This window comes from Streptomyces sp. RKAG337, assembly GCF_023701715.1.
Taxonomy (GTDB): domain Bacteria; phylum Actinomycetota; class Actinomycetes; order Streptomycetales; family Streptomycetaceae; genus Actinacidiphila.
Window position 1 is genome coordinate 3153151 of sequence record NZ_JAJOZA010000001.1, and the last position, 461373, is coordinate 3614523.

At 70.7% G+C, this 461373-nt stretch carries 407 protein-coding genes, 3 tRNA genes, 6 rRNA genes and 11 pseudogenes (1 of these 427 only partly in view); 161 read left to right on the top strand and 266 right to left on the bottom strand.

The window, feature by feature from the left end; genetic code table 11:
• The 3 genes from LNW73_RS13795 to LNW73_RS13805 all read left to right on the top strand — a co-directional run.
• Window positions 1-221 carry the end of an HAD family hydrolase gene (locus LNW73_RS13795; protein WP_250990104.1) on the top strand. 688 nt of this gene lie to the left of the window's left edge, so the window shows 221 of its 909 coding nt (coding positions 689-909); its start codon lies beyond the left edge, outside the window; it ends in the stop codon at window positions 219-221.
• Window positions 222-587: 366 nt separating this feature from the next.
• The gene (locus LNW73_RS13800; protein WP_138355125.1) at window positions 588-1382 is read left to right on the top strand and encodes an ECF subfamily RNA polymerase sigma factor, BldN family; all 795 of its coding nucleotides are present in this window, start codon (window positions 588-590) and stop codon (window positions 1380-1382) included.
• A gap of 232 nt (window positions 1383-1614) precedes the next feature.
• The gene (locus tag LNW73_RS13805) at window positions 1615-2847 is read left to right on the top strand and encodes a DUF5667 domain-containing protein (RefSeq protein ID WP_250990105.1); all 1233 of its coding nucleotides are present in this window, start codon (window positions 1615-1617) and stop codon (window positions 2845-2847) included.
• Between the two features lie 85 nt (window positions 2848-2932).
• Here LNW73_RS13805 and LNW73_RS13810 read toward each other — a convergent pair whose 3' ends face one another.
• From LNW73_RS13810 to LNW73_RS13860, 11 genes and pseudogenes are all read right to left on the bottom strand, one after another.
• Window positions 2933-4159: a lysophospholipid acyltransferase family protein gene (locus LNW73_RS13810; RefSeq protein ID WP_250990106.1), complete on the bottom strand. Its 1227-nt coding sequence runs from the start codon at window positions 4157-4159 to the stop codon at window positions 2933-2935.
• A 26-nt stretch (window positions 4160-4185) separates the two neighbouring features.
• The gene (locus tag LNW73_RS13815; RefSeq protein WP_250977131.1) at window positions 4186-5229 is read right to left on the bottom strand and encodes an NAD-dependent epimerase/dehydratase family protein; all 1044 of its coding nucleotides are present in this window, start codon (window positions 5227-5229) and stop codon (window positions 4186-4188) included.
• A gap of 225 nt (window positions 5230-5454) precedes the next feature.
• Window positions 5455-5553, bottom strand: a complete 99-nt coding sequence (locus tag LNW73_RS13820; RefSeq protein WP_003948845.1) for a 30S ribosomal protein bS22 — start codon at window positions 5551-5553, stop codon at window positions 5455-5457.
• 114 nt (window positions 5554-5667) lie between these two features.
• Entirely contained in the window at window positions 5668-5880 is a 213-nt protein-coding gene (locus LNW73_RS13825) for a helix-turn-helix domain-containing protein (RefSeq protein WP_164297503.1), read from the bottom strand.
• Between the two features lie 128 nt (window positions 5881-6008).
• Window positions 6009-6823: pseudogene (locus LNW73_RS13830) on the bottom strand (phosphatase).
• Window positions 6824-6947: 124 nt separating this feature from the next.
• A complete protein-coding gene (locus LNW73_RS13835; RefSeq protein WP_250990107.1) occupies window positions 6948-8123 on the bottom strand; it encodes an acetoin utilization protein AcuC in 1176 nt (391 codons plus the stop codon).
• Window positions 8092-9291 carry an MFS transporter gene (locus LNW73_RS13840; protein WP_250990108.1) on the bottom strand — a complete coding sequence of 400 codons (1200 nt, stop codon included), beginning with the start codon at window positions 9289-9291 and terminating at the stop codon, window positions 8092-8094. Before LNW73_RS13840 ends, LNW73_RS13835 begins: the two co-directional genes overlap by 32 nt.
• A gap of 55 nt (window positions 9292-9346) precedes the next feature.
• On the bottom strand, window positions 9347-9991 hold the full coding sequence (locus LNW73_RS13845) for an HAD family hydrolase (protein ID WP_250977127.1): 645 nt from the start codon (window positions 9989-9991) through the stop codon (window positions 9347-9349).
• Between the two features lie 80 nt (window positions 9992-10071).
• A 5S ribosomal RNA gene (gene rrf / locus LNW73_RS13850) occupies window positions 10072-10188 on the bottom strand.
• Between the two features lie 78 nt (window positions 10189-10266).
• Window positions 10267-13389, bottom strand: a 23S ribosomal RNA gene (locus LNW73_RS13855).
• A 292-nt stretch (window positions 13390-13681) separates the two neighbouring features.
• A 16S ribosomal RNA gene (locus LNW73_RS13860) occupies window positions 13682-15204 on the bottom strand.
• The 16S, 23S and 5S rRNA genes sit together here, the layout of an rRNA operon.
• Window positions 15205-16036: 832 nt before the next feature.
• On the opposite strand from LNW73_RS13860, the gene trpS reads away from it, so the two are divergent.
• Entirely contained in the window at window positions 16037-17026 is a 990-nt protein-coding gene (gene trpS / locus LNW73_RS13865; protein WP_250990109.1) for a tryptophan--tRNA ligase, read from the top strand.
• A gap of 77 nt (window positions 17027-17103) precedes the next feature.
• Here trpS and proC read toward each other — a convergent pair whose 3' ends face one another.
• The 3 genes from proC to LNW73_RS13880 form a co-directional block, all read right to left on the bottom strand.
• Window positions 17104-17913, bottom strand: a complete 810-nt coding sequence (proC, locus tag LNW73_RS13870; RefSeq protein ID WP_250977125.1) for a pyrroline-5-carboxylate reductase — start codon at window positions 17911-17913, stop codon at window positions 17104-17106.
• A gap of 134 nt (window positions 17914-18047) precedes the next feature.
• Window positions 18048-18863 carry an ABC transporter permease gene (locus LNW73_RS13875; protein ID WP_250990110.1) on the bottom strand — a complete coding sequence of 272 codons (816 nt, stop codon included), beginning with the start codon at window positions 18861-18863 and terminating at the stop codon, window positions 18048-18050.
• Window positions 18860-19660, bottom strand: coding sequence for an ABC transporter ATP-binding protein (locus LNW73_RS13880; RefSeq protein WP_250977123.1), 801 nt, complete (start codon window positions 19658-19660; stop codon window positions 18860-18862). Before LNW73_RS13880 ends, LNW73_RS13875 begins: the two co-directional genes overlap by 4 nt.
• A gap of 197 nt (window positions 19661-19857) precedes the next feature.
• Here LNW73_RS13880 and LNW73_RS13885 point away from each other — a divergent pair, with 197 nt between their 5' ends.
• Window positions 19858-20319 carry a hypothetical protein gene (locus tag LNW73_RS13885; protein WP_138354139.1) on the top strand — a complete coding sequence of 154 codons (462 nt, stop codon included), beginning with the start codon at window positions 19858-19860 and terminating at the stop codon, window positions 20317-20319.
• A 16-nt stretch (window positions 20320-20335) separates the two neighbouring features.
• Here LNW73_RS13885 and LNW73_RS13890 read toward each other — a convergent pair whose 3' ends face one another.
• The 6 genes from LNW73_RS13890 to LNW73_RS13915 form a co-directional block, all read right to left on the bottom strand.
• A complete protein-coding gene (locus LNW73_RS13890; RefSeq protein ID WP_250990111.1) occupies window positions 20336-21094 on the bottom strand; it encodes a class I SAM-dependent methyltransferase in 759 nt (252 codons plus the stop codon).
• A 53-nt stretch (window positions 21095-21147) separates the two neighbouring features.
• Window positions 21148-21696 carry a hypothetical protein gene (locus LNW73_RS13895; RefSeq protein WP_250990112.1) on the bottom strand — a complete coding sequence of 183 codons (549 nt, stop codon included), beginning with the start codon at window positions 21694-21696 and terminating at the stop codon, window positions 21148-21150.
• 137 nt (window positions 21697-21833) lie between these two features.
• Window positions 21834-23675: a dihydroxy-acid dehydratase gene (ilvD, locus tag LNW73_RS13900; RefSeq protein WP_250977120.1), complete on the bottom strand. Its 1842-nt coding sequence runs from the start codon at window positions 23673-23675 to the stop codon at window positions 21834-21836.
• Between the two features lie 150 nt (window positions 23676-23825).
• The gene (locus LNW73_RS13905) at window positions 23826-24503 is read right to left on the bottom strand and encodes a TetR/AcrR family transcriptional regulator (RefSeq protein ID WP_250990113.1); all 678 of its coding nucleotides are present in this window, start codon (window positions 24501-24503) and stop codon (window positions 23826-23828) included.
• Window positions 24500-25312 (bottom strand): sugar phosphate isomerase/epimerase family protein, encoded by an 813-nt coding sequence (locus tag LNW73_RS13910; protein ID WP_250992911.1) that lies wholly within the window; start codon window positions 25310-25312, stop codon window positions 24500-24502. The genes LNW73_RS13905 and LNW73_RS13910 overlap by 4 nt, the downstream gene beginning before the upstream one ends.
• Before the next feature lie 109 nt (window positions 25313-25421).
• Window positions 25422-26390, bottom strand: a complete 969-nt coding sequence (locus LNW73_RS13915) for a Ppx/GppA phosphatase family protein (protein WP_250990114.1) — start codon at window positions 26388-26390, stop codon at window positions 25422-25424.
• A 101-nt stretch (window positions 26391-26491) separates the two neighbouring features.
• Here LNW73_RS13915 and LNW73_RS13920 point away from each other — a divergent pair.
• Window positions 26492-27300, top strand: a pseudogene (locus LNW73_RS13920) (hypothetical protein).
• Between the two features lie 132 nt (window positions 27301-27432).
• On the opposite strand, the gene LNW73_RS13925 reads toward LNW73_RS13920, so the two are convergent.
• The gene (locus LNW73_RS13925) at window positions 27433-29130 is read right to left on the bottom strand and encodes a BACON domain-containing protein (RefSeq protein WP_308407668.1); all 1698 of its coding nucleotides are present in this window, start codon (window positions 29128-29130) and stop codon (window positions 27433-27435) included.
• A 192-nt stretch (window positions 29131-29322) separates the two neighbouring features.
• Between LNW73_RS13925 and radA the strand changes: the two genes are divergently transcribed.
• Window positions 29323-30708: a DNA repair protein RadA gene (radA, locus tag LNW73_RS13930; protein ID WP_250977115.1), complete on the top strand. Its 1386-nt coding sequence runs from the start codon at window positions 29323-29325 to the stop codon at window positions 30706-30708.
• A 101-nt stretch (window positions 30709-30809) separates the two neighbouring features.
• On the top strand, window positions 30810-31934 hold the full coding sequence (disA, locus tag LNW73_RS13935) for a DNA integrity scanning diadenylate cyclase DisA (RefSeq protein WP_250977114.1): 1125 nt from the start codon (window positions 30810-30812) through the stop codon (window positions 31932-31934).
• Between the two features lie 71 nt (window positions 31935-32005).
• Here the strand turns inward: disA and LNW73_RS13940 are convergent, their stop codons facing one another.
• Window positions 32006-32827, bottom strand: coding sequence for a hypothetical protein (locus LNW73_RS13940; protein WP_250990115.1), 822 nt, complete (start codon window positions 32825-32827; stop codon window positions 32006-32008).
• A 131-nt stretch (window positions 32828-32958) separates the two neighbouring features.
• Between LNW73_RS13940 and LNW73_RS13945 the strand changes: the two genes are divergently transcribed.
• The 5 genes from LNW73_RS13945 (at window position 32959) to LNW73_RS13965 (ending at window position 37081) form a co-directional block, all read left to right on the top strand.
• The gene (locus LNW73_RS13945) at window positions 32959-33855 is read left to right on the top strand and encodes an A/G-specific adenine glycosylase (RefSeq protein WP_250977112.1); all 897 of its coding nucleotides are present in this window, start codon (window positions 32959-32961) and stop codon (window positions 33853-33855) included.
• Between the two features lie 178 nt (window positions 33856-34033).
• Entirely contained in the window at window positions 34034-34564 is a 531-nt protein-coding gene (locus tag LNW73_RS13950) for a SigE family RNA polymerase sigma factor (protein WP_138354128.1), read from the top strand.
• A complete protein-coding gene (locus LNW73_RS13955) occupies window positions 34552-35160 on the top strand; it encodes a hypothetical protein (protein WP_250977111.1) in 609 nt (202 codons plus the stop codon). The genes LNW73_RS13950 and LNW73_RS13955 overlap by 13 nt, the downstream gene beginning before the upstream one ends.
• On the top strand, window positions 35153-35836 hold the full coding sequence (gene cseB, locus LNW73_RS13960) for a two-component system response regulator CseB (protein WP_138354127.1): 684 nt from the start codon (window positions 35153-35155) through the stop codon (window positions 35834-35836). Before LNW73_RS13955 ends, cseB begins: the two co-directional genes overlap by 8 nt.
• A 6-nt stretch (window positions 35837-35842) precedes the next feature.
• Window positions 35843-37081: a sensor histidine kinase gene (locus LNW73_RS13965; RefSeq protein WP_250977110.1), complete on the top strand. Its 1239-nt coding sequence runs from the start codon at window positions 35843-35845 to the stop codon at window positions 37079-37081.
• A gap of 71 nt (window positions 37082-37152) precedes the next feature.
• Here LNW73_RS13965 and LNW73_RS13970 read toward each other — a convergent pair whose 3' ends face one another.
• On the bottom strand, window positions 37153-38739 hold the full coding sequence (locus LNW73_RS13970) for an MDR family MFS transporter (RefSeq protein ID WP_250990116.1): 1587 nt from the start codon (window positions 38737-38739) through the stop codon (window positions 37153-37155).
• A 178-nt stretch (window positions 38740-38917) separates the two neighbouring features.
• On the opposite strand from LNW73_RS13970, the gene LNW73_RS13975 reads away from it, so the two are divergent.
• The gene (locus tag LNW73_RS13975; RefSeq protein ID WP_250990117.1) at window positions 38918-39493 is read left to right on the top strand and encodes a TetR/AcrR family transcriptional regulator; all 576 of its coding nucleotides are present in this window, start codon (window positions 38918-38920) and stop codon (window positions 39491-39493) included.
• A 39-nt stretch (window positions 39494-39532) separates the two neighbouring features.
• Here LNW73_RS13975 and LNW73_RS13980 read toward each other — a convergent pair whose 3' ends face one another.
• On the bottom strand, window positions 39533-40237 hold the full coding sequence (locus LNW73_RS13980; protein WP_250990118.1) for a M23 family metallopeptidase: 705 nt from the start codon (window positions 40235-40237) through the stop codon (window positions 39533-39535).
• Between the two features lie 480 nt (window positions 40238-40717).
• Between LNW73_RS13980 and LNW73_RS13985 the strand changes: the two genes are divergently transcribed.
• Both LNW73_RS13985 and LNW73_RS13990 read left to right on the top strand, forming a co-directional pair.
• Window positions 40718-41062, top strand: coding sequence for a trypco2 family protein (locus LNW73_RS13985; RefSeq protein WP_250977107.1), 345 nt, complete (start codon window positions 40718-40720; stop codon window positions 41060-41062).
• Between the two features lie 5 nt (window positions 41063-41067).
• Window positions 41068-44355 carry an NACHT domain-containing protein gene (locus LNW73_RS13990; protein WP_250990119.1) on the top strand — a complete coding sequence of 1096 codons (3288 nt, stop codon included), beginning with the start codon at window positions 41068-41070 and terminating at the stop codon, window positions 44353-44355.
• A gap of 85 nt (window positions 44356-44440) precedes the next feature.
• Here LNW73_RS13990 and LNW73_RS13995 read toward each other — a convergent pair whose 3' ends face one another.
• Entirely contained in the window at window positions 44441-46975 is a 2535-nt protein-coding gene (locus LNW73_RS13995; protein ID WP_250977105.1) for an ATP-dependent Clp protease ATP-binding subunit, read from the bottom strand.
• Between the two features lie 429 nt (window positions 46976-47404).
• Between LNW73_RS13995 and LNW73_RS14000 the strand changes: the two genes are divergently transcribed.
• Complete coding sequence (locus tag LNW73_RS14000; RefSeq protein WP_250977104.1) at window positions 47405-47986, top strand: SCO3374 family protein; 582 nt, start codon at window positions 47405-47407, stop codon at window positions 47984-47986.
• Here the strand turns inward: LNW73_RS14000 and LNW73_RS14005 are convergent.
• The 10 genes from LNW73_RS14005 to LNW73_RS14050 form a co-directional block, all read right to left on the bottom strand.
• A complete protein-coding gene (locus tag LNW73_RS14005) occupies window positions 47917-48255 on the bottom strand; it encodes a histone-like nucleoid-structuring protein Lsr2 (protein ID WP_138354121.1) in 339 nt (112 codons plus the stop codon). The genes LNW73_RS14000 and LNW73_RS14005 overlap by 70 nt on opposite strands.
• Window positions 48256-48377: 122 nt before the next feature.
• Window positions 48378-48896: an amino-acid N-acetyltransferase gene (locus tag LNW73_RS14010; protein WP_138354120.1), complete on the bottom strand. Its 519-nt coding sequence runs from the start codon at window positions 48894-48896 to the stop codon at window positions 48378-48380.
• A 9-nt stretch (window positions 48897-48905) separates the two neighbouring features.
• Window positions 48906-49301, bottom strand: coding sequence for a BlaI/MecI/CopY family transcriptional regulator (locus tag LNW73_RS14015; RefSeq protein WP_138354119.1), 396 nt, complete (start codon window positions 49299-49301; stop codon window positions 48906-48908).
• A gap of 39 nt (window positions 49302-49340) precedes the next feature.
• Entirely contained in the window at window positions 49341-49520 is a 180-nt protein-coding gene (locus LNW73_RS14020; protein ID WP_138354118.1) for a hypothetical protein, read from the bottom strand.
• A 14-nt stretch (window positions 49521-49534) separates the two neighbouring features.
• Window positions 49535-50266, bottom strand: coding sequence for a hypothetical protein (locus tag LNW73_RS14025; protein WP_250990120.1), 732 nt, complete (start codon window positions 50264-50266; stop codon window positions 49535-49537).
• Between the two features lie 90 nt (window positions 50267-50356).
• Entirely contained in the window at window positions 50357-51154 is a 798-nt protein-coding gene (locus LNW73_RS14030; protein ID WP_250977102.1) for a type III pantothenate kinase, read from the bottom strand.
• 7 nt (window positions 51155-51161) lie between these two features.
• Window positions 51162-52199, bottom strand: coding sequence for a carboxylating nicotinate-nucleotide diphosphorylase (nadC, locus tag LNW73_RS14035; protein WP_250990121.1), 1038 nt, complete (start codon window positions 52197-52199; stop codon window positions 51162-51164).
• On the bottom strand, window positions 52196-53959 hold the full coding sequence (locus tag LNW73_RS14040) for an L-aspartate oxidase (protein ID WP_250990122.1): 1764 nt from the start codon (window positions 53957-53959) through the stop codon (window positions 52196-52198). The genes nadC and LNW73_RS14040 overlap by 4 nt, the downstream gene beginning before the upstream one ends.
• Window positions 53956-54819, bottom strand: coding sequence for a pantoate--beta-alanine ligase (gene panC, locus LNW73_RS14045; protein ID WP_250990123.1), 864 nt, complete (start codon window positions 54817-54819; stop codon window positions 53956-53958). The genes LNW73_RS14040 and panC overlap by 4 nt, the downstream gene beginning before the upstream one ends.
• Window positions 54816-55715, bottom strand: coding sequence for a Rossmann-like and DUF2520 domain-containing protein (locus LNW73_RS14050; protein WP_250977098.1), 900 nt, complete (start codon window positions 55713-55715; stop codon window positions 54816-54818). Before LNW73_RS14050 ends, panC begins: the two co-directional genes overlap by 4 nt.
• A 78-nt stretch (window positions 55716-55793) precedes the next feature.
• On the opposite strand from LNW73_RS14050, the gene LNW73_RS14055 reads away from it, so the two are divergent.
• Entirely contained in the window at window positions 55794-57035 is a 1242-nt protein-coding gene (locus LNW73_RS14055; RefSeq protein WP_374118096.1) for a threonine aldolase family protein, read from the top strand.
• 177 nt (window positions 57036-57212) lie between these two features.
• Window positions 57213-57410 (top strand): annotated as a pseudogene (locus LNW73_RS14060) (ArsR/SmtB family transcription factor); the annotation flags it as partial.
• Between the two features lie 31 nt (window positions 57411-57441).
• On the opposite strand, the gene LNW73_RS14065 reads toward LNW73_RS14060, so the two are convergent.
• From LNW73_RS14065 to cdgB, 3 genes are all read right to left on the bottom strand, one after another.
• The gene (locus LNW73_RS14065) at window positions 57442-58131 is read right to left on the bottom strand and encodes a response regulator (protein WP_250990125.1); all 690 of its coding nucleotides are present in this window, start codon (window positions 58129-58131) and stop codon (window positions 57442-57444) included.
• Window positions 58132-58221: 90 nt separating this feature from the next.
• Window positions 58222-59424 carry a sensor histidine kinase gene (locus tag LNW73_RS14070; protein WP_250977096.1) on the bottom strand — a complete coding sequence of 401 codons (1203 nt, stop codon included), beginning with the start codon at window positions 59422-59424 and terminating at the stop codon, window positions 58222-58224.
• Window positions 59425-59663: 239 nt separating this feature from the next.
• Window positions 59664-61295 carry a diguanylate cyclase CdgB gene (cdgB, locus tag LNW73_RS14075; RefSeq protein WP_250990126.1) on the bottom strand — a complete coding sequence of 544 codons (1632 nt, stop codon included), beginning with the start codon at window positions 61293-61295 and terminating at the stop codon, window positions 59664-59666.
• 307 nt (window positions 61296-61602) lie between these two features.
• On the opposite strand from cdgB, the gene LNW73_RS14080 reads away from it, so the two are divergent.
• A complete protein-coding gene (locus tag LNW73_RS14080; RefSeq protein ID WP_250990127.1) occupies window positions 61603-62106 on the top strand; it encodes a flavin reductase family protein in 504 nt (167 codons plus the stop codon).
• A gap of 32 nt (window positions 62107-62138) precedes the next feature.
• On the opposite strand, the gene arfB is transcribed toward LNW73_RS14080, so the two are convergent.
• Entirely contained in the window at window positions 62139-62567 is a 429-nt protein-coding gene (gene arfB, locus LNW73_RS14085) for an alternative ribosome rescue aminoacyl-tRNA hydrolase ArfB (RefSeq protein WP_250990128.1), read from the bottom strand.
• 174 nt (window positions 62568-62741) lie between these two features.
• Here arfB and LNW73_RS14090 point away from each other — a divergent pair, with 174 nt between their 5' ends.
• A complete protein-coding gene (locus tag LNW73_RS14090) occupies window positions 62742-63317 on the top strand; it encodes a TerD family protein (RefSeq protein ID WP_138354105.1) in 576 nt (191 codons plus the stop codon).
• Window positions 63318-63387: 70 nt separating this feature from the next.
• Here the strand turns inward: LNW73_RS14090 and LNW73_RS14095 are convergent, their stop codons facing one another.
• Window positions 63388-63924, bottom strand: coding sequence for a GlcG/HbpS family heme-binding protein (locus tag LNW73_RS14095; RefSeq protein WP_250990129.1), 537 nt, complete (start codon window positions 63922-63924; stop codon window positions 63388-63390).
• A 274-nt stretch (window positions 63925-64198) separates the two neighbouring features.
• On the opposite strand from LNW73_RS14095, the gene LNW73_RS14100 reads away from it, so the two are divergent.
• From LNW73_RS14100 to LNW73_RS14125, 6 genes are all read left to right on the top strand, one after another.
• The gene (locus LNW73_RS14100) at window positions 64199-65419 is read left to right on the top strand and encodes a sensor histidine kinase (RefSeq protein WP_250992912.1); all 1221 of its coding nucleotides are present in this window, start codon (window positions 64199-64201) and stop codon (window positions 65417-65419) included.
• Window positions 65420-65430: 11 nt separating this feature from the next.
• Window positions 65431-66090, top strand: coding sequence for a response regulator (locus LNW73_RS14105; protein WP_250980268.1), 660 nt, complete (start codon window positions 65431-65433; stop codon window positions 66088-66090).
• Window positions 66091-66193: 103 nt separating this feature from the next.
• Window positions 66194-66682 (top strand): hypothetical protein, encoded by a 489-nt coding sequence (locus LNW73_RS14110; protein WP_138354102.1) that lies wholly within the window; start codon window positions 66194-66196, stop codon window positions 66680-66682.
• A 55-nt stretch (window positions 66683-66737) separates the two neighbouring features.
• Entirely contained in the window at window positions 66738-67136 is a 399-nt protein-coding gene (locus tag LNW73_RS14115) for an SHOCT domain-containing protein (RefSeq protein WP_250990130.1), read from the top strand.
• 135 nt (window positions 67137-67271) lie between these two features.
• Window positions 67272-68261 carry a zinc-binding dehydrogenase gene (locus tag LNW73_RS14120; protein ID WP_250990131.1) on the top strand — a complete coding sequence of 330 codons (990 nt, stop codon included), beginning with the start codon at window positions 67272-67274 and terminating at the stop codon, window positions 68259-68261.
• A gap of 170 nt (window positions 68262-68431) precedes the next feature.
• Window positions 68432-68887: a tellurite resistance TerB family protein gene (locus LNW73_RS14125; RefSeq protein WP_250977088.1), complete on the top strand. Its 456-nt coding sequence runs from the start codon at window positions 68432-68434 to the stop codon at window positions 68885-68887.
• Between the two features lie 100 nt (window positions 68888-68987).
• On the opposite strand, the gene LNW73_RS14130 is transcribed toward LNW73_RS14125, so the two are convergent.
• Together LNW73_RS14130 and LNW73_RS14135 are read right to left on the bottom strand one after the other, a co-directional pair.
• The gene (locus LNW73_RS14130; protein ID WP_250990132.1) at window positions 68988-70208 is read right to left on the bottom strand and encodes a sensor histidine kinase; all 1221 of its coding nucleotides are present in this window, start codon (window positions 70206-70208) and stop codon (window positions 68988-68990) included.
• Window positions 70209-70354: 146 nt separating this feature from the next.
• Window positions 70355-71017: pseudogene (locus LNW73_RS14135) on the bottom strand (response regulator transcription factor); the annotation flags it as partial.
• 124 nt (window positions 71018-71141) lie between these two features.
• Here LNW73_RS14135 and LNW73_RS14140 point away from each other — a divergent pair.
• From LNW73_RS14140 to LNW73_RS14165, 6 genes are all read left to right on the top strand, one after another.
• A complete protein-coding gene (locus LNW73_RS14140) occupies window positions 71142-71630 on the top strand; it encodes a hypothetical protein (RefSeq protein ID WP_250990133.1) in 489 nt (162 codons plus the stop codon).
• 116 nt (window positions 71631-71746) lie between these two features.
• Complete coding sequence (locus tag LNW73_RS14145; RefSeq protein WP_250990134.1) at window positions 71747-72811, top strand: peptidoglycan-binding protein; 1065 nt, start codon at window positions 71747-71749, stop codon at window positions 72809-72811.
• Complete coding sequence (locus LNW73_RS14150) at window positions 72808-73581, top strand: ABC transporter ATP-binding protein (protein WP_250990135.1); 774 nt, start codon at window positions 72808-72810, stop codon at window positions 73579-73581. Before LNW73_RS14145 ends, LNW73_RS14150 begins: the two co-directional genes overlap by 4 nt.
• Window positions 73578-74777 carry an ABC transporter permease gene (locus LNW73_RS14155; protein WP_250977082.1) on the top strand — a complete coding sequence of 400 codons (1200 nt, stop codon included), beginning with the start codon at window positions 73578-73580 and terminating at the stop codon, window positions 74775-74777. Before LNW73_RS14150 ends, LNW73_RS14155 begins: the two co-directional genes overlap by 4 nt.
• A gap of 68 nt (window positions 74778-74845) precedes the next feature.
• Window positions 74846-75253, top strand: coding sequence for an STAS domain-containing protein (locus LNW73_RS14160; protein ID WP_250990136.1), 408 nt, complete (start codon window positions 74846-74848; stop codon window positions 75251-75253).
• A gap of 102 nt (window positions 75254-75355) precedes the next feature.
• On the top strand, window positions 75356-76198 hold the full coding sequence (locus LNW73_RS14165) for an alpha/beta hydrolase (RefSeq protein ID WP_250990137.1): 843 nt from the start codon (window positions 75356-75358) through the stop codon (window positions 76196-76198).
• A gap of 120 nt (window positions 76199-76318) precedes the next feature.
• Here LNW73_RS14165 and LNW73_RS14170 read toward each other — a convergent pair whose 3' ends face one another.
• Complete coding sequence (locus LNW73_RS14170; protein ID WP_250990138.1) at window positions 76319-77836, bottom strand: LPXTG cell wall anchor domain-containing protein; 1518 nt, start codon at window positions 77834-77836, stop codon at window positions 76319-76321.
• Window positions 77837-78181: 345 nt separating this feature from the next.
• Between LNW73_RS14170 and LNW73_RS14175 the strand changes: the two genes are divergently transcribed.
• Window positions 78182-78532, top strand: a complete 351-nt coding sequence (locus LNW73_RS14175; RefSeq protein ID WP_308407787.1) for an SIMPL domain-containing protein — start codon at window positions 78182-78184, stop codon at window positions 78530-78532.
• A 74-nt stretch (window positions 78533-78606) separates the two neighbouring features.
• Here the strand turns inward: LNW73_RS14175 and LNW73_RS14180 are convergent, their stop codons facing one another.
• The 10 genes from LNW73_RS14180 to LNW73_RS36350 form a co-directional block, all read right to left on the bottom strand.
• Window positions 78607-79674, bottom strand: a complete 1068-nt coding sequence (locus LNW73_RS14180; RefSeq protein WP_250990139.1) for a hypothetical protein — start codon at window positions 79672-79674, stop codon at window positions 78607-78609.
• The gene (locus tag LNW73_RS14185; RefSeq protein WP_250990140.1) at window positions 79662-80303 is read right to left on the bottom strand and encodes a hypothetical protein; all 642 of its coding nucleotides are present in this window, start codon (window positions 80301-80303) and stop codon (window positions 79662-79664) included. Before LNW73_RS14185 ends, LNW73_RS14180 begins: the two co-directional genes overlap by 13 nt.
• 152 nt (window positions 80304-80455) lie before the next feature.
• Window positions 80456-80986: a hypothetical protein gene (locus LNW73_RS14190; protein WP_250990141.1), complete on the bottom strand. Its 531-nt coding sequence runs from the start codon at window positions 80984-80986 to the stop codon at window positions 80456-80458.
• 19 nt (window positions 80987-81005) lie between these two features.
• On the bottom strand, window positions 81006-82298 hold the full coding sequence (locus LNW73_RS14195) for a WXG100 family type VII secretion target (RefSeq protein WP_250990142.1): 1293 nt from the start codon (window positions 82296-82298) through the stop codon (window positions 81006-81008).
• A gap of 5 nt (window positions 82299-82303) precedes the next feature.
• Window positions 82304-82618: a hypothetical protein gene (locus tag LNW73_RS14200; protein WP_250990143.1), complete on the bottom strand. Its 315-nt coding sequence runs from the start codon at window positions 82616-82618 to the stop codon at window positions 82304-82306.
• A gap of 492 nt (window positions 82619-83110) precedes the next feature.
• Complete coding sequence (locus LNW73_RS14205; protein WP_250992914.1) at window positions 83111-83809, bottom strand: 4'-phosphopantetheinyl transferase family protein; 699 nt, start codon at window positions 83807-83809, stop codon at window positions 83111-83113.
• A gap of 175 nt (window positions 83810-83984) precedes the next feature.
• On the bottom strand, window positions 83985-86744 hold the full coding sequence (locus tag LNW73_RS14210) for an amino acid adenylation domain-containing protein (RefSeq protein WP_250990144.1): 2760 nt from the start codon (window positions 86742-86744) through the stop codon (window positions 83985-83987).
• The gene (locus LNW73_RS14215; RefSeq protein WP_250990145.1) at window positions 86728-93501 is read right to left on the bottom strand and encodes a type I polyketide synthase; all 6774 of its coding nucleotides are present in this window, start codon (window positions 93499-93501) and stop codon (window positions 86728-86730) included. The genes LNW73_RS14210 and LNW73_RS14215 overlap by 17 nt, the downstream gene beginning before the upstream one ends.
• A complete protein-coding gene (locus LNW73_RS14220) occupies window positions 93494-95593 on the bottom strand; it encodes a beta-ketoacyl synthase N-terminal-like domain-containing protein (RefSeq protein WP_250990146.1) in 2100 nt (699 codons plus the stop codon). The genes LNW73_RS14215 and LNW73_RS14220 overlap by 8 nt, the downstream gene beginning before the upstream one ends.
• Window positions 95590-98187 (bottom strand): cytochrome P450, encoded by a 2598-nt coding sequence (locus LNW73_RS36350; protein ID WP_308407669.1) that lies wholly within the window; start codon window positions 98185-98187, stop codon window positions 95590-95592. Before LNW73_RS36350 ends, LNW73_RS14220 begins: the two co-directional genes overlap by 4 nt.
• 366 nt (window positions 98188-98553) lie before the next feature.
• Here LNW73_RS36350 and LNW73_RS36355 point away from each other — a divergent pair, with 366 nt between their 5' ends.
• On the top strand, window positions 98554-101061 hold the full coding sequence (locus LNW73_RS36355) for a helix-turn-helix transcriptional regulator (RefSeq protein WP_250990147.1): 2508 nt from the start codon (window positions 98554-98556) through the stop codon (window positions 101059-101061).
• Window positions 101062-101073: 12 nt separating this feature from the next.
• Here the strand turns inward: LNW73_RS36355 and LNW73_RS14240 are convergent, their stop codons facing one another.
• Both LNW73_RS14240 and ccrA read right to left on the bottom strand, forming a co-directional pair.
• Window positions 101074-102816 (bottom strand): 3-hydroxyacyl-CoA dehydrogenase family protein, encoded by a 1743-nt coding sequence (locus LNW73_RS14240; protein WP_250990148.1) that lies wholly within the window; start codon window positions 102814-102816, stop codon window positions 101074-101076.
• A gap of 42 nt (window positions 102817-102858) precedes the next feature.
• Window positions 102859-104208: a crotonyl-CoA carboxylase/reductase gene (gene ccrA / locus LNW73_RS14245; RefSeq protein ID WP_285391070.1), complete on the bottom strand. Its 1350-nt coding sequence runs from the start codon at window positions 104206-104208 to the stop codon at window positions 102859-102861.
• Window positions 104209-104419: 211 nt separating this feature from the next.
• Between ccrA and LNW73_RS14250 the strand changes: the two genes are divergently transcribed.
• Window positions 104420-105184, top strand: coding sequence for a thioesterase II family protein (locus LNW73_RS14250; RefSeq protein ID WP_250990150.1), 765 nt, complete (start codon window positions 104420-104422; stop codon window positions 105182-105184).
• 19 nt (window positions 105185-105203) lie between these two features.
• Here the strand turns inward: LNW73_RS14250 and LNW73_RS14255 are convergent, their stop codons facing one another.
• Window positions 105204-105986, bottom strand: a complete 783-nt coding sequence (locus LNW73_RS14255) for an AfsR/SARP family transcriptional regulator (RefSeq protein WP_250990151.1) — start codon at window positions 105984-105986, stop codon at window positions 105204-105206.
• A 200-nt stretch (window positions 105987-106186) separates the two neighbouring features.
• Window positions 106187-107410, bottom strand: a complete 1224-nt coding sequence (locus tag LNW73_RS14260) for a cytochrome P450 (protein WP_250990152.1) — start codon at window positions 107408-107410, stop codon at window positions 106187-106189.
• Between the two features lie 282 nt (window positions 107411-107692).
• On the opposite strand from LNW73_RS14260, the gene LNW73_RS14265 reads away from it, so the two are divergent.
• The 3 genes from LNW73_RS14265 to LNW73_RS14275 are packed head-to-tail and all read left to right on the top strand — an operon-like array spanning window position 107693 to window position 110905.
• Window positions 107693-108340: a lysophospholipid acyltransferase family protein gene (locus LNW73_RS14265; RefSeq protein ID WP_308407670.1), complete on the top strand. Its 648-nt coding sequence runs from the start codon at window positions 107693-107695 to the stop codon at window positions 108338-108340.
• A 28-nt stretch (window positions 108341-108368) separates the two neighbouring features.
• Window positions 108369-109301, top strand: coding sequence for a sterol desaturase family protein (locus LNW73_RS14270; RefSeq protein WP_250990154.1), 933 nt, complete (start codon window positions 108369-108371; stop codon window positions 109299-109301).
• Between the two features lie 17 nt (window positions 109302-109318).
• Complete coding sequence (locus LNW73_RS14275) at window positions 109319-110905, top strand: MFS transporter (RefSeq protein WP_250990155.1); 1587 nt, start codon at window positions 109319-109321, stop codon at window positions 110903-110905.
• On the opposite strand, the gene LNW73_RS14280 is transcribed toward LNW73_RS14275, so the two are convergent.
• From LNW73_RS14280 to LNW73_RS14300, 5 genes are all read right to left on the bottom strand, one after another.
• Window positions 110899-113082 carry an FAD/NAD(P)-binding protein gene (locus tag LNW73_RS14280; protein ID WP_250992916.1) on the bottom strand — a complete coding sequence of 728 codons (2184 nt, stop codon included), beginning with the start codon at window positions 113080-113082 and terminating at the stop codon, window positions 110899-110901. The two genes, LNW73_RS14275 and LNW73_RS14280, sit on opposite strands and share 7 nt — an antisense overlap.
• Before the next feature lie 5 nt (window positions 113083-113087).
• Window positions 113088-114221 (bottom strand): 2-aminoethylphosphonate aminotransferase, encoded by a 1134-nt coding sequence (locus tag LNW73_RS14285; protein WP_285392833.1) that lies wholly within the window; start codon window positions 114219-114221, stop codon window positions 113088-113090.
• A gap of 8 nt (window positions 114222-114229) precedes the next feature.
• A complete protein-coding gene (gene aepY, locus LNW73_RS14290) occupies window positions 114230-115360 on the bottom strand; it encodes a phosphonopyruvate decarboxylase (RefSeq protein ID WP_250990157.1) in 1131 nt (376 codons plus the stop codon).
• Window positions 115357-116310, bottom strand: a complete 954-nt coding sequence (locus LNW73_RS14295) for an isocitrate lyase/phosphoenolpyruvate mutase family protein (protein ID WP_250990158.1) — start codon at window positions 116308-116310, stop codon at window positions 115357-115359. The genes aepY and LNW73_RS14295 overlap by 4 nt, the downstream gene beginning before the upstream one ends.
• A 342-nt stretch (window positions 116311-116652) precedes the next feature.
• Window positions 116653-116726, bottom strand: a tRNA-Thr gene (locus LNW73_RS14300).
• Window positions 116727-116939: 213 nt separating this feature from the next.
• Here LNW73_RS14300 and LNW73_RS14305 point away from each other — a divergent pair.
• The 3 genes from LNW73_RS14305 (at window position 116940) to LNW73_RS14315 (ending at window position 119574) form a co-directional block, all read left to right on the top strand.
• Window positions 116940-118058: an ABC transporter ATP-binding protein gene (locus LNW73_RS14305; RefSeq protein WP_250977078.1), complete on the top strand. Its 1119-nt coding sequence runs from the start codon at window positions 116940-116942 to the stop codon at window positions 118056-118058.
• 252 nt (window positions 118059-118310) lie between these two features.
• Entirely contained in the window at window positions 118311-118724 is a 414-nt protein-coding gene (locus LNW73_RS14310; RefSeq protein WP_138354090.1) for a hypothetical protein, read from the top strand.
• A gap of 124 nt (window positions 118725-118848) precedes the next feature.
• Complete coding sequence (locus tag LNW73_RS14315; RefSeq protein ID WP_138354089.1) at window positions 118849-119574, top strand: nucleotidyltransferase family protein; 726 nt, start codon at window positions 118849-118851, stop codon at window positions 119572-119574.
• A 253-nt stretch (window positions 119575-119827) separates the two neighbouring features.
• Here LNW73_RS14315 and LNW73_RS14320 read toward each other — a convergent pair whose 3' ends face one another.
• The 6 genes from LNW73_RS14320 to LNW73_RS14345 form a co-directional block, all read right to left on the bottom strand.
• Window positions 119828-121378: a DoxX family membrane protein gene (locus LNW73_RS14320; protein WP_250990159.1), complete on the bottom strand. Its 1551-nt coding sequence runs from the start codon at window positions 121376-121378 to the stop codon at window positions 119828-119830.
• Window positions 121379-121719: 341 nt separating this feature from the next.
• Window positions 121720-122676: a 23S rRNA (guanosine(2251)-2'-O)-methyltransferase RlmB gene (gene rlmB / locus LNW73_RS14325; protein WP_138354087.1), complete on the bottom strand. Its 957-nt coding sequence runs from the start codon at window positions 122674-122676 to the stop codon at window positions 121720-121722.
• Between the two features lie 119 nt (window positions 122677-122795).
• Window positions 122796-124190, bottom strand: a complete 1395-nt coding sequence (gene cysS, locus LNW73_RS14330) for a cysteine--tRNA ligase (protein WP_250990160.1) — start codon at window positions 124188-124190, stop codon at window positions 122796-122798.
• A 192-nt stretch (window positions 124191-124382) separates the two neighbouring features.
• Window positions 124383-124907 carry a 2-C-methyl-D-erythritol 2,4-cyclodiphosphate synthase gene (gene ispF, locus LNW73_RS14335; protein WP_250990161.1) on the bottom strand — a complete coding sequence of 175 codons (525 nt, stop codon included), beginning with the start codon at window positions 124905-124907 and terminating at the stop codon, window positions 124383-124385.
• A complete protein-coding gene (gene ispD / locus LNW73_RS14340) occupies window positions 124897-125610 on the bottom strand; it encodes a 2-C-methyl-D-erythritol 4-phosphate cytidylyltransferase (protein ID WP_250980267.1) in 714 nt (237 codons plus the stop codon). Before ispD ends, ispF begins: the two co-directional genes overlap by 11 nt.
• Before the next feature lie 223 nt (window positions 125611-125833).
• A complete protein-coding gene (locus tag LNW73_RS14345) occupies window positions 125834-126316 on the bottom strand; it encodes a CarD family transcriptional regulator (protein ID WP_033174074.1) in 483 nt (160 codons plus the stop codon).
• 510 nt (window positions 126317-126826) lie between these two features.
• Here LNW73_RS14345 and LNW73_RS14350 point away from each other — a divergent pair.
• The gene (locus tag LNW73_RS14350) at window positions 126827-127471 is read left to right on the top strand and encodes a DUF461 domain-containing protein (protein ID WP_250990162.1); all 645 of its coding nucleotides are present in this window, start codon (window positions 126827-126829) and stop codon (window positions 127469-127471) included.
• Between the two features lie 103 nt (window positions 127472-127574).
• Here the strand turns inward: LNW73_RS14350 and LNW73_RS14355 are convergent.
• Window positions 127575-128254: pseudogene (locus LNW73_RS14355) on the bottom strand (response regulator).
• Window positions 128251-129540 carry a sensor histidine kinase gene (locus LNW73_RS14360; RefSeq protein WP_250990163.1) on the bottom strand — a complete coding sequence of 430 codons (1290 nt, stop codon included), beginning with the start codon at window positions 129538-129540 and terminating at the stop codon, window positions 128251-128253. Before LNW73_RS14360 ends, LNW73_RS14355 begins: the two are co-directional and overlap by 4 nt.
• Before the next feature lie 182 nt (window positions 129541-129722).
• Here LNW73_RS14360 and phoU point away from each other — a divergent pair, with 182 nt between their 5' ends.
• A complete protein-coding gene (gene phoU, locus LNW73_RS14365; RefSeq protein WP_138354080.1) occupies window positions 129723-130403 on the top strand; it encodes a phosphate signaling complex protein PhoU in 681 nt (226 codons plus the stop codon).
• A gap of 437 nt (window positions 130404-130840) precedes the next feature.
• Here the strand turns inward: phoU and LNW73_RS14370 are convergent, their stop codons facing one another.
• Complete coding sequence (locus LNW73_RS14370) at window positions 130841-131599, bottom strand: phosphoglyceromutase (protein WP_250977072.1); 759 nt, start codon at window positions 131597-131599, stop codon at window positions 130841-130843.
• Window positions 131600-131724: 125 nt separating this feature from the next.
• Here LNW73_RS14370 and LNW73_RS14375 point away from each other — a divergent pair, with 125 nt between their 5' ends.
• Window positions 131725-132990, top strand: a complete 1266-nt coding sequence (locus LNW73_RS14375) for an MDR family MFS transporter (RefSeq protein WP_250992917.1) — start codon at window positions 131725-131727, stop codon at window positions 132988-132990.
• Here the strand turns inward: LNW73_RS14375 and LNW73_RS14380 are convergent.
• From LNW73_RS14380 to mshA, 3 genes are all read right to left on the bottom strand, one after another.
• Window positions 132974-134677, bottom strand: coding sequence for a glycoside hydrolase family 55 protein (locus LNW73_RS14380; protein WP_250990164.1), 1704 nt, complete (start codon window positions 134675-134677; stop codon window positions 132974-132976). The genes LNW73_RS14375 and LNW73_RS14380 overlap by 17 nt on opposite strands.
• A gap of 131 nt (window positions 134678-134808) precedes the next feature.
• The gene (locus tag LNW73_RS14385) at window positions 134809-135354 is read right to left on the bottom strand and encodes a YbjN domain-containing protein (protein ID WP_250990165.1); all 546 of its coding nucleotides are present in this window, start codon (window positions 135352-135354) and stop codon (window positions 134809-134811) included.
• A complete protein-coding gene (gene mshA, locus LNW73_RS14390; RefSeq protein WP_441349479.1) occupies window positions 135347-136717 on the bottom strand; it encodes a D-inositol-3-phosphate glycosyltransferase in 1371 nt (456 codons plus the stop codon). Before mshA ends, LNW73_RS14385 begins: the two co-directional genes overlap by 8 nt.
• A gap of 155 nt (window positions 136718-136872) precedes the next feature.
• On the opposite strand from mshA, the gene LNW73_RS14395 reads away from it, so the two are divergent.
• From LNW73_RS14395 to LNW73_RS14405, 3 genes are all read left to right on the top strand, one after another.
• On the top strand, window positions 136873-137697 hold the full coding sequence (locus LNW73_RS14395; RefSeq protein WP_250990166.1) for a class I SAM-dependent methyltransferase: 825 nt from the start codon (window positions 136873-136875) through the stop codon (window positions 137695-137697).
• A 239-nt stretch (window positions 137698-137936) separates the two neighbouring features.
• Window positions 137937-138986, top strand: coding sequence for a C40 family peptidase (locus LNW73_RS14400; protein WP_250990167.1), 1050 nt, complete (start codon window positions 137937-137939; stop codon window positions 138984-138986).
• Between the two features lie 249 nt (window positions 138987-139235).
• A complete protein-coding gene (locus tag LNW73_RS14405; protein WP_250990168.1) occupies window positions 139236-140519 on the top strand; it encodes a PP2C family protein-serine/threonine phosphatase in 1284 nt (427 codons plus the stop codon).
• 18 nt (window positions 140520-140537) lie between these two features.
• On the opposite strand, the gene LNW73_RS14410 is transcribed toward LNW73_RS14405, so the two are convergent.
• From LNW73_RS14410 to LNW73_RS14430, 5 genes are all read right to left on the bottom strand, one after another.
• Window positions 140538-140879: a DUF2516 family protein gene (locus tag LNW73_RS14410; RefSeq protein ID WP_250980263.1), complete on the bottom strand. Its 342-nt coding sequence runs from the start codon at window positions 140877-140879 to the stop codon at window positions 140538-140540.
• Between the two features lie 136 nt (window positions 140880-141015).
• A complete protein-coding gene (locus LNW73_RS14415; protein ID WP_250990169.1) occupies window positions 141016-141576 on the bottom strand; it encodes a hypothetical protein in 561 nt (186 codons plus the stop codon).
• Between the two features lie 75 nt (window positions 141577-141651).
• Window positions 141652-142089: a helix-turn-helix domain-containing protein gene (locus tag LNW73_RS14420; protein ID WP_250990170.1), complete on the bottom strand. Its 438-nt coding sequence runs from the start codon at window positions 142087-142089 to the stop codon at window positions 141652-141654.
• 94 nt (window positions 142090-142183) lie between these two features.
• Window positions 142184-143497, bottom strand: a complete 1314-nt coding sequence (locus LNW73_RS14425; protein ID WP_250990171.1) for an RNA polymerase sigma factor — start codon at window positions 143495-143497, stop codon at window positions 142184-142186.
• Window positions 143498-143573: 76 nt separating this feature from the next.
• Window positions 143574-143927 (bottom strand): YciI family protein, encoded by a 354-nt coding sequence (locus tag LNW73_RS14430; RefSeq protein WP_250990172.1) that lies wholly within the window; start codon window positions 143925-143927, stop codon window positions 143574-143576.
• Window positions 143928-144114: 187 nt separating this feature from the next.
• Between LNW73_RS14430 and soxR the strand changes: the two genes are divergently transcribed.
• On the top strand, window positions 144115-144570 hold the full coding sequence (gene soxR / locus LNW73_RS14435) for a redox-sensitive transcriptional activator SoxR (protein WP_250990173.1): 456 nt from the start codon (window positions 144115-144117) through the stop codon (window positions 144568-144570).
• A gap of 107 nt (window positions 144571-144677) precedes the next feature.
• Complete coding sequence (locus tag LNW73_RS14440) at window positions 144678-145232, top strand: DinB family protein (protein ID WP_250977062.1); 555 nt, start codon at window positions 144678-144680, stop codon at window positions 145230-145232.
• A 43-nt stretch (window positions 145233-145275) separates the two neighbouring features.
• Here the strand turns inward: LNW73_RS14440 and LNW73_RS14445 are convergent, their stop codons facing one another.
• Both LNW73_RS14445 and LNW73_RS14450 read right to left on the bottom strand, forming a co-directional pair.
• Entirely contained in the window at window positions 145276-146310 is a 1035-nt protein-coding gene (locus LNW73_RS14445; RefSeq protein ID WP_250990174.1) for an aspartate-semialdehyde dehydrogenase, read from the bottom strand.
• Window positions 146307-147221 carry a dihydrodipicolinate synthase family protein gene (locus tag LNW73_RS14450; protein WP_250990175.1) on the bottom strand — a complete coding sequence of 305 codons (915 nt, stop codon included), beginning with the start codon at window positions 147219-147221 and terminating at the stop codon, window positions 146307-146309. Before LNW73_RS14450 ends, LNW73_RS14445 begins: the two co-directional genes overlap by 4 nt.
• A gap of 149 nt (window positions 147222-147370) precedes the next feature.
• Here LNW73_RS14450 and LNW73_RS14455 point away from each other — a divergent pair, with 149 nt between their 5' ends.
• Entirely contained in the window at window positions 147371-147793 is a 423-nt protein-coding gene (locus tag LNW73_RS14455; protein ID WP_250990176.1) for a GNAT family N-acetyltransferase, read from the top strand.
• Here the strand turns inward: LNW73_RS14455 and LNW73_RS14460 are convergent.
• The 4 genes from LNW73_RS14460 to LNW73_RS14475 form a co-directional block, all read right to left on the bottom strand.
• The gene (locus LNW73_RS14460; RefSeq protein ID WP_250990177.1) at window positions 147753-148871 is read right to left on the bottom strand and encodes an aminoglycoside phosphotransferase family protein; all 1119 of its coding nucleotides are present in this window, start codon (window positions 148869-148871) and stop codon (window positions 147753-147755) included. The two genes, LNW73_RS14455 and LNW73_RS14460, sit on opposite strands and share 41 nt — an antisense overlap.
• A gap of 382 nt (window positions 148872-149253) precedes the next feature.
• Window positions 149254-150168 carry a GntR family transcriptional regulator gene (locus tag LNW73_RS14465; RefSeq protein ID WP_250990178.1) on the bottom strand — a complete coding sequence of 305 codons (915 nt, stop codon included), beginning with the start codon at window positions 150166-150168 and terminating at the stop codon, window positions 149254-149256.
• Window positions 150165-150887, bottom strand: coding sequence for an HAD family hydrolase (locus LNW73_RS14470; RefSeq protein WP_250990179.1), 723 nt, complete (start codon window positions 150885-150887; stop codon window positions 150165-150167). Before LNW73_RS14470 ends, LNW73_RS14465 begins: the two co-directional genes overlap by 4 nt.
• A 2-nt stretch (window positions 150888-150889) precedes the next feature.
• Window positions 150890-151777, bottom strand: a complete 888-nt coding sequence (locus LNW73_RS14475; RefSeq protein WP_250990180.1) for a GntR family transcriptional regulator — start codon at window positions 151775-151777, stop codon at window positions 150890-150892.
• Between the two features lie 298 nt (window positions 151778-152075).
• Between LNW73_RS14475 and LNW73_RS14480 the strand changes: the two genes are divergently transcribed.
• Window positions 152076-152240, top strand: coding sequence for a hypothetical protein (locus LNW73_RS14480; protein WP_250990181.1), 165 nt, complete (start codon window positions 152076-152078; stop codon window positions 152238-152240).
• 32 nt (window positions 152241-152272) lie between these two features.
• On the opposite strand, the gene LNW73_RS14485 is transcribed toward LNW73_RS14480, so the two are convergent.
• The 3 genes from LNW73_RS14485 to LNW73_RS14495 all read right to left on the bottom strand — a co-directional run bounded on the left by LNW73_RS14485 (window position 152273) and on the right by LNW73_RS14495 (window position 155330).
• Complete coding sequence (locus tag LNW73_RS14485; protein ID WP_250990182.1) at window positions 152273-153517, bottom strand: GNAT family N-acetyltransferase; 1245 nt, start codon at window positions 153515-153517, stop codon at window positions 152273-152275.
• A gap of 117 nt (window positions 153518-153634) precedes the next feature.
• On the bottom strand, window positions 153635-154591 hold the full coding sequence (locus LNW73_RS14490) for an asparaginase (protein ID WP_250990183.1): 957 nt from the start codon (window positions 154589-154591) through the stop codon (window positions 153635-153637).
• Window positions 154592-154697: 106 nt separating this feature from the next.
• Entirely contained in the window at window positions 154698-155330 is a 633-nt protein-coding gene (locus LNW73_RS14495; protein ID WP_374118097.1) for an RsiG family protein, read from the bottom strand.
• Window positions 155331-155528: 198 nt separating this feature from the next.
• Between LNW73_RS14495 and dtd the strand changes: the two genes are divergently transcribed.
• A complete protein-coding gene (gene dtd / locus LNW73_RS14500; protein ID WP_250977053.1) occupies window positions 155529-155954 on the top strand; it encodes a D-aminoacyl-tRNA deacylase in 426 nt (141 codons plus the stop codon).
• A 47-nt stretch (window positions 155955-156001) separates the two neighbouring features.
• On the opposite strand, the gene ygfZ is transcribed toward dtd, so the two are convergent.
• The 7 genes from ygfZ to LNW73_RS14535 form a co-directional block, all read right to left on the bottom strand.
• Entirely contained in the window at window positions 156002-156970 is a 969-nt protein-coding gene (ygfZ, locus tag LNW73_RS14505) for a CAF17-like 4Fe-4S cluster assembly/insertion protein YgfZ (protein WP_250992920.1), read from the bottom strand.
• Window positions 156971-156989: 19 nt separating this feature from the next.
• On the bottom strand, window positions 156990-157427 hold the full coding sequence (locus tag LNW73_RS14510) for a Fur family transcriptional regulator (protein WP_250990184.1): 438 nt from the start codon (window positions 157425-157427) through the stop codon (window positions 156990-156992).
• 107 nt (window positions 157428-157534) lie between these two features.
• A complete protein-coding gene (locus LNW73_RS14515) occupies window positions 157535-158098 on the bottom strand; it encodes an FABP family protein (protein ID WP_250977051.1) in 564 nt (187 codons plus the stop codon).
• A gap of 335 nt (window positions 158099-158433) precedes the next feature.
• Complete coding sequence (locus LNW73_RS14520; protein ID WP_250990185.1) at window positions 158434-159405, bottom strand: hypothetical protein; 972 nt, start codon at window positions 159403-159405, stop codon at window positions 158434-158436.
• On the bottom strand, window positions 159402-160253 hold the full coding sequence (locus LNW73_RS14525; RefSeq protein WP_250990186.1) for a hypothetical protein: 852 nt from the start codon (window positions 160251-160253) through the stop codon (window positions 159402-159404). Before LNW73_RS14525 ends, LNW73_RS14520 begins: the two co-directional genes overlap by 4 nt.
• Complete coding sequence (locus LNW73_RS14530; RefSeq protein ID WP_250990187.1) at window positions 160250-161092, bottom strand: hypothetical protein; 843 nt, start codon at window positions 161090-161092, stop codon at window positions 160250-160252. The genes LNW73_RS14525 and LNW73_RS14530 overlap by 4 nt, the downstream gene beginning before the upstream one ends.
• A 55-nt stretch (window positions 161093-161147) precedes the next feature.
• Window positions 161148-161891 carry a hypothetical protein gene (locus LNW73_RS14535; protein WP_250990188.1) on the bottom strand — a complete coding sequence of 248 codons (744 nt, stop codon included), beginning with the start codon at window positions 161889-161891 and terminating at the stop codon, window positions 161148-161150.
• Window positions 161892-162053: 162 nt separating this feature from the next.
• Between LNW73_RS14535 and LNW73_RS14540 the strand changes: the two genes are divergently transcribed.
• Window positions 162054-162416, top strand: coding sequence for a DsrE family protein (locus tag LNW73_RS14540; RefSeq protein WP_250977046.1), 363 nt, complete (start codon window positions 162054-162056; stop codon window positions 162414-162416).
• A 27-nt stretch (window positions 162417-162443) separates the two neighbouring features.
• Here LNW73_RS14540 and LNW73_RS14545 read toward each other — a convergent pair whose 3' ends face one another.
• From LNW73_RS14545 to LNW73_RS14575, 8 genes are all read right to left on the bottom strand, one after another.
• Window positions 162444-162764 carry a DUF3099 domain-containing protein gene (locus LNW73_RS14545; protein ID WP_250977045.1) on the bottom strand — a complete coding sequence of 107 codons (321 nt, stop codon included), beginning with the start codon at window positions 162762-162764 and terminating at the stop codon, window positions 162444-162446.
• A gap of 153 nt (window positions 162765-162917) precedes the next feature.
• The gene (locus tag LNW73_RS14550) at window positions 162918-163208 is read right to left on the bottom strand and encodes a DUF1416 domain-containing protein (protein ID WP_138354054.1); all 291 of its coding nucleotides are present in this window, start codon (window positions 163206-163208) and stop codon (window positions 162918-162920) included.
• A 45-nt stretch (window positions 163209-163253) separates the two neighbouring features.
• Complete coding sequence (locus tag LNW73_RS14555; RefSeq protein WP_250977044.1) at window positions 163254-164093, bottom strand: sulfurtransferase; 840 nt, start codon at window positions 164091-164093, stop codon at window positions 163254-163256.
• 135 nt (window positions 164094-164228) lie between these two features.
• On the bottom strand, window positions 164229-164309 hold the full coding sequence (locus LNW73_RS36670) for an Ms5788A family Cys-rich leader peptide (protein ID WP_358789501.1): 81 nt from the start codon (window positions 164307-164309) through the stop codon (window positions 164229-164231).
• A gap of 160 nt (window positions 164310-164469) precedes the next feature.
• A complete protein-coding gene (locus LNW73_RS14560) occupies window positions 164470-165183 on the bottom strand; it encodes an LmeA family phospholipid-binding protein (RefSeq protein WP_250990189.1) in 714 nt (237 codons plus the stop codon).
• Between the two features lie 137 nt (window positions 165184-165320).
• On the bottom strand, window positions 165321-166577 hold the full coding sequence (locus tag LNW73_RS14565; protein ID WP_250990190.1) for a hypothetical protein: 1257 nt from the start codon (window positions 166575-166577) through the stop codon (window positions 165321-165323).
• A 1-nt stretch (window position 166578) separates the two neighbouring features.
• The gene (locus LNW73_RS14570; RefSeq protein ID WP_250977041.1) at window positions 166579-166872 is read right to left on the bottom strand and encodes a MoaD/ThiS family protein; all 294 of its coding nucleotides are present in this window, start codon (window positions 166870-166872) and stop codon (window positions 166579-166581) included.
• A gap of 119 nt (window positions 166873-166991) precedes the next feature.
• Window positions 166992-167843 (bottom strand): alpha/beta hydrolase, encoded by an 852-nt coding sequence (locus tag LNW73_RS14575; protein ID WP_250990191.1) that lies wholly within the window; start codon window positions 167841-167843, stop codon window positions 166992-166994.
• 209 nt (window positions 167844-168052) lie between these two features.
• Between LNW73_RS14575 and LNW73_RS14580 the strand changes: the two genes are divergently transcribed.
• The 6 genes from LNW73_RS14580 to LNW73_RS14605 all read left to right on the top strand — a co-directional run bounded on the left by LNW73_RS14580 (window position 168053) and on the right by LNW73_RS14605 (window position 173641).
• Window positions 168053-168832 (top strand): response regulator transcription factor, encoded by a 780-nt coding sequence (locus LNW73_RS14580; RefSeq protein WP_138354048.1) that lies wholly within the window; start codon window positions 168053-168055, stop codon window positions 168830-168832.
• A 32-nt stretch (window positions 168833-168864) separates the two neighbouring features.
• A complete protein-coding gene (locus LNW73_RS14585; RefSeq protein ID WP_138354047.1) occupies window positions 168865-169887 on the top strand; it encodes a LacI family DNA-binding transcriptional regulator in 1023 nt (340 codons plus the stop codon).
• 122 nt (window positions 169888-170009) lie between these two features.
• Window positions 170010-171131, top strand: coding sequence for a S1C family serine protease (locus LNW73_RS14590; RefSeq protein ID WP_250990192.1), 1122 nt, complete (start codon window positions 170010-170012; stop codon window positions 171129-171131).
• A gap of 43 nt (window positions 171132-171174) precedes the next feature.
• Window positions 171175-171423 (top strand): hypothetical protein, encoded by a 249-nt coding sequence (locus tag LNW73_RS14595; protein ID WP_250990193.1) that lies wholly within the window; start codon window positions 171175-171177, stop codon window positions 171421-171423.
• A gap of 44 nt (window positions 171424-171467) precedes the next feature.
• Complete coding sequence (locus tag LNW73_RS14600; RefSeq protein WP_250990194.1) at window positions 171468-172202, top strand: response regulator transcription factor; 735 nt, start codon at window positions 171468-171470, stop codon at window positions 172200-172202.
• Window positions 172199-173641, top strand: coding sequence for a sensor histidine kinase (locus tag LNW73_RS14605; protein ID WP_250990195.1), 1443 nt, complete (start codon window positions 172199-172201; stop codon window positions 173639-173641). Before LNW73_RS14600 ends, LNW73_RS14605 begins: the two co-directional genes overlap by 4 nt.
• Window positions 173642-173767: 126 nt before the next feature.
• Here LNW73_RS14605 and LNW73_RS14610 read toward each other — a convergent pair whose 3' ends face one another.
• Entirely contained in the window at window positions 173768-175579 is a 1812-nt protein-coding gene (locus tag LNW73_RS14610; protein ID WP_250990196.1) for a bifunctional metallophosphatase/5'-nucleotidase, read from the bottom strand.
• Between the two features lie 242 nt (window positions 175580-175821).
• Between LNW73_RS14610 and LNW73_RS14615 the strand changes: the two genes are divergently transcribed.
• The 9 genes from LNW73_RS14615 to pstB all read left to right on the top strand — a co-directional run bounded on the left by LNW73_RS14615 (window position 175822) and on the right by pstB (window position 186741).
• Complete coding sequence (locus LNW73_RS14615) at window positions 175822-177138, top strand: MFS transporter (protein ID WP_250990197.1); 1317 nt, start codon at window positions 175822-175824, stop codon at window positions 177136-177138.
• Between the two features lie 104 nt (window positions 177139-177242).
• A complete protein-coding gene (mshD, locus tag LNW73_RS14620) occupies window positions 177243-178172 on the top strand; it encodes a mycothiol synthase (protein WP_250990198.1) in 930 nt (309 codons plus the stop codon).
• Between the two features lie 353 nt (window positions 178173-178525).
• Entirely contained in the window at window positions 178526-180730 is a 2205-nt protein-coding gene (locus LNW73_RS14625) for an RNA degradosome polyphosphate kinase (RefSeq protein ID WP_250980260.1), read from the top strand.
• Window positions 180711-181928, top strand: coding sequence for a CHAD domain-containing protein (locus tag LNW73_RS14630; protein ID WP_374118098.1), 1218 nt, complete (start codon window positions 180711-180713; stop codon window positions 181926-181928). Before LNW73_RS14625 ends, LNW73_RS14630 begins: the two co-directional genes overlap by 20 nt.
• 6 nt (window positions 181929-181934) lie before the next feature.
• Window positions 181935-182378 (top strand): NUDIX hydrolase, encoded by a 444-nt coding sequence (locus tag LNW73_RS14635; protein ID WP_250990199.1) that lies wholly within the window; start codon window positions 181935-181937, stop codon window positions 182376-182378.
• Between the two features lie 274 nt (window positions 182379-182652).
• A complete protein-coding gene (gene pstS / locus LNW73_RS14640) occupies window positions 182653-183780 on the top strand; it encodes a phosphate ABC transporter substrate-binding protein PstS (RefSeq protein ID WP_250990200.1) in 1128 nt (375 codons plus the stop codon).
• 152 nt (window positions 183781-183932) lie between these two features.
• Entirely contained in the window at window positions 183933-184853 is a 921-nt protein-coding gene (gene pstC / locus LNW73_RS14645) for a phosphate ABC transporter permease subunit PstC (protein WP_250992922.1), read from the top strand.
• Window positions 184850-185923 carry a phosphate ABC transporter permease PstA gene (pstA, locus tag LNW73_RS14650; RefSeq protein WP_250990201.1) on the top strand — a complete coding sequence of 358 codons (1074 nt, stop codon included), beginning with the start codon at window positions 184850-184852 and terminating at the stop codon, window positions 185921-185923. The genes pstC and pstA overlap by 4 nt, the downstream gene beginning before the upstream one ends.
• A gap of 41 nt (window positions 185924-185964) precedes the next feature.
• The gene (pstB, locus tag LNW73_RS14655; RefSeq protein ID WP_250977027.1) at window positions 185965-186741 is read left to right on the top strand and encodes a phosphate ABC transporter ATP-binding protein PstB; all 777 of its coding nucleotides are present in this window, start codon (window positions 185965-185967) and stop codon (window positions 186739-186741) included.
• A gap of 232 nt (window positions 186742-186973) precedes the next feature.
• Here the strand turns inward: pstB and LNW73_RS14660 are convergent, their stop codons facing one another.
• Entirely contained in the window at window positions 186974-187966 is a 993-nt protein-coding gene (locus LNW73_RS14660; protein ID WP_250977026.1) for an inorganic phosphate transporter, read from the bottom strand.
• A gap of 6 nt (window positions 187967-187972) precedes the next feature.
• Window positions 187973-188593, bottom strand: coding sequence for a DUF47 domain-containing protein (locus LNW73_RS14665; protein WP_138358477.1), 621 nt, complete (start codon window positions 188591-188593; stop codon window positions 187973-187975).
• Window positions 188594-188787: 194 nt separating this feature from the next.
• On the opposite strand from LNW73_RS14665, the gene LNW73_RS14670 reads away from it, so the two are divergent.
• Window positions 188788-189150 carry a metal-sensitive transcriptional regulator gene (locus LNW73_RS14670; RefSeq protein ID WP_250990202.1) on the top strand — a complete coding sequence of 121 codons (363 nt, stop codon included), beginning with the start codon at window positions 188788-188790 and terminating at the stop codon, window positions 189148-189150.
• A 193-nt stretch (window positions 189151-189343) separates the two neighbouring features.
• Here LNW73_RS14670 and LNW73_RS14675 read toward each other — a convergent pair whose 3' ends face one another.
• Window positions 189344-189544 carry a hypothetical protein gene (locus LNW73_RS14675; protein ID WP_250977024.1) on the bottom strand — a complete coding sequence of 67 codons (201 nt, stop codon included), beginning with the start codon at window positions 189542-189544 and terminating at the stop codon, window positions 189344-189346.
• 133 nt (window positions 189545-189677) lie between these two features.
• Window positions 189678-190544, bottom strand: coding sequence for a hypothetical protein (locus LNW73_RS14680; protein ID WP_250990203.1), 867 nt, complete (start codon window positions 190542-190544; stop codon window positions 189678-189680).
• Window positions 190545-190740: 196 nt separating this feature from the next.
• Here LNW73_RS14680 and LNW73_RS14685 point away from each other — a divergent pair, with 196 nt between their 5' ends.
• The gene (locus LNW73_RS14685; protein WP_250990204.1) at window positions 190741-190902 is read left to right on the top strand and encodes a hypothetical protein; all 162 of its coding nucleotides are present in this window, start codon (window positions 190741-190743) and stop codon (window positions 190900-190902) included.
• A 209-nt stretch (window positions 190903-191111) separates the two neighbouring features.
• Entirely contained in the window at window positions 191112-192662 is a 1551-nt protein-coding gene (locus LNW73_RS14690) for an FAD-binding oxidoreductase (RefSeq protein WP_250990205.1), read from the top strand.
• 60 nt (window positions 192663-192722) lie between these two features.
• On the opposite strand, the gene LNW73_RS14695 is transcribed toward LNW73_RS14690, so the two are convergent.
• Both LNW73_RS14695 and LNW73_RS14700 read right to left on the bottom strand, forming a co-directional pair.
• Window positions 192723-193397 (bottom strand): phosphatase PAP2 family protein, encoded by a 675-nt coding sequence (locus LNW73_RS14695; RefSeq protein WP_250990206.1) that lies wholly within the window; start codon window positions 193395-193397, stop codon window positions 192723-192725.
• A 186-nt stretch (window positions 193398-193583) separates the two neighbouring features.
• A complete protein-coding gene (locus LNW73_RS14700; protein WP_250992923.1) occupies window positions 193584-194591 on the bottom strand; it encodes a C40 family peptidase in 1008 nt (335 codons plus the stop codon).
• A 321-nt stretch (window positions 194592-194912) separates the two neighbouring features.
• On the opposite strand from LNW73_RS14700, the gene LNW73_RS14705 reads away from it, so the two are divergent.
• From LNW73_RS14705 to LNW73_RS14730, 6 genes are all read left to right on the top strand, one after another.
• Window positions 194913-195221 carry a hypothetical protein gene (locus tag LNW73_RS14705; protein WP_138358463.1) on the top strand — a complete coding sequence of 103 codons (309 nt, stop codon included), beginning with the start codon at window positions 194913-194915 and terminating at the stop codon, window positions 195219-195221.
• Window positions 195222-195301: 80 nt separating this feature from the next.
• Complete coding sequence (locus LNW73_RS14710) at window positions 195302-196126, top strand: hypothetical protein (RefSeq protein WP_250990207.1); 825 nt, start codon at window positions 195302-195304, stop codon at window positions 196124-196126.
• On the top strand, window positions 196116-197456 hold the full coding sequence (locus LNW73_RS14715; protein ID WP_250990208.1) for a hypothetical protein: 1341 nt from the start codon (window positions 196116-196118) through the stop codon (window positions 197454-197456). The genes LNW73_RS14710 and LNW73_RS14715 overlap by 11 nt, the downstream gene beginning before the upstream one ends.
• The gene (locus LNW73_RS14720; RefSeq protein WP_138358457.1) at window positions 197453-198997 is read left to right on the top strand and encodes an SCO6880 family protein; all 1545 of its coding nucleotides are present in this window, start codon (window positions 197453-197455) and stop codon (window positions 198995-198997) included. Before LNW73_RS14715 ends, LNW73_RS14720 begins: the two co-directional genes overlap by 4 nt.
• 19 nt (window positions 198998-199016) lie before the next feature.
• Complete coding sequence (locus tag LNW73_RS14725) at window positions 199017-200420, top strand: ATP-binding protein (RefSeq protein ID WP_164295100.1); 1404 nt, start codon at window positions 199017-199019, stop codon at window positions 200418-200420.
• A 1-nt stretch (window position 200421) separates the two neighbouring features.
• Complete coding sequence (locus LNW73_RS14730; protein ID WP_374118099.1) at window positions 200422-202191, top strand: type IV secretory system conjugative DNA transfer family protein; 1770 nt, start codon at window positions 200422-200424, stop codon at window positions 202189-202191.
• Between the two features lie 35 nt (window positions 202192-202226).
• Here the strand turns inward: LNW73_RS14730 and LNW73_RS14735 are convergent, their stop codons facing one another.
• The 4 genes from LNW73_RS14735 to LNW73_RS14750 all read right to left on the bottom strand — a co-directional run bounded on the left by LNW73_RS14735 (window position 202227) and on the right by LNW73_RS14750 (window position 206923).
• Window positions 202227-203309: a LacI family DNA-binding transcriptional regulator gene (locus LNW73_RS14735; RefSeq protein ID WP_250990209.1), complete on the bottom strand. Its 1083-nt coding sequence runs from the start codon at window positions 203307-203309 to the stop codon at window positions 202227-202229.
• Window positions 203310-203455: 146 nt separating this feature from the next.
• Window positions 203456-205111: an extracellular solute-binding protein gene (locus LNW73_RS14740; protein WP_250990210.1), complete on the bottom strand. Its 1656-nt coding sequence runs from the start codon at window positions 205109-205111 to the stop codon at window positions 203456-203458.
• 73 nt (window positions 205112-205184) lie between these two features.
• The gene (locus LNW73_RS14745; protein WP_250990211.1) at window positions 205185-206072 is read right to left on the bottom strand and encodes a carbohydrate ABC transporter permease; all 888 of its coding nucleotides are present in this window, start codon (window positions 206070-206072) and stop codon (window positions 205185-205187) included.
• Window positions 206069-206923, bottom strand: coding sequence for an ABC transporter permease (locus LNW73_RS14750; RefSeq protein WP_250992925.1), 855 nt, complete (start codon window positions 206921-206923; stop codon window positions 206069-206071). Before LNW73_RS14750 ends, LNW73_RS14745 begins: the two co-directional genes overlap by 4 nt.
• A 309-nt stretch (window positions 206924-207232) precedes the next feature.
• On the opposite strand from LNW73_RS14750, the gene LNW73_RS14755 reads away from it, so the two are divergent.
• Window positions 207233-208237 (top strand): hydroxyacid dehydrogenase, encoded by a 1005-nt coding sequence (locus LNW73_RS14755; RefSeq protein WP_250990212.1) that lies wholly within the window; start codon window positions 207233-207235, stop codon window positions 208235-208237.
• A gap of 21 nt (window positions 208238-208258) precedes the next feature.
• Here LNW73_RS14755 and LNW73_RS14760 read toward each other — a convergent pair whose 3' ends face one another.
• The 5 genes from LNW73_RS14760 to LNW73_RS14780 all read right to left on the bottom strand — a co-directional run bounded on the left by LNW73_RS14760 (window position 208259) and on the right by LNW73_RS14780 (window position 215260).
• Window positions 208259-208768: a GNAT family N-acetyltransferase gene (locus LNW73_RS14760; RefSeq protein WP_250977013.1), complete on the bottom strand. Its 510-nt coding sequence runs from the start codon at window positions 208766-208768 to the stop codon at window positions 208259-208261.
• Between the two features lie 90 nt (window positions 208769-208858).
• Window positions 208859-208975 (bottom strand): 5S ribosomal RNA (rrf, locus tag LNW73_RS14765).
• 78 nt (window positions 208976-209053) lie between these two features.
• Window positions 209054-212177: ribosomal RNA gene (locus LNW73_RS14770) — 23S ribosomal RNA — on the bottom strand.
• 293 nt (window positions 212178-212470) lie between these two features.
• Window positions 212471-213995: ribosomal RNA gene (locus LNW73_RS14775) — 16S ribosomal RNA — on the bottom strand.
• Between the two features lie 704 nt (window positions 213996-214699).
• Window positions 214700-215260 (bottom strand): MarR family winged helix-turn-helix transcriptional regulator, encoded by a 561-nt coding sequence (locus tag LNW73_RS14780; protein WP_138359283.1) that lies wholly within the window; start codon window positions 215258-215260, stop codon window positions 214700-214702.
• Window positions 215261-215374: 114 nt separating this feature from the next.
• Here LNW73_RS14780 and LNW73_RS14785 point away from each other — a divergent pair, with 114 nt between their 5' ends.
• Window positions 215375-216685, top strand: coding sequence for an MFS transporter (locus LNW73_RS14785; RefSeq protein WP_250990213.1), 1311 nt, complete (start codon window positions 215375-215377; stop codon window positions 216683-216685).
• Between the two features lie 126 nt (window positions 216686-216811).
• Here the strand turns inward: LNW73_RS14785 and LNW73_RS14790 are convergent, their stop codons facing one another.
• Entirely contained in the window at window positions 216812-218572 is a 1761-nt protein-coding gene (locus LNW73_RS14790) for an ATP-binding SpoIIE family protein phosphatase (protein ID WP_250977011.1), read from the bottom strand.
• A 192-nt stretch (window positions 218573-218764) separates the two neighbouring features.
• Entirely contained in the window at window positions 218765-220135 is a 1371-nt protein-coding gene (locus LNW73_RS14795; RefSeq protein ID WP_250990214.1) for an NAD(P)/FAD-dependent oxidoreductase, read from the bottom strand.
• A 294-nt stretch (window positions 220136-220429) separates the two neighbouring features.
• Here LNW73_RS14795 and LNW73_RS14800 point away from each other — a divergent pair, with 294 nt between their 5' ends.
• Both LNW73_RS14800 and LNW73_RS14805 read left to right on the top strand, forming a co-directional pair.
• On the top strand, window positions 220430-221395 hold the full coding sequence (locus LNW73_RS14800) for a TetR/AcrR family transcriptional regulator (protein ID WP_250990215.1): 966 nt from the start codon (window positions 220430-220432) through the stop codon (window positions 221393-221395).
• Window positions 221396-221507: 112 nt separating this feature from the next.
• Complete coding sequence (locus LNW73_RS14805; protein WP_374118100.1) at window positions 221508-223334, top strand: sigma-70 family RNA polymerase sigma factor; 1827 nt, start codon at window positions 221508-221510, stop codon at window positions 223332-223334.
• Between the two features lie 52 nt (window positions 223335-223386).
• Here the strand turns inward: LNW73_RS14805 and LNW73_RS14810 are convergent, their stop codons facing one another.
• From LNW73_RS14810 to LNW73_RS14850, 9 genes are all read right to left on the bottom strand, one after another.
• On the bottom strand, window positions 223387-224097 hold the full coding sequence (locus LNW73_RS14810; RefSeq protein WP_250990216.1) for a DsbA family oxidoreductase: 711 nt from the start codon (window positions 224095-224097) through the stop codon (window positions 223387-223389).
• A gap of 56 nt (window positions 224098-224153) precedes the next feature.
• Window positions 224154-227591, bottom strand: a complete 3438-nt coding sequence (locus LNW73_RS14815; RefSeq protein WP_250990217.1) for a BTAD domain-containing putative transcriptional regulator — start codon at window positions 227589-227591, stop codon at window positions 224154-224156.
• Window positions 227570-231088, bottom strand: coding sequence for a dTMP kinase (gene tmk / locus LNW73_RS14820; protein ID WP_441349480.1), 3519 nt, complete (start codon window positions 231086-231088; stop codon window positions 227570-227572). The genes LNW73_RS14815 and tmk overlap by 22 nt, the downstream gene beginning before the upstream one ends.
• 89 nt (window positions 231089-231177) lie before the next feature.
• Complete coding sequence (gene topA / locus LNW73_RS14825) at window positions 231178-234006, bottom strand: type I DNA topoisomerase (protein WP_250990218.1); 2829 nt, start codon at window positions 234004-234006, stop codon at window positions 231178-231180.
• 172 nt (window positions 234007-234178) lie between these two features.
• On the bottom strand, window positions 234179-234373 hold the full coding sequence (locus tag LNW73_RS14830; protein ID WP_250990219.1) for a hypothetical protein: 195 nt from the start codon (window positions 234371-234373) through the stop codon (window positions 234179-234181).
• Window positions 234374-234488: 115 nt separating this feature from the next.
• Complete coding sequence (locus LNW73_RS14835) at window positions 234489-235286, bottom strand: ABC transporter permease (RefSeq protein WP_250990220.1); 798 nt, start codon at window positions 235284-235286, stop codon at window positions 234489-234491.
• Window positions 235287-235296: 10 nt separating this feature from the next.
• Window positions 235297-236088, bottom strand: coding sequence for an ABC transporter permease (locus LNW73_RS14840; RefSeq protein WP_250990221.1), 792 nt, complete (start codon window positions 236086-236088; stop codon window positions 235297-235299).
• Window positions 236088-237170, bottom strand: coding sequence for an ABC transporter ATP-binding protein (locus LNW73_RS14845; RefSeq protein ID WP_250990222.1), 1083 nt, complete (start codon window positions 237168-237170; stop codon window positions 236088-236090). The genes LNW73_RS14840 and LNW73_RS14845 overlap by 1 nt, the downstream gene beginning before the upstream one ends.
• A 100-nt stretch (window positions 237171-237270) precedes the next feature.
• Entirely contained in the window at window positions 237271-238269 is a 999-nt protein-coding gene (locus LNW73_RS14850) for an ArsR/SmtB family transcription factor (protein WP_250990223.1), read from the bottom strand.
• A gap of 117 nt (window positions 238270-238386) precedes the next feature.
• Between LNW73_RS14850 and LNW73_RS14855 the strand changes: the two genes are divergently transcribed.
• From LNW73_RS14855 to LNW73_RS14865, 3 genes are all read left to right on the top strand, one after another.
• Window positions 238387-238839: a TM2 domain-containing protein gene (locus LNW73_RS14855; protein WP_138357098.1), complete on the top strand. Its 453-nt coding sequence runs from the start codon at window positions 238387-238389 to the stop codon at window positions 238837-238839.
• On the top strand, window positions 238832-239242 hold the full coding sequence (locus LNW73_RS14860) for a DUF2752 domain-containing protein (RefSeq protein WP_250990224.1): 411 nt from the start codon (window positions 238832-238834) through the stop codon (window positions 239240-239242). The genes LNW73_RS14855 and LNW73_RS14860 overlap by 8 nt, the downstream gene beginning before the upstream one ends.
• Window positions 239243-239386: 144 nt before the next feature.
• The gene (locus LNW73_RS14865) at window positions 239387-239650 is read left to right on the top strand and encodes a TM2 domain-containing protein (RefSeq protein ID WP_138357097.1); all 264 of its coding nucleotides are present in this window, start codon (window positions 239387-239389) and stop codon (window positions 239648-239650) included.
• A 103-nt stretch (window positions 239651-239753) separates the two neighbouring features.
• Here the strand turns inward: LNW73_RS14865 and LNW73_RS14870 are convergent, their stop codons facing one another.
• From LNW73_RS14870 to bldG, 5 genes are all read right to left on the bottom strand, one after another.
• Window positions 239754-241283, bottom strand: coding sequence for a DUF7059 domain-containing protein (locus tag LNW73_RS14870; RefSeq protein WP_250990225.1), 1530 nt, complete (start codon window positions 241281-241283; stop codon window positions 239754-239756).
• 200 nt (window positions 241284-241483) lie between these two features.
• Window positions 241484-242041, bottom strand: a complete 558-nt coding sequence (locus LNW73_RS14875) for a small secreted protein (RefSeq protein WP_308407672.1) — start codon at window positions 242039-242041, stop codon at window positions 241484-241486.
• A gap of 219 nt (window positions 242042-242260) precedes the next feature.
• The gene (locus tag LNW73_RS14880) at window positions 242261-244660 is read right to left on the bottom strand and encodes a sodium-translocating pyrophosphatase (protein WP_250990227.1); all 2400 of its coding nucleotides are present in this window, start codon (window positions 244658-244660) and stop codon (window positions 242261-242263) included.
• A gap of 445 nt (window positions 244661-245105) precedes the next feature.
• Window positions 245106-245537, bottom strand: coding sequence for an ATP-binding protein (locus LNW73_RS14885; RefSeq protein WP_250976995.1), 432 nt, complete (start codon window positions 245535-245537; stop codon window positions 245106-245108).
• An 88-nt stretch (window positions 245538-245625) separates the two neighbouring features.
• On the bottom strand, window positions 245626-245967 hold the full coding sequence (gene bldG, locus LNW73_RS14890) for an anti-sigma factor antagonist BldG (RefSeq protein ID WP_138357092.1): 342 nt from the start codon (window positions 245965-245967) through the stop codon (window positions 245626-245628).
• A gap of 403 nt (window positions 245968-246370) precedes the next feature.
• On the opposite strand from bldG, the pseudogene LNW73_RS14895 reads away from it, so the two are divergent.
• A pseudogene (locus LNW73_RS14895) lies at window positions 246371-248571 on the top strand (DEAD/DEAH box helicase).
• Between the two features lie 77 nt (window positions 248572-248648).
• Here LNW73_RS14895 and LNW73_RS14900 read toward each other — a convergent pair.
• From LNW73_RS14900 to ssd, 7 genes and pseudogenes are all read right to left on the bottom strand, one after another.
• Window positions 248649-248906, bottom strand: a pseudogene (locus LNW73_RS14900) (Rv3654c family TadE-like protein); the annotation flags it as partial.
• A complete protein-coding gene (locus LNW73_RS14905) occupies window positions 248903-249181 on the bottom strand; it encodes a TadE family type IV pilus minor pilin (RefSeq protein ID WP_250990228.1) in 279 nt (92 codons plus the stop codon). The pseudogene LNW73_RS14900 and the gene LNW73_RS14905, both read right to left, overlap by 4 nt.
• A gap of 145 nt (window positions 249182-249326) precedes the next feature.
• Window positions 249327-249524, bottom strand: a complete 198-nt coding sequence (locus LNW73_RS14910; protein WP_250990229.1) for a DUF4244 domain-containing protein — start codon at window positions 249522-249524, stop codon at window positions 249327-249329.
• A 73-nt stretch (window positions 249525-249597) separates the two neighbouring features.
• Complete coding sequence (locus LNW73_RS14915) at window positions 249598-250383, bottom strand: type II secretion system F family protein (RefSeq protein WP_250990230.1); 786 nt, start codon at window positions 250381-250383, stop codon at window positions 249598-249600.
• Window positions 250380-251306, bottom strand: coding sequence for a type II secretion system F family protein (locus tag LNW73_RS14920; RefSeq protein WP_250990231.1), 927 nt, complete (start codon window positions 251304-251306; stop codon window positions 250380-250382). Before LNW73_RS14920 ends, LNW73_RS14915 begins: the two co-directional genes overlap by 4 nt.
• Window positions 251303-252478 carry a TadA family conjugal transfer-associated ATPase gene (locus LNW73_RS14925; RefSeq protein ID WP_250976989.1) on the bottom strand — a complete coding sequence of 392 codons (1176 nt, stop codon included), beginning with the start codon at window positions 252476-252478 and terminating at the stop codon, window positions 251303-251305. The genes LNW73_RS14920 and LNW73_RS14925 overlap by 4 nt, the downstream gene beginning before the upstream one ends.
• Window positions 252475-253584 carry a septum site-determining protein Ssd gene (gene ssd / locus LNW73_RS14930; protein ID WP_250990232.1) on the bottom strand — a complete coding sequence of 370 codons (1110 nt, stop codon included), beginning with the start codon at window positions 253582-253584 and terminating at the stop codon, window positions 252475-252477. Before ssd ends, LNW73_RS14925 begins: the two co-directional genes overlap by 4 nt.
• 449 nt (window positions 253585-254033) lie before the next feature.
• On the opposite strand from ssd, the gene LNW73_RS14935 reads away from it, so the two are divergent.
• A complete protein-coding gene (locus tag LNW73_RS14935) occupies window positions 254034-254867 on the top strand; it encodes an HAD family hydrolase (protein ID WP_250976987.1) in 834 nt (277 codons plus the stop codon).
• Between the two features lie 305 nt (window positions 254868-255172).
• Here the strand turns inward: LNW73_RS14935 and LNW73_RS14940 are convergent, their stop codons facing one another.
• Window positions 255173-255994 (bottom strand): oxidoreductase, encoded by an 822-nt coding sequence (locus LNW73_RS14940; protein ID WP_250990233.1) that lies wholly within the window; start codon window positions 255992-255994, stop codon window positions 255173-255175.
• 106 nt (window positions 255995-256100) lie between these two features.
• On the opposite strand from LNW73_RS14940, the gene LNW73_RS14945 reads away from it, so the two are divergent.
• Window positions 256101-257105, top strand: a complete 1005-nt coding sequence (locus LNW73_RS14945) for a nucleotide-binding protein (RefSeq protein WP_250976985.1) — start codon at window positions 256101-256103, stop codon at window positions 257103-257105.
• Here LNW73_RS14945 and LNW73_RS14950 read toward each other — a convergent pair.
• Window positions 257098-258441: a hypothetical protein gene (locus LNW73_RS14950; RefSeq protein ID WP_250990234.1), complete on the bottom strand. Its 1344-nt coding sequence runs from the start codon at window positions 258439-258441 to the stop codon at window positions 257098-257100. The genes LNW73_RS14945 and LNW73_RS14950 overlap by 8 nt on opposite strands.
• 246 nt (window positions 258442-258687) lie before the next feature.
• Here LNW73_RS14950 and LNW73_RS14955 point away from each other — a divergent pair, with 246 nt between their 5' ends.
• The 5 genes from LNW73_RS14955 (at window position 258688) to LNW73_RS14975 (ending at window position 266118) form a co-directional block, all read left to right on the top strand.
• A complete protein-coding gene (locus LNW73_RS14955) occupies window positions 258688-260898 on the top strand; it encodes a SulP family inorganic anion transporter (RefSeq protein ID WP_250990235.1) in 2211 nt (736 codons plus the stop codon).
• Window positions 260899-261058: 160 nt separating this feature from the next.
• The gene (acs, locus tag LNW73_RS14960; RefSeq protein WP_250990236.1) at window positions 261059-263017 is read left to right on the top strand and encodes an acetate--CoA ligase; all 1959 of its coding nucleotides are present in this window, start codon (window positions 261059-261061) and stop codon (window positions 263015-263017) included.
• A gap of 226 nt (window positions 263018-263243) precedes the next feature.
• Entirely contained in the window at window positions 263244-264662 is a 1419-nt protein-coding gene (gene nhaA / locus LNW73_RS14965) for a Na+/H+ antiporter NhaA (RefSeq protein ID WP_250990237.1), read from the top strand.
• 69 nt (window positions 264663-264731) lie between these two features.
• Window positions 264732-265181: a phage holin family protein gene (locus LNW73_RS14970; protein WP_250990238.1), complete on the top strand. Its 450-nt coding sequence runs from the start codon at window positions 264732-264734 to the stop codon at window positions 265179-265181.
• 13 nt (window positions 265182-265194) lie between these two features.
• Window positions 265195-266118, top strand: a complete 924-nt coding sequence (locus LNW73_RS14975) for an alpha/beta fold hydrolase (RefSeq protein WP_250976980.1) — start codon at window positions 265195-265197, stop codon at window positions 266116-266118.
• A 439-nt stretch (window positions 266119-266557) separates the two neighbouring features.
• On the opposite strand, the gene LNW73_RS14985 is transcribed toward LNW73_RS14975, so the two are convergent.
• The 3 genes from LNW73_RS14985 to nth form a co-directional block, all read right to left on the bottom strand.
• Window positions 266558-267757, bottom strand: a complete 1200-nt coding sequence (locus tag LNW73_RS14985) for a MarP family serine protease (protein WP_250976978.1) — start codon at window positions 267755-267757, stop codon at window positions 266558-266560.
• Between the two features lie 106 nt (window positions 267758-267863).
• Window positions 267864-268541 carry an NUDIX hydrolase gene (locus tag LNW73_RS14990; RefSeq protein WP_250976977.1) on the bottom strand — a complete coding sequence of 226 codons (678 nt, stop codon included), beginning with the start codon at window positions 268539-268541 and terminating at the stop codon, window positions 267864-267866.
• A complete protein-coding gene (nth, locus tag LNW73_RS14995) occupies window positions 268538-269371 on the bottom strand; it encodes an endonuclease III (protein WP_250976976.1) in 834 nt (277 codons plus the stop codon). The genes LNW73_RS14990 and nth overlap by 4 nt, the downstream gene beginning before the upstream one ends.
• Window positions 269372-269624: 253 nt before the next feature.
• On the opposite strand from nth, the gene LNW73_RS15000 reads away from it, so the two are divergent.
• The gene (locus LNW73_RS15000) at window positions 269625-270299 is read left to right on the top strand and encodes a Crp/Fnr family transcriptional regulator (protein WP_138357072.1); all 675 of its coding nucleotides are present in this window, start codon (window positions 269625-269627) and stop codon (window positions 270297-270299) included.
• Window positions 270300-270415: 116 nt separating this feature from the next.
• On the opposite strand, the gene LNW73_RS15005 is transcribed toward LNW73_RS15000, so the two are convergent.
• From LNW73_RS15005 to LNW73_RS15080, 16 genes are all read right to left on the bottom strand, one after another.
• Window positions 270416-271075 (bottom strand): response regulator, encoded by a 660-nt coding sequence (locus tag LNW73_RS15005; RefSeq protein ID WP_138357071.1) that lies wholly within the window; start codon window positions 271073-271075, stop codon window positions 270416-270418.
• On the bottom strand, window positions 271072-272472 hold the full coding sequence (locus LNW73_RS15010) for a sensor histidine kinase (RefSeq protein WP_250990239.1): 1401 nt from the start codon (window positions 272470-272472) through the stop codon (window positions 271072-271074). The genes LNW73_RS15005 and LNW73_RS15010 overlap by 4 nt, the downstream gene beginning before the upstream one ends.
• Window positions 272473-272593: 121 nt before the next feature.
• The gene (locus LNW73_RS15015; RefSeq protein ID WP_250990240.1) at window positions 272594-273568 is read right to left on the bottom strand and encodes an alpha/beta hydrolase; all 975 of its coding nucleotides are present in this window, start codon (window positions 273566-273568) and stop codon (window positions 272594-272596) included.
• A 3-nt stretch (window positions 273569-273571) separates the two neighbouring features.
• Window positions 273572-274864, bottom strand: a complete 1293-nt coding sequence (gene kynU / locus LNW73_RS15020; RefSeq protein ID WP_250990241.1) for a kynureninase — start codon at window positions 274862-274864, stop codon at window positions 273572-273574.
• Complete coding sequence (locus tag LNW73_RS15025; protein ID WP_250990242.1) at window positions 274857-275735, bottom strand: tryptophan 2,3-dioxygenase family protein; 879 nt, start codon at window positions 275733-275735, stop codon at window positions 274857-274859. The genes kynU and LNW73_RS15025 overlap by 8 nt, the downstream gene beginning before the upstream one ends.
• An 82-nt stretch (window positions 275736-275817) precedes the next feature.
• The gene (locus tag LNW73_RS15030; RefSeq protein ID WP_250990243.1) at window positions 275818-276624 is read right to left on the bottom strand and encodes a DUF3152 domain-containing protein; all 807 of its coding nucleotides are present in this window, start codon (window positions 276622-276624) and stop codon (window positions 275818-275820) included.
• A gap of 405 nt (window positions 276625-277029) precedes the next feature.
• Window positions 277030-277443: a DUF3151 domain-containing protein gene (locus tag LNW73_RS15035; RefSeq protein WP_250990244.1), complete on the bottom strand. Its 414-nt coding sequence runs from the start codon at window positions 277441-277443 to the stop codon at window positions 277030-277032.
• Window positions 277444-277572: 129 nt separating this feature from the next.
• Window positions 277573-278595 (bottom strand): class II fructose-bisphosphate aldolase, encoded by a 1023-nt coding sequence (fbaA, locus tag LNW73_RS15040; protein ID WP_164294589.1) that lies wholly within the window; start codon window positions 278593-278595, stop codon window positions 277573-277575.
• Between the two features lie 204 nt (window positions 278596-278799).
• Complete coding sequence (pyrE, locus tag LNW73_RS15045; RefSeq protein ID WP_138357064.1) at window positions 278800-279339, bottom strand: orotate phosphoribosyltransferase; 540 nt, start codon at window positions 279337-279339, stop codon at window positions 278800-278802.
• Between the two features lie 38 nt (window positions 279340-279377).
• A complete protein-coding gene (locus tag LNW73_RS15050; protein ID WP_250976969.1) occupies window positions 279378-280175 on the bottom strand; it encodes an aldose epimerase family protein in 798 nt (265 codons plus the stop codon).
• 55 nt (window positions 280176-280230) lie between these two features.
• Complete coding sequence (locus tag LNW73_RS15055) at window positions 280231-281031, bottom strand: carbon monoxide dehydrogenase subunit G (protein ID WP_250990245.1); 801 nt, start codon at window positions 281029-281031, stop codon at window positions 280231-280233.
• A 148-nt stretch (window positions 281032-281179) separates the two neighbouring features.
• Complete coding sequence (locus LNW73_RS15060; RefSeq protein WP_250990246.1) at window positions 281180-282769, bottom strand: polyamine aminopropyltransferase; 1590 nt, start codon at window positions 282767-282769, stop codon at window positions 281180-281182.
• A 167-nt stretch (window positions 282770-282936) separates the two neighbouring features.
• Entirely contained in the window at window positions 282937-283458 is a 522-nt protein-coding gene (locus LNW73_RS15065) for a DUF2617 family protein (protein WP_250990247.1), read from the bottom strand.
• A 703-nt stretch (window positions 283459-284161) separates the two neighbouring features.
• A complete protein-coding gene (locus LNW73_RS15070; protein WP_250976965.1) occupies window positions 284162-285328 on the bottom strand; it encodes an aminotransferase class I/II-fold pyridoxal phosphate-dependent enzyme in 1167 nt (388 codons plus the stop codon).
• 155 nt (window positions 285329-285483) lie between these two features.
• On the bottom strand, window positions 285484-286200 hold the full coding sequence (locus tag LNW73_RS15075; RefSeq protein ID WP_250990248.1) for an ANTAR domain-containing protein: 717 nt from the start codon (window positions 286198-286200) through the stop codon (window positions 285484-285486).
• A gap of 150 nt (window positions 286201-286350) precedes the next feature.
• Window positions 286351-287124, bottom strand: coding sequence for an ANTAR domain-containing protein (locus LNW73_RS15080; protein WP_250990249.1), 774 nt, complete (start codon window positions 287122-287124; stop codon window positions 286351-286353).
• A gap of 270 nt (window positions 287125-287394) precedes the next feature.
• Between LNW73_RS15080 and LNW73_RS15085 the strand changes: the two genes are divergently transcribed.
• Window positions 287395-288609 (top strand): hypothetical protein, encoded by a 1215-nt coding sequence (locus LNW73_RS15085; RefSeq protein WP_250990250.1) that lies wholly within the window; start codon window positions 287395-287397, stop codon window positions 288607-288609.
• A gap of 76 nt (window positions 288610-288685) precedes the next feature.
• On the opposite strand, the gene LNW73_RS15090 is transcribed toward LNW73_RS15085, so the two are convergent.
• Together LNW73_RS15090 and clpB are read right to left on the bottom strand one after the other, a co-directional pair.
• Window positions 288686-289237 (bottom strand): YbjN domain-containing protein, encoded by a 552-nt coding sequence (locus LNW73_RS15090; protein ID WP_138358838.1) that lies wholly within the window; start codon window positions 289235-289237, stop codon window positions 288686-288688.
• Window positions 289238-289329: 92 nt separating this feature from the next.
• Window positions 289330-291933: an ATP-dependent chaperone ClpB gene (clpB, locus tag LNW73_RS15095; RefSeq protein ID WP_250992927.1), complete on the bottom strand. Its 2604-nt coding sequence runs from the start codon at window positions 291931-291933 to the stop codon at window positions 289330-289332.
• A gap of 81 nt (window positions 291934-292014) precedes the next feature.
• Between clpB and LNW73_RS15100 the strand changes: the two genes are divergently transcribed.
• From LNW73_RS15100 to grpE (LNW73_RS15115), 4 genes are all read left to right on the top strand, one after another.
• Window positions 292015-292419 (top strand): pyridoxamine 5'-phosphate oxidase family protein, encoded by a 405-nt coding sequence (locus LNW73_RS15100; RefSeq protein ID WP_250976961.1) that lies wholly within the window; start codon window positions 292015-292017, stop codon window positions 292417-292419.
• Between the two features lie 150 nt (window positions 292420-292569).
• Complete coding sequence (locus LNW73_RS15105) at window positions 292570-294165, top strand: Hsp70 family protein (protein WP_250990251.1); 1596 nt, start codon at window positions 292570-292572, stop codon at window positions 294163-294165.
• A gap of 53 nt (window positions 294166-294218) precedes the next feature.
• Complete coding sequence (locus LNW73_RS15110; RefSeq protein WP_250990252.1) at window positions 294219-295394, top strand: tetratricopeptide repeat protein; 1176 nt, start codon at window positions 294219-294221, stop codon at window positions 295392-295394.
• Window positions 295391-295924, top strand: coding sequence for a nucleotide exchange factor GrpE (grpE, locus tag LNW73_RS15115; protein WP_250976958.1), 534 nt, complete (start codon window positions 295391-295393; stop codon window positions 295922-295924). The genes LNW73_RS15110 and grpE (LNW73_RS15115) overlap by 4 nt, the downstream gene beginning before the upstream one ends.
• Before the next feature lie 15 nt (window positions 295925-295939).
• On the opposite strand, the gene LNW73_RS15120 is transcribed toward grpE (LNW73_RS15115), so the two are convergent.
• A complete protein-coding gene (locus tag LNW73_RS15120) occupies window positions 295940-296140 on the bottom strand; it encodes a DUF397 domain-containing protein (protein ID WP_250990253.1) in 201 nt (66 codons plus the stop codon).
• An 11-nt stretch (window positions 296141-296151) separates the two neighbouring features.
• Window positions 296152-297033, bottom strand: a complete 882-nt coding sequence (locus LNW73_RS15125; protein WP_250990254.1) for a helix-turn-helix domain-containing protein — start codon at window positions 297031-297033, stop codon at window positions 296152-296154.
• Window positions 297034-297280: 247 nt separating this feature from the next.
• On the opposite strand from LNW73_RS15125, the gene LNW73_RS15130 reads away from it, so the two are divergent.
• Window positions 297281-297682, top strand: coding sequence for an ATP-binding protein (locus LNW73_RS15130; RefSeq protein WP_250990255.1), 402 nt, complete (start codon window positions 297281-297283; stop codon window positions 297680-297682).
• Window positions 297683-297737: 55 nt separating this feature from the next.
• Window positions 297738-298586: a hypothetical protein gene (locus LNW73_RS15135; protein ID WP_250990256.1), complete on the top strand. Its 849-nt coding sequence runs from the start codon at window positions 297738-297740 to the stop codon at window positions 298584-298586.
• Window positions 298587-298628: 42 nt separating this feature from the next.
• On the opposite strand, the gene LNW73_RS15140 is transcribed toward LNW73_RS15135, so the two are convergent.
• From LNW73_RS15140 to LNW73_RS15165, 6 genes are all read right to left on the bottom strand, one after another.
• The gene (locus LNW73_RS15140) at window positions 298629-299150 is read right to left on the bottom strand and encodes an FBP domain-containing protein (protein WP_250976953.1); all 522 of its coding nucleotides are present in this window, start codon (window positions 299148-299150) and stop codon (window positions 298629-298631) included.
• Between the two features lie 128 nt (window positions 299151-299278).
• Entirely contained in the window at window positions 299279-299731 is a 453-nt protein-coding gene (locus tag LNW73_RS15145) for a heat shock protein transcriptional repressor HspR (RefSeq protein ID WP_164294602.1), read from the bottom strand.
• Window position 299732: 1 nt separating this feature from the next.
• Entirely contained in the window at window positions 299733-300932 is a 1200-nt protein-coding gene (gene dnaJ, locus LNW73_RS15150) for a molecular chaperone DnaJ (protein ID WP_138358858.1), read from the bottom strand.
• A 30-nt stretch (window positions 300933-300962) separates the two neighbouring features.
• Complete coding sequence (grpE, locus tag LNW73_RS15155; protein ID WP_138358860.1) at window positions 300963-301625, bottom strand: nucleotide exchange factor GrpE; 663 nt, start codon at window positions 301623-301625, stop codon at window positions 300963-300965.
• Window positions 301622-303478, bottom strand: coding sequence for a molecular chaperone DnaK (gene dnaK / locus LNW73_RS15160; protein WP_138358862.1), 1857 nt, complete (start codon window positions 303476-303478; stop codon window positions 301622-301624). The genes grpE (LNW73_RS15155) and dnaK overlap by 4 nt, the downstream gene beginning before the upstream one ends.
• A 166-nt stretch (window positions 303479-303644) precedes the next feature.
• The gene (locus LNW73_RS15165; protein ID WP_250990257.1) at window positions 303645-304253 is read right to left on the bottom strand and encodes an LCP family protein; all 609 of its coding nucleotides are present in this window, start codon (window positions 304251-304253) and stop codon (window positions 303645-303647) included.
• 302 nt (window positions 304254-304555) lie between these two features.
• Here LNW73_RS15165 and LNW73_RS15170 point away from each other — a divergent pair, with 302 nt between their 5' ends.
• A complete protein-coding gene (locus LNW73_RS15170) occupies window positions 304556-306820 on the top strand; it encodes a (Fe-S)-binding protein (protein WP_250976951.1) in 2265 nt (754 codons plus the stop codon).
• Window positions 306821-306883: 63 nt separating this feature from the next.
• Here the strand turns inward: LNW73_RS15170 and LNW73_RS15175 are convergent, their stop codons facing one another.
• On the bottom strand, window positions 306884-307684 hold the full coding sequence (locus tag LNW73_RS15175) for a DsbA family protein (RefSeq protein ID WP_250990258.1): 801 nt from the start codon (window positions 307682-307684) through the stop codon (window positions 306884-306886).
• Between the two features lie 229 nt (window positions 307685-307913).
• Between LNW73_RS15175 and LNW73_RS15180 the strand changes: the two genes are divergently transcribed.
• The gene (locus tag LNW73_RS15180; protein ID WP_374118101.1) at window positions 307914-308792 is read left to right on the top strand and encodes a Yip1 family protein; all 879 of its coding nucleotides are present in this window, start codon (window positions 307914-307916) and stop codon (window positions 308790-308792) included.
• 56 nt (window positions 308793-308848) lie between these two features.
• Here the strand turns inward: LNW73_RS15180 and LNW73_RS15185 are convergent, their stop codons facing one another.
• Together LNW73_RS15185 and dcd are read right to left on the bottom strand one after the other, a co-directional pair.
• Entirely contained in the window at window positions 308849-309346 is a 498-nt protein-coding gene (locus tag LNW73_RS15185) for a phosphoribosyltransferase (protein WP_250990260.1), read from the bottom strand.
• Between the two features lies 1 nt (window position 309347).
• A complete protein-coding gene (gene dcd, locus LNW73_RS15190) occupies window positions 309348-309923 on the bottom strand; it encodes a dCTP deaminase (RefSeq protein WP_138351324.1) in 576 nt (191 codons plus the stop codon).
• 465 nt (window positions 309924-310388) lie between these two features.
• Here dcd and LNW73_RS15195 point away from each other — a divergent pair.
• A tRNA-Gly gene (locus LNW73_RS15195) sits at window positions 310389-310462 on the top strand.
• Window positions 310463-310535: 73 nt separating this feature from the next.
• Here LNW73_RS15195 and LNW73_RS15200 read toward each other — a convergent pair.
• The gene (locus LNW73_RS15200; RefSeq protein ID WP_250990261.1) at window positions 310536-312128 is read right to left on the bottom strand and encodes a GMC family oxidoreductase; all 1593 of its coding nucleotides are present in this window, start codon (window positions 312126-312128) and stop codon (window positions 310536-310538) included.
• Window positions 312129-312298: 170 nt separating this feature from the next.
• On the opposite strand from LNW73_RS15200, the gene LNW73_RS15205 reads away from it, so the two are divergent.
• The 6 genes from LNW73_RS15205 to LNW73_RS15230 are packed head-to-tail and all read left to right on the top strand — an operon-like array spanning window position 312299 to window position 316120.
• Window positions 312299-313483, top strand: a complete 1185-nt coding sequence (locus LNW73_RS15205) for a sedoheptulose 7-phosphate cyclase (protein WP_250990262.1) — start codon at window positions 312299-312301, stop codon at window positions 313481-313483.
• Window positions 313483-314019 carry a cupin domain-containing protein gene (locus LNW73_RS15210; protein WP_250990263.1) on the top strand — a complete coding sequence of 179 codons (537 nt, stop codon included), beginning with the start codon at window positions 313483-313485 and terminating at the stop codon, window positions 314017-314019. Before LNW73_RS15205 ends, LNW73_RS15210 begins: the two co-directional genes overlap by 1 nt.
• A 47-nt stretch (window positions 314020-314066) precedes the next feature.
• Complete coding sequence (locus LNW73_RS15215) at window positions 314067-314456, top strand: hypothetical protein (RefSeq protein ID WP_250990264.1); 390 nt, start codon at window positions 314067-314069, stop codon at window positions 314454-314456.
• Window positions 314453-314839, top strand: coding sequence for a cupin domain-containing protein (locus LNW73_RS15220; protein ID WP_250990265.1), 387 nt, complete (start codon window positions 314453-314455; stop codon window positions 314837-314839). The genes LNW73_RS15215 and LNW73_RS15220 overlap by 4 nt, the downstream gene beginning before the upstream one ends.
• A complete protein-coding gene (locus LNW73_RS15225; RefSeq protein ID WP_250990266.1) occupies window positions 314836-315468 on the top strand; it encodes a VOC family protein in 633 nt (210 codons plus the stop codon). Before LNW73_RS15220 ends, LNW73_RS15225 begins: the two co-directional genes overlap by 4 nt.
• The gene (locus LNW73_RS15230; protein ID WP_250990267.1) at window positions 315461-316120 is read left to right on the top strand and encodes an O-methyltransferase; all 660 of its coding nucleotides are present in this window, start codon (window positions 315461-315463) and stop codon (window positions 316118-316120) included. The genes LNW73_RS15225 and LNW73_RS15230 overlap by 8 nt, the downstream gene beginning before the upstream one ends.
• A 180-nt stretch (window positions 316121-316300) precedes the next feature.
• On the opposite strand, the gene LNW73_RS15235 is transcribed toward LNW73_RS15230, so the two are convergent.
• The 3 genes from LNW73_RS15235 to LNW73_RS15245 all read right to left on the bottom strand — a co-directional run bounded on the left by LNW73_RS15235 (window position 316301) and on the right by LNW73_RS15245 (window position 321443).
• Window positions 316301-316690 (bottom strand): hypothetical protein, encoded by a 390-nt coding sequence (locus tag LNW73_RS15235; protein WP_250976908.1) that lies wholly within the window; start codon window positions 316688-316690, stop codon window positions 316301-316303.
• A 340-nt stretch (window positions 316691-317030) separates the two neighbouring features.
• Entirely contained in the window at window positions 317031-317948 is a 918-nt protein-coding gene (locus LNW73_RS15240) for a MurR/RpiR family transcriptional regulator (protein ID WP_250976907.1), read from the bottom strand.
• A gap of 12 nt (window positions 317949-317960) precedes the next feature.
• Window positions 317961-321443: a BTAD domain-containing putative transcriptional regulator gene (locus LNW73_RS15245; protein WP_250990268.1), complete on the bottom strand. Its 3483-nt coding sequence runs from the start codon at window positions 321441-321443 to the stop codon at window positions 317961-317963.
• Window positions 321444-321665: 222 nt separating this feature from the next.
• Between LNW73_RS15245 and LNW73_RS15250 the strand changes: the two genes are divergently transcribed.
• Together LNW73_RS15250 and LNW73_RS15255 are read left to right on the top strand one after the other, a co-directional pair.
• Window positions 321666-322346, top strand: a complete 681-nt coding sequence (locus LNW73_RS15250; protein ID WP_250990269.1) for a hemerythrin domain-containing protein — start codon at window positions 321666-321668, stop codon at window positions 322344-322346.
• A gap of 74 nt (window positions 322347-322420) precedes the next feature.
• Complete coding sequence (locus LNW73_RS15255; RefSeq protein ID WP_250990270.1) at window positions 322421-322882, top strand: DUF4267 domain-containing protein; 462 nt, start codon at window positions 322421-322423, stop codon at window positions 322880-322882.
• A gap of 29 nt (window positions 322883-322911) precedes the next feature.
• Here LNW73_RS15255 and LNW73_RS15260 read toward each other — a convergent pair whose 3' ends face one another.
• The 3 genes from LNW73_RS15260 to LNW73_RS15270 form a co-directional block, all read right to left on the bottom strand.
• A complete protein-coding gene (locus LNW73_RS15260; RefSeq protein WP_250990271.1) occupies window positions 322912-325005 on the bottom strand; it encodes a glycosyl hydrolase family 28-related protein in 2094 nt (697 codons plus the stop codon).
• Between the two features lie 166 nt (window positions 325006-325171).
• Window positions 325172-326146, bottom strand: coding sequence for a DUF389 domain-containing protein (locus LNW73_RS15265; RefSeq protein ID WP_250990272.1), 975 nt, complete (start codon window positions 326144-326146; stop codon window positions 325172-325174).
• 76 nt (window positions 326147-326222) lie between these two features.
• Entirely contained in the window at window positions 326223-327179 is a 957-nt protein-coding gene (locus tag LNW73_RS15270; RefSeq protein WP_250990273.1) for a helix-turn-helix transcriptional regulator, read from the bottom strand.
• A gap of 39 nt (window positions 327180-327218) precedes the next feature.
• Here LNW73_RS15270 and LNW73_RS15275 point away from each other — a divergent pair, with 39 nt between their 5' ends.
• Both LNW73_RS15275 and LNW73_RS15280 read left to right on the top strand, forming a co-directional pair.
• A complete protein-coding gene (locus LNW73_RS15275; protein ID WP_250990274.1) occupies window positions 327219-327698 on the top strand; it encodes a hypothetical protein in 480 nt (159 codons plus the stop codon).
• Window positions 327695-328144: a hypothetical protein gene (locus tag LNW73_RS15280; RefSeq protein WP_250990275.1), complete on the top strand. Its 450-nt coding sequence runs from the start codon at window positions 327695-327697 to the stop codon at window positions 328142-328144. Before LNW73_RS15275 ends, LNW73_RS15280 begins: the two co-directional genes overlap by 4 nt.
• A 117-nt stretch (window positions 328145-328261) precedes the next feature.
• On the opposite strand, the gene LNW73_RS15285 is transcribed toward LNW73_RS15280, so the two are convergent.
• The 6 genes from LNW73_RS15285 to LNW73_RS15310 all read right to left on the bottom strand — a co-directional run bounded on the left by LNW73_RS15285 (window position 328262) and on the right by LNW73_RS15310 (window position 331827).
• Window positions 328262-328675, bottom strand: a complete 414-nt coding sequence (locus LNW73_RS15285; RefSeq protein ID WP_250976900.1) for a rodlin — start codon at window positions 328673-328675, stop codon at window positions 328262-328264.
• Window positions 328676-328792: 117 nt separating this feature from the next.
• Window positions 328793-329128 (bottom strand): hypothetical protein, encoded by a 336-nt coding sequence (locus tag LNW73_RS15290; RefSeq protein WP_250976899.1) that lies wholly within the window; start codon window positions 329126-329128, stop codon window positions 328793-328795.
• A gap of 469 nt (window positions 329129-329597) precedes the next feature.
• Window positions 329598-330389, bottom strand: a complete 792-nt coding sequence (locus LNW73_RS15295) for a chaplin (protein ID WP_250990276.1) — start codon at window positions 330387-330389, stop codon at window positions 329598-329600.
• A 136-nt stretch (window positions 330390-330525) separates the two neighbouring features.
• Window positions 330526-330759, bottom strand: a complete 234-nt coding sequence (locus LNW73_RS15300) for a chaplin (protein ID WP_250990277.1) — start codon at window positions 330757-330759, stop codon at window positions 330526-330528.
• A 292-nt stretch (window positions 330760-331051) separates the two neighbouring features.
• Window positions 331052-331462: a rodlin gene (locus LNW73_RS15305; protein WP_250990278.1), complete on the bottom strand. Its 411-nt coding sequence runs from the start codon at window positions 331460-331462 to the stop codon at window positions 331052-331054.
• Window positions 331463-331587: 125 nt separating this feature from the next.
• Complete coding sequence (locus LNW73_RS15310; RefSeq protein ID WP_250976896.1) at window positions 331588-331827, bottom strand: chaplin; 240 nt, start codon at window positions 331825-331827, stop codon at window positions 331588-331590.
• 509 nt (window positions 331828-332336) lie between these two features.
• Between LNW73_RS15310 and LNW73_RS15315 the strand changes: the two genes are divergently transcribed.
• From LNW73_RS15315 to LNW73_RS15350, 8 genes and pseudogenes are all read left to right on the top strand, one after another.
• Window positions 332337-333521: a glycosyltransferase family 4 protein gene (locus LNW73_RS15315; RefSeq protein WP_250990279.1), complete on the top strand. Its 1185-nt coding sequence runs from the start codon at window positions 332337-332339 to the stop codon at window positions 333519-333521.
• Window positions 333518-334989, top strand: a pseudogene (locus LNW73_RS36675) (sugar transferase). The gene LNW73_RS15315 and the pseudogene LNW73_RS36675 overlap by 4 nt, the downstream one beginning before the upstream one ends.
• A gap of 2 nt (window positions 334990-334991) precedes the next feature.
• Complete coding sequence (locus LNW73_RS15325; protein ID WP_374118102.1) at window positions 334992-336362, top strand: O-antigen ligase family protein; 1371 nt, start codon at window positions 334992-334994, stop codon at window positions 336360-336362.
• The gene (gene murJ / locus LNW73_RS15330; protein ID WP_250990280.1) at window positions 336359-338092 is read left to right on the top strand and encodes a murein biosynthesis integral membrane protein MurJ; all 1734 of its coding nucleotides are present in this window, start codon (window positions 336359-336361) and stop codon (window positions 338090-338092) included. The genes LNW73_RS15325 and murJ overlap by 4 nt, the downstream gene beginning before the upstream one ends.
• The gene (locus LNW73_RS15335; RefSeq protein WP_374118103.1) at window positions 338082-339014 is read left to right on the top strand and encodes a polysaccharide deacetylase family protein; all 933 of its coding nucleotides are present in this window, start codon (window positions 338082-338084) and stop codon (window positions 339012-339014) included. Before murJ ends, LNW73_RS15335 begins: the two co-directional genes overlap by 11 nt.
• Window positions 339011-340126 carry a glycosyltransferase gene (locus LNW73_RS15340; RefSeq protein WP_250990281.1) on the top strand — a complete coding sequence of 372 codons (1116 nt, stop codon included), beginning with the start codon at window positions 339011-339013 and terminating at the stop codon, window positions 340124-340126. The genes LNW73_RS15335 and LNW73_RS15340 overlap by 4 nt, the downstream gene beginning before the upstream one ends.
• A gap of 26 nt (window positions 340127-340152) precedes the next feature.
• On the top strand, window positions 340153-340815 hold the full coding sequence (locus LNW73_RS15345; protein ID WP_250976890.1) for a lipopolysaccharide biosynthesis protein: 663 nt from the start codon (window positions 340153-340155) through the stop codon (window positions 340813-340815).
• Window positions 340815-341969 (top strand): GNAT family N-acetyltransferase, encoded by a 1155-nt coding sequence (locus tag LNW73_RS15350; protein WP_250990282.1) that lies wholly within the window; start codon window positions 340815-340817, stop codon window positions 341967-341969. The genes LNW73_RS15345 and LNW73_RS15350 overlap by 1 nt, the downstream gene beginning before the upstream one ends.
• Window positions 341970-342060: 91 nt before the next feature.
• Here the strand turns inward: LNW73_RS15350 and LNW73_RS15355 are convergent, their stop codons facing one another.
• The 3 genes from LNW73_RS15355 to LNW73_RS36680 all read right to left on the bottom strand — a co-directional run bounded on the left by LNW73_RS15355 (window position 342061) and on the right by LNW73_RS36680 (window position 345572).
• Window positions 342061-342852 carry a hypothetical protein gene (locus LNW73_RS15355; RefSeq protein ID WP_250990283.1) on the bottom strand — a complete coding sequence of 264 codons (792 nt, stop codon included), beginning with the start codon at window positions 342850-342852 and terminating at the stop codon, window positions 342061-342063.
• Between the two features lie 295 nt (window positions 342853-343147).
• The gene (locus tag LNW73_RS15360; RefSeq protein WP_250976887.1) at window positions 343148-343558 is read right to left on the bottom strand and encodes a rodlin; all 411 of its coding nucleotides are present in this window, start codon (window positions 343556-343558) and stop codon (window positions 343148-343150) included.
• Window positions 343559-343709: 151 nt separating this feature from the next.
• Entirely contained in the window at window positions 343710-345572 is a 1863-nt protein-coding gene (locus LNW73_RS36680) for a glycoside hydrolase family 26 protein (RefSeq protein WP_374118104.1), read from the bottom strand.
• A 483-nt stretch (window positions 345573-346055) separates the two neighbouring features.
• On the opposite strand from LNW73_RS36680, the gene LNW73_RS15370 reads away from it, so the two are divergent.
• Both LNW73_RS15370 and LNW73_RS15375 read left to right on the top strand, forming a co-directional pair.
• Window positions 346056-346553, top strand: coding sequence for a tyrosinase cofactor (locus tag LNW73_RS15370; RefSeq protein WP_250990284.1), 498 nt, complete (start codon window positions 346056-346058; stop codon window positions 346551-346553).
• A 19-nt stretch (window positions 346554-346572) separates the two neighbouring features.
• The gene (locus LNW73_RS15375; RefSeq protein ID WP_250990285.1) at window positions 346573-347442 is read left to right on the top strand and encodes a tyrosinase family protein; all 870 of its coding nucleotides are present in this window, start codon (window positions 346573-346575) and stop codon (window positions 347440-347442) included.
• A 202-nt stretch (window positions 347443-347644) separates the two neighbouring features.
• Here the strand turns inward: LNW73_RS15375 and LNW73_RS15380 are convergent, their stop codons facing one another.
• On the bottom strand, window positions 347645-347896 hold the full coding sequence (locus tag LNW73_RS15380; RefSeq protein ID WP_250990286.1) for a chaplin: 252 nt from the start codon (window positions 347894-347896) through the stop codon (window positions 347645-347647).
• A gap of 378 nt (window positions 347897-348274) precedes the next feature.
• On the opposite strand from LNW73_RS15380, the gene LNW73_RS15385 reads away from it, so the two are divergent.
• A complete protein-coding gene (locus LNW73_RS15385) occupies window positions 348275-348778 on the top strand; it encodes a DUF5949 family protein (RefSeq protein WP_250976883.1) in 504 nt (167 codons plus the stop codon).
• Between the two features lie 128 nt (window positions 348779-348906).
• Here the strand turns inward: LNW73_RS15385 and LNW73_RS15390 are convergent, their stop codons facing one another.
• Window positions 348907-349719, bottom strand: coding sequence for a SigB/SigF/SigG family RNA polymerase sigma factor (locus tag LNW73_RS15390; RefSeq protein ID WP_250992929.1), 813 nt, complete (start codon window positions 349717-349719; stop codon window positions 348907-348909).
• Between the two features lie 243 nt (window positions 349720-349962).
• Between LNW73_RS15390 and LNW73_RS15395 the strand changes: the two genes are divergently transcribed.
• Entirely contained in the window at window positions 349963-351075 is a 1113-nt protein-coding gene (locus LNW73_RS15395) for a hypothetical protein (protein ID WP_250990287.1), read from the top strand.
• On the opposite strand, the gene LNW73_RS15400 is transcribed toward LNW73_RS15395, so the two are convergent.
• Together LNW73_RS15400 and LNW73_RS15405 are read right to left on the bottom strand one after the other, a co-directional pair.
• The gene (locus LNW73_RS15400) at window positions 351063-351674 is read right to left on the bottom strand and encodes a hypothetical protein (protein ID WP_250990288.1); all 612 of its coding nucleotides are present in this window, start codon (window positions 351672-351674) and stop codon (window positions 351063-351065) included. The genes LNW73_RS15395 and LNW73_RS15400 overlap by 13 nt on opposite strands.
• A gap of 230 nt (window positions 351675-351904) precedes the next feature.
• A complete protein-coding gene (locus LNW73_RS15405; RefSeq protein WP_250976880.1) occupies window positions 351905-352312 on the bottom strand; it encodes a DUF6344 domain-containing protein in 408 nt (135 codons plus the stop codon).
• Between the two features lie 218 nt (window positions 352313-352530).
• Between LNW73_RS15405 and LNW73_RS15410 the strand changes: the two genes are divergently transcribed.
• Complete coding sequence (locus LNW73_RS15410) at window positions 352531-353685, top strand: magnesium and cobalt transport protein CorA (protein WP_250976879.1); 1155 nt, start codon at window positions 352531-352533, stop codon at window positions 353683-353685.
• A 25-nt stretch (window positions 353686-353710) separates the two neighbouring features.
• Here the strand turns inward: LNW73_RS15410 and crcB (LNW73_RS15415) are convergent, their stop codons facing one another.
• The 17 genes from crcB (LNW73_RS15415) to LNW73_RS35985 all read right to left on the bottom strand — a co-directional run bounded on the left by crcB (LNW73_RS15415) (window position 353711) and on the right by LNW73_RS35985 (window position 369466).
• Entirely contained in the window at window positions 353711-354085 is a 375-nt protein-coding gene (gene crcB, locus LNW73_RS15415; protein WP_250990289.1) for a fluoride efflux transporter CrcB, read from the bottom strand.
• A complete protein-coding gene (gene crcB, locus LNW73_RS15420; protein ID WP_250990290.1) occupies window positions 354082-354564 on the bottom strand; it encodes a fluoride efflux transporter CrcB in 483 nt (160 codons plus the stop codon). The genes crcB (LNW73_RS15415) and crcB (LNW73_RS15420) overlap by 4 nt, the downstream gene beginning before the upstream one ends.
• 74 nt (window positions 354565-354638) lie before the next feature.
• Window positions 354639-355355 carry a hypothetical protein gene (locus LNW73_RS15425; RefSeq protein WP_250990291.1) on the bottom strand — a complete coding sequence of 239 codons (717 nt, stop codon included), beginning with the start codon at window positions 355353-355355 and terminating at the stop codon, window positions 354639-354641.
• Window positions 355356-355378: 23 nt separating this feature from the next.
• Complete coding sequence (locus tag LNW73_RS15430) at window positions 355379-355900, bottom strand: nuclear transport factor 2 family protein (protein WP_250980249.1); 522 nt, start codon at window positions 355898-355900, stop codon at window positions 355379-355381.
• Between the two features lie 41 nt (window positions 355901-355941).
• Window positions 355942-356556, bottom strand: a complete 615-nt coding sequence (locus tag LNW73_RS15435; RefSeq protein ID WP_250990292.1) for a hypothetical protein — start codon at window positions 356554-356556, stop codon at window positions 355942-355944.
• Window positions 356557-356577: 21 nt separating this feature from the next.
• Window positions 356578-357120, bottom strand: a complete 543-nt coding sequence (locus LNW73_RS15440) for a hypothetical protein (protein WP_374118266.1) — start codon at window positions 357118-357120, stop codon at window positions 356578-356580.
• A gap of 11 nt (window positions 357121-357131) precedes the next feature.
• Window positions 357132-358385 carry an MCE family protein gene (locus LNW73_RS15445; protein ID WP_250990294.1) on the bottom strand — a complete coding sequence of 418 codons (1254 nt, stop codon included), beginning with the start codon at window positions 358383-358385 and terminating at the stop codon, window positions 357132-357134.
• Window positions 358382-359656, bottom strand: coding sequence for an MCE family protein (locus LNW73_RS15450; protein WP_250992930.1), 1275 nt, complete (start codon window positions 359654-359656; stop codon window positions 358382-358384). Before LNW73_RS15450 ends, LNW73_RS15445 begins: the two co-directional genes overlap by 4 nt.
• A gap of 26 nt (window positions 359657-359682) precedes the next feature.
• On the bottom strand, window positions 359683-360702 hold the full coding sequence (locus LNW73_RS15455) for an MCE family protein (RefSeq protein WP_250990295.1): 1020 nt from the start codon (window positions 360700-360702) through the stop codon (window positions 359683-359685).
• Window positions 360702-361763 (bottom strand): MCE family protein, encoded by a 1062-nt coding sequence (locus LNW73_RS15460; RefSeq protein WP_250990296.1) that lies wholly within the window; start codon window positions 361761-361763, stop codon window positions 360702-360704. Before LNW73_RS15460 ends, LNW73_RS15455 begins: the two co-directional genes overlap by 1 nt.
• Window positions 361760-362791 carry an MCE family protein gene (locus LNW73_RS15465; RefSeq protein ID WP_250990297.1) on the bottom strand — a complete coding sequence of 344 codons (1032 nt, stop codon included), beginning with the start codon at window positions 362789-362791 and terminating at the stop codon, window positions 361760-361762. Before LNW73_RS15465 ends, LNW73_RS15460 begins: the two co-directional genes overlap by 4 nt.
• Window positions 362788-364104: an MCE family protein gene (locus LNW73_RS15470; protein WP_250990298.1), complete on the bottom strand. Its 1317-nt coding sequence runs from the start codon at window positions 364102-364104 to the stop codon at window positions 362788-362790. Before LNW73_RS15470 ends, LNW73_RS15465 begins: the two co-directional genes overlap by 4 nt.
• Window positions 364101-364994, bottom strand: a complete 894-nt coding sequence (locus LNW73_RS15475) for an MlaE family ABC transporter permease (protein ID WP_250976868.1) — start codon at window positions 364992-364994, stop codon at window positions 364101-364103. Before LNW73_RS15475 ends, LNW73_RS15470 begins: the two co-directional genes overlap by 4 nt.
• A gap of 3 nt (window positions 364995-364997) precedes the next feature.
• On the bottom strand, window positions 364998-365843 hold the full coding sequence (locus tag LNW73_RS15480) for an MlaE family ABC transporter permease (RefSeq protein WP_250976867.1): 846 nt from the start codon (window positions 365841-365843) through the stop codon (window positions 364998-365000).
• The gene (locus tag LNW73_RS15485; protein ID WP_250990299.1) at window positions 365840-366868 is read right to left on the bottom strand and encodes an ABC transporter ATP-binding protein; all 1029 of its coding nucleotides are present in this window, start codon (window positions 366866-366868) and stop codon (window positions 365840-365842) included. The genes LNW73_RS15480 and LNW73_RS15485 overlap by 4 nt, the downstream gene beginning before the upstream one ends.
• Before the next feature lie 54 nt (window positions 366869-366922).
• Complete coding sequence (locus LNW73_RS15490) at window positions 366923-368566, bottom strand: DUF6801 domain-containing protein (protein ID WP_250990300.1); 1644 nt, start codon at window positions 368564-368566, stop codon at window positions 366923-366925.
• 282 nt (window positions 368567-368848) lie between these two features.
• Complete coding sequence (locus tag LNW73_RS35985) at window positions 368849-369466, bottom strand: hypothetical protein (RefSeq protein WP_138351269.1); 618 nt, start codon at window positions 369464-369466, stop codon at window positions 368849-368851.
• 429 nt (window positions 369467-369895) lie between these two features.
• On the opposite strand from LNW73_RS35985, the gene LNW73_RS15500 reads away from it, so the two are divergent.
• Window positions 369896-371143, top strand: a complete 1248-nt coding sequence (locus LNW73_RS15500) for a helix-turn-helix domain-containing protein (RefSeq protein ID WP_250976864.1) — start codon at window positions 369896-369898, stop codon at window positions 371141-371143.
• Window positions 371144-371203: 60 nt separating this feature from the next.
• Here LNW73_RS15500 and LNW73_RS15505 read toward each other — a convergent pair whose 3' ends face one another.
• The 3 genes from LNW73_RS15505 to LNW73_RS15515 form a co-directional block, all read right to left on the bottom strand.
• Window positions 371204-373330, bottom strand: coding sequence for a SpoIIE family protein phosphatase (locus LNW73_RS15505; protein WP_250990301.1), 2127 nt, complete (start codon window positions 373328-373330; stop codon window positions 371204-371206).
• A 34-nt stretch (window positions 373331-373364) separates the two neighbouring features.
• Window positions 373365-373652, bottom strand: a complete 288-nt coding sequence (locus tag LNW73_RS15510) for an SHOCT domain-containing protein (RefSeq protein WP_250990302.1) — start codon at window positions 373650-373652, stop codon at window positions 373365-373367.
• Window positions 373653-373739: 87 nt separating this feature from the next.
• Window positions 373740-374159 carry a DUF6325 family protein gene (locus tag LNW73_RS15515; protein WP_250990303.1) on the bottom strand — a complete coding sequence of 140 codons (420 nt, stop codon included), beginning with the start codon at window positions 374157-374159 and terminating at the stop codon, window positions 373740-373742.
• Between the two features lie 217 nt (window positions 374160-374376).
• On the opposite strand from LNW73_RS15515, the gene LNW73_RS15520 reads away from it, so the two are divergent.
• Together LNW73_RS15520 and LNW73_RS15525 are read left to right on the top strand one after the other, a co-directional pair.
• Window positions 374377-374616 (top strand): hypothetical protein, encoded by a 240-nt coding sequence (locus LNW73_RS15520; protein WP_250976860.1) that lies wholly within the window; start codon window positions 374377-374379, stop codon window positions 374614-374616.
• On the top strand, window positions 374613-375473 hold the full coding sequence (locus tag LNW73_RS15525) for a YhjD/YihY/BrkB family envelope integrity protein (protein WP_250990304.1): 861 nt from the start codon (window positions 374613-374615) through the stop codon (window positions 375471-375473). Before LNW73_RS15520 ends, LNW73_RS15525 begins: the two co-directional genes overlap by 4 nt.
• A 16-nt stretch (window positions 375474-375489) precedes the next feature.
• Here LNW73_RS15525 and LNW73_RS15530 read toward each other — a convergent pair whose 3' ends face one another.
• From LNW73_RS15530 to LNW73_RS15560, 7 genes are all read right to left on the bottom strand, one after another.
• Window positions 375490-376833, bottom strand: coding sequence for a dipeptidase (locus LNW73_RS15530; protein ID WP_250990305.1), 1344 nt, complete (start codon window positions 376831-376833; stop codon window positions 375490-375492).
• A 40-nt stretch (window positions 376834-376873) separates the two neighbouring features.
• Window positions 376874-377332, bottom strand: a complete 459-nt coding sequence (locus LNW73_RS15535; RefSeq protein WP_250990306.1) for a hypothetical protein — start codon at window positions 377330-377332, stop codon at window positions 376874-376876.
• Window positions 377329-378819, bottom strand: coding sequence for an APC family permease (locus LNW73_RS15540; RefSeq protein WP_250990307.1), 1491 nt, complete (start codon window positions 378817-378819; stop codon window positions 377329-377331). The genes LNW73_RS15535 and LNW73_RS15540 overlap by 4 nt, the downstream gene beginning before the upstream one ends.
• 134 nt (window positions 378820-378953) lie before the next feature.
• The gene (locus LNW73_RS15545) at window positions 378954-379127 is read right to left on the bottom strand and encodes a hypothetical protein (RefSeq protein ID WP_250990308.1); all 174 of its coding nucleotides are present in this window, start codon (window positions 379125-379127) and stop codon (window positions 378954-378956) included.
• A gap of 85 nt (window positions 379128-379212) precedes the next feature.
• On the bottom strand, window positions 379213-379608 hold the full coding sequence (locus LNW73_RS15550) for an STAS domain-containing protein (RefSeq protein ID WP_250976854.1): 396 nt from the start codon (window positions 379606-379608) through the stop codon (window positions 379213-379215).
• Between the two features lie 235 nt (window positions 379609-379843).
• Window positions 379844-381301, bottom strand: a complete 1458-nt coding sequence (locus LNW73_RS15555) for an aldehyde dehydrogenase family protein (RefSeq protein ID WP_250976853.1) — start codon at window positions 381299-381301, stop codon at window positions 379844-379846.
• A gap of 64 nt (window positions 381302-381365) precedes the next feature.
• On the bottom strand, window positions 381366-382232 hold the full coding sequence (locus LNW73_RS15560; protein WP_250976852.1) for a helix-turn-helix domain-containing protein: 867 nt from the start codon (window positions 382230-382232) through the stop codon (window positions 381366-381368).
• 181 nt (window positions 382233-382413) lie between these two features.
• On the opposite strand from LNW73_RS15560, the gene LNW73_RS15565 reads away from it, so the two are divergent.
• Window positions 382414-382905 (top strand): ATP-binding protein, encoded by a 492-nt coding sequence (locus LNW73_RS15565; protein WP_250976851.1) that lies wholly within the window; start codon window positions 382414-382416, stop codon window positions 382903-382905.
• Window positions 382906-382917: 12 nt separating this feature from the next.
• On the opposite strand, the gene LNW73_RS15570 is transcribed toward LNW73_RS15565, so the two are convergent.
• Window positions 382918-383151 (bottom strand): DUF397 domain-containing protein, encoded by a 234-nt coding sequence (locus LNW73_RS15570; RefSeq protein WP_250980247.1) that lies wholly within the window; start codon window positions 383149-383151, stop codon window positions 382918-382920.
• Between the two features lie 304 nt (window positions 383152-383455).
• Between LNW73_RS15570 and metG the strand changes: the two genes are divergently transcribed.
• Window positions 383456-385183: a methionine--tRNA ligase gene (metG, locus tag LNW73_RS15575; protein ID WP_250990309.1), complete on the top strand. Its 1728-nt coding sequence runs from the start codon at window positions 383456-383458 to the stop codon at window positions 385181-385183.
• A 291-nt stretch (window positions 385184-385474) separates the two neighbouring features.
• Here metG and LNW73_RS36685 read toward each other — a convergent pair.
• Both LNW73_RS36685 and aspS read right to left on the bottom strand, forming a co-directional pair.
• Window positions 385475-385723: pseudogene (locus LNW73_RS36685) on the bottom strand (sigma factor); the annotation flags it as partial.
• Between the two features lie 76 nt (window positions 385724-385799).
• Window positions 385800-387566, bottom strand: coding sequence for an aspartate--tRNA ligase (gene aspS / locus LNW73_RS15585; RefSeq protein WP_250976846.1), 1767 nt, complete (start codon window positions 387564-387566; stop codon window positions 385800-385802).
• Between the two features lie 120 nt (window positions 387567-387686).
• On the opposite strand from aspS, the gene LNW73_RS15590 reads away from it, so the two are divergent.
• The gene (locus LNW73_RS15590) at window positions 387687-389750 is read left to right on the top strand and encodes an ATP-binding SpoIIE family protein phosphatase (RefSeq protein ID WP_250990310.1); all 2064 of its coding nucleotides are present in this window, start codon (window positions 387687-387689) and stop codon (window positions 389748-389750) included.
• A gap of 70 nt (window positions 389751-389820) precedes the next feature.
• On the opposite strand, the gene LNW73_RS15595 is transcribed toward LNW73_RS15590, so the two are convergent.
• Both LNW73_RS15595 and LNW73_RS15600 read right to left on the bottom strand, forming a co-directional pair.
• Window positions 389821-390771: a pirin family protein gene (locus tag LNW73_RS15595; RefSeq protein WP_250976844.1), complete on the bottom strand. Its 951-nt coding sequence runs from the start codon at window positions 390769-390771 to the stop codon at window positions 389821-389823.
• A 100-nt stretch (window positions 390772-390871) separates the two neighbouring features.
• Complete coding sequence (locus tag LNW73_RS15600; RefSeq protein WP_138351254.1) at window positions 390872-391309, bottom strand: SseB family protein; 438 nt, start codon at window positions 391307-391309, stop codon at window positions 390872-390874.
• 140 nt (window positions 391310-391449) lie between these two features.
• Here LNW73_RS15600 and LNW73_RS15605 point away from each other — a divergent pair, with 140 nt between their 5' ends.
• Complete coding sequence (locus LNW73_RS15605) at window positions 391450-393276, top strand: acyl-CoA dehydrogenase (protein WP_250990311.1); 1827 nt, start codon at window positions 391450-391452, stop codon at window positions 393274-393276.
• Between the two features lie 258 nt (window positions 393277-393534).
• Here the strand turns inward: LNW73_RS15605 and LNW73_RS15610 are convergent, their stop codons facing one another.
• Window positions 393535-393741, bottom strand: coding sequence for a hypothetical protein (locus LNW73_RS15610; RefSeq protein WP_250990312.1), 207 nt, complete (start codon window positions 393739-393741; stop codon window positions 393535-393537).
• Window positions 393738-394127, bottom strand: a complete 390-nt coding sequence (locus tag LNW73_RS15615) for a hypothetical protein (RefSeq protein ID WP_250990313.1) — start codon at window positions 394125-394127, stop codon at window positions 393738-393740. Before LNW73_RS15615 ends, LNW73_RS15610 begins: the two co-directional genes overlap by 4 nt.
• Before the next feature lie 429 nt (window positions 394128-394556).
• Here LNW73_RS15615 and LNW73_RS15620 point away from each other — a divergent pair, with 429 nt between their 5' ends.
• The 3 genes from LNW73_RS15620 (at window position 394557) to LNW73_RS15630 (ending at window position 396869) form a co-directional block, all read left to right on the top strand.
• A complete protein-coding gene (locus LNW73_RS15620) occupies window positions 394557-395084 on the top strand; it encodes a GNAT family N-acetyltransferase (RefSeq protein ID WP_250990314.1) in 528 nt (175 codons plus the stop codon).
• Between the two features lie 140 nt (window positions 395085-395224).
• Window positions 395225-396514 (top strand): M18 family aminopeptidase, encoded by a 1290-nt coding sequence (locus LNW73_RS15625; protein WP_250976840.1) that lies wholly within the window; start codon window positions 395225-395227, stop codon window positions 396512-396514.
• A 130-nt stretch (window positions 396515-396644) separates the two neighbouring features.
• Window positions 396645-396869, top strand: a complete 225-nt coding sequence (locus tag LNW73_RS15630) for a DUF6458 family protein (RefSeq protein ID WP_250990315.1) — start codon at window positions 396645-396647, stop codon at window positions 396867-396869.
• Between the two features lie 39 nt (window positions 396870-396908).
• Here LNW73_RS15630 and LNW73_RS15635 read toward each other — a convergent pair whose 3' ends face one another.
• On the bottom strand, window positions 396909-398732 hold the full coding sequence (locus tag LNW73_RS15635; protein WP_250990316.1) for an NHL domain-containing thioredoxin family protein: 1824 nt from the start codon (window positions 398730-398732) through the stop codon (window positions 396909-396911).
• Window positions 398733-398771: 39 nt separating this feature from the next.
• Between LNW73_RS15635 and LNW73_RS15640 the strand changes: the two genes are divergently transcribed.
• The gene (locus tag LNW73_RS15640; RefSeq protein ID WP_138351247.1) at window positions 398772-399266 is read left to right on the top strand and encodes an LURP-one-related/scramblase family protein; all 495 of its coding nucleotides are present in this window, start codon (window positions 398772-398774) and stop codon (window positions 399264-399266) included.
• A gap of 49 nt (window positions 399267-399315) precedes the next feature.
• On the opposite strand, the gene LNW73_RS15645 is transcribed toward LNW73_RS15640, so the two are convergent.
• Entirely contained in the window at window positions 399316-400158 is an 843-nt protein-coding gene (locus LNW73_RS15645; RefSeq protein WP_250990317.1) for an SGNH/GDSL hydrolase family protein, read from the bottom strand.
• A 113-nt stretch (window positions 400159-400271) separates the two neighbouring features.
• Window positions 400272-401048 (bottom strand): carbon-nitrogen family hydrolase, encoded by a 777-nt coding sequence (locus tag LNW73_RS15650; RefSeq protein WP_250976837.1) that lies wholly within the window; start codon window positions 401046-401048, stop codon window positions 400272-400274.
• 134 nt (window positions 401049-401182) lie between these two features.
• Between LNW73_RS15650 and LNW73_RS15655 the strand changes: the two genes are divergently transcribed.
• Window positions 401183-402007 carry a maleylpyruvate isomerase family mycothiol-dependent enzyme gene (locus LNW73_RS15655; protein ID WP_250976836.1) on the top strand — a complete coding sequence of 275 codons (825 nt, stop codon included), beginning with the start codon at window positions 401183-401185 and terminating at the stop codon, window positions 402005-402007.
• Between the two features lie 17 nt (window positions 402008-402024).
• Here the strand turns inward: LNW73_RS15655 and LNW73_RS15660 are convergent, their stop codons facing one another.
• The 6 genes from LNW73_RS15660 to pdhA (LNW73_RS15685) all read right to left on the bottom strand — a co-directional run bounded on the left by LNW73_RS15660 (window position 402025) and on the right by pdhA (LNW73_RS15685) (window position 407965).
• Window positions 402025-403311, bottom strand: coding sequence for an MFS transporter (locus tag LNW73_RS15660; protein ID WP_250990318.1), 1287 nt, complete (start codon window positions 403309-403311; stop codon window positions 402025-402027).
• Window positions 403308-403976, bottom strand: coding sequence for a GntR family transcriptional regulator (locus tag LNW73_RS15665; RefSeq protein ID WP_250990319.1), 669 nt, complete (start codon window positions 403974-403976; stop codon window positions 403308-403310). The genes LNW73_RS15660 and LNW73_RS15665 overlap by 4 nt, the downstream gene beginning before the upstream one ends.
• Before the next feature lie 80 nt (window positions 403977-404056).
• Window positions 404057-404251 (bottom strand): hypothetical protein, encoded by a 195-nt coding sequence (locus LNW73_RS15670; RefSeq protein ID WP_138351241.1) that lies wholly within the window; start codon window positions 404249-404251, stop codon window positions 404057-404059.
• 140 nt (window positions 404252-404391) lie between these two features.
• Window positions 404392-405789, bottom strand: coding sequence for a dihydrolipoamide acetyltransferase family protein (locus LNW73_RS15675; protein ID WP_250992931.1), 1398 nt, complete (start codon window positions 405787-405789; stop codon window positions 404392-404394).
• A gap of 56 nt (window positions 405790-405845) precedes the next feature.
• On the bottom strand, window positions 405846-406820 hold the full coding sequence (locus LNW73_RS15680; RefSeq protein ID WP_250992932.1) for an alpha-ketoacid dehydrogenase subunit beta: 975 nt from the start codon (window positions 406818-406820) through the stop codon (window positions 405846-405848).
• Between the two features lie 8 nt (window positions 406821-406828).
• Window positions 406829-407965 (bottom strand): pyruvate dehydrogenase (acetyl-transferring) E1 component subunit alpha, encoded by a 1137-nt coding sequence (gene pdhA, locus LNW73_RS15685; RefSeq protein ID WP_250976833.1) that lies wholly within the window; start codon window positions 407963-407965, stop codon window positions 406829-406831.
• Window positions 407966-408273: 308 nt separating this feature from the next.
• On the opposite strand from pdhA (LNW73_RS15685), the gene LNW73_RS15690 reads away from it, so the two are divergent.
• The 3 genes from LNW73_RS15690 to LNW73_RS15700 all read left to right on the top strand — a co-directional run bounded on the left by LNW73_RS15690 (window position 408274) and on the right by LNW73_RS15700 (window position 410537).
• The gene (locus tag LNW73_RS15690; protein ID WP_250990320.1) at window positions 408274-408939 is read left to right on the top strand and encodes a response regulator; all 666 of its coding nucleotides are present in this window, start codon (window positions 408274-408276) and stop codon (window positions 408937-408939) included.
• Between the two features lie 131 nt (window positions 408940-409070).
• Window positions 409071-409487 (top strand): pyridoxamine 5'-phosphate oxidase family protein, encoded by a 417-nt coding sequence (locus tag LNW73_RS15695; RefSeq protein ID WP_250990321.1) that lies wholly within the window; start codon window positions 409071-409073, stop codon window positions 409485-409487.
• Window positions 409488-409502: 15 nt separating this feature from the next.
• Window positions 409503-410537 (top strand): phosphotransferase, encoded by a 1035-nt coding sequence (locus tag LNW73_RS15700; RefSeq protein WP_250990322.1) that lies wholly within the window; start codon window positions 409503-409505, stop codon window positions 410535-410537.
• A 36-nt stretch (window positions 410538-410573) separates the two neighbouring features.
• Here the strand turns inward: LNW73_RS15700 and LNW73_RS15705 are convergent, their stop codons facing one another.
• Entirely contained in the window at window positions 410574-412133 is a 1560-nt protein-coding gene (locus LNW73_RS15705) for a protein kinase domain-containing protein (protein WP_250990323.1), read from the bottom strand.
• Window positions 412134-412343: 210 nt separating this feature from the next.
• On the opposite strand from LNW73_RS15705, the gene LNW73_RS15710 reads away from it, so the two are divergent.
• Window positions 412344-414071, top strand: a complete 1728-nt coding sequence (locus tag LNW73_RS15710) for a protein kinase domain-containing protein (RefSeq protein WP_250990324.1) — start codon at window positions 412344-412346, stop codon at window positions 414069-414071.
• Between the two features lie 144 nt (window positions 414072-414215).
• Here the strand turns inward: LNW73_RS15710 and LNW73_RS15715 are convergent, their stop codons facing one another.
• From LNW73_RS15715 to pdhA (LNW73_RS15770), 12 genes and pseudogenes are all read right to left on the bottom strand, one after another.
• Window positions 414216-414761, bottom strand: coding sequence for a bacterial proteasome activator family protein (locus tag LNW73_RS15715; RefSeq protein WP_138351235.1), 546 nt, complete (start codon window positions 414759-414761; stop codon window positions 414216-414218).
• A gap of 142 nt (window positions 414762-414903) precedes the next feature.
• The gene (locus LNW73_RS15720) at window positions 414904-417756 is read right to left on the bottom strand and encodes an FtsX-like permease family protein (RefSeq protein WP_250976827.1); all 2853 of its coding nucleotides are present in this window, start codon (window positions 417754-417756) and stop codon (window positions 414904-414906) included.
• Complete coding sequence (locus LNW73_RS15725; RefSeq protein WP_138351233.1) at window positions 417753-418490, bottom strand: ABC transporter ATP-binding protein; 738 nt, start codon at window positions 418488-418490, stop codon at window positions 417753-417755. Before LNW73_RS15725 ends, LNW73_RS15720 begins: the two co-directional genes overlap by 4 nt.
• 59 nt (window positions 418491-418549) lie before the next feature.
• Window positions 418550-419251 carry a PadR family transcriptional regulator gene (locus LNW73_RS15730; RefSeq protein WP_250990325.1) on the bottom strand — a complete coding sequence of 234 codons (702 nt, stop codon included), beginning with the start codon at window positions 419249-419251 and terminating at the stop codon, window positions 418550-418552.
• An 86-nt stretch (window positions 419252-419337) separates the two neighbouring features.
• Window positions 419338-419670 carry a hypothetical protein gene (locus LNW73_RS15735; protein ID WP_250990326.1) on the bottom strand — a complete coding sequence of 111 codons (333 nt, stop codon included), beginning with the start codon at window positions 419668-419670 and terminating at the stop codon, window positions 419338-419340.
• A 585-nt stretch (window positions 419671-420255) separates the two neighbouring features.
• Window positions 420256-421212, bottom strand: a complete 957-nt coding sequence (locus tag LNW73_RS15740; RefSeq protein WP_250990327.1) for an NAD(P)H-quinone oxidoreductase — start codon at window positions 421210-421212, stop codon at window positions 420256-420258.
• Between the two features lie 10 nt (window positions 421213-421222).
• Complete coding sequence (locus LNW73_RS15745; RefSeq protein ID WP_250980243.1) at window positions 421223-422227, bottom strand: potassium channel family protein; 1005 nt, start codon at window positions 422225-422227, stop codon at window positions 421223-421225.
• A gap of 269 nt (window positions 422228-422496) precedes the next feature.
• Complete coding sequence (locus LNW73_RS15750) at window positions 422497-424098, bottom strand: molybdopterin molybdotransferase MoeA (protein WP_250990328.1); 1602 nt, start codon at window positions 424096-424098, stop codon at window positions 422497-422499.
• Window positions 424095-425062: pseudogene (locus tag LNW73_RS15755) on the bottom strand (NTP transferase domain-containing protein). The gene LNW73_RS15750 and the pseudogene LNW73_RS15755 overlap by 4 nt, the downstream one beginning before the upstream one ends.
• Window positions 425063-425163: 101 nt before the next feature.
• A complete protein-coding gene (locus LNW73_RS15760) occupies window positions 425164-426504 on the bottom strand; it encodes a dihydrolipoamide acetyltransferase family protein (RefSeq protein ID WP_250990329.1) in 1341 nt (446 codons plus the stop codon).
• Window positions 426504-427526: an alpha-ketoacid dehydrogenase subunit beta gene (locus tag LNW73_RS15765; protein ID WP_250990330.1), complete on the bottom strand. Its 1023-nt coding sequence runs from the start codon at window positions 427524-427526 to the stop codon at window positions 426504-426506. The genes LNW73_RS15760 and LNW73_RS15765 overlap by 1 nt, the downstream gene beginning before the upstream one ends.
• Window positions 427523-428626, bottom strand: coding sequence for a pyruvate dehydrogenase (acetyl-transferring) E1 component subunit alpha (pdhA, locus tag LNW73_RS15770; protein ID WP_250992933.1), 1104 nt, complete (start codon window positions 428624-428626; stop codon window positions 427523-427525). The genes LNW73_RS15765 and pdhA (LNW73_RS15770) overlap by 4 nt, the downstream gene beginning before the upstream one ends.
• A 223-nt stretch (window positions 428627-428849) precedes the next feature.
• On the opposite strand from pdhA (LNW73_RS15770), the gene LNW73_RS15775 reads away from it, so the two are divergent.
• A complete protein-coding gene (locus LNW73_RS15775) occupies window positions 428850-429332 on the top strand; it encodes an Lrp/AsnC family transcriptional regulator (protein WP_250990331.1) in 483 nt (160 codons plus the stop codon).
• Between the two features lie 60 nt (window positions 429333-429392).
• Here LNW73_RS15775 and LNW73_RS15780 read toward each other — a convergent pair whose 3' ends face one another.
• Genes LNW73_RS15780 through LNW73_RS15790 form a run of 3 tightly spaced genes read right to left on the bottom strand, consistent with a single transcriptional unit; the run spans window position 429393 to window position 432329 of the window.
• On the bottom strand, window positions 429393-430157 hold the full coding sequence (locus tag LNW73_RS15780) for an alpha/beta hydrolase family protein (protein ID WP_250990332.1): 765 nt from the start codon (window positions 430155-430157) through the stop codon (window positions 429393-429395).
• A gap of 58 nt (window positions 430158-430215) precedes the next feature.
• A complete protein-coding gene (locus LNW73_RS15785) occupies window positions 430216-430818 on the bottom strand; it encodes a TetR/AcrR family transcriptional regulator (RefSeq protein ID WP_250990333.1) in 603 nt (200 codons plus the stop codon).
• An 8-nt stretch (window positions 430819-430826) separates the two neighbouring features.
• Window positions 430827-432329, bottom strand: a complete 1503-nt coding sequence (locus LNW73_RS15790) for a 3-hydroxyacyl-CoA dehydrogenase (RefSeq protein ID WP_250976816.1) — start codon at window positions 432327-432329, stop codon at window positions 430827-430829.
• A gap of 121 nt (window positions 432330-432450) precedes the next feature.
• On the opposite strand from LNW73_RS15790, the gene paaN reads away from it, so the two are divergent.
• Both paaN and LNW73_RS15800 read left to right on the top strand, forming a co-directional pair.
• On the top strand, window positions 432451-434127 hold the full coding sequence (paaN, locus tag LNW73_RS15795; RefSeq protein ID WP_250992934.1) for a phenylacetic acid degradation protein PaaN: 1677 nt from the start codon (window positions 432451-432453) through the stop codon (window positions 434125-434127).
• 136 nt (window positions 434128-434263) lie between these two features.
• The gene (locus LNW73_RS15800; protein WP_250990334.1) at window positions 434264-435037 is read left to right on the top strand and encodes a TrmH family RNA methyltransferase; all 774 of its coding nucleotides are present in this window, start codon (window positions 434264-434266) and stop codon (window positions 435035-435037) included.
• Window positions 435038-435112: 75 nt separating this feature from the next.
• Here the strand turns inward: LNW73_RS15800 and LNW73_RS15805 are convergent, their stop codons facing one another.
• Together LNW73_RS15805 and LNW73_RS15810 are read right to left on the bottom strand one after the other, a co-directional pair.
• Window positions 435113-436459, bottom strand: a complete 1347-nt coding sequence (locus LNW73_RS15805; RefSeq protein ID WP_374118267.1) for an HTTM domain-containing protein — start codon at window positions 436457-436459, stop codon at window positions 435113-435115.
• Between the two features lie 14 nt (window positions 436460-436473).
• Window positions 436474-437319, bottom strand: coding sequence for a DUF5819 family protein (locus tag LNW73_RS15810; RefSeq protein ID WP_250990335.1), 846 nt, complete (start codon window positions 437317-437319; stop codon window positions 436474-436476).
• 189 nt (window positions 437320-437508) lie between these two features.
• On the opposite strand from LNW73_RS15810, the gene paaA reads away from it, so the two are divergent.
• The 6 genes from paaA to LNW73_RS15840 all read left to right on the top strand — a co-directional run bounded on the left by paaA (window position 437509) and on the right by LNW73_RS15840 (window position 442336).
• On the top strand, window positions 437509-438483 hold the full coding sequence (gene paaA / locus LNW73_RS15815) for a 1,2-phenylacetyl-CoA epoxidase subunit PaaA (protein ID WP_250990336.1): 975 nt from the start codon (window positions 437509-437511) through the stop codon (window positions 438481-438483).
• On the top strand, window positions 438483-438770 hold the full coding sequence (gene paaB / locus LNW73_RS15820) for a 1,2-phenylacetyl-CoA epoxidase subunit PaaB (RefSeq protein ID WP_374117299.1): 288 nt from the start codon (window positions 438483-438485) through the stop codon (window positions 438768-438770). Before paaA ends, paaB begins: the two co-directional genes overlap by 1 nt.
• On the top strand, window positions 438767-439483 hold the full coding sequence (paaC, locus tag LNW73_RS15825; protein ID WP_250976811.1) for a 1,2-phenylacetyl-CoA epoxidase subunit PaaC: 717 nt from the start codon (window positions 438767-438769) through the stop codon (window positions 439481-439483). The genes paaB and paaC overlap by 4 nt, the downstream gene beginning before the upstream one ends.
• Window positions 439484-439536: 53 nt before the next feature.
• Window positions 439537-440040 carry a 1,2-phenylacetyl-CoA epoxidase subunit PaaD gene (paaD, locus tag LNW73_RS15830; protein WP_250992936.1) on the top strand — a complete coding sequence of 168 codons (504 nt, stop codon included), beginning with the start codon at window positions 439537-439539 and terminating at the stop codon, window positions 440038-440040.
• The gene (locus tag LNW73_RS15835; RefSeq protein WP_250990337.1) at window positions 440041-441096 is read left to right on the top strand and encodes a 2Fe-2S iron-sulfur cluster-binding protein; all 1056 of its coding nucleotides are present in this window, start codon (window positions 440041-440043) and stop codon (window positions 441094-441096) included.
• An 85-nt stretch (window positions 441097-441181) separates the two neighbouring features.
• The gene (locus LNW73_RS15840; protein WP_250990338.1) at window positions 441182-442336 is read left to right on the top strand and encodes an acyl-CoA dehydrogenase family protein; all 1155 of its coding nucleotides are present in this window, start codon (window positions 441182-441184) and stop codon (window positions 442334-442336) included.
• Between the two features lie 24 nt (window positions 442337-442360).
• On the opposite strand, the gene LNW73_RS15845 is transcribed toward LNW73_RS15840, so the two are convergent.
• The 3 genes from LNW73_RS15845 to LNW73_RS15855 all read right to left on the bottom strand — a co-directional run bounded on the left by LNW73_RS15845 (window position 442361) and on the right by LNW73_RS15855 (window position 445286).
• Window positions 442361-442693: a rhodanese-like domain-containing protein gene (locus tag LNW73_RS15845; protein ID WP_250976808.1), complete on the bottom strand. Its 333-nt coding sequence runs from the start codon at window positions 442691-442693 to the stop codon at window positions 442361-442363.
• A 122-nt stretch (window positions 442694-442815) separates the two neighbouring features.
• Entirely contained in the window at window positions 442816-443616 is an 801-nt protein-coding gene (locus LNW73_RS15850) for a hypothetical protein (protein ID WP_374118107.1), read from the bottom strand.
• A gap of 221 nt (window positions 443617-443837) precedes the next feature.
• Window positions 443838-445286, bottom strand: a complete 1449-nt coding sequence (locus LNW73_RS15855; protein WP_250990340.1) for a DUF2252 domain-containing protein — start codon at window positions 445284-445286, stop codon at window positions 443838-443840.
• Window positions 445287-445440: 154 nt separating this feature from the next.
• Here LNW73_RS15855 and LNW73_RS15860 point away from each other — a divergent pair, with 154 nt between their 5' ends.
• Complete coding sequence (locus LNW73_RS15860; protein ID WP_250990341.1) at window positions 445441-448170, top strand: ATP-binding SpoIIE family protein phosphatase; 2730 nt, start codon at window positions 445441-445443, stop codon at window positions 448168-448170.
• A gap of 118 nt (window positions 448171-448288) precedes the next feature.
• Here LNW73_RS15860 and LNW73_RS15865 read toward each other — a convergent pair whose 3' ends face one another.
• Window positions 448289-448726 (bottom strand): winged helix-turn-helix transcriptional regulator, encoded by a 438-nt coding sequence (locus LNW73_RS15865; protein WP_250990342.1) that lies wholly within the window; start codon window positions 448724-448726, stop codon window positions 448289-448291.
• 136 nt (window positions 448727-448862) lie between these two features.
• On the opposite strand from LNW73_RS15865, the gene LNW73_RS15870 reads away from it, so the two are divergent.
• Window positions 448863-449510 (top strand): FMN-dependent NADH-azoreductase, encoded by a 648-nt coding sequence (locus tag LNW73_RS15870; protein WP_250990343.1) that lies wholly within the window; start codon window positions 448863-448865, stop codon window positions 449508-449510.
• Window positions 449511-449625: 115 nt separating this feature from the next.
• Here LNW73_RS15870 and LNW73_RS15875 read toward each other — a convergent pair whose 3' ends face one another.
• Window positions 449626-450063 (bottom strand): MarR family winged helix-turn-helix transcriptional regulator, encoded by a 438-nt coding sequence (locus LNW73_RS15875; protein WP_250980240.1) that lies wholly within the window; start codon window positions 450061-450063, stop codon window positions 449626-449628.
• A gap of 143 nt (window positions 450064-450206) precedes the next feature.
• Between LNW73_RS15875 and LNW73_RS15880 the strand changes: the two genes are divergently transcribed.
• On the top strand, window positions 450207-451667 hold the full coding sequence (locus LNW73_RS15880) for an MFS transporter (protein WP_250990344.1): 1461 nt from the start codon (window positions 450207-450209) through the stop codon (window positions 451665-451667).
• A gap of 88 nt (window positions 451668-451755) precedes the next feature.
• Here LNW73_RS15880 and LNW73_RS15885 read toward each other — a convergent pair whose 3' ends face one another.
• Both LNW73_RS15885 and LNW73_RS15890 read right to left on the bottom strand, forming a co-directional pair.
• Window positions 451756-452331, bottom strand: a complete 576-nt coding sequence (locus LNW73_RS15885) for a TerD family protein (protein WP_138351212.1) — start codon at window positions 452329-452331, stop codon at window positions 451756-451758.
• A gap of 175 nt (window positions 452332-452506) precedes the next feature.
• The gene (locus tag LNW73_RS15890) at window positions 452507-453031 is read right to left on the bottom strand and encodes a PadR family transcriptional regulator (RefSeq protein ID WP_250990345.1); all 525 of its coding nucleotides are present in this window, start codon (window positions 453029-453031) and stop codon (window positions 452507-452509) included.
• 148 nt (window positions 453032-453179) lie between these two features.
• Between LNW73_RS15890 and LNW73_RS15895 the strand changes: the two genes are divergently transcribed.
• From LNW73_RS15895 to LNW73_RS15920, 6 genes and pseudogenes are all read left to right on the top strand, one after another.
• A complete protein-coding gene (locus LNW73_RS15895; protein WP_250976801.1) occupies window positions 453180-453746 on the top strand; it encodes a hypothetical protein in 567 nt (188 codons plus the stop codon).
• 6 nt (window positions 453747-453752) lie between these two features.
• On the top strand, window positions 453753-455102 hold the full coding sequence (locus LNW73_RS15900; RefSeq protein ID WP_250990346.1) for a carotenoid oxygenase family protein: 1350 nt from the start codon (window positions 453753-453755) through the stop codon (window positions 455100-455102).
• A gap of 93 nt (window positions 455103-455195) precedes the next feature.
• Entirely contained in the window at window positions 455196-455918 is a 723-nt protein-coding gene (locus LNW73_RS15905; protein ID WP_250990347.1) for an aquaporin, read from the top strand.
• A gap of 88 nt (window positions 455919-456006) precedes the next feature.
• Window positions 456007-456618, top strand: a complete 612-nt coding sequence (locus tag LNW73_RS15910) for a TetR/AcrR family transcriptional regulator (RefSeq protein WP_250990348.1) — start codon at window positions 456007-456009, stop codon at window positions 456616-456618.
• Window positions 456602-458236, top strand: a pseudogene (locus tag LNW73_RS15915) (acyl-CoA dehydrogenase family protein). The gene LNW73_RS15910 and the pseudogene LNW73_RS15915 overlap by 17 nt, the downstream one beginning before the upstream one ends.
• Window positions 458233-459033, top strand: a complete 801-nt coding sequence (locus tag LNW73_RS15920) for a crotonase/enoyl-CoA hydratase family protein (RefSeq protein WP_250990349.1) — start codon at window positions 458233-458235, stop codon at window positions 459031-459033. Before LNW73_RS15915 ends, LNW73_RS15920 begins: the two are co-directional and overlap by 4 nt.
• A 106-nt stretch (window positions 459034-459139) precedes the next feature.
• Here LNW73_RS15920 and LNW73_RS15925 read toward each other — a convergent pair whose 3' ends face one another.
• Together LNW73_RS15925 and LNW73_RS15930 are read right to left on the bottom strand one after the other, a co-directional pair.
• A complete protein-coding gene (locus tag LNW73_RS15925; RefSeq protein WP_250990350.1) occupies window positions 459140-460720 on the bottom strand; it encodes an FG-GAP repeat domain-containing protein in 1581 nt (526 codons plus the stop codon).
• Window positions 460721-460971: 251 nt separating this feature from the next.
• Window positions 460972-461054: transfer RNA gene (locus LNW73_RS15930), tRNA-Leu, on the bottom strand.
• Window positions 461055-461373: the final 319 nt, after the last annotated feature.

A 461373-nucleotide genomic window follows, 5' to 3' on the forward strand; every position in this document is an offset into this window, starting at 1 on the left:
ACTCGGCGAACGACATCCCGATGCTGTCGCTGGTCGGACACCCGTACGCGATCAACCCCGACACGCGGCTGCGCAAGCACGCCCGCGCCCAGGGCTGGCGGCTGCGCGACTACCGCACCGGCCGCAAGGCCGCGAAGATCGGCATCCCGGCCGCGGCCGGAGTGGGCGCCGTCGCCGGCGGCGCGGTCGCCGCGGTCGCGATCCACCGACGCCGCCGCTAGATCCGGGGCGCCGGCACGGTCGGCGCGGGCCGCCGGACCGTCCCGACACGGCCGGCGCGCCACGTTCCGGCGGTCCGTCGTACCCCCTCTGGACCCACCGCAGTCGCAGCACTGTCACACAGCCACAACACGCACTCCCCGCGAGCAATTCACGAACAGATACGGTCAACTTCGTTTCAATGTTCGATAATTGATCGATCACCAATGCACCAAGGAACCGACGTAACCGGCGATTTAGGCAACACGGTGTAGCGCCGCCTGTACGAAGCGTTATTCTCCTCAGACGCAATCGGAACCCACACGTCGACCACGGCGGGTGCACGGTCCCGTACTGCACGTGATGGAAGTTCTGCCTCTGGGAGTCCCGTGTACCCACACGACGGGGTTGACACCTCCGGCCTGGCAACGCTGCGCGCATTGGTGAACGACTGCCTGCGTGTCGTCCCCGCGTTCGCCGAGCCCGCCCTCGCCACGCCCTTTCCCGCCGGCCCCGCGTACGCACTGGCCGAAGTCAGCACCGCCGCAGGCAGACGCACCCGGAACAACCCTCAGAGCGGCTCCGGCAGCAACGCCGCCGGAGGACCCACCGCTCGCCGTCCCGCCGCGGACAGTGACAGCGGCCGGATGATGGACCTCGTCGAGCGGGCCCAGGCCGGCGAGACCGAGGCCTTCGGCCGGCTCTACGACCACTACTCCGACACCGTCTACCGCTACATCTACTACCGCGTCGGCGGCAAGGCGACCGCCGAGGACCTGACCAGTGAGACGTTCCTGCGCGCCCTGCGCCGGATCGGCACCTTCACCTGGCAGGGCCGCGACTTCGGCGCGTGGCTCGTCACCATCGCCCGCAACCTGGTCGCCGACCACTTCAAGTCCAGCCGCTTCCGGCTCGAGGTCACCACCGGCGAGATGCTCGACGCCAACGAGGTCGAGCGCAGCCCCGAGGACTCGGTGCTGGAATCGCTGTCCAACGAGGCGCTGCTCGTCGCCGTCAGGAAACTCAACCCCCAGCAGCAGGAGTGCGTGACGCTGCGCTTCCTGCAGGGCCTGTCGGTCGCCGAGACCGCACGCATCATGGGCAAGAACGAAGGGGCGATCAAGACCCTTCAGTACCGCGCCGTGCGAACCCTGGCCAGACTTCTCCCCGAAGACGCCCGGTGAGACTGAGTTGTCCATTTTTCCCCACCCTCTCCGGCCTTTTTTCCGGCCGCTCCGGTCCGATCATCATGACCGCGTAACCCAACTGGCGCGGCGCTCGTTGCACCACATGCAGACACCTCTCTGCCGCGCTCTGGCCGCTTCCAGTCACTCGATTGGGTGGACAGAAACAAGGAATGCAACCTTCCGGGCGGCTTCGGGAGTCGAGTGTGGATGACGAGAGGAGGTGCCGCCCATGATCGGACAAGCAACGGCACACCGTCGGGCGAACGCCTTCGCCCAGGCCCTTGAGACTGCCGGTTTTCCGGGGGAAGACCCCCGGAACTCCGACAGCACACCCCAGGAGCCCGCCGGCGAACACGGCGCCCATGCCACGGACCGGCACGCCGACCCCGATCAGGGGCAGCTGCTGGCTCTGGTCGGCGCCATCGGCAACCGGCAGCCGCCGGTGCTGAGCGCCGAGGCGAAGACGGTGCAACGTGCCCAACTGATCGCCGCGATGGAGACCGCGCTCGCCGACGGCAGCCTTGAGGTCTCCCCCAAGGTCCCCGAGCAACGCACCGGCGGCGCGCACCGCGCCACCGGGCTCGGGAAACTCAGGCCACGTTCCCGCTGGTCCCGCCGGCTCGCCGCCGGCGGGCTCTCCGTGGGCGTCGCGGCCGGGGCCCTCGGCGGAGTCGCGGCGGCCAGTACGAACGCACTGCCAGGGGACACCCTCTACGGCCTCAAACGGGGCATGGAGGATCTCAAGCTGGACATGGCCAACAACGACGCCTCCCGAGGAAGCGTCTATCTGGACATGGCGGCGACCCGCATGCAGGAGGCCAGGCGCCTCATGGAGCGCGGTCGCTCGGGCGAGCTCGACAGCGAATCGGTCGGCGAGGTCCGCCGGGCGCTCTCCGGTATGCACCAGGAGGCCGCGGAAGGCCACCGGCTGCTCACCGAGGCGTACCAGCGGGACGGCTCGCTGCAGCCGATGGAGCTGCTGAACGAGTTCAACGCCTCGCACCGCGAAGGCTGGAGCCAGCTGCGCGACCGGCTGCCCAGTCAGCTCGGTGATGTGAGCAGTCAGGTCTCATCGGTCTTCGACGCCATAGAGCACGATGTCGCGCCGCTGGCCGGCAAGCTCCCCAAACCCCAGGGCAGCGAAGGCCCCGCGCACCGGCAGGCCGGCAAACCCGGCTCCGTCGGTACGGGTCACAGCGGCACAGCGACGCCGGCGCCGCACGCCCCCGCCACCGCGGAAGGCCACAGCGGCACACCGGGCACCACCGACAGCCCGAGCGCCGGCGCCGACAAGGACCATCTGCTCGGCGGTACGGACGGACTGCTTCCCCCGTCACCGGGCACCGGCGGCGAGAAGCCGTCCGACCCGGCGGCCTCCACCCCGCCGTCCGTCAACCTGCCCCCGCTGCTCCCCGGCCTGCTCCCGGGCCTCGGCCTCGGGGCGGAGGACGCCAAGGAGTAACCGGCGGTCGTGCATCGGAAAGGGGGGTCCGGGCCAATGGCCCGGACCCCCCTTTCCCGTCCGTACGAGCGGGTCTCAGCAGAACTCAGAAGAACACGGACCGCCGCTGCACCAGCAGCTTGTACAACGTGTGCTGGATCGTCTCCCGAACCTGGTCCGTCAGGTTGAAGACCAGCATCGGGTCCTCCGCCGCCTCCGGCGGGTAGTGGTCGGTCCTGATCGGCTCGCCGAACTGGATCGTCCACTTCGTCGGCAGCGGCACCAGGCCCAGCGGCCCCAGCCAGGGGAACGTCGGCGTGACCGGGAAGTACGGCACGCCCAGCAGCCGCGCCAGCGTCTTGGAGTTGCCGACCATGGGGTAGATCTCCTCCGCGCCCACGATCGAGCACGGAATGATCGGCGCCCCGGTCTTCAGCGCCGTCGCGACGAAACCGCCGCGCCCGAAGCGCTGCAGCTTGTAGCGGTCGGCGAAGGGCTTGCCGAGGCCCTTGAAGCCCTCCGGCATCACCCCGACGACCTCACCGCGCTCCAGCAGCAGCTGGGCGTCCTCGGTGCAGGCCAGCGTGTGGCCCGCCTTGCGGGCCAGCTCGTTCACCACCGGCAGCACGAAGACCAGGTCGGCGGCGAGCAGCCGCAGATGGCGGCCGGCCGGGTGGTGGTCGTGGACGGCGACCTGCGCCATCAGCCCGTCCAGCGGCAGCGTCCCGGAATGGTTCGCGACCACCAGGGCCCCGCCCTCGGCCGGGATGTTCTCGATGCCCTTGACCTCGACCCGGAAGTACTGGTCGAAGAACGGCCGCAGCACCGACATGAGCACCTGGTCGGTGAGCTGCTCGTCGTAACCGAACTCGTCGACCTCGTAGTCGCCGGTGATCCGGCGCCGCAGGAACGACAGCCCGTGCGCGACCTTCCGGTCCCAGCGGGCGCCCATCAGCCGCTCGGCCGCACCGCCGAGCACATCACCCAGGGCCTCGGCGACCCCCGACGCCGGCGCCGTGCGGGGCGCGCCACCGCCGTCGGTGACTCCGGTGCCTCCCGTTGCCCCCGGGGCACCCGCGAGGCCGTCCTGGCCCTGCTGCACGCCCTCAGGGGCCGTCGCGGGCGGGCCCGCGGGGTCGGCGTCGTCGCGCGGAGCGCGCGGCTCCGGTGCGCCGGCCGGTTCGTTCGGGAACTCCGCCGGGACGGCGGACAGCGGTGTCGCCGACACGGCCCCTTCGTTCTTCTTGCGGGACCCCGCCCGTCCGCGCGGCCGGCCCGGCCCCCGACGGGCACGGGTGTCCTCGTCGAACGGGATGACCTTGGCGTCCGCCATGCTGCGGCTCCTCCTCGTCGGTGCTCTCACGTCCGGTTGGCGCCCGCGGGAAGTGCGGCGGCGATCGCGTCGACCGTGCGGGCCAGCCGGTCGGGCGGCAGCAGGCCGGGGCCACGGCTGCGGGCGAAGTCGCAGAAGGTCTCGGCCGTCGTGTACCGCGGCACAAAACCGAGCGTCTCACGCATCTGTGTGGTGTCCACCACTCTGCCGTGCGTCAGCAGCCGGATCTGTTCCGGCGAGAAGTCGGTGACCCCCGCCGTGCGCAGCATCTGCCCGACCCAGGTGACGGCGGGCAGCAGCACCGGGACGGTGGGGCGGCCGAGCCGCCTGGCGGTCTGCGACAGCAGCAGGACGCCGTCGCCCGCGATGTTGAACGTGCCGCTGTTGAGCGTTCCGCGGCGGGCGTCGAGGGAGGCGAGGACCAGCACGTCGGTCACATCGTCCTCGTGCACGAACTGCAGCCGCGGGTCGTAGCCGAACACGGTGGGCAGCGCCGGCAGCGAGAAGTACTCCGCGAGCGGGGAGTCGGCCTGCGGGCCGAGGATGTTGGCGAACCGGAGGACGGCGACCGCCACGTCCGGTCGGCGGCGGGCGAAGCCGCGCACATAGCCCTCGACCTCGACCGCGTCCTTGGCGAAGCCACCGCTGGGCAGCGACTTCGGCGGCATGGTCTCGGTGAACACCGCCGGGTCGCGGGGCGCGGAGCCGTAGACGCTGGTCGTCGACTTCACGACGAGGCGGCGCACCGTCGGAGCCTTCTGGCACGCGCCCAGCAGCTGCATCGTGCCGATGACGTTGGTCTCCTTGACCTGCGCCCGGCCGCCGGAGCCCAGCGGGGTGCCGCTGACATCCATGTGGACGACGGTGTCGACGGCGTGCTGGGCCAGCACCTTGGCGATCATCGGGTGCCGGATGTCCGCCCGGACGAATTCCGCGCTGCCCAGCTGGTGCTCGGGCACCTCGGCGTCCACGCCGATCACCCGGTCGACCTCCGGATCATGCTGGATCCGGCGGACGAACCGGCCGCCGAGCTTTCGCGCGACCCCGGTGACGAGCACCACCTTGCCCACGATTCAGCGCCTTCCGTCAGGGATGTACGCACCGTATCGGTTCGATGTTGCGCTGTGATGACGGCCTCCGGGCCGTTGGCCACGGCTGCTGCACCGGAACGCCCCCCGTACGGCGGGCGTCCCCGCCCCTTCGGCTACCCCCGGGTACCCCGGAAACGCAGCTGCCCTCCCACCACCGTGCGGTGCACGGTGGTGGGAGGGCAGGAAGTGCAGCGAGTGGCTCGCTTACTTCTTGTTGCGACGCTGCACACGCGTACGCTTCAGCAGCTTGCGGTGCTTCTTCTTGGCCATACGCTTGCGCCGCTTCTTGATGACAGAGCCCACGACTACCCTCGCTTCGTTTTCACTCGGTGCGGGGCGTCCGAGCCCACACGACCTACGTCGGCCAAGCCTACCCGCCCCGAGGGGCGGGTAGAACCGAGGCGGCCGAGGAGGCCGTCAAGCAGATTCCCCCACCCCCACGTAGGACTCACGCAGATAGTCGTGGACGGCTTGTTCTGGCACCCGGAAGGACCTGCCCACCCGGATCGCCGGCAGATGGCCGCTGTGTACCAGTCGGTACACGGTCATCTTGGACACACGCATCACTGAGGCGACCTCCGCCACAGTCAGGAATACGACCTCGTTGAGAGGCCTGTCGCTAGCAGCCATGACACACCTGAACCTTCCGCACATGACGGCCACCGGCTTCCCCTCCGGTGACTCCAGCAGGCACGTGCGCTCCTCCCCAGATTAGGTGCGGGTGATGCAAGTGGGGAAGAGGAGTTGCGATCGGTTGACTACTGTGACAGACACGCTCGATTGAGTACATAGCGTGTAAGCGGCCGGTAGTAATCAGACCGCACAGCGTCATCAAGCGGAACGGCGACGGAAACCCGCCCCTCCGCCTCGGCCACGAAGACCGCCGGATCGTCGGCGTCCGCCAGCCCGATCGCCTCGATGCCCAGCTGACCAGCCCCGCAGACCCACCCGTGATCACCGACCACGAGCCCCGGCAGCTGTCCCCCACGACCGGCCGCGGCGGCCAGCGCGGTACGAACCGGGAGGGGGAGTGCGTGTGCGCCCCGGGCTCACCCGAGGTGGGGAGCGCATCCACGGTGCGGACCATCGCGACTCCGCCTACGTACCAAAGGTTGTGCCGGCGTAGCCCGAATCGGGTCGGAATGTCGATAGGTCGACCATGCGCGGAGGTGAGGACAGGACATCCCGCCGCCGACAAGGCGGCGGCCAATCCGGCGTAGAAGCCCAGGAGTCGGTGCGGATGACCTGTTCCGATCAGCACCGGAACCCGGTCAACGGCCGCCCGCGCCAATCGTTCCGCAAAAGCGTCGAGCGCCGCCACCGTGCAGTCGGGGTCGATCACATCCTGCCCCGAAGTGTGTCCGGGATCCGGTGAAACCCCGCATCTTTCGGCCATCAGCCGCAACAACTCCGCCGTCCCCCACGCCCCTTCGGGGTCGAGGCCGAGCGTCTGGCGCGGATCCCGCGCCGCGAACAACCGATAACTGAGCAGACTTTTCTCCCGCGGCGTCGCCACGGGACCGGCCAGCCGGGCCGCCAGCAGATGCGCGCGCAGCGCGCCGACACTCAGCACGCCCCCGATACTGCCGTCTATGCCCGCGCCATCCACCCGAAACCGGAAAACGCACCCCTTGCGGGTGATTGGTGCGCAATACCACCCATCCCGCTCGCTCCTCCTGCCCGCACCTGCCGAGGGCTCAGGCCAGCAGGCCGTGCAGCGGGAACACCGCGCGCCGGGTCGCCAGAACCGCCTGGTCGAGGCGGTCCGCCGGGTCGTACCCCGACTCCTCGAAACTCCGCCAGACGACCGGGTGACGGCCGTCCGTCATCCGCGCGGGCGCCACCGCCCGCGTCGCCCGGTACACCTCGTGCCGCCACGGCTCGGGCGTCTCGGTGGCGGGATCGATCGGCTTGCCCGCGGCGATCGCCACCAGATGCGTCCAGGAGCGCGGTACGACGTCCGTCACCGCGTAGCCGCCCCCGCCCAGCGCCACCCAGCGGCCCTCCGCGTGCTCGTGCGCCAGCTCGTGACAGGCCTCGGCGACGGCGCGCTGCGCGTCCAGACTCACCGCGAGATGCGCCAGCGGGTCCTCGAAATGGGTGTCGGCACCGTGCTGCGAGACGACGACCTGCGGCCGGAAAGCCGCGATCAGCTCCGGTACGACGGCGTGGAACGCCCGCAGCCACCCCGCGTCGCCCGTCCCGGCCGGCAGCGCGATGTTCACCGCCCCGCCCTCCGCGCCGGCGCCACCGGTCTCCTCCGGCCAGCCGGTCTGCGGGAACAGCGTCCGCGGGTGCTCGTGCAGCGAGATCGTCAGAACGCGCGGATCGTCCCAGAAGACCGCCTGCACCCCGTCCCCGTGGTGCACATCGACATCCACGTAGACCACGCGCTCCGCACCGAGCTCCAGCAGCCGCGCCACCGCCAGCGCCGCGTCGTTGTAGACGCAGAACCCCGCGGCGGAGCCCGGCATCGCATGGTGCAGGCCGCCGGCGAAGTTCACCGCGTGAGCAACGTCACCGCTCCACACCGCCTCGGCCGCCCCGACGGACTGCCCGGCGATCAGCGCGGAGGCCCGGTGCATCCCCGCGAAGGCCGGGTTGTCCTCGGTACCGAGGCCGTAGTCCAGCTCCACCGAGTGGGGATCGGCGGAGACCCGCCGTACCGCGGCGACGTAGTCGGCGCGGTGCACCAGCCCGAGCGTGGAGTCCCCGGCGGCCGGCGCGGAGGTCACCTTCAGCGCCTGGTCCAGCCCGAAGGCCTCGACCAGCCGCATCGTGAGCGACAGCCGCACCGGGTCCATCGGATGCCCGGGGCCGAAGTCGTAGCCTGTTACCTGCTCATCCCACATCAGCTGTGCGCGGCCGCTCATGGCCGACACGGTATCGGGCCTCACCGGTGTCGAACGACTTGGCATAGAGGAGAGTCGCCAGCACCAGCACCATCGGGATCAGCATCGCGCCCCGGTAGCTCCACGCGTCACCGATCGCACCCACCAGCGGGGCGCCGATCAGGAAACCGACGTAGTTGAAGATGTTCAGCCGCGCGATGGCCGTGTCCGAGGCACCGGGGAACAGCCGCCCCGCCGCCGCGAACGTCGTCGGAACGATGACGCACAGCCCGAACCCCAGCAGCGTGAACCCGAGCATCCCGGCCCACGGGCCCGGCGCCACCGCGACCACCCCGAACCCGACCGCGGCGAGCACCGTCCCGGCCCGCACCACCGCGGCCCCGCCGAAGCGCCGCACGCCGAGGTCCCCGGCCGCCCGGCCGAGCAGCGTCGTCACCATGTAGATGTTGTACGGAACGGTGGACAGCTGCTCCGAGCTGCCGAGCGTGTCCTGCAGGTACTTCGCGCTCCAGTTGGAGACCGTCGAGTCCCCGATGTACGCGAAGGCCATCACCAGGCAGAGCGGCAGCAGCAGCCGCATCACCACGGGTGTCGCCACCGGGGCGGCCACGCCCTCGGCCACCGGCTCCGGCCGCTGGTCGACGTACCAGCGGCTCGCCATGAGGACCAGCGGGATCAGCACGACGGCGACCGGCGCGTAGAGCACCGCGAGGGACAGATGCCAGTGCGCTCCGGCCCAGGCCAGCGAGGCACCGGTGATGCCGCCGAGGCTGTAGGCGGCGTGGAAGCCGAGCATGATGCTCCGGCCGTAGGTGCGCTGCAGGCTCACACCCAGCATGTTCATGGAGGCGTCGAGCCCGCCGACACAGATGCCGAACAGGCCCAGCGCCACGGCTATCTGCCACATCGCGTTCCCGGAACCCGCCGCGACCAGGACCAGCGCCACGAGCGGCTGGACCCACCGCAGTACGACACTGGGCCGCACCCGCTTCACCAGGTGCTCGGTCGCCACGCTGCCCGCCCCGGCCAGGATCGGCACGGCCGCGAGGAAGACCGGCAGCAGCCCGTCACTGATGCCGTAGCGATCCTGGATCGCCGGGATACGGGTCACGAGCAGAGCGAAAACCACGCCCTGGCTGAAGAAGCTGACCGCCAGCGAGGCCCGGCCATGCCGCAGAGATGCGTCCATGAGCGAGCAGCGTAGATCCCGAAGCTACGGATGAGTAGGTGTTGCGGGTCACAAGTTAGACGATCAGATCCAGGAGCTCGTGCATCTCGCTGAACAGGGCATTGGCGTCCCCGAGCTTGGCCGCGGAAGTCATCGCGGTGAACCCGTATACGTCCATCCCGGCCGCCACGGCCGCCTGCACTCCCAGCGGGCTGTCCTCGACGACCGCGCACCGCCCGGGAGCGACTCCCATCACCTGTGCCGCGTGCAGGAAGAGGTCGGGCGCCGGCTTCCCGCGCCCCACGTCCTGCGAACTGAAGATGCGCTCCTCACCGAAGTGCTCGAAGAGCCCGGTCTTGTGCAGTGCCACCCTGATCCGCTCATGGCTCCCCGACGAGGCGAGGCAGTACGGCACCCCCTCCGCCGCCAGCTTCCCCAGGACGTCCGCGACACCGGGCACGGGCTGGAGGTCCCGCCGGAACGCCTCGAAGACCCGCGCGTGGAAGACGTCGTTGAAGTCCTCCGGCAACTTCTGCCCGGACCGCTCCAGCACCAGTTCATGGACCCGGTGCATCGCGGAGCCCATGTAGTCGCGGATCGACTCCTCGTACGACGTGGGGTGGCCGAGTTCCGTGAGACAGCCGGCCAGGATCCGGTTGGAGATCGGCTCACTGTCCACGAGGACGCCGTCGTTGTCGAAGATGATCAGGTCATAGCGCATGGCACCACTGTAGGGAACGCCGGTCCCGACAACGCAAAGAAGCCCCCAGGCAATAGCCTGGGGGCTTCTTCTCAAAAATTGTTCGGCGGCGTCCTACTCTCCCACAGGGTCCCCCCTGCAGTACCATCGGCGCTGAAAGGCTTAGCTTCCGGGTTCGGAATGTAACCGGGCGTTTCCCTAACGCTATGACCACCGAAACACTATGAAGTTAACCAACCGGATACTGGCACGGTTCGTTACTTCAGAACTACACAGTGGACGCGAAGCAAAAATAGTTAGACAAGCCCTCGGCCTATTAGTACCAGTCAGCTACACCCGTTACCGGGCTTCCACATCTGGCCTATCAACCCAGTCGTCTACTGGGAGCCTTAACCCCTCAAAGGGGTGGGAATACTCATCTCGAAGCAGGCTTCCCGCTTAGATGCTTTCAGCGGTTATCCTTTCCGAACGTAGCCAACCAGCCGTGCCCTTGGCAGGACAACTGGCACACCAGAGGTTCGTCCGTCCCGGTCCTCTCGTACTAGGGACAGCCCTTCTCAATATTCCTGCGCGCGCAGCGGATAGGGACCGAACTGTCTCACGACGTTCTAAACCCAGCTCGCGTACCGCTTTAATGGGCGAACAGCCCAACCCTTGGGACCGACTCCAGCCCCAGGATGCGACGAGCCGACATCGAGGTGCCAAACCATCCCGTCGATATGGACTCTTGGGGAAGATCAGCCTGTTATCCCCGGGGTACCTTTTATCCGTTGAGCGACGGCGCTTCCACAAGCCACCGCCGGATCACTAGTCCCGACTTTCGTCCCTGCTCGACCCGTCAGTCTCACAGTCAAGCTCCCTTGTGCACTTACACTCAACACCTGATTGCCAACCAGGCTGAGGGAACCTTTGGGCGCCTCCGTTACTCTTTAGGAGGCAACCGCCCCAGTTAAACTACCCACCAGACACTGTCCCTGATCCGGATCACGGACCGAGGTTAGACATCCAGCACGACCAGAGTGGTATTTCAACGACGACTCCACCATGGCTGGCGCCATGACTTCACAGTCTCCCACCTATCCTACACAAGCCGAACCGAACACCAATATCAAGCTATAGTAAAGGTCCCGGGGTCTTTCCGTCCTGCTGCGCGAAACGAGCATCTTTACTCGTAGTGCAATTTCACCGGGCCTATGGTTGAGACAGTCGAGAAGTCGTTACGCCATTCGTGCAGGTCGGAACTTACCCGACAAGGAATTTCGCTACCTTAGGATGGTTATAGTTACCACCGCCGTTTACTGGCGCTTAAGTTCTCAGCTTCGCCACACCGAAATGTGACTAACCGGTCCCCTTAACGTTCCAGCACCGGGCAGGCGTCAGTCCGTATACATCGCCTTACGGCTTCGCACGGACCTGTGTTTTTAGTAAACAGTCGCTTCTCGCTGGTCTCTGCGGCCACCCCCAGCTCAGGAAGCAAGTTCCCTCACCAGTTGTGGCCCCCCTTCTCCCGAAGTTACGGGGGCATTTTGCCGAGTTCCTTAACCATAGTTCACCCGAACGCCTCGGTATTCTCTACCTGACCACCTGAGTCGGTTTAGGGTACGGGCCGCCATGAAACTCGCTAGAGGCTTTTCTCGACAGCATAGGATCATCCACTTCACCACAATCGGCTCGGCATCAGGTCTCAGACTATGTGTTGCGCGGATTTGCCTACGCAACGTCCTACACCCTTACCCCGGGACTACCACCGCCCGGGCTGGACTACCTTCCTGCGTCACCCCATCGCTTACCTACTACAGAATCGGGTCGCCGGCTCCACCACTCCCCTCAACTCCGAAGAGATCAGGGCGGCTTCACGGGCTTAGCATCCTCTGGTTCGATACTGGGCGTTTCAAAGCGGGTACCGGAATATCAACCGGTTGTCCATCGACTACGCCTGTCGGCCTCGCCTTAGGTCCCGACTTACCCTGGGCAGATCAGCTTGACCCAGGAACCCTTAGTCAATCGGCGCACACGTTTCCCACGTGTGTATCGCTACTCATGCCTGCATTCTCACTCGTGTACCGTCCACGACTGGCTTCCGCCGCCGCTTCACCCGGCACACGACGCTCCCCTACCCATCCCCGCACCCGTTAGGGCTTCGCACGGGAATGACACGACTTCGGCGGTACACTTGAGCCCCGCTACATTGTCGGCGCGGAATCACTTGACCAGTGAGCTATTACGCACTCTTTCAAGGATGGCTGCTTCTAAGCCAACCTCCTGGTTGTCTCTGCGACTCCACATCCTTTCCCACTTAGCGTACGCTTAGGGGCCTTAGTCGATGCTCTGGGCTGTTTCCCTCTCGACCATGGAGCTTATCCCCCACAGTCTCACTGCCGCGCTCTCACTTACCGGCATTCGGAGTTTGGCTAAGGTCAGTAACCCGGTAGGGCCCATCGCCTATCCAGTGCTCTACCTCCGGCAAGAAACACGCGACGCTGCACCTAAATGCATTTCGGGGAGAACCAGCTATCACGGAGTTTGATTGGCCTTTCACCCCTAACCACAGGTCATCCCCCAGGTTTTCAACCCTGGTGGGTTCGGTCCTCCACGAAGTCTTACCTCCGCTTCAACCTGCCCATGGCTAGATCACTCCGCTTCGGGTCTTGGGCGCGCGACTCATTCGCCCTATTCGGACTCGCTTTCGCTACGGCTACCCCACACGGGTTAACCTCGCCACACACCGCAAACTCGCAGGCTCATTCTTCAAAAGGCACGCAGTCACGAGATACCAGCAAGCTGGTATCCGACGCTCCCACGGCTTGTAGGCACACGGTTTCAGGTACTATTTCACTCCGCTCCCGCGGTACTTTTCACCATTCCCTCACGGTACTATCCGCTATCGGTCACCAGGGAATATTTAGGCTTAGCGGGTGGTCCCGCCAGATTCACACGGGATTTCTCGGGCCCCGTGCTACTTGGGTGTCGTACAAGCAAGCCGTACAGATTTCAGCTACGGGGGTCTTACCCTCTACGCCGGACCTTTCGCATGTCCTTCGCCTATCCATACGGTTTCTGACTCGCCCAACAGTCGGCAGACTGCTGAAGTACGATCCCACAACCCCGCATACGCAACCCCTGCCGGGTATCACACGCATACGGTTTGGCCTCATCCGGTTTCGCTCGCCACTACTCCCGGAATCACGGTTGTTTTCTCTTCCTGCGGGTACTGAGATGTTTCACTTCCCCGCGTTCCCTCCACATACCCTATGTGTTCAGGTATGGGTGACAGCCCATGACGACTGCCGGGTTTCCCCATTCGGACACCCCCGGATCACAGCTCAGTTGACAGCTCCCCGGGGCCTATCGCGGCCTCTCGCGTCCTTCATCGGTTCCTGGTGCCAAGGCATCCACCGTGCGCCCTTAAAAACTTGCCTTACAGATGCTCGCGTCCACTATGTAGTTCTCAAGCAACGAACCCTCCCCCACACTGCCCCGAGATAATCCCGAGGAGTAATGAGGCCGGCGTCGAGAAGGAACTTTCGTTCCCTCAGGACCCAACAGCGTGCCCGGTACAGTCCCATCACTCATGTTTTCCACGCCGAAGCAGTACTTACCTGAGCAACCAGACCGTGCCGAATAGTCAACGTTCCACCCATGAGCAACCACCGCCGAACAGATGCCGGCGTAATGGCCCTGGACTACTTTCGCAGCCAGAATGCTCCTTAGAAAGGAGGTGATCCAGCCGCACCTTCCGGTACGGCTACCTTGTTACGACTTCGTCCCAATCGCCAGTCCCACCTTCGACGACTCCCTCCCTTGCGGGTTGGGCCATCGGCTTCGGGTGTTACCGACTTTCGTGACGTGACGGGCGGTGTGTACAAGGCCCGGGAACGTATTCACCGCAGCAATGCTGATCTGCGATTACTAGCAACTCCGACTTCATGGGGTCGAGTTGCAGACCCCAATCCGAACTGAGGCCGGCTTTTTGAGATTCGCTCCACCTTGCGGTATCGCAGCTCATTGTACCGACCATTGTAGCACGTGTGCAGCCCAAGACATAAGGGGCATGATGACTTGACGTCGTCCCCACCTTCCTCCGAGTTGACCCCGGCGGTCTCCTGTGAGTCCCCATCACCCCGAAGGGCATGCTGGCAACACAGAACAGGGGTTGCGCTCGTTGCGGGACTTAACCCAACATCTCACGACACGAGCTGACGACAGCCATGCACCACCTGTACACCGACCACAAGGGGGGCCGTATCTCTACGGCTTTCCGGTGTATGTCAAGCCTTGGTAAGGTTCTTCGCGTTGCGTCGAATTAAGCCACATGCTCCGCTGCTTGTGCGGGCCCCCGTCAATTCCTTTGAGTTTTAGCCTTGCGGCCGTACTCCCCAGGCGGGGAACTTAATGCGTTAGCTGCGGCACCGACGACGTGGAATGTCGCCAACACCTAGTTCCCAACGTTTACGGCGTGGACTACCAGGGTATCTAATCCTGTTCGCTCCCCACGCTTTCGCTCCTCAGCGTCAGTAATGGCCCAGAGATCCGCCTTCGCCACCGGTGTTCCTCCTGATATCTGCGCATTTCACCGCTACACCAGGAATTCCGATCTCCCCTACCACACTCTAGTCTGCCCGTATCGAATGCAGACCCGGGGTTAAGCCCCGGGCTTTCACATCCGACGTGACAGACCGCCTACGAGCTCTTTACGCCCAATAATTCCGGACAACGCTCGCACCCTACGTATTACCGCGGCTGCTGGCACGTAGTTAGCCGGTGCTTCTTCTGCAGGTACCGTCACTTGCGCTTCTTCCCTGCTGAAAGAGGTTTACAACCCGAAGGCCGTCATCCCTCACGCGGCGTCGCTGCATCAGGCTTTCGCCCATTGTGCAATATTCCCCACTGCTGCCTCCCGTAGGAGTCTGGGCCGTGTCTCAGTCCCAGTGTGGCCGGTCGCCCTCTCAGGCCGGCTACCCGTCGTCGCCTTGGTAGGCCATTACCCCACCAACAAGCTGATAGGCCGCGGGCTCATCCTTCACCGCCGGAGCTTTTAACCCACCCCCAGGAGGAGGAGAGTGTTATCCGGTATTAGACCCCGTTTCCAGGGCTTGTCCCAGAGTGAAGGGCAGATTGCCCACGTGTTACTCACCCGTTCGCCACTAATCCACCCGAAGGCTTCATCGTTCGACTTGCATGTGTTAAGCACGCCGCCAGCGTTCGTCCTGAGCCAGGATCAAACTCTCCGTGAATGTCTCCACGCAAGAGCGGCACCACCGGCCGGAATAAGGCCCGTGGTGCACAGCGTCCTCGCTGTGTAATTGCCTCCCACCAGTTCCCGTCCCGAAGGACCGGAGGGCAGAAGGACTTTTTCAAAGGAACCACCAAACGAAACCCGAATGGGTTCCGCCCGGGGTGTTTTAAGTCTGGCGTTGACTTTTGGCACGCTGTTGAGTTCTCAAGGAACGGTCGCTTCCTTTGGTGCCGTTTCACCGGCGCCCTCCGGGCTTCCCTTCGTGTTTCCGACTCTATCAGACGCTTTCGCGTCCGATTCCCAGTCAGCGGGTTTCGCCTTCTGCGCTTTCGCGCTTTCCGGCGATTCCGACTCTATCAGAACCTTTCGGGCCTGACTCCCAGTCAGCGGGGCTTGCCATCCGGGCCGTTGAGCCCTTCCGACGAGTGAAACTTTAGCGGAACTTCGGCATCCGATCCAATCGGCTGCTTTCTGTTCCCATTCCGAAAACGCGCACGAAAACAAAACGACTGAGCGTCGTTCGTTCGAATGGTTGTCATCTGGAGTGGCTGCCTCGGGACCGACTCGCGTCGGCGTTCACCGGCGGGCAACTCGGAGAACACTACGCACGCGACCCACCTTCGTCAACTCCATGCCAGGGACACCACCCGGGGGTACCCTGAGCCCCATGACGACGCATGCGCACACCCAGCTCTGGTGGGCCGCCTGAAGGCGGCCGACCCCTGCAGCGCATGCACCCAACGGCCGCCGCTTCGGCGGCCGTTCGCGTATCTCGACCTTGACGCCCGGCCGGCGACCGCGGCGGCCATGACAAGGAAGAAGTCTCTGAGATGACGCGGATCTTCAGCGGAGTGACACCGTCGGGGCACCTCACCCTGGGGAACTACCTCGGCGCCATCCAGCGGTGGGTCTCGGTCGACCAGCACCAGAGCCCGCACCAGGAAGACGCCCTCTTCAGCATCGTCGATCTGCACGCCCTCACCGTCGAACACGAACCGGCCCGGTTGCGACGGCTGACGCGGCAGACGGCGACCCTCCTGCTGGCAGCCGGGCTCGACCCGAAGGTGTGCACGGTATTCGTGCAGAGCCACGTCGACGAGCACACCCGGCTGTCGTACGTACTGGAGTGCATCGCCACGGACGGCGAACTGCGGCGCATGATCCAGTACAAGGAGAAATCCGCGAAACAGCAGTCGGTGCGGGTCTCCCTGCTCACCTATCCGGTGCTGATGGCGGCGGACATCCTGGCGTACCGGACCGATGAGGTGCCGGTCGGCGACGATCAGGCGCAGCACGTCGAGCTGTCGCGTGATCTGGCGGTCCGTTTCAACCAGCGGTACGGGCACACGTTCACGGTGCCCCGTGCCGTGGTGCCGCCGGTGGCCGCGCGGGTGATGGATCTGCAGGAGCCGGCTTCGAAGATGAGCAAGTCCGCGAGCGCGACGACCGGGATCATCTCCCTGCTCGACGAGCCGGCGGTGATCCGCAAGAAGGTGATGCGGGCGGTGACGGACAGCGCGTCCGATGTGGAGTACGACCGGGTGGAACGGCCGGGGCTCGCGAATCTGCTGGAGATCCTGGCCGCCTGCACCGGTGGCGAGCCGGCGGCGCTCGCCGCGGGGTACGACTCGTACGGCGCGGTGAAGAAGGACGTGGCGGAGGCGGTCGTCGAACTCCTGCGGCCGTTGCAGGAACGCCACGCCGTGCTCTGCGCCGATCCCGGCCTTCTCGACGAGGTGCTGCGGGACGGCGCCGAGCGGGCGTGCGCCCTCGCGCGGCCGACGGTGGACGCCGCGTACCGGGCGATCGGGCTGCTGTGAGAGGAAGGGGCGGGCCCAGGTGGCCCGCCCCTTCGGAACGTCCGGAGTCCGGAGTCCGCTGCCCTCAGCCGTTGCCCTCAGCCGTTGCCGGAAGCCAGCTCGCGGCTGCGGTCGCGGGCCGCTTCGAGGGCGGCGATCAGCGCGGCGCGCACCCCGTGGTTCTCCAGCTCGCGGATGGCGCTGATGGTGGTGCCGGCCGGTGAGGTCACCGCCTCACGCAGCTTCACCGGGTGCTCGCCGCTGTCGCGCAGCATCACGGCCGCGCCGATCGCCGACTGCACGATCAGGTCGTGCGCCTGGGCACGCGGCAGTCCGAGCAGGATGCCGGCATCGGTCATCGCCTCGACCAGGTAGTAGAAGTACGCGGGCCCCGAGCCGGACAGCGCGGTGGCGGCGTCCTGGTGCTTCTCGGGGACGCGCAGCGTCTTGCCGACCGGCTTGAAGATGTCCTCGGTGCGGACGAGATGCGCCTCGGTGGCGTGGCTGCCCGCGGAGATGACGGACATGCCCTCGTCGACCAGCACCGGAGTGTTCGGCATGACGCGGACGACTGCGAGGCCCTCCGTCAGCCGCTCCTCGAAGAACGCGGTCGGGATGCCGGCGGCCGCGCTGATGACGAGGCGGTCGGCGGCGACGTGCGGCGCCAGTTCGTCGAGGAGGGCACCCATGTCCTGCGGCTTCGCCGCGAGGATGAGGGTGTCGGCGGCCTTCGCCGCCTCCGCGTTACTGACGGCCTCGACGCCGTACCGGGCCCGCAGCTCCTCCGCACGCTCCGGGCGCCGCGCGGTGACGAGCAGGTCGTCGGGCGACCAGCCGGCCCGGATCATGCCGGAGAGGAGGGCCTCGCCGATCTTGCCGGTGCCGAGTACGGCGACTTTCTGGGTCATGGCGTCACCTTCGAGCGGTACGGGGGCTTTCACGGCCATCCTCGCACCAGCTGCGCCGCCCGCGGCTTTTCGGTCCAACTGCCGGTACGGACCGCGTGAGGCGGAACGGGCCGCGTCAGGCCGTCCGGCGGGCGTCAGGCCGTGCGGCGGCGGAGGGTGGCCGCTCCCAGGGCCAGGGCCACCAGGGCGCACGCGGCGACGACGGCCAGGTCGCGGACGAAGTCGCCGGTGACTCCGGTGTGCTGGACGACCTGCGTCATGCCGTCGACCGCGTACGACATGGGCAGCACGTCGGAGACGGCGGCGAGCACCGGCTGCATGGTGTCGCGCGGCACGAGGAGCCCGCACATCAGCAGTTGCGGGAGGAGCACGGCCGGCATGAACTGGACGGCCTGGAACTCGCTGGCCGCGAACGCGCTGACGAAGAGGCCGAGGGCGATGCCCAGGAACGCGTCGGCGAGGGCGATGACGAGGAGCAGCCAGGGCGAGCCGACGACGTCGAGGCCCAGCCCCCAGACGGCGAGCCCGGTGGCGAGGCAGGCCTGGACGACGGCGACGCCGCCGAACGCGAGGGCGTAGCCGCCAAGCAGGTCGGCCTTGCCCAGCGGCATGGACAGCAGCCGCTCCAGCGTGCCGGAGGTGCGTTCACGGAGGGTGGCGATCGAGGTGACCAGGAACATCAGGATGAGCGGGAAGATGCCGAGGAGTGACGCTCCGACCTGGTCGAAGGTGTGCTGCTTGCCGTCGTAGACCCAGCTCAGCACCGCGAGCAGCACGCAGGGGACGACCAGCATCAGGGCGATGGTGCGGGGGTCGTGGCCGAGCTGGCGCAGGACCCGGCGGGCGGTGGCGAGGGTGCGCGGGAGGGAGAAGGCGCGGGGAGCGCGCCCGGCCGGAGGCTGGGTGGGGTCCCTCGGAAGAGTGGTGGCGAGTGTCGGGTGGGCGTTCATTTTGCCTGCTCCTGGCGGGTGTCGGGGAGGGTGACGACGTTCGTGCGGTGGCCGGAGCCGGCGTTGGCCGCGTCCACGAGGTGGAGGAAGGCCTCCTCGACGGTTGCGGAGCCGGTGGACTCGCGCAGCCCGTCGGGGGTGTCGTCGGCGAGGATGCCGCCCTCGCGCATGAGGAGCAGGCGGTGGCAGCGTTCGGCCTCGTCCATGACGTGCGAGGAGATCAGGACGGTGGCGCCGCGCTCGTCGGCGAGGCGGTGGAAGAGCTGCCACAGGTCGCGGCGCAGGACGGGGTCGAGGCCGACGGTGGGTTCGTCGAGGACGAGGAGTTCGGGTTCGCCGAGCAGGGCGACCGCGAGGGAGACCCGGCCGCGCTGGCCGCCGGAGAGGTTTCCGGCGAGCGAGTCGGCGTGGGATTCGAGGTCGACGTCGGTGAGGGCGCGGTTCACGTGCTCGCGGCGGGCGGCGCGGGTCAGGCCGAGGACGGACGCGTAGTAGTCGAGGTTCTGGCGGGCGGTGAGGTCGGTGTAGACGGACGGCGCCTGGGTGACGTACCCGACGGCGGAGCGGAGCCGGGGATGGCCGGCGGCGAGGCCCAGGACGTCGAGGGTGCCGGTGACGTGCGCCTGGGTGCCGACGATCGCGCGCATGAGGGTGGATTTGCCGCAGCCGCTGGGACCCAGCAGGCCGGTGACCTGACCGCGCGGGACGGTGAACTCGAGGCCGTTCAGGACGGTGCGGCTGCCACGGACGACGGTGAGTCCGTCGGCCCGTACCGCCGGTTCAAATTTATTCATCATGTGATGAATATCCTCCGCCGACGGGTGCTCGTCAAGCACCCGGCGGGAGATCGTCGACCACCGGACGGGAGCTCGTCGAGCAGCGGTGTCCGGTCGTCGCGCACCGGTGCCCATGGGGGCGGGGGGCCGGGTCGGTCGGGGTCTGCTCAGGGTCATCCCCTATGGCGTTCAAGAGGCGGCCGCAGGACCGTGGCGGTATGAGGCGTTCATCCCGCGACATCGATGTGACCAGGTCCGAGAAGCGGCAGCTGGCCGTGGCCTCGGCGACGCTCGGGCCCTGGCGGCCCGCCGCGGCCGTGGGAGCGCTGGGCGGCGGAGTCTCGCTCGCGCTCCATGCCATCGGGGGTGACTTCGGACTCGGCATGGTCGTCAGTGCGCTGTCCGTCGCCCTGATGCTGTTCTTCCTCGTCGGCGGCGCCGGCGCGGTGCTCGGCACCAGCGCCAAGGCCGACCGCCGGATCCGCCGCTGGGCGCGCGCGCATCCCTGGCAGGTGGCGGTGGTGCCGGCCGGGCTGCTCTTCGTCTCCGACTTCGTGATGCGGCAGATCCTGAGCAGCGAGGGCTTCTTCGGCAGCCTGTGGGACGGCCTGTGGCGCGGCGCGATCGTGGCCGCGGTGGTGGGTTCCGTCGGCGCGGTGGCGGCTTCGCGCCGCAGTTGATCCTGGCGGGGGGGGCTCAGGCCCGGAGGGCCACCGTCACATCCGTGACGTACGGCTCGTCGAGCACGCCGTCGGGGAACAGCGCGAGCAGTTCCTCCCGCTCCGCGCGCAGGACCGGCTCCGCTTCCGCACCCAGCACGGCGAGGAACGAGTGGGTGCCGAGGGTCCGGAGCCGGTCGTCCACGGTGATCCGGCGCGACCACCGGACGGAGCGCGTCCCGGTGCGGACCGCGAAGGGCGCGAGCAGGCCGGAGGCGGTGTGCGAGAAGCCCGGCGCCCGGTAGCCGGGGCAGCGTTCGGCGAGCCGCGCCTCCTGGTCGGCGACCCAGCCGTGGCTCAGGTCGGGCACGTTCCACCACAGGGCCAGCGCGCCGTCCCGGCGCAGTACGCGCAGTGCCTCGGGGACCGAACGGGCCGGCTCCGTCCAGTGCCAGGCCTGGGCGTACGTCACGAAGTCGGCGGCCCCGTCCGCGAAGGGCAGCGCGTTGCCGTCGGCCCTGACGAGCGGGACGGCGGGCAGTGCGGCGCGGAGCTGTGCGGCCATGCCGGCGCCGGGCTCCACCGCGGTGACGCGCGCGCCGCGCTCCCGCAGCAGACGGGTCCCGATGCCGGTGCCCGCGCCCACGTCGATGACCGTGGCACCCGTCAGCGAGCGGCCGGCGAGCTCCTCGACGGCGTCGAACAGCGCGGGCGGATAGCTGGGGCGGGCGGCCGCGTACTCGGCGGCGATCGCGTTGAACGACCTGGCCAGTTCGGTGTGCGACGACGACGTCATACGAACTCCCCCAGCTACCGCTGGGCGGTGCCCCCAGATCGGCCGGACATACCCTAGCCGCGCTTGCGCTTCTTGGCTGCGGCGCGGGCGGCCGGGTTGCCGGTGCGGGTGCCGCGGCGGCGGGTGTGCTGTTCGCGGGCGCGCTCGTACTCGGCGCGGTGGAGTTTCTCGCCGGGGGCCTCGATGAGGGCGCGGACGCAGTAGGCGAGCAGGGTGCCGATGAAACCGATCAGCAGAATGCCCTGCGCGGAGCCGGCCGCCGCGTCGGAACCCCGGCCGCCGGGCTCGGGGCGGCGGATGAAGCCCTCCCAGGTCTTGCGGAAGGCCAGCGCGCTGCAGACGGCGAACGCCACGACGACGAGCAGTCCGACGAAGGTGCCGACCTTCGCGATGCTCAGGCCCTGGAAACCGAAGCGGAGCACGAACGCACCGGCAGCGGCGGCGGCCAGCGCGCCGACGGCGACGCCGGCGCGGCGCAGGGCGTAGCCGCCGTCGTGGTGCACCCAGGTCGTGCCGAAGAACCGCAGGGGCTCGGGCTGGGGGCCGTCGGAGGCCGCGGGTTCCGGCTGGTCGTGCGGCTTGGTCTGGGGGTCGTCGTCCACGGTTCGATTATCGCCGAACGACACGGCCTCCGGAGACCACAAAGGGACGTATCGGAAAAACCGCCCCTGACGCACCGCTGCCCCGGCCGGTCGGGATGATCGACTGGTCGGGGCGGCGGAAGGGCTCCTGCTGCGTTCTAGCCTTCGAGCTTGCTGACGTCGCGGACCGCGCCCTTGTCCGCGCTGGTCACCATCGCGGCGTAGGCGCGCAGGGCCGGCGAGACCTTGCGCACGCGGCCCTTGGGGGCGTAGACGCCGCCCAACGCCTCGCGGCGGGCGGCGAGTTCCTCGTCGGGGACGATGAGGTTGACGCCGCGGTTCGGGATGTCGATGCGGATCAGGTCGCCGTCCTCGACGAGGGCGATGGTGCCGCCGGACGCCGCTTCCGGGGAGCAGTGGCCGATCGACAGCCCCGAGGTGCCGCCGGAGAAGCGGCCGTCGGTGATGAGCGCGCAGGCCTTGCCCAGACCGCGGCCCTTGAGGAACGAGGTCGGGTAGAGCATCTCCTGCATACCGGGGCCGCCCTTGGGGCCCTCGTAGCGGATGACGACGACGTCGCCCTCCTTGACGCGCTTGGTGAGGATCGCGTCGACGGCGGCCTCCTGGGACTCCACCACGACGGCGGGGCCCTCGAAGGTCCAGATCGACTCGTCGACACCGGCGGTCTTCACGACGCAGCCGTCCACGGCGAGGTTGCCGTACAGGATCGCCAGGCCGCCCTCGGTGGAGTAGGCGTGCGCGGCGTCCCGGATGCAGCCGTTGGCGGCGTCCGTGTCGAGGGTGTCCCAGCGCTCGGACTGCGAGAAGGCGGACGCGGAGCGGACGCAGCCGGGGGCGGCGTGGAAGAGCTCGACGGCCTCGGGCGACGGGGAGCCGCCGCGGATGTCCCAGCTCTTGAGCCAGTCGGCGAGCGAGGGCGAGTGCACGGTGTGCACGTCCTCGTTCAGCAGACCCGCGCGGTACAGCTCGCCGAGGATGGCGGGGATGCCGCCGGCCCGGTGCACGTCCTCCATGTAGTAGTCGCCGTTGGGCGCGACCTTCGACAGGCAGGGCAGCCGGCGCGACAGCGCGTCGATGTCCGCCATGTCGAAGTCGACCTCGGCCTCCTGCGCGGCGGCCATCAGGTGCAGGATCGTGTTGGTCGAGCCGCCCATGGCGATGTCGAGCGCCACGGCGTTCTCGAAGGCGGCGCGGGTCGCGATGTTGCGCGGCAGGACGGTCTCGTCGTTCTGCTCGTAGTAGCGCTTGGTGATGTCGACGATCGTGCGGCCGGCGTCCTGGTACAGCGCCTTGCGGGAGGTGTGGGTGGCCAGCACCGAACCGTTGCCGGGCAGCGCCAGACCGATCGCCTCGGCGAGGCAGTTCATCGAGTTGGCGGTGAACATGCCGGAACACGAGCCACAGGTCGGGCAGGCGTTCTCCTCGATGCGGAGGATGTCCTCGTCCGAGACGTTCTCGTTGACCGCGTCGGAGATCGCGTTGACCAGGTCGAGCTTGCGGACGGTGCCGTCGACGAGGGTGGCCTTGCCGGCCTCCATCGGACCGCCGGAGACGAAGACGACCGGGATGTTGAGGCGCAGGGCGGCCATCAGCATGCCGGGCGTGATCTTGTCGCAGTTCGAGATGCAGATCAGCGCGTCCGCGCAGTGCGCCTCGACCATGTACTCGACGGAGTCGGCGATCAGGTCGCGCGAGGGCAGCGAGTAGAGCATGCCGCCGTGGCCCATCGCGATGCCGTCGTCGACCGCGATGGTGTTGAACTCACGCGGAACGGCGCCCGCCGCCAGGATCGCCTCGGAGACGATCCGGCCGACCGGCTGAAGATGGGTGTGACCCGGTACGAACTCGGTGAAGCTGTTGGCGACCGCGATGATCGGCTTGCCGATGTCGGCGCTGGCCACACCGGAAGCGCGCATCAGAGCGCGGGCCCCCGCCATGTTCCTGCCGTGGGTGACCGTTCGTGACCTCAGATCGGGCACGGTAGCTCCACTCCCTCAAGTTCGTCCTCGGATCCTTCCGACACTACGCCGAGGTTCCACGCTCTGGACAGCCTGTCCGGAATGCGGGACGAACGGGTCATATCCCGGTCACGGTGCGGCCGTGGCACGGCCAGGCCCCGCCACCTCCGGTCACGCCTCGGTCAGGTAGCGCTGCAGCGTAGGCGCCACCAGCGCGACGATGTCCTCGACATCGGCCGAGGCCAGCGGCTCCACCTTGATCACGTAGCGCAGGATCGCGATCCCGACCATCTGCGAGGCTGCCAGCTCGGCCCGCAGCTTCGGCTCCGGCACCCGCAGGTCCTCCGCGATGCGCTCCAGCAGCATGCGCAGCAGGAACCCGCGCAGTACGGCCGCCGCCGTCTCGTGCGTCAGCGCGGACCGGACCACGGCCAGCAGCGGACCGCGCGTCGCCGGGTTCTCCCAGACGCCGAGGAAGTAGCGGGCGAGCCGCTCACCGATGCCGTCGGGGCCCGGCCCCACCACGTCGGGCACCTGCAGCGCGGGCTCGAAGGACGTCTCGATCGCCGCCGCGAAGACCTGCTCCTTGGTGCCGAAATAATGGTGCACCAGCGCCGGGTCCACCCCCGCCGCCTTCGCGATCGAACGGACCGACGTCTTGTCGTAGCCGCGCGCGGAGAACTCGGCGCGGGCGGCGGACAGGATGCGGTCCCGCGAGTCGGTCGCCCCGGCCCGCGTCCCGCTGGGACGCCCACGCCGACGCGGCTCGCCCTTCGGTGCGGCCTGCGATCCGGCTTCGGAGGCGTGGTCCGGCCCGGCCGGCGGGTCGCCCTTCGCGCGGGACGTCACGCGCCGGGGACCCTGGCCGCCGTGGCCAGGTGGAGCCGGGTGAAGGCCAGCGCCTCGGCGAGATCGGCCTCACGTTCGGCGGCGGACATCGCCCGCCGTGTGTTGACCTCGACGACCACATGACCGGTGAACCCGCTCAGCGCGAGCCGTTCCAGCAGCTCCGCGCAGGGCTGGCCGCCACGGCCCGGCACCAGGTGCTCGTCCTTGGCCGAGCCGTTGCCGTCGGCGAGATGGACGTGCGCGAGCCGGTCACCCATCCGGTTGACCATGTCCAGGGCCGCGCTGCGGGACGTGGAGGCATGCGACAGGTCCACGGTGAAGTGCCGGTAGTCGTCCTTGGTGACGTCCCAGTCGGGCGCGTACGCGAGCATCTCGCGGTCGCGGTACCGCCACGGGTACATGTTCTCGACGGCGAAGCGGACATCGGTCTCGTCCGCCATCCGCCAGATGCCCCGGACGAAATCGCGCGCGTAGTTGCGCTGCCACCGGAAGGGCGGATGCACGACGACGGTCGACGCGCCCAGCGTCTCGGCCGCCGCGCGCGCCCGCTGGAGCTTGATCCAGGGGTCGGTGGACCACACCCGCTGGGTGATCAGCAGGCACGGCGCGTGCACGGCGAGGATCGGGACGTGGTGATAGTCCGAGAGCCGGCGCAGCGCCTCTATGTCCTGGCTGACCGGATCGGTCCACACCATGACCTCGACGCCGTCGTAGCCGAGCCGGGCCGCGATCTCGAAGGCCGTCGCCGTGGATTCCGGATAGACGGAGGCCGTGGACAGCGCGACCTTCGCGTCCGGCACCCGGACCACATGTCCGGGCGCGGGAACGCCGTACGCCTGCCGGTCCGCGTACGCCTTATGGTCCGCTCGTTCAGCCACGGGAGACAGCGTACGGCGACGGGTCAGCCGAACGGCACTCTCATCTGCGCCGACGTGACACGGTCAACATGGATCCGCGCTCATTCCCCATAAGGTCGAGTTTGCGGAGAATCACCCCTTCACGCAGCGCCCACGGACAGATCTCCAGCTCCGCGACCCCGAAGAGGTCCATCGCCGCCTCCGCCACCAGCGCCCCCGCCAGCAGCTGGCCCGCGCGGCCCTCGGAGACCCCCGGCAGCTGTGCGCGCTCGGCCCGGCGCATGGTCGTCAGCCGGGGCACCCACTCCTCCAGCGACCTGCGGGTCAGCGACCGCTGGGTGTACACGCCGTCGGCGCTGCGGGCGGCGCCCGCGATCCGTGCGAGCTGCTTGAACGTCTTCGACGTGCCCACCGTGTGGTCGGGGCGGCCGAGCCGGGAGAACTCCGCGACCGTGCGGGCGATCTCGGCTCGCACATGCTTGCGCAGCGCGCGCACGTCATCCGTGGCGGGCGGGTCGCCGGGCAGCCAGGTGCTGGTCAGCCGGCCCGCGCCGAGCGGCAGCGAGACCGCCGCGTCCGGGTCCTCGTCCATGCCGTAGCCGACTTCGAGGGAGCCGCCGCCGATGTCCAGAACCAGCAGCCGGCCCGCCGACCAGCCGAACCAGCGGCGCACCGCGAGGAACGTCAGCCGGGCCTCGTCCTCGCCGGACAGCACCGTGAGCGTCACACCGGTCTCGGCGGCGACCCGGGCGAGCACCGCCTCGCCGTTGGCCGCCTCCCGGACCGCCGAGGTGGCGAACGCCAGCACGTCCTCGGCGCCCTTGTCCTCCGCGACCCGCAGCGCCTGCGAGAGGGTCGCCACCAGCCGGTCGACGCCCTCCGGGCTGATCGCACCCCGGTCGTCGAGCAGTTCCGCCAACCGCAGATCCGCCTTGTGGGAGTAGGCGGGCAGCGGGCGCGCGCCCGGGTGCGCGTCCATCACCAGTAGGTGAACGGTGTTGGAACCCACGTCGAGCACTCCGAGTCGCATGGGACAGACGCTAGCGCCCATCCGCGCCGCACATGGTGCGGGGGGCGCCACAGACGTTGTCGGGGCTCCCGGCGATCTACCCTGGCGGCGTGGCGAAGAACGTGGCAAAGAAGCTCAAGCAGTCCAAAAAGTCCCAGCAGCGGTCCGTGCCCGACGAGGTCGGTCCGGACTTCGCCCGCGCCTGGGTCGAGTTCCCCGACCCGGCCGACGACGAACAGCTGTTCCGTTGCGACCTCACCTGGCTCACCTCCCGCTGGACCTGCATCTTCGGCCAGGGCTGCCAGGGCATCGTCGCCGGCCGGGCCGCCGACGGATGCTGCTCGCTGGGCGCGCACTTCTCCGACGAGGAGGACGAGCAGCGCGTCGCCGGCCACGCCGCCCGGCTCACACCCGAGACCTGGCAGTTCCACGACCTCGGCACCAAGAAGGACGGCGCCTGGGCCATGGTCAACGAGGACGGTGAACGCCAGACCCGCGTCGTCGACGGCGCCTGCATCTTCAGCAACCGGGCCGGCTTCGCCGGCGGGCAGGGCTGCGCACTGCACGCCCTCGCGCTGCGGGAGGGCAAGGAACCGCTGGAGACCAAGCCGGACGTGTGCTGGCAGCTGCCGATCCGGCGTACCTACGACTGGGTGGACCGGCCGGACGAGACGCGGGTGCTGGTCGTCTCGATCGCGGAGTACGACCGGAGGGGGTGGGGGCCGGGGGGCATGACCTGCATTGGTGGTGCACGAGTGCTACGTCGGCGCATGGGGCGGGGGATCCGGTGTACGTGTCGTACCGGCCGGAGCTGACGGAGTTGATGGGGGTGGCGGGGTACGGGCGGTTGGTGGAGCTGTGTGAGGAGCGGCTGGCTTCGTTGCTGCCGATGGCTCCGCATCCGGCGGACCCCGTGACCGGGGGGGCGTGAACGGGCGCTTCGTTGTGGGTGCGGGGGCCGGGTCCTCCGGGGTGGGGCTTCGAAATCGACTATTTACGGGCCTGGCGGCCCACAAATAGCTCGGCAGCATTTCGAAACCCCACCCCTGCGGCCCCGGCCCCCTCACGTCACCACCGCGCCGGTTCCGGATTGCCTGTGGTCCTGCCGCTCAGCTCGTTGCCGGCGCCGAGGACGTCTCGCTCGGGGTCGGGGTCGGGGTGGGCTCCTGCGTTGTCGTCGTGGGGGTTGGGGTGGGGGTCTGTGTGTGGCTTGGGGTTGGTGTTGGGGGCTGGGTGTGGGTGGGGGTGTGGGGTTGCCTCGGACCGTGACCACCGCTCCGGAGGGGTTCAGGACGATGCGGGCGGTCCAGGGGGCTGCAGGTTCGGTGGAGTGGTCGACCGTGACGGTGAGGGTGGTCGACTCGCCGGGGCGTAGGTCTCCGGAGGTGGCGCTCAGGGTCAGCCAGTAGGCGGGGGTGGAGGCGGTCCAGTGGACGGGGGCGTCGCCGGTGGCCGTGAGGGTGATGACCGTGGTGCCGCCGTGGGATCCGGCGGTGACGGTGAGGTGGCCGGGGGCGCCTGGGGTGGGGGTGCCGGGTGGGGTGGACGGTGGGGCGGAGGTGTCGACGCTGACCGTTGTTCCCGGCGTTCGGGGGGTCGCCGGGTGGCGGGCGTCGTTGGAGCCGGTGCTGCCTGCCTTCTCGTACGGGTGGCCGTCGATGCCGTCGGCCCCGTCCCGTTCGCTGGCGGAGATGCCGCCGCCCGGCTGGTCGGTGCCGATCGGCGCGCCCCGGTAGGCGGCCCAGAGGGCGAGTACCGGGGCCGCGACGACGGCGGCGACGACCGTGGTGGTGACGGCGCGGTGCCGCAGCTGGGCCCGGCGGGCCGCGCGGTCCTTGTGGTCCAGGGGGAAGCCGCGCCGGTCGAAGCGCGGGGTGCCCTCGCGGCTGCGGCCGGCGCCGTCGCGCATGGAGTGCATGAGGGCGGCGTACGCGGCGGACCGTGGTGCTTCGAGCATGGTGAGCACGGCGGTCGCCGCGGTGGTCGCGGCGCCGGGCCAGGGGCCTCCGACGACGGCCCGCTCGGCGGTGAGCCGGCACTCCGGGCAGTCGTCGACATGGCGGACGAGTTCCCGGCGCAGGGCCGTGCCGAGCAGCACCTGGGTGTCGCCGGCCAGCCGCGCGACGGCCGCGCAGGTGCCGACCTCGACGACGGCGAGCGCGGCGCGGGTGCGTTCGACCTCGCAGGCGGCGCGGGCGAGGAGCGCGCGGGCCGCGTCCGCCTCGATGCCGAGGACGTGGCCGACCTCGTGCGGCGGGAGCTGGTGGCGGACCGCGAGTTCGAGGGCCTCACGCTGCTCGGGGGTGGTGCCGGCGGCCTCCGGCCAGGCGAGGGCGGCGAGCTGGCCACGGCGCTCGGTGGCGACCGCCTCCGACATGCGGGGCAGATCGGGCCGGCCGGCCGCGAGGCGGCGGCGGCAGGACCAGCGGGCGAGGGCGTAGAGCCAGGGGCGGCGCAGCCCGGCGTCGCGGAGCCGGCCGCGCTGCCGTTCGGCGAGGGCCAGCACCTCGCCGAGCGCGGCCGCGGCCGCGTCGTGCTCGCAGAGGACGGCGAGGCAGTAGGTGAACAGCCCGTCCAGATAGGGCTCGTAGTGGGCCGGGGGCTGCATCGGCAGCGTGCCGTGCGGGCGCCGGTCCTTGCGGTCGCGCTGTTCCGGACGCGGTTCGGGGCGCGTCCGGGACGCCGTCGCCCGGTGCTTGCGGTGCGTACCGGTGCGAGGGCCGGTAGCGGCGTCCTGGGGGTGGGTCTCCTGCCTGCTCATCACCTGGCGACGGTAGGGCGGCGGGAGCACAAGTCTCAGGCGTCCCCGTGAGCGTTAACCCGTATGGGTGGTGATGCCGCTCAAAAGGGGACACCCCGTTAACTCGTACGAGTGCCCAGGGGAATGCGAGTGCGGGCGCTGTCGCGGTCCACCGGGAACGCGTTGTCGGACCCTGCCACTACGGTGAACCCCATGCCTCCCCGCAAGACCGCTACGAAGGACCGACCGTCCTACCGCTGCACCGAGTGCGGCTGGACCACCGTGAAGTGGCTCGGCCGCTGCGGGGAGTGCCAGGCCTGGGGCACCGTCGAGGAGTTCGGCGGCGCGCCCGCCGTCAGGACCACCGCGGCAGGACGGGTGACGACGGCGGCCAAGCCGATCGGCCAGGTGGACGTCAGCCAGGCGACGGCCCGCTCGACGGGCGTGCCCGAGCTGGACCGGGTGCTCGGCGGCGGGCTGGTGCCCGGCGCGGTCGTGCTGGTCGCGGGCGAGCCGGGCGTCGGCAAGTCGACGCTGCTGCTGGACGTGGCGGCGAAGGCGGCGACCGCCCAGGGCCCGACGCTCTACATCACCGCCGAGGAGTCGGCGTCCCAGGTCCGGCTGCGCGCCGACCGGATCGGCGCGCTCTCCGACCATCTGTACCTGGCGGCCGAGACGGACCTGTCGGCGGTCCTGGGCCATCTGGACGACATCAAACCGGCGCTGCTGATCCTGGACTCGGTGCAGACCGTGGCGTCCCCGGAGATCGACGGCGCGCCCGGCGGCATGGCGCAGGTCCGCGAGGTCGCGGGCGCGCTGATCCGGGCCTCCAAGGAGCGCGGTATGTCGACGCTCCTGGTCGGCCATGTCACCAAGGACGGTGCCATCGCGGGCCCCCGTCTGCTGGAGCACCTGGTGGACGTGGTGCTGAGCTTCGAGGGCGACCGACACGCCCGGCTGCGGCTGATCCGCGGCGTCAAGAACCGGTACGGAGCAACGGACGAGGTCGGCTGCTTCGAACTGCACGACGAGGGCATCACGGGACTGGCCGATCCCTCCGGGCTCTTCCTGACCCGCCGCGACGAACCGGTTCCCGGCACGTGTCTGACGGTCACGCTGGAGGGCAAGCGCCCGCTGGTGGTCGAGGTCCAGGGACTCACCGTCGACACCCAGATCCCGTCCCCGCGCCGCACGACCTCGGGTCTGGAGACGTCCCGGGTCTCGATGATGCTCGCCGTGCTGGAACAGCGCGGCCGGATTCAGGCGATCGGAAAGCGCGACATCTACACGGCGACGGTGGGCGGTGTGAAGCTCACCGAACCCGCCGCGGACCTGGCCGTGGCGCTCGCGCTGGCCAGCGCGGCGATCGACACACCGCTGCCCAAGAACCTGGTCGCGATCGGCGAGGTCGGCCTCGCGGGCGAGGTCAGACGGGTCACGGGGGTGCAGCGCCGGCTGTCCGAGGCGGCCCGGCTGGGGTTCACCCATGCCCTGGTACCGCCGGATCCCGGGAAAATCCCGCCGGGCATGAAAGTGGTCGAGGTGGCCGACATAGGAGACGCCCTGCGGGTGCTCCCGAAGCGCGGCTCACGGGCCTAGAGAGGGTCCGAACAGCGGTCGCTGGCCCATTGCGGAGCGAACGTCAGTAAACTTTGCCCTGGTCTCGCCCTTTGGGCATCCGTAGCGACCGGAGGATTGCAGTGGCAGCCAACGACCGGGCAGCAGCTCCCGGCAAGTCCGGCGGGAGTTCCGCTGCTGATGCCCTGATGCGCGCCTCGCTCAGCGCGGTCGCTCCCGGCACCGGCCTGCGTGACGGACTCGAACGCATTCTGCGGGGCAATACGGGCGGTCTGCTCGTCCTCGGCATGGACAAGACCGTCGAGTCGCTCTGTACCGGCGGCTTCGTCCTCGACGTCGAATTCACCGCGACCCGGCTGCGCGAACTGTGCAAGCTCGACGGCGCGCTGATCCTCGACAAGGACCTCACGAAGATCCTGCGGGCCGGTGTGCAGCTGGTCCCCGACTCCAACATCCCGACCGAGGAGACCGGCACCCGGCACCGCACCGCGGACCGGGTGAGCAAGCAGGTCAACTTCCCGGTCGTCTCGGTCAGCCAGTCGATGCGGCTGATCGCCCTGTACGTCGACGGGCAGCGCCGGGTCCTGGAGGACTCCGCCGCGATCCTGTCGCGGGCGAACCAGGCGCTGGCCACTCTGGAGCGCTACAAGCTGCGCCTGGACGAGGTGGCGGGCACGCTCTCCGCGCTGGAGATCGAGGACCTGGTCACCGTCCGGGACGTCAGCGCGGTCTCGCAGCGGCTGGAGATGGTCCGCCGGATCGCCACCGAGATCGCCGAGTACGTGGTCGAGCTCGGCACCGACGGCCGGCTGCTGACACTGCAGCTGGACGAGCTGATCGCGGGCGTCGAGCCGGAGCGCGAGCTGGTCGTCAGGGACTACGTGCCGGAGCCGACCGCGAAGCGGAACCGGACCGTGCCGGAGGCGCTCGTCGAACTGGACGCGCTGCCGCACGCCGAGCTCCTCGAACTCACCACCGTCGCCCGCGCCCTGGGCTACACCGGATCCCCCGAGACGCTGGACTCCGCGGTCTCGCCGCGCGGCCACCGGCTGCTGGCGAAGGTGCCGCGGCTGCCGAACACGGTCATCGAGCGGCTGGTCGAGCACTTCGGCGGCCTGCAGAAGCTGCTCGCCGCGAGCGTCGACGACCTGCAGACGGTGGACGGGGTCGGGGAGGCGCGGGCGCGTTCGGTGCGGGAGGGCCTGTCCCGGCTGGCGGAGTCGTCGATCCTGGAGCGGTACGTGTAGGTCTCCGGCCAGGTTCTGAGCTGGGTGAGGGGGCGGGGCCGCGGGCCCCGCCCCCTCATGCGTGCTTCTTCCTAGTCGGCCTTCAGGACGAACGACACCTGCTTCGGTGTGAAGCCCTGGAGCCTTGCCTCGACGAGATAGGTCGTGCCGACGGCTGCCTGCTGGCCCTTGGGGGTGGCGCAGTCGGGGGAGCTGGTCTGGCGGTTCCACTCGATCGTGTACGTCGTCGAGTTGTGCGCCGGAACCTGCAGCAGGTAGGCGCCGCGGCCGGCCGGGCAGTCGTCGGTGGCCCATACGTGCTTGTTGCCGGTGGTGTTGGTGATGGTGACGATGGCCGCCATCGAACCGAAGTCGAGTTTGCAGGCCGTCGCGGCGGAGTTGGCCGCGGTCAGCTCGAACTTCGGCTTCTGGCCGGGCGCATAGAAGTTCTGCGTGCTGCGCAGCGTCAACTGGACGTCGGAGACGGCGCAGTCGGCGAGCGTCGAGCCGGCCGGGAGCTGGCCGCTGGAGCCGCCGGAGGCCGCTCCGCCCGAGGAGGCGCCGTTCGAACCGCCGCCGGACACACCGGAGTCGGTGCCGCCGGAGGGCGAGCCGGAGGAGCCGCCGGACGAAGTGCCGTCGGAGGAACCGCCGCTGCCGCTGCCCCCGCTGGTGTCCCGGCCGCCCGGGCGGCCGGGGAGGTGCGGTCCGCTGGGGGTGGGGCCGGGCGTGATGGAGGTCGCCGGGGTGTGACCGTCGGGTCCCTTCGCGCCGGTGCCGCCGCTGGAGCCGCCGGAGTTGACCACCCACACGGCCAGCACGGCGAGCAGTGCGACCAGGCAGAGCACAACAGCCCGCCGTCGCCAGTAGATGGACGACGGAAGAGGTCCGATCGGATTGCGCACAGAGCCCACACGCGAACTCTAGGGGAGATCGGCCGCGCACCGTCGCAACACCCGCCGCACCGGGCGCGGTCTTTCCCGATCATCACGTTTTCCCGCGCGAGCGGTCACTGTCAGTGGCATGTGCGAGGATCGACGACGCTATGAGCACAGACACCCGCGCCACCGCCCACCACGATCTGCACGCACCCGTCATCGACTGGTTCGACGAGCATGCCCGGGACCTTCCGTGGCGCCGCCCGGAGGCCGGTGCGTGGGGCGTGATGGTCAGCGAGTTCATGCTGCAGCAGACCCCGGTCAGCCGCGTCCTGCCGGTGTACGAGCAGTGGCTGGCGCGCTGGCCGCGGCCCGCCGACCTCGCCACGGAGCCCGCGGGCGAGGCCGTCCGCGCCTGGGGGCGGCTCGGCTATCCGCGCCGCGCGCTGCGGCTGCACGCGGCGGCGACCGCGATAGCGCTGAGCCATGGCGGTGAAGTCCCGCGCGACCACGCCAAGTTGCTGGCCCTGCCCGGGGTCGGCGAGTACACCGCGGCCGCCATCGGCTCGTTCGCGTACGGGCAGCGGCACTCCGTTCTGGACACCAACGTCCGCCGGGTCTTCGCCCGCGCCGTCACCGGCGTCCAGTACCCGCCGACCGCGACGACCGCCGCGGAGCGCCGTACCGCGCTGGCCCTGCTGCCCGACGACAAGGGGACGGCGGCCCGCTGGGCGGCGGCGACGATGGAGCTGGGCGCGCTGGTGTGCACCGCGCGCGGGCCCGAGTGCGTCCGCTGTCCGATCGCGGCGAGCTGCGCCTGGCGGCTGGCCGGCTCCCCCGCGCACACCGGCCCGCCGCGCCGCGGCCAGACGTACGCGGGCACCGACCGCCAGGTACGCGGAAAGCTGCTGGCCGTGCTGCGGGACGCCGTCGATCCCGTGCCGCAGTCCGCGCTCGACGCGGTGTGGGAGGAGCCGGTGCAGCGGGCCCGCGCGCTGGACGGCCTGGTCGCGGACGGTCTGGTCGAGCCGCTGGCCGACGGGGTCTACCGACTGCCGGTTTAAACCCCTTCGGGACGTTGGTCCTGAGGCTGTTACATAACCGACGGCTTCCTGTGAGTCCTCTGTGCGCCCACGGTGGCAAAAGCCCAACATCCCCTCCGTAGCGTCGTCCTCGTCGGAACGGTTGGCACCTCAGCGCAACAGTCGACAGGGCGGGACAGCACGGGACGGAGGGCGACCCATGGCGGCGAACGGCACGGTTCTGGAGTTCGAGGAGTACGTGAGGACCCGGCAGGACGCACTGCTGCGGAGCGCACGGCGGCTCGTCCCCGACCCGATCGACGCCCAGGACCTCGTCCAGACCGCGCTGGTGCGCACCTACCCGCGCTGGGACGGCATCGCCGACAAGACGCTCGCGGACGCCTACATGCGCCGCGTCATGATCAACACGCGGACCGAGTGGTGGCGGAACCGCAAGCTCGACGAGATCCCCACCCAGGAGCTGCCGGACGCCAGCGTCGACGACGGCGCCGACCAGCGCGCCGACCGCGAGATGCTCCGCGACGCACTGCAGGTCCTCGCGCCCAAGCAGCGCCAGGTCGTGATGCTGCGCCACTACGGCCAGCTGTCCACGGAGGAGACCGCCCGCGCACTGGGCATGTCGACGGGTACGGTGAAGAGCACCCTGCACCGGGCACTGGCCCGGCTGCGCCATGAGCTGGAGCACGGCCGCTACGGCTACTCACGGATGGAGGGCGTGTGCGCCGCCTAGCAGCGCTGACCGCGGTCGCAGTGGCTCTGTGCCTGCTGACCGCGCTTGCAGGCTGCAGGACCGGCACCGGGGCACGCCGTGAGGGCCCCGCACCGCTCCAGACGCTGAAGGCGGAGCCCAGCCCGGCGCCGTCCATCGCCGGTGACCCGGCGGCGCTGGCGAAACTGGTGAAGAAGGACACGCGGAACGTCAGCCAGGAGGTGCGCGAGGATCTCGCGCCCTGTGCCGGTGACGAGTACCCGGTGGACACCTCGTCCGGCGATCTGACCAGCGGCGAAGGACCCGATCTGATCGTGAACGTCGCCACCTGCGGCGACGGCATGGGGATCGCGAGTTATGTGTACCGGATGATCGACGGGCAGTATCAGAACGTCTTCGCCGATGAGCAGCCGCCGGTCTACGGCAGTGCGGACAACGGCAAGCTGGAGATCATCCGTCAGGTGTACAAAGGCGACGACCAGGTCTGCTGCCCCACCGGGCAGGAGGCCCTGACGTACGTCTGGAAGGACACCAGGTTCGTCCAGGTGGAGCGCACGTACACCGACTACGGGGACGCGCTCCCCACCCCCAAGCCGGAAAAGAAATCGAATGGCTGAAACACACGTCCTGTTCGTCGAGGACGACGACGTCATCCGCGAGGCGACCACGCTCGCGCTGGAGCGCGACGGCTTCAAGGTGACGGCGGTCGCCGACGGACTGGCCGGGCTGGAGGCGTTCCGCGCCGAGCAGCCCGATCTCGCGCTGCTCGATGTGATGGTGCCGGGCCTGGACGGCGTCAGCCTGTGCCGGCGGATCCGGGACGAGTCGACCGTGCCGGTGATCATGCTGTCCGCGCGCGCCGACTCCATCGACATCGTGCTCGGCCTGGAGGCCGGCGCCGACGACTATGTGACGAAGCCCTTCGACGGGGCGGTGCTGGTCGCCCGGATCCGGGCGGTCCTGCGCCGTTTCGGCCACGCCTCCTCCGGTGACGAACCGGCGGAGGCTGCCCTGCTGTCCTTCGGCGACATCGAGATCGACCCCGAGGGCCTCGAGGTGACCCGCGGCGGCGAGCGGCTCGCCCTGACCCCCACCGAGATGCGGCTGCTGCTGGAGTTCTCCGCTGCGCCCGGCGCCGTGCTCTCCCGTGACCGGCTGCTGGAGCGGGTCTGGGACTATGAGTGGGGTGGCGACACCCGGGTCGTGGACGTCCACGTCCAGCGGCTGCGCGTCAAGATCGGCCAGGACCGGATCGAGACGGTGCGCGGCTTCGGTTACAAGCTCAGGGCCTGACAGACGATGCCGTTGTTCCCCCGCTCCAGTCTGCGCTGGAAGCTCAGTGCCGCCATCGCCTTCGTCTCGGTGCTCGTCGCCGTGGCGCTGAGCCTCGTGGTGCACAACGCCGCCCGCGTCAGCATGATCGACAACTCCCGTGACGTACAGGACGAGCGGGTGCAGTCCGCCCTGCGGATCTACGAGGTCACCGGCAAGAAGGTCTTCTCCGCCCAGCTCGACGACCCGGCGCTGCCCAAGCCGCTGAAGGAGTTCGCGGCCAGGGGCGAACGGGCGACGTACGTCCAGGACAGTGGCGGCGCGCCGATCGTGTGGGCCGAGACGCCGACCAACGACGGCCGCATCCTGTCGCTGCGCACCACCTTCAAGGACCGCTACTCGGTCCTCGTCGACCTCGACCAGGCCCTGATCGTCGGCTCGCTCGCGGTGGTGGTGGGCGGCACCGCGCTCGGTGTGCTGATCGGCGGCCAGATGTCCCGCCGGCTGCGCAAGGCCGCCGTCGCGGCCCGCAAGGTGGCCGACGGCAATCCCGAGGTGCGGGTGCGCGACGCGATCGGCGGCCGGGTCCGCGACGAGACCGACGAGCTGGCGTCCGCCGTCGACGCGATGGCCGACGCGCTGCAGGACCGGCTGGAGGCCGAGCGCCGGGTCACCGCCGACATCGCCCATGAGCTGCGCACCCCGGTGACGGGCCTGGTCACCGCTGCCGAGCTGCTGCCGCCCGGCCGCCCCGCCGAGCTGGTGCGGAACCGAGCCCAGGCGCTGCGCACCCTGGTCGAGGACGTGCTGGAGGTGGCCCGGCTGGACGGGGCCGCGGAGCAGGCCGATCTGCAGGAGGTCGCCCTGGGCGACTTCGTGCGCAGGCGGGTGCTGGCGCTCGATCCCGATGCCGTGGTGACCGTGATCGAGGACGCGGTCGTGCACACCGATCCGCGCCGGCTGGAGCGCATCCTCGGCAATCTGCTGGCCAACGCCGCCCGGCACGGCAAGCCGCGGACCGAGGTGAGCATCAACGGGCCGTTCCTGCGGATCCGCGACCACGGTCCCGGCTTCCCCGACGACCTGCTGCGCGAGGGCCCCAGCCGCTTCCGTACCGGCAGCTCCGACCGGGCGGGCGGCGACCACGGCCTCGGCCTCACCATCGCCACCGGCCAGGCCCGGGTACTGCGCGCCCGGCTCACGTTCCGCAACGCTCCCGCCTCCGACGGCGGCGGCGCGGTCGCGCAGCTGCTGCTGCCCAGGTAGAGGTGCCCGTACGACGACGGCCCCCGGCAGGAGATGCCGGGGGCCGTCGTCGTCGGTGCGCTGCGCGGGGGTCAGATCGCCTCGACCGGGTGCAGCGTCTCGAGGGCCTCGTCCTTGTCGGCCTTGTCGCCGTCGCCGGGGGCCTGCGGAGCACCGCGCAGCGGGATCTCCTTGACGAACCAGGCCGCCACGAAGCCGACGATGCTGATCACCGCGCCCCACAGGAAGACGGTGTGCGTGCCGTTGGAGACCGCGTGCAGATAGGCGTCCCGCACCTCCGCCGGCAGGTGGGCGATGCGCGCGGGGTCGAGCTGCGCGCCGCCGCCGATCGCCTTGCTGCCCGCGGCGCCACCGAGCTCCGTCATCGTGTTCTGCACGTGGTGGGTGAAGAGCGCCCCGAAGAGCGAGACACCGAACGAGCCGCCGATGGTGCGGAAGAGCGTCGCGGACGAGCTGCCGACGCCGATGTCCTTCATCTCGACGCTGTTCTGCGCGACGAGCATGGTGATCTGCATCAGGAAGCCCATGCCCGCGCCGAGCACGGCCATGTAGACGCCGGACATGAAGCGGGTGGTCCCGGTGTCCATGGTGGACAGCAGGTACAGCCCGACGGTGATCAGGCCGCCGCCGATGATCGGGAAGATCTTGTAGCGGCCGCTCTGGGTGGTGACCCGGCCGGCGATCAGCGAGACCACCATCATCGCCAGCAGCATCGGCAGGAGCAGCAGGCCGGAGTTGGTGGCCGAGGCGCCCTGGACGGTCTGCTGGTAGAGCGGCAGGAACGTCATCGCGCCGAACATCACGAAACCGACCAGGAAGCCGATCAGGGAGATCAGCGAGAAGTTGCGGTTGCGGAAGATGTGCAGCGGCATGACGGGCTCTTTGGCGCGGGTCTCGGCCCAGATGAAGGCCGCGATCGCGACCACGCCGAGGACGAGGAGCCCGATGATCTGCGCCGAGGCCCAGCCGTACTGGGTGCCGCCCCAGGTGGTGAGGAGCACCAGCGCGGTGATGCCGACGGTGAGCAGTCCGGCGCCGAGGTAGTCGATACGGGCCTGGACGCGCTTCTTCGGCAGGTGCAGCACGATGTAGATCATCGCGAGCGCCACCGCCCCGAGCGGCAGGTTGATGTAGAAGCTCCAGCGCCAGCCCCAGTTGTCGGTGATGGTGCCGCCGACGAGCGGTCCGCCGATCATCGCCAGCGCCATGACGCCGGCCATCATGCCCTGGTACTTGCCACGTTCCCGTGGCGGTATCAGGTCACCGATGATCGCCATCACGCCGACGATCAGACCGCCGGCGCCGAGGCCCTGGATCGCGCGGAAGGCGATCAGCTGGTCCATCGACTGGGAGAGGCCGGAGAGCGCGGAACCGGCCAGGAAGAGCACGATCGACGTCATGAAGATGCCCTTGCGACCGTACATGTCGCCGAGCTTTCCCCAGATGGGCGTCGAGGCGGCGGTCGCGAGCGTGTACGCGGTGACCACCCAGGAGAGGTGGTTGAGGCCGCCGAGCTCCCCTACGATCGTCGGCATCGCGGTACCGATGATCATGTTGTCGAGCATCGCGAGCAACATCGCGATCATGAGCCCGAGCAGAACCACACGCACACTGCGCTGAGGAGCCGCTTCGGGTGGCGTTTCTGCGGTCTGGGACATGACCGGTGCCTCCCCTGGATGGGGCGGCCCGCTCGCGCTTTTGGTACTTACTTGCCGCCCGGCTAGTTCGCTACGATACTGAAGGTAAGGCGCAGCTAGCCGGTCGTCAAGTAAGTACATTACGTTTGACCAAAGCCATACCGGCCATTCGGGCGGTCAACGCAGGAGAGCGGTAGCCATGGGCACTTCGCAGGCACGTCGCGGTGACACCCGCCACCGCATCCAGGACGTCGCGCTCGAACTCTTCGCCGAGCAGGGGTACGAGAAGACCTCGCTGCGCGAGATCGCCGAGCACCTCGAGGTGACCAAGGCCGCGCTCTACTACCACTTCAAGACCAAGGAAGACATCCTCACCAGCATCGTCGAGGACATCGGCCGGCCGGTCGACGAGCTGATCGCCTGGGCCGAGGCGCAGCCGCGCACCCTGGAGAACAAGCAGGAGATGCTGCGCCGCTACAGCGCCGCCCTGTGGGGCGCCTCCGCGCTCTTCCGCTTCATCCAGGAGAACCAGGCCACGGTCCGCGAGCTGAGCATCGGCGAGCAGTTCAAGAGCAAGATGCTCGCGCTGAACGGCCTGCTGAAGGAGCCCGAGTTCTCGATGGCGAGCCAGGTCCGCTGCATCACCGCGCTCTTCGCGATGCACGCCGGGATGTTCGCCGTGCAGAACATCGAGGGCGACCCCGAGGAGAAGCGCGAAGCCATCCTCGAGGTCGCCCTCGATCTCATCGCCCAGGCTCACCGGAACCTGGACTGATCACCGCTGATGCGGGTGTGGGTCACCTGACGGTGTGGGTCACATGTTGACGCCGTGCTTGTGCAGGAACGACAGCGGCTCCATGCCCGAGCCGTAGACCGGCGTGGTGCGGGCCTCGAAGTGCAGGTGCGGGCCGGTCGAGTTCCCGGTGCTGCCGGACTTGCCGATCTCCTGGCTGGTGCTCACCGTCTGGCCGACCGAGACCTCGATCTTCGACAGGTGGCCGTACTGCGTGTACGTGCCGTTCCCGTGCTTGATCACGATGTTGTTGCCGTAGGCACCGCCCCAGCCGGCGTCGACGACGGTGCCGCCGTGCACGGCCCTGACCTGGGTACCGGTCGGCACCACGAAGTCCTGCCCGGAGTGCTTGTGCGACCAGTGCGAGCCGGCCTGCGCGAAGGACGCGCCGATCGTGTAGCTCGTCACGGGCTTCACCCAGGCGTTCTGGCGCGCGCTGCGGTCCGCGGCGGACTTCACGGCCGCCCGCTTCTTGGCGTCGGCCTTCGCGGCCGCGGCCTTCGCGCTCGCCGCAGCGGCCTTCTTCTGTCCGTCGGCCTGCGTCTTCACCGCGTCCGCGATGCTGTTCGCCGACGCGGTCCCGAAGAGACCCGCGTCCTGCGAGTCGGCGGCCATGGCCGCCGTAGAGCCCAGCGCGAGTGCCACGCACACGCCGCCCGCCACCACGGCCGCACGACCACGCATGACGGACTTCGGGGCGTGGTTCTTCGTCGAGTTCTTAAGCATGCAGGGTTACCTCACTGAATGGGGGGTATGAAGCAAGAGCGACTGTGGGCCGCTCCGGCCATTCAGTGGTAACGCGCTTCGCTGTGCCCGCACAAGGTGCGCTACTACTAACTCCGGCCGTAGCGAAAGCAAGGACGAAACGCCTCTTGCCACGCCGGTTCCGGCTACTGGTGAAGCCCCTCGCACCTCTCCCGACCAGCCAAAACAAGGGATCAGCAGCGTTCTGCGCACGGTTCCGGCGCCCGGTGCGGAACGGCCTTCCGCGCCCTGGAAGCATCGACTATTCCGCCTAGTAAGCTCGGAATGGCGCGTGTGCCATGTCACCACGCAATAAGATCCAATCGCTTTCCCGCGGGACCTTGCGCCATTCACCCGGGCCGAAAGTCCTGTGACCCCCGCCACTCAATTCCCCGGAAAGCATGGCGGCGCCCGCCCCGGCTGCCCTACCGTTGCCCCATCGACAGGGCGGGGGCGCACACGATGGCGGCGGACGAGTACCTGAACGACATCGAGCTGGCGGATGCGGTCGAGGCGGTCCGTGCGGGCCTGGCCACCGCTGCCGCGCGCGGCACCGGGAAGGCCGTCCGCTTCGAGGTCGGCGACATCCACATGGAGTTCACCGTCGAGATCCGCCGCGACGTGACCGGCAAGGGCGGCGTCAAGGCCTGGGTCGTGGACGCCGGCGTGGAGGGCACCCGCTCCCGGGGCCGCACCCACACGGTCTCCTTCACCCTCAAGCCGAAGAACGCCGCCACCGGCGGCCATCTCGACATCCATATGGACGACGAGGGCGACAGCAGCCACTTCACCGACGCCGGCAGCTGACCGCCGTGGCCGCCGGGCCAGGGGGCGACGGGGCAGGGGCCGACGGCCCCCGGCGGAACCGGATCGCGGCGGTCTTCTCGGGCGGCCGGCAGGGCAGCGGCTATCTGCTGAGCCCCCGGGTGGCGCTGACCGCCGCCCACGTCATCGGTGACGGCACGGACGTCCGGATCGCCGTACCCGGCGGCCCGGGCGAAGTGCGGTGCCGCGTCGTGTGGCGGCCGCACGAGATCGAGCGCGAGATCGACGTCGCCCTCATCGAGGCCCCCGTCGACCTGATCCCGGCCACCGCGCCGATCCGGCTGGGAATGGTGGGCTCCCTCTCCCCGGTCCGGGACTGCCAGGCGATCGGTTTCCCGTACGTCCAGCGCGGCGGCCCGGAAGGGAAGTCCCTCGACAGCGAGCAGGTGACCGGCACCCTCAAACCCGGCTCCGGGCTGCTCAAGCGCTGGTACGTACTGGACAGCGACCACACCCCGCCCTCCGTACGGCAGGACGGCGGATCGGCGTGGGCCGGGATGTCCGGCGCGGCCGTCTTCTCGGACGATCTGCTGATGGCGGTGGTCTGCGGTGATCCCTACGGCTGGCCGGGCAGCCGGCTCGTCACCGTCCCCGTGGCCGAGCTCGTGCGAAACCCGGGGTTCATGGGCGCGCTCGATGCCACCGGCTGCGGCTACACCTTCATCACCCGGCCGGCCGACCCCGACGCGGCGTTCACGTCCCCCTACGCGGCGTACGTCGCCAGGCGGTACTCCACCCTCACCATCTTCGGGATCGACCTCAGCGACCGCTCCCGGGCCGTCTGGCCGCTCGACGCGGCCTACCTCAGCCTGGAGGTCACCGAGCCGGACCGCGGCGCACCGGGGAGCCCGCTGCCGGGCGGCGGGGGCTCGGTGCGCGCGGAGCAGACCTTCGCCGGACGCGAGCGCGTCCTGCTGCGTGGTCTCGCCGGATCCGGGAAGACCACGCTGGTGCAGTGGCTCGCGGTCTCCGCCGCCCTGGAGGAGCCGGACGCCGGAAAGCACCATCTGCGGGACCGCGTCCCCTTCGTCCTGCCGCTGCGCACCCTCATCCGCCACGGCGAGCTGCCGCTCCCCGCCGACTTCCTCCGCTCCGCGAACGTCCCGCTGACCGCGCCGGACGGCTGGACCGAGCGGATCCTCCAGGCGGGCCGGGGTCTGCTGCTCGTCGACGGGCTGGACGAGATCGGCGAGCGGGAACGCGACCGCGTCCGCGACTGGCTGCGAAATCTGCTGATCGCCTTCCCCGGCAACCTGTGGCTCGTCACCTCGCGCCCTTCCGCCGTCTCGGACGCGTGGCTGGCGGGCGAGGGCTTCGCGGAACTGGTGCTCTCCCCCATGGGCCGTGACGACGTCGGCGCGTTCATCACCCGCTGGCACGACGCCGCCCGCGCGACGGACGCCGACGCCGAGGAGACCGCCAGGACCGACGGCTACCAGCGCTCCCTGCTCGACGCCGTCCGCACCCAGCAGGACCTCGCCCGCCTCGCCACCAACCCCCTGATGTGCGGACTGATCTGCGCCCTGCACCGCGACCGCCGCGGCTATCTGCCGCACAGCCGCAAGCAGCTGTACGACGCCGCGATGTCCATGCTCCTGGGCCGCCGCGACCGTGAACGCGACATCGACGTCCAGCTCACCGAGGAACCCCAGATCCAGCTCCTCCAGAAGCTCGCCTACTGGATGATCCGCAACGGCCAGGTCGAGATGGACCAGACCGACGCGGTGGACCGCATCGCGGCCGCGCTCCCGGCGATGCCCGCGGTGGCCGCGACGGGTGACGCGACGCAGGTCTTCCACCGTCTGCTGCTCCGCAGCGGACTGCTGCGCGTGCCCGCGGAAGGCACCGTCGACTTCATCCACCGCACCTTCCAGGACTACCTGGGCGCCAAGGCGGCGGTGGAGGAGCGCGACTTCGCGTTCCTCGTCCGCAACGCCCACGACGACCAGTGGGAGGACGTCCTGCGCATGGCGGTGGCCCACGCCCGCCCGGACGAGCGCGCCCGGCTCCTCAACCAGCTCCTCGCGCGGGGCGACCGCACCAAGAGCCACCGCTCACGGCTCCATCTGCTGGCGATGGCCTGCCTGGAGCAGGCGGTGGAACTGGACGCGGTCGTCCGGAGCGCGGTGGAGGAGCGGGCGGCGGCCCTCATTCCGCCGTGCTCGGACGAGGAGGCGGACGCGCTGGCCGCGGTCGGCCCCGTCGTCCTGGAACTGCTGCCAGGACCCGCCGGCCTCTCGGTGCACGAGGCGGCGGCGGTGGTCCGCACCGCCGGGAGACTCGGCACGGATCCGGCCATGGCCTTCATCAGCAGGTTCACCCGGGACGAACGGTCGCAGGTGCAATTCAGCATTGTCGAGGCGTGGGACCACTTCCCCGTCGACGCCTATGCGGAACAGGTACTCCAGCACTCGGTTCTCAACTCATGGGTAACCATCGACAGCGCGGCCAAACTCCGGGCCCTGCCTTCGCTGGCCCACGCCAGGCTCCTCTGGTGTGTGGGAGCGCTGCCTCCCGAAGAGCTATTGCCGCCGTCCCGAAGCGTGAATCTGCAACGCCTCAACATCAAGGACAATCCGCTCCTGGACAGCCTCGGGCGGGTTTCAGCCGCTCCTGAACTGGAGCTGTTCGGTATCGACAACTGTCCGGCCGTCACCGACCTCGAGGATCTGCGGAACAACACGTCCCTCAGGCACCTGAACCTCTGCGCCGCGCCGCATCCTCTGGATCTCGGGCCGCTGGAGAGCATGGGGGCATTACGCGGGCTGGGACTCTCCACGAAAGTGGACTGGTCCAATTTCCATCACGCGCCGGAGCTGTCCCAGCTGACCAGTCTTTGGCTGGGCCCGAACGCGAGCGTCCGCAGCCTTCTCGGAATCGGGAAATGGCGAAACCTGGACACCATGGCGATCGACCATCCGGACACGGTGGACGATTTATCGGATCTCGCCCTGCTTCCGCATCTCAGGCTATTGGAGCTGCGTCATGTCAGGCACCACATCACCGAGGCTCTGGTAACCATGCCGACCGTGCAAACGCTGGAGCTCCTCGACCCGTCACCGGTCGTTGATCTGCTGTCGTTGGTACGCCTCCTGCCCAGCCTGACGACTCTGCGGTTCGGTTACTCCGCCACGTCGGCCGACAGGACACTCGACCTCACCGCACTCCGCGGCGTCGAGGGAATCCGTCTCACCGTGGAGAACGCGGCCCGGGTGATCGGCGCCGAATTGTTCCCCCGGGACCGGTTGCACATCACCCCGCACCGGTGGAACTGATCCGCGCCCCCCGCCCGCGCAAATGGGGCCGGCCCCGAAACCAGAAGGTTTCGGGGCCGGCCCCATGAATGCCGAGCAGCAGGCGTTACGCGTCCTTGGACAGGTTCGGCGCGGCTCCGCCGGAACCCGCGGCCTCGATCGGCGGGGTGTCCGCGACCGTGACCTTCTCCTCGCCGCGGAAGGTGAACTTCTTCTCTTCACCCTCGCCCTCGGTGTCGACGACCACGATGTGACCGGGGCGCAGCTCACCGAAGAGGATCTTCTCGGAGAGGATGTCCTCGATCTCCCGCTGGATGGTCCGGCGCAGCGGCCGGGCACCCAGGACGGGGTCGTAGCCCTTCTTGCCGAGCAGCTTCTTGGCCTCGACGCTGAGCTCCAGGCCCATGTCGCGGTCCTTGAGGCGCTCGTCCACCTTGGCGACCATGAGGTCGACGATCTGCATGATGTCTTCCTCCGTCAGCTGGTGGAAGACCACGACGTCGTCGACACGGTTGAGGAACTCGGGACGGAAGTGCTGCTTGAGCTCCTCGCCGACCTTCGCCTTCATCCGCTCGTACCCGGTCTTGGCGTCACCCGTGGCCGCGAAGCCGAGGTTGAAGCCCTTGGAGATGTCCCGGGTGCCGAGGTTGGTCGTCATGATGATGACCGTGTTCTTGAAGTCCACGACCCGGCCCTGGGAGTCGGTCAGCCGACCGTCCTCCAGGATCTGCAACAGGGAGTTGAAGATGTCGGGGTGGGCCTTCTCGACCTCGTCGAAGAGGACGACGGAGAACGGCTTACGGCGCACCTTCTCTGTGAGCTGGCCGCCCTCTTCGTAGCCGACGTAGCCGGGAGGCGAGCCGAAGAGCCGCGAGACGGTGTGCTTCTCGCTGAACTCCGACATGTCGAGCTGGATGAGCGCGTCCTCGTCGCCGAAGAGGAACTCGGCGAGCGTCTTGGACAGCTCGGTCTTACCGACGCCGGACGGGCCGGCGAAGATGAACGAGCCACCGGGACGCTTCGGGTCCTTGAGGCCGGCACGGGTGCGCCGGATGGCCTGGGAGAGCGCCTTGATGGCGTCCTTCTGGCCGATGACGCGCTTGTGGAGCTCGTCCTCCATGCGCAGCAGGCGCGAGGACTCCTCCTCGGTGAGCTTGAAGACCGGGATGCCGGTGGCCGTGGCCAGGACCTCCGCGATCAGCTCCTCGTCCACCTCGGCGACGACGTCCATGTCGCCGGCCTTCCACTCCTTCTCGCGCTTGCCCTTGGCGGCGAGGAGCTGCTTCTCCTTGTCGCGGAGCGAGGCGGCCTTCTCGAAGTCCTGCGAATCGATCGCGGACTCCTTCTCACGGCGCACATCGGCGATCTTCTCGTCGAACTCGCGGAGGTCCGGCGGTGCGGTCATCCGGCGAATGCGCATCCGGGAGCCGGCTTCGTCGATCAGGTCGATCGCCTTGTCCGGGAGGAAGCGGTCCGAGATGTAGCGGTCGGCCAGGGTGGCGGCGGCGACCAGGGCGGCGTCGGTGATCGACACACGGTGGTGTGCCTCGTACCGGTCGCGCAGACCCTTGAGGATCTCGATGGTGTGGGGCAGCGACGGCTCGGCGACCTGGATGGGCTGGAAGCGGCGCTCAAGGGCCGCGTCCTTCTCCAGGTGCTTGCGGTACTCGTCGAGCGTCGTGGCACCGATGGTCTGCAGCTCACCTCGCGCCAGCATGGGCTTGAGGATGCTCGCGGCGTCGATCGCGCCCTCGGCGGCGCCCGCACCCACCAGGGTGTGGAGCTCGTCGATGAACAGGATGATGTCGCCGCGGGTGCGGATCTCCTTGAGGACCTTCTTCAGGCGCTCCTCGAAGTCACCGCGGTACCGGGAACCGGCGACGAGGGCGCCGAGGTCCAGGGTGTAGAGCTGCTTGTCCTTGAGCGTCTCGGGAACTTCACCCTTGACGATCGCCTGGGCGAGGCCCTCGACGACGGCGGTCTTGCCGACGCCGGGCTCGCCGATGAGGACGGGGTTGTTCTTGGTGCGGCGGGACAGCACCTGCATGACCCGCTCGATCTCCTTCTCGCGCCCGATGACCGGGTCGAGCTTGGTTTCACGGGCGGCCTGCGTCAGGTTGCGGCCGAACTGGTCCAGGACCAGCGAGGTCGAGGGCGTGCCCTCGGCCGGGCCGCCGGCACCCGCCGACTCCTTGCCGCCGCCGGAGTAGCCGGACAGCAGCTGGATGACCTGCTGCCGGACCCGGTTCAGGTCGGCGCCGAGCTTCACGAGGACCTGGGCGGCGACGCCCTCGCCCTCGCGGATGAGGCCGAGCAGGATGTGCTCGGTCCCGATGTAGTTGTGTCCGAGCTGAAGGGCCTCGCGGAGCGACAGCTCCAGGACCTTCTTGGCACGGGGGGTGAAGGGGATGTGCCCGGACGGGGCCTGCTGGCCCTGACCGATGATCTCCTCCACCTGCTGGCGGACCGCCTCGAGCGAAATCCCGAGGCTCTCCAGGGCCTTAGCGGCGACACCCTCACCCTCGTGGATCAGGCCCAGGAGGATGTGCTCGGTGCCGATGTAGTTGTGGTTGAGCATCCGGGCTTCTTCCTGAGCCAGGACGACAACCCGCCGCGCGCGGTCGGTGAACCTCTCGAACATCGTTAATCGCTCCTCAGAGCGGTCGGGCAGTTAGGGGGCGGTCCCCTCCCTGTCCTTCCGCATGCTAGTCCCGACAGCGGGGCAGCTCACTTCAACCGTAGACACCCACCTGGGCCCTTTAGTCCCACGCAGCCGACAACAGCTCCAACCTGATGGTGCGAGACGATGTTCCCGCAGGCCAGGTGAATAGACCTTTATCGAGTACGCCGATGGCGAACGCGCGCCCATCCGCCGCGGCCGCCGTCCCGTCCCACTAGGACTTTCTTACCCGCCGGCACCGACATTCCATGCCGCGCGGGGCCAACGGGTGCGCTAAGGGCGAACAGCCTTGCGCTCATCGGCCGCACCCCGGGCACCTCCGGCCGCCACGGAGCGTATCCGGAGCGCCACCGCTCGTAACCCTTGTGCTCCGCGGGAGTTGCATACGGCATGGGCTGGTACGAGCACGAGCTGGGTTGGCCGATCGCCGGTACGACGCCTCCGCACCTGGTCACCGGTGCGCGCTTCGACGCGCTGGAGGTTCCCGCCAAGGTGGGCTTCGCCGCACTGACACGCTTCCCGCGGCCCGGTGAACTGGGACCCGTCGCGCTGGACGGACGGCGGGTCCTGCTGCTGGTGGCGGCGGGTACGGCGGAGGAACTTCCCGGGCTGCTGGAATGGCTGGAATGGAGCGGAATCCCGCTCGATCTGACCGCCCTGGGTGCGGGCGATCTGATGCGGGCGCCGGCTCACCCCGAATGGGGACGCCGGGAGGCCGCCTACGACCGGACGGCGCCGGTCTGGCTGCGGCCTCCCCAACCGGGCTGCGAGGTGGAACCTACGGTGCCCGCGATGTGTTTCACGGGCCGCTCCGGTACCGATGGTGTGGGGGGACCCATCGGCCTGGTGGCGCTGGTCTCCGCTCTCGCGACGGCCTGCCACCGGGTCCGGCTGCTGGAGAATCAGCCGTGTTCCTTCTCGTACGCCTCGCGAATGGACGCGGGAACACGGCCGCGGTCATTGACCTCGTAGCCCTTGTCCTTGGCCCACGCGCGAATCTTCGCGGTGTCCTGGCTCGCCGAGCCGCCCCGCACGACCTTGGGACCGCGGCCACGGCCGACCCGTCCACCGGTCCTGCGACCGCTGTCCAGGTACGGGGTGAGCAGCCCGCGCAGCTTGTCCGCATTGGCAGTGGTGAGGTCGATCTCGTACGTCACTCCATCGAGTGCGAACGTGACGGTCTCATCCGCCTCGCCGCCGTCGAGGTCGTCAACAAGAAGGACCTGAACCTTCTGTGCCACCGGCTTCCCTTTCATCGAAAACGGATTAACGGTAAAAGCAAAGCGCCTTTTACGGAAAAACACAAACCCCTTGCGCGAAGCTGAGCAAGATGCCGGTGCGCGTACCGGACATACCGGGACCCTCAGAGTTGCAGCAGCATGCGGCTGTTGCCCAAGGTGTTCGGTTTCACTCGCTCGAGGTCGAGGAACTCGGCCACTCCCTCGTCATTGGAACGCAGCAGCTCGCCGAAGACATCACCGTCCACCGGTGTCTCGCCGATCTCGACGAAGCCGTGCTTGGCGAAGAAGTCGACTTCGAAGGTGAGACAGAAAATCCTGCGGACTCCGAGCCAGCGCGCGGTCTGCAAGAGCTTGGCCAGGACTTGATGTCCGACACCCTTCCCGCGCTGTCCCGGATGAACCGCCAGCGTGCGGACCTCTGCCAGGTCCTCCCACATCACATGAAGTGCGCCGCAGGCCACGACGGCGGCGTCCTCGTCGCGTTCGGCGACCCAGAACTCCTGGATGTCCTCATAAAGAGTCACCGTGGGCTTGTCCAGCAGGATGCGGTCGCGGACATATGAGTCCAGCAGGCTGCGGACGGCCGGCACATCACTGGTCCTGGCCCGGCGGATGGTGACGTCATTTGATACGAGGGGCATGGCCGGACGCTATCGTTCGTCGGGCTCGGGAGGCGCAGAGGGGTCCACGGACTGGACTACGCGCATTGCGTCCCTGAGGGCTTCCCGCTGTTCCGGTGACATCATGCCGAAGAAGTGCACGAGGGCCGCGGCCGGGTTGTCGCTCGCCGCCCATGCTTCGTTCATCAGTGCGGCCGAGTAAGCGGCTCTTGTGGATACCGCCTCATAGAGATAGGCGCGGCCTTCCGCCTCACGGCGCAGCCAGCCCTTCTGGTGCAGGTTGTCCATTACGGTCATGACCGTCGTGTACGCGATGGAACGGTCCTGCTGCAGGTCTTCGAGCACTTCGCGAACGGTGACCGGGCGATTCCACTGCCACACCCTGGTCATCACTGCGTCTTCGAGGTCTCCCAATGGACGGGGCACCCTCGAATACTAGTGACATTTGCCGGAAATGCCGGTTATTTAGCGAACCTCGTCGGTTCCGGCCTGCTGGACGGCCTCGGCCTTGGCGAACGCGGCGTCGACCGCCGCGTCCTCCTTGGCCTTGTTGGCCCCGCCCTGGTTCTTGATGATCGTCACGACGAGGCCGATGAAGAAGACCGCCATGACGAACGGCGGCACGAGCGCGGATACGTAGTCCATGCCGTCCAGCGTAGTCAGGCCGAGCGGGCTTCCTCGTCCGGGGGCGTTGCGCGGTGGTGTCCCGGGGGGAACACCTCGGCCGGCGTGGGGACCCGGCGGCCGGGGTCGGGGGCCGCGGGGCCCCTGGACGGCGCCGGGGCCGGAGCGGGCACCTGAGCGGGCCGTGCGGGCTTCTCCGAGGGCTTGCCCGACATGTCCGCCCGGTCGGGCGCGGAGCCGAACAGGAGGGCCGGCACGGGCGATTCCGTGCGGCCGCCGGGCAGCGAGAGCAGCCGTCCGCGGTCGGCGATCGTGGAGCGTCGGCGCGACGTGGGCATATGGGCCTCCAGGCGGGCTCGTAGATCGTTTTCGGCCAGGTCCTCGCAGCGCCGCAGCAACACGGTGCGGCGGCGGTGCTCGACCGTGCCACAGGGGTGACTCCGCAGCCGCCGCAGCGCCGCGAGGTCGTCGGGGCCCGGCAGGTAGCCGGTGTCGAGGGCGTCCCTCAGCCGCGCGAGATAACCGGCGGCGCTGCCCGGGAGTGCCTCGCGGTAGCGGGTCAGCTCGGCGAGGAGGAACGTCCGGAGCCGTCCGGCCTCGCCGACCGCTTCGTCCAGGGCCTCGGCGAGCCGGAGGTACTCCTGGAGGTCGTCGGGGACGGATGTCGTGGTGGCGGGTCGGAGGGCCGCTGCGAGGGCGCGCCGGAACACACGCAGTTCGTCCGCGCTGAACGCCATGCCGCCCCGGGACCCGTGTGGCGTGGGCATGAGACGACTTTAAGTGCTAAACGGACAAAATTCCCGTAACGACATGGCTGGATCTGGAGCCGTACCGCGGATGCACGCCGCCCGTCGGGGTCAGGTCGTCGAGACGTTCCGCTCGTAGACCAGCCGCAGCCCGATCAGCGTCAGCCACGGCTCGTGCACATCGATGATCGACGCCTCGCCGAGGACGAGCGGCGCGAGACCGCCGGTGGCGATCACCGTGACGTCGTCCGGGTCGTCGGCGAGTTCCCGGGCCATCCGCTCCGCGACACCGTCGACCTGGCCGGCGAAGCCGTACAGGATGCCGGACTGCATCGCCTCGATGGTGTTCTTGCCGATGACGCTGCGCGGACGGGCCAGCTCGATCTTGCGCAGCTGGGCGCCGCGCACCCCGAGGGCGTCCACCGAGATCTCGATGCCCGGGGCGATGGCGCCGCCCATGTACTCACCGCGCACGGAGACCGCGTCGAAGGTCGTCGCCGTACCGAAGTCCACGACGATGCACGGGCCGTTGTACAGGTGCATGGCCGCCAGGGAGTTGACGATCCGGTCGGAGCCGACCTCCTTCGGGTGGTCCACCAGGATCGGCACACCCGTCTTGATGCCCGGCTCGACGAGGACCGACGGGACGTCCCCGTAGTAGCGCCGGGTGACCTCCCGCAGCTCGTGCAGGACCGCCGGCACCGTCGAGCAGATCGCGATGCCGTCGATGCCGTCACCCAGCTCCATGCCGAGCAGCGGGTGCATGCCCATCAGGCCCTGCAGCAGGACCGCCCACTCGTCGGCGGTACGGCGCGAATCGGTGGAGATCCGCCAGTGCTCGACGATCTCCTCCGCGTCGAAGAGGCCCAGGACGGTGTGCGTGTTGCCGACGTCGATGGTGAGGAGCATGCGGGTCTCAGACTCCCGAGCGCAGGTCGAGGCCGATGTCGAGGATCGGCGAGGAGTGCGTGAGGGCTCCGACCGCCAGGTAGTCGACGCCGGTCTCCGCGTAGGCGCGGGCGGTGTCGAGGGAGAGCCGGCCCGAGGACTCCAGGACGGCGCGGCCGGCGACGTACGTGACGGCCTCGGCGGTCTGCTCCGGGGTGAAGTTGTCCAGCAGGATCAGGTCGGCGCCCGCCGCGAGGACCTCGCGCACCTGGTCCATGGTGTCGACCTCGACCTCGACGGCCAGGTCGGGGAACTCGTCGCGGACCAGCTTGAACGCCTGCGCGACACCGCCGGCCGCGATCACGTGGTTGTCCTTGACCAGCGCCGCGTCCGACAGCGACATCCGGTGGTTGACGCCGCCGCCGCAGCGCACCGCGTACTTCTCCAGGGCGCGCAGCCCCGGCGTCGTCTTGCGGGTGTCACGGACCTCCGCCTTGGTGCCCTCCAGCACGTCCGACCAGGCGCGGGTCGCGGTGGCGATACCGGACAGCCGGCACAGCAGGTTGAGCGCGCTGCGCTCGCCCGTCAGCAGGTCACGGGTGCGGGTGCGGACCGTCAGCAGCACCTGGCCGGGCTCGACGCGGTCGCCGTCCTCGACATGCCGCTCGACCTCGAACTCGTCGGTGCAGACGACCGACAGCACCGCCTCGGCGATCCGCAGGCCCGCGACGGTGCCCGCCTCGCGGGCGGTGAAGTCACCGGTGGCGAAGGCGTCCTCGGGGACGGTCGCGACGGTGGTGACGTCCACGCCCTGGTCGAGGTCCTCCTCGATCGCCATGTGCGCGACGTCCTCGACCTGGACGGGGTCGAGCCCCGCGTCGACGAGCAGCTGCGCCAGATCGGCGTCCAGACCGCACTCCAGCGGGTCGTGCTCGTACAGCTCCTCGTCGCCGCCGCAGCCGCACGCGTCACCGCAGCCGCCCGGGCCCTCGTCGGGCAGACCGACGGGCAGGCCGAACTGCGGCAGCGGAAGAAGGACGGGCTGAGGACGGTCCGGGGTACTCACGAGGGCTCCTTGAGGGCTGCGCGGGTCGTCCCCCGCGGGGTTTCTGCGGTCACCGGCAGGCTGTCGAGCGGTGCCTCTTCATTGCGCACCGGCGGGAAGTCCGCCGTGTCGGTGGTGTGGACGGCCAGCGTCCCGTTCGGCGTCAGGCGGACGACGAGGTGCCGGCGCCACTGGGCATCGTCCCGGTCCGGCCGGTCCTCGCGCCAGTGGCAGCCACGAGTCTCCTCCCGGCGGCGGGCGGCCGCGACCAGGACCCGGGACACCAGGCTCAGATTGGCCGCCTCCCACGTCTCGACGCACGGCTCGGCGGTCTTGCCGTCGCGCTCCAGATCCTCGACCGAGGCGGTGTGGAGACGCTCCAGCGCGGTGGCCGCGCCCGCCAGGCTGGCGGCGCTGCGCAGCACGCCCGCGCCCGCCGTCATGATCCGCTGGATCTCGTAACGGGCCTCGGAGGCCGGCAGCGGGGTGCGGGCCGGTGCGGGGACGACGGGGGCGCCCGGCGCGGTCGGGTCGGCGATGATGTCGGCCGCGATGCGCTCGGCGAAGACCAGGCCCTCCAGCAGCGAGTTGGAGGCGAGCCGGTTGGCGCCGTGCACACCCGTGCAGGCCACCTCACCGCACGCGTACAGGCCCGGCACGGTCGTCCGGCCCAGCAGGTCCGTCCGGACGCCGCCGCTCGCGTAGTGGGCCGCGGGTGCCACCGGAATCGGCTCGGTGACCGGGTCGATGCCGTGCGAACGGCAGGCGGCGAGGATCGTCGGGAAGCGCTCGGCCCACATCTTCGCGCCGAAGTGCCGGGCGTCCAGGAACATGTGCTCGGCGCCGGTCTCCTGCATGCGCCGGGTGATGCCCTTGGCGACGATGTCGCGCGGCGCCAGCTCGGCCAGCTCGTGCTGACCGGTCATGAACCGGACGCCCTCGGCGTCGACCAGGTACGCGCCCTCGCCGCGGACCGCCTCGGACACCAGCGGCTGCTGGCCCTCGGCGTCCGGGCCCAGCCACAGCACGGTCGGATGGAACTGCACGAACTCCAGGTCGCTGACCTCGGCGCCGGCCCGCAGCGCGAGCGCCACGCCGTCGCCGGTCGAGACGGCCGGGTTGGTCGTCGCGGAGAACACCTGGCCCATGCCGCCGGTCGCGAGCACCACGGCCTTGGCGTGCACGGCGCCGACGCCGTCGCGCTGGCCCTCGCCCATGACGTGCAGCGTGACGCCCGCGGTGCGGCCCGCCGCGTCGGTGAGCAGGTCCAGGACGAGCGCGTTCTCCACGGTCTCGATACCGGCGTCGCGGACCGCCTCCACGAGGGCGCGGGAGATCTCCGCGCCCGTCGCGTCGCCGCCCGCGTGCGCGATCCGGCGGCGGTGGTGGCCGCCCTCACGGGTCAGCAGGATCTCGCCGGTCTCGTCGGACGTGTCGAACTGCGCGCCGGTGGAGATGAGCCGGCGCACCGCGTCCGGGCCCTCGGTGACCAGCGCCCGCACGGCCGGCTCGTCGCACAGCCCGGCGCCCGCGACCAGGGTGTCGTCCAGGTGCTGTTCCGGGGTGTCGCCCTCGCCGAGCGCGGCCGCTATGCCGCCCTGGGCCCAGCGCGTGGAGCCGTTGTCCATCTGCGCCTTCGTCACGACGACGACCTTCGCCCCGGCGGCGGCGCAGCGCAGCGCGGTCGTCAGGCCGGCGACGCCGGACCCGACGACGATCACGTCGGCGGCGATCGCCCAGCCGGGGGCGGGGGCGTGCAACCGTATGCCGGTTCCGTTCATCGGGCGGCTCCGAATTCCAGGGGGATGTTGTCGATCAGACGGGTCGTGCCGACCTTCGCGGCGACGGCGAGGATCGCCGGGCCGGTGTGGCCGGGCGGCGCCTCGGTGAAGTCCGCGGCGTCGACGAGGGCCAGGTAGTCGACGGCCGGGCCGCCGTCCCCCGTCCGCTCCAGTACGGTGCGCGCCGCCGCTCGTACGGCGTCGGGGCCCGCCTGGACCGCGTCCCGGCCGGCGAACAGCGCGCGCGACAGGGCGAGCGCCGCCGGGCGGTCGGCGTCCGAGAGGTAGCGGTTGCGGCTGGACAGCGCCAGCCCGTCGCCCTCGCGGACCGTGGGGACGCCGACGATCTCCGCCGGGAAGTTCAGGTCCGTCGCCATCCGGCGGATCAGCGCGAGCTGCTGGGCGTCCTTCTGCCCGAAGAACGCGACGGCCGGGGCGGTGAGGTGCAGCAGCTTCGCGACGACGGTGAGCATGCCGTCGAAGTGGCCGGGGCGGGAGGCGCCCTCGTAGCGCTCCCCCATCGGGCCGGCCGTGATCCGCACCTGCGGTGCGCCGCCGGGGTAGACCTCGTCGGCCGCGGGTGCGAACACGTAGTCCGCGCCGGCGCCCTCGGCGATCTTCACATCGGCGTCCAGGGTGCGCGGATAGCGGTCCAGGTCCTCGCCGGGGCCGAACTGCAGCGGATTGACGAAGACGGTGACGACGACCTCGCCGGCCGCCCCCACGTGCTCGCGCGCGGTGCGGATCAGCGTCGCGTGCCCCTCGTGCAGCGCGCCCATCGTCATCACCACGGCGCGCGTGCGGCCGTCCAGGGCGGCCGCCCGCAGTTCCGCGGCCGTCTCCAGCAGGTGGGTGGTCATCGGGGTCCCCCGTCCGCGAGGACTTCGAGCAGTGCCTCGGCGAATTCCGGCTTGAGCATTCCGTTGGCGATCGCGCGGTCCGCGGTGGCCCGCGCCATCGCCAGATAGGAGGCGACGGCCTGCGGGGAGTGCTTGCGCAGCTCCGCCAGGTGCGCGGTGACCGTGCCCGCGTCGCCGCGCGCGACCGGGCCGGTGAGGGCGCCGTCGCCGGCCCGCAGGGCGTTGTCGAGCGCGGCGCCGAGCAGCGGGCCGAGCATCCGGCCCGGCTCCTCGACACCCGCCTCGCGCAGCAGCTCCATGGACTGGGCGACCAGGGTGACCAGGTGGTTCGCACCGATCGCGAGACCCGCGTGGTAGAGCGGGCGGGCCGCCTCGTCGATCCACTCGGGCTCGCCGCCCATCTCGATGACGAGGGCCTCGGCGGCCATCCGCAGCTGCTCGGGGGCGGTGACGCCGAAGGAGCAGCCGGCCAGCCGCTGCACGTCCACCGCGGTGCCGGTGAAGGTCATCGCGGGGTGCAGCGCGAGCGGCAGGGCGCCGGCCCGCAGCGCCGGTTCGAGCACGCCCGTGCCGTACCGGCCCGAGGTGTGCACGATCAGCTGGCCGGGGCGGACGGCGCCGGTCTCGGCGAGGCCGGTGACCAGGCCGGGCAGCGCGTCGTCGGGGACGGTCAGCAGGACGAGGTCCGCGCGGGCGAGCACTTCCTTGGGCTCGACCAGCGGCACGTCGGGCAGCAGGGTCGCCGCGCGGCGCCGTGAGAGGTCGGAGACCCCTGACGCGGCCACCGGCCGGTGACCCGCGAGCTTGAGGGCGGCGGCGAGCGCCGGTCCGACCCGGCCCGCGCCGACGACGCCGACGGTGAGACGGGCGGGGCGCGCCTCCGCTTCGGAGGGCATGGGGCCCGGGGTATGCGATGCGTTCACGCTGCGCTGGCCTTCCGTTCCAGTCCTGAGCGGTACCGGACGTTCTCGTCAATGCTACGCGAATGCTTCCCGGCCTCCCCGGGGGTCCATGGGATGGACGCCGGGCAGCCGGGAAATCCCCCTCGGCAGAAGGGGTGCCCGTGGGGCAGGATCGGTGCCATGGGCAATGCGATCGACGACGAGAAGGCAGCGCGACTGGCGGCTGTACGGGCTTGTGACCGGGTGCTGTCGGGCGGCAAGCGGCCGCTGATGCGCGAACGGCTGGAGCGCCTGGTGGCCGAGAGCGCGGCCGCGTACGACCTGGACCTTCCGCTGGACATGTACGGCGACGGCGTCGTCGCCACGCTGGAGCAGCGGGTGGCGGAGCTGCTGGGCCTGGAGGCCGCGGCGTTCTTCCCGACCGGCACGATGGCGCAGCAGGTGGCCCTGCGGTGCTGGGCGGGCCGGACGGGCAATCCGGCGGTCGCGCTGCACCCGCTGGCCCATCCGGAGGTGCATGAGCGCGACGCCCTCTCGGTGGTGGGCGGGCTGCGCACCGTCCATCCGACGACGGCGCCCCGGATGCCGACCGCGGAGGAGATCAGGAACCTCGACGAACCGTTCGGCACGCTGATGCTGGAGCTGCCGCTGCGCGACGCGGGCTTCCAGCTGCCCACCTGGGAGGAGCTGACCGCGACGGTGGCCGCCGCGCGCGACCGGGACGCCGTGGTGCACTTCGACGGCGCCCGGCTGTGGGAGTGCCCACCGCACTTCGGACACTCCCTGGCGGAGATCGCGGACCTCGCGGACAGCGTCTACGTGTCGTTCTACAAGTCGCTCGACGGCATCGCGGGCGCGGTGCTCGCCGGCCCCGCGGACCTGATCGCGGAGGCGAAGGCCTGGCGCCACCGGTACGGCGGGCTGCCGTTCCAGCAGTTCCCGACGGTGCTCGCCGCGCTGGCGGGACTGGACAACGAACTGCCGCGGCTGCCCTCGTACGTGGCGCACGCGAAGAGCGTCGTGGAGGGACTGCGGGACGGCCTCGAGGGCGCGGTGCCGTTCTTCCGGATCAACCCCCCGGTGCCCTTCACCCACCAGTTCCAGGTGTGGCTGCCGTACCCGGCCTCGGTCCTGGACGCGGCCGGGCTGCGGCAGGCCCTGGAGACGAAGTCCGTCGTGTTCGGCAAGTGGTTCGACAGCGAGGTGCCGGGGATGTCGGTGACCGAGGTGACGGTGGCCGCGTCGGCGCTGGAGTGGACGGTGGACGACGTCGCAGAGGCGGTGCGGGCGTTCGTGGAGCGCCTGGACGCCTGACGGCGGCCGATCCCCGCTGCCGCACGCGGCACGCCGCCGGCAGGCCTCCCGCGCGTCATTCCCCCGCGACGCGCAGCAGCAGCTTGCCGGTGGTGGTGCGGGTGTCCATGAGCCGGTGCGCCTCGCCCACCGAGCCGGGCGACCTGCCCGGCGACCGTGCCGACTCCGCCGGCCGGCGACTGGGAGCGGACCTGCGGAACCTTCGACGTGCCCGTCGGCAAGGCCGCGCTCAGCCACCACTTCGCGGTACTGCGCACGGCCGGGCTGATCGAGCAGCGCGACCAGGGACCCAAGCGCGTCAACCGGCTGCGCCGCGCGGAGTTCGACCAGCGCTTCCCGGGGCTGCTGGCGCTGGTCCTGCGCGACGACGGCTGACGACAGAGCTGGGAGCCCCGGCCTACGGGGTCTAGTGGCCGCCCGTGCCGGCGCGCACCAGGCCCGTCTCGTAGGCCAGTACCACCGCCTGGACGCGGTCGCGCAGATTGAGCTTGGTGAGGATCCGGCCGACGTGGGTCTTCACCGTCGCCTCGGACAGCACCAGCTTCCGCGCGATCTCACCGTTCGACAGGCCCTGGGCGACGAGCAGCAGCACCTCGCGCTCGCGCTCGGTCAGCCGGTTCACGGCCGTGTTGTCCGGGGCGCCGGAGCTGGGCAGCATCGGCGTGAAGCGGTCCAGCAGCCGGCGCGTCGTGCTCGGTGCGACGACCGCGTCCCCGCTGTGCACGGAACGGATCGCGCCCAGCAGCTCGTCCGGCGGGACGTCCTTGAGCATGAAGCCGCTGGCGCCGGCCTTGAGCGCCGAGAAGGCGTACTCGTCCAGGTCGAAGGTGGTGAGGATGAGCACCCGCGGGCCGCCGTCGTCCGGCTTGCGGTCCGGGCCGCCGCAGATCTGGCGGGTCGCCTCGACGCCGTCGAGTCGCGGCATGCGGACGTCCATCAGCACCACGTCCACCTTGGTGGAGCGCAGCACCTCGATCGCCTCCGCGCCGTCGCCCGCCTCCGCGACGACCTCCATGTCGGGCTGGGCCTGCAGCACCATGCGGAAACCGGTGCGCAACAGCACCTGGTCGTCGACGAGCATTACGCGGATCGCCATCGTGTTCTGGTCCTCTTCTGCTGGAAATCGGCTTCTGGGAGTCGGCGGGGATGACCCGGTGGGGCGGGACGGCGGGGGGCGCCGGGTGCGTCAGCGTCCCGTCTTGAGGGGCAGCACGGCGCTGATCCGGAAGCCGCCGCCGGGCCGTGGCCCGGCCTCCAGCGTGCCGCCGATCATGCCGATGCGCTCGCGCATCCCGATCAGGCCCTGACCGAGGCCGTCCTGGCCGCCGTCCTCGTACAGCTCGTGCTGGGAACCCCGCCCGTCGTCCTCGATGAGCAGGTCCAGTTCGGCGTCCGCGAAAACGAGCTGGACGGTGGCGGTGGCGTCCATGCCGCCGTGCTTGCGGGTGTTGGTCAGCGCCTCCTGGACGATGCGGTACGCGGTCAGCTCCACGCCGCTGGAGAGCGGGCGGGCCTCGCCGGTCACCTCGAAGCGGACCGGCAGACCGGCGCCGCGCACCTGCTCGACGAGCTCGGCCAGCTGATCGACACCGGGCTGCGGCACGTACTCGCCGCCGCTGTCGTCGCCCGCCCGCAGCAGGCCGAGCAGCCGGCGCATCTCGGCGAGCGCCTGGCGGCCGGTGCTGGAGATCGTCGACAGCGCCTGCTTGGCCTGCTCGGGCGAGGCGTCCAGCACATAGGCGGCGCCGTCCGCCTGCACCACCATCACCGACACGTTGTGCGCCACCACGTCGTGCAGCTCCCGCGCGATCCGGGCCCGCTCGGCGGCGACCGCGGCCTTGGACTGCGCCTCGCGCTCCCGCTGGAGCCGGGCGGCCCGCTCCTCCAGCTGGAGGTAGTAGGCACGGCGGGTGCGGAGGCTGTCGCCGATGACCCAGGCGAGCGCGAACGGGACGGACACGAAGATCACCTGGGCGATGCCGACCCAGGTGCTGGAGTACGGGTTGTCGTCCGGCCAGCGCAGCGTCGAGATCGGCGAGGCGCTCAGACCGCCGACGAGGGCGAGCCGCGAGGCCCAGCGGGCGCCGTTGGCGGCGGCGGTGTAGACGGCGACCAGCATCGCGAAGTCACCGGGATTGACCCGGACGTCCAGCACGATCTGGGCGATGCCGAGGGCGATGACCAGCAGCAGCGTGTTCTCCGGCGACCGGCGGCGCAGCGCGACGACGGCGCTCAGCCCGATCGCGATCGGGACCGCGGCCAGCCGGGAGAACGGCGACAGCTGGCTGTCCTCCATCACGAACAGCGCGCTGATCCCGAGCAGGACGAGAGCCCAGAAGCTGTCGACCCATGTCGGGTGTCTGCGGAGGAAGGAGTAGAGGCGCTGCACATTACCCAGCGTATGCAGGGGAATGGCGGTCCGGGGTCAACCGCCAGATCGATCTCGGGTACTCCGCAAGGTGGAGGGAACCCCCGTGAACCCGGCATTGGTCCCGTTGTGGTCCGGTATTGGTCCCGTTCCGCCCCGGTATCGCCCCTCAACGGACTCAGGGGGTCATCAACCGATCACCGGGGGCCGTCCGATCCCACCCCCGCGGACCTGCGGACCGGTCCCGCCCGGCCCCGGGGTCAGCCCGCGCGGCGGTGGTTGCGCGAGCGGGAGCGCTTCTCGATGTACATGCGCTGGTCCGCGGAGTGCAGGATCTCGTCGGCGGTCATACCGCAGCCGGCCCAGCCGATGCCGAAACTGGCGCCGACGCGCACCGCCCGGCCGTCGACCCGGATCGGCGGGACGATCGCGTTGCGCAGCCGCACCGAGAGGTCCTGCGCGTCGGCCGGACCCAGGCCGTCGGCGAGGACGACGAACTCGTCGCCGCCGAGCCGGGCCACGGTGTCGCCGTCCCGGACCACGCTCGCCAGCCGGCGGGCGACCTCGATCAGGACGGCGTCGCCCGTGTGGTGACCGAACCGGTCGTTGATCGACTTGAAGCCGTCCAGGTCGCAGAAGAGCACGGCCAGGCCCTTGCTGCCCGAGTCCACGCTCTCGTCCGGCGCGGTGGTGTGGGTGTGCAGGTCGTAGCCGCCGACCGCCCCCATGGGGCTGGCCATCTCGTCCGGGCCGAAGCCGTAGCTGAACGCGAACTCGTCGGGTGCGGCGTCGGACACCGCGTCGTCCGGCCGTTGACAGAGCCGGCTGGAGAGCCGGGCGCGCAGCTCCGCGCTGTTCGGCAGCCCCGTCAGCGAGTCGTGGCTGGCGCGGTGGGCGAGCTGCATCTCGCGGCCCTTGCGCTCCTCGATGTCCTCGACGTGGGTCAGCAGGAAGCGCGGCCCGTCCGCCGTGTCCGCGACGACGGAGTTGCGCAGCGAGACCCACACATAGGTGCCGTCGCGGCGGGCCAGCCGCAGCTCGGCCCGGCCGCCCTCGGCGGAGGTCCGCAGCAGCAGGCCGACGTCCTCGGGATGGACGAGGTCGGAGAACGAGTAACGCCGCATCACGGAGGCGGGGCGGCCCAGCAGCCGGCACAGCGCGTCGTTGGCGCGCAGCAGCTTGCCGTGCTGGTCGCCGCCCATCTCGGCGATGGCCATACCGCTGGGCGCGTACTCGAACGCCTGCCGGAAGCTCTCCTCGCTGGCGCGCAGCGCCTGCTGGTCGCGCTCCAGCCGGACCAGCGCCCGCTGCATGTTGGCCCGCAGCCGGGCGTTGCTGATGGCGATGGCGGCCTGGAAGGCGTACATCTGGAGCGCCTCGCACCCCCAGGGGCCCGGGTGCCGGCCGTTGGTGGGCTTGTCGACGGAGATGACGCCGATCAGCTCGCCGCCGATGTTGGCGGAGGCGTACATCGGGGCGTAGAGCCGGTCGTTGGGGTGCCACTCGTCCGGAAAGCGGGGCGGCGGGCCGTCGGTGTGCCACTGCGGGACGTCGTCGTCGACCAGGACCCAGCCCTCGGTGTGCGGTATGAACCGCAACATCCCCCAGCGCTCACCCATGTTCAGTCGGCGCTCCCACGAGGCGCGGGATCCGACGCGGCCGGCGAGCAGTGACTCGGCGGCGGCGCTTCCGGCGAAGGCGGCGACTACCAGGTCGCCGTCCGGGCGCACCAGGTTCACGGCGCAGAGTTCATAGCCCAGCCCGTTGACCACCCCGTCGGCCACGGCCTGCAGAGTGTCGGCGAGACTTCGTGCCGTATTGAGGTCTGCTACGACCTGGTGCAGCTGACGCAGGGTCGCGAGACGGACATACGGCTCCGACTCGGTGTCCATGCCTCTCTCCGAGCCCTCGACAGCAACTCCTGGGATTTCTTGTCGTCCGATTGCCACGGCAACTGAATCACAGCGAGCAGTTCGGCCGGTACACAGGGTCAACAATTCCTGCCCCTTGTGACTCAAGTCACAGGAGTTTGTCCGGGCTTGACCACGGAGCGTATGGCTTTGGGCCTAGGACCCGGCTAGTACCGGCCTAGGCCGGGCCCGGGCCGGTCCTGGTCCTGAAGCCCGATGCGCGGGGCCAGAACGGGGACGTACCGTCCTTGGTGTGCTGCAGACATCCGCTGTCCCCCATCCTGGGATCATGGCCCACCCCGACGACTTCCGCGCCGCGATGGCCCGCCTCGCGGCCGGCGTCGTTCTCGTCACCGCTCACGACCCGGAGGACGGGCCCCGGGGCGAGGACGTCGGTATGACGGCCACCGCGTTCCTGTCCGTCTCGCTCGAACCGCCGATGGTACTGGTGAGCGTTCGCACGGACTCGCGAATGGACGATCTGCTGGAACGGCAGCCGCTGTGGGCGGCGTCCGTGCTCAGCGAGAGCCAGCGGCACATCGCGGGGCGCTTCGCGATGCGCGGCCGGATCAGCGACCGGCTGCTCTTCGAGGACGTCGCCTACTACCGGGGCGCCCGATCGGGCGCGCCGATACTCGGCGGGGCGCTCTCGGTGCTGGAGTGCGAGACGGAACAGCGGATCACGGCCGGGGACCACACCCTCGTCATCGGACGGGTGCTCGCCGCGCAGACCCCGAGCGCCGCCGGCTCACCGCTCGTCTACTTCAAGGGCCGCTACCGGCAGCTCGACTGAGCCGATGGCCCAACAGCCCGGAGTTCCGGGGGTCAGTCCCAGGAACGCTGATCGCGGCCGCGCTTGGTCTCGCCGCGCTGCTTCTTGTGCCGCAGCCGCCGCTCGTTGATGCCACGCGGGATCTTCGTCGGACGGCGCGGTTTGGGCGGCGGAGCGGTGGCCGTCGCCAGCACCGACGCCAGCCGGACGAGCGCCGTCTCCCGGTTGCGCCACTGCGAGCGGTGCTCGGAGGCCTTGACCGTCAGCACGCCGGAGACGAGCTTGCCCGCGAGGCGCTCCAGCGCCCGGTCCTTCCAGACCGGCGGCAGGGATTCCGTACCGGCCAGGTCGAAGCGCAGCTCGACCTGGCTGTCACTGGTGTTCACATGCTGCCCGCCCGGCCCCGACGACCTGGAGAAACGCCACAGGAGCTCGGCCTCCGGGACGGAGACGGAGCCGCGAATGACAAGGGGACCGGACATGCGTCCTATGATCCCGTGTTCCGACGGCTCCCGTCACAGGGTTTTCCACGGTGGTTTCGGCCGCCGTCGCCAATCGTGAATCCTTCGAAGGGAACCAGACAGTCCTCTGACGGCGTTGTGACGGGTGACGGTAGCTTCGTCGGCAACAACCCATCTCCATGGAGGGGACTCCCAATGGCTGTAAGCCTGTCCAAGGGCGGCAACGTCTCGCTGACCAAAGAGGCGCCTGGCCTGACGGCGGTCACGGTCGGTCTCGGCTGGGACGTCCGTACCACTACCGGTACCGACTTCGACCTCGACGCGAGCGCCATCGCTGTGAACACCACCGGCAAGGTCTACTCGGACGGCCACTTCGTCTTCTTCAACAACAAGGCGACGCCGGACCAGTCCATCGTGCACACCGGCGACAACAAGACCGGTGAGGGCGAGGGCGACGACGAGCAGATCAAGGTCAACCTGGCGGCGCTCCCGGCCGACATCGACAAGATCGTCTTCCCGGTCTCGATCTACGACGCCGAGACCCGCAGCCAGAACTTCGGCCAGGTCCGCAACGCCTACATCCGCATCGTCAACCAGGCCGGCGAGGCGGAGATCGCCCGCTACGACCTGAGCGAGGACTCGGCCACCGAGACCGCGATGGTCTTCGGCGAGCTGTACCGCAACGGCGCGGAGTGGAAGTTCCGCGCGGTGGGCCAGGGCTACGCCTCCGGCCTCGTGGGTATCGCCACGGACTTCGGCGTCAACCTCTGACACCGGCCGCACCTCCCGACGGCCTCCGGATCGCACGCCGATCCGGAGGCCGTCGGCGTTCGTCCGGCGGTCACTTCCCGAGAGCCGCCACCCCGGCCCGCGCGAACTGCTCGTCCAGGTCACCGCTGGGCGCCCCGGCGACCCCGATGGCCGCGATCGGCGCACCGCCGTCGGTGACGGGAGCGGCGCCGGCCAGGAAGAGGGTGCCGGGGATGTCCTTGAGGTTCGGGGCCTGGGCCAGCCGCTTGGCCAGCTCCGAGGTGGGGGCGTTCCAGGAGACCGCGGTGTACGCCTTGCGCTCGGCGGACTCGTAGGACTGCGGGCCCGCGCCGTCGCCGCGCAGGGTGACGACGGTGTTCCCGTCGCGGTCGACGACCGCGACGGTGACGTGCTGACCGGCCTTCTCCGCGGCGTCGAGCGCTGCCTGCGCGCCCTTGGCGGCGGCGTCGATCGTCAGATGCGCCGTCCGGACGGTCTGCGACGGCCGGACGTCGGCGGCCTTCGCGGCGGGCGCCGGGGCGGCGGACGCCGACACGCTGCCGAAGACGCCGGCGCCGAGAGCGGCGGCGGCGAGGGACCCGGCCAGAACACGAGCGGAAATCTTCACGGTCACTCCTCATCGGGGGAACTCGGACCCGTTCAGGCCCGCCCTCCGATCCTCATCCCGGCCAGGGCCGCCGAGGGTCGGCGAGCCGGCCCCTCCCCGAGGGCATGATGGATGACGGGGCCGTCAACCGATCGGATGATGCGGGGCCGGCGGGGCCGGGCGATAAAGGGAGACGGGGGCAGGAGCGGCCGACGACGAGGAGATCCACGTGAGCACCACCCCGCGACCGGCGGCGGCGACCGCCGACCCCGATGCGGGCTGGCTCACCCTCGTCATGCACTCCGCGTTCGTCCTGCTGCTGGGCGCCTCGCTGACCCGCTTCGTGGTGCACCATCCGGGCGCCGCCAGGGTGCCGTGGGTGATCGGTCTGAGCGTCGCGCTCGCCGTCCTGTACGCGCTCGGTCCGGCCGCCGGACGGGCCGGGTCCTCGGCCCACCGCCTGTGGCTGGCGGCCGTCGTCGTCGCCTGGGTGGTGATCGTGCTGCTGGCGCCGAGCTTCGCCTGGTGTGCGATCCCGCTCTTCTACACCGGGCTGCGGACCCTGCCGGCACGTGCCGCGATCATCCTCGTGGCCGCCCTCACCGTCCTGGTCGTCATCTCCCAGCTGCGGCTGGCCGACGGCTTCGACCCCAACCTCCTCCTGCTGCCGCCCGCCGTCGCGGGCCTCGCCACCGCCGTCTTCCTGCACATGCAGCGGCAGGCCACCCGTCAGCACGCGCTCATCGACGACCTCGTCAGGACCCAGCGGGAGCTCGCGGCGACCGAGCGGCGCGCGGGCGCGCTGGCCGAGCGGCAGCGGCTGGCGATGGAGATCCACGACAGCCTGGCGCAGGGCCTGTCCAGCCAGCAGATGCTGCTGCAGGCCGCCGCCCGCACCTGGGACACCGACCCGGCGACCGCCAGGACGCACGTCACCACCGCGACGTCGATCGTCGCCCGCAACCTCGCCGAGGCCCGCGCCTTCGTGCACGACCTCGCGCCCGCCGACCTCGCCGACGGCGGCACCCTGCACGACGCGCTGCGGGCGCTGGCCGAACGCGAGTCGGCGGAGAGCGGCCTGCCGGTCCGCTTCCACCTGGACGGAAGCCCTGGCGGGACGGCCTCGGCGGGCTCAGGCGGGACGGGCTCAGGCGGGACGGGCTTGGGCGGGACAGGCTCGGGCGGGCTGCCGGCCGCCGCGCAGGCCGCGCTGATGCGGATCGCGCAGGGCGCGCTGGCCAATGTGCGCGAGCACGCCGGCGCCTCGGCCGCCGTGATCACCCTGTCGTACCTCGGCGACCAGGCCGTCCTGGACATCGCGGACGACGGCCGCGGCTTCGACCCCGCCGACCGCGCGGGCCCCACCTCCGGCACCGCCGCCGAAGGGGCGGGCCGCGGCCACGGCCTGCCGGCGATGCGCGCCCGGCTCCGCCAGTTCGGCGGCACCCTGACCGTCGAGAGCGGCGCGGGCGAAGGCACCGTCGTCACCGCCACGATCCCCCTGGAGCACCAGTGACCGCCGCCGCCCTGCCGGAACCCACCCCCGCGCCCGCCCCCGTGCGGCTGCTGGTCTGCGACGACCACGCCGTCGTACGCGCCGGGCTCCTCGCGCTGCTCGCCAGCGCGGGCGACATCGAGGTGATCGGCGAGGCCGGGACGGGCGAGGAGGCGGTCGTCATGGCCGCCCGGCTGCGCCCGCAGGTCGTGCTGATGGATCTCCAGCTGGGGGCCGGGATCGACGGCGTCGAGGCCACCCGGCGGATCACCTCGGCCGTCGAGGCGCCCGACGCGGCCCCGCACGTCCTGGTGCTGACCACGTACGACACCGACGCCGACATCACCCGCGCCATCGAGGCCGGGGCGACCGGCTATCTGCTGAAGGCGGAGCGCCCCGAGGAGCTGTTCGCCGCGATCCACGCGGCGGCCCAGGGCCGCACCACGCTCTCGCCGCCGGTCGCCAGCCGCGTCATGGCCCGGATGCGCGCCCCGCGCCCGAACCTCACGGAACGCGAGCTGGACATCCTCGCCCAGCTCGCGCAGGGCCTGGGCAACCGCGACATCGCCCGCGCGCTGTTCATCAGCGAGGCGACCGTCAAGACGCACCTGGGCCGGATCTACGACAAGCTCGGCGTCGACACCCGGGCCGGAGCGGTGTCCGTGGCCAAGGAGCAGCGGTTGCTGCGCTGACCCGGAGCGGGCGGCGGCTGCTGCGCCGACCCGGACCGGGCCGCGCCCACGGGTCATTCCGCCGCGTCATTCCGCGGTCGTACCGCGTGCGACGATCGACAGTGTGATCGACCTCGGCTACGCCCTCTCCCGCCGCTTTCCCGACCCCCCGCAGACGGACTACCGCACCGCGACCGTCCACTCCCTGCGTCACGACCTGTTCTGCGGCGATGTGTACCTCGCGAAGGGCGAGCGCGAACTGTCCACAGCCTGGGGATGGGTCCCGGTGCTCGACTTCGCGTGGGCGATGTGCGACATCGTCGAACGGCTGGACCAGGACCCGCGCGGCAGCCGCGCCTCCCGCTCGCAGTACGCAGAGTTCGACTTCACCGAGTCCACGGACCGGCTCCGCTTCGCGCGGCGCTTCGGCTACGTGGACGTCGTCGCCGACTGGGCCGAGGACGAGCCGCCGCTGTCGCTGCACCACACGACGTTCCGCCGCGAGGCACGCGATTTCCTGCACGACCTGATCGCGGATCTGACCGACATGCACGACGGCCTCGGCGACAACCCGGCGATCTGGGACCTGCGGGCCCGCTTCCCGCGCGTGTGACCCATTCGGGTCAACCCCGGGTGCGCCGGCTCTGACCAGGGCTTCTCCTTGAGTCATGGAAAACTACCCGATGCTCGACCTCTTCTGGACGATGCTTCTGCTGTTCTTCTGGGTGCTCTGGTTCTTCCTGCTGTTCCGGATCATCGGCGACCTGTTCCGCGACCGCGAGCTCGGCGGATGGGCCAAGGCGGGCTGGATGATCCTGGTCATCGTGCTGCCGTTCGTCGGCGTGCTGGTCTACGTCATCGTGCGCGGCAAGGGCATGAGCCAGCGCGACGTCAAGCAGGCGGAGGCCCAGCAGACGGCCTTCAAGCAGTACGTGCGCGAGGCGGCGGGTCCTTCGGACGACAGCGTGGACCAGCTCCACAAGCTGTCCGAGCTGAAGAGCCGCGGCGACCTCACCGAGGAGGAGTACGCCCAGGCCAAGCAGAAGCTCCTGGCCAGGTCGTCGTAACGCGGTACGGCAGACCTCCGGGCCTCCCGGCTTCCGCCGGATCTCCGGCCTTGACTTGAACCTAGGTTCAAGTCGAAGGATGAGCGGTGCGGCGCCATCAGGCGCCCGCACCGCCCGAAGATCCGGAGAAACGCCATGCGCGCCGCCCGTCTGCACGCCTTCGGCCCCGCCGAGAACCTGACGTACGAGGAGACGGCGACCCCGGTGCCGGGTCCCGGGCAGGTGCGGATCGCCGTCCGCGCGGCGGGGGTCCACGTGATCGACACCGTCTTCCGCCAGGGCGACCCGAAGAGCCCGTACCCGCTGCCCGAGCTGCCGACGATCCCCGGCCGCGAGGTCGCCGGCACGGTCGACGCACTCGGCGAGGGCGCCGACGCCCGCTGGCTCGGCCGCCGCGTCGCGGCCCACCTCGGCATGGTGCCCGGCGGCTACGCCGAGACCGCGGTCACCGACACCGGCAAGCTGCACGAGCTGCCGGAGAACGTCGACTTCGCCGAGGGCATCGCCATGATCGGCACCGGCCGCACCACGCTCGGCATCCTGCGGTTCGCGGACCTGACCGACCAGGACGTGGTGATCGTCACCGCCGCGGCAGGCGGTATCGGCACCCTCCTCGTCCAGTACGCCAGGAACCTCGGCGCGACCGTCGTCGGAGCGGCGGGCGGCCCGGCCAAGGCCGAACGGGTCCGCGGCCTGGGCGCGGACGTGGCCGTCGACTACAACGCCCCCGGCTGGACCGACCAGGTGCGTACCGCCCTCGGCGGCCGGTCCGCGACCGTCGTCCTCGACGCCGTCAGCGGCCCGCTCGGCCGCGCCGCCGTCGACCTGCTCGGCAAGGGCGGCAGGCACCTCGTCTACGGCTGGTCCGCCGGCGGTCCGCTGGACCTCGGCGAGGAGGAGCTGGCCACCCGCGGGATCACCTCGCGGACCGTGATCGGCCCGGCGATGATGAAGGCGATCGGCGGCCCCGAGGGCCTGCGCGCCCTGGAGGAGGCGGCCCTCGCGGAGGCCGCGGCCGGCCGCCTCGTACCGGCGGTGCAGCGCTTCCCGCTGGCGGAGGCCGCCGCGGCGCACCGGGCGCTGGAGACGCGCGCCACGATGGGCAAGGTCGTGCTGGTCCCGTAGCCGCCGCATCCTTCGCCGCCGCACCCTGGGCCGCAGGTCCCGCGCGCTCCCCGGTGCTCCCCGGTGCTCCCCGGGCGGGGCCCTGCCGGGGGAGCACCGGGGAACTCCATGGGGTCCCCGGGGAGTTCCCTGGGCGAGATCGAAAGCCAATGCGTCGAGGAGACACCACCATGGCCCTGTGGAACCGCTTCAAGGAGTCCGCGCAGACCATGCAGACCCAGCTCACCGCCAAGAAGAACGACCTCAAGAGCGGGGCGTTCCGCGACGCGAGCATGGCGATGTGCGCGCTGGTCGCCGCCGCCGACGGTCAGATCGACCCGTCCGAGCGGCAGCGCGTGGCGTCGCTGATCGCGGGCAACGACGTGCTGCAGAACTTCCCGGCCGAGGACCTGCAGCGCCGGTTCGACGCCTACCTCGGCAAGCTGACCGCCGACTTCGACTTCGGCAAGGTCGGGATCCTGCAGGAGATCGGCAAGGTCCAGAAGAAGCCGACCGAGGCCCGCGCCGTCATCCAGATCGGCATCGTCATCGGCGGCGCCGACGGTGACTTCGACAAGACCGAGCAGGGTGTCGTCCGCGAGGCGTGCTTCGCGGTGGGCATCGACCCCAAGGAGTTCGACCTCTAGGAGCCCCCGGGCGCCAGAGCCTCCGGGACCTCGGGGTCCTCCGGAGTCTCCGGGGCCGCCAGGACCCCGGGTCCTCCGGGTCCTCCCGGTCCTCCAGGCGTCAGGTCGGATTCCAGCCGGCCACGCGGACCGTCAGGCCGCCGCCGGGATTCGCGGCGGCGGTGGCCACGGCGCCGTGCGCGCGGGCGATCGAGGCGACGATGGACAGCCCGAGTCCCGCCCCCTCCCCCGGCCGGTGGCGCCGGGCCTGCATCCGGCGGAAGGGCTCGAAGAGCTCGGGCACCGCCGCGGCCGGCACCTCGGGGCCGGTGTTGGTGACCTCCAGGCCTTCCTCGCCGACCGTGACCCGCACCTGCCCGCCCGGGTGGTTGTAGCGGATCGCGTTGCTCACCAGGTTGTGCACCAGATGCCCGAGCAGCACGGCCTCGCCCTGCACGGTCAGCGGCCGCAGTTCGGTCCCGACGGTGACCCCGTGCTCACTCGCCTGGTCCGCGAGCGCCTTCGCCACGCTCGCCGCGGTCGCGTCGAGCGCGATCGGCCCGACCCGCTCCAGCCCCTGGTCGCTGGCCGAGAGCAGCAGCAGTCCGTCGATCAGCTTCTCGCTGTCATCGGCGACGTCGATGAGTTTGCCGCGCAGGCGCGCGAGCCGTTCCGGATCCAGGTCCGGGTCCGCCAGCCCGATCTCGGCCGCGGCACGCTGCACGGCCAGCGGCGTCCGCAGCTCATGGGCGGCGTTGGCGACGAACCGCTGCTGGGCGGAGACCAGCTGCTCTATCCGGTCGAGCATGGTGTCGAACGTGTCGGCGAGCTGCTTCAGCTCGCCGGGCGGCGCCTTCAGCTTGATGCGCTCGTGCAGGTTCTCCCCGGACAGCCGGCGGGCGGTGGACGTGATGACGCCCACCGGGCGCAGCACCCGTCCCGCCATCCACCAGGCCAGCGCCACCGACAGCACGGCGAAGACGGCGAGCGAGACGAGGGAGACGGTCAGCAGTTTGCTGAGGGCCGCGCTCTCCGCCGCCGTCGTGATCATCTTCGTCGCCGCGTGCACGTTGGCGGGATCGAACGTCACCCCCGGCATCGGCACCGCCGGCTGAGCCTCGGCGAACTGCCTGGTCGGCAGGGCGTACGGGGCGCGCACACCGTTGCTGGGGACGGCCGTGGTGACGGCGAGGCTGATGGTGGAGTAGAGCCCGCTGCGCACCAGCGAGTACACCAGGGCGATCAGCACGCCGCCGGCCAGCACCAGCAGCCCGCCGTACAGACTCGTCAGCCGGGCACGTTCACTGCTCAGCCGCCACAGCCGCAACCGGAGCCGGCTCATGACCGCTCCCCGGAGGCGGTGTTCGGGTTCTGGTCCCCGGAGGCGGGGCTCGGGTTCTGGTCCAGGGAGGCGGGGCTCGGGTGCCGGTCCGGGGAGGCGGGACCCGGGTCATGGCCCCCGGAGGCGGAGTTCGGGTTCTGCTCCCCGGGAACGTCGGCGATCCGGTAGCCGACGCCCGGCACCGTCTCCACCACCTGCGGCTCGCCCAGCTTGGTGCGCAGCTTGCTGAGCGTCACCCGGACCGCGTTCGTCCGGTAACTGGTGTCCTCCTCCCACACCTGCTCGATCAGGTCCTCGCCGCTGACGACCGCGCCGTCCGCGCGCATCAGTACCTCCAGCACCGCGAACTCCTTCCGGGACAGGCTCAGATACCGGCCGTCGCGGCTCGCCTGGCGGCGCGCGCCGTCCATGACGAGGCCGGCGCGTTCGATCACCGGGGGCAGCGCGGGGTGTACACGGCGGCCCAGCGCCAGGACCCGGGCGAGCAACTCGTCGTAGGCGAACGGCTTGGTGAGGTAGTCGTCGGCGCCCAGGCCGAGGCCCGCCACCCGGTCGCGGACGGTGCCCGCGGCGGTGAGCATCAGCACCCGGGTGAGCAGCCGCTGCTCCACCACCCGGCGGCAGACCTCGTCGCCGTGCACCCCGGGCAGATCGCGGTCCAGGACGAGCACGTCGTAGGCGCCGAACCGGAGTTTCCGCAGCCCTTCCGCGCCGTCCGACGCCACGTCCACCGCGATGGCGTCACGGCGCAGCCCGTCGGCCACCATTTCGGCCAGGAATTCCTCGTCCTCCACCAGCAGAACACGCATGTGCCCCTGTTTACCCGATGGGGACCTTTCGGCGTTGTAAAGGACCTCGCTTAGAGAAACGAGAGCTCTGCGGCTGTCAATCTCTTCCCGTCACTATCCGGAACCGTCGCAAAGTGAGAATCCCATGAGAAATCGTCACCGCGTTTCCGCCGGCGCCGCGGCACTGGCCGCTCTCGCCCTGTTCGCCTCCGCCTGTGCTGGCTCCGATTCGGACTCCGACGCGAAGGGATCGCCCGGGAAGAGCTCGGCCGACACCGCCGCCGACAAGGCGCTCAAGTTCCGCAAGTGCCTGCGGGACAACGGCATGGACGTGCAGGAACCCAAGCCGGGCGAGGACCCGCGGGGCATGACGATCGGCAGCAACGGCAGCGAGGCGTCCATGAAGAAGGCGATGGACGCCTGCAAGCAGTTCAGCGCGAATCCGTCGGGAGAGATATCCCAGGCGGACAAGGACAAGGCGCTCAAGTTCGCCCAGTGCATGCGTAAGAACGGTGTCGACATGCCCGATCCGAACTATGGCGGCGGTGGCGGGATGCAGAAGGCCATGCCGATGCCGCAGGGCGCGGAGAAGGAGAAGTTCGACAAGGCCAACAAGCTCTGCTCCGTCGACTGACGACCGGCGGAACCGACGCCATGCGCAAGAACACGCACGGAACGCACGGAACGCACCCGACGCACGGAACACAGAGCACGCCGCAGAGCACGCAGGGGACGGACGGGAATACGTCGATGAAGCGCAAGAGAATCGTTCTGGCCGCCGTGGCGGTGGTCGTGGTCGTCGCCGGGGGCGGCGTGGCGGTCACCGCGCTGGCCGCCCCCGACAAGGGGGTGACCCAGCAGAACTCCGGTCTCCCGCCGGCGACCGCCCCGATCGCGCGCGGCGATCTCAGCGACAGCACCCAGAAGCAGGGCACGCTCGGGTACTCCAAGGAGCGCAAGATCAACGCGGGTGCCATGGGCACCATCACCTGGGTCGCCGGCGCCGGCTCCTCCGTCGCCCGCGACGGCAGGCTGTACGAGGTCGACGGCAAGCCCGTACGGCTGATGTACGGCACGACCCCCATGTACCGGACGCTGAAGACCGGCGACAAGGGCGACGACGTCCGGCAGTTGAAGGAGAACCTGCGCGCCCTCGGCTTCGGCTCCGGTCTGGCCGACGACGACAAGTTCACCGCCGGCACCGCCGATGCCGTGAAGCGCTGGCAGAAGGACCACGACCTGCCGAAGACCGGCACGACCGGCCCCGACCAGATCGCCTTCTCCGCCGGCCCGGTACGGATCAAGTCGGCGGACTCCACCGTCGGCGACCAGGCCGGTCCCGGCAAACCGGTGCTGACCACGACCAGTTCCGAGCGGATCGTCGAGTTCAAGCTGGAGGTCGCCGACGGTCAGCTGGCGCGGACCGGCACCAGGGTCACCGTCGACCTGCCGGGCGGCGGGACCGCGCAGGGCAAGGTCTCCTCCATCGGCAAGACCGTCGAGGAGGGCGAGGACCCGCAGGACAAGACACCCAAGATCTCCGTCACGGTCACCTTCGACGACCCGTCCAAGGTCGGCGGCCTCGACAAGTCCCCGGTGACGGTGAACCTGACCGGGCAGACCCACAAGGGCGTCCTGTCCGTACCCGTCAACGCCCTGCTGGCGCTGCCCAGCGGCGGCTTCGGCGTCCAGGTCGTGGAGAACGGCAAGGCGCGCGACGTCGCCGTCGAGCTCGGCATGTTCGGGCAGGGGCGGGTCGAGGTCAGCGGCGGCGGGCTGCGCGAGGGCATGAAGGTCGGGGTGCCGTCGCTGTGAGTCCCACCCGTACCGCTCCGAACACCGTCGTGGAACTCGTCGGCGTCGGGAAGGAGTACCCGGGCGGCGTCGCGGCGCTGCGCGGCGTGGACCTGACGATCGACGACGGTGAACTGCTCGCCATCGTCGGCCCGTCCGGCTCCGGCAAGTCCACCCTGCTGCACATCGTCGGCACCCTCGACCGGCCGTCCTCCGGCTCGGTCGCCATCGCGGGCCACGACGTCGCCGCGCTCTCCGACCGCAGGCTCTCCGCGCTGCGCGCCCAGCACGTCGGCTTCGTCTTCCAGGCGTTCCATCTCGTGCCCGGCATCAGCGCCCAGGACAACGTGGCCGAGGGGCTGCTCTACTCGGGGCTGCCGCGCGCCGAACGCCGCCGCCGGGCCGCCGCCGCACTGGAGCGCGTCGGCCTCGCGGACCGGATGGACCACAAGCCGCACCAGCTGTCCGGCGGGCAGAAGCAGCGCGTCGCCATCGCGCGCGCCGTCGTCGGTGAACCCGATCTGCTGCTCGCCGACGAGCCCACCGGCGCCCTGGACTCCGCCTCGGGCGAGGCGGTCATGGAGCTGCTGCACGACCTCAACAAGGAAGGCGCGACCATCGCCGTGATCACCCACGACAGCGAGATCGCCGACCGGCTGCCCCGCCAGGTGCGGATCCGCGACGGCCGGGTGGTGGCGGACACCAGGCAGACCCCTACGAGTGGCGGGACGGGCAACCCACCCGACTCCGCGCCCGGCACCGGGACCGACGCCGGAGCGGTCGCCGTATGAGGCGCACCGCACTCTCCCCCGCCCGGCTCAGCGCCCGCGATGTGTTCCACGTCGGATCCGCCGGGCTGCGCGGCCGCCCGCTGCGCGTCGTCCTGTCCGCCCTGGGCATCGCCCTCGGCATCGCGACGATGATCGCGGTGGTCGGCATCTCGTCCTCCAGCAAGGCCCAACTCATGCGGGAGCTCGACCGGTTGGGCACCAACATGCTCGTCGTGACCCCTGGCGACGCGCTGTTCACCGGCCAGGACGCCCGGCTGCCGAAGGAGGCCCCCGGCATGATCGGCCGGATCCCGGGCGTCGAGCAGGTGGGTGCCACCGGCGACATCAAGCAGTCGGTGCGCCGTTCCGAGAAGATCCCCGAGGGCGACACCGGCGGCATCGCCGTCAAGGCGACCACGGAAGAGCTGCTGAAGACCCTGCGCGGCTCGGTGCGCAGCGGCAGCTGGCTCAACAAGGCCACCGGCAGGTACCCGTCCGTCGTGCTCGGCAGCGTCGCCGCCGACCGCCTCGGCATCACCGCCCCCGGGCAGCAGGTGTTCATCGGCGGCCGGTACTTCACCGTCACCGGCATCCTCGACCCGCTGCCGCTCGCCCCCGAGATCGAACGGTCCGCCCTCGTCGGGTGGGACGCGGCAGAACGGCTGCTGGGCTTCGACGGCCATCCCACGTCCGTCTACGAACGGTCCACCGATGCCGCGGTCGCCGCCGTACGCGACCTGGTCCCGCGCACCGCCAACCCGCAGAACCCGCAGGTCGTGAAGGTCACCGATCCTTCGGCGGCGCTGCAGGCGAAGGCCGCCACGGACGGCGCGTTCACCAATCTGCTGCTCGGTCTCGGCGGGGTCGCCCTGCTGGTCGGCGGCGTCGGGGTCGCCAACACCATGATCATCTCGGTGCTGGAACGCCGTTACGAGATCGGCCTGCGCCGCTCCCTGGGCGCGACCAGGGGCCAGATCCGCATCCAGTTCGTCACCGAGTCCCTCATGCTCTCCGGGCTCGGCGGCCTCGCGGGCATCGCCCTCGGCTCGCTCGCCACCTTCGTCTACGCCACCACCGGCGGACTGCCGTGGGTGGTGCCGCCGTGGGCCGTCAGCGGCGGCTTCGGCGCCACGCTCATCATCGGCACCGTCGCCGGCCTCTATCCGGCGGTCCGCGCGGCCCGCCTGTCGCCGACCCTGGCCCTGCACGCCGCGTAGGACCTGTCCGGCCGAGCCCGTACGCCTCCCGTACGCCTCCCGTGGAACCTCACCGGAAGGAAGCCCCCGTGCCCCTCATACCCCCGGATCACCCGAGCCCCGCCTTCGCCGTCCACATCCGCACCGGCACCCGCGGCACCGCGCCCATCGTCGAACTCCACGGCGAGATCGACCTCATGGCCGCGCCGTACATCAGCAGACGGCTGGACGGACTCGCCCGCGGGGAACACGGGGGCGGGGGCGGGGCCGTCCACCCTCCCGACCTCGTCATCGACGTCACCGGCGTCACGTTCATGGACTGCCGTGGGCTATCGGCACTCGTCCGCGCCCACAACCTCATCAGCGCACGGCACGGCCGGCTGCACCTCACCGGCGTCCGCCCGCACCTCCGCAAGCTCCTGCACCTCACGGGCCTGGACCGGACCTTCGCCGTCCAGGACGCTCGCGTCGGCCGCGTATCAGCGCCCTGTCGGTGACGCGGGCCACAGTGGGGTCGTTGCCCGGATCCGCCAGGGCCACCAAGACCTGACGGATCCGGGCGGCGCCGGCCAGGACCCCGGAACGCCCCAGGAGGACCGATGAACGCGCCGTCGACGAACGCGCCCAGGACCGACACGCTCAAAGTGCCCGGAGCCACCCTCCACTACGAGATCCGCGGCTCCGGTCCCGTCCTGCTCATGATCCACGGCGGCTCCGGCGACGCCGGCGTCTTCGAGGGCGTCGCCGGAGCCCTGGCCGACCGCTGCACCGTCGTCACCTACGACCGGCGCGGCAACTCCCGCAGCCCGGTGGACGGCCCGCCGCAGGACATGAGCGTCGCAACCGACAGCGAGGACGCCCGCCTCCTCCTCGCCGCCCTGACCGACGAGCCCGCCGACGTGTTCGGCAGCAGCTCGGGCGCCATCGTCGCCCTCGACCTGCTCGCCCGGCACCCGGACCGCGTCCGCCTCGCCGTCCCCCACGAACCCCCGTTGTTCGGCGTGCTCCCCGACGCCGAGGAGCACGTCGCCTTCCTCAGGAACGTCCACGCCATCTACCTCCGCGACGGCGTCGGCCCCGCGATGGAGGTCTTCGGCGCCCGCATGGGCCTGGACACCGAAGGCCCCCTGCCCCACACGGGGCTCCCCCCACGGATCCGCGACCTCGTCACCCGGATGTCCGCCAACACCGACCACTTCCTGGCCCACGAGCTCCTGCCGGTCACGAACCACCTCCCGGACCTGACCGCCCTGGCCGCCGTGACCCCCCAACTGGCCCTGGCCGGCGGCCGCGACTCCCGCGGCTTCCTCCCCTACCTCCCCAACACCGTCCTGGCCACCCGCCTGGGCATCTCCATCACCGACTTCCCGGGCAACCACGCCGGCTACCTCCCCCACGCCCCGGCCTTCGCCGCCCAACTGGCCACGCTCCTCACCCGCTGACCGCGTTCGCGGCGGCCCGGGCGGCGCCCCGGGTGGCGGCCGTGGTGAACGCGAGAGGGGCCCAGCGCCGAAGCGCTGGACCCCTCGACCCGTTCCCGGATCCGCCTTCAGCGGGATCCGTCAGCTGTGGCGCGCCTTCCGCCGCCGCGCGACGACCAGAGCCGCGGCCCCCGCGGCCAGCAGCGCGGAGCCACCGAGGGCGAATCCGGTGGCGTCACCGGAACCGCCGGTCTCGGCCAACTCCGTGCCGCCCGTGGCCGGGGAAGCGGACGGCTTGACGCCGCCGTTCGGGACCGTGCCCGCGGGACGGGGGTCCACGATCCGGACCATTCCGGTCGACAGGTCCTGCGGGTGCTCGAAGCGCGGATCGACGACCATCGCCGTCAGCACGGCCTGCACCGACCGCGACGCCTTCGCCGTCGCGCGGACCGTGAACGTCAGAGTGCTACGCCCCTTGCGCACCGGGCAGGTGACGTCCGGATCGGCCGGGACCGTCCCGGCCTTGCAACCGGCCGGCAGTGTCACGGTGACCCCGGCCGGAAGGCCATGGGCCGCCGGGTGCTTCTTGTCGGCGCGCTGCCCCAGGTCCAGCAGTACCGATCCGTCCTGGACCGCGTTCACCGTGACGGGGAACGCGGCGCTACCGCCCGCCGGGACGCTGATGTCCCCCACCGAGATCGTGCTCAGCGGCCCGGTCGACAGATCGTGGCCCACAAAGATGTAGTCGTAGCCCGTGGAGGCCTGTGCGGCACCGGGGCCGCTGTACGTCGAGCCGTAGTCGGAGTTCAGGGCGAACCGGGCGCCGACCGGCGCCTTGGCGTCGACGGTCAGCGTCTCCGTCACCGTGACGTCGCCTCCCACCGGAAGTTCGCAGGAGGAGACCAGGGGCGACCCGTTGGCCTCCGCGGGTGTCAGGACCCTGCACGAGGCGCCGGCCGATGACGCGCTCACCTTCAGATGAGCCCAGGAGGGCAGCCCCCACCCTCCTTCGTCGCGACCGATGGAGAAGTTCATGAATTCGTAGACGGAACCGGCCTGGGAGGCCCGCAACTTGGTGGTGTAGACGACGGACTTGCCCGGCTGGACATCACGCAGTCCGCCGTGGGTGAGCGTGGCGGCCGAGTTGCCCGAGAAGAGCCGCACCATGCCGGAGCTGGGGTCGGACTCAACTCCACCCCCGGTACTTCCGTAGCTGGCCTGCGGCAGGACCCAGGTGCTGTCGGGGACGGTGGCCGCGACGTCCAGTCCGAACGCGAACGTCTGGTCGCCGGCCACCGTGACACACGAGAAGGAGTCGGGCTCGGTCCCACTGGCGGCATCCTTCGTGCACCCTGCGGGCACGACCACCTTCACACCCTGGGGCAGTCCGGCCAGCCGATGCTCGGGCTCACCACCGGGCGTCGCCTGACTGAAACTGACCCACGTCGTCCCGGGTCCGGGAGCGTCCTTGACGGAGACCGGCACCGCGATGACGCCGCCGGTGAGTCCGGCGGCCGGCATCCCGTGCTCATCCGGCTGGCCGACGGAAACGACCGGCCCAGGAGCCGCGAGCGCGCCTCCCGCCCAGATCAGCGAACTTGCTGCGAGAGTGCCGCCGGCCACGGCGGCCACCGCCAGGCGGCGTATGGACAAGGACATGAAGGCTTCCTGCCAGGGTGTCAGATGGTGCCCGACGTCTCCCAGCCGACGCCCATGCGATCAACTGTTCGACACGAAGAAATCAATATCTAGCACACGCCACGAATCGCCCGCCCCGATTTCCCCAACAGAGCACCCACGGCACCCCGGCCCCACCACCTCGCACAGCCAGGGCCGGCGGTCGCTCCCGCAAATGGCGCCGGTAGCGCCGATCACCTACGCGGCCTCGGACAGCGTGTTCGACTGCCGCACATACAGACAACGATCAGTACTCCTTGGGGCGTTACCAGCTACGGCGCCGCCAGTGTTCAAGCCGCCCCCGACCTTGCCCGGATCCGGCTCGGCATCGACAGAACCGAAGCCTCACCGCAGGAAGCCTTCGCCGATGCCGTCCAGGCAGGGGCGAACCACCTGGAGAGCGTCGACTTCGACATGCTCAACAAGCCTGAACTCCGCGCCCAAGCACGCTCGGCCGCCGTCCGCACCGCCCGCGCGAAGGCGGAACTCCATGCCGATGCCGCGGGCGTGCAGCTGGGCCCGGTCATCCACATCGACGACGTCGACCCGGAGAGCATCGGCGCCGGCCGCTACCGCGGACACAGCGACCCCGGGACCGTGTCCGAGGCGGATCTCGCACCTGGCGCCGTAGTCGTCTCGGCAGCAGTGGTGCTCGGGTTCTCGATCTCCCACTCCTGAAACTCGACCGGCTGATCGAGGCGCCCCGCGAGGCGAGGTGTTCCGCGTCGCACCCCGGCGGTGGCCGATGAAGGTCAGCGGGTGACGGTCTGAATCTCTCGGACCGTCAGGTCGATGGTGGTGCCGAAGGTTCCGTCGGGCAGGTCGACCGGCTTGGGATTGTCGGTGCCCGTCCAGCTGATCTTCCAGGTGACGGTGGCCTTGAAGTGGTACGGGCTGTTGGCACCGGACGCGTGGCGGTAGGTCACGCCACACGGCGGCGTGCCCTGGGCAGCGGCGGTGTAAGGGGTGCCGATACTGCCGTCCGCACCGATCGGGCAGACCCCGTTGGCGGGGTAGACGTCCGCGTCGGGTGTGCCCGGATCGAGGGCGACGCCCACCGGGGTCGCGGTCGTGGTCGCCGTCATCCCGAGGATGGGGACCGAGGCGGTGACGGAGACCGGGTGAAAGGCGGTTTTGTCCAGCCATGCCCAGGTCGCCAGGTTGACCGTCTGCGGGGCCTTGGCATCGGGATTCAGGCTGATCTTCGTGTCCGGAACGCGGAGTTCGGCGTACGCGAGTTCGGAGAGGATCTTCGGGTTGACGGCGTTCGGCTCTTTGGGGCGCTCTTGTGTGTCGGCCCAGAAGTCCATGGTGTTGAAGCAGGCGGAGACCGTGGCACGGTCGGCGTCGGACATCGGCTTGTTGCCGTCGTCACGGAAGTCGGCGGTCCACCAGTAGCCCTTGCCGGCCTTGCCAAGGTTCCAGTCCGTGTACGGATGGCCCTTTTCGTAGTGGTCGTACATCGAGGCCACCCACGTCTTGTCGTTGGTAATCGACAGGCGGTCCGTCCACAGGGCTTTGAACGATTTCGGGTCGTAGTTGGGCGCGAACCAGCACGGTGGCGGTGTCCAGTTGGTGGTCGGAGTCACCGGTCCGACGGACTTGCCTGTGCCGTTTTTGGTTCGGTCGTACGTCACGGCTCCGGCTTTGGCGCTGATCGTCTGGTCCCCGGTGTTGGAGTCACCCGAGGCGACCGGCGGCGTCACGGTCTCGTTGCCGCCGGGGATGTCGTCGGCGACGGCCACGGTCGGCAGCAGTGCGACGAGCGCGGCTGCCAGGATGCAGCTACCCGTACGGACTGTGGTGATTACGGCTGGCACTGCCCCGCCCCCTTGGTGGAGAGGATGTTGCTGGCCTGCCAGACACCGGCGGAGTTCTTCTGGAACTCGGTGGTGTAGAAGACATAGGAGTTCTTGGTGACGGGGGTCGTGAGGACCTTCCCCGTCACCAGGCTCTTTCCGAAGCCGCGGCTCTCATCAGCGCAGTAGGTGAGCGACGCCGTATCAGGCTTGAGGATCTTGACCGTCTGGTGGTAGTACCGGAAGGTGCCGGTCACGGTGGCCTTGGCGTCTACGTGTGCCTGGACGGACTTGTGCGCGGAGATCTGTGTCATCGGCTTCGAATAGAACGCGACGGCGGGGGACGACAGCTCCCCCTTGGAGATGGCCTCGTCAACGGCCCGGATCCGCTGTTCGCTGTCGGACAGCACCGCATCCTTGATGGGATCGCCCGTCCTGGATCCTTCGAAGACCAGTTTCAAATCTGCGGGAAGCGAGATCGTCGGCCGCCCCGCCACCTCCGCCGTGGAGGGGCTCGCAGAAGCCGTGCCGCCGCTCGGGACGCCAGGAATTTTGTCCGAGCTCTTGTCTGAGCTGCCACCGCAGGCGGTGAGCAACAGTGCAGCCACGGTGGCCAGGGCCGCTCCCGCAGTCAGGGTGCGAATGGTCACGTGTGCCCCTCCAGGCTCGTCAGATATACAGCCACTCACGTTACCCGGCGTCAGTCGGCCGATTTGCGGCAGCGTCCTCACGACGGGGCCTCGTTGAGTTCGGCTCCAGCCGGGCATCGGACCTCGCGACTTGAACTCCATGATCCAGCCCCCTATAGAGCTTCCCGCGCGTCCGGCTTCTGGTCGAAGCCGGCGCGACCGAGCCCGTCGTAATCTCCAAAAGCGGGGATCGCAGTCCAATGGTTCTCCATCGTCTGGCCGGGCTTGAGCGACAAGTCCCAGCCGTCGGCTTCGCCAGCCCCCAACTGATAGACCGTCCTGCGACCGGTCCCGTCTTCGTTGTACGTGTGCTCCGTCATCACACTGGCCTGGTCCACCCTCAACCGCTCTGTGCCATCCGGGTACTCGTAGTCAGTCACCTCTTCCAGAAACATCCGGTCGCCGCGTTTGCTGAAGGAGCGGATCTGCGTGATACGGGCGTGTTCATCGAACTGGTAGACCGCGGCATGGCCGACTTGGAGCCGTACCTCGACAGCGCCCAGGGCCTTGGTCCGACCTTCCGGAATGTAGGCGACGGTGTACAGCTCACCGCGCTCGTGGCGCGCCCGCGCTTCATCTTCGGTGAGTGGCTCGATGGGCTCGTCCAGCCATTCGTTCCAGCGTTCGCCATAAAGGGTGGGCATCTCGGATTCCCTGCTGCTTCTAGGTATAGGTGCGTCCGGTCACGTCCCGGACTACGATCTTGAGCGTGCGGGCATACTCCAGGACCTCCGCCGGCACCACTCCATTTTGGGCCGGGACCTCCAGGATCATCTGCCCCTTGAGCTTCTGACCATAAAGCGCCGGATACTTTCGGGCCCTGATCTCCGTACCCGGCGAGTACTTCTTGACCAGCTCGTCCAGGTATCCCTTAGCCGTTGCCGGGGTGACATCGGCGAGCTGCGACTCCTTACGAGAGACGATCTCCAGGCCGTGCTTGTAGGAATCCAGGCGGGGGCGCCCGACATCGCCCTCGTTGATCGGTTCGACCGCGACCTCGTTGTACGGGAACCGCGAGTGGTTGTCCGTATTGAATTTGTTGCCGCTCTCGAACCTCTCCCGCAGCCAGTCCGGCATGGCCATGAGCAGCCGGTCCAGAAGACCGGCCGGTCCGCCGGCGCCCCCGTCGGCTGTACCCAGGTCCGTGCCGATGTGCGCGAGGTCGAGGCCAAGGGGGCGCAGGGAGCCGACCAGCTTGGAGATGCCCTTGCCCGCCGAGCCGAACAGGACGCCGAGCATCGCCCCGGCCTCGACGTCGTCCTTGATCGTGCCGGGATCCTTGAGCCGCTCGGTGTCGAAGAGCGCGTCCCAGGCGAGCGCGGTGCCGGCGCCGGACAGCGCCATCTTGGCGATCGACTCGAGCGCCTTGAGGGCGCGGGCGAGGCCGCCGACGGATTCGATGAGGGCTTCGAGGATGCGGGCCATGCGGCGGCCGGCTTCTTCGATGCGGGCGATCAGCGCCATGATCTTCATCGCGCGTTCGCCGGACGCGATCGCGGCGGCGGCCTCGGCGATGGGCCCGGTGATCAGGGTGAGCGCCAGCGCCGCGGCCTCGAACTCGATGATCTCAGCGGCGATCACGCCGATCTCGGAGATTAGCTCATGCGCTTCGTCGGCGAAGTGCTGGAGCGCTTCCTCACCCTTGTCGAGGATGCCGCAGACCTTGTCCGCGTGGCCCCGGACCTCGTGAGCGCGGGCCGCGAACGCCTCAGCGGCTTTGCCCTCCCACTGGACGCCGTCCAGGGCGTTCATGGTGTGCCAGGAGGCGTCCGACAGATCCTTGGCTAGGTCTTTCCAGTGCTTGGCTGTCTCGCGAATGCCGTCCGGGTCGACCGCGGGGTCGGTGACACCGATGAACTCCAGCACGTCGGCCGTGGAGTGGCCTATCGCTTCGTTGAGCTTGTGCAGGTAGTGCAGCGGATTGAGGCTGTGGTGCAGGGGATTGAGGTCGACCACGCCGGCTACACCTTGCCCTTGCCGAGTTGCTCGGCAATGAGCTTGTCGACCTCGTCGAGCAGCGTCCCGATGTCACCGATCGCGGTGGCCTCACTACCCCACTCGCTCTGGAGCGCCTCGACGGCATCACCCAGCTGGTCCATCGCGTGCCCAACGGTGTGGGTCGCGGACGTCAGCGAACCGAGCGCCCCGAACGCGGACAGATCACCGGCCGCGGCACGGAAGGCGCTCAGCGCCTTGGGCAGCTTGTGCGTCGCGTTCCGCAGATTGGTCGCGGCGGCCGTCATCGACGCCGCCTCCGTGTGCAGATCCCCCGCCATGCCAGCCCGTCCCCGTGCCCAACACGCCCGCCAGATACGACGAGCTCCAACTACAAGATCATGTCGATCATGCCTTGCGGCACTGACAGCGCCGACGAGAGGCCGGCCGAAGCTCCCTGCGTGCCCGGGCTAACGCCATCCATGTGACCACTGATGCACCTGAGGCGGTAGTACGCATTTCAGCCCCCATGGCGTTCCACCGTCGACAACCTCCCGGCCCGAAGAGCGTGCCGGAAACCACCGCCTGCGGCGGCCGACAGTGCCCCGGCGTCGGACCTGGTTGGTTCACAACGCCGCTTACCGCTCACGCAAATGACCGCCTGCAAGCCATCGACAACCGCATCGTCTCCGCGGCCCTGACCTGAACCCCGGCCGGCAGCGTCGCCCCCGGCAGCCGCACAGCCGCACCCGCCGCACCCGCCCCACCCGCCCCGCCAGCACGAAGAAGTCCCGGTCGGCAAGGAGACCGGGACTTCTCCACCGGGGCGGCGGTCACTGGTCCGGTGGGCCGCCGACGGTCACCGCTGTTCCCACCCAGCCGCCGTCGTCATGCTCCAGGATCCGCCACCGCCCGGTGAAGCGGCCGACACGCACACCGGACACGACAGGGCCCGGGATCCGCAGGGTCGCGGTGAAGGTCTCGCGGTCCGGGTCGGGGGTGACGACGCAGTCGTGGAAGCCCAACCAGCGCCCGGTCAGCGGGTACCACGCCTTGAAGACGCTCTCCTTGGCGCTGAACACCACGCGCTCCCAGGCCACGCCCGGGTGGGCGGCGGCGAGCCGGGTGAGGGTCCGGCGCTCCTCGGGAAGGGTCACCACGTCGTGGAGCCCCTCGGGCAGGGGCGCGTGCGGCTCCGCGTCGATACCGACCGAGGCGACGTCGGCGGCGCCGGCCACCGCGGCCGCGCGGTACCCCTTGCAGTGCGTCATGCTCCCTACCGTGCCGTCGGGCCAGCACGGGGCGTACCTGGCCCAGCCCGGCCCCTCTCCGCGGGGAAGGATCGGCACCGGCGGCATCCCGAGCCGGGCCATGGCGGTCCGCGCGCACCTCCGCACACCGGCGAACTCCCGGCGGCGGGCATCCAGCGCACCGGCCACCACCGCGTGTTCCTCGGGAAAGAGCTCGGTGTGCGGCGGGTCGCCGAACACCTCGGCCACGGCAACCCGCACGGGCAGCAGCCCCTCCAGCAGGCCGCGGCCCACAGCAGTGCGCGCGGCCGCCCCGCCGAAGGCGTCCTTCAGGATGGGAATGGTCCGGCCTTTCTCCTCGGCACAGTCATCACGAAACACGCGCGACGCGCCCGGTCCGACGGGGCGTGAGCCACCGCGGGACCGGGCGCGCCGCACAGCGGGCCGTGGGCCTCCGTCAGCCGTCGAGGCCGACGCCCGCGCCCACGGGCCGCAGGATCCGCTGGATGTGGGAGGCCACGGCATCGACGTACCCCGGCGCGAGCACCGTGTAGTGGTCCCCGGGCACCAGGACCTGCTCGAAGGGCCCGTGGCACACCGGCCGCCAGCCTTCGGCCGCCTCGGCGCCGCCCCCCGCTCCGGCCTGCAGGAAATGGACCGGTCCGTCGAACGGCTTCGGCTGGTACGCGGAGAGCGCCCGCGCGTTCACCTCGAACCGTTCGAAGATCGCTTCGAACTCCATCAGGTCGATGTCCGCGGGCAGGATCTCCTGGGCCCGCAGCAACGCGAACAGGTCGGGCAGCGCGTCGAACGTGACGCCCCCGCCCCCGCCCCCGCCGTCGCCATCGCCATCGCCATCGCCATCGCCATCGCCATCGCCATCGACGGACGGCCACGGACGGCCGGTGAGCCCCGCCAGATCCCGTCCGAGCCAGCCGAACAGCTCCTCCCGGCCGCTCACGGCGCGCCCCAGGTCCCCGGGGGTCTCCAGCACATCCACCGCGATGGCGCAGTCGACCGAGCAGCCGAGCGACTCCAGTTCCCGCGCCAGTTCCATCGCCAGGACCCCGCCCATGGACCAGCCGCCGAGCCGGTACCTGCGCCCGGGCACGTCCCGGAGAATCGCCTGCGCGTAGTCGGCCACCAGCTCCTCGAAGGCGGGTGACTCCCCGTGCCAGGCCCGCGACTGCAGCCCGTAGAACGGCTGGTCCTCGCCCAGCTTCCTGCTCAGTTCCGAATAGCACAGGACATCGCCGCCGACCGGATGGGCGAAGATCAGCGGGACTTCGGTTCCCCCGCTCCGGATCGGAACGACCACCGGGCGGTGCCCGCCGTCCCCCGCCGACCCCCACGCGTCCCGCAGGCGCTGTGCCAGTGCGCGAATGGTCGGCGAACCGAAGAGGGCGGACACCGGCATCGCCACACCGGTCTCCCGGCGCAGCACCGAGACCAGGCGCACCGCGCGCAGTGAATCACCGCCCAGCTCGAAGAAGTTGTCCGTCACCGACAGCACCGGCGCGTCGAAGAAGGTGGTCCAGATCCCCAGGAGCAGCTTCTCCTCGTCGTCGGCCGGGAGTTCGATCACGCTCTCCGTGGCCAGTTGGTCCAGCAGGCCGGCCAGGGCCGAGCGGTCCACCTTGCCGTTGGCCGTCAGCGGGAAATCGTCCCTGACGGAGAGCACCGAGGGCACCATGTATCCCGGAAGCCGCTCCTGGAGAAGCTTCCTGAGCTCCTCGCCGGAACGCTCGGCTCCGGGCTCCAGCAGCACATGCGCGACCAGCCGCTTCGTGCCCCGCTCGCCGTACACGCTCGCGACGGCCCCACGGACACCGGAGCAGCTCAGCAGCGCGGACTCGACGTCGCCCAGCTCGATCCGATGGCCACCGATCTTGACCTGCATGTCCTCGCGGCCGAGGAATTCGATCTCGCCGTCCGGAAGGAGCCGCCCCCAGTCGCCGGTCCGGTACAGCCGCGTCCCGGTGGCAGGGTCGACGACGAAGCTCCTGGCCGTCCGCTCCTCGTCCCCCAGATATCCCCGGGCCAGTCCGGCGCCCGCGATATGGATCTCACCGGGCACCCAGCACGGGCGCGGCCGCATCATCCCATCGGCCACGAAAACGTGCTGGTTCTTCATCGGGACGCCGTACGGAACAGAGTTCAGCGCGCCGTCCGAGGGCGTGACGCGATGCCAGATGGACCAGATGGACGCCTCGGTCGCTCCCCCCAGGCTCCACATCGCGGCCTGGGGGAAGAGCCGCCAGACGTCGGCGGGCAGCGACACCGGAATCCAGTCGCCGCTCAGGAGGACGGCGCGCAGCGGCGGAAGATCCGCCGGTGGGGCTTCGGACCGGGTGTACTCGCAGACCATCGCCATGAGAGCGGGGACGCTGTTCCAGACCGTGACGCCGTGTTCCGCCATCAGCCGCAGCCAGTTCGCCGGCTCCCGCTCGTCGTCCGGCGAGGGGACGACGACCGCGCCGCCCGCCGACAGCGGGCCGAAGATGTCGTACACGGACAGGTCGAAGTTCAGGGCCGACAGCGCCAGAACCCGGTCGTCCGCCGTGAGCGACAGCTCCTCGTTCACGTCCAGCACCGTGTTGACGGCGGGGCCGTGCTCGATCATCACGCCTTTGGGGACGCCGGTGGACCCGGACGTGTAGATCACGTACGCGAGGTCCCCGGGCACGACCGACACCTCCGGCGCGCTCTCGGCGGCGGCGTCGGCGGCGGGCCGGCCGACCTCCGACACCGACACCCCGGCCGGCCAGTCGACCGCGTCCCGCAGCCAGGGCTGCGTCAGCACCTCGGATATCCCAGCCGACTCCAGTACGCCGCCGAGCCTCTCGGCGGGCCACCGCGGGTCGATGGGGACGTAGGCGGCGCCGCTCCTCAACACGCCTAGGCAGGCGACGATCTGTTCCCACCCCTTGTCCATGACCACACCGACCAGGGATCGCGTCCCGATGCCGCCGCGTGTCAGGCGGTTGGCCACCCGGGCCGATTCGACGGCCAGCTCCCGGTAGCTGAGCGAGCGGTCCCTCGCGACGACCGCGACGGCCCCTGGGGCCGCCGCGGCCTGCTCGACGAACCGGTGATGCAGGAGGGCGTTCTCCGCGAAAACCTGATCCGGATCTCCGTCCGCCGGCTGCACCAGGCCGAGCGGTGAATCGTGCGACCAAGCGGGAGCCGCCCAGGCGGACTTAACGACAGAGTTCACAGATCAGCCCTTCATATGCGGCGAGCATGCTGTCCACGACGCCTTCCGGGAAGACTTCTTCCACCACGTCCCAATTCAGGATCAGGCAGCCTTCCTCTTCGAATGCCTGGTGATCGACGATGACCTGGGGGGTCCGCACCCCGCTCCAGACCGGGGTTCCCGACTCGCCCAGCCGGCAGAGAGCACCGACCGGCCCGGCGACCGAGGTGTCCGCGGGCCGGGCCCCGCCGCCGAGCGTGCTGTTGAAGACGACCGGCATACGTGCCTGTCCGGCGTTTCCGTCCAGCCTGCTCAGATCGCGCAGGACATCCAGACCGGTGTACGCGACATGCTCCATGTCGCACATCAGCTGCCGCTGGATCGAGCCCGCGACCTCACGGAACGGCGCGGCCGGGTCGACATGCACCTCAAGCAGGCTGGTGGAGGAGAAGTTCCCCACCACCTTCGACATGTCCTCCTCGGTGAAGCCCGTGCGCTGGGACACCAGAACCGTGACCGTGAAGTCCGGAACCTTGGACCACTTGGCCAGCACGTGGCAGTAAGCGGCGAGGATCGCGCTGGACGCCGTCACTCCCGCCGCCGCGGCGTTGCGCTTGAACCGCTCCCACGCGGGCGCTTCGACCCGCAGGAACCGGTTCCCGAACACCGGCGTCACCACCTCGCTCAGCCGGACGGCGAGCGGAAGGTCCGGAGCGGGCGGCAACAACGCCGCGCGCTCCTGCCAGTACGTCCGGCTCGGCTCGATCTCGGCGGACGAGCAGTACTCGCGCACCTTCCGCACGTAGTGCGCGAACGAAGCCCCCGGTGCCTCCAGCACGGCACCCGGTTCCCGGTACAGCCTGGCCCACTCGTTGAACAGCAGGGTGCTGCTCGCCCCGTCCGAGACCAGTACGTCGATACCGACGTGCAGCCGGGTGACGGCTTCGTCGACGCGGGTGGCCCGCAGCAGGAAGAGCGGCCACTTGGAGGTGTCGAACGTGTGCGCCTTCAGCTCCTCGTGGATGTCCGCCAGCCGCGCCGACCGCTCCTCGTCGGTCAGTCGCCTCAGGTCCTCCACATGGATCCGGTAGTCCGGCACCCGGCCCAGCACCCGCTGGGTCCCGGCCGGGTCGAAGACGGCGCGCAGCATCTCGTGGCGTTCCACGAGAAGGTTGAAGGCCCGCTCGGCCGCCCGTGCATCGAACTCGACGAGATCGACCTCGATGTAGAGGACGGTCGGCACGTTTCCGAGTTCGAAGTCCCCCGCCCGGCCCGCCAGATAGGCCTCCTGCAGCTTGGTCAGCGCGAACGGCTCGGAGTCGGCGCGCACGCTCCGCCGCTCCTCCGCTGCCATGTGGGCGGCGGGGGCCACGGCGGCCGGGGCCAGGACGTCCGCGCCGGGAAGCGGCGCGGACGCTTGGTCATTTCCCGGGCCTGCCTCGTCCGCCCCGGCTTCCGCCGAGGGCAGGCCGAGCAGCTCGGCGATGTGCAGGGCGATGGCTTCCGGTGTCGGATGGTCGAAGACCACGGTGGCCCCCAGACGCGTCTCCAGAACGCGTCCGAGCCGCACCCTGAGTTCCATCGACGTCAGGGAGTCGAAGCCCATCTCGTAGAACGACTTGTGCGCGTCGACGCGTTCGGGCTTGATCCCCAGCAGGTCCGAGACACACTCCTTGACCAGGCCGAGCAGTGCTGCCACCCGCTGGTCGGCCGAGGCGTCAGGAGACGTCAGGAGCGCGAGAACGCCCTCGCCGGTCCGCCGTGCTTCCGTGGGCCCGGGCGCCGGTGCCGCCGATGCCCGTGGGGCGGGAGCGGCTTGGTCCCGGGGTGTCGCGGGCCGCCCGCCGTGGGCCTTCACGCGCCGGCCGGCGAGCTTGGAGAGCAGGAACGGCCCGTCCAGCCCGTCGGAACCCGCCGGCTCGGGGAACGCCAGCCGCGCGCCGACCAGCGAGACGGCACCACTCGTGAGCGCACCGTCGAAGAGGGCCAGGCCCTCCGCCATCTCGAACGGGGCCACACCGTTGCGCCGGAGCCTGAGCAGGTCGCTCTCGTCGAGGTGTCCCGTCATCCCCGTCGCCTCGGCCCACAGGCCCCAGGCCACAGCGGTGGCCGGGCGGCCCTTCGCGCGCCGCCAGGCGGCGAACTGGTCGAGGAAGGTATTGGCACCGGCGTAGTTGGCCTGGCCAGGCCCTCCCAGAACGCCGTAGAGCGACGAGAAGAGCACGAAGAACCGCAGGTCGTCATCGCGCGTCGCGGCATCGAGGGTGAGCGCGGAATCGGCCTTGCTCTTCAGGACCTTGTGCAGCTGAGCGGGCGTCATGTTGGAGACGATCGCGTCGTCGAGGACCCCGGCCGCGTGCACCACTCCGATGACGGGGCTCTCCGCGCGCACCGAGGCGAGCGCCCTTTCCACCTCGTCCGGATCCGCCACGTCGGCGGCGATCACCCGTACCGTGGCGCCGAGCCGCTCCAGTTCGGAGCGGAACTCCGGGATTCCCGGCGCCTGGTCACCGCTCCTGCTCAGCAGGGTCAGGGAGCGGGCTCCCCACCGGGCCACCAGGTGCCGCGACACCTCGCGGCCGAGCGTTCCGGTACCGCCGGTGATCACGACCGTGCCCGCGCTCATGTCGGGCAGGTCGGCACCACGGGCCGGGTACGGAGCGAGCTGTGGGCGCAGGATCCGGTTCGCCCGCAGGGCGAGTTGGGGCTCCGTGCGCTTCAACGCCTTCATCATGGCGGCGGGTTCGCCGAGGGTGGAAGCGGTGACGTCGATCACCCTGAACTGTCCGGGGTGCTCGGTCTGCGCGGACCGCACCACTCCCCAAACCGCGCTGTCGCCGAGGCGGAACGTTTCGTCCCCGGGGACCGCGATCGAGTCCTGCGTGACGAAGGTCAGGAGCGCCCGGCCGTCCAGGTCCCCGGTCCTGAGCCACTTCTGGACCGACTCAAGGGTCCGTTCGGCGGATGCGTGCACCTGCTCGTCGAGGCTGCCCCGTGAGACCGGGGACGGCATCACCACCTGCCAGTCGCCCGGGATGCCCCCCACGACCATGATGGCTTCGTCGAGGGTCGCGACCGAGATGCCGCCGCGGTTCGCGTCCCGCAGGAACGCCGAGAGGTTCCCCTCGTCCCCGCCGACCACGCACAGCCGGACGTCACCGGCCGGGTCACCCGTCAGTTCCTCCCACTCCATCGCGTACAGCGCGGCCTGGTCGAGGTCGGCCGCCGTCTCCGGGGGCAGGCCCAGTCCACGGACCACCATCCGCTCGACGGCCAGCAGTACGGTGCCGCCGTCGTCCGTCAAGGTGAGGGAGATCGCGTCAGGACCCAGCCGCCGCGCGACGGCGTAGCACTCCTCGGCACCGGTGGCTCCACCCGTCGTCACGCCGTTGAAGACGAACGGCACGGCGATGTTCCCGGCATCGGACTCGCCCAGGAGCCCGCACGCGACGGCCGCGTGGAGGGCGGCGTCGGTCAGCGCCGGGTGGACGGCGAACCCAGTGTGGTTGACCAGGGCTCCGGCAGGCAGAACGACCCTCGAGCGGACCCGGTCCCCCTGGTGCTCTCCGGAGCGAACGCCCTGGAACGCCTCGCCGTAGCCGTATCCCATGCCCCGGAGGAGCTTGTACAGCCCGTCGGCTTCCCAAGCGCCTGCCCCGGCCCCGTTCGGGTCCTCGCCGGGGTCCGCGGTCGCCGCCGCGCGGGGCTGGGACAGCAGACCCTCCGCGTTGCGGAGCCAGGAGTCCGCGCCCGCCGTGCGGGAGAAGATCGTCACCGGCCGCGCACCCTGCGCGTCGGCCGGTTCCACGGACACCTGGATGTCCACCGCCGATCCGTCCATCGGCAGCAGCAGCGGATCGCTCAGCAGCATCTCGTCGATGCCCTCGCAGCCGACCTCGCGGCCCGCGGACAGCAGCAGCTCCATGAAGGCGGTGCCGGGAAGCAGCGCCGTGCTCCCGACCCGGTGGTCCATGAGCCACGGATGGCTGCGCAGGCCGAGCCGGCCGCTCATGATGACCGTTCCGTCGGCGGTTTCGACGACGGAGGAGAGCCAGGGGTGCCCGCCGCCCGTGATGTGGGCCGCGGGCCGCTCGGCGCGGACGGTGCGCGTGACGACGGGCGTCTCCGCCGGCAGCCAGAACCGCGTGCGCTCGAAGGGATACGTGGGCAGCTCGACGGATGCCACGTGCTGCGGGGCGTCGTAGGGGCGCAGACCGCTCCAGTCGATCGCGTGACCGCGCACGAACAGCTCGGCCGCCGCCTCCATGAACCGGCCCCGCGTGCCCTGGTCGCGCTTCATGGTCATGCAGACCGGCGCGTTGTTGCCCACGCTCCGCAGGATCGATTCGATCGAGCCGACGAGAACGGGGTGCGGGCTCATCTCGAGGAAGGCGTCGTATCCGTGGGAGGCCATCTCCTCGATGGTCTCCGCGAACTTCACCTGGCCACGGATGTTCCGGTACCAGTACTCGGCGTTCAGTTCGTCGCCGCGCAGCCGGCGGCAGTCGACCGTCGAGAACATCGGTACCGCGGACACCGACGGCACGATGTCCGCCAGGTCGGCCAGCACGTCGTCCCGGAGTTCGGTCATGGCCGGAGAGTGCGACGCGCACTTCGCCGGCACCCTGCGCGCGTATATGCCGCGGCCGTCGCAGAGATCCAGCAGACGCTGGATGCCGGGCTCGTCGTCACCGGACACCACCACGAACTCGGGCCCGTTGGTGGCCGCGATCACCAGATCGGCGCCGACCTCGGCCATCAGGGCCGTCGCGTCCGCCGCCGACACGGCGAGGGCCGCCATGCCGCCCCGGCCCGAGGTCTCAAGAATCCGGCTCCGGCGGGCCACCGTCCTGGCCGCCGCCTCCAGGCTGAGCGCTCCCGACAGGCAGGCGGCCGCCACCTCACCCTGGGAGTGACCGATCACCGCGGCCGGCTCGACGCCGACCGACTGCCACATGGCCGCCAGGCCCATCATCATCGAGAACAGCAGCGGCTGGATGACGTCCGTCCGCTCCAGGTCGACTCCACGGTCCTCGCCGGAGAGAACCGCCGTGACGTCGTAGTCGAGGTACGGCTTGAACGCTTCGGCGCATTCCTCGACGCGGAACCGGAAGACGTCGGATTCCCTCAGGAGTCCGACGGCCATGTCCGGCCACTGCGAGCCCTGGCCGGGGAAGACGAAGACGGGACGCCGGATGCGGCGTGCCTCGCCGTGAACGGCCGGGGAGCCCTCCGGGTCGGCGGCGAACGACCGCAGCGCGCCGACCAGTTCCTCGCGCCCCTCGCCCGTCACGACGGCGCGGTAGTCGTAGTCCTCCCGCTCCGTCATGAGGGAGTGCTCGACGGCCGCTACGGAGTCGGTGCCCGACTCCAGCGCGGCGGCGAGCGCCGTCGCGTAGTCCCGCAGCGCGGAAGGGGTCTTGGCCGAGAACTTCAGCAGGCTGCCGCCCGCCCGGGACCCGGCCTCGTCCGCACCGGCCTCCGGCTCGCCGCCGTCCCAGCTCTCCAGGATGACGTGCGAGTTCGTGCCGCTGACGCCGAAGGAGGACACCGCGCAGCGCCGGACTCCGCCGAGGGCCGGCCAGGGCCGGTTCTCACGGAGCACATCGACGGAACCCGACCAGTCCACATGCGAGTTGAGGGGTCCCTCGACATGCATGGTGCGCGGCATCTCCTGTGCGCGCATCGCGGTCAGACACTTGATGACGCCGCCGACTCCGGCGGCGGCCATGGAGTGGCCGATGTTCGACTTGAGCGAGCCGAGCCAGACCGGGGCCTCGCGGTCCCCCTGGCCGTAGGTGGCGTGAATGGCGTTGACCTCGATGGGGTCCCCGAGCTTGGTGGCGGTGCCGTGCGCCTCCACCAGCTGGATGTCCTGGGGCTCCATACCGGCGTCGGCCAGCGCCTGGTTGATCACCTTGACCTGCGCACGGCCGCTGGGCGCGGTCAGGCCGTTGCTCGCCCCGTCCTGATTGACCGCGGTCCCCTTGATCACCCCGAGGATGCGGCGTCCCAGGCGCTTCGCCTTCGACAGGGGCTCCAGGACCAGGACACCCGCGCCCTCGGCCCACACGGTGCCGTTGGCCGCGTCGGAGAACGTCCGGCACCGCGCGTCGGGCGACAGCGCCTGCTTCCTGGCGTAGTCCACGAACATGCCAGGACCGGCCAGCACGGTGCACCCGCCGGCCAGCGCGAGATCCGTCTCCCCGCTGCGCAGCGACCGCACCGCGGTGTGGATCGCGACACCGGACGACGAGCAGGCCGTGTCGATGGTTATCGCGGGCCCTTCGAGGCCCAGCAGGTACGAGATGCGCCCGGAGGACACGCTCGGCGACGTGCCGGTACCCATGTACCCGGCGGTTTCGTCCTGCCACTTCCACAGCGGCATTCCGTACTCGTTGGGCATGACGCCCACGAAGACACCGGTCCTTGACCCCTTGAGGCTCGACGGAACGATCCCGGACCGCTCGACCGCCTCCCAGGCGACTTCGAGGAGAGTGCGCTGCTGAGGGTCCATCGCCTTGGCCTCGGCGGGCCTGATGCCGAAGAACTCCGCGTCGAAGGAGTCCGCGCCGTGCAGGAACCCGCCCTGCCGCACGTACTCGGGGTCGTACAGGTCGTCGGTGTCCCACCCGCGGTTCGTGGGGAAGTCGCCGACGGCGTCCCGGCCGTCCCGGACGAGTTCCCACAGCGCTTCGGGGGTGTCCGCTCCACCGGGATAGCGACAGGCCATTCCCACTACGGCGATGTCATCTCGCACGATGTCGTTCTCAGCCATTCCTGGAATCCATCTCCTTGTGCACACGCGCCGCCATCTCGTTGATCGTTGGATAGTCGAAGAGGGCGGTTTCCGACATATCGAGGCTGGTCACCTCATTGATCCGGTCCAGGAACTCCAGAAGGGTCATTGAATCTATGCCGATGTCATTGAAGGAAAGCTCGGGATCCAGATTCGGAACCGACCCTCCGAGAACGGCGACGAGCTCGCGCTCCAACATGGCGCGGGTGAGCCACAACCGGTCCGTGTCGGTACGGGCGCCGGACCATTGCTCCGCGAACGACGTACCTGAGGGGTCCGCGGGGGCGGCCTGTGGAGCGGGGGCGGCCTCGTGCGGTATCTCTTGCGGTATCTCCACCGACGTCGGGTGCGGGAGATCGAAAGAAACCCTCTCGAAGGGATATGCCGGCAAAGAGGGAACCTTGTGCAGGTTCTCCCCCATGAGCGCCCTGACGCCCGCGGTGTCGCCCGCGTAGACGTACTCGCCGGCGGCCTGGACATACGCGCCACGGGCCGTCGGAGCACCGTTCAGCCAGTCGCCCGGCACGGCGAAGGCATGTCCGGCGGACACCTTTTCCAGCCCCTGCCGCATCTCCGCCCAGTCAGCCCCCACGACGGCCGCGCGGTGGTCCCACGTCGTCCGGTTGCCCAGCGTCCACGCCACATCGGCGATCGAGGGCGTCCCGGACCGGAACGGGTGGTCGAGGAGAGCCCGTGCCGTCTCCCGGACGGCCTCCGGAGTGCGCCCGGACAAGCACCACACGGCTGCGCCGGACTCCGCGCCGTTCTCCGGTTCCCGTGGCAACGCCCCCAGGACGACATGGACGTTGGTGCCGCCCATGCCGAACGAGCTGACACCGACGACGTCCTGGGGCGTGAAGAGCCGGTCCTCGGTCCGCGTGGCGAGCCGGATGTTCAGCTCGTCCAGCGGGATGCCGGCATTGCTCCGGACGAAGTTGAGGCTGGGGGGCACCTGCCCGTGGTGCAGCATGAGACATGCCTTGATGAGTCCCGCCATCCCCGCCGCGGACTCCAGGTGCCCGATGTTCGTCTTGACGGAGCCCACTCGGACGGGGTCCCCCTGCGGCCGGGCCTGTCCGACGACCGCGCCGATCGCGCGGGCCTCGATCGGATCGCCCACGGGCGTCCCCGTTCCGTGGAGTTCGATGTAGGCGACGTCCGCGGCCGAGACCCCGGCCACCGCCTGGGCCGCCAGCATCACTTCACGCTGAGCCTCCTCCGACGGGACCCCCGGGGCGGACCTCGCCCCGTCATTGGTGGTGGCACTGCCGCGGATGACGCAGTAGACGTGGTCGCCGTCACGGACCGCCGCGTCGAGGGGCTTCAGGACGACGCAGCCGCCGCCCTCCCCTCTGGCGTATCCGTTGGCCCGGTCGTCGAAGGTGTAGCAGCGGCCGTCCGGCGACAGCCCTCCCCACAGTTGCACCTGGTCGGTGACTTCCTGGAGGAGGTTGAGGTTGACGCCTCCGACGACCGCCGCCTCACATTCGCCCAGCCGGAGGCTGGACAGGGCGCGGTGCAGGGCGGCCAGCGCGGACGACTGCCCACTGTCGATCACTTCACTGGGGCCGCGCAGGCCGAAGTGGTGGGAGACCCGGTTGGCCAGCATGCACCGGCTGGTGCCCGTGTGGCCGAACCTGTCCAGGGTGCCCGCCATGAGGTACCGCAGCCGGAAGTCGTCGGCACCGGCGCCGACGAAGACACCCCAGCGCGCGCCCCGGATGTCCTCGGTCCGCACCGCGGCGTCCTCGATGGACTCCCACGCGAGTTCCATGAGGATCCGCTGCTGTGGATCCATGTACTGCGCTTCCCGCCGCGAGACCCCGAAGAAGTCCGCGTCGAACAGTTCGGGGTCCTTGATGAAGCCGCCGAACCGCACCGGCGCGGCGTCCGCCGGGGCATGGGTGCGCCGGTCGGCCCACCGTCCCTCGGGGACGGCGTCCACACTCGCCGTCCCGGCGATCAGGTTCTCCCAGAACCTGACGGTGTTCTCCGCACCGGGAAACCGGCAGGACATGCCGATGACGGCGACCGGCGTCATACGATTGCCCCCGCGATCTTCACTGGTCATGACGCCGACCCGGTCCCCGCGTCCGCCGGGCCCGGCCCGACCACAAGGTTCTTCAGACCCCTGAACGTCGGACTGGCTTTCCACCGGAATTCGTCGGCGGGGGTCAGGATCGACAGGTCGGGGCAGCGCTCGATGAGGGTCTCGAACGCGACCTCCGCCTCCAGCCTCGCGAGATGCTTGCCGATGCAGTTGTGAATGCCTCCGCCGAACGCCAGGTGCTCGCGGCGGGGTTGCCGGATATCGAAGCCATCGGGATTCTCGAAGCGGCACTCGTCGCGGTTGGCCGCCGCGAAGGAAAGGAAGACGATGGCGCCGGCCGGGATCTCCACCCCGTTGACCACGACCGTCTCCGTGACGTAGCGGTAGAGCGAGAGGTTGAACGGCGACTGGTGACGGAGCATCTCGTCGACCGCACCCGGCACCAGCGCGGGGTCCGACCAGAGCGCCTTCTTCTGCGCCGGGTCGGCCTCAAGCGTCAGGAATCCCGTCACGATGAGGTTCGCCGTGGTCTCGTACCCGGCGGCCAGCAGGGCGTACGCCTGCGCCACCGCCTCGGACTCGTCCAGGGACGTCGCGAGTTGGGTCAGCACGTCGTCGCCGGACCCGGCGCGCTTGGTACCGACCAGTTCCCGCAGGTACGCCACCATCGCGGCGGCGTCCCGCTGGAGCACCTCCGGTTCTGCGGCACCGGTGATCGTCTGCACCCAGGAGTGGAATTCCCGACGGTCCGCCTCGGGCACACCCAAGGTGCGACAGATGACCGAAATCGAGAACGGGAACGCGAAATCCTGAACGAGGTCGAAGGTTTCCCTTCCGGCCAGCGCGTCGAGCGTCTCGTGCGCCGCCCGCTGGATGTCCTGCCGCCTGGTGGCGACCGCCCGGGAGGTGAAGGTCCCGTTGAGGGGCTTCCGCAGCCTGGTGTGCTTCGGCGGGTCGTTGTTCGCCATGTTGTCGTACAGCAAGGAACTGCGCGCCCCGCCGCCGTTCCCGCTCGCGGCCGCCTGAGCCGCGAAGAGCGGCATGGCCTCGCTGATGTTCTTGCGGAACCGCGGGTCCCGGAGCACGAACTCGACGTCCTCGTAGGACGTCACGAGCCAGCCCTCAAGCCCGGGCGGAAGATAGGCCATGCCCGTCTTCAGGACAATTTCCGTCGGCTTGTTGCCGTTCTGCTTGATGACCCGATAGGCGGGATGAGGATCCGCATAGAATTCATGGTCAAGTGTTATTGGACACTTGCCGGGTCCTTCGCTGTTCCGACCTGTCATCTCAACCTTCAATTTCTGTACATCAGGGCGCACCGCAACATGGGAATCCGCTGGCTTTTCCCAGCCTGCTGTCACGGCGAAAAAGTCCGGGCGTGCCCGGAGCGGCCGATCAGCGGCGGCCGAACACCAGGGAGACGTTGTGGCCACCGAAGCCGAACGAGTTCGAAAGGGCGCTCTCCCAACGCCCGGAACGCGCGGTCCCGGTGACGACGTCGAGGGCGACCGCCGGGTCCAGGTCGTCCAGGTTCCGGGTGGGGGCACGGTCCCGTCGCGCAGGGCCAGAAGGGCCACCATGGCGCCGAGGGCGCCGGAAGCGCCCAGCATGTGCCCCGTCATGGACTTCGTCGCCGTGACCACGGGGTGGGTGCCCACCGCGGTGGCGATGGCCTCGGCCTCGGCCACGTCGCCCTGCGGGGTGGACGTGGCGTGGGCGTGGACGTGACCGACATCCGCGGCGCCGATATCGGCATCGCGCAGGGACCGCTCCATCGCGCGAATCTGCCCGGTCACGTCGGAAGCGGTGATGTGCGACGCGCTCGACGTGATGCCCGCGCCGAGCACCACACCGTGCGGCGTGGTGACGCCGCGGGCCCGCGCGTGGTCGGCCCGTTCCAGCACGATGATCGCGGCACCCTCGCCCAGGACGAACCCGTTGCGCTTCGCGTCGAACGGCCGGCACGCGTGCTCGGGGTCGTCGTTCGCGGTGGACAGCGCCATCATCTGCGCGAAGGCGGTCAGCGGCAGCGGGTGGACGCTGGCTTCGACTCCGCCGGCTACGACCATGTCCACCCGCCCCGACCGGATGAGGTCGAGACCGAGTGCGATGGCCTCCGCGCCCGAGGCGCAGGCACTCACCGGAGCGTGGGCACCGCCTTGCGCGCCGAGTTCCATGCTCACCCACGCGGCGGGACCGTTGGCCATCAGCATCGGCACGGTGTGCGGCGAGACCTTCCGGGGCCCGGAGGTCTCCAGGATGTGGTTCTGCCCCAGCAGCGACGTCACTCCGCCGATGCCAGTTCCGATGGCCACGGCCAGCCGCTCCGGGTCCACTTGGGGTGTACCGGCGTCCGCCCACGCCTCGCGGGCCGTGACGAGCGCCATCTGCTCGGATCGGTCGAGGCGGCGTGCCTCGGTCCGGCTCATCAAATCGGCGGGATTGGACGTCAGTTGAGCGGCGATACGAACCGGAAGGGATTCGGCCCAGCTCTCGTCCAATGAACGAATGCCGTTCTCCCCGGTCTGCATCGCCGACCAGGTCTCGGTCACGTTGACACCCAGGGGCGTCATGGCCCCAAGGCCGGTCGCCCATACCTCAATCGCGTTCTGCATGTGCCCGCACGCTAGTCAAAACCCCAGTTGGTTGGCAAGCGCCTATTCAGCACGCCCAACCATGAATAGGGGGGTCCCGGCACCCCCCTAAGCCCCACTTCCGGGAAAAGGACTTCGGCCCGCAAGAAGTAGCTCCCAGTCGATTGACGGTCCGGTTATAGCGGGGTTGATTTCACCCCGACGCGATTTCCGCAACGGCGGCAGCGGGACCGGCGGCCGTCCACCCGGTCGTCCCGCACGTGGTCCCGGGCCACCCCACCCCCCTACCCCGGGCGCCTGGGGATGCGAGTGGTTGTCCATGTTTTGATCTACTCGGTACGCGACGCGTCGCTGCCTGAGCATCGGCTGTTTTGAGGGGGAGCGCCCGTGGAGATCGTGGAGCGATGTAGGGCCCGGGACGTCCTGGACGACCTGTTCTCGCGGGCGCGGGAGGGCAACGGCCGGGCCGTCCTCATCACCGGCGTGGCGGGAATGGGCAAGACCTCGCTCATCCACGATCTCCGGACCCGTGCGGAGGCGTCCGGCGCGCTGGTCCTGGACGCGATCGCCTCCGGGTCGGAACGGGACCTCCCGATGGGCGTGATGGGCCAGTTGTTCCCCGGCGCCGGCCTGTCGGCCACCGACCCGGCCGGGGCCGTCGACAGCGTCCACCATCTCGTCCACCGGCTCTCCGAGCGTGCCCCGCTGGTCATCACCGTCGACGACGTCCACGAGATCGACGCGGCCTCCTTGCAGTGCCTGCTCTACCTGATCCGCCGGGTAGGGGGGGCACACGTCCTCGTCGTGCTCGGCGAACGCGCCGAAGCACCGCAGATCGGCTCGGCGCTGACCGCCGAGTTCCTCCGCAACCCCCGGTGCGCGCTGATCCAGCTCACAGCGCTCTCCGCGGAGGGCACCGGGTCCGTACTCGCCGGGCTCCTGGGCCCGGAGGGCGCCGCGGGCACGGCGTCCGGCTGGCAACGGGCGTCGGGAGGCAGCCCGCTGCTGCTGCGGGCGCTGCTGGAGGACCGCGTCGCCGGGCGGTGGACGACGGAATCCGCCGGCCCCACAGCCGGTGAGGCGTTCGGCCTGGCGGTCCGGTACCTGCTCAACCAGCTGAGCGGGGCGGCGCTGTCCACCGCGCGCGGGCTCGCCGTGATGGGATCGGCACCGCCGCCCGGCAGCCTGGACCGACTGCTCGACCTGCCGGGGGGCGCCGCCGCGCGCGCGGTCGGGACGCTGGAGGCCCTCGGACTGACCGAGGCCGGGCAGTACCGCGTCGAGGCCGCCCGGAGCACCGTCCTGGAGGACATGACGCCTGAGGAGCGCGCGCGCCTGCACCACAAGGCGGCCCGGTTCCTGTACGAGGACGGGGCCGCGACCGGAGTGGTGGCCCGGCACCTCGTCGCCGGGGGCACGCTCGAAGAGAGCTGGATCCTGCCCGTGCTGCGGGACGCGGCAGACCAGGCACTGCGGGACAACGATGCGGAGTGGTCCATCACCTGTCTGCGCGTAGCGCACGACGCGTGCACGGACAGCCGGCAGCGGGCGGCCATCCGGGCAGATCTCGCCCAGGCCGAATGGGAGGTGGACCCGGCTGCCGTCCGGCGCCATCTGGCCGGGCTCGTGGACGATCACCGACGCGGTCACATCGACCTGCGGCAGAGCATCCGGCTGATCGCCTATCTGCTGTGGCACGGCAGACCGCAGGAGGCGGACGAGATGTTCGCGGACCTCGACGCCGTGGAGGACCAGCTGGGCGAGGAGTCCCGGGTCCGCCTGGAGACGATGCGCGTCTGGTTCGCCCACTCCTATCCGGTGCTCGGAGCGCGATACCGCCACAACTCCGCGCTCGCCGAGATGGCTCTGGGCAGAAGCGTCGGGGCGGTGGACCCGCAGTCGGACGGTGCTCTCGTGCTCCACGCCCTGATGTCCGAGGGTCCCATCAGCAATGTGCTGGAGACCGCGGAACGGCTGCTGCAGGCAGTGGTGCTGCACAATCCGCCGGTGGCGCCCGCCATCGCCGCACTCGCCTCGTTCGTACACGCCGCCCGGCTGGATCACGCCGCCGAATGGTGCGATCTGCTGTTGCAGGGTGCCGAGCAGCGGGCCCCATCGGCCTGGGCGGTCTTCGCCGCCGCCAGCGCGGCGGTGGAGAGCCGCCTGGGCAACTTCGACGTGGCCCGGCAGCGGGCGGACCAGGCGCTGAGCTTGATGACCCCCGAGGCGTGGGGCATCGCCATCGGGGTTCCACTGGCCGCGAAGGTGCTGGCGTGCACCGCCCAGGGGGACCGTGAGGGCGCGGCCGAGTGCTTCCGGGTCCCGGTGCCCGAGATGATGTTCCAGACCCTTCCCGGGCTGCACTATCTGCAGGCGCGTGGCCGCTACCACCTGTCGGTGCGGCGCTACCACGCGGCGCTCGGGGACTTCCACGCCTGCCGGGATCTGATGGCCGCCTGGAACCTGGACGTCTCCTCGTCCCTGTCCTGGCGGCTGTACGCCGCCGAGGCGCTGATCGAGCTCGACAGCCCCGTCCAGGCCAGGGAACTCCTCGCCGAGGAGCTGACACGGCAGGACTCGGGCAACCGGTGGATGCGGGAGCAGTCGCTGTGCATGCTCGACCGGCTCGGCTCGTCCCGGCTGCCGGACGCCGGGCCGGCGCCGGCCGAAGAACGAGCCGAGGCCGAGGAAGCCGCCGTCGATGGGCTCAGCAGGGCCGAGCACCGGGTCGCCCTGCTGGCGTCCCAGGGGTGCACCAACCGGGAGATCGCCGCGAAGCTCTTCGTGACCTCGAGCACCGTCGAGCAGCATCTCACCCGCATTTACCACAAGTTGGGCGTCCGGGGACGCAGTGACCTTCCCACGATGGAGGACTCCGCGAACGCCGGCCGCTGAGCCGGCGCCGCGTCACAGCGGCGCCCGCCGCGCCGCGACGCGGAAGCCCTGACCGCTCTTACGGCCGAGGCAGCCTCGCAGCAGCAGCTGTTCGAGCAACTGCGGCGGTGCGTAACCCCGACCGGGGAACGCCTCGGACAGGTGCCGCAGTACCGCGAGGGAGACGTCCAGGCCGATGGTGTCCAGCAGGGTGAAGGGCCCCATCGGACAGCCGAACCCCCGCTCCACGGCGGCATCGGTCAGCTCGGCGTCGAAGTCGTGCCGGTCCAGCATCCCGATGGCGTCCACGAGGTAGGGAAAAAGCAGATGGTTGACGATGAACCCGGCCCGGTCCGCGCACTCGACGAACGTCTTGCCGAGCTGCCCGCAGAAGGCCCTCGCCGTCGCCAGGGCGTCCTCACCCGTCGTCGGGGTTCGTACCAGCTCGACCAGCTTCATCACGGGCGCCGGGTTGAAGAAGTGCAGCCCCAGTACGTCCTGGGCCCGGCCCGACGCCTGCGCGCAGGCGGAGACGGACAGGCTGGACGTGGTGGTCGCCAGTACCGCGCCGGGCTTGCACGCGCCGCCGAGCGCCGCGAACACGGAGCGCTTGAGCGCGAGGTCCTCAGCAGTGGCCTCGATGACCAGATCGCAGTCGCCTAACGCCCGGTAACTCGCGGCACCTTCGAGCAGGGCGAGCGCCACCGTTTGCTGGTCGGGGGCGGTCCTGCCGCGCCTCACGGACGTGGCCAGCGACGCCTCGACGGCTTCCATGGCGAGATCCGCCGCCGTCCGGCTGCGCCCCACCAGGACCGTCCGCAGTCCGGCCGCCGCGCTCGCCTCGGCGATTCCCCTGGCCATCGTCCCCGACCCCAGCACGCCGACCCGCCGGACGCGGGGGCCCTCGCCGGGACCGGCGGGGGAACCCGGTGTGCCGTACTGCCTGCCGAGATCGTCGTACGTGTAGAACCCCTGGCCGCTCTTGCGGCCCAGCGCACCGCTCCGGACCGCGGAGGTCAGCAGGGGGGTGGCGCGGAAGACGTCGGCGCCGGTGCGTGCCCGCAGCTCGACGAGCGCCGAGTGGAAGGTGTCCAGGCCCACCTCGTCGAGGAGTTGCAGGGGTCCGGCGGCCAGTCCGCAGCCCAGCCGCAGCGCGGTGTCGATGGAGTCCCGGTCGGCGTAGCCGTCTTCCATCATGGCGACAGCACGGTTGAGGAACGCGTACACCAGGGCCATCGCGTCGTTCCCGGGGCGCACCCCGATGCCGCCGGGAGTCAGCCCGAGCCCCGCCACCAGTTCGTCCAGCGCTGTGACGGCGCTGTCGCAGCTCATCGCGGTCCGCACCTGGTCGACGGCCCTGCCGGAAGCCGGGGGTCTGAGGAGGCGCAGGCCCAGGGTCCTGGCCGGCCTGCCCGACGCGATGGCGAGGCGTGTGAGCGAGAGCGACACGGTGGTACTGACCAGGACGGTGTGGTCCAGAGCGATGCTGTTGAGCCGCCGGAGGACCTCGGTCTTGGTGGCCAGGTCCTCCGGCACGGCCTCGAAGACCACGTCGGCCCGGCACAGCGCGGCCGTCTCGTTGGTCAGCGTGTATCTTCGGCCGCCGCCGTCGGCCGGCCCCGCGGCCCTCACCATCCGGCGGTCCACCCGTGCCAGCACGTCGGGTTCCCGCTCGACACCGACGACCTCGTGGCCGCCCGCGTGCAGCATCTCCAGCAGGGGCGCCCCGACCGACCCCAGCCCCACGACGCCCACCACGGATGGCTTCTGCGCCATATCTTGCGTTCCCCCTCGCTGCGAAGTGCCCCGCCGGCGGGTTCAGCTCCCGGACTGGCGGAAGCGGTTGATGGCCGGCAGGTGCTTCTCGCGCATTTCGTGGTCGGTGACGCCGAGGCCTTCGCCCGGGGCGAGCGCCAGGACGCCGACCTTGCCCTGGTGGAGGTTGCGGTGCACGTCGTAGGCGGCCTGGCCGGTCTCCTCCAGGGTGTACGTCTTGGACAGGGTCGGGTGGATCTTGCCCTTGGCGACCAGCCGGTTGGCCTCCCATGCCTCGCGGTAGTTCGCGAAGTGCGAGCCGACGATCTTCTTGAGCGACATCCACAGGTACCGGTTGTCGTACTCGTGGGTGTAGCCCGAGGTCGAGGCGCAGGTGACGATGGTGCCGCCCTTGCGGGTGACGTACACGCTGGCGCCGAAGGTCTCACGGCCGGGGTGCTCGAAGACGATGTCGACGTCCTCGCCGCCGGTCAGTTCGCGGATCCGCTTGCCCAGCCGCTTCCATTCGCGCGGGTCCTGGGTGTGCTCGTCCTTCCAGAACTTGTAGTCCTCGGCGTTGCGGTCGATGATCGCCTCGGCGCCCATCGCCCGGCAGATGTCGGCCTTCTTGTCGCTGGAGACCACGCAGATCGGGTTGGCGCCGCCGGCCAGCGCGAACTGGGTGGCGTAGGAGCCGAGGCCGCCGGACGCGCCCCAGATCAGGACGTTGTCGCCCTGCTTCATACCGGCGCCGTTGCGGGACACCAGCTGGCGGTAGGCGGTGGAGTTGACCAGGCCGGGAGCTGCGGCCTCCTCCCAGCTGAGGTGCGCGGGCTTGGGCATCAGCTGGTTGGACTTCACCAGCGCGATCTCGGCGAGACCGCCGAAGTTGGTCTCGAAGCCCCAGATCCGCTGCTCGGGGTCGAGCATCGTGTCGTTGTGGCCGTCGGAGGACTCCAGCTCCACGGACAGGCAGTGCGCCACGACCTTGTCGCCGGGCCGCCAGGCGTTGACGCCGGGCCCGGTGCGCAGCACGACGCCCGCGAGGTCGGAACCGATCACGTGGTAGGGCAGGTCATGCCGCTTGGTCAGCGGCGACAGCTTCCCGTACCGCTCCAGGAAGCTGAACGTGGAGACGGGCTCGAAGATCGAGGTCCACACGGAGTTGTAGTTCACCGAACTGGCCATCACCGCGACGAGAGCCTCGCCAGGACCCAACTCGGGAAGCGGCACATCCTCCAGATGCAGCGACTTGCGCGGGTCCTTCTCGGCCGACGCCATGCCGTCGAACATTCCGACGTCCTCTTTGCGAATGACAATTCCCCGGTAGCTCTCCGGGAGCCGGAGGGCCGCAAAGTCCGCTGAGGTGGCATCGCTGGCGAGGACGGCGTTGATTATTTCTTTCACGTGCATTTCCCTCTGAGGACGGCGAGTTCGCGGATGGGAGCGCACCCCCGTGGCAGCTTAGAGAATCACAAGGTCGGACAAAACCCCCTAGTTTTCAGGTCCACCCGGCGCCCGAAAACTAGGGGGTTGCCCATTCCGGGCCATTTCCTGCATCGTCCTAGGGCGGGCGCCGGGGCGAATAGTCGCCGTGCGTCATCAGAACCAGCCAAGGACGGGAATGACCGAGAGTTTCTTCAACGGCGCGCCCTGGGTACGACAGTTCCACCCGGTGCCGGACGCGCAGTCGCGTCTCTTCTGCTTCGCGCACGCGGGGGGTTCGGCCAGTTTCTTCTTCCCCCTGTCGCGGGACCTGTCCCCGGGCGTCGAGGTGCTGTCGGTGCAGTACCCGGGACGGCAGGACCGGCGCACGGAGCCGAACATCCCCGATATGGGCGAGCTGGCCGACCGGGCGGCCGAAGCGCTGCTCCCCTTCGCCGACCGGCCGTTCGCCCTGTTCGGCCACAGCATGGGGGCGACGCTGGCCTACGAGGTCGCCCGCAGGCTGCAGGCGGCGGGCGCGCGGGCGTCCGCACTGTTCGTCTCCGGACGCCGGGCCCCGCACCGGGTCGTCGACGACGGACTGCACCTGCTCTCGGACCGTGAACTGGTCGACGACATTCTGGCCCTGGACGGAACGGGCTCGCGAATGTTCGGCGACCCGGAAATGCTGGAGATGGTCCTGCCGTCGATCCGCAGTGACTATCGTGCCGCCGAGACGTACCGGTATGTCCCAGGACCACTGCTCGACTGCCCCGTTCACGCCCTCACGGGTTTCTCCGACCCCCGGGTCGAGGTTCAGGAACTCCACCACTGGGGCGAGCACACAACGGGCCCGTTCGACCTCCAGGTGTTCTCCGGCGGCCATTTCTATCTCACGGCGAATCAACCGGCGATCACCCAGGCCGTGTCCGACGGCATGGCGCGGGCCACCGCAGCACGCTGAGGAGGTCTCCTTCGGCCTGTCAGCAGGCCAAGGAGAGCTTCCGCTCCTCATCGAGGGCCGGGTCCCTGCCCAGGATCGACTGGTGGAGGCCCCTGATTCCGTCCCCGGGTTCCAGTCCGAGTTCGAGGACCAGCGTATTGCGGATCCTGCGATACGCCTCCAACGACTCCGCGACCCGTCCGCTGCGGTAGAGCGAAATCATCAACTGGGCATGAATGGACTCCCACATCGGGTATTCATCGACGAGTCCGTAGAGTTCGCCGATGATGCGCTTGTGCTGACCGAGGCTCAACTGCATGTCGAACCGTCGCTCCAGCACGTTGATGCGTTTCTCGTCCAGCTGCCGGGCGAGCTTGTCGAACGCCGGCAGGCCGCGGAGGTCCGCCAGTGCGGGACCGCGCCACAGCAGGCAGGCCGCCTGCAGGCTGTCCAGCGCCTCGCCGGGGGAGCCGGCCGTCCCGGCCTCCCCGTCCCAGCGGGAAAGAATGTCGAATTCCCGCAGGTCCAGCTGTTCCGGCTCCAGCTCGAAGACATAGCCATGGGGCTTGGTCATCAGCCGGCCCGCGAGCCCGCCGTGCAGGTCGAGATATTTACGGAGCTTCGACACGTACACCTGAAGCGCGGTACGTGCCGTACGCGGAGTATCGCCCGCCCATAGCGCGTCGATCAGGCATTCCCTGGAAACGACCGTACCCGACTTTACGCAGAGCATTGCCAGGAGCGATCTGATCTTGGCGGGCTGCGGCGTCACCGCACGATCGGCGACGACTACTTCCAGCGGCCCCAAGACTTTGAATTGCATTTCACATTCCCCTGTTGCCCCGACACGCCGTCCATAAATCATTTTCAGTCGAGCATGGCGGCAGACTTCAGGTCAACCCCCTGATTACGAGCCCGGCGGGAGCCGGTTCCCTAGGGGAGCCGGTTCCCTAGGGGGGCCGTGGAGTTGGGCAATGTGCGCAAAGCTCGCAGACCGCTCAGGTGCGATGGCGGTCGGCCGCTTCAGCCGAGCCGCACCGGCAGGGCGGCATGACCGCGCAGGGCCAGCCGGTCGGTCCGCGGCGACCCGCCCGCGCGCGTCATACGGGGAAACCTGGCGCACAACTGCTGGAGGGCGGTCTCGGCCTCCATCCGCGCCAGCGCCGATCCCAGGCAGAAGTGCGGTCCGGCACCGAAGGCGAGGGACTGGTGCGCCGGGCGGTCGGGGTCGAAGGCATCGGGATCGGAGAAGCGGCGCGGGTCCCGATTGGCGGCGCCGAGCAGCAGCAGCACCTGGGTGCCCTCCGTCACGCGGACACCGCCGATCGCCGTGTCCTCGGTCGCCCACCGGTCGGTGGCCTGGGCGGGCGGGTCGTAGCGCAGGATCTCCTGCACATAGGCCGCCGCGGAGGCGGGGTCCCTGGCCAGCCGGTCCTGGTCGGCGGGGCGGTCGAGCAGCACCGACAAGCCGTTCCCGAGCAGGCTCGCGGTGGTCTCGAATCCCGCGGCGAGCATCAACACCAGGTTGACCAGCAGTTCGCGCTCGCTGAGCCGGTCCGCAGCCACGTCGCTCACCCGGACCAGATCGCTGACCAGGTCCTCCTGGGGCCTCGCACGCCGCTCGTCGACGAGCGAGGTGAAGTAGTCCAGCAGCCGGGTCGCAGCTTCGTCGGCCCGGCTGAGGTCGCGCTCCTGGCCCGCGGGTTCGAGTACATACGAAAGGTCGGTGGCCCGGTGCCGGAACCAGGCACGGTCGGCAGCCGGGACGCCCAGCAGGTCGCAGATCAGCGCGATGGGCAGGGGGTAAGCGAAGTGGGCCACGAAGTCCACCGGCTCTCCCCCGGCACCGAGTTCGGCCAGCCGGTCCAGGAGCCCGCGGGTGTGCTCGCTCACGGCCGGATCCAGCCCGGCCGCCCGGCGCGCGGTGAGCGGCCTGCTCAGCAGCTGCCTGACGCGTTCGTGGTGGGGTGAGCGAGCCCGTATGACCGAGTCGGTGATCATCGCGGCGGACGGGTGTCCCGCGGTCCAACCGGGCCGGGTGCGCTCACGGAACGCGCTGTCCTTGACCTGGAAGACGGGACTGCGCAGTGCCTGGTCCACCTCCTCGTATCCGCAGACGACCACCCAGTCGTCGTTCAGCCGGTGGACGGGGCCGTCGTCGTGAAGGGCGCGGTACACGGGGACCGGGTCTTCCCTGGCCTGGGGTGTGAACAGCGCCTCGACAGCGCGGACGGCGTGCTGCGTCATGGTGCGCCTCTCCCTGTTCCGTGGCCGGTTCCCACGGCTCCGACCTGAATCCAGAATGCCCTGTCCGCCGACGCTGCTGAATACCAGCGAAGCTGATTTAACCGGGACACCTCCTCGCGCGGTTAGCCAGGCTTTAGCGGAATGAACAGTTACCGCTGTTAGGCTCGCCCCGCAACTCAGGAGTGCAATTCCTCCGCATGAGGTCGTGAATTAACTCCACACCGAACAGAAGCTAGGTAGGCCATGCTCCGGTCATCACTGAGGGCCGTTCTCGCGACATTGATGCGCGTACTCTTCCGGCCACGGATCAGCGGAATCGAGAACATACCCGCAGCCGGGCCGTGCATCATCGCGGCGAATCATCTGTCGTTCTCCGACCACGTCTTCATCTCGCTCGCCACCCATCGCCCCGTCTGTTTCATCGGCAAAGCCGAACGGCTCACCGGCAAAGGCCTGAAGGGCCGCGTCAGCGCGCTCTTCTTCGGAGCCGTGGGCATCGTTCCCGTGGAACGCGACGGCGGCCCCGGGGGCGTCGCGGCTCTGGGCCAGGCCCGCGGAGTCGTCGAGGACGGCCGCGTCTTCGGCATCCACCCCGAGGGCACGCGCTCGCCGGACGGCCGCGTCTACCGAGGCCGTACCGGTGTCGGCTGGCTGGCCATGGCCACCGGCGTCCCGGTCGTGCCGTGCGGCCTGGCCGGCACGGACAAGGTGCAGCCGCTCGGCCGTCTGCTGCCGCGGCTGACCCGGTTCGACATGCACTTCGGCGCACCGATGCTCTTTCCCGAGCATGTGGGTTCCGAGGGGAATCCCCGGCTGCGCCGCACCGTGACCGACGAGGTCATGCAGCAGGTCCAGAAACTGTCGGGGCTCGAATACGTCGATCGCTTCGCCTCCAAGGACAAGACGACGGCCGGATCCTCCGCCGGCTGACAACTGCCCGGCCGAATTGGGGAATACCTTGTTTTCGCACCTGTCGGAAAGACTCCACGACCCCGTCGTCTACGCGCTTCCGGTCGTCGCGTTGATCGTCCTCGTGGAGTTCGTGGCCCTGCGTTTTGACCACGACGACGTCGAGCGCTACGACGTGAAGGACACCCGGGCCAACATACTCACCGGACTGGGCGCGCTGGTCATCTCCAGCGTGCTGCGCACGGCGGCGCTGGTCTTCTACGCGTGGGTCTACGCCTACGTCGCTCCGTTCCGGCTGCCCGCCGGCTCCTGGCAGACGTGGGTCGTCCTCTTCTTCGGCGTCGACCTCACCATTTACGTCCAGCACCGCATGACCCACCGGATCCGGCTGCTGTGGGCGGGCCACCAGGTGCACCACTCCAGCCGGTACCTCAACGTGTCGGTGGCCCTGCGGCGCAAGTGGGCCCAGTGGTTCGAGAAGTTGATGTGGCTGCCGCTGCCCCTGCTGGGCGTCCCACCGGTCCTGGTCTTCACCATGCATTCGCTGCATCTGCTCTACGGGCTCTTCGCGCACACCGAGAAGATCGGCAGGCTCCCCCGTCCCGTCGAGGCGGTCCTCGTCACGCCGTCCCACCACCGGGTGCACCACGGCAGCGACCCTGAGTACCTGGACAAGAACTACGGCAGCATGCTGATCGTCTGGGACCGGATGTTCGGAACGTTCCAGCCCGAACTGCACCGGCCGACCTACGGCCTGACGAAGCAGATCAGCACGCACAGCATCTGGCGCATCCAGGTCCACGAGTTCGCCCAGATGTTCCAGGACATCCGCCGGACCACGAACTGGCGCCACCGGGCCCGCTACGTGTTCGGGCCCCCGGGATGGCGGCCCGCGCAGGACCAGCAGCCGCCGGCCGCGGAGCACACCCCTGCCGGAGCCCCGCACGGGCCGGACCTCGTGCCGGCCACGCAGACACACTGACAGAGACGAGGACCAGGATGACCACGCCCGGAGCCGCCCCCCGCAGACTGCGTGGTCATCCCTGGCTCACGCTGGGGACACTGGCCGTGGGCGCCATGATGGTCTCGCTGGACAGCACCGTCGTGGCCGTCGCGCAGCCCGCCATGCAGGACGGACTGCGGGCCACCATCGGTGACATCCAATGGGTGACGGCGGGATATCTGCTGTCCCTGGCGGCCCTGCTCGTCGTCGCGGGCAAGTTGGGAGACCGCTTCGGGCACCGCCGGGTCTTCCTCGTCGGCACCGCGGGATTCACCGTCTCGTCCGTGGCCATCGGGCTGTCCACCCACATCAGTTGGGTCATCGCCCTCAGAGTGGTGCAGGGCGTTTTCGGCGCGCTGATGCAACCGCCCACCCTGGCGCTGCTGCGCGTGACCTTCCCGGCGGACCGCCTGCACCTGCCGATCGCCATTCGCAGCAGCGCCCTCGGGATCGCCACGGCGGCCGGCCCGGTCGTCGGCGGACTGCTGGTGGAGCACTTCAGCTGGCAGTCGATCTTCTTCCTCAACGTGCCCATCGGTGTCATGGCCATCGGCCTGGGCACGGTGATCCTGCGCGAGGCCCGGCTGGACTCGGCCGCGAAGTCCTCGGACCCCGTCGCGGTGGTGCTGTTGTCCGCGGCCCTGCTCGCCCTGCTGTGGGGGACGGTCAATGCCCCGGACTACGGCTGGGCGGACATCAGGACGTGGGCCGCTCTCGCCGGTGCGGTCGTTCTGGGTACCGGGTTCTGCCGCTGGGAGGCACGCGCCCGCGAACCGCTCGTGCCCATGTCGCTCTTCCGGTCCCCCCGGTTCTCCGCGGGGGTGATGCTCATGCTCCTGGTGTCCTTCGTCATGTTCGGGGTGCCGTTCGTTCTGACCTTCTTCCTGCAGAACATGCTGGGCATGTCTCCGATGGAGTGCGGGATCCACGTGCTGTGGCTGACCCTCGCCATGGTCGTCGCGGGCACCGCCACCGGGCTGGTGATGCGGCGTACCGGTCCCCGGATCCCTGCGGTCTCCGGCATGGCGGCCACCACTGTGGCCGTGTTCGGCCTGACGCACGCCGTCGGCACCGGCCCCGCCACCGGGGAACTGCGGGTGTGGCTCGTCGTGCTGGGCCTGGGCTTCAGTTCCGTGATCGTGGCGACGACCCACCTCATCGTCGGCAGCGCGCCGCTGCGTCACTCGGGAGTCGCCGGAGGTCTCCAGCAGACCGCCATGCAGGTCGGCGGGAGTCTCGGCACCGCGGTGATGGGAGCCCTTGTCGCGGCCCGGGTCGACCAGCTCCTGCCACGGCGGCTCGAAGGCGCCCAGGTTCGACTGTCCGGGCCGGAACTCGGCGAGGCCGCACGCTCCGTCTCGCTGGGCGGCACGCCGGACACCCTCGCCGGTTCGCCCCGCGTCGCCGCCGAACTGACCCGTATCGGCCGGGACACCTTTGTGGACAGCCTGCACCTGGCCCTGGTCGTCTCGGGCGGACTGGCAGCACTGGGCACCGCTGCCGCTGTCGTCCTGCTCCGCCGCCCGGCCCGGACGGCGGAGCAGGAGAGCCGGATGCCCGCGGTCGCCGGCAACCCTCAGTAGCCGCGGGTGCCCTCCTCCAGCAGCCGCCAGAAATCGTGCAGCCACGTGAGGGACTCCCTCATCACGTAGTGGTCGGAGTCCGGCCGGAGCGCGGAGAGCAGAAACGACCTGCGTCCTTCGGCGGGAGGCCCGAGGACGGTGACGCGCTCCTCGACCGTCCCGTCGTCCCGGAGGGGATGGAAACGGTCCGTCAGGTCGAGCCCACCGGGTTCGAACGTGTCACCCGCCGCGGAGGCGTTGCGCCACAGCCGTACGGTCCCGGCGGCCAGCAGGTTGCGGAACAACGGGGACGAGTCCTGGGCCGGGGCGAAGGGATGGACCCTGGCGTCGACCAGCGTGTCGACCGGCCAGGACGCCCCGGTGGCGGGTCCGTCGACGCGGAATCTCCCGGTGTCCGTGTCCGGCGTGACCATCGCGCCGGGGCCCGCGCCGACATCGAGCAGTCCGTGCCGGACCAGCGCCTGGATCCGGGCCATCACCTCGGGCGCGGCACCGTTGGCGAGGCGGTTGTGCACACGCACATAGCGGGCGAGGAACGTACGGTGAGAGCCCGGAGCCAGCCCGCCGCCGTCCACCACGTAGGAGATCACGGGCCGCAGGTCCCGCCACACACCGTCCGCGGCGGCCTTGTGCGGGTTGTCCAGGTTTCCCTGGAGCGCCCACAGCTGGTCGCGGTCCATGAAATCGAGCACGGCGTCCCGGTAGGCCTCAGGGGTCCGGAAGCCCGCTGCGTCCAGGGGCGCGATGGTGCGCTCCCAGCTGAACCGGTTCCCGCCCGCTCTCCCCTCCAGCCGCCACGGCGACGGCGCCATGGCCCGCACCGGCGCCCCGGTGCCGAAGACCACGCCGGTCCAGCGGAGCAGTGCGGCTTCGACGGACCAGCCGGTCGTCCTGGCCTCCGCCTCCGCCAGCGGCTCGCGGTCGTCCAGGACACCGTCGAGTACGGCGGCGATCTCGTCCACGGCGTCTTCCAGCGGGCCGAGCAGCCTGGCCGGGTCGTCGGGTCGCTCGTGGTGAGGCGGCCCGCCCGCCAGGAAAGCGCGGTGGATCCCGGCCGAGCGGTCGTGCAGAATCCCGGCCACCTGCTGTCCGAACAGCGTCGCGTAGTGGACGTGGGCCATCTCCAGGACCACCAGGGGCAGCACGTCGCGTTCGAAGTCGAGCTGTTTCGCGCCCTCGCCACCGGCGCCCGGCGTGCCAACGGCCGCCCGCAGCCGGTCGACCGCCCCGACCGTCAGGAACACCCCGCGGTGTTCGAGAAGAGCCGGATCGGCCTCCTTCCGGTTGTCCGGGCGGGCGAAGGTGAACAGGCCCGCCCCGCTGAAGGCGAGGAGCTTCGCGGGTTCGGCACCACTGGGCCGGTAGCGCAGTCCGTGCTCCGCGTCGGGTACGAAGACCCCGCCACGCCCCTCGGTCAGATGGAGGACCGCGTCGATCGCCGTCAGCCCCATGCCCGCGATACCGACCACCCGGCCGGGCCCGGTGGCCGCGGGCGGCAGCGCCTTGTCCAGCGGGTAGACGTAGGGGACGTAGCTGCAACCGGTGCGTTCCCGCCGACGGTCGGCGAAGTCCGCCAAGGAACGCGTGCGCGCGGAGCGCCGCGGTTCGTGGTGGGTGTGCCCCGTCACCAACAGCACCTGGTCGGCGGGGAAGCGCTCCCCGTCCGCGGTACGCACCGACAGCCGCGGGCCGTCGTGCTCGATGTCCACCACCGCGGCGTGGTGCGGCAACGCCTCGACGCCCGGTCGCGCGTTCAGGTCGCGGAGATACGCGCCGAACATGTCCTGGAGCGCCATCCCGTGCACATAGCGCCTGGGCCAGTCCTGCGGTCCGAGGTCGAAATCGCGGTGGCTCGTCTCGGCGAAACGCCGTCGGCACCACTCGTGGAGCGTGGGACGCTGTTCCGCCGGCCGCAGCGGGCCGGCGTCCTTCACCGACTCGTCTGCCGCGAAGGCCACTTGGCCGCTGATGCGATTCAGATAGCTGGTCGTCGGCTGCGACGGGCTGTGCGCCTCGCCCGAGCCGAACTCCCCGGACCGCTCGAAGATCCGTACGTCCAGCCGCCGGTCCGGTCCGAGCCTGCCGATGTCGGCCGACAGCCGCTCCAGCGCGTACGTGGCGCGGGGGCCCCCGCCGACGATGACCAGCCGGTGGACTTCCGGCCCGCTGCCGCTCATGGCGCTCACTCGGTCTCCCCGATCTCGTGGGCCGCGGACCTGCCCGGCCCGAGGGAGAGCAGCAGCCCGCCGAGCGCGGCGAGGAACGCGTCGATGTCCTGCTCGTCCATGGCGCCCATGGTGGAAAGGCGGAAGAATCCGCCGGCCAGCTGCTCCTGGGCCGCATAGATGACGAACCCCTCGCGTTTGAGGGCCCGGTGCAGATCCTCGTAGCGGACGCCGTCGGGAAGCCGCACCGCGGTGAGACCAGCGGCTCGGTGCTCCGGGGCGAGCAGGACCCGCAGCCCCAGCTCCGCCAGCCCGGACCGCAGCCGCCCGGCGAGTGCGCGGTAGCGGCCGCCACGTGCGGGGACGCCTTCTGCGAGCGCCAGGTCCAGGGCCGCCTCGAACGCGTAGAACACCGGTACCGACGGGGTGAAGGCCGGTGCCGCCGCCTTTGCTTGTGTCCGGTAGTGCCTGTTCAGGTCCAGGTAATAGCCGCGTGCGGGGTGGGCGGACAGCCCTTCGAAGGCTTGCCGGGAGGAACAGACGAACGCGAGGCCGGGCATTCCCTCCAGACACTTGTTCGCCGTGCCCACCAGCCAGTCGATCCCGTCGCGCGTGATGTCCAGGGACTCCGCGCCCACGCTGCTGATGGCGTCCACGATCGTCCGGCACCGGCGCCCCCGGGCCACCGCGGCGACGGCGGCCACATCGTTGAGCATCCCGGTGCTGGTCTCGTGGTGGACCACGGCGACATGGGTGAGCGACGGGTCGGCGGCGAGCGTCCGGTCGAGAACGTCCGCGTCGACGGGCACGCCCCAGCCCAATTCGAGGCGTCGGCAGCGGATTCCGTGAACGGACGCGATGTCGTACAGCCGTGCCCCGTAGTGGCCGTTGTCCACGACCAGCAGCCCCGCGTCACGGGGAAGGGCCGAGATGACGGTGGCCTCCAGCGCGGACGTGCCCGAGCCGGTCAGAACGACCGAGGTGTGGTCCGGGCCGCCACCGCACACTTCGGTGACCTTCCGGCGGACCCGGCTCATCAGCTCACCGAACTCCGGTTCCCGATGGCACAGGTCAGGCCCGCCAAGAGCTGCCCGAACGGATTCCTGCGTGTTCACCGGTCCGGGGTTCATCAGGACGAGGCGCGGGGACATCACGCTGCTCACGAGGCGACCGCCGTCCGGAACCGGGCGGCCGACGCGGGCGGTGGCAGGGCGGGCCGTCCCAGACCCGGGTCGGAGCGGGACGCGACGCGGACCCGGACCCGGACCAGTGCGTGGCCGGCGTGTGACAACTGCTGCGCCAGGGCCGCCTTCAGCCCCGCGGCGCTGGAGACCTCCGTCGCCGAGTGGTAGCCGCATGCCGCGGCGACCTCGGTGAAGTTCAGCTGCCGGGAGCCCGTCGGCTGTCCGCCCGTCGATTCGTACGACTCGTTGTCCAGAATGACGTGCAGCAGGTTCGGCGGGGCGAGCCGTCCGATGGTCGCCATCGCCTCCAGGCGCATCAACGCCGCGCCGTCCCCGTCCAGTACGACCACCCGCCGTGACGGCGTGTGCAGTGCGATACCGAGGGCCACGCTGGAGGCGCAGCCCATGGAGCCGACGACGTACAGATTCTCGGGCCGGTCCCAGTCCCGCTCCAGCTCCCGGGCCGTCCTGCCCGTCGTGGCGACGACCAGCGCCTTCTCCCCGATGGCGCCCATCACCTGCCCGATCGCCTCGCTGCGCGCCATGAGGCCGGCACCGGGCGCCGGCATCGCGGTCCGGCCGGAGGTCGGCAGGTAGGGGCCGACAGCTCCCTTGGGGACGACGAAGGCGAACGGCAGACCTGTCTCGCGCATGTGATCGTCGGCGGCCCGCAGCCGTTCGCGCAGGCTCAGTTCGTTCTCCGGCAGGATCTCGTTCCGGATCCCCATGGCCGTGAGAAGGCCAGGGGTGATCCGCCCCATCAGCTCGTGCTGGGGCTCGTCCGGAGTCCCGGGCTCGCCACGCCAGGTGACGAGAAGCAGGACGGGCAGCCGCAGCGTGTGGCACAGCGAGGTCAGCGGGTTGACGGCATTGCCGAGCCCTGAATTCTGGAGAATGACGACCGGACGCTGCCCGGCCAGGTACGACCCGGCCGCGATGGCCACCGCCTCACCTTCGTTGGCGGCGATGACGTAACGGTCCGGGTGCTCGCTCTCCAGACAGCTGATCACCGGACCGAGGAACGAACAGGGCACGCCGGTGAACGGCCCGAACCCCGCCCCTTCGAAGATCGCGACGGCCTTCGCGGGATCGAGGACGGCCGTCATGCCGTCACCTGTCCGGCCTCTGGCACGACAGCCGCCCCGGTGGGCGGGGCGTCGTGGCGGACGAAGCGCTTCTCGGCCTCTTTCAGCCGGGCCATCCCCTGGAGTTCGAAGACCGTGGCGAGCGGGGCGATCCGCCCCTCGATCCCGGTACTGCGCCCCTCGTCCAGGATCGCGTCGAAGACCTCGCTGACCGCGTTGATTCCCGCACGCAGGCCATGGTTCGCGTAAATGACCATTTTGGCGCCCGCCCCATGGAGCTCTTCGGCGGTAATCGTGTGATAGGTGGTGGGCACCACGACGACCGGCAGGGTCGGCCGCCACTGCCGCATGAATTCAAGGACCGGCTCGGGAGAATTCCCCTTCGCGTGGATCAGCACAGCGTCCGCACCGGCCTCCGCGTATGCCTCACCCCGGCGCAATGCCTCGTCGATACCGTGCCCGGCGATAAGGGCCTCGATCCGGGCGATCACCATGAGGTCGGTGCCACGCTGGGCACTCTTGGCCGCCTCAATCTTTCCGCAGAACTCATCCATTCCGGCGAGCTGCTGACGCCCCGGGATGAAGCTGTTCACCTTCGGGAACACCTTGTCCTCGATACTCACGGCAGCGAGACCGGCGCTCTCGTAGCGCTGGACCATGCGCATGACGTTGTGGGCGTTCCCGTACCCCGCGTCGCAGTCCGCGACCACGGGAACCTCCACCGCGGCAGCCATCGACCCGGCGACCGACAGCAACTCCGACATCGTGAGCAGGTCCGTGTCGGGCAGCCCCTGGGACGCCGATATCTCCAGACCGCTCGACCAGACACCATCGAATCCAGCCCGCTCGGCAAGGCGTGCCCCCAGCGGATTATGAGCACCGACTATTCGAATCACCCCGGGCCGCGCAAACAGCTCCCGCAATTCAGCGGCGCCTTCCGGTGCATGACTTACCCTATCGACGGACTTCACGGCGCCCCTGCTCCCATATTTTCGGAGGCATCCCAGCCCCACTCCCGGCCTCAGCAACACTAGGACCGTTCACGGACACCGGGCAAACGATTCGGACCGTTTAATTCGCACATTTCAGCGGGCTAATCAAGGGAACGCAAGGCGCATATTAGCGACGCTTTAGCCGCCATGGCCGCGCCGGGCGAACGGGCCGAACGGTGCTCCCCGTCCGAGGTACTCGCGGAGCCGGTTGGGCCGTCCGCTCACGCAGCGCTCACGCAAGCGGCCCCGGACGGGTCGTCCGGGGCCGTTGGTGAAGCTCCGCGGAGACCAGGACCGCAGGTCATCCGGGGTGGTAACGAGAGCCCCCTGTCGGATTCGAACCGACGACCTTCGCTTTACAAGAGCGGTGCTCTGGCCAGCTGAGCTAAGGGGGCACGGGTCCGCGGCCGGTGGTGCGGGTGCGGGGCCAGGAGAAGTGTACTCAAGGCGGGGGGTGCCGGGTGTGGGGAAAGTCGGGGACCGGGGGCTACTGACAAAGGGGCAGGCGGCGGGTAGCGTCACCGTCAGTTCGCATATGGCGGACTAGACCAATCCTTCCTTTACTCGGATCGTCCGGCACGTTCCTGCCGGTGAGGGGTGCAACAGCTATGGCTACTGTCACGTTCGACAAGGCGACCCGTATCTACCCGGGCTCGGAGAAGCCCGCGGTGGACGGCCTGGAGATCGAGGTCGGGGACGGCGAGTTCCTGGTCCTGGTCGGCCCGTCCGGCTGTGGGAAGTCGACCTCCCTGCGCATGCTCGCGGGTCTCGAGGACGTCAACGGCGGAGCGATCCGCATCGGTGACCGCGACGTCACCCACCTGCCGCCGAAGGACCGGGACATCGCGATGGTGTTCCAGAACTACGCGCTGTACCCGCACATGACCGTCGCGGACAACATGGGCTTCGCGCTCAAGATCGCCGGCGTGAACAAGGCGGAGATCCGCAAGCGCGTCGAGGAAGCCGCGAAGATCCTGGACCTCAGCGACTACCTGGCGCGCAAGCCGAAGGCGCTCTCCGGTGGTCAGCGCCAGCGTGTCGCGATGGGCCGCGCGATCGTGCGTGAGCCGCAGGTGTTCCTCATGGACGAGCCGCTGTCGAACCTCGACGCGAAGCTGCGTGTGCAGACCCGTACGCAGATCGCCAGCCTGCAGCGCCGGCTGGGCGTCACGACGGTCTACGTCACCCACGACCAGGTCGAGGCCATGACGATGGGCGACCGCGTGGCCGTCCTCAAGGACGGGCTGCTGCAGCAGGTCGACACCCCCCGCAACATGTACGACCGCCCGGCGAACCTGTTCGTCGCCGGCTTCATCGGCTCGCCGGCCATGAACCTCGTCGAGGTCCCGATCACGGACGGCGGCGTGAAGTTCGGCAACTCGATCGTCGCCGTCGAGCGCGACGCCATCGCGGCCGCCGCCGACAAGGGCGACCGCACGGTCACCGTCGGCGTCCGTCCCGAGCACTTCGACATCGTGAACGGCGAGGCCAAGTCGCTGTCCAAGGACGAGCCGGCCGGTCTGGCCGTCACGGTCAACGTCGTCGAGGAACTGGGCGCGGACGGCTTCGTCTACGGCAGCGCCGAGGTCAGCGGCGAGCACAAGGACCTGGTCATCCGGGTCGGCGGCCGCGAGATCCCGGAGAAGGGCTCCGTGCTGCACGTCGTGCCGCGCGGTGGCGAGGCCCACGTGTTCTCGACCTCCACCGGCGAGCGCCTCAGCGACTGACGCCGGTCCGGGGCACCGATCAGTCCGGGCTTATAAGCAGTACGGAACGGCCGTTCGCGCAACCTGCGGGCGGCCGTTCCGCGTTGCGTCCGCGGCGCGTCCGCGTTGATCATTCCGGTGTCGACAAATACCTGCACACACCGGTCCTTTCGACCCTGTTCGTCAACCGGCCGCACCCGTATCAGCGATTCCCCTCACCCGGCAGGGTGACTAAATGTCGCCAAATCATCACCCATCGCTACGATCGCGAGCGTGAACCAGGTAGCTCGCCGCATCGGCAAGACATTCGCGCTCGTACTCCCGGTCGTCCTCGTGCTGTCCGGGACCCTCGCCGTCACCCGCGTCCCGTGGGCGACCTCGGCCTCCGAGGCCCAGGTGCTCACGGCCTCGCACGACAAACCGGAGATCGTGCCGTCCTCGAAGGAGCCGCAGGAGGTGCTGCGCACCCGACTGCTGGACGAGCTCCAGGACAAGTCCGCGAGCACGGTACTGACCGACCTGCAGGCGGAGATGGCCACCAGGCCGTCACTGGCAAAGTACTGCACCTCGATCGCCCGGTCGCTCGGCCGCGCCGCCGTCGCCAAGTACGGTCCGGTCCGCGCCCAGTCCTTCTCGCGTCCGGTGTGCGACACCTCGTTCGCGACCGGCGTCGCCTCCGTCTACTGACCATGACAGGCGTCCCCTGCCGCCCGGGGACGCCGTCATCACGAGATCGACCGGATCCACTGGATCCACGAGTTCCACGACATCCACAAGATCCACGAGTTCGAGGTCCCGTAGGGTGCCCAGCATGACGAACGGCGCTCCTACCGTGACCCAGGCCGTCCTCCTCGCCGGAGGGCAGGGGTCGCGACTGCGGCCCTACACCGACGACCGTCCCAAGCCGATGGTCGAGATCCCGGGCACCGGGACACCGATCATCGGCCACCAGCTCGACTGGCTGGCCGCCGAGGGCGTCACCGACGCCGTCGTCTCGTGCGGCCACCTCGCCGAAGTGCTCCAGGAGTGGCTGGACGCGGCCCGGTTGCCGCTGAACGTCACCACCGTCGTCGAGAAGGAACCGCTGGGTCGCGGCGGCGGGCTCAAGTACGCCGCCGCGTCGCTCCCGCGCCCCGACGAGCCCTGGTACGCCACCAACGGCGACATCTGGACCCGCTTCTCGCTGCGCGAGATGGCCGCGTTCCACCACGAGCGCGCCGCGGTCGCCACGCTGGCGCTGGCCCGCCCCCGGATCCCGTGGGGCGCCGTGGAGACCAACGAGTTCGGGCAGATCCTGGACTTCATCGAGGCGCCGCCCTCCCCGTTCCTGATCAACGCGGGCGTGTACGTCTTCGACCCGGAGTTCACCGGGCTGCTGCCGGACCTCGGCGACCATGAACGCACCACGTTCCCCCGGCTCGCGCGCGAACGCCGCCTCGCCGGCTTCCCGATCCCGCAGGGCGCGTACTGGCGGGCCATCGACACGGCGAAGGACCTCACCGAGGCCGCCAAGGAGCTGGCCGCCCTCAGCCGTTGAGCGTGGCTCTCAACCGTTGAACGTGTCTCTCACGCCGTTGAGCGTGGCTCTCACGCCGTTGAGCGTGGCTCTCAGCCAGCCGCTGCGGCGCTGAGCGGGCTCCTGCGGACCTCGCGCACGTTCCACCACCTCCGGGCCGTCCTGGCCGCCCGCTTCCCTCCACAGCGCCCACAGGCCCTCCTCCGCACATGGCGGTGGCCCGCACCCCCGAAGGGTGCGGGCCACCGCCATGTCGTCCTGCGAACCCGACCCGTCAGGCCGAACCGCCGGTGCCGCCGCCGTCGCCGACCGGACCGGACCGGCCGAGCAGCAGGCCGGCGGGCGATCCGCTGCCCAGGAGGCCGCCGATCGGGTCGTGGACGGTACCGCTGCTGGTCGTCGGGGACGTCGTCGGACGGTGCGACTGGTGCGGGGAACTGGGCTGCGTCGGCCGCGAGGAGGACTCGCGCGGCTTGCTGCTGCTGCCGCTGCCCGTGCTGCCGCTCTTGTGGGTGCTGCTCGGCGACGCCGAGGGCGACTTGGACGGCTTCTTCTTGTTGGCGCCGGCGGACTTCGACGGCTTCGGGGTGGGCTTGTGCTTCCCGGGGGTGGCCGTCCCCGACACCTCGGGCAGCGGGGTGCCCGGCAGGTTGTTGACGGGGATGCGCGCCGGGGTCGGCACGTCCGTGTGCGTGCTGGACGACCGCACCGCGGCACCCAGCACCGATCCGCACAGCAGCGTCAGGCCGACGAAGATCGTGGCCAGCACCACACCGCGGCGCAGCACCCGCCTGCGCAGGTCCCACAGTTCGGCGCGCGGCCCGAGCCGCCGCCATGCCTCGCCCGCGAGGCGGCCGTCCACGGAGTAGACGGGGGCGCCCGCGATGATCAGCGGGCTCCAGGCGGCGAGGTAGATGAAGTCCGGCGCGTCGTAGACCGGGACCGTGCGCCAGGTCACCGTCACCAGCAGCGCCACGGAGAGCGCGGCGGCGAGGGACGCGGCGACCCGCTGCCACAGCCCGCAGATCGTGAGCACGCCGACGATGACCTGGAGGAAGGCGATGGTCAGCCCGGCGCCCACAGGGTGGGTGAGCGCGAGGTCGCGCAGCGGCGCCGCGGCGGCCCACGGGTGCAGTGACGTGAGCCACTTGACCATCGATCCGCGCTCGCCGCCGTCGAAGTACACGGGGTCGCAGAGCTTGCTCATGCCGGCGTAGACCGAGATGAAGCCGAGGAAGACGCGCAGCGGGAGCAGGACGACGCCGAGGTTCATCCGGTGCCCGGGGTACCAGGCGTGCCGGATCGGTTCGGCATTTCGGCCGCGCCGGATGCCGTCCTTCTCGCCGGGTCCGGCCGCGAGGCCCTTGCCACGGCCGTCACCGCGCCCGTCACCGAACTCGTCGTCGTAGCCGTCGTAGTCGTCGTCGAAGGCGCCACGGGCCGGCCGGACGCCGCGCAGCAGCTCGGGTTCCGGCATGCGCGGGCCGACGACGCCTGGCGTCGCCGCCTCGTCGATGTCGATCCGCGGCAGCAGCTGCGTCGAGCCGGCGGGCTTGTCGGGGCCGGAGCGTCCGGAGCCGGATTCCGCGCCCGCGTGGCCCGCGTGGCGGACCGCCTGCAGGAGCCGGCCGGCAGCCGGGTCGCCGGGCTCGGTCCGGCCGGACCACACCACTGGTGCGGCCCGTCGCCTGACGGAGCTGGGAATGACGGGGATCCGCGCGGTCTCGTCGAGGCTCAGGGCACGGGCCGAGGTCACGCCGAGCCGGACGCGGAAACTCGCGTGGTTGACGATGACCTGGGCCGGGTCGCTCGGGACCTTGAGCATGCTCAGGGCAGGTTCGTCGAACCCGGGCGTCCCACCCCCCGTAGGAGTGCGGGGTGTTCTGGTGTCCACACTCCACTAACCGAGTGACAGACGTTTAGGACACTGCCGACGCACCGATGGATGTCCGAGACCCGTCAAGATCAACAGCATCGGGGCGCTGGCCGGGAAGGATGCGGGGCCGACCCGAAAAGATCGGGACCCGGCCCGGAAGTGATCCGGACCGGGTCCACGTCGGCGTCCACGCGGGTCGGTCACGCACGAACAACCGCGCACGTGACGTCACCCACAAGAAGTCACCGCAAGAAGTCACCCGCAAGGGGTCACGCGCGGCGGCCAGGGGGTCACGCGCGGCGGCGGGCCGCCTCGTACAGCACGATGCCGGCGGCGACGCCCGCGTTGAGGGACTCCGCGCCACCCGGCATCGGGATGCGCACCAGGAAGTCACAGGTCTCGCCGACGAGGCGGGACAGGCCCTTGCCCTCGGAACCGGCGACGATCACGACGGGACCGGCGAGCGCGTCCAGCTCGTGCAGGTCCGTCGCACCGTCGGCCGCGAGGCCGACGACGACCAGACCGGCCTTCTGGTAGGCCTCCAGCGTCCGGGTCAGGTTGGTGGCGCGGGCGACCTGGACGCGGGCGGCGGCGCCCGACGAGGTCTTCCACGCACCGGCGGTCATACCCGCCGCGCGGCGCTCGGGGACGACGACGCCGTGACCGGCGAACGCGGCCATGGAACGGACGACCGCACCGAGGTTGCGCGAGTCGGTGATGCCGTCGAGCGCCATGATCAGCGGGGCCTCGTGGCTGTTGGCGGCGGTCTCCAGCAGGTCTTCCGGGTGCGCGTATTCGTACGGCGGGATCTGCAGGACCATGCCCTGGTGGTTCAGGCCGTTCGTCATCCGGTCCAGCTCGGGGCGCGCGGCCTCCATGAGCGGGACACCGCGGTCGGTCGCGAGCTTGATGGCCTCGCGCACCCGGTCGTCGGTGTCGATGTACTGCTGGACGTAGACCGCGGTCGACGGGATCTCGGCGCGCAGCGCCTCGACCACCGAGTTGCGGCCGACGACCAGCTCGGCCGTGGACTTCGCGCCACGGCCCGACGGGCGGCGCGACTGCGAGGAGACGGTCCGCTTGGCCACGGCCTTCGCGACGCGGTTCTTCTTGTGGCCCTTGCGGTCCGAGGCGGGCGGGGTCGGGCCCTTGCCCTCCAGAGCCTTACGCCGGTGACCGCCGGTGCCGACCTTCATGCCCTTCTTGTTGGAGGTACGGCGGTTCCTGCGCTGGCTGTTCCCGGCCATGGGGCACTCTCACTTCTTCGCTGCTGAAAAGGTACTGACGTATATGGGGACTGGGCTGTTCGGGCGGAGCTGGTACGGCGGACGGGTCTGGTACGCCGGCGGACGGCACGGTGACGCGCTCAGCGCGAGCCGAGCGACCACCGGGGTCCGGACGCGGTGTCCTCGATGTCCAGCCCCGACTGCTGGAGCTGGTCGCGGATGGCGTCGGCGGTCGCGTAGTCCTTACGCTCCCGGGCCGCCTGCCGCTGTTCCAGCACCAGCCGGACGAGTGAGTCCACGACGCCGTGCAGGTCGTCACCGTGCCCGCCGCCGGCCCACTGCTCGTCGAGCGGGTCCAGTCCCAGTACACCGAGCATCGCACGGACCTCGGCCAGACGCGCGATCGCGGTTTCCTTGTCGTCCGCCGTGATGGCCGAATTGCCCTGCCGGACGGAGGTGTGGACGATGGCCAGCGCCTGCGGGACGCCCAGGTCGTCGTCCATCGCCTCGGCGAAGGAGATCGGCACCTCGGAGGCCGGCGCGACCGGGCCGCACTTCTCGACGACCCGCTGCGCGAAGCCCTCGATGCGCGCGAACGCGGACTCCGCCTCGCGCAGTGCTTCCTCGCTGTACTCGATCATCGAGCGGTAGTGCGGGGTGCCGAGGTAGTAGCGCAGCACGATGGGGCGCCAGCGCTGGACCATCTCGGAGACGAGCACCGAGTTGCCGAGCGACTTGCTCATCTTCTCGCCGCTCATGGTGACCCAGGCGTTGTGCACCCAGTAGGCGGCGAAGTCGTCGCCGAAGGCCTTGGCCTGGGCGATCTCGTTCTCGTGGTGCGGGAAGATCAGGTCGATGCCGCCGCCGTGGATGTCGAACGCGGTGCCCAGGTACTTGTGGGCCATCGCGGAGCACTCCAGGTGCCAGCCGGGCCGGCCGCGGCCCCACGGGGTCTCCCAGGAGGGCTCGCCGGGCTTGACCGACTTCCACATGGCGAAGTCGCGCGGGTCGCGCTTGCCGGTCTCGACGACGTCCTGGGCCCCGCGCAGTTGGTCCAGGTCCTGGTTGGACAGCGACAGGTAGTCGGGGAACGAGCGCACGTCGAAGTAGACGTTGCCGTCGGCGACGTAGGCGTGACCCCGGTCGATGAGCTCGCGCATCATCTCGACCATCTCGGGGATGTGGCCGGTCGCCCGCGGCTCGTAGGTGGGCGGCAGGCAGCCCAGCACGTCGTAGCCGCTGCTGAAGGCCCGCTCGTTCTCGTAGCCGATCGCCCACCACGGGCGGCCCTGCTCGGCCGACTTCCAGAGGATCTTGTCGTCGATGTCGGTGACGTTCCGGATGAAGGTGACGTCGTAGCCGCGGTAGGCGAACCAGCGCTGCATGATGTCGAAGTTCAGGCCCGACCGGATGTGCCCGATGTGCGGGGCCGCCTGCACGGTGGCACCGCAGAGGTAGATCGAGACACAGCCCGGCGTGAGCGGGGTGAAATCACGGATCTGCCGAGCGCTGGTGTCGTACAGGCGAATAGTCACGCCAACAAGGGTAGTGGGCGAAACGCCGTGCCAAGTGCGCTCCGCGCGGGTTGCCGGGGGGAGCGGGCCGGACGATCTTCCGGACGTGGCTCCTGCCTGCGGGGGTAGCCCCCTCAAGGCCCGGTCGGACCCGGAATCCGGTCCGGAATCGGCTCCGGACCCAGCACTGAATCAGCCTCGCGGAGGCCCGCTTCAGACCGCCGGGGCCGGGTCCGCCGGCAGCACCAGCGCGGTCGCGATGGCCGCCAGGCCCTCGGCGCGGCCGGTGAGGCCGAGTCCGTCGGTCGTCGTGCCGGAGACCGAGACGCGGGCGCCGATCGCCGCGGAGAGGACCTTCTGCGCCTCGTCGCGGCGCTTGCCGATCTTCGGGCGGACGCCGATCACCTGGATCGCGACGTTGCCGATCTCGAAGCCGGCCTCGCGGACGATGCGGGCCGCCTCGGCGAGCAGCGTGACGCCGGACGCACCGGCCCACTCGGGCCGTCCGGTGCCGAAGTGCGCGCCGAGGTCGCCGACCCCGGCGGCGGAGAAGAGCGCGTCGCAGGCCGCGTGCGCGGCGACGTCGGCGTCCGAGTCGCCGGCCAGGCCGTCACCGGCGTCCGGCCAGTACAGGCCCGCGCACCACAGTTCGCGGCCGGCCTCGAAGGCGTGCACGTCCGTGCCGATGCCGACGAGCGGCAGCAGCGGCGACGGGAGCGGGTTCGGTTCAGAAGCCATCGGTGGCCCTCCTGCGGGCGAGTACGGCCTCGGCGAGCACCAGGTCCAGCGGCCTGGTCACCTTGAAGGCCTCTTCGTGGCCGGGCACGACCACGACCTGGACGCCGGTCCGCTCGACCATGCCCGCGTCGTCGGTGGCGCCCTCGCCGTCGCCCGGCACCGTCGCGTGCGCCGTGGCCAGCACGTCCCGCCGGAAGCCCTGCGGAGTCTGGACGGCGCGCAGCAGGGCGCGCTCGGGCGTGCCGGTGACGACGTTCGTGCCGGGGTCGATCTGCTTGACGGTGTCGGCGAGCGGCAGTCCGGGAACGACGGCCGGGGCCCCGTCCCGTACTGCGGCGACGACCGCGTCGACGATCTCGACGGGCACCAGCGGGCGCGCGGCGTCATGGACGAGGACGATGTCGACGTCCTCGGGGAGCGCGGCCAGGCCGAGCCGGACCGACTCCTGGCGGGTCCCGCCGCCGGCGACGATCCGGATGTCCTTGCCCTCGGGCAGCCCGTGGCTGTCGAGCATGGCCTGGACCTCGGCCACACCGTCGGACGGCGCGACCACGACGACGAGGGAGACGGCGCGGGAGCGGGTCATGGCGCGCACGGCGTGCACCAGCATCGGGATGCCGCCGAGGGAGCGCAGCGCCTTGGGGGTGCCGGGGCCGAGCCGGACGCCTCGTCCGGCGGCGGGGATGACAGCTGCGGTACTCAGAGGTTTGTGTCCTTGGCCGAGGTGGGTATCGGCTCAACGTGTGACGCTGCGGACCCCTTCCGTGAGAAGTCCGCAGGGTTGCGCACGCCGAGACGTCGGAGCAGAACAAAAGCAGAAGACGGTGAACAGCGGTAACAGCGGAACAGAACGATCAACGATCCGCGTCAGGACACAAGCATGCCGCAGCACCCGGCCGGAACCGGGTACCGCGGCAGAACTCGCGTCAGGACGCGAGGACCTCGTCGAGCAGAGCCTCGGCCTTGTCCTCGTTGGTGTTCTCAGCGAGCGCGAGCTCGCTGACCAGGATCTGCCGCGCCTTGGCGAGCATGCGCTTCTCGCCGGCGGACAGCCCGCGCTCACGCTCACGACGCCACAGGTCGCGGACCACCTCTGCGACCTTGATGACATCGCCGGAGGCGAGCTTTTCCAGATTTGCCTTGTAGCGGCGGGACCAGTTGGTCGGCTCTTCGGTGTACGGCGCGCGAAGCACCTCGAAGACCCGGTCCAGCCCCTCCTGACCGACCACGTCGCGCACGCCGACGAACTCCGCATTGTCCGCGGGTACGCGTACCGTCAAGTCGCCCTGGGCGACCTTGAGCACCAAGTAGGTCTTGTCCACGCCTTTGATCTGGCGAATTTCGATAGCCTCGATCAGCGCGGCCCCGTGATGGGGATAGACCACGGTGTCGCCAACCTTGAACGTCATGTGACAGGTACCCCTTCCGTGGCTATCCAGGGTAACACGTGAACGGCCTCTTCTGAATGGCGTTTTCGCAGGTCAGGGCATATCTCGGGGCTTGACAACCCCTACCGGAACGTGCTGGAGGGGCGTACCGAGCAGGGGTATTCGCAGGTCGGAGCCGGTATACGACGGGGGTGAAACGCACCCGTTACACCCAACGGCGCGCCGACGGAAGGGGTGTTACATCCCCATTTGTCGATCTCCGAAGAGTGGATCTTCGCTACTCCGTTCGGACCTCGTTGACGCGATGATCCAATTTTCCGAAGTCGCGGAACGGACGCGATCGGTGCACGATAAATGGATCTTGCCCGGTCCGCCGGAATCCCGTGGCGGAATGCCGTAATGCAATCCCGGCCACCCCGGTCGGGTGAGACCGCCCCGCCGAGGGGCGGCCCGGTGCGGAGGCCGGACGAAGGCTGAGTAATGTAAGCCCGCTGGAAGATCTTCCCTACCTGTCTAGGAGATGCCGCCGCCGTGAGCAGCAGCCTTCGACGCGGTGCCCTCGCCGCCGCCCTCGCGCTCTCGATTGCCCCGCTCGCCGCCTGCGGCGCCGGCAACAACGCGCAGACGCACGAGGTCCGCCCCGACAATGCCGCGACCACCGTCGGCGACATCCAGGTGCAGAACGCCGTGATCCTGACGGAGAAGGCCGGTTCCGGCCCCGCGTCGGTCTCGGCCCGCATCTACAACAACGGAAACGGTGATCAGACGCTCCAGTCGCTGAAGGTCGGCGACGCCCTGACGGCGACCCTGTCCGGCACCGCCGGCAGCAAGACCGTCACCGTCCCGGCGCACGGCTCGGTGCTGCTCGGCGGGGAGGGCAACGCCGCCGCGACGATCCCGAACAGCAACGAAGCGTTCAAGGACGGCGACTTCCAGCGCATCGCGCTGACGTTCAGCGCGACCGGTGAGGTCGCCCTCGATGCGAACGTGCTGCCCGCCGCCGGCTACTACGAGCAGTACGGCCCCAGCAGCGCCCCGTCGCCGGCCGCCGAGCCGTCCGCCAAGACCACTCCGACGTCCACCGGGACCCCGGAGAACAGCGGGAAGGCCACCCCCACGGGCACTCCCACCGGGACGGGCACGCCGACCGGTACGGCCACGCCGACCAAGAGCTGACCGCGCGATCCGCGCACGACGACGGGCCCGGCAGCGTGTGCTGCCGGGCCCGTCGTGATGTGCGGGGAAGCGGGCGGGTCCGCGGAACGGCCCGCCGGCGAGGCTACGGCTCGAACTTGTAGCCCAGGCCCCGGACCGTGACCAGGTAGCGCGGTGCGCCCGGGTCCGGCTCGATCTTGGCGCGCAGCCGCTTGACGTGGACGTCGAGCGTCTTGGTGTCGCCCACGTAGTCGGCGCCCCACACCCGGTCGATGAGCTGCATACGGGTCAGCACACGGCCCGCGTTGCGCAGCAGCATCTCCAGCAGGTCGAACTCCTTGAGCGGGAGGTCGACCTTTCCGCCGGAGACGGTGACCACGTGGCGGTCGACGTCCATCCGTCCGGGCCGGCCTCCAGGGCGGCCGGGGACAGCTCCTCCGGCTCGCCGCGACGGCGCAGGACGGCCCGGATGCGGGCCACCAGCTCGCGGGAGGAGAAGGGCTTCGTCACGTAGTCGTCAGCGCCTATTTCCAGGCCGACGACCTTGTCGATCTCGCTGTCCTTGGCCGTCACCATGATGACCGGGACATTGGACTTGAGCCTGAGCTGGCGGCAGACCTCGGTGCCGGGCAGGCCCGGCAGCATGAGGTCGAGCAGTACCAGGTCGGCGCCGTTGCGTTCGAACTCGTCCAGCGCGTCGGGCCCGGTCGCGGCTATGGCGACCTCGAAGCCCTCCTTGCGGAGCATGTACGACAGCGCGTCGCTGAAGGACTCTTCGTCCTCTACGACGAGTACACGGGTCACGGAAGGACCTCCGGGGCAGGGATGTGATCGGAATAGTTCTCGTAGAACTGCTGGTCTCCGGCGGGGCGGCCCCCGCCACCGGGGGACTCGTCGTCCTCCGGTTCGGTGCCGAGCAGGGCGTGATCGCGTGCCATGCCGGCCTCGGGCAGCCGCAGGGTGAAGGTGGAGCCCTGTCCCTCGGCGCTCCACACGGTGACCTCCCCGCCGTGCGAGGCGGCCACGTGCTTGACGATGGACAGGCCCAGACCCGTTCCGCCGGTGGCGCGGGAGCGCGCCGGGTCGACGCGGTAGAACCGCTCGAAGATCCGGTCCCGGTCCTTCTCCGAGATGCCGATGCCGGCGTCGGTGACCGAGATCTCGATGAGGTCGCCGCCCGGGGAGGGGATCCGGCGGCCGGCTATCCCTACGCGGGTGCGGGCCGGGCTGTAGTTGACGGCGTTCTCGACGAGGTTGCCGAGAGCTGCCGCGAGCTGGCCGCGGTTGCCCCAGATGTGCAGGTCAGGGGCGGATCCGGTGGCCATGGTGATCTGTTTGGCGTTCGCCTGGTGGCGGCAGCGGTCTATGGCCTCGGCGACGAGATCGTCGACGTCGACCGGTTCCGCGTCGTCCAGCGGGTCGTCGTTCTGGACCCGGGAGAGATCAATGATCTCCTGGACGAGGCTGGTGAGGCGGGTCGCCTCGATCTGCATCCGCCCTGCGAAGCGGATGACGGCCTCTGGGTCGTCGGAAGCGTCCATCACGGCTTCGGAGAGCAGTGAGAGCGCGCCGACCGGGGTCTTGAGCTCATGGCTGACGTTCGCGACGAAGTCACGGCGTACGGCCTCGATCTTGCGGGCCTCGGTCAGGTCCTCCACGAGGAGGAGGACCAGCCGGGAGCCGAGCGGTGCGACTCTGGCGGAGACCGCCAGGCCCTCGCCGCGACCGGCTCCTCTTCGTGGCAGATCCAGTTCGACCTGGCGTATCTCGCCGTCCCGCCGGGTCTCACGGGCCATCTGCAGCATCTGGTCGACGGCCAGGCGGCCGCCGCGGACCAGTCCGAGGGCATACGCCGCCGAGCTGGCCTTGACCACCGTGTCGCCCTCATCGAGGACGACCGCCGAGGAACGCAGTACGGAGAGGACGGTGTCCACTCCGGGCGGCAGTACGCCGGCGCCATCGGGTCGCAGGGCCGTGCGGGTGGGGCGGGCTTGTTCCCGCTCACTCCAGCGGAACGCGAGCACAGCGATCACACCGGTACACAGACCGGCTATCGCACTGGCTGCGGCAAGAGCCGCGTTCACGTCCATACCCCCAGGTTAGGCGGCCATAAGGGGTGCTCCACAGCCTTGAGAGCTACCTCTCGAACGCCCGTTGCCAAGAGTTCACCTTGACGTAGGCGCTGATTCACTCGGGATGCTCGAGCGGTACGCGTACGCCCATCAGCGTGGGAGCGTGGAGGAGACGCCTCTGTTTGGACGGAAGGACAGCGATGCGGGACGCATATCACGAGGAGCTCGACTCGATCGGTGAAGGGCTGGTCGAGATGGCCCGGCTCGTCGGATCCGCCATCGGCCGGGCCACCACCGCGTTGCTGGACGCGGACCTGAACATCGCCGAGAGCGTGATCGCGGCCGATGAGAAGGTCGACGCGCTGCAGCGCGACCTGGAAGCACGGGCGATCACCCTGCTGGCCCGGCAGCAGCCGGTCGCCACCGACCTGCGCATCGTCGTCACCAGCCTGCGGATGAGCGCGGACATCGAGCGGTCGGGCGACCTCGCCCGGCACATCGCGAAGGTGGCCCGGCTGCGCTTCCCCGAGTCGGCCGTACCGAACGACCTGCACAGCACCATCCTGGAGATGGGCCAGCTCGCGCAGCGCCTGATGGCGAAGGCCGCCGAGGTCATCGTCACCAAGGACGTCGACGACGCGCTGCAGCTGGAGGCGGACGACGACCGCATGGACGAGCTGCACCGCACGCTCTTCCAGCACCTGCTGGACGACCGCTGGAAGCACGGCATCGAGACGGCGGTCGACGTGACCCTGTGCGGCCGCTACTACGAGCGGTTCGCCGACCACGCCGTGTCGGTCGCCAAGCGCGTCGTCTACCTGGTCACCGGTGAGCACGCCGACGAGCTGACGCCGCCCGCGACGCAGGTCGACGGGGTCTGACGGCCGAACGGATCGAGGTCCGGGGTCCGGGACCGTCGGGCGGGGGCCCGAACGGTCCCGCCCCGCGCCCTGTCGTGCCTCCGCGCGCCGTTGATGCGCCCGCCTCCGGGCGCGTTCAATGGGTGCTGATGCGCCCGCACGTGGCGGCTTCGACTGCGTGCGGTAGCCCAGCCGAGGAGGGTACTTATGCAGGATTCCCCCACCCCGCCGACCATCCGGGACCAGCCGTCACTCGACCGTCCCCCGCAGCTCGTGCGGGTACAGCTGCCGGTGCTCGGAGCGTGCGGCTGCGGTGCGAGCTGCGGGTGCGGGTGCCAGTCCGGCGGCGCCTGCCAATGCGGCGGCTGCACCTCCTGAGACCCTGACGACCACCCCTGGCGGGACGAAGGGCCCCACCCGGATCCGGGTGGGGCCCTTCGCGCGTCCGGCGTCCTTCGCTACTTCTTCTTGCCTTGATTCTTGACGGCCTCGATGGCGGCCTTCGCGGCGTCCGGGTCGAGGTAGGTGCCGCCCGGGTTCAGCGGGCGGAAGTCGGCGTCGAGCTCGTAGGAGAGCGGGATGCCGGTCGGGATGTTCAGACCGGAGATGTCGGCGTCGGAGATGCCGTCGAGGTGCTTGACCAGACCGCGCAGGCTGTTGCCGTGCGCGGCGACCAGGACGGTGCGGCCGGCCAGCAGGTCCGGGACGATGCCGTCGTACCAGTACGGCAGCATGCGCTCGACGACGTCCTTGAGGCACTCGGTGCGGGGACGGATCTCGCTCGGGATCGACGCGTAGCGCGGGTCGTCGCTCTGCGAGAACTCCGTGCCGTCCGCGAGGGGCGGCGGCGGGGTGTCGTAGGACCGGCGCCAGAGCATGAACTGCTCCTCGCCGAACTCGGCGAGGGTCTGCGCCTTGTCCTTGCCCTGGAGCGCACCGTAGTGCCGCTCGTTGAGCCGCCAGGAGCGGTGCACCGGGATCCAGTGCCGGTCCGCGGCTTCGAGGGAGAGCTGCGCGGTGCGGATCGCACGCTTCTGCAGCGAGGTGTGGACGACGTCGGGGAGCAGGCCGGCGTCCTTGAGCAGCTCGCCGCCCCGGACCGCCTCCTTCTCGCCCTTCTCGTTCAGATTGACGTCCACCCAGCCGGTGAACAGGTTCTTAGCGTTCCATTCGCTCTCGCCGTGGCGGAGGAGGATCAGCTTGTACGCAGCAGCCATGGCCCGAGCCTAATGGAAATCCTCTGGCGCCTCCTCACCTGTCCACGGTAATCTCCTCCGGTCGCAAGTGACCATTACACAGGGGGGCCTGAGTGCCGGACGTCGGACGGGCTGTGCGCGAAACCATGTCGGGGCTTCCGCGCCAGTTCTGGTGGCTGTGGACCAGCACGCTGGTCAACCGGCTCGGCGGATTCGTCGTCACCTTCCTCGCCCTCTACCTGACCGTCGACCGGGGCTTCTCCGCCTCCTACGCCGGCCTCGTCGCCTCCCTCTACGGGCTCGGCGGATCGATCGCCTCCGTCGTCGGCGGCGTCCTCGCGGACCGCGTCGGGCGGCGCGCCACCATGCTCGTCGCCCAGCTCGGCACGGCCGCGGTCACCGCTCTGCTCGGCTTCGTCACGCACCCGGTGGCCATCGCGGCGGTCGCCGGGCTCGTGGGCGTCACCAGCAACGCCTCCCGGCCCGCCCTCCAGGCGATGCTGGCCGATCTCGTGCCGCCCAAGGACCGGGTGCGGGCCTTCGCCCTCAACTACTGGGCCATCAACATCGGCTTCGGGGTCTCGGCGGGCGTCGCCGGGCTCATCGCCGCCCAGGGCTACGTCTGGCTCTTCCTGGGCGACGCGCTGATGACCCTGCTGTGCGCGGTCGTCGTCTTCGTGAAGGTCAAGGAGACGCTGCCGGCCGTCGAGGCCTCGGCGACCGTGGACGCGGAGCCGGCCGGGCTCGGCCAGGTGCTGCGCGACCGGCGGTTCATGGCTCTGGTCGGGCTGACCTTCCTGCTCGGGACCGTGGGCCAGCAGGGGGCCACGACCCTGTCGGTCGACATGGGCCGTTCCGGGTTCACCGCGAGCCAGTACGGGCTGGTCATCGGCCTCAACGGACTGCTCGTCGTGCTGCTCCAGATCCCGGTCACCCGCATGATGACCGGCCGCAGCCCGGGGGCGCTGCTCGCGGCGGGCACCCTGCTGATGGGCTGGGGCTTCGGCCTGACCGCCTTCGCCGGCTCCGTCGGCTTCTACGCCCTCACCGTCACGGTCTGGACGCTCGGCGAGATCGTGCACGCCCCCGCCTCGATGTCGGTGGTCGCCGACCTCGCGCCGGCGCGGGCCCGCGGCCGCTACCAGGGCATGTTCTCGCTCTCCTGGTCCGCCGCGTCCTTCGTCGGCCCGCTGGCCGGCGGCTTCGCCCTCGACCACTGGGGCGGCAACGCGGCGTGGGGGGCCTGCGCGGTCGTCGGCACGGTCGCCGCGGCCGGGTACTGGGCGCTGCTGCGGACGCGGGGAACGGTCAAGACCGCGGAGGTACTGGTGGAAGTGGTGGAGGTGGAGGGGCCGGTGCCGGCCTCCGGGCCGGCACCGGCTTCCGCTGCCGCCGTCAGGAGCAGCCGTTGAGGTGGCGCTGGGCCTCGTAGAGGTTCGGCGGGGTGACCGCCGGGGTGCCGTAGGACTCCAGGCGGGAGTGGAGCGGGCCGGTGAAGTCCGGGACGTCGATCTGGCCGAACGGGGTGACCTCGGAGATGCCCACCGTGGCGCTGTACGGGGCGATGTCGTCAATCTTGACGCAGCCCGCGCGGCCGTTGGCGACGGTGACGTTCCAGTGGGTGAAGCGGGCGCCGTAGAGCGGCCCCGCGCTGGCGTCGCCGCCGTGCTGGCCGTCGTTGAAGACGGTGATCTCGGTGCGGAGGTTGGCGAACGGCAGCCCGCGGTGGGTGTCGAACGTCCCCATGTCCATCCGCCCGCGCGACCAGACGTTGTAGCTGGACAGGCCCTCCACGTTGATGCCGTGCAGCTGGGTGCCCGCCGGGGCGGGGATGACGGTGCGCTGGTCGATGGCGAAGTCCTCGATCAGGTTGTCGTGGGAGCCCTCGCGGCAGCAGTACGGGTGGTGGCTGCCGCGCCCGGAGACGCGGGTGCGGCGGAGCGTTGAGCCCTTCGCGGCGACGAGCAGGAAGCCGTTGTCGACGTTGACGGCGTGCACGTCGTCCGCCCAGCAGTCCCAAGCGCACTGCAGGACCAGGCCGTTGTAGCCCGTGTCGAGCAGATGCTGGGCCTGCGGGGTCTCCACCATCTCGATGGTGAGGCCCTCGACACCGGAGTTGACCACGGGGTCGATGAGCGTCGTCAGCTTCGGGGCCCAGCCCAGGCGCGTGTCGAGCGGCAGCGGCCGGTCGAGGGTGACGCGGTGGCCGCGGATGCCGGTGACGCGGGCCGGCCACTCGTAGGGGACGTACGAGAGCACCTTGGTCTTGTCGGACCAGTCGTAGCTGGCGGCGCCGTCCACGTCGCCCGCCATGTGGTCCAGCAGGGTGTGCGCGGCGTCGTCCGCGAGCTGGAGCAGGACGCGGTCGCCGCGCCGGAGGCGGGACGGGTCGTCGACGGTGACGGTGAAGTCGCCCTGCTTCGCGACGGCCGTGATGGTGGCGAGGGTCTGCCATGCGTCGCGCTTGTTGCCGGTCCAGCCCTCGAACGGCCAGGCCTTGGCCTTGATCGCGTCGGTGAGGGTGCGGTAGCGCTCGCGCGGGCAGACCCAGACCAGGCCGCCGGCCCAGGACCAGGACGACTTGTTGCCGCCGTAGCGGCTGCCGTAGGCGCCGATGATCTCGGTGAGCGAGCGCGTCGCGAAGAGCTTGGTGGTGCCGCTGCCTTCGCCGCGCAGGGTGACGTTGCTCCAGCCGAGCTGGATGACGTCGTCGATCCGGTAGGTGCCGCGCGGCAGCAGGACCGTGCCGCCGCCGCGCTCGCCGACGTCGGCGATGGCCCGGTTGATGGCGGGCGCGGCGTCGGCGGAGCCGTCCGGCCTGGCGCCGTAGTGCAGGACGTTGGCGCGGACGGGGCGGCGGGGGAAGTTCCGCTCGCCGCCGTTGTAGCCCGCGCGGGCGACGTTCGGGATCTGCGGGTGGGTGTAGGGCGCGGCCTTGAACTCCGCCCAGAGGGGGGACGGCACGCCGGTCGACGGCGGTGCGGCTGGTGCGTTCGGTGCGGCCGCGAAGGCGGTGCGGCCGCCGAGCGCGGTGGCGGCGACCGCCGCCGTGCTGACCTGAATGGCTCCCGTGAGCAGTCTCCTGCGACTGATCGTCATGACCCCGCCTTTCACGTATCTGAACGCTATTCAGATGTGCGACGGCATGAGGGTGCCATGTCCCTGCGGGCGACGGGAAGGGGTCGGACCGTATTAGGTGGTGGAGCTGCAGCTCGTGCGCCGCCGTGCGGTCAGTCGTCCGTCGCCGGCGGTTTGTCCGCGCCGGTCAGATGTGTGAACGCGTCCAGGTTGCGCGTCGACTCACCGCGCGACACGCGCCAGGCGTACTCCTTGCGGATCGAGGCCGCGAATCCGAGTTCGAGGAGCGTGTTGAACGAGCCGTCCGCATTCTCCAGGACCGCGCCGAGCAGCCGGTCGACCTCGTCGGCGGTCACGGCGGCGAGCGGGATCCGGCCGGTGAGATAGACGTCGCCGAGCCGGTCGATCGCGTAACTCACCCCGTACAGCCGCAGGTTGCGCTCCAGCAGCCAGCGGTAGACCGCTTCCTGGTTCTCGTCGGGGTGCCGGACGACGAACGCGTTGAGGGAGAGCGTGTGCTTGCCGACGATCAGCGAGCAGGTGGTGGACAGCTTGCGGGTGCCGGGGATCTTGGCGACGAAGGTGCCGGGCTGCGGGCTCTCCCACTCCAGCCCGGCCTCCTTGAGCGCCTGCTCGACGGTGTCGCGGGCGGCCTGCTCGGCCTGTCCCGCTCGTGCTGTCTGCCGCTGCTCAGCCATGAGCCGATCGTAGGTGACGGCGGTGTTCCTGCATCGCGTCGGTGTAGACGTCGGCGGTCGACGCCGCCGCCCTCCCCCAGCCGAACGCCTGGGCGTGCCGGGCGGCGGCCTCCCCCAGCTGTTCGCCGAGGTGCGGCTGGTCGATGAAGCGGCGCAGCGCCCGCGCGTAGTCGGCCGGGTCGTGGCCGGGCACCAGGAAGCCGGTCTCGCCGTCCCTGACCGCCACCGACAGCCCGCCGACGGCCGCGGCGATCACCGGGGTGCCGCAGGCCTGCGCCTCGATCGCGACCAGGCCGAAGGACTCGCTGTACGAGGGCATCACCAGCACCGTCGCGGCCCGGTACCAGTCCGCGAGCCGCTGCTGGTCGACCGGCGGCTGGAACCGTACGACGTCGCTCACGCCGAGCCGCGCGGCCAGCTTGTGCAGCCGCTCCGGCTTGCTGAGGCCGCTGCCGCTGGGGCCGCCGACCACCGGGACGACCAGCCGCTCGCGCAGCGAAGGGTCCTCGTCCAGGAGCACCGCGATGGCGCGGAGCAGCACGTCAGGGGCCTTGAGCGGCTGGATACGGCCCGCGAACAGCGGGATCACGGCGTCCTGCGGCAGACCGAGGCGGTCCCGGGCGGCGGCGCGCCCGTCGGCAGGCCGGAACCGGTCCAGGTTCACCCCCGGATGGACGACGGCCACCTTGGTCGGCTGCGCGCCGTAGTGGCGGACCAGCTCGTCCGCCTCTTCGTCGGTGTTCGCGATCAGCCGGTCGGCGGCCTCCACGATCTGGGTCTCGCCGATCACGCGGGCGGCCGGCTCGGGGGTGTCGCCCTCGGCGAGCGCGGCGTTCTTGACCTTCGCCATGGTGTGCATGGCGTGCACGAGGGGGACGCCCCAGCGCTCGGCCGCGAGCCACCCGACATGGCCGGACAGCCAGTAGTGCGAGTGCACGAGGTCGTAATGGCCGGGGCGGTGGCCGGCCTCGGCCTGCATCACACCGTGGGTGAAGGCGCAGAGCTGGGCGGGCAGCTCCTCCTTGGCCAGTCCCTCGTAGGGGCCGGCGTCGATGTGCCGGACGAGGACGCCGGGGGCGAGCTCCACCGTGGGCGGGAGCGCGCCGGTCGTGGCGCGGGTGAAGATCTCGACCTCGATGTTGATCTCGGCGAGGCGCTTCGCGAGCTCCACGATGTAGACGTTCATCCCGCCGGCGTCGCCGGTGCCGGGCTGGTCGAGTGGCGAGGTGTGCACGCTGAGCATCGCCACTCGGCGTGGCGCGTTGCGGCCGTGGGCGGGCCAGCGCAGTCGGCGCGACTGCGCGTGACCACGCGATTGCGCGTAGCCGCGCAGGGCACCGAGCCGTGCCATGTGCTGGGTCACGCCGCTCTCCATTCGGCCGGACGGGTCCGTTCAACCGTGGAACGCCGGAACGGACCGTTCCCATTTCCGCTTTGCCGAACTTTTTCGTGGGGTGCGGGGGCCGGGCCCGATGCACGCGCGCCTGCGCCCATGGTGCCAGCACCTAAAGTCGGACCATGGCGAGACCCGTCGGCACCATCACCCGTGGCACCACCAATCCGAACCGGCTGCGCCGGATGGACCGGTGGATCGCGTTCGCGCTCGGGGCCGAGCTGCGGCGGGCGGCCGATCCGGTGGCGGTGGACCTCGGGTACGGGGCGGCGCCGTGGACGGCGGTCGAGCTGCTGGGGCGGCTGCGTACCGTCCGGCCCGATGCCGAAGTGGTCGGGCTGGAGATCGACCCGGCCCGGGTCGCCGCGGCGGAACCGTACCGGCGGGACGGGCTGACGTTCGCGCACGGCGGCTTCGAGGTGACGCTGCCCGGAGGCACCGCCCGGGGCGGGCCTGGGGGAAGTCGACGGCCGGTGCTGATCCGGGCGGCGAACGTGCTGCGGCAGTACGACGAGACCGAGGTGCCGGCCGTCTGGGACCGGTTGCGGGCCCGGCTGGCGCCCGGCGGGCTGCTCATGGAGGGCACCTGCGACGAGATCGGCCGCCGGCATGTGTGGGTGGCGATCGGGCCCGAGGGGCCGCGCACGGTGACGTTCGCGACCCGGCTGGGCTCGCTGGACCGGCCGTCCGATCTGGCGGAGCGGCTGCCGAAGGCGCTGATCCACCGGAACGTCCCGGGCGAGCCGGTGCACGCGTTCCTGACGGAGTTCGACCGGGCGTGGGCGACGGCGGCGCCGTTCGCGTCCCTCGGCGCGCGACAGCGCTGGATCCGCAGTGTGCGCCTCCTGGCGGAGAGCGGCTGGCCCGTCACGGACCGCGCGGACCGCTGGCGGCAGGGCGAGGTCACGGTGAGGTGGGAGGCGCTGGCGCCGCGCGGAGCGCAGGCCTGACCCGCCCTGGCACCGCGCGGAGCGCAGGTCCGACCCGCCCTGGCACCGCGGGGATCTGACACACCCTGGCGCCGCGCGGAGCGCAGGTCCGACACGCCCTGGCGCGGCACCGGGCGTGGTTCCGGCCCGCACGACCTCGCCGCCAATTCCCTTCTGCCTCTGTCGCATTGCGGCACCCCGTGGCACCATCCCCACCCATGTGCCAATCCTGACGACCCGTCAGATACGAGGTGGTGACGATGGCGGCGAAACCATCGCGCAGCGCGACCGTCCTGTGTACGGCCCTGCTCTGCGCGGCAGCGACGCTGGCGGTGCCCGGGGCGGCGCACGCCGACCGGCCCAGGACGCTCGCCCAGGTTCAGGCCGAGGTGAACACCCTCTACCGCCAGGCGGAAGCCGCCACCGAGTCGTTCAACGCGGCCGAGGAGAAGGTGCTCGCGCAGCAGCAGAACCTGGTCTCCCTCGCCATCTCGCTGGACAGCGCCCAGACGCGGCTCGGCACGCTGAACGACCAGGTGGGGGCGATGGCGCGGGCGCAGTACCGCGGCGGTGGGATGCCGGACGAGATACAGCTCGCGCTGTCCTCCGACCCCGACACGTTCCTGGACGACGCGAGCCTGGCGGAACGCGGGGCGCGGGCCGCGAACACCACCATCAGCGACCTCAAGTCCACCAAGGCGGCGCTGGACGGCTACGCGCACGCGGCCACCGCCGAATGGGAGGCCCTGGTCGAGACCCGGAAGAAGTCCGCGGCCGCCAAGGCCCGGGTCGAGTCGCGGCTCGCGCAGGCGAAGGCGCTGCTGGCCTCGTTGAAGGAGCAGGAGCGTCTGCGGCTGCAGCGGCTGGAGGACGAGACCGCGTACCAGGCGCAGTTGACGTGGACGCGGAGCGACGAGGCGAAGAAGCTGGCACAACTGCCCAAGGCGGCGGGCGACGCGAGCGTGCAGGGCCGGCGGGCGGTGGCGTTCGCGGCGGCGCAGATCGGCAGGCCGTACGAGTGGGGCGCGGACGGGCCGTCCTCGTACGACTGCTCCGGGCTGACCCAGCAGGCGTGGGCGGCGGCGGGCCGGAACATTCCTCGGACGTCACAGGAGCAGTGGCGGCTGCTGCCGCACGTGCCGGTCGACCGGATGCGTCCCGGGGACCTGATCATCTACTTCGACGACGCCAGCCACGTCGGGATGTACGTCGGGGACGGCGCGATCGTGCACGCCCCGCGGCCCGGCAGGAACATCACCATGGCGGGGGCGGGCTCCATGCGGATCCTCGGCGTGGTCCGTCCCGGGTGACCGTCCCGGGTGACCGTCCCGGGTGACCGTCCCGGGTGACCGTCCCGGGTGACCGATGTTGCACATGTTGTGAATGAAGTACGGAGGCCGGGTGACGTTTGTCATGCCCGGATCGTCGTATCGGAGCTGAAATCCCCTCCTGACCGCTGCATATGACACAGGCGGTTTACCTCGTGGCCTCCCGCCACACCGCGCGCTGCCGCTATGGTCGCCTGTCAATGACCCTCGGGGGAGGGAAGGATCAGTCCGATGACCGCAACAGAGGTACCGCGCGCCGGTGAGGCGGACGGCTTCGCCGTGCTGCCCGTGCCCCGGCAGCGCCAGGACGCCTCCGTACCGGCGCTGACGCTGCTGGTCATCGGTGACGATCCGGCGGGCACCTTCACCGCGCCCGAGCTGCTCGACGGCGCCGGGACCCGGGTGCGCATCCGCCGGGCCCGCAATCTCACCGAGGCCGAGCGGCTGCTCACCGACGACGTGCACTGCGTGCTGCTGGTCCTCGACGGCGACGGGCTGGAGAGCCTGCGCCGGCTGCTGCGCCTCGCGCCCAGCACGGCCGTCCTCGTGCTGACCGGCGATGGTGCGGGTGAGGTGGGCGAGCCAGGTGAGGCGGTACGGATCGGCGCGCAGGACCATCTCTCGCGCGACGAGCTCGACGGCTCCCATCTGACCCGGGCGATCCGCTACGCCGTCGAGCGCAAGCGCGCCGACCTCGCGCAGCGCCAGCTCACCGAGACCCGGCTGCTCGCCCAGGAGAACTCCCGGCTGGAACGCGGACTGCTCCCCACCCCCCTGCTGGACGGCGCGGATCTGCGGTTCGCGGCCAGGTACCGGCCGGGGCGCAGCCGCGCACTGCTCGGCGGCGACTTCTACGACACGGTGCGCACCTCGGACGGCACGGTGCACGCGATGATCGGCGATGTCTGCGGGCACGGCCCGGACGCGGCCGCGCTCGGTGTCGAACTGCGGATCGCCTGGCGGGCGTTGACGTTCGCCGGGCTCAGTGGCGACCTGCTGCTGAGCACCCTGCAGAAGGTGCTGGAGAACGAGCGCGCCGACGACGAGATCTTCGCGACGCTCTGCACGCTGGACATCGCGCCGGACGGCGGGCGCGCCGATCTGTATCTGGCCGGCCACCCGGCCCCGCTGCTGACTGGCGCCGACGGAGTGCCGCGGCTGCTGCCGTACGAGGCGGGCGGCCCGGCGCTCGGGCTGCTGCCGCAGGCCGCGTGGAGCCGGATCGAGGTCGAACTGGGCACGTCCTGGAGCCTGATGCTCTACACCGACGGGCTGATCGAGGGCCGGATCGGCCAGGGCACCCAGCGGCTCGGCCAGGACGGGATGGTCGGGATGATCACCCGCCAGCTGGCCGGCGGGCTGCGCGGTGAGGACCTGCTGGACGCGGCCGTCACCGAGGCACGCGAGCTGAACGGCGGGGAGCTGACGGACGATGTGGCCGTCGTGCTGCTCGACCGCGTCGCCCCGGCCCGGATCCTCGGCCTGCCGGCCCAGATCCAGCGGTCCAGCGGCTGAACATGGTCCCCGCGGCCTTCAGCGGCTGAACGGTCCGTACGGGCCGTCGCTGCTGCTGCCGCCACCGCGCCGGCCGCCCCGGCCGCCGCCGGAGACCTGCTTCAGGGCCGGGCGGACGTCGACCATGTAGACGATCACCGCGATCAGGCCGATGACCGGCAGGAACGAGAAGATCGAGAAGAACTTCATCACCACGGCGGCGAGCCCGAGAACGATCAGCCAGAACGGCTTGGTCTTCTTGTCGGCCGCGCGGTAGGCGTCCTCGCGGCGGACCGCGGAGTCGATGAACGCGAAGAGCGCGAAGAGGAACAGCGCCCATGACAACAGGGCCAGAACCCCGAAGAACCCCGTGATCAGCACGCCGTCCACCGCCTTGTCCGTATGGCCGAGCTCGTCCTTACGCCCGGGAAACCGTCGCCGCCACCGTACCGGTACTGCAGGGACAACGGGCCGGGCACGCGCTGCGTGCCCGGCCCGTCCTGCTGTGCGGCGTCCCCTACTCGGCCGGCTTGGCCGCCGGCTTCTTGGCGGGGGCCTTCTTCGCGACGGGCTTCTTCGCCGGGGCGGGCACCGAGGCGGCCGCCTCGGTGGCGGCGGGCTGGGCGGCCGGCCGCGGGTCGGGCTCGACCGCTACGGCGATCTCCTCGATCTCGTCGGCCACCTCGCCGCGCCAGGTCGCCACGGCGCCCTTGCCGCGCTCGGCCAGCGTGCCGTAGGTCTCCTGGACCTTCACGGCCGCCTCAGCGGCCCGGCCGACGCCCTGGAGCGCGAAGTCCTGGACGGACTCGCCGATCTTCTTCAGGTCCAGCTCGACGGAGCCGAAGGCCTCGGTCACCTTCGTCTGGGCGTCCTTGGCCTGCGCGGTGACGCGGTCCTGGATCACCTTCGCGTCGGCGTTACGGATCTTCTCGAACCGCTCAGGGGCCTCGGCGCGGATCTTCTCGATCAGCGCGGGCACCCGCTGCAGCTTCTCGGCGGCGAGGTCGGCGGTGCCGGCCACCGCGTAGAGCGGAGTCGGGTCCTTGAGCGTCTTCACAATGTCATCGGTGATCGCCATGAGGGTCCTCCCGGACGGGGTTGTCGGCGCGTGGTCATGCGTACGGTCTGCTGGGCGCGCTGCCATACGCGCCGGTCAAGCGGTCTTCGGCTGCACCGGGTCCGCCGGCGACGGGGCCGCCGGCATCGAGCCCGCCAGCACCGGTTCCGCGGGCACCGGCTCCTCCACCACGGCGTTCTCCTTGCGGAACGACTCGTAGATCTGGATCAGCACCTGCTTCTGCCGCTCGTTGATCGTCGGATCGGCCAGGATCGCCGCGTGGACCTCCAGCTCGTCCCGGTCGCGCTCCTCGAGCATTCCGGCCTGGACGTACAGAGTCTCCGCGGAGATCCGCAGCGCCTTCGCGAGCTGCTGCAGGATCTCGGCGCTGGGCTTGCGCAGCCCGCGCTCGATCTGGCTCAGGTAGGGGTTCGAGACCCCGGCGGCGTCCGCGAGCTGCCGCAGCGACAGCTGCGCATTGCGCCGCTGCTCCCGCAGGTACTCGCCGACGTTGCCGACGTTCAGTGAAGCCATGTCCCGATGCTGCACCATCGTTGCTAACTATTGCAAGCACATCGCTTGCAAAAGGCTCGATTGCCCTGTGTGAGAGCCGTCACGGCCTAACGCCTCACCCCTTCGGAGCGGTTCCGGACCTGCGGTGTTCGCACTCCGCCACCCGCTGTTCCAGCAGGGTGCGCTCGCGGGCGTTGCGGGTGAGGGCGGCGGCGCGGGTGAACTCCTGACCTGCCTCCTCGTAGCGGCCGAGCCGGGCGAGGAGATCGCCGCGGACGGTCGGCAGCAGGTGGTAGCCGGCCAGGGACGGCTCGGAGGTCAGCGTGTCGACGAGCTCCAGCCCGGTGGCCGGTCCGTACGCCATGGCGAGGGCGACCGCGCGGTTCAGCTCCACGACGGGTGACGGAGCGCGCGCGGCGAGCTGTTCGTAGAGCCCGGCGATCGACTGCCAGTCGGTCTCCTCCGGGGTGCGGGCGCGGGCGTGGCTGGCGGCGATCGCGCCCTGCAGCGCGTACGGGCCCGGCGGCCCGCCGAGCACGGCGGCCCGCTCCAGCGCGGCGAACCCGCGGCGGATGAGCAGCAGGTCCCAGCGCGAACGGTCCTGGTCGAGCAGCAGGACCGGCTCGCCCTCCGGTCCCGTTCTGGCCGCCGACCGGGACGTCTGGATCTCCATGAGCGCGACGAGGCCGTGCACCTCGGGCTCCTTCGGCATGAGCGCGGCCAGCACGCGGCCCAGCCGCAGCGCCTCCGCGCAGAGCGCGGGACGCATCAGGTCGTCGCCTGCGGTCGCCGCGTACCCCTCGTTGAACACCAGGTAGATGACCTCGAGGACGGACGCCAGCCGGTCGCCCAGCTCCGGCCCGGCCGGCACCTCGTAGGGCACGCGGGCCTCGGCGAGCGTCTTCTTGGCCCGCACGATCCGCTGGGCGACCGTCGGCTCCGGGACGAGGAACGCGCGCGCGATCTCCTCGGTCCTCAGCCCGCCCAGCAGCCGCAGCGTGAGGGCGACGCGCGCCTCGGTGGAGAGCACCGGATGGCAGGCGGTGAAGACCAGCCGCAGCAGATCGTCCTCGATGTCCCCGTCGACGACGGCCTCGACGTCGGCCGGCGCACCGTGCCCCGCGGTCGCCATCTCGTGCCCGAGCACGTCGATCTTGCGGGCGAGCCGTTCCTTACGGCGCAGGAGGTCGATCGCGCGGTGCTTCGCGATGGCCATGAGCCAGGCGCCCGGATTGTCCGGGACGCCCGACCCGGGCCACTGCTCCAGCGCCGCGACGAGGGCGTCCTGCGCCAGCTCCTCGGCGAGGCCGATGTCGCGCACCAGCCGTACGAGACCGGCGATGAGCCGCGCCGACTCGATCCTCCATACCGCCTCGATCGCACGGTGGGCGTCGGGGCGGGCGCTGGGGCGGGCGCTGGGTTCCGTCATGGCGACCCATCAGAGCACCCTCGTCAGCGCGACGGCAACCTTCCCCGGGAGGAGTGCGGCGGGCCGCCGGAGGCGGTCAGTCGTTCGACCCCTCGATCTGCCGGATCTCCGACACGATCTCCCATTCGTCACCGTGGATCCGCAGGAAGCGCGAGGCCCATTCCAGCGCCTCCTCCTTGCTCTTCACCTCGATCATCGCGTACCCGCCGATGACTTCCTTCGCTTCGGTGAAGGGCCCGTCGATCACGGTCAGCTTGCCGCCGGAGAGCTGGATGCGGGTGCTTTCCGCGGTCGGCCGCAGACCGCCGGTGTCGAGGAGCACCCCGGCCTTCGTCATCTCCTCGATGAGCTTGCCCATGTCCTCCATCAGCTGCTCGCTGGGGACCATGTCGGTGTTCTCTTCGATCCTCAGCATCATCATGTAGCGCATCGCGATGGCTCCTTCTCGTACGTTTTCCGTCTTCCGAACCCTGCTCCTACTGATGCGTCGAACGGGAGACGCCAGGATCGACACGTCCGCGAAAGTTTTTTCCGGGTGGTGTCGGGAGGGGCCGGCGAACCCTCCCGACAGGCCGATACCTCAACGTTGGTTCATGTCGGGCGCTACTGTGGCGGCCATGACCCAACTCCCCTGGAACGCCAAGGAAGCAACTGTCGGTGAACTCTCCGACCGCAGCGGCGTCCCCCCGTCCGCGCTGCGCTTCTACGAGCGCGAGGGGCTCATCCGCAGCCGGCGCACCTCGGGGAACCAGCGCCGCTACAGCCGCGACACGCTGCGCCGGGTCGCGTTCATCCGGGTCTCGCAGCGGGTCGGCATCCCGCTGGCGCGGATCCGCGAGGTCCTCGGTCTGCTGCCGGAAGGGCGGACGCCGAACCGCGCGGACTGGGCGAACGTCTCGGAGTGCTGGCGCGACGACCTGAACAGCCGCATCGCCCAGCTGGAGCAGCTGCGGGACCACCTCACCGACTGCATCGGCTGCGGCTGTCTGTCGATCGACAAGTGCCAGCTGGCCAATCCGCACGACGCCCTCGGCGAGCAGGGGCCGGGACCGCGCCGGCTGCTCGGCGCCTGACACCTCCCCGCTGCCCGCGTGCAGATGCCGGTGCGTGGATGCGGACAGAACCTGACCGCATGGGCTCCTAGAGTCGAGACATCGAGACCGAACGAGAGGTGGCCGTCATGCCGACACTGGTGCGCACGGGAAAGACCGGCGAACAGGGCGAGCGGGATGCCCTGCTGGCCTTCCTGGAGGCACAGCGCGGCGCCCTGCGCCGGGCCGTCCTCGGCCTGACCGACGAGCAGGCCGCGTCCCGGCCGAGCGCGAGCGAGCTGTCGCTGAGCGGGTTGATCAAACACGCGCTGGGCTGCGAGGACAACTGGGTCCAGACCACGCTGATGGGGCGGCCGCCGGCCCGCAAGCGCGACGAGTCGAACTGGCACGAGGACTTCCAGCTGGTCGGCGACGAGACCGTGGCCGGGGTGCTGGAGGAGTACGAGGCCGTGGCGCGGCAGACCGAGCAGACCATCCTCGGCCTGCCGGACCTGGAGCGAAGCGTCCCGCTGCCGGAGGCGCCGTGGTTCCCGGCCGGCATGCGGGTCAACGCCCGCTGGGTGCTGCTGCACCTCATCGAGGAGGCGGCCCGGCACGCCGGACACGCGGACGTCATCCGCGAGTCGCTGGACGGGAAGACGTCGTACGTGCTGATCGCCGAGGAGAGCGGCAAGGCGTTCTGACGGCGGTCAGCACGTACGCGTCAATGCGTCGGGCGCGCCGGGCTCAGCGCGCGGCGGTCAGTTCCGCCGCGACCAGCTCCGCGACCTGGACGGCGTTGAGAGCCGCGCCCTTGCGGAGGTTGTCGCTGGAGCAGAAGAGGGCGAGGCCGTTCTCCGCGGTCTCGTCCCGGCGGATCCGGCCGACGAAGGTCGGGTCCTGGCCGGCCGCCTGCAGCGGGGTGGGGATCTCGGAGCGCTCGACGCCGGGGGCGGCGGACAGCAGCTCGTAGGCGCGCTCGACGCTGATCGGCCGCTCGAAGCGCACGTTGACCTGCAGCGAGTGCCCGGTGAAGACCGGCACGCGCACACAGGTGCCCGAGACCTTCAGCTCCGGGATCTCCAGGATCTTGCGGCTCTCGTTACGGAGCTTCTGCTCCTCGTCGGTCTCGAAGCTGCCGTCGTCGACGATCGAGCCGGCCAGCGGCAGCACGTTGAACGCGATCGGGCGGGCGTAGACACCCGGCTCCGGCAACTCGACGTTCTCGCCGCCGAAGGCGAGCGCGGCGGCCTGGTCGGCGATCTTGCGGATCTGGCCGTCGAGCTCGGCGACACCGGCCACGCCGGAGCCGGAGACGGCCTGGTACGTGGTGGCGATCAGCGCGGTCAGGCCGGCCTCGTCGTGCAGCGGGCGCAGGACCGGCATGACGGCCATCGTCGTGCAGTTCGGGTTGGCGATGATGCCCTTGGGGCGGTCCGCGATCGCGTGCGGGTTGACCTCGGACACGACCAGCGGGACCTCGGGGTCCAGCCGCCAGGCGGAGGAGTTGTCGATGACGACCGCACCGGCCGCGGCGACCTTGGGCGCCAGCGCCCGGGAAGCAGCGCCGCCCGCCGAGAACAGGACGATGTCCAGCCCCGAGTAGTCGGCCGTGGCGGCGTCCTCGATGACGATCTCGCCGTCCTGCCATGGCAGTGTGCTCCCGGCCGAACGGGCCGAGGCGAACAGCCTCAGCTCCTTCACCGGGAAGGCGCGCTCGGCGAGCACCTTGCGCATGACTCCGCCCACCTGGCCGGTCGCTCCGACGATTCCGATCCTCATGACGCCTCTCCGATCAATGCGTGCGTACGGACCCGAGTATCCCCCGCCGCGTCCCATGCCCGGAGAGCCGTCTCAAGCGATGGGCCGCCGGCCGGCAGCAGCGGCAGCCGTACGCCGGGTCCTGGGATGCGGCCGTGGGCGTGCAGCACGGCCTTGATGACGGTGGGATTCGGCTCGGCGAACACCGCCGCCGCGAGGGCCGCCAGCCGGTGCCCCAGCGCCCGGTCGCCGGTCCTGAACAGCTCCACCCAGCGGTCGGTCAGCAGGTGCGCGGAGGCGAGCACGGCGCCGGCCGCGCCGAGGGCGAGCAGCGCGGGCGCGAAGACGTCGTCGCCCGCGAGGACGGCGAAGCCGGGCAGCTCGGCGCCGAGCAGCGCCACCGTGTCCTGGTCGATCCCGCCGACCGCGTGCTTCACCCCGACGACGCCGGGGACGGCGGCCAGCCGCAGCAGCGCCTCGATGCCGAGGGTCTGCCCGGTGCGGTACGGAATGTTGTAGATGATCAACGGCACCGGGCTGTCCGCCGCCAGCGCCTCGACGTGCGCGATCACCCCGGCCTCGGAGGGCCGGGTGAAATACGGCACAGGAACGAGTGCGGCCGCCGCCCCGGTACCCGCGAGCGCCCGCAGCTCCTCGCCGGAGCGCCGGGTGTCGTTCGATCCGGCGCCCACCGTCAGCCAGGCCCCGCGCTCGCGGCACACCCTGCCGACGATCGCGGTGACCGTGCCGCGCTCCTCCGCGTCGAGCGTCGCGGCCTCGGCGGTGGTGCCGAGCGCGACGAGTCCGGCCGCGCCCCCGTCGAGGGCGCTGTGCGCGAGACCTTCCAGCGCGGCGGCGGCCACCGTCCCGTCGGCGTCGAAGGGCGTGATCAAGGGCACGTGGATGCCGCCGAGCGGCCGGTCTAGGTCCATCCGTCGAGCGTGACGCACATCGACAGTCAAGGTCCAGTTAATAGTTCTCCGCATAACAGGTAAGCAACGCTGCACCGACGTGCGGCACCGACCCGGGCGGCCCCGATATCGGGTCGACGCCGCCGCCCCCGCCTGGCAACCTCGCCGCCATGGACGACGACACCTATGAGATCTCGACGGACCCCGCCCGGCTGGATGCCGCCCGCATCCACCACTGGCTCTCCACCGACGCCTACTGGGCGCTGGGCCGGAGCCGCGAGAAGCAGGACAGCGCGATCGCGAACTCACTCAACTTCGGCCTCTACGAAACCGCCTCCGGCACCCAGCTCGCCTACGCCCGTGTCGTCACCGACCACACCACCTTCGCCTGGCTCTGCGACGTCTACGTCGACCCCGCCACCCGCGGCAAAGGCCTCGGCGTAGCCCTGGTGACCGCCGTCCGCGACCACCTCGCCCCCTCAGGCCTCCGCCGCATCCTCCTCGCCACCGCCGACGCCCACGGCGTCTACGCCAAGCTCGGCTTCGAACCCCTCACCGACCCGTCCAAGTGGATGGCCCTCGGCCTGCAGTGACGGGCGCGGCGTGCCGGTCTGCGTGCCGGCACCAGCCCACCAGGGCGCGTGCCACCTCCGTGAGCGTCGGAACACCGGCGAGCCACAGCGGTTCCGCCGCGACCCGCAGCGCCTCGCGGACCAAGTACGCCCCCGCGCCGACCTGGCCCGATTCCGGATGCGGGCCCAGCGCACGGGCAACGCGCATCGTGTCCGCGAAGAGCGACTGCGCTCTCTCGTAGGCGATGTACGCGGGCAGGTCGTCGTCCAGTCCTCGCACCGCGTCCCGCCGCACCTGCTCCACGGACCGCCGCCACCGCTCGACGACCTCGGACTCTTGGTCCCGGGGATAACCCATCCGGACCAGATGGATGGCCAGGTCGTGCAGCGGATCGCCCCACATGGCGAGTTCCCAGTCGACGAGGCACAGCTCGCCATCCGCCCGGACGATCAGATTGTCCCGGTGTACATCGGCATGGAGCAATGCGAAGGGCCGCCGCTCCATCACGGAGAGCCGGTCGCGCAGCTCCCGCGAGGCGCTCTCCGGTACGCCCAGCGCCGTGAAGAGCGGACCGAACTCCGGCCAGTTCGCCGAGCGCACCTCCCGCTCGGCGAACTGCGCCCGCCCCCGGAGAAAGGCCCTGCAGTCACGGTCGTGCGCCCACTCCTCCGGAAGCGGCGGCAGAGCCGACGCCGGCACCCGGGTAAAGGCGGCCAGTTGCCCGACGATCTGGTCGAGATATCGCGACTCCAACGGCTTCCCCGGCGGGCATAGCTGGGAGAGCGCGGTTCCCTCGACGTACTCGTGGACGGAGAAGCCCTCCCGCCGCACGAAGCACCGCGGGGTGTCCGCGATCCCCCGCAGGCCCGCCAGCGCGTCCAGTACCGCGCCCTCGTCAGGCCAGACGCGCTCGACGACAGTGAGCGAGTCGGAGCGCGGAATACGCAGTTTGACCTTCGTGGCCGGTGGAATCTCCAGCAACTCCGCCAGGTGGAAGGGTATTTCGACCACATGGTTGAGATTGTGGTAGCCGGACATACAGATGCCCTGATCCGTCGCGAGCTGCCGCAGCTCGTCCCACTCACTGGCGGCGGACAACAACCTTTTCCGGCCGGGCGTCAAGCTGGACATGGCACCGCTCCCGCGCAATTGACAGCCACCCAACACCGCCACCCGTCCCGGGGGTTTCCGATGTACGCGGCCGATCGATATTTGGCAGGACCCTAGTCGTGGTTGCACGCGCCTGCATGGACACTCATGGGAAATATCCAAGGATCCAGTACGCCCGCTCCAGGCATATCTGAACCGGCACAGGTGCGTTGTTCATGGTCACCTCGACGAGACTGCTACCGGCCCCGATCCAGGCGAGCTCCTCCGCACACAGCGCAGATGGGCCCGTCGAAGTCGAACAGGACACATCTCGGCCCGGGTGAGGATCGAGCGCAGCCAGCTGATTCCGGGCTGACCGGCTCCAGCGAAATCACTCGAACAGTGTCAGTTCCTCCGCGATCGTTAACCAGATCGAGTCGAACCACGACCGAGACTCCTGGACGTACCGGGAGTCCCGTGAGCCGGGTTCGCCTTCGTCGTACTGGAATAAGAAGAGGACGGCATCGGTGCCCTTGACGTCGTAGATCTCGATGTCCTCGTCGTGGTAGCTCACCCTCCGGTTCAGGACTTTGTAGTAACCCCGCAACACCGTGGTGTTATTGATCACATAGAGCCTCTCCATCGGCGTGATCCGCACCGAGCGCAGAATGATCGACAGTTCGGGGACCATCCTGCGCTCCGCCAGGTCGACGAACGTGCTGCGTAGAGCGGTCGCGTGCGCGCTGGCCAGGCCCCGCAGTCTCCGCAGCGGCCGGGCGTCGGTCGGGTCCGCCACCGCTATCGGGACCGCCAGCCGTATGTCCGGGCTCGGCAGCAGCAGCCGGACCCGGATCGACTCGAGCGACAGCGTGCCCTCCTTGATCCGCGACACCGGCCCTGTCAGTGCTTCGTACAGGGTCTGCGTGGTGAGCGAGAAGACGTCGATGGACACATGCGGGGATTCGAAGGCGGCGGCAATATGAGCCCTGAGGAACGGCTCGTCGCTGTCGGGCTCGATGGTCGCCTCGCTCTCCACGGCTCCGGAGCGCCGGTCGAGCACCTCCGCCGCCCGGCCGCGCCGGCTCCCTAGGTATCCATCGTCACGGAGCTTGTGCAGCGCGCGCTGGATCGTCGGGCGCGAGACGCCGTGCAGGTCCGCGAGAGCGTCCTGGGTGGGGAGCCGGTCTCCCACTCCGTAGAGGCCGCGGCGGATCTCCTCTCTGAGAACGTCAGCGATGTGCAGATACGGAGGTCCCGTGCCGTTCGCCCCGTAGCTCCCATGTCCGGTGGGAGGTGGCGAATTCACAGGTCGGCATCGATGAGACATTTGAACGAATGAACGACATGGCGAGCCCCGGCCTCACGCAAGCGTCGGTCCTTCGCGTCGTCCCTCGCATAGCCGAGAAAGCCGACACCAGCCGCTCGGGCCGCAGCAAAGTCGCTCTCCGAATCACCGATCATCAGGCTGTTCGAGGCGGCACCGCCCGTACTTCGCAATCCCGCCAGCAGGCAGGCTGGATCCGGCTTCATGAGCGCGGGGTCCGAGAGTCGGCCATGGACGTGGGAGCCGAAGAACGGAGCCAAGCCCGCGCGCTCCAGGTAGGCATTCACAGCAGCTGCTGAGTTGTTGGTGGTAACGGCCACCTTCGTACCGCGCTTTACCAGCTGTTCGATCAGCTCGTACGCGTGATCCGTCGGTACGGCTGATCGGGCAGCATGGATCTCCTGCTCACCGAGAAGCCGCTCCAGCTCAGCAACCCGGTAGTGCTCGGGAGATCCTGCGAGGGAGACCGCTGTATCCCTTATGACCTGGATCGGATCATCTGGATCGATGAACAAGGGCGCCAGCCCCCAGCCGCTGAGCCGACGCAGGAGAACACGGGCGACCTCATGTGCCCGGTGATTGCCGAAGAGACTGGCGATGGGGCCGTCGAAGTCGAACAGCACGCACTCGGCGGCGGTAATGATCCCGCGCGGGATTCGGGCGTCGCACGGATGGTCCGGGGAAGAGGATCGGAAGGTCACTCTTAAAGCCTCAACGGCTCGGCAATGGTTGACCAGACGGAGTCGAACCAATCCTGCGACTGCCGGACATACTCGGCGCTGTACGGATCGGGTGTGTCCCCCGCGGAGGAGTAGTGAAAGAGCGTGGCTCCGAGCCCCAGGGTGTCATAGATCTCCATGTCCACACCCCGGTACGACACGGGGTGCTCGACGATCTTGTAATAACCGAACAGCGTCTCCGACCCGTTGATCAGATAGAGCTTGTGGAACGGGGTGACCGAGACGGTCCTGATCTCGATCGAAGCATCCACAACCAGGCCCAGGTCAGCCAGCCTGTGGAACGAGCTCTGCAGTCCACCTACCTGATTCTGCGCCAGTTGCCGTAGCCGCTCCAACGGACGGCCATCCTCCGGATCATTGACCAGACGCGGAACGGCCAGTCGCGCCGCGGGCTCCGGCACGAGCAGACGTATCGCGATCGACTCCGGTGCGATCTCGCCGGCCTGGATGCGCCGGAGGGGGCCTTGGATCGCGGAATTCAGCGTCTCCGCGGTAAGCGAGAAGGAGTCGACGGTGATGCGCGGCTCCTGAAACGCGGCATCGAGATGCTCGGCCAACTCGACCCCCGCAGGTCCAGGTCCCGGGCGCTGTCTCGGCCCCGTCCGGACCCCAGCGCCCTGCACATACGAACCCCGGCCGCGCTGGGAGTCTATGTAGTCGTCCTGGCGGAGATCGTCCAAGGCCCGCTGTACGGTCGCGCGGGACACCTTGAAGCGCCTGCTGAGTGCTTCCTGTGTCGGGATCTGATCGCCCGCGGCAAGTGCACCGCTGTCCATCTCCGCGCGCAGCTCAGCCGCGATGCGCCGGTACGGCGGCATCGACCCGTTGGTCTCCGAGCTCCCCGAACTCACGCAATGGAGGCTACAACCATCCTCCATCTCAGGTGAGTTGACTGAGCCGATCGAGCCAACTCATCAAATTGAGCCCAGTTGACAGACCTCTGCGCCGCAGTGCGGACGACAGTGGGAAACGGACGCCGGGGTTTCTCCGACATGTCGGCGAATGGACCAGGTCAGCACCCTCAAGACGGTCCAGACGCAGCGACGTGGACCAATGGTGAACGGCAGGTGCCGAACCTAAATTCGCAGCAGGTCGGGCAACCGGCCGTCTCCCTCACCGCCCCTGGGCGGCATGTCGAAGGGGTCCGCGATGTTCGCTCTCATCACCGCCATTGCCCAGCACCTCGCCCAGACCGAGTTCGGTACGGCCGGAGCGGTCGCGGTTCCACTGTTCCTCTTCGGCTGGAAGACCCGGAACACCGCCGCCATGCTGGCCGCGCTGGCCGTAGTCGCCATGTCGCTGAGCCAGCGATGACGCCTGCCGGTCGCGGCGCCCGGGCCCGGCGGTCAGAAGCCGTCCGGGGTCCAGGGGCGGCGGGGGGTGCGGAAGAGGGTGTCCGCGCGGGTTGCCGCACCGGGGCGTTCCTCGGTGACGCGGCCCAGGGCGGTCAGCCGCAGGACGGACTCGTCGCCCAGGTACAGCGTTCCCAGCTCCGCGATGTCGAGGGAGAGATCGGCGTCGTCACGGGTCGGGGTGCAGACGGCCTTGCCCTCGGCGTCCGTCTCCAGGCGGAAGCGGCCGCCCGCCAGGTCCGCGGCGTCGTGCAGGTCCAGGACGAGGGAACCGGCGCCGGTGTACGTGCGGGCCTCCAGGGCGCGCGGGGTGTCGAGGACCCGGAGCCACATGAAGTCGGCGTTCGTCTCGGTCCTGGCGGCGCGCGGGTCGCCGAGCAGCAGGGGCAGGATGTCATCGGGGGCGCGGTAGCCGGACTTCAGCTCGGTGACCCAGTCGACGGAGAGCAGGTAGCGCCACAGCGCGAGCTCGGCGGCCGGGGAGGCCGCGATCAGCTTGCCCGTCTCCAGCGTCACGCTGGGGAACTTGTTCGACCACCGGTGTTCCTTGATCGTGTACGTGGCCAGGCCGTCGACCCGGCCGGCGGCGTCCCGGTACACCGCGTAGAAGGGTTCCTTCCAGGGGTTGGACGGGAAGACCAGCTGCCCGGTGTCCAGGTCCCACCACCGGTCGGTGCGGTCGATCGCGCCGGGCGTCAGCCGCCGGACCCGCTCATGGAGTTCGGGGCCGATCTTGCGGACCTCGGCGGGCGTCATCAGATCGACCCGGCCCTCGGCGGGCCCCGCCCAGCGGCGGTCGAGACCGGACCGGGGGACGTCGACGTCCCACTCGTTGATCCACGTCGCGGGGCCGAAACCGTAGCGGCCGTAGATCGGGTACTCGGCGGCGATCAGGATCGCCACCGCCTCGCCGCGCTCCTTGGCGTCCGTCAGGTCGCGCGACATCATGCGGGTCGCCAGCCCGCGCCTGCGGTGCGTCGCGGTGACCGAGACGTTGGTGACGGCGCCGGCGGCGAGCAGCCCGCCGCCCGGCACGGTGAGCTCGCGCGGCATGCTGCGGAAGGTGGCCACGCAGCGGCCCTCGTCGAACACGCCCTGGGTCCGCTCCAGGTCGATCCCCGGCCTGCGGGCCGCGACCTCCTCCGGGGCGACGGTCGGCGGCATCAGGAACGCGTTGTTCAGTGCGCGGAGCCATTCCGGCAGATCGGACTCGGCGAGGGTGCGGAGGTCGGGGCTCATCTCTCGAACGTAGGCGGCCGCAGGGCGACGCGCATCCGGATTTTCGGCGGAGGAGGGGCGGTTGACGTGACCGGTCCACCGGGCGCGGCGGATTGCCCGCCGGCGCCCCGCCGGCCCTCAGAAGACCGCGCGCACCTCGCCGACCCGTTCCCCGCCGCCCAGCAGCGGCGAGTCGGCGATCCGGGCGAGTACCGGAGAGTCCACTCCCATCAGCTCCAACGTCCTTGCCAGCACCGGCCCGAGCGCCCGTCTGCCGCCGTCGTCGATCTTGAAGGCCAGCGCCCGGCCGTCCGGCAGCGCCACCGCCTGGACGGCCTCCGCGCCCACCTTGGCGAGCGCGCCCGGGACCTCCCGCATCAGCCAGGTGTCCGCCCGCCGGGTGCCCGCGACGTACTCGGGGTGGGCCCGCATCGCGTCGGCCACCTTCCGCTCCGGGGTGCCCTCGGGCGCGCCGACGCAGCGGGCGAAGGCGCGCGCCAGCCCGGTGAGGCTCAGCGCCGCGACCGGCGCCCCGCAGCCGTCGACGCCCACCCGCTCGACCGGTTCGCCGCTCAGGTCGGACAACACGTCCAGCACCAGGCGTTGCAGCGGATGGCCGGGGTCCGGATACGTCTCCAGGGGCCAGCCGTTGACCACGCAGGCGGTGAGCATCGCGGCGTGCTTGCCGGAACAGTTCATGAGAATCCGCTCGCGGCCGCCGCCGGCCCGCAGCCACTGCTCCGCCGCCTCGACGTCCACGGGCAGGTCCGGGGGGTTGCGCAGCGCCGACTCGGTCAGGCCCGCGCCCGCCAGGATCTTCCGGACGCCCTCCACATGGAACGGCTCCCCCGAGTGGCTGGCCGCGGCGAGCGCCAGCAGTTCGCCGTCCAGGGCGACACCGGCCCGCAGCATCGCCGCCGCCTGCATCGGCTTGTTGCACGACCGGGGAAAGACCGGCGACGTCACGTCTCCGAGCGTCGGCCCGACGCGGCCGTCCGCGTCCAGCACGACCAGCGAGCCGCGGTGCAGCCCCTCCACGAAGCCCGACCGGACGACCTCCGCCAGCACCGGATGCGGACGCTCCACCGTGCTCAAACCCGCGCCCCGGCCCGAGCTCCGGCCGGCGCCCCGGCCCGCGTCCCGCCTCGCGCCCCGGCTCGGGTCCCGGCCTGCCGCTGCGGGTGTCCGGTCATCATCGCCGTCAGCCCTCGGCGAGCAGGTCGTCCACGCTTGCTTCCCCGTCACGGTATCTGCGGGTGATCTCCGCGCTGCAGCCGTCGACCGTCCGCTGGAGGGTCTGCCGGCGCCGGGAGACCTGCTGCTCATGGCGGACGAGGCGGCCCATCCCCTCGTGCAGGTCCTGGTCCGTGCGGGCGTCGAGGTCCGACAGTTCGACCTCGGCGAGCATCTCCTCGGCGAGCCGCCGCACCCGCTCGGTGAGCGGCGTGCCCAGCGTCACGTGCCGGGCGGAGGAGCGGTGCCGGGACGGCGCGTCGGTGAGGATCTCCGGCAGCCGGTCCAGCAGCGGAGCGTCCGGTGCCGTGCGGCGCCCCAGCTCCGCCCGCAGGATGTCGATCCGGCCGTGCAGCAGCCGGCGCAGATACGACAGATCCGCTTCCTCCTGCTGCGCGTCGCGTCGCAGGGTGCGCAGGGTGCCGAGGCCCAGCGCCCCCATCTCGGACTCCGGGACGTCCGCGGCGAGCGGGCTGCGCGGACCCGGGGGCCGTGGCCCCAGTGCGTCGGCCTTCAGCATGTGATGGCCCTTCTCGATGGGCGCGGTCGGTGCGATCGGTGCGGTGGTACCGGATGTCTCTCCAGCGCCGGGTGTGGTCATGCCTGTCGTCCCCTCGTCGCGGCCGGAGCCGCCCAGGTTCCGATGGTCCCACTGCCTGCGGACACCCCGCAGCGACTCTGCACCCGAACGGCCCCGACGGCGGGCGTGCTTGGCGTCCAACCGGGCGTACGACCTGCGGTCGCGTGCGCCCCCTCACCCGTGCGAGTGGTGTTGGCACATGCACGGGACAATGCCCGTATGCGAGCGGTTGCCCAACGGGTCAGTGAAGCGAGTGTCGTGGTCGGCGGAGAGACGGTCGGGTCGATCACCGGACCGGGATTGTGCGTTCTGGTGGGGGTGACGCACGAGGACACCCCGGAGAAGGCGGCGCAGCTGGCCCGCAAGTTGTGGAGCCTGCGCATCCTGCCGGACGAGAAGTCCTGCTCGGACATCGGCGGCCCGCTGCTCGTCATCAGCCAGTTCACGCTTTACGGTGACGCCCGTAAGGGGCGCCGCCCCACCTGGAACGCCGCCGCGCCGGGCGGGATCGCCGAGCCGCTCGTCGACGAGGTGGTGAAGCAGCTGCGCGCGCTGGGCGCAGACGTGGAAACGGGCCGGTTCGGCGCGGACATGAAGGTCTCGCTGACGAACGACGGCCCGTTCACCCTGGTCATCGACATCTGATCGACATCTGATGACGCGGCGATCACCGCGGCGGTCACCGCGGTGGACTACGGCGCGACGACGATCTCCTGCGACGCGACCGTCGTGTCGGCCAGCAGCGTCGCGTCCGCCGCCGTGTTGCGCTTCACCAGGGCCAGCGCGATCGGGCCCAGCTCCCAGTGCCGGGCGGAGGACGTGATGAAGCCGATCTGCCGGCTCTCCTCGCCCTCGGCGGCGATCCGGACCGGGGACCCGTGCGGCGGGAGCTTCACCTCGCTGCCGTCCAGGTGCAGGAAGACCAGGCGGCGCGGGGGCTTGCCCAGGTTGTGCACCCGGGCGACCGTCTCCTGTCCCCGGTAGCAGCCCTTCTGCAGGTGGACGGCGGTCTCCAGCCAGCCCAGCTCGTGCGGAATGGTGCGGTGGTCGGTCTCCAGGCCCAGCCGCGGCCGGTGCGCCTCGATCCGCAGCGCCTCCAGCGACAGCGACCCGATCGGCCGGCCCGCGCCGGCCGCGAAGGACTCCAGCTCGGCGCGCGGCACGAAGACGTCCCGGCCGTAGGACGTCTCGCGGACGGCCCAGCCCTCCGGGACGGCCGTGATGGCGCCCGCGGGCAGATAGACGATCGCGTACTGCTCCGACGCGTCGGCCGCCTCGACCTTGTAGAAGAACTTCATGCTCTCCAGATAGGCGAGCAGGGCGCCCTGTGTGCCGGGCTCCACGTGGATCCAGGTCGTCGTGCCGTCGTCCACGAGGTAGAGCGCGTGCTCGATGTGACCGTGCGCGGTGAGGACCAGCGCCTCGGTGGCGTGGTGGGCGGGAAGCTGCTCGACGTGCTGGGTGATCAGCAGGTGCAGCCAGGCGAGACGGTCCTCGCCACTGACGGTGAGGACGCCGCGGTGCGACAGGTCCACGAAGCCCGTCCCGTCGGCGAGCGCGCGCTGTTCGCGGAACAGGTCGCCGTAGTGTCCGGCGACACCCTCGTCCGGCCCCTCTGCGGGGACGGCACCGGGAAGCGACAGCAAGGGACTCTTCGACATGGCGGTCATGGCGATAAGCCTACGACCCGTCGGCGGAAGCCTTCGCGGTGCAGGCGGCGCAGCGGCCGAAGATCGCGAAGTGCTTCATGTCCGTCTCGAAGCCGAACGCCTCGCGCAGCCCCTCGGTGAGCGGTGCGGCGAGCGTCACCTCGGCCTCGGTGACGGAGCCGCAGTCCCGGCACACCAGGTGCATGTGGTGGTGCCGGTCCGCGAGGTGGTACGTCGGGGCGCCGTGTCCGAGATGGGCGTGACTGACCAGGCCCAGCTCCTCCAGCAGCTCCAGCGTCCGGTAGACGGTGGAGATGTTGATGCCGGAGGCGGTCCTGCGTACCTCGGTGAGCAGCTCGTCCGGAGTCGCGTGCTCCAGAGCGTCCACGGCCTCCAGGACAAGCTGCCGCTGCGGGGTCAGCCGGTAGCCGCGCTGCCGCAGATCGCTCTTCCAGTCGGTGGTCACCACAGCCCCCAGTGTAGGGCTGTGGATCCCGGCTGCCGCGAGGGCCGAAGCGGGGCTTCGGCGGGGGTCCCGCCTGGCGGGTCCTATCCGGCGGGTCCCACCTGCGGGTCCTACTTGAAGAAGGCGATCCCGTCGTCGGGGAGGTCCTTGAGGTCCTTCGCCCACTCACGCGGGTCCACGACCTTCTTCAGGTGCGCGGACATGTACGGGCGCAGCGTGACGGCCGGGGTGGCCTTCTCGCCGACCCACATCAGGTCGCTGTGGACGTAGCCGTAGAGCCGCTTGCCGCCGGAGTACTCCGGGGCCTCGGGCAGCCGGGCGACGGCGTCCGTGACGATGTCGATCTGCGGCTTCTGGTCGGCCAGCTCGCCGGTCCAGATCTCGATGACGCCCTCGTCACGGGTGATGGTGACATCGACCTTGCGGTCCTTGTCGATCCGCCAGAAGCCGCTCTCGTTCTCCAGCGGGCGCAGCTTCTTGCCCTCGGCGTCCAGCACCCAGGTGTGGGAGGTGTACTCGAGGAAGGAGCGGCCGTCGTGGCTGAACGTCACCTCCTGCCCGAAGTTGCACTTCTCGGCGCCGGGGAAGTCGTACACGCCCGCGCCCTCCCACCTGCCGAGGAGGAAGACGAGCGGGACGAGGTCCGGGTGAAGGTCGGACGGGATCTCGATCATGGTGTGGTGCCCTGTTCCGTTGTCCGTGCGGCCGAGGTCAGCGCTGGCCCTGGTACAGCTTCGCCACCGCGAAGACGGAGAACGCGGCGACGCCGAGGCAGACCAGGACGAGCAAGGCGTCGAAGATGTACTCAATACGCACGAGTGTGCTCCTCGGGCAGGCAAGCGGTAATGGACCGGGGACGAGTCTAGTCGGCGGCCACGGGGACGGCGCTGTGAGGTGCGTCCCCGTGGCCGTGGCGGGCCGGGACGGGCCCGGATGGCCGCTACGTGGGCCTCTTCGGCGGGCTCCGGCCGCTTCGGCCGCTTCGGCCGCTTCAGCCGCTTCGGCCGCTTCAGCCGAGGAGCTGGGCCTGGAGCGTGATCGTCTGCCGGAACGGCGCCACCGGCATCGTGTCCTTGTGGGACAGGACGACGACGCCGATCGTGTCACCCGCGGAGATGAACGCATACCGCACCTGGATCCCGTGCGGGCCCTGCCCTTCGAACGCGTACAGGATCGACGCGCCGGCCTCGCCGGCACCCAGCGCGGAGTCGAGGTCGCTCCGCACGTCGGGCACCTGTGCCAAGTGGGTGGTGTTGAAATCGATGCGGTAGCGATCGCTGTACGCCGCACTGGAGAACTGCAGCAGGTAGGTCTCGGCGCGTGTGCCGTCCGGCATGGTCCAGGCGCGGGCCGCGATGTGGCGCAGCCCCTCCTGGGTGAGGAACCCGCGCTGCGGGGCCTGGGTGTCCTTGCCGAACAACGTGAGGTATTTGTCGGTGGGCAGCCAGCCCTTCGCGCCGGGGAACGCCGGATCGGGCGTGGCGCCCTCCGGGGCGGGCAGCAGGAGCGATCGCAGATCCGCGTAGTGGCGACCGCCGCGGTTGAGCTGGTCCTCACCGACCGCCGGCTTGCCCGCGGGCAGCTTCGGCAGCGCGAGCGGCTGATAGGTCCAGCGGCCGTCGTCAGGCGTCTCCAGCCCTGGGATCCTGGTGCGCTCGGGCTGGGTGATCCCGTAGGCGACGCCGCCGCCGAGCGCGCCGAAGACCAGCACGGCCGACGTCCAGCGCAGCACCGCGCGGAGCACACGGCGCGGCTTCTTCGGTTCTACGGGCGGCACGGGGGCGGCCCAGGCGTCCGCCGGCGGCGGAGCCACCGGGAGGGGCGGCACGGGCGGCACCGGCGGAACGCCTTCGGCAGCGGGCTCAGGCTGCGGCTGCGGCTCGGGCTCCACGGCCTGGGGTTCGGCGTCCTGCGGTTCCGCGTTCTGCGGCTTCTCGTCCTGTGGCTTCTCGTCCTGCGACGCGATCGACTGGTCGGTCATGCCGACACCCCCGGGTCCTGGATGCGGTCGAGCTGCTGCTTGAGCAGGTCCGCCGCTTCGGTCTTGTGCAGCGGAACGGTGCCGGTCAGGGTCATCGTCACCATCAGGTCGCCCTCGGTGGCCTGGCAGGACATCGCGTCGAGCTTCTCGCCCGGCTCGGTCGGCGGCAGCACACAGCGCGCCTTGTCGTGACCCGCGATCTTCGGGCCGTTGCGGAACACCCCGAGCGCCTTGGTGAATTCGTTGAAGTACTCGTTGCGCTCGGCAGCCGCCTGCTTGTTCGTCACCTGGACGATCTGGATCTCGATGACGTAATCACCGCCGTCGGCGCTGTACGTCCGCATGCCGGCACCTTGCAGGTGGAGGTCGTCGATGGACTTCTCGACCGCGCTGCGGTTCTTCTTGGACAGCCTGCTGACGCTGGACTTCATCATCGTCACGGCCTGCTTGCCGTCCAGTTCGACGTCGTTGCCGAACTCTCCGACGTCCGGACCCGGTTGGTAGGTGTCCGGCAGCGGGAGCAGCAGCTTGCCGAGACGTCCGTAGTGGCTGCCGCCCGACTTCGCGCCGAACTCACCGGTCTTGGCCGGGGTGGGGGCCTTCCAGGGAGCGGCGGAGGTCTTGGCGTCCGGCGTGTCGTCGTGCCGGAGTACCGCGTAGCCGATACCGCCACCGGCGGCCACGGCGATGAGTGCCGCCGCGATACCGAGCGCCAGAGCGCGGCGCTTCCTGGGCGCCGGAGTGGCTTCGGTCTCGGGTGCGACCTCGGGTGACGCCTCGGGTGCGGTCTCGGGTGACACCTCAGGCGCGGTCTCGGGTGCGACCTCGGGTGACGCCTCGTCGTTCACAGTCGCTCCAACTGCCGCTTGGAAATGTCCATGATGGTCGCGGTGCTGATCGGGTCCCCCGAATAGATCCAGACGTCCATGAAGATGTCGCCGCGCCGGGCGAGCCCCCGCGCCTTGTACAGCGGCTCGTAGCCCTCCTTGGTCTCGGGCTCGGAGTAGACCCAGACCCGGCCGTCGAGGTCGCCGGGGATCGCCGTCCCCTCATTCTCAGCATGCTTGGCATCCGTCATGTAGCCCTGCTGGCCCTGCAGCATCTGGACGGCGAAGGTCGTCGTCTGGTCGCGGAACTGGACCAGATGGATATCGGTGGTGGTGTGGTTGTCGCTGTCCCAGCCCGTCACCACGGCACGCCGGAATCCGTTCGTGCTCAGCTCCTGGAACATGTGATCCGGATTGGTGTATCCATCCGCATAATCCGCGAGCAACAGCCATCCGTCGCCGGAGACCGGCACTGCCGGGTCCTTCGCGCCCTTCGGCCGCTCCAGGAGCAGCTTGCGCAGGTCGCCGTCGGTCTTCACCAGGTGGTCGTCGGCGACCGTGAGCGGGGCGGCCGGGGCCGCGGCGCCTGCCGGCTGGACGAGCTTGGGCTGGGCGAGCGGCGGGAGCGGGGTTTCCGGGCGGTCCTGCTGGATCTTGTAGCCGGTGCCGGCGCCCGCGAGGACGCCGAGGACGGCCGCGACCGCGATCAGCAGCGTGGTGCGGCCCCGGCGGCGCGGCTTGCGCTCCACCTCGGCCCGCGGCTCCTCCTCCGCCTGCGGCTCGACGGGGAGTTCCGCCTCGGTCGGCGGTTCCGGTGGGGGTTCCGGAGCGGGCTCGGGCGCAGGGGTGTCCTCGGACATGGTGATCTCCACGTGGGTGGTGCGAGAAAAAGGAGGAAGAGAAGGAAGGACGGGCTCAGCGGCCGGTCTTGAGGCGCTGGTACTCCGCGTCCAGCAGGTTCTGCAGCAGCTTCGGATCCGCGGCCTTGCCGCCCGTCACGGTGATGGTGATGTGCACATCGCCCTGGTACGAGATGGCCAGCAGCGAGTCCGTGCTCTCCTCGGAGCCGGACTTCAGGTGGTAGGCGCGGGCCGGATAGCCGCCGGTGAGGGGCAGCTTGTCGCCCTCGTAGTAGTGGGCTTCGTAGTACGTGGCGGCCGAAGCGGCGTCCGCGAAGCGGCTGAGCTTCACGGTGACCTCGGCGCCGCCGCCCGCGGTGAGATACGTGCGGTAGGCGCCGGACTTGAAGCCGTAGCGGTCCAGCGCGCTCTTCATGGCCGCTTCGTCCTCCGCACCGCTCGCGAGGTCGGCCGCGGAGAGCGGGCTGCCCGCCTCGTCGCCGTAGACCTCGGCGTCCTTCGGCGGCGTCAGCAGGAAGAAGCGCAGGTCACCGGTGTGCGTGCCCTGGCTGACCTGGCCCTTGACGGTGGACGTGGCGGCCGGGGCGGGCGTGGCCGAGGCGGACGACGCGGACGGATCGGCGCTCGGGGAGCCCGGCACCGAAACGGTCGGGGCCGGGGACGACGGGGCGGCCTCGTCGGCATGGCCGGGCGAGGAGCCGAGCGCCACCACGACTCCGGCGGTCACGCCGACCAGCGCGAGCATTCCGATCCCGGCGGACACCGCGATGACGGCGCCTCGACGGCGTACAGGTTCCACAGGAAGCCCCCCCGGGCACAAACACAGCACTCGCACGCGTGTCGCATTGTGAGTGGAACCGCATTATGTCCAGCCGACACGTCGGCGCCCCAATCCTTTTGCCGTGACATGGGACACAGGTGGGGCCAACGGGGCTGGTGGGAGAGCCGCTAGCCTGAGCTCATGGCGAAGAAGCTCGTGATCAAGGTGACAGCGGGCGCGGACGCGCCCGAGCGCTGCTCGCAGGCGTTCACGGTGGCTGCGGTCGCGGTGGCCAGCGGTGTGGAGGTCTCGCTGTGGCTCACCGGTGAGTCCGCGTGGTTCGCGCTGCCCGGCCGCGCCGCGGAGTTCGAACTCCCGCACGCCGCACCGCTGCCGGACCTGATCGACGGGATCCTCGCCGGTGGCGGCATCACGCTGTGCACGCAGTGCGCGGCCCGCCGGGACATCGCGGAGAAGGACGTCATCGAGGGCGTACGGATCGCGGGTGCTCAGGTCTTCGTGCAGGAGGTCATGGCCGACGGCGTGCAGGCCCTCGTCTACTAGGCCGGATCGTCCACCGGGCCGGACCGCCTACTGGGCCCTGTCGTCCAAGTCCCCGCCGTCCGGCCGCTTTCCTGCGGCCTTCGCCCGTGCCGCCTCCTCGTCCCGGATCCAGGAGTCGTCCGCCGGTTCGTCCTCCAGCCAGCTGTCGGCGGGGTCGTCCCAGAAGTCGCCGGGCTCGCGCCGGTTCCCCACGATGGCGGCGAACGGCGGGATCACCATCGCGACCACGCACATCGCGACGGCGGCCGGCACCGACCACAGGCGCACCACGGCCCACGCCAGGACGAACAGCAGGATGCAGCTGCCCATCATGGCGAAATACCAGTGGCGACGCCGGCGCGCGTACATACCTCCACGGTACGTCCGAGCAGCACGAACAGGCAGCACGAAGGGCCGCACCCAGAGCGTCCAACCCAGGGGTGCGGCCCTTCGGCCGTTCGATCCGTCAGTCCTTCAGCGCCTCAGCGGTTCAGCCAGTGCCTCAGCCAGTGCCTCAGCGGTTCAGACGGCGATGGCCACATCGGCTGCCGCGCCCTGCTGGGCCACGACCGTACGGTCCACCGTGGCGCCCGGGACGAGGGCGCGCAGCGTCCAGGTGCCGGGTGCGGCGAAGAAGCGGAACTGTCCGGTCGCCGAGGTCGGGACCTCCGCGGTGAACTCGCCGCCGCCGTCGAGCAGCCGGACGTAGCCGCTGATCGGCTCGCCGTCACGGGTTACCGAACCCTGAATGATCGTCTCGCTCGCCACGTCAACTCCTGCCAAGTCCGGGCCGCCGGCCTTTGCTCCACACATGTCTGATCCTTTGAGGGGTGGTCTGGAACGGGTCTGTAACCGGACTCAGGCGTTGGCGCCGAGCTCGATCGGGACGCCGACGAGGGAGCCGTACTCGGTCCACGAGCCGTCGTAGTTCTTGACGTTCGGCTGGTCGAGCAGCTCGTGCAGCACGAACCAGGTGAGCGCGGAGCGCTCACCGATGCGGCAGTACGCGATGGTGTCCTTCGCCAGGTCGACGTTCTCGTCCTGGTAGAGCTTGGTGAGCTCTTCGTCGGACTTGAACGTGCCGTCGTCGTTGGCGTTCTTCGACCACGGGATGTTGCGGGCGCTCGGGATGTGGCCCGGGCGCTGCGACTGCTCCTGCGGGAGGTGGGCCGGGGCGAGCAGCTTGCCCGAGAACTCGTCGGGCGAGCGGACGTCGACCAGGTTCAGCGTGTTGATCGCGGCGACGGCGTCGTCACGGTACGCGCGGATCGAGGTGTCCTGCTCCTTGGCCCGGTACGTGGTCGCGGCCCGCTCGGGGACCTCGACGACCAGGTCGCGGGAGTCGAGCTCCCACTTCTTGCGGCCGCCGTCGAGCAGCTTGACGCTGTCGTGGCCGTAGAGCTTGAAGTACCAGTACGCGTAGGAGGCGAACCAGTTGTTGTTGCCGCCGTAGAGGACCACGGTGTCGTCGTTGCCGATGCCCTTGGCCGACAGCAGGGCCTCGAAGCCGGCCTGGTCGACGAAGTCGCGGCGGACCGGGTCCTGCAGGTCGGACTTCCAGTCGATGCGCACGGCGTTACGGATGTGGTTCTTCTCGTAGGCCGAGGTGTCCTCGTCTACCTCGACGATTACCACCTTGGGGTCGTCGATGTGGCTCTGGACCCAATCGGCGTCCACGAGGACGTCACTGCGGCTCATTTTGTTCTCCTCCGGGGCAGTACGGATGCGCCAGAACGGGGCGCGACATTGCGCAGAATGTGAGAGAAACGCCGGGGAGGCAGGCGCACACGAACGGCCGTCGGGCCTGGTCCGGTACGTAGAAGGCTGCCGCCCCTATGGCATGCGACAGAGACTGGCGGCGACGCGGCACAGGTCGACTGCCCGCCGCTTCGTGAGATCCGCCTGTCGCTTCATGACCCCGATCGTAGGGAAACCTCCCCGAAAGTGTCACCAGCGTGTCATATACCGAGACAAGATTGTCCGGATACTGGGACGCATGACGGGTCGGACCTTACGCGGCAGGGCCGGGAGCCGTTCTGCCGCCGATTTCGACTGAGGCGCGGACGCCGCCGTCTCAGCTCGCGAGAACGACGTTCGTCCCGGACGCGGCCACCGATATGCCGCTCGGGGTCGTCACGACCGACTGCACCTTGATGCCGGTGGGGAGTCCCACCAGGCTCCGCGTGAAGTCGATCTTCTCGCGGATCAGCCTGTCGAGGCCGGGGATGGAGCCGACACCAGGGATCACATCGGCGTGCAGTCGCACCGTGTCGCCGTGCTCGACGCTGATCACGCTGGTGACGCTGCGCTTGACCGTCCCGAGCACCGGCACCCCGGAGACGCTGCCGGTCACCTTCACCCGGCCCTTGCCGTCCTTGCTCTCGCCCCCGTACGCCACCGTCACTCCGGGGGGCGCGGCGGCCGACAGGTCCGCGTAGGTGATGAACGCCGAGCCGTCCGCCGTGTCGGCGACCGCCCGCTGGTAGTTGCCGGAGAGGTTCACCCCGCGCAGGTCGGCGGTGAAGCTGTCGATCCGCAGCCGCTCGGCGCCGGTGCCCGCCTGGATGTCGTGCGCGGTGATCCTGACGTCGTCGAGCTTGTCCGAGGCGACCTGCGTCAGGAACGGGAAGCCCTTGATCGATATCTCGGGCTTCGAGCTCAGGCCCTGGGTCTGCTGGGCGCGCTCGGCGGCCTTGTCCTCGGCCACGGAGACGGCGATGCGGTCGGCCGCGACGAACAGCCCGCCGAGAACGACGAGGACGATCAGGAGTATCCGTGCGGCTCGCATTGCTCTCCCCCGGTTCAGGCTTGATCGATCGACCCTAACCCGCCTTCCCCCGGCGCCCGGGTGGACCGCTGTCGTTTGTCGTGAGGTTGTGACAGCGGCCCTCCCGGGCGCGGGGTCCGGATTCCGGTGGCGTTCCGTCAGCCGGTGAGGACCCGGCCCAGTACGTACACGACCGGGGCCGCGGCCGTCAGGGGGAGCGCGACGCCCGCGGTGAAGTGGACGAAGCGCGACGGGAAGTCGTAGCTGGCGACCCGCAGCCCGATGACGGCGCAGGCACCGGCGGCCAGGCCCAGCAGCGCGCCCTGGGTGCCGAGGTCGGTCAGCCGGCCGGTGACGATGCCGCTGCCCGCGGCGGCGAGCACGGCCACCACGACGGAGGCGGCGCCGGGCAGCGGCAGGGCGCGGGCGAGCGTCGCGACGGCGACCGCCACCGCGCCGACCACCACCGGATCGCTGCCGCCGGGTGTCCAGGCGACCGCGAGGAAACCGGTGGCCAGGACGGTCATCAGCGTCGACGCGGAGGTGGCCGTCAGCGACGACAGCCGCTCGTCCGTCGTCCCGCGGTGGCGCATCTGCAGCACGAGGACCAGCAGCAGCCAGGTCCCCAGCGTGCCGACGACCACGGCGGGCACGTTGTCGCCGTCCGTCGCGAGCAGCGCGATGTCCGCCGTGACGCCCGCGAGGAAGGCCAGCACGATGCCCTGCCGGGCCGGCCACATGCCGTTCAGCCGGAACCACCCGGCGGCGGTGACGCCCTGCAGGACCGCCACCACGAGCGCGAGCCCCGGACGGCCGACCACGGCCCCGCCCGCGATCAGCAGGGCGAGAACGGCGGTCAGCGCGGCCGGCTGCATCCCGGGCGCGATGATCGGCGAACCGGTGCGCTGTCCGGCGGCGGGCGCCGCGGCCCGGCCACGGGCGGCACGCCTGCCACCGGCACGCGGCTCGGCGGCCGCGGGATCCGGGACGGTCTGCGCCGGCTGGGACGGGAAGTCGTCGATGGCCGGCAGCACGGCGGTGTGGTCGCCCTCCCCCGCCGGGTCGTGGGACGGGTACTGCCCGTACTGGTCGTACTGCGCCTGGGGGGCGCCGTGCTGGTCGTGCTGCTGGTCGCCGTACGGCTGCTGCGCGGGAGCGTCGTAGCCGGGCGCCGCGTATCCGCCGCCGTACCGCTGACCCTGCGGCGGGCTCTGCCGGCCGTACTGATCGCCGGGGACCTGGTTCTGCCACACCGGCTCGGCGGGCGGCATCGGCCCGGGGTGCGCCTGCTGCTGCCCGGCCGCGTACGGGTCGTACGGCTCGTACGCGTTCGGATTCTGCTGATGGCCCTGCTGATGATTCTGCTGATGGTTCTGGTTCTGCTGCGGGTTCTGGTCCCAGTCGGAGGAGGTCATGTCACCCACCCGCGAACGGCGGAAGGACCTCGACGGTGCCGCCGTCGGCCAGGGCCACGCCCGCGTGGTCCCGCGTCCCGACGGGGTCGCCGTCGACCAGGAACGAGCACCGCAGCAGCACCCGCGCGAACTCCGGCTGCCGCGCGTGCCGTTCGCGCGCGGCGGCGAGCGCCTCGGCCAGCGTGGCGGCGCGGTACGGCTCCTCGGCCGTGCCGGCCGCTGCCTTGGCCGCGGCCCAGTAGCGGATCGTGCCGGCGCCTGGGGCGGGCGTCACCGGAATGTCGCTTGCCGCCATAGCGGCTCCTTGTCGTTGTCTTTGCGGTCGCACGGGTCCCTGCGGCCCCCGCGAGGTACAGCCGCCGTCCATGATGACACCCGCCCGGGGGCCGGGATGCGAGCCCCGGCGCGAGCCGGTCAGACCGTGCCGAGCCAGGCCCCGACACGGCGCAGCAGAGCGTCGTCGGCCGCGTTCTCCGCGTGGCCGAACCCCGGCTCGATCCACAGCTCGGCCGCGTCCCCGGCGGCGCCCGCCAGCGACCGGGGGTGGTCGAGCGGGAAGTACGCGTCCCGGTCGCCGTGCACGATCAGCAGCGGCGTCGGAGCGATCAGCGCCGCGGACTCGATCGGCGAGAGCGGCACCGGGTCCCACTCGCGCGGGTGGATCCGGGTCCCGAGTCCGAGGCGTGAGACGAGCCGGCCGGTGGGCCGGGTGACCACCCAGTGCAGGCGCCGCATCGGCGCCGTCCCGCGGTAGTACCAGCGGGCCGGTGCGCTCACCGAGACGACCGCGTCGGGCGCGCCGCCCAGCCGTCCGCCGGACGGCGCCGCCGCGGGCCGCGCCGCGTGCCGCAGCACGACGGAGCCGCCCATCGAGAAGCCGACGGTGACCACCCTTCGGTACCCGAGGCGGCGCGCCCACCCCACGGCCGCGTCGAGGTCGAGTACCTCCAGATCGCCGACGGTGGACCGGCCGCCGGAGCCGCCGTGTCCCCGGAAGGAGAAGGTGATCACGCCCGCGAACTCGGCGAACACCTCGGCCGCCCGGCGGATCGCGGGCCGCTCCAGAGCCCCCGTGAAGCCGTGCGCCACCACGATCGCGCAGCCTTCGTACGCCGGGTTCCCCGCGCCGGAAGTTCCGCCGTCCGACGGCCGGTGTTCGGCCTCGATTCGTACGCCGTCCTCCGTCAACAGAACCGCACGCCGACCACCCGAAGTGATCGATGAAACACACAAAGGCCCGTTCAGGGACTCACCGAGGCTCTCCATGTGGGCTATTCTCCTGGGGAAGAGGATCCGGGCAGCGTCGCCCCCGGGTCCTTTCGTGCTTTCTGAACCAGGTTTTCCGACCACATGTTGAGACACCGCTATCTGAAACACCGCTTCACCAGGTACGTCCTCGCAGGGACCGAGGAGGGTTCGCAAATGGGCAAGCAAAGTGTGCAGCAGCAGTACCGGACGACCGACGGGAGCAACACGTGAGCTCTCTCCTGCTCCTGACGAACGCGCTCCAGCCGTCCACCGAAGTACTTCCCGCGCTCGGACTGCTGCTCCACAGCGTCCGCGTGGCACCGGCCGAAGGACCGGCCCTGGTGGACACCCCCGGCGCCGACGTCATCCTGATCGACGGCCGCCGTGACCTGCCCCAGGTCCGCTCGCTGTGCCAGCTGCTCCGCTCCACCGGCCCCGGCTGTCCGCTGGTCCTGGTCGTCACCGAGGGCGGCCTCGCCGCCGTCACCGCCGACTGGGGCATCGACGACGTCCTGCTCGACACCGCGGGTCCCGCCGAGGTCGAGGCACGGCTGCGGCTCGCGATGGGCCGCCAGCAGATCGGCGTCGACGACAGCCCGATGGAGATCCGCAACGGCGACCTGTCGGTCGACGAGGCGACGTACAGCGCGAAGCTCAAGGGCCGGGTCCTGGATCTGACCTTCAAGGAGTTCGAGCTGATCAAATACCTCGCGCAGCACCCGGGCCGGGTCTTCACCCGCGCGCAGCTGCTGCAGGAGGTGTGGGGCTACGACTACTTCGGTGGCACCCGAACGGTCGATGTCCACGTACGGCGACTGCGCGCGAAGCTCGGCCCTGAGCACGAGTCCCTGATCGGTACCGTCCGGAACGTCGGCTACCGCTTCGTCACCCCGGAAAAGGTCGAGCGGGCCGCCGAGGAAGCCGCGAAGGCGCAGGCCCAGGCCCAGGCGCAAGCCGAGGCCCAGGCTCAGGCCCGAGCGCGTGCGAGCGCCGACCGATCCGCGTAACGGACGGGGTGGACCCGCGTAGACTGCGGCCCGTGGCAAAGGTGACGCGTGACGATGTGGCCAGGCTGGCGGGTACGTCCACCGCCGTCGTCAGCTATGTCATCAACAACGGACCCCGGCCGGTCGCCCCGGCCACCCGCGAGCGGGTGCAGGCGGCCATCGCGCAGCTCGGTTATCGCCCGGACCGTGTGGCCCAGGCGATGGCCAGCCGCCGTACGGACCTCATAGGCCTGATCGTCCCCGATGCCCGTCAGCCGTTCTTCGGCGAGATGGCGCACGCGGTCGAGCAGGCGGCGTCCGACCGCGGAAAAATGGTCCTCGTCGGCAACTCCGACTATCTGGACGACCGCGAGATCCACTACCTCCGCGCGTTCCTCGGCATGCGGGTCTCCGGGCTGATCCTGATCAGCCAGGGCCCGAGCGCGAACGCCGCCGCCGAGATAGAGGCGTGGGACGCCCGTATCGTCCTGCTGCACGAGCGGCCGGAGGCGATCGACGAGTACGCGGTCGTCACCGACGACATCGGCGGAGCGCAGCTCGCCACCCGCCACCTGCTGGAACACGGCCACGAGTACGTGGCGTGCCTCGGCGGCACCGAGAAGACCCCGGTCCTGGGCGACCCCGTCACCGACCACGTCGAAGGCTGGCGGCGGGCCATGCGGGAGTCCGGCCGTTCCATCGAGGGCCGGCTCTTCCAGGCCCCCTACAACCGCTACGACGCCTACCAGGTCGCCCTCGGCCTGCTCGCGGGCCCGGACCGGCCGCCCGCCATCTTCTGCGCCACCGACGACCAGGCGATCGGCGTGCTGCGCGCCGCGCGCGAGCTGCGGATCGACGTGCCGGGCGGGCTGGCCGTCGCCGGCTTCGACGACGTGAAGGAAGCGGCCCTCACCGACCCGCCGCTCACCACGGTGGCCTCGGACCGCGAGGCGATGGCCCGCGCCGCGGTGGACCTCGTCCTGGACGACTCGCTGCGCGTCAACGGCACCCGTCGCGACCGGCTGCGGCAGTTCCCGTCCCGGCTCGTCGTACGGGCCTCCTGCGGCTGCCAGTAGGGCCCCGCTAAAGGCCCGTGCCCCTTAGGGCCACTGACCTTTATATCGGGCATACCTACTTCTGTCGGGCTTCTCAGCGGACGCTCAGGAACCTCTCATGTTGCCGCCGCACAGTCAGTGACATGACCGATCACACGCAGCGCAGCAACAGCGACTACGACCCGAACGCGGCCTATCCGCAACCGCCGGCGTACGAGCCGGAGCAGCCCGTGACGACCCCGTCCGGGGTCACCGTGTGGCCCAGCGGACCGCACACCGCACACCAGGCACCCGGCGCGGGCAGCGGTGCCGGCGGGATGTACCCCCCGCCGCCGCCCGGCGCACAGCCCTCGCCCGGTCCCTCCCCCGTCCCGACCTCCCGGCGCAAGGTCCGCAAGCCGATCGCCCTGTTCGCCGCGGTGGCGATCGCTTCTGGCGTCGTCGGCGGCGGAACGGTGGCGCTGATCGGCAACACCACCTCGCACCCCACCGTCAGCACCGCGGCCGCCGCCGTCAACGCCAGCTCCAGCAAGACCGGCGTGGCCGGCGTCGCCTCCGCGGTCAGCCCGAGCATCGTCGAGATCGGCGCAACCTCGAACGCCGGCCGGTCCACCGGTGCCGGCGTGATCATCACCAGCGACGGCGAGATCATCACCAACAACCACGTCATCGCCGGCGCCACCAGCATCAAGGTCACCTACAGCGACGGGAAGACGGCCACCGCGAAGGTCGTCGGCACCGACGCCAAGAAGGACCTCGCCCTCATCAAGGTCGACAACGCCAGCGGCCTCACCGCCGCCAAGCTCGGCAACTCCGACGGCATCGCCGTCGGCGACCAGGTCGTGGCCATCGGTTCGCCCGAGGGCCTGACCGGCACCGTCACCAGCGGCATCGTCTCCGCGCTCAACCGCGACGTGACCGTCTCCACCGACGAGAGCCAGGGCCGGGGCCAGGGCCAGGGCGGCAGCGGCGGCTCCGACCAGTGGCCGTTCAGCTTCGGCGGCAACCAGTACAACGGCGACACCGGCAACTCCACGACCACCTACAAGGCCATCCAGACCGACGCGTCCCTCAACCCCGGCAACTCCGGCGGCGCGCTGATCAACATGAACGGCGAGATCATCGGCATCAACTCCGCGATGTACTCGGCCGCTTCGTCCGGCTCCTCGGGCAGCAGCGCCGGCAGCGTCGGCCTCGGCTTCTCCATCCCGATCAACACCGTGAAGGCCGACCTCGACTCACTGCGCAGCGGCGGCACCAACTGACCTGCGGTCCGCACCCGAGTTCCAACCCTGGGGAGGCAGTCCCATGACCACCAACGCCATCACCGTCAACGTCAACCGCGCCCGGCACGCCCTCGCCGCCGCCATCTCCTGGGGAGCGGGCGGCCCCGCCCCGGACGCCGCCGTCCGCACCGGCCCCACCGACCTCGACCTGCCGCTCGGAATGCCGATGACATCACCCGCCCCGCAGCCGCCCCGCGCCGCCGAAGTCGCCACCCCGGCACCCGTCCGACGCGGCTCCGCACGCCACCGCCCCGCCGCCGTGCGAGGCTGATAACCGTCCCCACCCCCCTTCACCACCACGAGGTCGCGACCCCCATGAGCCCCGGCGAGAACGGCGAGGCCCCCGCCCGCATCCTGATCGTCGACGACGAGCCCGCCGTCCGCGAGGCGCTGCAGCGCAGCCTCGCCTTCGAGGGCTACGACACCGCCATCGCCGCCGACGGCGTGGCGGCCCTCGACCAGGTCGACGGCTATCAGCCGGACGCGATCATCCTCGACGTCCTGATGCCCCGCATGGACGGCCTCACCACCGCCCGCCGGCTCCGCGCCACGGGTGTGACCGTGCCCATCCTGATGCTCACCGCCCGCGACACCGTCGGCGACCGCGTCACCGGCCTCGACGCGGGCGCCGACGACTACCTCGTCAAGCCCTTCGAACTCGACGAACTCCTCGCCCGGCTGCGCGCCCTGCTGCGCCGCAGCGCCTACGCGGCCGCGGCAGCGGCGGCCGACGAGGACAACGCCCTCACCTTCGCCGACCTCCGCATGGACACCTCCACCCGCGAGGTCACCCGCGCCGGCCGCCCCGTCGAACTCACCCGCACCGAATACACCCTGCTGGAAATGTTCCTCGCCCACCCCCGCCAGGTCCTGACCCGCGAGCAGATCCTCAAGTCCGTCTGGGGCTTCGACTTCGAGCCCTCCTCCAACTCCCTCGACGTCTACGTCATGTACCTCCGCCGCAAAACCGAGATCGACGGCCTCCCCCGCCTGGTCCACACCGTTCGAGGCGTCGGCTACGCGCTGCGGGCACCGGACGGAAAGTCATGAAGCGGTTGCCACTCCGTTCGCGGTTGGCGATCCTCACGGCCGCGGCGGTGGCGGTGGCGGTGGCGGCGGTGGCTCTGTCGTGCTGGCTGATCACACGACAGCAGCTCACGGAGCAGCTGGACAGGTCGCTGCGGCAGGCTGACGCGGTTCCTCAGATCTCGCGATCGATCAACCAGAACGGATGCCTGGCCACCCCGCCGGTGCAGGACGTCGGCCCGGGGCGATATCCGTTCATCAACACGAACAACACCTCCGCCCAAGTGGTCCAGCCCAACGGCAAATCGTGCTGGGTCGAGGGCACCGCCGCCTTCCCCGTGACGAAGGTCGACCAGACCATCGCCGCTGATCCCCTCAAGCCCGACGGCACTCCGCGTGCCGTCACCCACAACGTGACGACCGCGGACGGTACCGAGCTGCGGGTCTACACCATGGGCACCAACCTTGCTCTCGGCCGTCAGCCGCTCGCCCTGTCAGTGGCCCGCCCGTTGTCCGAGATCACCGACCCCCTGAACACCCTCGCGTGGGTGCTGCTCGCGGTCGCCGGTATCGGCGTCCTCGGGGCCGGCGCCGCCGGATTGCTGATCGCCCGCGCAGGGCTGAAGCCCGTCGACCGCCTCACCGAGACCGTGGAGCACATCGCGCGGACGGAAGACCTCAGCGTCCGGATCCCCGTCGAGGGGGAGGACGAGATCGCGCGGCTCTCCGAGTCGTTCAACGCGATGACGGCGGCGCTGGCCTCGTCCCGCGACCGGCAGCAGCAGTTGATCGCCGACGCGGGGCACGAGCTCCGCACCCCGCTCACCTCCCTCCGCACCAACATCGAACTGCTGGAACGCAGCGAGGCCACCGGGCGGCCCATCCCCCCGGCGGACCGCAAGGCGCTGCTGGCGAGCGTCAAGGCGCAGATGACGGAGCTGGCCGCGCTCATCGGCGACCTTCAGGAGCTCTCCCGCCCTGACGGGGAGCCCACGCTCCAAGTGGTGGCCCTGCACGAGATCGCGGAAGCCGCGCTGGAACGGGCCAGGCTGCGCGGACCCGATCTGACGATCCGGGCCGAGCTGGCGCCCTGGTACGTCCGCGCGGAGCCGGTCGCGCTGGAACGCGCGGTGGTGAACCTCCTCGACAACGCGGTGAAGTTCAGCCCACCGTCCGGCTCGGTCGAAGTACGCCTCGACCACGGCGTACTGACGGTCCGCGATCACGGTCCCGGCATCCCCGACGACGAACTCCCGCACGTCTTCGAGCGCTTCTGGCGCTCCCCGTCCGCCCGCAGCCTCCCCGGCAGCGGCCTGGGACTGTCCATCGTGGCCCGCACCGTCCAGCAGTCCGGCGGCGAGGTGAGCCTCCGCCCGGCCGGCGGCGGCGGCACCGTAGCCACCGTCCGCCTCCCAGGCGCCCCAACAACCCCACCGGCAGTAGCGGCGCAGGCAGGAACGTAAGGGGGCCGGGGCCGGAGGGGTGGGGTTTCGAAATGCTGCCGAGCTATTTGAGGGCCGCCAGGCCCTAAATAGTCGATTTCGAAGCCCCACCCCGGAGGACCCGGCCCCCGAAGGAACAACCAGCCGTTACTTGACGACCGTGATCCGGTCAGCCGCCGGAGGCGCCAGCGGACTAGCAGCGGACGAATTCGCCGTCAGGTAAGCATTGAGCGCAGCGAGGTCGTCGCCCCCGACCAGCGGGTTCTTCCCCGTGCCAAGCGCAGCGAACCCGTCCCCGCCGCCCGCCAGGAACGAGTTCATGGCGACGCGGTAGACGCCGGCCGGGTCGATCGGAACCCCACCCAGCTTGACCGTGTCCGCGACGACGCGGTCCGCGCCCGTCTTCGTCAGGTCGAGCGTGTACGTCAGTCCCGACGACACCTGAAGGATCTTGGGCGAAGCCTGGTTCGCCCCGCTGACCTGCTGCTGCAGAGCCGCGATGACCTGCGCGCCGGTGAGATCCGCGAGGTTCACCGTGTTGCTGAACGGCTGGACGGCGAAGCCCTCCCCGTAGGTGACGACGCCGGGCCCCTCGGTGCCGGACGGCGCGTAGACGAGGTCGGTGCGGATGCCGCCCGGGTTCATCAGCGCGATCGACGTCTTGGGGTCGAGGGTCTTGCCGTAGGCGAGCTGCGCGTCGGCGATGACGTCGCCGAGCGGCGACTCGTTGCCGTCGGCGTCGTTCGCCTTGATGTCGGCGCTGATGTAGCCGACCGTGCGGTTCGCGACCGGAGCGGCCAGCGCGCGCCAGTGGTCGACGAGCTTGGTGAGGTCCGCCGCCTTCGGCTGGACGCGGTCCACGACGTGGTTCGAGCCCTTGACCGACGTGCGGACGATGTCCTGGGTCCGGCGGTCGTACTTCATGTCCAGCTCGGTGAAGAGCCGGCCGAACGAGGAGGCGCTCGTCACCAGCCGCGGGTTGCCGGCCGGGTCGGGGATGGTGCAGACGTAGGCGTTGTGCGTGTGGCCGGTGACGAGGGCGTCCACGTCGGCCGAGGTCTTCTTGGCGATGTCGGCGATGGGCCCGGACAGCCCGGAACCGGGGCCGCCCGCATCGCAGTTGTAGTTGTACGCGGGCGACGCGGGGAAGCCGCCCTCGTGGATGAGCGCGACGACGGCGTTGACGCCCTTGCGCTTCAGTTCCTTGGTGTACTTGTTGATCGTCTCGGCCTCGTCGAGGAACTTGAGGCCCTTGACGCCGTCGGCGGAGACGATGTTCGGGGTGCCCTTGAGCGTGACGCCGATGAACCCGACGCGCACGCCGTTCACGTTCTGGATCGAGTAGGGCGCGAGCAGCGGCTTGCCGGTCTTCTCGTTGACGACGTTCGCCGACAGGATCGGGTAGTCGGCGCCCTTGAACTTGCGGCCCTTCTCGTAGCAGCCGTCGGTCGGGTGGCAGCCGCCGTTCTGCAGCCGCAGCAGCTCGGCCTTGCCCTCGTCGAACTCGTGGTTGCCGACGCTGGTGACGTCCAGGCCGAGCTTGTTCATCGCCTCGACGGTCGGCTCGTCGTGGAAGAGCCCCGAGATCAGCGGGCTCGCCCCGACGATGTCACCGGCGGCGACGGTGATCGAGCGGTCGTGGCCCTTGCGGGCGGTGCGCAGGCTCGACGCCAGGTACTCGACGCCACCCGCGTCGATGGTCTTCGTGGTGCCGTCGGCCTGGAGTTCGGTGACCCGGCCGGACGAACCGGCGGGCGGCTCCAGGTTGCCGTGGAAGTCGTTCAGCGCGAGCAGCTGGAGGTCCACGGTGCGGCTGTCGTGGCCGCCGCCACCGTGGCCGTTCCCGCCGTGGCCGCCGCCGTAGCCACCGTGGCCGCTGTGCGCGGGCGCGGCGGCGGCGAGCGCGCCGATGGCCGCGAGCCCGGCGGCAGCGGCGGTCAATCTACGTGCCAGAGACATGGGTTCCCTCTGAGTCCTCAAGGTAAAGAGCCGTCCAGGTGTGGCCGATTTGGGGGAGCCTAGGGTCAACGCGCGTAGCGCGACAGGCGTTCGAGGGTTAAAAGCTGATTTCGACTCGCGGAACTCCAGCACCGGGCTGGCCGCCGACCAATCCAGTGTCCCATCATGCGAAACGACCTGTCTCACCATGCAGTACGACGGCATAGTTGTGTCCACCACCGACCGAGGAGGCGCACTCAGCGATGCAGACGCCCAACTCCCCGCAGCCACCCGCCCGGACATCCCCGCCGACGCCGTCGACGCCCCCGATGAAGCCGCAGGCGCAACCGCACGCGAAGCGCTGGCTGATGCTCGCCCTGGGGACCGCCGCGCAGACCTCGGCCTGCGCGTTCGTCTACGCGATCCCGTCCCTCGCCGACGAGCTGCGCTCCGCTGAGCACCTCACCCTCACGCAGGTCGGCCTGCTGGCCGCCTGCCCGACGGCGGGGCTGGTGCTGGCCCTGATCGCCTGGGGCGCCGCCGCCGACCGCTGGGGCGAGCGCGTCGTCATCTCCTCGGGGCTGGGGCTGGCGGCCGCGCTGCTCGGGGTGGCCACGACGATCGGCTCCATGACGGCGTTCGGCCTGGTCCTCGCCCTGGCGGGCGCGGCCTCGGCCTCCGTCTACTCGGCGAGCGGCCGGCTGGTGATGGGCTGGTTCGGCGCCGGGGAGCGCGGGCTGGCCATGGGCATCCGGCAGACCTCCACGCCGCTCGGGATGGCGATGGCGGCGCTGACCATGCCGCCGATCGCCGCCGCGTACGGGGTGCGGGGCGCGATCGCGTTCCTCGCCGTGGTCTGCGGGGTGATCGCGGTCCTGATCGCCGTGTTCGCCGCCGACCCGGCCCGCGCCGCGAGGAGCGCGGGCACCGCCGTCCGTACCGCCAATCCGTACCGCGGTTCGAGGGTGCTGTGGCGCATCCACGGCTCCGGCGCGCTGCTGGTCGTCCCGCAGTTCACGGCGGGCGCCTTCGCGCTGGTGCTGCTGGTCGACGCACGCGGCTGGTCGCCGGTCGCGGCCGGGCAGCTGGTGGCGCTGGGCCAGGGGCTGGGCGCGGTCTCCCGGATCGTCGTGGGCCGCTGGTCGGACCGGGTCGGCAGCCGGATGCGGCCGATGCGGCAGCTCGCCCTGATCACCGCCGCGGTCATCGGGGCCACCGCGCTGACCGCGGCCTTCCCCTCCCCCCTCACCGACGTCGCCCTGGTCCTGGCCATCGGCATCACGGCCAGCACCAACGGGCTGTCCTTCACAGCCACCGCCGAGGGCGCCGGGCCCGCCTGGTCCGGGCGCGCGCTGGGCATCCACAACACCGGCCAGAACCTGACGGCCGCCCTGGTCCCGCCCGTCATCGGCGCCCTGATCACCGACGCCGGCTACTGGCCCGGCTTCGCCGTCGCCGGGGCCGCGGCCTGCGTCGCTGCCGTTCTCGTTCCGTCCCGTGACCCGGTGGCCGGCGGAGCGGACCTGTCCACGGCGAATACCACCGCGTTCGCAGGTGCTGGGGACCCCTCCCAGCGGTAACGGGGGAGCCTGGCAGGCCTTCCCCCGCCTCCGGCGGGGGCACCCGTCCACCAGGCGACGCCTGGGCCCCCACTATCCGCCGGACAGGCTCTACGCTCGGGTTCATGACCGACGCCGCGCAGCCCAGCACGCCCACCCGCCGGATCGAGACCGTGGACGCGCTCGCGCCCGACACCGCGCGGGACGTCCTCGCGCTCCTCGGCGAGGCGGCGGCGAGCGACGGGCAGTGGGCCGTCTCCGAGCAGGGCCGGCTCAACCTGCGCGGCGGCGCGCGCCCCGGTGTGCGGCACCTGCTGCTGTACGTGGGCGACGAGCTGGCCGGCTACGGGCAGCTCGAGGACACCGACCCGGTCGAACCGCCCGCCGCCGAGTTCCTCATCAGCGCCTCCCGCCGCGCGCACGGCCACGGCCAGGCGCTCGGCCGGGCGCTGCTCGACACCAGCGGCAAGCGGCTGCGGGTGTGGGCGCACGGCGGCCACCCGGCCGCCCGGCACCTGGCCGTACAGCTCGGGCTGAGCCTGTTCCGGGAGCTGCGGCAGCTGCGCCGCCCGCTCGACGGCGGCCCCGCGCTGCCGGAGCCGGTGATCCCGGCGGGCATCACCGTGCGGACCTTCGTCCCCGGGCACGACGACGCCGCCTGGCTGGCGGTGAACGCCGCCGCGTTCGCCCATCACCCCGAGCAGGGCTCACTCACCCAGCGTGACCTGGACGACCGCAAGGCCGAGCCGTGGTTCGACCCGGCGGGCTTCTTCCTCGCGGTCCGCGGGGACGACGTCGTCGGCTTCCACTGGACGAAGGTGCACCGCGCCGACCGGCTCGGCGAGGTGTACGTCGTCGGCGTCCACCCGGACGAGCAGGGCAGCGGCCTGGGCAAGGCGCTCACCGCGATCGGCCTGCGGCACCTCGCGGACCAGGAGAAGCTGCCCACCGCGATGCTCTACGTGGACGCGGACAACATCCCGGCCGTCACCGTCTACGAGCGGCTGGGCTTCACGACCCACGAGACGGACCTGATGTACCGCACGGAGAGCTGATCAGCGAAGTACCGCACACCGTCCCCGATGTACCGCACGGCGGGGGACGCGGCCCGCCCGACACCGGACCGGAATCGTTCCGAGCCGGTACTGAGACTTTGTGCACCACGGAGTCGCCCCCCGCTGTCCGGCCCGTCATGTTCTCGTTACCGCTGATTCAGACTGGCTTGCGAGCATCACGGAATGCAGCCCGCTGCCCCTCCCCCCAAGCCGCAGCACCCCCACCGCCCGACCTGCCGCTTTCCCGTTCGGCACGGGACAATGAACGGACGGCGCCAGGGCGCTCCCCGAGGGCACCCGGCAGGCCGTACGACGTGTTCGACGTGCCGGAACCGGAGGAGGGCTCGTACTCCATGGCCTCGATGAATCAACCCGGTGTCCCCGGTCAGCCCAAAGCGGCAGGCACGGTCAGCACCGCATTCCGCCCCCAGGTCGTCCCGGACGTGGAGGCCGCCGTCGGCCCCGCCACCGAGGGCGAAGCCGACGGTGATCTCCCCCAGGGCCGCTTCCTGGACCGGGAGCGCAGCTGGCTCGCGTTCAACGAACGCGTGCTGGAACTCGCCGAGGACCCGGCCACGCCGCTCCTCGAACGGGCTAACTTCCTCGCGATCTTCGCCAGCAACCTCGACGAGTTCTTCATGGTCCGGGTCGCCGGTCTCAAGCGCCGCATGGCGACCGGTGTCGCCACCCGTTCGGCCTCCGGCCTGCAGCCCCGCGACGTACTGGACCTGATCCTCACCCGGTCCCGCGAGCTCATGGCCCGGCACGCCGCCTGCTTCCAGAACGACATCGCACCGCAGCTGGCCGACGAGGGCATACACGTCATCCGCTGGGCGGAGCTCACGGAGAAGGAGCAGGCCCGCCTGTTCACCCTCTTCCGCCAGCAGATCTTCCCCGTGCTGACGCCGCTGGCCGTCGACCCGGCGCACCCGTTCCCGTACATCTCCGGCCTGTCCCTGAACCTGGCCGTCGTCGTCCGCAACCCGGTCTCCGGGCACGAGCACTTCGCCCGGGTGAAGGTGCCGCCGATCCTCTCCCGCTTCCTCGAGGCGAGCCCGCAGCGCTACGTCCCGCTGGAGGACGTCATCGCCGCGCACCTGGAGGAGCTCTTCCCCGGGATGGAGGTCCTGGACCACCACATGTTCCGGGTCACCCGCAACGAGGACCTGGAGGTGGAGGAGGACGACACCGAGAACCTGCTCCAGGCACTGGAGCGGGAACTGATGCGGCGCCGCTTCGGGCCGCCGGTGCGCCTCGAAGTGGAAGAATCGATTGCTCCGCGGGTGCTCGACCTGCTCGTGCACGAGCTGAAGATGAAGCACACCGAGGTCTATCCGCTGCCCGGCCCGCTCGACCTGACCGGGCTGTTCGCGATAGCGGGCCTGGACCGGCCGGAGCTGAAGTACCCCAAGTACATCGCCGGCACCCACCGCGACCTGGCCGAGGTCGAATCGGCGTCGGCGCCCGACATCTTCGCGGCGCTGCGCGAACGCGATGTGCTGCTGCACCACCCGTACGACTCCTTCTCGACCTCCGTCCAGACCTTCCTGGACCAGGCGGCGGCCGACCCGGACGTACTGGCGATCAAGCAGACGCTGTACCGCACCTCCGGCGACTCCCCGATCGTGGACGCGCTCATCGACGCGGCCGAGGCGGGCAAGCAGGTCCTCGTCCTCGTCGAGATCAAGGCCCGCTTCGACGAACAGGCCAACATCAAGTGGGCCCGGAAGCTGGAAGAGGCGGGCTGCCACGTCGTCTACGGCCTGGTGGGGCTGAAGACGCACTGCAAGCTGTCGCTCGTGGTCCGCCAGGAGGGCGACACGCTGCGCCGCTACAGCCACATCGGCACCGGCAACTACCACCCCAAGACCGCACGGCTCTACGAGGACCTGGGGCTGCTCACCGCCGACCCGCAGGTCGGCGCGGACCTCTCGCACCTGTTCAACCGGCTGTCGGGCTACTCGCGCCGCGAGGTCTACAACCGGCTGCTGGTCGCGCCCCGCAACCTCCGTGACGGCCTGGTCTCCCGGATCATGGAGGAGATCACCCACCACCGGGCGGGGCGCCCCGCGTACATCCGCATGAAGCTCAACTCCATCGTCGACGAAGGAATCATCGACGCCCTCTACCGCGCCTCGCAGGCCGGTGTGCCCGTCGACATATGGGTACGCGGCATCTGCGCGGTCCGGCCGGGTGTCGCCGGACTCTCGGAGAACATCCGGGTCCGCAGCACCCTGGGCCGGTTCCTCGAACACTCCAGGGTGTTCATCTTCGGCAACGGTGGCGAACCCGAAGTCTGGTTCGGCAGCGCCGACATGATGCACCGTAACCTCGACCGCCGCATCGAGGCGCTGGTCAGGGTCGCCGACCCGGCCCACCGCGCCACCCTCAACCGCCTGCTGGAGACCGGGACCGCGGACGACACCGCGTCCTGGCACCTCGCGGCGGACGGGAACTGGACCCGGCACGGCACCGGCCCCGACGGCCAGCCGCTGCGCAATGTCCAGGAGATGCTCATCGACGCCCGGAGGCGCCGGCGTGGCCCAGCGACACCGTGACACCGCGTACGCCCAGGCCGGCCAGCCGGCAATCGTCCTCGACGGGAAGCCGGCCGGCGCGGCCGCCCTCGGCGCGCTGAGCGCCGGGGAGGTGGTCTCCGGCTACCTCCATGAGCAGGCGTCCACGTTCCTGCGCGCGCTCAGCCTGCGCGCCGAGGACGAGGAGGCCGCCGGCCTGCTGCTGCGCCGGTCCGCGCGCCGGATCGCCGCGACCCTGCACACGTACGGCACGCTCACCGACCCGGGCTGGGCCGATCCGCTGCGCACCGAGCTCGGCTGGGTCTCGACGTCCCTGGCCCATGAGCACCAGTACGCGGCCCGGCTCGCCCGGCTGCTGTCCGCCCTGCACCGGCTGGCCTCGGAACCCGACCAGCCGGCCCTCGACACGGGCGACCCCGACAACCCCGACGACCCGGCCCTGCCCGCGGAGCCCGCCATCGGCACGCAGGGGCCGCTCGCCGTCGGGGCGGCCCGCGCGGGCGCGCTGCTGGAGCGGCAGCTGACGCTGGCGCGCACCCGGGCGCACTCCGCCGCGCTGCAGGCGCTGGGCTCGTCGCGGTTCCACGCGGTGGCCGACGCCGTCGCCGTACTGGCCTCCGAGGTGCCGCTGACCGCGGCGGCCGACGCGCCCGCCGCCGTGCGGCTGCCCCCGCTCGCGGGGCTGGCGCACCACCGGCTCACCGAGGCGGCGGCCGCGCTGCCGCTGGCGCGCGCCGGTCACCCGTACAACGCCGACGCCGTGCGCGCCGCGCTCGGCCCGGAGCTGACCAGCGATCTGCAGGACGCACCGTGGCACCAGGCCCGCACCCTGCTGCGGCTCAGCCGCTACGCCGCCGAGGTCTGCCCACCGGACGAACCCGCCGCGAACGGCTCCGACGACAACCAGGGCCCGGACGCCGGCGCCGGTACCCGTGCCGGTGAGAGCCTGCACGACCGGCTCAAGACCGCGGCCCGGCTGCTGGAGGGGCACCGGGAGGCCGCCGAGTCCGCCAACGCCGTGGCGACCGCCGCCCGCACCCCGCGGATCGCCCCGGCCACCGCGTACGCGCTGGGCGTGCTCCACGCCGACCAGCGCCAGGAGGTCGAGGCGGCCCGCTTCGCCTTCGCCCGGCTCTGGCAGCGCACCTCGGTGCCGTCCGCCGCCGTCCCAGCTGTCCCAGTTGTCCCCGTTACCCCCGCCGTCCCCGGTTCGAGGTGAGCCACGATGCTGCGTTCCCCGGGGGAACCATCCCCCGTCCTGGCCGCCGGCGCGGTCCTCTGGCGCCGTTCGCCCCATGACGACGGCGTGGAGATCGCGCTGATCCACCGCCCCAAGTACGACGACTGGTCGCACCCGAAGGGCAAGCTCAAGCGCGGTGAGGACCCGGTGGCCGCCGCGCTGCGGGAGGTCCGCGAGGAGACCGGCATGGAGTGCGTGCTCGGCGCGCCGCTGCCGACCGCCCGCTATCTCGCCGACGGACGCCCCAAGGAGGTCCGCTACTGGGCCGCCGAGGCCGTCAGCGGCACCTTCGCCGTCAATGACGAGGTCGACCGGCTCGTCTGGCTCCCCCCGGCGGCGGCGCGCAACCGTCTCACCCACGAACGCGACCGCCCGCTCGTCGACGCCATGCTGCGGGCCATCCGGCCCGGCGCCGCCCGGCGGCGGTAGCCGGCCCGCCCCCCGACCAGCCCTGACCAGGGCTTTCCCGGGTCGACACCATGCGTCACAGGAATCCCTCGGGCCCCGCGGAGCGGCATCGGCGACAGCCCGCCCCGCACTGATAGACGAGGTTCACCTTGCGTTCACCCTCTCCCGTTGGTCGATTCACTTCCCCTGCCTAATTTCGGCCTTACCGGTGAGCATCACGCTGCGCCGGGTGGATGCAGACCTCCATACCTCTGCTTCGCCGTCCACCGGCGGGCTCCTGGAAGGAACACAGAAGGTGAAGCTTTCCCGTAACAGCGGACTGCGCGCCCTGACCGTCGGCGCGGTCGCGGTTTCCAGCGCGTTGGTCCTGACCGCCTGTGGTTCCGACAACAACACTTCGCCCGGCGACGCCAAGACCTCCGACGCCGCGAAGAGCTCCATCGCCTGCGCCAAGGGCGGCCAGCTGCTCGCCTCCGGCTCCAGCGCGCAGAAGAACGCGATGGACGTCTGGGTCAAGAACTACATGGCGGCGTGCCCCGGCACGAACATCAACTACAAGAGCTCGTCCTCGGGCGAGGGCGTCACCCAGTTCAACCAGGGTGCCGTCAGCATCGCGGGCTCCGACTCCCCGCTGAAGCCCGAAGAGGTCACCGCCTCGAAGACGATCTGCAAGGGCGGCCAGGGCATCGACCTCCCGATGGTCGGCGGCCCGATCGCGATCGGCTACCACCTGCCGGGCGTCGACAACCTGGTCCTGGACGCGCCGACCCTCGCGAAGATCTTCAACTCGACGATCACCAAGTGGGACGACGAGGCGATCAAGAAGCTCAACCCGACCGCCAAGCTCCCCAGCAGCAACATCCAGGCGTTCCACCGCTCGACGGACTCGGGCACCACGGACAACCTGACCAAGTACTTCAACGCGACGGCCAAGGCCGAGTGGCCCTACGAGCACGCGAAGGCGTGGAAGGGCAAGGGCGGCCAGTCCGCCCCCGGCTCCGCCGACATCGCCTCGAACGTGAAGCAGGCCGAGGGCACCATCGGCTACTTCGAGCTGTCGTTCGCCACCGCGAACAACCTGCAGACGGTCAAGCTCGCCACCGGCGCCGCTGCCCCCGTCGCGGCCAGCTCGGAGAACGCCTCCAAGGCCATCGCCGAGGCCAAGGTCACCGGCACCGGCACCGACCTGTCGCTGAAGCTCGCCTACGACACGAAGGCCGAGGGCGCCTACCCGCTGGCCCTCGTCACGTACGAGATCGCCTGCGACAAGGGCAACAAGGCCGACACGCTCGAGCTCGCGAAGTCCTTCCTCACCTACATCGCGAGCGAGGAAGGCCAGAAGGGCCTCTCCGGCATCGGCTACGCCCCGCTGCCGACGGAGATCGCCACCAAGGTCCGCGCCCAGATCGCGACCCTCTCCTAGTACGCGCGGCCGGCCCCGTACCGCACGGGGCCGGCCGCACATCCGGTGCACCGCCGCCGGGGGAGCCATCCCCCACCCAGACCGGAGAACCTCATGGACATAACACCGACAGACACGGCACTGCCTCCCCCTCCCACGGTTCCGTCACCCGCATCGGAGACCGCGTGTTCAGCGGTCTCGCCCGCGGGTCCGGCATCTTCCTCCTGGTCGTCATGGCCTCGATCGCGGTATTCCTCACGATCCGCGCGACGCACGCCATCTCCCAGGACCACGCGAACTTCTTCACCAGCTTCGAATGGGACGCCAACGCGACCCCGCCGGTCTTCGGCATCGGCGTCCTGATCTACGGCACGATCGTCAGCTCCGTGATCGCGATGGGCCTCGCGGTCCCGGTCGCGGTCGGCATCGCGCTGTTCATCTCGCACTACGCGCCGCGCCGGCTGGCCACCCCGCTCGCCTACGTCGTCGACCTCCTCGCCGCGATCCCGAGCATCATCTACGGCCTGTGGGGCGCGATCTACCTCGTGCCGCACCTGAAGGGCCTGAACCTCTGGCTCGACGAGTACCTCGGCTGGACCGGAGTCTTCGACAAGACCGACCCCGAGGGCGCGGCCCGTTCGCTCTTCACCGTCGGCATCCTGCTGGCGATCATGATCCTGCCGATCATCACCAACGTCAGCCGTGAAGTCTTCCGGCAGGTGCCGAAGATGCACGAGGAAGCGGCGCTCGCGCTCGGCGCGACCCGCTGGGAAGTCATCCGGATGTCGGTGCTGCCGTTCGCCCGCTCCGGAATCATCAGCGCCTCGATGCTCGGCCTCGGCCGCGCGCTGGGCGAGACGATGGCCGTGGCCACGGTCCTGTCGGCCTCCCCGGTGCTGTCCGCGAAGCTCCTCGACCCGGTCGGCGGGACCTTCGCGCAGAACATCGCCGCCAAGTTCGGCGAGGCGTCACCGTTCGGACGTGACGCGCTGATCGCCTCCGGCCTCGTCCTGTTCGTCATCACGCTGCTGGTGAACGGCGCGGCCCGCCTGATCATCGCCCGCCGCAAGGAGTACTCGGGGGCCAACGCATGAGCCACACCATCGCCGACAAGGCGCCCGTCGCGGTCCCGGCGACCCGCCGGCTGTCGCAGCGCCGGATGCCCCGCTGGGCACCGGCCGCCATCGCCGCCGCCGCGATCCTGCTCGGTATCGGCATCGGCCTCGCGGCCGGGCTGGAGAGCCGGATCCAGTGGGGCATGATCGCGCTGCTGCTCTTCGTGGCCGGCACCTACGCGGTGACCACCGCGGTCGAGGGCCGTCGGCAGGCCAAGGACCGCGTCGTCACCAGCCTCGTCTGGGCCTGCTTCATCGTGGCCATCGTGCCGCTGTACTCGCTGATCGCGACGACGATCTCCAAGGGCCTCAAGGTCCTGGACGGCAACTTCCTGAGCCATTCGATGGGCGGGGTCATCACGATCCAGCCCGGCGGCGGCATCTACCACGCGATCATCGGCACCGTGGAGCAGGTCGGCATCGCGACGCTGATCGCCACCCCGATCGGTCTGCTGACGGCGGTCTACCTGGTCGAGTACGGCAAGGGCAAGCTCGCCAAGGCCGTCACGTTCTTCGTGGACGTCATGACCGGCATCCCGTCGATCGTCGCCGGTCTGTTCATCCTGACCGTGTGGGTCCTGATGCTGGGCAACGGCCCGTCCGGCTTCGCCGGCTCGATGGCCCTGACGATCCTGATGCTGCCGGTCGTGGTCCGCTCGACCGAGGAGATGCTCAAGCTCGTTCCGAACGAGCTGCGTGAGGCGTCCCTCGCGCTGGGCGTCCCGAAGTGGCGCACCATCCTCAAGGTGGTCCTGCCCACGGCCATCGGCGGCATCACGACCGGCGTCATGCTGGCCGTCGCCCGCATCACCGGCGAGACCGCGCCGATCATGCTGCTGGTCTTCGGCAGCCAGATCATCAACAACAACCCCTTCGAGGGTGGTCAGTCCTCCCTGTCGTACTACGTCTTCGAGCAGTTCCAGAACGGCAACGACGCGTCCTACGACCGAGCCTGGGCCGCGGCCCTGGTACTGATCGCCTTCGTCATGATCCTGAACATGGTGGCTCGCGGCATCGCCCGCTGGAAGGCCCCCAAGACCGGTCGCTGACGCGACTACCCCCAGCGACATTTCGGATTGAGAGCCCCACCATGGCCAAGCGCATCGACGTAAGCGGCCTCTCCGCTTACTACGGCAACCACAAAGCGATCGACGACATCTCGATGACCGTCGAGCCGCGTTCCGTGACGGCCTTCATCGGCCCGTCCGGCTGCGGCAAGTCCACCTTCCTGCGGACCTTGAACCGGATGCACGAGGTCACCCCCGGTGGCCGCGTCGAGGGCAAGGTCATGCTGGACGACGAGAACCTCTACGCGTCGGGCGTCGACCCGGTCGCGGTCCGCCGGACCGTCGGCATGGTCTTCCAGCGCCCGAACCCGTTCCCCACCATGTCGATCTTCGACAACGTGGCGGCCGGCCTCAAGCTCAACGGCATGCGCCGCAAGAGCGAGCTGGAGAACGTCGTCGAGAAGTCCCTCAAGGGCGCCAACCTCTGGAACGAGGTCAAGGACCGGCTGAACAAGCCCGGCTCCGGCCTCTCCGGCGGCCAGCAGCAGCGCCTCTGCATCGCCCGCGCCATCGCGGTCGAGCCGCAGGTCCTGCTGATGGACGAGCCCTGCTCGGCGCTCGACCCGATCTCCACCCTCGCGATCGAGGACCTGATCGGCGAGCTGAAGGCGCGCTTCACGATCGTGATCGTGACGCACAACATGCAGCAGGCGGCGCGCGTCTCCGACCGCACGGCCTTCTTCAACCTGTCGGCCATCGGCCAGCCCGGCAAGCTCATCGAGCTGGACGACACCGAGCGGATCTTCTCCAACCCGTCGGTCCAGGCCACGGAGGACTACATCTCCGGCCGCTTCGGCTAGGCCGGCACCTGACCCCTCGCGAGCCGAAGGGCGCGCCGGTGTCGAAAGCGACGAGACCAAGCGAGGTACGAGCGCAGCGTCGAGGAGCGTCGACACCGGGTCAAGCGCCCGGAGGCGAGTGAGGAACAACAGCCCTGCGGTGCTGCATGGCGGTGCCACCGCAAGGCGAAGGGCCCGCCCCCGTGAGGGGGGCGGGCCCATTTCTTTTGTGCCGGTGCGTGCTGCCTGCCGGTCAGAAGATCAGTGCGATGATCCAGTAGCAGACGGCGGCGACGATGGCCGCGGCCGGCATCGTGATGAACCAGCCGGCCACGATGTTCTTGGCGACACCCCAGCGCACGGCCTTGACCCGCTTCGTCGCGCCGACACCCATGATCGCCGAGGTGATCACATGCGTCGTCGAGACCGGGGCCTGGAAGACGTACGAGGTCGTGTACAGAATCGAGGCGGCGGTCGTCTCGGCCGCGAAGCCCTGCGGCGGGTCCAGCTCGATGATGCGGCGCCCCAGCGTCCGCATGATCCGCCAGCCGCCGGCGTACGTGCCGAGCGACAGCATCGCCGCGCACGCGAACTTCACCCAGGTCGGGATCGAGTCGCCGTTCTGCACATCGGCGATGGTCAGGGCCATCACCACGACGCCCATCGTCTTCTGCGCGTCCTGCAGACCGTGGCCCAGCGCCATCGCCGCCGCCGAGACCGTCTGCGCGATCCGGAAACCGCGCTTGGCCTTGTGCGGGTTGGACTTACGGAACATCCACAGGATGGCGAGCATCACCAGATAGCCGACCACCAGGCCGACCACCGGCGACAGGAACATCGGGATGACGACCTTGTCGAGCACCCCCGACCAGATGACGGTGATGCCGCCCGCGAGGGCCGCGCCGACCATCCCGCCGAACAGCGCGTGGCTGGAACTCGACGGTAGTCCGAAGTACCAGGTGACCAGGTTCCACACGATCGCGCCCACCAGGGCCGCGAACAGGACGGCCATTCCGGACCGTCCCTGCGGCGTCTCGATGAGCCCCTTGCTGACCGTCTTGGCCACGCCGCTGCCGAGGAAGGCACCGGCCAGGTTCATGACGGCGGCCATGGCGAGCGCCGCCTTCGGCGTCAGCGCGCGCGTCGACACCGACGTCGCGATGGCGTTCGCCGAGTCGTGGAACCCGTTCGTGTAGGTGAATCCGAGCGCGACGCCAATGGTCACGATCAGTGCAAAGGTGTCCACAGAAGGTCAGGACTCCTTGACCGCGATGGTCTCCACGGTGTTCGCGACATGCTCGAACGCGTCCGCGGCCTCTTCCAGTACGTCCACGATCTGCTTGAGCTTCAGCACGTCCATGGCGTCGTACTTGCCGTTGAACAGGTGTGCGAGCAGCTTGCGGTGGACCTGGTCCGCCTGGTTCTCCAGGCGGTTGATCTCGATCCAGTACTCGGTGAGGTTGGACATCGTCCGCAGGTTCGGCATCGCCTCGGCGGTCAGCACCGCTGCCCGCGCCAGCACCTCGATCTGCTGCTCGACACCCTTCGGCAGCTCGTCCACCTGGTAGAGAACGACGAGGTCGACGGCCTCTTCCATGTAATCCATGATGTCGTCGAGACACGATGCGAGGTTGTAGATGTCCTCACGGTCGAACGGGGTGATGAAGGAGGAGTTCAGCTGGTGGAAGATCGCGTGGGTCGCGTCGTCCCCCGCGTGCTCCGCCGCCCGCATCCGTTCGGCGATCTCGATACGCGTGGCCGAATCGGCCCCGAGCAGTTCCATGAGGAGCTTCGAACCTGTGACGATGTTGTCCGCGGATGCGGCGAACATGTCATAGAAGCTCGTCTCCCTGGGGGTCAGACGAAAGCGCACGTGAGGTCCTCGGGGTGCATCGGATTCGGTCTCGTCAGGTCTCGTTGATGCTAGGCGCATCATCCGGCCACGGCTAACCGGCGTCACCCAGTGTCGCCCATCGGACAGACTGCCCCTCACCGGGGATCCGTCGTACAAGGTACCGATTCGGTAAGATATACCCACCAGGGGTATTTTCGGGCAGGGAGAGCGGGATGACGACCACCGAGACCGACCAGGCCGACGAGGCCGCGGAGACCGTGCCGAGCACCGCGGCACCGCACAGCCCGCCCGGCCCGCACGGCTACAGCAACCACAAGGACGCCCACCTCAAGCGGCTGCGCCGGATCGAGGGTCAGATCCGCGGACTCCAGCGCATGGTGGAGGAGGACGTCTACTGCATCGATGTCCTCACACAGGTTTCGGCCAGTACCAAGGGCCTGCAGTCCTTCGCCCTCCAGTTGCTGGAGGAGCACCTGCGGCACTGCGTCGCCGCGGCCGCCGCCGAGGGCGGGCCCCAGATCGACGACAAGGTCGCCGAAGCGACCGCGGCCATAGCCCGGTTGCTGCGCACCTGAGCCCCGGCCGGCAGCCGGGCCCGTAGCGTTCCCACGGACCCGGCCGGCGACCGAGACGAATATCTCCACGGTGGTCCGGTGCTGCGCTCATGCGGTGCTGCGGTCATACGGCGCTGCGGTTGTTCGGTGATGCGGTTTTCGGTGCTGCGGTTGTTCGGTGATGCGGTTTTCGGTGCTGCGGTCGTTCGGTGGTTCAGCTCGGGCGCCGGGCCGCCTGTGCGGGGATCCGCACCGACTGACGCTCCGTCGTCCGGTCCACTTCGAGCACCTCGTCGATCCGGGCGAAGCTCAACCGCTCCTCACCGGCGGCGGAAGCCGCGATCATCAGCTCGCCGCACAGCTCGATCTCCGCGAGGGCCACGAAGTCCTGACTCGGCCCGTTATGCGTAGACATGTTCGTTTCGCGAGACAAAGCCACGTGCACCACCTCCTCGTCCTCGAGCAGTGGCCGGTTTCATCGGCCACTGGTCAGAGTAGGCACCCGCACACGGTCCGCGCATGGCACGGAAGGACCATTTCGCCCACCGTCATTTCGGAGGTGCAGTAACGATCTTCCCGTTGTAAATATCGGCCGGTTTCGGCAGAACGACGGTCACCGGCGTACCGAACGCGTCGAACAACGTGGTCGACGTCACCGTCACATCGCTCGGCGCGGACGGCCTGGCCGCGCCCGCCGTACCCGCCGCACCGCTGAACGTGAAGCGCTGGCTGACCTTCCGCGGCCGCCCCTCCGCGTCGAGGTACACATCGAACGGCACCTGCGTCACGGAGAATCCCCTGGCCGCCGCCGCGAGCGGCTGCCGGGCGGCCGGCGAGGCGCCACGGGCCGCGCGGGCGATGTCCGTCACTCCCCGGAAGTGCCGCACCTTCACCCCGTGGAACATCTCGTCGCCGACCAGCTCCACCTTCTGCGCCCCGCGCAGGAGTTCGGCCGCCGCCAGCGGATCGGTCGCGCCGCCGGTCACGAGGTTGCCGTCGGACAGCCGCGTGGTGTCCACCCGCACCCACTTGTCGGCGGGCACGCCGGCGCCGCGGTCCTTCATGTACAGCGACCCCGGCGTCAGCAGTTCGGTGACCGGGTGGTGCTCCTCGGCCCCGGCGGCGTCCTTGGGGAGGGTGACCCGCAGCTCGCCCCGGCCCTTGCCGTAGTCGAAGCCGCCGGCCCCGGTGATCACCACCCGGGTCCCGCCGCTCGCCATCTCCATCGACGTGCTGACCTTCGAACTCCCCGCCCGGATCAGGGCGTCGGCCGCCCGGCGCACGGATTCGCCGGAGTCCGCCCCCAGTCCGTCGGCGGCCACGCCGTCCCCGGCACAGCCGGTCAGCACCGTCACCCCGCACACGAACCCCGCCGCGGCGGCGGCCGTCACCATCCGCCTGCGCTGCATCACCATCGCCCGCTACCCCCTGGGAATCCCGCCACCGGCCTCGCCCGACTAACGACGGGCCGCCCGCCCCCGTAACGGCGCCCGCCCCGAAGCGCGGGGGAAGCCCGGGTCGCACGGGAGCGCGCGAGGGAGCGGCCACCGGCCGCGAGCGCGTGGAGTCAACCCCTCCACGACCCGCCGCCGTGTCCCGTACCGTGGTTGTGTGCTCATCCAGACCACTGCCGCCCCGTCCGGAACCCACCACACCACGGTCACCGACCAGGGCTCCTTCGCCAGCGCCCGCTGTTCCTGCGGTTGGAAGGGTCCCGCCCGCCGAGCCCGCGACCGTGCCCGCCGGGACGCCGAGGCCCACACGGGCGGATGACGCCCCCGACGTCCCCTGTCGGTTCTCCCAGCCCCTCCTCCCCGGCCTGAACTCCCCCGGCCCGCGCTACTCGCGCCCTTTCCGGCACCCGCGCCCTTTCCAGCACTCGCACCCTTCCGGCACCCGCGGCCCCTTGCGTACGGCACGCGGCGGGTAGGAGGGTGAGCAGTCGCCCGCCGACGGCGGGCCCCGGGCAGGAGGCTGCGGCCGTGAACCGACGAGATGCGCTCCGCGCCGGATACGGCGTCGCCGCGTCGACGTGGCTGGCCGGCTGCAGCGCGGGCGACAGCGCCGACGCGAAGCCACCGGGTCCGTCCCACACCCCGGCCCCCACCGCCCCGGGCGGGACCGCCACCTCCGCCACCCCCAGCTCACCGCCGGACTGGCCGGCCCTGGCCAAGGGCCTGGGCGGCGCGCTGATCCGCCCCGACGACAGCGCGTACGACACCTCCCGCCGGCTCTACAACACCCGCTTCGACGGGCTGCGCCCCGCCGCCATCGCCTACGCCTCGGGCCCCGACGACATCCGCGAGTGCCTGGACTTCGCACGCCGCTCCCGGTCGGTCCGGCTGTCGGTCAGGAGCGGCGGCCATTCGTACGGGGGCTGGTCCAGCGGCGGCCAGGACCACCTCGTCCTGGACGTGTCCCGGCTCAACGCGATCAGCACCAACGGAACGGCCGCAACCGTCGGCGCCGGCGCGAAACTCATCGATGTGTACTCCCGGCTCGGCGAGCACGGCAGGACCGTCCCCGCCGGCTCCTGCCCCTCGGTCGGCGTCTCCGGTCTCACCCTCGGTGGCGGCCATGGCGTGCTCAGCCGCTCGTACGGTCTGACCTGCGACAGCCTCACCGGCGCCACCATCATCACCGCCGACGGAAAGCAGCTGGACTGCGACGCGACCACGAACTCCGACCTCTTCTGGGCGCTGCGCGGCGCCGGCTGCGGCAACTTCGGGGTCGTCACCGAGCTCCGCTTCGCGACCCACCCCGCGCCGTCCGTCGTGACCGGCTACGCGACCTGGCCGTGGAGCCGGGCGGCGGCCGTCGTCCGCGCCTGGCAGGAGTGGGGACCCGACCAGCCGGACCACATCTGGTCGGCGCTGCACCTGGAGGGGCCGGCGGGCGGCGCTCCGACGGTCTCCCTCGCCACCCTGTCGACGGGCTCGCGGTCCGATCTGGCCAACGCCGTCGACCGGCTCGCCGGGACCGCGGGAGGCGGGTCGCCCTCCTTCTCCACGCATCCGCGCTCCTACATGGAGGCGATGTTCTCGTACGCCGGCTGCTCGGGCCTGACCACCGCCGAGTGCCATCTGCCGCCCAAGGGCCGGCTGCAGCGCGAGACGTACACCGCCCGTTCCGACTTCTACGACCACTCGCTGTCGCCCGCGGGCATCCAGGCCCTGCTCGGCCAGGTCGAGCGGCTCGGCTCGCTCTCCGGCGACGGCGCCGGCAGCGTGGCGCTGACCGCCCTGGGCGGCGCGGTCAACCGGGTCGACCCGGGCGCGACGGCGTTCGTGCACCGCCGTTCCCGTTTCCTGGCGCAGTACATCGCCTCGGACGGCCTCAGCCGGACGACCTGGCTGGACACGCTGTACGGGGCGATGCGCCGTTACGCCTCGGGCGCCGCCTACCAGAACTACGCCGACCCGGCCCTGAAGGACTGGCGCCAGGCCTACTACGGCAGCGCCGCGGCCCGTCTGGCGGACGTGAAGAAGAAGTACGACCCCGACAGACTCTTCGACTACCCGCAGGCCGTGTAGGCCCGCTGCGAGCGCCGGCACGGTTGCATCCGGGCGGGCGGGCTCAGGCGGCCGGCCGGCTCAGGCCGCCAGGTCCTTGTCGTACGCGGTGGGCATCGGGTACGCCTCACCGCGCCGCGCCGGGGACCGGACCAGCCCGCGCACCCGGGACCGGCTCATCGCCGTCGTGACGGGCGTCAGCAGGGCCATGGCGAGCGGTGCCAGCAGCAGCGCCGTGGCCGTGCCGAGGGCGAAGCCGCCGATCACGTCGGTCGGGTAGTGCACGCCCATGAAGACCCGGCAGAAGCCCTCGGCGAGCGCGATCAGTATGGCGACGACCCCCACCTTGCGGCTGACCATGAACAGCCCGACGGCCATGGCCATCGTGAGCGTCGCGTGATCGCTCACGAACGAGAAGTCGGACTTCCCCTTGATCAGGACGTCGAGCCCCTCATGGTCCACGAAGGGCCGGGGACGCTCCACGAGGCCGCGCACCGGGATGTTCAGCAGCAGCGCGATCCCGGCGGCGAGGCCGGACCACACCACCCCGGCGACCGCGGCGGGCGCCTGCTCGCTGCGCCGCGCGATCCGCCACCAGCACCAGCCGGCCAGCAGGAGCATGAGCACGATCAGCCCGTACTCGCCGATGAACTCCACGCAGCGGTCGACCCAGTGCGGGGAGTCCTTGGCAAGGCCGTTGATGTCGCGCAGCAGGCCCACGTCAGGGTTCGAGCCGTCGGTTGCGTGCTCTGCCATGTGGTGGTGCCCCTTACCTGATCCATACTCCGGCCCCGCTGCTGGCCTCCAGGCCATGAACGCCGTTTCTTCGCGCCATTGTCCCTGTGCAACGGCGGACACGGTACGTAGCGTTCCGGTCTCTACCGGATGATCACCAGGAAGTTATCCAAGAGAGATCGGACAGCGCATCCCCAGGCCAAAGCCTCACGCAGAGCCCGTAGTCGGCAGCGCCTGCGCGCCGTCCTTCGTGACGCGGGTCCCGCCGATGAAGTCCGGTGTGTCGATCTTGTCGAAGCGAATGACCGCGCCGGTGTACGGGGCGTTAATCATGTACCCACCCCCGACGTACAGTCCCACGTGGTGGATCGACCGGGGGTCGTTGAGGTCGGTGGCGAAGAAGACCAGGTCGCCCGGGAGCAGTTCGTCCCGCTTCGGGTGCGGGCCCGCGTTCCACTGGTCGTTGGCCACCCGCGGCAGCTCGATGCCGACCGATTCGTAGGCCGCCTTCGTCAGCCCCGAACAGTCGAACCGCCCGTTCTGGTCGGCCGTCCCGTTGCCGCCCCACAGATACGGCGTGCCGAGCTTGCCCTGCGCGTAGTAGATCGCCGCCGCGGCCTGCTGGGAGGGCGCCACGCGGCCCACGGGTGCGGCGAAGCTCTTCTCCAGCGTCCTGATGGTCTTCACGTAGTTCTGCGTCTCGCGGTACGGCGGGATCCCGCCCGCGTGGATCACCGCGTACGCGCCCGCGTTGTACGCCGCGAGCATGTTGTCGCTGTGGTCCCCGGGCACGTCCTTCACGTACTTGGCCAGCTCGCAGTCGTACGAGGCGGCCGACGGGATCGCGTCCTCCGGATCCCACACATCCCGCTTCCCGTCCCCGTTCCCGTCCACCCCGTGGGACGCCCAGGTGCCCGGGATGAACTGCGCGATACCTTGCGCGGCGGCGGCGCTCTGCGCCCGCGGGTCCCAGCCGCTCTCCTGGTACAGCTGTGCGGCCAGCAGCGCCGGATTGATCTCCGGGCAGAGGTTGCCCCACTTCTGCACGATCGACTGGTACATCGCCGGCACCGAGCCCTTGGCGAGGGTGACCGACCCACCGCTCCCGCCCGCCAGCCCGGCGGCGGCCGAGAACGTGCCGATCACCAGCAGCGCCATGAACGAAAGGCACAGCCCGAAGCCGAGAGTGACGGTGAGCCAGACCTTCTTCGCCATCAGCCATGCCCTCTCAGGAGTGATGTACGGGCTGCGGGGCACCGATGGTGACGGTGCGCCAGACTTTCCGCAGCATTCGTCCGCGCCTTCGTTCCAATCGTTGCCCTACGGTGACGCTCGTGATACACAGAGTAGTCGTCTACGTCCCATCGAACACCGGTCCGTGCAACATTCTGGACGCTGCGGTCCGGATCACACGGGGGATCCGTCGAGAAAGTCGCCGAGTCGACAAGAACCGGTTGACACATCGGCCAAGATAGACCCTGGACCCTTGCGCCCCGGCGAGGGCTCCAACTGACCGAGCGGGGTGGTGAGTTCCATATGTTCTTGGCAGCCACAAAGGGCGACATCAACACCATTATCGGTGGCATCGCCCCCAACTGGGGGCCCTTCGGGTCCCTCGGGAACGAAGCACGCGTGATGATCGAAGTGGTCATGGCGGTAGCGATCCTGCTCTGCCTCGCCATCGCGATCTGGGGCGCGGCCAAACAGCGGATCGGCGCGACAGCCCTCCGCGACACCTTCAGCGCCGAACAGGGCAAGGGTCTGATCATCGCCGGCCTGACCGGCGTGTTCATCATCGGATCCCTCGGCACGCTGTTCACCATCGTCTACGGCATGGCCGTGTAGTCGTGTAGCCCAGAGCCAGCCTGTCCCATGTCCCCGGGAGCCCGTCCCAGGCTCCCTCCCCCACCCGAGGCTGCGTGCTGATGCCCACTCACCCCAGCAGCGATACCGGCCAGGACGGCCCACCGACGCGCACCCGCATGCCCGAAGGGCACGGCGGGCACGGCGCCGCGCCACGCCGCACCAAGCCGAGCCGCGCCCTGGTGACGGTCCTCGGCGTCGTCGTCGTCCTCGTCGCCGTGATCGTCCTCGCCAACCGGGGCGGTGGCAACACCGCCTCCGACGGCGCGTCCTCCGGCGGCACCAAGGGCACCAACGCGAACCCCACCGCCCCGACCGGCGACAAACCGGTCACGGGCAACAACGCGGGGATCGCGTCGGGCTTCGCGAAGTCGGAGCAGGGGGCACAGTCCGCGGCGGCGAACTATGCGGTGGCGCTGGGGGGTGACGGGATGTTCACCACGGACCGCCGCCACGCGATCATCGACGCGATCGCGGACAAGAGCACGGTCGGCACGATGCAGGCGGGCTTCGACACCAACTATTCCAAGGCCTTCCTGGCCGGCATCGGGCTGAGCGCCGACGGTGCCGCGCCGGCCGGGATGACCTTCGTCGACCGCACCATCCCGGCCGGCACGAAGATCGACAAGTTCGACGGCGACACGGCGAACGTCTCGGTCTGGTGCGCCGGCATGTTCGGCCTGGCGGGCAACGCCTCGACCAAACCGGTGACGAACAACTGGTTCACCGTCACTTTCACGCTGAAGTGGAACGGTTCGGACTGGAAGGTCCTCGATACCGGACAGAAGAAGGGCCCGACCCCGGTGAGCGGCGACAATCCGGTGTCCGGTGCTGGCGAGATCGCGGACGCGGTCAAGGGTTTCGGAGGGTTCACGTATGCGCGGTAGCCGACGTCTCCGTGCCCTTTCGCTCGCAGGAGTCGTGGCGGGCGTCCAGACCGCCGCCGTTCTCCTGGCGACCCGTGCCGCCGCGGCGCCCACCCCGACTCCGACGCCGTCCCCGACAGCGAGCAGCGACCCCTGCGCGCTCATCTCGGGCCCTGCCAAGGAGTACTGCGAAAAGGGCAAGGGCGGCGGAAGCGGTGTCCCCAACCCCCTCCCCGACACCCTCGACCCCCTCAGCGCCCTCGCGAAGGGCTGTGCCGACGCCGCCTCCTGGGTGATCACCAAGCTCTCCAAGGCGATCACGTCCACCACGCAGGTGGACTTCACCAACACCACCTTCCTACGCCAGTACGCCGTCGTGTTCGCCGCCTCGACGATCCTCACGCTCGTCCTCTGGCTGCTGGCCGTCGCCAAGCGGGCCGTGCGCGGGGTGCCGCTGACGGAGGCGTTGACGGAGGCCGTCGGGTTCCTGTGGCTGACGGTGCTGGCCTCGGCGTTCACCCCGCTGGTCCTCTACACGGTGGTGTCGGCGACGGACGCGGTGACCGATGTGATCGCGGCCGGCACGTCGTCGAACACCAACACGTTCTTCGGCAACTTCTCCGCGGCCCTCGCCAAGGGCCAGGACATCGGCGGCGGCCCGATCATGCTGATCGTCGTGTCCATGGTGTCGGTGCTGGCCGCCGGCGTGCTGTGGCTGGAGCTGGTGATCAGGGCCGCGCTGCTCTACGTCGGCGCGCTGCTCGGCACCGCGGTCTACTCCGGGCTGGTCGACAAGAACATGTGGGGCCATGTCCGCCGCTGGGCGGGCATCATGATCGCGGTCATCCTCGTCAAACCGGTGATCGTGATCGTGCTGGGCCTGGCGGGGGCGCTGAGCGCGTCCGACGGGCCGAACTCGTTCTCCGCCGTCGTCTCGGGACTGGCGATCATCCTGCTGGCGATCTTCGCGAGCTTCATGATCTACCGCTTCGTGCCGGGCTTCGGCGACGACGTCGTGAGCCTGAAGAACAACCGCAAGGAAGCCGGCGGCGCCCAGGCCGCGGCCGTGATCTCCTCGCCCGCCGCTCTGGTGAAGCAGGGCATCAAGACGCACAGCGCGCGCGGCGGTCCGCAGGAGCAGGCAACCAGTGGGGGCGGCCAGCCGTCCAACCCGGTGTCCGGCGGCGTGGCCGCCCACGGCAGCCGCAACGGCAACCCAGGCCCGAGCGGCGGCGGAGGCGGTGGCGGCGGTTCGAACGGCGTCCCCGCGGCGCCCGCGCCCCGCACCACACCGGACCGCGGGAACAACAGCAACGGCAACGGAAACAAGCACGGAGGTGATCGCCGGTGACGTCCCAGCCCTTCACCCAGCCGCGCCGCACATATCTGATCGGCAAGGCCCGCCCGAACGCGATCGTCGGCAAGAACCGGGAGACCGGCGAGATCGCGCTGATCGTCGTCGGCGCGTTCCTGGGCATGATGTGCGGCCTGCTGGTCCCGATACTTCCGTTGCGCATCCTCACCCTCGTCGGGTGGCCGCTGCTGGCCTTCGCCGCCGTCTACATGCCGTACCGGCGGCGGACGTTCTACCGCTGGTTCGAGATCAACCGCACCTACCGCCGTACGCTGCGCCGCTCCCCCGCCTACCGGTCCGCGGTCTCCGAGGCCGGTATCGGGCTCGACGGGCGGGAGGTCGAGGTCGGGCCGCCGCCCGGCATCGGCCGGATCAACTGGCTGTCGGCGCCCTTCGGCCCCGACGAGATCGCCGTGCTGCTGCACATCGACCGCAGGACCGTGACCGCCGCGATCGAGATCGAGGGCCCCGGCGTCGGGCTGCGCGACAGCGAGGACCAGGAAGCCCTGGTGGAACGGTTCGGCACGCTGCTCAAGCACGTGGCGAACGGCGACGGCTACGTCACCCGCCTGCAGATGCTGGCCCGTACGCTGCCCGCCGACCCGGACGCGCACGCGAAGGACGTCTCGCTGCGCGGCGACCCGCAGGCCGAGTCCTGGCTCAAGGACTCCTACGAGCAGCTGCAGTCGATGGTGTCGACCTCCTCCGAGCAGCACCGCGCCTATCTCGTCGCCTGTATGCACTTCACCCGTGAGCTGGCCGCCGAAGGCCACGCGCTGGCCCGCGCGACCGTCACCCGCCGCTCCGAGGTCGACAAGGACGCGGGACTCGCCGCCGTCATGGCCCGCGAGCTCACCGACATCTGCGCCCGGCTCGCCGAGGCGGACATCCGGGTCCGCCAGCCGCTCGGCCAGGCCCGGCTGTCGTCCCTCGTGCACTCGATGTACGACCCGGACCACCCCATCGACCACATCCAGGCGATGACCCGGCGCAACGCCTGGCCGGCCGAGCTGGACGCGACGGAGCCGACGTATCTGCAGGCCAAGACCCGCGAGTCGTCCACCCGCGCGCCCTGGCACCACTCCACGGCCTGGGTGAAGGAATGGCCGATGACGCCCGTCGGCGTCAACTTCCTCGCCCCGCTGCTCGTCCACACCCCGGACGTGATCCGCACGGTCGCGGTCTGCATGGACCTGGAGCCGACCGACGTCGCCATCGAGCGGATGCTCACCGAGAAGACGAACGACGACGCGGACGCCAGCCGCGCCGCCAAGATGAACCGGGTGATCGACCCGCGCGACGTCGCCCACCACGGCCGCGTCGACCAGCGCGGCGAGGACCTCGCCAGCGGGGCCGCCGGAGTGAACCTCGTCGGCTACATCACCGTGTCCTCCCGCTCCCCCGAAGCCCTCGCGCGTGACAAGCGCACGATCCGCGCCTCAGCGGGTAAGTCGTATCTGAAACTGGAGTGGTGCGACCGTGAGCACCACCGTGCGTTCGTGAACACGCTGCCGTTCGCGACCGGAATCCGCCGCTAACAGGAGGCCCATCATGCCCATGCTGGACCCCCTCGCCGCGCTCACCGACGCGTTCACCGGCTTCCTGTTCGGGAAGGTGGAGTCGACGCGGCTGCCCGTCCGCACGTCCACCGGGCAGGCGCAGGCCGTGTACCTGCCCACCGCGGCCCCCGGCCTCGGCGACTCCGGCGTGATCATCGGCCGCGAGGTGTACTCCGGCAAGGGCTACATCTACGACCCGTTCCAGCTCTACGGCCAGCAGCTGCCCGCCCCGCACTGGCTGGTGCTGGGCGAGTCCGGCAACGGCAAGTCCGCGCTGGAGAAGACGTACGTCCTGCGCCAGCTGCGCTTCCGCGACCGCCAGGTCGTCGTGCTGGACGCCCAGGGCGAGGACGGCGTCGGCGAGTGGAACCTGATCGCGAAGGCGCTCGGAATAACTCCCATCCGGCTGGACCCGATGGCCGCCCTCAACGGCGGCATCAAGCTCAACCCGCTGGACCCGGCGATCGCCGCGACCGGGCAGCTCGCGCTGCTCCGCACGATCATCGAGGTCGCGATGGGGCGCGCCCTGGACGAGCGGTCCGGCTTCGCCCTCAAGGTCGCCCACGCGTATGTCACGGAGACCACCACCGAGCGGCAGCCGATCCTCACCGACATCGTCGAGCGGCTCCGACATCCCATGCCGGACTCCGCCGAGGCGATGAACGTCGATGTCGACGACGTCCGGGCGTGGGGCCTGGACGTGGCCCTCGTGCTGGACCGACTGGTCGACGGCGACCTGCGCGGCATGTTCGACGGCCCGACGACCAACGGCATCGACCTGGACGCGCCACTGATCGTCTTCGACCTCTCCCACATCGACCGCAACTCGATCGCCATGCCCATCCTGATGGCCATCGTCGGCGTGTGGCTGGAGCACACCTGGATCCGGCCCGACCGGGTCAAGCGCGTCTTCCTCGTCGAAGAGGCCTGGCACATCATCAACAGCCCGTTCGTGGCCCAGCTCTTCCAGCGGCTGCTGAAGTTCGGCCGCCGCCTCGGCCTGTCCTTCGTCGCCGTCGTCCACCACCTGTCGGACGTCGTGGACGGCGCCGCGGCCAAGGAGGCCGCCGCGATCCTGAAGATGGCCTCGACGCGGACGATCTACGCCCAGAAGGCCGACGAGGCGCGCGCGACGGGCCTGGTCCTCGGTCTGCCCCGGTGGGCGGTGGAGATCATCCCGACACTCACCCCCGGCATCGCGGTCTGGGACGTCAACGGCAACGTCCAGGTCGTCAAGCACCTGATCACCGAGTCCGAGCGCCCGCTGGTCTTCACGGACAGCGCGATGACGCAGTCGTCCGTCGACCACACGGCCCAGGTCGAGGCGGAGGCGGTGGCCGACGCGGCCGCGGCCGCGGAGGTCTCGCTCGCGAAGCAGTTGGCCGACGACGCGGTGGCCTGACGTGGCGGCGGAGCGACGCGGGACCGCCGAGCGGCGGGCCGAGGGCGGTGTCCCGGACGGACTGATCCTCGGGATCCTCGGCTTTCTGCTGGGCATGACCATCATGGTCTGGACGGCCACCGGCATCGCGGGGCTGTTCGCCCACGGCCAGTGGCCCACCGCGGTGCACTTCACCCGCACCCCGCTGGCGATGCGGCACCTCATCGGCGACCCGCACGACATCCCCGGCGCCTGGCCGGAGTCACCGCCGCCCGAGCTCCCGGGCTCCGGGCTCTTCTGGGGCATCTTCATCGGCCAGTTGATGGTCCTCTTCGTCCTGACGGTCTTCCTGATCGGCGTCCTCACCCGGTACCGCGTGGTGCGCGCCAACCGCCGCGAGGCCCGCGCCGCGGCGAAAGCCGCCCAGGACACCGCCGGAGGGGAGCGGTCCGAGGACACCGGCGCCGTTCCCCGCCCCCGGCGACGAGAACCCGACGCCGAGTCCGACGCCTTGTCCGACGCCGAGTCCGACCATGAGCGGGAACCCGAACAGCGGCCGGAACCGGCGCCCGCCGTACCGACGGCGTACGAGGCGCAGCCCCCCGCCGCCGTCCCCGCGCCGCCGCAGGGCCACGGCACCCCCGTCCAGCCGGAGTTCGCCCCTGTACCGGCCGGCCAGGGGGCTCCCGGCCCGCAGATCGCCGCCGTCCCCACGGGACCGGGACACGGGATACCGCCGCTCGCCCCGCCCGCGGCCGATCCACTCGCCGGCGGCGAACTGACCCGTACCTACGCCCTGTTCGCGGCCCCGCGCGGCGACAAGGCCAAGCGGGCCGTGGAGCCCGCGATCCTGAACGCCGCCGGCGCGGTGATCGTCACGACCGCCGACGCCGAGACGTACCGCAGGACCGTCGGCAACCGCAGCAAGCTGGGCCCGGTCACCGTCTACGATCCCGCGCACCTGATCGACCTTCCGGGACGCCTGCGTTGGGCCCCGCACACCGGCTGCGAGGACGCGCCGAAGGCGGCGACCCGCGCCGCGGCGCTCCTCGCGCCGCTGCGGCCCACCAGCAGCCTGGACTCCCTGACGTTCTCTGCTGCCGAGACGCTGCTGCGCTGCTGGCTGCACGCGGCGGCCGTCGACGGTCTGCCGTTCCGTCAGGTGCACCGCTGGGCGGCGGGCGGCGCCGCGGGCGGGGAGGCGGTCCGGATCCTGCGGACCGCACGAACGGCCGCGCCCGGCTGGAGCGGCGAGCTGGAGTCGATACTCCACGCCCACCCGGAGCGCCGGGACGCCGCGCAAGCACTGATACACCGGGGGCTGGAGTGCCTCAACTCCATCCATATCAGGGACGCCTGCAATCCCGGTCGAGCCGGAGCACCGGATTGGGAGTCGTTCGTCTCCGAGAGGGGAACGCTCTACGTGGTGGGTGAAGCGATCGAGGATCCACGAGCCCGCCCGGGTGCGATGCCACTGCTGACCGCACTCGTATCGAGCGTGGTCGAGCACGGCCGGTCCATGGCTGCGAGGTCATCTGCCGGTCGGCTCGACCCACCAATCACGCTGGTCCTCGACGACATCGCGGCGCTGGCTCCGATCCCGGAGCTGCCCGCGCTGCTGGCCACCGGACAGGCCGACGGGCTGCCGGTGCTCGCGGTGTTCCGTTCGCCGGAACAGGCCAGGGACCGCTGGCGGACGGCGCTCTGGCAACAGGCCGACGTACGCCTGTCGTTGGGCGATCCGTTCGGCGCCATCGCCGACGAGATCCCGGACGCGGTCCGGCTCGGCTAGGCCGAACCGTCGACCCCTGCCGGCCGGCAGGACGGTCAGCCCCGCGGCGCCCGCCCCACCGAATCGCGCACCACGATGTGCGTGCCCAGCAGATGGCGGCGCTGCGCCGGCCCGCCCGACACGTCCTCGGACAGCGCGATCCTGACCGCCTCGCGGCCCAGTTCGTACGAGGGGATGTGCACGGTCGTCAGCGGCGGGTTGAGGTCCTGCGCGAAGTGCTCGTCGTTGTAGCCGACGACCGACACGTCCTCGGGCGTCCGCAGTCCGGCGTCGCGCAGCGCGGCCATCGCGCCCGCCGCGACCAGGTCGTCGCCGGCGAAGACCGCCGTGAACTCCGGCCGCCCGCCGGACACCGCGATCATGGACCGGACCGCCGCATAGGCGTTGTCCCGCCCCATGCCCGATCCGGAGACCTGCGCCGGCTCGGGGTCCAGACCGTGGTCGGCGAGCGCCCGCCGGTATCCGGAGAGCCGGGGCTCGAAGGTGCTGTGGCCCGGGATCCGGCCGAGGAACAGGATCCGCCGGTGCCCGGCCGACAGCAGATGGCTGGTGATCGCATAGGCACCCGCCTCGTTGTCGTACTCGACGACGAGCACCGGCATGTCGGGCGTGGGCGCCGGACGGCCGCACAGCACCAGCCGCGACCCGGCCGCCGACAGCGCGTGCGCGTACTCGTTCAGCCGGACCCGGTACGGCTCGTCCTCGACGGCGCCGCCGACCAGCACCACCACCTCGGCACGCTGCTCGCGCATCATCTGCACGAGCGCCAGCTCCCGCGCGATGTCCCCACCGTGGCTGCACACCAGACACAGCCGGCCGCGGGCCGCGGCCTCCTGCTCGACGCCCTGCGCGACCTCGGCGTAGAACGGGCTGTCGACGGCCTGCACGATGACCGCGACGGTCTTCGGACCGGTTCCGGCCAGCGCCCGCGCCCGCGCGTCGATGACGTAGTCCAGGTCCTTCACCGCCCGCAGCACCTTCGCGCGCGCCGCGGCGGACGTCGGATAGTTCCCGGCCAGGACCCGCGAGACCGTCGCGACCGATACGCCCGCCCGCTCGGCGACGTCCCGGATGGTGACCCGACGCTGACCGCCGGCCCGTGATGCTGCTTCCGTCATGCCCGCATGCCCGCCGTCCGATTCCGTGCGCCCCACCCCACGCTCCCACCCAGCGTAGTCGTGCCACGCCCGGCGGCAGCGCCCTCCACACCCGCTGATCCGCGCAGCGGATCCCCGCCCGCCCAGGCGCCCGCCCAGGCGCCCGCTCAGGTGTTGGCGGCGTAGTCCTTCGCCAGCTCGTCGGCCATCTTCGCGCGGCCGTCGTTGCGCATCTTCTTGACCACCGCGTCCCATTCGCCGATCGGTTTCCGCCCGGCCACGATGCTCATCACGCTGTCCCTCAGATACTGGTCGATATTGGCGCCGACCCGGCTCAGCGTCGCCGACTGCAGTCCGAAGCGCGGATTGCGGACCATCAGCGGCATGGCCTTGACCTGCCAGGCGTGGTTGATCCTGGCCGCCTCCGGCCGGCCGGGGATGAAGAGCACCTGCGGCGCGTCGCACAAGTACTTGAACGGCAGGTTGGTGTTGCCCTCCAGCAGCCCCAGGTCGTTGAGCTTCGGCGACCCGTCGGCGCCGCGGCTGAAGTGGGTGCCCTCGATGCCGAAGTGCAGCAGCTCGTACTCCTTGCTGCCGAACGGCGACGCGAGGTAGTCCAGCACCCGCAGCATGAGCGTGATCCGGTCCTTCGACGCCTTCTTCAGCACGGTGTAGCCGAAGATGTTGCGCGCCTGCTGGATCGCCGGCTTCGCGCCGCCCGAGCCGCTCGCGTCGTACGGCAGCGCCACGTCCAGGTCGAACTTCCCCTTGATGCCCTGGACGTTGCTGATCAGCGCGCCGAAGCCGTCCGTCATCGAGCCGACGGTGCCGTTGTAGAACTGCGTCTTGAGGTCCACCTGCGAGGTCGCCGAGGCGTTCGGCTCGAACACCCCCGCCGCCCGCAGCTTCGCCATGTACTCGATGGACGCCCGGAATTCGGGGGTGGCGTACGCGTCGGTGAACGTGCCGCCCGCCACCTTCCACTCGTAGGGCGCGCCGAACGCCAGCGCGTGCACATTGAGCCCGAACACGCTCTGCTGCGAGGCACCCAGCGCGTACGACCTGCCCTTCGTCGCCGCCTTCGACACGGCCAGGAAGTCGTCCGCGGTCCAGCCGTCCTTCATCCCGGCCCCGGCGAACACGTCCCTGTTGATCCACAGCTGGTTGCCGGGCTTGGAGCGCTCCACCGGCACCCCGAAGATCCGGCCGCCGATACGACCCATGTCCTGCCAGGCGTAGGTGGGGATGTTCGCCAGGTTCGGGTACTGCTTGACGGCGTCGCCCGACAGGAAGTCCGACAGGTCGGCGCACTTGGACTGCACGAACTCGGCCTCGCGCGGCAGCACGTACCCGCCACCGATGTTGATGATGTCCGGCAGGTCGTCGCCGGCCATCAGCGTCGCCATCTTGTTGGGGTAGTCCGAGTCCGGGACGACCGTGTACTCGATCTTCACGCCCAGCGCCTCGTTGACGGCCGTCCAGAATGTGTTCTGCGCGGCCGCCTTGGGCGGCGTCCCGTACGTGATCGTCAGCACCTTGATCGTGCTGCCGTCACCCGGCTTGGCAGCCACCGCCTGCACCAGGTTCTTCGGGTACGAGGTGAAGCCGGCCTGCACCCCGTTCGCCGAACCCGGCAGGTCGGGCACCGGGCCCTGGAAGGGCAGATGCGTCGGCCAGGCGGCCAGCTTCTTCCCCGCGTTGGAGACGTCGTGCCCGCCCGAGGCGGACGAACAGGCGGTGAGTACGGAGGGGACGGCGAGGGCGGCGCCACCGGCGGCGATCGAGCGCAGCAGGGTACGCCGCGAGTACGACGAGGAACTCAACGGAGGTGTCCTTTCGGAAGGGACTCGCTAAGGAGGACTCGCAAAGGTGGGCTCGCCGAGGTGGACGAGGAGCTCAGCTCTTGATGGCGCCGGTGAGCACGCCCTTGGTGAAGTACTTCTGCAGGAAGGGATAGACGACGAGGATCGGCACCGTGGCCACGACGAGCACCGCCATCTGGATCGTCTGCGGCGCGGACACCATGCCCGCCTCGCTCACCCCGGTGTCGGCGATCTGCGCGCCGTTGATCACATACGTCCGCAGCACCTGCTGCAGCGGCCAGTGGTCGGAGTTGAGATAGATCGACGCGTAGAACCAGGCGTTCCAGTACGAGACCGCGTAGAAGAGCCCGACGACGGCCAGTGCCGCCTTGGAGAGCGGAAGGACGATCTTCCGCAGCACCGTCCAGTCCCCCGCCCCGTCGAGCCGGGCCGCCTCGTACAGCTCCTCGGGCACCGACTGGAAGAAGCCGCGCAGCACGATCAGATTGAAGACGTTGATCAGCACGGGAGCGACCAGCGAGGAGTAGCTGTCCAGCATTCCCAGCCCCTTGACCAGCAGGAAGCCGGGGATCATGCCGGGCGGGAAGAGAAACGTGAAGAGGATCAGCAGCAGCACCGGACGGCCCCCGAAGACTCCCGGGCGGCTCAGCGCGTAGGCCAGTCCGATGGTGCACGCGAGGCTGACCGCCGTACCGACGATCGTCACGCCGGCGCTCACCATCAGTGCGTGCCCGACGATCCCGCCGTCGAAGATCTGGTGGTAGGCGCGCAGCGTCGGGTGCTGCGGCCACAGCACCCAGCCGCCGTTGTCCACGACCTCCTGGTTGGAGGCCAGACTGGTCGAGACGATGATCAGGAACGGGACGAGGACCAACGCCACGACCGCCGTCAGCGCCACGGCCTTCGCCGCCCGCGTGACCGGCCGCGGCTTCTCCATCCAGCTGGGTCGGACGGCGCTCATCGGTACACCCCCTGCTCCCCGAGACGATGGGCGATCTTGTTCGCCGTGTAGACCAGCGCGGCACCGACCAGGCCCTTGAACAGCCCCGCGGCGGCGGCGAACCCGAAGTCGCCGCCGATGATGCCCTTGTAGTAGACGAAGGTGTCGATGATCTCCGCCGCCTCCGGCCCCACGGCCGGGCGCTGCAGCAGCATCTGCTCGAAGCCGACGGAGAGGACGTCGCCGAGCCGCATGATCAGCAGCAGCACGACGATGGGCCGTACGGCGGGCAGCGTGACGTGCCAGAAGCGCCGCCACGGCCCGGCGCCGTCGATCGCGGCCGCCTCGTACTGCTGCTCGTCGACCTGGGCGAGCGCGGCGAGGAAGATGATCGTTCCCCAGCCGGCGTCCTTCCAGATCACCTGCGCCACCACCAGCGGCTTGAACGCGTCGGGGTTCCCGATGATGTCGACGCTGTGCAGCCCGGCGTCCCCGAGAGCGCTGTTCAGCAGACCGGTGTCGCCGAGCAGTTGCTGGAAGAGCGCGACGACGATCACCCAGGACAGGAAGTGCGGGAGATACGCGACGCTCTGCACGAAGCGCCGGACGCTGACCCTCGTCAGGCTGTGCAGGAGCATGGCGAGCGCGAGCGGGACGGGGAAGTAGAACGTCAGCTGCAGCAGCGCTATCCACAGGGTGTTGACAACGGACGCCCAGAAGTCGGTGTCCTCGAACATCCGCTGGAAGTTCTCCAGCCCGATCCACTGGCTGGCCCACAGCCCGTCGAACGGCACGTAGTCCTTGAACGCGATGACGTTGCCGGCCATCGCGCCGTAGTGGAACAGCAGGAAGTACGCCAGTCCCGGCAGCATCAGCAGCAGCAGGACCAGGTCCTTGCGAAACCGCTTCCCTCGCGAGTCCCGGCGGGGCGGCTCACCCGGCTCCGCCGCCCGCTCCTCCCGTTCCTGCTCCTCGAGGGGCGCTGCGACCGCATGACTGCGGCCCGTGGCGCCCTGGTTGGCTATCGCCATCGCGTCCTCCCTGACGGTCGAGGTGGGAGGAAACTAAACCGGTTACTACGCGAGGTCAAGACCTTGAACCGGTGTCGTTCTTGACCTGAAGGGCTGACAGCTCTAGCCTCCGATCAACATCAAGTAACCGTTTACATCGTGGGGGTTGTCATGCCGGACCGACCGACCGCAGTCCTGGCCATGCGCGCGGACGTGGTCGACCTGGTGCTCCCCGCCGATCTGCGAGCCCGGCTCGAGGGCTGCGTACGACTCCATCCCGATGTCATCACCAGCGGCTTCGACACCCTCGCGGCCCGCACGGCGCTCCGCGCCGCGGATCTGCTCATCACCGGCTGGGGCTGCCCGGTCATCGGCCCGGACACCCTCGCCGCGGCCCCCCGGCTGAGCGCCGTCATCCACGCCGCCGGCACCGTCAAGGACCATGTGCACCCGGCCGTGTGGCAGCGCGGAATCTCGGTCTCTTCCGCGGCCGATGCCAACGCGGGCCCCGTCATCGAGTTCACTCTGGCCACCATCGTGCTGGCCGCCCGCCGCACCCTCGGCGCCGCGGCCCAGTACGCCGGCGGCGACCTGCCCGGCTTCGGCGAACGCCAGGGGGGCGACGGTGCGACCATCGGCGTCATCGGGGCTTCCCGTATCGGCCGGGGCGTCATCGACCGCCTCACGGCCGCGACCGCCGGCTATCGCGTACTGCTCGCCGACCCGTACGTCTCAGCGCAGACGGCCGCCGAACTCGGCGTCCAGCTCGTGGAGTTGGACGAACTGTGCCGGTCCTCGGACATCGTCACCGTGCATGCCCCGGAGCTGCCCGAGACGCACCATCTGCTCGACGCCCGGCGGCTGGCCCTGCTCCGCGACGGCGCCGCACTCATCAACACCGCCCGCGGCCGGCTCATCGACACCGACGCCCTGGTCCGCGAATGCTCCACCGGCCGTTTCGACGCCTACCTCGACGTCTCGGAACCGGAGCCGCTGCCCCACGGCCACCCGCTGTTCGGCCTCCCCAACGTCCTGGTCACGCCGCACATCGCCGGCTGCCAGGGCAACGAGGTCCGCCGGCTCGGCGCCTACGCCGTCGACGAAGTGCGGCGCTGGACCCGGGGTGAGCGCCTGTTGGGCGAGGTCAGTGCGGCCGACCTGGAGCGCATCGCGTAGCCACGTCGTGCGGGCCTCTGCTCAGGAGGGGCGGGGGAGCTCCATCTCGTACTCGGTCTGCGACTCGTCGAGCGGGAACGCCATCGTCTCGCCGGTCCTCGTGAACCCCAGTCGCGCGTAGAAGGCCTGCGCCCGCGCGTTGTCCTCGTGCACCCACAGCCGGACCCGGCCGATCTTCTCGGGCAGCTCCCAGGACCAGTCGATCGCGGCCCGCAGCATCCGCTCGGACAGCCCGTTGCCCCGGCCTTCCGGTGCCATGTAGACGCCGACGATGTGGGTCTGCGGGACCGGGAACGCCGCTCCGACCTCCACCAGCACGGTTGCGGAACCCACCCACTCGCCGGCCTCGTTGACCGCAACGAACCCGGGGGTGGTTCCTCTGCGCTGCCACGTCTCCTCGGGGAAGGCCGCTTCGGTCTCGTAGGTGTTGACGAAAGCCACGCTGCTCGCCGGGTCCAGAAGCGCGGCCAGCCTCAGCTGCTTCCGCTGCTGCCACTCGTGCGGGCGGGTGGCACGTATCTCGTATCCCATACGGCGATCGTGTCAGCCGTCCGGGCAGCATCGCAACGCAAAAAAACCTCAGGCCCGGGATCAGAGATCCCGGGCCTGAGGCCAATGATTGTTCGGCGGCGTCCTACTCTCCCACAGGGTCCCCCCTGCAGTACCATCGGCGCTGAAAGGCTTAGCTTCCGGGTTCGGAATGTAACCGGGCGTTTCCCTAACGCTATGACCACCGAAACACTATGAAGTTAACCAACCGGATACTGACACGGTTCGTTACTTCAGAACTACACAGTGGACGCGAAGCAAAAATAGTTAGACAAGCCCTCGGCCTATTAGTACCAGTCAGCTACACCCGTTACCGGGCTTCCACATCTGGCCTATCAACCCAGTCGTCTACTGGGAGCCTTAACCCCTCAAAGGGGGTGGGAATACTCATCTCGAAGCAGGCTTCCCGCTTAGATGCTTTCAGCGGTTATCCTTTCCGAACGTAGCCAACCAGCCGTGCCCTTGGCAGGACAACTGGCACACCAGAGGTTCGTCCGTCCCGGTCCTCTCGTACTAGGGACAGCCCTTCTCAATATTCCTGCGCGCGCAGCGGATAGGGACCGAACTGTCTCACGACGTTCTAAACCCAGCTCGCGTACCGCTTTAATGGGCGAACAGCCCAACCCTTGGGACCGACTCCAGCCCCAGGATGCGACGAGCCGACATCGAGGTGCCAAACCATCCCGTCGATATGGACTCTTGGGGAAGATCAGCCTGTTATCCCCGGGGTACCTTTTATCCGTTGAGCGACGGCGCTTCCACAAGCCACCGCCGGATCACTAGTCCCGACTTTCGTCCCTGCTCGACCCGTCAGTCTCACAGTCAAGCTCCCTTGTGCACTTACACTCAACACCTGATTGCCAACCAGGCTGAGGGAACCTTTGGGCGCCTCCGTTACTCTTTAGGAGGCAACCGCCCCAGTTAAACTACCCACCAGACACTGTCCCTGATCCGGATCACGGACCGAGGTTAGACATCCAGCACGACCAGAGTGGTATTTCAACGACGACTCCACCATGGCTGGCGCCATGACTTCACAGTCTCCCACCTATCCTACACAAGCCGAACCGAACACCAATATCAAGCTATAGTAAAGGTCCCGGGGTCTTTCCGTCCTGCTGCGCGAAACGAGCATCTTTACTCGTAGTGCAATTTCACCGGGCCTATGGTTGAGACAGTCGAGAAGTCGTTACGCCATTCGTGCAGGTCGGAACTTACCCGACAAGGAATTTCGCTACCTTAGGATGGTTATAGTTACCACCGCCGTTTACTGGCGCTTAAGTTCTCAGCTTCGCCACACCGAAATGTGACTAACCGGTCCCCTTAACGTTCCAGCACCGGGCAGGCGTCAGTCCGTATACATCGCCTTACGGCTTCGCACGGACCTGTGTTTTTAGTAAACAGTCGCTTCTCGCTGGTCTCTGCGGCCACCCCCAGCTCAGGAAGCAAGTTCCCTCACCAGTTGTGGCCCCCCTTCTCCCGAAGTTACGGGGGCATTTTGCCGAGTTCCTTAACCATAGTTCACCCGAACGCCTCGGTATTCTCTACCTGACCACCTGAGTCGGTTTAGGGTACGGGCCGCCATGAAACTCGCTAGAGGCTTTTCTCGACAGCATAGGATCATCCACTTCACCACAATCGGCTCGGCATCAGGTCTCAGACTATGTGTTGCGCGGATTTGCCTACGCAACGTCCTACACCCTTACCCCGGGACTACCACCGCCCGGGCTGGACTACCTTCCTGCGTCACCCCATCGCTTACCTACTACAGAATCGGGTCGCCGGCTCCACCACTCCCCTCAACTCCGAAGAGATCAGGGCGGCTTCACGGGCTTAGCATCCTCTGGTTCGATACTGGGCGTTTCAAAGCGGGTACCGGAATATCAACCGGTTGTCCATCGACTACGCCTGTCGGCCTCGCCTTAGGTCCCGACTTACCCTGGGCAGATCAGCTTGACCCAGGAACCCTTAGTCAATCGGCGCACACGTTTCCCACGTGTGTATCGCTACTCATGCCTGCATTCTCACTCGTGTACCGTCCACGACTGGCTTCCGCCGCCGCTTCACCCGGCACACGACGCTCCCCTACCCATCCCCGCACCCGTTAGGGCTTCACACGGGAATGACACGACTTCGGCGGTACGCTTGAGCCCCGCTACATTGTCGGCGCGGAATCACTTGACCAGTGAGCTATTACGCACTCTTTCAAGGATGGCTGCTTCTAAGCCAACCTCCTGGTTGTCTCTGCGACTCCACATCCTTTCCCACTTAGCGTACGCTTAGGGGCCTTAGTCGATGCTCTGGGCTGTTTCCCTCTCGACCATGGAGCTTATCCCCCACAGTCTCACTGCCGCGCTCTCACTTACCGGCATTCGGAGTTTGGCTAAGGTCAGTAACCCGGTAGGGCCCATCGCCTATCCAGTGCTCTACCTCCGGCAAGAAACACGCGACGCTGCACCTAAATGCATTTCGGGGAGAACCAGCTATCACGGAGTTTGATTGGCCTTTCACCCCTAACCACAGGTCATCCCCCAGGTTTTCAACCCTGGTGGGTTCGGTCCTCCACGAAGTCTTACCTCCGCTTCAACCTGCCCATGGCTAGATCACTCCGCTTCGGGTCTTGGGCGCGCGACTCATTCGCCCTATTCGGACTCGCTTTCGCTACGGCTACCCCACACGGGTTAACCTCGCCACACACCGCAAACTCGCAGGCTCATTCTTCAAAAGGCACGCAGTCACGAGATACCAGCAAGCTGGTATCCGACGCTCCCACGGCTTGTAGGCACACGGTTTCAGGTACTATTTCACTCCGCTCCCGCGGTACTTTTCACCATTCCCTCACGGTACTATCCGCTATCGGTCACCAGGGAATATTTAGGCTTAGCGGGTGGTCCCGCCAGATTCACACGGGATTTCTCGGGCCCCGTGCTACTTGGGTGTCGTACAAGCAAGCCGTACAGATTTCAGCTACGGGGGTCTTACCCTCTACGCCGGACCTTTCGCATGTCCTTCGCCTATCCATACGGTTTCTGACTCGCCCAACAGTCGGCAGACTGCTGAAGTACGATCCCACAACCCCGCATACGCAACCCCTGCCGGGTATCACACGCATACGGTTTGGCCTCATCCGGTTTCGCTCGCCACTACTCCCGGAATCACGGTTGTTTTCTCTTCCTGCGGGTACTGAGATGTTTCACTTCCCCGCGTTCCCTCCACATACCCTATGTGTTCAGGTATGGGTGACAGCCCATGACGACTGCCGGGTTTCCCCATTCGGACACCCCCGGATCACAGCTCAGTTGACAGCTCCCCGGGGCCTATCGCGGCCTCTCGCGTCCTTCATCGGTTCCTGGTGCCAAGGCATCCACCGTGCGCCCTTAAAAACTTGCCTTACAGATGCTCGCGTCCACTATGTAGTTCTCAAGCAACGAACCCTCCCCCACACTGCCCCGAGATAATCCCGAGGAGTAATGAGGCCGGCGTCGAGAAGGAACTTTCGTTCCCTCAGGACCCAACAGCGTGCCCGGTACAGTCCCATCACTCATGTTTTCCACGCCGAAGCAGTACTTACCTGAGCAACCAGACCGTGCCGAATAGTCAACGTTCCACCCATGAGCAACCACCGCCGAACAGATGCCGGCGTAATGGCCCTGGACCGTCAATGACGGTCTAGATGCTCCTTAGAAAGGAGGTGATCCAGCCGCACCTTCCGGTACGGCTACCTTGTTACGACTTCGTCCCAATCGCCAGTCCCACCTTCGACGACTCCCTCCCTTGCGGGTTGGGCCATCGGCTTCGGGTGTTACCGACTTTCGTGACGTGACGGGCGGTGTGTACAAGGCCCGGGAACGTATTCACCGCAGCAATGCTGATCTGCGATTACTAGCAACTCCGACTTCATGGGGTCGAGTTGCAGACCCCAATCCGAACTGAGGCCGGCTTTTTGAGATTCGCTCCACCTTGCGGTATCGCAGCTCATTGTACCGACCATTGTAGCACGTGTGCAGCCCAAGACATAAGGGGCATGATGACTTGACGTCGTCCCCACCTTCCTCCGAGTTGACCCCGGCGGTCTCCTGTGAGTCCCCATCACCCCGAAGGGCATGCTGGCAACACAGAACAGGGGTTGCGCTCGTTGCGGGACTTAACCCAACATCTCACGACACGAGCTGACGACAGCCATGCACCACCTGTACACCGACCACAAGGGGGGCCGTATCTCTACGGCTTTCCGGTGTATGTCAAGCCTTGGTAAGGTTCTTCGCGTTGCGTCGAATTAAGCCACATGCTCCGCTGCTTGTGCGGGCCCCCGTCAATTCCTTTGAGTTTTAGCCTTGCGGCCGTACTCCCCAGGCGGGGAACTTAATGCGTTAGCTGCGGCACCGACGACGTGGAATGTCGCCAACACCTAGTTCCCAACGTTTACGGCGTGGACTACCAGGGTATCTAATCCTGTTCGCTCCCCACGCTTTCGCTCCTCAGCGTCAGTAATGGCCCAGAGATCCGCCTTCGCCACCGGTGTTCCTCCTGATATCTGCGCATTTCACCGCTACACCAGGAATTCCGATCTCCCCTACCACACTCTAGTCTGCCCGTATCGAATGCAGACCCGGGGTTAAGCCCCGGGCTTTCACATCCGACGTGACAGACCGCCTACGAGCTCTTTACGCCCAATAATTCCGGACAACGCTCGCACCCTACGTATTACCGCGGCTGCTGGCACGTAGTTAGCCGGTGCTTCTTCTGCAGGTACCGTCACTTGCGCTTCTTCCCTGCTGAAAGAGGTTTACAACCCGAAGGCCGTCATCCCTCACGCGGCGTCGCTGCATCAGGCTTTCGCCCATTGTGCAATATTCCCCACTGCTGCCTCCCGTAGGAGTCTGGGCCGTGTCTCAGTCCCAGTGTGGCCGGTCGCCCTCTCAGGCCGGCTACCCGTCGTCGCCTTGGTAGGCCATTACCCCACCAACAAGCTGATAGGCCGCGGGCTCATCCTTCACCGCCGGAGCTTTTAACCCACCCCCAGGAGGAGGAGAGTGTTATCCGGTATTAGACCCCGTTTCCAGGGCTTGTCCCAGAGTGAAGGGCAGATTGCCCACGTGTTACTCACCCGTTCGCCACTAATCCACCCCGAAGGGCTTCATCGTTCGACTTGCATGTGTTAAGCACGCCGCCAGCGTTCGTCCTGAGCCAGGATCAAACTCTCCGTGAATGTCTCCACGCAAGAGCGGCACCACCGGCCGGAATAAGGCCCGTGGTGCACAGCGTCCTCGCTGTGTAATTGCCTCCCACCAGTTCCCGTCCCGAAGGACCGGAGGGCAGAAGGACTTTTTCAAAGGAACCACCAAACGAAACCCGAATGGGTTCCGCCCGGGGTGTTTTAAGTCTGGCGTTGACTTTTGGCACGCTGTTGAGTTCTCAAGGAACGGTCGCTTCCTTTGGTGCCGTTTCACCGGCGCCCTCCGGGCTTCCCTTCGTGTTTCCGACTCTACCAGACGCTTTCGCGTCCGATTCCCAGTCAGCAGGTTTCGCCTTCTGCGCTTTCACGCTTTCCGGCGATTCCGACTCTATCAGAACCTTTCGGGCCTGACTCCCAGTCAGCGGGGCTTGCCATCCGGGCCGTTGAGCCCTTCCGACGAGTGAAACTTTAGCGGAACTTCGGCATCCGATCCAATCGGCTGCTTTCTGTTCCCATTCCGAAAACGCGCACGAAAACAAAACGACTGAGCGTCGTTCGTTCGAATGGTTGTCATGTGGAGTGACTGCCTCGGGACCGACTCGCGTCGGCGTTCACCGGCGGGCAACTCGGAGAACACTACGCATCCATCCGCAGGGTGTCAACCCCCGCCCGTCCGCCCGGCGAAGCCCCGTCGAGAGTCCTGCCGGGGCCCTGCCTGGAACCCTGCCTGGACCCCGTCAGTCGAGGTCTTCCAGCCGGCCGCCCGCGTCCGGCTGGGCCACCTCCACGCGGCGCAGCAGGCGCTGGAGCACTTCGCCCAGGACCGCCCGTTCGTCCGTGGAGAGGTCCTGGAGCAGGTCGGCCTCGAAGGCGGCGGCCATGCGCATGGTCTCCAGCCACTTGCCGCGGCCCTCGTCCGTCAGCTCGACGATGACCCGTACGCGGTTGGACTCGTCGCGGTCCCGGGTGACCAGGCCCTCCGTGACCATGCGGTCGATGCGGTGGGTCATGGCGGCCGGGGTGAGGCCGAGTCGCTTGGCGAGGTCGCCGGGGCCGAGACGGTACGGCTTGCCGACGACGACGAGGGCCTTGAGGACCTCCCACTCGGCGTTGCTGATGCCGAGGGCCGAGAGGTGCCGGCCGTAGCCGACGTTCATCCGGCGGTTGAGCCGGCCCAGGGCCGTGACGACCTTCTCGACCTGGGGGTCCACCTCGGGAAATTCGCGCTGGTAGGCCGCGATCTGTTCATCGAGGTCCAGCTCTTGCGGGGGACTGGCGGGGCCGTCTGCTGCTGGCATGGGCCGAGTATCGCACGTAACCGCTTGCCGCTAAAGCCCTTCTCTGTGTACTCTTTAGGTTCTAACTTTAACTTTGAAGTCTTCGAGACTCAACGACAACCGAGGTAGGTGAGTGTGACCACCGAGATGGGCGCGGCTCTGCGCCGGATCCAGCTGGGCAACGCGCTGAGCGCGTTCGGCAACGGCTTCACGGTCCCGTTCCTGTTCATTTACGTGGCACAGGTACGGGATCTTGGTGCGACGACGGCCGGGGTGGTGCTGGCCGCCTACGCCGTGGCCGCGCTCTGCGTGCTGCCGTTCACCGGCCGGGCCATCGACCAGCGGGGCCCGCTGCCCGTGGCCATGACCGGTGCGGTGCTCGCCGCCATCGGCGCGATGGGCTTCGGGCTCGCCTCGACCGCGGTGACCGTGGTCGCGGCGTCGGCCGTCATGGGCGCCGGGGTCGCGATCATCGCGCCGTCGCTCGCGACGCTCATCGTGTGGTGCTCCACCACGAAGACCCGTTCGCGGGCCTTCGCGACGCAGTTCTTCCTCAACAACCTCGGCCTGGGCATCGGCGGCCTCATCGGCGGTCTGATGGTCGACACCTCGCGGCCCGGCAGCTTCACGCTGCTGTTCTCGATCGAGGCCGTGATGTTCCTGGTGCTCGGCGCGGTGGTCTGCACCGTGCGGCTGCCGAGGACGTCGCGGATCGAGTGCGCGCCGTCGGACAAGGCCCCGGGCGGCTGGCGGATGCTGGTCAGGGACCGGGCCATGGTGCAGCTGTGCGTGCTCGGCGGCGTGATGTTCTTCGCCTGCTACGGACAGTTCGAGTCGGGCCTGGCGGCGTTCGCGACCGAGGTCACCCGCATCCAGCCGGCGACGCTCGGCATCGCCCTCGCGGCGAACACGGCCGTCATCGTCGCTGCGCAGTTCCTGATCCTGAAGAAGATCGAGCGGCGGCGGCGCAGCCGGGTGATCGCGGCGGTCGGGCTGATCTGGACGGTCGCCTGGGCCGCGGCGGGTGTCTCGGGTCTGCTGCACGGGAGCCACGCGGTGGCGACGGTGACGCTGATCTCCACGTACGCGCTGTTCGGGCTCGGCGAGGCGATGCTGTCGCCGACCGTCGCTCCGCTCGTCGCCGATCTGGCGCCGGCGCGGATGATCGGGCAGTACAACTCGGCGTTCGCCCTCGTGAAGCAGCTGGCCCTCGCGGTCGGGCCCGCGGTGGGCGGGCTGATGGCCGGGGCCGGGATGTGGGGCGCCTACATCGGCATGCTGATCGCGTTCTCGCTCGGCATCACATGGCTGGCGCTCCGGATGGGCCGTGGGCTCACTCCCGCCCAGGACAACCCGCACGCGGTCGTTCCGGCGCCGCGTGAGCCGCTGGCGGCCGACCGCCCGCTGGTGACCGGCCGGCCGGTCGAGGCCTCCGTCGGGGGCTGAGCCCCGGACGCGCCGCGGAACGCGAAGCACGCAGCACACTGCCCCGGCCGGTCGGCCGGGGCAGCTGTCGTTCTCAGGCCTTGTGCTCAGGCCACGCTCTCAGGGCTCAGGCCAGGCTCTCAGCGCTCAGGCGCGTGGAAGGGCGAACTCGCACCAGACGGCCTTGCCGCCGCCCGGCGTCCGGCGGGAGCCCCAGCTGGAGGCGATCGTGGCGATGATCGAGATGCCGCGGCCGGCCTCGTCCGCGGGCTCCGCGCGGCGGCGGCGCGGCAGGTGGTCGTCGCCGTCGGTGACTTCGATGATGAGCCGGCGGTCGGTGCGGCGGAGCCGGAGCTTCATCGGCGGGGTGCCGTGCTGCAGCGAGTTGGCGACCAGCTCGCTGGCGGCGAGGACGCCGAGGTCGCGCAGCTCGGCGGGGAAGCGCCAGCTGGACAGGACGCCGGTGGCGAAGGCGCGGGCGCGGGGCGCCGCCTCGATACCGCCGAGGAGTTCCAGCGAGGCGTTGCGGAAGAGCTCGGCGTCGGCGCCGGCGTGGTCCGGGTACTGCAGGACCAGGACGGCGACGTCGTCGTCGTGCTCGGAGGTCACGCCCAGGGCGCGCAGCAGCCGGTCGCAGATGACCTGCGGGGTGCCGGTGGCGCCGGCGAAGGCGCTCATCAGGGAGTCGATGCCGACGTCGATGTCCTCGCCGCGCCGCTCGACCAGGCCGTCGGTGTAGAGCACCGCCATGGAGCCGGGGCCGAGCGGGATGGATCCGGAGGTGTGCACCCAGCCGCCGGTGCCCAGTGGCGGGCCGGTCGGCTCGTCGGTGCGGTGCACCTGGCCCTCGGGGTCGCGGACCAGGATCGGCAGATGGCCGGCGGTGGCGTACGAGAGCCGGCCCTCGCTGGGGTCGTGGACCGCGTAGACGCAGGTGGCGATCTGGGTGGCGTCGATCTCGGAGGCGAGGCCGTCGAGCAGCTGGATGACCTCGTGCGGCGGGAGGTCGAGCCGGGCGTAGGCGCGGACCGCGGTACGGAGCTGGCCCATCACGGCGGCGGCGCGGACGCCGCGGCCCATGACGTCGCCGATGACGAGCGCCGTGCGGCCGGCGCCGAGGGTGATCACGTCGTACCAGTCGCCGCCGACGGCGGCGTCGGTGCCGCCGGGCTGGTACGTGGCGGCGACCCGCAGATCGTCGGGCTGCTCCAGCTCCTGCGGGAGCAGGCTGCGCTGGAGGGTGACGGCGGTGGCGTGCAGCCGGCGTTCACTCTCCCGGAGGCGCTCCGCGGCCTGCACCTGGTCCGTGACGTCGGCGGCGAAGACGAGGACGCCGCGCTTGGCCTCGGGGGCCTCCTGGGTGCCGTGGGCGGCGCTGTGGGCGGTGTTGTGCGCGGCGCTGTGGGTGCCCTGCGCGCCGGGGGCGCCCTGGGTGCCGTCGTGGCCCGCGCCGGTGTGCACCGGCGTGCAGGTGAAGGTGAAGTAGCGGTCCCGGTCGGGGAGGGTGACCTTGCGCGCCTTGACGGTGCGCGGCTTGCCGCTGCGGTGCACCTGGTCCATGAGCGGCAGCAGCCCGAGCTCGTCGAGCTCGGGAAGTCCTTCGCGGGCGGGTTCACCCGTTCTGCGCGGGCCGAAGACCTCGGTGTACGCCTCGTTGACGTACGCGATGCGGTGCGCGGCGCCGTAGGTGATGGCGATCAGCGCGGGAACCTGGCTGAGGACGTCGTTGACGGAGAGCGCGTCGACGGCGCACGCCGGCGCTTCCGGGTGCTCGGCGCGGGCCGCGGGCACGGCTCCGCCGGCCGTCGGCGCGCTGGGGGCGGCGGGGGCGGCGTCGGGCGTGCGCCCGGCCGCGGCCGTACGGCGCTGCGTGCCGGGGAGCCGGGCGCTCCAGCGGGTGAGGTTCACCGAGCCCCACCTCGCGGTGTTGTTCGGGGCAGCCCGGACCGCCTGGCTCTGCGCGGGGGTACGGGGGGTCGCTCCCCGGGAGAATTCAGCAAACGTCCGATTCCTCGTATTTGTCACGCTTTGCAGGTGCTGGCGCACACATGGTCACACGCCCAGTGTGGCCGACCCGCGGCCCGGGGGGAATCGCGAGGCTCAGGGCGCGTCCGGCTTGGGGAGCCCTCCCGCGGCCAGTTCGAACTCGGCGCGCGGGTGTTCCAGCGACCCCAGCGAAACGATTTCCCTCTTGAAAAGACCGGACAGTGTCCACTCGGCGAGCACCCGCGCCTTGCGGTTGAAAGTGGGCACCCGGCTGAGGTGGTAGGCGCGGTGCATGAACCACGCGGGATAGCCCTTGAGCTTGCGTCCGTAGACGTGGGCGACGCCCTTGTGCAGCCCGAGGGAGGCGACGGAGCCGACGTACTTGTGCCGGTACTCCTTCATCGGCTGTCCGCGCAGCGACGCGAGGATGTTCTCGGCGAGCACCTTGGTCTGGCGGACGGCGTGCTGCGCGTTGGGGGCGCACTCCTTGCCGGGCTCCTCCGCCGTCAGGTCCGGAACGGCCGCGGCGTCGCCGGCCGCCCAGGCGCCCTCGACACCGTCGATCATGAGGGTGGCGGTGCCCTTGAGCCGGCCGCGCTCGTTCAGCGGCAGGTCGGTGGCGGCGAGGATCGGGTGCGGCTTGACGCCCGCGGTCCAGACGACGGTGCGGGTGGGCAGCCGGGTGCCGTCGGAGAGGACCGCGACCCGGTTCTCGCACGAGTCCAGCCGGGTGCCGAGCCGCAGGTCGATGTTGCGGGCGCGCAGCTCCCGGATGGCGTACCTGCCCATCTCCTCACCGACCTCGGGGAGGATCTTCTCGGTCGCCTCGACGAGCACCCACTTCATGTCCTCGGGGCGCAGGTTGTGGTAGTACCGCGTGGCGTAGCGGGCCATGTCCTCCAGCTCGGCGAGCGCCTCGACGCCCGCGTAGCCGCCGCCGACGAAGACGAACGTGAGCGCGGCGTCCCGTACGTCGACATCACGGGTCGAGGAGGCGATGTCGAGCTGCTCCAGGACGTGGTTGCGCAGGCCGATCGCTTCCTCGACGGTCTTGAAGCCGATGGCGAACTCGGCGAGGCCCGGGATGGGCAGCGTGCGGGAGACGGAACCGGGGGCGAGGACGAGGTGGTCGTACGGGATCTCGATCCCGGAGGTGCCCTCCTCCTCGGTGGCCAGGGTCGCCACGGTCGCGACCCGCTTGGAGTGGTCGATGTGCGTCGCCTCGCCCACCACCAGCTGGCACTTGCTGAGCACCCGCCGCAGCGGCACCACGACATGCCGGGGGGAGATCGACCCGGCGGCCGCTTCGGGGAGGAACGGCTGATAGGTCATATAGGGCTGCGGGTCGACGACGATCACTTCCGCTTCGCCGCGCTTCAGCTTCCGCTGCAGGCGCAGGGCGGTGTACATGCCGACGTATCCCCCGCCGATCACGAGAATGCGCGGGCTGGTCCTGGCTCTTGACTGGGCTGCCGACTCCGTCATTGCTCCATGACGCAATGGATGAAGGACGTTTGTCCACAGGGCGTACCGCAGTGATTCACCGGATACGCGGATCCGGCAGGTCAGGGATGTGTCGTTGACCGGGCAAAGCCGGTGAAAGAAGAACAGCCGGGCCCGCTACTCCGATCGGGGACGCGCCGGGCGGAACGGACCCCCTTCTTTCCTGACCTCGGCTCAACTATGTTCGTACTCCATCGGGGTACGTTCGTCGTGCGCCGATGATCATTACGGGTGGGGAGTCTCCGGGGGGAGACGTCATAACCGGGGGATACACATATGCACATTCAGGACTCTCAATGGACGGTAGCGGCAGGCGCGGAGGGTAACGGCGGCAGCAGCCGCGCGACCCCGCTGCGGGTGGACGCCCAGCGCAATCTGGAACATGTGCTGAGGGCCGCGCGTGAGGTGTTCGGGGAGCTGGGCTACGGGGCGCCGATGGAGGACGTGGCACGCCGTGCGCGCGTCGGCGTCGGCACCGTGTACCGGCGGTTCCCGAGCAAGGACGTACTGGTGCGGCGGATCGCCGAGGAGGAGACCTCCCGGCTGACCGAGCAGGCGAGGACCGCTCTCGGGCAGGAGAACGAGGCGTGGTCGGCGCTGGCGCGCTTCCTGCGGACCTCGGTGGCCTCGGGTGCCGGGCGGCTGCTGCCGCCGCAGGTGCTGCGGGTCAGGACCGGGGTGTCCGGGGCGCCGGCGGCATCGGGCGGCTCCGGCGGATCCGGGTTCGCCGTCGAGTCGGCGGTCTCCGCGCTGTCCGGGCTGCCCGCGCATGCCGGGCTCTCGGAGGAGGCGGCGCGGGTTCCGCAGCAGCGGGCACCGCTGAGCGTGGCGGCGGAACCGGGCGAACCGTCGACAGGACCCGCGGGTCCTGCGTCGGCGGCCGATGCGTCGGCCGATCAGCCGGCCGGTGCGGCTCCGGTGCTCGACGCCGGCGTTCCGGACGGTGCCGGGGAAGGCGACGACGCCGGGATTCCCGCGCTGCTGGAGGTCGTCGGCCAGCTCGTCGACCGGGCGCGGGCGGCGGGCGAACTGCGCGGTGATGTCTCGGTGGCCGACGTGCTGCTGGTGATAGCCACCGCGGCGCCCTCGCTGCCCGATCCGGCACAGCAGGCGGCGGCGTCGGCACGGCTGCTGGAGATCCTGCTGGACGGTCTGCGCTCGCGCCCGGCCACGGCGCACGGTGCCGTGGAGGGCTCTTCGGCGCCGTCCGCGCTGAGTTGGAGCACTGCGCCGGTCGAGTAGACCGGGCGAAAAGGCGATCAATGGTGAAGGACCGGTGAGCGAAAGCTCCCCGGACGAGTGGTTCCCTGTCGCGGCATATCTCGGGATGCACCAGGTGTGACACCCTGGCGCGGTGGACGAGGCAAACGGCGAGTCGAACGCTGCTGCAAGTGCGGAAGCGGGCGGCGGACTGCCATCGCGCCGGGTTCCCGAGCAGCGTGAACCGGAGTCCCACGTACCGCTGTCGGACGCCGATCTGGTCGCCCGGGTACGCGGTGGTGACGACAGCTCGTACGAGGAGCTGTACCGGCGCCACGCCGACTCGGTACGCCGCTATGCCCGCAGCTGCTGCCGGGACGCGCACACCGCGGAGGACCTGACCGGCGAGGTCTTCGCGCGCACGCTCCAGGCGGTGCGCGGCGGCAGCGGTCCCGACTCGGCGGTGCGCGCCTACCTGTTGACGACGGTCCGGCGCGTCGCCGCGTCCTGGGGCAACACCGCCCGGCGCGAGCAACTCGTCGAGGACTTCGCGGTGTTCGCGGTGACGGCGGCGGGCTCGTCCACGAACGAGGACACGCTGGATCTGGGCGCGGACGTCCGCGCCATGCACGACGCCGAGCAGTCGCTGGCCATCCGGGCGTTCCGTACGCTGCCCGAGCGGTGGCAGACGGTGCTGTGGCACACCGCCGTCGAGGAGGAGTCGCCGAGCGAGATCGCACCGCTGCTCGGTCTGACCGCCAACGCCACGGCGGTACTGGCGCACCGGGCCCGCGAGGGCCTGCGGCAGGCCTATCTGCAGGCGCACGTCAGCTCGACGCTGACCACCGGCAGCAGTTGCGCGCGCTACGCCGACCGGCTCGGCGCGCATGCGCGCGGCGGTCTGCGGATGCGTGCGGACCGGGAGTTGAGCAAGCACCTCAAGGAGTGCGAGCGGTGCCGGGCGGCGGCGCTGGAGCTGGCCGACGTCAACTCCGCGCTCAAGGGCCTGCTGCCGGTCGCGGTCATCGGCTGGTTCGCCGCCGCGTACGCGGCGAAGGTGGCCGGCATCGTGGCAGGCGTCGGAGTGGCGAGTGCCGCCGGAGGTGCGGCAGCCGCCGCCTCGGGCGTCGCGTCGGGTGGCGGTGCGGGAGCCGGCGCCGCCGGCGGAGGCGCCGCGGCCGAGGGTCTCGGCGCGCCCGTGAAGGCCGGGATCGTGGCGGCCGTGGTGGTCGCCGCCGCCGGTATCGCGTTCGCCGCGATGAACATCGGGGACGGCGCGCCCGCGCCGAAGCCGCAGGCCAAGCCGGCGGTGGTGGTGCCCGTCACCACACCGCCGCCGACACCGCCCCCGAAGCCGGGGCCGAGCCCCGAACCGCCGAAGGCGGCACCGAAGCCGCCGGCGCCGAAGCCGACGCCCAAGCCCGCCGTTCCCGTCGCTCAGCCGAAGCCGAAGCCGTCGCCGACGCCCGCCCCCACGCCGACCACCCCCGCCCCGGAGCCGACACCCACACCCACGCCCACCCCCAGTCCCGCCCCGCCCCCCGCTCCCACCGTCTTCCAGATCAACCAGCTGGGGTGGAGCGGGGTCGGTGACGACACGAAGCCGACGGTGCGGCTCGGGCGCAGCAGCTGGGTCTGGGACCGCTGGGGCCTGAACATCGGCGGCGAGGAGTACGAGCACGGCATCACCGTGCGCTCCCCGTCGTCCGTGCTCATCGACCTCAACCGCAGCTGCACGACGTACGACGCACTGGCCGGTGTCGACGACATGACGATGGGCCTGGGCGCGGTCCGCTTCTCCGTCTACGGCGACAACGGGCGGCTGTGGCGGTCGCCGGTGGTGCGCGGGGGCGACGCGGCGGTGCCGGTGAGTGTCCGGATCGCCGGGCAGAAGACGATCCGGCTGGTCGTCGAGTCCGCCGAGCGCTACCAGTTCGTGAACGTGGCGGACTGGGCGCAGTCCAGCATCAGCTGCCAGTAGGGCTGTTCCTGATCGGCCGGGGTCAGCCCTAGTGGTCGCTCCAGCGCTCGCTCTAGTGCTCGTGGTCCTTCGCCGGGACCTCGCAGGCTCCGTCGGCACACGCGCCGCCGTCCTGGTCCGTCACGACCGTTCCGGTCTCCTTGGCGACCTGTTCCAGGGCACGGAGGAACGTGGACGTCTCCTGGCCGCCCTGGACCATCCACTTGCCCTCGAAGACGAAGGTCGGGACGGCCGTGATGCCGAGTTGCCGGGCCTCGTCGATCTCCCCGGTCACCTCGTCGACGAGGTCGTCACCGGCGAGGAACGCGGCGACCGGCGCACGGTCCAGGCCGACGGCCACGGCGGCGTCGGCGAGGCGCTCGCGGTCGCCGATGTCCAGGGCCTCACCGAAGTGGGCGTCGAGGAGCCGGCCCTTGAGGCGTGCCTGCGCGGCGTGACCGTAGGTGTCGAGGACGAAGCGCAGCAGGCGGTGGGCGAGCAGCGAGTTGTTCTCGACGACGGTGTCGAAATCGAAGATCAGGCCTTCGGCCGCGCCGAGCTGGGTGATCTTCTCGTCCATGGCGAGGGCCTGCGGCCCGTACTTGGCGGCCAGCACCTCGCGGTGCGGCTGCGGCTTCTCGGGGGCGGCCGGGTCGAGCTGGAACGGCCGGTAGACCACTTCGACGGACGCGGCCCCCGGGAAGGCGGCGAGGGCGCGCTCGAAGCGGGCCTTGCCGACGTGGCACCACGGGCAGGCGATGTCGCTGTAGATCTCGACCTTCACGGACACTCCCAAATTGCTTGAATGATCAATATTCAGCAACGGTGACCGGTGCGGAGCTATTCCCCGGCGGGGGCGGGGGCGGGGGCAGGGGCGGGGGCGGAGGCAGGGGCGGCGACTGCCGCTGCCGCTGCCGCTGCCGCTGCCGCTGCCGCTGCCGCGAGGGTGGCGGCCGTGGCCTCCAGGTCCAGTCCCTCGCCGTCCCTGTACGCGGCCTCGTATCCGGCGTCGCCCAGCGCGGCACGCGCGCCCGCCTCCGCCTCGCGGAAGCTCACCGTCTCGGGCACCGTACGCGGCAGCAGCGGTCCGCGCAGCGCCGACGACGCCCCCTGCAGCCGTGCGGCGGCGGCCGGCTCGCCCAGCTCGACGAGGAGCTCGACCCCGTACTCCAGCAGCCCCGCGATCATCGGCTCCGTACAGCCCGTGTCGATGCCCAGCCGCACCGCGCCGCTCGCCTGGGCCAGCGCGTCCCGCGGATCGCCTTCCGCGGCCGCGATCCGCGCGAAGAGGCCGGCGAGAACCACCGCGAAGACCGGCGGCGGAGTCCCCTGGCTCGCCTCGTCACGGGCCAGCACGCTCAGCTCACGGGCCCGCCGCACATCGCCGCGGCGCAGCGACAGCCCCGCGGACAGGGCGCGGACGTAGTTCCGCGCGTCCATCACCCCGAACTGCTCCGCCCCCTCCTCGGCCCGGCGGCAGAGCTTCTCGGCCTCGGCGTAGTCACCCGAACGGATGGCCAGCTCGGCCATCCGCCCGACGAGGAACGGCCCCTCGGCGCGGGCGCCGAGCTCCTCGCCGAGCCGGAGCGCCGCCTCGAAGTCGGCGCGGGCCGCCGCATACTCGCCCCACATGACCTCCATCTCGGCACGCGCGCCGTGCACCTGCGCGAGCATCCAGCGGTCGCCGACGCGGCCGCTGAGGGCCGTCAGCTCGCTCCAGTCGTCGGTGGCACGGGCCAGTCCGCCGGGCAGGTCGATGGTGACGTGCGTACGGAACATCAGCGCGGCCGCGAGCGCCCAGTCGTCGCCGTACTCACGGCAGTTCGCGACGACCATGTCCGTGCACTCGCGGATCGCCAGCCGGCCGCCGCCGACGTAGCTCGCGATCGGCCACAGCAGGCCGGGGAAACGGGCCGAGGCCGCACCCGCCTCCCCGTACACATCGGCGATCAGCGCGGCCGTCTCCTGCACCGGCGGAGCGTTCAGGAACTCCTCCGAGGCGTGGTCCGTGCTCACGAAGAACAGCAGCAGCCGGGCGTCCATCCGGTCCCAGTAGGACGGGCCGTCGTACTCGCCCGGTTCGCTCATCGCGATGACCCGGCCCAGCCAGCCGGCGCCCTCCTCCCGGTAGTTCCGCAGCCACCAGAACCAGCCCATGTCCACGGCCAGGGGCAGCGCGTCCGCCTCGTCCCGTGCCGTGATCGCCCGTTGCAGTGCCGCGCGGATGTTGTCGAGCTCGGCCTCCACCCGGCGCAGCCACACCAGTTGGCGGGCGGTGCGCAGTTGCGGGTCGGCGGCCCGCACGAAACCGCGGAAGTAGTGGGTGTGGCGGCGGGCGGCCGCGGCCAGCTCCTGCGGGCGCTCCAGGGCGCGTTCGGCCGCGTACTCGTGGATCGTCTCCAGGAAACGGTAGCGGACGCCGTCCTCGGTCCGGATCGCCGTGCCGGTGCCGGTGCCGGTGCCGGTGCCGGTCTCCGGCTCAGTGCCGGTCTCCGTGCCGTCGTCCTCGGTGTTCTTGTCCGGCTGTGCCGCGACCACCAGGGACTTGTCGACCAGCTGGCCGATCAGCTCGATGACGTCGTCCCCGCCGACCACCGCCTCGGCGGCGGCCAGCGTCCAGCCGCCCGCGAAGACGCTCAGACTGCGCAGCGCCGCGTGCTCCTCCTCCGACAGCAGGTCCCAGCTCCAGTCGACGACCGCGCGCAGCGTCTGCTGACGCGGCAGGAGCGTGCGGCTGCCGCTGGTGAGCAGGCGGAACCGGTTGTCCAGGCGGTCGGCGATCTGCCGCGGGGACAGCATGCGCAGCCGGGCCGCGGCCAGTTCGATCGCCAGTGGCAGACCGTCCAGCCGGCGGCAGATCTCGTCCACGGCCGCCACGTCCTGCTCCGGGTCGAACCCCGGCCGCACGGCCGCGGCGCGCTCGGCGAACAGCCGGTGCGCGGTCGTCGGCGACAGCGGCTCCACCGGGCGCACCGTCTCGCCCGGCACTCCCAGCGGCTCCCTGCTCGTCGCCAGCACCGTGACGCCGGGGCACGCGGCGAGCAGTTCGGCCGCCAACTCGGCGGCGGCGCCGATCACATGCTCGCAGTTGTCCAGCACGAGCAGCAGCCGGCGCTGCGCGCAGTGCTCCAGCAGGCGCACGGTCGGATCGCCGGGGTCGGCGCCCGCGCCGCCGACCGAACCCTTGATGCCCTCGCGGGCCACGCCGAAGATCGTCGTGTCCCGGCGGCCGAGAGCGCTCAGGACCGCCTGCGGCACCGCTTCGGGGTGGTCGAGCGGCGCCAGTTCCGCGATCCAGACGCCGTCGGGGTAATCGGATCCGGTCAGCGCCGTGCCCGCCTCTTCCGAGAGACGGGTCTTACCGGAACCGCCGGGTCCGGTGAGCGTCACCAGGCGCGACTGCGCCACGTCGGCCCGGATTTCGAGGAGTTCGAGCTCGCGGCCCACGAAGCTGGTGAGTCTGGGGCGGAGGTTTCCCTGCGGGGCTTTGGGGGGTGTGGGTGCGGGGGTGGTGGGGGTGGGTGTGGTCGGTGCGGGTGCTTCGTCGGTTGCCAGGAGTTGGGCGTGCAGCTTGCGGAGTTCCGGGCCCGGGTCCGCGCCCAACCGGTCCGCCAGCGCTCTGCGGGCCTGTTCGTACGCCACGAGCGCGTCCGCGGAGCGGTGCGCGGCGCGCAGCGCCCTGATCAGCTGTACGTGGAACGGCTCGTCCAGCGGGTGGTCCGCGACCAGCTCCCGCAGCTGGGGCAGCGTCTCGGCCGCGCGTCCACAGGCCAGGTCCGCGTCGATCCTGCGGTGCAGCGCCGTGAGGCGCAGCGCTTCGGGGCGGGCCGCCGCCGACAGCCGGTCCGGCAGATCCGCGAACGCCGGGCCGCGCCACAGGGCGAGTGCCTCGCGCAGTGTGCTCGCGGCGGTCTCCGGGTCGCCCGCGTCGAGGGCGGCGGCGCCTTCTGCGGCGAGCCGCTCGAAGAGGTTGAGGTCCACGTCGCCGGGTCCGGTGCGGAGGCGGTAGCCGCCGGGGCCGGAGGTCACGACGTCCTTGCCGAGGGCGCGGCGCAGACGGGAGACGAGCGCTTGCAGCGCGCCGCTCGCGTCGTGCGGGAGGTCGGTGTCCGGGCCCCAGACCTCCGCGATGAGGGCGTCGGCGGAGACGGGGCGGTCGGCGTGGAGGGCGAGGGCGGCGAGCAGGGCGCGGAGCCGGCTGCCGCCTAGGGGGACGGGGGCGCCGGCGGGGTCACGTGCTTCCGTGGTGCCGAGGATCAGGTACCGCACGTCGTCCATTCTGCCGGGTTGGTGTGCGGGTGGTTCGTGGGTGCGGGGGCCGGGCCCTCCGGGGTGGGGCTTCGAAATCGACTATTTACGGGCGTGGCCGCCCACAAATAGCTCGGCAGCATTTCGAAACCCCACCCCTGCGGCCCCGTCCCCCTCACGTCACAACCCACCTGTTGGCGCGGGACGAGGGTGGAACACCGCCCCGGGTCCCTTGGGCTGCGCCTGCGTCGAGTCTGCGGGCGGATGCCGACGCGCCTGCATCGGTGCCGGCATCGGGCGGATGGGTGGGGAAAGCCCGCCGCAGGCGCAACGGCGGGCCGGGTGGCGACGTGCACGAACGCCGCCGGTACGCGACGGGCGGGTGGGTGGGCGAACAGCCTGCCGCAGGCGTGACGGCGGGGCGGGCGCCGTCGTACCCGCACCCCCCGCCGGAGGCTACCGGCCCGTAGGGCCGTCGTCGTCGTGGGTGCCCAGGAGTTCGTCCGCCAGGGTGGGGAGGTCGTCCAGGGGGGTTTCCTCGGCCCAGTCGGAGCGGGGGCGGCGGGCCGGGGGGCCTTGTCCGGGTTGATCGCGGGGAGTTCGCGGGTGCGCTCGTTGTCGGGGGTCGTCTCCGGGCGGAAGAAGCCGGGCGGGACGCGGTCGGCCGGGCCGCGGTCCGCAGGTTCCGGGCGGACCGGCGGCAGGACGGCCGTCTCGTCGGCGGCCGAAGGCGGGACCGACGGCAGGACGGCGGTCTCGTCGGCGGCGGAGGCCGGAGCCTTCGGGGTCCTCGGAGTCTTCGGGAGGACGGCGGTCTCGTCCGCCGCCGGGGCCTTCGGGGTCTTCGGGACCTGCGGCAGGACGGTGGTCTCCGCCTCCGGGGCCTTGGGGGCCGGCTTCGGGGTCTCCACGGTCTGCGTAGCGTTGCTGGCGGCGGCCGCTGCTGCCGCCGCGGCAGCGGCAGCCGCCGCGCGGGCCTCTTCGGCGCGGCGCAGGGCGTCCTCGGCCTTGCGCTGCTTCTCCAGGCGGCGGGCCTCGGCCTCGGCGCGGAGCCGGGACTCCTCCTCGGCCTGGCGGCGCAGCCGGTCCTGTTCGGCGCTGCGGGCGGCCTCTTCGGCGGCGAGCCGGAGCCGTTCCTCCTCGGCGAGGCGGGCGGCCTCCTCGGCGCGCAGGCGGGCCGCTTCGGCCTCCTGCTCGGCGGCCTCGCGGCGGGCGGCCTCCTCGATCTCCCGCTGGCGCTCGGCCTCCTCCTCACGGAGCCGGGCGAGCTGGGCCTGGCGTTCGGCTTCGAGGCGGGCTTCCTCGGCGAGCCGGGCGGCCTCCTCCTCGGCGCGGATGCGGGCGGCTTCCTCGGCCTGGCGGCGGGCTTCCTCGCGTGCCTCGATCTCCTGCTGGGAGAGCGGCAGGGCCTGGTCGAGGCGGTGCCGGACCACGGTGGTGACCGCTTCGGGCTCCTGGCCGGCGTCGATGACGAGGTAGCGGGAGGGGTCGGCGGCGGCCAGGGTCAGGAAGCCGGCGCGGACCCGGTGGTGGAATTCGGCGGGCTCGGACTCGAGCCGGTCCGGGGCCTCGGTGAAGCGCTCGCGGGCCGCTTCGGGCGAGACGTCGAGGAGGACCGTCAGGTTGGGGACCAGTCCGTCGGTAGCCCAGCGGGAAATGCGGGCGATCTCCGTGGGGGCCAGGTCGCGGCCGGCGCCCTGGTAGGCGACGGAGGAGTCGATGTAGCGGTCGGAGATCACGACGGCGCCGCGCTCCAGGGCGGGACGGACGACGGAGTCGACGTGTTCCGCCCGGTCGGCGGCGTACAGCAGCGCCTCGGCGCGGTGCGACAGGCCGGCGGACGAGACGTCCAGCAGGATCGAGCGGAGCCGCTTGCCGACGGCGGTCGCGCCCGGTTCGCGGGTGACGACGACCTCGTGGCCCTTGGCGCGGATCCATTCGGAGAGCGCCTCGACCTGGGTGGACTTCCCGGCGCCGTCGCCGCCCTCTATGGCGATGAAGAAGCCGGTGGCGGAGGGTGCCGCGGCGGGCTCGCCGCCGCGCAGGGCCTCGCGCAGGTCGCGGCGGAGCGGTACGCCCTGGCGGTCGTCGGTCTTGCCCAGGACGAGTGCGGCGACCGGCAGCAGGAGCGCGCCGATCAGGATGAGCGTGAAGGCGGCGCCGCCGTGCTGGAAGGTGAAGTGCCCGTTGGCGAGGCGGTGCGGGCCGATGAGTCCGGCGAGCACCGGGGCGCCGATGGCGGCGACGGCGACCGCGACGCGGACGACGGCGTGCAGGTGGTCGGTGGTGCGCGCGCGGCGCTGCTCCTCGGCCTCCTGCTCGATGAGGAGGTGGCCGGTGTTGGCGGTGACGCCGGCGGCCGTGCCGGCGAGGGCCGCCAGCAGCAGGACGGTCGTCTGGTCGGGGACCAGACCGGTGAGCAGCAGCGCGAGGCCGGTGACGGCGATGGCGATGGCCAGCAGGCGGCGGCGCGAGAGGGTCGGCAGGGTGCGCGGTCCGACCCGGATGCCGGTGACGGTGCCCGCGGTCAGTGCCAGGACGAGGAGTCCGAAGCCGACCGGGCCGAAGCCGAGGTCCAGTGCGTGCAGCACCGACAGGGCGACGGCGGCGGCGATCGAGCCGGCCACGCCCGCGGTGGCCAGGACGAGGAGCGGGAGGGCGCCCGTGCGGCCGCGCTCGGAGCCGTCGGGTCCCTTGGGGAGCCGGAGGCCTTCGAGCGGGGAGTGCGGGCGGACCGTCGTGGTGTCGGGCAGTTCGAGGAAGTACAGGACCGCGATGGACGCGGAGAACAGCCCGGCGGCGACGTAGGAGGACAGCGCGACCTGGTGGAGGTCGAACCAGTCCACGCCGAGCGCGAGCAGGCTGTTCAGCAGGGTCACGACGACGAGCGCGGCCGCGGCGAGCGGCAGGGCGACGAACCCGGTGCGCAGGTCGAGGCGGTGGAGCGTCGCGAGGTGGTCGGGGGCCGGGCGTACGGCCGTGTCGCCGGGGGTCGGGACGGGGAGCAGCCCGGGAGCCGCGCCGTCCTTGGCGACCGTCCACAGGCGTTCGGCGATACCGGCCACGAAGGCGGTGACGAGCAGCCAGGTGACGGCGGAGGACGGGACCCAGGTGATCCACAGCGGAGCGACGATGAACAGCGCCAGCCGTGCGCCGTCCGCGCCGATCATGGTCCAGCGGCGGTCGAGGGCGCCGGCGGTCGCGGTGAGCGCCGACAGCGGGCCGAGCAGCACGGCGCCGAAGAGCAGGGTGGACACCAGCCGGACGCCGAGCACCGCGGCGACGGCGAAGGCCGCGCCCCGGTAGCCGCCGCCGAAGGACCCGGCGAGGACGGCCGCCTGCACGGTCAGCCAGATCAGCACCAGCATGCCGAGCCGGTCGGCGATGCCTCCGGTGAGCTGGGCGCTCCACAGCTTCCGCAGCGGCGGGATCTTCAGCAGGGCACCTACCGCCCGCTCGCGCGAGTCCGCCGCGAGGTCGCCGGCGAAAGCGTCGGTCACGTCCCTTGGCCGCTCGATTCGCGTCATTCGGACAGCCTATCCGGAGCACGGAAATCCATGACCCCCCGCCCGAACAAACAGGCGGGGGGTCATGGACGGGCCGGCGTTACGGCGGGTTATTCGGTGGTCTGCGCCGCCGAGGTCTTCTTCGCGGTGGTCTTCTTGGCCGTGGTCTTCTTCGCCACGGTCTTCTTGGCCACAGTCGTCTTGGCGGGAGCCTTCTTCGTGGCGGCCTTCTTGGCGGGGGCCTTCTTCGCCGTGGCCTTCTTCTTCGCCGGACCCTTGGCACGCTTCTCGGCGAGCAGCTCGTAGCCGCGCTCCGGCGTGATGGTCTCGACGTCGTCGTCGGTCCGCAGCGTCGCGTTCGTCTCGCCGTCGGTGACGTACGGGCCGAAGCGGCCGTCCTTGACGACGACCGGGCGCTCGCTGACCGGGTCGGTGCCCAGTTCCTTGAGCGGCGGCTTGGCGGCGGCGCGGCCGCGCTGCTTGGGCTGCGCGTAGATCGCCAGTGCCTCGTCGAGGGTGATGTCGAAGAGCTGGTCCTCGGTCTCCAGGGAGCGCGAGTCGGTGCCCTTCTTCAGATACGGGCCGTAGCGGCCGTTCTGCGCGGTGATCTCGACGCCTTCGGCGTCCGTGCCGACGACGCGCGGCAGCGACATCAGCTTGAGGGCGTCGGCGAGCGTCACCGTGTCGAGCTGCATGGACTTGAAGAGCGACGCGGTACGCGGCTTGATCGCGTTCTTGCCGGTCTTCGGAGTGTCCTCGGGCAGCACCTCGGTGACGTACGGGCCGTAGCGGCCGTCACGGGCGATGATCGGGCGGCCGGTCGCCGGGTCGGTGCCCAGCTCGAAGTCGCCGCTCGGCTTGGCGAACAGCTCCTCGGCGTACGCGACGGACAGCTCGTCCGGCGGCAGCTCCTCGTGGACGTCCGCGCGCTGGTGGTTCTCCTCGCCCTTCTCGCCCCGCTCGATGTACGGGCCGTAGCGGCCGACCCGCAGCACGATGCCCTCACCGATGGGGAAGGAGGAGATCTCCCGGGCGTCGATCGCGCCGAGGTCCTCGACGAGCTCCTTGAGGCCGCCGAGGTGGTCGCCGTCGCCGTTGCCGGCGTCGGCCGCGGAGGCCTTGGCGGCGGAGTCGTTGCCACCGAAGTAGAAGTGCCGCAGCCACGGCACGGCCTGGGCCTCACCGCGGGCGATGCGGTCGAGGTCCTCCTCCATGGAGGCGGTGAAGTCGTAGTCCACGAGCCGGCCGAAGTGCTTCTCCAGCAGGTTGACCACGGCGAAGGACAGGAAGGACGGCACGAGGGCCGTGCCCTTCTTGAAGACGTAGCCGCGGTCCAGGATCGTGCCGATGATCGACGCGTACGTCGACGGGCGGCCGATCTCGCGCTCTTCGAGCTCCTTGATCAGCGAGGCCTCGGTGTAGCGGGCCGGCGGCTTGGTGGCGTGGCCGTCGACGGTGAGCTCTTCGGCGGTCAGTCCGTCGCCCTCGCTGACCTGCGGCAGCCGCCGCTCACGGTCGTCGAGCTCGGCGTTCGGGTCGTCCGCGCCCTCGACGTAGGCCTTCATGAAGCCGTGGAACGTGATGATCTTGCCGGAGGCGGAGAACTCCGCCGCGCGGCCGTCGCTCGACGTGCCACCGATCTTCACGGTGACGGAGTTGCCGACCGCGTCCTTCATCTGGGACGCGACGGTCCGCATCCAGATCAGCTCGTAGAGCCGGAACTGGTCGCCGGTCAGGCCGGTCTCAGCGGGGGTGCGGAAGCGGTCGCCGGAGGGGCGGATCGCCTCGTGCGCCTCCTGCGCGTTCTTCACCTTGCCGGTGTAGACGCGCGGCTTCTCCGGGAGGTACTCGGCTCCGTAGAGCTGGGTGACCTGCGCGCGGGCGGCCTTGATCGCGGTCTCCGACAGGGTCGTGGAGTCCGTACGCATATAGGTGATGAAGCCGTTCTCGTACAGCTTCTGCGCTACCTGCATCGTCACCTTGGCGCCGAAGCCCAGCTTGCGCGAGGCCTCCTGCTGCAGGGTCGTGGTGCGGAAGGGAGCGTACGGAGAACGGCGGTAGGGCTTGGACTCGACGCTGCGGACGGCGAAGGCGCTGTCGGCGAGCGAGGCGGCCAGCGCGCGGGCGTTGGCCTCGTCCAGGTGGAGGACGGTCGCGTTGTCCTTGAGCTGCCCGGTCGACGCGTCGAAGTCGCGGCCCTGGGCGACGCGGCGTCCGTCGACGCTGGTCAGCCGGGCGGAGACGGTCGACGGGTCGGAGGCGTCACCCGTGCGGCCGGTGGCGAAGGTGCCGCTCAGGTCCCAGTACTCGGCGGTGCGGAACGCGATGCGCTCACGTTCCCGCTCGACGACGAGCCGGGTGGCGACGGACTGGACACGGCCGGCCGACAGGCGCGGCATGACCTTCTTCCACAGGACCGGCGAGACCTCGTAGCCGTAGAGCCGGTCGAGGATGCGGCGGGTCTCCTGGGCGTCGACGAGCGGCTGGTTCAGCTCGCGCGGGTTCGCCACCGCGGCCTGGATCGCTTCCTTGGTGATCTCGTGGAAGACCATCCGGCGGACCGGGACCTTGGGCTTGAGGACTTCCTGCAGGTGCCAGGCGATGGCCTCGCCCTCGCGGTCCTCATCGGTGGCGAGGAAGAGTTCGTCGGAGTCCTTGAGCAGGTCCTTGAGCTTCTTGACCTGCGCCTTCTTGTCGGCGTTGACGACGTAGATCGGCTCGAAGTCACTGTCTACGTTGACGCCGAGGCGAGCCCACGGCTGGCCCTTGAACTCCGCCGGCACTTCGGCGGCCCCGTTGGGGAGGTCGCGGATGTGCCCGACGCTGGCCTCGACCACGTAGCCCGGGCCGAGGTAGCTCTTGATCGTCTTCGCCTTGGCAGGCGACTCGACGATGACGAGTCGGCGGCCGCTCTTTGCGGTCTCGCGGGTCGGGGACAACTTCGCTCTTCTCTCCGGGTCGAAGGGGGTTCGCTGCGGAGTGTGACCGTACATCCCGGTCCCATGTCAAACGCGAAAAGTCCGCAACGCCACTCGAACGGTAACCCGACAACCGTCATTCCTGCCGCACGGCCCGGCGGCTCCGTCCGTTTCCAGGCGGCGTGACGTGCGCTTATACCTGTGCGAGACACCAGACGCCGGCGAGCAGCGACACCGCTCCGAAAAGAATGGTCAGAGCCGCCCCCACCGGGCCGCCGCCCTGGGTCACCGGCGCTCGACCCGCTGTGCGCGCCCCCGCCCAGACCAGGAGCGCCGCCCCGGACAGCGCGAAGACCATTCCGGCGAACAGTGCGGGTGTGCTCTCCATGCCCGTCCCCCTTCTTCCTGCGGCTCCACGGTCTTTTTACGGCTCGCGCCGGAGACTCGCACCTCCGTACGGCGTCCGGGCGAACCCCGGGTGAATGGCGGCCGACAACCGAGCGCTACATCACATCGAGCGTGGCTCGTTTCCGACTGCCGCGCTCGAAGATCCGCAGCAGGACGACGGCCAGCACGGTGTACCCGGCGGCCACCGCCAGCTCCGCCCCGATCCCGGGCAGCGCGGCCCGCCAGCTGCCCCCGGCGGCGAGCGCCCGGGCGGCACCGGTCGCGTGGGTCAGCGGCAGCAGGTCGCCGGCCGTCCGCATCCAGCCGGGCAGCGTCCCGCGCGGCACGTTCGCGCCGGTGAGCAGGAGCAGGACGGCGCTCGCGACGTTCGACACGAGGAAGACGTCGCGGAACCGCAGCCCGAGCGCGCCCAGGGTGATTCCGAAGGCCGAGCAGGACAGGGCGGCCGCGCCGATCGCGGCGGCCAGCCCGGGCAGGGCGGCGGCCGGGATCCGCAGCCCCAGCAGCAGGGCACCCGCCGCAAGGGTGAAGACGGTGACGAACAGCCCGTTGACGACGTAGGGCAGCGCGCGGCCGGTCCACAGGGCGGTCCTGCTGCGGGGGCTGAGCAGCACCGCGCCGAGCGTGCCGTAGCGGCGCTCGTTCGCGATGGCCATGGTGCCGCCGTACACACAGGCGGTGGACGAGGCCAGCACCGCGTTGCCGAGGATGTGGAACCGGTCGTCGGCGACCCCGAGCTGACGGCCCAGGAAGGTGAAGAAGACCAGCTGGAGCAGCGGCCCGGCGAGCAGGGTGCCGGTGAACATCGCGGGCGAGGTCCAGTTGAACAGCGCCCGGTAGGAGATGGTGCCGCCGACCACGACGAGGCGTGCGGAGCGGGTGAGGTGACGCATGGTCGGCTCCTTACGTGAGGGCGAGGGTGGCGGCCGCGCGGGCGCGGCGTTCGACGCGGGTCAGGGCGAGCAGGGCCAGCAGCAGCCAGAGCGCGCCGACGCCGAGGCCGGTGAGCATCGGCGTGACGACCTCGCCCCCGGCGGTCGCGGCGTGCACGGCGCGGGCGCCCCAGGTGGTGGGCAGCGCCCAGGACAGCGGGCGGGTCCAGGTGGGCAGGACGGTGATCGGCACGAGCATCCCGGAGAGCATCCAGACGGGGTGGTCGAGCGGGTTCGCCAGCGCGTTCGCGTTGCGCAGCAGCACGAACGTCGAGGCCAGCAGCATCCCCATCATGCCGAGCGACAGCACGCACACCGGGACCGCGACAAGGAAGAGCAGCGGGTGCGCGAAGGTCAGCGGCACCCCGTAGAGCACGGTGCCCCAGAGCAGTGTCGCGCCCATCGCGTACGTGCCGACGACCGCGGTCGCCAGCGTGATCGGCAGCAGGATCAGGCCGAGCGGCGCGGGTGCGGCCACCAGGGTCTCCAGCGTGCCGAGCCAGCGCTGGTTCTGCACCGCCCCTCCCGAGCCGAACAGCACCGACGACCAGATCCCCATCAGGCCCGCGCCGACGGACGCTTCGAGCAGCCGCTCGGGGTGGTCCGCGGCGCGGAAGAGATAGACGGCCAGCGTCGCGTAGACGACCGGGACGATGACGGCGAAGGTGATCTCCAGCGGGGAGCGCGACATGTAGGAGACATGCGTGCGGACGCCGACGGCGATGAGGCGCAGGGCTCTGCGCGTCGCGCGCGTCGCGCGCATCACGCGGCCACCTCGGGGAGCGGCGTTTCGTGGGTGCCCGCGGTTTCGTGGGCGGCGGGTTCTTGGGTCACCGCGTCGTGGGCGGCGGGTTCGTAGGCGGCCGCGTCGTGGGCGGCGGCTCCCTCCACGATCGCCACGTAGGCGTCCTCCAGGGTGGGTTCGCGGCTGGTGATCCGGCCGAGGCGGACACCGTCGAGGGCCCCGAGCACCGGCCCGTGCAGATCGGCGTCGCGCTCCGCCTGGACGGTCAGCACCTGGACATGGCCGCGGTCCTCGACGGCGACACCGCGTACGCCCGGCAGCGCCCGGATTCCCGCCAGCTGCTCCTCGGCCGCCCCGTACGCCTCGATCTCGGTGACCGCGCGCTCCTGGACGCGCGCCTTCAGCCGCTCCGGGGTGTCGAGCGCGCGGATCTCACCGCCCGCGATGACGGCGATGCGGTCGCACAACTCGTCGGCCTCGGCCAGGTAATGGGTGGTGAGCAGTACGGTCGTGCCGCCCGCCCGCAGGTCCGCGACGGTGCGGCGCAGTTCGCGGGCGGCGACCGGGTCGACGCCGATCGACGGCTCGTCGAGGAACAGCACCTCGGGCCGGTGCAGCAGCCCGCGGGCGATGTGCAGGCGCTGGCGCATTCCGCGTGAGTACCCCTCGACGCGTTCGCGTTCGCGCCCGGTCAGCCCGGTGAGGTCGAGGAGTTCGGCGATCCGGCGCTTCTGCTCACGGGGTTCGACGCCGTACAGCTCGGCGAAGTAGCGGAGGTTGTCGAGCGCGGACAGCCGCTCGTACAGGCCGCGGTCGCCGCCGAAGACGTAGCCGATCCTGCGGCGTACGGCGACGGGGTCGGTGGCGACGTCATGGCCGAGGACCCGGGCCGCGCCGCCGGTGGGCAGCAGCAGCGTGTTGAGCATCTTGATCGTGGTGGTCTTGCCCGCGCCGTTGGGGCCGAGCAGGCCGAACAGCTCGCCGCGCCGCACCTGGAAGGTGACTCCGCGGACGGCCTCGGTCCCGGTGGTGCGCGGGCGCAGCCATCCGGTGCGGGAACGGTAGGTGCGCCGCAGCTTGTGCGCGTCGATTGCCAGCATGCGGGCGACGCTACGAAGCGGGGGCGGGCGCCGGCGACTGATTCGGTGGCCCCCGAATCGTCACCCGTTCCGCCGGTCACGGCCGGCCGGGGCCCGGTCGTCAGGAGACCGCTTGGAGCACGTTCTCCCCGCTGAGCAGCGCGAGCAGCGCCCGGCCGGTGTCCGTGAGCTGGTAGTAGACGCTGCGGCCGACCCGGTGGCGGCTGACGACGTCGGCCTCGGCGAGCACGGACAGGTGCTCCGAGACCGTCGAGGGCGCCAGCCCCAGCCGGTCGGCGAGGCCGGCCGTGGTGAGCGGCGCGGCCAACTCCCGCAGCACGGCCGCCCGCCCGCGCCCGAGCAGCGCGCCGAGCCGGTCGTCGGTGCGCTCCTCGGGCTCGTCGCGCAGCGCGCCCGCGCCGCGGGCCTGGAAGGAGACGGCCATGACGCCCGGGTCGTCGGTGGAGTACAGCCGGCAGCCCTCGGCGAAGACCAGCGGCACCAGCAGCAGACTGCGCTCCCCCGCCCGGTAGTCGGCCTCGATGTGCTTGGTCAGTTCCAGGACCGGCGGGTTCCAGCGGGCGCGGGCCTCCAGGCCGGCGAAGAGCGCGTCGACGCCCTCGGTGGCGAACGTCCGGGCCCGGATGAGGACCTCGTCCTCGACCAGCCGGCGCATGACCGGCCAGTGCGGTTCGAGGACGGCGTACCAGTAGGCGGCGTAGGCGTCGGCGAGCTCGCCGCAGGCGCGGCGCGGATCGTCGAGGTAGGGGCGGTACAGCTCGGGCAGCCCGTCGGGGAAGTGCTCGGCGATCTGCAGCCGCACCGTTTCGCCCGTGGTGGCCCGCAGCACGTCCAGTTCCGCCTCGACCGAGCTGGTGCCGAGCGGCCGCGGCAGCATGAAGTCGGGGAAGCCGAGCGGGCCGTCCAGCAGGGCGCGCAGCGGTTCCGTCCGGTCGTCGGACGCCAGGACGTGCCGGGCCCGGCCGACCCATTTCCGGTACGGCCACGACGGCTCCCGGCCCGGCTTCGCCAGGTGGAGGCTGCAGAACGCGTCCCACAGGGGACTCATGGCGATGCGTGTGCGGCCCAGCGACGCCTCGTCGAGTTCTATGCGGATCACCCTCGCATTCTGCCCCGGGCGGGACGTGCACTCGGGCGAGCTGGAAAGATGTGCGGCGTCGACCGAAAAACGATGTGTCCGACGCCCGACGTTTCTCAGCAGGGGGAGCCACCCGCCATGTCCGACCAGAACCCGTACGGCCAGCCGCAGGACCCGCAGCAGCAGCCGGGCGCGGCATACGGCTACCCGCAGTACGGCCAGCCGCAGCAGCCCCCGCAGAACCCGTACGGCCAGCCGGCCGGCGGCCAGCCCGGTTACGGCTACCCGCAGCAGCCGGGCATGCAGCCCGGCTACGCGCAGCCCGGCGCGTACACCGGCGACCCGGCCGCCCCGTACGGCTACGACCCCTACGGCCGCCCGTACTCCGACAAGTCGAAGGTGACGGCGGGGCTGCTCTCGCTGTTCCTGGGCGGCTTCGGCGTGGGCCGGTTCTACACCGGCCACATCGGCATGGCGCTCGGCCAGCTCTTCACGCTCGGCGGCTGCGGCATCTGGTCGCTGATCGACGGCATCATCCTGCTGACCGGCAACAACAACACCGACTCGCAGGGTCGCGTCCTGCGTGGCTGAAACCCGACTGCGGCCGACCGCCGGCCGGGTGCGGCGTCTCGTCTCGCACCCGGCCTCGGTCCCGCTCGCGCTCCTCGCGGGCGCCGGGTACCTCTGGACGACCAACCCGCACGAACCGGGGCACCTGTTGCCCCGCTGCCCGTTCAACTGGGCGACCGGGCTGCTCTGTCCCGGGTGCGGTGCGACGCGCATGGTCTATGACCTGATGCATGGTGATGTGCCCGGCGCATTCCATGACAACGCCGCCCTGTTCGTACTCGCGCCGGTGGGCCTGTTCCTCTACGGCCGCTGGCTCGCGGAGGGGCTGCGCGGCCGGACGTACCGGCCGGTGATCCCGGGCCGGTACCAGGCGGTCCTCATCGCGGGGGCGCTGGTCTGGGGTGTACTGCGGAACATCAACTAGCACACCTCTGATCACGTTTTCATGAAGTCAGGTCAAATGATGTGACTCCCGACAGGCGTTGCTGCCAGGATCAAGCCACGCATCGGGGGCGGGGCACCTACGCACGTCCCTTTGGTGTTTCGTCCCCAACGCAAGGAGCCATCCATGGCCACGCCCACGCCCGACGCCCCGTTCGGTTACGACCCGCAGGGTCGTCCGCTGTCGGACAAGTCCAAGATCACCGCGGGTCTGCTGCAGCTCTTCCTCGGCACCCTCGGCATCGGGCGCTTCTACACCGGCCACACGGGCATGGCCCTCGGCCAGCTGTTCACCCTCGGCGGCTGCGGCATCTGGTCGTTCATCGACGCCATCATCTTCTTCACCAGCAAGGACCGCACCGATTCCAACGGTCGTGTGCTGCAGGGCTAATCCCCGGCCCCGCTGATCGCCCCGCCTCGGCCCGCTCTCCGTACTCCGCTCGGGAGCGGGCCGAGGTGTGTTCCGGCGCGCACCAGTGCCCGATGGGCTCCGGTCAGTTGTCCACCGGGTCCAGGAACCCCTGCTCGACGAGGAGCCGGATCGAGTCCGGCGTCCGGTCGCGCAGTATCACCGGGTCCTCCCCCAGCAGCTGCGCGATGGCGTCGAGGATCCGGCCGGCCGGCAGCGTCCCGTCGCACACGCCCGCGAAGCCCGCGCCCACCGTGTCGACCTTGGTGGCGCGCCGCATCCCGCGGTTGGCGCGCAGCACCACGTGCTCCGGGTCCTCGGCGCCCGGCAGGCCCACCTGCTCCTGCACCACCTCGTCGGCGAGCCGGAAGCGCGCCTCCAGCAGCGCCGCGTCGTCGTGCGTGCGCAGGAAGTCCTGGCGGACGAACCAGTCCTTGATGTGCGCGCCGAGCGGCTGCTCCACCGGGTGCGGCCATTCCTCGGCGGTGATCGCCGGCCGGTCGGAGCCGGACTTGCGGAGGGTGATCCAGCCGAAGCCGATGCCCTTGACCTTGCGCTGCTCGAATTCGTCCAGCCAGGCGTCGTAGCGGGCCGCGTACCGCTCGGGATCGTCGCGGTGGTCACCGCCGTCGCGCAGCCACAGCTCGGCGTACTGGGTGATGTCCTGGACCTCGCGCTGCACGATCCAGGCGTCGCAGCCGCGCGGCACCCAGCCGGCCAGCCGCTCCCGCCAGTCCTCGCCCTCGGTGTGCTGCCAGTTGGCGAGGAGCTGGCAGTAGCCGCCGTCGTTGAGGTGCGCGGCGGACTGCTGGACGAGGGTGCGGCAGAGGTCGTCGCCCCGCATCCCGCCGTCGCGGTACGTGAAGCGGCCCGCCGGGGAGATGACGAACGGCGGGTTGGACACGATCAGGTCGAAGCGGTCCTCGCCGACCGGCTCGAAGAGGCTGCCCTGCCGCAGATCGGCCTCCGGCGCGCCGGAGAGCGCGAGGGTGAGCCGCGCGAAGTGCAGGGCGCGGGCGTTCACATCGGTCGCGGTGACGCGGGTGGCGTGCCGGGAGGCGTGCAGTGCCTGGACGCCTGAGCCGGTGCCGAGGTCGAGCGCGGAGCCCGCCGCGTCGCGGACGGTGAGGCCCGCGAGCGTCGTGGAGGCCCCTCCGACGCCCAGCACCAGATCGGCCCGGTCCACGCCGGGCGCCGTGCCGATGCCGCCGGCCCCGCCGACGGCGCAGCCGAGGTCGGAGACGATCCACCAGTCCTCGCCGCCGTCCCCGGCGTACGGGCGTACGTCCACGGTGGCGCGCAGCTCGTCGCCCTCCCTGACCAGCCAGCCGTCGGCGAGGCACACGTCGACGGGCAGGGCGGCGCGCAGCCGCTCGTGGGTCACCGGCCGCTGCAGCAGGAAGAGCCGCACCAGCGACTCCAGCGGGCTGCCGCCGCGCGTGGCGCGCAGCGCGGGCACGGTCTCGGCCCGGGACAGGGCCGCGTAGGCGGTGGCGCCGAGCAGATCGAGGCAGCCGTCGGCGGTGAAGGCGGCGGCCCGCAGGGCGTCACGCAGCTGTTCCGCGTGGTCCGGGGCGGGGAGGGGCGGGGCTTTGGAGAGGGGCGGGGTACTCACGCCCCCATTGTCGCGGACCGAGCGCGGCCCGGCGCCCCTCGGAGGGGTGCCGGGCCGTGTCGGGTCCTCGGATCGGGTCAGGGACGCGCCGGGCGCGTCATGTCGCCGGTCGGGGTCGCCGGTCCGGTCAACGCGTCATGTCGCCGGTCCGGTCGGGTCGCCGGTCCGGTGAGGTGGCCGGTCCCGGTCGCCGGTCCCGGTCAGGTGGCCGACGGTGAGGCTCCGGTCTTGCAGCCGGGCTGGTTGGCCATCGCCTTGCCGACCTCACCCTCGCGCAGGGTGTTGAGTGCCGTCTCCGCGGTCTTGTTGGCCTTGTCGGCCGCGGCCGAGGCCACGGTGAGGCCGTCGGCGAACTTCGCCTGGTCCGCCGTGTCGAGCTTGTCGACCGTGGTCTTCACCGCCGCGTAGGCGACCGACGCCTTGGTGAGGTCGGCGACCGCGTTCTTCTGCTGTTCCGTGCCGTTGTCGACGGGTGGCGCCCCGGCCTTGCCCACGATGACGGCGAGGGACGCGTATGCCTGGGAGATCTGCTGGAAGGCCGCGGAGTCCGCCGCCTTCACATCCGCCGGCTTGCCGTTCTTGTCGACCTTCGTGATGGCCGTGTTCGCGTCGTTGATCTTCTTGGTCTGTGCCGAGGCCTGGTCGCAGACGGTCTTCGCCCAGGCGTCCAGCTTGTCGTTCGAGTCGTCGCTGCTGCATCCCGTCAACGCCAGGAGCAGAGCGGCACCGGACAGCACGCCCACGAGCTTCTTCTTCACCGGTTGTGTCCCTTCCATGGCTCTACGGCCCCGGAACTTACACGCCAAATGGGTGTCGACCACGAGTCCGAAGGAAGATTCATCCCCTATTGAAGCCATTTGCACCAAGGATCGGCCGGTGTCGGTACACTCGCGCACGGCGGCGGGCGGCACCCAAAAGGTGCCGCCCGCCGCCGTTCTGACGTGCCGTCGGTCCTGATCCGGATCAGTGGATCCCGGTCAGGAGACCGACGCCGGATCGGCCGAGCGTTCCGGCGTCGGCGCGTTGTTGTTGTCGTCCCCCATCGCGATGCCACGTCGCTTGGAGTTGTAGACCGCGCCGACGATGACGGCGATCGAGACCACCGCCACCGTGATGCGGACCCCGAGGTTCGCGTCGTCGCCGTACGAGAACTTCACCACCGCCGGGGCGATCAGCAGCGCCACCAGGTTCATGACCTTGAGCAGCGGGTTGATCGCCGGTCCTGCGGTGTCCTTGAACGGGTCGCCGACGGTGTCACCGATGACGGTCGCGGCATGCGCCTCGCTGCCCTTGCCGCCGTGGTTACCGTCCTCGACCAGCTTCTTGGCGTTGTCCCAGGCGCCACCGGAGTTGGCGAGGAACACCGCCATCAGGGTGCCGGTGCCGATCGCGCCCGCCAGGTACGAGGCGAGCGAGCCGACGCCGAGCGAGAAGCCGACCGCGATGGGCGCGAGGACGGCGAGCAGACCCGGGGTGGTCAGCTCGCGCAGCGCGTCCTTGGTGCAGATGTCGACGACCTTGCCGTACTCCGGCAGCTCGGTGCCGTCCATGATCCCGGGGTGTTCGCGGAACTGCCGCCGCACCTCGTAGACCACCGAACCCGCGGAACGCGAGACGGCGTTGATGGCGAGGCCGGAGAACAGGAACACCACGGCCGCCCCGAGCAGCAGCCCGAACAGGTTGTTCGGCTGCGAGATGTCGAGGCTGAGCCATCGCAGGTCCGACGTGGAGATGTGGGCGCCCGCGACAGCGGTGTCGATCGCCTCCTTGAACGCGCCGAAGAGCGCGGTCGCGGCGAGCACCGCCGTGGCGATGGCGATGCCCTTCGTGATCGCCTTGGTGGTGTTGCCGACCGCGTCCAGGTCGGTGAGCACCTGGGCGCCCTCGCCGTGCACGTCCCCGGACATCTCCGCGATGCCCTGGGCGTTGTCGGAGACCGGGCCGAAGGTGTCCATGGCCACGATCACGCCGACGGTGGTGAGCAGGCCGGTGCCGGCCAGCGCGACGGCGAACAGCGCGAGCCACACCGAGGTGCCGCCGAGCAGGAACGCCCCGTAGACCGACAGCCCGATCAGCACCGCCGAGTAGACCGCCGACTCCAGGCCGATGGCGATGCCGGCGAGGACCACGGTGGCCGCGCCGGTCAGCGAGGACTTGCCGATGTCCTGGACGGGACGCCGGCTGGTCTCGGTGAAGTAGCCGGTGAGCTGCTGGATGAGCGCGGCCAGCACGATGCCGATGGCGACGGCGACGAGCGCGAGGACGCGCGGGTCGCCCGGGTGGCCGGCGATGTCGGCCGGGACGCCCTTCAGCTCCGCGTAGGTGGCCGGCAGATAGAGGTAGACCGCCACGGCGACGAGCACCAGGGAGATGACGGCGGAGATGAAGAAGCCGCGGTTGATGGCGGTCATCCCGCTGCGGTCGGAGCGGCGCGGCGCGACCGCGAAGATGCCGACCATCGCGGTGAGCACGCCGATCGCGGGGATGAGCAGCGGGAAGGCGAGCCCGGCGTCGCCGAACGTCACTTTGCCCAGGATGAGTGCGGCCACCAGGGTGACGGCGTAGGACTCGAAGAGGTCGGCGGCCATACCGGCGCAGTCACCGACGTTGTCGCCCACGTTGTCCGCGATGGTCGCGGCATTGCGCGGGTCGTCCTCGGGGATGCCCTTCTCGACCTTGCCGACCAGGTCGGCGCCCACGTCGGCGGCCTTGGTGAAGATGCCGCCGCCGACACGCATGAACATCGCGAGCAGGGCCGCGCCGAATCCGAATCCCTCCAGCACCTTGGGCGCGTCGGCCTTGTAAAGGAGCACGACGACCGAGGCACCCAGCAGACCGAGGCCCACCGTGAACATGCCGACCACACCACCGGTGCGGAAGGCGATCTTCATCGCGCGGTGCGAGACATCGGTCAGATCCGCTTTCGGCTCCCCCGGCGCGGGGGTGGCCGACCGCGCGGCGGCCGCCACGCGCACATTGGCGCGCACCGCCAGCCACATGCCGACATAACCGGTGACCGCCGAGAAGACGGCACCCACGAGGAAGAACACCGAACGGCCGATTCGCTGCGAAGTGTTGTCCGAAGGCAACAGCATGAGCAGGAAGAACGCCACCACGGCGAAGATCCCCAACGTACGGAACTGCCGTGCGAGGTAGGCGTTCGCGCCTTCCTGCACGGCGGCCGCGATGCGCTTCATGCCGTCGGTGCCCTCGTCCGCCGAGAGCACTTGACGTACCAGCACTCCGGCGAGCGCCAGTGCCGCCAGTGCGACGACCACGATGATCAGTACGAGATTCCGATTGCCGTCGGTCAGTACCGGCCCGGCGGCCAGTGCCTGAGCGATGTCGTGCGTGTGAGGGGTAAGTGGCCCCGCCATTCGTCCTCCTTGACGTTTGGCGCATGGGCGCGCGGCTCCTGCGACTCCCACAGCCGCGACGCTCAGCGAGCTGAGCAAAGATGGACGGATTGTAGGGAGCGGGACTAGATCAAAACAGTGCGCGGGATCAGAATTCGCCTGTGTCGGGGAAGCCGGAATTCCCCTCGGGCGCGTAAACCACCGAATGCGGTGAAGAATCGGGCACGGGGGAAGGCGGCGCCCAAGGCCGCATCACGGCGCGCGAAGGCGGCATCAGGGCAGCGCGGAGGCAGCGGGGGCCGGCGCGGCGGGCGGCGTCATGGAGACGGCGCCGGGCAGCGCTAGGAGGGCCGCCGCGGGGGCCCGTTCCGCCCGTCGCGGATGAGCGATACGGGTGAGGCGCGTGCTGCCGGTGCTGCGGTTGGGTCGGTTGGGCCGTCCGGTTCAGGGACGGCCAGGGCGGGGCCTAGGGGAGCACGGCAGCGGACGCCGTCGGCCAGCTCATGCGGATGATGCCGCCGTGCTCGCCGACAGTGACCTCGACGTCGTCGACCAGACCGCTGATGACGGCCAGGCCCATCTCGCCCTCGTCGTCGGAGTCATCGGCGCCGGACCCGCGCGCCGACGGGACGGAGCCCGCCGGTGAGCCCGGTGCCTCGTCGCCGACCTCGATGGAGAACTTCTTCTCCTCCTCGGTCAGCAACACCCGCACGGGCCGGTCCACGCCGTTGCTCAGGTGCAGGCCGACGGCTCGGCTGCACGCCTCGCCCACGGCAAGCCGCACCTCGTCAAGGACTGCCTCGTCCACCCCCGCCCGGCGCGCTACCGCAGCCGCTACGAGCCGTGCGGTGCGCACGTGCTCGGGCTGAGCGCTGAAGAGCAGTTCTACGGTGGGCATGGCCTCCCCCTCGCTCCTATGGGTGGGCATCACAGGGGTCCGGGCGACGAAACCGCCCGGTACCCCCGTCCTGCGACGATCGGGATGATCAGTCGTTCGCCGCGACAGCCTCGTCGACCGAGGTGTGGATCGGGAACACCTTGGTCAGGCCAGTAATCCGGAAAATCTTAAGAATGCGCTCCTGATTGCATACCAGGCGCAGCGAGCCTTCGTGAGCACGCACCCGCTTGAGACCGCCGACCAGTACACCCAGACCGGTGGAGTCGAGGAAATCGACTCCCTCCATGTCCACAACCAGGTGATAGCTGCCGTCGTTCACCAGCTCTACCAGCTGCTCACGCAGCTTGGGCGCGGTGTACACATCAATCTCGCCGCCGACCTCGACGACCGTACGGTCGCCAACGGTTCGAGTCGACAGGGACAGGTCCACGGATCCTCCAGCACCTTGCATCGAGCGGCGCCGCCCCCGGGGACCTCCCCGCCGAAGGGGAGGGGACGGATCGGCAGCCGCGATGGCATTCAATCACTTCACAGCGGGCCAGCACGACGCCTTCCTGCGATTGTCCGTCACGCCGGTGACACACTGAGTGCCGATGGCTAAGGATCAACTTCCGCAGTCGGCGCACGGCCGGCCGTCCCCCCGCACCGTTCTCGAGCGGCTCGCCACGGGGGCAGGCCGAGCCGCACGCATCACCCATACGGAGCACTTGCCCCCGCGGGTCGGTCGCCATGCCGATTGGCCTGATCAGATCCGTCCGGAGGTGCTGGAGGCCATCCGGACGGCCGGTATCGCCCGTCCCTGGGAGCACCAGGCCCTCACCGCCGGACACGCCATGCGGGGTCAGTCGGTGGTCGTCGCCACCGGAACCGCCTCCGGCAAGTCCCTCGCCTACCTCGCCCCGGTCCTCAGCGCCCTCCTGGACGGCTCCGAGGCTCCGAACGGCCGTGGGGCCACCGCGCTCTATCTGGCGCCCACCAAGGCCCTCGCAGCGGATCAGCGGCGGGCGGTCGCCGCGCTCGCGAAACCGCTCGGTTCTGCGATCCGTCCCGCGCTCTACGACGGCGATACTCCGTTCGAGGAACGCGAGTGGGTCCGCCAGTACGCCACGTACGTCCTCACCAACCCCGACATGCTGCACCGCGGCATCCTTCCCGCCCACGCCCGCTGGGCCTCCTACCTGCGCCGGCTGCGGTACGTCGTCATCGACGAGTGCCACACCTACCGGGGTGTCTTCGGCTCGCACGTCGCCCAGGTGCTGCGGCGGCTGCGGCGGCTGTGTGCCCACTACGGCGCCGATCCGGTCTTCGTACTCGCCTCCGCCACCGCCGCCGACCCCGCGGCCGCCGCCGGCCGTCTCACCGGCGTCCAGGTCGTGGAGGTCACCGACGACGCCTCCCCCGCGGCGAACTGGCCTTCGCCCTCTGGGAACCGCCGCTGACCGAGATGAGCGGCGAGCACGGCGCGCCCGTCCGCCGCACCGCCACCGCCGAGTGCGCCGACCTCCTCACCGACCTCGTCGTCCAGGGCACCCGCACCGTCGCCTTCGTCCGCTCCCGGCGTGCCGCCGAGCTGATCGCCCTGATCGCCCAGGAGAAACTGGCCGCCGTCGACCCCTCGCTGCCCTCCCGGGTCGCCGCCTACCGCGGCGGCTACCTCGCCGAGGAGCGCCGCGCCCTCGAACGCGACCTGCACTCGGGCCGGCTCCTCGGCCTGGCCTCCACCACCGCCCTGGAACTGGGCGTCGACGTCTCCGGGCTCGACGCCGTCCTGCTGGCCGGCTATCCCGGCACCCGCGCCTCGATGTGGCAGCAGGCGGGCCGCGCCGGGCGCGCCGGGCAGGGCGCGCTCGCGATCCTCGTGGGCCGCGACGACCCGCTCGACACGTATCTCGTCCACCACCCCGAGGCGATCTTCCAACGCCCGGTGGAATCCACCGTCCTGGACCCCGACAACCCCTACGTCCTCGCCCCCCATCTGTGCGCCGCCGCCGCCGAGCTCCCGCTCACCGACGACGATCTGACGCTCTTCGGCCCCGAAACCGCCGCCCTGCTCCCCCAGCTGGTGCGCCGCGGCCTGCTGCGGCGCCGGGCCGGCGGCTACTTCTGGACCCGCCGGGAGCACGCCGCCGACCTCACCGACATCCGGGGTGCCGGCGGAAAGGCCGTCCAGGTCGTCGAGTCCGCCACCGGGCGGCTGCTCGGCACCGTCGACGACGCCGCCGCCCACACGTCGGTCCACGACGGCGCGGTCCACCTCCACCAGGGCCGGACGTATCTGGTCGAGCACCTGGACCTCGAGGACGCCGTGGCCCTGGTCGGCGAGGCCGACCCCGACTACTCGACGATGGCCCGTGAGACCACCTCCGTCTCCGTTCTCTCCACCGATCTGGAGGAGTCCTGGGGCGCCGCCAGCGTCCACTTCGGCTCGGTCGAAGTCACCCATCAGGTCGTCTCCTTCCTGCGCCGCCGGCTGATCACCGGTGAAGTGCTCGGCGAGACCAAACTCGACCTCCCGCCACGCTCGCTGCGTACCCGCGCGGTGTGGTGGACCGTCACCGACGACCAGTTGGACGCCGCGCGGATCCACCCCGAGGAGCTCCCCGGCGCCCTGCACGCCGCCGAACACGCCTCCATCGGCCTCCTCCCGCTCTTCGCCACCTGCGACCGCTGGGACATCGGCGGCGTCTCGATCCCGCTGCACGCCGACACCGGCCTGCCCACCGTCTTCGTCTACGACGGCCACCCCGGCGGCGCGGGATTCGCCGAGCGCGCCTTCCACACCGCCCGCGGCTGGCTCACCGCCACCCGCGAGGCCATCGCCTCCTGCGAGTGCGAGTTCGGCTGCCCCTCCTGCGTCCAGTCCCCCAAGTGCGGCAACGGCAACGAGCCCCTGGACAAACCGGCCGCCGTCCGCCTCCTGGACTGCCTGCTGGCCCGGGAGACGCCCCCGGAGTCAGGTGCGGATCCAGCGGCCGATGCGGCCACTGGCCCCGGCGGGGATCCGGAAGCGGGCCCGGCCCCGGTCGGGGAGTGAGAGCCCGGGGAGGCGGGCCCGGCACGGGAGCGGACCCGCGCCCGGCCCACGGCGGCGGTGACGTCGGCGATCTCACCCGTCACCGCACACCGCACGAGCCGCGCGCCCTGCGCCTCCGCCGTCCGCGCGGCCCGCGCGCAGGCGGCGACCGGGCCGTCCAGCGCGTGGCCGGCCGCGGCCAGGGCCGCCAGATCCGCCGCGCCGCCCGCCCGATGGCGGGCGGCGACCGCCTGGCCCATGGCCAGGACCGCGCCGAACGCCAGGCACAGCACGCCGGTCAGCAGCGCGGCCCAGACCGTCGCCGAGCCCCGGTCCTCTCGCCACCCGCCCCTCATCGGACGGTGTCCTCGGCGAGCGCCGCCGCTTCCGCGTGCAGCGCGACCGCCAGCACCGGCGCCCGGGCGGTGACCCGCACTCTGACCAGTTCACCGTCCCGGGCCAGCGACACCGCTGCCCCTCGTGGAGCGGCGGCGCGGGCCGCCGCCAGCGCGGCGGCCTCCGGCTCCGAACGAGCCGCGGCGCGTGCACCCGCCCGCGCCGCGTCCACGCACTGGATCTGTGCCGCCACGGCCATCAGCCCGCTCAGCAGCCCCGCGGTGAAGAGCACCATGACCGGTAGCGCGACCGCGGCCTCCGCGGTGACGAACCCCCGCTCACCCCACCGCGCCCTCGCTGACAACCACCGGGCGGGCGGTTTCGGCTGCGGCGCCGAGGGCGGCTCCGACGACCCTGTCGGAGGGCTCTCGGAAGGACACTCAGAAGGACACATTGAGCGCCCTCTCGATCAGACCGCTGAGCGCCGATTTCACCGCGCCACTGGTCACGATCTTGTAGAGCACGGCGGCGAATCCGCAGGCCGCCAGTGTGCCGACGGCGTACTCCGCCGTGGTCATTCCCGCGTCCGCCGCCGACCGGAGCCGGTCGGCCGCCGCACGAAGCATCCGGACCACCATGACGTTCCCCCTTGTATCGGTATGTGTTGAATGACGTTCGTATGCCGCGATCGGGCTGGCCCCGGCCCTGGCTCTAGCCGGAGCCGCCCGCGAGGATCCCCGCCGCCAGCCCCATCACCACCGGAATCACCCCGACGAGCAGGAAGGCCGGCAGAAAGCACAGTCCGAGCGGGGCCGTGGCCAGCACTCCCGCGCGCCGGGCCCGGGCGAGTGCCGAACGGCCGCGTGCCGCGCGGTAGTCGGCGGCGAGGCGTGCCACCTCGTCGACCGGTGCCACTCCGCTGTGCGAGGCGCGGGCCAGGCAGCGGGCGAGCCCTTTGACCGCGGGCAGCCGGCCGAACCGCTCCCAGCACCGCTCGGGATCACCGCCCAGCCGGAGTTCGGCCGCCACCCGTATGAGCCCGTCGCCCAGCGGCCCGCCCAGTGAGCGGCCGACCGCTTCGGCCGCCTCGCCCGGCCGGGCGCCCGCCGCGAGGCAGGCGGCCATCAGATCGGCGCAGAGCGGCAGTTGACGCCCGGCGCTCGCGTCGCGGTCCTGGCCGCCGGCCGTCCGTGGCCGGCGCTGCCAGCGCCGTATCCCGTACGCGGCGAACAGCCCCGTCACACAGCCGGGGATCCCTCCGACGAACACGGCCGCGCCGAGCGCGACCGCTGCCACCGGACCCCAGGTCCGCAGCGCGGGCCCCCTGGTCCACCACGCGGCTGCGGGACGCCTGGCGACCCGCACCCCGAACAGCAGCCGGAGCCTGCCGAGCGCGGCACGTTCCCGCCGGGCCTCGATCACCGTCACCACGACGCACAGGACGGCGGCGCCGACCGAGACGGCTGTCCCCAGGCTGTGGACGCGGTCGCCGGTCACCAGGACTCCTCGGCGGACCGCACGATGCGTCCGGTCCAGGCGAGCCCCGCCCACTCCAGCAGGCCGCCCGCCAGCAGGCAGGCCAGCCCGGTCGGGGTGCCCAGCAGCGTCCCCACCGGATCCGCCCCCAGTCCCGCGCCCAGCACCACTCCGAACAGCGGGAGCAGGGCCAGCATCAGCGCGGTCGAGCGCGGACCGGCCAACTGGGCTCGTAGATCCTCCCGTTGATCGCGCTCGGCGCGCAGCGCGGCGGCGATCCGGTCGAGGCCCGCGGCCAGTCCGGCGCCGCCGTCGACGGCGACCTGCCAGCAGGCGGCGACGGCCGCCAGCCCCTCGGCGCCCTCCTGGCGCGCGGCGGCCCGCAGCGCTTCCGGCACATCCCCGCCGAACCGTGCGGCGGCCAGCAGCAGCCGCGCGGCGTCCACCAGCTCGGGGGCGTCCGGCCAGCCGTCGTCCTCGATCGCGCCCGCCAGTGCCGTGTGCGGCGGGCTGCCGGCCCGCAGATCACCGGCGACCGTCCCGCAGAGGGTGCCCACCGCGGTCACCCGCCGCTGCGCCGCCACCCGCCGTGCCCGCTCGCGCAGTTGGCGGCCGGCCAGCGGCACGGCGGCGGCCCCGGCCAGCGCGGGCAGCACCGAATGTGCCACCAGCGCGAGCAGCAATCCGGTGGGCAGGCAGAGGAGTTCACGTCCGAGCCGCCATCCCAGCCGTTCCCGCAGCGGTGCCAGCAGCGCCTGCCCGCAGGCCACCGGCCCGCGCCACATCCCGGGCCCCCGCTCCCACACGGTGACAGGCCGCCGGCTGCCGACGAGCATCAGCCGGGCCCGGCGCAGCACGGCGTCCCTGCCGTACATCAGCCACCCGGCGGCCCCCGCACAGACCACGGCCGCCCACAGCGTCACCAGCGCCGACCCGGTCCTCATGACGCACCCCGCTCGCACAGGACCGCCAGCCGGTCCCAGCCCGGCCCCCGCTCCCCGGCGCCGTGAGCGCCGCGCACCACGGCCGGGACGGTGACGACCAGCCCGTCGGCGCGGCGTTCCAGTACATGGATCTCGGCGACCCGGCGCAGCCCGGACCGGTCCCTGGCCAGATGGACGACGACGGACAGCGCGGCCGCCAACTGGCTGTGCAGGGCGGCCCGGTCGAGCCCGGCGGTCGAACCGAGCGCCTCCAGCCGGGCCGGTACGTCGCAGGCCGCGTTCGCGTGCACCGTTCCGCAACCGCCCTCGTGCCCGGTGTTGAGCGCGGCGAGCAGCTCGGTGACCTCCGGTCCGCGGACCTCGCCGACCACCAGCCGGTCCGGGCGCATCCGCAGGGCCTGGCGCACCAGGTCCCGGAGCTCCACCAGACCGGCACCCTCCTGATTGGCCGGCCGGGTCTCCAGGCGTACGACATGCGGGTGGTCGGGCCGCAGTTCCGCGGAGTCCTCGGCGAGGACGATGCGCAGATCCGGTTCCACCAGGCCCAACAGACAGCTGAGCAGGGTGGTCTTCCCGGTGCCGGTGCCGCCGCTGATCATGAAGGAGAGCCGGGCGTCGAGGACGGCCCGCAGCAGCCGGGCGGTCTCGGCGTCCATGGTGCCGGCGGCGATGAGCTCGTCCAGGGCGAAGGCACGGGCCCGCACCACACGCAGCGACAGACACGGCGACCCGACGACGACGGGCGGCAGCACGGCATGCAGCCGGGTGCCGTCCGGCAGCCGGGCGTCGACCCACGGCCGGGCGTCGTCCAGCCGCCGCCCGGCGGTGGTCGCGAGCCGCTGGGCGAGCCTGCGCACCGCGGAGGCATCGGCGAAGCCGACGTCGCTGCGCTCCAGGCCGTGCCCGCGGTCGACCCACACCTCGTCCGGACCGTTGACGAGCACATCGGTGACGTCCGGGTCCGCGAGCAGGGGTTCCAGCGGTCCCGCGCCGACCATTTCGGAGCGCAGCGCGGTGACGACGCCGAGCACTTCGGTGTCACCCAGCAGCCGCCCTTCGGCGCGCAGCGCGGCCGCGACCCTGCTGGGTGTCGGGTCCCCGCTGTACTCCGCGAGGCGGAGTCTGACGGCGTCCAGGAGCGCCGCCCTCGGTTCCGCGCGGTCCGCGCTCATACCGGCACGCTCCCGCCGCTGGGCAGGGCCTGGGCCAGGAAGGCGGAGCAGAAGCGGGCCAGCGGCCCGCGGCCGCTCGCGCCGGGCGGCCCGCCGCCGTCCCGCGCATCGAGGAGGTCCGGTTCCGACGGCAGTTCGCCGGCCAGCGGCAGACCGATGAGCTTGGCGATCTCCTCGTCCCCGAGCCCGGAAGCGAAGGGCCCCCGGGCGACCACCCGCAGGTCCTTGAGGACCATGCTGACGGCCGAGGCGACCCGGGTGGCCGCGGCCACCGCCCGCAACTCGGCCGGGACGACGAGCAGTCCGACGTCGATCTGGGCCAGGGATTCCGCGACCGCCTCGTCGACCCGGCGGGGCAGGTCCACGACGACGACACCGCCCCGGCGCCGCGCGGCACCCAGCACGGACCGCATGGCCTGCGGCGGGATGACCACCGAGTCGCTGCGGTCCCAGCTGAGGACGCTCAGCGCGTCGAGCCGCGGCAGCGACTCCTCGAGCGCACCGCTGTTGACGCGCCCCCGCGAGTCGGCGAGGTCGGGCCAGCGCAGTCCTCCGGCGCGCTCGGCGCCGAGCAGGATGTCGAGGCCTCCGCCGAGCGGGTCGCCGTCGATGAGCATCGCGCGGCGGCCGTCGCGGGCAGCGGTGACCGCGAGGGCACAGGCCAGGGTGCTGGCCCCGGCCCCGCCGCGGCCGCCCACCACCCCGATGGTCAGGGCGGGTTCGGCGACTCCCTCGGCCACATCGGCGATCCGGTCGACCAGCCAGGTCTCGGCATCCGGCAGAAAAAGTACGTGATCGGCGCCGATGTCGACCGCTCTGCGCCACACGTCCTGGTCGTCCAGATCCCGGCCGACGAGCAGCACGCCCTTTCGCCGGACCGCGCCGCGGAGCCGGGTGGTGTCGTCGGAGCCGACGAGGACCAGCGGCGCGGATTCCCAGCTGCCCGCACGGGGCGGGGCCCCGAAGGCCACTTCGGGTTCGGCGCCGGCCGCCGCGCACAACCGCAGCAAATCGTCGAGCAGCGCCTCGTCCTGAGTGACGATCAGCGGTCCGCCCGGCTCCTCCGCCGCTGCCGGCCTCCGGTCGGGTGTGATGGATTCAGCCACGGCCCTGTCCCCTCGTTCGTCCCGCGAGCACGGTGGTGCATCGCCTGCGAACAGAGTCCGGCCGTTCCGGAGCTTCAGATGATCTTGGTCGGTTCCGGTGGATAACTCAGCGGTTGTGGATAACTCCGCCACTCGAACGGGTGAGTTCGCCACCGAGGCGCAACGATTACGGAACGTGACACGTCGTACCCGATACAGGCAGCACAAGGGGAGGCGGAGCTACCGCATAAAAGGAAGGAGAGCTACCGGGACGTCGGTCCGAAAAGACATCCGGACATGCGACGACCCCCGCCGGGGGGAGAGCGGGGGTCGTCCCCACAGTCCGACTCGGGGGGGAGGAGCCAGACCGGGTTAGCACGGTCGCGAACGATCCGTGACTTCCATGGTGTACCCGACAGCCTTCTCAGGCAAACCCACGCGCCTGAGCTTACGCCGAATGGTGGTTGCTTATGCTCGTGCTCGTGGAAAACCACCTGTCCCCGCGCACCGCAGCATTCTTCGACCTCGACAAGACCGTGATCGCCAAGTCGAGCACCCTCGCCTTCAGCAGATCCTTCTACCAGGGCGGCCTGATCAATCGACGGGCCGTGCTGCGCACCGCCTACGCCCAGTTCGTCTATCTCGTGGGCGGCGCCGACCACGACCAGATGGAGGGGATGCGCAAGTACCTCTCCGAGCTGTGCCGCGGCTGGAACGTGCAGCAGGTCAGGGAGATCGTGGCCGAGACCCTCCACGACCTCATCGACCCGATCATCTACGACGAGGCCGCCTCCCTCATCGAGGAGCACCACGCAGCCGGCCGGGACGTGGTGATCGTGAGCGCCTCGGGTGCCGAGGTCGTCGAGCCCATCGGCCGGATGCTCGGCGCCGACCATGTGATCGCCACCCGGATGGTCGCCAAGGACGGCTGCTACACGGGCGAGATCGAGCACTACGTCTACGGCCCCGCCAAGGCCGAGGCCATCCTCGGGCTCGCCGACACCGAGGGATACGACCTGGAACGGTCGTTCGCGTACAGCGATTCGGTGACCGACATCCCCATGCTGGAGGTCGTCGGCCACCCGTACGCGGTGAACCCGGACCGCGGGCTGCGCCGCGAGGCGACCGGCAAGGAATGGCCGATCCTCACCTTCAACCGGCCGGTCCGGCTCAACCAGCGGATCCCGTCGCTGTCGATGCCGCCGCGCCCGGTGCTCGCCGCGGCCGCGGTCGGAGCGGCCGCCGCCACCGCGGGACTGGTCTGGTACGCCGCCCGCCGCCGACGACCGTCACTTTTGTCCTGATTGAAGGCAAAAGTAAAGAAGTGCGCTCAGGGGTTCCGCTTCGGCCGTGGCGGCGGTAGAAAGGACTCAGAGGCCCGCGAGACCACGGACGTTCCGAGAGGAAGACCGCAGAGTATCTGGCCACACGGACCCAGCATGGAAGTCGGGCACCCACGCGCAGCCGACCCGCTAACCGGGCCAGCCGTACCAGGTGACGGGCAAAGTCCCGACCTGATCGGCAAAAACCGAGCACGCATGGTAACGCGACGGACATGTCAGCGGCGGCACCCCCTGGGTGCCGCCGCAACCCTTTCCCGCCTCCGGCCTCAGGCCGCGCCGCGCTGCAGCGCCTCGCACACCGCGACGCTCTCGCGCACCCCGAGCTCCAGCGCCTTCCCGCAGTGCCCGATCCACGCGGCCATGCCCTCCGGCGTCCCGGACGCGTAACCCTCCAGCGCCTTGAGGTAGTCGGCCCGCCCGAGTTCGGCGTGGCCCACCTCAGCGGGACAGATCGACTTGGGGTCGAGTCCGCTGCCGACCAGCACGATTCGCTCCGCGGCACGCGCGACCGGCCCGTTGAACGAGCCGAAGGGCCGCAGCGACAGCAGTTCGCCGTGCACCACCGCGCCGACGACGAGGGCAGGTGCCTCGCTCCCGGCATGCAGCAGTCCGACCAGCCCGTCGAGCCGGGCGGCCACCTCTCCCGGCTCCGGGAGCGGGAGCTCCACCAGCGGCTCGTCGACCGGTTCACCGGCCAGCCGCGGCCGGCCGACCGTGTCGTCCGGAGCGGCGCCGCCCGCCGCCACCAGGTGCAGCCGCGCCAGCGCCTGCACCGGCGACTGGCGCCAGACGCTGAGCAGCTGCCCGGCCTCGGCGGTCAGCCGCAGCGCCGCGCCCACCGTGCGGGCCTCGGCGTCCGCGGAGAAGTCGCTGCGCCGCCGCATCTCCTCCAGCGGCCAGTCGGCGCCGGCCAGCGCGGCGGAACCACGCGCTCCGCGCAGCGCCGCCTCGGACGTCACCTCTTCGGACCGGCGGCGCATCACGCGGTGGCCGTAGACCTTGTCCACGGACTGCCGTACGGAGTCCACCGCGTCGGACACGCCGGGCAGGGAACCGAGGATGGCGAGCGGATCAGCGTTCGTACCCATGAGTACGACCCTACGCACAGCGGAACGCGCCAATGGACCCCGATCGAGTGGCCTTCCCCACTCCAAACCGTCACCGCCCGTAGATGTCCGACTACTCTTGGCGAACATGAAGATCGCTTTCGTTGGAAAGGGCGGCAGCGGCAAGACCACGCTGTCCTCCCTGTTCATCCGCCACCTCGCGGACGTCCGTGTGCCCGTCGTCGCCGTAGACGCGGACATCAACCAGCACCTCGGCCCGGCCCTCGGCCTGGACGAGGAGGAGGCCGCCGCGTTCCCCGCGATGGGCGCCCACCTGCCGGAGATCAAGGAGTACCTGCGGGGCACCAACCCGCGGATCGCCTCCGTCGAGACCATGATCAAGACGACTCCGCCGGGCAGCGGCTCGCGCCTGCTGCGGGTGATCGAGGAGAACCCGGTCTACGCGGCGTGCGCCCGCACCGTCCCCCTGGACGACGGCGCCCAGGTGCGGCTGATGGCGACCGGCCCGTTCAACGAGTCCGACCTCGGTGTCGCCTGCTACCACTCCAAGGTCGGCGCGGTGGAACTGTGCCTGAACCATCTGACCGACGGCCGCGACGAGTACGTCGTGGTGGACATGACGGCCGGCAGCGACTCGTTCGCCTCCGGGATGTTCACCCGGTTCGACATGACGTTCCTGGTCGCCGAGCCGACCCGTAAGGGCGTCGCCGTCTACCGCCAGTACAAGGAGTACGCCCGCGACTTCGGCGTCGCGCTGCGCGTCATCGGCAACAAGGTGCAGGGCCCCGACGACCTGGCGTTCCTGCGCGACGAGACCGGTGACGACCTGCTGGCCACCGTCGGCCACTCCGACTGGGTGCGCGCGATGGAGAAGGGCCGTCCGCCGAGCTTCGAGCTGCTGGAGGAGACCAACCGCCGCGCGCTGCGGACGATGCACGAGACGGCCGACGCCTCGTACGACGCCCGCGACTGGGACCGCTACACCCGGCAGATGGTGCACTTCCACCTGAAGAACGCGGAGAGCTGGGGCAACGCCAAGACGGGCGCCGACCTGGCATCCCAGGTCGACCCCGTCTTCGTGCTCGGCGAGTCCGCGGCGATGACCGCCGCCGGCGCGCTGTCGCCTAGCTGACTCTCGACCCGGATCCGGCCGCGCCCGCCGAAGCCGCGGCACCAGGAGTCTCGGGTGCGCCAGGAGCCGCGGGTGCGCCAGGGGCCGCAGGTGCCGCGAGGAGGGCCGGCCAGCCCTCCTTCGGCGCCTGCCCGACGTCCAGGGTGCGCAGCTTCCGCAGCACCGCCGGATCCTGCGCGTCCATCCAGTCCGCCATCTGCTTGAACGACACGCACCGCACGCCGTCCTTGCGGCACACCGACTTGATGGTGGACTCGACGGCCTTCATGTAGACGCCGCCGTTCCACGACTCGAAGTGGTTGCCGACGAACATCGGCGCCCGGTTGCCCGTGTAGGCGCGGTCGAAGGCGGCGGCCAGCCCGTTCTCCATCTGCCGGCCCCAGTAGTCGCGCATCGACGGGTCGCCCTTGGTGGTGCCGGACTGGTTGGCCAGGAAGTTGTAGTCCATGGAGAGCGTCTCGAAGGCGCGGCCGGGGACCGGGATGTCCTGGAGCGGGAAGTCCCAGACGCCGTCGATCTGCGAGGGCCAGACCTGCCGCCCGCCGACCGAGCTGGCGTCGTAGCGGAAGCCCATCTCCTTGGCGGCCGGGATCAGGTTCCGCTGGCCCTCCAGACAGGGGGCACGGCCGCCGACCAGCTCCTTGCTGTAGTCGAAGGGCAGCGGGGCGAGCCGGGTGAGGCCGCTGTTCGTCTTCCAGTTCTTGACGAAGCCCTCGGCCTGCTCGATCTCGCTCTTCCACTCCTCGGACGACCAGGTGCCGACCCCGCCGTTCGGCCCGCAGAAGTGGCCGTTGAAGTGGGTGCCGATCTCGCTGCCGTCCTGCCACGCCAGCCGGATCTGCTCCAGTGTGTCGGTCATCTCCGGGCGGTCGGTGAAGCCGATGTCGGAGGCGCCGCGCGAGTGCCGCGGCGGCGCGTAGACCTCCTTGCGGTCCCCGGGCAGCAGGTAGACGCCGCTGAGGAAGTACGTCATGGCCGCGTTGTTCTCCTTGCCGACCTCGCGGAAGTGCGAGAACAGCTTCTGGCTGTCCTCTCCCGCGCCGTCCCAGGAGAAGACGACGAACTGCGGGGGCTTCTCGCCCGGCGCGAGCCGCTCGAACCGGGGCTGGTTGGGCTGCGCCCCGGTCTCGGCGGTGGAGCCGTCGCCGATCAGCTTCATCACCCGTGCCGGTGGTTTCCGCACGGCCGCGGCAGGACCGTCGTGCTGCCGGCTGCTCTGCCCGGACCCTCCAGAACTGGAACCGCTTGAACCGCTTGAACCGCTCGAACAACCCACCGCGCCGAATGCCAACGCGGTTACAGCGGCCAGGGCCGTGGTCTTCCGCATGGAATACATACGAACCTCGATCCAAAGGGAAAGCAGTGATTCGAGAGCAAAAAGTGACATGCTCCCGCGATTTGCCGGTCACGACCGGCCAAACCACTCCTCGATTCACCCGATAGGAGCAAATCTCCGCCCGAGTGGATCTACGGACTTCACCGAACCGTATATCCGCATTACTCTCCTTTTACCGACGCTTGAGCGTAGCCATATAGTTACGTACGGCTACCACGTCCCGCCGCCCTGAAGGAGACGGGAACCATGCAGACGCCTCACAGGTCCGATCTGTCCGCCTCGATCACTGTCTTTCTGATCGCCGTGCCGCTGTCGCTCGGTATCGCCCTCGCCACCGGTGCGCCCCTCCAGTCCGGCCTCGTCGCCGCAGCCGTCGGCGGTATCGTCGCCGGGCTGCTGGGCGGGGCCCCGTTGCAGGTCAGCGGGGCTGCCACCAGCCTCGTGGTCGTCACCGCCGAACTCGTACAGCGCTACGGATGGCGCACCACCTGCGCCATCACCGTGCTCGCCGGCCTCGCCCAGGTCGCCCTCGGCACCCTTCGGGTGGCGCGGGCGGCGCTCGTCGTCAGCCCCGCCATCGTGCACGGCATGCTCGCCGGGATCGGCGTGTCCATCGCCGTCGGGCAGCTGCACGTCATCCTCGGCGGCACCGCTCAGGGCTCCGCCCTGGCCAACCTCGGTGCGCTGCCACGCCAGTTGGCGGCCACCAGTCCGGCCACCCTGGGGATCGGCGCGCTCACCGCCGTCGTCCTCGTCGGCTGGCCCCGGCTGCCCGGAAAGAACGTCAGAAACAGAGCCGTGCGCGCGCTGCGGGCGGTCCCGGCGGCGCTGGCGGCGGTCGCCGTCGCCACGGCCGCGGGTCTGGCGCTGACCGTGCCGCGCGTCGATCTGCCGGCGTGGAACGCTCCGGTGCTGCCCCGGCTGCCGGAAGGCCCGGTGCTCGGGCTGCTCGCCGCGGTCGTCACCGTCACCCTCGTCGCGAGCATGGAATCGCTGCTGTCCGCGGTCGCGCTCGACAAGATGCAGTCCGAGTACCCGGACCGGCGGGCCAGACCCGCGCGGCTCGACCGTGAACTGCTCGGCCAGGGCGCGTCGAACGTGCTCTCCGGGCTGCTCGGCGGCCTGCCGGTGGCCGGCGGCGCGATGCGCGGCTCGGCGAACATCCGGGCCGGGGCCGTGACGCGCTGGTCCACGGTCCTGCACGGGGTGTGGGTCGTGCTGTGCGCGAGCCTGCTGGCCGGCGTGCTGGATCTGATCCCGCTCGCCGCCCTCGCCGTCCTGGTCCTGCTCGTCGGCGTGAAGATGGTGAGCTTCGCGCACATCAAAAACGTACGGCGGCACCAGGAGTTCCCGGTGTACGTCACCACCATCGGCGGAGTGGTGCTGCTCGGCGTCCTGGAGGGCGTGGTGGCCGGGATCGCGGTCGCGGCGTTCACCGCGCTGCGCCGCCTCACCCGCACCCGGATCACCGTCTCCGAGGAGGCGGGCGGCTACCGAGTGCGGGCCCGCGGGCAGTTGACGTTCCTCGCGGTGCCCCGGCTCACCCGGGCCTTCGCCCAGGTGCCCGACGGGGCGCACGCGGTCGTCGAGCTGGACGGCTCGTTCATGGACCACGCGGCCTACGAGGCGCTGCAGTCGTGGTGCGACCGGCACCGTGCCCGCGGCGGCTGGGCCATGCTCGGCGACCGCACCGGAGGGACCGTCAGCGAACCGGCGAGCGCGCACGCCTGCCGGCCCTGGACGCCGTGGCGCAACCACCACTGCACCCGGCCGAGCGCCGCCACCGTCACCGCACCGGGCGGCAACCAGCTGCTCGGGGGCGTCAGCAACTTCCAGCGCAACACCGCACCCCTGGTGCGCGACGAGCTGGCTCGGCTGGCGCGGGAGGGCCAGCGGCCCACCCAGCTCTTCCTCACCTGCGCCGATTCCCGGCTGGTGACCAGCATGATCACCTCCAGCGGGCCCGGTGACCTCTTCACCGTCCGCAATGTCGGGAACCTGATGCCGCCGCCGGACTCGGACAACTCCTGCGACTCGGTGGCCGCGGCCGTCGAGTACGCGGTGGACGTACTGAAGGTCGGCAGCATCACGGTCTGCGGGCACTCCGGCTGCGGCGCCATGCAGGCGCTGCTCGGCAGTGATCACGCGCCCGGCGCGCAGACCCCGCTGGCCCGCTGGCTGCGCCACGGCCGGCCGAGCCTGGAGCGGCTGGCGCGGGGCGGCCCCGGGATGACGGACCGGGCGCCGGCCGACGATCTGGAACGGCTGAGCCTGGCCAATGTGGTCCAGCAGCTGGAGCACCTGCTGGACCACCCGTGCGTGGCCCGCCGCTACGCGGAGGGCAAGCTCCAGCTCCAGGGCATGTACTTCCATGTCGCCGAGGCCCAGGCGTACGTCCTGGACCACGCCACGGGGGCGTTCTCTGCGGTGCATCCGGAGGTGCTGGACGCGGTCTGACACCGTTCGGGGCCGGTCGGCGGAACGACACGCCGCGCGGCCCCGAACGGAGCCGCTCACGCTACAGGTCTAAACCAATTATCCTGCGACTCTTGTCATCGCGCCCGCGGCCTGATGAGCTATGGCTGGGACATCTGGGACAGTCTGACAAGGAGTTGGCGTGAGCAGCAACGAGAGCCTGGCCAATCTGTTGAAGGAGGAGCGGCGTTTCGCTCCGCCGGCCGAGCTGGCCGCATCCGCCAACGTCACCGCGGATGCGTACGCACAGGCCGAGTCCGACCGCCCGGCCTTCTGGGCCGAGCAGGCACGCCGGCTGAGCTGGGACACCGAGCCGACCGAGACGCTGGACTGGTCGAACCCGCCGTTCGCCAAGTGGTTCGCCGACGGCAAGCTCAACGTGGCGTACAACTGCGTCGACCGGCATGTCGAGGCGGGCAACGGCGACCGGGTCGCCATCCACTTCGAGGGTGAGCCCGGCGACAGCCGCTCCCTCACCTACGCCGAGCTCAAGGACGAGGTCAGCCGGGCCGCCAACGCGCTCACCGAGCTGGGCGTCGAGGCCGGCGACCGGGTCGCGGTCTACCTCCCGATGATCCCCGAGGCCGTGGTCGCGATGCTGGCCTGCGCCCGGATCGGCGCCGCCCACTCCGTGGTCTTCGGCGGCTTCTCGGCCGACGCCGTCGCGTCCCGCATCCAGGACGCCGACGCCAAGCTCGTCATCACCTCCGACGGCGGCTACCGGCGCGGCAAGCCGTCGGCGCTCAAGCCCGCCATCGACGAGGCCGTAGCCAAGTGTCCGCAGGTCGAGCACGTCCTGGTGGTCCGCAGGACCGGCCAGGAGACCGCGTTCACCGAGGGCCGTGACGTCTGGTGGCACGACATCGTCACCCGGCAGTCGGCCGAGCACACACCGCAGGCGTTCGACGCCGAGCACCCGCTCTTCATCCTCTACACCAGCGGCACGACGGGGAAGCCGAAGGGCATCCTGCACACCTCGGGCGGCTACCTCACCCAGACCTCCTACACCCACCACGCGGTCTTCGACCTCAAGCCGGAGACCGACGTCTACTGGTGCACGGCCGACATCGGCTGGGTGACCGGTCACTCGTACATCGTCTACGGGCCGCTCTCCAACGGCGCCACCCAGGTGATCTACGAGGGCACCCCGGACACCCCGCACCAGGGCCGCTTCTGGGAGGTCGTCCAGAAGTACGGCGTGACGATCCTCTACACCGCGCCGACCGCGATCCGGACGTTCATGAAGTGGGGCGACGACATCCCCGCGAAGTTCGACCTGTCCTCGCTGCGGGTGCTGGGCAGCGTCGGCGAGCCGATCAACCCCGAGGCGTGGATGTGGTACCGCGAGCACATCGGCGGCAACCGCTGCCCGATCGTGGACACCTGGTGGCAGACCGAGACCGGCGCGATGATGATCAGCCCGCTGCCGGGCGCGACCACCACCAAGCCGGGTTCCGCGCAGCGCGCCCTGCCGGGCATCGCCGCCACCGTCGTGGACGACGAGGCGCGCGAGGTGCCGAACGGCTCCGGCGGGTACCTGGTGCTGACCGAGCCGTGGCCGTCGATGCTCCGCACCATCTGGGGCGACGACCAGCGCTACATCGACACCTACTGGTCGCGGTTCGAGGGCCGCTACTTCGCGGGTGACGGCGCCAAGAAGGACGAGGACGGCGACATCTGGCTGCTCGGCCGGGTGGACGACGTGATGCTGGTGTCGGGCCACAACATCTCGACCACCGAGGTCGAGTCGGCGCTCGTCTCGCACCCGAAGGTCGCCGAGTCGGCGGTCGTCGGCGCGACCGACGCGACCACCGGCCAGGCGATCGTCGCGTTCGTCATCCTGCGCGGCACCGCCTCGGACTCCGAGACGCTCGTCGCCGAGCTGCGCGACCACGTCAGCAAGACGCTGGGCCCGATCGCCAAGCCCAAGCGCATCCTGATCGTCAGCGAGCTGCCGAAGACCCGTTCCGGCAAGATCATGCGCCGGCTGCTGCGCGACGTCGCGGAGAACCGCGAGCTCGGTGACGTCACCACGCTGACGGACTCCTCGGTGATGGACCTGATCCAGACCAACCTGCCGGGCGCGACCAGCGAGGACTGACCGCAGGGCCTGAGAGGGTCCACACGGCCGACAAGGGGCTCCCGGCATCAAGCCGGGGGCCCCTTATGTCCGTAATATGAAGATCGCCGGACGGCACAGCGCGTGACCCGATAGGCTGGTCCCCGCGTCAAGAACGCGTCAGTACAAAAGGTGCGCCGGGAAGTCTGGTCGGCAACGGAGTCAGCCATGTCCAGTGGATGACCAACCGACCGGAGGTCTTCGACCCGTGACCGAGCGACCCGCCACCGACCGGCCCGAGACCGCGCCCACCCGCCGCTCCGTCCTCCTCGGCCGGCTGTCCCTCCCCGAGCGGACCTTCGTCGCCGACGCGCTGCGCGCCGAGACCGTGGGCGGCGTCCTGTTGCTCATCGCCGCCGTCGCCGCGCTGATCTGGGCCAACACCCCGGCACACGAGACCTACGAGACGGTCAGGGAATTCCACTTCGGGCCGTCCTCCCTGGGGCTGGACCTGTCGGTGCAGCACTGGGCGGCCGACGGCCTGCTCGCCCTCTTCTTCTTCGTCGCCGGCATCGAGCTCAAGCGCGAGCTGGTCGCCGGCGAGCTGCGGACACCGTCCGCAGCGGCGCTCCCGGTCATCGCCGCCGTCTGCGGCATGGCGGTGCCCGCCCTCGTCTACCTGGTGGTCAACACCGTCGGCGGCGGCGCGCTGGACGGCTGGGCGGTCCCGACCGCCACCGACATCGCCTTCGCGCTGGCCGTCCTCGCGGTCATCGGCACGTCGCTGCCGTCCGCGCTGCGCGCCTTCCTGCTGACGCTCGCCGTCGTCGACGACCTCTTCGCGATCCTGATCATCGCGGTCTTCTTCACCTCGTCGATCGACTTCGTGGCCCTCGGCGGCGCCGCGCTGGGCCTGCTGGTCTTCTGGCTGCTGCTCCGCAGGGAAGTACGCGGCTGGTACATCTACGTGCCGCTCGCCCTGGTCATCTGGGGGCTGATGTACAACAGCGGCGTGCACGCCACGATCGCGGGCGTCGCCATGGGCCTGATGCTGCGCTGTACCCGCCGGGACGGCGAGGACCACTCCCCCGGCGAACAGGTCGAGCATCTGGTGCGCCCCGTCTCCGCCGGTCTGGCGGTGCCGCTGTTCGCCCTCTTCTCGGCGGGTGTCGCCATCTCCGGCAGCGCGCTCACCGATGTCTTCTCGCAGCCCGAGACGCTCGGCGTGGTCCTCGGCCTGGTGGCCGGCAAGACCCTCGGAGTGTTCGGCGGCACCTGGCTCGCGGCCCGGTTCACCCGTGCGGAGCTCAACCCGGAGCTCCGCTGGCCGGACGTCCTCGCCGTCGCCTCACTGGCCGGGATCGGCTTCACCGTGTCGCTGCTGATCGGCGAACTCGCCTTCGCCGAGGACCCGGTGCTGGCCGACGAGGTGAAGGCGGCCGTCCTGATCGGCTCGGTGATCGCGGCCGTCGTGGCGGGCATCCTGCTCAAGCTCCGCAACAACAAGTACCGGGCGATGTGCGAGGAGGAGGAACGCGACGAGGACGGGGACGGCATCCCGGACATCTACGAGCAGGACAAGCCGGAGTACCACCTGCGGATGGCCGAGATCCTCGAACGGAAGGCCGTCGAGCACCGCAGGCTCGCCGAACTGGCCCGGGTCAGAGGCGCGGGTGACGGGGACTGAGGCATGATCTGTGGGTAACAGTCCCTACCACCTGGTAGCCGGGCATGACGGATACCGACGGAGGATGCGATGAGCGCAGTGGAGCAGGCCGAGGGCGCGAGCCGCAGTCTCGGACAGCTGTTCGCCTCCGCCACGGCGGAGATGTCCGCCCTGGTGCACGACGAGATCGCCCTCGCCAAGGCGGAACTGCGCGAGGACGTCAAGCGGGTCGGCCTCGGCAGCGGCGCGATCGTGGGCGCCGTCACCCTGGCGTTCTTCGCCCTGCCGATGTTCAGCATGGCGGCGGCCTACGGCATCCACGCCCTCGGGCTGGGCCTGGCCTGGTCGTTCCTGATCGTCGGTGGCGCGTACGTGGTGATCGCCCTGATCCTCGGGGTGTTCGCGCGGGCGAAGTTCAAGAAGGTGAAGAAGCCGGAGCGCAGCATCGCCTCGGCCAAGCAGACGGCGGCCGTACTCCAGAGCGTCAAGCCGCATCCGCGCCCCCTGGAGTCCCGCACCACGGACGACCTCAAGGTGTGACACGCTCAGCTTCATGACGGTCGCTGGTAATTCCTCGGTTGCACGGCTCGACGGGCCCTGGACACACCGGGATGTCGCCGCGAACGGCGCGCGATTCCACATCGCCGAGGCCGGCGACGGCCCGCTCGTGCTGCTGCTGCACGGCTTCCCGCAGTTCTGGTGGAGCTGGCGGCACCAGCTGACGGCGCTCGCCGACGCGGGTTTCCGCGCGGTCGCGATGGACCTGCGCGGGGTCGGCGGCAGCGACCGTACGCCGCGCGGCTACGACCCCGCGAACCTGGCGCTGGACGTGACCGGGGTGATCCGCTCGCTCGGCGAGCCGGACGCCGCGCTGGTCGGCCATGACATCGGCGGCTACCTGGCCTGGACCGCGGCGGTGATGCGGCCGAAGCTGGTGCGCCGGCTGGCGGTGTGCTCGATGCCGCACCCGAGGCGCTGGCGCACGGCGATGCTCACCGACATGAAGCAGAGCGCGGCCGGCTCCTACATCTGGGGCATCCAGCGGCCGTGGCTGCCGGAGCGCCAGCTGATCGCGGACGACTCCGCGATGGTCGGCCGGCTGATCCGGGACTGGTCGGGACCGCTGCTGCCGGACGAGGAGACGGTCGACGTCTACCGGCAGGCGATGCAGATCCCCTCGACGGCGCACTGCGCCGTGGAGCCGTACCGCTGGATGGTCCGCTCGATGGCCCGCCCCGACGGCATCCAGTTCAACCGGCGCATGAAGCGTCCGGTGCGGGTCCCGACGCTGCATCTGCACGGCTCGCTGGACTCCGCGATGCGCACCCGCAGCGCCGCGGGCAGCGGCGAGTACGTGGAGGCGCCGTACCGCTGGCGGCTCTTCGACGGGCTGGGGCACTTCCCGCACGAGGAGGACCCGGTCGCGTTCTCGACCGAGCTGATCAACTGGCTGAAGGACCCCGAGCCGGACCGCTAGTCACTCCGCAGGTCCGGCGGCCGGATCGGCCGCCGGACGGGACGTCAGACGGGTGGACAGCCCGGTACGACTGTCTGACGATCAGCCAAATGCCGGACGCATACGCCAATTGGCCGACCGCCGCACGATTACCGACCTTGGGGCGCGGGCACGTAGCTCGGTATGGGTTGGACGCACGACTACCGTGATGTATCACGCACCCGCCGCAATCTCGTCGCAGCTGTCAACCGCGCGACGCCTGTGGCCGTACTCCCCGAGGGGGAGCATCAGATCGGTATTCCACGCATTCTCCGGCGGCGCGCCCGCTGGGTGGGCGCGCGCCTGCGGCACCCCCGCAGCGACTGACCGCCGGGCAGCGCCTCAGGGGCCGTTCGGCCGATCCCGAACGGCACACGGTGGTCTTTCCGGAATCCTCCGCGGAGTCCTTTGCGGGGTCCTTCTAGAGCGCGCAGCCCTGGCTGTCGACCTGGCGGTCCGCCGTGCGGCCCGCGGTGATGTCGTCGCGGATCTCGTCCGCGGTCAGTGCGTAGCCGGTGTCGGCGTCGTCGAGGGACTTGGCGAAGATGACGCCTGCCACCCTGCCGTCCGGGGTCAGCAGCGGGCCGCCGGAGTTGCCCTGGCGCACCTTCGTGAACAGCGAGTAGACGTCGCGGTGCACGGTGCCCCGGTGGTAGATGTCCGGGCCGTTCGCCTGGATGCGGCCGCGTACCCGGGCCGCACGGACGTCGAAGCCGCCGTTCTCCGGGAAGCCCGCCACGATCGCGTCGTCGCGGCTGTGCGCGTCGCCCGCGGTGAAGTTCAGCACGGGTGCGTTCAGCGACGGCACCTCCAGGACGGCGATGTCGCGCTGCCAGTCGTAGAGGACGACGCGGGCGTCGTAGAGCCGGCCCTCGCCGCCGATCTGCACGGTGGGCTCGCTGACGCCTCCGACGACGTGGGCGTTGGTCATCACCCGGTCCCTGGCGAAGACGAAGCCGGTGCCCTCCAGCACCTTGCCGCAGCTGGGCGCGGTCCCGACGACCTTCACGATGCTCCGGCGGGCGTCGTTGACGACCGCGCTGCTCGCGAGCCTGGGGTCGGGCGCGGGCACCGAGGTGATCGGTTCGCTGCCGAACGGGCTGAAGACCTGCGGGAGGCCGTTCTGCGCGAGCGTGGAGCTGAAGTCGGTGAACCAGTTGTCGGCCTGCTGCGGGACGACCCGGGAGACGCCGAGCAGGACCTTCGAGGAGCGCACCTCGCGGCCTATCGTCGGCAGCGCCGTGGTGGCCAGCGCGGAGCCGATCAGCCAGGCGACGAGCAGCATCGCGGCGACGTTGACCAGCGCGCCGCCGCCCGCGTCCAGCGCACGGGCCGGGGACCACGTGATCTGGGTGCGCAGCTTGTTGCCCAGGTGGGTGGTGAAGGCCTGGCCGACCGAGGCGCAGACGATCACCACGACCACGGCGATCACCACCGCCACGGACCCGGGCGAGGAGTCGTCGGTGACCTTGTCCCAGATCATGGGCAGCAGGTAGACCGCTGCGAGGCCGCCGCCCAGGAACCCGATCACCGACATGACGCCGACGACGAATCCCTGTCGGTAACCGACGACCGCGAACCACGCGGCCGCGAGCAACAGCAACAAGTCCAGCACGTTCATCTAGGTTGACCTCGCGAGGACGGTCCAGCTCGACCGGGGCATCGGCCGGGGTTCCCGGGGCTGCCCCCCAGGAAGACACAGCACGAGCACACGGTCTCATGCCGTTCTATGAGAGCGGCACCGTCCTGCCCCGGTCCCAGGGCTGCTCCCAGCCCGCGAAGTGCAGAATCTTGTCGATCAGACCGGCTGTGAAACCCCAGACCACCGCGCCCTCGACCAGGAACGCCGGGCCGCGGAAGCCACTGGGATGGGTCATCGTCGCCCGATTGGCGGGATCGGCGAGATCCGCGACGGGGACCCGGAAGACCCGGGCGGTCTCGGCCTGGTCCACCGCGCCGACCGGGCTGGGGGTGCGCCACCAGCCGAGCACCGGTGTGACGACGAACTCACTGACCGGGATGTAGAGCCGCGGCAGCACTCCGAAGATCTGCACGCCCGACGGGTCCAGGCCGGTCTCCTCCTCCGCCTCGCGCAGGGCCGCACGCAGCGGGCCGTCGCCCTCGGGGTCGCCGTCCTCGGGGTCGAGGGCGCCGCCGGGGAACGACGGCTGGCCCGCGTGCGACCGCAGCGACGTCGCGCGCTCCATCAGCAGCAGGTCGCGGCCGTGCTCGCCCTCACCGAAGAGGATCAGCACGGCCGACTGCCGGCCCCGGCCGGACGCGGGCGGCAGAAAGCGGCTGAGCTGCTCGGGGAGCACATCGCCGGCCGCGCGGGCGACCGGCTGCAGCCACTGGGGCAGCCCCTGTGTCGAAACGGCCGCCTCGCCGCCACGTGTCGTCGTCATTCGCTCCCCTGCGTCATGGCCGCGGTGGCCGCCGGGGCGCCCAGCGCCGGAGCCGGGTCGCCCGGGTAGTCGGACGGTGGCTGCAGGCGCTGGCCGGGGGCACCGCCCAGCTCGTACTTCAGCAGTTTCTTCGCCTTCTCCGGGTCGGTCTCGCCCTCACCGTACGACGGGCAGAGCGGGGCGATCGGGCAGGCGCCGCAGGCCGGCTTGCGGGAGTGGCAGGTACGGCGGCCGTGGAAGACCACCCGGTGCGAGAGCATCGTCCACTCGCTCTTCGGGAAGAGCGCGCCGACCTCCTGCTCGACCTTCTCCGGATCCTCGGAGGTGGTCCAGCCGAAGCGGCGGGAGAGCCGGCCGAAGTGGGTGTCGACAGTGATTCCAGGGACGTTGAACGCATTGCCCAGGACGACATTCGCCGTCTTCCGCCCCACGCCAGGCAGCGTGACCAGGTCCTCCAGCCGGCCCGGCACCTCGCCGTCGTACCGGTCGCGCAGCGCCGCCGACAGGCCCAGCAGCGACTTCGCCTTGGCGCGGAAGAAGCCGGTCGGCCGGATCAGCTCCTCCAGCCGCTCCGGCTCGGCCGCCGCCAGGTCCTCCGGGGTCGGATAGGCGGCGAAGAGCGCGGGGGTCGTCTGGTTCACGCGCAGGTCGGTGGTCTGCGCGGACAGGACCGTGGCGACGAGGAGCTGGAACGGGTTCTCGAAGTCGAGTTCCGGATGGGCGTACGGGTAGAGCTCGGCGAGCTCACGGTTGATCCGCCGCGCCCGGCGGACCAGAGCGATGCGTGATTCCGGTTTTCTGGCGGGCTTGAGCGAAGCTTGTTCGCTCACAGCGGAATCAGGGGTCCGGGTCACCCGCTTGGCCGTCCCACCCTGCCGTTTCTTCTGCGAACTCGGCGTATCAGACACCCGGCCAGCCTAAGGCTCGGCACTGACATCCGCCCTTGACCACAAGGAACCGACCCCCAATCGGACCCCCGGGGCACGTGCACGGCGATACATAAGACAGACTTGTGATTGATCGCACTGTTTTGCCAGCGGGCATCACGGGGATCATCCGGCGATGTCGACAAGGAGAGAGCTCGTGGACGACGTTCTGCGGCGCGCGGCGCTTTTTGCGGCGCTCGACGATGAGCAGGCCGCTGAACTGCGCGCCTCGATGACCGAGGTCACGCTCGCGCGTGGCGACGCGCTGTTCCACGAGGGAGACCCCGGGGACCGGCTCTACGTCGTCACCGAGGGCAAGGTGAAGCTGCACCGCACCTCCCCCGACGGCCGCGAGAACATGCTCGCCGTCATCGGCCCCGGCGAGCTGATCGGCGAGCTGTCGCTCTTCGACCCCGGCCCCCGGACCGCCACGGCCACGGCGCTGACGGAGCTCAAGCTCCTGGCCCTGGGCCACGGCGACCTGCAGCCCTGGCTGAACGCCCGGCCCGAGGTCGCGACCGCGCTGCTGCGCGCCGTCGCGCGACGGCTGCGGCGTACCAACGACGTCATGTCGGACCTGGTCTTCTCGGACGTGCCCGGCCGGGTGGCCAAGGCGCTCCTCGACCTGTCGCGCCGGTTCGGCGTGCAGTCCGAAGAGGGCATCCACGTGGTGCACGACCTCACGCAGGAGGAGCTGGCGCAGCTCGTCGGCGCCTCGCGCGAGACCGTCAACAAGGCGCTCGCCGACTTCGCCGGCCGTGGCTGGCTCCGCCTGGAGGCGCGCGCGGTGATCCTGCTCGACGTCGAGCGGCTCGCCAAGCGCAGCCGCTGACCGAACCACCTGCCGAAGGCCCCGCCCCGCACCGGGCGGGGCCTTCGGTGCGTCCAGAGGCCGCCTGGAACGCCATCTGCGGGCCTGTGGCCCCCGGAGGCATCCGTTCCGGCCGGTCAGCCTCCCGGGGTCACCAGGCGGGCCTCGTAGGCGAAGACCGCCGCCTGGGTGCGGTCCCGGAGCCCGAGCTTGACCAGGACCCGGCTGACGTGGGTCTTGACGGTGGACTCGGCGACGACGAGGTGCGAGGCGATCTCGGCGTTCGACAGGCCCTGGGCGACCAGGACCAGGACCTCCGTCTCGCGGTCGGTCAGATCGCCGACGCGGTCCTGGGCCGGAGGCCTGGGCGTACCGAGCCGGGAGAACTCCGCGATCAGCCGCTTGGTGACGGCCGGGGCGAGCAGCGCCTCACCGGCCGCCACGATCCGTACGGCGTCGCCCAGCTGCCGCGCCGAGGCGTCCTTGAGCAGGAAGCCGCTGGCTCCGGCGCGGAGCGCCTGGTAGACGTACTCGTCCAGGTCGAACGTGGTCAGGACGAGGACCTTGGCGTCGGCGTCGGCCGCGACGATCTCGCGGGTCGCCTCCAGACCGTTGACCTCGGGCATCCGGATGTCCATGAGGACGACGTCGGGACGGAGCGCGGCCACCTGGGCGATGGCCTCCCGGCCGTCCACCGCCTCCCCCACGACCTCGATGTCCTGCTGCGCGTTGAGCAGGACCGAGAAGCCCTCCCGGACCATCATCTGGTCGTCGACGATCAGCACCCGGATCGTCATACGGGGTCCCCGGTGGGCTTGACCATGGGCCAGGTCTTCCGTTGCGGGTTCGGTCCGGGTTCCGGAATCGGTCCGGGCTCCGGGTCCGGCTCCGGCTTCGGTTCCGCGGCCACCGGGATGAAGGCCGTCACCTCGTAGCCGCCTTCGGCGGTGGGTTCCGCCGTCATCTCGCCGCCCAGCATCGACACCCGCTCCCGCATGCCCAGCACCCCGTGGCCGGCGCCATGGGACGGCCTGACCTCCCCGGTGGCCGGGCCGTTGACCACGCGCAGGCCGAGGCCGCCGAGCACGTAGCCGATCTCGACGCGGGTGGCGGCGCCCGGAGCGTGCCGCAGCGCGTTGCTGAGCCCCTCCTGGACGATCCGGTACGCGGAGAGCTCCACACCCTGCGGCAGCGTCCGGACGGCGCCGGTCACCACCTTGTCGACGTCCGCGCCCGTGTCCCTGACGTTGGCCAGCAGTGTGTCGAGGTTGGCGAGGGTGGGCTGCGGGGCCTCGGGGGCGCTGTCGGCGAACGCTGCGTCTCGACCGGGCTCGTCGGCCCGTACGACGCCCAGGACGCGGCGCAGCTCGGTGAGGGCGGCCACCGCGTTCTCCCGGATGATCGCGAAGCTGCGGGTCAGCTCGGCCGGCGGGTCGTCGACGCGGTAGGGCGCGGCCTCGGCCTGGATCGCGATGACGGACATGTGGTGCGCGACGACATCGTGCAGCTCGCGGGCGATCGTCGTGCGCTCCTCCAGGACGGTGCGGCGCGAGCGTTCCACCTCGGTGACCGCGACCTGCTCGACGACCTTCGCCTGTGTCTCGCGCCAGCCCTTGACCAGCACCACGGTGAGCAGGACGAGGAACGACACGAACCCCATGGCGAAGCTGTCCGACATCCGGCCGGGCGTCGTGAACGCGAAGGCCGCGCCGAGCACCACCGTCAGCAGCCACATCTCCGCCGCCACCCGGGGCCGGGTCCGGCCGGCGACGAACGCCATCACCACCAGGTGCGAGACGAATCCGGTGGCCGACCACGGCCATTCCGAGAACAGGCCCGCGGCTCCGCTGAGAAAGCCGGCCCCGAACGACAGCCACCAGCCGCCGACCGGACGGAACAGCACGGTGACGAGGGGAATCCCGGTGAGGAGCGCGGCGGCCAGTGGCGCTCCGCCCCGCTCACTCTCGAACTCGAAGCCCATCAGCATGAGCAGGCAGGCGAAGACCGCCAGGGAGGCGTGCGGCAGCCAGCGGGCGGAGTCGGGGAGCCGGCGCACGACCGGGCCGGCGGTGGAGCGGGGCGGCAGCGGGCGGAAGGCGAAGGCGTCGGTGACCAGGTCGTCACGCAGCCCCTTCAGGGCGCTCCGGGCTATCCGGAGCTCGGTCCGCAGAGTGGTCTGGTCGGTGTCGGTCACGCTCACACACTAGGCAGCTCACGCGGGCGCGTCGTCCACACCGAAGCCGATCTCCCGGCATCCGTCTCAGGGACTACACGGGTCCGCCGGAAGGCGGCTCGGACGGTCGCCGGTCCGCCCGTTACCAGGCGAGTTGCGCTATCTCCTCGGCGACGACGGCGCAGGCGCCGGCGGCCGGATCGATCAGCGGGAAGTGCCCGATGCCGTCCAGCACCGCCTCGGTGACCTCCTCGCCCGCCAGTGCCGCGGCGGCCGCGAAAGCCCTCGCGACCTGCGGCGGAACCACATTGTCAGTGGTCCCCTGCACGATGGTGGTGGCGATACCGGTGGGCAGCAGCGCGGCGGGATCGGCGTGGGGCAGCCGCGCCGTGACGTGCTCGGGCCCGCCGAGGAACTGCACGACGGCGTCGGAGCAGACCCGCAGCCGGATCGCGGACGCGAAGTCCGCGATCGGCGCGAGGGCGACGACACCGCGCAACGGGGGAGGCGAGGGGCGATGCCAGGGGGAATCGAGCGGAAGGGCGTTGCGGGCGGCGGCCCACAGTGCCAGGTGACCGCCGGCGCTGTGCCCGGTGAGCACGACCCGCCGGGGGTCCACCGTGTCCGCGCCCAGCGCCCGCACCGCGAGCGCGGGCAGGGCGTCGACGGCGGCGGCGATGTCGTCGAGCGTGTCCGGCCAACGGCCCGCGGGCGGGGCGTCCTCGCGCGGGTAGGCGCAGCCGTCGCCGCCGGACGGCGGCTCCTCGCCGCCGCGCCGGTACTCCACCGACGCCACGGCGAAGCCGCGGCCGGCGAGGTAGGCGGCGAACGGCGAGATGTGCCGGCGGTCGTAGGGTGCGCGCCAGGCACCGCCGTGCACCACCACGACCAGCGGCGCGGGCCGTACGGCGGTGCCGGGCACACTGCGCGGCCGGTAGAAGTCGGCGATCTGGTCGGGCAGTTCACCGTAGGCCGCGGTCACGTCCGGGGGGACGGCCGCGTGCGCGAAGGCCGATGCCTCCTCCGCCTCCGCACGCTTCGCGGCGGCGTCCGCCGGGCCGGGGCCGGCCGGAGCCGGTGCGCGGTGGGCGGCGTGCTCGGGCGTGGAGGCCGGCATCGGTTATCGGTTCCCTTCAACGGCGTCGTGGCCGGACGGCGCACCGGCTTCGCCGCCGGCTTCCACGACCTCTGGGCCGGGCTTCGCACCGGCCTCCTCGTCGACCTCGCGGAGCACGTCGGCGAGCACCTGCGCGGCGCGTTCCGCGTCATCGAACCGCGTGTAGAGCGGGGTGAAGCCGAAGCGCAGGACGTCGGGGCGCCGGTAGTCGCCCACCACACCGCGTTCGGTCAGCCGGCGCATGACCTCGCCGGCGTCGTCGCAGCGCAGCGCGACCTGGCTGCCGCGGTGTTCGTGCGCGGCCGGGGTGATCGACGTGACCCGGCCGGCCGGCACGTACCGCTCGACGCAGGCGAGGAAGAAGTCGGTCAGGGCCAGGCTCTTGGCCCGTACGACCGCGATGTCGACGCCGTCCCAGACGTCGAGCGCGGCGTCGAGGGCCAGCAGCGACAGGATGTCGGGCGTGCCGACGCGGCCGCGGACGGCGCCGTCGGCGGGGCGGTAGTCGGAGCTCATGCCGAAGGGATCGGCGTGCGAGTTCCAGCCCGGCAGCGGCGAGTCGAAGCGGGACTGCAGATCACGGCGGACGTACAGGTACGCGGGCGCGCCGGGGCCGCCGTTGAGGTACTTGTACGAGCAGCCGACGGCGAGGTCCACGCCGTGCGCGTCGAGACCGACCGGCAGCGCGCCCGCGCTGTGGCACAGGTCCCAGACGACCAGGGCGCCCGCCGCGTGGGCGGCGGCCGTCGTACCGGGCAGGTCGTGCAGCCGCCCGGTGCGGTAGTCGACGTGGTTGACGAGCGCGACGGCGGTGCGGTCGCCCATGGCGTCCGCCATCGCCCCGGCCGCGACGGGCCGGACGGTACGGCCGGTCATCCGGGCCGCGGACTCGGCGAGGTAGCCGTCGGTCGGGAAGGTCGCCGCGTCCACGAGGATCTCGGTGCGGTCCTCCCCCGCCATCCGGACGGCCGCCACGACCGCCTTGAAGACGTTGACGCTGGTGGAGTCGCCGGCCACGACCTGGCCGGGGGCCGCGCCGATCAGCGCGCCGATGCGGTCCCCGATCCGCTCGGGTGCGGTCCACCAGCCGCTCTCGTCCCAGGAGCGGATGCGCAGACTGCCCCATTCGCGCTCGATGACGTCCCGCAGCCGGGGCGCGACCGTGCCGGGGAGGGCGCCCAGGGAGTTGCCGTCCAGGTAGACGGTCTCGTCGAGGGTGAACCGGTCGCGGATCTCGGCGAGCCCGTCGGCGGCGTCGAGCCGTCCGGCCTCCTCCCGCAGCGAGGCGTCAGACATGGCTGCGCGCCGTCCACAGCTCGGGGAAGACGTTCTTGGTGGCACGTTTCTCCAGCCAGGCCACGCCCGCGGAGCCGCCGGTGCCCGTCTTGGAGCCCATCGCGCGGCGGGTCGCCACCAGATGGTCGTTGCGCCAGCGCCAGACCAGCTCGGCGACCTCGGTCAGCGCCTCGCCCAGCCGCAGCAGATCGGCGTCACCGGCGGTGGCCCCCGGAGTCGTCTCGGCGGCTTCCGGAGTGGCCTCGGCGGCGGAGTAGATCCGCTGCCAGGCCCGCTCGACGGCCGGGTCGGGCTCGTAGCGCAGCGAGAGATCACGTTCGAGGAGTTCGGCGGGGATGTCGTGGCCGCGCCGCTGCAGCAGGCCGAGCACCTCGTCGTACAGGCTCGGCTCGTGCAGGGCCTTCTCCAGCTCGGCGTACACCCGCGGCGAGCCGCGGTGCGGGACGAGCATGGACGCCGACTTCTCGCCGAGCAGGAACTCCATCCGCCGGTACATCGCGGACTGGAATCCGGAGCCCTCGCCGAGCGCGCTGCGGTACGCGTTGAACTGCCCGGGGGTGAGGTGCGCGAGCGGCTTCCAGGAGGCGTTGAGCGATTCGAGCTCGTAGGTGCTGCGCTTGAGCGCCGCCATCGCCGTCGGGATGTCGTTCTCACGGAGCGCCTGCCCCGCGGTGTGCCACTCATGGACGAGGACGGTGAACCACAGCTCCATGACCTGGGTGGTGACCAGGAAGACCATCTCTCCGGGGTCGTCGGAGAGGGTGTGCTGAAGGTGGGTGAGGACATCCGCCTGGACGTAGTCCTCGTAAGGGGTGGTGCCCTGGAAGTCGAGGTTCGGGGTCTCCGGACTCTCGGCCGGTGTTTCGGACATTTCCGTTCCCTTCAGGATCTCGGCCCGGGGTCACCGGGCCACGCCGAGATCATCTGTCGAGCGCGGTGATTCGGCAAGGCCTTCAGGTCACGTGCGGGCCGCTGATGTAGTGCCCCTGGCGGTCGTACGGCCAGGCGTTCGGCAGGCAGCCGTCGAGGCCCTTGATCTGCTGCATCATCGCGGGCGCGAGCTTGCCGGGGCCGGGGCAGCCCTCGTGGCCGTGGCCGAGGCTGTGCCCGACCTCATGGTTGATGATCAGGGCGCGGTAGTCGGAGATGGGGCCGGTGAACGTCGGCGAGCCCAGGATCCACCGCCGGAGGTTCACCACCACACCGCCGGGGACCTCGCAGTTCAGCTCGTTCCCGGTGTCCTGGTGGATGGCGGCCAGGCAGAGCGCGTCGGCGGTGTCGGGCGTGGCTATCCGGATGACCAGGTCCGCGCTGCCGGACGACACCTGGCGGAAGCCGTGCTTGCCGTCACGGGTCCAGCTGCGGGGGTCGGCGAGGATCGCCGCCACCTCGTCCACCGCCTGGTCGGCGGAGACCAGGATGCCGTCCTCCACCTGGACCCGGTACGTGCGGATGACGCCCTTGCCGACCGTGGAGCCGTCGCCCTTGCCCTTGCCCGCCTTGAAGGTGCCGGGCCCCGACTTCGGTACCGGGGTCGACTTGCCGCCGCCCTTCGTCACGCTTGCCGACGCCGAGGCCTTGGGGCTCTTGGGGGCCGCGCTCGGCGGCACGTCCTTCGACGCGGCGGCGGTCGGGGAGGACGCGGCGGCCGGCGCGGTCGGCGCCGACGCGTCCGCGACGTCGTCCGAACCACCGCTCCACCACGCGGCGACACCGCCGACCAGTACGGCCAGCACGGTGAGGGTCAGCAGCAGCCGCACGCGCCGTTGGGCACGCCGACGCCGGCGCGCGGCATGGCTCCGGCTCCCCCGACGGCTGGGGCCTCGCTGTCGGTCGCCGCCGGCCACCGGTGCGTGATGGGTCAAAGCTCCCCCTGAAGGCGCCACCGGGGTGGCGGCCTCCCCGGCCGCCGACTGCTCCCACGGTGCTCACAGACAATGACGCTCACAATCACACATGGGTTCGGTCCAATGCCAAACCGCATGAATTTTTGTCAGCTTCTGCTGCAGTTCGGGGGCAATCGGCGGCCGGACGGGAGAAGGCCGGATCAGCCCAAGAGGTGGGTGACGTACGCGAGTTCCCTCACGCGTCACACCACTCGTCCCGCCCGGGGCTCGGTCCGGGGTCCCGTCGCGGCTCTCGTCGCAGGTCCCGTCGCCGGTTCCTCAGCTGAGGGTGTCCGCCGCGGTCGGCGAGCTGTCGCGGAGGAAGGACGAGCAGCGCTCGTACTCCTCCTTCTCGCCGATCGACTGCGCGGCGCGGGCGAGGGCGTGCAGCGCGCGCAGGAAGCCGCGGTTCGGCTCGTGCTCGAACGGCACCGGGCCGTGGCCCTTCCAGCCGGCGCGGCGCAGCGCGTCGAGGCCGCGGTGGTAGCCGGTGCGCGCGTAGGCGTACGACTCGACGACCCGGCCCCCTTCGAAGGCGTCGTCGGCGAGCTGGGCCCAGGCCAGAGAGGAGGCGGGGTACTTGGCGGCTACCTCGGAGGGCGCCGCCCCGGAGGCGAGCAGCTCGCGCGGCTCCGGGTCGTCGGGCAGATGGGTCGGGGGCGGACCCCCGAGAAGGTCTTTGTGAATGGCCATGCGTTCCAGTCTGCCCTGTCCGGGACAGCACGCAGCCCCCCGGGCCGGAACGGCGGACCCAGGGGGCTGCGTGTGGAGCATTACCGCGCGGTCGTGCCATGGAGCGGCACTGCGCGGTGGCGCCGCGAATTACTTGATCTTGTTGCCCGCGGAGCGCAGGTTCTCGGCGGCGACGACGACGCGCGCGGCCATGCCGGCCTCGGCGGACTTGCCCCAGACGCGGGGGTCGTAGACCTTCTTGTTGCCGACCTCGCCGTCGACCTTCAGCACACCGTCGTAGTTGCGGAACATGTGGTCCGCGACCGGCCGGGTGAAGGCGTACTGCAGGTCGGTGTCGATGTTCATCTTGACGACGCCGTTCTCCAGGGCCTCGTTGATCTCCTCGATCGTCGAGCCGGAACCGCCGTGGAAGACGAAGTCGAAGGCGTTGGCCTTGCCGTGCTTCTCGGCGACCGCGACCTGGAGCTCCTTGAGGATCTCCGGGCGCAGGACGACGTTGCCCGGCTTGTAGACGCCGTGCACGTTTCCGAAGGACGCGGCCAGCAGGTAGCGGCCCTTCTCGCCCAGGCCGAGGGCCTCGACGGTACGGAACGCGTCGTCCGGGGTGGTGTAGAGGGAGTCGTTGATCTCGTGCGAGACACCGTCCTCCTCGCCACCGGTCGGGGTGATCTCCACCTCGAGGATGATGTTGGCCTTGACGGCCTGGGCGAGCAGCTCCTGCGCGATGGCGAGGTTGTCGTTGAGGTTCTCCGCCGAGCCGTCCCACATGTGGGACTGGAAGAGCGGCAGGCGGCCCGCGGCGACACGGTCCTGCGAGATCTTGAGCAGCGGACGGACGTACGCGTCCAGCTTGTCCTTCGGGCAGTGGTCGGTGTGCAGCGCGACGGTGACCGGGTACTTCTCGGCCACGATGTGCGCGAACTCCGCCAGCGCGACCGCGCCGGTGACCATGTCCTTGCTGTACTGACCGCCCAGGAACTCCGCGCCACCGGTGGAGATCTGGATGATGCCGTCGCTCTCCGCCTCGGCCAGGCCGCGCAGCGCGGCGTGCAGCGTCTGCGACGAGGTCACGTTGATGGCCGGGTAGGCGAACTTGCCTGCCTTCGCCCGGTCGAGCATCTCGTTGTAGACCTCGGGGGTTGCGATGGGCATTTGTCCGCTCCTCGTGATGTGCGGGTCCTGATACTGCGGTACGACGTCTTTGTCGGCACCATCCTCCCAGAGACCCGCTCGAACACCACCTCGGTGCGCACCTCGCATGCGAAGGCCCCCTGGGGGTTCCACGTGGAACATCCAGGGGGCCGGTGAATCCGCAGGTCAGAAGCTCTTTCCCGGGCTTCCCAGCGCAGCCGGGACTCAGCCGAGGTCGAGGTCGGCCAGCGAGTAGGCGGCGAGATACGGCAGCCCGGCCGCCTCGATCGCCGGGGCGGCGCCGCGCTCCACGATGACGGCGACGGCCACGACCTCGCCGCCGGCCTCGCGCACCGCTTCGACGGCGGTCAGCGGCGAGCCGCCGGTGGTCGAGGTGTCCTCGACGACCAGGACGCGACGGCCCTTGACCTCGGTGCCCTCGATCCGGCGCTGCATGCCGTGGGCCTTGGTCGCCTTGCGGACGACGAAGGCGTCGAGCCGGCGGCCGCGGGCGGCGGCCGCGTGCAGCATCGAGCCGGCCACCGGGTCGGCGCCGAGCGTCAGTCCGCCGACGGCGTCGAAGTCGAGGTCCTTGGTCAGGTCCAGCATCACCTGGCCGGTCAGCGGCGCCGCCTCGCCGTCCAGGGTGATCCGGCGGAGGTCGACGTAGAAGTCGGCCTCCAGCCCGGAGGAGAGGGTCACCTTGCCGTGGACCACGGCCTTGTCCTTGATCTGCTGCAGCAGGGCCTCGCGCACGTCACTCATGGCGTCGAGATTAGCCGCCGCGATCGGCTCGGGCGGAATCAGCCCAGCCGCTCCCAGGACCAGACCGTCGTGATCTCCAGCGGATCGATCGGCGTGACGAGGCGCGGCAGCGTGTTGAGGCCGTTCGGCGGCCCGGACTGCGGCTCGACGCACACGGCCTCGGGCTGCTCGTCGTAGACCACGACCCATTCGGCCGGGCTGGTCACGCGGACCCGCAGCTCGCCGGGCCAGGTCAGCGACACGTCCACACCGTCCGGCATGCCGAAGCAGTCGTCCCACGGTCCGGGCTTCGGCTCGGTCCGCTTGCCCGTCGGCAGGTGGTCGTCGCCGCGCTCCTCCTGCCACGCCGGGCTGAAGTCCACCTCGGCGTCACGGCCGCCCTGCCCGAGGTTCCGCAGGAACCAGGGGTGCCAGCCGGCCTGCGCCGGGAACGAGTCGGCGGACGCCTCCACCGACAGGGTCATCCGCAGCTCGTTCTCGCCCAGTTCGAAGGTCTGCGTGACACGGCCCGGATACGGCCACGGGTCGGCCAGGTCGAAGTAGTACGACGCCGCCGAGTCCGTACCGTCGGGACCGTCGTGCCACGCGGTGTGCCGGCCCGTGCCGTGGATCGCGTGCGGGGGCGCGTCCACCGGCAGTTGGTGGACGATCCCGCCGTTGCGGAACCGGCCGTTCTCGGTCCTGCCGCACCACGGCACCATGATGAACGCGCCGTACCGGTCGCCCTGGCGCAGCAGTTCGGTCCCGCCGACCGTCAGCGAGGCGATACGGCAGCCGTCCTGCGGCACCACGGTCAGTTCGGCGTCGCCCGCCGTCAGTTTCTTCCCAGTCGTCACCGTATGAGCGTAGGGCCTGTCCCTCGATCATGTGTGCCCCGCCGGCCGCCGGGGCCTACCGCCGGCGGCGCAGCACCCGGCCCACCACGACCGCGGAGGCCACCAGGACCGCGGCGGCGGGTGCGGCCCAGCGGAGGGTGGCGGTGGTGGAGGTGGTCGCCGCGGAGGGCGCGGGGGCGTAACGGCCGCGGGGCGGGGCGTGGTCGACCTCCTCCGCGCTGCGGCCGATCATCGTGCGGCGGGCGTGGGCGGCCTCGGCCGGGGGTTCGAGGTCGTCGAGCTCGGCCGCGGTCTCCGGGACCTCGACCTCCACCTCGACCTCGTTCAGGTCCACCTCGACCAGCGCGATCTCCTCGGCCGGGTCCGGTTCCCCGCCCTCGTCGGCCCCGTCGAGGCCGTCGACGACATCGGGTTCCTCGGGCAGTCCGGGGAGCCCGGCCGTCAGTTCCGCGGTGAAGCGGTCGAGCAGCCGGCGGGCCGCGGTCTCGCGGGCGGGGCCGTCGAACGTACCGAGCCGGCCGTCGGCGGTCGCGGTGCCGGTGAAGGACAGCATCGTGCCGGGAACGGCCTGGTCGGCCTCCTCGACGAGCACTCCGAGCGAGAACTTCACGGTGCCGGTGCCGCGGGCCTCCGCGCCCTCGCCCTCGACGGAGAACCCGCCGGCGCGCTCGGTGACGCGGAGCGAGCCGCGGTAGGTGATCGTCGAACCGCCGGCCCGCACGCGCAGCCGGCCGGTGAGAACGTCCCCGCCGGGGTCGGGCTGCCAGCCGGGCAGGCTCGCGGCGACGCGGGCCGGATCGGCGAGTGCCTGCCGAATGGTTTCCGCCAGGACCGGAACGAACACCTCATGCTCCATGCGGGGAGCCTACCGACCGTCGGCCGCCCAGGTCACCGGGTCGCACCGGCCGGACCGGGCGCGGGCCCGAGCCACGCCTTCGGGCCGGACCGGAACCGGCCCCGGCAGCAGGCGCGGAACCGGGCCGCCACCCCCTCAGCCCCCACCCTCAGCCCCCCACCCGCGGCCGCATCAGCGTGGAAGGCGCGAGTCCGCTCTCGCGGGAGGCCCAGGCGGCCTCGCGCAGCGACCGCAGGGCCGCCGGGGTCAGTGAGCGCAGCGGTGGCGCGTCCGGGGCGAGGCGCAGCTCCGGCTGGACGCGCGAGGCCAGCACGAAGCCCCAGTCGGTGGGACCGTCACCGGTCCTGCCGGACCAGCGGTCGGGCCCCGACGGAGGCCCACAGTCCCGCCCGCCGGTCAGATACGGCACGGTGAGCAGCCCGGTGGCCCGCAGCGTCGCGTCGATCGTCCAGTAGGTGTGCCGGGCCGCGCTCGGCGAGCCGGCGTGGACGGCGAGCCGCCCGTCCCGGGCCAGCGCGCGGCCCGCCAGTCCGTAGAACTCCTCGGAGTACAGCTTCGCGCTGCGCGAGATCCCGGGGTCGGGCAGATCGGCGAGGATCACGTCGTACGGCCCCGGGCGGCCGGCCCGGAGCCAGTCGAAGGCGTCGGCGGTGACGGTGTGGACCCGCGGATCGGCGTAGGCGTGCCGGTTGAGGGCGACGAGGTCGGCGTCCGTGCGGGCGAGCCGGACGAGCTCGCCATCCAGGTCCACGACGGTCACCGACGTGACGTCCGGGTACCGGAGCACCTCGCGCAGGGCGAGGCCGTCGCCGCCGCCGAGGATGAGGACGCGGGAGTGCCTGCCGGCCATCGCCGGGTGCACCAGCGCCTCGTGGTACCGGAACTCGTCGGCTCCGCAGACCCGCAGCCGCCCGTCGAAGAACAGCTGCACGGGGGCGCCGGAGCCCCCGGTGAGGACGATCTCCTGCACATCGGTCTGTTCGGCGACGCGCACATCGCCGCCGTACACCGCGCGCCGCGCGGCCTGTTCGAACGGGCCGGCCGTGAGGGCGGCGCCGCCGAGCACCGCCAGCACGCCGAGGTTGGCGACGAGCAGCCAGTTGCGGGCGCTCGGGGTGAGGTCGTTGCGGAACAGCCACAGCACCATCGCGGCGCCGGCGACCGCGTTCACCGCGCCGGTGACCAGCGCGCCGGTGAGCTGGCCGAACGCCGGCAGCAGCAGGAACGGGAAGGCGAGTCCGCCGGCCAGCGCGCCGACGTAGTCCGCGGCGAAGAGATCGGCGACGGCGCCGCTCGCGTCCTGCCGGCGGATCCGCTGGATGAGCGTCATGAGCAGCGGGATCTCGGCGCCGATCAGCACGCCGATGGCGAACGCGCAGCCGATCATCGCCGGACGCGCCATGCCGAACCAGGCGAAGCACGCGTACAGCGCCATCACCGAGAGGCCGCCGACCAGCGCGAGCGCCGCCTCCACACCCGCGAACCCGACGGCCGCGACGCACCGTATCCGCTTGGCGAGCAGGGAGCCGACGCCCATGGCGAAGACCATCACCGAGAGGATGACGGAGGCCTGGGTGACGGAGTCACCGACCAGGTACGAGGCGAGCGCGACGAGTTCGAGCTCGTAGATCAGGCCGCAGGCGGCGCAGACGAAGACGGCGGCGAGGACCAGTGCACGGGCCGGGCCGACCGGTACGGGGAGCCGCACGGCGGACCGGCGGCTTGACTGGTCGATCATGAATGAACGCTATGTCAGGCTTGCGGTCGCATTTGTCACCCACAGGGGTGCATTTTGAGGGCACTTGACGTCACTTGAGGGCGCGATGAGTACCACCACGGCTCGCAAAAGTGCGCTCCGAGCGCCGGCACCGAAGCGCACTCCGCCCACGACCCGCCCCCGTACGGCTACGGAAGGGCACTGACGCGCGACCTCGTCGCCACCAACCGCCCTTCCTGGGGATAGGCGTGCCAGGTGCGCCAGCGGACGCTGCCCTCGCTGTGCTGGACGAGCATCGCGGTGAACGCGTGCGGATCCCCGGGAAACGTTCCCGCGAGACCGTGCGGATGATCCGCGACCAGCGCGAGCAGTTCCTGCGCCCGGCCCGCGAAGGAGCCGCGCGACAACGTCTCGACGCGTGCCGCGAATTCGTAGTCCCATGTGCCGATCCGTTTGGCGACGCCAAAAGGGAGCGGAGTCTGACTTCCCGGGATGCAGGCGACGGTTTCCGAACAACCGCCGCCCTCGGATTCGATGAGTACCTGGTGGGAGGCGCCGAGCAGGCGCATCTGCACCTGCACGGGGGGCTGGTCCGCGCCGCTGAGCTGGAGGTCGAGCACGGCGAGCGCGGGCAGCGCTTCCCTGCCCAGGCACCAGGCCAGGTCTCCGGCACGGGTATCGGTGTAAGCGGTCTGGAGAGTGGTGAGCATGGGTCGGCTCCGCAAGCACGCAGTGGATGATGGGCCGACCCGCACCAGTTGGTGGATCTGGCGGGAACGTACGTCGGCTCGTGCCCACGTGGGGTCCGGTAGATACGGAATCATGAAACGCGGGGTGCCTTCAGCCTTTTTACCCATCTGCGCGCGCTTTACATCCCCAGGAGCGCGTATCGGTTCAGGTGTTCACCACAACTGCGCCCGGCGGGTGACAGTTCCACCGGGCGCATATGCGAATGGGCATGGGCCACATGCAATTCCACCGATCAGCTGCTGCCGCAGCCGCCGCCTCCTCCGCAGGACGAACCCCCGCCACACGACGAACCGCCGCCACAGGAATGCCCGCCGCCACAGGAGTGGTGACCGCCCCCGCCGTGGTGGCCGCCCCCGGAGCCGCCCCCGTCCGAGCCGCTGAAGGCCCACCAGCTGCCGCCTCCCGCCGTGGCGCTCGCGCTGTCCGCGCCCGCCCGGCCCCGTCCGCGGCCCCGTCCCTTGCGCAGGTTCACCGATCGGCTCCGGTGCTGCAGTTGCACCGCTATGGCGATGATGACCACTACCGCGACCAGACCAATGAGGAATGCACGCATCTTCCCCGCCCCCCGTCTTCCTGAGCTGTGATTGTGTTCGTGCGACGGTGATGCCCCCGCCGAATCGGCTCGAAAGCAGAGTTGAGGAAGTCCAGAGGTTCGAAAACTTCTCAGCGGGCCCGCACCAGCTGGTCGACGGCGGTACGTACCGATTCCTCGCGCTTGCAGAAGGAAAATCGGACCAGCCAGGAAGGGGCGTCCTGCCCCTGGTAGAACGCCGACGTCGGAATGGCGACGACGCCCGCCCGCTCCGGCAGTTCCCGGCAGAACGTGACGCCGTCCGTATAGCCCCAGGGCCGGACGTCCGCCTGGAGGAAGTACCCGGCCTCCGCGCGGTACGGGCGCAGCCCGGCCCGCTTCAGGCCGTCGCTCAGCAGATCGCGGTTGGTGCGCAGGGTGCCGCGCAGCTCCGCCGCCCACTCCTCGACGGAGCCGAGCATCCGGGCCAGCGCCTCCTGGTACGGGGTGCCGGAGGCGTAGGTGAGGAACTGCTTGACGGAGCCGGCGGCGGCGACGAGCGGCGCGGGTCCGCAGATCCAGCCGATCTTCCAGCCGGTGACGTTGAAGGTCTTGCCCGCCGAGGAGATGATCAGCGTCCGCTCCCGCATGCCGGGCAGCGCCGCGATCGTCCGGTGCGGGGTCTCGTCGTAGACCAGGTGCTCGTACACCTCGTCGGTCACCACGATGAGCGAGTGTTCCCGGCAGACGTCGGCGATCGCGTCGAGTTCCGCGGCCGTGAACACCTTGCCCATCGGGTTGTGCGGGGTGTTGAGCACCAGGACGCGGGTTCTGGGCGTCACGGCGGCGCGCAGCGCGTCGGCGTTCATCACGAAGCCGTCGCCGTCGGCCTCCAGCGGGACGCCGACCAGCGTGGCGCCGCTGAGCCGGGCGGCGGCGGGATAGGCGTCGTAGCAGGGGTCGAAGGCCAGGACCTCGTCCCCGGGGTCGCAGAACGCGAGCAGCGCCGCCGCGATGGCCTCGGTGGCACCGGTGGTGACGAGCACCTCGCCGTCCGGCCGGTAGTCGAGCCCGTAGCGCCGCAGCTGGTGTTCGGCGACGGCGGTGCGGAGCGCGGGGAAGCCGGTGGCGGGCGGGTACTGGTTGTTGCCCGCGAGTACGGCCTCGGCCACGTCCTTGAGCAGCGTCGCGGGACTGGCCAGCTCCGGCACCCCCTGCCCCAGATTGACGGCCCCGGTCCTTCTGGCCAGCTCCGTCATCTCGGTGAAGATCGACGTTCCGACGCCCCGCACCCGCGCGGCCGGACTCCACTCACCCATGCGTTCCCCATTTCCCTGAGCCAGTTCCCTGGGCCACTTCTTCCCTCGGCCAGTTCCCTGAGCCACTTCCCTGAGCCAGTTCCCTGGGCCCACCACAGGAGGCTCACGATATGCGGCGGGGGACGGTGGCAGGGGGAGACGGGGTGCGCTGGGGGTTACTCGACCCGGTCCGGCTGGAATCCGCCGTTGACGATGTCGTGCGCGACATCGCTGAGCAGCCGGCGCTGGGTGCGGGCATGGCGGCGCATCGCGTTGAAGGCCTCGTCCACGGTGGTCCCCCAGCGGGCGGCCAGCACGCCCTTGGCCTGTTCGATCGCTATGCGGCTGTGCAGCGCGGTGTGCAGCTGGGCGGTGAGCGCGGCGTGCCGGTGCAGCGTCTGCTGGTGCAGGATGCCGATCGTGGCGGCGTCGGCAAGGGCCTGCGCCAGCCGGACGTCGGCGCTGTCGAGCGGTGTCGCGCCGGCGCGCAGCAGGAGCAGCGAGCCGATCATCTCGCGCCGCAGCCGCATCGGCAGCGCGCAGACCACGCCGTATCCCGCGCGGCGGGCCTGGCCGGCGAAGCCCGGCCACTGCGGCGTCGAGCGGGCGACGTCGAACGGCCCGACCGGTGATCCGGTGCGGTAGCAGTCCAGCGCGGGGCCCTCGCGCTGGTTCAGCGCCAGCAGATCGGAGAGGTCGGCGCGGTCGTCGGAGGCGGCGGCCGGCTGCAGATCGGCGCCGGGCAGCGCGAGCATGATCGCGGCGGCGGACACCTCCAGCAGCTCCACGGACCGGGTGGACAGCTGATGGAGGAACTCGATGATGTCGAAGTCGTCGATCAGCGTGTCCGCCAACTCGACGAAGGTGTCGGCCAGCCGTTGTTCGCGATCCATGACCGCCTGCCTTTCTGCCGCCGAACGTGGTTCCGAAGCCGTACCGTGCGCCGTCCCGTCCCGCCCAGTCGCGCCCCGCCCCATCCCCGCTCCGCCTCATCCCCGTTCCGCCCCGGCCCGCTCCGTCCTGTCGCCTTTCCGCCCGGTCCTTCACGATGCCGGGTCGCGCGGCAACCGCAGGCGGTCGCGGATGATGTCCCGGGCGACATCGAGGATGGGGCGGTCCGACGCGTACGCGTGCCCGCGCAGCCGCACCAACGCCTCCGGCAGCGGCACGTCCAGCAGGACGCTGCTGATCCCGGCCGCCTGGTGCACCTCCGCTCGGTGCAGGTCTCCGAACCCGGTCAGGAACCCGCTCCCGAGACCGCCGCCGGTGTTCCCGCCGTTCCCGTCCCCGCCGCCCGGGTACCCGGTACCGGCGGTGAGGGCGGCGGGGCCCGTCTCGCGCGGCCCCAGCGCCAGCAGGTAGACGGCCATGGCGTCGGCGATGGTCAGCGCGTCCGCGACGGCCTGCTCGCCCAGCGGTCCCGGCCGCCGCCGGTGGCCCGTCATCCCGCCGCAGCAGATCGCGCCGAGCCGCAGCGGGAAGGCGAAGACCGCCAGCACCCCGGAGTCGACCGCGGCGGGGACGAAGGCGGGCCAGCGCTCCCCGAACGCGCGCTCCAGATCGGACTCCAGGTTCAGCGACCCGTCCCGGGCGGCCTCCACACTGGGGCCCTCGCCGAGAGTGAACTGCAGATCGTCCAGCCGCGCGCTCCGCTCGTCACTGAACCACAGCAGTTCCGTGCCGTCCGAGGCCACGGAGATCGCGATCCCGTCGACCCCGAGCACCTCGGCGCAGAGCCTGGTCCAGTCACGCGGCGGTCCCTGACCACCACTCAGGACCAGGAACCGGATCAGTTCAGTGACTTTGGAATCCACCATCCGAGCTTCCCGCGAGGAGCCGACGCCCTGCTACCGCGCCCAACGATGTTTTCCCGGCGCCTTATTGCGACACCGTTCGAATCCAGAATGCCTCTGCCCCCGGGGCCGGGCAAGGGCGTCCGCCAAGCGGGTGGAATGCGACTCGGCGTGCGCCGGGGAGCACGTTCGGCTCAGGACGATCACCGCATAGTCGTACGGTCAGACCCGCCACTCCGAGCGGAGCCGGGCGGACCCGACGGCGCCCCGACCGGGCCCGAAAGGAGCGGTACGGTGCACACGGCCGAGCCGGTCTCGTCCAGCCCCCGAACCAACGGGTCGCACCCCGCACCCGACGCGCCGCCCGGCCGGGCCCTCGCCTGGCGCGGCTCGCTGCGCCGGGCCGCCCCCGCCCTGGTCCTCTTCGCCGCCACCCGGCTGGCCGGCGCCGTGCTGGTGACGGCGTGGGCGGTGCACGCCGGACTGCATCCGCGCAGTCTCTTCGGGCAGAGCTGGGACGCGCGCTGGTACGAGCGGATCGCCGAATGGGGCTACGGGACGTTCTTCCCGTCCGCCACCACGCAGGGGATGAGCTTCAGCGACCTGGCGTTCTTCCCGCTCTACCCGGCGCTGATCAGGGCCGGCTCCGCCGTCCTGCCCATCGGCCGGGTCAACACCGCGCTGCTGATCTCCTGGGGCGCGGCCGCCCTGGCCGCCTGGGGGATCCACGCGATCGGCGAGCGGCTGTACGGCCGGCGGGCCGGGATCGCCCTGGTGCTGCTGTGGGGGCTGCTGCCGCACTCCGTCGTGCTGACGATGGCGTACACCGAGCCGCTGCTGACCGCCTGCGCCGCCTGGGCGCTCCACGCACTGCTCACCCGGCGCTGGCTCGCCGCGGGGGTGCTGGCGCTGCTCGCCGGGCTGGCCCGCCCGAACGGCGTCGCGGTGGTGGCGGCCGTCGGCGTGACCGTCGCCGCCGACGCCTGGCGGCGCCGCCGCGAGGGGCTGCCGCAGGAGCGGGCGGCCTGGGCGGGCGCGCTGATCGCGCCGCTGGGCTGGTGCGGGTACGTCGGCTGGGTGGGCCTGCAGACGGGCCGGCCGCTGGGGTACTTCGACGTGCAGCGCGGCTGGGGATCGGAGTTCGACTTCGGCCGCAATTCCGTGGAGTACGTCCGGCATCTGATCCTCGACCGCGACCAGCTCATGAACTACATGGTCGTCGCGATCACCGCCGCCGCACTGGTGCTGCTCGCGCTGGCCCTGCTGGACCGGATCCCGCTGCCGCTCGCGGTCTACGCGGGGGTGCTGGTCCTCATCGCGCTGGGCGGCTCGCACTACTTCGGATCCAAGCCGCGCTTCCTGCTGCCGGCCTTCCCGCTGCTGATCCCGGCCGCCCTGGCACTGGCGAAAGCCCGGCCGCGCACCGCCGCCGTAGCGGTGGCCGCGCTGGCCGGGCTCTCGTTCTTCTACGGGACGTACCTGCTGACGGTCGTCTCCGCGCCGGTCTGATCCGGCGTTTTCGATCCGGCGTTCACAACCCACACAACCCAAGATCCACAATCCAAGATCCAAGATCCGGGCTGCGTCAGGCGTCGTCGCCGTTGGTGCCTTCGTCGCCCTTGGCGCCGCCGTCGGCGTCCACGTCCTTCTCGAGTCCGAGGGTCTCCACGACCCACTTGTCGAACTCGATCGAGGCGCGTACCCAGCTGACCGTGCTGGAGACGAAGTGCTCCAGGTTGACGCCCAGGCCGATCAGCATCTGCGCCTCGCCGATCAGACGGACGGAGCCGTCGTCGTGCGTGTGCGTGTAGACCTTCGGCCACAGGGTGCGGCGGTTCCAGTCGTCGATGACCTCGTGCAGCTGCGGCTTGTCATCGACGGTGTACGGCCGGTCGTAAAAGGTCCGGACCGCGAAGATCTGCTGGTCCTCCTCGCCGCGGAACATGAAGTACGCGCGGAATTCCTCCCACGGCGCCGCGAGGTCACCCTCGTCGTCGACGACGAACTTCAGCTCCATCTGTTCGAGCAGCTGCTTGACCAGGTCCTGGTCGGGGATGACCGCGCTGGCGGCGGGGCCGTTCTGCTCGGGGTCCGGCTGGCCCCCGAAATTAGGAATCGAGGACGGATCGATGCTCACCGTGAGTTCCCTTCGTACGGATTCCTTCCATCCTCCCCCATGCGCCGAGGGGTCTGGCAACCCCCGGCGGATCCACGCCGGGGGCGGCCTGGTCAGACCGTCTTGGACAGGGACGGCGCGGGGCCGACGATCAGGCCCTCGCCCGCCCGGTCGACCCGGACGGTGTCGCCGTCGACGACCTCGCCGGACAGGATCGCGCGGGCCAGCGGGTCACCGATCGCGGTCTGCACCAGACGGCGCAGCGGCCGCGCGCCGTACGCCGGGTCGTTGCCCTCGTCGGCGAGCCAGTCCAGGGCGGCGTCGGTGACCTCCAGGACCAGCCGGCGGTCCCGCAGCCGGTCGGCGAGCCGGTCCGTCTGCAGCCGGGCGATGTGCCGCAGCTCCTCCTTGTTCAGCGCGCTGAACACCACGATGTCGTCGAGCCGGTTCAGGAACTCCGGCTTGAAGGACATCCGCACCGTCTCCAGGACGCTCTGCTTCTTCTCCGCGTCGCCGAGCACCGGGTCGACCAGGTACTGGCTGCCCAGGTTCGACGTCAGGATCAGGATCGCGTTGCGGAAGTCGACCGTACGGCCCTGGCCGTCGGTGAGCCGGCCGTCGTCGAGCACCTGGAGCAGCACGTCGAAGACGTCGTGGTGCGCCTTCTCGACCTCGTCGAGCAGCACCACGCTGTACGGGCGCCGCCGGACGGCCTCGGTGAGCTGGCCGCCCTCCTCGTAGCCGACATAGCCGGGCGGGGCGCCGACGAGCCGGGCGACGGAATGCTTCTCGCCGTACTCGCTCATGTCGATGCGGACCATGGCGCGCTCGTCGTCGAAGAGGAAGTCCGCCAGCGCCTTGGCCAGCTCGGTCTTGCCGACGCCGGTGGGGCCGAGGAACAGGAACGATCCGGTCGGCCGGTCGGGGTCGGAGATGCCGGAGCGCGAGCGGCGTACCGCGTCGGAGACGGAGCGGACGGCCTCGGTCTGGCCGATGAGCCGGCGGCCCAGCTCGTCCTCCATGCGCAGCAGCTTCTGGGTCTCGCCCTCCAGCAGCCGGCCGGCCGGGATGCCGGTCCAGGCGCCGACGACGTCGGCGATGTCGTCAGGACCGACCTCGTCCTTGACCATGGTGTCCTTGGCGGCGGCCGCCTCGGCCTCGGTGGCCTCGGCCAGCTCGGCCTCCAGCCGCGGCTTCTCGCCGTAGAGCAGCTTGGACGCGGCCTCGAAGTCACCGTCGCGCTGGGCGCGCTCGATGTCGGTGTTCACCTCGTCCAGGCTCTCCTTGATGGCGCCGACGCGGTTCAGGCCCTCCTTCTCCTTCTCCCAGCGGGCGGTCAGGCCGCGCAGCTCCTCCTCCTTGTCGGCGAGGTCCTTGCGCAGCTTCTCCAGCCGCTGGACGGAGGCGGGGTCCGTCTCGTTCTTGAGCGCCATCTCCTCCATGCGCAGCCGGTCGACGGCGCGCTGCAGCTCGTCGATCTCGACGGGCGAGGAGTCGATCTCCATCCGGAGCCGGGAGGCTGCCTCGTCCACCAGGTCGATGGCCTTGTCCGGCAGGAACCGGGAGGTGATGTAGCGGTTCGACAGGGTGGCGGCGGCCACCAGCGCCGAGTCCGCGATCTGCACCTTGTGGTGCGCCTCGTAGCGGCCCTTGAGCCCGCGCAGGATCGCGATGGTGTCCTCGACGGACGGCTCCGCCACCATCACCTGCTGGAAGCGGCGCTCCAGCGCCGGGTCCTTCTCGATGCGCTCGCGGTACTCGTCGAGCGTGGTGGCGCCGACCATCCGCAGCTCGCCGCGGGCCAGCATCGGCTTGAGCATGTTGCCCGCGTCCATGGCGGAGTCGCCGCCGGCGCCCGCGCCGACGACCGTGTGCAGCTCGTCGATGAAGGTGATGACCCGGCCGTCGCTCTCCTTGATCTCGGAGAGCACCGCCTTGAGCCGCTCCTCGAACTCGCCGCGGTACTTGGCGCCCGCGACCATCGCGCCGAGGTCGAGCGAGACCAGCCGCTTGTTGCGCAGCGACTCGGGCACGTCGCCCTTGACGATGCGCTGGGCGAGGCCCTCGACGACGGCGGTCTTGCCGACGCCGGGCTCGCCGATCAGCACCGGGTTGTTCTTGGTGCGGCGGGACAGCACCTGGACGACCCGGCGGATCTCCTGGTCCCGGCCGATCACCGGGTCGAGCTTGCCCTCGCGGGCGGCGGTGGTGAAGTCCGTGCCGTACTTCTCGAGCGCCTTGTAGGTGCCCTCGGGATCCTGGCTGGTCACGCGCTGTCCTCCCCGGGCGGCCTCGAAGGCGTCCAGCAGCTTCTTGGCCGTGGCACCCCGCTGGACGAGCAGCTCGCCGGCCTGGCCGCCCTTGACGGCGATGCCGATGAGCAGGTGCTCGGTCGAGATGTAGTCGTCCCCGAGGTCCTTCGCGCGCTGCGACGCGTCCGCGACGACGGCCAGCAGGTCACGGTTGGCCTGCGGGGGCGCGACCGTGGCGCCCTGGACGACGGGCAGCGCGGCGATCAGCCGCTCGGTGCCCGCGCGCAGCTCCGCGGCGTCGGCGCCGACCGCTGCCAGCAGGTCCACGATGTTCTCGTTGTCGGCTGCACCCAGCAGGGCGAGCAGCAGATGTGCGGGGGTGAGGTCCGGGTTCCCGGCGGACACCGCGTGTGCGTTGGCGGTGTTCAGCGCTTCCCGGCTCTTGTTGGTCAGCTCCGCTTCCACGGCCACCTGCAACCTCCTGTCTGATCACTCATTCAAGTTGAGTCTATGCCACTCAACCCTGGAACGGTAGCGTGCATTCCCATGGCCCGAGACCTACGCAACCCCGAATCCGCGTACCTGTCCTTCTGGCGCGAATATCACCTGTGCACCCTCACGACACCACGGCCCGACGGCAGCCCGCATGTCGTCGCGGTCGGCGTGACGTACGACCCGGAGGCCGGCCTCGCCCGGGTGATCACCAACAAGGCGAGCCGCAAGGTCGCGAACGTCCTGGCCGCGGGACCCGACGGCGCCCGGGTGGCCGCGTGCCAGGTCGACAAGGGCCGCTGGGCCACCCTGGAGGGTGTCGCGACGGTCAGCACCGATCCGGAACGCATCGCCGACGCCGTCCGCCGTTACGGCGAGCGCTACGCGCGGACGCCCGCCTTCAACCCCGACCGCGTCGTCATCGAGATCGCGCTGACCCGCGCGATGGGCAGCGCCTGACCCCACCCGCCCCAGGTCCGTCCGCTCTGATCCCACCAGCACCACCAGCCCCTCCCGTCAAGCCCCGATCTCCCAAGGGCCTGGCGGCACTTGTACGTGACACGGCATCATGTCCGGTGCGGTGGAACGGCCGACAACGGGGAGAGTGCTGTGGCGCGTGTCTTGGGGATCGATCTCGGAACGACCTATTCCGCGATGGCGGTGGCCGACGCGTCGGGCGCGGCCACCATCGTCAGGAACCGTGAGGGGGAGAACATCACCCCGTCCGTGGTGATGTTCCAGGGCGACACGGTGGTCGTCGGATCCCAGGCCAAACGCTCCGCGATGACCGCGCCCGACCACGTCATCCAGTTCGCGAAGCGCTACATGGGCGAGCCGAACGCCATCTACACCTCCGAGACCGGTGTCGCCTACCGGCCCGAGGAGATCTCCGCCCTCGTGCTGAAGCGGCTGCGCGAGGACGCGGAGATGATGCTGGGCGAGGCCGTCGACCAGGTCGTCATCACCGTCCCCGCCTACTTCGACGACGCCAGGCGGCGCGCCACCCAGGACGCCGGCCAGATCGCCGGCTTCGAGGTGCTGCGCATCGTCAACGAGCCCACCGCCGCCGCGCTCGCCTACGGGCTCGACCGCGCGGACGACGGCGAGGAGATCGGCACCGTCCTGGTCTACGACCTCGGCGGCGGCACCTTCGACGTGACGGTGATGCGCGTCGTGGACGGCGACTACGACGTCATCGCCACCGACGGCGACCGCAACCTGGGCGGCTTCGACTGGGACGGCGTCCTCATGGAGCACCTCAACGGGGCGTTCACCGCCGCCGGAGGGCGCGACCTCACCGACGACGGCGCGCTGCTCGCCGAGCTCCGCGACAAGGCCGAGATCGCCAAGCGCACCCTGTCCAACGCCCCGCAGGCCGTCGTCATGCTCTCCGCCGACGGCCGGCACGAGCAGATCCGCATCACCCGCGAGAAGTACGAGGAGCTCAGCGCCGACCTGCTGGACCGCACCCGCATCATCACCGAGGGCGTCCTCACCGACGCCTCGCTCACCTGGGCCGGTATCGACCGGGTGCTGCTCGTCGGCGGTTCGACGCGGATGCCGATGGTCGCGGACCTGGTCAAGCGGCTCTCCGGCAAGGACCCCGAGCGCGGTATCAACCAGGACGAGGTCGTCGCCCTCGGGGCGGCCCTGGTCGGCCTCGACGCCCAGGTGCGCGGCGAGCAGGCCAAGGAGAAGAAGAAGTACATCGGCAGCGGTGCCGTCGTGGAGACGTCGCCCGGCGACGGGCTCGCCCGGCTCACCAAGGGCAAGATCAAGTCCATCAAGGACGTCACCTCGCAGTCCCTCGGCATGGTGGCCACCCACGACCACGACCACTCGCTGCAGTACAACTCGATCATCGTGCCCCGCAACACCTCGGTCCCGACCCGCCGCAGCGACACCTTCCACACGCTCGCCAACCAGCAGACGAAGCTGCGCGTCGCCGTGACCGAGGGCGACGGCGAGGACCTGGACTACGTCAAGGTCGTCGGCGAGAGCACCCTGCAGATCCCGCCGTACCCGGTGGGCGCCCCGTTCGAGGTCTTCTACTCCTACGACGTCGACGGGATCATCCACGTCGAGGTCAAGGACGGCACCAGCGGAAAGTGGCTCGGCGAGTTCGAGGTCGAGCGGCTGGACAACCTCACCTCCCAGGAACTCGACGCGCTCAGCGACCGGGTCGCGCGGATCTCCGCGCTCTGAACTCCGCACACGTCTGATCCCTCGCGCCGCCCTCTGACCGGAGTCTCAACCCCATGACCAGCACCGGCGAATTCCGGGACCACTACGCCGAGTTCGAGCTCGACCCCGCCGACAGCGCCGAGGAGCTCGGCAAGAAGCTCGACGTCCAGCAGCGCGCCTGGGCGGGCAAGGCCAGCCGCGCCCCCAGCGCGGACAAGCGCCGCGAGGCCGAGGACCGGGTCGCCCAGATCACCGAGGCCCGCAAGGAACTCCTCGACCCGGCCCGCCGCACCGCGTACGACACCCGGCGCACCCAGCGGCTGCGCGCGCCGGAACCGAAGGCGAAGCCGCAGCAGCGCGCCGGCGGCAAGTCCCTCCCCGGCCAGCAGGGCGGGGACGCCCCGCGGACCCGCGACTGGCTGGAGGCCGCCCGCACGGAGGTCCGGCGCGGCAACCCCACCGCCGCCCTCTACGAGGCCCAGCAGGCCGTCCACTTCGACGACACCAACGCCGACGCCTGGCAGCTCCTCGGGGCACTGCACCTGGACGCCGGGGACACCGCCGCCGCCATCCAGGAGTTCCGCCGCTCCATCACCCTCGCGCCGCGCAACGCGTACAGCCACTTCCTCATGGGCAGAGCGAGTCGCGCGGTCAACGACCTCCCGACCGCGATCACCTGGCACCTGAAGGCCTGCGCGCTGGAGCAGGACAACACCGAATACCGCATCTACCTGGGTGACGCCCTGTACGCGGCCGGCCGGTACGACGAGGCCCTGCAGCACTACGAGCGCGCGCTGACCGACCAGCCGGAGCACGCCGGGCTGCGGAACCAGATCAGCTCCATCTGGTCGCTCCGCGCCGAGGGCGCCAAGACCTACCACCCCTTCACCCAGCAACGGCTGATCACCTCGGCCGAGGCCGCCCGCCGCATCGACGGCATCGTGGACCAGGCGCTCGCCGTCCAGCCCACCGACCAGGAACTCGTGCAGAAGCTCCACACCGACCAGGCCGCCGCGCGCTACGCGACGGGAAAGACCTGGCGCGGGCGCAAGAGCATGTTCGGCATCGTGCTGATCTTCGCCATCATCGTCTACGCCCTGCCCGATGGCGGCGTCGCGGACTGGACCGGCAACCTGCTGCTGCTCGCGACGCTCGTGCTCCTGGTCCGCCTCGGCTGGAAGCCCCGCTGGTGGCACGCCCGCAAATCGCTGCCCCCGAACGCCGTACAGCCGGACTGGAGCCAATCGTGAGCATTCCGCCGCCGCCACCGCATCCGGAGGCGCCCGCCGCACCGCCCGCGCCCGCTTCCCCGGGCCCCGACGTGCTCAACGTCGTCGCCGACGCGGTCGACGGGCTGCGCGACGAAGTCGCCGCGCTCGGCGACCAGTTCCGCCGCCGGCTGCTCAACGACCGCGAGACCCGCCGCTCCGTCGAGGAGCTCCACCAGGAGCTCGACCACACCCGCAAGCTCGCCGAGGGCCGCACGGTCCAGCCGCTCCTGTACGACCTGGTGTTGCTGCTCGACCGCGTCGAGCGCGAGACCGACCCCTTCGCCGACTCCGTCCGCGCCGAGCTCTCCACGGTCCTGGAGAAGTACGGCATGACGCGGATGCCGATCGAAGCGGGCGTCTTCAACCCCGCCACCCAGGAGGCCGTGGGCACCGTACCGGCCCTCAGCCCCGACCTCGTGGGCCACGTCGCGCGCATCGTGCGCCACGGCTACGCGATGGGGCCCCGCTTGATCCGCGCCCAACAGGTGCTGGTCCACGCGGCCGAGTAGTGCGTTCGTTGCGCGTCAGCGCGCGAGGTGATCGAAGGCCCCGGCCTTCGCGGCTCTGAGCAGTGCGCGGAGGGCGGCGGGGGTGGTGGTTATGACGGCCAGGGGGTCGTCACTCTCCCGGAGATGGACGAGTCCGGCTGCGCCGGTGGCTATCTCGACGCATTCGCCCTGGCCGCCGGTACTGAACGAGGACTTCTGCCACACGAGCGTGGACATCTGGTCCCTCCTCACAGGTTGTACATCACGTGCTGGATGAGACTGAGGGAGTCACGACCCTCATGGGACTCCGGCGCGGCTTCCGGGTCCACAGGAGGCAGTGCCAATCCGGACAGGCGCGCGAATATCTTCGCGTAGTCATCGAGCTGTTCCCCATCACTCAGGAAAACCGTGTTCAGCGGATGCTCCAGGTAGACAGTTCCCAGCTCGGACGACGGTCCGCCGAAGAGCAGGAAGTTCCGGCTGAACGCGGAGTACGCACCCGCCTCGAAGGGGAATATCTGCAGGGTGACATTGGGAAGTCGGGCGATCTCGATCAGTCGCAGCAGCTGCTTGCGAAGGTGGCGCTTGCTGCCGACCTGAACTCGGAGTGCCGACTCGTGGATCACTGCGTGGTACGAGATCGGGGAGTCGCTGGTGAGGACGCGTTGCCGTGCGAGCCGGAACTCTACGTAGCGATCGTGCCGTTCGGTGTCGGTCCCAGTGGCGGCGATCACCTCATGGGCGTACTCCGGCACCTGCAGCATGCCGGGAATGAACAGCGGCTCGTGGATTCGCACGCTCGACGATCGGGATTCGAGTTCCGCAAGGTCGAGGGCGCTCTTGCCCATGACGTCGCGGTACTCGGTCCACCAGCCCTTCCCCCGGTCCTGGGCCATGCTCATCAGACCGTCGAAGAATGGGCCTTCGGCGCAACCGTAAGCGCGCAGCAGGGTGTAGAGCCCGTTCCGGGGCACGTCGGCCCGCCCGGCTTCGATGTGGCTGATCCGTGTGCGGTCGGAGTCGAGCAGCGCACCTGCCTGGTCCCCTGACAGCCCGGCTGTGCGCCGCAGCTTGCCCAATTCCGCGCCCAATCGCCGCTGCCGCTCAGTCGGATTGGTCCTCGGCGCCATGCAGTCCTCCTCGCAACTCCGGGGCAGCTTGACGGTCTCAGCGGGCTTGGTCCACCGGTTTCCGGCAGCACCACTCGTCTGGGGGTAATTGACGGGTCACAGTTGCGACCATCTCACGCGTGAGCCTACCTTCGGAGGCGTCCCGCTCCTCGCGACGGAACCGGAAGTGCATCTGTCCCAACGGTAGTTGGGGCAGGCAGAGCCACCCTCCTCGCGTGGGCCCCGCCCCACGGAAGCGCGAACCCCCATGACGAATGGAACCGACTTCTCGCTCGTCTTCCCGCCCGACCCCGTATGGGTCCGCTCCGCCCGCGAGGGCGTACGCACGCTGCTCGCCGCCGCGGGCAACCCCGCCCTCTCCGATGTGGCGTTACTGCTCACGTCCGAGGTCGTCACGAACGCCGTGCTCGCCTGCCGGCGAGCCGGCACTCAGGCGCGCCTGACCCTCTTCGCCGAGTGCGCGACGCCCGGTGCGTTGCGGGTGCTGGTCACCGATGACGCGCCGGGGCTGCCGGAGCCGCACGCCCGGCCCGGGGGTGAGGCGGAGCACGGGCGCGGGCTGCCGCTGCTCAGTGCGTGTGCGACGGCGTGGGGGGTGTGCCGGCACGGGCCGGGGCCCGGGAAGGGCGTCTGGTTCGAACTGGGTTGACCGGCAGGCACGAAGGCCCAGCCGCTGCCACCCGTGTGGGCCTACCGTGTGCCGTATGGGGGAGCAGAAGCCAGTGGGGACCGGCGTCGTGGTCGTGGACGGCCGGAACCGGGTGTGGGTCGAGAAGGGCGCGGTGCACTGGCGGCGCGGCCGTACCACCACCGTCGTTCCGGGAGCACGGGTACGGGAGGTCCGCCGCCACGAAAAGGGGTTGAGCCTGCTGCTGTCCGATACGAAGGGGCCGACCCCCCTGACACTGCGGCACAGGAATCCAGAAGTACTGGCCGCTCTCGCCGCGGACATCGACGCCATCGTCGAGGACGAAACCGAACGGCAGCCGGAGGTCCGCGAGGACACCACGCCGTCCCGGCTGCGGCGGGCGGCCCACGCAGCCGGCAGTCGGATCGCACACGTGGTGCGGCACGGTCCGCCGTGGCAGCGGTGCGCGCTGGCCTACGTCGTGCTCGGGGCACCGATCACGCTGCTGATCCCGGTCGAGCCTCGCACGTCGGGACTCGAGGCATGGGCCATGTCGCTGCCCGGACTCGCACTTCTGGGCTTCTGGGCGGACCTGTCCGAGTTCCGCACCCACCTGATCGTCGGGTGGCGTGGCGTAACGGCCCGTGCGGAGTCCACCCGCAGTGACACCGCCGAGGACGACGCCCCCGACTACACGCATCGCTTTCGGACTCTCGACGGTGACGCACGCGAGCATCAGTCGAACACCGCCGCCCGGAGAGGCGAGATCCGCTACGACCCCCGCGATCCCCGTCGCGTGGTCGTTCCGACCCGGATCAAATGGCTGTCGGAAATCGCGCTGGGGTTCTTCCTCGCCGGCGCCTGGGGTGTCCTGCTCGTCACACCACTCATCGTGTGGCTGCTCACGCTCCCCAGCAGGCTGTGACCGCCGCCACCGCCGCCACTTCCCGCTGCGGTGACCGCCCGGCTAGAGCGTGGCGCCGGCATCCGTGTCGGCGGTGACCTTGGCCAGGAACACGTCCACGTTCCGCACCGTCCGGGCGATCTGCTCGTCCAGGGTGAGGGTCTCTTCGAACCGCTGGGCCGTCGCGACCTTCTTCTTTCCCCGCACATACAGCGAACAGGCCAGATCGGCGCAGATGTACGTGCCGATCGTGTTGCCGTTCCGGCCCGCGGGGCCGGCCTTCGGGGCGACGAGTAGGTCGACGCCGCCACTCGCGTGGTTGGTGACGCACAGCGAGCAGAGGCTGGTGCGCAGCATGTTGCGACGCGCTCCGCCCGAGCTGCGCAGTGCGATACCGGTGAGTCCGTTCTCCCCTGGCGCCACCAGGTAGCCGCGGTCCGGGGCTCCGGGGTCGCGCCAGCCGAGGAAGTCGAGATCCGCCCAGGGCAGGTCGGCGAAGTCCCGGGGCAGGTTGAGGCGGCGTGCTTCTCCCTTGGAACAGTTCACGAAGGAGGCACGGATCTGCTGTTCGACGAGCGGTTCCATAGTGGTTCGACGCTAACAGCCGGGTCCGGACATGTCGTCCGGATATTCGGGGGCCCGGCCCCGGCCGGTGACACGGCGAAGCCCGGCACCCTCAGGAGGGTGCCGGGCTTCGTCGTACACAAGAGCGACTAATCGTTCCGCTTGGGACGCCAGACGACCAGCGCGGTCGTCTGCTTCTCCTGGTACGGGACGAGGTCGCGGCGGTAGGAGGCATGCACGGCGGCCTCACGCTGCTGGATGGCGGCCGACATGCCTTCGGCGGCCGCCGCGAGCTCGGCGATGCGCGCCTGGAGCGCGGTCACCTGGTTCTCCAGCTCGATGATGCGCTTGATGCCGGCGAGGTTGATGCCCTCGTCCTGCGACAGCCGCTGCACCTCGCGGAGCAGCTCGATGTCGCGGGCCGAGTAACGGCGGCCACGGCCGGCGGTGCGGTCCGGGGAAACCAGGCCGAGCCGGTCGTACTGGCGCAACGTCTGCGGGTGCAGCCCGGAGAGCTGGGCCGCCACCGAGATGACGTAGACCGGTGACTCCTCGGTCAGCTGGTACGGGTGACGCATCCGACCGCCCCGCATGCCGTCCATGTCATGCTCCCTTCGCGGCCTTGAAGAGTTCCGCCCGCGGGTCGAACTCCGCCGTGGCCTCCCGGTAGGACTCCAGCGCGTCGAGCGCCTTGCCCTCGGTCTTCTCCGGTACCGCGACCTCCACGGTGACCAGCAGGTCACCACGGCTGCCGTCCTTGCGGAGCGCGCCCTTGCCGCGGGCCCGCAGAGTACGCCCGTTGGGCGTGCCCGGGGGCAGCTTCAGGGTGACCGGCGGACCGCCGAGCGTCGGTACCTTGATCTCGCCGCCGAGCGTGGCCTCCGGGTAGGAGACCGGCACGGTGACGGTGAGGTTGTCGTCCTTGCGCCCGAACACGGGGTGCTTGGCGACATGGACGACGACGTACAGATCGCCGGCCGGGCCGCCGCGCTCGCCCGGTGCGCCCTTGCCGCGCAGCCGGATCCGCTGGTTGTCGGTGACACCCGCGGGGATCCTGACCTGCATGGTGCGGGAGCTGCGGGCGCGCCCGCTGCCCTTGCAGACGTCGCAGGGGTCCTGGGCGATGAGGCCGCGGCCCTTGCAGTCCACACACGGGTCGGTGAGCGAGAAGCCGCCACCGCCGCCGCGCGACACCTGGCCGGTGCCGACGCAGGTCGGGCAGACCCGGGGGGTGCCGTTCTTGTCGCCGGTGCCGGAGCAGACCTTGCAGGGGGCCTGGCTGGACATCCGGAGCGGGACCGTGGCCCCGTCCACCGCCTCGGTGAAGCTGAGCGTCACCTCGGACTCGATGTCCTGGCCGCGGCGCGGCTGGACGCGGGTGCCGGTGCCGCCGGCGCCCCGGTTGAACAGGCCGCCGAAGACATCGCCGAGACCGCCGCCGAACCCGCCGGCCTGGCCGGTCTGCGTGCCGCCGCCCTGAGCTCCTCCGAAGAGGTCGCCCAGGTCGAAGCCGAAGCCGCCCTGGCCGCCGGCACCGCCGGGACCGCTGCGCAGTCCGCCGTTGCCGAACAGCGCGCGGCCGTCGTCGTACTCCTTGCGGCGCTTGGCGTCGGACAGGACGTCGTTGGCCTCGGAGATCTCCTTGAAGCGCTCCTCGGCCTTGGCGTCGCCCTTGTTGGCGTCCGGGTGGAACTCGCGGGCGAGTTTCCGGTACGCCTTCTTGATCTCCGCCTCGGTCGCGTCCTTCGGGACGCCGAGAACCTTGTAGAGGTCCTTCTCGTACAAGTCCCTGCTGATGCTCATCCTCGCCGTCCCTCCTTCCCGTGTGTCGCGTCAGCCCTCGTCCGGGCCACCGCTCTCCTCGTCAGCCTCGTCCTCACCCTTGCCCGCCGCGCCCGGCTGGGGCTCGGCGACGGCGACGCGGGCCGGGCGGATGGTCCGCTCACCGATCCGGTACCCGGGCTGCAGGATCTGCACGCAGGTGGTCTGCGTGACATCCGGCGAGTAGCTGTGCATGAGGGCCTCGTGCACCAGCGGGTCGAAGGGCTCGCCCTCCTTGCCGAACTGCTGCAGACCCAGCTTGGCCACCACGGTCTCCAACGACTCGCCGACGGACTTGAAACCGCCGACCAGCTCGCCATGATCCCGCGCGCGGCCGATGTCGTCGAGTACCGGGAGCAGTTCGGTCAGCAGGTTCGCGACCGCGACCTCCTTGACCGCGATGCGGTCCCGGTCCACCCGGCGCCGGTAGTTCTGGTACTCGGCCTGGAGCCGCTGGAGGTCCGCGGTGCGCTCGGTGAGAGCGCTGCGGGACTGGTCCAGCTGGGCCTTCAGGGCTGTGATCTGATTCGCGTCCCCGGCCGGGGCCGCCGGCTCCGCCTCATCGGCGGAACCGGCGGCCTTCGCCGCTTCGTTGTCGGGCGTCGCGCTTTCGGACTCCGCGGCATCGGAGGGGACGTCGGGCTCCTTGTCGAAGCCCTTCGACTCCTCCGTCACGCGGCACCGTCCTTCGGCTTGTCCTCGTCCACGATCTCGGCGTCGACGACATCGTCGTCGGCCTGGGCCTGGCCGGCACCCGCGGCGTCCTCGGGACCGGCGGCGCCGGCACCCTCGGCCTGGGCGTTGGCGTAGAGCGCCGTGCCGAGCTTCTGGCTGGTGGCGGCGACCTTCTCGGTGGCCTCGCGGATCGCGGCGACGTCCTCGCCCTTGAGCTTCTCCTTGAGGTCCGCGACGGTCGTCTCGACCTCTTCCTTCACGTCCGCCGGGAGCTTGTCCGTGTTGTCGGCGATGAACTTCTCCGTCTGGTAGACGAGCTGTTCTGCCTGGTTACGGGTCTCGGCGGCCTCGCGGCGCTTGTGGTCCTCTTCGGCGTACTGCTCGGACTCGCGCATCATGCGGTCGATGTCGTCCTTCGGCAGCGCGGAGCCACCGGTGACGGTCATGCGCTGCTCCTTGCCGGTGCCGAGGTCCTTGGCGCCGACGTGCATGATGCCGTTCGCGTCGATGTCGAAGGTGACCTCGATCTGCGGCATCCCGCGCGGGGCCGGCGGCAGACCGGTCAGCTCGAACATCCCGAGCTTCTTGTTGTACGCCGCGATCTCGCGCTCACCCTGGTAGACCTGGATCTGGACGGACGGCTGGTTGTCCTCGGCCGTCGTGAAGATCTCGGAGCGCTTGGTCGGGATCGTGGTGTTGCGCTCGATGAGCTTGGTCATGATCCCTCCCTTGGTCTCGATACCGAGGGACAGCGGGGTGACGTCGAGCAGCAGGACGTCCTTGACCTCGCCCTTCAGGACACCGGCCTGCAGTGCGGCGCCGATGGCGACGACCTCGTCCGGGTTCACGCCCTTGTTGGCGTCCTGACCGCCGGTCAGCTCCTTGACGAGCTCGGCGACGGCGGGCATACGGGTCGAGCCGCCGACCAGAACCACGTGGTCGATCTCGGACAGCTGGATGCCGGCGTCCTTGATGACGTTGTTGAACGGGTTCTTGCAGCGGTCCAGGAGGTCCGCGGTGAGCTGCTGGAACTGGGCGCGGGTGAGCTTCTCGTCCAGGTGCAGCGGGCCCTCGGCGGAGGCCGTGATGTAGGGCAGGTTGATCGAGGTCTCGGTGGACGAGGACAGCTCGATCTTCGCCTTCTCAGCGGCCTCACGGAGGCGCTGGAGGGCCATCTTGTCCTTGGACAGGTCCACGCCGTGACCGTTGGCGAACTGCTTCACCAGGTAGTCGACGACCCGCTGGTCCCAGTCGTCACCACCGAGGTGGTTGTCACCGTTGGTGGCCTTCACCTCGACGACGCCGTCGCCGATCTCGAGCAGCGAGACGTCGAAGGTGCCGCCACCGAGGTCGAAGACCAGGATGGTCTGGTCGTCCTTGTCGAGGCCGTAGGCCAGGGCGGCGGCCGTCGGCTCGTTGACGATGCGCAGGACGTTGAGGCCCGCGATCTCGCCGGCTTCCTTGGTCGCCTGGCGCTCGGAGTCGTTGAAGTACGCCGGGACGGTGATGACCGCGTCCTGGACCTTCTCGCCCAGGTAGGCCTCGGCGTCACGCTTCAGCTTCTGCAGGATGAAGGCACTCATCTGCTGCGGGTTGAAGTCCTTGCCGTCGACGTTGATCTTCCAGTCGGTGCCCATGTGGCGCTTGACCGACCGGACGGTCCTGTCGACGTTCGTGACTGCCTGGCGCTTGGCGACCTCTCCGACGAGCACCTCGCCGTTCTTGGCGAAGGCGACGACGGACGGCGTGGTCCTGGCGCCTTCGGCGTTGGTGATGACGGTGGGCTCGCCGCCTTCGAGAACGCTGACGACGGAATTAGTCGTGCCCAGGTCGATGCCGACCGCACGTGCCATGGTAAATCCTCCAGCTGACCGACTTGAGTGGAACTGGCTCAAGGGTGCATCAGAGACGGAAACCTGTCAACAGAGCTGAGTGGAGGGGGCTCAACTCTTCGACTGTTCGATCGCTCACAGCTTCGGTCGCAAGGCTGTGACCTGGTCCTTTGCTGCGCCTCCGGCCTCAGAATCGATCTTCCCGCAACGCCCGGAAGAGCGCACCCGCGGCCGGCCCGTGCGGCACGGTCACCGACCGGAGCCGGTGTCCTGGCCGGCCGCGGACACCGTCCACGAGCGGGGAGAACGGGGAGAGCGGGTACAGCTCGGCGAGCGGGTAGAGCTCGGGGATCGAGTCCAGTCCCGCGTCGGCGGTGACGGTCGTGGTCGCGAAGGTCCGCAGCTGCCCCCCGGCGCCCCCGCCCCCCTTGAGGTCGATCACCACGTGGTGATCGACCCGGATGCCGGTGAGCGCCTCGAAGGCCCGGATCGTGCAGCCGGTGCAGCCGGGGGTCCGCGCCATCAGGTCTCCGGGCACGGTGACGGCGGCCGCCGTCCGCCGGGCGTCGGCGGACACATGGAGCAGGGTCACCGAGGCCGACCGCGTACCCAGCACCAGGACGTTGCGCGCCTTGGGAACGAGCACCGGCGGACGTTCCTCCGGGTGCTCCGCGAGCACCCGGGCGGCGACCTCGTCGGTGCGGATGTTGCCGTTGAGCCTGCGGTAGGCCATCCAGCCGAGCGCCGCCGACACCCCCAGCAGCAGGGCCAACCCCAGACCCAGGAACCGCAGCATCCTGCGGGTCCCCGGCGTCGCCACGGAACGCATCACCCATCACCCAGTCGTCGCGGGACGGTTGTCGCCCTACTCCATAGCCGTATTGCTGGGCTTTTGTGCGTCTATAGTCATATTTCCCACGAACGGATCACCGACGGATGCGGGCCGGCCGCCCGTGCGCGGAGTCCGATCGGTCACACAGCGACACAGATCACCGGCTGGGCGGCTGTATGAGGCCGGGTATCCCGGGTAATCTCAGCGGGAGACCGGATAAGTTACCGCTTAGTAATCCCCGCTCGCGCAGGCCCGAGGAGCCCTCCATGCAACTCGCCGCGATCATTGTGTCGCTGGTCCTCACCGCGGTCGGCGTTGCGCTCATCAGCCGCGCCGTCGCGCAGATCTACCGGTTCATCAAGCTCGGCCAGCCCACCCCTGAGGGCTCCCGCACGGGCGACCCGGTGCAGCGCTCCAAGACCCTGGGCGTGGAGTTCGTCGGCCACACCCGCATGAACAAGTGGGGCGTCGTCGGCGTCGCGCACTGGTTCGTCGCCGTGGGCTTCCTGACCCTCGGGCTGACGATCCTCACCGCGTACGGCCAGCTCTTCAAGGCCGACTGGACGCTGCCGGTGCTGGGCGGCTTCCTGCCGTACGAGATGTACACCGAGTTCATCGCGCTCGCGACGACCGTCGGCATCCTGGTCCTGATGGCGATCCGGCTGCTGAACCTGCCCTCGCGGGCCGGCCGCAAGTCGCGCTTCGCCGGCTCGACGTCCTGGCAGGCGTACTTCGTCGAGTACGTCATCCTCGTCATCGGCCTCGCGATCCTTACGCTGCGCGGGCTGGAGGGCGCACTGCACGGCGTGGACCACTACGAGGCCGCGTACTTCGCCTCGTACCCGATCGTCGCGGCCTTCAAGGGGCTCAGCACCGGGGCACTGCAGAACGCGGTCTACCTCACGGCGATGATCAAGCTCGGTGTGACGATGACCTGGGCGATCACCGTCGGCCTCAACACCGACATGAGCGTCGCCTGGCACCGCTTCCTGGCCTTCCCCAACATCTGGTTCAAGCGCGAGGAGTCCGGCGCGGTCGCGCTCGGCGCGCTGCAGCCGATGGCTTCCGGCGGCGTGCCGATCGACTTCGAGGACCCGGGCGAGGACGACCAGTTCGGCGTCTCCCAGATCGAGCACTTCTCCTGGAAGGGCCTGCTCGACTTCTCCACCTGCACCGAGTGCGGCCGCTGCCAGTCGCAGTGCCCCGCCTGGAACACCGGCAAGCCGCTCTCCCCCAAGCTCCTGATCATGTCGCTGCGCGACCACGCGCACGCCAAGGCGCCGTACCTGCTCGCGGGTGGCGGCAAGGACGCCGAGGGCAACGAGAAGGCCACGCCCGAGCAGCTGGCGAACGTACCCGCCGCCGCCCTGGCGGAGGCCGAGCGTCCGCTCATCGGCACCGCCGAGGAGAACGGCGTCATCGACCCGGACGTCCTGTGGTCCTGCACCACGTGCGGCGCCTGTGTCGAGCAGTGCCCGGTCGACATCGAGCACATCGACCACATCGTCGACATGCGGCGCTACCAGGTGATGATCGAGTCCGCGTTCCCGAGCGAGGCCGGGACGATGCTCAAGAACCTGGAGAAGAAGGGCAACCCCTGGGGCCTGGCGAAGAAGCAGCGCCTGGCCTGGGTCAAGGAGGTCGACTTCGAGGTCCCGGTCGTGGGCCAGGACATCGAGGACCTCTCCGAGACCGAGTACCTGTACTGGGTCGGCTGCGCGGGCTCCCTGGAGGACCGCGCGAAGAAGACCACCAAGGCCTTCGCCGAGCTCCTGCACATCGCCGGGGTCTCCTTCGCCATCATGGGCGGCGAGGAGAACTGCACGGGCGACTCCGCCCGCCGCCTGGGCAACGAGTTCCTCTTCCAGCAGCTCGGCCAGCAGAACGTCGAGATGCTGAACATGGCCTTCGGTGAGGACGCCGAAGAAGGCATCGTCGTCGAGAAGACCAAGAAGAAGATCGTCGCGACCTGCCCGCACTGCTTCAACACCATCGCGAACGAGTACCCGCAGCTCGGCGGCGAGTACGAGGTCATCCACCACACGCAGCTGCTGCAGCACCTGGTGGACGAGGGCAAGCTCGTACCGGTCACCCCGGTCGAGGGCCTGATCACGTACCACGACCCCTGCTACCTGGGCCGGCACAACAAGGTCTACACACCGCCGCGCGACATCATCAAGGCGGTGCCCGGTCTCCGCAACGAGGAGATGCACCGGCACAAGGAGCGGGGCTTCTGCTGCGGCGCCGGCGGCGCGCGCATGTGGATGGAGGAGCGCATCGGCAAGCGCATCAACAACGAGCGCGTGGACGAGGCGCTGTCCCTCAACCCGGACATCGTCTCCACCGCCTGCCCGTTCTGCCTGGTGATGCTCTCCGACTCCATCAACGGCAAGAAGAACGACGGGAAGGCGAAGGAGAACCTCCAGGTCGTGGACGTCTCGCAGCTGCTGCTGCAGTCGGTCAAGACGCCTGTGGTGCCTGACGTCGAGGGCCCGGTGGAGGAGCCCGCGGAGGCGGCAAGCAACTCCTGACCTGACACGGAGCGGGGACGGCACGCCCTGAAGGGCGTGCCGTCCCCGCTCCGTTTTCCCGTCCTAGCCGATGCCGAGGTCCTTGAGCGCCTTGGTGAACGCGGCCGCGTCGTAGACGGCCTTCTCCGGCGTGACCTTCTTGCCGTTCACCAGGACCGTCGGGGTGCCCTTGGAGCCGGAGGCCTCGAAGGCCTTCTCGGACGTCGCCACCCAGTCCTTGTGGGTCTGGTCCTTGACCGCCTTCTGGAAGGCCGTGGTATTCAGGCCCTTCACGTTGTCGGCGATCTTGAGCAGGAAGGCGTCGGTGAAGCCGTCGGCGGGCTCCTCGGGCTGGTTCTCGAAGACCGCCGAGTGGAACTCGGGGAACTTCCCCGCGTCGACGGCCGCGCGCATCGCGTTGGCCGCCTTCACCGAGCTGCTGCCGCCGAAGTTCGAGTCGAGGAAGGACGCGATCGTGTACTCGACCTTGACCTTGCCGTCCTTCACCAGCTTCGCGAGCGCCGAGCCGCCGCCCTGCTCGAAGTGCATGCAGTACGGGCAGCGCGGGTCCTCGTAGACCTTCACCGTGTTCGGCGCCTTCGGGTCGCCGACGACGATCGCCGTACCGTCCGCGGCCATCCGGGCGGGGAGTTGCGAGAGCGTGGCCGCGTCGACGGCGCCCTTGGCACCACCGTCGGCCTCGGCGCCGGCCTGCGCCCCGGACTTCGCCCCGGACTTCGCGGACGGGGCGGAATCGGAGCCGGATCCCTTCGCCGACCCGGACCCCGACGATGACCCGCAGCCGGCCGCCGTCATCGCGAGCACCGCGGCGGCGACGGCCGCGATTCCTGCGGTTCTGACGTTACGGGCGGTACGTACGGCCATGGAACGGCTCCTTCTGATGTGACTGCTGCGTCCCGGAAATCCCGAGATGTCCCCCCATCTAACGACGCTGAGTTCCCACCAGCCCCACCAGCCCCCGCATAAGTCACATGAATCAGGGCCAAAGGTCCCCCAAAGGCCGTGTCGTCACGTGTCACAGGTTGGCAGCAAAGGCCCCCGTGGAACCGGCCTCCGGGCCCGGCGCCCAGCGGGAACCGGTACGTTCGATGACGTGGCTGGATTCAGGAATCGACGCGGACGGGACCACGGCGGGCAGCAGGCGCCCCAGCACGGTGGCCCTCAGAACTACGGACAACCGCAGGGTTATCCGCAGGGCTACGGAGGCGGGCAGGGCGGCACCCCGTCGGGTGAGCCCGAATACTTCGGCGAGCCCGCTCCGGGCCCGGCGCCGGCCCCGGCGTACAACGACAACCCGGGCCACACCCGCGCCTTCACCCTCCCCGGCTCCCCCGACCAGTTCGCGCCGTACGGCGGCCCGGACCAGGGCGGCCCCGGCAACGACAACATCTCCACGTACCGCGCGGGGCAGACCACCGCGCCGCCCTCCGGGCCCCGGCTGCACTGGAAGCAGCTGATCAGCGGTATCGCGCTGCGCCCCGGCCACACCTTCTGGCAGATGCGGGACCACGCGGTCTGGGGCCCGGCCCTGACCGTCACGTTCCTCTACGGCCTGCTGGCGGTCTTCGGCTTCGACGCGGCCCGTGAGGACGTCCTCAACGCGACCGTGTCGTCGAGCGTCCCGTGGGTGATCAGCACCGCGGTCGCCGTCACGCTCAGCGGCCTGATGCTGGGCACCGTGACGCACGCGCTGGCCCGCCAGCTCGGCGGCGACGGCTCCTGGGCCCCCACCATCGGCCTGGCGATGCTCGTCACCTCGCTCACCGACGCGCCCCGCCTGCTCTTCGCGATGTTCCTCGGCAGCGCCAACGGACTCGTCCAGATCATCGGCTGGGTCACCTGGCTGGCCTGCGCGGCCCTGCTCACCTCCATGGTGAGCAAGTCCCACGACCTGCCCTGGCCCAAGGCGCTGGGCGCCGCCTCGATCCAACTGATCGCGCTGCTGGTCCTCTTCAAGCTCCCGGTGATCTAGCAGTAAGGGGCGCTTCCCGAGGGAAGCGCCCCTTACGTTTGCCCATTGCGGATCGCTCAGGCGTCCCGAACCTGCCCGGCCCGCTTCACCACGGGCTCGTCGACGGACCACGGGAAGTTGATCCAGTCGTCGGTGCGCTTCCACACGTACTCGCACTTCACGAGCGACTGCGTCTTCTCGTAGATCACCGCACTGCGGACCTCGGCGACATGCCCCACGCAGAAGTCGTGCACCAGCTTCAGCGTCTTGCCGGTGTCGGCGACGTCGTCGGCGATCAGCACGCGCTTGTTGCTGAAGTCGATGGCGTCGGGCACCGGGGCGAGCATCACGGGCATCTCCAGCGTGGTGCCCACACCGGTGTAGAACTCGACGTTCACCAGGTGGATGTTCTTGCAGTCCAACGCGTAGGCCAGACCGCCCGCCACGAAGACCCCGCCGCGCGCGATCGACAGCACGACGTCGGGCTCGTACCCGTCGTCCGCGATCGTCTGCGCCAGCTCGCGCACGGCACGCCCGAAGCCCTCGTACGTCAGGTTCTCCCGCACGGCCGCCATGTCAGACCTGCGTCCGGTGGAAGTTCATGAACGACCGCGAGGCCGTCGGCCCGCGCTGGCCCTGGTAACGCGATCCGTACCGCTCCGAGCCGTACGGGTGCTCGGCCGGCGAGGTCAGCCGGAAGAGGCACAGCTGACCGATCTTCATCCCCGGCCACAGCTTGATGGGCAGCGTCGCCAGATTCGACAGCTCCAGCGTCACGTGCCCGGAGAACCCGGGGTCGATGAAGCCGGCCGTCGAGTGCGTGACCAGCCCCAGCCGGCCCAGCGAGCTCTTCCCCTCCAGGCGCGACGCGAGGTCGTCGGGGAGCGAGATGACCTCATAGGTCGACGCGAGCACGAACTCACCCGGATGCAGGATGAACGGCTCGTCGCCCTCCGGCTCGACCAGCCGGGTCAGATCGCTCTGCTCCACCGCCGGGTCGATATGCGGGTACCGGTGGTTCTCGAACACGCGGAAGAGCCGGTCCAGCCGCACATCGATACTCGACGGCTGCACCATCGACTCGTCGAAGGGGTCGACCCGCACCCGTCCGCTGTCGATCTCGGCCCTGATGTCCTTGTCTGAGAGAAGCACGTCCCGAAGGTTACGCGGACGACGCGGCCCCGGCCCAATCCTGACCGGAGCCGCGCGGCATCACTTGCGCTACTTTCCGTTCTCCACCGGCACCGCATGCCGCAACCGCGCACAGCGCGGACACCTCAACAACCGCCCGGGGCCCAGCCGGCCGACACCCAGATTCTGCATCGGGAACGACGCGGTGCTGAACACGTGCCCCTCGGCACAACGAACGACGGTGCGATCCATCGCTTCCCTTCCCCAACTTCCGTGGACGACAAAAGCCACATTAGGGGATGAGGCAGGCCATCTTCCACACGCCGCTCCGACCCCCAAACTACGCCCCAACCCCCGCCCCCCGCAGCCACATCCCCACCCCCCACGCCGCCCCCCGACAACACGAAGGCCCCAGGCGAAAACGCGCCCAGGGCCGACCATGCGGTACAGTATGCGACGGTGCCACGCCCCAAACCGGCGTGCCGCGCGAGTGTAGTTTAATGGTAGAACATGAGCTTCCCAAGCTCAGAGCGCGGGTTCGATTCCCGTCACTCGCTCCACCCAAAGCCCCAGGCCAACGGCCCGGGGCTGCTTTGTTGTGCGGGCTGTTCGCGCTCGGGGCCATGGACGTCGTCAGGTGCGCAGGAAGCGGTCGGCGATCAGTTCGGCGGCCATCATCACGGTGAGATTGGTCGCCACGGAAGGCGCGTCGGGAAGGATCGAGGCGTCGACCACCCGTAGGCCCGGCACTCCGTGCACGCGGCCCAGCCGGTCGACGACCGCGGCGGGGTCGTTCGCGGGGCCCATCGGTGCTGTGCCGCACAGGTGCGGATAGGGCTTGACGTGGGCTCTGAGGTAGGCGGTCAGTTCCGCGTCCGAGGTGAGCGCCGGGCCCGGTGCGATCTCGTGGAGTCCGAGGGCTCGCATCGGCGCGGTGGCGGCGAGCCGCCGGCCGAGGGCCACGGCTTCCCTCATCTTCCGAACGTCCAGCGGATGGGCCAGGAGTTCCAGATCCAGGCGTGGCGCGGTCCTCGGATCCAGGCCGGCAAGCCGCAGCCGGCCATGGCTGCCGGGCTCGGGCCGGGTCACGGAGAGCAGGAAGCCGAGCCCGCTGCCGTGCGGATAGGCCTCGGAGCGCACCAGATGACTGGGCGCGACATGCAGATCCAGCTCTCCGTCGCGGGCGAGGGAACTGCGCGTCCACAGCAGGACCGAGACCGCGGGGAGCGCGGTGCCGAGCAGTTCCGGCGGGGCGCTGAACAACAGGTAGGCGCAAGGGTGCTCGCGCAACTGCCGTCCTACGGGGAGGTCGGCGATGACGTCGAGGCCCAGGGCCTTCAGCTCGTCGGCAGGGCCGATCCCGGAGCGGAGCAGGATCGCGGGGCTGCCGGCCGCGCCCGCGGACAGGATCGTCTCCCGGGCCCGCATGAGGGTCCCGTCGATGGTGCGGACGCCGATGGCCTGGCCGTTCCGCCCGAAGGCGACGGTGGCGGCCGAGGTCCGGCCGAGGATGTGCAGGTTCGGCCGCGCGCGTGTTGGTTCGTCGAGGTACACCAGGCCGGTGCTCTGGCGGACTCCCCCGGCGATGTTGAGCGGGTAGCGCCCGATCCCGCCTTCGTGGGCGGCGTCCAGGTCGTCGAGGGGCTCGAAGCCGAGGAGGCCGCATGCCTGGACGAAGGCCTGGTGCGCCGGGGTCGTCGTCCCCTCGGGTACCCGGCGCACCTGCACCGGGCCGTGCCGCCCGTGTAGTTCCGGGTCGCCGTAGTCCGCGGCCTCCAACCGCCGGTAGTACGGCAGTACGTCCTCGGGCTCCCAGCCGGTCAGGCCGCGTCGTCGCCAGCGCCGCAGGTCGGCTGCGGGAGTTCGCATCGCCACCCCGGCGTTGATCGCCGATCCGCCGCCCAGCACCTTCGCCCGGACCACCGTCCCGGCGTGCCCCGTGCGCTGCTCGTCGAGGGGCGGGGCCTCCCAGAGAAGCGAGGGGTCGCCTTCGTAGACCGCCCCGTTGAGCACCTGCCGGGGAAACGCGGTCGGGGTGTACGCCTCTCCGGCCTCCATCAGGAGCACCTGACGGTCCGGGAGTTCGCTCAGTCTGGCCGCGAGCACGGCCCCGGCACTTCCCCCGCCGACGATCAGGACGTCGTACTCGTGGGCAGCCACTCCGTGCCCGTGGGCAGCCACTCCGTGCTCGTGGGCAGCCACCCCGTGCGGGATCTCAGTCGACACGCGCATCCCCGTTGAGAGTTCCGACGCAAACGGATGAATGCCAACTGGCCAAGATCCATTACGCTCTGATTCCATTAGGTTGCCAAGCGTAACGATACTTCACTCGTTGTCGCCGGCCTGCCGTGCATCGCTCTCCCCCCCCCGCCATCAGTGAAGGATCCCGCTGCTCCATGCCGAGCTCATCCATGTCCAGGCAGTCCCCGCTCCGCCAGGACGCCGTCTGGGATGTCCGTGCCCAGCAGACCGTGGAGTACGAGGTGGTCCTGACCTCCGATCTCCTGGCCCCCGCCAACAACTCCCTTGCCCGAGCGGGGATCTCCGCCGACACGCCGACCCCGGCCCGGCGCTGTGTCATCACCGAGCGCACGGTCGACAAGCTCTACGGCGACCGCATGCGGGCCTATTTCCACGCGCACAGCGTCGAGGTCCATTGGCTCGTTTTGGACTCCGGGGAGGAGCACAAGGACATCGGCTCCGTGCTACGGGCCGTGACCGCCTTCGACTCCTTCGGGATCCTGCGCCGGCAGGAGCCCGTCATCGCGGTCGGCGGCGGGGTCCTGACCGACATCGTGGGCTTCGCCTGCGGAATGTTCCGGCGCGGGCTGCCACACGTCAAGATCCCGACCACACTCATCGGGCTCGTCGACGCCGGCATCGGTGCCAAGGCCGGCGTCAACCACGCCGGGGGCAAGAACCGCATCGGCTGCTACCACCCGCCATGCACCGCGCTGCTCGATCCGACCTTCCTCGACACCCTGCCGGACCGTCAGATCTCCAACGGCCTGGCCGAGATCCTCAAGATCGCGCTGGTGCTGGACGCGCCGCTGTTCGAGCTTCTCGAGGAGTTCGGCCCGCTGTTGCGCAGCGAGCGCTTCCAGGGGCGCACCCCGCCCAGTGCGCTGGCCGGCGACGAGGTGCTGCGCCGTGCGATCGGCGGGATGCTCGCCGAGCTGGAACCGAACCTGTGGGAACACGAACTGCAGCGCGCCGTCGACTACGGCCACACCTTCAGCCCGGCCCTGGAGATGCACGCCATGCCGGAGCTCCTGCACGGTGAGGCCGTCGCCATCGACATGGCCCTGACCACGGTCATCTCCTGGCAGCGCGGCCTGCTCAGCGCCGCACAACGCGACCGCGTCCTGGCGCTCATGACCGCCTTGGGGCTGCCCCGCACCCACCAGGCCTGTCGGCCGGAGCTGCTGGCCGGCGCGCTCGCGGACACCGTCCGGCACCGCGACGGCCGCCAGCGGATGCCGCTGGCCACCGACATCGGCTCCGCCCACTTCGTCGACGACCTCACCGGAGACGAAGTACGCGCCGCTGCCGCCTATCTCCACGATCCGAGGGACCACTGATGCCCGAGCCAGACCACAACACCCGCGAACACGCCGGTGAACATACCGGTGAACACGCCGGTGAACGCACCCGCGAACACACCCGTGAAGACACCGGCGGACACTCCCGCGAACACAACCGCGAACACTCCGGTGAACTCATGGTGGCCGACACCAGGGGAGCTTCCGCCGTGCACGCGATGCACGGCGGCGCCGACGTCGCCCGCTGGAAGTGCCTGGCCCGGCGCATGGGCCTGGCCGGAACCTGGGAGGCCGTCGAATGGGCGTCCCTGCCGCCCGGCGCGGTATGCGGGGAGCACCGGCACACCCGCACCGAGGAGTTGTACTTCGTCATCTCGGGCGAGGGCGAAATCCTGCTGAACGACGTCCCGCACCGGATCAGGCCCGGGCACCTGGTCGTCAACGGCCTGGGCACCAGGCACCAGTTCCGCAACCTCGGTGACCAGGACCTCAACTGGCTGGTCATCGAAGTCTTCGGGCCCGACACCGCACAGGCGCTGGTAGGCGCGACAACCGCATCAGGAGAGACCTCATGACCTCAGCCACAGCCACAGCCACAGCCACAGCCACAGCCCAAGCCTCAGTGACCGAGACCGAGACCGCGACCGCTACGGGAGCGGGGTCGGGGTCGGGGATCGAGACAGCAAGGATCATCGACCTCTCGGCCGTCGGAGAGGTCGACCTGACGACCCTGCTCACCGGGCCGTTGCGTCAGGCCCGGCTCGTCACCCTCGACCACGCACAGGCCGAGACCCTCTCGGCGGCCGAACTGGAACACACGGTCTTCGTCCTGGAGGGCACCGGCACCGCTCAATCGGGCAGCACCGTCGTGCAGTTGGCGGCCGGCACCGCCGTCACCGTCCCGCAGGGCGGCGCCCTGACCATCAGCGCCGGCCCCGGACAGGAACCGCTGCGCTACTTCCACGCCAGCCTGATGGTGCCCGCGGCCGACCGGGAAGCGGGCTCGCAGTGATCGTCACCACCGTCGAGCGGACCACCCGCACCGTGCGGGACAACCTCCCGCACACCGAGAGCCGCTCCCTGGCCCGCCGCGGCTTCTTCTTCTCCGAGACCGAGGCGGTCGACCATCTCCGGCTGGCGCCCGGCGCCGAGATCGGCGTGCGGGGGCGCCGGGGCACCGAGGAGATCTGGTTCGTCGCCGCGGGCAACGGATTTCTCGAGCAGCCGGACGGGGGCAGCAGCAGCCCCCTGGCCCCGGGCAGTCTCGCCGCCTGCGCGCTGAACAGCGGGGTACGGCTGCGGGCCGGCGCGAGCGGCATGGAGCTCGTCCTGGTCGCCGTGGCACCACGCCATCTGACCGCCGGCATGCCCGCCCGGCTTCCCGTCGCCTCATGACCACCCGGCCGCCGGGCATCCCCGGTGCCACGAACGTCGACCATGTCGCGTACACGGTTCCCGACCTCGACCAGGCCGTGGCCTTCTTCACCGACGTCCTGGGCGCCGAACTGATCTACCGCGAGGGCCCCGTCCAGGATCCGGACGGCGACACGATGTCCCACCACCTCGGGGTCCATCCCCGGGCGAGCGCGCGGATCGCCATGCTCCGCCTCGGGCCGGTGACCAACCTCGAACTCTTCGCGTACGAATCCCCGGACCAGCGGCAGGAGCTGCCGGCCAACAGCGACTGGGGCGGACACCACCTCGCCATCCACGTCACCGACATCGACGAGGCGGCACGGTATCTGCGCGACCAGCCGGGAGTGCAGCTCCTGGGCAGCCCCCGTGCCATCCCGGAAGGTCCCATCGCGGGCAACCGCTGGCTCTACTTCCGAACCCCCTGGGGCATGCAGATGGAACTCGTGCAGGCCGCCGAGAACCTGCCGTACGAGCGCGGCACCCGGGCCCGCCGTTACGGCCCCTCACCTGTGCCCTGGTACCCCGGCGGAGACACGGTGCAGGACGCCGACCGCCGGAACAGCCCCGCCATCCCGGCCGACGCCCTGACAGGGAGCCGACATGCGTGACCAGATCGACATGACACCCACCCTCCTCGACTACGTCCGCGACGTCTCGCTGCGCGAGGAACCCGTGCTGCGAAAGCTGCGCGAGGAGACCGCCGCGCTGCCCGACCGGATCATGCAGATCCTCCCGGAGGAGGCCCAGCTCCTCGCGCTCCTGATCCGCCTCACCGGCGCGCGCGAGGTCCTGGAGATCGGCACCTTCACCGGCTACAGCTCACTGTGCATGGCCCGCGCCCTGCCCGCCGGCGGAAGGCTCGTCACCTGCGACCTGAGCGAGGAATGGACGGCCATCGCCCGCCGCGCATGGCAGGAGGCCGAGCTCCTCGAACGCATCGAACTGCGCCTCGGCGACGCCCTGGAGACCCTGGACGCCCTCTTCCTCGAGCGCGGTCCCGCCTGCTTCGACATGGTCTTCATCGACGCGGACAAAGCTCACTACCCGCAGTACTACGAACAGTCCCTCGCCCTCACCCGGCCCGGCGGCCTGATCGTCCTCGACAACACCCTGTGGTCCGGCCGGGTGACCGACCCCACCCAGCAGGACCCCGACACCCTCGGCGTCCGCTCCGTCAACGACACCCTCCTCGCCGACGAACGCATCGACCTCTCCATGCTGCCGATGGCAGACGGCATCACCATCGCCCGTAAGCGCTGACTCACGTCGGTCACGTGGGAAAGGTGCGGCGCGACACCATCAGGTCCGCCCGCACGGCAGGTGCGTATGGGCACTCACAGGGCCCCGGAAGCCAGGTACGGCTCCCGGGGCCCGTCCACGCGTTCCCCAGGAGACCGGCTGCCCCGGGTCCGCACGACCCCAGGCCACCGGCGACGCCCGTCAGCGTCTGCGTGGGGAGGTGGCGGTGGTTGCTACGAGGGCCTCGGTGACGAGGCGGACGCCGCGGGCGAGGCGGCTCAGTTGTTCCAGCTCGACGGCGTAGAGGCGGATCGTGTTCTCGATGACGGCCTCGACCATGCCCATGGTGGGCAGCTCGGCCCGGCTGGTGGTCATCGCCACCTGGACCGCGCGCATCTCGTACTGGAGCTGGAGCTGTGCGTGGCGGGCGAGCAGGGCCGGGTGGCGGGTGAGGGTGGAGTATCCGGCGTAGCGGGCCGGCAGCAGGTCACGCAGCCAGCGGGTGGCGGTGCGTTCCCAGTCGGGGTTCCCGGGTGATTTGACCTGGCAGGGCCAGTCCGGGCTGAGCGTGGTGAGGGTCGTCTGGGACATTCTCGTCGCTTCCGAAGAGTGCCGAACTCTGATCAAGAGGTTGTTGGCTGCCTCGGCCCAGGGGTTGACCGAGGCTGCCGTGGGCGCTCCGCGGGTGCGAGCGCCCGGTGTGAACACCCCGGGCGCGCCACGAGGAGGGAGCGTCGGCCCGGGTGTTCCGTCGGGAGGGCGGGTCACGCTCTCCAATGGCGTCCGGTGGGCCCAGGCGCCGCTTGCAGTAAACATATATACCGTCGAGTACGCAAGGGTATGAAAAAATTCATACATTCCGGGCAAGGCGGCGCCGCACGGACGGTGAAAACGGTTTCTAGAGGGTTCTCCAGCGGTTTCCAGCGGGTTCTCAGAGGAAGAAACCGTGCTGATCGGCGACCTGCTCGTACCCCTCGAGCCGCGCCTGCGTCCGTCCAGGATCGGCGTCGGCCATGGCCTGCAGCAGGGCCGCGGAGAGCATGCCCGGGGCCGCGTAGGAGTCGAAGACCAGCCGCGAGCCGGTGCCGGCGGTCAGCACCACGTCCGCCTCGTCCACCAGCGGGCCCAGGGTGAGATCCGTGATCAGCGCGATGCGCAGCCCGGCGCTGCGGGCGGCCCGCAGCGCGGCCAGGGTCTCCTTGGCGTGCCGGGGCATGGCGAACGCCAGCACCCACGCCCCGCCCGCCGCCCGGGACTGCAGCAGCGCGTCGAAGGCGACGCTGCCGCCGCGGGTCACCACCCGCACATCGGGGTGGATGCGGCGGGCGGCATAGGCGAAGTACTCCACGAGCGGCGCCGAGATCCGCAGGCCGAGAACCGTCAGCGGCACGGAATGGGCCAGCTCACGGCCGATGTCCAGCACCTGGTCGGTGTCGGCGAGCAGCCGCCGCACGTTCTCCAGGTTCTCGATCTCGGTGTCGACCGCCGCCTGCAGCTCGTTGCGGCGGACCTGCTCCCGGCTCTCCGGCGACCCGGCGACCGCGCTCAGGGCGATCGGCTGCAGCACGTCCCGCAGGGCGGGGTAGCCGCTGAAGCCGAGGGAGGTGGCGAAACGGGTCACGGAGGGCTGGCTGACGCCCACCCGCTCGGCGAGCTCGGTGATCGAGAGGAAGGCGGCCTCGGTGAGGTGATCGATCAGGTACTGGGCGATACGGCGCTGTCCGGGGGACAGGCGATGGCCGTTGAACAGCGCGTGGACGCGGTCCGCGGGGGCACGCTCCTGCTCCTGGGGCTGCCCACCCGGGGTGATCGCAGCCGCCTGTGCCCGTGCCTGCTGCCCCGATGGCACCGGTGCGCCTCCTTATCCATGCCGCTCCTGCTCAACATAGCTCACGCCCTGTGGTCGGCCGGGAAATCTCCCCAGGGCGGTGTTCCACTGCTGGGCGATGGCGTCCGCACGGGCGAAGTGCTCGGTGGCCTCGGCGTCGCGGCCGAGGAGCCGTGCGAGCTCGCCGAGCGTGTACGCGACCGGCCGGATCGCCACGGTGGAGCCCGAGCTGGGCGGCGGTGCGTGGCGGTAGGGCAGCAGCGCCGCGTACAGCTCCTCGGCACCCTCCTTCTCGCCGAGCGCGACCATGGTCATCGCACGGAAGGTCGCGAAGACCTTGAAGAAGTAGTCCGGCCGGATCGGCGGCGCCTGCGCCAGCACCCGCCGGGCCTCGGCCGGCTGCCCGGCAGCGGCCAGGGCCGCGGAGAGCAGATCGCAGGCGATCGGGCCGTAGGCGTCGAAGGCCCGCCGGGCCGGCGGTACGAACTCGCCGAGCCGTCCCTGGCCCGACCTGATCGTCGCGGTGGCGATCAGCAGATAGCCGGCGGCGTGCGGTGAGCCCTGGCGGCCCATCCGGGCGGCCGCCTCGGCGTAGAGCCGCTCGGCGTCCGCGACCCTGCCCTCGATGTGCGCGAACGTCGCCAGCATGCTCTCGCCGACCGCGACGGGTCCGGGCATCCGGTAGGCGCGGGCAAGTTCCAGGCACTCGGCGGTGAGCCGGTGGACGCCGGCGACGTCGCCCTCGACCGCCAGCGCCGTCGACCGGATGAACAGCCCGTACCAGCGGTAGATCGGCAGGTCGTGCGCGCTGCCGAGCCGTTCGATCCGCTCCCCCAGCTCCGCCCGTTCCCGCCACTCCAGCTCGGTGTCGAGCTCACGGGCCAGGGTCGCGAGCGCCAGCGCCCGCAGCATGGGATCCCCCAGGCCGTCCGCGATCACGACGGCCTCCTCGGCGGCGGCCCGTGCCCGCGGGTCCTGACCGTCGGAGAGCTCGGCGGAGTACGCGTCCAGCAGCCGGCAACGCACCGCGGGTTCGAGATCCGGCAGCTCCAGCAGGCGGCCGAGCCCGGCGACGACGGGCTCGTCGACCATGCCGTACGGCCGGGTCTGCCAGGGCGTCGGCTCGGTCCACGCGGTGAACGCGCGGATCAGCAGATCGTCCCGTGCCGCGGCCGTGGCGAGATCGATCGCCGTCTGACGTGTCGTACGCGCCTCCATGACGGCCCCGGCCCGTACCTGGGCCCGCAGCAGCCTGCCGAGCAGCTCGATCCGCTCGTCGTCCCGGTCTCCGGTATCCCCTGCGGGACCTCCGCCCGTGGGAATCCCGGCACCGGCCGCAGTGAGGCGCAGGCGGTCGAAGCACTCCAGCGCCTGCCCGAGCAGAGCGGCGGCCACGTCGTGGGCATAGCGGCCCTCGGCGAGCGCGGCCGCGCGCACGCAGTAGTCGACGGCTTTGGCCGCCGTGGCCGAGGACGCCGCTCCCGCGTAGTGATGGGCCAGCGCGGAGACGTCGTCCGGGGCGAGCCGCTCCAGGGCCGCCGCGATGCGGCCGTGCATGCGGGTGGCGCGCAGCCGGCTCAGGTCGGCCAGCAGCGTGTCCCTGACCAGCGCGTGCACGAACCGGACGCGGCCCGGCGCGGGTTCGGTGAGCAGTCCCGCGACGAGGCCGGTCTCCAGCGCGCCGAGCACGCCGTCCTCGCCGGTGTCCGCGGCACCGACCAGTACCTCGACGTCCGCCTCGCGCCCCGCGACCGCGGCCAGCCGCAGCAGGGCCACGGCCGCGTCGGGAAGCCGTCCCAGCCTGCGGCGCAGCACGTCGCGCACCCCTTGCGGCACATCGGACAGGGCCACCAGCGCGCCCTCGCTCCCCAGCAACCGCGCGCTCTCGCGGACGTAGAAGGGGTTGCCGCCGGTGCGCTCGGCGAGCGCGGCCACCGTCCGGGCGTCCACCGGTGCCTCGCCCGCCGCACCGGTCACCGCCCCGATCACCTCCGCGACGGCCGACTCGGACAGTCCCCGCAGCGGCACGCGCAGCGGTGACCGCCGCGCCAGACCGGCGAGTCCATCGGTGAGCGGGCCCCCGATCTCGTCCGGCCGGTACGCGGCCACGAACAGGACGGGGGTGCCCTGCGGCAGATCGACCAGGCCCACCAGCATCGCGAGCGTCTCGGCGTCGGCCCAGTGCAGGTCGTCCAGCAGGACGGCCACCGGCCGGTCCTTCGCCGCCGCGGCCAGCCACTGCCGGACCGCCCGGTGCAGCCGGAACCGGCCCGCGGCCGCGTCCTCCTGAGGGACGGAGCCGGTGGCGGAGCCGGCGGAGTCCGCGGTCCCGTCGGACAGCAGCGGGGCCAGCACGGCGGCCGACCCGGCCGGCGGCGGGACCTCCGCGGCGACCGACCGCAGTGCCTCGACCCAGGCCCAGGCGGGCGGCGCGCCCTCGGCGTCCGTGGTGCGGCCGAACACGACGAGCCAGCCGGCACGGCGCAGCCGGTGCCCGAACCGTTCCAGCAGCGCCGACTTGCCCAGCCCCGCCTCTCCGGTCACCAGCGCGACGCCCGGACCGGCGGTGCGCGCCCGGTCCGCGGCGCCCGCGAGGAGCTCCAGTTCGGACTCGCGGCCGACGAACAGGTCTGCCTCAGGGGTTTGTTGCACGGGGGCGGTCGAAGGTACCGGACTCGCCGGACTCGTCAGCGGATCCGCCGGCGGGTCGATCGGCGGTTCCGGCGGGGCGTCCGTCAGCGGTTCCGGCGGCGCGTCCGTCGCGGCGCGGAGGACCTCCGCGCGCTGGGCGAGGACCGCCTCTTCGAGTGCGGTCAGGCCGGGGCCGGGGTCCAGGCCGACCTCGGCGGCGAGGACCGCGCGGGCCCGCCGGAGGGTGGCCAGCGCGTCGGCCTGCCGGCCCACCGCCCACAGCGCCAGGGCGTGCAGGCGCCAGCCCTCCTCACGCAACGGCTCGTCACGGGTGAGCAGTTCGGCCTCCGGAACGGTCCCGGAGACGTCGGCGGAGCGCAGCCCCACCGCGACGCGCAGTTCCCGGGCGACCCTCCGGAGCTCCTCAAGACGCGCCGTCTCGGCGCGGGCCCACGGTTCGTCGGCCGTCTCCGCGTACGCCGGGCCCTGCCAGAGCGACAGCGCCTCGTCCAGCAGCCGGCCCGCGGCCCGCGGCCGGGTGGTGAGGAGTTCGCGGGCGTCGTGCAGCAGCCGCTCGAAGCGCCAGGCGTCGACCGCGTGCTCGGGCAGCCGCAGCGCATAGCCGGGCGGCGCGCTGACCAGCAGCTTCGCCGGGGTACGCGGAGCCCGGCCGGGCTCCAGGAGCCGGCGCAGGTTCGACACGTACGCCTGCAGCGAGGTCACCGCCTGAGCGGGCGCCGCGTCCTGCCAGAGGTCCTCGACCATCCGGTCGACGGGGACCACCTGGCCGCGCGCCGCCACCAGCAGAGCGAGGACCGACCGCTGCCTGCGCCCGCCGAGCGGAACGGGCTCCCCGTCCCGTGTGGCCCCGAAGGAACCGAGCACGCGTATGACACCATGTCGCCGCACATCGTAAGCGGCCAAGGATCTTGGCGGGCCCGAATTCCCCAGCCCCGGGCCACAGTTCCCGGGCAACAGTTCCCAGCCCGCCTTCCCGGCCCACGTTCCCCGCCCGCCTTCCCGGCCCGCATTCCAAGCCCTGGTTCCAAGTCCTGATTCCAAGTCCGTTCCAAGTCCCTTCCAGGAGCCGCCGACGAGGCTTCCCACATGAAGACGAAGAACGCAGCACCCCAGGCCGACGCCCGCCCCGACACCCACGAGATGGTGGTCATCCACCTCGGACTCCGCCGGGAGTCCCGGCTCCTCACGGAGCTGATCGCAGCCGTCGCCCCGGGCGACACCGCACGCGCCGGCGTGCTCGCCGCGCACTTCCGCGACTACCTGCTGGGGCTGACCAACCACCACCACGGCGAGGACGACCATCTCTGGCCACCGCTCCTGGCCCGGGTCGACATCGAGGCCGATCTGGTGCTGCGGATGGAAGCCCAGCACGAAGGGATCGCGGCGACGCTGGCCCGGGCCGAAGCGGCGCTGCCCGGCTGGGAGGCCACGGCCGGCGAGGCGGAACGCGATCTGCTGGTGGCCGCTCTCACCGAGCACCGCGCCGTCCTCGTCGAGCACCTGGACGACGAGGAGCAGAATCTGCTCCCGCTCGCCGAACGGCACCTGTCCGTGAAGGAGTGGAACGCGCTCGGCGATCACTTCATGGCGACGACGCCCAAGCCCAAGCTGCTGTTCTACCTCGGCATGGTCCTCGAAGAGGCCGACGGGACCGAGCGCGCGAAGATCCTCGGCGAGCTGCCGCTCCCGGCCCGGCTGCTCTGGTACGTCGTCGGCAGCCCCGCGTACAACCGCAAGGTCCGCCGCATCCGCAACGGGGCCCGCTGACCGACCCGCGCCGGCCGACCCGCACACCTCACCGACCGCCGAGCCTCACCCCTTCACGCACAAGGAGACCTGTCATGACCCGGAAGCACGTCACCACCGCCCTCGCCGTCATCGGCGGCGCGTTCATCATCTACGTCGGCCTCAGCTATCTGCTCGCCCCCCGGACGACCGCGTCCGGATTCGGTCTCCCGACCTGGCCGCAGCAGGACGGCACGGCCTTCCTCGCCGTCAAGGGCGTCCGCGACATCGCGACCGGCCTGGTCATCTTCGCGCTCCTTCTGACCGGGCACCGCACGGCACTGGGCTGGGCGATGCTGGCGATCACCTTCGTCCCGGCCGGGGACATGGTGGTCGTGCTGAGCAACGACGGTTCCGCCGGCACCGCGTACGGGGTCCACGGCCTCACCGCCGCGGCGGTCGCGGTGACCGCCGGGCTGCTCCTTCGCGAGCGCCCCGTCCCGTCGAGCGCCCCCACGACCGCGGGGCCGGCCGCCCGGGAGGCTTCCCGGACGGCCGACCCCGCTCTGAAGCGGTGAATTCCCTTCATCACAAGCTCAGTTGGATGTCACCAAGCGGACGGGGCCGGCGGTGCGACGACCGCCGGACGGTCGTCGCAGGTGATGGTGTTCGGCAGTTCCCAGGGCGCGAGCCAGGGGCCGGTCGTACCGCCGCCGTCGTTGCCGCCGAGATCGGTCAGGGCGAACTCCGATCCGGCGGGAGTGAAGTGGAACGAGCCGCAGTTGTTGACCCCGACCGCACCGACGTTGCGGGCGTCCACGTTCTCGAAGGACGAGGATCCCGCCGCGCGGCCGCTGACCACCGAGGTTCCCGTGCCGTCGACCCTGATGTCCTTGAAGTGGACGTTCGTGATCGAGTACAGGTCCTTCACCGGCCAGTCGGAGACCAGCATGATCGCGTTGTAGGTGTTGTCGAGGAAGTGGTCACCGGTCACCCGGATGTCCGCATCGATGTTCTTCTCCAGCGCGAAGAACCAGATCGCCCCGAGCCCGATGTTCCAGTTCAGCTCGTACGTGCCGGCGCGGACCGTGGTGTTGTCGGTGATCCACAGATGTCCGGTGAACGCCTCGGAGCCGAAGCGGGAGCCGACCTGGATGGCGCTGCCCTCCCGGATCGGGTCCGCGATCAGGTTGTTCGAGACCGTGTTGTCGGTGCCGCCGTAGATCGCGATGCCGTTGGCGAGCACCGGCGTCTGCACGGTGTTGTGGTCGAAGGTGTTGCCCGCGTTCCCGGTCTTCTCGGACCACATGGCGAGGCCGTCGTCACCCGAGTTGCGGACGAAGTTGTTCGACACGAGCGAGTGCGTGACACCCGTGTGGAAGTTGAGGCCGTCGGCGATCTGGTCGGCGATGACGTTGTCGGTGATCCGCAGATTCGTCATCGGCCCGTCGAACCACATGCCGACCTTGGTGTGGTGGAGGTAGAGGCCGTCGATCGTCGAGTTGTTCAGCGCCCCGCCGATCCCGTTCACCTGGTCGGTGTCGACCCGGTCGCGCACATCGCCCTCGACGGCGAAGCCGGACAGGTGGACGTTGCTGCTGCCGCCGGCCGCCGCGTCCTTGCCGTAGAAACCGACCCCGGTGTGCACCGAGCCTCCCCCAACCTCCGGCCGGGGGTGCCCCGATAGTGGCGTACTGAGGGAGACCTCGTGCCCCTTGATGATCGTGTACCAGCTGCCGGCGCCCTCGATCGTCACGTTGTCGACGACGATGTGGCGGTTCACCTGGTAGGTGCCCGGTGGAATGTAGACCTTGAGGTGCGTCCGCTGCGCGAAGGCGATCGCCCGGTCGATCGCGTCGGCCGAGTCGCGCCGGCCCGACGGGTCGGCGCCGAACGCCAGCACGTTCGCCGCGACGACGGCGAGGTGCGGCGCGCCCACGAGCTGGGAGTCGAGCAGGTCGATGGTGGTGGCCGAGGCCCTGCTCCCGGCGGGAACGGTGAGCCGCACCTTGTCGCCCGCGCGGTACTTCCTGCCGAGCGACAGCCGCTGCTCGTCGTAGAAGTGGTTCGGGCGGAACGGCGTCGCGAACTCCGGGGCGGGCGTCGTGGCGGCGGGCACACAGCCGCACTCGGTGACCCAGTAATCGGGGTGCAGCAGCCCGGCGTTCGGGTCGTTCGAGAACGGATACTGGTTGTACAGCCAGGAGTACTGCGACGTCAGGGTCGCGGTGGTCCGGTTCCTGCCGTTCACGGTGACGTCGAGCGGTGCGGTGATCCCGCCGCCGCCCGGCGCGTCCGGAATGCTGTAGCGCACGGTGATCGCGTCGGCCGCGGCCGGCAGCGTGAACTCGACGTACTGGCCCGGCGTCAGGGAGACCGCCCGGCGCCCGGACGCCTCCGCCGGCAGCGTGTACGCGGTGCGGCCCGGGCCGATGACCGTGCCGTTCGTCGCGGCGTTCTCCGCCTCCTGCTCGGCGAATCCCACGCTCGCGCCCCGGCCCGCGACGAGCGCCGGAGCAAGGGCGGCGCGCGTCACCACCGGGCCGGCACCGCCGCCCGCGGCAGATCCCGCCGAGGCCGTCCCACCGGCCAGAACGCTGAGCCCGACGGCCGCCGCGGTCAGCGACGCGACCGCCACCGCGGCTCTTCGCCGCGGTACGTCCGACCACTTCGCCACAGCACCGGTGATGCTCCGTGACATCGCATGCTCGTTTCTCTCGGGAGGACGAACGCCTGGGACCCGCACGGCGAAGCGGCCGCCATGAGGGTGAGGTGACAGTAGGACCCCACTCCCGGTTCCACAAGGTTCCTACCGAAGAATTCCGTCGACTTACCTTCAAAATACGGCGGTCCGTCGAAGTCTTGCGTCAACTTCCTTGATTCATTGCGGCGGTGCCGTCCGGACGGTGGCCCGTCGCGACGTGCAGGCCGTAGCGGTTCCACAGGAAGCGCTGGACGAAGAGGGTGACCGTGCCGGCCAGCAGCATGCCGGCGAGGTTCACGCCGAGCTGCTGGAACGAGGCGGCGACCTCGTGCCAGTGCGCGAGCGCGACCGCCACGGCGATGTTGCCCGCCGCCGGGACCGTGGTGACCGAGATGAAGACGCCCACCAGGGCCGCGGACTTGCCCGCGGTCATCGACAGGATTCCCGCGACGCCGGCCAGCAGCGCCACGATGAACGACCACTTGTCCGGGTGGATGATGAAGTCGGTCGTCGGTCTGTTGTCCAGCATGTCCGGAGTGATCCAGCCCAGCAGCCGGCTGGTGACCGCGCAGGCCGTCGTGATCGCGATCGCGACGGCGAAACCGATGACGAGGGTGCGCACGGCCGCGCCGATCAGCCGCAGATCGCCCCGCAGCACGCCGAAGCAGGCCGCCGCCACCGGCCCGAACTCGGGGCCCAGCACCATCGCGCCGACGATCAGGATCGGCTGGTCCAGCAGCGCGCCGATCGCCGCGATCTGTGTCGCGAGCGCCAGAAAGGCCAGGAACGCCCAGGTGAGGCGGGTCTCGGCGGCGGTGCGCGCGGCCAGTTCCTCCCAGACGACGGCGTCGTCGGGTTCCCCCGGTGCGAGCTCCTCGGCCTTCTCCGCGGCGGTGGAGATCGACAGATACAGCTCCTCGACGGTGATCCCACCGCTGTCCTTCAACCCCAGCGCGCGCAACTGCGCGAGCACGCCGTTGGCCGCCTCCCGGGCCACGTCGAACTCGACGACGTCGCCCGGCGGCGCGTACGCCGCGCCGGACAGTCGCACCACGTTGACCACCGCGGGGCAGTCGGTGGCGGTCCTCAGCACCTCGTCGGTGCGTTCCACGGGACTGATCACTCGCACATGCAGCACAGCGTCATTGTGCCCGGGTTCGCCCTCCCCCGGGCTCGTCGTCCCCAGGCTCGTCGTCTCCAGGCCGGCGCCGCCGTCACGCGGAGGCGTAGCGCTCCGCGAGGGTCCGGGCCGTCTCGGCCAGCCGGGAGCGCAGTTCCGGGGGGCTGAGGACGTCGACGTCCGTGCCGAGGGCGAGGAAGGTGCCGTGGGCGTGGTCGAGGGACTCGATCGGAAGCGTCGCGCGGGTCCAGCCGTCCGGTTCCGGGGTTCCGGTGGCGGCCAGGGCGCGGGCGGCGGCTCCGGTGAGCCGGGACGCGGCGCCCGGCGCGAGCCGGACCAGCGCCTCGCCCTGGTGGAGACGGGCGTGGAAGTCCGCCTGGTAGCGCTGCCAGTAGCCCGCCAGATCGAAGTCCCCGGGTGGCTGGAACTCCTCGTCGAGCACGGTGAGTTCGAGGATCTGGTCGACGCGGTAGGTGTACGGTCCCGGCCCGGCGACGATGTACCAGCGGCCCGCCTTGAGCACCAGCCCGTACGGCTCCAGGCGCCGGTCGACATCGGTCGGCGCCTTCCAGCGGCGGTAGCGGACGTCGAGCACCCGGCTGTGCCACACCGCGTCCGCGACCTGCGGCAGATGCGGGACGTCAGCGTCGTCCGCGTACCAGCCGGGCGCGTCGAGATGGAATCTCGCCTGCATGCGTTCGGCCTGGGCGCGCAGCTCGGGCGGGAGCGCCGCGCGCAGTTTGAGCTGGGCGCCGGCGAGCGCGGCGCCGAGTCCCAGCTCGGCGGCGGGGCCGGGGATCCCGGAGAGGAAGAGCGCCTCCGCCTCGCCCGCGCTCAGTCCGGTCAGCCGGGTGCGGTAGCCGGCGAGGAGCTGGTAGCCGCCGGAGTGCCCGGCGTCGCCGTAGAGCGGGACGCCCGCCGCGTGCAGTGCGTCGACGTCCCGGTAGACGGTCCGTACCGACACCTCCAGCTCCTGCGCGAGCTGGGCGGCGGTCATCCGGCCCCGGGTCTGGAGCAGCAGCAGAACGGAGAGCAGACGGCTGGACTTCACTGACACAAGATGTCAGTGAAGTGGCTCTACGGTCCAGCCATGGCTTTCACGGAGAAACTGCTGCGGGTGCTGCCACCGGTCGAGGTGGGGGGCCGCTCCATCAAGCGCTACCACGTCACCGCCGACCCGGCGGGGATCGAGCCCGAGGTCGAGAAGGCCGCGTACGCGATCCTCCCCGAGCTGCTGCCCGAGCCGGACGGTACGCCGCAGGCCACCTTCATCGTCCTCCACAGGGGAGGGGACGACGGAGCGTACCTGAACGCGTACAGCTGGGCCTGGGACAACGCCCTGCACTTCGCCGGGGCGGCGGGCGGTCAGCCGGTGCTGGGCTGTCCCGACAACGACCCGACGCACTTCGTCCGGCTGGAGCCGACGCTGATCGGCTGCGTCTGGGAGCTGCCGCCGCTCCTCCATGAACGGGACGCCTGGGTACGGCACATGCTCGCGCCCGACCGCCCCGACCTTGCCGCCTATCTCGCCGACTCACTCCCCGAGGGCACTACAGGAGACCGCTCATGAACGACTTCGACTTCCTCACCGGCAGCTGGGACGTCGCCAACCGGTGGCGCACCGACTTCCTCGACGAGACCAGCGAGTGGGAGGAGTTCCCGGCCGTCAGCCACGCCTCGGGGCACTTCGAGGGGGGCGCGAACTTCGACGAGATCGTCTTCCCGACCAAGGAGTTCGCCGGGCTGACCGTGCGGCTGTACGACACCGAGCGCAAGGAGTGGTCGCTGTACTGGGCCAGCAACCGCACCGGGACGCTGTTCCCTCCGGTGACCGGAACCTTCACCGACGGCGTCGGGGAGTTCTACGGGGACGACATGCACGCGGGGCAGCAGGTCAGGGCCCGCTTCATCTGGTCGGGGATCACGGAGGACTCCGCGCGCTGGGAGCAGGCGTTCTCGGTGGACGGGGAGAAGACCTGGGTGACCAACTGGATCATGGAATTCACCCGCCGCTGACCCCTCTGACCCCTCACCGCTGAGCTCTCACCACAGCCCGCCGCCGGCCACGCGCGGGAAGGGGACCGGGTCGCCGGAGGAGATGGGCCGGCGACCCGGAGTGGTGCGTGGCGGGCGTCAGCCGTTGTGGGCGCCGTTGCCGGAGAGCACCGGGATCTGGTTCAGGATGTGCGACGCGGCCTCGTCGCCCTTGCCCTGGGTGGAGTTCTCGGCGCACTGCTGGTTCTGCGGCGACGCCAGGACGTTGATGTCCTGCGCCGTGACCGGAACCAGGATGCCGACGAGCGAGCCGACGTTGGCCTTGACCGGGACGCCCGCGCAGAGCTTGTTGACCGAACCCTGCACGAGGCCGATCTGCGGGCTCTGCATGCCGTCGGTGTGGGTGTTGCCGTAGGACTGTTCCGACCCGTTGCCGTTCACGGTGTTGAGACCCGACTCATCACCGATGGCCATCGCCTGCGGGGCCGTGGCGGCACCGACGGCGACGACAGAGGCCGCCAGGGCGGCGCCGGCCAGGAACTTCTTGATCATGATCAGTCCTTTGTCTGCGGGGGGATGCCCTGAGTCGGGGCGAAGAGATCAACCGTTCAGAACGGGTTTGGTTCCGGAGCTTCATTCCATTGGCGGAAATCGCCCCGCACAGTGAAGTCAGCCGCCGAGGGGCAGGCCGCCGAGCAGCGACGTGGCCTTCGCGGCGCCGGCCAGCGTCGGCGTCAGGTTCTTGGCGGCGTCGGTCGTCTGGCCCAGGAGCGAGTTCGTGGAGGTGTCCGACCGCAGCTTGTCGGTGGTCTTGGAGACCGCGCCCACCACGGGTCCGAGGCTGGCGTCGCCCGCCTGCTGCACCGGCTGCGCCGCGAAGGCCTGGTCGAGGCCGCCGTTGATGCTGGTCGGCATCGGGGCCCCGTCGGCGGCGAACGCCGGCGCGGCGGCACCCACGGCCATCACGGAACCGGCGACGACCACAGCAACCTTGGAGAACTTCACTGTCAACCCTTTCAGTGGCGGCGCCCGGGACGGCCACCGAGGTGGCGGCCGGGTGAGCGGCTGGTGGCTCACGACGCCGTAGTCCCCCTGGCTAACGACCCCGCCGCGCAACGGAAACCATGAGGAAAGATCCTTCTTGGCAATCACTCGAAAGTGAAGAACTCATGCAATTCTAGTATCAATTGAGTTCTCTGGATTCCGGCCCGGAGTACCGGAAAGAGGCGAACGCATTTGAAACAAGCGAAATGACATATTCTCGTTCGCGTGAAGTCGCGGTGCGGCCAGGGGGACCGTGGCGTCCGGCCCGTACTATCGAAGACGCACGAGGAGTCCGCAGATTCCTGCGCACGGCCTGCCCGAGGTGGGCCCCCAGCCGCCGGCGAATTCGCCGATTCGGGCACCTCGCGAATCTCCTGTCGCGAGACACCGGGGCAGGCCGTTTCCCCATCGCGTCAACGGATCAATTCGATCAGACCCTCGCGGCGCGCGTTCGGCGGTAGAGCATTGCTCCACTCAGCAGCAGCCCGGCACTGACCGCTCCGGCCGTACCGAGGTCCCCGGAACCCGTCTCGGCGAGCTGCGCGCGCACCGGAACGACGGGCCGGGTCGCGGCCGCGTGCTTCGGCGGCGTGATCTGCTCGACCGGCGGCGGGGTGAGGTGCGTCGTCGGCGGGGTGTGCCGGACCGGCGGCGGCAGGGGGTGCGTCGGCGGCGGGGTCCACTCCTCCCCGCCGCAGTTGGCGCCCATGGCCGGGTTCAGCAGCGCCACGACGTCGATCGAGTCGCCGCACACGGTGAGCGGGGCCTGGACGGGAACCCGGACGCTGTTGCCCGAGCCCACACCGGGCGAGCCCGACGTGGTGTTCGCCTCGTCGTGCCGCATGCCGTGGTGGCCGCTCTGCTCCTTGCGGTGCCGGCCGCCGTGCTGGGCCTTCCCGTGCACGGGTGCCCCGGTGTGCTGCGCGGGTGTCCCGGTGTGCTGCGCGGGTACCGGCGCGTGCCGCTCGTGCGCCGGGGCGGACTCGTTGCCGCAGCCGTTGCCCATCGAAGGGTTCAACAGGGCCACGACGTCGACCGTGTTGCCGCACACGTTCACCGGCGCGTCCACCGGGACCTGGATGCTGTCGCCGGACAGCACGCCCGGCGAGTTCGACGTGGTCGCCTGGGCCTCCGTATCGGCGTGTGCGTAGCCGCCGGTCATGGCGAGCACTCCGCTCGCCGCGGCGACGGTGATCAGACTCCTGCTCAAGGCCTGTCGCATCGACTCTCTTCCCTGCCATGGGTGTTTCACGAAGCGCGCGGGAAGGTCTCCCGCACGCCGCAACCGAAGCGGCCCCGGAGCACAGGCGAGCGCTCCGGGGCCGCAACGGGTCGCCCTCACGGGCTGGGGACCAACGTCACTTGTTGGTGCAGGCGTTGCCGAACGCCGGGTTGAGCAGGGCGATGACGTTGACCGTGTTGCCGCACACGTTGACCGGGATGTGGATCGGGATCTGAAGGCTGTTGCCCGACAGCACACCCGGGGAGTGCGAGACCTCGGCCTGGGCGCCGGCGTCGGCGAATGCGGGGGCAGCGCCGCCCATGACCATCAGCGTTCCTGCGGCGATTGCGGCAACCTTCGAGTACTTCACGTTGAGCTCCCTTTCCGTAGGGGCGTCGATCACAGTCACGACCGTCGTGCTGCCCGGGGGAATTTCTTGCCGCCCGTGACGCCGCTACCATCCGGGGTAACGACTGCCGATGGCTGGAGAAACCCTTCATGTGCCGCTGCCGTGATCATCCACCCGAATGCCGTAACTTCGGCTTCCGTAATTCACGAATTGCCGTACTGAATACGGCTCCAGGTGCGAATTAAGGGGAACGCAAAACAGCCCTGGCCGCCGGTGGTGGTCACCGGCGGCCAGGGCCTTCAGGCAATGCGGATCAGTGGTTGCCCGCGCCGTTGCCGGAGAGGACCGGGATCTGGTCCAGGATGTGCGACAGCGGCTCGTCGCCCTTGATCTGCGAGGAGTTCTCGGTGCACTGCTGGTTCTGCGGCGACGACAGGACGTTGATGTCCTGGACCGTGATCGGAACCAGGCCGACGAGCGAACCGACGTTGGCCTTCGCCGGGAGGGCGATGCACGGCTTGTTCAGGGAACCCTGGACGAGCGCGAACGAGGGGCTCATGTAGCCGCTGGTGTAGGTGTTGCCGTACGACTGCTCGGAACCGTTGCCGTTGGTGGTGCTGGCGCCGTTGTCGTCGCCGATCGCCATCGCGGGCGCGGCCATCGCGGCGGTGGCGCCGACGACGGAGACAGCCACCGCAGCCGTGGCGAGGAACTTCTTGATCACGATGATTCCTTCTTGTGCGAGATTGCCCCGGTACCGGGTCGGACTGATCAACCGTCCATCGCAGGTTTAGTTATGGTCCTTCACCCGAACGGTGACAGCCCCGGCCCGGACGACGAGCCGTGCGGTCAGCGGTTCACGCAGGCGTTGCCGAATACCGGGTTGAGCAGGCCGATCACGCTGACCGAGTTGCCGCACAGGTTGACGGGCACGTGCACCGGGACCTGGATCTGGTTGCCGGAACCGACACCGGGCGACTCCACAGCGGCACCCTGGGCACCGGAGTCCGCGAAAGCGATACCGGACGCACCGGCGACAGCGGCACCGGCGAAAGCGGTCAGAACGGTTGCCTTGGCGAAGCGTGACAAGGGAACACCTTTTTCTACTGGAGGGCCGGAAAGCGGCGTTGGCCCGGATGGGCCAACGGCACTATCAACGCACCGGCACACCCGGGGGTATCTCCCCCGGAAGGTGAATTCCCGCGCATGTGTACGGACTGCGGAACGATTCGGCACGCGCTTTCGTGAACCCGTTCGACAAACGTCGGTACGTCAACACGTGACATTGATTGATCAGTTGGTCGTAAGAATGTGCTAGGAGCCGTGGTCAGCGCGTCCTGCGTGATTTTCAACCCGCGCTCTGTCACGGTGCATTCCTGTTCGGATGGTTGACTGTGGAGAGCAACCAGCATTCCGCCGGCATTTGCGAGCGGGCGAACAGGAGTTCGTCAAAGCTCCGATTTCGCGCCGGCGCGCCGAACAAGGATTACCTGCCCGGCCGACCCCTCGTTGATAGCGAGACAGCCCGCTGATGTGGCGGACAGGGCAGGCAGCACACATCCGATTCTTCATGTCGCGGAGAGAGAGAACGGCGCGCGATGCCGCAACACCAGCAGGACCCGGGCCGGCTGACGGTGCTCCACCTCGTTCAGCCGGTCGACGGCGGGGTCGCCCGCGTCGTCACCGACCTGGTGCGGGCCCAGGTACGTGACGGGGTCCGTGCGGTCGTGGCCTGCCCTCCCGGCGGTGTCCTGGCCGACGACGCGGCCGGGGCGGGCGCCGAGATCGTGCCCTGGGCGGCCGGCCGTTCCCCCGGCCCCGGGCTCCCCGCCGAGACCGCCCGCGCCCGCCGGGTGGTCCGCGAGGTGCGTCCCGACCTGCTGCACGCCCACAGCGCCAAGGCCGGACTGGCCGGACGGCTGGCGGTGCGCGGCCGGGTCCCGACGGTGTTCCAGCCGCACGCCTGGTCCTTCGAGGCGGTCGGCGGAGCGACCGCGTACGCCGCTCTGCGCTGGGAGCGGTGGGCCGCGCGCTGGGCCACCCGGGTGCTCTGTGTCAGCGAGAGCGAACGGCTGACGGGGGAACGCGCCGGGATCGACGCCCGCTGGGCGGTCGTTCCCAACGGCGTCGACCTCGACCGTTTCACCCCGGACGGCGGACCGCAGGACACGGCACTCGGGCTGCGCACCTCGCTGCCCGCCCTCACCGACCTGGGTCCCGCCGACCGCCTCGTGGTCTGCGTGGGCCGGCTGTGTCCGCAGAAGGGCCAGGACCTGCTCCTGCGGGCCTGGCCCGAGGTCACCGCCCGGCTGCCCGACGCCCGGCTGGTCCTGGTGGGCGAAGGGCCCGACCGCGCCCGGCTGCTCCGGGACGCCCCCGAGGGGGTGCTGTTCGCCGGGGCCACCCGCGACGCCGTCCCCTGGTACCGGGCCGCCGACGTGGTCGTCCAGCCGTCCCGCTGGGAGGGGATGGCGCTGGCCCCGCTGGAGGCGATGGCCTGCGGCCGCCCCGTGGTGATGACCGACGTCGACGGCGCGCGGGAGAGCCTGCCGCCCGGTCAGGACCGCTTCTGCCTGGTGCCGCCGGAGGATCCGGGCGCCCTCGCCCAGGCGCTGCTCGGCCTGCTGACCAACCCCGGCGTGTGCGCCACCGCGGCCCGCCGGGCCCTCAACCACGTGCGCACGACATACGACGTGCGGCGGACGACGGCATCGGTCGCGGACCTCTACCGCGACCTGCTCGATCCGTCGCGACCCGAGTGCAGGGAACGCATCACGCGATGACGACGGAGAGCGCAAGCGCGCCCCACCCGGCCCGGAACGTGCGGCAGACCACGGTCGCGCCCGCCACCCACGCCCCGATCTCGCCACCCCGGCAACCGTCCGACGCCGCCGTGCAGCGGCGCCCCCACGCACGGGTCGCCGTCCGCCACCGGGCGGTCGTCCCGCTCGTCGTCACCGACTGCCTGGCCGCCGCCGGCGTGCTGGCCGTCCGCCCGGGTTCCCCGGTGCTGCTGCTCGGCCCGCTCCTGGTGTGCCTGACGCTCCTGCACACCTACGCCGGGCTCTACCGCACCGGCCTCGACCCGGCGGCACTCGACGAGTTGCCCGCGCTGGTGGGCTGCTCGGCCCTCGCCTGGTGCGCCTCCGCCACCACCCTGGCCGCCGTCCGCCCGGCGCACTCCCCCGGCTGGCCGGTGCTGCTCACCACGATCGCCGCGACCAGCCTGCTGGCCTGCGCCGCCCGTGCCGTCATCTACCGGTTCCAGCGCTGGTCGGCGACGCGCCACCCGCGCTCGACGCTGCTCGTCGGGGCGGGTCCCGTCGTCCAGCAGGTGGCCGACGTGCTGTACGCGCACCCCGAGTACGGCATGCGGCCGGTCGGCGTGGTGCACCCGTACAACACCCCGGGCACGGACTCGCCACTTCCCGTGCTCGGCTCCGTCGGCGACATCCACCGGGCGATCATCCAGAACTCCGTGCGCTACGCCGTGTTCGCCGGCCCCCGGCGGGCAACCCGGCGGCCGCGAACCTGGTCCGGCTGCTCGCCGCCCGCGGCTGCTGTCTGTGGCAGGTCACGTCGGGGCCCGGCTCCAGGACCGCCGGGCGGCCGGCGGCCGGCCATCTGTGGGGCTTCGCCTGCGCCCGGCTCGACCCCTACCCGCGCCCCGGCGCCGGCCTGATCGCCAAGCGGGTGCTGGACGCCCTGCTCGCCTTCCTGGCGCTGCTGCCCGCCGCCCCGATCCTGGCGCTCAGCGCACTGGCCGTGCGGCTCTCCGACGGCCCCGGGGTGCTCTTCCGGCAGGAGCGCGTCGGCCTGGACGGGCGGCCGTTCGTCCTGCTGAAGTTCCGCACCCTGCGGCCGAGCGACGAGCGGGAGTCGGCCACCCGGTGGAACGTCTCCCACGACCGGCGGATGAGCGCCGTCGGCCACTTCCTGCGCCGTACCTCGCTGGACGAGCTGCCGCAGCTGTGGAACGTCCTGCGCGGCGACATGAGCCTGGTCGGCCCCCGGCCGGAACGGCCCTACTTCGTCCGCCAGTTCAGCCAGACGTACCCCGGCTACCAGGAGCGGCACCGGATGCCCGTCGGCATCACGGGCCTGGCGCAGATCCACGGGCTGCGCGGCGACACCTCCATCGAGGACCGGGCCCGCTTCGACAACCACTACATCGAGAGCTGGTCGCTGTGGCAGGACATCCGGATCCTGCTGCGCACCGCGACGGCGCTCTTCCGGTTCGGGGGGAGCTGAGCGTGGCCGTCCTCCCGGACACCGCCCCCCGCCCCGTTCGGCACGCGCCGGCCGCCCGCCCCCCGGCCCGCCGCGCCGTGGGCCGATGGGCCTGGCTGGGGCCGCTGCTGCCCGCGGTGGCGACCGTGCTGCTGCTCGCGGCCCCCGTCGGCGCGGGGGATGTGAGCGCCTCCGGGAAGATGACCCCCGCCGACGCAGCCTCGGGAGTACTGGTCGCGTTCTGCGCCGTCCGGGCGCTGCGGGCGCGGACGCGTCCGCTGACCGCGGGGGCCGCCCTCGTCCTGGGCGCCCCCGTCGTCGCGATCGCGGTGGCCACCCTCGCCGCCGCCGATCCGGCGGCCGGTGTCGCCGGATTCGTGCGGTACCTCCAGGTCTTCGTCCTCGTGCCGACCGCGCTGGTGCTGCTGCTGCGCACCCGCCGCGACTTCCTGGTGGTGGCCGGCTCCGTCGTGCTGCTCGCCCTGGTGCAGGGCGCGTTCGGGGTCTACCAGTACGCGACGGGCACCGGCGCCTCGTACGTCGGCGAGAACATCCGCGCCGTCGGCACGTTCGGGCCGTCGGACGTGATGGGCATGGCCACCGTGGTCGCCTACGGGCTGGTGATCTCCGTCGGCCTGGCCCTCGCGCCGGCCGCGCCCGGCTCCCCCCGCCGGCTGCGGCCGGTCGCGCTCGGCTGCGCCGCCGCGCTCGTGGTCCCGCTGGTGCTGTCCTTCAGCCGCGGCACCTGGATCGCCACCGTGCTGGCGTGCTCGGTGATGACCGTGCTGGCCGGCTGGCGCCAGGCGGTACGGATCCTGGCGGTGACGGCCGCGGCGGGGGTGGTGCTGGTCGGCGGCGCCGGGGTGGGCTCCCAGCTGATCAGCGACCGGGTCGCCAGCATCACGCAGGTGACCGACGCGCCCGACTCGTCGGTGACGGACCGGTACAGCCTGTGGGCCGCCGCCACCGACATGTGGCGCGAGCGGCCGGCCACCGGCGTCGGCCTCAAGGGCTTCCCCGCCCACCGCGACGGGCACGCCGCGCTCAACCTGTCGTCCGGCAGCGACACCGACGGCGCGGGGCAGGGGTTCGCGCGTGAACCCCTGCTGTCGCCGCACAACATGTACCTGCTCATCCTCAGCGAGCAGGGGCTGATCGGGATCACGCTGATCGTCGGCAGCTGGGCGGCGCTGCTGGCCGTCGGGCTGAGCCGGCTGGCCGGCGCCCGGCGCGCGGGCCGCGGCACCGAGTGCGGGCTGATCGCGACCGGGCTGCTGCTCTGGCAGTGCGTCGACTTCCTGTACGCGGACATCGGCGGGCCTTCGACCGTGCTGACCGCCATGCTCTTCGGGCTGGCCGCCGCCTGGGCACTGCGCCCGGAGGCCACCCGGTGACGGACACCACGGCGCCACCCGAACCCCCCGCGCACCCGCCGCGATCCGCCGTCTCCGAGGGCGTCCCAGCAGTCGTTCCCGGTGTCGTCCCGGGTGCCGTCCCCGCTCCTTCCCTCTCGCCGGACGGCGGCGGACCGGCGAAGGAGCAGCCCCAACCGTCCGGCCTGGGGCGGGTGCTGGCGCGGGCCGCGGCCGTCACCGCCGCGCTCACCGCGCTCGGCTCGCTGCTGGGCCTGGTCCGCGACCAGACGATCGCCCACCTCTTCGGCGCAGGACCCGCCACCGACGCGTTCCTGGTCGCCTGGACCGTGCCGGAACTGTCGTCCACCGTCCTCATCGAGGACGCGATGGCCCTGCTGCTGATCCCGGCCTTCAGCCTGGCCCTGGCCCGGCGCGGAGCGGGACAACGGCCGGACCCCGTACGGGCGTTGCTCGCGGCCACACTGCCCCGGCTGCTGCTCGCCCTGGGCGCGGCGATGGTGCTGCTCGAACTGGGCGCGCCCGTCGTCGTCGGGATCCTGGCGCCCGGCCTGAAGGACCCCGCGCTCGCGGTCGACTGCACCCGCCTCACCGCCGCCACCGTCCTGACGTTCGGCCTCACCGGCTACTTCAGCGCGGCGCTGCGCGCCCATCGCCGCTTCGTCCCGCCGGCGGCCGTCTACGTCGTCTACAACGTCGGCATCATCGCCACCCTGCTGCTGCTCCACGCGCGTTGGGGAGTGCGCGCCGCCGCGGCGGGGGTCGCGGTCGGCGGGCTGCTGATGGTGCTCGTCCAACTCCCGTCATTCCTGCGCCGGCTGCCGCCACGCGGGCCGCGCCCGCGGCGCTCGGTGCGGGCCGCCGCACGGGCCGCCGGAGCCACCGGCGCCGCGCCCCTCGGGGTCGCTCTGCTGGCGCCCGTCATCATCTTCAGCCTCTGCCGCCAGGCGCAGGTGCTCATCGAACGGTTCCTCGCCGCCTCGCTCCCCGCGGGCGCCATCTCGCATCTGAACTACGCGCAGAAGGTCGCCCAACTGCCGATGGTGCTCTCGTTGATGATCGTCACCGTCACCTTCCCGGTGGTCGCGCAGGCGCTGGCCGACGGTGAGCCGGAGAAGGCCCGGCGCCGGGTGGAACGCGATCTGACGCTGGCCGGCATCGTGGTGCTGCTCGGCACCGCGTTCGTCATCGCCTGCGCGCCGCAGATCATCCAACTGCTGTTCCAGCGCGGCGCCTTCGACGCGGCCGACACCGCCGCGACCGCGTCCGTCATGCGGGTCTACGCGCTGGGCCTGCTCGGCCAGAGCATGGTGGGGGCCCTGGTCCGGCCGTTCTTCTCGGCCGCCCGGCCCACCTGGTACCCGGCCGCCGCCATGGGCGCCGGACTGCTGATCACCATCACCGCGGGAGCCGTCACCGTCGGGTACTGGGGCATCTACGGCATCGCCGGCGCCAACGCCGCGGGCATCACGGCCACCGCCGTGCTGCTGCTGCGCGGCCTCGGCGCGCAGGTGATCGCCATCAGGGCCCGCACCGTCGCGGCAGCTCTCGGCCGGCTCGTCGTGGCCGCCGCGGTCGCCACCGGGGCCGGCTGGGCGACCGCCCGCCTGCTGCCGGGACCGCTCCTGTCCACCGCCGTCTGCTGCCTCGTGGTACCGGCCATTTTCACCGCGGCCGCCGCCGCCGTAAGGGTGCCGGAAGTCCCGCACCTGCTCGCCACCGTGAAACGGAAGCTGCCCCATGTCCGCTGATATCGCACCCGCCCACATCCCTCCGCGCCGCTCCGCCGCCCGCGACACCCTGTCCGGACGAGGCCGTCGGACAGCGCCGTGGGTGCTGATGTACCACTCCGTCGGGGAGTGCGCCGACGATCCGTATCTGATCACCGTCAGCCCCGACCGGCTCGAACGGCAACTGCGGTGGCTGACCAGCCGCGGCCTGACCGGGGTGGGTGTCGCGGAGCTGCTGCGCGCCCGCGCGGACGGCCGCGGGAAGCGGCTCGTCGGGCTGACCTTCGACGACGGCTACACCGACTTCGTGGAGCACGCGGTACCGCTGCTGCTCCGGTACGGGCACTCCGCCACCGTCTTCGTGCTGCCCGGCAGGCCCGGCGGCGCCAACGACTGGGACGAACTGGGGCCGCGCAAACCGCTGCTGACCGAGGAGGGCATCCGCGCCGCGGCCGCCGCCGGCATGGAGATCGGCTCCCACGGCCTCGTCCACCTGGACCTGACGGCCACCGCCGACGACGTGCTGGCCGCCGAAGTGCGCGGCAGCCGCGACCGGCTCCAGGAGATCACCGGGAAGGCCCCCGAGGGCTTCTGCTACCCGTACGGCAAGCTGGACGCCCGCGTCGTCAACGCCGTACGCGCGGCCGGCTACGCGTACGGCTGCGCCGTCGGAGCGGGCCCGCTGACCGGGACGCACGCGCTGCCCCGCGCCTACGTCGGGGAGCGGGACACCGCCGGGCGCCTCCACCTCAAGCGCCTCCACCACCTGCTGCGCCGCCGCCCGCTGCCGTTCGAGGGCGGCTACGCCGCGCTGCCGTACGCCCGCACCGCCGGCGCCACCGCCACCCGGGATTCCACGACCGCCCCCGAAGTGCCGGACGCGCGCGCCGCCGAGGGCTCGCCGGTCTCCCCGGAACCCCGGGTCGAGCAGGACGGCCGATGAAGGTCCTGCACATCATCACCGGGCTCGGCATCGGCGGGGCCGAACAGCAGTTGCGGCTGCTGCTGCGGCATCTGCCGCTGTCCTGCGAGGTCATCACCCTCACCCACCCGGGTCCGGTCGCCGAGGGCATCCGCGCCGACGGCACCCCCGTCACCCATCTGGGCATGACCGGGAACCGGGATCTCACCGCGCTGCCCCGGCTCACCCGGCTCATCCGCGCCGGGCGCTACGACCTCGTCCACACGCACCTCTACCGGGCCTGCGTCTACGGCCGGATCGCCGCCCGGCTGGCCGGGGTGCGCACCGTGGTCGCCACCGAGCACTCCCTCGGGACCACCACGATCGAGGGCCGCCCCCTCACCCGCGGCACCCGCGCCCTGTACCGGGGCACCGAGAAACTCGGCAGCGCGACCGTCGCCGTCTCGGACACCGTCGCCGAACGGCTGCGCGCCTGGGGCATCCCCGGGCCGCGGATCCACACGGTGCCCAACGGCATCGACGCCGGGGCGTTCCGCTTCGACGCCGCGGCCCGCGCGGCCACCAGGACCCGCCTCGGACTCCCGCAGGACGCCTTCGTGGTGGGCGGCGTGGGGCGGCTGGTGCCGAGCAAGCGGTTCGACCTGCTGGTGCGCGCGGTCGCCGGGCGCCCCGGCGCCCAGCTGCTGCTGGCCGGCGCGGGACCCGAGCGCGACGCGCTGCTGAGCCTGGCCGCCGGACTCGGCGCGGCCGACCGGATCCATCTGCTGGGCGAGAGCGGCGGCGCGGACGACCGCGGCACGGCGCCGGCCCTCCCCGCGCTGCTCGCCACCGTCGACCTCTTCGTCTCCGCCTCCCGCGAGGAGACCTTCGGTCTCGCCGTACTGGAGGCCCTCGCGGCCGGGTTGCCCGTCCTGTACGTCACCTGCCCGGCCATCGACGACCTGCCCGCCGCGGACGCACCCGGCGCACGGCGTATCGGCGCCGGCGCCGACGCGCTCGCCGCCGCCCTGCGGCAGCACCAGGAGGCCGGACCGCACCGGCTTCCGGTGCCCTCCGCCGTCGGCCACTACGACATCGCCGGCACCGCCGGCCGGCTGGCCGAGCTGTACGCGCTCGCCGCCGCCCGGCCCTGACCCGAGCCCACAGAAAGAGCGAACCCATGGACGAGACCCCCACCCACGCCCCCGGCGCGCCGACCCGGCTGCGGGACGCGTCGCGACGGCTGCCGCGCTGGTGGCCGCTGCCGCTGTGCATCGGCCTCGGGCTGGCCGGCGGCCTGGGCTACGGCCTGGCCACCCCGCCGCAGTACTCCGCGACCAGCTACGTCATCGTCGTGCCGCAGCACTCCGACCCGGCCACCGCCCTGGGGTTCGCGCAGGCCTACGGCCGCGTCATCACCGGTTCCACGGTGCTGGCCGATGCGCAGGAGGACGCGGGCGTACCCCTCGCTCGGCTGCGCGAGAACGTGCAGGTGGCCACCTCGCCCGACGCGCCGATGATCGCGATCACCGGTACCGGATCCCGGGCCCGCGACGCCTCGGACATCGCCAACGCGGTGGCGAACTCCCTGACGGCCACCGGCAACCGGAACGCCGCCAACACCGGGGTGCGGCTGCTGATGTTCTCCCCGGCCGCCGTCCCCGCCTCGGCCGCCTCGCCCTCGACGGCACTGTCCGGTGCCGTCGGCGGCAGCGCCGGCGGCCTGATCGGCGCGCTGGTCCTGCTGGTCCGCCCCGGCAGCCGCGGCCGCCGGGCGGCCGGTCACGCCACCGTTCCCGCCCCGGCCCAGGGCAGCCGTCCGCCGGTCAAGGAAATGGCGTGATGACCGGGGGCGACACCACGGCCGTCCGCTCGGTGACGATGTGCCGCGACCCGCTGCAGTTCGCCGCGCTGCGGGAGGAATGGGGGCGACTGCACCGGCACTGCCGGACGGCCACCCCGTTCCAGAGCCACTCCTGGCTGCACTCCTGGTGGACGTCGTACGGGCGGCCCCGCCGGCTGCGGGTGCTGCTCGTCCGGCAGGACGGGCAGCTCATCGGCGCCGCGCCGCTGATGCTCGTCCACCGGCCGCTGCCCGTCCTGGTGCCGCTGGGCGGCAGCATCACCGACTTCTTCGACGTGCTGCTCGACGACAACGCCACCGACGCCGCCGTCACGGCGATGGCCACCGGACTGCGCCGCGCGGCCCGCGGCGCGCTGATCGACCTCCGCGAGGTACGGCCGGGCGCCGCCGCCGAACGGCTCCACGACTGCTGGCAGGGACCCAAGCGGCGGCTGGCGGACTCCGTCTGCATGGAGCTGCCCGGTGTCCCGCTGGCCGAGCTGATCACCCGGATGTCCACCTCCCGCGGCCAGCGCACCCGGGCCTATGTGCGCAAGCTCGACGCCCTGGGCATCGAGGAGCGCGTCGTCTCCGAGCACGAGGTGCCCACCGCCGTCGAGAACCTGCTGCGCCTGCACATCCTGCAGTGGGAGGGACGCGGGGTGACCCCGGAGCACGCCAGGCCGCGCTTCGCCGCACACCTCAAGCGGGCCGGGCAGCACATGGTGGCCGGCGGCGACGCCGTCATCACCGAGTACCGGCTGGACGGCGAAGTGCTGGCGGCGGACCTCAAGGTGCTCTCCCCGCAGCTCGTCGGCGGCTATCTGTTCGGCGCCGACCCCCGGCTGCGCGCCACCAAGGCCGATCTCACCACCATGCTGATCAGGAACGGCGCCGGTCACGCCACCGCCGCGGGCGGCGGCGGAGCGCTGAGTCTGCTGCGCGGCAACGAGGCGAACAAGCTGCCCTGGTGCCCCGACCTCGTCGCCAACCAGCGGCTGCTGATGACGTCGCCGCTGTTCGCGCCCGCCCTCCGGCTCCAGGTCGCACGGGCCGCGCTCCGGGACCGGGTGGCCGCGGCGGTGCGCCGCCATCTGCCGGTGGTGCGCGGCTGGCGGTCGCGGCTGAACACCTGGCGGGCGAAGCGGGTCTGAGGCCGCCTCCCCGCCGGCACCATCCGGAAACGACCACGACCTGCGGCGCGCGTCCATCCGCGTGCCGCAGGTCGTCGGGGTCCTGAACGCGTCAGCCGGGGAGGTCGCTGAGCGGCAGCGGCGGGACCGGGACCGGGAGGGCCGGGAGCGCCGGGAGCTTCGGCAGGCCGGGCAGGTCCGGGGCGGGCAGCGCACCACCGAGGACCGTGGCGACCAGGAAGTTGACCAGACCGGTCACGGTCGCGAGCGCACTGCTCAGGACACCCGCCACGTCACCCGACGTGGCCGCCTTCAGCAGGTTGTCGACGGCCGTCTGCAGACCGGCCAGCGCGTCACCCGCGACGTCGGCCGCACGCGGTGCGGAGCGGTCCGCGGCACTGACGCCGTGCGTCGGCAGCCCGGGCACCGCCGGAACCGCGGACAGCGCGGGGGCGGCCGGGACGGCCGGGACGGCAGGCACAGCCGGGACGGCGGGCACAGCGGGAACCGCCGGCACGGCAGGGGCGGCCGGGACAGCCGGGACAGCCGGAGCGGCGGGCGCGGCCGGGACGGCCGGCGCGGCGGGGACCTTCGCCGCGGCGATCGCGGCCTTGACCGCGTCGGCGTGCTTCGTGGCGTCTTCCGGCGACAGCTTGTTGCCGGGAGCCGCGAGCACGGCCTTGACCGCGTCCGTCACCGGCGTCAGGACGGCGCCGACGCCGGCGAGGGAGGTGACTTGGGCGAGTAGTGCGGCGGGATCAGGAGCCGCCGGGGCGGTGCGACCGGTGAAGGTACCGGTGGGAGCGACGTCGGGGGACGCGAATGCCGTTCCGGCAGTGCCGAATGCGAGTGCGCCGACGAGGGCGGTGGAGACGATCACGCCGGTCGTCCGGTGGGTGCGCATGAAGATGTTTTCCCTTCGCTGAACAGACGGGTGTACTCCACAACCGTCGAAAGCGAACGGCGGCCCCGCAACCTGTCAACTACCGGCACCCGCGTGTCGCACCGCCCTGTTCCAGCGGGACCGGCGGTGAACAGCCCCTGGACACAGCACATTCGGCGGCGCGAGCCGCCACGAAGGGATTGACGGCGGCCGCGTGCGCCAACCGGGTGCCCCGGGAAAACCGGGGGCGCCGGAAAACGCGACGGTGGCCGCGTACGGAGTACGCGGCCACCGGCGTGCGATGAGGTGTCAGCTATCAGCCGTTGCCGACGCCGTTGCCCGAGAGCACCGGGATCTGGCTCAGGATGTGCGACAGCGGCTCGTCGCCCTTGATCTGCGAGGAGTTCTCCGTGCACTGCTGGTTCTGCGGCGACGACAGGACGTTGATGTCCTGGGCCGTGATCGGCACGAGGCCGACGAGCGAGCCGACGTTCGCCTTGAGCGGCAGGCCGACACACGGCTTGTTGAGCGTGCCCTGGACGAGGCCGACCTGGGGGCTCATCACACCGTCGGTGTGGGTGTTGCCGTAGCTCTGCTCCGCCCCGTTGCCGTTCGTGGTGGAGGCTCCGTCGTCGTTACCGATGGCCAGCGCCTGCGGGGCAGCCATGGCGGAGAGACCGACGATGGAAACGGCAACTGCTGCACTGGCCATGAACTTCTTAAGCACGGTTCGCCCTTCTTGAAACTATGTTCCTGTCATTGAAGCGAACTGATCAACTGCCCATCTCTGGTTTGGTTCCGCGATTTCACTCCACTAGCCCAACCGATTTTCCATGCGGGCGCCCGGCGGCATTGCCGCCGGGCACGTCGCGTGACGGTCAGCTCTTCTTGGGGGTCTGCCATTCGACGCGGAAGCACAGCTTTCCGGTGCCGAACTGGCGCTTGAATTCATCTCCCATGTCGAGCGGCAGGCAGACCTCGGCGGGCGCCGTGGGTGAACCGAGCGTCGGAGCGGGCTTGAACGGCCCCACCGGAACCGCCGTGCACACGGGTCCGGCCACCTGGACGATCGGAGCCGGCGGCACGGCCGCCGCGGACGACGTGGGCGACGTGGGCGACGTGGGCGACGGAGTCGGCGTCGGGGTCGTCGCGACCGGTGCGGGCGACAGGCTGGGGGCGGGACTGAAGCCGGGGTCCGGCGTCGGCGTGCAGGGCGCACCGATCGTCGGCAGGGTCACCGGCACCGGAACCATGACGGTCGGAGCGGGCGCGGGAGCCGTGCCGCCGGTGGCGGCCGGGTCGGGACCCGGAGCCGGCAGGGGGGTGAGCGTCGCGGCGGGACTCGGCGCGGGCGCCGGGCTCAGACCGGGAGCGGGCGCCGGAGCCACCACCGGATCGGCGGTCGGCGGCACCGCCGGAGCCGCGGGCGGCGTCACCGTCGCCGGCGGCGTCGTGGCGTCACCCGGCGCGGGGCTCACCGGCGCGGCCGGGGACTCGGCCGGGGTCGGGGACTCAGCCGGGGTCGTCGCGCCGTCCGTCGGCGTCGGTGCCGGTGCCGGCGTGGGCACGACCGCGGGCGTCGGCGGCACACTCGGTGTCCCGCTCGGCGTGGTCGTCGGCGTGGGAACGGTCGTCGGCGTCGTCGTCGGCGCGGGAACGGTCGTCGGGGTGGTTGTCGGCGTGGGAACCGTCGTCGGCGTCGGAACAGGGGTCGGTACCGGTGTCGGTACCGGCGTCGGCGTCGGCTCGATGCGGGCGAAGTTCGTCGAGCGGAACACCTTCGACGACTTGGGGTTGTCCGTGCACTGCCACACGCCGTGCGGGCAGTAGTCGGTGAGCGTCTGATAGACCGGCCGGTGATCGTTGATCCACCCCAGCATCATCCGCATGTAGTCCGCGTTGTCGCCGTTCCGGAAGAGTCCCCACTCCGGATAGGAGATCGCCTTGTTGTGCTCGGCCGCGAAGTCCACCTGGGCCTGGAGACCGAACGGCTCCTCGACCTGGTCGTAGAAGGAGTCGCCCGGCGGCTGGTCGTAGGAGTCCATACCGATGATGTCCACGGTGGAGTCACCCGGGTAGCACGACGTCCAGCCGATGGCGTCCTGGCCGCGGTTCGGCGCGAAGTCGAACCGGAACCGCTGCCCGGGAACGGCGCGCATCGCCGTCACGATGCGGTTCCAGTACGTCTTCCAGGACGCCGGATCCGGACCGCAGCGGTGGGTGTACGTCGTGCCGTTCATCTCCCAGCCCAGCACGACGACCGTGTCGGGCACACCCAGCGCGACCAGTCGCCGCGCCAGCTCCGTGAAGTGGCTGTCGAACCGGCCCGCCGCGCCGGAGCGCAGCAGCGACCGCACCTGGCTGTCGGAGATGTGCTGCTCGTTGCGCTCCTGCATCGGCACGTTGAGGACGAAGAGCCGGTCCGGCTCCGCCTTCTTCCACTTCGCCCACGGCTGCAGCAGCTCGGGCTCGCCCTCGATGTTGTCCCAGCTCTCGCCGGGGAGGTAGGTGTGGCCCACCGTGAGGTTGGTGCCGCCCAGCCACTGCTGCAGATCGGCGATCCGCTGCACACCGTCGGCACCGGAGGACGTGAACGCCCCCATCGGCGTGTATCCGGCGGTCGACGCGGGGCGCGTGACCCCGGTCGATCCGGGCCCCGGCGGTCCGGCGGCCGGTGACGGCGGTGCCGCATCGGCGGTGTCCGCCGCGATGCGCAGGTCGTCGACGGCGGTGTGGGTCATCCCGAGCATGAGCAGGCCGGCGGTGGCCGCTCCGACACATGCACCAGTCAGTCTCTGGCGTCGGTGGGCCATGTTTGCTCCTCCTGCGACGTTACCGACGCGGAGCACTGTCTCCGGACGGTAATTCAGAAGGTATGAGCAACCGGGTGAGCGGGCCTCTTCTGATAGTCCATTAGGAAACGTGCGCCGGTCAGAACCGCCGGAGAATCCGTCGGGTCGTCAGATCGAGTGAATACCCGGCCCCCGGTTGACTTCCGCCGCCGTACATCGGATTTACGTTCGTCACGGGTCGGAGGCAAACGCCACCCGCACGAATGGAGTTCTGTACTCCGGCTGCCGTGATGAGCGAGCGCCTCACGCCGGGAGCAGGATGATGGTGCATAGCTGACGGACAGTCGGCGCCGCCCGTCCGGGCGAATGCGGCGCGATACCGCCGCTCCTCACAGGTCCGGCCCTGTCGGCCGATATCGAGGAGAGCTGAGCATGAGCGAAGCCAAGGAAGACGGCGGCGGGAAAGCGTCGCCATCCGCCCACACCCGCCGCCGGGTGCTCCGGGCGGCGTTCACCGCGGCCGTCGCCGTCACCGGCACGACCGCGGTACTGCACCCGATCATCACGGCCGGGGAGTCCGAGGCCGGGAGGACCGGGAGCGGGAAGACCGGGTCCGGCCGGTCCGCCTCCGGCAGCGACCAGGCGCGGTCCGCCCCCGATGCGGCCGCCGGGGCCTTCGACGAGGTCTACCGGGGCCGCCGCATCCAGGGTGTGCCCACCGGCACGGCCGGCGCCACGACCGAGGGTTCCCCCGTCGTCATCCTCATCGACGGCCGCCAGCTCCACCTCATGCGGCGCGCGGACGGCAGTTACCTGAGTGTGGCCAACCACTACCAGCCGTACGCCACCCCGCTCGACACGGCCCGCGGCGCGGTCGACGTGATCGGCAAAGCCAAGCTGTCGCTCGCCGGCGGCGCCTACCACCACTGACCGCAGAAGGGCCGACACGGTGTACACCCGCCAGAACCAGAAGAACATGACCAGTGCCCAGCGGGCGAAGTTCGTCCGCGCGGTTCTGAAGCTCAAGAGCAAGGGCATCTACGACGACTTCGTCCGCATACACGGTCAGTACTACGTCTCCGACGGCGACACCGGGCTCCGGGTCGGCCACATGACGCCCTCGTTCTTCCCGTGGCACCGCCGGCTCATCCTGGAGTTCGAGCGCAAGCTGCAGTCCGTGGACCCGAGCGTCACCCTGCCCTACTGGGACTGGACGCGGGACAACGCGAAGACCTCCTCGATCTGGGCGGCCAACTTCCTGGGCGGTGACGGCCGGCAGTCCGACGGCCAGGTCATGACCGGCCCCTTCGCGTACGTCAACGGCGACTGGCCGATCACCGTCGGCGTCACGGACGAGAAGTATCTGACCCGGCAGTTCGGCCGCCCGGACCGCCCGATCGGGCTGCCGACGAAGGCGGACCTCGACAAGGCGGCCGCGGAGTCGGTCTACGACACCTCCCCGTGGAACTCCACCTCCACCACCAAGGGCTTCCGCAACAGGATCGAGGGGTGGACGGTCAGCGAGACGCAGGGCGGATTCCTGCACAACCGGGTCCACCAGTGGGTCGGCGGCCATATGACGGGCGCCACCTCGCCCAACGACCCGGTCTTCTGGCTGCACCACGCCTTCATCGACCTCATCTGGCTGCGCTGGCAGCGCAAGTACCCGAAGTCGGGCTATCTGCCGGCCCGGCCGCTGGCCGCCTCCGACCCGCAGCACGGCCGCGTCGTCAGCCTCAACGAGCCGATGCCGCCGTGGAACACGAAGCCGTCCGAGGTCATGAACCTGCAGAACATCTACCGGTACGAGGAGAACTGACCCGTACCGGGAGCAGTGCGCGAACGCACGAGTGCGGCCTCCCGCGAAGGCATCGCGGGAGGCCGCACCAGTTGGATGGGGGTGTTCACCCCGGGCCGCCGGACGGACAGGTGACGGGACGGTCAGACTGCGTCCCGCCGGCCCGCTGTGCCGGGCCGGTCGTCGTCCGGTCCAACGGCCTTACAGCTGTTGAGAACCGGGACTACCAGCCGCCCGAGACGTTCTCGCAGTGGTTGCCGAACGCCGGGTTCAGGAGACCGATCACGTTGACGGAGTTACCGCAGACGTTGACGGGCACGTGAACGGGGACCTGGGCCTGGTTGCCGGACAGAACGCCGGGCGAACCGACCGCAGCACCCTGGGCACCGGCGTCGGCGGTAGCCATGCCGGCGCCCGCGGCCAGAACGGCACCGGCCGCGGCGGTGATGGCGGCTGCCTTGGCGATACGCGACATCGAAATCTCCTTGATGGTGAAACCCAACCGCAGGACCTGCGGCATTGACGCCCTGCGCAACGCGTATGTATGCCGCATAGTCACGCAGGTTGAGCTGAACTGGTGAACGTCACCGCCGGTGAGGGCGGCCCCGACACCAAAGGCTCCGAAGCTTGGACGCTCCGGAGCCTTCGCGCGGGGGTGATGCGCCCTGTCCAACGACCACGGGCCCCGCCGGTCACGGGCGGGGGTGGTGCATCACGCCTCTTCCACGGACATACCGTCGTATCGCATGTGCGATCGACAAGACCTCGTTCGGTGGGTTTAGCGGTCAGGACTCGCTCTCTCAGGTGACACGCGGGCCCGGTCGGGCCCGGCCCGCCGTTACAGTCCGTTGCCATGAGTCAGACCAGCACCGCTCCGGACATCACCCGGCAGAGCCAGATGGGCACCCTCGCGGTGATCCCCTGGGCCGGCGAGCACATCGAGGACCAACGGGACATCGCGTTCCTCCTGGCCTACTCCCTCGGCGATGTCGAGGGCGGCCACGAGGTCGCGGAGGCGGCCATCACCGCGGCGATCGAGGAGGTCGGCCTGCCGCTCGGCGGGACCATCCTGGACATCGCCCAGGTGCCCAAGGCCCCCGTGAAGCTCCTCGTCGAGGGCGGCCAGGCCGTCCTGACCATGCCGTACCTGCACGCGGCCTGCCCCGTGCCCGAGCAGTGGGTGGACGCGGCCCGCGAGCGCGGCATGGTGTATTTCATGTTCGCCACCCGGCCGTGGCCGGAGGCGGCACCGGGGAAGCCGGTCAGCGAAGAGGTGCTCAAGTCCTTCGTGGGCGACGAGACGATGCTGGCCGGTTCCGCGCACTGCTTCGTCCCGGTCGGCTCCCTCCAGGGCTGACCGCCCGGCTGTCAGAACGCGAAGGTCCCCGCCGGAGAGTGCCCGGCGGGGACCTTCGCGCTGAAGTGCTGACGTGCTGAAGCTCTGACGTGCTGAAGCTCTGACGTGCTGACGTGCTGACGTGCGTGTTACGCCTGGGTGAGCAGCCCGGTGCGCAGCCGGGTGAGCGTCCGGGTCAGCAGCCGGGAGACATGCATCTGGGAGACCCCGAGCTCGACACCGATCTCGGACTGCGTCATCTCCTGGCCGAAGCGCATCCGCAGGATCGCGCGGTCCCGCTCGCCGAGTTCGGCCATCAGCGGCTTGAGCGCCTGCAGGTTCTCCACCGCCTCCATGCCCGGGTCGTCCTCGCCGAGCCGGTCGACGAACGAACTGCCCGCGGCCTCCTCGGTGTTCTCCCCCGCGGGGAGGTCCAGGGAGCCGGCGGTGTAGCCGTTGCTGGCCACCAGCCCCTCGTTCACCTCGGCCGGGGTCAGGTCCAGGTATTCGGCCAGCTCCGCGGTGGTCGGGGAGCGGTCCATCCGCTGGGAGAGCGCGTCCTTCGCCTGCGCCAGCGCGATCCGGCGCTCCTGGAGGCTGCGCGGTACGTGGACGGCCCAGCTGGTGTCACGGAAGAAGCGCTTGATCTCGCCGGAGATGTACGGAATGGCGAAGGTGGTGAACTCGACCTCGCGCGACAGGTCGAACCGGTCGATCGCCTTGATCAGGCCGATCGTCCCGACCTGGACGATGTCCTCCATGTCCTCCGACCGGTTGCGGAACCGGCCGGCGGCGAACCGGACCAGGGACAGGTTCAGCTCGATCAGGGTGTTCCGCGCGTACTGGTGGTCGCGCGTCCCCTCCTCCAGGCTCTGCAGGCGGTCGAAGAACAGCTTCGACAGGGCCCGCGCATCCTTCGGCGCGACCTTGCCCGCCTCCTCGATCCACGGCAGCTCCGTCATCGACGAGGCACAGCCGCCCGTGGTCGGGACGTCAACCACAGCTGTGTCGTCCGAGTTCACTAGCGCTGTCATGTTCCTCATCCTCCCAGGAGCAACCGGCAATGGCACCCGCCTACCCGGGTCCATCGGTCCCACACCCACAAATCCCGGAATCGCTGTTGCACGTCCGTGACAGCGGTCACACACGCCACGGACGTTGAATCGTCACCCTTCTCCTATCAACGTCCTTGGGGGGAACCGCTCATGTCCGCTCGTACCCGTGGCAGCACCGCCGTCGCCGTCGCTCTCACCGCCACCCTCACGGCCGCCACCGCGGCACTGCTCACCGGCTGCGGTCCGACGTCGGGCGCGCGGGCGGTCAGCACTCCGCCGGCCGCCACCGGCGCCCCGGGCGGCGGCGGTTCCTCCGCTCCGGCCGGCGGTGCGACCCCGTCGGCCACCACCGCTCCGAGCACGAGCGCCACCACGACACCGGCCGGCGGCTCCACCCCCACGGGCACGGCCACCACGGCGGGCAGCACCCGGGCGCCGGTCCTGAACGGCACGGCGCACAGCGGACTGACCATCAGCGACGGCACCCGGTACGTGGTGATGAACGGCACCAGGGTGGACTTCGGCACCGCCGTCAGGGATCTGGCCTGGTCACCGGACGGCCGCAAGGCCGCGTTCATCGACGGCGCGGGCAACCTCGCCGTCGCCGACCCGAACGGCACCGGACGCGTCACCGTCGCCCGGAACCCAGGCGGGCAGAACTGGTCGCACCCGACGTGGCAGGTGACGGGGTACGACACGATTCCGGAGCTGTCCCGGCGGAACAACATCTTCTTCGCGGTCCGCAGGAACGGCGTCTCCGAGCTGGACAGCGTGCCCGCGAACGCCGTCAGCGGAACCCCGAAGAAGCTCGGTCTGGGCGGGGAGCCCGGGGACGGTGCGCAGCGGATCCCGCAGACCGGCAACGCCTGGCCGAGTGCGGGCGGCACCCACGGCGGCGCCGTGTACGCGAACTCCGGCACCGGCGAGGTCTTCATCCGTGACGACTACGTCCGTCAGCAGGGTTCCCCGCTCACCCACGGCTCGCAGCCGGCGATGTCGCACGCCGACGGCGAGGAGATCGTCTTCGTCCGCTCGGCCGGCGGCCACGACCACCTGTTCCTGGAGACCCCGACGGACACCGGCCCCGTCTTCCGGGACCTGACGCCGCACGCCACCACGGACTACACGGAGCCCGCCTGGTCCCCGGACGGCAGCACCATCGCCGCCAGGACGCCGGCCGGCATCGTCACGCTCTCCACGAAGGGCTCCGCCGCGCCGGAACTGGTCTCCACCTACACCGGACTGCCGTCCTACCGCGGCTGATCCCCGGGTTCTCCCGGCCGGTCCCGGGCGGCGAGTTCGGCGCGCAGCTCCTCGAGGTGCGCGTCGGACGTGTCGTGCGGCAGGAACTCGACGATGTCGAGGAACCGGAACAGCACCTGGGTGCCGGTGACGGCGAACTCGTAGTCGCCGAAGCCCACCACCGCGCCCGTCGCACCCCGCACCGCGCCCCGGACGACATGCCCGGTCAGCTCGTCCGGCTGCTGCGCGGACAGCCCGCGGCGCGCGTTCGGGCGGGCCAGGTAGGGGCAGACCATCGAGGCGTAGAGCATGCAGGCGCGGTGCCCCGGGCCCTCCAGGGTGGGGGCGAGATTGCGGTACGGCCGCCCGGCGGCCAGCGCGTCGGCGATGGCGGCGCTCTCCGAGGCGCCCACCACACGCCACACCGGTCCTGGCCGCATGAGCGTGTCGCAGACCGAACACCGCCGCATACGGGCGCAGTCGGCACTGCGGTCGTAGTCCGTCAGCGCGAACTGCGGCGCGTCCCCGTCCCACGGGGTGATGGCCGGTACGGGATAGCCGCGGAGGTCACGCGGCCTGGCCCGGACGGCAGACGGCATCGGCACTGTCTCGAATCGCACGGGCCATGCCTACCAGGCACGTGCCCTCGACGGCAGGCCGGGTGGGGGATGGGTTCCGAACATCGAGGTCTTGGGTTCTGTGGGTCGTGGAGATTCCCGCGCTCCGGGGAGGCGGTCTCGACACGACATGTGGTGCTGTGGATCAGGAGTGTCGGTTCAGACGTACTGGTCGAGACGGTCGAGATGGTCGCACCGGTCGCGACGGTCGAACGCGGGTGGTCCTGACCGGGTCAGGCCGCGCAGGGGAGGCGATCGAAGCGGTCGTCGTCCGCCGGGACCAGGGTGTCGGCGGGGGCGTCGGCGGCGGGGGTGAGGTGCGTGTCGCCGAGACCTGCGGTGCGCTGCCGGGAGACGGGTGAGGCGCCGTGGGCCTCGGCACGGATGCGCTGCTTGATGGTGGGCGGCAGGGACCGTTCGCCGCGGGGCGCGCTCCCGGCGAAGGCCGCGAGGGGCGACAACGGGGCGGCCGGCGCGATCCGCTCGGCCGCCGCGACCTCGCGACGGGCGGCACGGGCCGGGGCGGTGAGCCGCAGCGCGGTGAGGATCCCGGCGAGAACGCCGAGGAAGACGGTCCAGAACTGCGCGACCCTGGTGGTTGCGGCAGTTGCGGCGGTTGCGGTGCTCGCTGTGGTGGCCACGGCCCCTCGCTTTCGATCGGTTGGTCTGCGTATGTCCCTCATCATGTGGACGGGGCACGGCGATCTCGGGATCCGCGCCGCTTTTCGTATGAACACCACTCGGACGGGCCAACGACCCCGATCCGGGGCCCGCGCCCCGGGCTACCGTGTATCCGCGACGGACCGCCGTAGCGTGCTGCCCGTCCGAACAGATCCGCTCCGCCAGGAAAGAGCCCGCCATGTCGGACCGGCGTCCCCGGGCACTGCGCCCGCACAAGCGAGACCAGCGCGACCAGGCCGCGGACGCGGCCCCCGAGCGCTCGATGGAGCCCCGGCACCCGGCGGAGGAGACGACGGAGTCGGGTCCGGTGGAGAACAGCGTGATCGACGCGGCGCTCTACCGCGACGGCCGCCGGATCGACACCCCGGCCACCCTCACCGAGGCCTACCGGAAGCTGCCCGACACACCGGACGCCATGGCCTGGATCGGCCTCTACCGGCCGGCGGAGGACCAGCTGCTGGCCGCGGCGGCCGCGTTCGGGCTGCACGAGCTGGCCGTCGAGGACGCCGTCGTCGCCCATCAGCGGCCGAAGCTGGAGCGCTACGGCGACACCCTCTTCGTCGTGCTGCGCGCCGCCCGCTACCTCGACGACGCCGAGGAGGTCGACTTCGGCGAGCTGCACCTCTTCGTCGGCCCGGACTTCGTCCTCACCGTCCGGCACAGCCAGTCGCCCGACCTGTCGACCGTGCGCGCCCGGCTGGAGGCCGACCCCGAGTTGCTGCGGCTGGGGCCGGAGGCGGTGCTCTACGCCGTGCTCGACTCCGTCGTCGACGGGTACGCGCCGGTCATCGCCGGGCTGCAGAACGACATCGACGAGATCGAGACCGAGGTCTTCGGCGGCGACCCGAAGGTCTCCCGCCGTATCTACGAGCTGTCCCGCGAGGTCGTCGAGTTCCAGCGCGCCACCCGCCCGCTGCTGAACATCCTCTCCGCGCTGACCGCCGGATTCGAGAAGTACGGCACCGACGAGGAGCTGCGCCGCTATCTGCGGGACGTCGACGACCACGCCACCACCGTCGTCGAGCGGGTGGACGGCTTCCGGCAGATGATCGCGGACATCCTCGCCGTCAACGCCACCCTGGTCACCCAGGCGCAGAACGAGGAGATGAAGCAGCTCGCCGAGGCCAGCAACGCCCAGAACGACGAGATCAAGAAGATCTCGTCCTGGGCGGCCATCCTCTTCGCCCCGACCCTGATCGGCACCGTGTACGGCATGAACTTCGAGTCCATGCCCGAGCTGAAGTGGGCCTTCGGCTACCCGTTCGCCATCGGGCTGATGGGCGTGGTCTGTGTCGGGCTCTACATGGTCTTCAAGCGGCGCAACTGGCTGTGAGGGGCGGGGCCCGGACCGCCCGGGATCAGGTCCAGAGCGTCTGGGCGAGGGCCACGCCGGTGTAGACGGCGCCCAGTCCGGCGGTGATGCTCACCACCACGTTCGCGGCGGCGAAGAACCGGGCCCCGTCCTCGGCCAGGCGCAGCGTCTCGAAGGAGAACGTCGAGTACGTCGTCAGCGCCCCGCACAGGCCGGTGCCCAGCAGCAGCCGCACGGCGGACGAGGCGGCCCCGGCGGTCACCGCGCCGGTGACGATGCCGAGCACCAGGCAGCCGGCCACGTTGACGGTGAACGTTCCCCAGGGGAAGGCCGTCTCGTGCCGGGCCTGGACGAAACGGTCGGTCAGATAGCGCAGCGGGGCGCCGACGGCGGCGCCGGCGACGACGAGCAGCCAGTTCACCGCGCCTCACCCCTGACCGCCAGGCGGCGGGTCAGCACGGCGGCGGTCCACACGGCCGTCAGGGCGGCGAGCGCCGTCCCCGCCAGATAGGCCAGACCGGTCCTGGCCTCGCCCTGCTCCAGCAGGTCGCGGATGTCCACGGCGTAGGTGGAGAACGTGGTGAAGCCGCCCAGCACCCCGGTCCCGAAGAACGGCCGCACCAGCCGGTGCACGGTCCACACCTCGCTGATCAGCACCATGAACACCCCGATCACGGCGCAGCCGACGGTGTTGACCAGCAGCGTCGTCCACGGGAAACCGCCGGCGGGCGTCGGCCAGAGCAGCGCGGCGCCGTACCGGGCGCAGGCGCCGGCCGCACCGCCCAGCGAGATCACGGCGAGTACCGGCACCTGGTGGCGCAGCAGCTCGTCGCGCTGCGCCGGCACGCGCAGGTCGACATCGGGGTCGATGGGCTCGTTCACCACCTCGCGACGGGACATCGCACGTCACGATAGCGGCCGGGGCCCCTTCAGCCCCGTGGGTCGGCGCGTCAGCGGGTCAGCGGGTCAGCGGGTCAGCGGCTGAAGGTGTCGATGTTGCCGATCTTCCAGACACCGTCCTGGTGGACGGCGTCCACGGCGAACATGGCCGCCGCGTAGGTCGTCTCCTCCTTCGGCGCGGTACGGGTGTTCCGCTGGTCCGCGAAGATCAGCACCCGGGCCCGGTCGCCGTCGATCAGCTCCACACCGCTGTCGGTGACCGTCGTCGTCAGGACGAGCTTCTGCACCGGAGCCTGCTTGCGCACCTGGGCGAGCATGTCCGCGTACTGCTGCACCGCCTTGCCGGTCAGCAGCTTCTTCGCCGCCTGGTCCGTCCGTGCGGGGTCCGCGTAGTTGTAGGAGAAGACCGAGTTCACCGCCTGCGTCACCATGCCCTTGACCTCGCTGGTGCGGGCGGTGTCGGTGAGGGCGGTGTTACGGGTCGCCGCGGTGTCGTGGAGCGTGGCCGCCTCCATGGCGGCCCAGCCTGCGAAGCCGCCGAGCAGCACCGTCAGCACGCCCAGGGCCACCACGACCCGGTACCGCACACTGCTGCCGCCCCGGTCGGGCTCCTTGGCCGACGGCTTCGGCGCGGGCTTCGGTTCCGGCTTCGGTTCCGGCTTCGCCCGGGGTTTCCGATCCTGCTGGTCCGGCTCCTCGGGCGCGGGCGGCGGTCCCGGGCGCGTCCGGTTCGCGGGCGGTGCGGCGGCCAGGCGGCGCTGCCGGTTGATGAGGTGGCGGGTCGTCGACATGTACGCGGGTCCTCTCGGGTCCTCTAACCGGCGGCGGACGGCTGCGGAGTGGGGGCGGTCTCGCCGACCGGCGCCTGGCCGAGGGCGCTGAGCTTCCAGCCGTCAGGCGTACGGGTCAGCTCGCCGAGCAGCCGGCTCTCCTTCGCCGAGGGCTGGCTCTTGGGCGCGGTGACCGTGATGCGCAGCGCCACCATCACGCTCGCCTTTCCGGTCCGGACGTCGAGCTCGGTCACCGAGCCGGACAGCACCTTCGCCGTGGTCACCGTCTGCGCCTGCTGCACCTGCTTCTCGAACGCCGCCCTGCCCTGCACCAGTTGGGTGCGCAGGTCTCCGGTGGTGGAGTTCTGCCAGGTGTCGAGCCCCTGGGTCAGGTTCCTGTGGTCGAGGGTGTTCATGTTCTGCACGCCCTGTTCCCCGGCGGCCAGCACCTGGTCACGGGTCTGCGCGTACGCGGCGGAGTCGTCGTGCGCCGCCCCGTACCAGGACCGGCCGCCCCAGCCCGCGGCGGCGACCGCGAGGACGGCCAGCGCGACGGCTGCCACCAGCAGCGGGTTCCACGTCTTCGTACCTGCCATCTGCCTCTCCCCTACCGGGACGTGATGTCGGTGATCTGCCAGTGACCGTCGTGGAACCGGGCGGTCACCGACAGCTGGGCCGCCGCGGTGGTGGCCTTCTTTCCCTTGCGCTCCGCCGTCTGGTCCAGGAAGACGAGGAGCTGCGCGCTGTCGCCGTCGAGCCGGCTGACCCCGGCCCGCACCACATGGGTGGTGAGCGTCAGCTTCTGTGCGGCCACCTGCTGCTTGACCTGCCCGAACAGCGCCTCGTACTGTCCGGCCGCCGTTCCGGCGAGCAGTTCCCTCGCCGCCAGCTCGGTGGCCTGGGTGTCCTCGGGCGTGTAGGAGAAGACCTTGCCGAGGGTGTTGCTGACATCGCCGATGACCCGGCTGGTGGCTCCGGTGTCGGTGAGCGCCGTGTTGGACGTGGCTCCCGGGTCCGTCAGCCGGGACGTCCGGATCAGCAGTCCGACTCCCGTCAGCAGCAGGACGGCGAGCAGCCCGGCGACGATCGCGGCCGCCCTGGTGACGCGCCGCCGCCGGCCCGGTGCGGGCGCGTCCCCGGTCTCCTCGGCCGCGTCCACCGTCCCGGCCGTCTCCGCCGCCTCGTCGGCGGGCTCGGTCCTGGTGTCCTCTGTGGTGCTCACGTTCGCCGCCCTCTCTCCGGATCAGCCCGCGCCGACGGGTACCGCGTTGATCGCCGTGAGCCGCCAGCCCCCGGAGGTCCGGGCGAGCCCGGCCTCGAAGCGCTTGCGGTCGGTGGTGGGCGCGCCATCGCGCGGGACCACCGCCACCTGCACCGTCGCGATGAGCCTGGCCGTGCCCGACCGGGTGTCGAGTTCGGTGACGGCGGCGTCGGTGACGGTGCAGCGGGCGCTGGTGCCGGCCTGTTGCAGCGAGCTGCCGCTCTTGGCGTTGGTGCGGGCCATCTCGTCGTGCAGGGGTCCGGTGGTGGCGTCGAGCCATTGCCGCAGACCGGCCTGGACGTGCTGGGCATCGGTGCCGTCGATGCTGTTGAGGCGGACGATGTTCTGCCGCCCGTCGGCGAGGACGGCGTCGCGGGCCTTGGCGTAGGCGAGCGACTCGTCCGTCCGCGCCTGCCGGTACGACCAGCCCGCGAAGGCGCAGAACACCACGATCGCCGCCGCCACCGCCCAGGCGACGGCTCCTCTGACCGCCGCCGGAACGGTCGGCGGAGTGGGAAGGGAGATCCGCCGGCCGGTCACGGGCGCGGCTCCAGTCCGAGCAGTCCGCTCATGCCGGAGGGGCCGGCGGCCGGCAGCGACGGCAGGCCGAGGGCCGCCGGAAGGGTGCCGCCCGCGTCGGTGCCGAGCAGCAGCGCACCGGGCCGGGTCGCGGCCGGTACGCCGCCCTTCGGGGCGTTGCCGGAACCGCGGACGTTGGTGCCGCTGCCCGGCGAAGCGGTGCAGCGCGCCCCGGTGTTGAGGGCCGGCGCGGCGCTGAGGTCAAGCCCGTTGCGGTAGGGGGTTCCCCCGTATCCGGCGGTGCAGGGCAGCGGCGAGAAGAACGTCACCGACATCCCGAGGTTGGCGCCCTTGCCGTTGATGGCCGTGGCACCGGCCGCGGCGACCGCCGGGAGCCGGACCAGGAGCTCCTCGATGCCGTGCTGGCGGGTGACGGCCACGTCCGACGTGGTCAGCAGGTTCGCGAGCACCACGCTGAGACTCGGGTTGAGGTCCCGCAGCAGCGCGCTGATCTGGGTCGCGGCCTCCGGCGCGGCCGTGATCAGCCGCCGCAGATCGGCGTCGGAGCCGCTCAGCTGGGCGGCCAGGTCCTTGGCACTGGTGGCGAACGACCGGATCGCGTCGCCCTCCTGCGCCTGGGTGCCCAGCACGGTCGCCCCGTCGATCAGGAGTTTGGTGGTGGTGGGCTCGGCCCGGTTCGCCGCCTGGATGAAGTCGGTGCTGTTGTCGACGAGGGACTGCAGATTGTCCCCCTGGCCCTGGAACGCCTTGCCGAACTCGTCGACCACGGTCTTCAGCGACGCCAGCGGCACGGAGGAGGCCAGGGTGTCGACGCTGGTGAGCAGGTTCGTCACCGGGGCGGGCGTACGGGTGTCGGAGACCGGGACGCGCGAGCCGTCCGCCAGGTACGGCCCGCCGTCCGCCGTCGGGCGCAGGTCGATGTACTGCTCGCCGACCGCGGACAGATTGGCGACCACGGCCTGCAGCCGGGCGGGGATGGGCGGCGCCGAGTCGTTGATCCGCAGCTCGGCCTCCACGCCGTCGTCGGTGAGCGTGATCGGTCCGACCCGGCCGACGGAGACCCCTCGGTAGGTGACGTTGGAGTGGGTGAACAGGCCGCCGGTCTCCGGGAGTCGGACCTTGACCACGTAGTAGCCGCGCATGCCGAAGTAGTGGCCGAGGTCGGCGTACCGGGCGCCGATGAAGCCGAGGACGAGGACGGCGATCACGAGGAAGGCGACGTTCTTCAGCCGGGTGCCGAGGGTGATCATGAGTGGCCCCCCGCCGAGGGGGACGGCACGGTCCTGACGGGTCCGACGGACGGCAGCGGGAAGAGCGACGACCTGACGCCCTCCGTACCGCCGGAATCGGCACCCGCATCCGTACCCCCGGAATCGGCACCCGCGTCGGTGCCCGCGTCCGTCCCGGCATCCGTCCCGGCATCGGTGCCCGCGTCCGTTCCCGCGTCCGTCCCGGCATCGGTCCCCGCGTCCGTGCCTCCCACGTCCTCGCCCGGGTCGCTGGTCGGCGGCGGGTAGACGTTGTCGGCGAAGTCGAGCTCGGGGACGATCCGCGTGCCCGGCGCGGCCGTCATGTCCAGGTAGACGTTGAGGTAGTCGCCCTTGACGCCGCTGAGCACCTCGTCCGTGAACGGGTACGTCAGCAGCACCTGGAGCGAGTCCGGCAGCGCCTTCCCCGAGTCGGCGAGCCGCTGCAGGGTGGGCGCGAGCGCCTTGAGATCGGCGACCATGTCGTCCTTGCTCCTGTTCACGGTGGTGACCGCGACATCGGACAGGGTGTCCAGCGAGCGGAGCATCGTCACGAGCGAACCGCGCTGCTCCTCCAGTACCTTCAGGCCGGGGCTGAGACCGGTGAGCACCGTGCCGATCTGCCGGTCGCGGGTGGCGAGGGTCGCGGAGAGGTGGTTAACGCCGTCGAGCGCCGCGGTGATGTCCTGCTTGTGGCCGTCCAGGTCGGTGACGAGGGCGTTGACCCGGGTCAGCATGGAGCGCACCTGCGGTTCGTTGCCCTGCAGGGCCTTGTTGAGCTCCACGGTGATCGTCTTCAGCTGGTTGACGCCGCCGCCGTTCAGCAGCATCGACAGCGCGCCGAACACCTCCTCGACCTCCGGGTTGCGGTTGGTGCGGTCGAGCGGGATGCGGGCGCCGTCGCCGAGCCGGCCGGTGCCGGTCTCCCCGCCCGTCTGCTGGTCCGGGGCGGCGAGCTGGATGAACTTCTCGCCGAGCAGGCTGGACTGTTCGAGGTGGGCGTACGCGTTGGCCGGCAGCACGACCTTGCCGTTGACGCGCATCGTGACCTTCGCCGTCCAGCCGTTCGGCGCGAGGTCGATGGCGGTGACCCGGCCCACGGCCACGTCGTTGACCTTGACCGCCGACTGCGGGACGAGGCTCAGGACGTCGGCGAACTCGGCGGTGACGGTGTACGGATGGCTGCCCAGGTCGGCGCCGCCCGGCAGCGGCAGGCTGTCGATCCCGCCGAGCCCCGGCGCCGAGCAGCCGGCCAGCACGAGCGTGAGGGCCAGCGCGGCGGCGGCCCGGTTCGTCTGTCTCACCGGGTCGCTCCCTGCGTGCCGTAGACGGTGCCGACGGTCGGCAGCGGGAAACTCAGCTCGTTGATGTCGGCCCGGCCGTCGATCGTCCGGTGCGCCGGGTCATAGGCGTTGAGGACGTTGTCGGCCGCGAGCGGCGCGGTGTCGAGCGCCTCCGCGATGGAGGCCCGCTGGTCGACGAGGGACTGGGTGAGCGGCGCGAGCTGGTCGACGACCGACTTGAGCCGGGTCCTGTTGTCGTGGATGAAGCCCTTCACCTCGCCCAGAGCGGTGGCGAGCTGCTTCAGGGCGCCGGCCAGGTTCTCCTTGTCCTCGGCGAGGAAGCCGGTGACCTCGGAGAGCTGCTGCGCGGCCCGGTGGACGTTGCCGTCGTTGTTCTTCAGCATCGTCGTGAAGGACTGCAGATAGCTGATCGTGTCGAAGAAGTTGCCGCTGTTCAGCGAGAGCGTCTTGGTGACCTTGCCGAGCTGCTCGATGGTGTCGCCGAGCAGCTTGCCGTTGCCGCCGAGGTTCGCGGCGCCGGTGTCGAGCAGCGCGGAGAGCGAACCCGTGGAGTTGGCGCCCTTGGGGCCGAGCGCGTCACTGATCCTGGTGATGCTCTCGTAGAGCTGGTCGACCTCCACCGGGCTGGCGGTGCGGCTCGACGGGATCGTCGCCCGGTCGCCGATCTGCGCGCCGCCGGTGTACGCGGGGCTCAGCTGGATGTAGCGGTCGGAGACGATGCTGGGCGCCACGACGACGGCACCCGCGTCGGCCGGCACCTTCACGCCCTTGTCCAGCGTGAGGTTCACCCGCACCTGGCGGCCTTCGGGTGTCACCGAGTCGATGCTGCCGACCTTCACGCCCAGCACCCGCAGATCGGAGCCGGGGTACACGCCGACGGCCTGGTCGAAGTAGGCGGTGATGCGCTTGCCGCCGCTGCCGCCGAAGACGTACACGCCGCCGGCGACCGCGACCAGGACGAGCAGCAGGACGGTGCCGAGCGCGATGCCGCGCCGTCCGGACAGGTGTGCCGTCATCAGCGACCGCCCTGGGACTTGGGTGGCATGCATCCGGTGGTGGGAGGCGTGCCGGCGGGCAGGTAGGTGCGCGGGACGAGCCCGCAGAGGTAGCTGTCGAACCAGCGGCCGTTGCCGACCGTGTTGCCGACCAGCCGGTAGTAGGGTCCGATGGCGGCGAGGGCGGCGTCGAGGCTCTTCTGGTTCTTCAGCAGGACGGTGGTGACCCGGCCCAGCGCGCTGAGGGTGGGCTCCAGCTGCTTGTTGTTGTCCTCGACGAGGCCGGTCAGCTGGGTGCCGAGGTCCTGGGTGCCGGTGAGCAGCCCGTGGATGGCGTCCCGTCGCTTCTGCAACTCGCCCAGCAGCAGGTTCCCGTCCGTGATCAGCTTCTCGAACCTGCTCTGCTGGCCGGCCAGCGTCCCGGTGATCTGCTTGCTGCCCGCCAGCAGTTCGGCGAGCTGGGTGTCGCGGTCGGAGACCGTCTTCGACAGCGCGGAGAGCCCGGTGACGGCGGTGCGCACCTGGGGCGCGGTGTCCTTGAACGTGGCGGAGATGGTGTCGAAGCTCTTGGCGAGCTGCGCGGTGTCGATCTCCCCGAAGGTCTGCCCGAGTCCGTTGAACGCCTGCGTCACGTCGTACGGGGAGGTGGTGCGGGTGGCCGGGATGCGCCGCCCGGGGTTCTGCGCGGCGGAGCCGAGCGGGTCCAGGGCCAGGTACTTCTCGCCGAGCAGCGTCTTGATGCCGATCGCGGCCCGGCTGGCGTCGCCGATCCAGGTGTCCTTGACCTTGAAGGTCACCTTCACCTTGCCGCCGTCGAGCCCCACGCCGGTGACCTTGCCGACCTTCACCCCGGCGACCCGCACCTCGTTGCCGGGGTCGAGCCCCGCCGCCTCGGTGAAGTCCGCCGTGTACGTGGTGCCGCCGCCGATGAACGGCAGCGCGTCGGCGTTGTAGACGACCACGCCCAGCAGGACGAGGACGAGCAGCCCGACGATGCCGACGGTGACGGGGTTGCGTTCCGCCATCGGCTTCGGGCGCCGCCCCGCCGCCCGCCGGCGCAGCCGCGCCGCCCGCCCGCTCATGACCTGCACCGCGCTTCGGTGATCGCGATACCGGTCGGCGCCTTGCTGCCGTCCGAAGTGGTCACGCCCGACACCTTGGCCTCGCAGAGGTAGAGGTTGAGCCAGGACCCGTACGACGCGAGGCGGGTGATCGTCCGCATCTTGACGGGCGTCTTCTGCAGGAAGTTCTCGATCTGCGGGGTGCTCGCGGCCAGGTTGGACGACAGCCTGCCGAGCTGGCGGATGTCCTCCTTCAACGGCGCCCGGCCGTCGTCCAGCAGTCCCGCCGTGCTGGTGGTGAGCTGCGAGATCGCGGTGATCGCGTCCCCGATCGGCTGCCGGTCGCCCGCGAAGCCCGTGACGAGGGTCTGCAGGGTGCCCACCAGCTCGTTGAAGCCCTGTTCCCGGGTGTTGACGCTGGTCAGGACGGTGTTGAGGTTGTCGATCACCTCGCCGATGACCTTGTCCTTGGCGGCCAGCGTGGTGGTCAGCGAACCCACGTTCCTGATCAGGCTGTTGACGGTGCCGCCCTCGCCCTGGAGCACCTGGATGATCTCCCCGGCGAGCTGGTTGACGTCCTTGGGCGACAGCCCTTCGAAGAGCGGCTGGAACCCGTTGAACAGCTGGGTGAGGTCGAGGGCGGGCGAGGTGCGGTCCAGCGGGATGGTGGAACCGGGCGTGAAGGCCCGGTCCATCGGCCCGGCGCCCTGCTGCAGGTCGATGTAGCGCTGGCCGACCATGTTGAGGTACTTGATCGACGCGGTCACCGAGGCCGGCAGCGCCCGGCCCTTCTCGACCGAGAACGTCACCTGGGCGAGCCGCCGGTCCACCACTCGGATGTCCTCGACCTGGCCGACCTTCACCCCGGCGATCCGCACGCTGTCGCCGGTGATCAGCCCGGTGGTGTCGGTGAACCGCGCCTTGTAGCCGACGGTGTCCGCGATCCCGGTGTTGGCGATGCTGAAGGCCAGCACCGTGGTGGCCAGGGCCGTCACGAGGATGAAGACGATCGACTTGATGAGCGGTCCCGCGATGCTCCGGCGCCTCACTGGAGCCTCACCTCCGCACCGCGGAAGACCGGACCGGCCAGCAGGCTGCTCCAGTCGGGAAGGGAGTCCGGCGAGGCGTTCAGCGCCGGTGCCAGCAGTTCGTTGACGAGTTCGTTCTCCTGCGGCGAGTTGGGCAGCCCCAGGCCGCCGTTCCCGCTTCCGGCACCGGTCACGGTGACGCCCGTCGTGGCTGCCGGGGGCGTCGTGGCTGCCGGGCCCGTGAGGCCCGGCGACACCGTGTCGTCCGTCCGGGTCGGCCGGCCGAGGTACGGCACCGGGTAGCAGTTGGGCCCGGTGCTCGCCGTGTACGACGGCTTGTCCTTGCCGGGCAGGTACTTGCCCCGGGAGGGAACGGTCCGCACGGTGACGTGCAGTCCTGGCTCATTGGTCCCCTTGCCGAGCGCCTTGTCCATCGCCGGCACGAAGTTCGCCAGCGTGCGCAGGGTGCAGGGGAACGAGGGCGCGTACTCGCCGAGCAGCTGGAGCGTTCCCCTGCTGTCCGCCGACAGCCGGATGATGGTGTCCTGGTTCTGCCGCAGGAACGCGGTCAGGTCCTGGGAGGTGCTGGTCGTCGACCCGTACAGGGTGCTGAGGTTGGCGCGCTGCTCGGCGATGGTGCCGCTGGTCGTCGTGAAGTCGGTGAGCGCCTGAAGGATGTCGGGGGCGGCGTCGCCGTACACGCGGCTGACCTTCACCAGCTCCTGGATGTCCCGGTTGAGCGCCGGCAGGTTCGGGTTGAGTTTCGCCAGATAGGCGTCGAGGGTGACGAAGCTGTCGCCCAGCTTCGTACCGCGGCCCTGCAGCGCCTGCGAGACGGCGCTGAGGGTGGCGGAGAGCTTCTCCGGCTGCACCGCCGTCAGCAGGGGCAGGACGTTGTCGAGCACCTGCTCCAGCTCGATGGCGTTGCTGGAGCGGTCCTGCGCGATGGTGCTGCCGGCCAGCAGCTTCGGCCCCGAGGTGCTCCGCGCCGGCGGCACGAGGGCCACGAACCGCTCCCCGAACAGCGTCGTCGGCAGCATCTGCACGGTGACGTCGGCCGGGATGCCGTTCAGCTTGTCGCGCTGGATGGCCAGCGTGACGCGGGCGCCGTCGCCGTCGGCGGTGATGCCGCGCACCTGGCCGACGACCACCCCGCGCAGCTTCACGTCCGCGTACAGGTGCATCGCGTTGCCGACGCTGCCGGTCCTGACGGTCACCGTCGCGTCGTCGGAGAACTCCTTGTCGTAGATCGCCACCGAGAGCCAGATGAGCAGCGCCGGGACCAGCAGGAACACCACTCCGGCGAAGCGCCGTCGCACGGTGAGGGCGGTCATCCGGCCACCCGCACCGTCGTCGTGGTGCCCCAGATGGCCAGGCTCAGGAAGAAGTCCGTCACGCTGATCACCACGATCGCGTTCCGCACCGACCGGCCGACCGCCACCCCGACGCCGGCCGGACCGCCCTCGGCGTGGAAGCCGTAGTAGCAGTGCGCGAGGATCACCGTCACGCTGAAGACGATCACCTTGAGGAACGACAGCAGGACGTCGTCGGGCGACAGGAACGTGTGGAAGTAGTGGTCGTAGGTGCCCGCCGACTGGCCGCTCACGAAGACCGTGACCAGCCGTGAGGCGACGTACGAACTGACCAGGCCGATGCCGTAGAGCGGGATGATCGCGACGACGCCCGCGATGATCCGGGTCGTCACCAGGTACGGCATGCTGCGGATGCCCATCCCCTCCAGGGCGTCGACCTCCTCGTTGATGCGCATCGCGCCGAGCTGCGCGGTGAAGCCGGCGCCCACGGTGGCCGAGAGCGCGAGGCCCGCCACCAGGGGTGCGATCTCCCGGGTGTTGAAGTACGCCGAGACGAAGCCGGTGAACGCGGCGGCGCCGACCTGGTTGAGCGCCGCGTGACCTTGCAGGCCGACGACGGTGCCGGTGAAGAGCGTCATCGCGATCATCACGCCGACGGTGCCGCCGATGACCCCGAGCCCGCCGCTGCCGAACGCCACCTCGGCCAGCAGCCGCTGGATCTCCTTGAGGTAGCGGCGCAGGGTCTTGGGGATCCACAGCAGCGCGGTGATGTGGAAGATCAGATGGTCGCCGAGCCGGTCCAGCCAGCCGAACCAGCGGTCGGACCGGGCGCCGTGGCGGTACTCGGCCGGTGCGTTCCGGTCCGGCGGGACGGGGGCGTCCTGCGGCGCGTCCTTGTCGAGAAGGGCCATCGGTCAGGATCCCTTCGCGGGGACGATCTGCAGATAGATCCCCGTGAGCACCATGTTCACGAAGAACAGCAGCAGGAAGGTGATGACCACCGACTGGTTCACCGCGTCGCCGACGCCCTTCGGCCCGCCGCGCGGATTGAGGCCCCGGTAGGCGGCGACGATGCCCGCGATGAAGCCGAAGATCAGCGCCTTCAGTTCGCTGATGTAGAGGTCAGGGAGCTGGGCGAGGGCCGAGAAGCTGGCGAGATACGCGCCCGGCGTGCCGTGCTGCATGATCACGTTGAAGAAGTAGCCGCCGAGCGTGCCGACGACCGAGACCAGTCCGTTGAGCAGCACCGCCACGAACATCGCGGCCAGCACCCGGGGGACGACGAGGCGCTGCACCGGCGAGACGCCCATGACCTCCATCGCGTCGAGCTCCTCGCGGATCTTGCGCGACCCGAGGTCCGCGCAGATCGCGGAACCGCCGGCGCCCGCGATCAGCAGGGCGACGATCAGCGGGCTCGCCTGCTGGATGATGGCCAGCACGCTGGCGCCGCCGGTGAACGACTGGGCGCCGAGCTGCTGGGTCAGCGACCCGACCTGGAGCGCGATCACCGCGCCGAACGGGATCGACACGAGGGCGGCGGGCAGGATCGTCACGCTCGCGATGAACCAGAACTGCTCGATCAGCTCACGGACCTGGAACGGTCTGCGGAACATCGCGCCGACCGTCGTCACGGCGAGCGAGAAGAGCCGGCCGGTCTCGCGCAGCGCGCCCAGCCCCGGGACCGGCCGCCGCACGGGAGGCGCCGCCGGCCGCGGCGCCGGTGCGGGGTCCCGTGGCGGATCCAGTGCGGGAGCCGTCATGACGGCCCTCCGCCCGCGCGGCCGGCGGGGGCGGCCTGCTGCCCGGCGGCGACGTGCCCGGTGCGGTCGAAGCTGGACTCGACCGCGTGCCGCGCGGCCGGCGGCAGCGTGTCCAGCAGGCCGAGCACCCGCTCCCTGCGGCGCAGCACCGCCTGCCGGACCGGCAGCCCGGGGGTCGGCTCCAGCTGCGGCTCGATGGTGCGGGGCACCGAACTGCTCCCGGTGACGCCGTGCCGCTCCTCCAGGGCCATCGTGGCCTCGTCCTTCTCCTCCGACATCCCGATCGGACCGGCCCGGTGCCCGCCGAGGAACTGCGCCACCACGGGTTCCTGGCTGGTCAGCAGCACCTCGCGGGGGCCGAAGGCCACGAGCCGGCGGCGGAAGAGCATGCCCATGTTGTCCGGCACGGTCGAGGCGATGTCGATGTTGTGCGTGACGATCAGCATCGTCGCGTCGAGCTGCGCGTTCAGATCGATCAGCAGCTGCGAGATGTACGCGGTGCGGACCGGGTCGAGGCCGGAGTCCGGCTCGTCGCAGAGAATGATCTGCGGATCGAGCACCAGCGCGCGGGCCAGTCCGGCGCGCTTGCGCATGCCGCCGGATATCTCGCCGGGCAACTTCCCCTCGGCGCCCAGGAGTCCGACCATGTCCATCCGCTCCATCACGACGCGGCGGATCTCGGATTCCTTCTTCTTCGTGTGCTCGCGGAGCGGAAAGGCGATGTTGTCGAAGAGCGACATCGACCCGAACAGCGCGCCGTCCTGGAACATCAGGCCGAAGAGCTTGCGCGCCTCGTACACGTCGCGTTCCGGGCTGTTCACCATGTCGACGCCGTTGACCATGACCCGCCCGCGCTCGGGCTTGAGCAGCCCGATCACCGACTTCAGGAACACGGTCTTTCCGGTACCCGAGGGGCCCAGCATCACGCTGACCTCACCGGGCGGCAGAGTGAGCGTCACGTCCTGCCAGACGGTCTGACTGCCGAACGACTTGGTGAGGCCTTCGACGACCACTTCGATTCCCATTACACCTCCCGGGATGGTTGGCCGGCGCCGTCCGCGGCGCCGGTGGCGGACTGGTCAGCGGTGCGGCAGCGGCGGGATCTGGATCTCGGTACCGGTGGAGGCGTCGCAGCCGAGTCCGGCCCAGGGCGCGCAGAGCGTGCCCTGGTTGAGGTTGAGCGAGTTCCCCGGGCCTGACACCGCCGCGGTGAAGAGCGCGTCGAGGTTCTCGCCGTGGGTCCCGCAGCCGGTGAAGGCGGGGATCGTCAGGTTCTCCTGGTGCAGCGGGCCGCCGTCGAGAATGGTGTAGTCCGGCTTGCCGTCACCGCCGCCGGGCATGTGCGCGTCCTGCAGCCCGACGAGCGCCAGCTGGATCGGCGCCCTGGTGCGGCAGTTCGGTCCGACGTCGAGCGGGGTGCCGTTGATCCTGACGTCGTAGAGCCGGAGCCACTGATATCCGTAGATCGTGGTGATGACGTTCTGCTCGACGAAGTTGGTACCCGTGGTGACGATGGTCAGCAGCGGTTTCACCGGATCGGGCGTGAGCGCCATCTTCGCCGTCGTCGGCACGAATCCGTAGGTCAGGAACGTGGAATCGGCGACCGGCAGCGTCATCGAACCGAGCGAGTCGAACTCGTAGTACTGCGGGGGATTGGGCTGGACCGCCATCCGCACGTTCATGTTGATGTAGGTCAGGGAGGGGCCCCTGGCGCTGTGCGCGTCATTGATGACGGCGGCGCCGCTGAGCTTGTGGACGTTGGAGTATCCGGTCGCGTAGGCGCACGAGCCGAGATCGAAGGTGGTCTCGGTGACCGTCGCGCCGGCATCCTGCTCGTCCTTCAGCGGAATGTGATCGAAGTCCAGCTTCCCCTTGGGCAGTACGTCGCAGTCGTACGTGCCGGAATGCACCGGCGGTTCGACCTTGATGGTGCTGTTGTGCGGCGCGCCCGGCTTGGCCGACGCACCCGGTGACGTACTCGCCGGCGTACCCGGTGACATACCGGGGGCGGAGGGCGTCGCGGAGGAGGACGGTGCGGCCGGTCCCGATGACGAGGGTGACGACGGGGGCGAGCCCGACGGGCTGGGGTCCGGCACGGGCACCGGCACCGCCCCCAGCAGCGCGTTCTGCCCGGCCTCCGGAGTACAGGCCACCTTCACGGGGGCGGCGGTGGCCGGTACGGGCGACGGCGTCGCGTCCGTCGCGGCGGCCTTGCCCGGTGTGAGCTCCAGGGCCAGCGCACCCGCGCCGAAGCTCACCTCGCCCGCCGCGGTGACGGTCACCGGCGGCACCTCGCCCTTGAACGTCAGCACGAGATCGTCCTTGCCGGTCACCGGAACGGCGGGGGCCCGCAGTCCGGGCCAGGGGGCGTCGGCGGCCGAAGTGCCCTGGGTGACACGGGCGGTGAGGGTTCCGGTACCGGCCAGCGTTCCGGTGGCGTCCGGCACGAGACCGTCGACGGCGGCGCGCGGCACCGTCAGCGCCATGGTCAGATCACCGGGCTGGATCGGCTTGTCGACCGCTCCGGTCTCCGGGAAGAGCTGGGTCAGGACGGCGTGCACCGGCTGATCGCCGCCGGGGAAGGCGCACTGGTACGCCATCGTCAGCGGCCCGTCCCGGCCGGCAGCCGCGGAGCCGGACCCGGACAACAGCCCCGCCACGAGCGCCGCCGCCGCGAGGCCCGCCAGCCGCACCGTACGGCGTGGAACACCTGCACCCCTCATTGCGGCACTCCTCGGACTGGCTCGGCGCAGACCTGCGGGAAATCGCGAACTCGGTCGGGACGCAGGACACTACGTGCGGGTAATAACGAGGACAAGTGATCGAACACAGGAATGTTCCGCGATCTCCAGGCCGTCGGATTTCTTATCACTGGGTGATAAATACGTAGCGGAGTTTTGTATTCCATTGAGTACCGGTGAGCAGCCGGGCGTCGGTGGCCGTCCGCTCCGCGGCGCGGGACCCCGGCCCGTGGCTCCGGGCCGGGGTCCGCACAGCGGGTTGGCTCACGGAGAGGTGATCTGCAGGGTGGCGGGGCTCAGGACGTAGTTGGCGCTGTAGACCGCGCTGTCACCGTTGTTGATCAGACCGAGGCAGATGCCCGAGACGTTGTACGCCTTCAGGTTCCCGCCGCTGACCGTCAGCACGTGGGTGGAGTTGGTGTACTTGCCGGTGAGGGTGGCGGTGCTGCCGGCCGTCGGGCCGTTGAAGTCCGCGTTGCACAGACCGCTGATGTGGGCCTTGACGCCGGTGATGGTGCCGGTGGTGACGCCCGCGGAGTACGTCGCCGCGTTGAGCTTCCAGGGCAGGCCCTGAGCGGTGACGGTGAAGGAGATGCCGGCGGGACCCGAGCAACTGGTCCAGGTGACGGAGGAGATGCTCGCGATGGCGGTACCGGAGAGCCCGGTGCCGTTCGCGGCGCTGCCGGCGGCGTTGGACTTGGTGCACTTGAGCTGGGTGCCGGTGTTGGTGTCCGTCAGGATCGGGCTGGTCGCCACCGCTGTGAACGAGCCACCGCCGGTCACGGTCCAGGTGCCGGCCGCGGAGGCGGGGGAGGTGGAGAATCCGACGGCGGCGGCGAGGGCCGCACCGACGACGATGGTGCTCTTGGTCAGCTTGCGCACGGGCTGATCCTTTCAAGGAGTTGGCGTACCTGATTAACCGTGATCCCCGCTGTTCAGGCGGGGATTTCGACTGCGGCTCAATACCTGGAACGCGGCACCGAATGAATTCGGCTGCCCTTGCGAATGGGCACGTTACGCATCGGTAACCGGGTGGCGCAATACTCCAGTCAGAGATTGGGAGAACGACCTTACTCCCGAGTATTTTCTTATCTCTGGAGCAATAAATTCCGGCTGCGAACTGTCCGGAAGTGAGCACGCACGGCCACCGGGGACCGGCCGCCGGTCACATGGCCCGTGCACGTTTACGGCCACTGGGTGCTGCGCTCCGGCCGCTGTTGGTCTATGTTTCGACGAGCTACGACGTGTCGTACGTCACTCCCGGCATGTCCGATGCCCCACCCTGCGCCGCCTAGTTGAGGGGGGACGAGCGTGTCCGGAGCGAGACGGGCCGCGGGACCGGCCGAGCCGCTGCGACCGATCCCGCAGGAGCTCGCGGCGATCATGTGGCCCGAACTGCCCAGCCTCTTCCAGGAGATGTCCGCCGAGATCATCGGGGCGTTACCGGAGTACTCCCACATTCTGGACGGGCCCTATGGGCACGCGATACGCATCGGCATCGAGCAGAACATCGCCACCTTCGTCGACCAGATCGCCGCGCCCACCACGACCTCCACGCTCCGCGACGACATGTGCCGCAGGTTCGGCCGCTTCGAGGCGTACGAGGGCCGCAGCCTGGACAGCCTGCAGGCCGCGTACCGGATCGGCGCCCGGGTCGGGCTGCGCCGGGCGATGAAGGTCTCCGAGCGCTACAAGCTCCCGCCCTCCGTCATGATGACCTTCGCCGACTCGCTGTTCGCCTATGTCGGCGAGCTCGCGTCGCTCTCCCGCGAGGGCTATCTGGAAGCCATGGCCGAGCTGGGCGAGAAACCGGACAACCGCCGCCGCCGGGTGCTGCGGCTGATTCTGGCCACCCCCTCCGTATCGCTCGCCGCGATCGCCGAACTCGCCGAACACGCCGCCTGGCCGCTGCCGGACGAGGTGACGCTCGTCGCCCTGGGCCCGGAGTCCAAGCTGACGCGGGCGGCCCTGGACCGCGACATCCTCGTCGACCTGTCGGGACCCGAACCCCATCTGCTGGTCCCCGGACCGCTCGACGACGTCCGGCGCGCGGCCCTCGACACCGCGCTGACCGGCAGCCGGGCGGCGGTCGGACTGACCACACCGCTGGGGGACGCGGCGGACTCGCTGCGCTGGGCGCGGCAGACCCTCGCGCTGGCCGACGCCGGGATCATCGACGACCGGCCGGTGGTGCTGTGCGAGGACCACCTGCTGCCGTTATGGCTCCTCGGGGACCCGGCCCTGATCAACCAGCTCAGCAAGAAGCACCTCGGCCCGCTCGTCGGCCTCACCCCCACCCAGCGCACCCGGCTCGTCGACACCCTGCGCACGTGGCTCACCACCCGCGGCACCGCCGCCCAGATGGCCGAACTCCTCGAAGTGCACCCGCAGACCGTGCGCTACCGCATGCGGATCCTCGACCGCGCCTTCGGCGACCAACTCTCCGATCCCGACGCCCGGTTCGCGACCGAGATCGTGCTCCGGGCCCTGCACCTCCAGGAGCGCGCGGGCCCGTCGGGGCTGCCGGGCCTACCGCCCGGCGTGCGCGAACCCTTCTGACGCCGGAAGCCGGGAACGACCGCGCCGGGGGTCAGGGAGCCGGGGGTCAGGGAGCCGGGGTCAGGGAGCCGGGGGGCCCGTCTCCGGCCGGTCGTCCGCCCCGAGCCACCGGAACTCGGCCCACACCGACTTGCCCTCCCCGCGCGGCTCCACGCCCCAGCGGGTGGCGAGGGAGTCGATCAGCAGCAGACCGCGGCCCGAGGTCGCGGCCTCGCCCGGGGTCCTGCGGCGGGGCCAGACGCTGGAGCGGTCCTGGACGGCCAGCCGCACCCGGTGGGGCCCCTGGATCCGTACCGAGGGGACGATCTCCAGCGTCATCACGGCACCGCCCTCGGTGTGCAGCAGGACGTTGGTGAGGAGTTCGCCGGCCACCAGCTCGACATCGTCGGCCAGTTCGCCCGCGCCCCAGTCCGACAGCGCCTGGCGCAGCACCGCCCGGGCCTCGGCCAGCCCCTCCGGGTCGGCCTGGTGGACGTACTGGTGGATGCGCGGGGCCTTGGCCGTGCCCGGGTCGGGCGCCCGGCGCAGCAGGAGCAGCGCCATGTCGTCCTCGGCGCCCGGCCGGGCCCACAGGCCGTCGGCGAGATGGTCGGCGAGCGCGGCAGCGCCGTGCGGTCCGTGCCGTACGGCGTCGGCGAGCTCGTCCATGCCCTCGCCGATGTCCTTGCCCGGCTGCTCGACGAGCCCGTCGGTGCACAGCAGCAGGGTCTCCCCCGGCACCAGGTCCAGCCGGGTCTCCGGGTACTCGTGGTCGTCGAAGTGGGTGGCCAGGCCGAGCGGCAGCCCGCCGCGGACGTTGGGCCAGCCGGTCCGCCCGTCGGTGTGCCGGATCAGCGGCCCGAGGTGCCCGGCGCGCACCACGCGCACGTCGCCGGTGGCCAGGTCGACCTGGGCGTAGGTGCAGGTGGCGAAGCGTTCGGTGTCGAGCTCGGCGAGGAACTGCGAGGCGCGCGCGAGCACCGTGGAAGGGGCGTGGCCCTCGGCGGCGTAGGCGCGCAGCACGATGCGGAGCTGGCCCATCATGGCCGCCGCGTGGGTGTCGTGGCCCTCGACGTCGCCGACGACCACGCCGATGCGGCCCTGCGGCAGCGGGATGACGTCGTACCAGTCGCCGCCGACCTCCCGGCCGCTCCAGGCCGCGTGGTAGCGGACGGCGATCTCCCCGCCGACGACCTCGGGGATCCGCCGCGGCAGCATCGAGGCCTGCAGCCCGGTGGCGAACTCGCGCTCCTGGTCGAAGAGCATGGCGCGCTGCAGCGACTGGGCGACGATGCCCGCGAGGGCGAGGCAGAGGTTGCGGTCCTCGGCGGTGAAGTGGGTGCGGTCCCGGTAGAACAGGCAGAGGCCGCCGATGGAGCGGGCCTGGGCCACCAGCGGGAGGTAGGCCGCCGCCTCGATCTCCAACTCCCCTATGTAGGGCCGCAGCCGGGGGTAGCGGTCGGCGAGTTCCGACAGCGAGCCGATGAACCGGGGGCGCTGTCTGCGGATCGCTTCGGACAGAGGGAGGTCGTCGTCGACCCGGGTGAGCCGCAGGTCGGACAGGACCTTCATGGACCGGCCGGTCAGCGCGATGAGCTTGAGCATGCTGCCGTCGACCAGCCCCAGCGCGAGGCCGTCGGCCCCGAACCGCTCCAGCCCGCCGCTGCCGGTCAGCGCGGCGGTGACGTCGTCGACGGTGACGGCGCGCGACAGCGCCTGGGTGGTCCGCTCCACCATGGAGGTCTGGCGTTTGCGGTCCTCCTCCAGGGTCCGCAGCAAGGTGGAGTGGGTGAGTTCCGCGGTGGCGTCCCGGACGATGCCGATGACGCGCACGGCCTTGCCGCCCTCGTCGCGCAGGATGCGGCCCTGGGTGTGCGTCCAGCGCGGTGTGCCGTCCCGGAGGAACGCCTGGAAGTACATGCCGTACGACGACGCCCGCTCGTGCAGGGCCCGGTTGAGTACGGCGTCGAGCCGGGCGCCGTCCTCGGGCGTCACCCGGCTGTACAGGGAGTTGGGCCGGCCGTTGAACTCCTCCGGCCGCAGGTCGAAGACCTCCAGGGCGGCCGGGTCCAGCTCCAGGGTGCCGAGCCTGAGGTCCCAGTCGAAGCTGCCCATGTGGTTCAGGGCGAGGCGTTCGGCCAGACCGGTACGGGGCGTGCCGGTGCCCGGGAGCTCGCCGCGGTCGGGCGGCCGGTCCTGTTCGGGCATATCCGTACTCCCGGGGTGTCGCGGTTCCCGCCGGTCAACCCGACAGGATCTTCGCCTTCTCGGCGGCGAACTCCTCTTCCGTGAGGATTCCCTGGGACTTCAGCCCCGCCAGCCGCTCCAGACGGCTGAGGGTGTCGTCGGCGGGCGGCGGCGCCGCCTGGGCCTGTGAGGCCTGTGGGGGCTGCGCGGCCTGCTGCTCCTCCTGGCCGGCGAACTTCTCCTGCTGGTGCTGCCGCACCCGGCCGCTGACGGCGGAGGCGGTGCCGGCCACCACGGCGGTGCGCGCGACGGCGCCCAGCAGCCCGGGCCCCCTGCGGTTCATGGCTCCTCTGCGGAACGGCATGTCGGGACGTCCTTTCCGAGTCGTCGGACGGTCGATCGGACGGGCGATCGGACGGCGATCGAACCGTCAGCGGGCTTCCGAGAGCGCCCGCTCCGCGATCTCCGCCGGGATCCGCTCGTGGGCCACGGTGACGCCGCCCGCGCCGCGTACCGCGTCGGTGAGCGGCACCGCCCACAGGTCCTCCCAGACGATGAGCGCCGCCGAGCTGCCCGGCGGCACGCTCTGGGCCAGCGCCTGGATGTCCGCGTCGTTGAAGAGCCCGGCGAGAGTGCCCTCCACCGGGTCGTAGGCGACCAGGTCGTCGGGGTCGAGGTCCTGGAGCTCCACACAGTCGATCGTCCCGTCCGCCGCCCGCCGGACGAAGGTGATGTCGAGGATCCGTACGGTGCGGGACGCGACGATGTCGGCGAGCGCGGGTGCGATGCGGCCGGTGAACCGGCTGCCGGGAAATGCGACGACGAGGTATTCGACGGGTCCGATTCCCACGGTCCGTCCTCTCCTGGGTGCGGTGTCCGAGTCCGCTACCGGAATCGGATCGCCAGCATAACTTTGGGAGTATTTGTCTGCATTTAGACTATGACATTCCCGTCCCCCAACGGCCCAACGTGACGGCTCCCGACAGGACAGCGGGAGCCGCGCCCCGCAGGCTGGGCGGAGAGCCGGTGACGACCGACGCCGTCCATGCCCCGGAAGGGACCTCGACATGACCGCAGCCGGTGGGCTCGCCCTCATCATCATCGGGGCGATCCTGAGATACGCGATCACCTGGCAGACCCGGTGGATCGACATCGGCGTCCTGGGCACCATCTGCATGCTCGGCGGAGCCGCGAGTCTTCTCATCGGCATGCTGCTGGCCTTCGGCCGCCGCCGGCGTACGGACCGCCGCCATGAATCCGAGCGCGTCTACGAGCAGCGGTACTACGAGGACCCCCCTCGCCTGTGACCGTTCTCGACCGGGTGCTGCGCAGGGTCCCGTTCATCGGACGGCTCGTCCACGAGTTCAGCGTGGTGAACGTCCTGGACTGCGCCACCCGGCTGGCCGCCCAGGCCTTCCTGGGCGCCCTGCCCGCGCTCTTCGTGATCGCCGCGTTCGCGCCCCAGGGGGTCCGCGACCAGCTCGTCTCCTCGCTGCACTCCGTACTCGGGCTGCACGACGACGCGCTGGACCAGGTCCGGCAGGTCTACTCGGCCGACGACACCACCGAGACCAACTCCATCGGCATCGTCGGCGTCATCGTCACCCTGCTCTCGGCGACGGCCTGCAGCCGCGCCCTGCAGCGGACCTGCGAACGGGCCTGGCGGATGCCCAGGGCCGGCGCCCGGCTGGTCGCGTGGCGATGGGTGGTCTGGCTCGCGGTCTGGCTCGTCGACCTGCTGCTCCAGGGCCCGCTGCACGACGGTTTCGGCGTGGGCGCGGCCCTCGGCGTCCCGCTGCAGTTCGTCTCCGGGACGCTCCTGTGGTGGTGGACCCAGCGCTTCCTGCTGGGCTCCCGCATCCCCTGGCCGCCGCTGCTGCCGGGGGCGATGCTGGTGTCGGCGGGCGTTCTGGGGGTCGTCGGGTGGTCGGCGATCTACATGCCGGGGGCCGTCGAGCGCAGCCTGCGGCAGTTCGGCCCGTTCGGGTCGCTCTTCGTCCTGCTGTCCTGGCTGATCGTGCTCTTCACCGTCATCACGATCGGGATCTGCGTCGGCTATGTGATCGCGCACGAGAAGCCGGTGGCCCGGCGGCTGGGCACCCCGCCCCCGCCGGCCCCGCCGTCCGGGCCGGCGGCACCGTCCGTCGCCGCTTCCGGGCCGTAGCCCGCTCCCGCCGCCGCTACTTCTTCCCGAAGCTCCGCAGGAACAGCGCCTCGGACAGCGCCATGTTCGCGATCTCGGTCGGGTCGACGCTCTCGTTCGGCGCGTGGATGAGGCACAGCGGTTCCTCGACGCCCATCAGGATGATCTCGGCCCCGGGGTAGGTGTCCGCGAAGACGTTGCACAGCGGAATCGAGCCGCCCTGCCCGAGCGTCGTCATGGGCTTGCCGTACGCCTCCTCCATGGCCGCCCCCAGGGCGGCGTAGGCCGGCCCCGTGGTGACGGCCTCGAAGGGCGCGCCGGACGACTCCCGTTCGATCTCCACCCGCACTCCCCAGGGCGCGGCCTTCTCCAGGTGCGCGGCGAGCGCGTCCTGCGCCGTGCGCGGGTCGGTGCCCGGCGGCACCCGCAGATTGAGGCGCGCGGCGGCGGTGGCCTGGATCGCGGCGGAGGAGCCGACGACGGGCGGGCAGTCGATACCGAGGACGGTGAGGGCCGGGCGGGCCCACAGCATGTCGGAGACGGTGCCGTCGCCGAGCAGCTCGGTGCCCGCCACCATGTGCGCGTCGGTGCGGAACTGTTCCGGGTCGTAGCCCTCCCCGGTCCACGTCCTGGTGTTGTCCAGGCCGTCGACGGTGGTGTTGCCCCGGCTGTCGCGCAGCGACGCGAGCATGTGGATGAGCGCGGCGAGGGCGTCGGGGGCGGGCCCGCCGAACATCCCGGAGTGCATCTCGGAGTCCAGCGCGGTGACGGTGACCACGACGTTCGCGAGCCCGCGCAGCGTGACGGTCGCGGCGGGGACGCCGACGGCCGCGTTGCCCGTGTCGCAGACCAGGATCGCGTCGGCGCGCAGCTCCTCGGCGTTCTTCGGGACGAAGTCCTCCAGACCGCCGGTGCCCTGCTCCTCGGATCCCTCGGCGATGAACTTCAGCGTGACGGGGATGTCGTCGCCGAGCGCGCGCAGCGCTGTGAGGTGCATGGCGATGTTGCCCTTGCAGTCCGCGGTGCCGCGCCCGTACCAGCGGCCGTCGCGCTCGGTGAGCTGGAAGGGCGGGCTGGTCCAGGCGGCGTCGTCGAGCGGCGGCTGCACGTCGTAGTGGCAGTAGAGCAGCACGGTCGGCGCGCCGGGCGGGCCCGGCCGGTGGCCGAGCACGGCCTTGCTGCCGTCGATGGTGTCGGCCAGCCGCATGTCGGTGAAGCCCAGCTCGGTGAAGGCGTCCGCGACCCACTGCGCGGTGCGGTGGCACTCCTCCGCCGGGTACTGGCGGGGGTCGGCCACCGAGGTCATGGCGACCAGCTCCGTCAGGTCGGCCTTGGCGCGGGGCATCAGGCCGCTGATGCGCTGTTTGAGGTCGTCGGACATCACACGGCTCCTGGAGGGTGCGGGGTTGCGGTGGCGGCGGTCACTTCTTGACGGTGTCGTCGTACTTGAGGCCGCCGTACGCCTTCTCGAAGTCACCGAGCTTGTCCGGGCAGTAGACGGAGACGGCCAGCGAGGCCGCGCTGATCGCCTCGCTGTCGGCGATGACCGGGCGCGTACCGGGTCCGCTCGCGCCGTTGACGAGTGCCGCCTTGGCCTGCGCCTTGATCAGGGAGTTGCCCGGGTCCCTGCACAGCGACGCGCCGTCGTCGCCCAGGGTCCGGACGATCAGGTCGTGGTCGGGCACCGGGTAGCCGGCGTCGGTGAGCAGCTTGGAGAGCTGGTTGGCCTTGTCGTTGGCCTTGACCGTCTCGCGCAGGGTCGTGTACTGGATGATCCCGATGACGGCGAAGACCACCAGCAGCACGATCGAGCCGATGTAGATCCACCGGTGCTCGGACGCCATCAGGGTGCGCTTCATGTTTCCCGCGGTGCGCTTCATGCGTCGACTCCCGCCTCTGCCGGGTCCTCGTCCACGTGCTGGCGCCAGCTGGGCTTGCGCAGTGTGTAGAACAGGTACGGCACCAGCAGCCCCAGCAGCAGGAGCCCGGCCGTGACGATGCCCACGTAGGCGAGGACGCTGCCGCCGCCGAACTGCGAGGACGGCACGAAGCCGATGACGAGCGCCGCGAGCGACGACAGCAGGCCGACGACGCACAGCACGGGCAGCGCGGGCGCCCGGTAGCCGCGTGGATGGTCCGGTTGGGTCTTCCGCAATCGGATCGCCGCCGCGAACATCAGCAGATAGACGATCAGGTAGATCTGCGTGGTGATGACGGAGAAGATCCAGTACGCGCTGGAGACGTTGGGGATGAACGCGTAGAGCAGCGCGATGACGGTGGTGACCACACCCTGCGCGACGAGGATGTTCTGCTGGACGCCGAACCTGTTGAGCCGCTGCAGGAACGGCGGCAGATAGCCCTCCTGCCGGGAGATCAGCAGCAGGCCCTTGGACGGTCCGGCGAGCCAGGTCAGCATGCCGCCGAGCGCCGCCGCGACCAGCATCACGCCGAAGACCGGTGTGAGCCAGCCGACGTTGAAGTAGGAGAAGAAGGCGTCGAACGCCTGGATGACCCCGGCCGTCAGGCTCAGGTCGTGGGCCGGGACGACCCAGCTGACCGCCAGCGCCGGAAGGATGAAGATCAGCAGCACCAGGCCCATCGCGGTGAACATCGACTTGGGGAACTCCTTGTCCGGGTTCCGCAGCGAGGAGACGTGCACCGCGTTCATCTCCATGCCGGAGTACGACAGGAAGTTGTTGACGATCAGCACGAGGCTCGCCAGCCCGGTCCACTGCGGCAGGATGTGCGAGGCGTTCATCGGCGCGGCCGAGGTGTTGCCCTGGCCGAGGAAGACGAAGCCGAGGATCACCAGTACCGCACCCGGGATGAGGGTGCCGATGATCAGGCCGCCGCTCGCCAGGCCCGCCACGGCTTTCGTGCCGCGCGAGGAGACCCAGACACCGGTCCAGAACAGCACCACGATCACGATGGCCACATAGAGGCCGTTGCTCGCCAGCCGCGGATCGATGATGTACGCGAAGGTGCTCGCCACATAGGCCAGCAGGCTCGGGTAGTAGAAGATCGTCATCGCGAACTGGCACCACACCGCCAGGAAGCCCATCGGCTTCGACAGCCCCTCGCTCACCCAGCGGTACACACCGCCGTTCCAGCCCGACGCCAGCTCGGCCGAGACCAGCGCCGTCGGGATCAGGAACACGATCGCGGGCACGACGTAGAGGAAGACGGCGGCGAGGCCGTAGACGGCCATGGACGGCGCCGCGCGGAGGCTGGCCACCGAACTGGTGGTCATGAACGCCAGCGTCAGCCACGACATGTACTGCTTGCCCGGCACACGCGCCGCGCTGGTGGCCGGCGAAGCGGCTTTCGCCGCGTCCTTCCCACCGGCCGGGATGTCCATCGACGCCATGCTGACGACCCTCCGATTGCCCTCTGAGCTGTCCGGCACAGGATCACCCGGTTTGTCCACCCCCGCATCCGGGTGTCCGCCGACCGGCTGAGGGGCGGGCCCCGTACCGGGACCCGCCCCTCATCCGTCAGCCGCTACTCCTGGGGCTCGCGCACGTGCTGCCGTTCCGCCTTGGGGCTCTCGTTGTGCTCGAAAGCGTCCAGGTTCTCCCGCACTTCGTTGGCGCGGTGCTTCGCCTGCGCGGCATCCACTTGCTCGGTATGCCTCATGCCCTTGGAGTGGGCGCTGCGGGCTGTGTGCTTGGACATGACCATTTCCTCCTGAAAGGTGTCCAATTCGGACTACCTCAGGCAAACACCATTCCTCAGCACCCGCTACCGGGGCGGGCTGCGCTCAACCGCCCATGGCGCGCGCGAGGTTCGGCACCGGGTGGAATGCCTCGGCAAGCCCGGTCAGCCGCAGCAACCGCAGGGTCGACGGGCGGTCGCAGACCGTTCTCAGCTCCCCGCCCCTGGCCTGGACGCGGCGGCGGGCACGGCAGAGCAGGGACAGGCCGTAGCAGTCGATGAACTCCAGCGGGCACAGGTCGACGACGACCCGGAGCGGTGGCGGTCCGCCGGAGACGAGATCCAGGTGCGGGGCCACGAACCGCGCGGTGTCGATGTCCAGTTCACCGCGCAGCTCCACGACGGTGAACCCGTCGATCCGGTAGGTGCGCGCATACGGATTGGCCGGGGGTACCAGATACGGCGGGCCGATCGGCGGATCACTGTGGGCATCATCCTGCACCGGTGTCCCCTCCCGCGGCCGACCGTGCGAGCGACCACCGGGGCCTGGGTGACCTACGGTCACCGTATCCGGAGGAAATTCGCACAGGGGAGGCGGTAGCCCGGAACAGATACGTATCTTCACCCGTCCGAGTGAAGATCGATCTGACGACCGTGCAGAGCCGGGCTACCGGGGCGTCGGAGCGCTGGTCAGAACGGGATCGGCGTCCTGGTCCGAGCGGAAACGGCAGCGCCGGTCAGAACGGGAACCGGCTGCGTCCGTGCTGGATGGAGATCCACTTCACGGTCGTGAACGCGTCCACCGTGGCATCGCCGTTGAGCCGCCCCACACCGGAGGCCTTCTCGCCGCCGAAGGGCACGATCGGCTCGTCCGCGATGGTGCCGTCATTGACGTGCATCATGCCGGTGTCGATGCGCTGCGCGAAGCGCACACCGCGCTCGATGTCCCGGGTGTGGACGGCGCCGCTGAGCCCGAACGGGGTGTCGTTGGCGATCCGGACCGCCTCCTCCTCGCCGTCGAAGGGCACCACCAGGACCACGGGGCCGAACAGCTCACGGCGCAGGATCGCGGCGTCCGCCGGGATGTCGCCGAGCACGGTCGGTGACACGACGGCTCCGTCGGCCTCACCGAGCAGCAGCGCCGTGGCGCCCGCCTCGACGGCCTGGGCGACCTCGGCGGTGATGCGCTCGGCCTGGAGGGTGTTGATCAGCGGGCCGATCTGGGTGGCCGGGTCGGCCGGGTCGCCGACGATCAGCGAGGCGGTCTTCGCGACGAACTTCCGGGTGAACTCCTGCTCCACCGAGCGGTCCACCAGCACCCGGTTGGCCGCCATGCACACCTGGCCCTGGTGGGCGAAGCGGCTGAACACCGCGGCGTCGACCGCGTAGTCCAGGTCGGCGTCGTCCAGGACGACGAGCGCGCTGTTGCCGCCCATCTCCAGCACCGTCCGCTTGAAGTGCGAGGCGGCGACCGTGGCGACGTGCCGGCCCACGTGGTCGGAACCCGTGAAGGAGATGACCTTGGGCACCGGGTGCTCGATGAAGCTGTCGCCGATCTCGGCGATGTCCGTGATGACGACGTTGAAGAGACCGGCCGGCAGGCCCGCCTCCTCGAATATCCTCGCGATCAGCGTGCCGCCGACCACCGGGGTGTTCTGGTGCGGCTTGAGCACCACGGCGTTGCCGAGCGCCAGCGCCGGGGCTATGGACTTCAGACCGAGGAAGAGCGGGAAGTTGAACGGGCTGATCACCCCGACGACGCCGACCGGCTTCCGGTAGAGGCGGTTCTCCTTGCCGTCCACCGGGGAGGCCAGGATCCGTCCCTCGGGGTGCAGCGCGAGCTGCATCGACTGCCGCAGCATGTCCTTGGTGAGGGCGAGCTCGAAGCCGGCCTTGAGATACGTGCCGCCCAGCTCGGCGATGATCGCCTCGGTGATCTCGGCCTCGTGCTCCTCGATGACCTTCAGCGCGCGCTCGAAGACCAGCCGGCGGGCGTACGGGTTGGTCTCGGCCCAGGCGGTCTGGGCCCGTTCCGCCGCCCGATACGCCTGGTCCACCTCGGCCTTCGTCGCCACCGTGATCGAGGCGAGTTTGTCCCCGTTGTAGGGATTGAAATCGACGATGTCCCAGGAGCCGGAGCCGGAGCGCCACTCACCGTCGATGTACTGAAGAGCCAGCTCGGAGAAGTACGACACTTTATCCCTTTCGCGGTGGCCGATGCGGCACGCGTTAGTGATGCTGCGTCATATTACCTTCGTATCAAGCCTGTTGATGGATCTTGCGGAGTCGCTCGAGCGAACGCTCGGCGGAAAGACTGTCCGCGCAGAGCCTTTCCATGGTCTTGTCGTAGAAGTCCACTTCCTCACGCTTGTCGATGTACAGCGCGCTGGTGAGCTGCTCCAGATAGACCAGGTCCGACAGGTCGGATTCCGGGAATCGCAGCAGGGTGAACGCACCGCCGCCCGCCGCGTGGCCGCCGATTTCGAACGGCAGGACGTGGACGGTCACATTCGGCTGCTGCGCGACCTCCATCAGATGGCTCAGCTGCCCGCGCATGACGTCGCGTCCGCCGAACGGCCGGTACAGCGCGCCCTCGTCCATGACGGCGACGAAGTGCGGCGCCCGCTCCGAGACCAGCAGCTTCTGCCGCTCCATCCGCAGGCCGACCCGGCGCTCGATCTCGGACGTGGCCGCACCGGGGTGGCCGAGCTCGACGACCGCGCGGGAGTAGTCCTCGGTCTGCAACAGGCCGTGGATGAACTGCACTTCGAAGGTCCGGATCAGCGAGGCGGACTCCTCGAGACCCACATACGTCTGGAACCAGGCCGGGAGGACGTCCCCGTACCCGTGCCACCAGCCGGCCACGTTCGCCTCACGCACGAGTCCGAGGAGGGCCGCGCGGTCCTCGTCGTCGACCACGTTGTAGAGGGTCAGGAGGTCGGCCACATCCCGTTCCTTGAAGCTCACGCGTCCCAACTCCATGCGGCTGATCTTCGATTCGGACGCACGGATCGAATAACCAGCGGCCTCACGGGTGATTCCTCCCGCTTCGCGAAGCCGCCGCAGCTGAGCTCCCAGCAGAATTCGTCGCACGATGGACCCGCCTCCCGGCTGCCCTGTGGTCATTTACGTCACGCTCCGCCCCTAGGTCGTCAGCAGTCTGCCACTTCTGCGCTGCGTTGAGTACTCGCCCGGTCACACAGCACCATCACGTGCATCATTCCTTGCATCTGCACGTGCATCCGCCCTTGCATACCGTGTGGGCGTTGGGGACCATGGGGTTCGTGCAGATACCCAGTGGGCGCGCATGAGGACTGAGGCCGCAACTGTGCTTGAGCCGTTATGGGATGGAGTGCTCGCCCCCGGGGGCCTGGCCGCGTCCAGCGGCGCCACGTGCGAGTTGCCAGGACGCTTCGAAGCCGTCCGCGACGCCCGAAGATTCACCCGGGCGACACTTCAGCGCTGGGATCTGGCACCACTCTTCGACAGCATCGAGCTGGTCGCCTCGGAACTCGTCACCAACGCGCTGCGTTACGCCGTGCCTCCCGGCACCGGCGGTGCCCCGGTCCATCTCAGTCTGGTGCGCTGGACCTCACGCGTGGTCTGCGCCGTGCGCGACCCCAGCGCCATCGGTCCGGTGGCCAGGACGCCCGACTTCGTCGCGGAGTCCGGACGGGGGCTGCACCTGGTGGAGTCCTACAGCGAGACCTGGGGCTGGCATCCGCTCACCGGGGCGGGAAAAGTCGTCTGGGCCCTCTTCCATTCTCCGATCGGAATGGACGAAGACCCGTCGCTATAGGTTCATATACGGTCACATGAGGTGGTCGAACTCACCATCCTTGACCCCGAGAATCAGTGATTCGATCTCGGCCCGCGTATATATCAAGGCCGGTCCGTCCGGAAAGCGTGAATTGCGTACCGCCACCTCGCCGTCGGGCAGCTGTGCCAGCTCAACGCACGTACCGTTCGCGTTGCTGTGCAAACTCTTCTGCCAGACGACTCCCTGGAGATCTGTCGAGGCCATGCCATTCTGTGTCCGGCTCATAAGACGCTCCCCAAATTCCCCGTAACTGCCTTGCTGGGTAAGCCAGATGATAACCGGTTGCACCAGCACGTGCATGTGCACGTGCATGCGCACGTGCAGTCACCCACCGTGATCAACAACGAGGCGCCGGCCCCACCGGTTCCTGGCCGTCTCCCCCGCGGTGCTCCCCGGCTGCGCCTGTCGCCTGCCCGCCCGATGCGGCCTCCGGAGGAAAACAAGAAGGGGTGCCCGGGGGGTCGGATACGATATTGACGGTCCGTAGATCAATCACTCACCCCGCGTAACGAATTGGGAGCAGCCTGCAATGGCTCGACACCTCATCACCAGCGCCCTGCCCTATATCAACGGGATCAAGCACCTGGGCAACATGGTGGGGTCGATGCTCCCGGCCGACGTCTACGCCCGCTACCTGCGCCAGACCGGGCACGACGTCCTCTACATCTGCGCCACCGACGAGCACGGCACCCCGGCCGAACTCGCCGCCAAGGAAGCCGGACTGCCGGTCGACACCTTCTGCTCCGAGCAGCACCTGGCGCAGAAGGCGATCTACGACGGCTTCGCGCTGCGCTTCGACTACTTCGGCCGCAGCTCCTCCGCGGAGAACCGCGATCTGACCCAGCACTTCGCGCGCCGCCTCCAGGCCAACGGCTTCATCGAGGAACGCGCGATCCGCCAGGTCTACTCGCTCGCCGACGAGCGCTTCCTGCCCGACCGCTACATCGTCGGCACGTGCCCGCACTGCGGTTACGACAAGGCCCGCGGCGACCAGTGCGAGAACTGCACCCGGGTGCTGGACCCCACGGACCTGATCGACCCGCGCTCCGCGATCAGCGGCAGCAGCGCGCTGGAGGTCCGCGAGACCAAGCACCTGTTCCTCCTGCAGTCGAAGCTGGCCGGCGAGGTCGAGGCGTGGATCGACGAGGTGGGCGGCGAATGGCCCACCCTCGCCTCCTCCATCGCCCGCAAGTGGCTCACCGAGGGCCTCCAGGACCGCGCGATCACCCGCGACCTGGAGTGGGGCGTTCCGGTCCCGGCCGACACCTGGCCGGAGCTGGCCGCGGACGGCAAGGTCTTCTACGTCTGGTTCGACGCCCCGATCGAGTACATCGGTTCCACCAAGGAGTGGGCGGACGCCGCTCCCGCCGGGGAGACCCGGGACTGGAAGTCCTGGTGGTACGAGGCGGACGACGTCCGGTACACCGAGTTCATGGCCAAGGACAACGTCCCGTTCCACACGGTGATGTTCCCGGCCACCCAGCTGGGCACCCGCGAGCCGTGGAAGAAGGTCGACTACGTCAAGGCCTTCAACTGGCTGACGTACTACGGCGGGAAGTTCTCCACCAGCCAGCGCCGCGGCATCTTCACCGATGCCGCGCTGGACCTGCTGCCGGCCGACTACTGGCGCTACTTCCTGATCGCCAACGCCCCGGAGTCCGACGACACCTCGTTCACCTGGGAGGTCTTCTCCTCCTCCGTGAACAAGGACCTCGCCGACACCCTGGGCAACTTCGTCAACCGCGTCCTGTCCTTCTCCCGCAAGCGCTTCGGCGACGACGTGCCGGCGGGCAGCACGGCCGGCGAGGCCGAGGCGAAGCTCGGTGAGCAGATCGCCGGGCTGCTGGCCGAGTACGAGGGCCACCTGGACACCCTCCAGTTCCGCAAGGCCGCGGCCGCGCTGCGCGCCCTGTGGAGCGCGGGCAACTCCTACCTGGAGGAGAAGGCCCCCTGGATGGAGATCAAGACGGACCCGGACGGCGCGGCGCTCACCCTGCGCACCGCGATGAACCTCATCCACCTGTACGCGGTGGTCTCCGAGCCCTTCATCCCGTCCTCGTCCGCCGCGATGCGCAGCGCCTTCGCCCTCCCCGACGACAACCGGACCTGGGTCAGCCAGGACGAGGCCAAGTCGCTGTCCTTCCTGGCGCCCGGCATCCCGTTCACCGTCCCGCCGGTGCTCTTCGCCAAGATCACCGATGAGGACCTCGACGCCTACCGCGAGCGCTTCGGCGGCAACCCGGACACCGCCGAGTAGTTCTGTACCCCGCAATGACGATGGCCGCCCCGGTCGGGGCGGCCATCGTCATTTTCGGGGTGCGGCGGACCGGCTCCGGAGTGCGGCGGATCAGCGGCTCAGTGCCGCGGCGTCGCCCATCACCACCACCGGGTGCCTGGCCGTACCGGGGTCGGCGAGCCTGCCCCCCGCGTCGGTGAGGGTGAAGACGCCGACGGGCGACCGGAGGTCGCCCTCGCGGTGGTCGTCGGTCCAGCCCTTCAGGGCGTTGTGGGCGGGCCAGGCGGCGCCGGCGGTCCAGCCCGCGTCCGTCCGCTCGTAGAGGATGACGGTCGAGCGGGTCAGCGCCTTGCGCAGATACGCCTCGGGGCTGCCGTCGGCTATCCGGTGCCATTGCGGCCAGGCCTTGGCCAGCACCGTCTGCAGCAGGTCTTCCGCGAGATGGGCGTCGCCGGTCAGCAGCCAGGCGACGCGCAGCAGTCGCGGGCCCCGCGCCGCCACGAACTCCTCGAAGTCCGGGGGCGTCAGCATCGTCCACTCGCCATCGTGTCCCTTCCACATCAGTGGAACGCGATGGCACTCCTTCCGGGTTGCCTCCGGTCCCGGACGGAATGCGTCCGGAACCGGGGGCCGCCGGTCAGACCTTCGGCTGCGGCTTGCGGAGCTGGATGTGCAGCTCGCGCAGCCGGCTCTCCTCGACCTCGCTCGGCGCGCCCATGAGCAGGTCCTGGGCGTGCTGGTTGAGCGGGAAGGCGATCGTCTCGCGGATGTTCGGCTCGTCCGCGAGCAGCATGACCATGCGGTCCACGCCCGGGGCGATGCCGCCGTGCGGCGGGGCGCCGAAGTGGAAGGCGCGGAGCATGCCGCCGAACTCCTTCTCCACGGTCGCCTGGTCGTAGCCGGCGATCTCGAACGCCTTGTACATGACCGCGGGCTCGTGGTTCCGGATCGCGCCGGACGACAGCTCGATGCCGTTGCAGACGATGTCGTACTGCCAGGCGAGGATGTCGAGCGGGTCCTTGGTCTCCAGCGCCTCCAGGCCGCCCTGCGGCATGGAGAACGGGTTGTGGGAGAACTCGATCGCGCCGGTGTCCTCGTTCTTCTCGAACATCGGGAAGTCGACGACCCAGCAGAACCGGAAGACGTTCTCCTCGAAGTGGCCGGCGCGCTTGGCGGCCTCGACGCGGACGGCCGCCATGATCTTGGAGACCTCGGCGAACTCGCCGGCGCCGAAGAAGATCGCGTGACCGGGCTTGGCGTCGACGGCGGCCAGCAGGGCCTTGACGTCGTCCTCGGTCAGGAACTTGGCGATCGGGCCGGTGAGGGCGTTGTCCTCGCCGACGCGGACCCAGGCCAGGCCCTTGGCGCCCTGCTCGACCGCGTACTCGCCCATCTGGTCGAAGAACTTGCGCGGCTGGGCCGCGGTGTCCGGCACGGCCAGCGCGCGGACGTGCTTGTCGGCGAAGGCCTTGAAGCCGGAGCCGGCGAAGACGTCCGAGACGTCGACGAGTTCGAGCTTGGCGCGCAGGTCCGGCTTGTCGTTGCCGTACTTGAGCATCGACTCGCGCAGCGGGATGCGCGGGAACGGCGAGGTGACCTCACGGCCGCCGCCGTACTGGGTGAAGAGGTCGGTCATGACCTTCTCGATGACGCCGAAGACGTCCTCCTGCTCGACGAAGCTCATCTCGATGTCGAGCTGGTAGAACTCGCCGGGCGAGCGGTCCGCCCGGGAGTCCTCGTCGCGGAAGCACGGCGCGATCTGGAAGTAGCGGTCGAAGCCGGCGATCATCAGCAGCTGCTTGAACTGCTGCGGTGCCTGCGGGAGCGCGTAGAACTTGCCGGCGTGCACGCGCGAGGGCACCAGGAAGTCGCGGGCGCCCTCGGGGGAGGTCGCCGACAGGATCGGGGTGGCCAGCTCGTTGAAGCCGAGCGCGGTCATCTCCTTGCGGAGGAAGGAGATGACGTCCGAGCGCAGCATGATGTTCTTGTGCATGCGCTGCCGGCGCAGGTCCAGGAAGCGGTTGGTGAGCCGCGCCTCCTCGTTGGCGTTGTCCTCCGGGAAGACCGGGAAGGGCAGCGGGTCCGCGGCGCCGAGCACCTCGAAGGAGGTGACGTCGATCTCGATCCCGCCGGTCGGCAGGTCCGGGTTCACGTTCTCCGCGCTGCGCGCGAGCACCCGGCCGTCGACGCGGACGACGGATTCCTTGGACTGGCTGCTGAGCTGCTCGTACCCGGGCGAGCCCGGCCGCACGACCAGCTGGACGAAGCCGTAGTGGTCCCGGAGGTCGACGAAGAGGACGCCGCCCAGATCGCGGCGATTGTGCAGCCACCCGGACAGGCGGACGTCGGTGTCGACGTCAGTGGCGCGCAGCTCGCCGCAGGTGTGGGACCGGTACCGATGCATCGTTCATCCAAGTCGTCGGATTTCGGTGAAGGAGCCCAGAAGGGGCCCGTCACAGCCTACCGGCGCCAGGCCGTCCACCCCCATTCGTATGAGTCGGCCAAACCCTCATAAACTGTCCTAATGCGCACCGAGGACGTTCTGGCAGCCGTCGGCACGGGGCTGTGGCACTGGGACGAGACCGCCGGCACCGTGGCGATGAACGCGACGGCGGCCGCGCTGCTGGGGCTTCCCGCGGACCCGGTCACGTCCCGGTCGTCCGCCGTGCGCGCGTGCCTGCACGCCGAGGATTTCGTGGCGCTGAACGGCGGGCTCGCCCTCGCCCGCGCCGAGGGCACCGTGGTGGAGTCCCTGATGCGGGTGATCGGCGACGACGGCAGCATCCTGCGGACCGTACGCATCCGGATGCGGCCGACCGGCCGGCTGACGATGGCCGGGACGCTGCACGAGGCGCGCGCCGCCACCTCGGGCGGTGCGTCGCCCTCCGGGGACTGGCGGCGGGCCCGGGAGGCCTTCCTGCTGGACGCCGGACGGGCGCTGGCGGAGGCTGACAGCACGTCCGAGGTGCTGCGGGTCGCCGCGACGCTGTCGATGCCGGGGTTCTCACCCGACGGGCTGGCCGTCTTCGGCGTCCGGGGCGACCGGCTGGCGATCATCGGGCACCACGGCCACTCCGTCGGCACCGACGGCCCGTTCACGGACATGCCAATGGCCACCGACTACCCGGCCACGCTGGTGGCCCGCACCGGCCGGGCGGTCTATCTGCCGACCCCCGAGGCGTACGAACAGCGCTTTCCGGCGACCTGGCCGCTCGCCAGGCCGTTCGGCCGCTCCTCCTGGGCCTTCCTGCCGCTGGTGGTCGCGGGCAACACGATCGGCGCGTGGATGGCGGCCTTCCGTGAGCCGGTCGCCTTCACCCCCGACGAGCGCTCCGTCCTCACCACCGTCGCCCGGATGCTCGCCCAGGCGCTCTCCCGCGCCCACCTGCACGAATCCGAGCGGGAGCTCTCCGACGGCCTGCAGCGCACCATGCTCCCCACCCGGGGTCCCGGCATCGAGGGCATGACGGTCGCCGCCCGCTATGTGCCGACCGGCGGCGGGCTGCAGGTAGGCGGCGACTGGTACGACGCGATCGACCTGCCGTCCGGCCGTACCGCGCTGGTCATCGGCGATGTGCAGGGCCATGACGTACGCGCCGCCGGGCTCATGGGCCAGCTGCGGATCGCGCTGCGCGCCTACGCCGCCGAGGGCCACCACCCGGACGCGGTGCTGTCGCGCACCTCACGGTTCCTCGCCGGGCTCAGCGACCCCGACCACGGCGACGACGACCGCTTCGCGACCTGCCTGTACCTGGAGGCGGACCCGGCGACCGGCACCCTGGACGTGGTCAGGGCCGGGCACCCGGAGCCCGCCATCCGGATGGGCGACGGCACCACGATCATCCGCCGCACCGCGGGCGGCCTGCCGCTGGGCATCGCCCCGGACAGCGACTACCCCACGACCCGGCTGGTGCTGGATCCCGGCGAAGTCCTGCTGATCTGCACCGACGGGCTGATCGAGACCGGCGGCCATGACCTGGACACCGGCTGGCAGCGGCTGCGCGCCGCCCTGGAGACCGGGCCGTCGGACGATCTGGAGGCGCTCGCCGACCATCTGGTGCGGGCGGTGCACGGGCCGGCGTCGCACCACACCACCGGGCCGCTCGCCGACCGCCGCGAGGACGACATCGCGCTGATGCTGCTGCGCCGCGACCTGGACGGGCCGAGCTGCCACGTACCGGTGCGCCGTACGGTGCTGACCATCTCGCAGAGCGCGCCGCGGCAGATCCGCGAGGCCCGCCACGAGATCCGCGCGCTGCTGCACGACTGGACCGTGCCGGACCAGGTGGACGCGGCGGTGCTGCTGGTCTCGGAGCTGATCACCAATGTGCTGGTGCACACCGACGAGGACGCGGTGCTGACCGCGCGCCTGATGGGGGTGCCCGCCAAGCGCCGGCTGCGGATCGACGTGGGCGACCGCAGCGACGACATGCCGCATCGCCGCAGCCCCGGCGAGATGGCCTCGTCGGGGCGCGGTCTGCTGCTGATCGAGGAACTGGCCGACGCCTGGGGCGTCGATCCCCGGGGCGACGGCAAGGCGATCTGGTTCGAGATCCACGAGGCCGCGGCCCCCGACGGCCGGCCGTAGTCGGCCGGCCGTGGTCACCGGTTCGGAGTCACCGGTTCGGAGTCACCGGTTCGCGGTCACCGGTTCGGGGTCAGGCCCCCGCCGGGATCCGGCCGAGACGGCCGGCCTGGAAGTCGTCGAAGGCCTGCGCCAGTTCGGCGTGGGTGTTCATCACGAACGGCCCGTACTGCATCATCGGCTCGCGGATCGGCTGTCCGCCGAGCAGCACGAACTCGAAGTTCGGGCTGCGCGACTCCTGCTTCTCGTCCGCCTTGACGGTGACCGAGTCGCCCTTGCCGAACACGACCGTCTGCCCGGTGCTGAACGGGCGGCCCGACGGGCCCGCCGTGCCACGCCCTGCGAGAGCGTAGGCGAGGGCGTTGAACTCCGGCCGCCAGGGCAGCGTCACCTCGGCGCCCGGATTCAGCGAGACGTGCATCATCGTGATCGGGGTGTGGGTCGCCCCGGGGCCGGCGTGGCCGTCGAGGTCCCCCGCGATCAGCCGGATGAGCGCTCCGCCGTCGGCGGACGTCAGCAGCCTGACCTGGCCACCGCCGATGTCCTGGTACTTGGGCGGCATCATCTTGTCGCTCTTCGGCAGGTTGACCCACAGCTGCAGCCCGTGGAAGAGCCCGCCGGTGACGACCAGCTCCTCCGGCGGCGCCTCGATGTGCAGCAGGCCGCTGCCCGCCGTCATCCACTGGGTGTCGCCGCCGTTGATCACGCCGCCGCCACCGTGCGAGTCCTGGTGCACGAAGGTGCCGTCGATCAGGTAGGTGACGGTCTCGAAGCCGCGGTGCGGGTGCCAGGGGGTGCCCTTCGCCTCGCCCGGCGCGTACTCCACTTCACCCATCTGGTCCATCATGATGAACGGGTCGAGGTTCTTGTAGTCGATGCCCGCGAACGCGCGGCGGACGGGGAAGCCCTCGCCCTCGAAACCGCTCGGCGCGGTGGAGACGGCCAGCGCCGGACGCGGCACCGCATCGGCGGGCGCGGAGACGCGCGGCAGGGTCAACGGGTTCTCGACGGTCACGGCGGGCATGGCGGTCCTCCTCGTGTTCTGGATCCAACTTAGTTGAATACTGAACATTCGGCAAGGCGTGCGATATTCCCGCAGCTCAGCGGGGTGGAATCAGCTTGCGTCAGCCATACATCCGGCGCATCGTGAACTCGACCATCTGTTCGACGGCCTTGGCGTCGAAGACCATCCGGTGCTGGCCGTCGATGTCGAGCACGAAGCCGTAGCCGGTCGGCAGCAGGTCGAGCACCTCGGCACCGGTGATGACGAAGTACTTGGACTCCTTGCCCGCGTACCGCCGCAGCTCCTTGAGCGAGGTGAACATCGGGATCACCGGCTGCTGCGTGTCGTGCAGCGCCAGGAATCCGGGGTTCTCGCCGCGGGGGCAGTAGACCTTGGACGTCGAGAAGATCGCCTGGAAGTCCTCGGCGGACAGCGAACCCGTGGTGAAGGCCCGTACGGCGTCCGCGAGCGAGGGTGGGGACGGCTCGGGGTACACCCCCGGCATCGGGGCAGCGCCGGGCGGTGGGCCGGGATGCGAGGTCTGGTCGTAGCCGTACACATACCCAAGACTAGCGAGTGTCCCGTCACATCCGGGCGGGAAGGGGTTGCTTCTTATTACCGGCGGGTAGCATCATTCTGTATTACTGCTTGCTGTAGTACTGCCACGTAACTGATCGAGTGCGATACGGAGCCGTCGTCATGGGCCACTACAAGTCCAACCTCCGCGACATCGAGTTCAACCTCTTCGAGGTGCTCGGCCGCGACAAGCTCTACGGCACCGGCCCGTTCGCCGAGATGGACGTGGAGACCGCCAAGACCATCCTCAGCGAGGTCTCGCGCCTCGCGGAGAACGAGCTGGCCGCGTCCTTCACCGACGCCGACCGCAACCCGCCGGTCTTCGACCCGTCGGACAACACCGCGCCGGTGCCGGACACCTTCAAGAAGAGCTACCAGGCGTACATGGACTCCGAGTACTGGCGTCTGGGCATCCCCGAGGAGATCGGCGGCACCAAGACCCCCGCCTCCCTCATCTGGTCCTACGCGGAGCTGATCCTCGGCTCCAACCCGGCCATCTGGATGTACTCCTCCGGCCCGGCGTTCGCCGGCGTCGTCTTCGAGGAGGGCACCGAGGAGCAGTCCAAGGTCGCCAAGCTCATGGTGGACCGCCAGTGGGGCGCCACGATGGTGCTGACCGAGCCCGACGCCGGTTCCGACGTCGGCGCGGGCCGCACGAAGGCCGTCGAGCAGGAGGACGGCTCCTGGCACATCGAGGGCGTCAAGCGCTTCATCACCTCGGGCGAGCACGACATGTCCGAGAACATCATCCACCTGGTGCTGGCCCGCCCCGAGGGCGCCGGCCCCGGCACCAAGGGCCTGTCGCTCTTCATCGTGCCGAAGTACGACTTCGACTGGGAGACCGGCGAGCTGGGCGAGCGCAACGGCGCCTACGCCACGAACGTCGAGCACAAGATGGGCCTCAAGGCCTCCAACACCTGCGAGATGACCTTCGGCGACCAGCACCCCGCCAAGGGCTGGCTGCTCGGTGACAAGCACGACGGCATCCGCCAGATGTTCCGCATCATCGAGTTCGCCCGCATGATGGTCGGCACGAAGGCCATCGCGACCCTCTCCACCGGCTACCTGAACGCGCTGGAGTACGCCAAGGAGCGCGTGCAGGGCCCGGACCTCGCGCAGTTCATGGACAAGACCGCGCCGAAGGTCACCATCACGCACCACCCGGACGTGCGCCGCTCGCTCATGACGCAGAAGGCGTACGCCGAGGGCATGCGCGCCCTGGTGCTCTACACCGCCTCCGTCCAGGACCAGATCGCGGTCCAGGAGTCGGCGGGCGAGGACGCCAAGGCGCTGATCGGCCTCAACGACCTGCTGCTGCCGATCGTCAAGGGCTACGGCTCCGAGAAGTCCTACGAGCAGCTCGCCCAGTCCCTGCAGACCTTCGGTGGCTCCGGCTACCTGCAGGAGTACCCGATCGAGCAGTACATCCGGGACGCCAAGATCGACACCCTCTACGAGGGCACCACCGCGATCCAGGGCCAGGACTACTTCTTCCGCAAGATCGTCCGCGACCAGGGCCAGGCACTGACCACCCTGTCCGAGGAGATCAAGAAGTTCCTCGCCGAGGCCGTCGGCGGCGAGGAGCTGGCCGCCGCCCGCGAGCAGCTCGCCACGTCCGCCGTGGACCTGGAGGCCATCGTCGGCACCATGCTGACCGACCTGGCCGGCACCGAGAAGAACGTCCGGTCCATCTACAAGGTCGGACTGAACTCCACCCGCCTGCTGCTCGCCTCCGGCGACGTCGTCATCGGCTACCTGCTGCTGCGCGGTGCCGCCGTGGCCGCCGAGAAGCTGCCGTCCGCCGGCGCGAAGGACACCGCCTTCTACACCGGCAAGATCGCGGCCGCGAAGTTCTTCGCCGCCAACATCCTGCCGAACGTCGGCATCCAGCGGTCGCTGGCCGAGACCGTCACGCTCGACGTGATGGACCTGCCGGAAGAGGCGTTCTGACGGCTGGGACCCGCCCTGGGTCCCGCCCTGACCGCACCCTGTGACAGGCCGCGCCGTCCGTTCCCGATTCCCCGGGCGGGCGGCGCGGCCTTTCGCGTCCTCCGCCGTCGCGGACGACCGCCCGTCACACGGACGACGCCTGTCACACGGACGACCGCCCGCCGCACAAACGAAACCGGCCCATGCCACGAAGCGGGGGCTTCGTGACCTGGGCCGGCGAATTGGCCTCAAGGGCCGTTCACACCGTGAGGTCCGGCGTTACGGAGCGCACTCCGCGACGGCCGTGACGGTGTCGCCGAGAGCGCCGAAGGCGGTGACGTTCCACTGGTTGGTGTTGGTCGCGTCGCGGCTGTTGTCGAGGACCTGCAGCGTGACCAGACCGCCGATGCGGTACCCGCCGCCCAGCAGCACCGTGCCCGCCGGGCAGGTCGCGGTCGCGGTGACCGAGCCCAGCAGGGTGTTCACCGGCGTGCCGACGACCTGGTGACTGGTGACCGGCCCGGCGGGGCCGGCCGGGCCGGGAGCACCCGGGGCGCCGGCGGCACCCGGGGCGCCCGGAGCACCAGCGGCACCCGGAGCGCCATCGGCACCGGCCGGGCCCGGAGCGCCCGCGGTACCCGGAGCACCCGCCGGGCCCGGAGCGCCGTCAGCACCCGCGGCACCCGTAGCGCCCGGAGCACCCGGAGCACCCGGAGCGCCAGGAGTACCCGCCGGGCCCGGAGCGCCGTCAGCGCCCGCGGCACCCGTGGCACCCGTGGCACCCGGAGCACCCGGAGCACCGGGGGCACCCGCGGCGCCCGCAGCGCCGTCAGCACCGGGCGGGCCGGCGGGGCCGGGCTGACCGGGGTCACCCTGCGGTCCCTGCGGGCCGGGGGGACCCTGCGGTCCGGGGGGACCCGTCTCAGGGCCGCCCTCGTGGTCGCAGCCGTAGTTGTTGTTGTCGCACGCCGCGACAGCACCCTTGCTGCCGGCGGAAGACAGACCATGTCCGGTCGCCGCGCTCGCCGTCCCGACGGACGCGGTGCCCGCGAAGACGACGGTCGCGATGCCCACTCCGCCGGCCAGACCCCACAGCCGTTGACGACGTGCGCGACGGGATATGGCGTGCCTCGATCGTTCGTTCATCAGCTCACCTTTGTGAGAGAAGGGAAGGGAGTCGCCCGCTTGTTCGGAGCGACCGAGGCCCATCCTTACCTTCTGTCATCGATTTCGCACTTTGAGTAACCCACCGGAGTCAAAACCGATCGCTTCCGCCGGTGGCGCCGCGTTAGCGTCGCACCATGCCCGAACTGCGTACCGACCGTCTCCTGCTCCGCCGCTGGCGGGATTCCGACCTCGAGCCGTGGGCGGAGATGAACGCCGATCCCGAGGTCCGGGAGCACCTGGGCGAGCTGCTCACCCCCGAACAGTGCGCGGCCTCGGTGGCCCGCTTCGAGGAGGGGTTCGAGGAGCGGGGCTTCGGATGGTTCGCGGTCGAGGTGGCGGACACCGGCCGGTTCATCGGTTTCGCCGGGCTGGACCCGGTCGACGAGGGCTTCGCCTTCACCGGAGTGGAGATCGGCTGGCGGCTGTCCCGGCAGGCCTGGGGCCACGGCTACGCGACCGAAGCGGCGCTGGCCGTCCTGGAGTTCGGCTTCGGGACCCTCGCCCTGCCGGAGATCCTCGCGGTGACCACCGCCACCAATGTGCGCTCCCAGGCGGTGATGCGGCGGATCGGCATGACCAGCGACCCGGCCGACGACTTCGACGATCCGGACTTCCCCGACGGCCCGCTGCGCCCGAACGTACTGTTCCGGATCCGCCCGTAACGCCATGGTCCGGTCCGATTCGGCCGGATCCGGTCGGGACCAGGCCTGATCCGGACGTCTCGGCAGGTAGGGGACCCCTGAAAGTGTCCCGGGCACCCCGCCGGCGGCACCCCGCGACGGCGGACTTCTATGCTGGCACCATGAGCGTCCACCCTCACTTCACCCGTGCCCACACCGACGACCTGGTGGCCTTTGTGCAGGCCAGCCCGTCGCCCTACCACGCCGTGGCGAGCGCCGCGGAACGGCTGGAGAAGGCCGGGTTCCGGCAGGTCCAGGAGACCGAGGCCTGGGACGGTGAGAAGGGCGGCAGGTACGTGCTGCGCGGCGGCGCGATCATCGCCTGGTACGTCCCCGAGGGTGCCCGTCCCGAGACCCCGTTCCGGATCATGGGCGCGCACACCGACTCACCGAACCTGCGGGTGAAGCCGCGCCCGGACATGGGCTCGGCGGGCTGGCGGCAGATCGCCGTGGAGCTCTACGGCGGCCCGCTGCTGAACAGCTGGCTCGACCGGGACCTCGGGCTCTCCGGCCGCCTGACGCTGCGCGACGGCACCTCGCGGCTGGTGAACGTCGACCGGCCGCTGCTGCGCGTCCCGCAGCTCGCCATCCACCTGGACCGGGGCGTCAACGACAACGGCCTGACGCTGGACAAGCAGCGGCACATGCAGCCCGTCTGGGGCCTCGGCAAGGTGACCGACGGCGACCTGATCGACTTCCTCGCGGAGGAGGCCGGGGTGACCGGGTCCGAGGTCACCGGCTGGGACGTGATGGCGCACGACGTGCAGCCGCCCGCCTACCTGGGCCGCGACCGTGAGCTGCTGGCCTCGCCCCGGATGGACAACCTGCTGTCCGTGCACGCCGCCACGTCCGCGCTCGCGGCCGTCGCCGGGCAGGACCTCGCGTACATCCCCGTCCTCGCCGCCTTCGACCACGAGGAGAACGGCAGCGAGTCCGACACCGGCGCGCAGGGCCCGCTGCTCGGCAACGTCCTGGAGCGGTCCGTGCACGCGCGCGGCGGCGACTACGAGCACCGGCAGCGCGCGCTGGCCGGCACGGTCTGCGTCTCGTCCGACTCCGGTCACGCGGTCCACCCCAACTACGTCGAGCGGCACGACCCCACGCACCACCCGCGTGCCAACGGCGGTCCGATCCTCAAGACCAACGTCAACCAGCGGTACGCCACCGACGGTTCGGGGCGCGGCATCTTCACCGCCGCCTGTGAGCGGGTCGGGGTGCCGTTCCAGCACTTCGTGTCGAACAACTCCATGCCGTGCGGCACGACGATCGGTCCGATCACCGCGGCCCGGCACGGCATCACGACGGTCGACGTCGGCGTGGCGATCCTGTCGATGCACTCCGCCCGTGAGCTGAGCGGCGCGGACGACCCGCACCTGCTGGCGAGCGCGCTGAAGTCCTTCATCGAGAGCTGACGGCGGGTCCGGCGGAGACCCGCCAACTGCACTGCCGCGCATGGCCGTTCCGGTCGGGGGTAGACGCCCCCTCGGAACCAACCGGTTCGGAACCGACCGGAACGGCCAACGCACGACGGAGGCGGACACCATGGGCATCGGCGGCTGCATCGCACTGATCGCGGTCGGCGCGATCCTCACTTTCGCGACCGACTGGCACATGTCGGGCGTCAACGTCGACCTGGTAGGCCTGATCATGATGGCCGTCGGGGCGATCGGCGTCGCGGCCTACGTCAGCATCTTCAAGCGGCGCCGGCTGCAGACCGTACGGGGTGGCGTGGAGCCGATGGTCGAGGAGCGCCGCTACTACGAGTGACGTCCGGCGGGGCCGTGCTCCGGCCCCGCCGACACCACGTCACTCGCCCGGCTCATCCATCCCTGCCAGCACCAGCGCCAGCCGGCCCGCGCCGGCGGCGGCCAGCCGGACCGGGACGCCCCAGTCCTGCTGGTGCATATGGCAGGCCGGGTACTCGTTGTCGGGGTCGTCGTCGCACGAGGCGGCCATCGCCGACACATGCAGCACCCCCTCGGCGACCCCGGGATTCAGCACCAGGTCGCGCCCCAGGTCGGTGCCCTTTCCCTCGCCCTCCAGCAGGAGTTCCGGCGGGGTCGAGCTGACCAGCAGCCGCGTCGACGGGCCGTAGCGCTCGTCGCGCTTCTGCCCGGCGGGCGCGGTGAAGACCACGTCGAGACGGAACGGCCCCGCGGCCACCTCCGTCGCCGGCCGCTGCGTGCGGTGCGCGGCCGACTCCACCCGCACCGCCTCCTCGGGCAGCCGCAGCCGGGTGAGCCGGTGCCCGGCCGACTCGACCACGACGACGTCCCCGCCCACCAGCACCGCGTCCGACGGCTCCCGCAGATCGGTCGCGAGCGTCGTCACCTCGCCGGTCTCCGGGTCGAAGCGGCGCAGCGCGTTGTTGTACGTGTCGCTGATCGCGACCGATCCGTCGGGCAGCGCGGTGACGCCCAACGGGTGCTGCAGCAGCGCCTGTTCCGCGGCGCCGTCCCGGTGGCCGAAGTCGAACAGCCCGGTGCCGACGGCGGTCCGCACCACGAAGCCGGCACCGTCGCTCTCGACCCAGCGCACGGCCGACGTCTCCGAGTCCGCGACCCACAAACGGTCCCCCGCGGCCGCGAGCCCCGAAGGCTGCGCGAACCACGCCTCGTCGGCGGGCCCGTCGACCAGCCCCTCGTTGGTCGTGCCGGCCGCGACCTCGACGGTCTCCGTCGCCGGGTCGTACGCCCACAGCTGGTGCACCCCCGCCATCGCGATCCACACCCGTCCGGCGAACCAGGCGACGTCCCACGGTGACGACAGCGCCACCTCGTGGGCCGGCCCCGCCGTCGGGAACCCCTGCCACCACTGGCCGCCGGTCCCGGCGAGCGTCGTCACCCCGCCGGTCGCGAGGTCCAGCCGGCGCAGCGCGTGGTTCACCGTGTCCGCGACGACGACGGAACCGTCCGGCAGCAGCGCCAGCCCCTGCGGCTCACTGAACCGCGCCACGTCAGGACCGCCGTCCACCAGCCCGCGCTCCCCGTCGCCGAACCGCCGCACGACGGTCTCGCCGTCCGCGCCCAGTTCCACGAGCTGGTGCCGGGTCGTGTCCGAGACGAGGAAACCGCCGTCGGCGAGCGCCAGCGCCTTCCCCGGGAACCGCAGATGCGTCGCCACCGGCTCCGGCGCCACATAGGGCCCGTCGCCCCGCCGCAGCGTCCCCTTGGCGCCGTGCTCCGCCTCCAGCTCCGTGACCAGCGCCTCCAGCGCGTGCGCATGCCCCTCACCGGCGTGCTGCGCGACGACGTACCCCTCGGGGTCGACCACCACCAGCGTCGGCCACGCCCGCACCGCGTACTGCTTCCACGTCCCGAGCTCCGGATCGTCGAGCACCGGATGATGCACCTCGTACCGCTCCACCGCGTCCACGACCGCCTGGTGCTCCGCCTCGTGCACGAACTTCGGCGAGTGCACCCCGATGATCACGACGGTGTCCCGGTGCTTCTCCTCCAGCTCCCGCAGCTCATCGAGCACATGCAGGCAGTTCACACAGCAGAACGTCCAGAAATCCAGAATGACGATGCGTCCTCGCAGGTCAGCGAGGGTCAGCTGCTGATCACCGGTATTGAGCCAGCCGCCCTTGCCGATGAGTTCTGGGGCCCGGACGCGCGCACGTGCAGTCATACCCCCATCCAACAGCACGCCCGGGGTAGACATTCCTCCATGAAATACCTGGTGCGGGAGAAGCTGTTCGCGATCGGTGACGACTACTGGATCGAGGACGAACGCGGTGATCGGGCGTTCTACGTCGACGGGAAGGTCCTGCGGATCCGGGAGACGCTGGAGCTGCGGGACGCCCGGGGGGACGAGGTCGCGGTGATCCGGAAGAAGCTGGTGAGCCTGCGGGACACCATGACGGTGGAGCGCGGCGGTGACGTGCTGGTGACCATCAGGAAGAAGCGGCTGACGCTGCTGCGGGACGTGTTCCGGGCGGAGCTGGCCTCGGGGGAGGAGCTGGAGGTCCGCGGGGACATCGTCGACAAGGAGTTCGACATCGAGTACGAGGGGGAGCGGCTCGCGCGGATCTCCCGGAAGTGGTTCCGGATGCGGGACACGTACGCGATCGATGTGGAGCGCGAGGACGCGGACGCGGGGATGCTCATCGCCATCGCGGTGTGCGTGGACCGGATGGTCGACAAGGAGCACGGCGACGACTGAGCCGGATAGGGGGAGGGCAGGCGCCCTCCCCCCACCGGATTCCGCCGGGCTACCGCGCGGCCGCCGCCAGCACCGCGTCGGCCATCGCCTGCTCGCCCCGGGCGTTGGGGTGGAACGGGATCGACGGGTTGGTCGGGATGAGGCCCTCGGTCCAGCGGGTGGCGTCGTCGCGGCAGACGTCGCGGTCCGCGCTGGCCGGGTGGTTGTCGACGAAGTCGGCGCCCTCGGCGTGGGCGACGCGGGCCAGCATCGTGTTGAGGCTGTTCTCGAAGTCGTTCAGGAAGGCCATGTCGCCGCCGGTGAAGAGCACGCGCGGGCGGCACGTTTTCGCGTCGTCCGGGATGAGGTTGAGGTAGCCGACGAGCAGCACCCGGGCGCGCGGGGAGCGCTGATGGATCGTCCGGAGCGCGGCGGCGACCTTCGGCTCTGCCGCCCCGATCCGGTCGTCGAGTCCGCTGCCGTAGCTGTTGGCGCAGGGCTTGCCCGACGGGTCGAGCAGACCCAGGGCGCTGCACTTGACGATGATCCCGGTGAACCCGACGTCGTTGCCGCCGATGGTGAGCGTCACCAGGCCGGTGTCCTGGGTGAGTGCGTCGAACTGGCCCCCGGAGGCGAGGGTGCCGGTGTCCGCTCCCGCGCAGGTGACGTCCGTGAGGGTGGCCGACGCGAGGCGCGCGGCCACCAGGTGCGGGTAGTTGTGCGTGGAGCGCATACAGCCCGCGTCCGCCTCGTCCGGTACGCCGGGTGCCGAGGCGGCGGAGTCGCCGAGGGCGGCGTAGCGGACGGGCGGCGGGGGAGCCGACGCCGACGCCCCGGCGGCGGGTACGCCGATCAGTGCGGCGGCCGCGAGGGCGGTGAGGAGGGCGGCGGCTCGGGACAGGGTCTGGGACACGGAGGGGCTTCCTGACGCTGGGCGACACGATCACTACTGTGCGTGATCGTGTTGTCGCGCCGTCCGCGAGTCAAGCACCGCCCGGCCGCCGCGCGGCGGCCGGGCGCCCCCGCTCAGCCGAGGCGGCGGTCCCGCAGTACCGGGAAGTCGTGCCGGGTCTTCGTGACGAGGGCGGGGTCGAGGTCGACGGTGAGGAGCTCCTCGCCGGTGCCGGCCTCGGCGACGATGTCGCCCCACGGGTCGACGACCATGCTGTGGCCGGCGAGCTCGACACCCGCGTGGGTGCCGGCCGTCCCGCAGGCCAGGACGTAGGTCTGGGACTCGACCGCGCGGGCCCGCGCGAGCAGCCGCCAGTGCTCGCGCCGCTTCGCCGGCCAGCCGGCCGGGATGACGAGCATCTGGGCGCCGGCGTCGACGAGCAGCCGGAACTGCTCGGGGAAGCGCAGGTCGTAACAGGTCGCCAGGCCCAGCACGGTGTCCGGGAGCTCGACCGTGACGATCTCCTCGCCGGGCGCCATCAGCGCGGCCTCGCCCTGGTCGAAGCCGAACCGGTGGATCTTGCGGTAGGTGTGCCGCAGCTCCCCGTCCGGGCCGAAGACGAGCGAGGTGTTGTAGAGCGGTCCGTCAGGGTCGCGCTCGACGATGGAGCCGGCGTGCAGCCAGACTCCCGCGTCCCGCGCCGCCGCTGACATCGCGTCGGTGGTCGGCCCGTCGAGCGGCTCCGCCTCCGCCGCGAAGGTGTCCGACGCGAAGGCCCCGACCGGCCACAGTTCCGGCAGTACGACCAGATCCGTCCCGCCCTGGGCGCGCACCAGCGCGGCCACCCGGTCGCGCCGGTCGGCGACCGTTTCCTTCAAGTCGACGTCGATCTGCAGCAAAGAAGCGCGCATACACCCACCGCCCATACGTTTGGTCGTCAAGTCGGGCCTACCATCGTCACTCGAAAGCACTGCGTGGGTACCCGCGCGGAGCGTAACTTAGGCGCACACCACCACGACCGCGCATCGATCCGTCGAGGGGTCCCGTGACCGTCCACAGTAAGATCCAGCCGTACATCGACGCCTGGACCCACTCCATAGAATCCATAAACGAATTGGTCGCCCCCCTCGTCGAGGGTGAATGGAACCGGCCGACCGAGTGCCCGTACTGGTCGGTGCGCGACGTCGTGTCCCACGTCATCGGCTACGAGTGCGAGATGCTCGGGGATCCGCGCCCGATCCACACCCTGCCGAGTGATCTGCGGCACATCACCAGCGAGTTCGCGCGCTACATCGAGGTGCCGGTGGACACCCGGCGCCACCACACGGCCCCGGAGATGACCTCCGAGCTCGAATACACGATCATCCGGCGCTCCCGCCAGCTGCGGAACGAGTCGCGCGGGCCCGAGCAGAGCATGCGCGGTCCGATGGGCCAGGAGATGACCCTCGAACACCTGCTGTGGATGCGGACCTTCGACGTCTGGGTCCATGAGCAGGATCTGCGCCGGGCGCTGGGCACGCCGGGGAACCTGGCGTCGCCCGCGGCCGTGTACGCGCGGGACTTCCTGCTCCGCGGGCTGCCGAAGACGATCGCCAAGGACGCCGGCGCGCAGCCGGGTTCCGCGGTGGTCTTCGACATCCACGGCCCGCTGGAGTTCATGCGGACGGTCCGGATCGACCAGGAGGGGCGCGGCACGATCGACTCCGCGGTCTCCCTGGGCCCCGCCGTGACCTTCAGCACCGACTGGGAGACGTTCCTGCGGCTGGTCTGCGGGCGGGTGCGCCCGGCGGCCGTCGCGGACCGGGTGAAGGTGGAGGGCGACCAGGGGCTCGCGAACGCGATCCTGGCGCACATCGCCCTCACTCCGTAGTTCCTGCGGTTTCCGCGCTACACCGGCACGTGCACGCTCTCGACGCGGCTGACCGCGATCCGGTCCTTCTCCAGCCGGGTCGCGCGGCCGCGCAGCCGCAGGATCTGGAAGGTGCCGATCGCCTGGAGCACGAAGACGCTGCACCAGGCGATCCGGTAGTTGTCGCCCGTCGCGTCCAGCAGCACGCCGATCGCCAGCAGCGTGATCATCGAGGCGGTGAAGCCGCCCACGTTGACGATGCCGGAGGCGGTGCCGAAGCGCTCCGGCGGGTTGGCCGGGCGCGCGAAGTCGAAGCCGATCATCGACGCGGGGCCGCAGGCGCCCAGCGCGACGCACAGGCAGATCAGCATCCACAGCGGGACGTGGCCGCCGGGCCAGGAGAGCACGGCCGCCCAGGCGACGGTGCTCGCCCCGATCGCGGTCAGCGTGATCGGCATCCGCGCGCCGTGGTGACGGGCGATCAGCTGGCCGAAGAGCGTGCCGAAGACCATGTTGGCGAGCACCACGAGGGTGAGCATCGACCCGGCCGCGCCGCGCGACATGCCCTGGTCCTCCACCAGGTACGGCAGCCCCCACAGCAGCAGGAAGACCATCCCGGAGAACTGCGTCGTGAAGTGCACCCACATTCCGAGCCGGGTGCCGGGCTCGCGCCAGGCGGAGACGATCTGGTGGCGCACATAGCCGAAGCCGGCGTGCTCGGCGGGGGCCGGCTCGTAGCCGTCGGGGTGGTCCTTGAGGAACAGCAGCACCAGGACGAGGACGAACGCGCCGACGATCGCCGTACCGGTGAACGTGGCGGTCCAGCCCGCCGAGTGCAGGATCCGGGAGAGCGCGACCGTACTGATCAGGTTGCCGGCGACGCCGAAGAGCGCGGCGGCCTGCGCGATCATCGGGCCCCGGCGGGCCGGGAACCAGCGCGAGCCGAGCCGCAGCACGCTGACGAACGTCATCGCGTCACCGCAGCCGAGCACCGCGCGGGCGGTCAGGGCCATCCCGTACGAGTGCGACAGCGCGAACGCGAGCTGGCCGGCGGTGAACAGCACGATGCCGATGGTCAGCACCTTCTTGGTGCCGAGCCGGTCGACCATCAGCCCGACGGGTATCTGCAGCCCCGCGTAGACCAGCACCTGGAGGATCGAGAAGGTGGAGAGCGCGGACGCCCCGATGTGGAAGCGCTCCGCGGCGTCGATCCCGGCCACGCCGAGGCTGGTGCGGTGCACCACGGCGACCATGTAGACGAGTGTGCCGATGCCCCACACGGTGGCGGCCTTCCGGCCGCCGGGCGGTTCGCCGTTCATGCTCATGTGTCCCCCCGGGCCATGACCTTCACCCACGAGACATGGCGGTGCACCAGGGCCGCGGCGCGGACGCCGTCACCGTCCCTGAGCGCCGCGAGGATCTCGCCGTGCTCCACCAGGTTCTTCGCGACGCGGCTGGGCTCGGCGTGCATCGTGGCCACGCCCATCCGCAACTGCCGGTCGCGCAGCTGGTCGTAGAGGTGGGCGAGGATGCGGTTGCCCGCCGCCCGGACGATCTCGGCGTGGAAGCAGCGGTCGGCGACCGCGAAGGCGGCGAGGTCACCGGCGTCGGCGTGCCCCTGCTGCTCGGCGAGCAGCTCCTCCAGCCGGGCCAGCAGCGCGGGCGGCGCGGCGGGCACCAGCCGGGCGACCGCGTGCTGCTCGACGAGCAGCCGGGTCTCCACCACATCGGCGATCTCCTGCATGGAGACCGGCAGGACGAGCGCGCCCTTCTTCGGGTAGAGCTTGATCAGTCCCTCCGCCTCCAGGCGGAGCAGCGCCTCGCGCACCGGCGTACGGGACACCCCGACGGCCCCAGCGAGATCACCTTCGGTGAGCAGCGTGCCGCCCTCGTAACTGCGGTCGAGGACGCCCTGTTTGACGTGGACATAGACCCGCTCGGCGGCGGGCGGCGGCTTGGCGGCGGGAGCCACCACGGAGGCGGGAATCATGATGGACGCATCATAGATACATCACGTATCCACGAGAAACCCGCGTCCGCGATACGGACCGGCCGGCCCGTGCGGACCCGTCAGGGGTGCAGGCTGCTCACCACGTTGGCCGTCGCCGTGAGCCCGTTCTGGATGCTCGGGGCGACGCTGGAGCCCGCGAGGTAGAAGCCGAGGAAGACGCAGACCAGTGCGTGTGAGACCTTCAGCGATCCGCTGCGCAGGAAGACGACCGTCATGATCAGGAGCAGCAGGATCGCGGATACGGATACGGCCACGGTGTCCCTCCGGGCTGAAGCTGGGTTTCCCCCTAATATCGCCACAGATCCGGCTTTTCATGACGGATGGACACGGCAAAGAGGCCCGGACGTTTGTACGTCCGGGCCTCTTTCGCGTGACACTCGGCCGCGCCGCTGAACTACGCCCAGGTCAGCAGGCGCTTCGGCTGCTCCAGGAGCGCCGCGACATCCGCGAGCACCTTCGAGCCCAGCTCGCCGTCGACCACCCGGTGGTCGAACGACAGGGCCAGCGTGGTGACCTTGCGGACCTTCACCTTGCCCTTGTGCACCCAGGGCATGTCCTTGACCGCGCCGAAGGCGAGGATCGCGGACTCCCCCGGGTTCAGGATCGGCGTACCGGTGTCGACGCCGAAGACGCCGACGTTGGTGATGGTCACCGTGCCGCCCTGCATCTGCGCGGGAGAGGTCTTGCCCTCCCGTGCGGTCGCCACCAGCTCACCGAGCGCGGTGGCCAGTTCGGGCAGCGTCTTCGCGCCGGCGTCCTTGATGTTCGGCACGATCAGCCCGCGCGGGGTCGCCGCGGCGATGCCCAGGTTCACATAGTCCTTGCGGACGATCTCCTGGCCGGCCTCGTCCCAGGTCGCGTTCACCTCGGGGTTCCGCCGGATCGCCACCAGCAGCGCCTTCGCCACCAGCAGCAGCGGGCTGACCTTGCGGCCCTCGAACGCCGGGTCCAGCTTGAGCTCCTGGACCAGCTTCATCGTCCGCGTGATGTCGAACGTCACGAACTCCGTGACGTGCGGCGCGGTGAAGGCGCTCGCGACCATCGCCTGCGCGGTGGCCTTGCGGACGCCCTTGATCGGCGTACGGATCTCCCGGGCACCCGGCTCCACGACGACCGCGGGACCCGCGGCGGCAGCGGCGGGCACCGCCGCCACGGCGGCGGGCTCGGACGGCGCGGGCGCGAGCGCCGCGTGCACGTCCTCGCGGGTGATGGTCCCGTCCCGGCCGCTCGGGACGACCGAGCTCAGATCGATGCCGAGGTCCTTCGCGAGCTTGCGCACCGGGGGCTTGGCCAGCGGCCGGTCCCCGGCCGGCGCGGCGAGGCCGGTGGCCCCGTTCGCGCCGTGGCCGTTCAGCTCCGCCGCCGGCCGGCCCTTGGGCCGGTCCGCGGGCTGGGCCGGGACCGCGCCCGGCGTCCTGCGGGCCCGGCGGACGGTCGACGCCTCGGAGACGCCGTAGCCCACCAGCACCGCCTGCCGCTTCGCCGGCTCGGCGGGCGCCGCGGGCGCCGCTTCGGCCGGCACGACCGTGGCCGGGGCCGCGGCGGCGGCCGGAGCCTCGTCCGGGGCGCCCGGGGTGGTGTCCACCGAGATGATGGCGGTGCCCACGTCGACCGTCTCCCCCTCGGGGAAACGGATCTCGTGCACGACGCCGTCGAACGGGATCGGCAGCTCGACGGCCGCCTTCGCCGTCTCGACCTCGCACACGACCTGCCCGTCGGTGACGGTGTCACCCGGCTTGACGTACCACTTGAGGATCTCGGCCTCGGTGAGTCCCTCGCCCACATCGGGCATCTTGAACTCGCGGAAGCGCTGCGCAATGTCGGTCACAGTCACGCTCTCCTCGCCTCTCAGTACGCCAGCGCGCGGTCGACGGCGTCGAGTACGCGGTCCAGGCCGGGCAGGTACTCCTCCTCGAGCCGGGCCGGCGGGTACGGGGCGTGGAAGCCGCCGACCCTCAGCACGGGAGCCTCGAGGTGGTAGAAGCACCGCTCGGTGATCCGGGCGGCGATCTCCGCGCCGGTCCCCAGGAAGACGGGAGCCTCGTGCACGATCACCAGCCGGCGGGTCTTCTCGACCGACGCCTGGATCGTGTCGAAGTCCATCGGCGACAAGGACCGCAGGTCCACCACTTCCAGGCTACGACCCTCCTTGGCGGCGGCCGCGGCGGCCTCCATGCAGACCTTCACCATGGGACCGTACGCCGCCAGGGTGAGATCGGTGCCGGTGCGGGTCACCCGGGCCTTGTGCAGCGGGCCCGGAATGGCCTCGGTGTCGACCTCGCCCTTGTCCCAGTAACGGCGCTTCGGCTCGAAGAAGATCACCGGGTCGTCGCAGTCGATGGCCTGCCGCAGCATCCAGTAGGCGTCCTGCGGGTTGGACGGCGAGACCACCTTCAGGCCCGGGATGTGCGCGAAGAGCGTCTCCGGGGACTCGCTGTGGTGCTCGACCGCGCCGATGCCGCCCGCGTACGGGATGCGGATGGTGACGGGCATCTTGACCTTGCCCAGCGCCCGCGCGTGCATCTTGGCGAGCTGCGTGACGATCTGGTCGTACGCGGGGAAGACGAAGCCGTCGAACTGGATCTCGACGACCGGCCGGTAGCCGCGCAGCGCCAGGCCGATCGCGGTCCCGACGATGCCGGACTCGGCCAGCGGGGTGTCGATGACCCGCTCCTCGCCGAAGTCCTTCTGCAGGCCGTCGGTGATGCGGAAGACGCCGCCGAGCTTCCCGATGTCCTCGCCCATGAGCAGGACCTTGGGATCGGTGTCCAGCGACTGGCGCAGCGCCTCGTTGAGGGCCTTGGCCATGGTCAACGTGGTCATGGTCATGGTCAGTGCCCCTCAGTCTCGTCGGCGAACGACGCGAGGTACTCGGCGAACTGCGCGCGCTCCTCGTCGACGAGCGCGTGCCCGTCCGCGTAGACGTTCTCGAAGATCGCCATGGTGTCGGGGTTCGGCATGGTGCGCACGCCGTCCCGCACCCGCTTGGCGAGCGCGTCGCTCTCCTTGTCGATCGAGGCGTAGTACTCCTCGTCGGCGAAGCCCTCGGCCTCCAGGTACGTCTTCAGCCGCAGGATCGGGTCCTTCAGCTCCCACTGCTCGCGCTCCTCGTCGGCGCGGTAGCGGGTGGGGTCGTCGGTCGTGGTGTGCGCGCCCATCCGGTAGGTGAACGCCTCCACGAGCATCGGCCCCTGGCCGGTGCGGGCCCGCTCCAGGGCCGCCTTGGTGACGGCCAGCACGGCCAGCACGTCATTGCCGTCGACCCGGACGCCCGGGAAGCCGAAACCGGCCGAGCGCTGGTAGATCGGCACCCGGCTCTGCTTCTCGGTCGGCTCGGAGATCGCCCACTGGTTGTTCTGGCAGAAGAACACCACGGGGGCGTTGTAGACGGCCGCGAAGGTGAAGGCCTCCGCGACATCGCCCTGGCTGGAGGCGCCGTCGCCGAAGTAGGCGATGACGGCGGAGTCCGCGCCGTCCTTGGCGACACCCATCGCGTAACCGGTCGCGTGCAGCGTCTGCGAGCCGATGACGATCGTGTACAGGTGGAAATTGTTCTCGTTGGGGTCCCATCCACCGTGATTGACCCCGCGGAACATGCCCAGCAGGTTCAGCGGGTCCACATCGCGGGTCCAGGCCACACCGTGTTCGCGGTAGGTCGGGAAGACGTAGTCGTCCGGACGGGTGGCCCGTCCCGATCCGATCTGTGCCGCCTCCTGGCCGAGGAGCGAGGCCCAGAGGCCCAGCTCGCCCTGCCGCTGCAGTGTGATCGCCTCGGCATCGAAGCGGCGGGTCAGCACCATGTCGCGGTACAGGCCACGCAGCTCGTCCGGGGTCAGGTCGATGGAGTACTCGCTGTGCTCGACGCGCTTGCCCTCGGGGGTCAACAGCTGTACGAGCTCGGGCTCGCCCCCACGGCGCTTCGCGCCGCCGCGGGTGGTCCTCCGCGCGGCAGTGCTCTTCACGCTCACGTTCGCTCCTCCGTCTGTCCGGCCCCCGGGATCCGCCGGGAGGCCAGTTGCGGCTCACCTGGTTCGACGCGGCGCACGGGGTATGTGCGGCATGGCCGAGCCAGGCGTGACAGTGCCCCGGCAAGTGGCCTGCAAGAAAGACGTTACCTACTACATCCGCAATCGCGCGAAGGCGTCCTACCTGCGGTTTTGCTTGGATTACCTAGTAAATAGGCGTTGTCGCAGGCCACCGGGACAGAGGAACGGTATCTCGCGGATCGAAATGGCGTAAGAGGTTCTGAGATCGAATCGTGTGGGATGCTCGATTCGTGCGCGAAGACGGAAAAATCCATGTATTCCTCCTCGATGACCACGAAGTGGTCCGTCGGGGCGTCCATGAGCTGCTCTCCGTAGAGACCGATATCCAGATCGTCGGTGAGGCCGGAACGGCCGCCGAGGCCCTGATCCGGATCCCCGCCACCCGCCCTGACGTCGCGGTCCTGGACGTCCGGCTGCCCGACGGCAGCGGTGTCGAGGTCTGCCGGGAGATCCGGTCCAACGATCCGGGCATCAAGTGCCTGATGCTCACCTCGTTCGCCGACGACGAGGCGCTCTTCGACGCGATCATGGCCGGCGCGGCGGGTTATGTGCTCAAGGCCATCCGGGGGACGGACCTGCTCAGCGCCGTCCGCGACGTCGCCGCCGGGAAGTCGCTGCTGGACCCCGTCGCGACCGCCCGGGTGCTGGAGCGGCTGCGGCACGGCGCCGACAAGGGCGACGACCGGCTCGCCGACCTCACCGAGCAGGAGAAGAAGATCCTCGACCTGATCGGCGAGGGCCACACCAACCGGCAGATCGGCGAGAAGCTGCACCTCGCCGAGAAGACCGTCAAGAACTACGTCTCCTCGCTGCTCTCCAAGCTCGGCATGGAGCGCAGGACCCAGGCGGCCGCCTACGTCGCCAGGATGCACGCCGAGGAGAACCAGCGGCGCTGAGGCGCCCGGGGCGCCCGGCCGGCGCTCCAGGACCCGCACAGCCGCCCCCACGGAGCGAGGGACCAAGGACCCTGCCGATCGGGGGCCGCCGCCCCTGTCCCGTCCCGCCCGCCGAACGCCACAGTGGAGAGATGTCCCCACAGGAACGACGCGCGATCGAGCTCGTGGCCGCCGTCCGCTACGGACGCCTGGCCCTCTCGCGCCATGCCATGCCCTGCATCGCCGTCGCCCGGCACGTCGTGGTGGACGACCACGTGCTGATCCGCGTCCACCGCGGCTGGGACATACACGGTGCCTGCGACGGCTCCGTCGTCGGCTACCAGGCCGACAACCTGAACACGGCCACGGACTCCATCTGGGCCGTGCACCTCACCGGCACCGCCCGCGTCGTCCCGGCACCGGAGAGCGCGGACGAGATCTTCGGACCGCTTCCCTCGTTCGTGGACGAGGAGGCCTTCGATCCGGTCCATCTGCGGATCGACCCGCAGTTCGTGGACGTCCAGTTCGTGAAGGGTGTCGCAGGGTGGCCGGAGCTGCACGCCGCGTGATCTACGATTTCCCGGGTGACGGGCACGGCGACGGAGCTGCTCGCTGAGCGCACGCTCGGCACACTGCTGCGCCGTTACGAGGGCGTGGGCACCCCACTGGCCTGCCATCCGGTCCCCCAGGGACTGCTGAACCGCGGCTACCGGCTGGCCACCACCCGTGGCCGGTTCTTCCTCAAGCACTACGTCGCGCCGGACACCGCGGACGCCGCCGTCATCGCCCGCCAGCACCGCGCGACCCTGCTCCTGGACGGCCTCGGGCTGCCCGTCGCCGCCCCGGTCGCCGACACCGAGGGCCGGACCGTCGCCGTCGTCGGCGGGCGCTGCTACGCGCTCTACCCGTGGGTCGAGGGCCGGCACCGGGAGGGCACCGAGCTGACCGCCGCCCAGTCCCGGCGCCTCGGCGCGCTCCTCGGCCATGTGCACGCCGGCCTGGCCCGCGTACAGCCCCCGCCGGAGGCGGACCGGGTCCCGCACCCCAGCGCCGACCCCGCGCGGACGTACGCGCTCATCGACGAGCTGCTGGACCTGGCCCACGCGCACGAGCCGCGCGAGACCTTCGACGAGCTGGCCGAGCACCGGCTGCTGGAGCGCCGCACCCTGCTGGAACGGCACGCCCACCGCCGCCCGCCCGCCCCGGACGGGCCCGCCACGGGCTGGGTGCACGGCGACTTCCACCCGCTGAACCTGCTCTACCGCGGTGACGAACCCGTCGCCATCGTCGACTGGGACCGCCTCGGCGTGCAGCCGCGCGCGGAGGAGGCGGTACGGGCCGCCGCGATCTTCTTCGTCCGGCCGGGTGACGGGAAGCTCGACCTGGCGAAGGTGCGGCCCTACGCGCGCGCCTACCGGCTCGCGGCCGGGGTGACCGCCCAGGAGCTGGCCGCGGCGGTGCACCGGGTCTGGTGGGAGCGCCTGAACGACTTCTGGATGCTGCGCTGGCGCTACCAGGAGCGCGACCGGCGCTCCGACCCGCTCTTCCCGGCGTCCTCCGCGCTCGCGGTGTGGTGGACCCGCGAGTACGAGGCCGTCAGCGACGCGTTCACCGGCTGACCGGCCGCGGGGCCGGGGCCGGTGAACGCGGTCCGGTCAGCCGGTGCCGGGCTTGCCGTTGTTGCCACCGGCGCCGGGGGGCGTCGTCGCGGGCTTCGTCGTCGTGGGGTCGTCGGTCGGCGTGTCGGACGGCTCCGAGGTGGTCTCGGTGGGCGTCGAGGACGGGGACTCCGTCGCCGTCTCGGTCTTCGTCTCCGTGGGCGTCGGCGAGGTGGTGCGCGTCTGCCGGTGGGACGGCGTCGTCGTCGGCGGCTGCGTGATGCCCCCGTCGCCCTGGTTCGGATCCGTGGAGGTGTCCTGGCTCGGCGCGGAGCTCTGGTCCTGCGAGCTCTGCACGCTCGACGGCGCCACGTCCTGGCCCGGATCCTTCTTGTTCCCGGCGTGCCCGACGGCGAAGTACACGCCCATCGAGATCGCCAGCACCGCGGCCAGCACGAAGAGCACCGGCTTGAGCCACTTGTTGCCCCCGCCGCCGCCATGGCCGCCGTGCTGCGGTTCGTGGTAGCCGTGCGTCTCGTCCGCTCCGCCACCGGACGCGCCCAGCAGCAGCGGCCGGCTGAACTCCGCGGTGGTGCTGTTGCCCTGCCGCCCGATCGTCGGGCCGGGGCTCATGCCGGTGCCCGCCGACGGGGTGACCGGTGCCGAGTGCGGTACGACGCCGGTGTCCCAGACGTTGTTCCAGCCACCCTGCTCCTGCAGCATGTGCAGCGCGTACTGCACGACGCCGCGCATCTCCTCGGCGCTCTGGAAGCGGTCGTCCGGGTGCTTGGCGAGCGCGCGCAGCACCAGGCCGTCGAGCTCCGGCGGCACCCGGTCGCTGACCGTGGACGGCACCTGCGGTTCGTCCTGCACGTGCTGGTAGACCACCGACAGCGGCGTCTCGCCGGTGAAGGGCGGCCGCAGCGCCAGCAGCTCGTAGAGCATGCAGCCGGTCGCGTACAGGTCGGAGCGGTAGTCGACCGCCTTGCCGAGCGCCTGCTCGGGGGAGAGGTACTGCGGGGTGCCCATGACCATGCCGGTCTGGGTCATGGTGCTGGCCGCGCCGTGCAGCGCACGGGCGATGCCGAAGTCCATGACCTTGACGGCGCCGGTGTTGGTGATGATGACGTTGGCCGGCTTGATGTCACGGTGCACGATGCCGTGCTGGTGGCTGTAGGCGAGCGCCTCCAGCACACCGGAGATGATGATCAGCGCCTGGTCGATGGGCGGCGCCTCGGCGCCGGTCAGCAGGTCGCGGATGGTGTGCCCGTCGACCAGCTCCATGACGATGTAGGGGACCGTGCCGGTGGGGGTGCGGTCCTCGCCCGAGTCGTACACCGCGACCACGGCATGGTGGTTCAGCCCGGCGACCGACTGTGCCTCGCGGGTGAAGCGCGCCTTGGAGACCGGGTCCTCCGCCAGATCGGAGCGCAGCAGCTTGATCGCCACGATCCGGCCCAGCCGTACGTCCTCGGCCGCGAAGACCTCGGCCATTCCGCCGCGTCCCAGCCGGTAGGTCAGCCGGTAACGGCCGTCACCGACCATCCCTTGCGCGCCCCACAATTCGGGCGAATCGGACGCTCCGGTTCCTGCGGTCGTCTCATGGGGGTCGACCATCAGTCCTCGCCGTCGCTTGGTGCCTCGCCTTACAGGTTTTCTGGTCGGCCACGCTACCGTCTCCGGGGACGGTGCCGGGCCGCTCATGTATGGGCCCGATGCGCATCAGGTGACGAGATGGTCAACGAACTTGACGTGCCCGCGCGATAAGCCAGACTTGGCGGGCAAGCCGGCGGGCCGATGGGCCCTCTCTAGGGGGAAGCGGTACAGATGAGCAGCGGGGACGGCGCGCAGACCGATTACGCGGGTCGCTCGGTCGGAGGCGGTCGCTATGTGCTGCGCGATCTCCTCGGCGAGGGCGGCATGGCATCGGTGCACCTGGGACACGACACGGTGCTGGACCGCCCGGTCGCCGTCAAGACACTGCACACGAGCCTGGGGAACGAACAGTCCTTCCGTGAGCGGTTCCGCCGCGAGGCGCAGGCTGTGGCCAAACTGAACCACACCAACATCGTCTCGGTCTTCGACTCCGGCGAGGACACCCTCGACGGCGCGATGGTCCCGTACATCGTCATGGAGTACGTCGAGGGCAAGCCGCTCAACGTGGTGCTGGCCGAGGACGTCGCGCAGTACGGCGCGATGCCGGCCGAGAAGGCACTGAAGATCACCGGCGATGTGCTGGCGGCCCTCGCGGTCAGCCACGAGATGGGCCTGGTGCACCGCGACATCAAGCCCGGCAACGTGATGGTGACCAAGCGTGGTGTGGTCAAGGTCATGGACTTCGGCATCGCCCGGGCCATGCAGTCCGGCGTCACGTCGATGACCCAGACCGGCATGGTCGTCGGCACCCCGCAGTACCTGTCGCCCGAGCAGGCGCTGGGCCGCGGCGTCGACGAGCGGTCCGACCTGTACTCCGTCGGCTGCATGCTCTTCGAGCTGACGACCGGCCGGATCCCCTTCGAGTCGGACTCGCCGCTGGGCATGGCGTACCAGCACGTGCAGGAGATCCCGCCCGCGCCGTCCCAGTACAACCGGGCGATCACCCCCGGGGTCGACGCGCTGATCGCGCGGGCCCTGAAGAAGAACCCGGCGGAGCGCTTCCCGACCGCGGACGCCATGCACGACGAGCTGGAGCGGGTCGGCGCCTCGACGCAGGCCGGCACCACCCCGCTGATCATCGGCGAGGGCCCGCACGCCCGCAGCCGCGGCGAGGGCGTCTCCGCGACGGTCTTCCCGCCCGCCCAGGGCGCGCTGCACACCCCGCCGCCGAACGTCCACAGCCCGTACCAGACGCCCACGCCGCAGCACAGCGCCTACGGCCCGAGCACCCCGGCGCCCGCGACCCCGGCCGCGTACGGCTACCCGCAGCAGGTCCAGCAGCAGGCGCCGCAGTATCGGACGCCGGCTCCGACGGCCGGGTACCCGATGCAGCCCGGCACGGTCTCCGGCGGACCCGGTGGCGGCGGCAGCGGCGGCGGCAGGTCGAGCCGGACCGTGCTGATCGGCGCCACGGTGGCGGTGGCCGCCATCTGCCTGATCGTCGGCCTGATCGTCAAGATGCAGGGCGGCTCGGACGACACCGCCGACAAGGGCACCGACACCGCCTCCCCGTCCACGTCCGCCGGCCAGTACGTGCCGGGTGCTTCCAGCGGCGGGACCTCGCCGTCGACCGCGGCGAACAACGGCGGGGTCGTCGAGGGCGACAAGACCCGGACGCTGGAGTCGTCGGCGTGCACCGGGGCCACCCAGGGCTTCACCAACACGGACCCGAACATGGTCCTGTTCCCGCAGTTCAACACCAAGTACCGGGACTCCGTCGAGGCGTGCCTGAAGGCCGCCGGCTGGAAGTACACGGTGAAGTACACGAACGAGCAGCAGTGGGGCAAGGGCGCGGTCGTCGACCAGACGCCGAAGGCGCTGGCCGACTACAACGTCACGTGGAAGAACGACGCCAGCAAGATCACCATCTGGGTCTCCACCGGCAAGGGCGCCAGCTGATCCGGCGACAACGGCGGTAACCGCGGAGGGCCCGGCACACATGATGTGTGCCGGGCCCTCCGCGGTGATGTGTCGGTGCTTCCCGGATTCCTGGAGGCACGGGTCGTTCCCGGATTCCTATAGGGACGGGTGGTTCCCGGATTCCTAGAGGTACGGGCCGGAGCGGGCGCCCGGGTGGCCGCCCTCGTCCTCCTCGTGCCCGCCCACACCCGGCGGGAGGGCGCGGCGCATCTGCTCCAGCTGGGCCCTGGCGGCCATCTGCTGGGCGAACAGCGCCGTCTGGATGCCGTGGAAGAGACCCTCCAGCCAGCCGACCAGCTGCGCCTGGGCGATGCGCAGCTCGGCCTCGGTGGGGATCGAGTCGTCGTTGAAGGGCAGCGAGAGCCGTTCCAGCTCCTCCACCAGCTCGGGCGCGAGACCGTCCTCCAGTTCCTTGACGGAACTGGCGTGGATCTCCTTGAGACGCACGCGGCTCGCCTCGTCGAGCGGCGCCTGCCGCACTTCTTCCAGAAGCTGCTTGATCATGCTGCCGATACGCATGACCTTCGCCGGCTGTTCCACCATGTCTGTCACCGGGACCTCGCGCGATTCCTCGCCGCCGCCAGGGGTGCCGCCGAGCGCCATTCCGTCCGGTCCCACGATCAGGACCTGCGGGCTCTCCTGCGACCGTTCGTTCATCGGCATCTCCATGCCGCCATTCTCTCGCACACTGCGTTCTCCTGAAGGTGTGCCCCCTGATGCGGCTGATCCACCACGTCAGAGGGCACACATTCGGCTGGTCAGGCGGTATTCCGCGGGACGGCGACCCGGTCCGCGGCGCCTCTGTCCTCCGTTACGACGCCTCGCGGCGGGACAGCGAGGTGCGGGACCGGGTGACCAGGGCCGCCAGCAGCGCCGCGCCCAGCGGGACGGCGACGATCAGGGCCGCCAGGGTCGACCAGGGAATCACGATGGGGATGTGCGGAGCACCGCCCATGCCGCCCCAGCCCCGGTCCAGTGCCTCCTGGTAGAACTTCAGCTGCTGCCGCTCCTCGGCCTTGCGCAGCCCGATCGCGGGCAGGACGCCCGCGGCCGAGCCGAGGACGACACCCATCACGGCCACCACCCCGCACTGGAAGCCGGACAGCGTCCGCCGCACCCGTGGATCGGCGCCGATCGCCGCCAGGGTCTTCAGGTCGGGCTCGGCGTCCGCCTGGGCCAGACCGGTGGCGATGCCCGCGGCACCGATGGTGACCAGACCGGCGAAGACGGTCAGCGCCAGCAGGATGATGTTGTTGTCGCTGACGTAGCCCTCCTCGACATACAGGCTCGGATCGGCGCCCAGTTTGGCGAGATCGTCGTCCAGCGCCTGCTGTTCCTTGCTGCTGGGCACGTTCTCGTTCACGAAGTACGAACCGAAGGGAACGGTCTGCAGCCCGGCGGCCTTCGCCGTGGCCGGCGTCATGATGGCGCGGACGCCGTAGGACTCCGTGCCGTCCTGGGCGACGTACGTGGGGAACGACTTCAGCGGTCCGACGGCGTCCTGACCCTCGGGGACCGGCTTCGAGGAGTCCTCGACGATCCGGAAGGTGAGCCGGTTCTTCTCCACGTAGTGCTTGTCGAACAGCACCGTGTGGCCGGCCGCGAGCGCCTGCTCGGCCCCGGGGTCCTTGATGCCGAGCGCGTGGAGCAGCCCGGCGTCACCGATCAGCACATCGGAATCCGTGCTGATGGCGCTGCTGTGGTACCTGCGGTCGCAGCGCCAGTCCTTCGCCAGCTTGCGCCGCTCGGCCACGCTGAACTTCCGGTCGGCGTCCGGCCCGTCCGTGGGGCACGCGTTGGCCGGGGGCAGCACCATCTCCGCCCGGCCGCAGCCGGGGTTGCTCCGGTACATCGAGCAGGTCTTCTTGCCGACGACCACCCGTGAGACATCCGCGCGGGACGAGACCGGGAAGCGCTTCTCGATGGCCGCCCGGACCGCGTCCAGGTCACGGCCCTGCTCCCGTTCGATACTGACCGCCACGACACCGTAGGGCGCCTGCGCCTCGTACCCGTTGCGCGACTCCAGATCGCTGCTGGCGGTGTACGTCGCCACCGCGACCGTGCCCGCGACGGCCGCGAGGACGGCGGCGACGGCCGGGGCCGTGCGACCCCGGTTGCGCACCGCGTCACGCAGCGCGAGCCGCGGGGAGAGCGGCAGCCAGCCGCCGAGCCGTCCGAAGAGCCCGACCAGGGTCGGGGTCAGCGCGACGATGCCGAGTTCGGCGATGGCGGAGCCGCCGCCGACCGCGAGCACGTTGTCGGTCTTCATCGAGCCGAAGACCGCGATACCGACGCCGAGACAGACGGCGGCGAGGCCGAGTACCGGCAGCACCCGGTTGGCGTGCCGGACGCCGCGGCGACCGGTCAGCGCGGCCAGCACGCTCTGCCGGGAGGCGACGACCGCAGGGACGATGGCGGCCAGCAGCCCGGTGAGGATCGCGAGCAGCCCGATGCCGAGGAGTTCGAGCGGGTGCACCGAGATACCGCCGAAGCGCGCACCGGTGTACTGCTCCAGCGGCTCACGGAGCGCGAAGGTCAGCGCCAGACCGAGCACCGTGCCGACGAAGGCGGCGACCACACCGATCACCAGACCGCCGGACAGCACGATCGCGCGGATGTGGCGGCGGTCGCCGCCGTTGGCCCCGACCAGCCCGAGCTGGCGGCGCGAGCGGCGGGCGCCGACCGCGAAGGCCGGCCCGGCGAGCAGGCAGATCTCCAGCATCGCCAGGCCGACGATGGTCGCGCCCACGGCGAGCAGCGCGGCCTTCTCAGCGGTGCTGCCGCCGTAGCTCTGGTTCCAGTCCGGGTACTTGACGAACAGCGGCACCTCGGAATCGGCCGGCGGGTCGAGCGACACCGCACGGGAGTGCGCGACGACGCTCTTGGCGTTGATCCCCTTCACCATGTTCCACGTGAAACCACCGTCCACGGCCACGAGGTACTTGGACGAGATGCCCGGCCCATCGCGTCCTGCCGCCTTGAGAGCCTTGGCGAGCGGCGCGAGGAAGGCGCCCGGCAGGGCGTTGATCTGCGTCGTCTTCAGCTCACCGGGCAGGTCGTAGGCGCCGACGATCTTGTACTTGGTGGCCAGGTCACGGGCGGAGACCGATGAGCCGACGTGCAGACCGCTCGTCTTGAGGAACGCGTTGGTCGCGATGACCTCGTCCGGTGCGTCCGGGAAGTGACCGCGGTCCAGCTCCATGATCCCGGCGGCCATCGGGTCGGAGGCCTTCAGTTCACGGATGTCGACGTCCAGCAGGCCGTACTTCGTGTGGACCTTGCCCGTGCCGACGGAGTCCTTCAGCGTCTTCGCCCCGGCGGGGATGGCGGCCGGGACATCGACTCCGGGACCGCTGCCACCCGGGATCGTCTGCCCGGACGCGTTCTCGTTGACCAGCGACTTGTTCTTGCCGTCCGGGGACTGGTAGACCGGCAGGCCGTCGTACCCGGCGTCGGAGAGCTCGGCGTCGGCGGCACCGAGGGCGCGGGTCAGCGACTGCTCGGCGGTCAACTGCGAGCTGCGGATGGTGATGTCGGCGGCGCTCACGCCCAGGATCGGCAACGCGATCATGGCCAGGACGAGGATGCTGCGTCCCTTGAAGCGCCAGGCGTCACGCCGTGCGATGCGCACCGCGGCACGCCAGGAATTGAGCCAGCCGTTCACTGAGCCACACCGCCGGTGAGCAGCGACTCGGCGTTCGAGCGCAGCGTCGTGTCGACGACGGAACCGTCCCGCAGGAAGACCACCCGGTCCGCCCAGGCCGCGAACCGCGGCTCATGGGTGACCAGGACGCCGGCCGCACCCGCGTCACAGCGGGCCCGCAGCAGCGCGAGCACCGACTCGCCGGTCTCGGAGTCCAGCGCACCCGTCGGCTCGTCGGCCAGCACCAGCCGGCGGTCGCCGACCAGCGCGCGGGCGATGGCGACCCGCTGCTGCTGACCACCGGACATCTCGTCCGGGAAGCGGTCGGCGAGGTGGTCGAGGTCCATCTCCTGCAGCGAAGCCAGCGCCTCTCGGCGGGCCTTGCGGGCGGAGGTGCCGTCGAGCTCACGGGGCAGGGCGACGTTCTCGACGGCGGTCAGCGCCGGTATGAGGTTGTAGTCCTGGAAGACGTAACCGATGCTGCGGCGGCGCAGCGCGGCCATCTGCTTGCGGTTCGCGGTGGTGAGATCGGTGCCCTCGACGAGCACCCGGCCCGAGGTGGGGAGGTCGAGTCCGCCCGCGATGGTCAGCAGCGTGGACTTGCCGGAGCCGGACGGCCCCATGACGGCGACGAGTTCACCGGGGAAGACGGACAGGTCGATGCCGCGCAGCGCGTGCACTTCCGTGGTGCCGCTGCCATGAACTCGGGTCAGCTCCTGCAACTGCAGGACGGGCTGATGCTCTTGGGCAGACATGGGTTGATCCCCCTGTGATCAGGTCTGTGGTCAGGTCGGAACGTTGTGGGGCGTACGGGTCAGCGCCGGCCGGGCCTCGAACGCGCCAGAGCGGCACGCAGTCCCTTGTCGTGCGCGGCTTCCTGCTTCGAGCTCTGGTGCGGGGCCTGGTTCGGGGCCTGGTTCGGGTTCGGGTTCGGGTTCGGCTTCGCGTCGTTCACGCCGCCTTTGTCGGTGGCGATCGCGTCGGCCAGCCGTACGAGCCGGGTCTCCGCGTGGTCCAGCCAGCGCGCCTCGGCCTCCGCCTGGAAGATCAGCTGCTCGATGACGAGCAGCCACGCGACGTCGTCACGGTTCTGGTCCTGCTCCAGCGCGACGAGCGCCTGCGCCTTCAGCCGGGTGTAGTCCTGCAGGGCCTGGAGGGTGTGGTGCCGTTGCGCCTGGATGACGGCACGGATGTCGATGTCGGACGAGCCCACGGCCATCGCGAGCTTGATCGCCAGCTCGTTGCGGGGTGGATTCGCCCGGTCCACAGGTGTGGAGAACCAGGTGCGCAGTTCGCTGCGTCCCTCATCGGTGATGGCGTACAGCGCGTGGCCGCCGTCGTCCTCCCCGGCCGGCACGACCAGACCGTCACGCTCCAGCCGTCCAAGGGTCGTGTAGACCTGGCCGACGTTCAGCGGCCAGGTGGAACCGGTACGGGACTCGAACTCGGTACGCAGCTGGAACCCGTAGCGGGGACCGCGATCGAGGAGGGCCAGGAGGCCATGACGGATCGACATACTGAGTATGTATACCGAGTATGGTCACGGAGAGCAAGGTCGGGCCCGCCGATACTCGCCGGCACTCGCCGTCACTCGCCGACGGATCAGCTTCTGCGGAGGCGCAGACCCAGGAAGCCGAGGCCCAGCCCGACCAGGGCCAGCCCGGCGCCGAGCGGCAGCACGCTCACCGCACGGCCGACCGGGTCCCCGGCCTCCTCGTCGACGGCGGGAGCGACGCTCGCAGCGGCCGCCGGAGCGGGCGCCTTCGGCAGCGCCGGAACGGGGACGACGACCGCGGCGGACGGCTGGGGCATCGGGAGCTCGTACGCCTCGGTGCCGCCCGAGCCCTCCGGCTGAACCGAATCCGGAGGATCATATTCCGCTACGTACAGGTCCTCGTCGGACGCGGTGTCCTCCGCGCTGTCCGGGGCCGACATCCCGTGCGCCCATCCCTTGCGCCACGGCCCCTGCTTCTTCCCGTCGGGCTTCGGCGTGCCGGGCTTCGCCGTGGCCGGTTTCGTCGTGGTGGGCTTGGGCGTGACGGGCTTCGGCGTGCTGGGTTTCGGCGTCGCCGGTTTCGGCGTTGTGGGCTTCGGTGTTGCCGGCTTCGGCGGTGTGGGCTTCGGCGGTGTCGAGGTGGTGCCGGGCCGCGGCGGTTGCTCCGGAGTCACGGGAGGCGCGGGTATCCCGGGGAGGGGCGGCATGGGAGGCACGGGAGGCTTCGGCTGTTCCGGCTGCTGCGGCTGCTGCGGTTGTTCCGGCAGCCGGGGCGTCGCGGGCGGCGGAGCCGCGAACACGGCACCGGCACCTGCCGACGCCGTCGCGCGGCCCTGCGCGGCCCACCCGGACGCCACCGGCAGGAGCAGAAGCGCTCCGGTCAGTACGGCTGCCGCCGTCACTCGCCCACCGGGTGCCGAACGCAAGACGCCCGCCCCTCTCAGCCGCCGACTTCATATGTGGCACAAGCCTCACATGAAGCGCCAATTGCGGCATCTTGGGCGGGCGTCGGGGGACGGACGCCCTCAGACCGTCAGGACGACCTTGCCGATGTGCGCGCTGGCTTCCACCACACGATGGGCCTCGGCGGCGTCGGTGATCGGGATCGTACGGTCGACGACCGGCCGCACCGTACCGGCCTCCAGCAGCGGCCAGACATGCTCACGCACCGCGGCCACGATCGCGGCCTTCTCACCCAGCGGGCGCCCGCGCAGCGAGGTCGCCACGACCGCCACCCGCTTGACCAGCATCGTGGCGAGGTTCAGCTCGCCCTTGACGCCGCCCTGCAGACCGATGATGACGAGCCGGCCGTTGACCGCCAGCGCGTCCACGTTCCGCTCGAGGTACTTCGCGCCCATGATGTCGAGGATCACGTCCGCCCTGACCAGCTCCGTGAAGTCCTGCTCGCGGTAGTTGACCAGGATGTCCGCGCCCAGCTTCCGGCAGGCCTCCAGCTTCTCCGCGCTGCCGGCCGTCACCGCGACCTTGGCGCCGACCGCCTTCGCGAGCTGGATCGCCATGGTGCCGATACCGCTCGAACCGCCGTGGACCAGCAGCGTCTCGCCGGGGCGCAGGTGCCCGACCATGAAAACGTTGGACCAGACCGTACAGACGACCTCGGGCAGCGCGGCGGCGGACACCAGATCGACGCCCTTGGGCACCGGCAGCAGCTGACCGACCGGCACGACGACCTTCTGCGCATAGCCGCCGCCCGTCACCAGCGCGCACACCTCGTCGCCGACCGCCCAGCCGGACACACCGGGGCCGAGCGCGGAGATCCGGCCGGAACACTCCAGGCCCGGGTAGGGGGACGAGCCGGGCGGCGGATCGTAGAAGCCCTGGCGTTGCAGCAGATCGGCACGGTTGACGGCGCTGGCCACGACCTCGACCAGGACCTCACCCGCGGCGGGTTCGGGGTCCGCGACCTCGGCCCAGACGAGCGCCTCGGGTCCGCCGGGTTCGGGGATGGTGATCGCATACATGAGCGCGAGGCTACCCTCCGGACGGCAGATCGGGACCCGCACGGTGAATCGCGATCAGGCGGTCGGCGAACTGCAGCGTGGCCGCTTCCGGATCGTCGAAGCCCAGCAGCCGGTGGCCGCGCTTGATGGAGACGACCAGATCGGACACGTCCCGCGGCGCCATGCCCACCTCCGCCTTGGTGACCGGCCGCTCGATGAGATCGAGGCCGCTGCCGTACGTGATCAGGTCGTCCATCACCTGCCCCACGCTCGGGCTCAGCATCGACAGGCCCAGCAGCCGGCCGGCGGCGCTGGAGCTCGTGATCACCGCGTTGGCGCCGGACTGCCGCAGCAGCGGTGCGTTCTCCTCCTCGCGCACCGAAGCGACGATGTTCGCCCGCTTGTTGAGCTGGCGCGCGGTCAGGGTGACCAGCACGGCGGTGTCGTCGCGCTGCGCCGCGATCACGATCTCCTTGGCGCGCTCGGCCTCGGCGCGCAGCAGCACGTCGTTGCGCGTGGCGTCGCCCACCACCCCGACGAAGCCCTCTGCGGTGGCCGCCTGGATCACCTTGGGGCTGGGGTCGACGATCACGATCTTCCCGACCGGAATCCCCCGGCCGAGCAGCGTCTGCGCGGCGGATCGGCCCTTGGTGCCGTATCCGACGATGACGATGTGGTCGCGCAAGGTGGACCTCCAGCGTTTGAGCCGCCATTGCTCGCGGGTGCGCTCGGTGAGCACTTCGAGGGTGGTGCCGACCAGGATGATCAGGAAGAGGACGCGCAGCGGCGTCACCAGGAAGACATTGCACAGCCGCGCGCTGACGCTGTAGGGGACGATGTCGCCGTAGCCGGTCGTCGAGAGCGTGACCGTCGCGTAGTAGAGCGAGTCGAGGAACGAGACGGAGTCGTCTGCGTTGTCGTGGTACCCGCCGCGGTCCAGATAGACGATGAGAACCGTGGCGAGCAGCACGAGCAGCGCCATCGCCAGCCGCCGGGACACCTGGACCAGCGGGCCGATGGTCTGCCGGGGGAACATCACCTTGTAGGCGAGGCTGCCCGGGCTGTCGTGGTCGGCGGGATGGCTGCCGCGGTGGCCGCTCCCGGCGGGGTCGTGGGTGGGTTCATTGGTGTGGTCATTGGTGTGCAGGTCGTCGGTGTGGGGGTCGTGCGGGTCGGTCCCGTGGTCGGCGCCGCTGTCCGCCCGGCCCGCGGCAGCGTCGTGGCGGGGCAGTTTCAACGGACTTCACCTCATGGTTCTCGTGGCTCGCATCGGTCGCGTCGCCCTCTCGGCTTTCGGAACCGGCCTCAGCAACCGGCGGTCCCCCATGCCAGATCGAGCACGGCCGTCTCCTGACCGGCCGCCGCGCCGCCGGGCGGAATGACCGCCAGTCCGTCGGCGGTGGCCAGGCCGCGCAGCATGGCGGGGCCGTGGAAGTGCAGCGGGACGACGGCCGATTCGTCGTCGAAGACCACCGGCACCAGCCGGGTGTCGGTCGGATGGCCGGGCACGTCGGCGGTGAGCTCCGCGGTGTACGGCGCCGGGACCGGACGGCCCGCGAGCGTACGCAGCAGGGGAGCGACGAGGGTGATGACGCCGGAGACCGCCGCCAGCGGATTGCCCGGCAGCCCCACGAGGTGCCCGCCCCCGGGGAGTTCGGCCAGCAGCATGGGGTGGCCGGGGCGCACGGCGACCCCGTCGACGAGGAGTTTGGCGCCCAGCGTGTGCAGGACGGGGTGGACGTGGTCGACCGGACCGGCCGCCGTCCCGCCGGTGGTGATCAGCAGGTCGGCGGTGGATTCACCGATCGCGCTCATGAGGGCGTCGACCTCGTCGACGACCCGCCGGGTGCCGGTCACCTCGGCGCCGAGCGCCTCCAGCCACGGCGCCAGCATCGGGCCGAGGGCGTCCCGGACGAATCCGGCGTGGGGGAGTCCGTGGTCGAGCAGTTCGTCGCCGAGGACCAGCACCTCCACCCGGGGGCGGGTGATGACGCGCAGCTCGTCGTACCCGGCGGCCGCCGCGAGACCGAGCACCGCGGGGGTGACGACGACGCCGGGGGAGAGCAGTTCCTCTCCCCCTCGGCACTCCTGGGCGCGCGGGCGTACGTCCTGGCCGGGGGTGGGCGCGCCGTGGGTGGCGTGCAGCAGCCCGCCGTCGGTCCGCCGTTCGGTGCGGCCGTGCTCGTGCCGGATGATCGCGGTGGCGCCGGGCGGGAGGGCCGCTCCGGTCGCGATCGCGATGGCGTGGCCGTCGAGCAGCGCCACTCCGGGCCGCTGGCCGGCGAGGAGCTGCCGGGTCTCCAGCATCCAGGGGCCGGGGCCCGCCACGGCCCAGCCGTCCATCGCCGAGGTGTCGAAGGACGGCAGATCGGTCAGCGCGGTGAGCGGGGCGGCGAGCGCGTGCCCGAGCGCTCCGGCGAGCGGCCGGCTGACGGCGGGCAGCCGCCGGCCCGCGGCACGTGCGGCTCTGCGGGCCTCGGGCCACGTGAGGTCGTGGTGCCGGGTCCGGGGCCGGGAGGCGGGCTCGTCGGGCGCGGGTTCACGTCGGGATTCGGAATCGCGCCCTGGATCGCGCCCGGGTTCGCGCCCGGGATCGCGCCCGGGATCGGCTTCACGTGCGAGTTCGCGTGCGGGTTCGGGCGCTTTCGCGCTGCCGGTGTCGAGCCCCGCGATGGCGAGGGGATCGAGGCTGGGGGTGAGGTCGGGGCCGGGACGAGCGTTGCGGTCGCCGCTTCGGCCCGTCCCGCCGTCCGCGCCGCCACCCAGGCCTACGGGGCCGGGCCCGGCGGACCCACCGGTCGCGTACGCGTGGGCTGTCCGGCCCTCGTTGGCGAGCAGCAGGGCCTCGCCCATCGCGCTGAGGGCGGCCGCCTCCTGGTCCGCGGGCCCCGTCGTCCGGCCCGTCATCCGGCCGGGGTCCCTGCCTCGGAAGGCCCGGGATCGCTGCTCCCAGCGGCCTCGGCGGCCTTGGCGGCCCCGGTGGCCTCGGTGGCCTCGGTGGCCTCGGTGGACCAGCGTTCGGCGAGTTCGGCCGCCTTGCGGGCAGCGGTGCGCACTTCCTCGGGGCCGCCGCCCGACTGGGCGGCGGCGTAGCCGACCAGGAAGGTGGTCAGCGGTGCGGCGGGGCGGGCGACACCATGCGCGGCATCACGGGCGAGGTCGAGGAGGACTTTGGTGTCGACCTCGAGCTCGATCCCCAGTTCGGCCTTGGCTGCGGCGATCCATTCATCCAACACAGGCCCATCGTCCCCGATGCGGGGCCCATCGCCGCGCAGGCTCACCCCTGTTCCGGTCGGGCCCGTGCGGCGGCGACATCGTCCCAGGTGTCGCAGTCGAAGGAATCCGAGCCCGAGGGGTCCGGCAGCCGGTGCAGCCGCAGCTCCTCGGTGAGCAGTCGCAGCGGCAGCCCGGCGAGCGTGCCGTGCTCGGTGGCGATCAGTGCCAGCCCCCGGCGCAGCGCCTCCGCACGGTAGGCCGCGGCCAGCGGCTGGTCCCGGCCGGACGGATCGGTCAGCACGACGCCGTCCACGTCCGGCTCCCGCCGCAGCGACTCCCGCAGAGCGTCCGCCGTGGTCCGCGTCAGGAACGGCATGTCGGCGGCGAACACCAGCACCGTGTCGGAACCGGCCCGCACCAGACCGGCGGCGAGGGCGGGCAGCGGTCCGCCGCCCGGCGGATCCTCCCGGGCCCACAGCACCGGCCGCCCGGTGGGCCGGCGCGGACCGACCACCACCGTGTCGACAGCGCCCTCGCAGGCCTCCAGCACCCGGTCGAGCAGCGGCCGCCCCGCGACCTCCAGCCCCGGCTTGTCCACCCCGCCCAGCCGCCTGGCGGCGCCGCCCGCCAGCACCACGGCGTCATGTGCAGTCATGCCGCGCAGTATGCCGTGCGGCCGGGTTCGGCGGTCCGGCCTGGTCGTACCCGACCCCTCGGGCCCGTCGGGCCCTGGCAGCTGCCAGGGCCCTGTCCCGCTCAGACCGCGGCGAGCAGCACGGCCGGCTGCTCCACGCAGTCGGCGACGAACCGCAGGAAGCCGCCCGCCGTGCCGCCGTCGCACACCCGGTGGTCGAAGGTGAACGACAGCTGCACGACCTGTCGTACCGCCAGTTCCCCCTGATGGACCCAGGGTTTGGCCGCTATCCGGCCGACTCCGAGCATCGCGGCCTCGGGGTGGTTGATGATCGGCGTCGAACCGTCGACACCGAACACTCCGTAGTTGTTGAGGGTGAACGTGCCGCCGGTGAGATCCGCGGGCGTGAGACGACCGGTGCGGGCCGCCTCGGTGAGACGGCCGATCTCCGCCGACAGACCTGAGGTGGTCCGTGCCTGAGCGTCCTTGACGACCGGGACCATCAGCCCGCGTTCCGTCTGCGCGGCGAAGCCGATGTGCACGGCAGGCAGCCGCACGATCTCGTTCCGCTCGGTGTCGACGGTGGCGTTGAGCTCCGGATACCGCGCCAGTGCCGCGGTGCAGATCCGCGCGAGCAGCGCGAGCACGGACACCTTCGGCCCGCCGCCCGCGTTCATGGCCGCCCTGGCCGCGAGCAGTTCGGTGGCATCGGCGTCGACCCAGCAGGTGGCGTCGGGTATCTCCCGGCGGCTGCGGCTGAGCTTCTCGGCCACCGCTCCCCGGATCCCGCGCAACGGCACCCGCTCCCCCACCACGTCGGCGGCCGGGCCTGCGGTAGCCGCCGGCGCTGTCGCGACCGGTGCCGCCGCCGTGCCGGCGGTCGCCGCGGCGACCGCCCGTTCGACGTCCGCGCGCAGGATCAGCCCGTCCGGTCCAGATCCCGTCAGCGACCGCAGGTCGAGCCGGTTCTCCCGCGCGATCCGCCGCACCAACGGCGAGATGACCGCCACGGGACCGACCGGCGCGGTCGCGACCACAGCCGCCGCCACCGCTACTGGTGCCGGTGCCGGTGCCGGGCTCTGGCCCGCCGCCGGCCGGACCCGGCGGCGCCGGGCGCCCGGCGCGGTCGTGCCGTAGCCGACCAGGACGTTGCCGGATCCCTCACCACCGTCACCGTCGGCGGACGCGGCAGCGCCGGAGGCGTCGGAGTTCACCGCCGTACCGACCGCCACCGTGATCAGAGGACGGCCCACCGCCAGCGATTCGCCTTCCGCGCCGTACCGGGCGGTGACGACGCCGCCGTAGGGGCACGGAACCTCGACCACGGCCTTGGCCGTCTCGACCTCGACGACCGGCTGATCGATGGCGACGACCTCGCCGACCTGCACCAGCCAGCGGACGATCTCCGCCTCGGTCAGCCCTTCTCCCAGGTCGGGGAGGGTGAACTCCTTCACGACGGCCATCAGCGCGCCTCCCACTGGAGCCGGCCGACCGCGTCGAGGATCCGGTCCACGCTGGGCAGATGGTGCCGCTCCAGCATCGGCGGCGGGTACGGGATGTCGAAGCCCGCGACCCGCAGGACCGGTGCTTCGAGGTGGTGGAAGCAGCGCTCGGTGACCCGCGCCGCGATCTCCGCCCCGGCGCCGCCGAATCCGGCGGACTCGTGCACGACGACGGCCCGGCCCGTCCTGCGCACCGCTGCCGCGACCGTCTCGTCGTCGAAGGGCACCAGGCTGCGCAGGTCGAGGACTTCCAGGTCCCAGCCCTCCTCCTTTGCGGCTTCCGCGGCTTCGAGGCAGACCGGGAGGGAGGGGCCGTAGGTGATGAGGGTGGCGCTGCGCCCGGGGCGCCGCACGACGGCGCGCCCTATGGGCTCCACCGGCGCCGGCTCGTCGGCGTTCCAGTCGTCCTTGGACCAGTAGAGCCGCTTCGGCTCCAGGAAGACCACCGGATCGTCCGAGGCGATGGCCGCCCGCAGCAGCCCGTAGGCATCCCCGACCGTCGCCGGGGTGACCACGTGCAGGCCGGGTGTGTGCAGGTAGTACGCCTCCGAGGAGTCGCTGTGGTGCTCCACACCGCCGATGCCGCCCCCGTAGGGCACCCGGATCGTGATCGGCAGCGGCAGCGCCCCGCGGGTGCGGTTGCGCATCTTGGCCACATGGCTGATCAGCTGCTCGAAGGAGGGGTAGGCGAAGGCGTCGAACTGCATCTCGACGACCGGCCGCAGCCCGTACATCGCCATGCCGACCGCGGCGCCGAGGATTCCCGCCTCGGCGAGCGGGGTGTCCGTACAGCGGCTCTCGCCGAACTCCTTGGTGAGGCCGTCCGTGATCCGGAAGACACCGCCGAGCGCGCCGACGTCCTCACCGAGTACGTGGACGGCCGGATCCTCGGCCATGGCGTCCCGCAGTGCCCGGTTGAGCGCCTGCGCCATGGTGGCGGGCTTGCGCGCGGTGGCGGGGGCGGGGGCGGTCGCGGTGCTCATGAACCGGCTCCGGCGTGCTCGGTGTGATCGGTCTGCCCGCCGTCGTGTTCGGCATCGAGCTCGGCGCGCAGCATGGCCGCCTGCTCACGCAGTTGGGGGGTCGGCTCGGCGTAGACGTGGGTGAAGAGGTCCATCGGGTCCAGCAGCGGTTCGGCGTTCATCCGCTCGCGCAGGTCCGCGGCCATCTTCTCGGCGGCTTCCGCCGCGGCGGACCGCATCGTGTCGTCGAGCAGCCCGCGCCCGTTCAGCTCCCGCTCCAGCAGGGTGATCGGGTCGTGCTCGCGCCAGGCCGCGACCTCGGAGTCGTCCCGGTAGCGGGTGGCGTCGTCGGCGTTGGTGTGCGCCTCCATGCGGTACGTGACCGCCTCGACGAGGGTCGGTCCACCACCCGAGCGGGCCCGCTCCACGGCTTCGGTGAGCACCTGGTGCACGGCGGGCGCGTCGTTCCCGTCCACGAGCCGGCCGCGCATGCCGTAGCCGACCGCCTTGTGGGCCAGCGAGGGGGCGGCGCTCTGCTTGTCGAGCGGTACGGAGATGGCGAAGCCGTTGTTCTGCACGAGGAAGACCACCGGCGCGTTCCAGACAGCCGCGAAGTTCAGCGCCTCGTGGAAATCGCCCTCGCTGGTGCCGCCGTCGCCGACCATGGCGAGCGCGACCACGTCGTCGCCCCGGAGGCGGGCGGCGTGCGCGAGGCCGACCGCGTGCGGCAGCTGGGTGGCCAGCGGGGTGCTGAGCGGTGCCACATGGTGTTCACGCGGGTCGTAGCCCGTGTGCCAGTCGCCGCGCAGCAGGGTGAGCGCCTCGACCGGGTCCACACCGCGGGCGATGACCGCGAGCGTGTCGCGGTAGCTCGGGAAGAGCCAGTCCTGGGGGCGCAGCGCCATGGCGGCGGCGACCTCACAGGCCTCCTGACCGGTGGTGGAGGGGTAGACCGCCAGCCGGCCCTGCCGGGTCAGCGCGGTGGCCTGCCGGTTGTACCGGCGGCCGCGCACGAGCTGGCCGTAGAGCTCGGTGAGCAGCGCCGGGTCGATCTCGGCGGCGTCGGGGGTGCCCAGCAGCCGGAACGGTTCCGTCTCGGGCAGCAGCGGCGTGGCGTCGATGGGGGGCGCTGGGGTCCCCCATGCCTGTGGCCAGGGGCGGGTTTCTGGTCCATGACGGTCATCGCGAGCACCTCCTCGTAGGTTGGAGGACGGGTCGCGTCCTCCCAACCGATTGTTCGGTTGTTGGAGGCATTTTGGCCACAGGTACGTTCAGCCTGTGGACAAACGGTTCTGCACAGCCTGGAATGGAGCCAGTCCGTCCATGGTAAGGAGGTCCGGGGGCATGCCGCGAGAACAGATGGCCGAGCCCGATCCGCAGAGCCGCCCCCTCGATCCGATCGACCGGACGATTCTGCGACTGCTGCAGGAGGACGGACGCGCGTCGATCCGTTCTGTGGCCGAGCGCGTGCACGTTTCGCGGGCGAACGCCTACGCCCGGATCAACCGCCTCATCGAGGACGGCGTCATCCGCGGGTTCACCGCCCGGGTGGACCATGAACGCGCCGGGCAGGGCGCGTCGGCGTACATCACCCTCAAGATCGTTCAGAACTCGTGGCGGACGGTCCGGGAAACACTTCTCACTCTTCCGGGTGTAGCCCACATTGCCCTGGTAAGCGGAGACTTCGACGTGTTGATGCTGGTACACACGGCGGACAACCGCAGCCTCCGCGAGCTCGTGCTGACCCGCATCCAGGCCATACCGGAGGTCCTCGGCAGCCGGACCCTCCTGGTCTTCGAGGAGACGGACCTCGTGGTCGACGACTGAGCCGGCCGGGTAATCCCCGGCCGGCTCAGTCAAGCGTGGTGATCTCTCCGCCGCCGTGTCTCAGCCGCCGTACTTCTTCAGGAAGGCGGTGACCTTCGCCCAGTTCTCGGCGTCGTCGAGCATCGAGACGCCGTGATGGATCCCGGTCACGATGTACAGCGAGTTCTCCTTGGCCTTCACCGAGGCCTTGCTGAGCGCCTTGGTGGAATCCGCGAATGCGGTGTCTCCGTCCGCCGCCATGTAGAAGATCGGCGCGGTCAGCCCCGGGACGGCGGCCGCCGCGTCCATCTGCCCGTACTGCTCGGGCGCGGAGAGCGAGACGACGGCGTCCGCCGGCGGCTGGACCTTCGCGGCGGCGGTCAGCACCGAGGTACCGCCCTTGGAGGCGCCCATGAGCACCAATTTCGTCGCCCCCTTGCTGCGCAGCAGCTGGGCACCCGCGACGACCTCGGGCAACTCGTCACCGTTGGAGTCGATCGCCAGCACCCGGTAGCCGCTCTTGACCAGTTCGAGCGCCTTGGGCACCCACTGGCAGACGGTTCCGTCCGACTGGTGCGCGAGCACGATCCCCGTGCTGCCCGTGCCCGCCAGATAGCCGTCCACGGCGTTGCCGCCGGTGTCCTTGAACGTGATCGAGCCGGCTTTGGCCTGGGCCTCGGTCAGACAGTCGAACGTCTGCACCGTGGCCGTCGGGGACGGCTCCGCCGTCGACTTGCCACCGCTGCCGCCGTCGTCGCCACAGGCCGTCAGGAACAGGGGAAGCGCGGTGGCCAGAGCCGTGGCGGCGAGCGCGCGGAAGGTCCGGATGCGTCCAGCTGAGTACATGGCTGGATGGTGTCGGCGGCCCCGCTCACGGGTCAATGGTCTGGACCTTACGGTTCGGCTACGTGCGCAGCCCCTCGAAGGCCAGGCGTACCGCGGCGTCCGCGACGTGTTCCCCGTCGATCGCGCCCTTGGCCTCCGGCCGGTACCACTCCACGATTGAGTTGATCATGCCGAAGAGCAGTCGCGTCGCCAGCCGGATGTCCATGTCGGAGCGGAGATCACCCTCGCTCGCCGCGGCCTTCAGCAGGTCCGACACCCGCTGGTCGAACTCCCGGCGCCGCTCCATCGCCCAGCGTTCCGTGCTGGTGTTCCCGCGCACCCGCAGCAGCAGGGTGACGTAGGGCAGCTCCTCCATGAGCACCTCGGCGGTACGCCGGGTGACGTACTCCAGCCGCTCGATCGCCCGCCCCTGGCGTGCCCGCGGCTCCTCCAGAATGCCGAACAGGCCGTCCAGGGCCCGCCCGACGGCACGGTGGAGCAGCTCCTCCTTGCCGCGCACATGGTGGTAGATCGAGGACTTGGAGATTCCGGCGGCCCGGGAGAGGTCCTCCATCGAGGTGCCGTCGTAGCCGCGCTCGTTGAACACCTCGACGGCGACGGCAAGCAGCGTGTCGGGGGTATACGTGTCCCGTTTGACGCGGGGACTGGGGGGCTCGGCCATGGTCACGATTAGAACAGCTCCGCTTCGGCGGCCTCACGGCGGCGCAGCAGCGCCGACGGTGCGTAGCGGCCGCTGGGGAACGACTCGTGCAATCCGTCCAGGATGTTGCACACCCAGCCCGCCCCGAGGCGGTCGCCCCACGCCACCGGACCGAGCGGATAGTTCACACCGAGCCGCATCGCGGTGTCGATGTCGGCGGGCGAGGCGACGCCCTTGGCGACCGCGTCGGTGGCGAGGTTCACGAGCATCGCCACCGTGCCGGCGACGATCATGCCGGGAACGTCGTCGATCACGCTGACCTGCTTGCCCAGCGCCTGGAACAGGCCGACGGCCGCCTGGACGGCTTCGGGCCGTGCGGTGTCACCCGGGGCCAGGGCGATGCGGGTGGCGGCCCGGTAGTCCAGCGCGAGGTCGAAGTTGATATTGCTGTTGGCCTGATAGGTGGCGTGGTAGCCGTTGGCGAGGAAGAGCCGGGCGTCTTCTCCCACGAGGATCGACCCACGGTCGTCCTCCTCGTGGTTGACGCCGATGCCCGCTTCCTCCATGAGCGCGACGAGTTCCGCCGCCGGCCCCAGGTCCCCGAGGACCGTCACCCGCTCCGGCGCGGGCGCGGGAGCCGCCGTGGCCGGGCGCGGCCGGTCCTCGTCCCCGTAGCGGAACCAGCCGCGCCCCGACTTGCGGCCGAGCAGTCCGGATTCGACGAGGCGGCGCTGGGCGAGCGACGGCGTGAACTTGGGGTCGTGGAAGAACGACTCCCAGACGGAGCGGGTGACGGCCTCGTTCACGTCCTGGCCGATCAGGTCGGTCAGCTCGAACGGGCCCATCGCGAATCCGCCGCACTCGCGCAGGACCGCGTCGATGGTGGCGGGGTCGGCGGCCCCCTCCTCGTGGAGGCGGAACGCCTCGGCGTAGAAGGGGCGGGCGATCCGGTTGACGATGAAGCCCGGGGTGTCGGTGCAGCGCACCGGGGACTTTCCCCAGGCGGCGGCGGTCGCGTACACAGTGGCCGCGGCGTCCTCATCGGTGGTGGCGGCCGAGACAACCTCCACGAGAGGGAGGAGCGGCGCCGGATTGAAGAAGTGCAGGCCGACGAAGCGGCCGGGACGGCGCAGAGCGCCGGCGACGGCGGTCACGGAGAGCGAGGAGGTGTTGGTGGCGAGCAGGCACGCGTCGTCGACGACGTCCTCCAGCTCGCTGAAGAGCCGCTGCTTGGCGGGGAGGTCCTCGATGATCGCCTCGATGACGAGAGCGGCGTCGGCGAGCTCGCCGAGGGTGGCCGCGGGAGCGAGCCTGGCCAGCGCGGCATCCCGTTCGGCCGCGTCCATCCGGCCCTTTTCGGCCAGCCGGGCGAGCCGTGCGGCCACCGCCGACGCACCGCGCTCGGCACTGCCGGGAGCGGCGTCGTAGAGCCGCACGCGATGGCCCGCGACCAGTGCGACCTGGGCGATTCCCTGGCCCATCGTGCCGGCGCCGATGACAGCAACGGTGCGGGTTCGATCAAGCGCGATCATGATGCCGACTGCTCCTCGCCAAGTTGTCCACAGGTCCGGCCGCCCTCTTGAACCGACCGAACATTCGGTTAATCTAGCGGTGTTCCCATATCCAGCCCAGCTCGACGAGGAGTTGGTCCCCATGGCCGCCGATCTCACCGCTGTCCCGTTGATCGAACGGCATCGCGGCACTCTCGACAAGGCACTCGAAGCGATCAGGACCCGTGAGTTCTGGTCGCCGTATCCCGAACACCCGAAGGCTTACGGAGACGGAGCCGACGGCAAGGCCGCGTTCGACGCCCTGCTCGGGCAGCGCTTCGCGCTCGACCAGCCCGGCACCGACGACTGGACCGGCCGCGAGACCTCGCCCTACGGGATCGAGCTCGGGGTCGACTACCCGCACCCGGACATCGAGGTGCTGCTGCCCGCTATGCGGGCGGGCATCCCCGCGTGGCGGGACGCGGGCCCCGAGCTGCGGGCGATGGTGTGCCTGGAGATCCTGGCGCGGATCAATGCCAGGACCAACGAATTCGCCCATGCGGTGATGCACACCTCGGGCCAGGCCTTCACGATGGCGTTCCAGGCCGGTGGGCCCCATGCGCAGGACCGCGGCCTGGAGGCCGTGACCTACGCGTACGCCGAGCAGGTCCGCACCCCGGATGCGGCGGAATGGGTCAAGCCGCAGGGCAAGCGGGACCCGCTGCGACTGCAGAAGACCTTCACGGCCGTCCCGCGCGGCGTCGCCCTGGTCGTCGGCTGCAACACCTTCCCGACGTGGAACGGCTACCCGGGCATCTTCGCCTCCCTGGCGACCGGCAACCCCGTGCTGGTCAAGCCGCACCCCCGTGCCGTACTGCCGCTCGCGCTGACCGTCGCGGTCGCCCGCGAGGTGCTGGCCGAGGCGGGCTTCGACCCGAACCTGGTCGCGCTGGCCGCCGAGCGGCCCGGTGAGGGGCTGGCCAAGACGCTCGCCGTGCGGCCCGAGATCCGCATCATCGACTACACCGGCTCCACCGCCTTCGGCGACTGGCTGGAGACCAACGCCCGCCAGGCGCAGGTCTACACCGAGAAGGCCGGCGTCAACACCGTCGTCATCGACTCGACGGACGACTACAAGGGGATGCTCAGCAACCTGGCCTTCTCGCTGTCCCTGTACAGCGGCCAGATGTGCACCACCCCGCAGAACCTGCTCATCCCCCGCGACGGCGTCACCACCGACGCGGGCCACCGGACCTACGACGAGGTGGTGGCCGATCTGGCCGCGTCCGTCGAAGGGCTGCTCGGCGACGACGCCCGGGCCAACGCCCTGCTGGGCGCGCTCGTCAACCCGGATGTGAAGACGCGGCTGGAGGCGGCACCCTCGATCGGTGAGGTGGCACTCGCCTCCCGCGCGGTCACCCACCCGGACTTCCCGGACGCGACGGTCCGCACACCGGTGCTGGTGAAGCTGGACGGAGCCAAGCCCGACGACCAGGCCGCGTATCTGACGGAGTGCTTCGGACCGGTGTCGTTCGCCGTCGCGGTCGACTCCACGGCCGACGCGGTGGAGCTGCTGCGCCGTACGGTCCGGGAGAAGGGCGCCATGACGGTCGGCGGCTACACCACCTCGGCCGAGGTGGAGCGGCTGCTGGAGGAGGCGTGCTGGGAGGAATGCGCCCAGCTCTCCCTGAACCTGACCGGCGGGGTGTACGTCAACCAGACGTCGGCCTTCTCCGACTTCCATGGTTCCGGCGGCAACCCGGCGGCCAACGCGGCGCTGTGCGACGGGGCATTCGTAGCCGGGCGCTTCCGGGTCATCGAGGTGCGCAGGCCCGCGTAACGCGAGCCTCTCCCCATCCGGCCCCGTCCCGAGTTGCCCTGTCACTCCGGACGGGGCTCCCCCGCCCCTTCCAGGCCGGTTCGGCCCAGCTCAGCGCCCTGGCGGGGCAGCCCTCCCGGCGCCGTACGCTGAGGCCATGACGGAAGTGGAAGACGAGGCCGGGCGCGCGGCACGGCAGTGGCGTGAGGCGGCCCCCGGCGCCGTTCTGCTCGACGGCTTCCACGCCCTCAAGCACGCGCTGCGCTTCGGCGCCGAGGTGGGGCTGGCACTGACCAGTGACCGTGCCGCCGCCCTGGCGCTCGCCGAAGAGCTCGCGGACGATGTGACCGACCGGCTCCGCGCGATCCTGGTCGAGGTTCCCGGGCAGGTGCTGCGCGAGCTGCTGCCGAGGATCCATCCGACCGGTGTGGCCGCGCTCGCCGTCAGGCCCAGCGCCGGCTCCCACCTCGATGCGCTGAACGCGGCTCCCCGGCAGTCACCCGTCGTCGTCCTGGACAACCCGCGGAACCTCGGCAACATCGGGGCCGTGATCCGGCTGGCCGCCGGGTTCGGCGCGACTGGGGTGATCACCACCGGAGACATCGACCCCTGGCACCCGAACGTCGTGCGCGCGAGCGCCGGCCTGCACTTCGCCACCGCGGTCGAACGGCTGGACCTCCCCGACCTGCCGGCCGGGCCGCTCTATGTCCTGGATCCGGAGGGGAAGGACATCAGGTCGACGGTGATCCCGGACGACGCGCTGCTCGCGTTCGGCTCGGAGCGGCACGGGATCTCGCCGGAGATGCGCGGGCGGGCGACCGAACTGATCGCGGTACCCATGCGCCCGCACGTCTCCAGCTTCAACCTGGCCACCACGGTGGCGATGGCGCTCTACCACTGGCTGCCCGCCCCGGGCGCCGGCCGTATCTAGGACGTACTCAGGGCGTATCCGGGGCTTGTCCCGGGGCTTAGGGGGCTTGTCCGGGGCTTCGGGGCTGGTCCGGCGCTAGACGCGGTAGCCGTCTCCCGCACCACCGGGTTCGCCATGGGCCAGCTGCGGCTCGGTGGCGGGCCGCCCGATCGTCGTACCCAACTCGCGCACCTGGTCCTGGTCCTGGTCCTGATCCTGGTCACGCGGGTCGCCGCTACGGGGACCGGCCTGGCCGCGCAGAGCGTTCGGCACGAGGCCGGCGATCCGGCTGCCCGCCCAGCGCAGGAAGTTCGTCGGCAGGAAGACCGCGTCGGCGGCGATCATCGCGAGCGAGAAGAACGGCAGGCCGAGCACGATCGCGATCGAGGCGTGCTCGATGATCATCGCGATGAGCAGCACGTTCTTCACACGGCGGTTGAAGAGCGTGAACGGGAAGGCGACCTGCACGATCACCGTGCCGTAGGTGATCGCCATGACGATGAGACCGGCACCGGCCAGGGCGTGCGAGAGCGCGGGCCAGGGGGTGAAGTCGTCCAGGTGCAGCGGGTAGTACAGCGCGGTGCCGTCCTGCCAGCGGGAGCCCTGGATCTTGTACCAGCCGGCCGTCGCGTAGATCAGGCAGACCTCGACGACGATCACGAGCATGCCGCCGTTGTGGACGAGGTTGGCGATGATGTCCAGCACCTTGCGGGGCTCGCCGGCCGCGTAGCGCCGCACCGCCCACCAGGCCGCCTGCGCCAGCCAGAAACCCCAGAAGGCCGGCCCCCAGAACTGGCCGAGCTTCCCCAGCAGGGTGACGACGATGAGCGCGGCGCCGAGCAGCGACCACAGGACGACGCCGGTCAGGTCCGGGTCCGGCTTCGGTGCCCGTTCCGGGGCCAGGTCACGCGCCCGGTCCTGCGTCCGCTCCCGCAGCCGGTCGGCGCGTCGTTGGTCGAGGGACCAGACCTGGCCGCAGCGGGTCAGCACGAGGTAGATCGCCATCAGGTGGATGACGTTGTCGCCGCCGTCGCCCATGAAGATGCTGCGGTTCTGCAGCGACAGCACACCGACCATGAACAGCAGCGAGGACGTACGGGTCCGCCAGCCGAGCAGCAGCAGCAGGCTCGCGATGATCGAGCCCGCGTAGACCACCTCGAACCAGAGGTGGCTGTCGGTCCACATCAGCACGCTGAACGCGCCGGTGCCGTTGTCGGCCATCAGCCGCTGGGCCATGCCCCAGGTCCACACGCCGTCGGGGCCGTACAGCTCGGCCCGGTGCGGCCACTCGCGCAGCAGGAAGAGCAGCCAGGTCAGCGAGAAGCCGATCCGGACGACCGCGCTCTGGTACGGCCCCACCGCGGTATTGGTGATCCGGGCCAGACCACGGGTCAGCCCGGCGTCGAGCGTGCCGCCGAGCCCCGCGAAGGGGGAGGGCGGCAGATCCTTGCGAGCGCTCACGAGGCCTTCTCCTGTCCGGAGGTGGCCACCGACCACCAGAGCGTCTCCTGGTACTGCGTCTCGTTGTTGGGCTTCGCGTCGGTCCACGACGGCGGAGCGACCCACACGGTCGCGGAGCGGGCCTGCACGCGGACGACGTCACCGCCGTTCAGCTGGGGACCGAATCGGTTCTCCACGATCCGCTGCACGTACTCCTGGCTGAGCTGGCCGCGCACCCCGGTGGGCGTGTTGTTGGTGCCGTGCGAGGAGGTGTAGAAGCTCCAGGCGCGGCGCAGCTCGTTCTGCCGCGTGTGGCTGGGGGCGACGGTGTGCCGGATGCCGGTCAGGTCGACCGCGGTGAGGTCGACCCAGCCGGTCGTCTGCAGCCGGCCGTCGGGGCTGCGTACCTCGGCGCGTGCCTGCACATGGATGTTCTGCTGGAGCGGGTCGGGCGCGAAGAGCTTCCAGTTCTGCTCGAACTCGGGGTAGATGTACGAGTCGACGGTGGACTGGTACTCCTTGCTGGCTGTGTTCGACGGCGCGACGTGCAGGAACACCATGGCGAGGTGGAAGACGACGCCGACCGCGACGGCCGCGACGGCGAGTGAGACCACGACCCAGGATCCGGTGGACAGGGACGGCAGCTGCCCCGTTCCGGCGGCCTCTCCTGAGGCCTGCCCGGCGTCGGTATCCGCGTCCGTTCCGGCCTCGGCGTCCGCGCGGGTCCCGGCCGCGCCGTCCGCACCGTCGGCGGCTCTGTCGTCTGCCCCGGCCCGCACCACCGGAACGGCGCCCGCTCCCGGATCCGTGCCTGGATCCGTGCCCGGTCCCGTACCCGGTTCCGGCATCTCAGGTGGCTCCATGGTCTCCCCGTTCCTCACCGCGCTCCGCTTCCGCACGGAACGCTACTCATGCCCTCGCGCCACCGGTGACCGTACTGGGTTATCCACAGCCGCTGGGATGGCCTTGACACCCCAGGGCGCTCGACCGACCATTGAACCGAACGATCGGTCGGTCGGTTGAGCCGGAGCGGAACAACGTAGGGGGCACACATGACCACGGCAGCCACGGTCGAGGAGGCGGCACCGCAGGCCGGTCTTCTCGCCGCTTTCGAGTCGGCACTCGCCGAAGACTCGCGGATCGAGCCGCGTGACTGGATGCCCGACGCGTACCGCGCCACGCTTATCCGCCAAATGGCGCAGCACGCACATTCCGAAATCATCGGAATGCAGCCCGAGGCGCACTGGATAAGCCGCGCGCCCTCACTGCGCCGCAAGGCGATCCTGATGGCCAAGGTGCAGGACGAGGCCGGGCACGGGCTGTATCTCTACAGCGCCGCGGAAACCCTCGGCGTCGGCCGTGACGAGCTGCTCGACAAGCTGCACGCCGGCCGCCAGCGGTACTCGTCGATCTTCAACTACCCCACCTTGACCTGGGCCGATGTCGGCGCGGTCGGCTGGCTCGTGGACGGTGCCGCGATCACCAACCAGGTGCCGCTGTGCCGCTGCTCGTACGGGCCCTACGCACGCGCCATGGTGCGGATCTGCAAGGAGGAGTCCTTCCACCAGCGGCAGGGCTACGAGCTGCTGCTGGCTCTCAGCCGCGGCACCGAAGCGCAGCACGCCATGGCGCAGGACGCGGTGGACCGCTGGTGGTGGCCGTCGCTGATGATGTTCGGCCCGCCGGACACCGAATCCGGGCACTCCGAGCAGTCCATGGCCTGGAAGATCAAGCGGCACTCCAACGACGAGCTGCGGCAGCGCTTCGTCGACATCTGCGTCCCGCAGGCCGAGGTCCTCGGGCTCACCCTCCCCGACCCCGCGCTGCGGTGGAACGAGGAGCGGGGCGCCCATGACTTCGGGGACATCGACTGGACCGAGTTCCACGAGGTGCTGCGCGGCAACGGGCCGTGCAACGAACAGCGGATAACCCAGCGCCGCACCGCCCATGAGCAGGGCGCCTGGGTCAGGGAAGCGGCCACGGCGTACGCGGCCAAGCAGGGAACCGAGCACGGAGAGGTGCGCTGATGACTGCCAACGACTGGCCGCTGTGGGAGGTCTTCGTCCGCAGCCGGCGCGGGCTCAGCCACAGCCACGCGGGCAGCCTCCACGCGCCCGACGCGGAGATGGCGCTGCGCAACGCACGTGACCTCTACACCCGGCGTGCCGAAGGCGTGTCGATCTGGGTGGTCCCGTCCACGCAGATCACCGCCTCGTCGCCGGACGAGAAGGACTCGTTCTTCGAGCCGGCGGGGGACAAGCCGTACCGGCACCCGACCTTCTACAAGATCCCGGAAGGGGTGCGGCACCTGTGAACCCGGTACTCGTCAGCACGGCGCTGCCTCTCGGAGACGACGCTCTGGTGCTCGCCCAGCGGCTGGGGGAGTGGGCCGGGCACGCGCCGGTCCTCGAGGAGGACGTCGCGCTCGCCAACATCGCGCTGGACCTGCTGGGCCAGGCCCGGGTGCTGCTCTCCCTCGTCGGCGACGAGGACGAGCTGGCCTTCGGCCGGGAGGAACGCGCCTTCCGCAACGTCCAGCTCGTCGAGCAGCCGAACGGCGACTTCGCCCACACCATCGCCCGCCAGCTGTACTTCTCGACGTACCAGGAGCTGCTCTACACGGAGCTGGCCCGGGGCGACAGCGAGCTGGCGCCGCTGGCCGCGAAGGCGGTGAAGGAGGTCGCCTACCACCATGACCACGCCCGGCAGTGGACGCTGCGGCTCGGCGACGGCACGGCGGAGAGCCACGAGCGCATGCAGCGCGGGCTGGACGCCCTGTGGCGGTTCACCGGCGAACTGTTCCAGCCCGTGGAGGGGCTGGGCGCCGACCTCGGCGCGCTGCGCGAGCCCTGGCTGGAGCGGGTCTCGGCCGTCGTCCGGCAGGCCACGCTGACGATGCCGGAGGGGCCGGACGTGACGTCCTGGTCGGCGGGCGCCGGCAGACAGGGCATCCACACCGAGTCGTTCGGCCGGATGCTCGCCGAGATGCAGCACCTGCACCGGGCCCACCCGGGTGCGACATGGTGACCGGCGGCGGCATGGTGACCGACGGCGGGGCGCCCGGCGCTCCGGCCGACGCGATGGCCGCGGGCACGCCGGACGGGGCGCTGGAGGCGGAGCTGCTGCGGCTCGCGGGGTCGGTCCCGGACCCGGAGCTGCCGGTGCTCTCCCTCGCCGAGCTGGGGGTGCTGCGCGGTCTGCAGCTGGTCGGCCCCGGCCGGGTCGAGGTCCAGCTGACGCCGACGTACACCGGCTGCCCGGCCATCGACACGATGGTCACCGACATCACCCAGGTCCTGCGCGAGCACGGGATGGCCGAGGTGTCCGTCCGTACGGTGCTGTCGCCGGCCTGGTCGACCGACGCGATCAGCGCCGAGGGGCGCCGCAAGCTCGCCGAGCACGGCATAGCGCCGCCCCGCCCCATCGGCGGCGGCGGCCCGGTGCCGCTCGAACTGTCGGTGCGCTGCCCGCACTGCGGCTCGGTGGACACCACCGTGCTGAGCCGGTTCTCCTCCACCGCGTGCAAATCCCTGCGCCGTTGTGAGAGCTGCCGCGAACCGTTCGACCACTTCAAGGAGTTGTGAATGTTCCATCCGCTCCGGGTCACCGGGATCGAGCGGCTCACGGACGATTCGGTGACCGTGACCTTCGACGTGCCGGCCCCCCTGCGTGAGACGTACCGCTTCGCGGCAGGCCAGCACCTCGCGGTGCGCCGGTTCGTGGACGGCTCCGAGATCCGGCGGACGTACTCGGTCTGCGACCCGGCTCCCGGCCCCGAGGGGCCGGAGAGCCTGCGGGTCGGCGTGCGGCTGGTCGAGGACGGTGCGTTCTCGGTGTACGCCCACAAGGAGCTGGTGGTGGGCGACCAGGTGGACGTCATGCCGCCGATGGGCCGGTTCATCCTCGAACCGCGCCCCGGCTACTTCGCGGCGGTGGTCGGCGGCAGCGGCATCACGCCGGTGCTCTCCCACATCGCCACCGTCCTCGGACGGGAGCCCTCGGCCCGCTTCTGCCTGGTGCGCAGCGACCGGACGGCCGCTTCGACGATGTTCCTGGAGGAGATCGCCGACCTCAAGGACCGCTATCCGGACCGGCTCCAGCTGGTGAACGTGTTGTCCCGTGAGGACCAGCAGGCCGGGCTGCCGTCCGGCCGGCTGGACCAGGAGCGGCTGACCGCCCTGCTGCCCGCACTGCTGTCGGTGGAGACGGTGGACGGGTGGTACCTGTGCGGCCCCTTCGGGCTGGTGCGGGGAGCCGAGCAGGCGCTGCGCGGACTCGGGGTGGACCGGTCCCGGATCCATCAGGAGATCTTCCATGTGGACGACGGCCCGGTGACCGGCACCGCCCGGACCGCGGCCCCGGCCGGCAGCGTGGTCGCCGCGACGCTCGACGGGCGCGGCGGGAGCTGGCCGTCCGAGGGCGGCGAATCCGTCCTGGAGACGGTGCTGCGCAACCGCTCGGACGCCCCGTACGCCTGCAAGGGCGGGGTGTGCGGGACCTGCCGGGCCCGGCTGGTGTCGGGCGAGGTGCGGATGGACCGGAACTTCGCGCTGGAGCCCGACGAGACCGATGCCGGGTATGTGCTGGCCTGCCAGTCGCATCCGCTCACCGACCGGGTGGAGCTGGACTTCGACGCGTAACGGTGGCCCCTCGCTATTCCCTCTCACTAGAACGTGTTCTAACCTGACGCACTGTCAGGGACCGTAGCGGTGGGAGGGGCTAGCAGTGGACTTCAGCTTCACCGAGGAGCAACTGGCGGCGGTCGAGGCGGCGCGGGCCGTGTTCTCGGGAGTCGCGCCCGACTCGGTCCCCAGCCCCGCGCTGACCCACGGGCCCGTCGCCGAGGACTTCGACCGCGCCCTGTGGCGCAAGCTCGCGGACGGCGATCTGCTGGGCCTCGCCCTGGCCGACACCTACGGCGGCGCCGGCCTCGACCTGATGGCGCTGTGCCTCGTGCTGCGCGAGGCCGGCAAGGTGCTCGCCCGGGTGCCGCTGCTGGAGACCTACGCCGCCGGGCTCGCCGTACAGACCTACGGCTCCGCGGCGCTGCGCGGCCGGCTGCTTCCGGCGGCGGGCAGCGGCGGGGTCGTCCTCACCGTCGCCGCCAACGGCCGCACCGGCCATGACGGGGCCGAGCTCGCCGTTCAGGCCCGGCACCAGCAGGACGACCGGAACGAGGAGCCGGGGCAGTGGCTGCTCGACGGGGTGCAGACGGCCGTCCCGTGGGCGCAGCAGGCCGATCACATCCTGGTGCCGGCCCACACCACCGAGGGCCGCCCGGTCATCGCGGTGGTCCCCCGGCTCCACGAGGGCGTCACGCTCGCCGAGCAGGTCTCCACCAGCGGGGAGCGGTTCGCCGAGATCACGTTCGACGGGGTACGGATCCCGGCCGATGACGTCATCACCGCGGACGGCGCCTGGGAATGGCTGCGCAATGTGCTCGCCACCGGCACCTGCGCCCTGGCGCTGGGCCTCGGCGAGGCGGTCCTCGGCATGACCAGCTCCTACGCCAGTAAGCGTGAGCAGTTCGGATACCCCATCGCGACGTTCCAGGCGGTCGCGGTGCAGTCCGCCGACCGCTACATCGACCTGCGGGCGATGGAGGCCACCCTCTGGCAGGCGGCCTGGCGGCTGAGCATCGACACCCCCGGCGCGCTGCCCTTCACCGGCGATGTCGCGGTCGCGAAGATCTGGGCGTCGGAGGGCGTACGGCGGGTCGTGCAGACCGCGCAGCACCTGCACGGCGGCTTCGGTGCGGACACCGACTACGCGCTGCACCGCTACCACGCCTGGGCCAAGCAGCTGGAGCTGTCGCTCGGTCCCGCCGCCGCCCACGAGGAGGTCCTGGGCGACCTGATCGCCGCCCACCCCCTCGGTTAGGGCCGGACAAGGCCCTGGGGCGCGCTACAGGACGAAGGCCGGGCCGTCGCCGTCCGACACCAGCGGCCGCCCGGCCGCTTCCCAGCCGAGCATCCCGCCGTCCACGTTCACCGCGTCGACGCCCTGGGCGATCAGGTACTGGGCGACCTGCGCCGACCGTCCGCCGACCCGGCAGACCACGTGCACCGTGCCGCCGTCCGGCACCTCGGCGATCCGGCTGACGACCTCACCCATGGGGATGTGGAGCGCCTGCTGCGCGTGCCCGGCCGCCCACTCGTCGTTCTCCCGGACGTCCAGCAGGATGCCCTCGGCCGGAACACCGGCGGCGTCGACCGCGGGCAGCTGGGAGTTGAACATGGGAAGGGCCTCCTCGGCACAACCGGCTCAGCAGGAGCTGAGCACGAGCTCGGCGCTGGCTCAGCACGCGGTTCAGCGGGCTCAGCGCACACGACACACACAGCGGACCTGAGAAAACTACCTCAGCCCTCAGCGGGCCGGACCAGCTCGGAGAGCCGTGCCTCCCGCGCCCCGACCTGTTCCAGCAGCTGCTCGGCGATCTCGTTGAGCAGCCCGTCAGGATCGTCGGGGGACAGCTTCATCATCTGCCCGATCGCGCTGCCGTCCAGATCCGTGGCGATCACGGACAGCGCCTCCTTGCGTTCGGCCAGCCACTCCAGCCGGGCGTAGAGCACCTCCGCCTCGGTCGGGAGCTCCTCCTCGAGCACCGGCCCGGCCTCCCACTCCGCCCCGAGCTCGCGCAGCCGGTCCTCGTCGGCGTCCGCGTAGGCCTCGTTGACCCGGGCGATGAAGACGCTGCGCCGCTCCTTCTCCGCCTCGTCCTGCGCCAGGTCGGGGTGCGCCTTGCGGGCCAGCTCGCGGTAGAGCCGCTGCGCCTCCTTGCCCGGCCGCACCCGGCGCGGAGGATTGGGGTCCTCGACCGGCCGGACACCGTCCTGGCCGAGCATCCCCTCGAAGAGCTCCTCTATACCCGGCATGGGCATGACGAGGGCGCGGGCCTCCCAGGCCCGCTCGATGTCCTCACGGTCGCCGCTGTTCGCCGCCACCGCCTCCGCGATCAGGGCGTCCAGCTCGTCCAGCCGGGCATACATCGGGCCGAGCCGCTGGTGATGCAGCCGGGAGAAGTTGTCCACCTCGACCCGGAAGGTCTCCACCGCGATCTCGAACTCGATGAGCGCCTGCTCAGCGGCGCGCACCGCCTTCGCCAACCGCTGGGAGGCCGCTTGATCCACCTGTTCCGCTTCCGGGTTCGTCACCCGCACAGCGTACGGATTCCGGCGGCCCCCCGTCCCGGGGCCCGGCACCGAGGCCACACCCCGGAGCCGGACCGCCGGGCCCCACACCCCTTCCACGCCCCCGAAAGATTCCGTTTCGGCCCAGATCAAGACCGGATCAAGACCGGATCAGACCGGCTCTGAACGGCTAGGTCCAGCTCGGAATGGCTCGGAACGGCTCGGAACGGAATCGAGCCAAGCCCGGCGGTCTAGATTCCGAGTTCCGCCGCGACCTTCCCCGTCCTGATCGCGCCGAGCAGCTCCGCGTGATCGGCCTCCGTGCGGTCGGCGTACGCCACCGCGAAGGACGTGATCGCCGTGTCCAGTTCCTCGTTCTTGCCGCAGTACCCGGCGATCAGCCGTGGATCCGCGCTGTGCGAGTGCGCCCGCGCGAGCAGCGCCCCGGTCATGCGCGCGTAGTCGTCGATCAGCCCCGCCTCCAGCGACGCCGGATCCACGCTCCCCTTCCGGTTCCGGAACTGGCGCACCTGGTAGGGCAGCCCGTCCACCGACGTCCACCCCAGCAGGATGTCGCTGACCACCTGCATCCGCTTCTGTCCGTGCACCACCCGCCGGCCCTCGTGCGAGGCGAGCGCATCGTGCGCATCGTTTGAGGAGGTGGCAGAGAAGGTGGCGGTGGCATCCGCCGCCGCGGTGTCGAATCCGGCCTTCGCCACGTACGGCCGCAGCACGGACGCCCGCGCCTCCTTCACCTGGAGCACCAGCGGCTCCCCCAGGTGATCGAGCAGCAGCACCACGTACGACCTGGTCCCCACGCTCCCGGTCCCCACCACCCGGAACGCCACATCGTGCACCGCGTAGCGCGCGAGCAGCGGCAGCCGGTCCTCCGACACCGTGCGCAGATAGCCGTCCAGCGCCCCGGCGACCGCCGCCGCCTCCGCGTCCGGCACCCGCCGCAGTACGGGCAGCGCGTCCACGAAGCGCCGGCCGCCGTCCGCCAGCAGCTCCGTCGACCGCGCGACGAACTTCGCGCTGGTGTTCTTCCGCGCCTTGGCCGACACCTGTTCCAGGGTGCCCAGCAGATCGCGCGCGTCCGCGTGCGCGACCAGCTCTTCGTGCGCGATGGCGTTCCACGCGTCCAGCACCGGCAGCTTGGCCAGCAGCCGCATGGTGCGCCGGTACGCGCCGACCGCGTCGTGCGCCGCCGACCGGCAGACGTCCTCGGACGCGCCCGCCTCCCGCCCGGCGAGCACCAGCGAGGCCGCGAGCCGCTTCACATCCCATTCCCACGGGCCGAACAGCGTCTCGTCGAAGTCGTTGATGTCCATGACCAGCCGGCCGCGGGCGTCGCCGTAGAGGCCGAAGTTCGCGGCGTGCGCGTCACCGCAGATCTGGGCGCCGACACCGGTCACCGGGGTGTCGACGAGATCGGCCGCCATCAGCCCGGCGGAACCGCGCAGGAAGGAGAACGGGCTCGCCGCCATCCGTCCGACGCGCAGCGGTATCAGCGCCTCGATCCGGCCGGAATTCGACGCCTCCAGCGCCCCCAGCGGACCCGGCCGGTCCCCGCCGGCCGGCAGATGATCGTGCGCCGACCTGGCCACCCGGCCCCGCAGCGCCTTGCCCGCGGTCCTCGCCGTGGCCTCGTGCGGCCAGCGCGCGAACCCCGTGGTCCGCGGCACCCTCAACTCGCTCATGCGCTCTCCCCGTCAGCGAGCGGACGCACCGATGCCACTTACCCCACCACTGGGGGCAATCTGGCCATTTGGTCGACCCCGCCCGAAGTTTCGTGCTTGCCTTGAGCCAGGACCCTACTCAGCGCCGAACCGCAGGTGCACGACGTTGAACGAGATGACCCGGCTTTCCCAGTCCGCCGATCCGTCCGAAGACCCGTCCATGGGTCCGGCCGCCGGCGCGGAAGCGAAGACGGAGAAGGACGTGTCCGTCGATTCTGCCTCCGGAAACGGCAGCGGCACCAATGCCGGCACCAGCACCGCGACCGGCACCGGCGCCACACCCGGCACGACGGCCGACACCACGGCCGACACCACCGCCGGCAACGGCTCCGGCGCGGCACCGCTCGCCACCACCGGGGTGGCCGCGCTCCTGCGGCTCGCCGTCATCTGCGTGGACCCCGACGGCCGCGTCTCCTACTGGAACCGCGGCTCCGAGGAGCTGTTCGGCCACCGCTGGGAAGGCGTTTTCGGCCATCGTGCCTCCGGGCTGCTGACCTCCTCGGGCGCTCCGCGCCAGGACACCCTCGACCTGCTGGACGACCTCACCCATCCCGCCTGGGCCGGTTCGCTCGCCACCACCGACCGGGACGGCACCGTTCGCGACGTGCTGTGGTGGACGTACCGGATCATGGAGCCCGCCGGCCGCAGCCTGCTGGTCATCGCCGCCAACGCCAAGCCGCTGCGCGCCGGTTCGCTGCGGATCGCCCTCGGCGACCGCCTGCTGCCGTACGCCGCGGAGGAGCCGGCGCGCGAGGCCCGCGAGGGCATCTCGGTCTCCGCCCAGCTCGCGCCCGTCCCCGATCTGGCGCACGCCCGGCAGCTGACCGCCCGGCTCGGCATCGTCCTGCCCCGGGTGAGCACCGGCCGCCTCGAACGGATCATGCGGCAGGTCGTCCCGCTCGGGTACCCGGTCCTGCGGGTGGACGGCAGCACGGAACTGCCGGTCCTGCCCAGGGAGTACGAGGCGGACGGCGGAACGTTACGCCCGGCCCGCACCAACCGCCGGGAGCTGCTCCCCGCGCCCCGTTCGGGCTCCGGAGCGTCCGTCCAGGCGACGGTCACACCGGCCGCCGGGAACTCGGCCGGCAACTCCGCCGGAGGCCGGGCCGCCCGGGTGCGCACCGGCGCCGACGGCCTGACCGCCGTCCCCGTCCCCGCCGTACCGGTCTTCGCGACGCCCGCTCCCGGCCATGTGCTGGACGAGCAGCTCGCGTTACTCCGCGAGACCGGCACCAAGGTCGGCAGCACCCTCGATCTCGACACCACCGCACGCGAGTTGTGCGCCGTGACCGTCCCGCGCTTCGCGGACTTCGCGGCGATCCTCATCGTCGACCAGCTGTTCTCCGACACCGAGCCGCCGAAGGACGACCGGCCGTCCGACACCGTCCTGCTCCGCCGGGTCGCGGTCGCCCTGAACGGGCCGTCCGGCGCCTGGGAAAGCGCCGTCCCGGAGGGCGAGTTGATCACCCTCTCCACCGACGACATCACCCCGCGCCTGAACGAGCCGATCCTCGTCCCCGTCATCGAACCGGGGCTCGCCCAGGACCTCGCGCTCGACCTGGGCGTTCCGGCCCTCGGCCCGCTGCTGCCCGGCCGTTCCATGGTCGTGGTCCCGCTCACCGCGCGCGGCACGGTCCTCGGCCGGATGTGCTTCCTGCGCCAGCCGAACCGGCGCCCGTTCGACGCCAAGGACGCCGCGACCGCGGGCGAGATCGTCACCCGCGGCGCCGTCCACCTCGACAACGCCCGGCTGCACCGCTTCGAGTCCCGGGCCGCCGCGACGCTGCAGCGCAGCATGATGCCGACCCGTCCGCCCAAGATCCCCGGCGTCCGCATCGCACACCACTACATGCCGGGCGACCGCCAGGCACAGGTCGGCGGCGACTGGTTCGACGCGATCCAGCTGCCGGGCGGCCGGGTGGCGCTCATCGTCGGCGATGTGATGGGGCACGGGCTGATCAGCGCCGCCGTCATGGGCCAGTTCCGTACGTCGGTCATCACCATGGCCGCCCTCGACCTGCCGCCGGCGCAGCTGCTGCGGCACCTCGACAACCTCGCGCACCGGCTGGGCCCCGAGCACCTCGCCACCTGCGTCTACGCGGTCTACGACCCGATCCACCGCAATCTGACCCTCGCCAACGCCGGTCACATCCCGCCCGTCCTGGCCCGCCACGACGGGGTCAGCGAGCTGCTGCAGATCCCCAAGGGAGCGCCGATCGGCGTCGGCGGCGTGCCGTTCGAGACGGTCGAGATCCCGGTGCCGGACGGCAGTTGGCTGGTGCTGTGCACGGACGGCCTGGTCGAGGTCCGCGGCCAGGGGATAGACGCGGGTCTCGCCGCCCTGTGCGCCAACGTCATCGAGCCGCAGCAGACTCCGGAGGACGTGTGCGCGCAGATCCTCAGCCGGCTGCACTCCGAGGACCGGCGGGACGATGTCGCCCTGCTCGTCGCCCGGTTCGAGGGCATCGCCTCCAAGGACGTCGCCCAGTGGACGCTGCGCATGGACGACGCGGAGGTCCGCACCGCCCGTGAACTCACCCGGCAGCAGCTCGGCATCTGGGGTCTCGACCGGCTCACGGACGTCACGGAACTGCTGGTCAGCGAGCTGGTCACCAATGCGCTGCGGGTGGCGTCGCACGATGTCCAGCTGCGGCTGATGAACGTCGGCAAGCTGCTGGTCGAGGTCAGCGACGACGATCACAACCTGCCGCAGCTGCGGCGGGCCGACGCGGACGACGAGGAGGGGCGCGGCCTGGCGCTCGTCTCGCATCTGTCGCGGCGCTGGGGTACGAGCCGCAAGGCGGTCGGCAAGGTCGTCTGGTTCGAACTGCCGCTGCCGGGCTAGGACTTCGGCCGTCGGCCGTCGGCCGTCGGAAATCACCCGGCACCGGCCGGCCCGCCGAGACCTTCAGCTGTCCAGGCGTTCAGACGTCAGGCGTTCAGGCGTTCAGGCGTTCAGGCGTTCAGACGATTTCGGGCTGCTGGGGCCGGGAGGGGCTGGATTGCGCGCCCGCGCACGGCCCTTCCAGGTCGCCCGCCGCGTCGATGCCGCCCAGCAGGTACGTCTCGGCCCACAGACCCAGCTCGTGCAGGGCTGGGCCGAGACCGAGGCCGGCCTCGGTGAGCCGGTAGGTCACGCGCAGCGGTGGACCTTCGTCGACCTCACGGACGACCAGCCCGGCGTCGGCCAGCTCGCTCAGCCGGTCCGACAGCATGCGCTCGCTGATCTTGGGGAGGGATCTCCGCAGGTCGGCGTAGTACGCCGCCCGCTGGGTGAGGACGGCCACGATCAGCCCGGTCCACCGTTTCCCCAGCAGTTCGAAGACGCGCGTGAGCGCGATGTCGACGCCCGTACACACCTCGGCCCCGAGCTCCGCCTGCGCCTGCTGTCCCCGTTGCATGGGTACAGCGTACTGCCGTCCCGCTTGCTACTGCAGAAAAGTAAGCTACTGTGCTATCAATAGCTACGTACGAAAGAACGCAGACGCCCACCGCATCGCGGCGTTCGCACCGTCTTCCGAAAGTGGAGGCATTCCCATGCCCACCTTGCTGCACATCGACTCCTCCGCCTTCCACGAGGGCTCCGTCTCCCGCGAGGTCGCCGCGACCTTCCGCAAGGAATGGGAGGCGCAGCACCCGGACGGCACCGTGATCTACCGCGACCTCGCGGCCGATCCGCTCCCCCATCTGACCGCCGACGCCATCACCGCGGCCTTCGTCCCGGCGGCCGACCACACCCCCGAGCAGCGGGCGGCCCACGCCCTGCGGGAGACCCTCGCCGGGGAGCTGGAGCAGGCCGACGCGGTGCTGATCGGCACCCCGATGTACAACTTCACGATCCCCTCCAGCCTCAAGGCATGGCTCGACCAGGTGATCATCATCGGCCGCACCGGCGGCGAGGCGTCCACGGTGGCCGGCACCCCGGTCACGGTCGTGACCGCCCGCGGCGGTTCGTACGCCGCCGGCACCCCGCGGGAGAGCTTCGAGTTCGCCTCGAACTACCTGGAGAAGGTCCTCACCGGCATGCTCGGCCTCGAGGTCGACTTCATCGTGCCCGAGCTGACGCTCGCGCATGTGAACCCGGCGATGGCCGACCTCCGCGACCAGGCCGACGCGTCGCGCGCCCGCGCCCACGAGGAAGCGGTCGCCAAGGCCAAGGCGCTCGCCGTCCGCCTGGCCGCCTGAGGCCCACGGCTCCCTCTCCCGCATCCCCGCGTTACGCGCCATGTCTTACAAGCCACGCGTTACGCGCCACGCCTTACGCGCTACGCCTTACGCGCCATGCCTTACGCGCTACGCCTTACGCGTCGCCGGCCCCGCCCGATTCCGGGCGGGGCCATTCGCGTCCCTCCAGGGCCTCGATGCTGCGGTTGAACCGGGTGAGTACGTCCTCGAACTGCCCGATCTCCCGCGGCGTCCAGTCCGCGAGCACCCGGCCCAGGCCTTCCAGATGGACCGCGCGGTCGGCCGCCAGCCGGTCCTTGCCGGCACCGGTGATCCGCAGCTTCCGCGCCATTCCGCCGTCCGGATCCGCGACGCGCTCCGCCAGCCCGGCCCGCAGCAGCGCCGCCGTCTGCCGGTTGACCGTCGAGGTGTCGAGGCCGAACGCCTCCGCGAGCTGTCCGATGGACATCGCGCCGTCCGCTTCGATCCTGGTCAGCAGCAGATAGGCGGACTTCTCCAGCCGCCCGCCGGCCGGGTCCCGGCGGGCCATCACCTGGTGCCGGGCGACAAGCATCAACTCCCGTTCGAGTCGCTCCAGCACACTGCCTCCTATGTCACCGCGTCCTGCGCGCCGCGCGTATCCACGAGGTACGCAATGTGCACGATACACATCCTGTGTATCGTGCACATCAACAACTTCACCCGGAGGCGGTACACGTGCCCCAGATATCCGATCCAGTGGCCCGCGACCGGGGCGGCTCCATCGTCGTGGTGCTCGCGTTCGCGGGCATCGTCGTGGCGGTCATGCAGACCCTCGTGGTCCCGCTGATCCCCGAACTCCCCGAACTGCTGCACGCCTCCGCCTCCGACGCCTCATGGGTGATCACCGCGACCCTGCTGGCCGGCGCGGTCGCCACCCCCGTCATGGGCCGGCTCGGCGACATGTACGGCAAGCGGCGGATCCTGCTGTTCAGCCTCGGCCTGCTCATCATCGGCTCGCTGATCTGCGCCTTCACCACCTCGCTGCTCCCGATGGTGATCGGCCGGGCCTTCCAGGGCGGCGCGATGGGCGTCATCCCGCTGGGCATCAGCATCATGCGTGACGAGCTGCCCAAGGAGCGGATGGGCTCCGCGATGGCCCTGATGAGCTCCTCGCTCGGCATCGGCGGGGCGCTCGGCATGCCGGGTGCCGCGGCGATCGCCCAGCACTTCGACTGGCACTCGCTGTTCCTGTGCTCGGCCGGGCTCGGGGCGGCCGCCGCCGCGCTCATCTTCTTCCTGGTGCCCGAGTCGGCGGTGCGCACCCCCGCACGGTTCGACTTCCCCGGTGCGGTCGGCCTCTCGGCCGGGCTGGTCTGCCTGCTGCTGGCCGTGTCCAAGGGCGGCGACTGGGGCTGGGGCAGCGGCACCACCCTCGGACTGCTCGGCGCCGCCGTACTGATCCTGCTCGGCTGGGGCACCTTCGAGCTGCGGACCACCGCGCCGCTGGTGGATCTGCGGACCACCGCCCGCCCCCAGGTGCTGCTCACCAACCTCGCGTCGGTCCTGGTCGGGTTCGCCCTCTTCGCGATGTCGATCGTGCTTCCGCAGCTCTTGCAGTTGCCCAAGGCGACCGGTTACGGCCTCGGCCAGTCGATGGTCGCGGCCGGGCTGTGCCTGGCCCCCGCCGGGCTGGTGATGATCGTGATCTCGCCGCTGTCGGCCCGGATCTCGGCCGCCCGCGGCCCGAAGACCTCGCTGATGCTGGGGGTGGCGGTCGTCGCCGCCGGTTACGCCATGGGGCTGTTCCTGATGGACACCGTCTGGGAGGTCATCCTGGTATCGGCGGTCATCGGCACCGGCATCGCGCTCGCCTACGCCGCCATGCCCGCGCTGATCATGGGTGCCGTGCCGCTGTCGGAGACGGCGGCCGCCAACGGCCTCAACACTCTGATGCGGTCGATCGGCACCTCGGTCTCCAGCGCGGTCGTCGGCGTGGTGCTCGCCCATATGACGCAGCCGTTCGGCGGCGTGCCGCTGCCCACGCTGAACGGATTCCGGGTCGCGTTCGCGATCGCCTGCGGGGCCGGCCTCGCCGCCCTGCTGATCGCCGCCTTCATCCCGGCCCGCCACGCCCGGCCGCAGGTCGCGGCCTCCGGCCCGGCCCCGGTCAGCGCGCCGGCCGACCAGCCCGCCTAGGAATCCACCGGCGGACACCGCGGACGGAGCAGACAGGGAAGGGCCGCGCGACAGTCGTCGCGCGGCCCTTCCTCACATGACGCCGAGGTCAGAGGTTGACGCCGAAGTCCTGCGCGATACCGCGCAGCCCCGAGGCGTAGCCCTGGCCGACGGCCCGGAACTTCCACTCCGCGCCGTTGCGGTACAGCTCGCCGAAGACCATCGCGGTCTCGGTGGAGGCGTCCTCGGTGAGGTCGTAACGTGCCAGTTCGTTGTTGTCCGCCTGGTTCACCACACGGATGAACGCGTTGCGGACCTGGCCGAAGCTCTGCTGACGGCTCTCGCCCTCATAGATCGAGACCGGGAACACGATCTTGTCGACCTCGGGCGGAACGGTCGCGAGGCTCACCTTGACGGCCTCGTCGTCGCCCTCGCCCTCGCCCGTGAGGTTGTCGCCGGTGTGCTCGACGGAACCGTCCGGGCTCTTGAGGTTGTTGAAGAAGATGAAGTGCTTGTCCGAGACAACCTTGCCGGTCGTATCGACCAGCAGCGCACTCGCGTCCAGGTCGAAGTCGGTGCCGGTCGTCGTGCGCACGTCCCAGCCCAGGCCGACGGTGACCGCCGTCAGTCCGGGGGCCTCCTTCGTCAGCGAGACATTGCCGCCTTTGGAGAGGCTGACACCCATGATGGACTCCCTGCTCAATCCGGCGCGGGCCGCGCCGCTTGACGATTCCTTTGCCCAATAGCTCCAACGGACACCACCCTGCCCCGGTTCCCGCCGGGCTGCCACCCTTGCGCGGCCGGTACGGACCGGCCGCTCCGCCACTCGGCCGATCGGTGTCGGTGTGCCGGGCCGCGGGTCAGCGCGCGCGGTCCGCGACCTGGTCCGCGGCCCAGCGGGCCCACTCCTCCTGCATGGCGGTGAAGCGCAGCCCGTACTCCAGGGCCAGCCGGCCGTAGACGGAGGGCTGGTCGTCGCCCCAGTTCACCGCCGCCTCCAGCTCCTTCAGCGAGGCCCGGTGACCGGCGGCGCGGGACGCCTCGTTCCCGAGGTACGCGCACGCCTCCACCGGAGTGAGAACGCCCAGGAAGAAGACCCGCAGCAACGTTTCACTGCGGCGCACCCGGTCGGGTTCCGTCTCGGTGAGCCAGTGCCGCAGCTCGGCGAGGCCTTCGTCGGTGAGGGCGTACTCCTTGCGGCCGCGCGGTCCTTCCGCGGCCACTTCCAGCAGGCCCGTATCGGCGAGACGCCCCAGCTCGCCGTAGACCTGGCTCTGGGTCGCGGGCCAGACATTGGCGAGGGAGGTCTCGAACAGCTTCATCAGGTCGTAGCCGCTGGCCGGACGTTCGACCAAGAGGCCCAGCAGTGCGTGGCGGAGGCTCATGTGTTCCATCCTACCTTCCACTCTTGACACGTCAATGCTGGACGTTCTACTTTTGACACGTCGGAAATGGAATACCGGACCCGGACCACCATCCGGGACCACCCACCCGGACCACGAACCCGGAACCCGGACCACCGGAAGGCCTGTCATGAACTACCTGCGCGGCTTCATCCCCTGGATCGCCTTCGCCGCCGTCTCCTCGGCCGGCTGGCAGTGGGGGGCCCTCACGGGTCTCGTCCTCGGCATCTGGCTGCTGATCCAGGACCGCAAGGCGGGCATCGCCGCCGAGTCCCAGATTCTGGAGTTCAGCACGATCGCGTTCTTCGCGGTCCTCAGCGTGGTCGCCTTCTCCCGTCCGGACTCCGGCCTGGAGGACTACAGCGGGGCGCTGTCGCTCGGCTGGCTGGCCATCACCGCCTGGGCCACCCTCGCCGTCCGCCGCCCCTTCACCACCGGCATCGCGAAGCGCCAGGCCCCGCCCGAGGTGTGGAACAGCCCGGTCTTCCTCCGGATCAACGTGGTGATCACCGCCGTCTGGGCCGCCGCCTTCACCGTCACCGCCGCCGTGCTGATCCCCGTCTACGCCGCGGACCTCGGCAGCGGTGTCTCGATCCCGATCCAGGTCGCCGGCTTCGTGGTCCCCGCGCTCTTCACCGCCCGCTACCCGGACCGCGTCCGAGCCCGCCTGTCCGAGCCCGGCACGCAGGAAGGCTGACCCCGCATGACCCAGCAGCCCGCCGCCGCCCCGCATCTGTCCGGCAACTTCGCCCCCGTCGCGGAGGAGCTGACCGCCTACGACCTGCCGGTCACCGGATCGATCCCGCCCGAGCTGACCGGCTGGTACCTGCGCAACGGTCCCAACCCGCAGGACGCCGCCTCCCCGCACTGGTTCTTCGGCGCCGGAATGGTGCACGGCGTCCGCCTCGAAGGCGGCCGCGCCACCTCGTACCGCAACCGCTGGGTCCGTACCTCGACCTTCACCCACGGCGCCCGGATCTATGACGACCAGGGCAATCCGGATCTCACCGCGGGCCCCGCCAACACCCACATCGTCCGGCACGCGGGCCGCACCCTCGCCCTGGTCGAGGCGTCGTTCCCGTACGAGATCGACTGCCGCCCCGGGCATGAGCTGGAGACCGTCGGACCGCACGACTTCGGCGGCCGGCTCGACACCCCGATGACGGCCCACCCCAAGACCTGCCCGACCACCGGGGAGCTGCACTTCTTCGGATACGGCGGGCTCACCGCCCCGTACCTCACGTACCACCGGGCCGACGCCTCCGGCGAGCTGGTCGTCAGCCGCCCCGTGGACGTCCCGGCGCACACGATGATGCACGACTTCCATCTCACCGCCTCCCACGTGGTGTTCATGGATCTGCCCGTGGTCTTCAACCTCCAGGAGGCCATGCGCCCCGGCGGCGGCATGCCGTACCAGTGGGACCCGGCCTACGGCGCCCGGCTCGGCGTGCTGCGCAGGGACGACCCGTACGGCGCCGTCCGCTGGTTCCCGATCGACCCCTGCTACGTCTTCCACGGGCTCAACGCGTACGACGAGGGCGATGGCGACCGGATCGTCCTGCACGTCACGCGCTATCCGCACCACTACGCGCCGGATCTGGCCCACCGGCCCGCCACCTTGTGGCGCTGGACGCTGGACCTCGTGACGGGCACCGTCGCCGAGGAGCAGATCGACGACCGGCCGTGCGAGTTCCCCCGGGTCGACGACCGGCTCGCCGGCCGGCCGGCCCGGTTCGGCCATGTCACCACCGCCGAGGGGCTGGGACGCGGGCCGGTGGCCGGCGCCCTGGTCCGCTACGACCTGCGGACCGGCGGCGTCAGCAGCCATGAGTTCGCGCCCGGCCGCACCCCCGGCGAAGCCGCCTTCGCCCCGGCCGACGGCCTCGCGGGCGGCCCCGGCTGGCTGCTCACCTATGTGTACGACGCCGGCACCGGCACCAGTGACCTGGTGATCCTGGACGCCGAGCACCTCGCCGCCCCGCCGGTCGCGACCATCCATCTACCCCAGCGGGTGCCCTACGGATTCCACGGCAACTGGCTTCCCGACCGGTGAGCGACCCGCCGGAACCAGCCGGTGCCGATACCGAACCTGTCTCATTTCCAAGATACGGAAACAATATTCCGATACAGGCCTCAGAATCTGGGCATGCAGACACAGGCCGTTCCGGCGCGGGAAGCCACCCCGCCGGCTGTCCCGCCCCTCAGGAGAGCCGCCGCCGAACTGGTCGGCACCGCCGCTCTGGTGGCCGTCGTGGTCGGCTCCGGAATCCAGGCCACCCGCCTCAGCCAGGACGTCGGGGTGCAGCTGCTGGCCAATGTGCTGGCCACCGCCCTGGGACTCTGGGTGCTGATCACCCTCCTCGCCCCGGTCTCCGGCGCGCACCTCAACCCCGTGGTCACCCTCGCCGACTGGTGGACCGCACGCGGCGGCCCGACCGCGTACGGCGCCCGGACCGTGGCCCTGTACGTCATCGCGCAGACCTCCGGCGCCATCGCCGGATCGGTGCTCGCGGACGCCATGTTCGACCGCCCGCTGATCAGCTGGTCCACCCACGACCTGTCGGCGGGGCATCTGCTGCTGGGCGAAGTCGTCGCCACCACCGGGCTCGTGCTGCTCGTCACCGGCCTGGTCCGCAGCGGCCGCACGCAGCTGGCACCCGTCGCCGTCGCGACCTATATCGGCGCCGCGTGCTGGTTCACCTCCTCCAGCTCGTTCGCCAACCCCGCCGCCACCGTCGGCCGCTCCTTCAGCGACACGTTCACCGGAATCGCCCCCGGCTCGCTGCCCGGCTTCATCGCCGCCCAGCTGACCGGCGCCGTCCTTGGACTGGCCCTGGCCACCGCGCTCTTCACTCCGAAGAAGCCCTGAGAAACCCGGCAGCAGCCCGGCCGAAGCGTCCCAGAACCGTCAGGACCGAGTCTTGATGAAGAACTGAATCACTGCTTCACTTCTACGTATGCCCTACCGCAGGACCCCCACCATCCAGGCGCGCCTCGACGCCCAGCGCGACGCCGTGCTCCACGGAGCGGTGGAGCTGCTCGCCGAACGCGGCTACGCCGCCTGCTCGGTGGCCGCGGTCGCCGAACGGGCCGGTATCGCGGCCGGCAGCGTCTACCGCTCGTTCCCCAGCAAGGCCGAGCTCGTCGCGGAGCTGTTCCGGGTGGTCTGCGGCCGGGAGGTCGAGGCCGTCCGGGCCGCCGCCAACCGGCCCGCCGACCTGCACGACCGGGTCGCCGCGATCATCGAGACCTTCGCCGGACGGGCCCTGAAGTCACCGCGGCTGGCCTACGCCCTGCTCGCCGAGCCGGTCGACGCCGCCGTCGACGCCGAACGGCTGGTCTTCCGCCGTGCGTTCCGCGATGTGATCGCGGAACAGATCGCCGCCGGCGTCGCCTCCGGACGACTGCCGGCGCAGGATCCCCATCTCACCGCCGCCGCCCTGGTGGGGGCCGTCGGAGAAGCCCTCGTCGGCCCGCTCGCCGACGGCGGCGCACCCGACGACCTGATCCCCGCCCTCGTCTCCTTCGCCCTACGCGCTCTGGGAGGACGCAATGCCGCAGACTCATGAGGTCACCAACCAAGCACCGCCCCTGACCGGCCACGACGTCGCCGCCGACGCCACCCTCATCGAGGGTCTGCACCGCCAGGGCGCCGGCTAGTCCGAGGACTCGCTGCACACCCTGGGAACGCTCGCGGGCACCGAACACGCCCAGGAACTGGGCCGGTTGGCCAACGAGAACGAACCGGTGCTGCGCACCCACGACCGGTACGGCAACCGCATCGACGAGGTCGAGTTCCACCCCGCCTGGCACGAACTGATGGACACCGCCGTCAGCCACGGCCTGCACGCGGCCCCCTGGCGCGACGACCGGCCCGGCGCCCATGTCGCCCGCGCCGCCAAGCTCTACGTCTGGGGCCAGGTGGAGCCCGGCCACATCTGCCCGGTCTCCATGACGTACGCCGCCATCCCCGCCCTGCGCGCCAACCCCGCGCTCGCCGCCGCGTACGAGCCGCTGCTCGCCGCCCGCGAGTACGACTTCGGGCTCCGCGCCCCGGCCGGCAAGCGCGGCCTGATCGCCGGTATGTCGATGACCGAGAAGCAGGGCGGCTCGGACGTCCGCAGCAACACCACCCGGGCCGTGCCGGCCGGCGGCGAGGCCGGCACGTACACGCTGACCGGCCACAAGTGGTTCACGTCCGCGCCCATGTCGGACCTGTTCCTGACCCTCGCCCAGGCCCCCGGCGGCCTTTCCTGCTTCCTGCTGCCGCGCGTCCTCCCCGACGGCTCCCGCAACCGCATCCAGCTGCAGCGCCTCAAGGACAAGCTGGGCAACCGCTCCAACGCCTCAGCCGAGATCGAGTACGACGGTGCCCTCGGGTATCTCATCGGCGAGGAGGGCCGCGGGGTCCGCACCATCATCGACATGGTCAACCTGACCCGTCTGGACTGCGTCCTGGGCGCCGCCACCGGTATGCGCGCCGGCCTGATCCGGGCCGTCCACCACACCGCGCACCGCTCGGCGTTCGGTGCCCCGCTCATCGACCAGCCGCTGATGCGCAACGTCCTGTCGGACCTCGCCGTCGAGTCCGAGGCCGCCACCACCGTCGCGATCCGGCTGGCCGGCGCCACCGACCGCGCGGCACGCGGCGACGCCGCCGAGGAGTCCTTCCGCCGGCTGGCGCTCGCCGTCACCAAGTACTGGGTGTGCAAGCGCGGTCCCGTGCACGCCGCCGAAGCCCTCGAATGCTTCGGCGGCAACGGCTACATCGAGGAGTCGGGCATGCCGCGCCTCTACCGCGAGGCTCCGCTGATGTCGATCTGGGAGGGCTCCGGCAACGTCTCGGCGCTCGACGCGCTGCGCGCGATGGCCCGTCAGCCCGACTCCGTCGAGGCGTTCTTCGCCGAGACCGACCTGGCGGCGGGCGCCGACCGGCGGCTGGACGCGTCCGTGGCGGAGCTCAAGAAGGAGCTCGGCGACCTCACCGACCTCGAATTCCGTACCCGGCGCATCGTGGAGTCGATGGCGCTCGTCCTGCAGGGCTCGCTGCTCGTCCAGTACGGCAGCCCCGCTGCCGACGCCTTCTGCGCCTCCCGGCTCGGCGGCGACCACGGCCGCGCCTTCGGCACCCTCCCCGCCGGCACCGACACCGCACCCCTCATCGACCGCGCCCGCCACCTCCTGTGACCGCACCCGAAGACGCCGCCGAGGCTGCCGACGCCCCGGTCCGCGTCGAGCGCGACGGCCCCGTCACCACCGTCGTCCTGAACCGCCCCAGGGCGCGCAACGCCGTCGACGGCCCCACCGCCGCGGCCCTGGCCGCCGCGTTCCGGGACTTCGACGCCGACCCCGACGCCGCTGTCGCCGTCCTGTGGGGCCAGGGCGGCACCTTCTGCGCCGGCGCGGACCTCAAGGCCGTCGGCACCGACCGCGGCAACCGGGTCGCCGAGGACGGCGACGGCCCGATGGGACCCACCCGGCTGCGGCTGTCCAAACCCGTCATCGCCGCGATCAGCGGCCACGCCGTCGCGGGCGGACTGGAACTCGCCCTGTGGTGCGATCTGCGGGTCGCCGAGGAGGACGCCGTCCTCGGCGTCTTCTGCCGCCGCTGGGGCGTTCCGCTGATCGACGGCGGCACCGTACGGCTGCCCCGCCTCATCGGCGAGAGCCGGGCGATGGACCTGATCCTGACCGGCCGCCCGGTACCCGCCCCCGAGGCTCACGCCATCGGCCTCGTCAACCGCCTGGTACCCCCCGGCGAAGCCCTGCGGGCCGCCCGCGAACTCGCCGCCGACATCGCCCGCTACCCGGCCGCCTGCATGCGCGCCGACCGCGAGTCCGCCCGCGCCCAGGCCGGCCTCCCCGAACCCGAAGCCCTCCGCCAGGAACTCCACAACGCCTCCGCCGCCCTCGCCGGAGTAACCGAAGGCGCCCGCCGCTTCACCTCCGGCCTCGGCCGCCACGGCGACTCCGCCACCATCTGACGACCCGCCGCCCGCTCGCCCGGCCGGGCACCGAAGCGCGTCTGCCGCGCACCCCGAGAGGTGCGCGGCAGACGGCTGCCCGGAGGCGTTCCGGCAGGTGCTGCGGTCAGTCGGCCGAGACGACGGTCGTCCAGTCGAGAGCGCCGTGCGCGCCCGTCGCGGGTGCGAAGCCGCCACCCCTGAGCCCGGCGAAGAACTTCAGGGTGCCGCGCTTGTCGGCCGCGTAGAGGTCGGCGACACCGTCACCGTTGGCGTCCCCTGCGCTGAGGATCCGCGGGTAGGCCGCGGCGGTGAATCCCCTGCCGAACGCCTTCCAGGCCGAAGGGGCGGCGATCGTCCCGTCGGCGTTGCCCGCCGCGAGGGTGATCCTGCCGGTCACGTCGTCCCGGAACAGGATGTCCACGATGCCGTCGCCGGTCACGTCACCGGGGGTGATGACGGTGCGGTTCTCCAGGCCGGTGGCCAGCACGGTGGGGGTGATCGATCCGAAACCCGGGTCCCACCGCAGCAGTCGGCCGTTCTCCACGGTGAGCAGATCGCCGTCCCCGCTGCCGTGGAGGAGCTGCGTGGCGCCCTTCCAGCTGGTGCCGTCGGCCCGGGTCCACTTGCCCAGTCGCTGCGTGCTCTGGTCGAAGTCACCCAGACCGTTGTTGCTGTACGCCGTCATGTACCCGGTGTCGCTGACCCTGAGCAGGTCCTGGTAGCCGTCCCAGTCCGAGTCCCCGTTCCGCAGCACGGCACCCGGTGCCCACGCGCTTCCGGAGTCGGCGTACGTCACCGCCTTCTTCAGCGTGCCGTCGCCCTTCCCGTACAGGACATACAGCTTGCCGTCCGCACCGATGGCCAGCAGGTCTGGTTGCGCGTCGCCGTTGAGGTCGCCGAAGTGGTCCTGCTCGGCGGCGGACGACACCATGAAGGTGTACTGCGCGTCCTCCGAGAGGTTCCCTGCCCGGTCCACCGTCCGGACGTTGAGCCAGTTCGTCCCCCACTGGGTGGGCGTCAGCTTCACGGTCGCCGTGCCGTGCGGACCGACCGGCACCGACGTGGCACCGATGCTGGGCACGGCGCCGTTCAGCGCGTACTCGAACCGCACGGCGTCGGCCGCGGCCGGCCCGGACACCTTGAAGGTGAAGGCACCCGTGGTGCGGACGGGCGGCGCCGGAGTCGTGCCGTCGGACGGCGCGAACACCTTGGACTTCACGACCGGCACGGCGGGCCGGGTGTGGTCGGCGATGAAGTGGCAGCCGGCCGACCAGTCGGAGACCCCACCGTCCGAGGCCGTCTCACGGACCTGCCAGGTGTACGTCACCCCGTCGGTGAAGTCCGCGGCCGGGAGCTGCAGCCGGCGCAGGCCACCGCCGTACCCGGTCTGCGTGTAGTCGTACGGCGCCGAGCCGTCGCCCGGCTGGATGAGGAACTCGGTGGTGTACGTGACCGTCGACTTGCCGTTCGATGTCGCCGAGAACGTGACGCCCGTGTTTCCGATGTATCCGTAGGGCGCGGTGGCCCCGCAGGCGTCACCCCCGCCCGACGGGGACGGGGTGGTGGCGGGCCCGCTCGGTGCCGGGACCGGTGCGGCGTCCTGGGCGGCCGCCGGGGTCGTGGCTGCCGCGGCGGCGAGCAGCGCCGCGGCCGGAACAACGGCGAAGCGCCACCGTCCGGGCAGCCTTCGGTGCATCACGGTCATGAATCCCCCCTCGGGATCCGGCGCGAACGCCGGTGAACGTCCGGTGATCGTCGGTGACGACACCGGCGCTGAATCTACGCGGGGGGTCCGACAACGCCAACGGGGTTCTGGGGACGGCGGAACACGAGGCGGGGCCACTCAGGAGTGACGAGCGTCACCCGGACCACCTCACGAAACATCCGGCCAACGAAAAACGGCCCCTCCGGGCGACTTTCGTCACTCCGGAGAGACCGTTCAACGGTTCTACTCTGTGCGCGAGGGGGGATTTGAACCCCCACGTCCCGAAGGACACTGGCACCTGAAGCCAGCGCGTCTGCCGTTCCGCCACTCGCGCAATAAGTGGCGCCGGTCGATGCTCCTTCACCCTCCGGACCGTGGTCCGGGCAGTGCGGGAGCGCCTTCCGACTCGAGAAGATTAGCACGGCGGCAGGGGTGGAATCACACCCGTTTCCGCCCGCCCACCGGGGCGGACACCGCCCGGCGCCTGAGCCCGCCCGGGTGTCGGCCTCCGAAGCCGTCCGCGCCGTGTACCCCGGCCCCCACCGGGCAGGGTTCACCGGAGAGCACCGCGCTGTACGGCCGCGCCCCCGGTTGCGGGACACTGGACAGGAGCCGCATCTACCATCCGAGTGGACCGTGTGAGGGTTGACACT

Coding starts and splice junctions, on each gene's coding strand:
- LNW73_RS13805 (WP_250990105.1), top strand. CDS start 1,615: ATGATCGGACAAGCAACGGCACACCGTCGGGCGAACGCCTTCGCCCAG.
- LNW73_RS13810 (WP_250990106.1), bottom strand. CDS start 4,159: ATGGCGGACGCCAAGGTCATCCCGTTCGACGAGGACACCCGTGCCCGT.
- LNW73_RS13825 (WP_164297503.1), bottom strand. CDS start 5,880: ATGGCTGCTAGCGACAGGCCTCTCAACGAGGTCGTATTCCTGACTGTG.
- LNW73_RS13835 (WP_250990107.1), bottom strand. CDS start 8,123: ATGAGCGGCCGCGCACAGCTGATGTGGGATGAGCAGGTAACAGGCTAC.
- LNW73_RS13840 (WP_250990108.1), bottom strand. CDS start 9,291: ATGGACGCATCTCTGCGGCATGGCCGGGCCTCGCTGGCGGTCAGCTTC.
- LNW73_RS13845 (WP_250977127.1), bottom strand. CDS start 9,991: ATGCGCTATGACCTGATCATCTTCGACAACGACGGCGTCCTCGTGGAC.
- trpS (WP_250990109.1), top strand. CDS start 16,037: ATGACGCGGATCTTCAGCGGAGTGACACCGTCGGGGCACCTCACCCTG.
- proC (WP_250977125.1), bottom strand. CDS start 17,913: ATGACCCAGAAAGTCGCCGTACTCGGCACCGGCAAGATCGGCGAGGCC.
- LNW73_RS13875 (WP_250990110.1), bottom strand. CDS start 18,863: ATGAACGCCCACCCGACACTCGCCACCACTCTTCCGAGGGACCCCACC.
- LNW73_RS13880 (WP_250977123.1), bottom strand. CDS start 19,660: ATGATGAATAAATTTGAACCGGCGGTACGGGCCGACGGACTCACCGTC.
- LNW73_RS13885 (WP_138354139.1), top strand. CDS start 19,858: ATGAGGCGTTCATCCCGCGACATCGATGTGACCAGGTCCGAGAAGCGG.
- LNW73_RS13890 (WP_250990111.1), bottom strand. CDS start 21,094: ATGACGTCGTCGTCGCACACCGAACTGGCCAGGTCGTTCAACGCGATC.
- LNW73_RS13915 (WP_250990114.1), bottom strand. CDS start 26,390: ATGCGACTCGGAGTGCTCGACGTGGGTTCCAACACCGTTCACCTACTG.
- LNW73_RS13925 (WP_308407668.1), bottom strand. CDS start 29,130: ATGAGCAGGCAGGAGACCCACCCCCAGGACGCCGCTACCGGCCCTCGC.
- radA (WP_250977115.1), top strand. CDS start 29,323: ATGCCTCCCCGCAAGACCGCTACGAAGGACCGACCGTCCTACCGCTGC.
- LNW73_RS13945 (WP_250977112.1), top strand. CDS start 32,959: ATGAGCACAGACACCCGCGCCACCGCCCACCACGATCTGCACGCACCC.
- LNW73_RS13950 (WP_138354128.1), top strand. CDS start 34,034: ATGGCGGCGAACGGCACGGTTCTGGAGTTCGAGGAGTACGTGAGGACC.
- cseB (WP_138354127.1), top strand. CDS start 35,153: ATGGCTGAAACACACGTCCTGTTCGTCGAGGACGACGACGTCATCCGC.
- LNW73_RS13965 (WP_250977110.1), top strand. CDS start 35,843: ATGCCGTTGTTCCCCCGCTCCAGTCTGCGCTGGAAGCTCAGTGCCGCC.
- LNW73_RS13970 (WP_250990116.1), bottom strand. CDS start 38,739: ATGTCCCAGACCGCAGAAACGCCACCCGAAGCGGCTCCTCAGCGCAGT.
- LNW73_RS13975 (WP_250990117.1), top strand. CDS start 38,918: ATGGGCACTTCGCAGGCACGTCGCGGTGACACCCGCCACCGCATCCAG.
- LNW73_RS13980 (WP_250990118.1), bottom strand. CDS start 40,237: ATGCTTAAGAACTCGACGAAGAACCACGCCCCGAAGTCCGTCATGCGT.
- LNW73_RS13985 (WP_250977107.1), top strand. CDS start 40,718: ATGGCGGCGGACGAGTACCTGAACGACATCGAGCTGGCGGATGCGGTC.
- LNW73_RS13995 (WP_250977105.1), bottom strand. CDS start 46,975: ATGTTCGAGAGGTTCACCGACCGCGCGCGGCGGGTTGTCGTCCTGGCT.
- LNW73_RS14000 (WP_250977104.1), top strand. CDS start 47,405: ATGGGCTGGTACGAGCACGAGCTGGGTTGGCCGATCGCCGGTACGACG.
- LNW73_RS14010 (WP_138354120.1), bottom strand. CDS start 48,896: ATGCCCCTCGTATCAAATGACGTCACCATCCGCCGGGCCAGGACCAGT.
- LNW73_RS14020 (WP_138354118.1), bottom strand. CDS start 49,520: ATGGACTACGTATCCGCGCTCGTGCCGCCGTTCGTCATGGCGGTCTTC.
- LNW73_RS14025 (WP_250990120.1), bottom strand. CDS start 50,266: ATGCCCACGCCACACGGGTCCCGGGGCGGCATGGCGTTCAGCGCGGAC.
- LNW73_RS14030 (WP_250977102.1), bottom strand. CDS start 51,154: ATGCTCCTCACCATCGACGTCGGCAACACGCACACCGTCCTGGGCCTC.
- LNW73_RS14040 (WP_250990122.1), bottom strand. CDS start 53,959: ATGAACGGAACCGGCATACGGTTGCACGCCCCCGCCCCCGGCTGGGCG.
- panC (WP_250990123.1), bottom strand. CDS start 54,819: ATGACCACCCACCTGCTGGAGACGGCCGCGGAACTGCGGGCGGCCGCC.
- LNW73_RS14050 (WP_250977098.1), bottom strand. CDS start 55,715: ATGCCCTCCGAAGCGGAGGCGCGCCCCGCCCGTCTCACCGTCGGCGTC.
- LNW73_RS14055 (WP_374118096.1), top strand. CDS start 55,794: ATGCTACGCGAATGCTTCCCGGCCTCCCCGGGGGTCCATGGGATGGAC.
- LNW73_RS14065 (WP_250990125.1), bottom strand. CDS start 58,131: ATGGCGATCCGCGTAATGCTCGTCGACGACCAGGTGCTGTTGCGCACC.
- cdgB (WP_250990126.1), bottom strand. CDS start 61,295: ATGGACACCGAGTCGGAGCCGTATGTCCGTCTCGCGACCCTGCGTCAG.
- LNW73_RS14080 (WP_250990127.1), top strand. CDS start 61,603: ATGGCCCACCCCGACGACTTCCGCGCCGCGATGGCCCGCCTCGCGGCC.
- arfB (WP_250990128.1), bottom strand. CDS start 62,567: ATGTCCGGTCCCCTTGTCATTCGCGGCTCCGTCTCCGTCCCGGAGGCC.
- LNW73_RS14090 (WP_138354105.1), top strand. CDS start 62,742: ATGGCTGTAAGCCTGTCCAAGGGCGGCAACGTCTCGCTGACCAAAGAG.
- LNW73_RS14100 (WP_250992912.1), top strand. CDS start 64,199: ATGCACTCCGCGTTCGTCCTGCTGCTGGGCGCCTCGCTGACCCGCTTC.
- LNW73_RS14115 (WP_250990130.1), top strand. CDS start 66,738: ATGGAAAACTACCCGATGCTCGACCTCTTCTGGACGATGCTTCTGCTG.
- LNW73_RS14120 (WP_250990131.1), top strand. CDS start 67,272: ATGCGCGCCGCCCGTCTGCACGCCTTCGGCCCCGCCGAGAACCTGACG.
- LNW73_RS14125 (WP_250977088.1), top strand. CDS start 68,432: ATGGCCCTGTGGAACCGCTTCAAGGAGTCCGCGCAGACCATGCAGACC.
- LNW73_RS14130 (WP_250990132.1), bottom strand. CDS start 70,208: ATGAGCCGGCTCCGGTTGCGGCTGTGGCGGCTGAGCAGTGAACGTGCC.
- LNW73_RS14140 (WP_250990133.1), top strand. CDS start 71,142: ATGAGAAATCGTCACCGCGTTTCCGCCGGCGCCGCGGCACTGGCCGCT.
- LNW73_RS14145 (WP_250990134.1), top strand. CDS start 71,747: ATGAAGCGCAAGAGAATCGTTCTGGCCGCCGTGGCGGTGGTCGTGGTC.
- LNW73_RS14155 (WP_250977082.1), top strand. CDS start 73,578: ATGAGGCGCACCGCACTCTCCCCCGCCCGGCTCAGCGCCCGCGATGTG.
- LNW73_RS14165 (WP_250990137.1), top strand. CDS start 75,356: ATGAACGCGCCGTCGACGAACGCGCCCAGGACCGACACGCTCAAAGTG.
- LNW73_RS14170 (WP_250990138.1), bottom strand. CDS start 77,836: ATGTCCTTGTCCATACGCCGCCTGGCGGTGGCCGCCGTGGCCGGCGGC.
- LNW73_RS14190 (WP_250990141.1), bottom strand. CDS start 80,986: ATGCCCACCCTTTATGGCGAACGCTGGAACGAATGGCTGGACGAGCCC.
- LNW73_RS14200 (WP_250990143.1), bottom strand. CDS start 82,618: ATGGCGGGGGATCTGCACACGGAGGCGGCGTCGATGACGGCCGCCGCG.
- LNW73_RS14215 (WP_250990145.1), bottom strand. CDS start 93,501: ATGGCTGAGAACGACATCGTGCGAGATGACATCGCCGTAGTGGGAATG.
- LNW73_RS14220 (WP_250990146.1), bottom strand. CDS start 95,593: ATGACCAGTGAAGATCGCGGGGGCAATCGTATGACGCCGGTCGCCGTC.
- LNW73_RS36350 (WP_308407669.1), bottom strand. CDS start 98,187: ATGCAGAACGCGATTGAGGTATGGGCGACCGGCCTTGGGGCCATGACG.
- LNW73_RS14240 (WP_250990148.1), bottom strand. CDS start 102,816: ATGGCGCAGAAGCCATCCGTGGTGGGCGTCGTGGGGCTGGGGTCGGTC.
- ccrA (WP_285391070.1), bottom strand. CDS start 104,208: ATGCACGTGAAAGAAATAATCAACGCCGTCCTCGCCAGCGATGCCACC.
- LNW73_RS14250 (WP_250990150.1), top strand. CDS start 104,420: ATGACCGAGAGTTTCTTCAACGGCGCGCCCTGGGTACGACAGTTCCAC.
- LNW73_RS14255 (WP_250990151.1), bottom strand. CDS start 105,986: ATGCAATTCAAAGTCTTGGGGCCGCTGGAAGTAGTCGTCGCCGATCGT.
- LNW73_RS14260 (WP_250990152.1), bottom strand. CDS start 107,410: ATGACGCAGCACGCCGTCCGCGCTGTCGAGGCGCTGTTCACACCCCAG.
- LNW73_RS14265 (WP_308407670.1), top strand. CDS start 107,693: ATGCGCGTACTCTTCCGGCCACGGATCAGCGGAATCGAGAACATACCC.
- LNW73_RS14275 (WP_250990155.1), top strand. CDS start 109,319: ATGACCACGCCCGGAGCCGCCCCCCGCAGACTGCGTGGTCATCCCTGG.
- LNW73_RS14280 (WP_250992916.1), bottom strand. CDS start 113,082: ATGAGCGGCAGCGGGCCGGAAGTCCACCGGCTGGTCATCGTCGGCGGG.
- LNW73_RS14285 (WP_285392833.1), bottom strand. CDS start 114,221: ATGTCCCCGCGCCTCGTCCTGATGAACCCCGGACCGGTGAACACGCAG.
- aepY (WP_250990157.1), bottom strand. CDS start 115,360: ATGACGGCCGTCCTCGATCCCGCGAAGGCCGTCGCGATCTTCGAAGGG.
- LNW73_RS14305 (WP_250977078.1), top strand. CDS start 116,940: ATGGCTACTGTCACGTTCGACAAGGCGACCCGTATCTACCCGGGCTCG.
- LNW73_RS14315 (WP_138354089.1), top strand. CDS start 118,849: ATGACGAACGGCGCTCCTACCGTGACCCAGGCCGTCCTCCTCGCCGGA.
- LNW73_RS14320 (WP_250990159.1), bottom strand. CDS start 121,378: ATGCTCAAGGTCCCGAGCGACCCGGCCCAGGTCATCGTCAACCACGCG.
- rlmB (WP_138354087.1), bottom strand. CDS start 122,676: ATGGCCGGGAACAGCCAGCGCAGGAACCGCCGTACCTCCAACAAGAAG.
- ispF (WP_250990161.1), bottom strand. CDS start 124,907: ATGGCTTCTGAACCGAACCCGCTCCCGTCGCCGCTGCTGCCGCTCGTC.
- LNW73_RS14345 (WP_033174074.1), bottom strand. CDS start 126,316: ATGACGTTCAAGGTTGGCGACACCGTGGTCTATCCCCATCACGGGGCC.
- LNW73_RS14360 (WP_250990163.1), bottom strand. CDS start 129,540: ATGGACGTGAACGCGGCTCTTGCCGCAGCCAGTGCGATAGCCGGTCTG.
- phoU (WP_138354080.1), top strand. CDS start 129,723: ATGCGGGACGCATATCACGAGGAGCTCGACTCGATCGGTGAAGGGCTG.
- LNW73_RS14370 (WP_250977072.1), bottom strand. CDS start 131,599: ATGGCTGCTGCGTACAAGCTGATCCTCCTCCGCCACGGCGAGAGCGAA.
- LNW73_RS14375 (WP_250992917.1), top strand. CDS start 131,725: ATGTCGGGGCTTCCGCGCCAGTTCTGGTGGCTGTGGACCAGCACGCTG.
- LNW73_RS14380 (WP_250990164.1), bottom strand. CDS start 134,677: ATGACGATCAGTCGCAGGAGACTGCTCACGGGAGCCATTCAGGTCAGC.
- LNW73_RS14385 (WP_250990165.1), bottom strand. CDS start 135,354: ATGGCTGAGCAGCGGCAGACAGCACGAGCGGGACAGGCCGAGCAGGCC.
- LNW73_RS14395 (WP_250990166.1), top strand. CDS start 136,873: ATGGCGAGACCCGTCGGCACCATCACCCGTGGCACCACCAATCCGAAC.
- LNW73_RS14400 (WP_250990167.1), top strand. CDS start 137,937: ATGGCGGCGAAACCATCGCGCAGCGCGACCGTCCTGTGTACGGCCCTG.
- LNW73_RS14405 (WP_250990168.1), top strand. CDS start 139,236: ATGACCGCAACAGAGGTACCGCGCGCCGGTGAGGCGGACGGCTTCGCC.
- LNW73_RS14415 (WP_250990169.1), bottom strand. CDS start 141,576: ATGGCGATCACCGATGACATTGTGAAGACGCTCAAGGACCCGACTCCG.
- LNW73_RS14420 (WP_250990170.1), bottom strand. CDS start 142,089: ATGGCTTCACTGAACGTCGGCAACGTCGGCGAGTACCTGCGGGAGCAG.
- LNW73_RS14425 (WP_250990171.1), bottom strand. CDS start 143,497: ATGACGGAACCCAGCGCCCGCCCCAGCGCCCGCCCCGACGCCCACCGT.
- LNW73_RS14430 (WP_250990172.1), bottom strand. CDS start 143,927: ATGCGCTACATGATGATGCTGAGGATCGAAGAGAACACCGACATGGTC.
- soxR (WP_250990173.1), top strand. CDS start 144,115: ATGACCCAACTCCCCTGGAACGCCAAGGAAGCAACTGTCGGTGAACTC.
- LNW73_RS14440 (WP_250977062.1), top strand. CDS start 144,678: ATGCCGACACTGGTGCGCACGGGAAAGACCGGCGAACAGGGCGAGCGG.
- LNW73_RS14445 (WP_250990174.1), bottom strand. CDS start 146,310: ATGAGGATCGGAATCGTCGGAGCGACCGGCCAGGTGGGCGGAGTCATG.
- LNW73_RS14450 (WP_250990175.1), bottom strand. CDS start 147,221: ATGGACCTAGACCGGCCGCTCGGCGGCATCCACGTGCCCTTGATCACG.
- LNW73_RS14455 (WP_250990176.1), top strand. CDS start 147,371: ATGGACGACGACACCTATGAGATCTCGACGGACCCCGCCCGGCTGGAT.
- LNW73_RS14480 (WP_250990181.1), top strand. CDS start 152,076: ATGTTCGCTCTCATCACCGCCATTGCCCAGCACCTCGCCCAGACCGAG.
- LNW73_RS14485 (WP_250990182.1), bottom strand. CDS start 153,517: ATGAGCCCCGACCTCCGCACCCTCGCCGAGTCCGATCTGCCGGAATGG.
- LNW73_RS14495 (WP_374118097.1), bottom strand. CDS start 155,330: ATGACCACACCCGGCGCTGGAGAGACATCCGGTACCACCGCACCGATC.
- dtd (WP_250977053.1), top strand. CDS start 155,529: ATGCGAGCGGTTGCCCAACGGGTCAGTGAAGCGAGTGTCGTGGTCGGC.
- ygfZ (WP_250992920.1), bottom strand. CDS start 156,970: ATGTCGAAGAGTCCCTTGCTGTCGCTTCCCGGTGCCGTCCCCGCAGAG.
- LNW73_RS14515 (WP_250977051.1), bottom strand. CDS start 158,098: ATGATCGAGATCCCGTCCGACCTTCACCCGGACCTCGTCCCGCTCGTC.
- LNW73_RS14520 (WP_250990185.1), bottom strand. CDS start 159,405: ATGACCGACCAGTCGATCGCGTCGCAGGACGAGAAGCCACAGGACGAG.
- LNW73_RS14530 (WP_250990187.1), bottom strand. CDS start 161,092: ATGTCCGAGGACACCCCTGCGCCCGAGCCCGCTCCGGAACCCCCACCG.
- LNW73_RS14540 (WP_250977046.1), top strand. CDS start 162,054: ATGGCGAAGAAGCTCGTGATCAAGGTGACAGCGGGCGCGGACGCGCCC.
- LNW73_RS14545 (WP_250977045.1), bottom strand. CDS start 162,764: ATGTACGCGCGCCGGCGTCGCCACTGGTATTTCGCCATGATGGGCAGC.
- LNW73_RS14550 (WP_138354054.1), bottom strand. CDS start 163,208: ATGTGTGGAGCAAAGGCCGGCGGCCCGGACTTGGCAGGAGTTGACGTG.
- LNW73_RS14555 (WP_250977044.1), bottom strand. CDS start 164,093: ATGAGCCGCAGTGACGTCCTCGTGGACGCCGATTGGGTCCAGAGCCAC.
- LNW73_RS36670 (WP_358789501.1), bottom strand. CDS start 164,309: ATGAAGCGACAGGCGGATCTCACGAAGCGGCGGGCAGTCGACCTGTGC.
- LNW73_RS14560 (WP_250990189.1), bottom strand. CDS start 165,183: ATGCGAGCCGCACGGATACTCCTGATCGTCCTCGTCGTTCTCGGCGGG.
- LNW73_RS14565 (WP_250990190.1), bottom strand. CDS start 166,577: ATGACCTCCTCCGACTGGGACCAGAACCCGCAGCAGAACCAGAACCAT.
- LNW73_RS14570 (WP_250977041.1), bottom strand. CDS start 166,872: ATGGCGGCAAGCGACATTCCGGTGACGCCCGCCCCAGGCGCCGGCACG.
- LNW73_RS14575 (WP_250990191.1), bottom strand. CDS start 167,843: ATGGAGAGCCTCGGTGAGTCCCTGAACGGGCCTTTGTGTGTTTCATCG.
- LNW73_RS14590 (WP_250990192.1), top strand. CDS start 170,010: ATGACCGATCACACGCAGCGCAGCAACAGCGACTACGACCCGAACGCG.
- LNW73_RS14595 (WP_250990193.1), top strand. CDS start 171,175: ATGACCACCAACGCCATCACCGTCAACGTCAACCGCGCCCGGCACGCC.
- LNW73_RS14600 (WP_250990194.1), top strand. CDS start 171,468: ATGAGCCCCGGCGAGAACGGCGAGGCCCCCGCCCGCATCCTGATCGTC.
- LNW73_RS14605 (WP_250990195.1), top strand. CDS start 172,199: ATGAAGCGGTTGCCACTCCGTTCGCGGTTGGCGATCCTCACGGCCGCG.
- LNW73_RS14610 (WP_250990196.1), bottom strand. CDS start 175,579: ATGTCTCTGGCACGTAGATTGACCGCCGCTGCCGCCGGGCTCGCGGCC.
- LNW73_RS14615 (WP_250990197.1), top strand. CDS start 175,822: ATGCAGACGCCCAACTCCCCGCAGCCACCCGCCCGGACATCCCCGCCG.
- mshD (WP_250990198.1), top strand. CDS start 177,243: ATGACCGACGCCGCGCAGCCCAGCACGCCCACCCGCCGGATCGAGACC.
- LNW73_RS14625 (WP_250980260.1), top strand. CDS start 178,526: ATGGCCTCGATGAATCAACCCGGTGTCCCCGGTCAGCCCAAAGCGGCA.
- LNW73_RS14635 (WP_250990199.1), top strand. CDS start 181,935: ATGCTGCGTTCCCCGGGGGAACCATCCCCCGTCCTGGCCGCCGGCGCG.
- pstA (WP_250990201.1), top strand. CDS start 184,850: ATGAGCCACACCATCGCCGACAAGGCGCCCGTCGCGGTCCCGGCGACC.
- pstB (WP_250977027.1), top strand. CDS start 185,965: ATGGCCAAGCGCATCGACGTAAGCGGCCTCTCCGCTTACTACGGCAAC.
- LNW73_RS14670 (WP_250990202.1), top strand. CDS start 188,788: ATGACGACCACCGAGACCGACCAGGCCGACGAGGCCGCGGAGACCGTG.
- LNW73_RS14675 (WP_250977024.1), bottom strand. CDS start 189,544: ATGTCTACGCATAACGGGCCGAGTCAGGACTTCGTGGCCCTCGCGGAG.
- LNW73_RS14680 (WP_250990203.1), bottom strand. CDS start 190,544: ATGGTGATGCAGCGCAGGCGGATGGTGACGGCCGCCGCCGCGGCGGGG.
- LNW73_RS14695 (WP_250990206.1), bottom strand. CDS start 193,397: ATGGCAGAGCACGCAACCGACGGCTCGAACCCTGACGTGGGCCTGCTG.
- LNW73_RS14700 (WP_250992923.1), bottom strand. CDS start 194,591: ATGGCGAAGAAGGTCTGGCTCACCGTCACTCTCGGCTTCGGGCTGTGC.
- LNW73_RS14705 (WP_138358463.1), top strand. CDS start 194,913: ATGTTCTTGGCAGCCACAAAGGGCGACATCAACACCATTATCGGTGGC.
- LNW73_RS14710 (WP_250990207.1), top strand. CDS start 195,302: ATGCCCACTCACCCCAGCAGCGATACCGGCCAGGACGGCCCACCGACG.
- LNW73_RS14715 (WP_250990208.1), top strand. CDS start 196,116: ATGCGCGGTAGCCGACGTCTCCGTGCCCTTTCGCTCGCAGGAGTCGTG.
- LNW73_RS14725 (WP_164295100.1), top strand. CDS start 199,017: ATGCTGGACCCCCTCGCCGCGCTCACCGACGCGTTCACCGGCTTCCTG.
- LNW73_RS14735 (WP_250990209.1), bottom strand. CDS start 203,309: ATGACGGAAGCAGCATCACGGGCCGGCGGTCAGCGTCGGGTCACCATC.
- LNW73_RS14745 (WP_250990211.1), bottom strand. CDS start 206,072: ATGAGCGCCGTCCGACCCAGCTGGATGGAGAAGCCGCGGCCGGTCACG.
- LNW73_RS14750 (WP_250992925.1), bottom strand. CDS start 206,923: ATGCTGCCGGGACTGGCGTACTTCCTGCTGTTCCACTACGGCGCGATG.
- LNW73_RS14755 (WP_250990212.1), top strand. CDS start 207,233: ATGCCGGACCGACCGACCGCAGTCCTGGCCATGCGCGCGGACGTGGTC.
- LNW73_RS14760 (WP_250977013.1), bottom strand. CDS start 208,768: ATGGGATACGAGATACGTGCCACCCGCCCGCACGAGTGGCAGCAGCGG.
- LNW73_RS14780 (WP_138359283.1), bottom strand. CDS start 215,260: ATGCCAGCAGCAGACGGCCCCGCCAGTCCCCCGCAAGAGCTGGACCTC.
- LNW73_RS14795 (WP_250990214.1), bottom strand. CDS start 220,135: ATGACGGAGTCGGCAGCCCAGTCAAGAGCCAGGACCAGCCCGCGCATT.
- LNW73_RS14800 (WP_250990215.1), top strand. CDS start 220,430: ATGCACATTCAGGACTCTCAATGGACGGTAGCGGCAGGCGCGGAGGGT.
- LNW73_RS14815 (WP_250990217.1), bottom strand. CDS start 227,591: ATGGACGACGTGCGGTACCTGATCCTCGGCACCACGGAAGCACGTGAC.
- tmk (WP_441349480.1), bottom strand. CDS start 231,088: ATGACGCGAATCGAGCGGCCAAGGGACGTGACCGACGCTTTCGCCGGC.
- LNW73_RS14830 (WP_250990219.1), bottom strand. CDS start 234,373: ATGGAGAGCACACCCGCACTGTTCGCCGGAATGGTCTTCGCGCTGTCC.
- LNW73_RS14835 (WP_250990220.1), bottom strand. CDS start 235,286: ATGCGTCACCTCACCCGCTCCGCACGCCTCGTCGTGGTCGGCGGCACC.
- LNW73_RS14840 (WP_250990221.1), bottom strand. CDS start 236,088: ATGCGCGCGACGCGCGCGACGCGCAGAGCCCTGCGCCTCATCGCCGTC.
- LNW73_RS14845 (WP_250990222.1), bottom strand. CDS start 237,170: ATGCTGGCAATCGACGCGCACAAGCTGCGGCGCACCTACCGTTCCCGC.
- LNW73_RS14855 (WP_138357098.1), top strand. CDS start 238,387: ATGTCCGACCAGAACCCGTACGGCCAGCCGCAGGACCCGCAGCAGCAG.
- LNW73_RS14865 (WP_138357097.1), top strand. CDS start 239,387: ATGGCCACGCCCACGCCCGACGCCCCGTTCGGTTACGACCCGCAGGGT.
- LNW73_RS14880 (WP_250990227.1), bottom strand. CDS start 244,660: ATGGCGGGGCCACTTACCCCTCACACGCACGACATCGCTCAGGCACTG.
- LNW73_RS14885 (WP_250976995.1), bottom strand. CDS start 245,537: ATGCCCACCGTAGAACTGCTCTTCAGCGCTCAGCCCGAGCACGTGCGC.
- LNW73_RS14905 (WP_250990228.1), bottom strand. CDS start 249,181: ATGGTGCTCTTCACCGCGGGGCTGCTGAGCGGGCTGATGGCCGTGGCG.
- LNW73_RS14910 (WP_250990229.1), bottom strand. CDS start 249,524: ATGGTGGTCCGGATGCTTCGTGCGGCGGCCGACCGGCTCCGGTCGGCG.
- LNW73_RS14920 (WP_250990231.1), bottom strand. CDS start 251,306: ATGAGGACCGGGTCGGCGCTGGTGACGCTGTGGGCGGCCGTGGTCTGT.
- LNW73_RS14925 (WP_250976989.1), bottom strand. CDS start 252,478: ATGAGCGCGGACCGCGCGGAACCGAGGGCGGCGCTCCTGGACGCCGTC.
- LNW73_RS14935 (WP_250976987.1), top strand. CDS start 254,034: ATGCTCGTGCTCGTGGAAAACCACCTGTCCCCGCGCACCGCAGCATTC.
- LNW73_RS14940 (WP_250990233.1), bottom strand. CDS start 255,994: ATGGGTACGAACGCTGATCCGCTCGCCATCCTCGGTTCCCTGCCCGGC.
- LNW73_RS14945 (WP_250976985.1), top strand. CDS start 256,101: ATGAAGATCGCTTTCGTTGGAAAGGGCGGCAGCGGCAAGACCACGCTG.
- LNW73_RS14950 (WP_250990234.1), bottom strand. CDS start 258,441: ATGTATTCCATGCGGAAGACCACGGCCCTGGCCGCTGTAACCGCGTTG.
- LNW73_RS14955 (WP_250990235.1), top strand. CDS start 258,688: ATGCAGACGCCTCACAGGTCCGATCTGTCCGCCTCGATCACTGTCTTT.
- LNW73_RS14970 (WP_250990238.1), top strand. CDS start 264,732: ATGAGCGCAGTGGAGCAGGCCGAGGGCGCGAGCCGCAGTCTCGGACAG.
- LNW73_RS14975 (WP_250976980.1), top strand. CDS start 265,195: ATGACGGTCGCTGGTAATTCCTCGGTTGCACGGCTCGACGGGCCCTGG.
- LNW73_RS14985 (WP_250976978.1), bottom strand. CDS start 267,757: ATGAACGTGCTGGACTTGTTGCTGTTGCTCGCGGCCGCGTGGTTCGCG.
- LNW73_RS14990 (WP_250976977.1), bottom strand. CDS start 268,541: ATGACGACGACACGTGGCGGCGAGGCGGCCGTTTCGACACAGGGGCTG.
- LNW73_RS15005 (WP_138357071.1), bottom strand. CDS start 271,075: ATGACGATCCGGGTGCTGATCGTCGACGACCAGATGATGGTCCGGGAG.
- LNW73_RS15015 (WP_250990240.1), bottom strand. CDS start 273,568: ATGCCGGCCTCCACGCCCGAGCACGCCGCCCACCGCGCACCGGCTCCG.
- kynU (WP_250990241.1), bottom strand. CDS start 274,864: ATGTCTGACGCCTCGCTGCGGGAGGAGGCCGGACGGCTCGACGCCGCC.
- LNW73_RS15025 (WP_250990242.1), bottom strand. CDS start 275,735: ATGTCCGAAACACCGGCCGAGAGTCCGGAGACCCCGAACCTCGACTTC.
- LNW73_RS15035 (WP_250990244.1), bottom strand. CDS start 277,443: ATGGCCATTCACAAAGACCTTCTCGGGGGTCCGCCCCCGACCCATCTG.
- fbaA (WP_164294589.1), bottom strand. CDS start 278,595: ATGCCCATCGCAACCCCCGAGGTCTACAACGAGATGCTCGACCGGGCG.
- pyrE (WP_138357064.1), bottom strand. CDS start 279,339: ATGAGTGACGTGCGCGAGGCCCTGCTGCAGCAGATCAAGGACAAGGCC.
- LNW73_RS15055 (WP_250990245.1), bottom strand. CDS start 281,031: ATGGAGCATGAGGTGTTCGTTCCGGTCCTGGCGGAAACCATTCGGCAG.
- LNW73_RS15060 (WP_250990246.1), bottom strand. CDS start 282,769: ATGATCGACCAGTCAAGCCGCCGGTCCGCCGTGCGGCTCCCCGTACCG.
- LNW73_RS15065 (WP_250990247.1), bottom strand. CDS start 283,458: ATGCTCACCACTCTCCAGACCGCTTACACCGATACCCGTGCCGGAGAC.
- LNW73_RS15070 (WP_250976965.1), bottom strand. CDS start 285,328: ATGGGTGAGTGGAGTCCGGCCGCGCGGGTGCGGGGCGTCGGAACGTCG.
- LNW73_RS15075 (WP_250990248.1), bottom strand. CDS start 286,200: ATGGATCGCGAACAACGGCTGGCCGACACCTTCGTCGAGTTGGCGGAC.
- LNW73_RS15080 (WP_250990249.1), bottom strand. CDS start 287,124: ATGGTGGATTCCAAAGTCACTGAACTGATCCGGTTCCTGGTCCTGAGT.
- LNW73_RS15100 (WP_250976961.1), top strand. CDS start 292,015: ATGGCCCGAGACCTACGCAACCCCGAATCCGCGTACCTGTCCTTCTGG.
- LNW73_RS15110 (WP_250990252.1), top strand. CDS start 294,219: ATGACCAGCACCGGCGAATTCCGGGACCACTACGCCGAGTTCGAGCTC.
- LNW73_RS15120 (WP_250990253.1), bottom strand. CDS start 296,140: ATGTCCACGCTCGTGTGGCAGAAGTCCTCGTTCAGTACCGGCGGCCAG.
- LNW73_RS15125 (WP_250990254.1), bottom strand. CDS start 297,033: ATGGCGCCGAGGACCAATCCGACTGAGCGGCAGCGGCGATTGGGCGCG.
- LNW73_RS15130 (WP_250990255.1), top strand. CDS start 297,281: ATGACGAATGGAACCGACTTCTCGCTCGTCTTCCCGCCCGACCCCGTA.
- LNW73_RS15135 (WP_250990256.1), top strand. CDS start 297,738: ATGGGGGAGCAGAAGCCAGTGGGGACCGGCGTCGTGGTCGTGGACGGC.
- LNW73_RS15140 (WP_250976953.1), bottom strand. CDS start 299,150: ATGGAACCGCTCGTCGAACAGCAGATCCGTGCCTCCTTCGTGAACTGT.
- LNW73_RS15145 (WP_164294602.1), bottom strand. CDS start 299,731: ATGGACGGCATGCGGGGCGGTCGGATGCGTCACCCGTACCAGCTGACC.
- dnaJ (WP_138358858.1), bottom strand. CDS start 300,932: ATGAGCATCAGCAGGGACTTGTACGAGAAGGACCTCTACAAGGTTCTC.
- dnaK (WP_138358862.1), bottom strand. CDS start 303,478: ATGGCACGTGCGGTCGGCATCGACCTGGGCACGACTAATTCCGTCGTC.
- LNW73_RS15165 (WP_250990257.1), bottom strand. CDS start 304,253: ATGCTGCGGTTCCTGGGTCTGGGGTTGGCCCTGCTGCTGGGGGTGTCG.
- LNW73_RS15170 (WP_250976951.1), top strand. CDS start 304,556: ATGCAACTCGCCGCGATCATTGTGTCGCTGGTCCTCACCGCGGTCGGC.
- LNW73_RS15175 (WP_250990258.1), bottom strand. CDS start 307,684: ATGGCCGTACGTACCGCCCGTAACGTCAGAACCGCAGGAATCGCGGCC.
- LNW73_RS15185 (WP_250990260.1), bottom strand. CDS start 309,346: ATGGCGGCCGTGCGGGAGAACCTGACGTACGAGGGCTTCGGGCGTGCC.
- LNW73_RS15205 (WP_250990262.1), top strand. CDS start 312,299: ATGCCGAGCTCATCCATGTCCAGGCAGTCCCCGCTCCGCCAGGACGCC.
- LNW73_RS15210 (WP_250990263.1), top strand. CDS start 313,483: ATGCCCGAGCCAGACCACAACACCCGCGAACACGCCGGTGAACATACC.
- LNW73_RS15225 (WP_250990266.1), top strand. CDS start 314,836: ATGACCACCCGGCCGCCGGGCATCCCCGGTGCCACGAACGTCGACCAT.
- LNW73_RS15230 (WP_250990267.1), top strand. CDS start 315,461: ATGCGTGACCAGATCGACATGACACCCACCCTCCTCGACTACGTCCGC.
- LNW73_RS15235 (WP_250976908.1), bottom strand. CDS start 316,690: ATGTCCCAGACGACCCTCACCACGCTCAGCCCGGACTGGCCCTGCCAG.
- LNW73_RS15250 (WP_250990269.1), top strand. CDS start 321,666: ATGAAGACGAAGAACGCAGCACCCCAGGCCGACGCCCGCCCCGACACC.
- LNW73_RS15255 (WP_250990270.1), top strand. CDS start 322,421: ATGACCCGGAAGCACGTCACCACCGCCCTCGCCGTCATCGGCGGCGCG.
- LNW73_RS15260 (WP_250990271.1), bottom strand. CDS start 325,005: ATGTCACGGAGCATCACCGGTGCTGTGGCGAAGTGGTCGGACGTACCG.
- LNW73_RS15275 (WP_250990274.1), top strand. CDS start 327,219: ATGGCTTTCACGGAGAAACTGCTGCGGGTGCTGCCACCGGTCGAGGTG.
- LNW73_RS15280 (WP_250990275.1), top strand. CDS start 327,695: ATGAACGACTTCGACTTCCTCACCGGCAGCTGGGACGTCGCCAACCGG.
- LNW73_RS15285 (WP_250976900.1), bottom strand. CDS start 328,675: ATGATCAAGAAGTTCCTGGCCGGCGCCGCCCTGGCGGCCTCTGTCGTC.
- LNW73_RS15295 (WP_250990276.1), bottom strand. CDS start 330,389: ATGCGACAGGCCTTGAGCAGGAGTCTGATCACCGTCGCCGCGGCGAGC.
- LNW73_RS15315 (WP_250990279.1), top strand. CDS start 332,337: ATGCCGCAACACCAGCAGGACCCGGGCCGGCTGACGGTGCTCCACCTC.
- LNW73_RS15335 (WP_374118103.1), top strand. CDS start 338,082: ATGTCCGCTGATATCGCACCCGCCCACATCCCTCCGCGCCGCTCCGCC.
- LNW73_RS15340 (WP_250990281.1), top strand. CDS start 339,011: ATGAAGGTCCTGCACATCATCACCGGGCTCGGCATCGGCGGGGCCGAA.
- LNW73_RS15345 (WP_250976890.1), top strand. CDS start 340,153: ATGGACGAGACCCCCACCCACGCCCCCGGCGCGCCGACCCGGCTGCGG.
- LNW73_RS15350 (WP_250990282.1), top strand. CDS start 340,815: ATGACCGGGGGCGACACCACGGCCGTCCGCTCGGTGACGATGTGCCGC.
- LNW73_RS15355 (WP_250990283.1), bottom strand. CDS start 342,852: ATGCGCACCCACCGGACGACCGGCGTGATCGTCTCCACCGCCCTCGTC.
- LNW73_RS36680 (WP_374118104.1), bottom strand. CDS start 345,572: ATGACCCACACCGCCGTCGACGACCTGCGCATCGCGGCGGACACCGCC.
- LNW73_RS15370 (WP_250990284.1), top strand. CDS start 346,056: ATGAGCGAAGCCAAGGAAGACGGCGGCGGGAAAGCGTCGCCATCCGCC.
- LNW73_RS15380 (WP_250990286.1), bottom strand. CDS start 347,896: ATGTCGCGTATCGCCAAGGCAGCCGCCATCACCGCCGCGGCCGGTGCC.
- LNW73_RS15385 (WP_250976883.1), top strand. CDS start 348,275: ATGAGTCAGACCAGCACCGCTCCGGACATCACCCGGCAGAGCCAGATG.
- LNW73_RS15390 (WP_250992929.1), bottom strand. CDS start 349,719: ATGACGGAGCTGCCGTGGATCGAGGAGGCGGGCAAGGTCGCGCCGAAG.
- LNW73_RS15395 (WP_250990287.1), top strand. CDS start 349,963: ATGTCCGCTCGTACCCGTGGCAGCACCGCCGTCGCCGTCGCTCTCACC.
- LNW73_RS15410 (WP_250976879.1), top strand. CDS start 352,531: ATGTCGGACCGGCGTCCCCGGGCACTGCGCCCGCACAAGCGAGACCAG.
- crcB (WP_250990290.1), bottom strand. CDS start 354,564: ATGTCCCGTCGCGAGGTGGTGAACGAGCCCATCGACCCCGATGTCGAC.
- LNW73_RS15425 (WP_250990291.1), bottom strand. CDS start 355,355: ATGTCGACGACCCGCCACCTCATCAACCGGCAGCGCCGCCTGGCCGCC.
- LNW73_RS15445 (WP_250990294.1), bottom strand. CDS start 358,385: ATGATCACCCTCGGCACCCGGCTGAAGAACGTCGCCTTCCTCGTGATC.
- LNW73_RS15455 (WP_250990295.1), bottom strand. CDS start 360,702: ATGACGGCACACCTGTCCGGACGGCGCGGCATCGCGCTCGGCACCGTC.
- LNW73_RS15460 (WP_250990296.1), bottom strand. CDS start 361,763: ATGAGCGGGCGGGCGGCGCGGCTGCGCCGGCGGGCGGCGGGGCGGCGC.
- LNW73_RS15470 (WP_250990298.1), bottom strand. CDS start 364,104: ATGACCGCCCTCACCGTGCGACGGCGCTTCGCCGGAGTGGTGTTCCTG.
- LNW73_RS15475 (WP_250976868.1), bottom strand. CDS start 364,994: ATGGCCCTTCTCGACAAGGACGCGCCGCAGGACGCCCCCGTCCCGCCG.
- LNW73_RS15480 (WP_250976867.1), bottom strand. CDS start 365,843: ATGACGGCTCCCGCACTGGATCCGCCACGGGACCCCGCACCGGCGCCG.
- LNW73_RS15485 (WP_250990299.1), bottom strand. CDS start 366,868: ATGGGAATCGAAGTGGTCGTCGAAGGCCTCACCAAGTCGTTCGGCAGT.
- LNW73_RS15490 (WP_250990300.1), bottom strand. CDS start 368,566: ATGAGGGGTGCAGGTGTTCCACGCCGTACGGTGCGGCTGGCGGGCCTC.
- LNW73_RS15505 (WP_250990301.1), bottom strand. CDS start 373,330: ATGCCCGAACAGGACCGGCCGCCCGACCGCGGCGAGCTCCCGGGCACC.
- LNW73_RS15510 (WP_250990302.1), bottom strand. CDS start 373,652: ATGAACCGCAGGGGGCCCGGGCTGCTGGGCGCCGTCGCGCGCACCGCC.
- LNW73_RS15520 (WP_250976860.1), top strand. CDS start 374,377: ATGACCGCAGCCGGTGGGCTCGCCCTCATCATCATCGGGGCGATCCTG.
- LNW73_RS15530 (WP_250990305.1), bottom strand. CDS start 376,833: ATGTCCGACGACCTCAAACAGCGCATCAGCGGCCTGATGCCCCGCGCC.
- LNW73_RS15535 (WP_250990306.1), bottom strand. CDS start 377,332: ATGAAGCGCACCGCGGGAAACATGAAGCGCACCCTGATGGCGTCCGAG.
- LNW73_RS15540 (WP_250990307.1), bottom strand. CDS start 378,819: ATGGCGTCGATGGACATCCCGGCCGGTGGGAAGGACGCGGCGAAAGCC.
- LNW73_RS15545 (WP_250990308.1), bottom strand. CDS start 379,127: ATGTCCAAGCACACAGCCCGCAGCGCCCACTCCAAGGGCATGAGGCAT.
- LNW73_RS15560 (WP_250976852.1), bottom strand. CDS start 382,232: ATGACCACAGGGCAGCCGGGAGGCGGGTCCATCGTGCGACGAATTCTG.
- LNW73_RS15565 (WP_250976851.1), top strand. CDS start 382,414: ATGAGGACTGAGGCCGCAACTGTGCTTGAGCCGTTATGGGATGGAGTG.
- LNW73_RS15570 (WP_250980247.1), bottom strand. CDS start 383,151: ATGAGCCGGACACAGAATGGCATGGCCTCGACAGATCTCCAGGGAGTC.
- metG (WP_250990309.1), top strand. CDS start 383,456: ATGGCTCGACACCTCATCACCAGCGCCCTGCCCTATATCAACGGGATC.
- aspS (WP_250976846.1), bottom strand. CDS start 387,566: ATGCATCGGTACCGGTCCCACACCTGCGGCGAGCTGCGCGCCACTGAC.
- LNW73_RS15590 (WP_250990310.1), top strand. CDS start 387,687: ATGCGCACCGAGGACGTTCTGGCAGCCGTCGGCACGGGGCTGTGGCAC.
- LNW73_RS15595 (WP_250976844.1), bottom strand. CDS start 390,771: ATGCCCGCCGTGACCGTCGAGAACCCGTTGACCCTGCCGCGCGTCTCC.
- LNW73_RS15605 (WP_250990311.1), top strand. CDS start 391,450: ATGGGCCACTACAAGTCCAACCTCCGCGACATCGAGTTCAACCTCTTC.
- LNW73_RS15620 (WP_250990314.1), top strand. CDS start 394,557: ATGCCCGAACTGCGTACCGACCGTCTCCTGCTCCGCCGCTGGCGGGAT.
- LNW73_RS15625 (WP_250976840.1), top strand. CDS start 395,225: ATGAGCGTCCACCCTCACTTCACCCGTGCCCACACCGACGACCTGGTG.
- LNW73_RS15630 (WP_250990315.1), top strand. CDS start 396,645: ATGGGCATCGGCGGCTGCATCGCACTGATCGCGGTCGGCGCGATCCTC.
- LNW73_RS15635 (WP_250990316.1), bottom strand. CDS start 398,732: ATGACTGCACGTGCGCGCGTCCGGGCCCCAGAACTCATCGGCAAGGGC.
- LNW73_RS15640 (WP_138351247.1), top strand. CDS start 398,772: ATGAAATACCTGGTGCGGGAGAAGCTGTTCGCGATCGGTGACGACTAC.
- LNW73_RS15650 (WP_250976837.1), bottom strand. CDS start 401,048: ATGCGCGCTTCTTTGCTGCAGATCGACGTCGACTTGAAGGAAACGGTC.
- LNW73_RS15660 (WP_250990318.1), bottom strand. CDS start 403,311: ATGAGCATGAACGGCGAACCGCCCGGCGGCCGGAAGGCCGCCACCGTG.
- LNW73_RS15665 (WP_250990319.1), bottom strand. CDS start 403,976: ATGATTCCCGCCTCCGTGGTGGCTCCCGCCGCCAAGCCGCCGCCCGCC.
- LNW73_RS15675 (WP_250992931.1), bottom strand. CDS start 405,789: ATGCCCGATGTGGGCGAGGGACTCACCGAGGCCGAGATCCTCAAGTGG.
- LNW73_RS15680 (WP_250992932.1), bottom strand. CDS start 406,820: ATGACCACGTTGACCATGGCCAAGGCCCTCAACGAGGCGCTGCGCCAG.
- LNW73_RS15695 (WP_250990321.1), top strand. CDS start 409,071: ATGTCCCCACAGGAACGACGCGCGATCGAGCTCGTGGCCGCCGTCCGC.
- LNW73_RS15705 (WP_250990323.1), bottom strand. CDS start 412,133: ATGGTCGACCCCCATGAGACGACCGCAGGAACCGGAGCGTCCGATTCG.
- LNW73_RS15710 (WP_250990324.1), top strand. CDS start 412,344: ATGAGCAGCGGGGACGGCGCGCAGACCGATTACGCGGGTCGCTCGGTC.
- LNW73_RS15715 (WP_138351235.1), bottom strand. CDS start 414,761: ATGGAGATGCCGATGAACGAACGGTCGCAGGAGAGCCCGCAGGTCCTG.
- LNW73_RS15725 (WP_138351233.1), bottom strand. CDS start 418,490: ATGTCTGCCCAAGAGCATCAGCCCGTCCTGCAGTTGCAGGAGCTGACC.
- LNW73_RS15730 (WP_250990325.1), bottom strand. CDS start 419,251: ATGTCGATCCGTCATGGCCTCCTGGCCCTCCTCGATCGCGGTCCCCGC.
- LNW73_RS15735 (WP_250990326.1), bottom strand. CDS start 419,670: ATGTCGGCCCCGGACAGCGCGGAGGACACCGCGTCCGACGAGGACCTG.
- LNW73_RS15740 (WP_250990327.1), bottom strand. CDS start 421,212: ATGTATGCGATCACCATCCCCGAACCCGGCGGACCCGAGGCGCTCGTC.
- LNW73_RS15745 (WP_250980243.1), bottom strand. CDS start 422,227: ATGTTCCCCCGGCAGACCATCGGCCCGCTGGTCCAGGTGTCCCGGCGG.
- LNW73_RS15750 (WP_250990328.1), bottom strand. CDS start 424,098: ATGACGGGCCGGACGACGGGGCCCGCGGACCAGGAGGCGGCCGCCCTC.
- LNW73_RS15760 (WP_250990329.1), bottom strand. CDS start 426,504: ATGGCCGTCGTGAAGGAGTTCACCCTCCCCGACCTGGGAGAAGGGCTG.
- LNW73_RS15765 (WP_250990330.1), bottom strand. CDS start 427,526: ATGAGCACCGCGACCGCCCCCGCCCCCGCCACCGCGCGCAAGCCCGCC.
- LNW73_RS15775 (WP_250990331.1), top strand. CDS start 428,850: ATGCCGCGAGAACAGATGGCCGAGCCCGATCCGCAGAGCCGCCCCCTC.
- LNW73_RS15780 (WP_250990332.1), bottom strand. CDS start 430,157: ATGTACTCAGCTGGACGCATCCGGACCTTCCGCGCGCTCGCCGCCACG.
- LNW73_RS15785 (WP_250990333.1), bottom strand. CDS start 430,818: ATGGCCGAGCCCCCCAGTCCCCGCGTCAAACGGGACACGTATACCCCC.
- LNW73_RS15790 (WP_250976816.1), bottom strand. CDS start 432,329: ATGATCGCGCTTGATCGAACCCGCACCGTTGCTGTCATCGGCGCCGGC.
- paaN (WP_250992934.1), top strand. CDS start 432,451: ATGGCCGCCGATCTCACCGCTGTCCCGTTGATCGAACGGCATCGCGGC.
- LNW73_RS15800 (WP_250990334.1), top strand. CDS start 434,264: ATGACGGAAGTGGAAGACGAGGCCGGGCGCGCGGCACGGCAGTGGCGT.
- LNW73_RS15810 (WP_250990335.1), bottom strand. CDS start 437,319: ATGGAGCCACCTGAGATGCCGGAACCGGGTACGGGACCGGGCACGGAT.
- paaA (WP_250990336.1), top strand. CDS start 437,509: ATGACCACGGCAGCCACGGTCGAGGAGGCGGCACCGCAGGCCGGTCTT.
- paaB (WP_374117299.1), top strand. CDS start 438,483: ATGACTGCCAACGACTGGCCGCTGTGGGAGGTCTTCGTCCGCAGCCGG.
- paaD (WP_250992936.1), top strand. CDS start 439,537: ATGGCCGCGGGCACGCCGGACGGGGCGCTGGAGGCGGAGCTGCTGCGG.
- LNW73_RS15835 (WP_250990337.1), top strand. CDS start 440,041: ATGTTCCATCCGCTCCGGGTCACCGGGATCGAGCGGCTCACGGACGAT.
- LNW73_RS15845 (WP_250976808.1), bottom strand. CDS start 442,693: ATGTTCAACTCCCAGCTGCCCGCGGTCGACGCCGCCGGTGTTCCGGCC.
- LNW73_RS15855 (WP_250990340.1), bottom strand. CDS start 445,286: ATGAGCGAGTTGAGGGTGCCGCGGACCACGGGGTTCGCGCGCTGGCCG.
- LNW73_RS15860 (WP_250990341.1), top strand. CDS start 445,441: ATGACCCGGCTTTCCCAGTCCGCCGATCCGTCCGAAGACCCGTCCATG.
- LNW73_RS15865 (WP_250990342.1), bottom strand. CDS start 448,726: ATGCAACGGGGACAGCAGGCGCAGGCGGAGCTCGGGGCCGAGGTGTGT.
- LNW73_RS15870 (WP_250990343.1), top strand. CDS start 448,863: ATGCCCACCTTGCTGCACATCGACTCCTCCGCCTTCCACGAGGGCTCC.
- LNW73_RS15875 (WP_250980240.1), bottom strand. CDS start 450,063: ATGCTTGTCGCCCGGCACCAGGTGATGGCCCGCCGGGACCCGGCCGGC.
- LNW73_RS15885 (WP_138351212.1), bottom strand. CDS start 452,331: ATGGGTGTCAGCCTCTCCAAAGGCGGCAATGTCTCGCTGACGAAGGAG.
- LNW73_RS15890 (WP_250990345.1), bottom strand. CDS start 453,031: ATGAGCCTCCGCCACGCACTGCTGGGCCTCTTGGTCGAACGTCCGGCC.
- LNW73_RS15895 (WP_250976801.1), top strand. CDS start 453,180: ATGAACTACCTGCGCGGCTTCATCCCCTGGATCGCCTTCGCCGCCGTC.
- LNW73_RS15900 (WP_250990346.1), top strand. CDS start 453,753: ATGACCCAGCAGCCCGCCGCCGCCCCGCATCTGTCCGGCAACTTCGCC.
- LNW73_RS15905 (WP_250990347.1), top strand. CDS start 455,196: ATGCAGACACAGGCCGTTCCGGCGCGGGAAGCCACCCCGCCGGCTGTC.
- LNW73_RS15910 (WP_250990348.1), top strand. CDS start 456,007: ATGCCCTACCGCAGGACCCCCACCATCCAGGCGCGCCTCGACGCCCAG.
- LNW73_RS15925 (WP_250990350.1), bottom strand. CDS start 460,720: ATGACCGTGATGCACCGAAGGCTGCCCGGACGGTGGCGCTTCGCCGTT.